Source organism: Allocellulophaga tsushimaensis (genome assembly GCF_055383085.1).
This window is the reverse complement of sequence record NZ_AP039451.1, coordinates 1-461,373: the sequence shown is the minus strand read 5'-3', so window position 1 is coordinate 461,373 and position 461,373 is coordinate 1. Positions and strand designations below refer to the sequence as shown.

Here is a 461,373-nt window from a genome sequence, read left to right as displayed (position 1 = left end):
ACATCATATTTCATAGAAAGTATGCGGTATACAGCTTCATCTACTCTATGTTTAATTTCAATTTCTTGTGGATCTGATAAAAGATTATCTAATACATCACAAAAATCAAAATCAAATGGAGTCATACTTATATCTATTCCTGCTAGAATAGCTTTTTTTACTGATTCTGTTAAGTTATTTGTTATTCCATGCCTTTGATGCAGACGATTAATATCTTCCCAATCAGAAATTATAATACCATTAAATCCTAATTCATTACGCAATATATCGTTAAGTAAGTATTTACTTGCATGAACAGGAATACCATTTAATACTCCAGAATTGACCATAATAGATGAAACACCTGCTTCTATGGCTTCTTGGAATGGAGGAAGATAATACTCTCTTAATTCGTCTTCTGGTATATATGATGGTGTACGATCTCTTCCACTTCTGGGATTAGAATAACCAATAAAATGCTTGGCACAAGCTGCAACTTGCTTTTTAGAGGATAAATTAGATCCCTCATAACCTGTAATAGCTGCAACCCCAAATTGCTTACATAATTCTACATCTTCTCCATATGTTTCAGAAAACCTTGACCAAACAGGATTTCTACCCAAATCTACGGCTGGATGAAAATTCCACCTTATACCAGATGCTCTTATTTCCCTTGCACTAGCCTGAGCAATTTTTTTTACTAATTCCGTATCTCTTGTAGCAGCAAGACCAATATTATGAGGGAAAAGAGTTGAATCAGTTGTGTAGTTTGCTCCATGAATAGCATCAATAGCAAATAATATAGGAATTTCTTGACAGGACTTTAGAGCTAATTTTTGAACTCTAGCAATAGTTTCTCTCCAATCTTTCTCAGTTCTAGCACAAAGACCTGGATTAAGAATAGAACCCACTTTATATTTATTGATCGCTTTATTTAACAAGTCTTCATTAATGTTGCTAAATGGTAAATTAAACGGGTCATTTAAAATAACAGATAAATCAATCTGAGTCATTTGGCCGATTTTCTCTCTCTGTGACATGGAGGCCATTTTTTTTTCTAAGAATTCTTTCTTTGTCATTTTAAAGACCATAATTTATGGTTAATATACATCTTACAATATACGAAGTTATTAAATGTTTTTGTAATTAACTTATTGCTAGATAGCTAAACTAACTCCTACTTTTATATGTAGTAATTGATATCGCTAACAATTAAAACTCATTACCTTATATATTTGCCTGAAAAACTTATCCTAATGATAATACATAGGGTAGAAAACTCTTTCTATAAAACTATGTTTCTTAACTGTTTTACCAAATAATTGAAACTGTACTTTTTAAGCTCTATCATACGATTATTGGATAATAGATTCGGAAATTCGTTCTGTAAATATTTGCATACATAACCCATACAGAATTTTTTAAATGTTCAATAGCTCATAGATGAAAAAGTGGTCATAATTTTTGAAATTGACGTCCATGGCTTCCTCATGCGTTTTTTACCATTAGAAATCAAGCTGTTTTACCAAAAGAGAGCAAAATTTTTAAAAAAAAGTATCAGTGTGACAGAAAATCTTAGTGATTTTCATGGTAGATATCATAAACAGAATATTTTACAATAAATTAAAATTCAGTACTTTGTTTTACTAAATATTTTGCTTTTTCTTTATAAAAAATAAACTTTTCACGTCGAACTTACGTTATTTATTACATAACTTTTTTAAAACAAAACCTTTTCTTAATTACCATATCATAATCATTTAAAAATATATTTTTGACATCAATAAAGAGATGTAAGTAAACTACAGGTTTTACATTAATCTCTGACCAATATTCTTTTAATTCAATAAATTAATAGAAGAAGCTTTTAAGGAATATAATAGATTTAATTCATAAGCATCTTGTATTCCAAATTGAGCATTGAAAGCACGTACAAAATATTCTAATACTGGCCATATTTTTTCTTTGCTTGTTGGGTCTTTTACTTCAAAACCTTCTGGTATAATATATTTTCCTTCTTTTTCCAGTAGTTCAAATTTACTATTAACCAACTGAACAGTTTTAACCCATTCGTTCATCCAATCATCTTCAAATTCTTCTTCTTCAATTAATGAATTCATAATATACTCTACAAAATTTGATAACTGATCAGACTGCGCATTGAAAGTCTGTTTTAAGCCCTCAACTAAATTTTTAATTTGATCTTCAGAAGTTCCATCTTGAATTTTGCTTAACGTATTAGTAAAACAATAGTCAAAAAAAGCATTTACTCCCTTATAAGTTTTTAAAAAGGGTTGAATGAATAATAGTTGAACTTGAATAGCTAACCCCATAGTATTTGCAGGAGACCAATCTTCACCATAAGATTCCATCATAGCCAAAACAGTAGAAGATAATTCCGGTATTAAATCTTGTGTTGTTCTAAAAGCATCTAATCCCCCCACTTCCATTATGTCCGGATAATATTTTTTATTGAGTACAATTTGATTGTTAGAATAAGGAAGAAACCAGTCATTAATTGGAAACTCGAGTTCTTTTATTTCTGCAGGGTACTCTTTAAAAAAAGCATTAACTTTTTTATTTACAATTTCATTTAAGTGTTCTTGAAATGATCTTGAAGAAATTTTAAATAATAAAAACAAGTTTTTGCCTCTTTCCCAACTTCGATTAAAAGATTGGTGTAAAATTTCTTCTTGATCTGATAATTCCTCAAAAAGATTTACAATACATTTTATTAAGAGCTTATCGAGATCATCGTAATACAAATTAAATGATACCAAAACTTCATTATTAGTTATATTCAAGTTTTCCATAATATATTAATTTATTTGTTTTTAAGTGTTCTAATGTATAAGAAAGGGTTGCATTCTGCTTAAAAAATGAATAGTAAGTAATTAAAAAGTTAGCATCATAATTTAGCTCTATTTTATCAGATAGTTTTAATGTTAGTTGATTATTATGTGGTATAATTATATAATGAGAGCCTAGATTGGAGAATTTATTTTTATTGCCATAAACCAATTGGATATTTTCTGTTTTTGTTATAGTATATTCATCTATATTTTTTACTTCGTATGGTCTATTTTTAAGCATTTCAATGTTTTTGTCATGACTAGATATGGTTACCACGTCATTACTTAATTCAATTTGAGTGTAAAATATCTTCTTGTTAAACCATTGAAACACTGCTAATACTCCTAAGTTTAAACTAATAATAAATACTGTTGCAAAGAGCCACGAAATGCTTTTAAGTAACAATGTTTTGTCCACTGACTTGTTTTTATATGTAAAAATTCTAAAGACTATTTTTTCCATATAAGGTTAAGATTAATATGTTTCATTATATATCTTATTTATAAGAAATAGATTCTATGATTTGTAAAATAAAACTATCATAATAATCCAAAACCATTTTTTTAGTACTAATGTCGTTTTTTACAAATTAACTCTCACTTTTTTTTATTATAAAAACTAAAAATATAAAAAGTACTATCAAAAAATATGCATTTATTTATTTTCTTATACTAAAAATAAAGAATTCATTTTTATGGTATAATATTTTTAAGCTACAAAATTAATTCAATAATTTTAATAAAAAAGTAAGGGTTTTTAAAAAGAAGTACGTCTATACTTATAAATTTGTGCGTATATATATAAATTGTGTAAGACTGATTGCGAAATATTTCTTCTATTTAATATTTCAAAACAAAAAATAATGAGCTGTTTTTTTTATAAGGTTTAATTTTTCAAAATAGAATTGTTTATGAAACTAAAATTAATTTCCTTCTGTACTGTGGCTATGAATAGAATTCACCATATAAAAGAGACCTTGCCAAGGAACATTGAGGATAATATAGATTATCCAAATGTTGAGTTTGTGTTACTTGATTATAATTCTACAGACGGTCTTGAAGATTGGGTTAAAAATAATTTAACAGAATATATCGATAAAGGTATTTTAAATTATTATAAAACTACAGAGCCTGATTTTTTTGATAGAAGCCTTTCAAGAAATATTGCTTTTAAACTTGCTAGTGGTGAAATATTGTGCAACATAGACGCTGATAATTTCACTGGAAAAGGTTTTGCTTTTTATGTTAATGAAGCGTTTAATAAAGATTCTAACATTTTTCTTACTGCTGATACTAAAAGAATTTATTATTTTCTTAGGAATGCATTTGGAAGATATTGTTTGCAGTCAAAAGATTTTTTTAGAGCTGGTGGCTTAAATGAAGAAATGAAAAGTTATGGTTCCGAAACAACAGACTTTTATGAACGATTAATAAATCTAGGTATCAAAGAAAGTATTATTATGGATACCAAATTTTTAGATGCAATTAGTCATGATGATAATGAACGCGTATCAAATGAATATTTTATTAAATCCTTGGAGTCACTATATATTCATTACATTTCATGCGATGAATCAGAATTATTAATACAATTCAGCGACAATAGATTTGAAAAGTGTATTATTTCTACTGATTCAGAAGAACCATTTTTACCTGCTTCTTTAAAAAAATCGTCTTTTGTAAAAGGCTTTTGGGAAACTAATCAGAATCAATTGTTATTGAGACATAACGGTAGGCAGCAAGCTCTGACTAAAAATAAAAAAGTACTAAAAGACTCGAATAATCATATATATTATAAAATTAATGATAATAATTTTTTGATTGAAATCGCAAAAAATTACTCTTTTATCATAAACCAAAGTATCAAGTCAGTTAGTATTTCTAAAGGTATAGGAAAAGTAAACCCAAATGGATTTGGTGTTGGAAATGTAATGCATAACTTTTCTGAAAGCATCGTGTTAACCCCCTAATGAGATAATTAATATTATGTTTAAAAAATTTCCTTCATACCTACAACTTGATGAAATGGATTGCGGTGCTACTTCACTTAAAATAATCTCTAAGTTTTATAATAAAGATATACCAATAGAACATTTAAGAGCATTATGCCATACCAATAGAGAAGGAGTATCAGTACTCGCTATCAATGATGCGGCAGAGGCGATAGGTATGCATACTTTAGTTTCAAAAATTTCCTATAAAATATTAGCAGAAGAAGCACCACTTCCATGTATAATCTATTGGAGAGAAAGGCATTTTTTAGTAGTTTATAAAATAAGAAAAGGAAAAGTCTATATATCAGATCCTGCTTTTGGTTTAACAAGTTATACCGAAGATGAATTTAAAAAGGCTTGGTTTAACACAGAAAATTTTAACGAAGAACAACAAAGTTTTGCGGTTTTTCTTGAGCCTACCCCAGAGTTTTACGAACAAAAAAGTCAATCAGATAGTACGAGACGTAGAATAAGTTTACAATATTATTTTGGTTTCCTTAAACCTTATAAAAAAGAATTTACTCAATTATTTTTAAGCTTATTATTGGGCACTTTATTGCAGGTTTCATTCCCTTTTATTACGCAATCTTTAGTTGATGTGGGTGTGTCTAATAATGATCTTGGCTTTATTTATATTATTCTCTTTGCTCAATTAGTCCTTTTCTTAAGTGTTAAAGCAGGAGATCTTATAAGAGGATGGCTTTCATTATTTGTAATAACAAAAGTAAATGTGGCACTACTTTCTAAATTTTTATCCAAATTAATGAAATTACCGATTTCTTTTTTTGACAAAAAAACTCCAGGAGACATAATGACAAGAATTCATGATCATAGTAGAATTCAATTGTTTCTTACTACCACTATAATACATTTTATATTTACATTATCGAGTATATTAATGTTTGGTTGCATCATGGCTTTCTACAATTTAAACATTTTTTTAATTTATCTTTTAGGAACCATTCTATACTTTGCGTGGATACTTTTATTTATGAAGCGGAGGAAAGAGCTAGATCATAAAAATTTTGATCAACAAATAGAGGTTCAAAACAATACACTTCAAATAGTTTATGGTATTAAAGAAATTAAGCTTCAAAACTGTGAAACCGAAAAAAGATGGGAATGGGAAAAAATACAAGGAAAGTTATTTAATTTAAGTATTAAAGGTTTGGTTTTGAGACAAGTGGAAGATATAGGATCAAGTATTGTTAATGAAACAAAAAACATTTTTCTTACTTTTTATGCTGCTACTTTAGTTATTCATGGCGAAATTACACTTGGAACAATGATATCCATACAGTATATTCTAGGACAATTAAACTGGATGAATCCTGGTATTATTACTTTTTTACACCAAACTCAAGAAGCAAAATTGAGTATCAATCGTTTAGCAGAGATATATAATCATAAAATAGAAGAAGAAACATTAGAGCATACAACCGTTTTTCATAATAAGGAACAAAAAGATATCGTTTTTGACAATGTTTTTTTTCAATATGGCGGAAAACATTCAGCTTATGTATTGAAAGATATAAATTTAGTAATTCCCAAAAATAAAATTACTGCTATTGTTGGATCAAGTGGTAGTGGTAAAACAACGCTACTTAATTTGATATTAAAATCGTATCAACCAGTAAAAGGTCAAATCACTTACGGTGATCATAATATCCAAGGAATCAGTTTTAAAGAATGGAGAGGAAAGTTTGGTTGTGTTACCCAAGATAGTTACATCTTTTCTGATACTATTGCCAAAAATATTACCATAGGAGAAGATAAAATTGATGTTAAAAGATTAAAAAAAGCTACAATAAATGCTAATATAAGAGAATTTATTGAGGAGCTTCCTATAGAATATAATACAAAAATTGGAGAACAAGGAATAGGATTAAGTCAGGGACAAAAGCAACGATTACTATTAGCTAGGGCTATGTATAAGGAGCGTGAAATTTTAATTTTAGATGAAGCTACAAATGCCTTAGATTCAAAAAACGAAAAAGTGATTATTAATAATATTAATGAATTTGCTAAAAATAGAACAGTTGTAGTAGTTGCTCATAGGTTAAGTACTGTAAGAGATGCTGATCAAATTATAGTCTTAGAAAAAGGTGAAATCCTAGAAATTGGGAGTCATCAAGAACTTATTGATAAAAAAGGTGCATATCATAGTTTAATTATTAATCAACTAGAAATTGCTTCATAATTTATGGAAATTGAAGAAAACATACGAAATCAAGAAATTAAAGAAATTCTAAAAAAAACTCCACCAATAATTATTAGAATTGGTACTCTTTTATTTGCGATTACTACTTTAATTATTGTGGGACTTTCTATTTTAGTTGAATATCCTGATACAGTTTCAGGAGAAATTGTATTAACTACTTCAAATCCTCCTGCAAAACTTATTTCTAGAAAATCTGGTAGGATTTATTTTATGAAATCTGAGGGTGATTCCGTTTTTAAAAATGACTTGATTGCATATGTTTCTAACACTGCTGAAATATCAGATATTAATCGATTAAATCAAGTAATATCAAATTTTGAAACGATTCAAAAGAGTTCTATTATTTTATCTTTAGATACTTTAAGTTTACCCGACCTAAGTATAGGAGAATTACAACCTTATTATAGTGATTTTAAAAATAGTTGCGAAGATTTTAAAGTTTTTATTTCGTTAGAGCAAAATATTCAGATGATTAAATCGCTACATTTAGCAAAAAAGATTTTAGAAAAGAAAAGAAATAGTCTTCTATCTAAAGGAAATCATATCAATCAGAAATTAAATAATTATTTAAAAAGGTTAGGAAATGATTCCTTGTTATATAAAAAAGGTGTAATTAGTGAAGTAGACTTAGAGAAGTCATTTGATCGTTATATCAACATATTAAACGAACAAAATCTAACGTATGAAACTAGACTAGAAAATGAAAGTAAGTTATCTGATATTCAATTAAAAATTACTGACATCTCTATTCTAGATAAAGATAAAAAATCTAGAATAATTCATCAAGTTGGTCGTACTTATAAAGAACTGTTAACAAGAACAGAACTTTGGAAAAAATCATACTTAATAATAGCGCCAATTGATGGTGTAGTTTCACTATTTGATTTTTGGAATAATAATCAATTAGTAAAACCTAATGATGAAATAGCAGCTATTGTAACCGAATCAGATGATAAAATTTTTGGGAAGGCAAGAGTATTAGGTAATCGATTTGGTAAAATAGAGGAAGGACAAAAGGTTAAGATTACTTTAAGCAGCTATCCAGCTTCTCAATATGGAATTCTTCATGGTTACATTTCATCTATTTCAAGAATTAATAGGGCTAATTATTTTATGTTAGATGTTCAACTAAACAATGGGCTAATCACTAATTACAAGAAGAAACTCCATTTTCATCAAGAGATGTATGGAGAAGTAGAAATTATCACCGAAGATTTAAATATTCTGCAGAGGGTATTCTACGGAGTAAGATCGTTTTTGAAAAAAAAGAATAAAATTACTTAAGTTCCCCGATATAAATACTAATATTAATTTTTAACACAAATACTTATATGATGAATCAAGAAAAATTGAAAGAAAAAAGTGAAAAAGCTACAAAGAAAAAAAAGGTTTCTTTATCTGAATTTAAGCTTAAAAGCTTTGTTACAGACGTAAAAGTGAAACAGATGCAGTTCATAAAAACTGCAGGAGGATAAACAATTTAAAATTATTCCCCTTTTTTTATTAAATATAACCTATTTATTTTCTTCTGAATGATGAAAAAAAATCCTAAAATATCTTGTGTCTGCGTGACTAAAAGTAGAATTCACCTATTAAAGCGCGCCATAAAATGTTTTAATAATCAAAGCTATTCTAATAAGGAGTTACTTATAGCGTCTATTAATGATAAGGAAACTAATGATTTTGCGCATTCTAATTCTAAATACAAAAGAATAAAATTAGTAGAACAGAAAATCACTAATTCTCACAAGTATATTATTACCTGTAGTTCTAGAGAAGTTTCTCAGTTCTATAATTTGGAAAGTGGAGACGAGGTATATCTTAAAAATGAAAAAGGGGAATATTATGATTCTATCACGGGGTCATTTGTATTATCAGAAACTGAAACATTCATAGTAAATATTGATTTGGATAATTATTATTTACAAACCCGAACGGGTAATTATTTATCTATTTCAAAAGATGGTATTTTTACCAACTCTAGTAATAAAAGTTGTGTTTATCTTTTTCAATCTTTTGATAATCAAATTGTATTATCTGCTACGCCTGTATTAAATGGTGCATATGAGCAATTAGAACAAGAGAATTGGAAAGTAGAGATAATTTCTAATACAGAATCTAATATTACGTTTGTTGATATACAACCACTTAATGAAATTTCTCTTGGAAGTCAAAGGAATTTAACCATAAAGGCTACAACTGGAGACTATATATGTGTATGGGATGATGATGATTGGTATTCACCTAAGAGATTAAAATTTCAAATGGAAGCAATTCAATTTACCAAGAGATTTGCTTGTACATTATCTAATCAAGTGTTGTTTGATGCTAATAGTGATAGGGCTTATTTAACTTTTTCTAGATCTGAAGGTTGTGAAAATACTCTTCTTTGTAAAAAGGAAAAAATGGGTCTATATGATAATTTACCGCGAAAAGAAGATACACCAGTACTCAGAAGATTATGGAAATCTCGTAATTTAACAGTTATTGAAGCACCATACTTATATATTTATAATATTCATAAGTTTAATACTTGCCCTTCCGATCATTTTTTATTTATGATAAGTATTGCTGTTAGATTGGATAATTCAGAACAGGTAATTCATTTACTAAATAATACGTAAACTCAGAATAATTTTATCTTGGAATCTATTCTATTTTTTGAAATAAATTTAGGAAAAGCTTTAAACAACTTTTAGCTAATTATTTTTTTCCAATTCTTAGGTTGTTAATTACTTTAATGATGATTGTTTTGTGGTTTATTTGTATAGGTATAATATACTATGTTCACGTACCACCTAATATTGCCTAATTTTGTTTGTATTTTGAATTTTAGGATAAAGTTTGTTATAAATCCTAATGTAGTTGATGTAATACTTTGAAAAAAATAAAGTTAACCTAAACCTACTGTTTTTAAATAGCACTTAAGTTTGAGTAAGTGAAATTCAAATTTATTAATGAATAATAACAAAGGTACAAGTCTTAGTTCAAACGAATTTCTTCTTCTAACAGTAAATCAGTTATTTTTTTGAGTGTATAAAAAAGGAAAACATTATATATAAATTCATATTGTATTGTTGTCGCTTTATCTAAAATTAATACAACATGTTCTAAAAGATACCAAATTTTATTGGTTCTATCTGAAAAACTATCCTTTATTATAGTCTTTTCATGTGATGAAAACTCTCCATTTTCTTCAATTAATGAAAAATTTGAATTTAATTTTCTGGTTAGAAATAACCACTCATTTAACCATTCTTCTTCAAAAATATCTTCTTCACCTTCTTGAATACTTTTGATTATATATTTACAAAAATCGAATAATTCACCTTTTTGAGAAATGAAATTGTCCTCCATTAATTGGTCAAATTGCTTCTTCCAGTTGGTAAAATCTATTATTTCTTTATTATCGTTGAAGTATTGCTTAGTTCTTTGATAATTAGATTCATAAAAAAAACCAATTTCTTCTAGACTTAATTGCATTGAACACATTAAAGATAAATGTAAAGGAATTGCTTTAATAACAAGTTTTTCTGCCTCCCATTCTTCAAGATTCTCTTGCCGAGAAATTTTTATAATATTTGTAATTTTTGACATTAAGTCCCCAAACTCATCAGCTATACGCTTACCCCCTAAATATGAAAAAGGTAATATTACATGATCTTCATATTCCACAAAAATATTAAAAGTGTTTTTAGAAAATTCCGGAATAGTAGGATCAGTATTAACAGTACTATTAAAAGGTTTGTATAAATTAAAATAAATTTTTATTTTTTTTTCTATTAATGGTTTAATTAAGTTTTCTAAGTCAATCAAAGAAGTTTTAAAAAACAATTGAAGATAATCTCTATGCTTATCGAATTTACCTGCAATATAAAATCTACTTGCCCATTTTTTAGTAAGAATTTCTTCAGATAATCTATCAACAACTTCATTCATTATTCGTTTAGGATCATCAAATAAAATATTAATACAAACCCACCTTTCACTTTCTAATGGATTCAAAGTTTTATTCTCGTTAAAGTCCAGATAATCTCCTTGAATATTCATGTTTATCGCTATTTTTGTTAGTATTAAATTTAAGTAAATTTTACTACAATGAAAACCTTCCCAGCAATTTCTTTTTGTACTGTTTGTATGAATAGACTAGAACATTTAAAAAAAACATTGATTGTTAATATTATATCTAATTTAGATTATAAGAGTTTGGAATTTGTTGTGCTTGATTATAGTTCATCTGATGGACTGCAAGAATGGATAAATCTTGAGATGAAAGAATATTTAGATTCAGGAATTCTAAATTATTACAGAGTAGATGGATTTAAGTATTTCAATAGAAGTCATTCCAGGAATATTATGTTTAAACTAGCCAAAAATGATATTATTTGTAATATAGATGCAGATAATTATATGGGCAAAGGATTTGCTAACTATATTGGTAAAATATTTCTGAATGAGCCAAATTCTCTTATTATCCCAGATGAAAGATTCTCTCATTTTAATAGGGATGTGATAGGGAGGTTTTGCGTACAAAAAAAAGATTTTTTAAAGGTTAGAGGTTACGATGAAACTATGAACGGTTATGGTTTTGAGGATAATGAACTATACTTTAGATTAAAAAAATTAGATAGAGAAATTCATTTTTTATCAAATCCAACTTTTATGGAAGGAATTAAACATGGAGATGAAGAGCGTACAAAAAATGAAGCCTTTACTCATTTGATTGATTCTTTATATATAAATTATATATCTACTGAGAAATCAGAAGTTTTATTATTATTTAATGATGGAGGCTTTTTTAATGGTAATATAGTTCCTAACACGCACCCTACACCAGCGCCTGTTTTTATAGAAGAATTATTATGGAATAAAGGTAGTTGGACAGAAAAAGATGATAGTGTAATTTTGAATTTTTCAAATAATATAGAGAAGGTGTTTTTTAAAAAAGAAAATAGCCTTACAAATAATGAGCATAAATACCATCTTATTTCTGATGCTTTTTTCCTTGAGGCTTTAAATTTAAGTCTGCCAATTATTACTAATCAAGGTATTTTTTTTCATAAAAAAAATATTCAAAGTATTACAAATGCCAGTGGCTTTGGAAAAGCTGCCTATTATCACAAGAATAAAATTTATGAATTAGCATAACTTAAATAATATAAGTGATTAACTAAAAAAAGCTGCCTTAATGCCATTAGTAATTCTTTTGCAAAGGCTACAAACAAAAAAATCCTTACTAAAAAAAGTAAGGATTTTTAATGTGGTGCCTCCAGGAATCGAACCAGGGACACATGGATTTTCAGTCCATTGCTCTACCAACTGAGCTAAGGCACCATTGCTGTTAAGCGGGTGCAAATATAATTTCAATTTTAGGATAAACAAATAAAAAAGTAAAAAACTATTGTCTTTTTTTTAATTTTCGGAAATTAGCAGCATGAACCTAGTCATAGATAGTGGTAATACTTTTGTGAAATTTGCGATTTTCCAAAAAGAAGAGGAAGTGTTTTTTGATCGTATCAAACTTTTAGATTTTTTAGCATCTATAAAAAAGATTTTTGAGAATTTTCCAAATATTACTCATGCAATTGTTTCTTCTGTAGGGGCTTTAAATAAAGATGATATAGAAGCATTAAAACTTCTTTGTACAGTACATTTGCTAAACCATAACTCAAAAATACCGTTTAAGAATCTCTATAAAACACCAAAAACACTAGGAGTAGATCGGATTGCACTAACTACTGCTGCTTTTTATCAAAATAAAAACCGAAACAGTCTGGTTATAGATGCAGGAACTTGTATCACTTTTGATTTTATTAAAGCGGATGGAACCTATTTAGGAGGTGCTATTTCTCCAGGAATTACCATGAGGTATAAGGCTATGCATCAACAGACTTCTAAATTACCATTACTAGAAAAAAACAATACTTTTAATTTGATAGGGAATACTACAGCATCTAGTATGCACAGTGGTGTTGTTAATGGCGTTTGTTTAGAAATTGATGGAGTAATTGAACGATATAAATCGCTTTACAAAGATTTAACAGTTATTTTAACAGGAGGAGATGCTCTATTTTTGTCTAAACGAACAAAAAATACCATATTTGCCAATCCAAAATTTCTCTTAGAGGGTTTAAACCACTTGTTAGAATACAATAAAAACTAAATGGTCAAAAAAATTGGTATTGTTTTAATATGTTTCTTGTGTTGGAACATAAATGCCCAAAATGGAACAGCTTCTCCTTATTCCTTTTTTGGCTTAGGTGATGTAAGAGCCTTAGGTTCTGTAGAAAATCTATCAATGGGTGGGGTTAGTATATATGGGGATAGTATCCATATCAATTTAAGAAATCCAGCTGCATACAGTAGACTAAAACTAACAACATATACTGCAGGAATTTCCCAAGAAAGGTTTAATTTACGTAGTGCTTCTTCAAGTGAGCAAACTTCAGTTACTAATTTAGATTATATTGCAATAGGCGTTCCATTAGGAAATAAATTTGGAATGGGCTTTGGTTTAATGCCGTATTCATCCGTAGGTTATAATTTAGAGTCATCTTCTACTAATGGGGATACTGTAATCGATAATGTTTTTAGTGGAGATGGCGGTTTAAATAGGGTATATTTCTCTTTAGGTTATGAGCTGCTAAAAAATGTATCTATAGGGGCTACAATTAACTACAACTTTGGAACAATAAATACAAGAGCAATACAAAATACAGCTGGCTTACAATTTGGAAGTTTAGACAGAAGAGAAGCTAGAATAAATGGTTATGACTTTAATTATTCATTAAATTATACCCCTAAAATTACAAAGAAACACACCTTGTATACTTCTTTGGCTTTTGATACTCAGTTAAATTTAGTATCAAAAAACAGCCAATCCGTAGGTTCCTTCTCTTCCGTTAATGGGGTAGAAATAGAAGTAATACCTATTGATTTGGCGCTACAAGGCTTGAATGCAACAGAAATTAGAGTGCCAACCACCACCACAATAGGTTTGGGTTTTGGTAAAGAAAAAAAATGGTTTGTAGGTTCAGAGTATAGTTTTCAGGCTTTGAATGATTTTAGAAATGATTTTTTCCAAGTTGCTAATTTAAGATATCAAAACGCATCTTCATTTGCGCTTGGAGGTTTTTTTATTCCTGAATACAACTCATTTACAAGTTACTTAAAAAGAGTGGTTTATAGAGCCGGGGTACGTTATGAAAATACTGGAATGATTGTTAATGACCAACAAATAAATGATTTTGGCATAACTTTTGGAACAGGATTACCATTAGGCGGAAGTTTTTCTAACCTTAATCTAGGTTTTGAAGTAGGAAGGAGAGGAACAATTGATGCCGGATTAATTGAAGAAAATTATTTTAAAATAAATGTTGGACTATCTTTAAATGATAAGTGGTTCCAAAAAAGAAGAATTAATTAACCATTAAATATTTTTATTATGAAATTGAAACTTTACTTCGCCGCTTTTGCACTTATCGGATTTTTTGGAGTAAGTAATGCGCAAGATAATGCAGAATGTGCTACTAATTTATCCATATATTACGAAGCTGCTAAAGTTAAAAATTATGATTTAGCCTATGAGCCTTGGACAAAAGTATATGACAGCTGCCCTGGTTTAAATGTGGCTAACTTTGTGTATGGCGAAAGAATATTAAAGCATAAAATTAAAAAGGCCGCTGGTGCAGAAAAAGAAACTTTAATAAGAACTTTATTTGTCTTATTTGAAAATAGCAATAAATATTTTCCTAAGAAATACCCATTAGCTAAAACCATCATAAGCAAAGCATTGTTTATGTATGACAATAAAATGGGCACTAAAGAAGAAATTTATATGCTTTTAGATAAAGCTTTTACTGAAGATAGGGCTAATTTTAGTAACTCTAAAGCATTGTATTTATACTTCTCTAATTTAGTAGATTTACACAAAGCAGGAAAAAAAGATTTGCAAGCTGTATTTGATAAATATGATGATGTAAATGAACAAATAGAAGTTCAAAATAAAAAATTAACAGATAAGATCGTAGTGTTGTTACCAAAAGACTCTTTAGGTACCATAACAAGCAAAGAGGCTAAACGATTAAAAGCTTACACTAAAAATTCTGAAAACTACGGTAATATTGGGGCAAGTATAGATGCAAAATTAGGAGATTTAGCAAACTGCGAAAACTTAATACCTTTATATCAGAAGAGTTTTGAAAGTAAAAAAAATGACGTTGTTTGGGTAAAAAGAGCAGTAGGTAGAATGTATAGTAAAGAATGTACAGATGACCCAATGTTTACCAAATTGGTTGAAGCGCAATTAGCGTTAGATCCTTCAGCAGATTTATATGTTTATTTAGGTTTACTTAAAATTAAAAAGAACGATAGTAAAGGTGCTATAGCAGATTTTAATAAGGCAAGTGAATTAGAAACAGATGCTGAAAAAAGATCTAAAATATTTTATAGAGTTGCGCAGATTTATAGAAAGCGAAGCAAATCAACAGCAAGAAACTATGCTAATAAAGCTATAAAAGCAAATCCATCTAATGGCAAAGCATATTTGTTAATAGCAGGTTTATATGCTAGTAGTGCAAACCAGTGTGGTGAAACTGCTTTTGATAAAAGAGCAATGTACTGGTATGCTGCTGACATTGCCAGAAAAGCAGCAAGAGTAGATCCATCATTAAAGAAAAGAGCAGGGCAAAATATTGCAAGTTATATGGCTAAAGCGCCAACTAAAGAAATGATCTTTAGTGCTGCAATGGCGGGGAAAAGAGTTACCTTTAAGTGTTGGGTAGGAGGAAGCGTAAAAGTTCCTAGTTTAAAATGAAACAATTATTTGTAAATAATTTTAAAGGCATTGCTGTAACATTAGTTATGGCAATGTTTTTTTTTGCTTGTGCAGATAATTACAAAAGAGTAGGCGAAGAGGCTAAGAAAACAATCTTTCCTCAAGGTGTTGCAGAAAACTTTGTGCTAACCTATACAGAATCTAAAAAAATATTATCAACCCAAGAATTAGGAGCCTCTGATAAGGTAGCAGTACTGAATGGAAAAATATGTGAAGATTATGATAACCTTTCTTTTCCACATAAGATATTTCCAAAAGGCTTAGAATTAACTTTTTATGATAGTGAGGGTAAAAAAACTCTTATTATTGCAGATTATGGCACTATATATTCTGGAACAGGGATTATTAATTTAGAAGGAAACGTACGTATTACCACTGAAGATGGTAAAACTTTAGAAACCGAACAATTGTATTGGGATGAGATAAATGAATGGATTTTTACCCAAGAAAAATTTAAATTTTCTAATCCAGAAGAAGGGACTTTAATTTATGGCGAAGGCATGGATTTTAATCAAGATTTTACTATATTAAAAGCCCACAAAACAGGAGATGGTTATAAAATTGTTAAAGACAACGAAGTAGATGGTTAAAATATTAAGATACACAGAATATTTATATGTGTTTGTAGCACTATTTTCAATATACAGAATTTATACAGATTGGAATATAGACCGGACTATGGCATATCTTTTTATATTTTTCGCTGTAATTTCAACTGGCATGTTTTTATTTAGGAGGAGTTACAGAAAAAAGTTTGAAGCACGTCAACAAAATAATCAAGAATAGCTTTGGAGGCATATGCTATTGTAGTTATTGTATGTTCCTTACTATTATCTGCTTTTTTTTCAGGTATGGAAATCGCATTTATTTCTGCCAATAAAATTCATATAGAAATCGAAAAAAAACAAGAAGGATTCTTAGCTAATATTCTAGCCAAACTCACAGAAAAACCCTCTAAATTTATTGCCACGATGCTTATTGGAAACAATATAGCGTTGGTAGTTTATGGCATTTATATGGGCGATTTATTAATGCATTGGTTTACGCTATGGATAGCATCAACTACAAATAATTTTTTTAGCCTCCTTATTACAGATTTTAGTCTGTTTACCCAAACCGTAATTTCAACATTGGTGATTTTACTTACAGCAGAGTTTTTACCTAAAGTACTTTTTCAAATATATTCTAATACCCTTTTAAAAATCTTGGCCCTACCGGCTTATATTTTTTACTTGCTTTTTTCAATAATATCAGAATTTATAATACGGATATCCGATGCTATTTTAAAAAGGTTTTTTAAAACAGACGGAGATCATGTACAGCTGGCTTTTAGTAAAATAGAATTAGGTGACTATATTACGGAGCAGATGGAAACAGTAGAAAAAGAAGACGAGGTAGATTCTGAAATACAAATTTTTCAGAATGCATTAGAGTTTACTGCGGTAAAAGCTAGAGAGGTAATGGTGCCAAGAACAGAAATTGAAGCAGTAGAATTGCATGAAACTCCAAAAAATCTAACAAAAATATTTACAGAGACTGGGTATTCAAAAATCTTGATTTATAAAGATACCATTGATAATATTATAGGCTATGTACATTCGTACGAATTATTTAAAAAGCCAAAAACTATAAAAAGCATGTTGATGCCTGTAGAATTTGTGCCAGAAACAATGCTTATAAGTGATATTTTAAGTTTGCTTACCAAAAGGAGAAAAAGCATAGCAGTAGTTTTAGATGAGTACGGAGGTACTTCTGGTATTATGACAGTAGAAGATATTGTAGAAGAGCTTTTTGGAGAAATAGAAGATGAGCATGATACTACAGATTTGTATGAAGAACAAACAGGAGCCTCCAGTTTTAAATTTTCAGCTAGATTAGAAGTAGATTATGTGAACGAAAATTATAAATTAGAACTTCCTAAAAGTGAAGAATATGAAACCTTAGGAGGGTTAATTGTAAACGAAACTGGGGAAATTCCTGAGCAAAATATAGAAATACAAATAGAAAATTTCCGTTTTACTATTTTAGAAGTTTCTAATACCAAAATAGATTTAGTTTCTCTTGAAGTTATTGAGAAAGAATAAAGGTTTAAAAACATTAAAAATAATACCTTATGTTCTGCTTAGGACTTAAGGAATTGTTAAAGCCTAAAAACAAACCCTTTTTTTTAAATTTTGCGTTTAGTATTTCAAAGAAAAATGGTATTTTCGTCGGCTGACACAAAATAGTTAATACAATGGCAATTTTAGATAAGATTAGAAAGCAAACTACCATTTTAATATTAATAATTGGTTTAGCATTATTTGCATTTGTAATCTCAGGAATATTTAGCGCAAATAGCTTTTCAGGATCAAAAGTAGGTAATGCCGTAGCTGAAATAAATGGTGTAGAAATTCCAATAGATCAGTTTAGGGAAAAAGTAGAATTAGCTAAAAGAAGTTATGGCCCTAATGCTACTTCAATGCAAGTAGTTAACAATGTATGGAATGTAGAATTAAGAAATACAATTTTAGAAGAGCAATTTAATGAGCTGGGAATTAATGTAGAAGCAGATCAAATTATCGATTTTTTAAAATCTAATCCAGGCTATTCGCAATCTCCACAATTTCAAGGAGAAAATGGTCAATTTGACGAGAATAAATTTAGGTCTTATGTACAAGAATTAAAAGATAGTCCTAATAAAGAAGTTTTTCAACAATGGATTGAGCAAGAAAAGTCTATTATGCTTTCGGCAAAAGAGCAGATTTACTATAATTTAATTAAGTCTGGTGTTGGCGCTACAGTAAAAGAAGGCGAGTTAGACTATAAATTTGCTAATGATAAAGTAGACATTAAATACGTAAGAGTTCCATATACATCTATTCAAGATTCATCTATTACAGTTTCTAAAAGTGAAATAGAAAATTACATTAAAAAACATAAAGAAGATTTTAAGCAAGAAGAAAGTAGAGACATTCAGTTTGTATTTTTTGAAGAAACCCCTTCTTTAGAAGATGAAAATCTGGCAGAAAAAGGAATAACAGAATCTATTGAAGCTTTTAAAACTACTGAAGACATGTTAACGTTTTTAGAAGCTTCAAGTATTTCTGATACAAGATATGATACAATTTACAAAGCTAAATCTGCATTATCAGCTAAGTTTAGAGACACTTTGGTTACACTAGCAGTGGGAGAAATTTATGGACCATATAGAGATGGAGAAACATTTAAAGTGTCTAGAATGATGGATGTTAAAAAAGGCGGTAACGTAAAAACAAGCCATATTTTAATCACATACAAAGGTTCACAAACGGCTAAGCCAGAAATTACAAGAACCAAGGAAGAGGCAGAAAAACTAGCAAATGAAATTTTGGTAAAAGCCAAAAAGGAAGATGCCGATTTTGCACAGTTAGCAAGAGATAATTCAGAAGGTCCATCTGGGCCAAGAGGTGGTGATTTAGGTTTCAACCAAAGAGGAAGAATGGTTAGTGCTTTTGATGATTTTTCTTTCGAAAATGAAACAGGTACTTTAGGTGTTGTTGAAACAGATTTTGGATTTCATGTTATTTCAATAGATGACAAGCAAGATTTATATCAAATTGCTGATATGACCAGAGAAGTAATTGCATCAGAAAAAACTACAGATAAACTATTTCAAGATGCAACTGTTTTTGAACAAGCTGTTTTTGCTGATAAGAGTAAGTTTTTAGAAATAGCGAAAGAAAAAAATTACGAAGTAAAGCCTGTAAACAAAATAAAAGCTATGGACGAAAATTTACCTGGCTTAGATACCCAACGTAATATTGTACAATGGGCATTTAATGAAGAAACAGAAATAGCTGCTATAAAACGTTTTGATACGGCTACAGGTTATGCTATTGTGCAATTAACAAAAAAGTATAAAGAAGGTGTAATGTCTTCAGAAGATGCATCTGCTAGGGTATTGCCTATCATAAGAAAAGAGAAAAAAGCAGCTCAGATTATACAAAATAACCAAGGCAAATCTTTTGACGCTTTTGCAAAAGATAATAACGTGTCAATGTCTACAGCTACGGCATTAACTATAAAATCACCAACTATTCCTGGAGCAGGAAAAGAAGGTTTAGTTGTTGGTACTGCACATGCCTTAGAAAATGGTGCTACCTCTGGTTTATTAGAAGGTGAGACAGGTGTTTTTATGATAACAGTTACTAATAAAACAGCTGCAACGAAGTTAGACAACTATAGTACCTACGCAAATACTATTAAAACTACTAACGAAACAAGAGTAAATTCTACTGTTTATAATGCTTTAAAAGAAGCTGCTGAAATAGAAGACAATAGAAAAGTGTTTTTCTAAATAAGATAAAGATATTGAGTATAAAAAAGACTTCTATTTTGGAAGTCTTTTTTTATACATTCTTTTGTAAAGAAAAGCTCTTACAATACCATTTCTGTATAGGGTAGAATAGTATGATAGCCTTTTTCTTTGAAGTACGCTATTGTATTTTTATCCCCCACAGCCATAATAAAATCACCACCCCAAGCACCAAGACTCTTAATAGCACCATTGTAATCAGAAAAAAAAATGCTTTTCACGGTGGGGAGTTGTATTATTTTAGAAACAAGTTGCTCATGTTGTTTAATAAGCTCTTTAAAGCTATTTACGCTAGTGCAAGTACTCATTTCTGTAGTGAGTTTTGAGATCTCATCTATAAACAATTGTTTGTTAAATTTCCCTTTTCTATAATGTGCAATACCCTCTCTACTATTTTGCTTTTTATTTAAATGGATAAAATAAATGTCATCTTTAAAACTCGGATTAAAAGGAATAGGTATAGTAGTTGGTTTATTTTTTATTAACTGATATGTAATAGGAGTATCATTTGCTGCACAAGCAATATCATAGCCACTTCCAGAAAAACTGTTCCATAGTAATTGATACGGATCTACTTTTGCCCATTGTGCTATATTGTTTATTAAGGTAGAAGATGAACCTAAGCCCCAATTTCTGGGAAAATCTAATCGGGTTTCAATAGCATAACCCTTAAATTCAGTTAAAAAAATAGGGTTCAATTTTTTAGTTTCTTGTAGAATTTTAGATAGCGTATTAGAAATTGTTAGCGTGTTGCCATCAGTTTCAATAGGCTCAAGTGTCCTAGTATTAAAATCTGCTTGAAACCAGACCTTGCCTTTTTCGTCTATACTTTTCCATTTTAATAACCGTTTGTCAATTGTAGAAAAAAGTAAGGACTGTCCAAGTTTTGTTGGGACCGCTAAACTCAATGCGCCATCTAAAACAGCATATTCTCCCGTTAATAATAGTTTGCCATTACTGTAGAATTTTTGACTCATGAAACTCGTAATTTTTCAAAAGCTTCAACTACTGCACTATGTGTTACTGTATTTACTTTAAAATGGTTGATCAAAGTCTTTTTTTCAATAGGAGTTGCACCCAATTGATTTAATATATTCATCAAATGCATTTTCATATGCCCTTGTTGAATGCCAGTAGTGACTAAAGATCGTATAGCCGCAAAATTTTGGGCCAAACCTGCAACAGCTACAATTTGCATTAATTCTTTTGCAGATGGTTTTTGTAATATTTGCAGGGCTACTTTAACCATAGGGTGTAAATTAGTTAATCCACCGATGGTTCCTAAAGCCAAAGGAATTTCGATCCAGAATTTAAAAATACCATCAGATATTGTTGCATGCGTAAGACTGGTATAGCTTCCATCTTTAGCAGCATAAGCATGTACACCAGCTTCAATAGCTCTAAAATCATTTCCTGTAGCAAGTATAACAGCATCTACACCATTCATAATGCCTTTATTATGTGTTACAGCCCTGTAAGGTTCAGCTTTAGCTATAGCAACGGCTTGGATCATTTTTTGTGCAAATTCATCAGAGGAAATATCTAAATTATCCTTTAAATCAGCTACAGGGCAGCTTACTTCTGCTTTTACCAAACAATTAGGAACATAATTGCTAAGAATACTCATAATAATTGATACCTGTTCATCATCAGAAGAAAGTAAATCAGAATTTTGAGCTTCTCTTTCTAAAGTTTGTGCAAACTGCTCTAAACAAGAATTTATAAAATTTGCACCCATAGCGTCTAAGGTTTCAAAAGTGCAATGCAATTGGTAATAATCTGCTAATTGAGTAGTTTTATTTCGTAAAGTAATGTTTGTAATTCCCCCACCTCTCTTTTCCATATTTTTGGTAAGAGGAGCAGCATCAGATTTAAGAATAGGTAAAATACTTTTAAAAAAAACTTCTAATTTCTCTGGCGTTCCTTTATAGATAAAATGTACTTGACCTACTTTTTCTGTGCCTAGAATTGTAGTTTTAAATCCGCCTCGCTTTAACCAAAATTTAGCCGATTTACTTGCGGCAGCAACTACAGAACTTTCTTCAATAGCCATAGGAATGGCATATAAGGTATCGTTTATTAAAAAATTAGGTGCCACACCTAGTGGTAAGTAGTAATTAGAAATGGTATTTTCTATAAATTCATCATGTAATTGTTGCAGTTGCGAATCAGTGTTCCAATATTGTTTTAAAGTCTGGGTAGTTTCTTCTGAATTATCAGTATAATTTTCTGTAATCCATTTTATTTTTTGTTCTTTGGTAAGTTTTGAAAATCCTTCAATAAGCTTAATCATTGGTAATGCTTTTCTGGTGATAAAGATAAGGAATGTTGAAATAAGAAGATTTCAATCAATATTCTAAAATTAAAGTTAAATATGAACAGAAAATGATAACAATAAGTCGTGTTTTTGTGTAAATAATTAGCTTTTCTTTAACTTACCCAAAAAATTATTAGTAATCTTGATGATTATCAAAAAAGTAAAAGCATATATGAAAAAATTACTCTTATTATTTTTTATTACAGTAGGGATTTGTTTTAATACCTATGGACAAAAAAATAAAGTATCGTTAGAAGAAATATGGTCTGGCGCATTTAGAACAGAAGGCTTAGATGTTCTTAGATCTATGAAAAATGGAAAAGAATATACCGTTTTAAATTTTGATAGCGCAGCACAAGCAACTACCATAGATTTGTATAATTATGAAACGCAAGAAAAGGTAAAAACTATTGTGAGTTCTAAAGATTTAAAGGACATACCTTATTTTATAACATATGAGTTTAGTGCCGATGAATCTAAAATTTTATTAGCAACAGAAATAGAATCTATTTTTAGAAGGTCTAGCTTAGGTACTTTTTATATCTACGATATCGCTACAAAAAGTGTAGTTAAAATAGCGGATCATAAAATTCAAGAACCAACATTATCTCCAGATAATACTAAAGTAGCATATGTTTCTGAAAATAATTTGTACATTTTTGACATTAAAAGTAAAACAACAAAACAGATTACTTCTGATGGTATAAAAAATAAAATTATCAATGGTGTAACGGATTGGGTTTATGAAGAAGAATTTGCTTTTGTGAAAGCTTTTGATTGGAATGCTGATGGAACTAAAATTGCATTTCTGCGCTTTGATGAAACAAATGTACCAGAATTTTCTATGGATGTCTATGGTAGCGATTTATACCAAACCCAAAATGTATTTAAATACCCAAAAGCAGGGGAAGAGAATGCTATTGTTACCCTACATATGGTAGATGTAAAGTCTAGCGAAATAAGTAAGGTAAATTTAAACGAAGCCTATTATATTCCCCGTATCAAATGGATGAATAATGCTAACTATTTAAGTGTACAAACCTTAAATAGACATCAAGATCATTTAAAATTACAAGCCGTAAATGCAAAAAATAATTCGGTTTCTATTTTGTTAGAAGAAAAAGATGCAGCTTATGTAGATATTACGGATAACCTTACTTTTTTAGCAGATGATAGTTTTATTTGGACGAGTGAAAAAGACGGATACAATCATATCTATTTATATAATGAAGATGGCAAGTTAATGAACCAGCTTACTAAAGGGAATTGGGAAGTAACTAGATATTATGGGTATGACCAAAGAAATGATAAAGTATACTATCAATCTACAGAAAATGGTTCTATTAATAGAGATGTTTATAGTATAAGAACTAATGGTAAAGGAAAGAAAAGATTAACCGAAAATGATGGGCAACATTCCGCTGATTTCAGTGCAAACTATAGTTATTTTATAGATTCTTATTCTAGCGCTACAACACCTAATAAATACACTTTATACAAAACATCTGGTAAAAAAGTTAAAGATTTAGTTTCTAATGACGGACTTTTAAAAGAATTAGAAGGCTACGAAATAAGTCCTAAAGAATTTTCAACCATACAGATTAATGGAAATGAGTTGAATATGTGGATGATAAAACCACAAAACTTTGATCCTGCTAAAAAATATCCATTGTTTATGTTCCAATATAGTGGCCCAGGCTCGCAGCAAGTTGCAAATAGATGGATGACCGCTAATGATTACTGGTATCAAATGTTAGCATCAGAAGGCTATGTAATTGCTTGTGTAGATGGTAGAGGAACTGGTTTAAAAGGGAGAGATTTTAAAAAAATAACCCAAAAAGAATTAGGAAAATACGAAGTAGAAGATCAGATAACGGTTGCTAAAAAATTAAGCGAATTAGCTTATATAGACGAAAATAGAACAGGTATTTGGGGATGGAGTTATGGTGGTTTTATGTCTACCAACTGTTTGTTAAAAGGTAATGATGTTTTTGAAATGGCAATTGCTGTTGCACCAGTAACCTCATGGCGTTTTTATGATACTATTTATACAGAGCGATACATGCAAACTCCACAAGAAAACCCAAGTGGCTACGATGATAATTCTCCTTTTAATTATCCAGAATTATTAAAGGGAAAATACCTATTAGTACATGGTACAGGAGATGATAATGTACATGTGCAGAATACAATGCGTATGGCAGAAGCATTAGTACAAGCAAATAAATCTTTTGATTGGGCTTTATATCCTGATAAAAACCATGGCATCTATGGAGGTAATACCAGATTACATTTATATACCAAAATGACCAACTTTATTAAAGAAAATTTATAACATATGTCTAAAACTATCGAAAAAGCAGTACATCAAAAAGAATTATTTGGACACCCAGTAGGGTTGTATATTTTGTTTTTTACCGAAATGTGGGAACGTTTTAGTTATTATGGAATGCGGGCATTATTGGTGCTTTACATGACAGCCAAAACCTTAGAAAACGATCCGCAAAGTGGTTTTGGTTGGTTAGAGAATGAGGCACTTGCGCTTTACGGCTGGTATACAATGTTAGTTTATTTAATGAGTATTCCTGGAGGGTTTATTGCTGATAGAATAATAGGACAAAAGAAAGCTGTAACTATAGGGGCTATTTTACTTACTGCAGGTCATGGCGTTTTGGCTTTAGAACCAGTATGGGCTTATTATACAGGTCTTGGTTTAGTAATTTTAGGCGTAGGGATGCTCAAACCAAATATATCCACAATGGTTGGCGGATTGTATAAGCAAAATGATATTAGAAGAGATAAAGGGTTTAGTATTTTTTATGTAGGTATAAATCTGGGTTCCTTTATAGCTTCTCTTTCAGTTGGTTTAGTAGCTAAAGTATATGGATGGCACTATGGGTTTGGGCTCGCTGGTATAGGAATGTTATTAGGATTGTTGGTTTATTTATATGGTCAGCGTTATCTAGTACATGTAGGAAATAAACCTACTATAGAAGAAAAAGCTGATGATATTAGTTTAGGAACACTTATTTCGCAGTTGTTTAAATCGCCTTTACATTTAGGAATAGTGATTTTGATTATGGCTTATGGTGTATATGCGGGTTTAACCTACAATGGTAATGATAGTTGGGGTTTTATGGCGCTGTATGTCTTTATTGCATTTGTAACTGGCATGATGATGATGATTTATAAAAATCTAAATGGTCAAATAGAGAAAGATAGGTATATAGTTTTGTTAATATCATTATTAATGGTAATCGTTTTTTGGGGTTGTTTTGAGCAAATGGGAGGTTTAATGAACTTGTATGCTGAACAAAAAACAAATAGGGATCTATTTGGCTGGGAAGTACCATCGGCTTGGTTCCAATCTGCAAACCCTGGTTTTATTATTTTATTTGCTGTTATCGTTGCTAATATTTGGGCAAAAAGAAAGTTAAAAGGAAAGAATGCAGATTCTTTATTTAAAATGGCTACAGGAGTTATTATTATGGGTATTGGTTTTGTTTATATGGTATTTGCATCTATGGAATACGATAGTAATGGGAGTTCAGCCATGTACTGGCTAGTTTTGGCATACTTATTTCATACTATCGGAGAACTTTGTTTATCTCCGGTTTCTTTGTCATTCTTTACCAAATTGGCTCCAGCTCGTTATATGGCCTTGATGATGGGCGTATATTGGGCAGCAACTGGTTTAGGGAATAAAGTTGCAGGTGTTATTGGAGAAAGTGCATCTAAAGCTGGAGAATTGAATATATTTGGAGGACTCTTTATTTTTGCAGTTTTATTCGGGATATTAATAATTTTAATAATTAAACCATTAAGAAGACTTACTCACGGTGCAGAAGATAAAGAAACACTAATAACAGATTAAGCAGAAAGTTTCTAATCATCAAAATTTATAAGCTCCCTTTTCACCAGTATAGTGAAAAGGGAGTTTTCTTTTAAGGCAAGTTGCTTTCCAACGGGCAACAACACTCTTGTAATTACTTCCGTCTGCTATAATTGTTTTAGGGCGAATTGAATCTAGAAGTCTTTCTAAATGTATTTGAGGAGATTGCGTTAATATCATATAATCTACCGTTATATTTTTAGGAGGGTATATGCTTAAACTATCCATAATATAAATGGTTTTATTATGATAGAGGTAACTGTTCGATAAAGGCAATTGTTGCTCTTTTTTTATCAGTGTAGCATTTTTATAGTTATGTATTAAATGTTGTAATAATTCTGGTTGAGCGCTATATACATCAATGGAATAGCCTTTTTGATGTAATAAACCACTGTTTTTAGATTGGTGCAGTAATACTAAATGATCCTTTTTAGTTGTCTTATAGCTTTTATAAACTATCCAAGATTGAAAGCTAATAGTAAGTATAAAACAAAAAACAAGATGTTTAAAAGATTTTTTAGTGAATGCTAAAATAAAAGCAAAAAGCAAGGTGTAAGCAAGAACTAGTTGTGTTGCATCAAAAGAAATATTTCTAAAAATAAAAACCTCTTGTTGCGAAATAAAACCAATAATACCATTCATTAGTTTAATCATCCAATTGTAAAAATATACGATAACGTTTGGTAAGGCTTCTAATAGTGTCAGTACAATAACCAAAACCCCAATGCCTAAAATGATACCCAAACAAGGCACTAATACTAAATTAGAAACAAAGAATAAACCAGGGAATTGATGAAAATAGAATAAGCTTACAGGCAATACCCCTAATTGAGCAGCGATACTTACACAAAGTAATTGCCATCCTTTTTTGAGCATAAAATTTTTAGGAAACCATAATTTTTCTAGTAATGGATAGAGCCAAATAATAGCAAATACAGCAGCATAACTCATCTGAAAGCCTACTTGAAAGAGTAGCATAGGCTTTACCAGTAACATAAAAAACATAGAGAGTGCCAAAATGTTATACTGATTTGTTGGTCTATTTAAATACTGCGCATAGGCAATAAAAGAAAACATGGTAACTGCTCTGACTATTGATGCGGATAAACCCGCTATAAACGCAAAACACCATAATGCTACCAATATAATAGCTAGCTTTATTTTTTTACCCTTAGGCAGTAACTCCAGAGGCTTTAATAAAAATTGTAGTAAAAGTAATAGCACACCAATATGTAGGCCAGAAAGTGCTAATATGTGAACCGCTCCTGCATTTTTATAGCTATCGTAGGTCTCAGAAGAAATATCATTTCGTTGCCCTAAAACGAGTGCCTCAATAATTGCTAATTCGGTAGTGCCAAAATTTTTAGTTTTCAGCTTTTCAATAATACCCTTTCGTAAGTTTGCAGCTATTCCAATTAAAGTTTTAGAAGTGTTTTTAGTTTTCAGAAAATTATCTGTTTTTAAAGTTATTTGATGATAAACCCCTAAGTTTTCTAAGTATGCAGCGTAATTAAATTGGTATTCGTTTAAAGGAGTCGCTACAGGTTTAGGTTGGGTAAATACAATAAGCTCATCATCTACTTTAAGATTAGTTAAGCTGCTATCACGAAGTATAGTAAGAGCTATTTTTCCGGTAATATTAGTATTTTCTAAACGCTGAATGCTTGCAATATATCGTTCAGAAAAAGAATTGTGTTTTAATACTTCATGAATCTTTAAAGTCCATTTTGCATGTTCAGAATAGGTGTAATTTGTATAATGATTTGAATGATTTTTTGGTTGTGCTAAGGAGATGGTTAAAATACCTATTTGAAGCATTAAGAGATATGTGGCAATTCCAAAATAACTCGTGTAGGTACCACTTTTAGTTTTAAATAAAACCCCTAGAATAAAAATAGTAATTAATGTAGAGGTGATGATGAATGCTAATGGGAGTGTTAAAAATGAACCAATTAGAATACCAATAATCAATAAGAAAGCGAATTTTATGGGCACAAATTTTAAGAGCTGCATATTATAAAACCCGAGTGGCTTTTACAAAAGCAGCATTCCAATAGCCTTCTCTTAAGGATGATACAATTACGCCTCTAGACGCAGTGGCATGTATAAACTTTACTTCATTATGATCATTAGAAACAACAAGACCAACGTGGTTAATACGTTTTCCTTTTTTACTGGTTTTAAAAAAAACTAAATCCCCCTTAGTAGCCTGTCTTATTTTAATGCGTTTTCCTTTTTCCGCCATTACATAAGAGACTCTAGGTAAAGGAATATTATGTTTTCCAAAAGAAACATAAAGTAAGCCAGAACAATCCATTCCTTTTTTTGTGGTACCGCCAAATTTATATCGAGTGCCAGAAAATGTAAGTGCGGTATTGATAATCTGGTCTGCTTTTTCTAATATTTCAGTAGTTTCAGTAACTGGTGTTGCGATGGTATCATTAGCCAATTCGTTATCTGCCCTAGTAATAGCTTCTTTAGCCGCAATAGTAATTTTGCGCTCTTGGTCTTCGCTATAGGTTGTTTTTTTCTTTACACCGCAGCTTGTAATTAAGCATATAAGAAAGAGGTAAAGAAGCTTATGATTCATGTAAGAAAGGTTTTGTATATGCTGAATCAAATTTAAATAAATAATTGATATGAAGTTTCTTGTTTAGAAGTTTATTCTATAGTTGTAAAAAGAGAGGTTACTGATAGCGTAAAAATTGCTGTTAGGAACAACATGACTAGTCCGTTATTTTTTTAACAAGCTAATAATCAATTTTGCAGTTTTTTCACTAGCACCTTTACCGCCTAGTTTTTGCTCTAAAATAGCATATTCTTCTAATAACTTAGCCCGATGTTCCGAAGCTACTATTTTTTGTAGTTCAGAAGTCAGGTTTTTAGTGGTTAAACCGTTTTGAATTAATTCTTTTACCACTTCCTTATCCATAATTAAATTTACTAAAGAAATATATTTTAAAGTAATAATACGCTTTGCTATTTGGTAGGATAACCAACTACCTTTATAGCAAACTACCTGCGGCACTTTAAATAATGCGGTTTCTAAAGTAGCAGTACCACTAGTTACTAGAGCTGTATGCGCAATTTGTAGTAATGCATATGTTTGGTTATGTATAATTTTTACCTGCTCTTTTTTTAAAAAAGGAGCATAAAATTCCATATCTAAACTGGGTGCACCAGCAATTACAAATTGATAGTCTGGAAAAGAATCTACCACAGAGAGCATTACCTGTAGCATTTTAGAAACTTCTTGCTTTCTACTGCCAGGTAATAAAGCAATAATAGGTTTGTCTGGGTTTAATAGCTGTTCTTTTTTAAAAGTTTTACTATCAATTTTTTCGGTATTTGCAATTGCATCTAATAGCGGATGGCCCACAAAATGTACCGGAAAGTGATGTTTTTGTTCGTAAAATTCTTTTTCAAAGGGTAAAGTAATAAACAATTCATCAATGTTTTTTTTTATTTTTAAAACTCTACTTTCCCTTGAAGCCCATACTTGAGGCGCAATATAATAATTGGTTCTAAAGTTATTGGCTTTGGCCCATTTTGCAATTCTAAGATTAAACCCAGAATAGTCAATAAAAATTACAACATCTGGAGAAAAAGAAGCAATATCCTCTTTACAGAAACGTATGTTTTTAAAGATGGTTCCTATATTTTTGAGCACTTCCAAGAAACCCATAAAAGCGAGTTCTTTATAATGTTTAGCGAGTGTTCCGCCAGCATTTTGCATTAAATCGCCACCCCAACAGCGAATGTTAGCATCAGTATCATTAACTTTTAAAGCTTTTATAAGGTTAGCACCATGTAAATCTCCCGATGCCTCTCCAGCTATGATGTAATATTTCATTCTTTTAATGGCTAATGTTCACAAATACTGAAATTTACTTGATAATCGAGATTTAAAAAGCTCCAAGGTTTAACTTAGAGATAGTTTTCTTTTTCAATTCGCTTTCTAAAAAACTTTGTAATACATAATCAACAAAGCAGTTATTACCGTAGCTAATAAAACACCTCTAGCTCTTAAATCTCTTTTAAGCTTTAAAAATCCAAAAAAAGCAATTAAATTAAGAATTGCTCCTAAGGCTAATAAGCTGCCTACATGATCCTGCGAAACAGCTGCTTCATAGGTTTCTTGAATACCATATTCAGAAAATATAAGAATGTAAAGCAATGTGCCTATAGTATTGGCAATAATGCCTACAAAAAAACCAATGATAACTTCTTTTTTATTCATTCTGATAAATTCCAATTATTAATATGTTGAATCGCATGATGTGCTGTAAGATCAAACTGAGTAGGAACTATTGAGACATAGCCTTGTGATAAGGCCCACTCATCGGTGTCAGTTCCTTTGTCTAAAAGTTCAAACTCGCCAGAGAGCCAGTAATACTCTTTTCCCATTGGGCTTACACGTTTATCAAATTCTTCTTTCCAATTTGCTCTCGCTTGTCGGCATATTTTAATTCCTTTTATATCTTTTTTAACCAATTTAGGAATGTTTACATTTAAAACAACATCTTTTGGAATTCCGTTTTCAATAGCTTCTTTTACAATTTTTTGAATAGCTTCTTTAGCAGGGCTAAAATCTGCCTCCCAACTATAATCGCATAACGAAAAACCAATAGCAGGTATTCCTTCAATTCCCGCTTCAATAGCAGCACTCATCGTTCCAGAATAGATAACATTAATACTAGAATTAGAACCATGATTAATACCACTAATAACCAAATCAGGTTTTCGGTCTAAGAGCTCTCTAATGGCCAATTTTACACAATCTGCAGGGGTGCCACTACAGCTATATTCTTCAAGAGTACCACTTTCCGAATCAATAAGGATTTTTTTAGAAAACAGGGTCTTGTCAATAGTAATAGCATGCCCCATTCCAGACTGTGGACTATCTGGTGCCACGACTATAATATCATAAAAATCCTTCATAAAACTAACTAATGAACGTAGGCCTGGGGCAGTAATTCCATCATCGTTAGTAACTAAAATTAAAGGTTTTTGCATTTTATATACTTTAAGGAGTAAAAATACGTTTTTCATAAGAATTAACTTTGTAAACTGTTTAACAAAAATTTTAGTTTCTTGAATTTTTGTGGCACGGTTTTTTCATTATCTTAGAGGATTCATAATACATTAAGGATTACATAAGAATAAAAGTTTCCTTTCTGGATTTTAGTAATGACAAAAAATTAATACATGAAAAATAAATTAGCCTACGTACTTTTAGCCATGTTGGTTGCAGTAGCATCCTGCAGTTTTACAAATAAGTCTTTTAATAATGATGATAAGGATAAATTATTACTAGATCTTATTTCTTATGCATTAGAAAAAGCACATTACAACCCTAAAGATATTAACGACGATTTTTCAGCTAATGTATTTGAGCATTTTATAGATGGTTTAGACCCTACAAAACGTTACTTTTTAGAAAGTGATATTAAAGAATTTGAAAAGTATAAATTTCAAATTGACGATCAAATAAAGAATACTGAAATTACATTTTTTAATTTTGTGCACGAAAGGCTTATAAAGCGAATAGCTGATGCTAAATTAATCTACAAAGAAGTTTTAAAGGAATCGTTTAATTATACGGTATCTGAAAATATTAATATTGAATATGACGAAAAAGCATTTGTTAAGGCTAAAAAAGATTTAAAAGAACGATGGAGAAAACAGCTTAAGTATATTTCTTTAGGGAATTATGATGAGATTTTAACGAGCAATGAGAAGAAGAAAAAAGATGATGCTAAGTTTACTGTTCCTAAAAAATCTGAAGTAGAAAAGGAAGCACGTGTGGATACTGAAAAAACCTTAGATGAGTATTTTGATGCTATTGGAGACTTGCAACGTAAAGATTGGTTTGTACAATATTTAAATACTATTGTAGAAGAGTTTGATCCGCATACCTTTTATTTTGCCCCAGAGGAAAAAGAAAAGTTTGATACTAGAATGTCTGGGAAATTTGAAGGTATCGGTGCACGCCTACAAAAGCGTAAAGATGGAATTAAAATTACACAAATTATATCTGGCGGACCCGTTTGGAGAGATAAACAAATAGAAGTTGGAGATGAAATTGTAGAAGTTGGTCAAGATGGTGAAGAGCCAGTTAGTATTGTTGGAATGCGTTTAGAAGATGCCATAAAATTGATAAAAGGGCCTAAGGGTACTATTGTTAATTTAACAATGAAAAAAATTGATGGTTCTGTTGAAATTATCTCTATTACAAGAGATGTAGTAGAGTTAGAAGAGTCTTTTGCTAAAACAGCTAATATTATTAAAAAAGATACTCAATTTGGTCTAATTAATTTGCCACAGTTTTATGTTGATTTTAATGATTACGGAGAGCGTAATGCAGCTAGTGATGTAGCAAAAGAAATAGAGCGTTTAAAAAAAGAAGGTGCAGAAGGTCTTATTTTAGATTTACGTGATAATGGTGGAGGATCTTTAAAGACAGTTGTGGATATGGCTGGTTTATTTATAGAAAATGGCCCAATAGTTCAAGTGCGTTCTAGTAATAATGAAAGAGAAGTACACGTAGATAATGATGATAGAGTGCAATGGGATGGTCCATTAGTAATTTTAGTAAATGAATTATCTGCATCTGCATCAGAAATACTAGCAGCAGCAATGCAAGATTATAAAAGGGCTGTTGTAATAGGTAGTAAACAAACCTTTGGAAAAGGTACAGTACAAAATGTAATCCCATTAAATAGAATTGTTCGTAGTAATGATCAGGGAGATTTAGGGGCTATAAAGTTAACAACTCAAAAATTTTATAGAATTAATGGAGGTTCTACGCAATTAGAAGGTGTTAAAAGTGATGTGGTTGTTCCAGATAAATATAGTTATATAGATATAGGAGAGCGAGATCAGCAAAATCCTTTAGCTTGGGATAAAATTGCTCCAGCAGAATATAATGTTTGGGAAGGTTATATTGATTATGAAAATACAATAGCAAATAGTGCTAAGCGTATGCAAGCTAATGAGCAATTAATGCTAATAGACGAAAATGCGAAGTGGCTCAAAGAAAAACAAGATCAGAACATTGTTTCTTTAAAGTATAGCGATTATAAAGTTGAAAAGGAAAAGAATGACGAGAAGTCTAAATACTTTAAAAAATTAAATTCTTATGATTCTAAACTAACGTTTACCTCATTACAATACGAAAAAGAACTCTTTAAAAAAGATCCTATTTTAGAAGAAAAACGTGCCCGTTGGCACGAGGAGTTACGAAAAGATGTATATGTAGAAGAAGCAGTAAATGTTCTTGAAGATCTAAAAAAAGTTGCTAACTCAAATATTAAAGTAGCACAACATATTAAAGGATAAGCTTTATACAAAAAGATAAAAAACAAAAAATCCACTATTTTAGTGGATTTTTTGTTTTTAAGAACTACAAGAAAGCATTGAACTCCCTATTTTGTTTCGTGCCCAATCTGGCCGTTTGGCAAACCATTCTTCATATTCCTTTTGTTCTGCATATGGTTTTTTTAACAGCGTGTAGAAGGTTTCTATTAAGCTATAATCGTTATTTTCTGCTTTTTCAATAACTAGCTGCGCCATATAGTTCCGCAGCACATATTTTGGGTTAACAGCATCCATTTTTTCCTTTCGCTGTTCATCAGATAATACTTCTTGTTGTAGTCTTTTCTCATACAAATTAAACCATTCTTTCCATTTGTCTAATGTAGTGCCAACTATTTCTTCTGGGGTATAAAAAGCATCTTTGATCTGATCAAGAAAAGAAGCTGTAACTTCTTTTTTAATAAGCCCTAAATTCCTAAAAAAGATAGTCATATCTGTCTCCGTAATTTGTAAAAATTCTTCTAAAGAATTTAATAAAGACGCATCATCTTTGTTTATAGTAAAAAGTCCAATTTTGGCTTTCATCATCTCTAGATATTGCACGGCATAATTTTCTTTATAAGACTCTAAAATAGCTTCTAAAGGAGCTGCATCTTCAATTACTGGGTATAGTGCATTTGCTAATTGATATAGATTCCAGAGCCCAATATTAGGCTGATTTCCGTAGCGATATCTTTTATGTTGCCTGTCTGTAGTATTCGGTGTCCATCCATCGTCATAAGCCTCTAACCAGCCATAGGGGCCATAATCTATGGTTAACCCAAGGATAGACATATTATCGGTATTCATTACCCCATGCACAAAGCCTACCCGTTGCCAATGAATAATCATATTTAAGGTACTTTGTACTACTTTGGCAAAGAATTCTAAATAAGCTTCTTTTCCTTTCGACTTAACTTCCGGAAAAAAATGCTTAATTGTATAGTCTAAAAGTATTTTTAACGTTTTTGTGTCTTGTCTAACGCTTAGAATTTCATAGTTTCCGAAGCGTAGAAAAGAGGGTGCTACACGGCAGACAATGGCACCTTTTTCATAAGCAGGATTTCCATTATACAACACATCACGTAAAACTTTGTCTCCTGTTAAAGCTAAAGATAACGCTCTAGTGGTAGGGACGCCTAAATGATGCATTGCTTCACTACACAAATATTCTCTAATTGAAGAGCGTAATACGGCTAAACCATCTGCCGTTCTGGAATAAGGTGTTTCTCCTGCACCTTTTAATTGTAAAGCCCAACGCTTTCCATTAGTTACCGTTTCTCCTAAATTTATGGCTCTTCCATCACCTAATTGCCCAGCCCAATTACCAAATTGATGTCCGCCATAGCACATCGCATAAGGTTTTGCATTTTTTAATATTTCATTACCAGTAATACAATTTAAAAAAGCATCAGAATTGATATCCTTATCTGTTAAGTTTAATGCTTGTTGCATTTCTTTAGCGCTATGAATGAGTTTTGGAGACTTTGTTTTTTTAGGTTGTACAAATGAGAAACATGCTTTTTCTACTTGCCTTCTATGGTTCTCCAAAATTGGATCAGAAGGTAGTTCTTTAGAAAATGTATCGTTTAAAGTGATATTCATTTTATACTATTTAAGCAATTTGAGTAGACATGATAATGTTGTAATACAGGTCTTTAATACAAATGTAATAGGGAATTTTACCATATGCTAATGATTTAGTGTTAATAAAAAACGAAGATTGATGCAGTTTTTTTAATGTATTTTTGAGCTTGGAGCGACATAAATCCTAATGAATAAAAAAACGATTTACACCATATTAACGCTAATTTGTATTATTGGTTTTTGGGCTTTTGAAAACTTCTATACGCCAGATACCTATTCTGAACCACAAGAAAATGGAACGGTACATCTTTCTATTCCAAAGTATATTATGCCAAGTTCTACAACAAAATCAATAGTACATCATCATAATTATTCCCTTTCGTATCACGAAAAATACGAACAAGCAGAATGGGTAGCCTATACTTTAGATAAAAGTCATTTAACATATGATGATAGAAAAAGGCCTCATTTTATTGAAGATCCAAAAGTGAAAACAAAATCTGCAGATTGGCGTAATTATAGAAGGTCTGGTTATGATAGAGGGCATTTATGCCCAGCGGGTGATCGTAGGTTTTCTGAGTATGCATATAACGAAACTTTTTATACCAGTAATATTACACCGCAAAACAATGCATTTAACGCAGGTGTTTGGAATAGGCTAGAGCAACAAGTACGGTATTGGGCAAAAGTATATGGAACGGTGTATGTAATTACAGGAGGCGTTTTAGAAAGTGGTTTAAAAGAAATTGGAGATGAAGATGTAAGTGTGCCAAACTACTTTTATAAAATTGTGGTGAGAGGGCAAGAAAAAAACTTAAAAGCAATAGGGTTTCTTTTTGAACACGAAGAAAGTACTAAAGAACTCAGAAGGTTTACGGTACCTATAGATGAAATAGAAAAACGGACAGGAATCGATTTTTTTAAAGAACTTAACGAAACTGCCGAAACCAAGCTCGAAGAAAAAATACAAGCTACGAACTGGAAATTTTAAAACCCTTCTTTCAATCGGTTGGTATCCATTTTTATAAAAATAAAGAGTAAGGCGGTAAAACCTAATAAGCCAGAGCCACCATAACTAAAAAAGGGTAGGGGTATACCTACTGTGGGTAAAATACCAATAACCATCCCTACATTTATAAAATAATGTATTAAAAGTATAGAAACTACGCCGTAGCCATACATTCTACTAAATGGGTTTTTTTGCCGTTCCGATAAATATACAAGGCGTAATAGCAGCATAGAAAAAAGAATAATAACTGTGGTAGTGCCAATAAAACCCCATTCTTCTCCTACGGTACTAAAAATATAGTCGGTATGTTGTTCTGGTACAAAATCTCCTTTGGTTCGTGTGCCTTCTAGAAAACCTTTTCCAAAAAAACCTCCGGATTCAATAGCTTTTTCGGATTGGTAGGTATTGTATCCAATACTTTTACGAATCTCTTCTAGTTTTTTAGGATCTTTCTCTAAGCGTAACCATAAGCTAAAACGATCTCTATGGCGTTGTTCAAAAACATTATCAAAAACAAAATTTACAGATAATGAAAATAGTATTGTACTAATAAAAAATAGTACAATGGGAAGTATAGGAACTTTAAATGATTTTTTCTTTAAGAGAAAAAACAGTACTAGGAAGATGCCTAAAATAATAGCAATCCAGATGGTACCAAACATTAAAGTAAATATAAATGTTAAAATGGATAGTAAGCCAATCCATAAATAGAATAAGGGTACTCCTTCTCTAAAGAGTACAAAAGCTAAAGAAAAAAAGACTAATGCACTTCCTGGGTCAGGTTGTGGAATTATTAATATGGCCGGAATTAATAGAATTAAAAAAGCATATAGCTGGTCTTTTCTTCTTTTAATATCGGTTTGTATGTCACTTAAGTATTTTGCTATAGCTAGTGCCGTAGCAACTTTAGCCAGCTCCGATGGTTGTAAATTAAAGAAACCTAAATTATACCAAGAAGTAGCTCCGGCTATGGTAGTTCCAAATACATAGAGCCCTAATAGCATTAGGAGTATAATAACATAAATAACACTGGAAAAGCGTTCAAAAAAATGACTTTCTAGGGTTAAAATAATAAGAATTAGAACAAAGTCAATTCCTATAAATACTAATTGTTTTATATATATAGTAGAAAGCGTAACCGTTGTTTGGTCTTCTGAAAAAGTACTAGAGTAGATGTTTACCCACCCAATACCAACGAGTGCTATAAATATAAGTATGCTAATCCAATCTAAACGTCTTAAGAGACTTTTACCAAGCATATTCGTTTATTCTAAACGGTTCTCCACTATAGGGTTTTGCATATTCATGCTCTAATGTTCTTTCTAGCATTCTTTTTTCTAGATCTTTTCTGGTAATTTCTCCTTTTATATATTTTTCTATTAAAAGTGATGCAATATGTCCGGCATAACGAGCGCCATAGTAACCGTTTTCTATATAAACAGCTATTGCTATTTTAGGGTTGTCTACAGGGGCAAAAGCTATAAAAACTGAATGATCAGTAAGTTGGGTGCGTTCCCCATCTATTCTGGTAAAGTTTTCTACAGTACCTGTTTTTCCAGCAATATCTATCCCAGGAATTCTAACACCTCTGGCAGTACCCCTATTACTTCGGTATACATCTGCCATAGCGTTTACTACAGGTTCAAAATGTTCCTTGTCTATGGTAGTTTGTTGCGGTTGGGTATATTTAGGATCGTCTATAGGAACTCCATTGACTTTCTTTAAAATATGTGGAATTTTATAATAACCTCTATTGGCAATGGTTGCCGTCATATTTGCTAATTGGATTGGAGTTGCAGCAACTTCTCCTTGTCCAATGGCATTAGAAATTATAAAAGAAGAAGACCATCTATTGTCTCCATAAGCATTGTCATAATATGCTTTTCCAGGAATTCTACCACGTGCACCGGTAGGAAGGTCAGATCCAAGGAAATTACCTAAACCAAAACTTTTAATATGTTTTTCCCAGACATCCATACCTTCATCTGTGGTTGGGAATTTTTCATAAATTTTTCGAAATGTATTTGCAAAATACGCGTTACAAGAGGTTAGTATCCCTTTGTTTAAATCTCTTACACCACCACCACAATGACATCCTTTTTTTTGACTTCCCACATAATACCCATGATGACAAGTTATTCTGGTTTGAGGAACAATTGCATTTTCTTGTAAAGCTACCAAGGCATTCATAATTTTAAAAGGCGAACCAGGAGAGGGTTGTGCTAACAATGCTCTATTCCAAGTGGGTTTTGCTATAGAATCGTTATACAATTTGGTGTAGTTTCTAGAACGTTCTCTCCCAACTAACAAGGCAGGATCATAGGTTGGACCAGAAATTAAAGTTAAAATTTCTCCAGTAGAAGGTTCTAAAGCAACAATACCGCCTCTTTTACCAACCATTAAACGTTCGCCATATTCTTGTAATCTTTTGTCAAGTGTTATGGTTATTTCGCTTCCTTGGATGGGTAATGTATCTAAGGCACCATTTTTATAAGGCCCTATTTCTCTATTAAATCGATCTTTTTGGATGTATTTTACTCCTTTTCTTCCTCTTAAAAGATCCTCATATTGCTTCTCTACACCAGTTCTACCTTTAAGTTCTCCTTGCTTGTAATAGGGGTCTTTTTTAATATCACTAACATTTACCTCACTAATATAACCTAAAGCACTAGCACTACTTTTTGTGGCATACTCCCGTAACGATCTTTTTTGGATATAAAAACCTTCGTATTTACGCATTTTCTCTTGTAGCTTAGCATAATCTTTTTTAGAAAGTTGCGATACCAAAACAGAAGGAAGTCTTGTAGAATAATGTTTAGCTCTAGATAATTGTTTATCAAAGCGCTCCTTGTCTATGCCAATAAGTCCACAAAACTCTAAAGTATCTAAGGCTTTTACATCTCTGGGGATCACCATCACATCATAAGCAGGTTGATTCCCCACTAAAAGCTTCCCATTTCTATCATAAATATAGCCGCGTTCTGGATAATCATAGATGGGTTTTATGGCTGAGTCTTCTAATACTTGAGCAGGAGAATACTGGAATACTTGTAAATAAGAAAGTCTTCCTAAAAAGGAAATCCCTATGATAATTATAATGGATGATAAAAGCAATTTTTTCATCGTTGATGAATTTGGTTACAATACTTAACAAAATACGTAAAATAGTACTTAAATAGTTTTTGCTTGTATAACTTTATTACTCTTTTGTGCTAAAAAGGGCACTTAAAAGAATAGACAATATTAATGAGATACTACCAACAATTAGTACCCTTTTTAAAATTAATATAAAGTTAGAAAAGCTAAATATCTCTAAGCTAAAAAAAACAATATGATGTATTACAATTAATAACGCTAAAAAAGTTAATTTTTGTATAGTTGTAGTATTGGATAATTTAAAACTTTGAAATTCAAAATTTACTCCAAAGCAAAAACGCATAATAGTAGGTCTTAAATACGCTATTGTAATGGAGGCTGCAGTGTGATAGGCTAGGGTATCCGAAAATAAATCGATGCTAAACCCTAATAAAAAACAGATTCCCATAAAAATTGCACGATTTTGCTTAATGGGATACCAGTAAATAAATAAGATATAAATAATTGGGTCGATGTAGCCTAAAAAACCAATATTATTGCAAACGAGTACTTGTAAAAGTACAAGACCTATAAATCTGATGCTATTAATAAAATAGAAATTACTGCCCATTTGTATTTTCAGATTCTAAAAGTTCTATCTCTTCTTGATAAATATTTTTAATGAGGTATACATTTTTTACACTGGTCATATCATTAAATAACAATACATCAATGGTATAAAAACTTTTCGAAGAATTTAAATCAAAGTTTTTTATGGTGCCAATAGCAATATTTTCTGGAAATATACTAGATTCTCCACCAGTTAAAATGGTATCTCCTACTTTTAAAGTTGCTTGTTTGGGAATATCTTCTAATTGTACTGTAGTATAATCTTCTGTATTCCACGTTAAAGATCCAAAGCTAGTAGTATTTTTTATTTTAGCATTTATTCTAGAGGTTCTGTTTAAAATGCTTTGCACCTTTGCAAAATTAGCACTTGTGTTTGTTACAATCCCTAAAATTCCTTTAGGAGTTACTACTCCCATATCTTCAGTAATTTGATGCTCAGTTCCTCTATTGATGGTAATATAATTGTCTAAACGCGTATAGCTATTTTTTATGATTCTACCAGAAATGGTATAATAATCTAGTTTTGTAGAATCGGTTTTTATAGTGTCAATTTTAATTTGATGTTTATCTTTTGTATTAAATAGTAAACTACGCAAACGTTTATTTTCTTCTAGCAACTCTTGGTTTTCTTCACTTAAATTAAAATAGGAAGAAATATTACTAGAAGTTTGATAAACGCCACCCGTTAACCAATTGGCAGAGTTAAAAAACTTTGATTGATGATAAGAATGTGATTGAATAGTAAAAGCAAGGCAAACGAACAATAAAAACAAATAAAATAGTAAGTTTTTGTTGTGGATTATAAATTTAATAATCTGTTGCATTCACTTTTATGTTTTTCTTCTGATGCTTGCGAGCCTCTTATTTAATTAAAATACTCTTGTAGCGATCAAGATTTTTTAATGCAATTCCTGTACCTCGTACTACTGCTCTTAAAGGATCTTCTGCAATGTAGACAGGGAGATCTGTTTTTTGTGATAATCGCCTATCTAAACCTCTTAACATAGAACCTCCACCTGCTAAATAGATACCCGTATTATAGATGTCAGCCGCTAATTCTGGAGGTGTTTGTGATAAGGTTTCCATTACAGCATCCTCTACTCTTAATATAGACTTGTCTAAGGCTTTTGCAATTTCTCTATAAGATATCTGTACTTGCTTTGGTTTTCCTGTTAGTAAATCTCTACCTTGTACAGACATTTCATCTGGTGGTGTTTGCAAATCTTCTGTTGCAGAACCGATACTTATTTTTATATTTTCAGCAGTACTCTCTCCAACATATAGATTGTGTTGCGTACGCATGTAATAAATAATATCATTTGTAAATACATCACCTGCAATTTTTACAGATTTATCACAAACAATACCTCCTAAAGCAATAACGGCAATTTCTGTTGTACCACCCCCTATATCAACAATCATATTACCTTTAGGTTGCATAATATCCAAACCAATACCAATTGCAGCAGCCATAGGTTCATGAATAAGATATACTTCTTTACCATTAACCCGTTCTGCAGATTCTTTTACGGCGCGCATCTCTACTTCGGTAATTCCAGAAGGGATGCAAATAACCATTCGTAAGGCTGGTGGAAACCATTTTTTCTTTAATGCAGGTATGTTTTTTATAAACATATTGATCATCTTTTCAGATGCATCAAAGTCTGCAATTACACCATCTTTTAAGGGCCTAATTGTTTTAATATTTTCATGGGTTTTTCCTTGCATCATATTGGCTTCTTTACCAACTGCAATTATTTTTCCACTAATTCTATCTCTAGCAACAATAGACGGACTGTCTACTACAACCTTATCATTATGGATGATAAGCGTGTTTGCTGTTCCTAAATCTATTGCTATTTCTTCTGTTAAGAAATCAAAAAATCCCATTGATATGTATTTGGTTCCAGATTAAAAGTAAGTTTTATAGACGAAAGAACAAAATTAATGTTTAAAATGACGTGTGCCAGTCATTACCATAGAAACATTATTTTCATTACAATAATCTATACTGAGCTGATCTTTTATAGATCCGCCTGGTTGGATAACGCTAGTTATACCACTTTTATGCGCAATTTCTACACAATCTGGAAATGGGAAAAAAGCATCACTTGCCATAACGGCTCCATTTAAATCAAAATTAAAAGATTTTGCTTTATGAATCGCTTGGTTCAATGCATCAACGCGTGAGGTTTGCCCAGTTCCACTTGCACATAATTGTTTTCCTTTTGCTAAAACAATAGTATTCGATTTTGTGTGCTTACATAATTTAGAAGCAAATATTAAATCTTCTACTTCTGCTGTAGTAGGTGCTATTTTTGTTGCTGTTTTTAAATCGGAAGCGGCATCTGTTTTATGATCTTTTTCTTGGAGTAGCATTCCGTTTAAACAGGTTCTTACAATCATTTCTGGCATAGCTACTTCATTTTGGATGAGAATAATTCTATTCTTTTTCCCTTTTAAGACCTCTAAAGCGTCTGAGGTATAACTTGGTGCTATCACCACTTCACAAAACAGGCTATGTATTTCATTTGCTGTAGCTAAATCTATTTCTTTATTAGCAATTAAAACACCACCAAATGCAGAAACAGGATCACCAGCTAAAGCATCTACGTATGCTTGATGTATGGTGTCTCTTTGTGCTAAACCACAGGCATTATTATGCTTTAAAATAGCAAATGTTGGTGCATCATTCTTAAATTCATTTATTAAATTTACAGCGGCATCTACATCTAGTAAATTATTATACGATAGTTCTTTTCCGTGGAGTTTATTAAACATCGCATCAAAATCTCCAAAGAAGAATCCTTTTTGATGCGGGTTTTCACCATAGCGTAACACCTTTCCATTAGTTTCACTTACTTTTAATGCGGCAATTTCATGATTTTTATTAAAGTAATTAAAAATAGCAGTATCGTAATGCGATGAGATGTTGAAAGATTTAGCTGCAAAATGCTTGCGCTCTTCTAAAGTAGTACTTCCATTACCTTTAGTTATGATATCTAAAACCTCATCATAATCTTCCATAGATGACACGCATAAGACATCTTTATAGTTCTTTGCAGCAGCTCTAATTAAAGAAATACCGCCTATATCTATTTTTTCTATAATATCTTGTTCTGATGCTCCACTGGCTACTGTTTTTTCAAAAGGATAAAGATCAACAATAACAATATCCAATTGTGGAATATCAAATTCTGCTAATTGAGCTTGGTCCTTTTCATTGTCTTGACGATTTAGAATACCACCAAAAACTTTTGGATGTAATGTTTTTACACGGCCTCCTAAAATAGAGGGGTAACTGGTAACATCTTCAACAGGAACAACAGCGATCCCTAAATCTTTAATAAATTTTTCGGTTCCACCAGTAGAATATAGGGTTACGCCTAATTCATCTAATTTTTTAACAATTGGTGCAAGACCGTCTTTGTGAAATACAGAAATTAATGCTGAAGTTGCTTTTTTTGAAGTGCTCATTTAGGTTCCTTAAATTAAAAATGCAAAATTACTTTTTTTAAATTGATAAAAGTACTTGGTTATCAACAAAACATGGAAAGTTTTAAAGAATTTCGGCTACTTTTTTATTTACAAATTCTAAAAAGCGTTCATCTTCTGCTGTAAATGGATCTGGAGTATCAGAATCAATATCTATTTGTCCTATATTTTCTCCATTTACAAATAATGGAATTACAATTTCTGCCTTTACGCTAATGCTACATGCTATGTAATTGTCTTGTGCTTGTACATCAGGAACTACAAAATTCTGATTAGAAACGGCAACCTGCCCACAGATTCCTTTCCCAAAGGGTATAATAGTATGATCTGTAGGAGTACCCGCATAAGGACCTAATTTAAGTTCGTTTTTGTCGCCATTTTTAAAATAAAATCCTACCCAGTCATAATACGAAACACTTTCTTTAAGGAGATCGCATATTTGTTGTAGACGGTCATCAGTGGTGTTATTACTATTAATAATAGTAAGTACTTTTTGTTGTAAGCTATTGAACATAAAAAGGTGTTTTACAGATAAAGTTCAAAATTCTGCTTTTATAAGAAAAGGAGCAAGATTTATGGCTATAATTTTTATTAATGAAACTTAATTTTGAGAAATCTGTAAGACATGCTCAAGTTTATAAATTTGCATTCGTCTCAATTTTCTGTGGGATTTTTTGGAAAATACCTTTTATTAATTCAATTAGGTCCAGATTTGAAATATGTTCTAAAATTAGTCTTGCGCATTTACGAAAATCAAAATCAGTTATTTGTTTAGAAAATCACTCCAGCTACAAAGGTTATTCCAATTAGGGCACCTATAAAAACACTGATAAGAGTCTTTTTTATTCCGCTCATTTTTTTTGATACTATCATTGCAACTAAAAATTGACATAATAGAATTGGTAATGCGTAAATTAGGAAAATGACCCAATGGAAAATACTACTCATCCATTTAAAATCATAATATCCTTCGTCGATAAAAAACAAGAAAGTAGTTATTAAAATAGAACTTACAATTAATATGATCAATTCACTTTTACTAGGATTTTTTATAGAAATTAATTGAGTCATAATTTAAGTTGTTTTTAATTTATTGTTTTCCTCAGTTTTTATAAAAATATGATTTTTTTTGAAATAATAGCACTTCTAATAATTGGATATAAGGGTTTTATGTTTAGAAAGTACTTATTGAGATTGGATATTCCTGTTCTTTATTTAAATGTAATTATTTCTATATAGTTAACTATCTGGAGCACATTTTTAGTATATTTATTAGTAAAATATAAATTTTATGAAAAAAATAATTCCTTTTTTATTAATTATGTTATTTATATCCCTCTGTATTTCATCTTGTACTGCAGATAGTATAACTAATGATAATGCCGACTTATCAAACGAGCAAAGTTATCCTGGAGATGATGGAGGTGCTCCTCCGGATAATTAATTTAAATACAAAAGCGATTTGAATGATTAATCCAAACCGCTATTAGGTTAATAAATTTGTTAAAGGCTGCCTTTATTTCTTGCTCCTTTGATAATAGGTTACAATACTTGCTTTAGCTAATGTGTTATTCCATAAATAGTATCCAACTACAGCAGGGTTTGTATTTTCTTTTAATCCAAGCTTGTCTGTTTTTAGTGCATAAACCGTTATGATATATTGATGTAAGCCGTGATCTTCAGGAGGGCAAGGGCCACCATAACCTTCAGTGCCATAGTCTGTGATGCTCTGAATAGCTCCTTTAGGTATTAAATTTAGTGTTGTGTTTCCAGCACCAGAAACTAATTCATGTGTATTTGCAGGGATGTCAAATACAATCCAATGCCACCATCCGCTGCCCGTAGGAGCATCTGGGTCGTACATTGTTATTGCAAAACTTTTAGTCTCTTCTGGAGCATTTTTCCAAGATAATTGTGGTGATAGATTTTTACCTGTACAACCAAAACCATTAAACTCCTCTTTAATTGTAGCTTCTCCGCCTAAATCACTACTAGATAAAGTAAATGTCTTTTGCCCAAAAACTGAGCTTGAAAAAGCTATAAGTACTGCTAAAATTTGAATTGATTTTATCATAATATTTGTTTTAATGATTAATTTATGATGCAAATCTACACAGCATTGTAGCTTTTGTATTAATCTGAAAAGTTCAAAAAGTATTGATAAAAGTTCAACTTAATTGGTATTGTTTTGGGGTAACGCCAAATTTTGTTTTAAAAGCTTGAATAAAATTAGATAAGTTTTCATACCCAATTTCTTCAAAAATATCTGAAGGTCTTTTTGATTCGTTTTTTAATAGAAAAGCGGAATGTTCTAGCCTTTTATCTTGAAACCATTTGCTAGGTGAACTATGAAAATTTTTCTCAAACTCTCTTTTGAAAGTTGAGACACTCATATTGGATAAAAACGAAAGCTCTTTTATTGTGAGTTTATTTAATCTGTTACTTTCAATTGTTTGGATGAACTTCTGATTTTGATTATCACTATTGTTAATCAAGGAATAAACAAAGTCTAACCCATTTAAGTCTATAAGATAAAGTATTATTTCCTCAAGTTTTGTTTTCAGAATGTTTTCTTGAATTGACTTAGAAAGTTTAGATATATCTAAAAGGCTTTCAACAAATCTTTTTATAAATGAGTCATATTTAAATGAATAGGTTGAGTATAATTTTTTAGAATTAGAAGTTTCTAATTTAAATTTTTGTATAATTTTTAGAACTTCTTCATTAGAAAAGAAAAATAGTATACTACGGTAATATTCTGAATCATTAGAAAGCTTTTCTGTCATTAAACAATGGCCAGACTTCATTAATAGAAATTGAGAATTATCTATTGCATATGCAGAATTATCGAAAAATACTTCTTTAGTTCCTTCTTGAAGAAAGCTGAACGTATTTTTATTTAATAAAATTTGTTGTTTCGATATTTCAGTGATGCTTTCATAATCATAAACCACAACAGATTTAGAAGAACTCAAATTTAATTCGTCCGGTAATGTAATTGTTTTCATTGGGTTCTCTAATTATTTCTATGGGTGAGTATAAGAAGCATAGGGCAAATTATACGCCATACGTTTCGGTTAAGTGCTAAGCCAAATATAAATATTTTGCTTTTATTTTTTTTTCAAATACTAAATTTTAGAATTGGTGACTTTGGAAATAAATATTGATTTTTTCGATTAGCCCCTAACCTTTATGTTTTCTTATACATTGTTGATAATAGTTTTCTTTTAATCCTTGATTTTAATTTAATAGCCTTATAGACTTATATATTTTTTGAGAAAACTATATTTTTATATCCTTTTCCATTAACTATAAAATTTAATTCTCCAACATTTATAAATTCATTTCTTTCATAGAATCTAATGGCTCTATTATTTTTTATATAAACCGTGAGCCAAATAGTATCTAATTGTAATTTTTTAGCATGCTCTTCAACAAAGGTTAGCAATCGTTGTCCAATTTTTAACGGTATAAAATCATTTAGTATGAAAATTCGTTCTAACTGACAACTGTTTTGTGATGTAATGCTTTCATTTGTAGCATTTACTACCAATTTCGCATAACCGACAGGTAAATCATCTGTGTAAATAATATAAAATATTTGCTTAGGATCACTAATATTCTGTTTCGTTTTAGAAACTGAAAAATTCTCGTTTAAGTATTTTAATACATCGTTTTTATCCTTAATATAATGCCCGTGTGATTCAGCCCATGTTAGCCGACCTAGAAGTGCTAAAACTTCAGTATCAGTTTTTGTAGCTATTTTTATCTTAATCATTATTCTTCTTATTTGTTCTTAATCTTCTTATGTGATAACCATGAAGCAATACAGCAATTGTACAGCCTACGATTATTGGTGTAGCACTAATTAATGCTCCATATAAAATGTAACCTGTATTAGCGATTAGTGATATTAAACGTAATTTATATTCGCCTTTGGCAGACATAGAATATAGATTTATAACTAGAGCTATATAGCCAATACTATCAATTAAAAATGGACTCATGTTTTATATTTTTCTGTTTGATTAATTTATTATTGGAACTATACTGCTTAAATTACATAATACAAATATAAAATGTATTATATTATTTTTCGTTTGTAATCGAATTAATAATTGTATATTTGAATTCGATAATATCAAATAAATTACAATTTAGTTACGATTACAAATGGATGTATTAGATAAAAAGATACTTGAAATGCTGAAAATTAATGCTAGAGAAAGTTTCGCTAAGATTGGAAAAGAAGTAGGCTTGTCAGCTCCAGCCATTGGTAAGCGTGTTAGGCAAATGGAAGAAGAAGGAATAATTGAAGGCTATGCTCTAAAAGTAAATCATGAAAAATTAGGCATTGAAACTAAAGCATATATAACATTAGTAATACATCGAGGGCCTACAGGATCAAATGATGCTCAAAAACAAATACTAGCAATGGAAGAAGTGCAAAGTTGTGATAGGATTACTGGTGATGATTGTTTATGTGTTTTAGGTTATTTTAGGAATAATAAACATCTTATTTCTTTTCTTGAAAAAATCTCAAAGTATGGCGCTTCAAAAACAAGTATTATTTTAGAAGCGTAATTTCTCTTGCTTTGAAGGTTCTCTACACTTTAAAATTCTATTTTATGATCTGTAAGAGATAATATTCTGCTAACACTCTGCATGTTTTGAAATGTTCATCTTACCAAGTTGGAAGACTACTGTGGTTTTTTAGCCACTTAAGTTTGAAAAATTTATTTTATAATACTTTATCAGTTTTTAGCTTTTCGAAAATAATTTTAGCTGACTTTTCTGCAAATAAAGCAGGTCCAAATGAACTACTTGAGTTAAATGTAGCTTTCCAGACCTCTTTTTTTGTCACAACATCAATTCCAGTTAGTTGGTAAGTAGCTGATTGAAGTCCACCATTATAGTAAGACAAATTTGTTGGTTTAAAAATAAGAACAATATCTTTTTGGTCAGTTCGGATAGCATCGCTAATTTCTGAATTTATATCATCATTTTGATTAAGGGCCAGCGTTTCACTTTTTTGTTGGAAAAGTAAAAAATTTACTTTCTTATTTTCATTGTTAAATTCACTTTCTAGCTTTTCTTTTAATTTTTCAGAAAAATTCCTTGTACTATATTTTTCATAAGGAATAACAATTAGAGGGTTCTTATAGGGTTCTTTTATTGCGGAACTATCTACTACAGATTTAATTGATACTCCACAACTTGTCAATAAAATAGTTGCTAAAAATAAGGTGATAAGTTTTTTCATTTTGTTTGGTCTTAATTTATTTTAGAAAGTAAACTTGCTAGATTTTTGATTTCTAGAATTTAATTTAATTCAGATTGTTAACTAGTAATTCCAGTTTTTTAATTATGACAATGTAATTTGCTTAAAACTAAGGTTTAGCAGCTATTTATCATAGGGTCTTATATCACTCTAAGTATTATATTTAGTATAAACTATTCTAATACTATTTATAGTTGAATGATTGGTATTATTCTTTTTTTGAATCCGAAAAAAGTTGATTCAAATCCATCTGTCATATTCTTGATATAATAGTTTGGATTTGTTCCATTCTGGTCAGTTCCGTTATGAGAAAATGTAGATGACCAATAATCTTCATCAGTAAATTCATTAAGTATTTGCCTTCTGTTTGCGTAAACAAGTCTTAATTCTTCAATAGTAGGAAGATGCCAGTCAATGAAATTTCCTATTATTAGATTATTACAAAAATCAGTAGCTTCAACATGAGAATATTTTTCTCTGAGGTAATTTAAGATATACAAATTTGTCCCTGGAATTTGAGTAATAATATTTTCTCTTTGCAAATCTCCTGCAGAGACTCCTAAGTTTATTAGCGTTAATGATGAAACATTAGCTTCTAAAATTCGTATTAAAGGCACTTGTGCATTTATGAGATTTTGAATAGTGACACCTGCTTGTAGTAGTTCTTCTACTCTAACATTTGCTGTTAATAATTGCGGAATGGAAATTCCAGTATTTAATAATTGTAGTATGCTTATACCAGCTGAAAGTAGTTCTTCAATGGTAGCATCATCTGCATCGATAATATTTTGAATGCTTAAACCTGCTTCTAGTAGTTTTTCTATAGTAACGTTTGCTGCTAACAATTGTTGAATAGAAATTCCAGTATCAAGCAGTTGTTTAATAGTTACATCTGCTGAAAGTAGTTGTTCTACAGTAATATCTACATTTAAAAGATCTTGTATCGTTACGCCCGCTTGTAGTAATTGTTTAACGGTAACGTTTAGAGCTAATAATTCTTGAATTGTATATTCGTCTACAAGTAGTTCAATTTCAATACCTTCATTTAATAATTCAGCTAAAGTGAAATTTTCGCTAATTTGAACATTTATTTCTTTAAAAATTTGCTCTGAACTGTTAGATACGGTCCATCTAATTTTATGATTTTCAAAAAGACTGCCACTGAATGTTGTTATAGGATCAGTAGAATCTAAAAAATCACCATTTGTGTTACTTTCTAAAGACCAAACACCAGTGAGTCCATTATTTAGTTCAGTAGTTCTTAAAAGTACACTATTCGTATTGATGTCATAATTTAAAATATTTATAGTAACAGTTTCAGGAAGAGGTGTTGTAGCGTTATCCTTATTACAACTAAAAATTAAAAAGGCTATAAGTATTAGAATTAATGGTTTTTTTATCATTTTTTTTAATTATCGGTAATGGTTCGGTTTAGTATTTATTCTGGATATACTTATTATTCAAAAATAAAAATAGTAAATTTTCTATTAATTCTTTGCAAAAACTTTTGTTTTTATTCTAAAACCAAATCTAAACTAATTTAAAATATGCCATTTTGCTTATAATGATCTAAAGCCTTTACAAAAGATAATAAGTGCAAAAAATAATTGTATTAAAGTTGTGATATATTTGGAGCGTTAAAGATCAATTCGCTTATTGCCAGATTTGTAAAACAACAACTATTTAGCTTCTTCCTGTTTTTGCAGCCAAGCAATAAGAGTTTTTACTTTTCTTTAACCATAAGAATCCAAACAAATTTTATATAAATTATAATATAAGATATACTTAGACCAAATTCTTTTTATTGGTATTGTATCTACAAAAGATATTTTTTGAACACAGATTTTTAAATGATTACTAAAAATAATTTAACCTAGATAATTTTAATACTGTTAAGTAACTCCTATGTTTTTTGTAGAAGAAGCTAGCATAGTTTTTTAATTAAAAAATCATCGAAGATTTCAAATTCGTATCCGAGTTCACGAATTGAATTTTCAATACCCGTTTTATTTGGTAAATCAGCTTTTTTCAAAAAAGAACTTGGGTCATTGATATTTGAGTTTGTTTAAATATTGCCTAATGCTATATGTAGTGTTACCAATAGTTTTTGATTAGAAGTTTAAAAGGTCCTCTGTTTCTGTCAATTCGCTCCATCTAGCTGATAGAAATTTCGCATAAGATATTGCTCCCATACCATAAGTGCCCAAACTATGGCCATCATTTACTTCAATTAAGTAGTGCTTTCCATTTGCATCAACTCCAAAATCTAAACAATAAGATTTAGGCTGACTTGTATATGCTTTAATTGCTTGTTTTACGATTTCTAGATCTAATTTACTATCCCAATTTCCTTTATAATATCTAATATCTAGTATTTCTCCATAACGGACAAAACACCTCCATTCTGTTGCAATATTGATGACTTCTGAGCACCAAATTTTTACTTCATTTTCATAATTTAACCCAATTAAATCTTTAAATTGATTAATTACTTTTCCTTGAAATAATTTTGTTTCAATAGGTTTAATGAAAATTCCTGTTCTTTCTTCAGCAATTATTTTATTCAAGGTTGAGGTCCAAACTTTTCTGTTTAGAAATTCTCGTAATTCCATTGGGTATTCAATTTCGTCTTTTTTATCAATTCCCAGTATTTTCAAGCGCGTTCTTACATTTCCAACTCCACCAACAAAAATAGCGTCTCTTATATTTTCAAGAACGTCTTTTGCGTCAACATATTTAAAAATCTGAAAACCCAAAGATTTAAATCCAACAGAAGCTATAAATGCATTTACATTATAGTAATCTCCATTTTTATCAGTTTGTATGTAGACTTTCATTAAATTATTCCTAATGTGTTTGTATTTTGTGTAAGATTAGTTGCATAGTTCAAAGCAATAAAGTTTGCTAATGTTATTTAGGAACAATTGGTTAAAGGGTTTCCACATAGCCATTTACTTTCAATCCATCCCACAACTCCATTACATTCAACTTTTACCCATTCACCACAAAAATCCTTTAATCTAAGTCCTACTGCTTCTTTTTTAATTACTTTGATTACTTTTCCTTTTTTTGGTTTGTCTAAGAGGTTTAGTTGTTCATTAGCGTAATTCCTAGTATCAACAGCTATAACTGAACCGTGAATCCAACCTTCGCCATTTGGTATTTCAATATCGCTATTGATACCTTCTATAGGGCTTTCAATTTTAAACCATCCATTTTTTGATGCTGTTACTATAATCAAATAATCATGATTTATATCATCCACAATTAATTTTGTAATAATACCTCCATTTGGAGTTTTGCGAATATTAGTACCAGATGTATCAGAATCATTTAAATAGACCTTTAGCCTAGTTTGGTAACATTCTTTGAGTTTATTTTGTTCAAATACATCTTTACTTGTAAACTTGATATCTGTATTTGATGCTATCTGCTTTGATTCATCTTTGCTAATTGCATTTGAATTTTGTCCACAAGAATTAAAGAATAATATAATAACAGTATAAATAATTAGATTTTTCATTATTGCTTTTTAAATATTTATTAGCGTCTCGTATAACAAGCTTTGCTTGCCAAAGGCAGGCATGATTTGTTATACATTGTTAACAAATGTTATTTTTTCAGTTTTCCGTTATCATAATATAATTCATCTATTAATTGACCATTTAAATTATAGAATTTCCATTTACCATTCATTTTATTAAGTACAAAAGAGCCTTCATATTCAATATTACCATTACTCCAATATTTTTTCCAAGTTCCATTTTTAATTGCATACGAACCTAATTCCCATAGATAAAGGATATTTGATTTAATTTCTTTCTTATTGGGTTCATCTTTTTTCTTTACAGAGTTATTACTATAAGAAGAATTATCAATAACATCAGTTCCAATGATGGTTTCTTCAATAGCATTATCATTCTGATTGATTTTAATATCTTCTCCAGCATAGTTTTCAATTCCCATTAAGGTCCCATTTTCATAAAATATTTTCCATTCTCCAATCATTTTACCATCTCTAAATATACCTTTTTGTCTTATTTGTCCATTTTCATAATTCGCTATCCATTCGCCTTCTCTATATTCATTGATTTTACCAAAGTGTTTTAATTTTTTATTATCGTAAAATTCTTCCCAAATTGTATAGTCTTTATAAAATGATTCTTTTCTTTTTAAGATTCCATTTTCATCATATTTTTCAGTAAATATATTTTTTCCATCTTCAGAAAATTCTGATTTCAAATATAGTTTACCTTTATCATATCTTTGGTAAATTCCAATTTGTCTACCATTTTTATAAATCCCATCTTCAACTAATTTACCATCAAAATCAAATCGTTGATAACTGTTATTCCTTAAACCATTACTATAATTTTCTATAACTGATATTTTTTTGTTAGAATAGTAAGATTTCCACTCTCCTGTTTTTTTATCATTTTCGAAGAGTCCCTCGGATTTTAGCTCTCCTGAAGTAAGGTCAAAGTATTGCCATTTCCCTTCTTTTTTCCCTTTTATGAAATTACCTTCTGCTTGCTTTTTATCACTTAAATTTTCTGCATAATATTCTGTCCAAAGTCCTGTTTTCTCACCATTTTTATTTAACACACCTTTTGCTGATAGATATTTTTTACCAAAGCGACTATAATATTCTTTGTGTTCCTTTTGTGAAAAGCCTAATAGAGATACTAAGCATAGAAAAAATAGTATTATAATTTTTTTCATATTGTAATTTATAATATTTGCTAACGATTAATGTAAACGTCTCTGCTTGCAGAAATTCAGCGGCTTTCGGTAGGGCACAAGGCGTTATATTTTTAGTATTTTTAAATGATCAGTTAAAATAATAAAATTTGTAACGCCGACTTTACAAATACAAAACTGCCTTTGCTCAAAGCACTAAATAAGCATTGAGTTTACATCGTGTTAGCATTAGTTATTTTATTTGGTTCAATTTTCCGTTTGGTGTAATATTATATATTGAAATAATGCTATCTGTTTTTATCTCATAATCAATGTCAATATATTTTTCTTTTATAAAACCACTATTATCTAGCATTGTATCATTTACAAAACTTCTGAAATCAGTCACTTCAATTTTCGTTTTTGATTTCAGTTTGTAAGACTTCCATTCAAATTCTCCAGCTGATTGGTCCTGGTCACAACCATTGTATATATGTAACTCATCTATGCTTTTTTTATCGATATAAGTTTTCAAGTAATAGTCAGAGCATAAATCATCATTAATTATAAATATAACAGAGGTTAAACTATCATTTATTTGATAAAAACTATCAATAAAACTATTTTGATTTTGGATTAGTTCTTTTTTTAAATCAGAATGAAGAGATGAAATCCAGTCAGGTAAATCAATTTTTAGCTTTTTAATTTTGGATTTGAATTTAGTACTATCAACAGACTTAATCTCTTTAATTTTAGGTGTGTTATTTTCTACCTTATCTTTTTTTAGTTGAATGGTATTATAGTTGTTTATTTTTTTCTTACAGCTCAAAAGCGAAAAAAATAAGAGTGTAAATAATAATCTGATCATTTGCTTAATTAATGCTAACGGACTTGTATATGAAAAGTAGCGTGTAAAAAGGCACTAATTTTTCATCCCAATAATTATTGGGATAACACAGAGTCGAATTTATATATTTTTTTAATTTTTCTCTTTTTAAAAGCTAAAATAGATTATTTCGTTGTCGCGTAATATTCTATTTGGCGGACTTTTCTAAATATGTAAACCCTATTGGTTAAGCACTTATCAGTTATGTTTTATACATCGTGTTAGCAACTGGCTTTTTTCAGTTCCATTTTTTTATGTAGCACATTAGCTTTTTCAGTTTTCAAAAAACCAAGGTCATCCGTTATTATTGATATTTTTCGGAATTGATTAATGTTTTTTAATCTGTCAATTTCTTCCAAACTCAAAGTCCATTTAGTAATATTTTTAGATATGTTTTCTGTGATTCCGTTTTCTAAAATCATTTCTTTCGTTATTGAATCTGCAAAATGGCTTTTGTTTAGATAGTTAATAGGGTAAAGAGACTTTATAAAACCTTCAAGTATTCCAACCGAGTGGAAAGTCCAAGTTAGGTCAGTTTTGTTAACCTCTATTTTCGTTGAAAACAATCCTTTCTTTATTTTTCTTTCACTACTAGAATCAAAATTTGGCGGTAACTGGGTTATATATCCATATTCGAAATCATAACTCTTGATTAGTTTTTCGGCTATCTCTTCTATATTTTCATTCTCTACATATTCATTTAAAATTTGTATGCAAATATCAATCTTTGAGTTTTTTGGTTTTTCAGTATAATTTAGCATTGGGTTGCTAATCATAAAATATGTATTGGTGTTATTAGAATCAAATCCAACAAAGCTATAAACAATTTCTTTTTGGTTTTTCAGAGCCTTTTTAAATCCGCTTAATGTTTTTCTAGAGTTTCTATAATTTATATCAAAATCACTAGCTTTTAAATCTGTTTTTTGATTTATGGAATCAATGGTTGAGAGAATACAGTTTTCCATATCAAACTGTTCAGCATTTTTATCATCAGTTATTTTGAATAACTTAATTATCCAATTCTTAGTTCTATTTTTTCTAAATAGGTTCACTCAGCTTGTTGCTAACGGTTAAGATATAAAGCGAGTAGGGCGTTCCTCTCTGGTAGGCTTTACCTTTTATAATTTCATGTTTAATAAAAGTATGCTAATTTTTCGAAAAAACACAGAGCCGAATTTTTATATTTTGTTTTTAATTTTTCTCTTTTTAAAAGCCAAATTGCCAAAGATTTGGCGACATTATAGGTAAACATAAGCGTTTCTCTTAAGCACTAAACCCCGTATTAATTATAGCTATTGTTGTAAGCAGTTGTTTTCAGAAACTAAATGAACGTCTCTGTCTTTTTATTCTTAAATCCAGTATGACTCCAATTCCGATTAATACCAACGCAGCTGAAATAACACCAATTTTGATACTATCACCTACTTTAGCGCCTTGAACAACAAAACCAAAAGTAAAAGAAAGCCCAAAATTAATCGTCCAAAATGTATAAAAATTGTTAGGTACGAAACGTAATTTCTTTTTTAAATACTTTTTGAATTTAGTGAGTTTCTGTTTAAACATTTCATTGCTAAATGATGGTATTTTTTCGAGCTCTAAATATTTAATATAACTTTCAATACCTTCAGTTTGTTCAGGACTCAAATCTTTTTCTTTTAATTTATTTAAAATTTGAATGAAATTTTTAAAGGTCTTGATTTCAGATTTTTTATTGGTTTTTGAAAGTTGCTTTTTCAGAAAGATAGTAGTTGCTTTTAAATCACTTGTTTCTGAAACAGAATTTGAACCAATTAATTCTGTTAATTCTACATCTAAAGCATTTGCTATTCTTTTAATCGTTTCGCCTGTTGGTGTAGATTCATTATTTTCTATTCTTTGAATAGTTCGAAGTCCAACCCTTGATTCCTCAGCCAAATATTCTTGAGACATTCCATGAGTTGTTCTTAATTTCTTTAAGTTTTTTGCTAAATCTTTTGTTTCCATTTTGAATGTTATTTATTGTTTTAGCAAATGTATACCAGAAGCATATTTACTTGTTACGTCAAGTTGCCGTCATCTTTACGTCAATAATTTACGTCAAGTTACCGTCATCTTTATATCAACGGGTTGCAACGGTTGCGGTAAGAAACGTTACGCATTTCAAAGTTTTTCGTTATCGGGTTACCATCGCCGCTTATTAATTGTTTTAAGTTTAAATATACCACTTGTCGCACTATATTTTTTAACGCGTGTTGTGGTGTCGTGTCATTAAATGTGTTTTCTAAATTCGTTTTATCAAGCTCGAACCACTCAACTCCGCTTCAATAGTTTTTCCCCTAATCAATTCAGTTAATTCATTGTGCCAGGACTGATCTCGCCACATACCTACAAACTGAGGTCCACAGAAATTACTTGTTGAAATAGCTGCCCAGCGTCCAGTTTTAACCGCTTCACGGGTACCTAAATCACATAGCTCTTTTACCCAGTCCCACTCTAAAAGAGGTCCGTCTTTATAATCAATAATACCCCAACACTCGGTAGTGACAAGAGGTTTATTGACCTTTTTAGACCATTCGGCAGCCCAATGAATCTGGCTTAAAAGCTGATCTTTCCAGTAATTTTCTTTTTCGCGATATAACTTCTCTCCTTTTAAAGCAAGATTTTTGTAGCCTTCATCAGAAAACCTTTCGTAGTTATAGTCTATCTCTTTATAAAATTCTCCATTATTCCCATTTACCATCCAAATATGTACTTCAAGGAAGTCGAGCATGCTAGTATCTCCCTTAGTTAAGGAGGCTTCATTAACTTCACCTGTAAATGAAAAAGTATACGGAATATCAGGGTATTTTTCTTTTAGCACTGCAATGGATTCACTCATCCAACGACTGGACTCTTTGGTATGCCAACCTTCCAAATCGGTTTTAAAAGGAGTCCATACTTCTAATGGCCACTCGTTACTAAGGTCGAGATATATGATTTGATCCATCAAATCATGTGCATCAATCAAATCGAGTACTGATAGCCATACTTCACCAAGTTTTTGAGGCGAAGTAATTACATTATATGATTTTTCTTCATTTGATCGCCACCATGTTGAGAGTCCTATTTTAATATCGTATTCTCTACATTTTTTAACGAAGTTAATAAAATAGGGTTGCAGGGTAATTTTAGTGATAGCCGGACTTCCCCAGTCTTGTGTATTCCAATGAGGGGTAATCACAAACTCTTCATTCGGATTTTTGTATATAAGATGTGGAAAAGCATCTATACGAATGGCATTATAACCGCGTGCTTTTAACTCGGAAAGTGCCACATCCCAATCCTCATAACCTGCACCTGGCCAACGGCGTTCCAGCCAACTAAATTCCCACATTGTTATGGCCAAAGGTTTTTTATTATTTGTATTTTTTTTAAAAGACATAGCATTTATTTCTGTTCCTAAGGACAATCCCAATCCTGTAAGAGTAATGTTTTTTGTAAAATCTCTTCTGTTCATATTTTAAACTATTTATAGATGTATTTTATTGACTGTCTATTTTACATGCACCACAAAGATTAATGTAAACGGCTGTGGGTGGAGAAGGGTATAAGTCTTCGGTTGAACACAAGGTGTTACATTTTTAGTATTTTAAATTTCGGTATTAAAATAATAAAATTTGTGACGCCCACCTCGTAAATATAAAATCTTCTTAGCTCAAAGCACAAAAAAACATTGCGATTACATCTTGTAAGCAGTTGTTTTTATTTTACCAAAATCTCCACCAAGGTTTATTGTCATTATTTGAAATAGGTTTAGTGTCTATTTTTTCTTTAATAGATATTTTTTTATCAGTTTGAGATTCAAAATTATATCTAAAACATTCTTCTTCTAAATCAATATCCCAAAAAGCTTTGCCTAAAGTTTTTTCTATCAAATGGTGAATTAGCTCCGAGGCGTCATTCTCAGTTTTTTCAAAGTCAAGTTTTTCTCCAATTTCTTCGTGTCTAACTTCATCTTCGGTTTCTGCAAAGCTTCTAATGATTTTACAGTCATCTGTATAATTTACGGCAAAAGTCATTGTCATTTCTGATAATGCAAATGAAAAAGCTTTTTGATTTTTTATATTAAATTCAAAAGCGGCTCTTTCCATTGAAATAAAAATTAAGGTTCCTTTTTCTGAAAAATAAATATCACAATAGTTATCTTCTTTCCAATTTTCAGAACCACTCTCAAAATCAACTTTTTTGTCAAAGACTAATTTTTCTCCTAAAATGTCTTCAATTTTTTCAATTTCATTTTCATAATTTTTATCAATCACTAATCCAGAAATATTATATCCCATTTTTTTGTGTTTTAATAACTGCTAACGTTCCTTGAATGTTGCGTTTGCTTCCCAATGGGAGCATATGCAATATACAAACTGTTGTGCTTAGTTTTTTTATTCCAATGAGTTTTAGTCATCCCGTTATTATAATTCTTATTTCTTTTGAATAAGTTATTATACTTAGCTCTTGTTCTTTAAATTTAAAACTAATTCTTGACTTAAATCACCGAGATTTAGATCATTACCTTTTTGTTCAGGAGAATAACCTTTATTTAATCCTAAAATAATAGTTTTTCTTACTAAGCTAGGTTCAATAATAAAAGGATTGTCATACATACAAGCCTTTTCTCCGTTTATATTATGTCTGAAATTAGCAAAAAGTTTTTGAGCATTGTGTTTTTCAGATATAATTAATAACATAACTCCATAAAAATCTCCTTTGACCATCCATCTGTAAGGATGCTCATTAACAATTATTTTACGAGATTTATTTTTTGGGAATGCCATAGTTTGTAGAATTAAGCACAACGTTCCGTGTATGGTGTCGTAGCATCCCGAAGGGTGCTATTCACTATACACATCTTAAGTTTGATTTTCTTTAAATTGATATGATAAATCAGAGAGAACAAAAGAGAGATTTAAGATTATAGAATCTATGAGCCTTGAATAATAATGTTTTAAATTTAATGAAGAAAAAGGTTGTTTTTTACTTCAGTTCTTTGTTGTGGCCAGTTTTTATTCTTTATCAAACGAATAGATGTTTCCATATCCATCTTTACACTCCAAAAAGAATTCATTAGGAATACCATCTTCAAAAGATAGTCGAGTGATTTTTTCTTTGTCACAATCATCACTTTTAGAATGTAAAAAAACTATGTTGTTATTTTCCAGTTTCTCGGGTAAATCATATGTCATTCCCACATAATAATTACCCAAATAGTTGTTCTCAATGTCAAACACTAAAATTCTGCTGGTTGCCCTTTTTGATAAACCCCAAAACCACGTTGAAGTCATAATCTTAAATTTGCCTTTTGAAGATTTAATTGTCCCAAGATATCTGAGATGGGTTTCATCAGTTCCTTCAGTAGTATTCCATTTACCAAAAACATAAAGACTATCAGTGACATTATTACTCAACACTATTTGTCGAATCGAATCATCATTTACTTGTCCGAATAAATTCAAACTCATAAAAGTCAGAGTTAGTAATATGTATTGTTTAGTTTTCATTTCAATTGGCTACAACGGTTTAGCTATGAATAGTACGGGAGCAAATTAGCGTTTACTTTCCGTTTGAGACTTAGCCAAAACTTTTTATTTTGTTTTATCTTTTTATTGTAAAGCCAAATCAAAAAGATTTGGCGGACTTCGTTTAAAGCTCTAAACTTTGAATTAAGGACCAAAACCTGTATTAATTATAGTCATTGTTGTGTAACGTTTTAGTTTTGTATATCAATTATTTTAGAACTAACCCATTTTAACTTTCCATTATTTGAATAAAAAATAAATTTTCCATCTACAGAAAGTGAGGGTGCAAAATCCTGTCGCGTAATGTTTATTTTATTTCCTAAATTTTGAGGTTCTGTCCAATTATCTTCTTGATTCGTATAAGTGTAATAAAGACTGCTGTTACCATTTTCATTAATTGAAAAAATCATAAAACTTTCATCAGGTGAGATGTAAGGGTCAAATTCATATTTTTCTGTGTTTAAAGGTCCTCCAACATTCTTTGGTTCCGAAAATTTATTATTCGCTAATACTTTTGTAGTATAAATATCGAAAGAACCTTCACCACCAGTTCTATTAGAAGAGAAAAAAGCATTGCCTTTATCAGAAATAGAGAAAAAGTATTCGTCAAATTCATTCGAGTTAATAGGTTCTGGGAGTGGTTTGGGATTTGTCCAAATACCATTTTCATTATTAGCATACCAAATATTCCATTCTATATTTTCATCGTTTGGGTTCGTTGGTCTTTCTGAAATGAAATAAATGATATTACCATCCTTGGTTAAAAAAGGGTCTGCGTCACTATAGTTCGGGTCAGAGAACGATGCGATTTTCGGGCTACTCCATTTATCATTTTGTTTTTTTGAGAAGTAGATATTTTCTTTTGAATCAATAGTAGTGAAATAAATTTCATCACACTTTTTAATTTCGACATTAAATTTAAAACCACCTTTTAAATTTAATATTTGAGGGCTAAAAGCTTTCGGAATAGTGTCGGGTTTTGATAAACTATAATAATTACACTCATTATTTTGCCCAATTGATTTGTTGCAAACTATAACGAGTATGAAAGTGAAAATTATTTTTTTCGTAAAGGATAGTGTCATAATATGTCTAAATTTTCAACTAGTAATTCATTTTTTTAATGTTGCCTAACCATTGGGCTATGAACAGTACGGGAGCAAACTAGCGTTTGCTTTCCGCCACGCACATAGCGAAATCTTTTTGTTTTCTTTTTTTCTTTGTCCCGCTAAAAAGCAAAATCCCAAAGATTTTGCGGACTTCATAAAAATACACAAAACTTAGCGCAAAGCCTAAAGCCCGTATTGTTTATAGGTTTTGTTACCACCAGTTATTTATATGCGAAACAGGATGATATTCTCATAAATAGTCATCGTTTGTTTCTCCTGATTAAAATCATTCAAGTCGACTTTAAAGGCCGCTTTTTCTGGGATGATTTTTTTATCAAATTTGTAGTATGTATAACCATCTTGATTAATAACTTCTATTCCAGGTACGGGTTCATAATTTATGCTATCTATTCCGTAACCTAGTCTAATCATCCAATTACTATTTGGATTGTCCTTCCACACAAAATAGTAAAAGTCCGTGTCCTGTTTTAAACTTGGCTTTTCGGTAAAGCCCACTAGATAATAAAGTGGGTCAATATACTGTGAGTTGTTGAACTCTTCTAAAGACAATGGCTTTTCCAGCATCTGCCATTTGCTTTCGCTTGGGAAATGTGTGATAATTAACTTTTCAGGGCTGATGTCAAAATAGTAATCAGGTACATTAGTTTCAAATTGCTGCGCCCATGTCGAATCAACTATAAGCCAATTGTCGTTTATTTTTATAGCATTCCACGCATGGCTAAAACCTACATCTAAATCAGGTTCTACGGTTTGGTTTGTAATATGCCTTATGTGTCCATCAATTATTTCGTTCTCAATTCCCAATTCGTCCATAAACCATTTGTATAATACAGAAAAACCTGAACAAACAGCACTCCTTTTTTCAAAGACAAGAAAAGGACTTTCGTTGAGTTCAACATCCTCGTCTGTCCAACCCTCATTTCTATGCCTTTCCAACATGTCAAAATCATATTGGATATTTTCACTAATCCAGTAATAGAAGAATCGAGCCCGTTCTTTTTCCGTACTTATATTATTTCTGGCATAGTCGGTCAATTCCACCATCAATAAATTTTTGTCCATCAGTTCCTCTACCATTAGTTTGGCAGACTTGACCTGAGCCAAACAAAGGTTGATGCCTAGAAAAAATATTATTGCTGGAAAAAAGTTTTTCATAATTGGTGCTAACGGCTTCGGCTATGATTAATACGGGAATAAATAAGCGAATAATTTCCGATTAAACACTTAGCCAAAACTTTTTATTTTGTTTTAATTTTTCATTTTTAAAGCCAAATCAAAAAGATTTGGCGGACTTTATAAAAATACACTAGATTTTGGATTAAGCACCAAAACCCGTATTAATTATAGGCATTGTTGTTAGTAGTTTTTTTTATATGATAGTATATTCCGTTTAACTTTTCATAAGATTCGCTATCTATTTTTCTAGAGGGTATTAAATAATTTGTTATCCTCTTAATTGATGGTAGGTTTTCATCAAAAATTCCATTTGGATTCTTAAACCGCCCATCCATAGAAGCTTTTAATGTTGTAAATCGAATTTGAGAAATAGTATCTGATTTCTTTTCTAAGCATACACTACCTAAGTCCACTATTATATTGTCTTTGTATTCCTTCGTTAATTCAACTCTAACCCCTTTGAAAATTATTTTCTCCCCTGTTATATCTATTTCGTCAAAAAATAATTCTCTGCTTGTTCCGCCGTTATGACCATCATAATCTAGAATTTTTAAAATTAAGTCGTAGGCTTTTTTCATAACGAATCGTCGGGATTGTGTCAGTAGGATGCTGTCCAAGTTGCTTTCTATAAACTTCAATCGTGTCTTTTACAATGTAGCGAAGGATTTCACCTTTAATTTTTATACCTAATCCTTCGTGAAATTCTTGGTTCGTTTTTTGAATTTGAGTCCCGTAGATATCTGAACTAAAAGCCATCATTCCTGTCCGCCAATATGAGTAAATATTATATTTTCCATCGAGTGATTTTTGTTTCAAAAGATAGCTGTATTCTATGTCTTTTTGCATTTTAGGATTGCAAGAGCATAGCAAAATAAATATTAAAATTACAAGCTTTCGATTCATTTCTTAAATTACTGGCAACGGTCTTGTGTATGGAACGCAGCGTGTAAAAAGGTACTACTTTTCGTCCCGATAGCTATCGGGATAACACAGAATCGAATTTTTATATTTTGTTTTTAACTTATCAATCTTAAAAGCCAAATTTAAATATTTGGCGGTCTTCGAAAATAAGCAATCACCTCTCCATTAAGCACTTACTAGCTATGTTTTATACACCGTGTTAGCAAATGGCATTATTGTATAGTTTATTTATTAATTTGTATTCAGAAGAAAGTTCGTTATCAATTTTGGTTTTTCCTTCCAAGTTTTTTAATCTATTCATTAATCCGTCAATCAGTTGAACATTTTTTGAAACTCCATTTTCAATAAAATCAAAGTTTTCAAGCATAGACTCTGCATTTAAATCGTTTGATAGAGTAAATATATGTCCATATAGTGCACTTATATCATAGTTAGACTCTTTATTGCCATTTATTTGAATTAATGAATCCGCAAGAACTTGTCGTTGTTCTTGAGTCCAATCTGCAACTATATCAGAGATTTTTTCCCACTCTTCAAATTCCAACTTTTGCAAGGGATATAATAATTCCATATGCTCTATTCTGCCTAGTTCAAGGTATTCTTGACTTAGAGCCACATCTTTGATTCGGTTATATAGTTTTTTAATTTTATCCAATTTTTATTTTCTTGCTGTTTGCTAACGGCTTCGGCTATGAAGCGTTGCTGTCTCATAGGGTAGCTATGATTTTTTAGCCTTTGTTATGCTCTTTTATAATTTTTCTCGCCTCATCAATATTCTTTACATACTTATCAAATTCAATCTTTCCTTGTTCATTAACAAAGTACATATTTTGACTTGTAAAAAGGCTCAAACAACCTAATCCATTTCGTTCTTGTAGCTCAATTTTATAAACGTAATCGTTTATGTAAAATATTTGATAATCCCCTGGATTTTCAGCTCCTGTCCATATATAAGGAATATTTATTGAGTCACTTAAATAGAATGATTTGTGAAAAGGCAAATATGAGAAGTCATTTCCAGATTTATATTTTTTTGCCCATTCTTCCTGTTCATTCAAGTAATCGTTGATTTCACCAATTATGGAGTCATAAATATTGCCGTTTGAATCATAGGCATAGCTTACGCTTAGTTTGTTTTTGACCGTTGAATACTTACTTTTTGACGGGTCTCCGTAATTACAGCTCATCTGTACCTTTGTCTTTGCAGTTACAAAAATGGTATTCATTTCTATTGCGACTCCGTTTATAGTATCAAGGGTCAACTCGGTGTTTTTGATTTTACAATCAACTATTCTCAAGTTAACGTTTATACTATCCGTTTGTGCAAAAACAGAATTTGAGAAGATTAACAAAGTCAATAATTGTAATATTTTCATTTTTTAGTCAATTGAGCATAACGGTTGGGCTATAGTTTCGTTGCGGAATTGTCCACTAGGACATTCCGAGATAACCAGGCCATCATTGCAAGATAAGAATTTCCGTTTAGGAAATTCCGTCGCAATGAATTATAGCTGTTGTTGAAAACAGTTCTATTTTTTATTTATCTCCTTTTCCAACTGGAACAATAACAAAAGCCCATTCGGCTTTGTCAGGAACACCATATTCATCTAAAAATTTTCCTCCTAGACCACTAACTTGTGATTTTTTGTCTTCAATTTCTAGTCCATAAGTTTCTCCAAACATAAATTTCACTCCGTTATCTAATTTCAGAGTGTCAGTATCTTTTAAATTAAAAACTTTGAATTCATTCGGATTGATTTTTAGATTTTCGATAATTCCAATTTTGTTAGAAGTTTCATTGAAAATAAATACTCTATATGTTTTTCCAGTTTTATTGTATTTGGCAGGAATTATAGAAATTTCATCTCCTTTTTCGATGAAAACGTTTCCATTTGAGTCAGTCCATTTTTTATTTTTTTTAGATTCAGTTTGTTGTTCCGATTCCTTAGACTTTTCATTCACATTTTCTAGTGTTTTCTTTTCAGCTTCTTTTTGTCCGCAGGCAAATAATGTCAAAAGGATTATAAAAACTTTTATGTATTTAGTCATTTCTTATTTTCCTTTATTACTCTTTTACAATAATCAAATGTTCTTATAACTGCATTTCCAATTTCTTCAAAATCCGTTACATCCTTTATGAAAATATCAGGTGCTCTTTCATAATCCCAATAAGGCGTTGAAACGTATGTTTTGTTTTCCATTTCTATTACCACAACGACATATTCCCAATCTTCTTCACGAACTTTTTTGTAATTATTTGAGGTTTTCCATTTTATTCCATCATATTCTTTTTCATAAAGTCCTGAATGAACAACTTGTCCAATTTCTGTAGAATTTGAGGATTTTAAAATTCCAGAATATTTTAAGTCACTTCTTCTGAAAACATCAATTTGTTCAGTCGATTTAGAAACATAAATATCTGTAGCTTTAATCTCCACGGTTGTTTTTTAAATTGTTGCCTAACGTTTAGTATATGGCAAGTAGGGCAGGAGAAGGCAATGAACCTTCAAGTGTGCACTGAGCCAAATCGTTGTTTTTGTTTTTAATTTATTCATTCTTAAAAGCCAAATCAATGATTTGGCGGTATTTGTAAATAGCACGGAACCTTCATAAACTACCAAACGCCCTATTTGCTATATACAGTGTTACCATACGTTTTTATTTTTTCAATTTCATCCACATTAGACCTAGGACAATTGAAATCAAATTCCAACCAAGAAGATAAACCCAAATCTTGGACATATAATCTGTCTGACATGGCGGACAAGGGTAACCTGGTAAGCAGGGTTCACATAGGATACTAAGTTTGTCCAAAAAGTACTTACCAATTAATATTAGGTTGCCAGCAATCCAAATCAATAATATTTTAGTTCTTCTCTTCATTTGTTAATTGCACCATTCGGTTCCCCAATCAGTATGCCCACGTCCCTCCCAACATTTTCTATTTGTTTTGATTTCATGTACTGTCCATTTTTTACCAGTCAGTTCAGCTGTCATCACAATTTTTGTTGCTCTTTGAGAGTCATCTTCTTGTCTATCATGAATTAGAGTAATTTCTATTAATCCGTTACCTAATTCTTTATTTTCTATTTCAAGCTTTGGTGTACCTTCATTAGGAGGATAGTTGTAATAGATTTCAATTAATTGTTCCGCTGTTGCAATGTCAGTTCTTGTTTCAAGCTTTTCATTGAATTCTGTTGGGTCTTTAATGTCAAAGTTCTCTGAACAAGATGTCAGAAAGATAATCGATATTAAAAATCCAAAAAATTGTTTCATGTTCTTCAATGTATGGTAACGTAGGGTTATACGTACTTAGATCAAAATGTATGCATAACCAACTATTTTATAGAAGTTATACTTACTTTTTAGTAGAAATTTCAATAACTCAAAAATAGGTAGTTATTATGACTTTTGTGATTTTTGTTATAGAAATGTTATAAAATATACGATGCTAAGCACTTATTACAAAATAGCGTGGGCGATCTAAGTGAAAGTTTCAAATTTACAAACTCCAAACGATAAGCATAAAAAAACCGTTTCTACATCAAATAGTAGAAACGGTTTTATATTATTTTAAAGTAAGGTCTACATCATTCCTGGCATTCCACCACCCATTGGTGGGCCTGCAGGAGCAGCATCTTCTTTAATATCTATTAAAGCACATTCTGTAGTTAAGATCATACCTGCAACAGAAGCAGCGTTTTCTAAAGCTACTCTAGTTACTTTTTTAGGATCTATAATACCAGCTTTTAGCATATTAGTATAGGTTTCAGATTTAGCATCATAGCCATAATCACCTTTACCTTCTAATACTTTTGCAACAACAACAGAACCTTCTCCACCTGCATTTTCAACAATGGTGCGCAAAGGAGCTTCAATAGCTCTTGCTACAATTTGTAATCCAGTTTCTTCATCAGCATTTTCAGCTTTTATTTTAGAAAGTACTGTTTTTGCTCTTACTAATGCAACACCACCACCAGCTACAATACCTTCTTCTACTGCTGCTCTAGTTGCATGTAATGCATCGTCTACACGGTCTTTTTTCTCTTTCATTTCTACTTCAGAAGCGGCACCTACATAAAGTACAGCTACACCACCAGAAAGTTTTGCTAAACGTTCTTGAAGTTTTTCTTTATCGTAATCTGAAGTGGTAGATTCTATTTGCGCTTTTATCTGATTTACTCTTGCTTTAATATCTTTTGCTTTCCCAGTACCATTTACAATTGTAGTATTGTCTTTGTCTATGGCAATTTTTTCGCAAGTTCCTAATAAATCTAATGAAGCGTTTTCTAAAGAGAAACCTCTTTCTTCAGAAATTACAGTACCACCAGTTAAAATAGCAATATCTTCTAACATTGCTTTTCTTCTGTCACCAAAACCTGGTGCTTTTACTGCTGCAATTTTTAAAGAACCTCTTAGTTTATTTACTACTAAAGTTGCAAGTGCCTCACCATCTACATCTTCTGCAATAATTAAAAGTGGTTTTCCAGACTGCGCTACTGGTTCTAATACGGGCAGTAAATCCTTCATTGCAGATATTTTTTTATCAAACAATAAAATGTATGGATTTTCTAAATCAGCAATCATTTTTTCTGAATCGGTTACAAAGTATGGAGAAAGATACCCTCTATCAAACTGCATTCCTTCTACAACATCTACATAAGTATCTGTTCCTTTAGCCTCTTCTACCGTAATAACCCCTTCTTTGCCAACTTTTCCAAAAGCTTTAGCAATTAAGTCTCCAATGTTCTCATCATTATTAGCAGATATAGAAGCTACTTGTTTTATCTTTTCAGAAGAATCGCCTACTTTTTTAGTTTGTTTTCCTAGGTTTTCTACAATAGCATCTACAGCTTTGTCAATTCCTCTTTTAAGATCCATTGGGTTGGCGCCAGCAGCAACGTTTTTTAAGCCTTCTTTTACAATTGCTTGTGCAAGTACTGTTGCAGTTGTTGTTCCATCACCAGCTAAATCGTTGGTTTTAGAAGCAACTTCTTTTACCATTTGAGCTCCCATGTTTTCAAGAGGCTCTACCAGTTCAATTTCTTTAGCAACGGTAACACCATCTTTAGTTACTGCAGGAGCACCAAAAGATTTGCTGATAATTACATTTCTTCCTTTAGGACCTAAAGTTACTTTTACTGCATTCGCTAATGCATCAACACCTCTTTTAAGGCCATCGCGTGCATCAATATCAAATTTTATGTCTTTTGCCATGATCGTATTCTCTTTAATTTCTTTTCTGCTAAAGCAGAAAATTGTTTACTATTTTTAGCCGTTGGCTGTGTTTTTATTTAATGTTTAAAAAGCTAATAGTAAAAACTAATAGCCGAAAATAAGTTTAGATGATCGCTAAGATGTCACTTTCTCGCATCATTAGGTAATCTGCACCTTCTAATTTAAGTTCAGTTCCTGCATATTTTCCATAAAGAACAGTGTCTCCAACTTTTACAGTTACTTTTTCATCTTTAGTTCCAGGTCCTACAGCTACGACCTTACCTTTTTGTGGTTTTTCTTTAGCAGTATCAGGAATATAAATTCCAGAAGCAGTCTTAGTTTCAGCTGCCATCGGTTCAATAAGAACTCTATCTGCCAATGGTTTAATGTTAACTTTAGCCATATTTTTAGATTTTTATTTAAATGTTATTTTTTGTGAGTTGTGCAGAAAGTATGCCATTGGAATAAAACTGCCATTTTGTAAAAGCAAAAATGCCAGCTTGTCATTAAGCTGGCATTTGTGTGATTTTTATTTTTTAAGTCTTTAATTAATTGAGTCAGTAGCTCCGTCTGTATCTGTTGGTAAAGCATCTGGCAACGCATCCGGTACTGTATTCTGTATATCATCACCTTGTAAAAGTTTAGAATTTGTAGAACTGCCTGGTAAAGAGATGCTTGATAACAATATCAATACAATAAGTAGGGTCGCTAATATCCATGTACTTTTATCTAGAAAGTCACCTGTTTTTTTAACACCACCAGCAATTTGCTGACCTCCACCACCAAAAGAAGAAGATAGTCCACCTCCTTTAGGATTCTGAACCATTATAACTAACATCAATAATATACATACTACGATGATTAGAATTATGAATATTGTAAACGTACTGCTCATTTATTTTCCTTTTGTATTTTCTGTACTGATTTTATTTGGGATGCAAAGAAACTACTTTTTTCTGGATATTTCAAACTTAAAATCTTATAAGATTGTATTGCTTTCTTATATTTTTTTTGTTCTAGATAAACTTTTGCTAATGTTTCTGTCATTAACTCATTTTTATCAATTTTATTAGATTCATTAATGGTAAATGTAGGTGCATTTTTATCTTTAGGGATAATCTTTGGATTATTCTCTATAAATTGGTCTATAAGCTCAAATTTTTTCTTTTTAATGGGGTCTTCTTTTGTAGGAGTAGGAGTAGTTTTTTGCGTTTTTTCGGTATTATTTTCTTGTTCTAAAGGTTTTTTTGATGCCAATTGCATCCATTCTACAAAAGAATACTTTTCTTTTTTAGTGAAATGTAGTGGTGCTCCTAATTCAAGTTTTTTTTTCTCTTTTTCTGTTTCTGCTATTTCTTCATCTATTTTAGGATCTTTAGAAGCAAAAAGTGAAGGGTCTAATATTTGCTCAGCATCTTTAACAGTCTGTGGTAAAGGTTTGTCTTTTACATCATCACCTAATAAAGGCGCTGCGGCAGTATCTGGTGTTACGGTTTCAAAATTAATTTCGGTATCATTTATTAAAACTGTTTTTCCTGTAATATGATCTGCTATGGTATTTTGCAAGAAATCTTTAGAAGTGATAAAATCAAAGAGAATATCTCTATCCGCAGTGTAAGCCGCGGTAATTTTTAGCGCATTGTTGTATTTAAAGCTATTTAAGTTTTTTAGCCCTTTTAAATGAATTGCTCTTGCTGCTTGGAAATACGGGAACTCAGATAAAATATCGTCTAACTGTTTGGTTTGCACAGGGGATACTACTTTATCTGGATGCTGTAATAAATATGTAAAATCTGATACGTTCAATTTAACTACTTTATTTAATTACCAATCTGCTAATGAAGCGTTAAAAATATCTTGTGTTAATCTTTCAAAAATCTCTTCTAAGGCAGCTGCTCTTATACTATTAAAGCTCGATGTTGCATCGAAATCAAAAAAGAAAGAGAATCGTTTTTCAAAGTCAACATCTTCTTTGGTATTGTTAAAAAAACGCACATTAACAGTCATTGTTAATCTGTTTTGTGCAGCTGTTTGATCTGCTGTTGCTGTAGTAGGGGAAATTCTAAATTCAGTAATTTCTCCTTCATACAGTAAATCTGGATTTATTTTTTTTTGCGAAAGGCTAGTCTGATTTAAAATTAAATCTTGTAACGCTCTTGTAAAATCTCTATCTAAGCCCGGTTCAAAAGTAGAGCCTGGGGTTTGTGTGGCATAGTTTTGAAAGGCTAGTACTTCAAATGTTTTTGCCGTTCCTAAATTAGCTCCAGTAAAAGAATACCCGCCAAATTTGCAGCTTGTTGCATTAAAAACGATAAATATAAATAATAGAATATGTGATGCTTTTTTCAAGAATTTGCTTTTATATGAATCAATCAAATGTCGTTTATCAATTTCAAATATCAAAACTACTTAACTTTTGTTTAGCCTTTACACTAGTTATAAATCGTACTGTTTTATTTTTCTATATAGGGTTCTTTCTGAGATTCCTAATTCTGCAGCTGCCGCTTTTCGTTTGCCTCTGTTGCGTTCTAAAGACTTTTTTATAAGCTCTATCTCTTTATCTTGTAAAGATAAGGTTTCTTCTATTTCAATTTCTTCAGCAAAATGGTATTTATCTTCAATAACAGGCTTAGGAGTTATGTTTTCTATTTGTGGTTCTGATAATTGCAATACTTCAGAGGTATGTGGCCGTTCTTCTTCAAAAGTAGTTTCATCTTTTTTATTACCATATATTTTTTGAATTAAAGTTTCATTTTCTTCTTGAACTTTTTCGGAATCATTATTTTTTAGCAGTTCTAAAGTTAGTTTTTTAAGATCGTTTAGATCTCCTTTCATATCAAACAAAACCTTATATAAAATTTCTCTTTCGGTACTAAAATCGCCTTCATTTTTATCCTGTCCAATTACTGCGGGTAGGTTAGAGTTTCCTGCATTTGGCAAATAGCTATTTAAGGTAGTAAGACTTACGCTTCTTTTTTCTTCTAAAACAGATACTTGTTCGGCAATATTTCTTAATTGACGGATATTTCCTGGCCATCTGTATTTTAGTAATAGCTGTATGGCAGTTTCTTCTAAACGAATGGTAGGCATCTTATATTTTTGCCCAAAATCTGAAGCAAACTTTCTAAATAGTAAGTGAATGTCTTCTTTCCGATCTCGTAAAGGGGGAATATTAATTTCTACGGTACTTAATCTATAATATAAATCTTCTCTAAATTTTTCTTTTTTAATGGCTTCAAACATTTTTACATTGGTAGCCGCTACAATTCTAACATCTGTTTTTTGTACTTTAGAAGACCCCACTTTTAAAAACTCACCATTTTCTAAAACACGTAATAAACGCACTTGTGTGGTTAAAGGGAGTTCTCCTACTTCATCTAAAAAAATGGTGCCGCCATCGGCTACTTCAAAATAACCACTACGAGTAGTTGTGGCACCAGTAAAAGCTCCTTTTTCGTGCCCAAAAAGCTCACTATCTATGGTTCCTTCTGGTATAGCACCACAGTTTACAGCAATATATTTTGCATGTTTTCTATGCGAAAGTGAATGGATTATTTTTGGAATAGCTTCTTTCCCTACACCACTTTCTCCTGTAACTAAAACGGAGATGTCTGTAGGCGCCACTTGTATTGCTTTTTCGATTGCTCGGTTTAGCTTTACATCGTTACCAATAATTTCAAAACGTTGTTTTGTAGCTTGTATAGATTCCATAATCCCCTTAGTCCCCAAAGGGGAAATTTAATCCTGTACAAAAAAATAGTACTGGATGTTTAATATTAATTTTTAAACTCTTGTCACTCATCTTTGCTTAGAATGTATTATTATTTACTAGGGGGATTCCTATAAGTGTAGCAGAAGTACAATCAGTAATTTTTACTTTTACAAAATCACCTACTTTATAATTTTCTTTAGGAAAGATCACCACTGCATTTTGCGCATTTCTGCCCATCCAATCATTTTCAGATTTTTTAGAAGTCCCTTCAATTAAAACTTCTTCAATTTTTCCAATATGTTGTTTGGTTCTGTAATGTCCGCTTTCGCGTTGTACAGCAATAATTTCTGCTAATCTTCTTTTTTTAGTAGCTTCAGGAACATCGTCTTTAAACTTTCTAGCAGCCATTGTTCCAGGTCTTTCAGAATACGAATACATATATCCAAAATCATATTGTACTCTTTTTAATGCAGTAATGGTATCTTGGTGATCTTCTTCTGTTTCTGTTGGGAAACCAGCAATCATATCTTGGGAAATGGCACAGTTAGGAAGTATTTTTCTAATGTTGTCTATCAATTCAAAATATTCTTCAATAGTATGCAAGCGGTTCATTTTTTTTAAAATACGATTACTACCACTTTGCACAGGTAAATGAATATGGTTGCAAATATTATCATATTTAGCTACAGTTTTGATAACTTCTAGCGTCATATCTTGTGGATTAGAAGTAGAAAAACGAATTCGCATTTTTGGTTGTGCTTTGGCTACCATTTCTAATAAAGTAGAAAAATGTATTGCAGTAGCTTTTTGTATTTCGGAGGCATTTACAAAATCTTTCTTAAGCCCACCGCCATACCACAAATAACTATCTACATTTTGGCCTAGTAAAGTAATTTCTTTATACCCTTTTGCTGCTAAATCTTCAATTTCTTGTAAAATAGATTGTGGTTCTCTACTGCGTTCTCTTCCTCTGGTAAAAGGTACAACACAAAAAGTACACATATTATCACAACCTCTGGTTATAGATACTAATGCACTTACGCCATTAGTATTTAAACGCACAGGCGCTATGTCTCCATAGGTTTCTTCTTTAGATAAAATAACGTTTACAGCATCTCTGCCTTGGTCTATTTCTTTAATTAAATTTGGGAGATCTTTATATGCATCTGGACCAACCACCATGTCTACAATTTTTTCCTCATCTAAGAACTTATCTTTTAAACGTTCTGCCATACAACCTAAAACACCAACTTTCATATGCGGTCTATCTCTTTTTACGGCATTATATTTTTCCAAACGTTTGCGAACCGTAAGTTCTGCTTTTTCACGGATAGAACAGGTATTTACTAATACTAAATCTGCTTCTTCTAAAATTTGAGTGGTATTAAAACCTTCTTTAGACAAAATGGAAGCCACAATTTCACTATCAGAAAAATTCATAGCACAACCATAACTCTCAATATAAAGTTTACGATTATTGCCAATTTTTTTGTCAATACTTAGTGTGTGTCCTTGTTTGCTTTCGTCAATCTGTTTTTCCATGCCTAATTTTAGTCACTAATAAAGGTCAATTAGCGTGCAAAGGTACTATTTTTAATTTTTTTATGCCATATTGGCAGTTAAAATACAATCAGGTATAGAAAGTTTTAGTATCGCTAATTCCATGATATATTTACAGCATAATTATAGTTTTAATGTCTGATACAAGAAATACTACCAAAGAAAAAAAACGATGGCCCACAAAGGATGTAATGACCCAGATTTATGAGCAAAATTTCTGGGGTGGTCCAGCATTTGATTTTTATTCAGGAATTGGATCACACGATCTAAAAATAATAAGACCCTACATAAAAATAGTTTCAGAATTTTTAGCTTCTTTTGATTCAAAATTAACGGTGTGCGATTTAGGTTGTGGAGATTTTAATGTGGGGCTGACATTGGTAGAACATACAAAGCAATATAATGCTGTTGATATTGTTCCAGATCTGATTAAGCGAAACAAAAAACTTTTTAAGAACCCTAATTTAGAATTCTTTTGTCTGGATATTTCTAAAGATGCCTTGCCCAATGCAGATTGTGTATTAGTACGCCAAGTACTGCAACATTTATCTAATAATGAAATTCATTTGGTATTGAATAATTTAAAAGCTTATAAATACCTTATTATAACAGAACATTTGCCAGAAGGCGATTTTGTTCCTAATTTAGATATGGTAACGGGTCAGGGGATCCGATTAAAAAAGAATAGTGGTGTTATTTTAGATAAACCACCCTTTGATTTAAACCCTGTTAAAAAAGAAGAGCTATTGCGAATTCAACTTGATAAAGGCTGCTTGTTAACCACTTTTTATCAATTTTTTTAAGGTGTTTATAATTATGAATTAAAAATCTCGTTATAGTTAAAAAGCCAATTCATTCCTAATTTAAATAATGAATATATCTCAAATAGAACAAAAAATAAGGGAAAGTGAACCCTTAGATTTTGGTAGTATTTTTAATAGATCCACAGAACTTTTTAAAGAAGTTTGGTTGCAAGGATTTTTAACTTTATTATTATCATTTACATTTCTATTCCTTTGGTATCTCATTTCAATCGTTCCTTTTTTTGGTTTTGGTGTTTTTGTAGATCCACAAACATTAGAACAATCTAATACTATTTCGTTTGCAATGTTTTCATTACTATTATTAATTTACCCTCTACTTTTTTTTGGTGCAGGGATTATTTTTCTGCTGCTAGAAGCAGGTTTTCTACGGATTTGTAGATTAAAGGATTTAAAAAAAATAGGGAGTGATGACTATTTCTATTATTTTAAAAAACAATATTTAAAGAAAGCATTAATGCTTATTTTAATTATATTTTGCCTTAATATTGTTGGTTTTTTAGCCTGTGGACTAGGGATGTTTTATCTTATTGTGCCTATATCTCTATTTACATCATTTTTAGCGTTTGAAGAAGAATTAACTGCTATGGAGATCGCTAGGGCTAGTTTCCAACTCGGAAATAAAAACTGGATTACTATTTTGGGATTATTATTTGTTGTGGGGATTGTAGCACAGCTTGGGTTTATTTTATGTTTTGTTGGAGCCTTTTTTACTCTAATGTTACAAAAAATACCTGCCTACTACATTTATAAAGACAGCATAGGTTTTTTAGATAATGGTGAAATTGAACTAAAAAGATTACATAATTTATAAAAAAGAATGTAGAGAAAGGAAATAGATTTTGAACAAAAAAGCGAATCATATTTAAAAAATTAGACTCCAAATAACCATATAAGGATCTTTTAAAACAGGACTTTAACGGCTATTTGGGAAAGGGAATCGGTTTAAATAAAAAAATTGATATACTTTTGTGTCTCCAAAATTAACTTAATGACAAAGAACTTAGTAATTGTAGAGTCTCCAGCAAAAGCAAAGACAATCGAGAAATTTTTAGGTAAAGATTTTAAAGTAGAGTCTAGTTTTGGTCATATAGCAGATTTACCTTCTAAAGAACTAGGAGTTGATGTTGAGAATGATTTTAAAGCAAAATATATTGTAGATAAGGATAAACAAGCTCTAGTTAAAAAATTAAGAGATTTAGCAAAAAAGGCAGATACCATATGGCTAGCAAGTGATGAAGACCGGGAAGGAGAAGCTATTTCTTGGCATTTGGAAGAAGAATTAAAATTAGATAAAGCTAAAACAAAGCGTATTGTTTTTAATTCTATCACGAAATCTGCAATACAGAAAGCCATAGAAAACCCTAGAGAAATCAACTATAATTTAGTAAATGCGCAGCAAGCAAGAAGAGTTTTAGATAGGCTTGTAGGGTATGAATTGTCTCCAGTGCTTTGGAAAAAAATTAAACCAGGGCTTTCTGCTGGTAGAGTACAATCTGTAGCCGTACGTTTAATAGTAGAAAGAGAAAGAGATATTGAAGCTTTTACTGCAAAAGCATCTTATAAAATAACAGCACAATTTAAAACAGCACAAGGAAATGTATTTAGTGCAAAATTGAATAAAACTTTTTCTAAAAAAGAAGATGCTGAAGCATTTTTAAAAAGTAATATGAATGCAGATTTTGCAGTCGCTAATTTAGACAAGAAGCCAGCAAAAAAATCACCAGCTGCACCCTTTACAACCTCTACATTACAACAAGAAGCCTCTCGGAAATTATATTTTTCGGTGAGCAGAACAATGCAGGTAGCACAACGTTTATATGAAGCAGGTTTAATAACCTATATGAGAACGGATAGTGTTAATCTTTCAAAAGAAGCTTTAGAGGCGGCAAAAGAAGCAATAACAGAAAATTACGGAAAAGAATATAGCAATACCAGAAATTATGTTGGTAAGTCTAAAGGAGCGCAAGAAGCGCATGAGGCAGTAAGGCCAACAGACATGAAAAGACAGACTGTTTCTTTAGAAAGAGATCAGTCTAAATTATACGAACTTATTTGGAAACGTACTTTGGCTTCCCAAATGAGTGATGCACAATTAGAACGTACCAATGTAAAAATTAGTTGTTCTGGACATCAAGAAGAATTCTCAGCAAATGGTGAGGTTATTAAATTTGATGGTTTTCTTAAAGTTTATATGGAAGGTATAGACGAAGAAGATGCTGCAGAAGAGCAAGAAGGGATGTTGCCAGCTATGAAAGTTGGTGAAGCTTTAAGCAATAATTATATCACTGCCACAGAACGTTTTTCTAGACCACCTTACCGTTTTACAGAAGCATCTTTAGTAAAAAAATTAGAAGAATTAGGTATTGGTAGACCCTCTACTTATGCACCAACAATTTCTACCGTACAGAATAGAGGTTATGTAGCAAAAGGAACCGTAGAAGGTGTAGCGCGTAATTATGTACAATTGGTATTAGAAAATAATGCGTTAAAAGAAAATAAACTTACAGAAACCGTTAATTCTGAAAAAGGAAAATTAGTACCTACAGATATTGGTGCAATTGTTACCGACTTTTTGGTAGATCATTTCTCTGGTATACTAGATTATAACTTTACGGCTAAAGTAGAAGAAGATTTTGATGATATTGCTGATGGTAAAGAAGATTGGCAAAAAGTAATGAAAAGCTTCTATAAAGACTTTCATCCACAAGTATTAGATGTAGAAGCTAATGCAGATAGAGCTAGTGGAGAGCGTATTTTAGGCGAAGATCCTAAGACTGGAAAACCAGTATTAGTGCGTTTGGGTAGATTTGGTCCTATGGCGCAAATTGGAGATGCAGAAGATGAAGAAAAACGTTTTGCTAGCTTATTACCAGACCAGTCTTTAAATACAATTACTTTTGATGAGGCAATGGAACTTTTTACCTTACCTAGAAAATTAGGTGTGTATGAAGGAGAAGAAGTTGCTGCAAATGTGGGTAGGTTTGGACCTTATGTAAAATTTGGAGATAAATTTATATCCTTAGAAAAAGGAGAAAGTGCTTTTGAAGTAGATATGGATAGAGCCATAGAACTTATTGTGGCAAAACAAAAAGCAGATGCGCCTATAGCCATGTATGAAAACTTAGAAGTTACAAAAGGTACTGGACGTTTTGGACCCTTTATAAAATGGAATGGCATGTTTATCAATGTCAATAAAAAGTATGATTTTGATAATCTTTCTAATGATGATATTGTTGAGCTTATAGAAGTTAAAAAGCAGAAAGAAATAGATAAGGTAGTTCATAACTGGGAAGAAGAAGGCATACGTGTAGAAAAAGCAAGATGGGGAAGGCATAATGTTATAAAAGGAAAAATTAAAGTAGAACTTGCTAAAACGGTAGATGCTACAAAAATTACTTTAGCAGAGGCTACAAAAATGATTGAAGCTAAAACACCCAAGAAAAAAACTAGAGCTAAGGCAAAGCCTAAAGCTAAAAAGTAGTGTTAAAACTATTTGTATAGAATTATTGGAAAAAACCGGAACTATTGTTTCGGTTTTTTTATGAAAAGTCTTTATCCATAGCGGAGCCAAAGGAAACCTTTATCACTGAGTACAACCAAAGGCCTGATCTAAGCGTAGCTGAAGTCCTGTTTTGAACGGAGTGGAAGAGGAAACCAAAACTATTCTAAAGAAGTTTAAAAGTTTAGTTAAATTTGTTTCCATATCAAAATGAACCTCTTTACTTAAGCATTCATACATAATGGCATTCGATTTTTTAGCTCCAATAGATGAAAAACTATTAGAAGATTGTAAATTACTATCTCCACAAGCTTTAGGAAATGTAATTCATAAGCATACCTTAGCTAAAGGCATGCCAGCATTTACCAATGTATCTTTTGCAATTGTAGGTGTAACGGAGTCTAGAAATGCTTTTGAAAAAAAGTCTGAGAAATTAGATGTTTCAGAAACGCGTCGTCAATTGTATAAATTAATGATGGGTAACTGGAATACTACTATTATAGATATAGGCGATATTCATGAAGGAGAAACTGTAGAAGATACTTATTTTGTTGTTAAAGAAGTCGTTGCGGGTCTTTTAGAAGAAGATATCATTACAATTATTATAGGAGCAACTCAAGATATCACCTATCCGGCGTACAGAGCTTATGATAATATAAGAGAGATGTTAAATTTAGTTTCTGTAGATAGTAGGTTTGATTTTGGAGATGAAGACGGCTTAATTTCCTCTCATTCCTACATGAGCAGAATTATAACAGATAAACCTAATAATCTATTTAATTTTTCTAATATAGGGTATCAGAGCTATTTTTGTGCGCAAGAAGAAATAGATTTAATGGATCGTCTTTTTTTTGATGCATATCGTTTAGGAGAAATTACAGCAGATATTACATTAACAGAACCAATATTACGAGATGCACATATGGTGAGTATAGATCTTAGAGCTGTACGCGCAAGTGATATTGCTATGTCAGAAAATTTTTCCCCTAATGGTTTTACAGGAAAAGAAATATGTGCAATTGCAAGGTATGCAGGTATTAGTGATAAAGTAAGTGTATTTGGAATTTATGAAGCAGAAAATACCGTGCAAACATTTCAATTAATTTCTCAGATGATTTGGTACTTTATAGAAGGTCATAATTATAGAACAAAAGAATCCCCGTTTCTTAAGAGTGAGGACTTTGTAAAGTTTATAGTCCCTAATGAAACAGAAGATTTAATCTTTCATAAAAGCAATATAACAAATCGTTGGTGGGTAGAAGTGCCAACAATTTTTTCTTCACATAATAAATTAAATTCCTCAACGTTATTACCTTGCACAGAACACGATTATTTAGATGCATGTAATCAAGATATTCCTGAACGGTGGTTTAAAGCTTATAAGAAAGGCTTTAATTAATTATTTTTTTTAAAGTAAATGACATATTAACACAATAAATTACATAAATCATAGTTTTAGAGTGTAATGAAAGTGTTTAAAAAATTAATGTCTTAATCGAAATTTAACCTAAAGTATGAAAAAGCTATTGTTATCATCTATAGCATTTGTTTTTTTGCTCACCAGTTGTGGGTCTAAATCCAAAGGAGAATTAGTAGGAGCGCAAGGAAAAAAATGGTTTCCTGAGAAGCCCTATGGAATGGAGCTTATACCGAGAGGGTCATTCATAATGGGTAAAGCTGAAGAAGATCAAGCTAAAGTTCTCAATGCGCCAACAAAAACTGTTACTGTAACTTCATTTTATATGGACGATACAGAAATCACAAATGCCGAATATCGTCAATTTGTAGAATGGGTTAGAGATTCTGTAGTACGAACAGAACTCGCTATACTAGCAGATGAGTTAGGATTAAGTCCTGAAGACGAGGGTGTAGGAGAATTTGCTTTTAAAGATGCAGATACAACAGATATGACGCCATATCAAAAATATATGTTAGATAATTCTGATGACCCGTTTAATTACGAAACTAGAGCTCTAAATAAAGAGATAGATCTTATTTGGGACACTTCAGAATATCCAGACGAATATTATGTTGAGGTAATGGATAAGTTATATATTCCTGAAGAAGAATCGTATAATGGGCAGCGTACTATTGATGTAACGCAGTTAAAATATAAGTATTCTTGGATGGATATAGAAGCAGCTGCGCGCTCAAAAAATGGGAAAAGAGCTGATTTTATCAAGCAAGAAGAGTTAGAAATATATCCAGATACAACGGTTTGGATTAAAGATTTTAAGTATAGTTATAATGAGCCTATGCACAATGACTATTTTTGGCATGATGCCTACAGTGATTATCCTGTAGTAGGGGTAACCTGGAAGCAAGCCAAAGCCTTCTGTAACTGGAGAACCAAGTTTAAGAACGATGATCAGAAAGAAAGAGGCAGACAATTTGTAAATAAATTTAGATTACCAACCGAAGCAGAATGGGAATATGCTGCCAGAGGAGGTATAGAAGGTGGTAGTTACCCTTGGGGTGGACCATATGTAATTAGTGATACAGGTTGTTTTATGGCGAATTTTAAACCACAACGTGGAGATTATGCAGCCGATACAGCATTATATACTGTTGAAGCAAAATCATACGAGCCAAATGAGTTTAACTTATATAATATGGCTGGTAATGTAGCAGAATGGACAGATTCTAGTTACGATCCTAATGCATATGAGTATGTATCTACAATGAACCCTAATGTAGGTTCTGGATTAAATGCGCGTAAAGTGATCAGAGGGGGGTCATGGAAAGATGTTGCTTACTTCTTACAAGTAAGTACAAGAGATTACGAATATAGAGACTCTGCAAGAAGTTATATAGGATTTAGAACTGTACAAGATTATATGGGCGTTCAAGATTCTGAAAAACTCGGAAAGAGACAAGGAAAATAAATATTTATAAACTAAATATATTTTTATTAATTAAACCAAATCAAATTTTTTATTAACGTTAACCTGAAATTTAAATTAAAGTTATGGCACAGTCAAAAGCAACAAAGAAATTATTTAACATGGCCTATGGGCTTGGAGCATCAATCGTAATTATTGGAGCATTATTTAAAATTCTTCACTGGGAATTAGGACCCTTAAATGGTGGAGTATTATTAGCAATTGGTCTGATTACTGAAGCAGCAATTTTCGCCATTAGTGCGTTTGAGCCTTTAGATGATGAGTTAGATTGGTCTTTAGTGTATCCAGAATTAGCAGGTGGAGAAGCATCAGGAGCTAAAGCTAGTAGAGCAGAAGATACTGAAACTGAAGCATCTTTATCTAAAAAGTTAGATAACTTATTAAAAGAAGCTGGAGTTGATGCAAGTCTTATGGAAAGCCTTGGTTCTAGTATTAAGAATTTTGAAGATGCAGCTAAGGGAATCGCACCTACAGCAGATGCAATGCAATCTACACAGAAATATTCTGAAGAAATGATCCAAGCAGCAGCTCAAATGGAATCTTTAAATAGCTTGTATAAAGTACAATTAGAAAGTGCAAGTAAGCAAGCTTCAGTAAACGAAGAAGTAGTTCAAAATGCAAGTGCGCTTAAAGATCAAATGGCATCTTTATCTACAAACTTGTCTTCATTGAATGGCGTATACGGAGGAATGTTATCTGCAATGTCTAAGAACTAATTAGCGTAAATAACCAAATCAAATTTATTAATTAAAACCTAATTAGAAAAATGGCAGGAGGAAAGCAATCACCACGTCAGAAAATGGTAAACCTAATGTATCTGGTTTTCATCTGTATGTTGGCATTAAATATGAGTAAAGAAGTTCTAGCAGCGTTCGGTCTTATGAACGAAAAAATGGAAGCTTCTAATAGTAAAGCAATCGCTGATAATTCAGCATTTTTAGAAAGCTTAGAAATAAAAGCGAGTGAAAATGCAGAAAGGTATGGCGAAGACTATAAAAAGGCACAACAAGTGCAACAGTTGTCTCAAGAGTATTTTGATTACTTAGAAAAGCTGAAGAAAGCAATGACTAAGGATGTTGAAGATCCAACAGATTATACCGTAATGGATAAGTCTGATTATTTAGATCAAACATTTTTTCAAGGCGAGAATTTAGCTCCAGGCGGTAAGGAATTCATGAAAAGAATTACAGACTACCGTACTCAAGTATCTGCTTTAGTACCAGCAAGACTAAAAGAATCCGTAAATAACAGATTCAGTACTGGAGACGAAAATGGTAAAGTACCCAAAAGAGATAAAACAAAGCAAGATTGGATTAACTATCACTATGAAGGGTTTCCTTTAATTGCATCTCTTACTAAAATTACTGCTTTGCAAGCTGACATTCAGGCTACTGAAGAAGATGCTTTAAAACAGATGTTGCAAGGTAATTTATCAACTCAAGTATCTTTAAAGAACTTTAAAACTTCTTTATTTGGATCTAAATCTGCATACTATAGTGGAGAAAAGTACGATGGTAAAATTATCATTAGTAAAACAGATAATTCTTCTACACCAGTAAGAGCAGAGTTAACGCTTGATGGTAGAAAATTAACACAAGATAAAGACTATGCTATAGAAGCAGGTGGTGTTAAAATGCTTATAAGTGCTGGTGCTGCTGGCGACCATGAAGTTAAAGGTACCCTATTCTTTATGCAAGATGGTAAAGAAGTACCTGTAGAAGTAAACAATTCTTTTGCAACAATCTCTAAGCCTAATGCAGCTCTAATAGCAGCAGATAAGATGAATGTAGTTTATAGAGGTGTTGCTAACCCAATGTCTATCTCTATACCTGGTATCCCTGATAATAAAGTTAGTGCATCTGCACCTGGACTTTCTAAAAGAGGTGGTAGTAAGTATGTGATGAAGCCAGGTAAAGGAAGAAAAGTTTCTATTACAGCCTCTGGTATCTTACCAGATGGACAAAGAGTTTCTTCTAAGTCAGAATTTAGAATTAAAGATATCCCAAGACCAACAGGTACTATTAGAGGAGAAGTTAATGCTAAAATGCCAAGAAATAACTTAGCAATAGCATCTGTAGGTGCAATGTTAGATGATTTTGACTTTGATTTAAATATAGCAGTAAGCGAATTTAAATTTAAAGTTCCTGGGCAACCAACAGTTACCGTAAGAGGTAATAAGTTAGATGCAAGAGCTAAAGGCGCTTTAAAAAGAGCTAAGCGTGGCGATGCAGTTCAGATCATAGATATTAAAGCATATATTACAAATAACAAGTCATACAAACTTAAGAGAGTATCTCCTGTTGTAGTAGAGCTTACAAACTAGAATAACAGACTTATAATCTTATGGAACAAACCTGCAAATGGTGCGTTCCATAAGATTTATAACAATAATTAAATAGTAAGAAAATGAATTGGAAAAACGTTTTACTAATCGGTGCAGTAACATTGTTGCCAATGGCTACAATGGCACAAGCTAATATCTTAAATGCCAAGTTGCCAGAAGAGATTGGTCTTAAAACCGAAGAGCAAATAAAACTAGATGCAGATGGTCCATTAGAGTATGGTTATGTTGATGACAGAGATATTCTGTGGTCTAAAACCATATGGGAAGTAATCGATTTAGATGAAAGAGTTAATTTTCCACTCTACTATCCTATAGATACTGTAGATATTGGTACTGATAGAAGATCTTTATATGATGTAATTATCAAAAATGTAAAAAACGGTAATATTGAAGATATATATGCAGATTCGTATTTTACAGAAAAAAGAAAATTTAGCGATTTAAAAGCTACTTTGCAAAAAGTAGATACCACAGATCTAGGATATGAACAACTAAATGCAGGTGAACAAGTTTCTCCAGAATATATTAATAAAAGAGAGCTTACCGCTGCAGATTTAGAAGAATATTTTATAAAAGGAATCTGGTATTTTGACAAGCGTCAAGGAGAATTAAAATATCGTCTTTTAGGCTTAGCACCTATAGCACCAGATGTTAACTTTATTGATGATGAATCTATAGATCCAGATGAAAATAAAGTAGCCTTATTTTGGATATGGTATCCAGGTGCAAGGCAAGTTTTGCATGAAGCTAAAGTATTTAATCAGCGAAATTCTGCACAACCTATCTCTTTTGATATGTTGTTAAATGCACGAAGGTTTAATGCAACAATTTATAAAGAAGACAATGTACACGGAGATCGTAAGATCAAAGATTACATTTCAAATAATGCATTGTTCCAACTATTAGAATCTAATCGTATCAAAGAAACTATCCGAGATAGAGAACAAGATATGTGGAGTTACTAATAGAAACTTATCATATTCCAATTCAAAAAATATAAAAATCCTGCTGTAAAGCAGGATTTTTTTTGTTTAGATTTTAACTTCAACCCATACAATCAGTATTCTTTTATTAAAACTTTTATTCTTTTATAAATTCCCTTTTCTACCTTTGTTATATGATAGATTATATGGTGGTAGGTCTAGGCCTTGCAGGAATATCTTTTTGTGAAACCTTAGAGCGTAATGGAAAAACATTTCAAGTAATTTCAGATCACTCACAAACCTCATCTACGGTTGCGGGAGGCTTATACAATCCAGTAATTTTAAAACGATTTACATTAGCTTGGTTGGCCAAAGAACAATTAGAAATTGCCATTCCGTTTTATAAAAAAATAGAACAAAAACTGCATATTACTTTAGATTATAAAGTTCCTGTATTGCGCAAATTTGCTTCAATAGAAGAACAAAATCTTTGGTTTGAAGCAGCTGATAAACCACATTTAAGTCCTTTTTTGGCAACTACACTGGTGCCAAATACAAATATGGCAATAGATGCTCCATTTGGTTACGGGAGAGTTTTGCATACAGGTCGTATTGATACTAAAAAACTGCTAGCATCTTATGCTGAATATTTAAAGCAAAAAGAACTCCTTGTTCAAGATACTTTTTCTTTTGAGGCATTGCAGGTAAACGAAAATTATATTAGCTATAAAAATATAAAAGCAAAACAGTTAGTTTTTGCTACAGGATACGGGTTAAAACAAAATCCATATTTTAAGTATTTACCGCTAAATGGTACTAAAGGTGAACTGTTAACCATAAAATCATCAGAATTAAAAGAAGAAAATGTCATAAAATCTTCTGCTTTTAGTATTCCAATAGAAAATGATTTATATAGAATTGGTGCTACTTACAAATGGAAAGATAAAACGAATATGCCTACCGAAGCATCAAAATTAGAGCTTATAGAAAAGCTAGAAAGTTTTGTGAAGTGCAAATACGAATTGGTAGCACATGTGGCAGGAATACGCCCTACAGTATCAGACAGACGCCCTCTGGTAGGGAAACATCCTGTACATCATAATTTATATGTCTTAAACGGATTTGGATCACGAGGTGTTATGATTGCCCCTTTTGCAGCAGAACAATTGTATCAATATATAGAAAACAAAGAACCTTTACATCCAGAAATGGATATCGCAAGGCATACTAAAAAGCATTTTAAATAATATTTTTCACATTATTTACAGCATCTTTATCATATTTGATAAAAAAATTAATCCAAATATTTCTAGAGACACGCATTATAATGGGCATAAATACAATTAAAGTACCAATTATAGTTAGAAAAGCTGTTTTTAATGAAGTTTTAAAAAAAAGATAGGTGATTATAAAAGCTGCCACGGCAAAAGCAACCCCAACCCCATAACTTACAAACATTGCACCGAAAAAGAAAGAAGGTTCTATTTTGTATTTAGTATTACAATGCGAGCAACGCTCATGCATATTAAAAATAGTGAGCAGGTGATAAGGGTTTTTATCTAAATACATCTTTTCTTGATGACATTTTGGACAAGTTCCTGTTAAAATACTGTATAGTTTGCTTCCTTTTTTTAACATTTGCAAAAGTTTTTACAAAAATACCTTTTTATAGAATTTATAGCCCTAATATTGGTCATAAAATATGCTGAATATACATAATCTTTCTGTTGCCTTTGGAGGTGAATATTTATTTGAAGAAATATCATTTCGGTTAAATTCTGGAGACAGAGTTGGCTTAATTGGTAAAAACGGTGCAGGAAAATCTACCTTATTAAAATTACTCTCAAAAGAAATGGAGCCAGACTCTGGTACTATTGCATCTGATAAAGAAGTACGGATTGGTTTTTTAAAGCAAGATTTAGATTTTGAACAAGGGAGAACCGTTCTTGAAGAAGCATACCAAGCTTTTGAAGAAATAAAAGCATTAGAGTTACAGCAAGATGCTATAAATACACAACTGGCAGAGCGTACCGATTATGAAAGTGCCGGTTATAGCAAACTTATAGAAGACCTTAGCGATATTACGCATAGGTACGAAATACTTGGCGGCTATAATTACCAAGGAGAGACCGAAAAAATATTACAAGGTTTAGGTTTTAAAAGGGAAGATTTTAATAAAGGTACAGATACTTTTTCTGGCGGATGGCGCATGCGTATAGAATTGGCTAAACTACTATTACAAAGTAATGATGTATTGCTATTAGATGAGCCAACCAATCACTTGGATATTGAATCTATTATATGGCTAGAACAGTTTTTAAGAAATAGTTCTAGTGCTATTGCAATAGTATCTCATGATAAAATGTTTTTAGACAATGTTACTAATAGAACAATAGAAATTTCTTTAGGTAGAATTTATGATTACAATAAGCCCTACTCACAGTTTTTAGTATTGAGAAAAGAAATACAAGAACAACAATTAAGTGCACAGAAAAATCAAGAAAAGCAAATTCAGCAAACCGAAAAGTTAATAGAAAAGTTTAGAGCAAAGGCATCTAAGGCATCTATGGCGCAATCACTCATTAAAAAGTTAGATAAATTAGATCGTATAGAAGTAGATGAAGATGATAATAGTGTGATGAATCTTCGTTTTCCCGTTTCTGTTACACCAGGCAAGGTAGTGGTAGAAATAGAAAATCTTTCTAAAAACTATGGTGAAAACGAAGTGCTTAAAAATGTAGAACTTTTAATAGAACGTAATATAAAAACTGCATTTGTTGGTCAGAATGGGCAAGGAAAATCTACATTGGCTAAAATAATGGTTGGAGAAATAGCATATGATGGGCATTTAAAGCTAGGGCATAATGTACAGATAGGATATTTTGCACAAAACCAAGCAGAGTATTTAGATGGCAATAAAACCATATTAGATACGATGATAGATGAGGCTAATGAAACGAATAGAAGTAAGGTAAGAGATATTTTAGGCTCTTTTCTTTTTAGAGGAGATGAGGTAGATAAATATGTGAAAGTACTTTCTGGTGGCGAAAGGAACAGGTTAGCCTTAGCTAAAATGTTATTACAACCTTTTAATGTTTTGGTGATGGATGAGCCTACTAACCATTTAGACATTAAATCTAAAAATGTATTAAAAAAGGCTTTACAAAATTTTGAAGGAACGCTAGTTTTAGTATCTCATGACAGAGATTTTTTACAAGGGCTAACTAATAATGTATATGAGTTTAAAGATGGAGCCATTAAAGAATATTTAGGAGATATTGATTTTTACTTAGAACAAAGGAAAGCGCAAGATTTTAGAGAGATCGAAAAGAAACAAGAACAAACTTCACAAAAAAAGAAAAAGGTTACTACAGATGTTAGTTATGAAGATCAGAAAAAGATAAAATCTTTAAACAATAAACTTAGTACTACAGAAAGTAAAATAGCAAGCCTTGAAAAAGAAATAGCAGCAATAGATCATGAACTACTCATGAACTATGATGCCACAATAGCACAAGCTAATTTTTTTGACAGCTATGAAAAAAAGAAAAAAGACTTACAAAATCTCATGGAAAATTGGGAACAGATTACCATTAAATTAGAAAAATTAACATAATTATAGTATAAGTTTTTTCTTACACCACATTTTTCTTGACTTTCACAACATAATACAATAAACACAGAGCAATTCAACGACTTTTTTTTATTAAGCTATTAAAACCTACTTACTTTGTAAGTATATTCTTATATATTAATTTAATTAGTTTGTATGAAAACAAGTTTTTATATCCTTTTTTGCGTTTTATGCAGTATAAATATTGCGTTTGCTATTCCTAGCGAAGAAAAAAAAGCATTGGTAGATTTATACCACGCAACAGAAGGGCATAATTGGACTACTCCTTGGAATTTAAAAAAATCTCCTTCTAAATGGGAAGGTGTACAGATAGAAGATAATCATGTGGTCTCTATTGTACTATTTAATAATAATTTAAAAGGGGTACTGCCAAATTCTATAGCATCTTTAACACATTTAAAAGTTTTAAACTTGGCATTTAATAGCTTAAGTGGATTTATTCCAGATACTCTATGCGATTTAAGTGAATTAGAAGTTTTAAGATTGGGAAAAAATAATGTAGAAGGAACAATTCCTGAGCACATAGGGAGTCTAAAAAAACTAATAGTTTTAGACTTATTTCATAACAGAATTAGCGGTGTATTACCACAAAGTTTAGGGCAGTTAAAAGAATTGAAGGTGATCTCTTTATCTGATAATAAATTAACAGGAACATTACCTGTTGTAATTGGTAATTTAATCAACTTAGAACGTTTTGAAGTTGCTAATAATAATATGATTGGAGAATTACCTCATGTAATTTCTAATATGGTAAAGCTTAAAACCTTAGTGATTTCCGAAAATAATTTTACAGGAGCCTTTCCAAATGATATATTAAGCCTACAAAGCATAAGCGTTATTCAAATGAAAGAAAATAATTTTGATAATATGTATCTAAATGTTAAAGACATTACAAAATCAAAGTTGGCTTTATTTGATTTTGATGAGGAATTAATATTACATAAAAAAGAAGAATTAGACAATTTTAGCAAAAGAGGAAATTCAAAAATTGTAGATACTAAACTTGAAGATTATGATGGTAATTAAACAGTATAATTTAGTGAAATGTGTTTTGGTATTCATGATTTTTTTTCAAACTATATGTAAAGCAGAAGTTTCTATACAAGAAAAAAATGCATTGCTAGATTTGTATAAAGAGACGAATGGAAAAGCATGGAAAAATACATGGGATCTTACTAAACCCGTAAGCGATTGGTATGGTATTACTGTTGTTAATAATACGGTAGTTAAAATTAATTTATTCAATAATAATTTGGCCGGAGTATTACCAAAAAGTATAGGAGGAATTAAAAACTTGCAAGAATTAAACTTAGCATTTAATGCATTAACAGGAGTATTACCAAAAGAGTTGAGTTGTTTAATCCATTTAGAAGTTTTAAAGCTAGAAATGAATAAAATAAAAGGTGAGCTGCCAGATGATATAGGGAAAATGAAAAAGTTACATGAAATAAGTGTATTTAATAATTTTTTATCCGGGGCTATTCCAGAAAGTATTGGGGCATTAAAAGAGTTGAAAATTCTAAACTTATCAAGTAATAATTTTAAGGGAGTAATTCCTGTAGCTATTGGTAAACTTGTAGCGTTAGAAGTTTTAGGTTTGTTTGATAATCGTTTACAAGGTGCTATGCCAAAAGAAATAGGAAGCTTAACAAAGCTAAAAGAATTGGTTTTAGCTAATAATCAACTAGAAGGCGTTATACCAAAAGAATTTGGGCAATTAGCAAACTTAAAAGTAATTCAAATACAGAATAATAAATTTGATGCTTTTGAAGATTTAAGCTTAATCAATACAAATAATTTTTTGGTATTTGATTTTGATAAAGACAAAATTAAAAACAATCAGAATTATAAGGATTTAAATTTTTCTAAAACAAGAATGGCAGATACTAAATTTGAAGATGATAATGAGTAGTAAATACTGGTGCTGATATAAATGGATACTTTTAATAATTGGTTTAAAATGAGTGATTAATACATATGTTTTATGTTTTGAATTGCTCATTTTTTTATTTTCACACATCTTATTTTTCTAATTACACAACAAAAAATGATACATTCAAAACATTTAAATCTGATGATATGCGAAAGGTGTAAATAATTTAGTTAGTTTGTTAAGTAAAAGATTTAAAATTAATGATTACATAGCTTATTTTTAATAAGTTATAAATCAAATAACAAATTTATATTATGATTAAGGGCAAAATTCATTTTTTAATATTTGTACTAGTAAGTAGTACATTGTTTGCTATACCAAAAGCAGAAAAAAACGCATTAATAGATTTATTTAATGCAACACAAGGAGAAAACTGGACAAATTCATGGAATTTAGATCAAGAAGTAGCGCAATGGAGAGGTGTAACTATAGAGGACGATCATGTAGTGTCGTTAGTATTATTTAATAATAATTTACAAGGTGCATTACCTACTTCAATAGGAGAATTAAAATATTTAAGAGTTATTAATTTAGCTTTTAATAAAATAAGTGGAACGCTTCCAAAAGCGATATATAATTTAAAAAATCTTAGAAAATTAAGATTGGGTAAGAATCTCATTGAGGGTGCCATAGCAGAAAATATTGGAAATTTAAGAAATCTGGTATTATTAGATTTATTCAGAAATAAATTATCAGGCAAGCTCCCAGAAAATTTAGGACTTTTAGAGAACCTTAGAGTAATTTCTTTATCAGATAATGAAATAGAAGGACAAATTCCACAATCAATAGGAAGTCTTAGCTATTTAGAGCGTTTTGAAATAGCCAATAATAATCTTGAAGGCGAAATGCCAAAAAGCTTATCAAACTTAAAATATTTAAAGATGTTAGTTTTGGCAGAAAATAATTTAACGGGTAAGTTTCCAGAAGATATATTAATGCTACCTAGGTTAGAAATGGTGCAAATACAGCGCAATAATTTTAATAGAAAAGCTATAGACAGAATTGTTGCAACAAACTCTCATTTGGCTCTATTTGATTTAGGAAAAAAATATTCAGAAAAGGATATTAAAGATTTGCAAAAACTTTATCTCACTGAAGAAGATAAAATAGCCGATATTAAATTTGAAGACAAACAATAAGTTTGTCTTCAAATATCTTTTAAAGATCAAATAATCTTGGTAACCACAAGCTTAGTTCTGGAATGTAAGTGATTAGTAATAATACTAAAATCATGACTAAGAATAAAGGCAATAGTGGTTTTAATACTTTTTGTATAGGTAAATCTGCAACACTACAACCTACAAAAAGTACGGAGCCTACGGGTGGCGTACACAGTCCAATACAAAGGTTAAGGATCATGATAATTCCAAAGTGAATAGGATCAATACCTATTTTAGTAGCTACAGGTAGAAAAATAGGCGTGAAAATTAAAATGGCTGGCGTCATATCCATAAAAATACCCACAAACAGCAAGATTAAATTAATGATAATTAAGATAATAATAGGATTATCACTAATACTTAATAAGGTATTACTAATTTCTTGAGGAATATTCTCGTAAGACATCACCCAAGACATCGCAATAGATGTAGCGATAAGTAAAAGTACAATAGAAGACGTTTTTATGGTTTCTAAGAAAATAGGGCTTAGGTCTGCCCATGTAATTTCTTTGTATAAAAATGCAAGTACCAGTGTATATACAACGGCGATGGCCGAAGCTTCTGTTGCCGTAAAAATTCCGGCAACAATACCGCCAATAACTACAACTAATAAAAGTAAACTAGGTATGGCAGCACCAAATCGTTTTAAGAACTCTTTAAAACCTACTAATTTTTCAGTAGGATATTTTTTTATCATTGCATAGACAGCAGCAACGATCATCAATGCTAAACCAATTAGAATACCAGGTACATAACCAGCAATAAATAATGCAGCAATAGATACACCACCACTGGCTAATGAATACACGATAAGGACATTGCTAGGCGGGATCATTAAACCAGTAGTAGCACTCGTAATATTTACTGCGGCACTAAAAGATTCATCATAACCATCTTTTTTCATCATTGGATGCATAAAGCCTCCAATAGCTGAAGCAGCAGCTACTGCAGAGCCAGAGATAGCGCCAAAAAGCATACACGAAATAATATTTACAAAAGCCAATCCGCCAGGTAAAGGGCCAACAATAGCTTTTGCAAGGTTAATAAGCCTAACGGCTATACCGCCTCTATTCATAATTTGCCCAGCTAGTATAAAGAAAGGAATTGCAGAAAGGGTAAAACTATCTAATGAGGTAGCCATGCGTTGTGCTAACGTAGTTACCGATGGTAGAAAAGGCATGCTGGTAATTAGAGTAAAAAATGCAGCTAAACCAATAGCAAAAGCAATGGGCACTCGTAGCGATAAGAACACTAAAAAACTAATTACTAATATGAATACTTCAATATAATTCATAACGCTGTAGTTTTAGAAGTGTCTTTTTTAAAATAGAGAGCCATACTATAGTAACAGATTAAAAGTCCAGAAATAGGAATAATAAGATAAATAATGCCTAAAGGAATTTGAAGTGCTGCAGAAGTTTGGTTAAATTGAAATGATAAAAAGCATAGACGCAGCCCTCCTATAATCATCACTGCAAAAGCAAATAAAAAAGTGCTGCCATGCACGATACCATCAAAGAATGCTCTTTTTTTCTGTACCGTAGTAGCAGAAATTAAATCAATAGCTAAATGTAACTTTTTTCCAGTTACATAAGCAGCACCTAATAAGCCTAACCAAATCAGTGCAAAGCTAGAAAGTTCATCAGTAATAGTACTTGGCGATTGCATTACATATCTGGTAAATACTTGCCAAACTACACTGGCTAACATTATAAATAAAAGAAAAATTAAAACCTTCTCTAATACGGTATCAATAGCTTTTTTCATTTAATATTCTTTTTTAATACGAGTAATTAATTGTTTAAGATTGGGTTGGTTATTAAAACCTTCTATAGTCTCTAATGTTTTTTGTTCAAAGAGGGTTTTGTCTGGCCTAATAATTTGTACCCCAGCTTTAATTACAGCATCCAAAGATTCTTTTTCTGAGTTTGCCCAAATTTTACGCTGTGCTATTTTAGATGCTGTACAGGCCTCTTTTAACCATTCTTTTTCTTGATTAGTTAATTTCTCCCAAGTATCTAAACCAATTAATAAAACATCAGGGATTGAGGTGTGTTCATCTAAACTATAATATTTACATATTTCATAATGTTTAGAGGTATAAAAGCTGGGTGGGTTGTTCTCTGCTCCATCTACAACGCCCTGTTGTAGTGCAGTATAAAGCTCTCCATAGGAAATAGGTGTAGGTGAACCTCCCAGTTGATTTACCATACCTATTGCCATATTGCTTTTCATGACTCTAATTTTTTTACCTTCTAGATCATTAGGAATTTGTACTGGTTTTTCTTTTGTATAAAAACTACGACTTCCTGCATCGTAAAAAGTGAGCCCTCTGAGTCTAAATTTTTCTCCACGTGTCAATAGATCTTCTCCTAGTTTACCATCTAATACAGAAAAGGCATGCGTTCTATCTCTAAATAAATAGGGTATTCCAAAAATTTGATATTCTGGGATAAAATTTTCTAATACTGCTGCAGATACTTTTGTAATATCTAGGCTTCCAATTTGCAATAATTCCAAACACTCTCGTTCACCTCCTAATTGACCACTTGGGTATATTTGAAGTTTTAATTTACCCTTAGATTTTTCGGCAAGCTGCTCCCCTAAAATTTCCATCGCTTGGTGTACAGGGTGTTTGGTATCTAAAATATGAGCTAAGCGAAGTGTGCGAACATTTTTGGTGCTTTGGCAGGCGCTAAATGCTAATAGTATTATAATACTAAATAGAAGTGCTTTTAAATTGGTCATTTTTAATAATTAAAAGATGATATAGGCATTTTAAAATAATGTTTATTTCACAAATTAAACCTTCTTTCCTTTAGGTTAAAATTACTAATCTTCATTAGCAGGTTTCCCAATAGTGGCTAAAATTCCTCCATCAACATAAAGAATATGTCCATTTACAAAATCACTAGCTTTTGATGCTAAAAAAATTGCAGCACCTGCTAATTCACTAGGATCACCCCATTTAGCAGCAGGAGTTCTACCTACTATAAAATCGTTAAACGGGTGACCGTCTACGCGAATAGGGGCTGTTTGAGATGTTGCAAAATAACCAGGGCCTATTCCATTAACTTGAATATTGTGTTTGGCCCATTCGGTAGCCATATTTTTAGTTAACATTTTTAGTCCGCCTTTTGCTGCTGCATAAGCCCCAACGGTATTACGCCCTAATTCAGTCATCATAGAACAGATATTAATAATTTTCCCCGCTTTACGTTGCATCATTCCTTTTACCACATGTTTAGATACAATAAACGGACTCACCAAATCTACATTAATCACCTGTTTAAAGTCGTCTACATCCATATCCGCTAATGGTGTTCGCTTAATAATTCCAGCATTATTAATTAAGATATCAATATAACCAACTTCTTTTTCTATTTTTTGAATGGCCTCAGAAACTTCAGCTTCGTTAGTAACATCAAATTTATATCCCATGGCTTTAATACCTTCTGCCTGGTATTCTTTTACAGCCTTATCTATCTTTTCTTGTGATGAGTTTCCATTTACAATAATGGTTGCTCCACTTTTTCCAAGCCCCATTGCCATTGCCATGCCAAGACCATGTGTGCTTCCTGTAACCAAGGCAACTTTTCCTCCTATGTTAAATAATTCTTGTGACATTATTTTTATTTTAAATCGGTGATTTGCGCTTTATCCATATCATCATAGTCTAAGTTTTCTCCAGACATCCCCCAACAAAAAGTATAATTTGTGGTTCCAGAGCCCGAGTGAATAGACCAAGGTGGAGAAATTACGGCTTGTTCGTTTTGTATCCAAATATGCCGTGTTTCATTAATAGGTCCCATAAAATGCGATACAGCATTTCCTTCTGGAACTTCAAAGTAGAAATAAATTTCCATTCTACGATCATGAACATGTGCTGGCATGGTATTCCAAACACTACCAGGCTTTAGTTCTGTAATGCCCATTTGTAACTGGCACGTTTCAATTACTCCAGAAAGAAGCATTTGATATACAATTCGTGCATTTGCAGTTTCAGTAGCGCCTAAATGTAATTTATTAGCCTGTTCTTTTGTAACCTGTTTGGTAGGATAGGCATGATGAGCAGGAGCAGAATTTAAATAAAATTTTGCTGGGTTTGAAGCATCTACACTTTCAAAAAGAACCTCTTTACAGTCTTTTCTAATATATAAACCATCTTTAGTATTTAAGGTATAGCTTGTGCCGTCTACAGTAATTTTCCCTGCACCTCCAATATTTATTGCTCCAAGCTCTCTTCGGTCTAAAAAGTTGTCAGACTTTAAAGGATCGATCGCTTCTAGCTTTAATGCTTTTGAAGTGGGAACTGCCGAACCCGCCATATAACGATCGTAATGGGTGTATACCCATACAATTTTATCGGCTTGCATTAAATTATCGATTAAGAATTCATCTCTTAATTCTTCCGTATCGTATTTTTTTACGGCTTTTGGACTCGATGCGTATCGTGTTTCGTATGTAGTGTTCATTGATATGAGAATTAGTTATTTTTATTATTTTAAGGAAATGGTTATCTTCTTAGACCCTTTTGGAGCATAAGTCACCGTTTTTTTGTTTTTATTGAGGCTTATATTTTTTTCTATAGAAAGTTCTTTTTTGGTAAATGGTATTCCAGATTTTTTCCAGAGCATTGCAGTAATATAGATGTCATCATCAGAGCCTTTAGTATAATGATCTGTTACATTAATTACGGTGCTTTTATGGGTTTCTGGATGAAGCCCTTCTGTTGTAATAACTCTTGCAGCATCCCATCCTTTAATTGGAATTAATGCTAGCTGATACTCTCCATTATCTATAATGTGAACATCTTTGCCTTTAATTTTTTGTGTAGATGTATGGATATAGCCATTAATATGTGATAAGCTATAGTGCCCAAGATCTAAGCTGAGGTCTGTATTACTTTTAATTTTATCTACTCTTAAAATGCCATTTGCTAAGGGAATATCAGTAAGTTTTATCGCTACATCATCAAGCACCTCTGATTTTAAAGTACGATAGTAAGCACCATCTTTATACTGTTCAAAAGTATATAATCTCCCAGGTTCATAGGGGATGGAGTCTATTCCTGTTTTAAACATATAATTCATAGAAACTTCTCCATTTTTACCATCTGCTTGCCATGGAAAAGCGCTATTGTACGATAGTTTGTTATAGTTTTCACTACCACGGAAAGGCTCTTTTACACCAATTACAGGAACATTGCACCATGCTCTTATTTCTGAGGCTCCAATGTCTGGGTAATCAGTAATCATAATCTTAGAATCATTAAAAAACTGATTGCGCGCTTCACCTTTGTTCAATTCATTATCCCAAGCGCCATTATTTTCTTCGGCTAACCAAAATTCGTTGTCTTCAGGTAATAATAAACTTAAAAATGCTTTTCCCATCCAATAGACACTCCCTCTACAACTGTAATATTGTGTGGCAGGATCAAACTGGCCATAAAAGCCTAAGGTAGGGATACCCTCTTTCATAAATTCTGGATGCTGCAAAAACTGAGAAAGTACACCAGAAGAAATTCGTCTTAACCAACCCCAGTTGACATCCTTTGTTTCTTCAGGGTAAAACCCAAGTAATGGATAAGGACTAATAGAGGCTATTCGGTAACTGATACTTCTTCCCCACATAATCATTTCTCCATTTTCACTAAACATGTAGGGGTAAGAATTTTTGATATCTAAGAAATTATCTTTGAATTTCTCAGCTATTTCTGGGTAGTATTTTTTGCCAAATACCTGTGACCAATAAGGGCCATACATTTGAAAAGCCCACATGCTATAGTAATCATAAGCAGGGTTGTCATTATACCAACCATCTCCACGATAGTGCTCAGCACTTTTATTTAAATACTTTACGAGTAAGGCTTCATTAACTTGATAGCCTTGATCTTTAAAGAAACTCAACACAAAAATGTTAAAAAATTTCCAGTTAGACGGTACCGTGGGTCCGTCTGCATAACTAATCATTTTCTTAGCTAAGGTATCTTTTTGCTCTTGTGTTAACGGATCCCAAACTACTTCTGGAATGGAAAAGAAAGACATTGCTAATGCCCCAAATTCTACTAAAGTCTGTCCAGGCCATTTTTCTGGACTTTCTTTGTCTTTTATAAAAGATGGGTGATTCTCATCCAATAAATTCAGGATATTATGTCTGTAATATTCCGCTATTTGTATGCCATTAATTTCTAGATCAGGGTCCTCTTTTAAAAGAGGAGCAGCAACAAAAAGCGTTCTACATAAACCTTCCAATTTTTCTACGGGTTCTTGCCATTCTCCTCTAGGATATGCTACTTCTCCTAATTTTGGAAATTTTAATGGATCATCAATATCATTTACATAACTAAAAGCGCCTTCTAACATATACTCAGCCATGTCTAACCAATGCTTTCTGGTGATTCCTGTTTTTGGGCTTTTTTTATAATCGGGGTTTTCTATTTGAAAAATAGGTTGCCCGCCATACAATTTATAGACTTCCGAGCCTGCTGCTAAAAAAGCTCCTGTTCCATATACTTCGCTCTGATCTTCGAAGGCTTTGTCTGGCCCAGCACCTATTGGTTGCACATAGCCTAACATTCCATCTTCCGTTATATGAGATAGCAATGCATTCCAAGCACGTTTAATATGTGGTTCATATGTTTTTTGATCTAAAAGCCCATTATTGATTCCCCAAGCTAAACCAAAGGTAAAAAATGAAGTTCCACTCGTTTCTGGAGTAGGGTAAATATCTTGATTTAGTAAACTCATTGCCCAATGCCCCTGAGGGGTCTGAATTTTAATGAGCTTCTTTGCCATTTTTAAATAAATAGCTTTAAAATATTCATATTCTTTAGAACCTTTTTTATACTCGTCCATTAAAAGAGTAAGCCCTCCAAATACCCAACCATTGCCTCTGGACCAGAAAATCTTTTTTCCGTTGTCTCGCTTGTCTATGAAGCTATTATCTCTAAAAAAAAGATGCTCTTCTTCGTCAAAAAGATGCTCACGAGTGGCTTCGTATTCTTTCATCATAAATTCAGTATACTTTTTCTCACCTGTTATTTTGGTTAGTTTTGCCCATACTGGTGGTGCCATAAATAAGGCATCACACCAAGTCCATCGTTCTAAATGGGCATACTTATCTAAAGTAATAGGTTGTTGACTGGGGTTTTCCATAATCCAGTCAAAATGCTTTTGTGTAGGTTTTATATAATTAGAATCTTCATATTTTCTAAAGAGTTCCATATACATTTGACCCACTACATGATCATCTGCCATGTATTTTCTGTGGTGTAATTTCCATTTTTGCTCTTCGCCAATTTTTTTTAGCCACTTATAGTAACGATCATCTTTTGCTAGTTTTGCATACTTCGTCATACCTACATAAAGGGCGCCATTCGTCCAATCTGCAATATGGTGTGGTTTGTCTCTACCACTGTATAAGTCTCTAAAATGTGCTATTTGCCAATCTGCAACGCGTTTCATCTGCTTTTGAACCGCAACAGGACTAATATCTTGAGCTATATTACTAGTTGATATAAATGCGATAATAAAAAGCAGTTTTAAATTTAATTTCATTTGATGTGTTGTTATATAATCTGTTTTTAATGTCAGTTTTAGCATTTCAATTTAGTAAAAAGAATACTATTGCCTATATTTAACCTTTGTTTAACGGTACTTGTAACGGTTAAAAGTGTTAAAAATGGAATTGATTTCTGAGGAAGAAAAGATTAATCAGCTTAAAAAAATATTAGAAAGTACTTCCTTCTTAAAAGCATCTACAAGTGCTAGATTACTTGCTTTTTTGGTTCATGCTACTCTACAAAAAAAGCTAATCAAAGAAACTACTATTGGTATTGAATTATTTGGAGATAGTTTTTTAGAAGAGACGAGCAACTCTAGAATACGAGTGAATATTTATAACCTTCGTAAAAAATTGGATGCCTATTACAACAAAGAAGGAAAACAGGATAAGCTTAAAATTTATATTAAAAAAGGACAATACTATGTAAGTTTTATTCCGAATACCAAACGAATAATTACTAAAGATTACAAAAAAATCTTCACTTTCTCTAAAGCTTTAAATTATACATTAGGTATCCTAATAGTTGCTCTAATGATATTTTTCTTATATAAACCAAAAGTACCTTTATGGAATTTATTTTTTAAAAACAATAAAGAAACTACCGTTTATGTGGGTGATTTTTTTGGACTAATGGGTAAAACAGTTACTGGTAAAATAGGGTGGAATAGAGACTATAGCATAAACTCTTTAGAAGATTTTTATACGTTTAGAAAAAATAATGATAGTATTACGCAACTAATAGAGCCTGCAAATTACGCATATATGACGGGTATGGGTGCTGTTGCCACACATCACATTACTAAATTATTTGCAAATCAAAAGGAAGATTTTGCCATTCGTTTTGCTACAAAATCAAATTATAGCGATCTAAAAGAACAAAATAGTATTTATGTAGGGCCAACGAAAAACAATAATAAGTTTATCCAATACTTTAATGAAAGTAACCCTAATTTTAAAATCATAAATAGAACTCTAAAATATAGTAATCCTAAAAAGAAAGTAGATACTATTCTTAATCTGGAATTACAGGGTTTAGCATCGGAATATGTCATAGTTTCTAGACTTAAAGGAGGTAATGATACAGAACAGTTTTTATTTTTTTCTGATCATGATATTGGTGTAATTGCTGCGGTTGAACTTTTTAGCGATTTAGATCGTTTGCATAATTTTAAACAAACATACCTTGGGAATTCAGAATATTTTACGGCGGTTTTTAATGTTACTGGTAAAGAAAGAACCAATTTAGATATTGAACTCTTAATGTTAGACTTAAATTTTTATCCTTAAATATTTAAGATATGTTTAACGTAAGACAGCTAAGTATTGGATAATTTTGCAGCCTAATTTCCAAGCAAATGAGAAATGCCATTTTAGCTTTTTTAGGAGTAGTAGTACTTGCACTTGCTCTTTTTGGTGCTAAGCTTATTGTAGATAGTAAAAAGACTCGAAAACCAAAGCCAAACAAAATTGTAAAAACTGTTTTTGCAGATCAAGTAAAAAACGGAACAGTAGCGATAACGGTACCCGCTAACGGAAATGTAAGGGCTAAAAGGCGTGTTGAACTTTATGCTGAAGTACAAGGCGTTTTTAGAAAGGGGGCAAAGCTTTTTAAAGAAGGTGAGCAATATAAAAAAGGACAATCTATCATTAGAATAGATGCATCAGAATATGCCGCCAATGTACAATCTCAAAAAAGTAACTTGTATAATTTGCTTACTTCGGTAATGGCAGATTTGCGTTTAGATTATCCAGAAATTTATCCAAAATGGCAATCGTACTTAAGTAATTTCGATTTAAAAGCGGTAACACCACCACTTCCAGAAATGACTTCTGAAAAAGAGAAATATTTTATATCAGGTCGTGGTATTTTAACGAGCTATTACAGTGTTAAAAATTTAGAACAACGTTTAAGTAAATATCGAATCTCTGCGCCTTTTAATGGTGTGTTAACCCAAGCCTTGGTTACAGAAGGAACCTTGATTAGAGCAGGGCAAAAACTAGGAGAGTTTATAAATACTGATGTGTATGAACTAGAGGTTTCTGTGAGTAAAGCTTACAGTGATTTGTTGGCATTGGGTAAGCAGGTAAGGCTAACAAATTTAGAAGAGACGGAAGCCTACAGTGGAAAAGTTTCGAGAATTAATGGAAGTGTAGATCAGGCATCACAGACCATAAGTGCTTTTATAGAAGTAAAAGATAAAAACCTTAAAGAAGGGATGTATTTAGAAGCACATCTTAATGCAAAAGAAGAAACGGATGCTATAGAAGTTGATAGAACATTACTCTTAGAAAACGATCAAATATTTGTAGTTAGAGATTCTATATTAGATCGTATAGATGTAAAACCAGTATATTTTTCGGATAAGAAAGTAGTTCTTAAAAATATCCCAGATGGTACCACAATTATTACTAAGCCTGTTGTTGGTGCTTATACAGGGATGTTGGTGAAAATATATGAAGACAAACAAGAAAAAGAAAGCGAGTAATGAGAAAAATTATTGCTTACTTTATTAAATACCATGTTGCTGTAAATGTTATTCTTCTGGCATTTTTAGGTTTTGGATTGTTGGGTGCTTATTCTTTAAAATCTTCCTTTTTTCCGCTTATAGATTCTAAAAACATAACAGTAAATATTGTTTACCCTGGAGCATCACCTCAAGAAATAGAAGAAGGTATCGTCCTTAAAATAGAAGACAATTTAAAGGGTTTAGAAGGTGTAGAAAGAGTTACATCAACCTCAAGAGAAAATAGCGGGTCTATAGATGTAGAAATAGAGAAAGGTAGAGATATTGATTTTATGTTATTGCAGGTAAAAAATGCAGTAGATAGAGTGCCTTCTTTTCCTACGGGTATGGAACCTTTAGTAGTGTCTAAAAGAGAAAATGTAAGGCAAACGATTAGCTTTGCGATAAGTGGAGAAGAAATTCCTTTAGGGACGTTAAAGCAAATTGGTAGACAAGTAGAGAATGATATTAGAGCTATTGACGGAATCTCTCAGATAAATATTTCAGGGTATCCAGATGAAGAAATAGAAATTACCGTAAATGAAAATAGTCTTTTAGCATATAGTATGACTTTTGCTGAGGTCTCAAGCGCAGTTGCTAATGCCAATATTTTAGTTACTGGTGGAAATATTAAAACAAGTGCAGAGGAATATTTAATAAGAGCAAATAACCGTTCGTACTATGGAGACGAATTGTCTAATTTAATTATTAGAGCTGATGCCTCAGGGCAAACCATTCGTTTAAAAGATGTAGCACAAATTAGGGATCGTTTTGCAGAAACACCAAATGCTTCTTACTACAATAGTGATTTGGCTGTAAACGTGACCATAACAAGTACCAATACTGAAGATTTAATTTCTGCTGCAGAAAAAATAAAAGTATATGTAGAAGATTTTAATCAAAAATATACTAATGTGCAATTAAGTGTGGTAAGCGATTTGTCTATCACCTTAACACAACGTACTGCTTTACTTTTTAAAAATGCATGGCAAGGCATGCTTTTGGTATTAATATTCCTATCCTTATTTTTAAATACACGCTTGGCTTTTTGGGTTGCCTTTGGTTTACCTGTTGCATTTTTAGGGATGTTTATTTTTGCAGGTCAGTTTGATGTGACTATAAATGTACTTTCACTTTTTGGAATGATTATCGTGATTGGTATTCTGGTAGATGATGGTATTGTCATTGCAGAAAATATTTATCAACATTATGAAAAAGGAAAAACACCTGTGCAAGCAGCAATTGATGGAACTTTAGAAGTTCTGCCACCCATTATTTCTGCTATTATTACAACACTTTTAGCTTTTTCTATATTTCTATTCTTAGATGGTAGAATTGGAGAGTTTTTTGGTGAAGTTTCTGTTATTGTAATCCTGACTTTAGTGGTTTCACTTGTTGAAGCACTCATTATTTTACCTGCGCATTTAGCACATTCTAAAGCATTGCAAGCAGTAGATAATACACCAAAAACAGGTTTTGCTGCCGCTTTTGCAAAATTACGTGTTATTAATGAGTTTGGTGAAAAGTTAATGAACTGGATGCGAGATGAGTTATATTCCCCAGTTCTTATCTTCACTCTAAAATATAAATTTTTCACTGTAATTCTTTTTATAAGTGCACTGGTTTTAACCTTTGGTTCTGTCGGTGGCGGAATTATTAGAACTGCTTTTTTTCCTAGAGTCGCTAGTGATAGAGTAGCTATTAATTTAGCAATGCCTAATGGTACTAACGAGCGAGTTACCGATTCTATTATCAGCCTTATAGAAGAAAAAGCAGAAATTGTAAATAAAGAGTTTACAGAAGAATATTTAGCAGGAACAGATAAGGTTTTATTTGATAATGCTATAAAAAGAATAGGTCCAGGTTCATCTGCAGCATCTTTAACCATTAATTTACTGCCTGGTGAAAATAGGCCAGATGTACTAACATCAGATTTGGTAACTTCTAAAATACAAGAATTAGTAGGCCCGGTAGTAGGTACAGAAAGTTTAGTATTTGGTTCTGGAGGTAACTTTGGGGGTAGTCCTGTAGCCGTATCACTTCTTGGTAATAATATTAAAGAATTAAAGGCAGCTAAAAAAGAACTCAAAGCTGCTTTAGTAGCGAACCCTTTATTAAAAGATGTTACTGATAATGACCCAGCTGGGATTAAAGAAATTCGTCTGAAACTCAAAGAGAATGCTTATTTGTTAGGTTTAGATTTAAGGACTATAATGGGGCAAGTGCGCTCTGGTTTTTTTGGTACACAGGCACAACGTTTTCAGAGAGGGCAGGATGAGATTCGTGTTTGGGTACGTTATGACAGAGAAAATAGGTCTTCTATTACAGACCTAGACGAAATGAAAATTCTGACCCCTAACGGGAGTAGAGTATCTTTAAAAGAAATCGCAAGTTACACCATAGAAAGAGGAGACGTCGCCATCAATCACTTAGAAGGACAACGAGAAATTCAACTCACAGCAGATTTAAAAGATGCAAAGAAAACTAGTGCAACTGATGTAATGGCTGATATTCAGAACAATATCATGCCAGGTATTCAATCTAAATATGCCTCAGTAACGGCATCATATGAAGGGCAGAATAGAGAAGCTGGTAAATTATTAGGTTCCTTAAAATTAGTAGGTTTATCAGTTTTAGCGCTAATTTATATGACAATCGCCTTTACCTTCCGGAGCTTTAGTCAGCCTTTAATGCTTTTATTGTTAATTCCTTTTAGTCTTACGGCTGTAGCTTGGGGACATTGGTTTCATAATTTTCCAATTAATATTCTATCAATGTTAGGAATTATTGCTTTAATTGGTATTATGGTGAATGATGGATTGGTACTTATTGGTAAGTTTAATACCAACCTTAGAGAAGGTCTAAAATTTGATGATGCCATTTTTGAAGCAGGTAAATCTCGTTTTAGAGCCATATTTTTAACCTCAATAACAACTATAGCAGGTTTAGCACCACTACTTTTTGAATCCAGTAGACAAGCACAATTTTTAAAACCTATGGCAATATCAATTGCATACGGAATAGGCTATGCAACGCTATTAACCTTACTGATGTTACCCCTTTTCTTATCATTTAGTAATTGGTGTAAAACAACCTTTGAAAGATTAAGTAAAGGCAGTAAAGTAGAAAAAGAAAAGACTGAAAGAGCAATTAAAGAATTGTTTGAAGAAGCTAAACATTCTGAATTATAAGCAAATGAGCAGATACAAAGAACATTCAGATTATGATTTGCAACGGTTATTAACTAAATGCGAATTGCTTACGTATAGGTCTCAGGTAGAATTAAGAAATGAAATTGCGGAAAGAGGTTTGGTATATGATGTTTCTTGTATTGATACAGAAATAGCAAAAACCATATCAGATATTGATGAATTAAAACATTTAAAAGATTTAGGTTTTGAAGTTATTTCAACAGAGAATGCTATAATACTGACAAGAGCTACAAGAGCAGTAGTAGCAGATGTGGTATCGCTAGTTTTGGGTACATTATTTGTTTTATTAGGCCTGGCAGCATTATTAGTTTTTATAGCTTCTTTTCGTGATGAAATTGGTCTGGTTTTAAGTACAGCAAATTATATCTTCTGCTTTATCCTCATTGGATTGGGAATAGCAGGTGTTAAGATGTTAAGTGGTTTTCAAAGGCTATTTAAATACCAAGACTTTAAATTAGAAATTACTCAAAATAGGGTAGTACTTCATAAAAGAGAAAATTCTAAAGTACAACAATACAAAAAAGAGCTTTCTGCATTAAAATTAATTACATTTAAAGAAGAGATAGCCTTGCAATTAGATGGTATTACTGTTATAAAAACAGAACAAAGTAATATACTGCAAAAAAAGACTTTAATCGCTTTTTTAGATAAAGTAAATACATTGTATGCTAATAAAGAAGAAAACTTGTGATAATGAAAAAAATATACACATTTAGCATTCTATGGTGCATTTTTTTTAATGGAATACTAGCACAAGAAAAAACCTTAGCTAAAGAAGAAGCCATACAATTGGCTTTAGAGAATAATTTTGGAATTAAGGTGGCAAAAAATAGTGTTGCTATAGCAGAAAATAATAAAAGTCTATTAAATTCTGGTTACCTGCCTACCTTAACTGGTAGGGCAAATGCAAATTACCAAAGAGATGATAGTACTTTTGAATTCCCAGGTCAGTTTGCTCGTAATCCAGAAACTAATGAACTACTGATTGATCCAAATACGGGCAATCCTGTTCCAAGGCCAGATGCAAATTTATATAAAGCAGAAGCACAACGATACGGAGCTTCGTTAAATGCAAATTATACCTTATTTGATGGTCTTGGGCGGTACTATAATTATAAAAGATTAAAAGAGCAGTATCAGTTAAATGAACTACAAGCAAGAGAGACTATAGAAAATACAATGATACAACTCTTTAGTATCTATTTTGAAATAGCACGCTTAACCGAAAATGAAAATGTACTTCAGAAAGTGTTGGCAATTTCTAAGCAACGAAACCAAAGAGCAGCATATGCCTTTGAGTATGGGCAGAATACAAAACTAGATATCTTAAATGCTCAAGTTGATGTTACGAATGATAGTATTAATTTATTAAATGTAAAACAGCAGCTAGTGAATACAAAAAGAGATTTAAATGTAGTGTTAAATCAAGATTTAAATACCAAATTTAAAGTAGATACTTTGGTGCATTTTATTCCAGAATTGCAATTAGAAGAATACGTGTCTCAGGCAAAATTAAATAATGTAGCGGTTTTACAAACAGAAAAAAACTTAACCATTAATGCCTATGATATCAAAGTAAATACAGCTGGATATTTACCCACTATAGGTTTAACTGGTTCTTATGGTTGGAATTTAAACCAGACTGCACCTAGTGCTTTTTTCCCTGGAATAAATTCAAACAATGATCGGAATTTTGCGCTTGGAGCAACCTTAACTTGGAATTTATTTGACGGTGGAAGTACTACTGTTAGGATTAAGAACGCAAAAATAGCGTATCAGAATCAAGAATTGCAAAAAGAGCAAATAGCCTTAGAGGTAGATAGGGATATTTTAAATGCATTGACTATTTATAAAAACAGACTTACTATTTTTAAAATTCAAGAACAGAATGTAATCACCAATCAAAATAATTTTGAACGTTCACAAGAACAATTTAAATTAGGAAGAATTAGTTCTATAGAATTTAGGCAAGCACAAGTTAATCTCTTAAATGCTGAGACAAACAAGAACTTGGCAAAATATGACGCAAAACTATCAGAGTTGCAATTATTACAATTAACAGGACAACTGTTAAATGTTGATTTTTAGAAATTTAATAGAAGGAAAGGTTTTTTTAAAATCATGTACGAACACTTTTTTCAATGTCCTTATTGTTGGGAAGAAATTTCAATGTTATTAGATACTTCGGTCACTAGACAAAGTTATATAGAAGATTGTGAGGTATGTTGTAACCCTATTGAAATAACCCCAGAATTTCATGATCATGAAATGGTAGCTTTTGAAGCTCACGATATTGAGCAGTAATAGACTATCTTGGAGCAAGCCAGCGTAGTATTTGTAAGAAAATAACTTAAAAATATCTAAACGCATCTAAATATTTAAATCTTGATTATCGAGTAAAAAAGAATGATGGAAACGTATCAAACAATTATTGAAATTAGTTCTGCAATTCTAATTCTTATCGCTTTTGAGTTACTGAATAGAAAAAGTTTAAAAGGCTATAGTATTATGGCAGTTGGCCAAGCTTTAGCCGCTGTTATTTGTGTAATAGCTAGCCTTTGGTTTTTGGCTGTAGTACATTCTATAAACTCTTTATTAATGCTAAGAGGCTATTTTAAATGGAAAAAATAATGTTATTTTTAGTTATGTGCTAAATTGTAACTTTCCTCTTTTTTTTTACGTTCCCTTTTTATATGACGTATAAAACTACAAACCTCTATAGTTGTAATTTTATTTTTATCAAGATATTCAAAAGTTTTTTCAACCAAAATTTTACCAATACCATTTCCTCTCATATGGTAGGGTACTTCTGAATAGGTTAAGTACATTTTATCTTTAATTTCTATATAATGTACATATGCAAAAAAATTGTCTATAGGTAATTCAAACCATTTTTCTTGTTTATTATGTGTTAATGCCCCAATCTTCATAATATACGTATTTCGAATTGCGCTAAATATACATAATTGTTAAACAAAAAGTATAAAAGCTTAAACATTTTAAGAATATATTAAGTTTTTTGAAAGGAAAAAGAGCATTATAGGCGATTTATAAAGCCTTTTTTCAAGAAAATTATAAAAACAATATGAGGGAATCACAAGGTTTGTTTCCACAAATCTCTAACATATTTTAAGTCTTTTTTCATGGCAGTAAAAATTTCTTTTTGCGGTATTTTTATATTTTTATTTCCATGCTCTGCACCACCTAAATCATACTCATAATGCATAGAAACAGGAACATTAATCCTATATTTTTTTAAGATTTTAAAATAGCGTTTAAAATCTACCATGCCTTCACCCATTGGGGTGTTTAAAATTTCCCATCTCCCATTTTTAAGCTCCCATTTAAAATCTTTAAGGACTATAGTATTTATTTTAGGCGCTATAAGTTCTAATCCTCTAGGCCAAGATCTGGCGCCTTCAACAGTTGCATGCCTAACATCATACTGGCAACCCATAAAATCTTTATCAACACCTTTAAGCATATCCCAAATTTCCCATATAGAGGCACCAACGCGCATCCCTTCATGATTTTGATATGCTCCTTTAATGTTTAACTTTTTGTTTAATTGTGCTAAAGCTTTTAGTTCTGTATTAATTTCGATTAATCCATCAGGAATAGTTTTTTGTTTGGGATAGCCATAATAACCCAAACGATAACATGTTATTCCTTCTTTTGCAGCTGTTTCTAGAATATCCTTAGTATAGAGGGCTGAGGCAAATTTAATAGCGGTAGTCATTAATTTTGGAGCAAAACCTGCCTTTTTAATACATGCTATAGCTTTTGGCAAATCTTCGGTTACCTTTTCTGGAATTACATGTCCGTTAGGGCGTACTGATAAGTCTATACCGTTAAAACCAATTTCTGCGGCTGCGTCTGCCATATCCTTATAAGTAAGAAATTGAAGGTGTTTGGAGAAAACATGAATGTCTAAGTCGTTTTCTTTTTCTAAAAAAAGACTAGACTTTTGAGAAAAAAGAGGAACGCCTACCAATGCTGCGGAACCCGCTAGAGTAGATTTTGCTACAAATGATCTTCTGGATATTTTTTTATTCATAACTTTTATTGTTTAATGTAGGCAAATAAATCGCTTATTTCTTGATCAGTCATATGCTGTGTTAAACGTTCTGGCATAATAGAAGTTTTTTGTGCTTCCATCGTTTTAATCTCCGTAACAGATAGCACTATTTCTTCAGCACCTATGGGTTTAATACGCACATTTGCATCACTTTTATCAGTAATAATCCCAGAAATTAGTTGTCCGTCTTTTTTTTCTACTCTATACATTACATAGCCTTCTCTAATATCAGCATTAGGATCTACAATATTTAATACCCAGTAATTCATATTAGTTCTATCGTAACCCGTAAGTTCTGGACCTATATTTCCACCAGTATCAAATAACTTATGGCAGGTACCACAATAGTTAGTGTATACTTTTTTGCCATTAGTAGCATTTCCTGTTGTAGTGGATAGTGCATTTTTTATTTTTTGTATTTGTTGGTTTTTATCTTCTGATGTAGCTACTGAAATATCTGGCCATAGCTCATCTACAATGGCATTGATCTTTTGATCTTCTAATAATTTAAATTGACGAATAATGGCATCTGGGATTTCTTCTTTTTTAATTTCTTTAGTGATTTGCACATATTTTAATAATTCTTTTGCCCAATCTGCTCTACTTGAAAATAATGAGAATGCAGCATTTCTTATACTTAAATCTGCTCTTAGATTATAGGGGTATGCCTTTGCCAAATGTTCACCTATACTGGCATCATTATAATGTTGCAGGGTTTGTATCGCTGCTAATCTAATACTCGCCGCATCGTTATTATTTCCAGCAATTTTTAATAATACAGGGATAACTTTTGGCTGCTCTATTTTTCCAAAGGTTTTAATGTAGGATAGCCTTTCTAAACTGCTTGCCTTACTATTTTTAATAATAGCAATGGCTTTATCTATAGCCTCAGGTTTATTTTTAAGTAGTGCAAAATTTAGTTTCCCTGCGCCAAATTTAGATTGGTATTGTGCAATATAGTTTGTGAGTTTTTCGGGTACATTGCTTAATTCTTTACCACGCAAGCCATCTTGAGCACCCGTCATGAGTATTTTTGCTTCCTCATCGGATGGGGCTAATGCAAATAAATCCGCTCCAACAGTATAATTTTGAGTGCCGCCTTCTAATAAATAACGCTGCATTAAACGCCCTAAAATAACATTCTTTACAATAGGTCTTTTCCATAAATTTGTATCTTTAAATAGGGACAAGAGTAATTTACTGTTAGGCACAGCTTTAGCCTCAATAGCCCACCATATTAGCATCTGGTTGTCTTGATCATTTCCTAAAGCATCATTATTTAAAAGTTGTTCTATAATGGGTATGGCAACAATACCAGGAAGGCGTTTAGCTGATGAGGCTAGTTGTCCTATCACTTCTGGATAATCTTCGGATTTTGCCAAAGCAATCATTTTTTCTGAAACTTTTGGAGATGCTTTTCGGGTATCACCAATTAATCGGATGCTCCACAATCTAACATATGGGTCAGAATGGTTCATAGCTTCTATGGCTGTAGCATCAGTAAATCCGCCAGATAAGTGTATGGACCATAAGGCTTCTAGCGCTTCTTGGTTATTTCCTGTTCTTAAAAGCTGTAGCAATTCTGGTAGTGCAGTCTTATCTTTTCTATCTCCAAAAATTCGCAAGGCTTGTTGGCGATACCATTTGTTCTTGTGAGAAAGTAATTTCACCAATTCTGTAGTAGAATAGGTGCTTAAATCAAAAGAAGCATAATCGTATCCTTTAGATTGTTTGTTCTTTAAACGATAAATACGCCCAGTAGTTTTGCTCCAAGTATCTCTAGGGTCTACATGAGATAATCTACTATCATTCCAATCTGCAATATAAACACCTCCATCTGGGCCAGCTTTAATATCTACAGGTCTAAACCATTTATCATCAGTTTCAAGAAGTTTATCCTCATCTATACATTTAAACCTGGAACCTATCGTTTCGGTTCTAGAGATCTGAATAAAATTCTGTAGCGGGTTTAATGCTAATATTTTAGCATTGTATTGATCTGGTAAATTACCGCCTTCGTATTTAATCCAAGCATGTGTAAACCTAATCCGTTTGCCTTCTAAAGCAATACCAGGTAAATATCCAAAAGCATATGGATTAGTAAGTGCACCATGTTTTCCCCAGTTTTTACGGTAGTAACCACCTTGTTTATAGTAAAAACCTCTAGTAGTACCATTATCACCAGAATAAAACCTGCCTTTGGCATCTATTTCCACATCAAAAGTATTTCCACCACCTTCTCCATATATTTCAAATATTTTACTATCTGGGTGGTAACGCCAAAGTGCCTGTCCTTTAAAGTGTACATTTTTAGAAACAGCCGATGAAACGGTTGCTGTGGCTGTACTTCCTTGTGCACCATATAACCATCCATCTGGTCCCCACCGTAAATTATTGGCAACGGCATGTGTGTCTTCTAATCCAAAACCACTTAAATGAACTTCAGGAGAACCTTCAGGAATTCCATCGCCATTGGCATCAGGGTATGCCACTAAATAAGGCGGAGTTAAAACCCATATTTTTCCTCTTCCTAAAGCAACACTAGTTGCAATGTTTAAACCCGTAATAGCATCCGTGGCATTATCGTAAAATCCATCCTTGTTGGTATCTTCAAAAATGGTGATTTTATCAGCACCTTTTATACCTTCTCCTGGTGGTTTAGGTACCTTATCAAAAACAGCGCGTACATACCTATCAATGTCTACAATTTTTACGCCTTCTGGATAGGGGTATTGATTGTATTGTACTACCCACATGCGTCCCCGATGGTCAAAACTAATATCTACAGGTTGATGAATTTGCGGTTCGGAGAGCATTAAATCCATTTGCAAATCTTCGCTAAATCGGAAATTTTTTAAAGTCTCTTTGGGAGGAGTAGTTGAAGAACTATCAGACATAATGCCGATGCTTTCAAAAGATTCCATATATTTTTTTACTTTTTCATTTCCTGAAATTTCATCAAGGGGTACATTTCTGCCTACTTTTTCTTCATTTTGGCAAGCAGTATGGATAAAAAATAAAAGGAGAGCTGTGCTATAGAAGGTGTATTTTTTAAAAATGCTGTTGTGGCGTATATTTTTCATTAAGGTAAATGGAATAACAGCATGAAAATTCTAGAAGAAAATTTCAAGCTTATTATGTTTTATAAGTCTCTCAGATAAATATATAAAAGATTTTCTGCAAATATGACTTAGTTCTTTAATCGTTATAGGGATAAAACCATTTGATTTCTATTTTTAAAACTTTAACAATGTATTGTTATATAAAATGTTTAATGTTTTAAAATAATTGTTAAACATTTTGTATTTTTACCATATAATTTATAACCTAAGAGCATATGTTTGGACTATTTAAGAAAAAATCAGAAAAAGAAAAACTACAAGATAAATATGCTAAGCTTATGAAAGAGGCACATGGTTTATCTACTACGAACCGTAAAATGAGTGATCAAAAAACTTTTGAGGCTGATGAGGTGATGAAACAGTTAGAAAAATTAGATTAAACCGATTCCTTTTTTAAAATGAATAAAGACAAAAAGCCCGATAATGTTGTTTATAATGCAGATACCAATGCCTATGATGCGGCTTTAAAACCATATGCTACAGATGTTGGAGCTCCTGTTATTACTACTGTAGATACCTTAGCTTGGAAAAATAGAAGTATTAATAAGGTAAATCATAAAGTACAAGCTAAATATAAAGAGATAAAGGCGCAGTACGATCAGATGATGGAAGAGTTTGAATATAATAACCTGATTTTTAATGCTAAATTTTCTTTTGAACCAGTTATAGGCGATGTTTACCATTTGTATAAAAAAGAAGATGACACCTATTTTTTATCGGTTATTGCCCCTCATGAATGTAAATTTAATGCCCAGGGCAGTTTCTATTTAAATGCCGAGCAAATCTGGGAAAAAGTTAAAAACGAATAGTTAGATGCCAGATAAAGAATTTACAGAAAGAGAATTAGACCGTATTATAGAGATGGCATGGGAAGATCGTACGCCATTTGAAGCTATAAAATTTCAATTTGGATTGCCAGAGAAAGAAGTGATAAAAGTAATGCGGGCAAACCTCAAAGAAAATAGCTTTAAAAGGTGGCGAAAAAGAGTAAATAGTGGGGTGAGTCAGAAACATCTAAAAAAGCGTAATCCAGAAATAAATCGTTTTAAATGCTCTAGACAAAGGGCTATCACTGGAAATAAAATTAGTAAAAGATAAATTGTAAATGCATTACACCAAGGAGCATATCAAAAAACTAAACAGAATTGAACGTTTAAAATTGATCAATGCCGCTACTGGAATAAAACCAGCAAACCTCATCGGAAGTATTTCGGAAAATGGACAAGTAAATTTAGCTATTTTTAGCTCTGTAGTGCACTTAGGTAGTGATCCTGCTTTATTGGGATTTATACAACGACCTAGAACAAAAGATGTTGGGCATACCTATCGTAATATTATGGCAACAGGTGAGTATACCATAAATCATATTCATCCAGAATTTATAAAAAATGCGCATTACACGTCTTCTAAGTTCCCAGAAAACACATCAGAATTTGAGGCTTGTAAATTAGCTGAGGAGTATATCCCTAGTTTTAAAGCACCATTTGTAAAGGATAGTAATTTTAAAATGGGAATGCGTTTTGTAGAAGCGCTACCAATTAAGCATAATGGTACTACTTTAATAATTGGTGAAATTATGCATTTAATCTGTCCAGATCATATTTCTAATGCTGATATGGATATTAATTTAGAAGCTTTAAATGGCGTTGGTATTTCTGGTTTAAACAGTTATTATAATCTTTCTAAAATAGAAGAATTCCCTTATGCTAGAATCGCAGAATTGCCAAATTTTGAATGAATGATGGTTAAGTATTAATATTTTTTAAACCAGTTAAAATGTTCGTTCATAATACCTGCTTTATTTTCATTAATGTGAGTAATAAAAGCCTTTGCAATCTGAGATAGGTTTTTGGAACTTAACCAAATTAAATTCCAGTTGGTTATAATGGGAAGCCCTTTTACAGGAATTACTTGTAAGTCTCCACTTTTTAATTCATTTTTTATTCCAATAAGTGGCATAATAGAATAACCAAGACCAGCTACAATAGCTTGCTTTAAGGCTTCATTAGATTTTAGTTCTATTTTTTTATAAGATGTTATTTTATTGGAAGCAATAAAACGTTCCATTTCATTTCTTGTTGCAGAGCCTTGTTCTCTATAAATAAGGGGTAGCTGTTCAAATATTTTGTTGGTAATTGGTTTGCCAGTATTTTTATATTGTTTTCCACCCACAAGGTATAGTTTATTCTCCATCAATTGAATACGGTCTATTTTTAAACTTTTTGGTATAGTAGATACCATAGCAAAATCTACTTCATTGTTTTCTAAAGATTTAATAACTTCTGCCTTGTTGGTTACATCCATAATTAAATCTATGCCTTTATTGGTATTTATAAATTCACTTAAGAAAAAAGGCATAGCGTATTTTGCAGTAGAAACAATCGCTATTTTTAACTTGCCAGCTAATTGCCCTTGGAAAGACATTGTTTTGTAGTTTATAGCATGCACTTCGTTTAAAATATTTCCTGCAGCAAGTGCTATTTCTTTACCAAATTCTGTAATGTAAATTTTTCTGCTTACTACCTCAAAAAGTGGAATAGAAAATTGATCTTGAAATTTTTTAAGTTGAATAGAAACCGCTGGTTGCGTCAGAAATAACTCTTCTGATGCTTTAGTGACACTTTTTAACTCTGCTATTTTATGAAAAATTTCGAGCTGATGCAACGTGTAGTTCATAATATATGTTTATGTATTTTATAATAAAAATAAATAAAAATAAATGCAAAAAAGAACAGAGCTTTGTAAAAAATAAAAAATTAATAATCACTGTAGTTTATTTTTTATGGATTTACACCTTCTTTTTGATAATCTTACTAACCCAGCTCTTTTATTTTTCTTTTTAGGTATTATAGCAGTACAACTAAAAAGTGATTTAAGTATACCACCTAACTCCTCTAAATTTATATCGCTGTACCTTCTATTATCTATAGGGTTTAAGGGAGGTCAAGAGCTGTCGCATAGTAATTTAGATATGGAGATCTTATGGTCTCTTTTATTTGGAATATTTTTAGCAATAGTGATACCTATATATGCGTATTTTATACTAAGAAGAAAATTTAATGTAGAGAATGCGGGTGCAATAGCAGCAGCTTATGGATCTGTAAGTGCGGTAACCTTTGTAACTACAATTTCTTTTCTAGAGATGGAGCAAATTCCTTTTAACGGTCATATGGTTGCCGTAATGGCTTTAATGGAGGCACCTTCTATTATGGTTGGTTTATTATTAATTACTGTATTTAAAAAGAATAAAAAAGAAGATAAAGTGCCTGTTAAAACAGTGTTGCATCATGCTTTAACTAATGGTAGCGTCCTGTTAATTATTGGAAGTCTTTTAGTAGGTTTTCTGGCTAGTGAAGTGCAAGCCGAAGGTATTAAACCTTTTACAACAGATATTTTTAAAGGTTTTTTAGCTGTTTTTTTGTTAGATATGGGCATTACTAGTGGCAAAAAACTTTCTGATTTTTTAAAGAAAGGATTGTTTGCATTTTTATTTGCAATTCTAGTTCCCATAATTAATGGATGTATTGTAGCAATGGTTAGTGGAGTTTTTAGTAATGTAATGGGTAATAGATTGTTATTTGCAATACTCGCAGCAAGTGCATCATATATTGCTGTACCTGCAGCAATGAAATTAGCTGCTCCAAAAGCAAACCCTAGTTTATACATACCCATGGCATTAGCGATTACATTTCCATTTAATATTACATTAGGGATGCCATTGTATCTGTATATGATTCAATTATCATAAATTATTTTTATAACTATTATAAGATATATAAATAAAAATATATAAATAAAAAGTCAGAGCTTTGTAAAAAATTATTTTAATATTATGGAAACAGTAGTTAAAGCAAAAGAAGCAAACAAAGTAGCACAAAAAATTAATCTTATAGATGGTCATTTTACCGCTTCTGAAGCCTCAGATATTATAAATTCTGTTTTAGAAGTTAAAATTAACTTTCACAAATTACAGCGTTTATCGAGAACAGAAGGTAGTATTTTAGATAAATGTGAATATGATAACGGACGTATAGATGAGTTACTTTCTGAGCAGTTAATTGCTAAAGATTTTTTTGCACAAGCAAGAGTTAAAGGCAAAAAATTACGAATGAAAAGTATGATACAGATTACAATCGAAGACTAATTTTTTATGTTTTTGTAGTTATAAAATGTTATTCTTAGCATTAATTTCATAGCGACTTTTCAGGTAAAAGTCGCTTTTTTATGTCCTATTTTTTTAAGCCGTAATTGTAGATACAACCCTATCTAAATTTCATTCCGTAAGTTATCTGTATTGTATCGTCAATTAAACCATAATCATTACATCTTTTTGTTAAAATAATACTTAAACTTTCATAAAATATAGTTAAACTATTATAATTAATAGTAATACTATTATATATTTGTTTTTGATATGAAAAATTTACAAATACAAATAACCATAAGTCCAGAGCTTTACAACAGAAATCCGGAGGCTACAGATTTAGGTAGAAAGATTGTAAGTAAGAGTATAGAGATGATTGATGAGTTAGGTTTTGAGGCTTTTACTTTTAAAAAATTAGGAATTAGAATTGGCTCTAATGAGAGTTCTATTTATAGATATTTTGACAGTAAACATGCACTTTTAGTGTACCTGGTGAGTTGGTATTGGAGCTGGGTAGAATACAAATTAGTATTTGCAACGCATAATGTTTCTTCTCCTAAAGCTAAACTTTTAAACGCTATACAAATTATCACAGAAAAAACTTTAAAAGACAATACCTTTTCTTTTATAGATGAGGTTTTGTTGCATAGAATTATTATAGCAGAGTCATCTAAAGCGTATCACACCAAAGATATAGACAAAGAAAATGAACGTGGCTATTATAAAACATATAAACGTGTAGTGCAACGCATCAGTGATATTGTTTTAGAGGTAAATGCAAAATTTAAATTTCCTCATATGCTCGTTTCAACTGTGATAGAAGGGACACATCATCAACGCTTTTTCTCAAAGCACCTGCCATCCCTAACGGATGTAGAAGAAGGGAAGAATAATATTGAAGAGTTTTATAAAGAATTAGTGCTAAATACCATTAAATGAAAGAAGTAATGTCTCCGTGGAAGCGTTTTTTAGGTCTTCTAGAATTAGATAGAAAAGATATTCGTCAAATTTTTTATTATGCAATTTTTGCTGGTCTGGTAGCTTTAACTTTGCCTTTGGGTATCCAAGCAATAATAAACCTTATTCAAGGTGCTCAAGTGTCTACCTCTTGGATCGTATTAGTAGTATTAGTGACACTTGGGGTGGCTTTTCAAGGAATTCTACAACTAATGCAAATACGAATTTTAGAGAATATGCAGCAAAAGATTTTTACAAGGGCTTCTTTTGAATTTGCGTATCGATTTCCTAAGATAAAGATGGCAGAATTACGTAATTATTACCCTCCAGAATTAGCAAACCGTTTTTTTGATGTTTTGACCATTCAGAAAGGACTTTCTAAAATTTTAATAGATTTTCCTGCGGCAGTGTTGCAAATTGTTTTTGGTTTAATGTTACTCTCATTTTATCATCCGTTTTTTATTATTTATGGTTTTCTGCTGTTATTACTCATTTATGTGGTTTTTAAGTTTACTGCAAATAAAGGTTTAGAAACGAGCTTAAAAGAGTCTAAAAGCAAATACAAAGTAGCACATTGGATACAAGAAGTAGCACGCTCGTTAATTAGCTTTAAATTATCTGGAAAATCAAATTTAGCCATGTCACGCAATGATTATTTAACCACTAATTATTTAGAAGCTAGAGAAAGCCATTTTAAGGTATTGGTATTACAATTTATACAGTTAATAGGTTTTAAAATACTGGTAACAGCCGGTTTGTTAGTAATAGGAGGGCTTTTGGTATTGAATCAACAAATGAATATAGGGCAGTTTGTTGCCTCGGAAATTATTATTTTATTGGTTATAGGTTCTGTAGAGAAACTTATTAGAGGTTTAGAGTCTTTTTATGATGTATTAACTTCTTTAGAAAAAATAGGTCAAGTTGTAGATAAAGAAATAGAAATGCAGTCTGGTGAAGATCCTTTTGCTGAAGAACTAGATTTACATGTTGAATTTAATAGTTTAAAATATGTTACTCCAGAAGGCTTAAAGGTGTTGGATAATATAGATTTTAATATTGAAAAAACAGATCGTATTTTCTTTGATGGGGCATCTGGTTCGGGGAAAACTACCTTATTAAAAGTAATTTCGGGATTATTACCGCCTACAAGTGGTGCTTTTTACATCAATGATGTCTCTGTTAAAGGATTATTTCCTAACAAATACCGTGCACAAATTGGTCAAGTTCTTCCAGAACAATCTCCTTTTGAAGGAACAATTCTAGATAATATCACTTTTGGACGAAAAGATATCACACAAGAATGCTTGCATAGTACCCTTAGGGATGTTGGTTTACTTTCGTTTATAAAAGTACAACCTAATGGAATTAACACAATGTTGTATCCAGAGGGGCAACAGATACCGTTTACCATTTCTAAACGTATTGTTTTAGCTAGGGCTATTATTCACAAGCCTAAATTATTATTATTAAAAGACCCCTTAGAACATTTTGAAAGTAAGGAAGCAGAAAAAATCATCAGTTACTTAACAGCTCCAGAAAGGCCATGGGCATTAGTTGTATCAAGCAGGAATAGCAAATGGAAAAAATATTGCAATCAGGCGATTAAAATTTCAGATGGAGTAATCACCTCAAAAATTAAAAACAATGCTTAATATTTCATATAATCAGTTAAATAAAAAAGTCTCTTTAGAAGGTTATAAGGCATTTAATAAAGCATTTACTTCTAAGCATAATAAATATTTTAATCGGTTTTTAGGTATTGCTGCAATCGTATTTTTTATAATACTTTTTTTGCCATGGACACAAAATGTGAGTGGAAATGGGTATGTAACTACCTTAACACCAGATCAGAGACCTCAAACCATACAATCACCAATTCCAGGGCGAATTGAAAAATGGTATGTTAGAGAAGGAGATTTTGTGAATAAAGGTGATACTATTTTATTTATTTCTGAAATTAAAAACGAATATCAGGATCCAAAATTAGTAGAGCGTATCAATCAACAAAAGAATGCCAAAAGCAAATCTGTAGTTTCGTATCAAGGAAAAATAAAAGCGTTAGAAGGTCAGGTAAGTGCTTTAAATAGTGAGCGTCAATTAAAATTATCTCAAGCAAAAAATAAATTACGTCAAAGCTTACTTAAAGTAAAGAGTGATAGTATTGATTTTGAAGCTTCAAAAACAAATTTTAAAATTGCAGAACGTCAGTATGATCGGATATTAACATTACAAAAAGAAGGTTTAAAATCGCTGACAGAAGTAGAAGTAAAAAGATTAAAATTACAAGAAACCCAAGCTAAATTAATCTCAAAAGAGAATAAGTTATTGGCAAGCAAAAATCAGGTGCTAAATGCTAATATTGAGATCAGCCGTATTTCTGCTGAATATGCTGATAAAATTGCAAAATCTCGTAGTGATCGTTTTACGGCAGAGTCAAACCAATTTGATGCAGAAGCACAAGTAACAAAATTGGAAAATCAATCAGCTAATTATTCTATTCGTAATGCTTTGTATTACATTACTGCTCCGCAAAATGGGTACATCAATAAAGCTATAAAAGGAGGATTGGGAGAAACATTTAAAGAAGGGGAAAAATTGGTAGGTATTATGCCTTCTAATTATGATTTGGCGGTAGAAACGTATGTAGACCCTTTAGATTTACCGTTAATGCATTTAGGGGAAAAAGTACGAATTCAGTTTGATGGATGGCCAGCAATTTTCTTTAGCGGTTGGCCTAATGCATCCTTTGGAACGTATGGAGGAAAAGTTGTTGCTATAGAAACCTTTATTAGTGACAATGGTAAATTTAGAATTCTCGTTGCACCAGATAATGAAGTTGCAGAATGGCCAGAAAATGTTCGTGTAGGTTCTGGAGCATATACAATTGCATTATTAGAAGATGTTCCGATTTGGTACGAGTTATGGCGACAACTTAATGGTTTTCCACCAAATTATTACAGACCTGAAGGTAAAGAAATAGCGAGTAAGGAAACAAAAAAAGAAAAGGAATAAATGATCAAATCTTGTAAATATATCATAGGATCTATTTTTTTGTTTTTGGTAGCTGTTTTACAAGGGCAAACTATAAATACTCCAATTCAGCGCGAGAATATTTTAACTTTTGAAGAGTTTTTGGGCTATGTAAAAAAACATCATCCGTTAATGAAACAAGCTGCGCTTACGTTAAGTTTAGGTGAAGCTAATCTATTAAAAGCCCGTGGCGGATTTGATCCTAAAATTGAAGTAGACTATGATCGCAAAAAGTTTAAGGATATAGAATATTACGATCAATTAAATGCAACATTTAAAATACCAACATGGTATGGAATAGAATTTAAAGCAAATTTTGAACAAAATTCTGGTGAGTTTTTAAATCCGAATTTAGATGTGCCTGAAGATGGTTTGTATAGTGCAGGTGTTTCATTTTCTTTAGCGCAAGGTTTTTTAACCAATAAACGAATGGCGGCTTTAAGAAAAGCAAAATTTTTTAGAGAGCAAACCAAAGCTGATAGAGATTTATTAGTGAATAATATTCTCTTTGATGCTACTAAAGCGTATCTCGATTGGTTAAAAGAAACTAATGAGCAGGCAATTTACAGTACTTTTTTAGAAAACGCTACCACAAGGCTAAAAGCCGTTGAGCGAAGTGTTGCTGTTGGCGATAAAGCAGAAATTGAAATAACTGAAGCGCGGATAACAGCACAAAATAGAGCGTTAAGTTTAGAAGCAGCGTCATTAAAAAGGAGAAAGGCAGCTTTAGTGGTTAGTAATTACCTTTGGTTAAATGATGTTCCTTTAGAATTAAATGAAAATGTGATTCCTGAAAGCCCAGAACAAAATATTTTAGAATCAATTTTGCTTTTAGAAGGAATTACAGATACCACTGCTTTAGCCATAAATAATCCAAAATTACTAAGTTTAGATGCTAAAATAAAAGGTTTAAAAGTAGAACGAAATTTAAAGCGCAATAAACTGTTGCCTAAAATAGATTTGCAGTATAACTTTCTGTCTCCTGAAACAGATTTGAGTACATTTAATACAGCAAATTATAAAGCTTTTGCTAATTTTAGTTATCCTATTTTTACCAGAAAAGAACGTGGAGATCTTAGGTTAGCCAAAATAAAAATACAAGATGTTAAGTTTGAACGTATTTCTACATCATTAAGCATAAAAAATAAGATAACTGCTGTTACTATTGAGATGAACTCTTTGCAGAAGCAAAATCAGCTTGTGAAAGATATTGTAATAGATTACAGAACATTGGTTGCTGCAGAGGAGCGGAAATTCTTTTTGGGGGAAAGTTCTTTATTTTTAATTAATTCTAGAGAGCAAAAACTTATTGATGCGCAACTTAAAGAAAACGCTTTATTGGTAAAGCAATTAAAAGCAACAGCGCGTTTATACAATGCTTTAGGAATTACGGATCCTAATAGTATTAATTAAAACAAATCTAAAGGGGTTTAGGGGCATCCTATCTATCCCTATTCTGCAAACGTATAATTCTTAACTATTTTTGATTAGGTTATAAGTTTCTATTATAATACTACCTGATTTTCTGTAGGATACAAACTTTTTTAATAGTGCTAAAAATTTAAAGTAGTTGTTTTACTCAGGGTTAACTATATAAATTCATAAAACCGCAAAAAAAAAAGCCTTATTTACATGAAATAAGGCTTTTTAATATTTTGAGATTTTTTTATTCTACTAAAGAAACTCTTTCAAATCCAATTACTTTTAAATCAGAATTTACAGATGCTACATATTCCGCAACACTTTGTTTTTCATTTTTAATGAAATTTTGGTCAAGTAAACATTGTTCTTGATCTAATGTAGTGTTATCAGAAATAAAGCGTTCTAATTTCCCAGGAAGAATTTTATCCCATATTTTTTCAGGCTTTCCTTCAGCTTTTAATTCAGCTTTAGCATCTTCTTCGGCTTTAGCAATAACAGCATCAGTTAATTGAGCTCTAGAAATGTATTGAGGTACATTTTTAAGTGTTTTTCCTAATCTACCTAATTCTATGTTGTCTTTTTCAATAACTGCAATTCTAGCTTCTGTTTCAGCAGCTACAAAACTTTCATCAAAATCTTTATACGATAAAGTTTTAGCTCCCATAGATGCTACTTGCATCGCTAAATCTTTTGTTACAACAGCAGCATTGTCTATAGCATCTGATAAACCAACAATTGATGCTATTTTATTACCAACATGGATATAAGAACCAATATAAGGAGCGCTTAATTTTTTAAATCCTCCAATTTCTATTTTCTCTCCAATAACACCAGTTTGTTCTATTAGCTTTTCTTCAACAGTCATACCATTAAAATCTGCAGCTAAAAATGCTTCTTTAGAGTCGTAGTTTAAAGCTAATTCTGCTAATTCGTTTGCTAAAGCAACAAAACTATCATTTTTTGCAACAAAATCTGTTTCGCAGTTTAATGATATAATTGCACCAGAGGTATTATCTGTATTAACTTTTGCAATAGCTGCTCCTTCAGAAGAATCTCTATCAGCTCTTTTTGCAGCAACTTTTTGTCCTTTTTTACGAAGTATTTCAATAGCAGCATTAAAATCGCCTTCAGCTTCAACTAAAGCTTTTTTGCAATCCATCATTCCAGCACCGGTTGCTTTTCTTAATTTATTTACTTCTGCGGCTGTTATCTTTGCCATTTTGATATGTGTTTTTAAAATTAACCCAAAATAAAGCCTTGTTTAGCGTTACTTTAGGTAATGTTAATTAAATATTTTATTTTTTTGAGATTATTCTATACCACCTTTGGTATTGTCTTGCCAAACTTTTAACTCATCCCATTTACCATCAGCAGCCATTTTAGCTTGCTTAGGCCAAGATGCTGGGTTTTTAGATGCATATCTAGAACCAGCTTCAGTTAAGATTGCTTTTAAATCTTCTTCAGATTTTGCAGCTAAATCAGCAAAAGTTGCAATACCAGCGTTTTGGAAGATTTCAGAAATTTTTGGACCAATCCCTTCAACTTTTGTTAAATCGTCAGTTTCAGTTTTTTTGGCTTTTGGCGCTTTTTCTTTTTTCTCTTTTTTAGCTTCCTCTTTTACAGGAGTTTCTTCTTTTTTAACCGCTTCTTTTACAGGAGCAGCAGCTTCAACTTCTTTTTCCTCAGTTTTTGGAGCTTCTTTTTTAGTTTCAGCACCTTCTTTAGTTGCTTGTTTTTCTGATTTTCGATCAGCTAAACCTTCAGCAACAGCATCAGTCACATGAGTTAAAATTGCTTCAATAGACTTTGAGGCATCATCATTAGATGGTATAATATAATCCAATAATCTTGGGTCAGAATTTGTATCTGCCATCGCAAAAATTGGAATTTTTAATTTTATAGCTTCTTTTACTGCAATGTGCTCACGCATGGTATCAACAATGAATAATGCACCAGGTAAACGTGTCATTTCAGAGATAGACCCTAAGTTCTTTTCTAATTTAGCACGTAAACGATCTACTTGTAAACGCTCTTTTTTAGATAGCGTTAAAAAAGTTCCATCTTTTTTCATTCTATCAATAGCAGCCATTTTTTTAACAGCTTTTCGGATCGTTACAAAGTTTGTTAACATTCCGCCAGGCCATCTTTCTGTAATGTAAGGCATGTTTACTTTTGCTACTTTCTCTGCAACAATGTCTTTTGCTTGTTTTTTGGTAGCTACGAAAAGTATTTTTCTACCAGATGCTGCTATTTTTTTTAGTGCTTCATTAGCTTCTTCTAATTTTGCAGCCGTTTTGTAAAGGTTAATTACATGGATACCATTGCGTTCCATGTAAATGTATGGAGCCATATTCGGGTTCCATTTTCTTGTTAAGTGTCCAAAGTGTACACCTGCTTCTAATAAGTCTTTTACTTCAATCTTGTTTGCCATTTTTTATACTTAGTTTACTTTCTGTTGAATTAGCAATAGTGAAGTGGCACGAAATTGATTTTGTGGCCTTTACTATTTAGATGCTAAACTAGTTTCTTGATGCTTTTTTTATATCAAGATAACAACAACTTGTTTTAAAATTTAATCTCAAAAACCATTTCTGAGATTTTCAATGAACTTATAAAAGGTGCTATTTTCTAGCACCTTTTGGTATGATAATAATTGTAAATTACCATGATATATAACCATAGTAATGTATATGCTTTTAACGTTTAGAGAACTGGAATTTCTTACGAGCTTTCTTCTGACCGAACTTTTTACGCTCTACCATTCTTGGATCTCTAGTTAATAAACCTTCAGGTTTAAGAACTAATCTATTCTCCTCATCTATTTCGCACATTGCTCTTGATAAAGCAAGGCGAATAGCTTCTGCTTGTCCAGTAATTCCACCACCAAAAACATTTACTTTTACATCGTAATTGTCTTCTGTGTTTGTTAATGAAAAAGCTTGTTTTACTTTATATTGTAATGTTGCAGTAGGGAAGTACTCTGCTAAATCTCTTTTGTTAACTGTAATGTTTCCTTTGCCTTCAGATAAGTAAACACGTGCAACAGCAGTTTTTCTTCTTCCAATTTTATGAATTACCTCCATTATTTAAGGTCGTTTAAGTTAATTACTGTTGGTTTTTGTGCTTCTTGGCTATGTTCTGCTCCTTCATACACTTTAAGATTTCGGAAAATTGCAGCACCTAATCTATTTTTTGGAAGCATTCCTTTAATAGCGCGCTCAACAACACTTACTCCATTTTTATCCATTGCTTCTCTAGCAGTCTGGAAACGCTGTCCGCCAGGATAACCCGTATGACGTACGTAAGTTTTGCTTTCCCATTTATTACCAGTTAAGTTAATTTTTTCAGCGTTGATAACAACAACGTTATCTCCACAATCAACATGCGGTGTAAAATTTGGCTTATATTTTCCTCTTAGTAATTTTGCAACTTTAGAAGCAAAACGTCCTAATGTTTCTCCTTCGGCATCAACTAACACCCATTGCTTATCAACAGTTGCCTTGTTTGCAGAAATCGTCTTGTAGCTTAATGTGTCCACAGTACTTTTTTATTTATTAAACACTAAAATCCCGATTAACGGGGTGCAAATGTACAATTATTAACTTGAAATACAAGTGCTTGTTTCTGAATTATTTTAATATTTTTTTAAATCAGATTCTTATAGGTTAATATTGAATGATTTTTTATGACCTTATAAGATGTTAAAAGTTATTGTAGCGCCTATTTTTTCTTTATATTGTGCAGCTCGTTTTAAATTAAAAAAGAATCATGCGCAAATTAATAGTATTAATTATAATTAGTTTTATTGGCTTTTCTTGTTCAACAGATAATGATTCACAAGATAATACTCCACAAGTAGAACCTATTGTTGGAGTTTGGGAATTTACAAGATTGGAAACAGGAGATTTAGAGGGCGAAATTATCCTAGTAAGAGAGATAATATCTAGATTAATAGCGGATGGTTGTGACTTGGCAATATTAGAATTTAGTCAAGATGGAACTGGCGAAACTAGAATTAGAAATGTTTCAGATGCAGCAAGCACATTTAACCCTTTAACTTTAATGGTAGATTGTCCTATGGATATTGAAACTTTAACAACTACTTGGAGTTTGGAAGGAAATCAATTAACAATCACTCCAGATCAAGGTGAGACGCAGACGATAACGATCACTATTGATGGTGATACGTTGACTGTCCCTGGAGAATTTCTTGACGAAGTTAATTTAGTAGGTACTAGTCTTGTTTTTTCAAGACAATAATATTTTTACAATTTATAAAAAAACACCTCTCAAGCAGTAATGCTTAAGAGGTGTTTTTAGTTTATACATTTTGTATCAGTAAAAAAGCTGTCTAATTCATTTAATGAGAATAGACTTTAAGTAAACATCAAAGCATTTAATCTTTATGCTTATTAGTGCGCTACCAACCAATTTTCACCTAATCCTAACTCAACATCTAAAGGTACAGCCATAGTGTATGCATTCTCCATTTCAGATTTTATAAGCACTTTGAGTTCTTCTAACTCAGGCTTATAGATATCAAAAACTAATTCATCATGTACTTGTAAAAGCATTTTGGATTTATAATTACCTAGCGCTAATTTTTTATGAATGTTAATCATGGCTAGTTTAATAATATCAGCGGCACTACCTTGTATGGGGGCGTTTACAGCATTGCGTTCTGCTGCACCACGCACTATGGCATTACTACCGTTAATATCTTTTAAATAGCGCCTTCTTCCTAAAACGGTTTGTACATAACCATTATCGCGAGCAAAATCTACTAGCTCGCTCATATAATTTCTTAGCTTGGGATAGGTCTTATAATAAGTGTCTATAAGTTCTTTGGCTTCTCCTCTAGATAAATCTGTTTGATTGCTAAGACCAAAGGCAGAAACACCATATATAATTCCAAAATTCACCGTTTTAGCATTGCTGCGTTGTTCTCTAGTAACTTCGTCTAAAGGAACATTAAAAACTTTAGCCGCAGTAGAAGTATGAATGTCTTCTCCTTTTTTAAAGGCTTCTATCATAGTGGTCTCTTCGCTCAATGCTGCAATAATACGCAACTCTATTTGTGAGTAATCTGCTGCTAACAATGTATAGTCATTATTTTTTGGAATAAACGCCTTGCGGACTTGCCTTCCTCGTTCTGTTCGTATAGGAATGTTTTGTAGGTTTGGATTGTTGCTACTTAGTCTACCAGTAGCAGCAACCGTTTGCATATAATCCGTATGTACCCGGTTAGTACTTTCTTCAATTTGCTCAGGTAAAGCATCTACATAAGTGCTTTTGAGCTTGGCTAAACCACGATAATCCAATACATTTTTAATAATTTCATGGTCTTTTGCTAAATAGGAAAGCACATCTTCCGCAGTAGAAAATTGCCCGGTTTTTGTTTTTTTAGGCTTATCCACAAGCTTTAATTTGCTAAATAGAATTTCACCTAATTGCTTTGGAGAACCAATATTAAATTCTTCACCAGCTGCTTCGTAAATTTTACCTTCTAAAGTGGTAATATCATTGTTTAAATCTTCTGATAAAGAGTTTAGAAAGCCTTTATCAAGGTTTATGCCTTCTAACTCCATATCTGCTAGGACATGTAATAAAGGTATTTCTATGGTGTGAAATAAATCTTCTGTTTTGGCAGCAGCTAATTCTGGTTTAAAGTGTTGCGCTAACTGAAAAGTAATATCTGCATCTTCAACCGCATATTCTGTTTGCTTTTCCAAAGGAACTTCTCGCATAGAGAGTTGGTTTTTTCCTTTTTTTCCAATTAATTCTGTAATAGAAATTGGAGTGTAATTTAAATAGGTTTCTGCGAGTACATCCATATTATGACGCATATCAGGATTTATAAGATAATGCGCTAGCATGGTATCAAAACATTTTCCTTTTACCTTAATACGGTACTTATCCAATACTTTAATATCATATTTTAAATTTTGTCCAATTTTTTCAATAGTTTCAGACTCAAAAAACGGTCTTAGTTCTTCTATAATTTCTTGCGCTTCAGCTTTGTCTTCAGGAAATGGAATATAAAAACCTTTTCCCGCTTCCCAAGAAAATGAAATACCTACTAATTGTGCGGTAAGCGGATTCAGTCCTGTTGTTTCAGTATCAAAACAGACTGCTGTTTGTTTTAGTAAATTTTGCATAAAGAGTTTCATGCTCATCCCTTTAGCAACACTCTGGTATACATGGGGCGTATCTTTAATCGTTTTTCTGCTAGAATATTCTTGGCCAGAATCGGGTGTAGCATTAGGGTCCCCACCAAACAAATCAAACTGACCGCTACCAGCAGTTTTATTGATTGCTTTAGGGGCAGTTTTATCAGATGTTGTCTCCGTGTCAGAACTCGCTTCTGTAAAAAACATTTTTAAAAATTGATCTTTTAACCTACGAAATTCTAGTTCTTCAAAAAGTGCTTGTACTTTTTCACTGTCTGGAGTAGACATAATATAATCTTCCGCCTTAAAATTTACATCGCAATTAGTTTCTATGGTAGCTAATTTTTTAGAAAGGATTCCTAATTCTGCATTTGATTCTACTTTTTCTTTCATTTTACCTTTTAGCTTATCGGTATTCGCTAAAAGGCCTTCCATAGAGTCGTATTGTTCAATAAATTTCTTGGCTGTTTTGTCTCCAACGCCAGGTAATCCAGGAATATTATCACTTGCGTCACCCATCATACCTAAATAATCAATCACCTGTTCTGGTCGTTGTACTCCAAATCTTTTTTGGATTTCAGGAATACCCCATATTTCTATACCATTACCCATACGTGCAGGGCGATACATAAAGATATTTTCGGAAACTAACTGTCCAAAATCTTTATCTGGTGTAACCATAAAAACTTTATAGTCTTCTTTTTCAGCTTGTTTTGCCAATGTACCAATAATATCATCTGCTTCCCAGCCTTCTAAAACAACTACAGGAATATGCATTGCGTTTAATATATTTTGAATATAGGGAACGGCAATTCTAATAGCATCTGGAGTTTCGTCTCTATTTGCTTTGTATTCAGGGTACATTTCGGTGCGGGATACACTCCCACCTTTATCAAAACAAACCGCTAAATAATCTGGTTTTTCTCTTCTAATCACATCAAAAAGAGAATTCATAAAGCCCATGATAGCAGAGGTGTCCATACCTTGGGAATTAATACGTGGATTTTTTATAAGTGCATAATAACCTCTAAATATTAATGCAAATGCGTCTAGTAAAAAAAGTCGTTTTTTTTCTGCCATTTTATTTTTTATTGAAGAATCTCAAAACTACAAAAGATTATATAGTATCGCTATAGTTTTTTGAAGCTTTTGTATAAGAATCTTATGGAATATCTATAGCATCATTTTCTGTCTATTAGTGAAACGTAAAATCAATCTAAATTTCTTTATCTTCTTCCTTTCATAAAAGAGTGTTTGTACTTTTAAGGTTTTAAATAAAAGCAATATGCTAGTAGAAGTTTGTGCAAATTCTTTAGAATCAGCTAAAAATGCTGAAATAGCTGGGGCAGATAGAATAGAATTATGTGTAGAATTAGGTGTTGGAGGAATTACGCCATCATATGGTTTGTTAAAAAGTATAAAAGAGCAGATTCATATTCCTGTTCATGTGCTTATTAGGCCAAGAAGTGGAGATTTTACCTATTCTAATGAAGAATTTAATTGTATGCTAGATGATATAGCACTTTGTGTAAAAATGGGTTTTAATGGAATAGTTTCTGGTGTTTTGCATAAGAACTTTACCTTAGATATAGAAAGAACAAAAAAACTGATAAAGGCTACTAAAGATTTAAAATTTACGTTTCACAGGGCTTTTGATTGGATTAAAAACCCTTTTGAGGCTCAAGTTGAACTAGAAAATTTAAAGGTAGCTTATATTTTAACTTCTGGACAGCAAAAATCTGCAGTAATGGGGCTGTCGTTGCTAGAAGAATTAAAAACAAAATCATTAAAAACTACTATTCTTCCAGCATCAGGGATTACTCCAGATAATTGTAAGTTGTTCAAAGAAAAGAATTTTGATGTAATTCATTTATCAGGAACTTCAATGTTAAAAACACTAGATAAAACCCCGGTAATTTCTATGAATGCGCCTGCCTTCTTAAAAGACGATGAACTTGCTATATCTAATAGCGCAATTATAGCAGAAGTGCTAAAAGCAGTTAAATAAAACCAAATAGCTAATACATCCTAATATTTAGAAATATATTTGCAAAAAAAATAGCATATGTTGCGTTGGATTATTTTTGGAATTATTTATATAACCTTTACATTTTATGCCTCTCAAGCCATAAAGTCTGGAGTTAAGAATATATGGGTATACTATGCTTTTATTCTTTTAGCTATAGCTGTTTTTGGAAATCTAATATATCAGTTTTACACAGGTTCTACGGGGCGTGTTATTACAAAGCCGAGGAGTTATGCAATTGGTTTTTTTTTAGCAACATTTGCTTTTATGCTCATGGCAGTTGTTTTTGTTTTTGCCGAAGATATTTTTAGAATACTTTTTGGATTTTATCAAAAACTTTTTGGTGCGTCAAAAACATTTGTTTTTCCAGAGCGGAGACGTTTTTTAGGGCTTATTGCTATGGGGATAGCAGCAATACCGTTTGGCGCCTTACTTTATGGAATGTATAAAGGTAAATACAATTTTAAAGTGCTTAAATATGTTTTAGAGTACGACGATTTGCCAGATGCTTTTGATGGGTATCAAATTACTCAAATTTCTGATGTACATAGTGGTAGTTTTGATAATAGAGGAAAGATTGAATATGCTATTGATTTGATAAACAAACAGCAGAGTGATGTGCTATTGTTTACTGGAGATATGGTAAATAATAAAGTAGAAGAAATGAAACCTTGGGCAGATTTGTTTGCTACTTTAGAAGCTAAAGATGGCAAATTTTCAGTTTTAGGAAATCATGATTATGGTGATTATATACGATGGCATGAAGATGACAAACAGAATGCGATTTTAAAAGCTAAGAATCTCGATGAGTTAAAAGAATTACAAAAAGAAATGGGTTTTGACTTATTGCTTAATGAAAGTAGGTATTTGCAAAAAGGAGAAGATAAAATTGCTTTGGTTGGCGTAGAAAATTGGGGAAGAGGAGGTTTTAAAAAAGCTGGGGACTTAAATAAAGCTGTAGAAGCAATTGCTAAGGACGATTTTAAAATACTAATGAGTCATGATCCAAGCCATTGGGAAGATGTTGTAGTTAAAGATCCGTATCATTATCATTTAACCTTAAGTGGTCACACTCATGGAATGCAATTTGGGATAGAAATTCCAGGTTGGTTTAAATGGAGCCCAGTGAGTTGGCGTTATAAATATTGGGCAGGTATATATGAACAGGTAGGGCAGTTTATTAATGTAAATAGAGGTTTTGGGTTTTTAGCATATCCTGGAAGGGTAGGGATATGGCCAGAAATAACTGTAATTACTTTAAAAAAGAAACAAATTACATAAGATACTTGCTCTTGTAATGTTACAAAAATGTTATGAACGTATATTTTTTAACATTTTTTCTTACATTTGATCTATAATGACTTTATAAACTATGTCTAAATTTGGTGAACTTATAGATTTAAAAATCCCTGTTTTATTGGATTTTTATGCTGATTGGAATGAGCAATCTACAGCCATGCATGCTGTTTTAAGAGATGTTGCTGCTGCTTTAGGTGATAAAGGAAAAGTAATTAAAATTGATATTGATAAGAATAAAGAGCTTTCGCAAGCTTTGCGTGTAAAAGGACTACCAACTTTAATGATCTATAAAAGTGGAGAAATGGTCTGGCGTCAGAGTGGGGAGCAAGACGCAAATACGCTGATAGGTATTTTAAACGAGTATCTATAAAAGTTTATAAAAAAACCGAGATAGCATCTCGGTTTTTTTATGATTCTTAAGTGAAATCGACTTTTTAATTTTGTAAAGTTTCTGATTCTGATGAATCTATTTTTATAGAATCATTCATATCTGGGTCTTCAGCTGGTGCTATAACATCCTCTAAAGGATCTTTGCTGTTATCAACAAATCTGCTGAACTTATCAATAAATTCATTAAAAATTAAAGTTTCTTTTTCAGCTTCTTCTTTATCTCCGTTACGTATTAAGATATCTACGGCTCTATTATAGGCTTCCATATCTGTAATAATCTCATTTAAATTACGCTGTTGTTCATCAAGAGGAGTGCTAGCATAGTAATCAAGTCTTTCTTGATATATAATTTTTAATTTGCCAAATAGATTTCTTGCCTTGCTGGTTTCACCAACTTTATAATATCCATCTATAAATGGTTCTACAAAAGCATAATACTCAAAAGATTCTATGGGCATATTCTCTACAGCAATATCAATCATCTCTTTTGCTTTGGCTATTTTATTTTCGCTAATCATTTGCTCTACTAGTCTTGCAATATTGCCTCTGTAGGTTAAACCTTGAATTCTAGTTTGCGTGTCATGATAAATATCCTCACCAGCATTACCCCAGCCCCATTTTTTCACAATATCATACATCAGATCAGTATCTATTCTGCCCATATCAAACATGCTTTCGTATTTTGTTTTTATAGGAACTAATTTATAGGCTAAACCATCTAGTTGTAGGTAATCTTTCATCCATAAATATTCACCATTGTCAAAGCTACCGCCAGAAAAATAAATAGGACGCTTCCAGTCATTATTCGCTAAAATATCTAGCATTAATATTCTGTTTTTTGGTAAAGCACTTTTAGGTAAATCAATATCGATATAATCTACAATTAGTGCAGAGTCTTTTGCTTTTACCAATCCACTTTCTAAGACATTTTTTTTATTTACAGGAACACGTATTTTATTGGTAGGGTAAATAACCGTATTTAGAGTATTTTCCGGATAACTATTTTCTTCAGATACAATACTTCTCAATTTGGTTTGAGGCTTATCACTTGCTACCCAATCCATAAATTGTTTAATATCCCAACGACTCTCGGAAATATTCCTATTATATCTTTCATCAATATTTTGGTAGTATATTACATCTCTAGACCCAGTTCTGTATAAATTATGTGTGAGTTGAGAAGGGATAGGGCTGCTCTCGTATGCCTGTTTTTTCATTTGGTCTACATACCAGTCTGTAGCAAAAAGACTCGTACATACTACTCTAACATCAGTTCTATACCCTTCAATTTCTTGCACATACCATAGCGGAAAAGTATCATTATCTCCTATGGTAAATAAAATAGCATCTGTATTTTCTTGTGTGGAGTCTAAGTAAGCTTTAGCAGTAGAATTAGCTGTAAATCGGTTAGATCTGTCATGATCATCCCAATTTTCATAGGCCATGACCATAGGGACTGCTAAAAGGCAAGCTACAGTAATTGCTGGAGCTAATATTTTAGGTGATAGTAATTTTTTAAAGGCATCAAATAAACCGTAAACCCCTATTCCTATCCATAAGGCAAAAACATAGAAAGAGCCTACTAAAGAATAATCACGCTCTCTAGGTTGAAAAATACCAGGATTGGTATAAAATTGAATAGCGAGTCCGGTAAACAAAAAGAAAACTAAAAGTGCCCAGAATTGTTTTGGGTTTTTGCCAATCTGAAATAAAATACCAATAATTCCTAGTAGTAATGGCAAAAAGTAATAGGTGTTTCTTCCTTTGTTATTTAAAATCTCAGAGGGTAAATTGTCCTGAGACCCAAGGCGGTAACTATCTATAAAATTAATACCACTAAGCCAGTTTCCATTATCATCATATCTGCCTTGTTTGTCATTTTGTTTTCCGGTAAAATTCCACATAAAATAACGCCAATACATATATCCAAACTGAAACTGGGTCATGTATTTAATGTTATCTATGAGCGAGGGTGGTTTTACATTTATATAATCATTAGTGGCACTATTTAAGAATTTAATATAATCCTTTTCGTTTATCTCTCCATTTTTATAATTACTATTATTTTTTATTGCAATTTCTTTAACTTGATCAATTTGATCATTAAGAATTTTTAAATATTCTTGATATTGTTTTAAAGAAATTTGATCATTTTCATATAAGGTTTTATATTCTTCACCTAAGTTGTCTATAATTTCACTTCTAGGTTTCATTGAAATTTCTGGTGCTCCAAAATATTTCATGTAGTTCTCAGTATTCTGATCACTCCACATTCTGGGTAAAAAACCTACGTGTTTTTTGTTGGGTTTAACACCTGCATCTTTGTATTTATTCACAATAATATATTTCCCTAACTTTTCATCTTTTTCGTATTTAGGTTTGTCATCTTTTGCTTCTCCTTGTGCTGCAAACATATCGGTATAATATGCACCATAAACAGGACTGTCTACACCAGGGTATTGTTCTCTATTATAATAAGCTAAAAGTGATCTGGCATCAGATGGGTCGTTTTCATTAATAACTACATTAGCATTAGCGCGTATAGGAAGCATTAACCATGACGAAAAACCAAAGAATAAGAACATTAAGCAGAGAACTAAGGTGTTTACAACTTTGTATCCATTTTTTTGAGTGTAACGTAGGCCAAAATAAAAAGCAGAAATAAAAAGTAACCCCATAATTACAGAGCCAGAATTAAAGGGTAGCCCCATGGTATTGATAAAGAAAACCTCGCTCCATCCAAAAGCAACTAAAACATAGGTTAAGGAGAATTTATAAACCAACATTAAAATAGCTACTACTATTATATTAGCAAGTAAAAAGTTTTTAATAGTAGTAGTTTTATAGGTTTTAAAATAATACAATAAACCAATAGTTGGGATGGCTAAAAAGCCCATAAATTGCACTCCAAAAGTAAGTCCTATAACAAATGAGATGAGTACTATCCATTTATTACCCCTAGGCTGGTGTAGATTATCTACCCATTTTAATCCTAAAAATAAAAGAAGTGCCATAATTAAACTGGCAGAAGCATATACTTCTGTTTCTACCGCATTAAACCAAAAACTATCAGAATAGGTATAGGCTAAAGAACCAACTAAACCACTTCCTAAAACTGCAATAGCTTGGCTGTTAGAAATAATCTTGTCCGTGTTGATTAGTTTTTTGGTAAGGTTTGTTATGGTCCAAAACATAAACAAGATAGTAAATGCACTAGAAACGCTGGATACATAGTTTACCATAAGTGCTATTTGGCTATCTTCTAAAGCAAACATAGAAAAGAAAGCTCCTATCATTTGTAATAATGGTGCTCCTGGAGGGTGGCCCACTTGGAGTTTTGCTGAAGTAGCAATGTATTCTCCGGCATCCCAAAAACTACCAGTAGGTTCAACGGTTATACCATAGGTTACAAGTGCAATAAAAAAAACAGTCCAACCTAATATTTTGTCCCATTTTTCAAAATCCTTAGAAAACATTTATGTTATGATTTACAGTTGTGGCGAATTTAGCAATTAAAATAGATATGGCAGATGTGCAGCGCTTCAATTTTTGTTAAAGAAATGCGAAAAGATGAAAGAAAGCGGCCGCAATGCTCAAAATAGTACTAATGAAAATCATAAACTTGTTACTTTTAGTGAAGTCTTTGTACTAAAATCAACTATTCTTCAACAAGTTAAGAAAGTGCTAGTAGCCATTGTTTCAGTAGAATTATGACCTTTTTTTCTTGCTTAAGAAAATCTTATAAAAATGTTTGTGAAAACAAAAGTTTGTTTTAAATTTGCCACCTCAAATACAGAGCCACTTTTGTGCTTTATATTTTGGCCCATGGTGTAATTGGCAACACTCCGGTTTTTGGTACCGTCATTCAAGGTTCGAGTCCTTGTGGGCCAACATAAGTTTAGAAAATCCTAATACAAATCTGTATTAGGATTTTTAATTAAAAATCCTTTTTTAACTAAGTGTTGTCTACTGCATTGCTTTATTTCTACTTCTGTCATATAAAACAATACTACCAGCAATAGCAACATTTAAACTATGGGTGGAGCTAAATTGCACTAAAAAGTGAGCACGTTCAATAGCTTCTTTGGTAAGTCCATTATCTTCTGCACCTAATAAGTATACACAACGTTTTGGGTGCTTAAAAGTTTCTAAGTTCTCAGCAGTTTTTGTTTTTTCAACACCAACAATTCGGACACCTTTTGGGAGGTGATCAAAAAAATCATTAAAATCTGTATAGTGGTAATAAGGGATAGATTTTACAGCGTTATGCGTGTCACTCGCTTGGTTTGCATAACGTTTTCCAATAGTGAAAATAAAACTAGCGCCTAAATTTTGAGCTGTACGCCATAATGCACCTAAATTTTCTGGCGTTTTTCCATTTTGTATCCCTATACCAAAAAAAGAAGTAGTAAAATTATCTGGTTGCATTTTCTAATACAATATAATTAGGTGTTGGTTTCTTCATCAGGATTACCTTCAATGGCTTTAAATGAGTTGTCTTCTTCTATTTCATTGCTATCTTCTATTTCGGAAGATGTGTGCTTATCCTCTTTTTTGTTTAAAATATCTTCTGCTTCATTACGTTCTAATCGTACTTCATCAATTTCATCTAATGAAGTACTCATTTTTCTTTTGTCTTTAATCATGGCCCATGTCATAATAAGACTTGTGCCGATAATTACAAAAAGTAAAATTCCAGATTCAAAATTTTCAACTTGTGCACTTTCGGGTATCGCATAAAATAACAAAACGGTAATTAAGCCTCTTGGCGCAATAAAGAGCTGTGGTAAAATATCTTTCCCTACAAAAACACGTAAGATTAAAAAACGGATAGCGTAAATAGAAATAATAATTAGAATGCTAACCAGTGCAACACTAAGACTTAATAGGGAAGAAATAACAATGGTAATCCCAAAAATCACAAAAAAGAAAGTACGCACTACAAAGGCAGTTTCTAGTGTAATAATATGTAATTCGTGGTATATCTGATGTATTTTATCATGCTCTAAAAAAACTTTCATTTTCCCAGGGAAAAATAATTTTACGTTCGCGATGACTAAACCAAAAATTAGAATAATGATTAGGGAAGATAAATGTAATTTTTTGCCTATAGCATAGAGTAATAATAGTACTGCAATCAATAAAAATAATTTCGCCTGACTTTTTATCTGTTGAAAGATTAAAACAATTGCATAACTGGCTACAAGCGCAATTGCAATAGTTAATATAATGTTCCCGCCAAAAGCTACTACACCAGCATCCGTTTCTGGGTCTAATTTTGCGGTTAAAAAATAGAACATCATAATTCCCATAATATCAGAAAAGGTGCTTTCATAGATATGGAATTCTTTTTTGTTTTCATTTAAACCACTTACACTGGGGATAATAATGGCGCTAGATAATATAGATAGGGGTGTAGCGTAAATTAAAGCAACTTGCATGCTCATGCCGGCTATAAATTGTTGTAAAATAAATGCTGCTGCATAAGCAGAACCAACTAAACCAATAAGCGCAATGGCCATAGATTTTAAAATTGGCACTAATTTCTCGCGCTTTAATTCTAATTCTAACGCCGCTTCTAATACAATCATAATAAGACCTACAATTCCTAAAAGTTCAAGCGGTGCTTTTAATGTGTTAGCCAAATCTAGGGTATCACCTACAATAAAGCCCAATACGTACTGTAAAATAATCCCTAAAAGGATCAACATTAAAACAGCAGGAATATTGGTTTTCTTTGAAATTCCATTAAAGAAAAAAGAAAGGATAATAACAAAAGAAGAAGCTATAATTAGGTTGTAAGAAGACAAAATCTCCATGCTGTAATGGTTTATAAAGTTCGTATTTAAGTATTGAAGTATCAAATATAGTATTTGATGTGAGGTAATAGATAAAAATTTAAAAAAAGTTGTATATTTGCATCGCTGTAAGGATGAATAGTATAATGAGGGGACAATTTGTCCCCTCTTTTATTACTTAATAATTATGTTTAAGGAAAAAGTTTTAGCACTTTTAGAGACTGCATTGCAAGAAAATGAAGCTATTTTTTTAATAGATTTTACCCTGTCACCAGGTAATAAAATTAATATTATTTTAGATGGGGACAATGGGGTAACTTTAAAAGATTGTATGGCGGTAAGTCGTGCAATAGAACATAATTTAGATCGGGAAGAAGAGGATTTTTCTTTAGAAGTAGCCTCTGCTGGAGCAACAACACCTATGGTAATGCCACGGCAGTATAAAAAGAATATAGGAAGAGTATTGGAAGTGAAAACCCAAGAAAATAAATTTGAAGGTAAACTTACACTTGTTGAAGAACAAGGGATTACTTTAGAATGGAAAGCTAGGGAGCCTAAACCAATTGGTAAGGGTAAAGTTACGGTTCAGAAAAAACAAGAAATTGAGTTTTCTGATATACAAGAAGCAAAAGTTGTATTAAAATTTTAATTGATAAGTCAATATGGAAAACATTGCGTTGATTGAATCTTTTTCGGAATTTAAAGACGATAAGTTCATAGACAGAGTAACGCTAATGGCGATTTTAGAGGATGTTTTTAGAAACGCTTTAAAGAAAAAGTTTGGTTCTGATGATAATTTTGATATTATTATCAATCCAGATAAAGGAGATTTAGAAATCTGGAGAAACCGAATTGTAGTAGAAGATGGGGAGATAGAAGAGCCTAATGAAGAAATTTCTTTGACCGAAGCTCGTAAAATTGAACCAGATTTTGAAGTAGGAGAAGATGTTTCCGAAGAGGTTAAATTAATTGATTTAGGAAGAAGAGCAATTTTGGCATTACGTCAGAATTTAATTTCTAAAATCCATGAGCACGATAATACAACCATCTATAAGCAATTTAAGGATTTAGAAGGTGAAATTTATACGGCAGAAGTGCATCATATAAGACATAAAGCTATCATTCTTTTAGATGATGAGGGTAATGAAATTGTGATGCCTAAAGAAAGGCAAATTCCTTCTGATTTCTTTAGAAAAGGAGATAATGTTAGAGGAGTAATAGAAAGTGTAGAGTTGAAAGGAAACAAACCTTCAATTATAATGTCTAGAACAGCTCCTGCATTCTTAGAACAGTTATTTTTTCAGGAAATACCAGAAGTTTTCGATGGTTTAATAACCATTAAAAAAGCAGTTCGTATTCCTGGGGAAAAAGCAAAAGTAGCTGTAGATTCTTATGATGATAGAATTGATCCTGTTGGTGCATGTGTAGGGATGAAAGGATCTCGTATACATGGCATTGTAAGAGAATTAGGGAATGAGAATATCGATGTAATTAATTGGACTAATAATCCGCAATTATTGGTTACAAGAGCTTTAAGCCCGGCAAGAGTATCATCTGTAAAATTAGATGAAGAGAAAAAAACAGCACAAGTATACTTAAGGCCAGAAGAAGTTTCTAAGGCAATAGGTAGAGGAGGACACAATATTAGATTGGCAGGTCAATTAACTGGTTATGAAATAGATGTGTTCCGTGAAGGAGTAGAGGAAGATGTAGAATTAACAGAATTCTCTGATGAAATAGAAGCTTGGGTTATAGAAGAATTTAAGAAAATAGGTATGGATACCGCTCGTAGTGTTTTAGAGTTAGATACTGATGATTTGGTAAAACGTACTGATTTAGAAGAAGAAACAATTTTAGAAGTTGTTCGCATACTAAAAGAAGAATTAGAAGATTAAGCTATATATTAGCAATAAATTTCAAGTATAGTAACAGGTATTTATGGCAGATAATGCAACAATAAGGCTTAATAAAGTGCTACGTGAATTAAATATTTCACTAGACAGGGCTGTAGATTTTTTGGGTTCCAAAGGACATGATGTAGAGGCTAGGCCTACTACAAAAATATCCAATGAGGTATACCAAGTGCTGCTGGATGAGTTCCAGACCGATATGAGCAAGAAGGTTGCGTCTAAAGAAGTTGGTGAGGAAAAGCGAAAAGAAAAAGAAGCGATTAGGCAGCAACTGGAACAAGAGCAAGAAGATAGAAGAATTGCTAGAGAGAAAAAATCTGCAGAACAAGTAGTTCGTGGTAAAGCTGAATTATCTGGACCTAAAACTATAGGAAAAATAGATTTAAACCCTAAGAAACCTGAAGCTCCTGTTAAAAAAGAGGTAGAGAAACCTGTAGAAAAAGTTCCAGAGCCAAAAGAGGTAAAGCCAGAGCCAGTTATAAAAGCTGCCGCTGATAAGCCAAAATTTAAAGTAGTTGACAAAATAAATTTAGAAACACCTAAAGCCAAGGCGAAAGAAGCTGAAAAAGCACCTGTTGTTTCTAAAGAAGAAAATAAAGTAGAAGCTCCTGAGGTTGTTGCTGAAAATGATGAGGAAACTCCAAAAGAACCAGAAGCAATAACAACGCAATACAAAAAACTATCTGGGCCAAAAATTACGGGAGATAAAATAGATCTTACCAAATTTGAAAAGCCTAAGAAAAAGAAAGAAGCTCCAAAAACTTCAAACAATACTGCGGATAAGAAAAAACGTAGAAAAAGAATTGTAAGTGGTAATAACACTGCTGGAGGTGGCGCTAAACCAGGCGCTAGACCAAGACCTGGTGGAGGAAATGGACCTGGGCAAAGAAGAGGACCTGGGCAACGATTTAAGCAAGCTCCAAAAGTTGAGCCGTCAGAAGAAGATGTACAAAAACAGGTTAGAGAAACGCTTGAAAAACTTCAAGGGAAATCTAAAAAAGGAAAAGGAGCAAAGTATAGAAGAGATAAAAGAGATCAGCACCGTCAGCAAACAGAAAAAGATCTTGAACAACAAGAATTAGAGAGTAAAATTTTAAAAGTAACAGAATTCGTTACGGCTAATGAAGTGGCAACGATGATGGGTGTTTCTACAACACAAATTATTTCTGCGTGTATGTCTCTAGGGATCATGGTAACCATGAACCAGCGTTTAGATGCAGAAACACTATCTATAGTTGCTGAGGAATTTGGTTATGAGGTTGAGTTTGTTTCTGCAGAAATAGAAGAGGCAATAGAGGAAGAAGAAGATGCTGCGGAAGATTTAAAAGGGAGAGCGCCAATTGTTACCGTAATGGGACACGTAGATCATGGTAAAACATCACTTTTAGATTATATCAGAAAAGAAAATGTAATAGCAGGAGAAAGCGGAGGAATCACACAACATATAGGTGCTTATGGTGTTAGCTTAGAAAATGGACAGAAGATCGCATTTTTAGATACACCGGGTCACGAAGCCTTTACGGCCATGCGTGCACGTGGTGCTCAAGTAACAGATATTGCTGTTATTGTAGTGGCTGCTGATGATGATATTATGCCACAAACAAAAGAAGCAATAAGTCATGCCCAAGCGGCTGGGGTACCTATTGTATTTGCAATTAATAAAATAGATAGGCCTACGGCAAACCCTGATAAAATAAAAGAAGGGCTGGCGCAAATGAATTTGTTAGTAGAAGACTGGGGTGGTAAAATACAATCGCATGATATTTCTGCAAAAACAGGTCAGGGGATCAAAGAACTTTTAGAAAAAGTATTGTTAGAAGCAGAACTTTTAGAGCTGAAAGCAAACCCAGATAAATTGGCAAACGGAGCTGTGGTAGAAGCCTTCTTAGATAAAGGAAGAGGATATGTTTCTACAGTGTTAGTACAGGCAGGAACGCTTAAAATTGGAGATTATGTGCTTGCAGGAACTTGTAGTGGTAAGGTAAAAGCCATGCAAGACGAGCGTGGTAACAATATAAAAGAAGCAGGGCCTTCTACACCAATATCAATACTAGGTTTAGATGGTGCGCCACAGGCGGGAGATAAATTTAATGTCCTTGAAGATGAGCGAGAAGCAAAACAGATCGCAACCAAAAGAGGGCAGTTGTTACGTGAGCAATCTGTAAGAACACAACGTCATATTACCTTAGATGAAATTGGAAGACGTATAGCGCTGGGCGACTTTAAAGAATTAAATATTATCCTGAAAGGTGATGTGGATGGATCGGTAGAAGCATTAACAGATTCGTTCCAGAAATTATCTACAGCAGAAATACAAGTAAATATCATACATAAGGCGGTAGGGCCTATCACAGAAAGTGATGTGCTTTTAGCTTCGGCATCCGATGCTATTATTATTGGCTTTAATGTAAGGCCAATGGGTAATGCCAGAACAATAGCTGATAATGAAGAAATAGATATTAGAATGTATTCTATTATTTATGATGCTATTAACGATCTAAAAGATGCTATGGAAGGAATGCTTTCTCCAGAAATGAAGGAAGAAATTACGGGTACAGCAGAAATTAGAGAAACCTTTAAAATATCTAAAGTAGGTACTATTGCAGGTTGTATGGTAACTACAGGTAAAATATTAAGAAGCTCTGGAATCCGTTTAATTAGAGATGGAGTAGTTGTCTTTACAGGGGAGCTTTCTTCTTTAAAACGATTTAAAGATGATGTAAAAGAAGTTTCAAAAGGATACGATTGTGGACTTCAAATTAAGAACTACAATGATATTAAAGAATTAGATATTGTAGAAGGCTTCCAAGAAGTGGCAGTTAAGAAAAAGTTGAAATAAATAAGAAAGAAATATCAAGTATAAAAAAAGCGATCTCTGTAGATCGCTTTTTTTATTTACCCTTTATTTTTATTGGGTGGAATGATAAAAGCTCCAGGAAATTTTTTTCTAATTTTCATATACCGGCGTTCCGCTTCAAGTTTTGTTTTAAATTTTCCTACCCTAACTCTATAATCTGTCTCCACAAAATCTATTTTAGAATACCAACCTGGAAAATTAATTTCCACACTCTGTTTTAATCTGTTGGCAGCTGCTAAAGACCCTTTTCCGATCTGAATTTTATATACACCAGAATCTTGATCCTGATTTTTATAGATTTCTAACAAATCTATAATTTTTTCATCTTGTTTAATAGTAATCTGCCCATCTTGCGCAGCGCAAAAGGCTGTGAATAGGGCTAAAAATGTTGTAATCGCTGCGGTTTTCATAAGTTTCATTTTTATTGAAAAAACAATAGAACAAAAGTAATTTTTTAATGATCAAACAAAAATTAAATTGCTTATTTAGAATTGTTATAAATTATAAATTATAAATACCTTAACATTTCTAAAATAAAGTCTATGTCGTATTTTTGCGTTCGATTTCAAAGCATGTTTTTTCTCCATAATAAACGATAAGAAATTATCATGCCAAGAACAAGATAGAAATATTTTTAAATATGAAAAAGGTTCTATACCGCAATCAAATTTCTAAAGTTTTAGGTATCAGTCTGGTAGTTTCTCTACTCTTTTCAACTTCTCTGTTTTCGCAAGAAGGCGATGCCGCCAAAGGAAAATCCCTTTTTAATCAAAATTGTGCTGCGTGTCATCATTTAGATCGTAAAATGACGGGTCCTGCATTACGTAATGTAGAAGCTCGTTTAGCGGAAGAAGGTTTAGATAGAGAATGGATTTATGCTTGGATAAAAAATAGTGCTGGGGTTATTAAATCTGGTGATGCATATGCAAGCAAGATTTATAATGAGTACAATCAAGCTGCAATGACAGCTTTCCCGACATTATCTAATGCAGATATTGATAATATTTTAGCATATACTGCTGCGCCAACACCGGATAAGTCACCAGGTGTTGATATTGCTACTGTTCCAGGTGTCAAAGGAGGTTCTAATGATTCAGGTATCTCTAACGAAATTATATTAGGTGCTTTAGTTCTAGTATTTGGCCTGTTAGTAGTAATGTTATTTTTAGTAAACAATACGCTAAAAAGCATTGCAGAAGCTAATGGTGTAACTGTTGTTAAAGAAGCATCAGAAAAAAGAACGCCAATTTGGAAAGCTTTTATACAAAACCAGTTTTTAGTACTGGTTTCAGTGATTTTATTACTATTAAGTGGTGCTTATTTTGCCTATGGTGCAATGATGCAAGTTGGTGTAGATCAAGGCTATGCTCCTATACAACCTATTCATTATTCACATAGAATTCACGCGGGTGATAATAAGATAGAATGTAAATATTGCCACTCTTCGGCAAGGGTTTCTAAGCATTCCGGAATACCATCTTTAAATATTTGTATGAACTGTCATAAGTCTATTTATCAAGTAGCTGATGAGACCCTAGCAGAGGGAGCAGCATATGGAGTAGATTACAATAAGGAAATTAAAAAATTATATGCAGCTGTAGGTTGGGACGAAGAGAATCAGAAATATACAGGAGAAACAAAACCTGTAGAATGGATTAGAATTCACAACCTTCCAGATTTTGCATATTTTAACCACTCACAACACGTTACTGTTGCTGGTGTAGAATGCCAGACTTGTCATGGTCCTGTAGAGGAAATGGAGATTATGGAGCAACATTCGCCATTAACCATGGGTTGGTGTATTAACTGTCACCGCGAGACTAACGTTAAGGTTCAAGGTAACGAATATTACGAAAAAATCCACGCTGAGCTTTCTAAGAAGTATGGAGTTGAGAATCTAACTGCTGCGCAGATGGGTGGTTTAGAATGTGGTAAATGTCACTATTAATAATAAGAGAAGATAATTCAGAGATATAAGTATGGCATCAAACAAAAAATATTGGAAAAGCGAGGCGGAGTTAAATCCCAACGATTCCATTGTTGAGGCGCTAAGACAAAATGAGTTTGTTCAAGATATTCCTGTGGATGAATTTTTAGGAGACAAAGAAAATTTGGCTTCTAGTTCTACCAATAGAAGAGATTTCTTGAAATATGTAGGTTTTAGTACAGCTGCTGCAACTATGGCGGCATGTGAAGGTCCGGTAACAAAATCGATACCTTATGTTGTTCAGCCAGAAAGTATTATTCCTGGTGTGGCAAACTATTATGCTACTACTATTGCAGATGGTTATGATTTTGCAAGTATTTTAATAAAAACCAGAGAAGGTAGGCCTATAAGTATTGCTACTAATAAAGATGCAAAAGTAGGTGGTTCTGCTAATGCTAGAGTTAATGCTTCTGTTTTAGGATTGTATGATAGTAAGCGTCTTCAAGGACCAGTACATAGACCTAATGGACCAAACGGAGAATCTGAAGCGATCTCTTGGAGTGATTTAGATAGCGCTGTTAAAGGAGCTTTAAACTCTGGAAAGCAAATAGCATTGTTAACGCAAACCTATGCAAGTCCGTCTACAACAAAATTAATAGCAGAATTTAAAGCTAAATATGCAAACGTAAATCACGTTACCTATGACGCTATTTCAGAAGATGCTGCCTTAAGCGCTTTTGAAGCAGCATATGGTGAAAGAGCTTTAGCAGATTATGATTTTGAAAAAGCAGAATTAATTGTTTCTTTCGGAGCAGATTTCTTAGGAGATTGGCAAGGTGGTGGTTATGATGCTGGTTACGCAAAAGGACGTGTTCCTAAGAAGGGTAAAATGTCCAAACACATTCAGTTTGAGTCTAATATGTCTTTAGCAGGGGCAAATGCCGATAAGCGTATTGCTTTAAAACCAAGTGAGCAAAAAGTAGCCTTAGCTAAGTTATATGCAAAATTAAATGGTTCTTCAGTTTCTGGAGAATTAAACGATACAATTTCTGCGGCAGTAACAGCTGTAGCAAATGAAATTAGAAAAGCAGGATCTAAAGCTGTTGTAGTTACGGGTCTTGATGATAAAAATGCACAAGCGGTAGTTTTAGCGATCAATAAAATGCTAGGAAGTAAAGCATTTGATCCTAAAGCACCAAAATATATTAGACAAGGAAATACGGCAAAAGTTGATGCATTAATTTCAGATATGAAATCTGGAAAAGTGGGCGCACTTATTATGGATGGTGTTAACCCTGCATATACCTTGCCAAACGCAGCGTATTTTAAAGAAGCAATATTACAAGTAGGGGTATCTGTTTCTTTTTCTTTAAGTGCTCATGAAACCGCTAAAATTTCTAAATATAATGCCGCTGCAAACCATTTCTTAGAGTCTTGGGGCGATGTAGAGATTAAAAAAGGGCATTATGGCTTAATGCAGCCAACCATAAAAGAATTATTTGATACACGTCAATTTCAGTCTTCCTTATTATCATGGATGGGGAGTGAACAAACGTATTATGAGTATATAAAAGACCATTGGAGTACTTCTGTTTTAGGAGGAGAGCAATGGAATAAGGCATTACATGATGGGGTGTTTCAAGCTGCTAGTTCAACAGTAGAATCTGATATAGACACCTTAATAGAAGACGCTATTGCCGTAGCACCTGCTGTTGATATTTCTAGTGCTGTAAGTGCTTTATCTAGAGCAACAAGTGCAGGGATGGAGCTTACCTTATATTCTAAAGTAGGGATGGGAGACGGTCAAATGGCAAACAACCCATGGTTACAAGAGTTTCCAGATCCTATTACTAGAGTATCTTGGGATAATTATGTTACCGTATCCAAATCAGATGCAGAAGCATTAGATTTAGTAAACGAAAATGTTGCTAATGGTGGTTTAGATGGTAGTTATGCTACACTAACTGTTGGTGATATGACGTTAGAGGCTGTTCCTGTAATTATTCAACCAGGCCAAGCAAAAGGTACAGTTGGTCTTTCCTTTGGTTATGGTAGAAAAGAAGGGATGCAAGCAGAAATGCAAACTGGTAAGAATGCCTATGAGTTGTATAAAAACTTCTCAAACACACAGGAGGTTGTTATCAAAAAACAAGAGGGTAACCATGAGTTTGCTTGTGTGCAATTGCATAAAACCCTGATGGGTAGAGGCGATATCATTAAAGAAACTACGCTCGAAATCTTTAACACTAAAGAAGCAAAAGAGTGGAATGTACAGCCAGTTGTTTCTTTAGATCATCAAGAAGTTCCTGCAACATCAGTAAGTTTGTGGGACGATTTTGACCGTTCTATCGGACATCACTTTAACTTGTCTATAGATTTAAATGCTTGTACAGGATGTGGGGCTTGTGTTATTGCATGTCACGCAGAAAATAATGTTCCGGTAGTAGGGAAACAAGAAGTACGTAAATCTAGAGATATGCACTGGTTGCGTATTGACAGATATTATTCTTCAGAAGAAACTTTTGAAGAAGATAATCATAAGAAAGAGAATTTTGATGGTTTAAGTGGAGATAGTGGTTCTTTAGGAGGCTTTATAGAATTAGAGGATCCAGCAACTAATCCACAAGTAGCTTTTCAACCTGTAATGTGTCAGCATTGTAACCATGCGCCATGTGAGACGGTTTGCCCAGTGGCAGCAACATCACACGGGCGTCAGGGTCAAAACCATATGGCGTATAACAGATGTGTAGGTACAAGGTATTGTGCAAACAACTGTCCTTACAAAGTACGTAGATTTAACTGGTTCTTGTATAACAATAACGATGAGTTTAACTACCATATGAATAACGATTTAGGGAAAATGGTAATTAATCCAGACGTAACCGTACGCTCTAGAGGGGTTATGGAGAAATGTTCTATGTGTATCCAAAAAACACAGAAAACAATCCTAGATGCTAAAAGAGATGGTCGTGTTATTGAAGATGGTGAATTCCAAACAGCTTGTTCTGCAGCATGCGGTAATGGAGCAATGGTATTTGGAGATATTAATGATAAAAAGAGTGAAGTTGCAGAGTTGAAAAAGAGTGAGCGTATGTATCACTTATTAGAGCATGTAGGAACAAAACCAAATGTATTCTATCATGTAAAAGTGAGAAATACTGATGAAGCATAAGCAATTTATATAATAAAAGAACAACGTAATAGAATATAACATATGGCGTCGCATTACGAAGCACCTATACGAAAACCCTTAGTACTTGGAGACAAGAGCTATCACGATGTAACTGTAGATATCGCTGCTCCTGTAGAAGGAAAAGCGAACAAGCAATGGTGGATAGTGTTTTCTATCGCATTAATCGCATTTCTTTGGGGTATCGGATGTATTATTTATACCATATCTACGGGTATTGGTACTTGGGGATTAAATAAAACTGTAGGTTGGGCATGGGATATTACCAACTTTGTATGGTGGGTAGGTATTGGACATGCAGGAACATTAATTTCTGCGGTATTATTGCTTTTCCGTCAGAAATGGAGAATGGCAATTAACCGTTCTGCAGAAGCAATGACAATCTTCTCTGTAGTACAAGCAGGTTTATTCCCAATTATCCACATGGGAAGACCATGGTTAGCATATTGGGTATTGCCTATTCCAAATCAATTTGGATCGTTATGGGTAAACTTTAACTCACCACTACTTTGGGATGTATTTGCTATATCTACATATTTATCGGTTTCCTTAGTTTTCTGGTGGACAGGTCTTTTGCCAGATTTTGCAATGATCCGTGATAGAGCTGTGAGGCCTTTTCAAAAGAAAATATATAGCTTAATTAGTTTTGGATGGAGTGGGCGAGCTAAAGATTGGCAACGTTTTGAAGAAGTATCATTGGTATTAGCAGGTTTAGCAACACCATTAGTACTTTCTGTACATACCATTGTATCTTTTGATTTCGCCACCTCAGTAATTCCAGGATGGCATACCACTATATTTCCTCCATACTTTGTGGCAGGAGCCATTTTCTCAGGGTTTGCAATGGTAAATACCTTGCTTATTATCATGAGAAAAGTATGTCACTTAGAAGCTTACATTACTTTACAGCATATAGAGTTAATGAATATCGTTATTATGTTAACAGGTTCTATAGTAGGTTGTGCATATATAACAGAGTTGTTTATGGCTTGGTATTCTGGAGTAGAATACGAACAATATGCATTCCTAAACAGAGCAACTGGGCCTTACTGGTGGGCATACTGGGCAATGATGACTTGTAATGTGTTTTCTCCACAATTTATGTGGTCTAAAAAACTACGTACTAGTATTATGTTCTCTTTCGGAATTTCAATAGTAGTAAACATAGGAATGTGGTTTGAGCGTTTTGTAATTATTGTAACATCATTACACCGCGATTACTTACCATCTTCTTGGACCATGTTCTCACCTACATTTGTAGACATTGGCATATTTATAGGCACCATAGGCTTCTTCTTTGTTTTATTCTTATTGTACTCTAGAACATTCCCTGTAATAGCACAAGCAGAAGTAAAATCTATTATGAAATCTTCTGGAGAAAAATATAAGAGATTAAGAGATGCAGGCAAACCATTGTATACTATAAATGCAACAGCACCACAGGTTTCTAAAACGGTAGCGGAAGAAAAACCTGTCGATACAGTAACTGATGATAGTAAAGTATCATCACTTTTAGATACACTTGGTGTTTATGATGCAGCTAATGATACTCCAGATGATTTAAAAAAGGTAAAAGGTATTGGTCCTCAAATGGAAAAAACCTTAAACCAAATAGGAATATTTAAGTTTGCTCAAGTAAGCAAAATGACAAACAAAGAATACGATTTGTTAGATGCTATCACAGGTTCTTTCCCAGGAAGAGCACAACGTGATGATTGGGCAGGTCAGGCAAAAAAGTTAAATGAGTAAACAGTAAGCAGTCAGTAAGCTATATTTAAATTTGAACTCTAGCAAACTGAAACGAATTACTGTTAATTAAAAATAAATGAGATAAGTTTAAAATTTTAGTTTTTTGAACTTGAATTTAAAACTTGAATTTGAAATTGTAAATATGGCATCTAAAGTTATACATGCACTTTACACAGATGATGACGTGCTTATGCATGCAGTCAAAAAAGTAAAAGCAGCAAAACATCATATAGAAGAAGTATATTGCCCTTTTCCAGTTCACGGACTAGATAAAGCAATGGGACTTGAACCAACTAGAATTGCAATTACTGCATTTATGTATGGTTGTGTAGGGCTATGTGTTGCAATTACGATGATGAATTTCATTATGATTGAAGACTGGCCGCAAGATATAGGCGGTAAACCAAGTTTTAGTTATTTAGAGAATATGCCAGCATTTGTTCCTATTATGTTTGAGTTAACCGTATTTTTTGCAGCGCATTTAATGGTGATTACTTTTTATATGAGAAGTAGGTTATGGCCTTTTAAAGAAGCTGAAAACCCAGATGTGCGTACTACAGATGACCATTTTTTAATGGAAATAGAAATTCATAATAACGAGCAAGAACTGATGGATTTATTAGCAGATACTGGTGCAGTAGAGATTAATATTTCAGAAAAGTAGTTAAAAGGAGATATGAAGAGTTTTATAAAAATAATAGGAGTTGTTTTAAGTCTAGTGGCTTTCGTTTCTTGTTCTAACAAAAACAGCAGAAACTACCAGTACATGCCAAACATGTATAAGTCTGTAGGCTATGAAACCTATCAAGAAATAGACAATAATTTATCTTTTAAATCAGAAGGGTTAATCCCACCAGCAAATGCAATTGCACGTGGTAAAATGCCATATGAGTTTGCCAATGGTTTAGAGGGTAAAGAACTTGCAAGGTTACAAGCAAGCCCATTGGATTCTTTACAGTCTGAAGATAATATGAAAGTGGGTAAAGAACTTTATGGGATCTACTGTGGTATTTGTCACGGAAACAAAGGAAACGGTATGGGAACTTTAGTAAAGCGTGAAAAAATTCTAGGGGTTCCAAGTTATGATGCAAGAGATATTACTGTAGGAAGTACCTACCATACGATTTATTATGGTTTAAATTCTATGGGTTCTTATGCAAACCAATTGAATACAGAAGAGCGTTGGCAAGTTGCTGAATACGTAATGAAATTAAAACAAGACTTAACAAAATAATACATAGATTTTAGATATGTACACTGTTTCAAATAGATTAAAAATAGCTTCAATTGCACTTATGATTATCGGTGCATTAGGTATTGGTGCCGGATTTCTTAGTGCTCCTAGTACTGTAGAAGAATCTAAGGCAATGCTTGCAAGTCATGGTGATGGTCACGGAGATGGGCATGCTGAAGAAAATTCGCATGCAGAAAAAGCTATGGCGCATGGAGAAGATCATAGTGCTGAACATGATGAGCATGTACTTCATCAGTTACAAAACAAACCTTGGGCAGCTTTGTATGTTGCAGCCTTCTTTTTCTTTATGATTGCATTAGGCGTATTGGCTTTTTATGCTATACAAAGAGCTGCACAAGCAGGTTGGTCTCCATTATTGTTTAGAGTAATGGAAGGAATTACTTCTTATTTAGTTCCTGGAGGAATTATTGTATTTGTTATTTTAGTTTGTTCTGTAGCACATATGAATCATCTTTTTGTTTGGATGGATGCAGAGGTGGTAGCAAAAGACCATTTATTACAAGGGAAAGCAGGTTATTTAAACGGAGTATCGTTCTTAATAAGAGCTGCTGTTTTCTTAGCAGGATGGATTTTGTATAGAGAATACTCCCGTAAACTATCTCTAGCACAAGATGAAGCAGATGATAATGCTAACTTTAAAAAGAATTTTAGAGTTTCTGCAGCATTTTTAGTATTCTACTTAGTATCAGAGTCTATTATGTCTTGGGATTGGATTATGAGTGTAGATCCACACTGGTTTAGTACTTTATTTGGATGGTATGTATTTGCAAGTATGTTTGTTTCTGGGATTACGGTTATCGCTTTAATTACCATTTATTTAAAATCAAAAGGTTTGCTTAAAGAAGTAAATGATAGTCATATTCACGATTTAGCAAAATTTATGTTCGGGATTAGTATTTTCTGGACCTACCTTTGGTTCTCTCAGTTTATGTTAATCTGGTATTCTAATATTCCTGAAGAAGTAACCTATTATGTTACGCGTATTCAAGATTTTAAATTGCCATTCTTTGGAATGATCGCAATGAACTTTGTATTCCCATTATTATTGTTAATGAATAGTGACTTTAAAAGAGTTAACTGGTTTGTAGTAATGGCTGGGATCGTAATATTAGGAGGGCATTACTTAGATATATTTAATATGATTATGCCGTCTACTGTTGGTACACAATGGTATATAGGGCTTTCTGAAATAAGTTCTATATTGTTTTTTGCAGGATTATTCATTTTCTGGGTATTCCGTGCCTTGTCAAAAGCACCATTGCAACCAAAAAGAAATCCTTTTATTGAGGAGAGTAAGCATTTTCATTACTAGTTTTAAAAAATAACATTAAATTATATAATGACTGGATTTTTAATTATAGCTGTTGTAGTATTAGTAGGAATTGCCATTTGGCAAATGACTAAGATATTTGAATTATCGCAACTAAAAGCGAATAGTCCTGGAGTTGCAACAGATGGAGATAACAAAATAAATGGTTATCTCATGTTCGCCTTCTTAATTTTTATATATGGTATTACCATCTTTAGCTTTTGGAAATATACGAAGTTTTTATTACCAGAAGCAGCCTCAGCACATGGTGCAGAATACGATAGTTTAATGCTATGGTCTTTTGTTATTATATTTATAGTACAAACCATTACACAAGCTTTATTGCACTATTTCGCCTATAAATATAGAGGTGAAAAAGGAAAAAAAGCCTTGTTTTTTGCAGATAATGATAGGTTAGAGTTTATCTGGACCATTATTCCTGTAATTGTATTAGCAGGTTTAATTCTTTGGGGGCTATATACATGGACTAATATTATGGATGTTAATGATGAAGATGATCCGCTAATTGTAGAGCTCTATGCACAACAATTTAATTGGACCGCCAGGTATGGTGGTGGAGATAATGTTCTTGGCGATGCTAATGTTAGAATGATTGATATTGACAGAGCTAATGTATTAGGATTAGACGAAGCAGATCCTAATGCCGCTGATGATGTTATTGTAAAAGAATTACACCTACCTGTAGGAAGAAAAGTAAATTTTAAAATGCGTTCTCAGGATGTATTACACTCGGCTTACATGCCACACTTTAGAGCACAAATGAATTGTGTTCCAGGAATGATCACCGAGTTTTCGTACACTCCAATTTATACAACAGAGCAAATGCGTCAGAACCCTGATGTAGTTGATAAAGTGATACGTACAAATAAAATAAGAGCCGAAAGAGCTGCTAATGGAGAAGATAATTCAGATCCATGGGAGTTTGATTATATTTTGCTTTGTAATAAGATTTGTGGAAAATCGCATTACAATATGCAAATGAAAATTATTGTAGAAACCCAAGAAGAATATGAGAAGTGGATGGCAAGCCAACAAACTTTTGGGAAAACAATGATGGCATCAGCTCAGTAATAAAGAAGGCTATAACAAGAAAAATAATATAAACAGAATATATAGAGATTATGTCAGCAACAGCACATGCAAATATTGATGATCACGCACACGACGATCACGGACATCATCACCATAAAGAAACTTTTGTAACTAAATATATTTTTAGTCAAGATCATAAGATGATTGCAAAGCAGTATTTAATTACTGGTCTAATTATGGGTTTTATAGGTATTGCAATGTCTATTTTGTTCAGGATGCAAATTGCATGGCCTGGAGAATCTTTCCCACTTTTTGAAGCTGTTTTAGGAAAATGGGCTCCAGAAGGGGTAATGGATGCAGATATCTATTTAGCATTAGTAACCATACACGGTACTATTATGGTATTCTTTGTCTTAACGGCAGGTTTAAGTGGTACATTCAGTAATTTACTTATTCCATTACAGATAGGGGCAAGAGATATGGCTTCAGGTTTCTTAAACATGTTGTCTTACTGGATGTTCTTTATCTCATCTGTTGTGATGATGTTGTCATTATTTGTTGAGGCTGGTCCAGCCGCAGCAGGTTGGACAATTTATCCGCCTTTAAGTGCATTGCCAATGGCACAACCAGGATCTGGAATGGGGATGACACTATGGTTGGTATCAATGGCAATATTTATTGCATCTTCCTTATTAGGATCATTAAATTATATTGTAACCGTACTAAATCTAAGAACAAAAGGGATGTCTATGACAAGGCTACCTTTAACCATATGGGCATTTTTTGTAACAGCAGTTATTGGTGTTATTTCTTTCCCAGTATTATTATCTGCTGCATTATTATTAATAATGGATAGAAGTTTTGGAACTTCTTTTTTCTTATCAGATATCTTTATTCAAGGCGAAGTCTTGCATTATCAAGGAGGATCGCCAGTATTATACGAACACCTGTTCTGGTTTTTAGGACACCCTGAAGTATATATTGTATTACTACCTGCATTAGGAATTACCTCAGAGGTGATGTCTACGAATGCTCGTAAGCCCATATTTGGATATAGAGCAATGGTTGCTTCTATTATTGCAATTGCATTCTTATCTACAATAGTTTGGGGTCACCATATGTTTATTTCGGGTATGAACCCATTTTTAGGATCTGTATTTACATTTACAACACTTTTAATAGCAATCCCATCTGCGGTAAAAGCATTTAATTATATTACCACACTCTGGAAAGGAAACCTGCAGCTTAATCCAGGAATGTTATTCTCTATAGGTTTGGTCTCTACTTTTATAACAGGAGGTTTAACTGGTATTATTTTAGGAGATAGTACTTTAGATATTAATGTGCATGATACGTATTTTGTAGTGGCGCACTTTCACTTAGTAATGGGTATCTCCGCATTATATGGTCTTTTTGCAGGAGTCTATCATTGGTTTCCTAAAATGTTCTATGGTAGAATGATGAATAAGAATTTAGGCTATGTACACTTTTGGATCACTGCCGTTTGTGCATACGGTGTTTTCTTTCCGATGCACTTTGTAGGTATGGCTGGAGTACCAAGAAGGTATTATCAAAATACAGCATTTCCTATGTTTGATGAATTAACAAATGTTCAAGTGCTTATTACCATGTTTGCTATTATAGCAGCATTAGCACAACTCATATTTGTCTATAACTTTATAAGCAGCATATTCTACGGTAAAAAAGGAGCTCAGAACCCTTGGAATTCTAATACTTTAGAATGGACAGCTCCACAAGAGCATATTCATGGAAACTGGCCAGGAGCCATACCAGAGGTGCACCGGTGGGCGTATGATTATAGTAAAGTAAATGAAGATGGTGAATATGTAATTCCAGGCCAAGATTTTGTGCCGCAACATATTCCATTACAAGACGGTGAGGAAGAAATGCATCATTAAATAATTAAGATAAGGTTTATTGTAAAAAAGCCCTCTGTTCATTTTATGTGCAGAGGGTTTTTGTTTAGATGACCTTTTTTTGGAAGCAATTCCCCTGCTGGCGCTAGTATGTCAGCGTAATGGCTTACTGCTAATTTGTAATTAGTGGCGTACCGAGTAAGAAAAAATAGAACCACAGCATTAAAGTTGTGGTTTTTTATGCATATGCTTTTTTAGTTTTAGTATCCCTAATAAAGGCATCAATAATTTTGGTGACGGTAGTTTTACCCTCTTTAGAGAGTCTTTGAATCTCTTTCATACGGTTGAGGATATCCATGTCAAATCCGTTGCGCGAGGTCTGAGACTTCGTATCGTACAGAGTAAGAAATACAGAGCCGCCTTTATTAGGGTGGTTTTTTATTTCATGTAATAGACGAGCGTTGTCATTCAGATTGGTATGATAGTCATTTTATGCGTAAATGTTAAAAAGAATATGAAATTATGTTGCTCCCTTGTTGGATAAAAGTCTCTTTTTATAATATATTTAGAAAAAATTAATAGGGTGCTATACAGAGATACGCTTTAATAAATGAATACTTGAAAATGAATAAAAAAATAGTACTGTTGTTTGTGTTAATAAGTGCTTTTACCTTTGGGCAACGCAAACCCAAAATAAAAGGAAGTAAAACGGTTATTGAAGTCCGTAAAGACTTAGAGCCCTTTAATGCTATAGAAGTTATAGACGATTTAGATATTGTTTTACGTAAATCTTCTGATATTGGCTACGGGCTTACTCTTGATGATAATCTAGTTGAAGTGCTTAAGTTTAGAGTTGTAGAGGGTAAGCTTACCATTAGTTCTTTTTACAATATTACCTCAAAAAAGAAACTAGAGATAATAGTGTATTACGATGAGTTAAGTGAAGTAACACTTAGGAAAGGTAGTGTAGAAATGAAAGATAGGATAGATACCGGTATTTTAGAAGTGAATGCTTTTGGTTCTTCAAAAATTCAATTAAACGCCAATGCCTCTGTAATGGATTTGAATATGTTTGAAAATAGTTCTGGTAATTTTAATGTAGACATAGATTCCCTTCATGTAGTTTTAAAAGACAGAGCTAATATTGAGATCTACCAGGTGAGTAGTGCCAGTAGTTTTGAAACCTATAAAAATACTACTGTAAAAGCAGAAGGAACCACTTCACTTTTAGATCTTAACCTTTTTGAAAATTCAAATTTTAAAGCAACTAAATTAGAAGCATCAGAAGTAAACTTACATATAGAATCTTCTTCTAGTGCTCGTATTAATGCCTATACGTCGTGTAATTTAAGTGCAAGGGGTAATGCACAAATATTTTTCTATGGTGCTGCTAAAATTCATATTATAGATTTTTTAGATACTTGTGAGCTACATAGGCGATAATGCTACTTTGCTATCAGCGCAGTAACCAAATGCTCTGGAATTCCAAAACCATCTACTAAAACAGCAATGTGTGGTCTTAATTCGGTACACAAACGTTCTACACGTTGCCGGATCGCCTTAGATTTTGTGCCGCCAATATAACCTTGTTCTAAAAACCACTCGGCATCCCGTCGTATTTCATGAAGCGCATAAAGGGTTCCTAGTTTTTCAAATAATAAACGGTTTTTTTCACTGGAAATCGTAGCAGAAAAATCCGAAAAAGTAGCATAAGCCAATTCATGACTATAGGCTTTCCCTAAAGCAATTAAATGGGTCTGTACTTTTAAAAACGCTTGGTAGGACGGCATTCCTTGTTTAATATAGCCTCTGATGCGCATGGCTAAGGAGTAGGTAAGTCGTCTAGTTCTATAATTAAAAGCATGCTTATGAAATTTAGGATTGTATAAATGTTCCTTATCCACTTTATTAGTGTAGATAGGGTTTACACTAGCAAATTTATCACTCAATTGCGTACTTAACAGTTTTAAAACAGATAAAAAGCCAGCACTATTAAACTCTGCCTTAAAATCCGATAAAACCCCTTTTGCAGCCAATAAGAGAAGTACGGTATTATCCCCTTCAAAAGTGGTAAAAATATCTACATCGCCTTTTAAATCTGCAATTCTATTTTCTATTAAATAGCCTTTGCCACCGCATGCTTCTCTACATTCTTGTATGGTATCATTGGCATACCAAGTAATAATAGATTTTAAACCCGCTACTTGCGTTTCTACTTTGCGTTTGTCTGGTTTGCTTTCATCGCTATAGACATCCATCATTTTTTGTAGCGTAATATCAAAAACATAAGCTTGCGCAATAGCTGGGGTAAGGCGTAATTGATGTGATGGGTAATCCATCAATAAATCTTCTTGTACTTTTACACTGTCATTAAACTGTCTTCGTTTTAGAGCATGTTTCACTGCGATGTGTATTGCCATTTTTGCGCCTCCTAAACCTGCTCTGGCAACACAAATACGCCCGCCTACTAAAGTGCCTAACATGGTAAAAAAGCGCTTATTTGGGTTTTTTATATCAGAGTAGTAGGTACCATCATCGGTAATATCGCCGTATTTGTTTAAAAGGTTTTCTTTGGGTACCCCCACTTGGTTGAACCAAATTTTACCATTATCCACACCGTTTAAACCCAATTTATACCCATTGTCTTCAATATGTACTCCAGGCAATAAATCATGGTTTTCATCGCGTATGGGAACAAGTATAGCATGTACCCCTTCGTTTTTACCATCTACAATAAGCTGCGCAAATACAGAAGCCATTTTAGAATCTAAAGCATTGCCTATATATTCTTTATTATCATTTTCGCCAGGGGTATGTATAACTATAGTATTGGTGTCTTTATCATAAGTAGCTGTAGTTTTAATACCTCTTACATTAGACCCATGACCCGTTTCTGTCATAGCAAAACAGCCTAATAATTTGGTTTCGCCCGTAGCGGTTAAATAAGCATCATGATGTTTTTGAGTACCTAATTTTTGGATACTGCCTCCAAAAAGTCCAAACTGAACACCAAATTTAATGGTAAGGCTCCCATCAGCATACATCATATTTTCAAAAATAGTAGCATAACCAGGCATATTACCGGTTCCACCATATGCTTTAGGGTATGCCATAGCTCCGTACCCTTTTTTAGCAAGGAATTGCACTTGGCTTAATACTTTTTTTCTGAAATCTTCTTTAGTACGTTGAATATCCCAATTAAAAATAGGGTCTTTTAATGTAGCTCTAAAATCATCTATAATCGGAGCGTGTTTTCCTTTTAAAATAAGATCTAATTCTTTAGCATCATAATAATTGGAGGTATTTGCATGGTCTATTTCAATAGCAAATAAATGCTTGTAATGGTTGGGTTGAATGCCTAAATTAAGTTCTATATGCTTTAACTGATCGTTTAAAGCCACCTTAGTTGTATAGTATGCTGTAATACGCTGACTAAAAGAACTTAAAGGATAAATATCATTTTCTATCAGTTTTATGTTGGAATTTGTAATGGTTTGTTTCCATTTTTTTAACTCTTCATTATTTGGAGGATTATTGGTGTCTAACCAAGATAATAAGGTTTCTGATTCTTTTTCAGATAATGTTTTGTCTTGCTGTAGCGCTTTTTTAGTCACATTTATTTCTGAAGCAGAAACTAAATCATCTGACCAAATCATATAAAAAAATGGAATGTATTGTAAGATTCCAGAAGTATAGCTGTTATTTTTCATAGGATGAATTTACAATATTTGTAGCGAATAATAATGTCAAATTACAACTTTAAAAGTATAAGCTTTTGCGCTATCTTTGTTTGGTATGAATGAGCACTTAGATCCTACTTCAGAAAATTTTTCCCCAGAAGAACTTGATATTGATAGAGCCTTAAGGCCTATTAGTTTTCAAGATTTTACAGGGCAAGAACAAATATTAGAAAACCTAAAAGTATTTGTAGAAGCGGCTAATTTAAGGGGAGAAGCATTAGACCATGCCCTTTTTCATGGTCCTCCCGGTTTAGGAAAAACAACATTAGCGCATATTCTTGCCAATGAGCTTGGGGTAGGTATTAAAATTACTTCGGGTCCGGTATTAGATAAACCTGGAGACTTAGCAGGTTTGCTAACCAATTTAGAAGAAAGAGATGTACTATTTATTGATGAGATCCATCGGCTAAGCCCTATTGTAGAAGAATATTTGTATTCTGCCATGGAAGATTATAAGATAGATATAATGATAGAAACAGGCCCTAATGCTAGAACGGTTCAGATCAATCTAAATCCGTTTACACTTATTGGTGCTACAACCAGATCTGGCTTATTAACCTCACCCATGCGTGCTCGTTTTGGAATACAAAGTCGATTACAATATTATTCTACAGAATTACTCTCTACTATTGTGGAACGTAGTGCGGAAATATTAAAAATGCCAATTACACAAGAGGCAGCCATAGAAATAGCTGGAAGGAGCAGAGGTACACCAAGGATTTGTAATGCACTGTTAAGAAGAGTTCGCGATTTTGCGCAAATAAAAGGGAATGGGAAAATAGATATTGAAATTTCTAAGTTTGCCTTAAAAGCCCTCAATGTAGATGCACATGGTTTGGATGAAATGGATAATAAAATTTTAATTACGCTAATTGATAAATTTAAAGGCGGCCCTGTTGGAATAACTACTTTGGCAACAGCGGTTTCTGAAAGTGCCGAAACCATTGAAGAGGTTTACGAACCTTTTTTAATACAGCAAGGTTTTATTATGCGCACACCAAGAGGTAGAGAAGTAACAGAATTGGCATACAAACACTTAGGTAGAATAAAAGGAAACGTACAAGGGGGACTATTTTAATACTTGTTTTACGTTTAAAATTGTTAATAGTTAATACAAATAATGCAAAACCTACCAGCAGTAAAAAGATATAAAGTACTGGCTAATGCTAGAAAAATTTTAAGAAATCCACTTCCTTTTCACAGAACACATTTTGAAAAACTTGGTGATACTTTTAAAATAGATATTACTGGAGGTAGCAATACAGTTGTTTTTACCCGCAACCCTAAACTGATTAAACACGTGTTGCAAAAACAACACAGGAGTTATGAAAAGTCTGAATTACAAACGGTAGATTTAGCAAAATATATTGGGCATGGAATTTTAACGTCTAACGGAGAGCATTGGCGTAAGCATAGGCGGATGGTACAACCCGCTTTTCATAAGCAAAAGCTTCATAATTTAATGTTTGCAGTGCGTAATGCAATTATAGCCGAAATAGAACATATAAAACCTAATAAAACGCAAAGTGTTTATGAACTTATGAGCGATTTGGCTTTTCAAGTAGTAGCAAAATCACTATTTACAAATGCTAATATTAGGAAGCCTATGGCACGTTTGCAAGAAATTACTCATGTAAATCAACAAATGCTGATCAATGAAATGCGCCAACCTTATTTAAAATGGTGGTATCAGTTAAGTGGAAAAAATAAAAAACATTTGAAGTTAGCTGAAGAAGGGCAAGATTTACTTCATAAAATTATAGAAGAAAGACGAAGTTCTGGAGAAGAGAAAGATGATTTGCTAGATATGCTTTTGCAGGCACGGTATGAAGATGGTACGGCAATGTCTAAAAAACAATTGATAGACGAAGTATTAATTCTGTTTACAGCGGGACATGAAACTACAGCAAATGCATTAAGTTTTGTATTCTTTTTATTAGCGAAACATCCAGAAATACAAGAAAAAGCTCACCAAGAAATTTTAAAAGTAAATTTAGAGGAAGACGATTTACTAACGGCTTTAATGCAATTAAAATACGTGCAGCACTGTATTGAAGAAGGAATGCGTTTATACCCACCCGCTTATATTATTGATAGGGTAGCGGTAGAAGAAAACAACTTTGAAGATTTAATAGTAGAAAAAAATGCAATGCTTTTAATGAGTGTTTACGAGTTACACCGCTATGAAGGTTTTTGGGAGGCTCCTAATACATTTAAACCAGAGCGTTTTGGCGCTATGGATAAAAAAGACTATCAAGATTATTACTATCCGTTTGGAGCAGGACCTAGAATGTGTGTGGGAAATAATTTTGCGATGTTCGAAATGATTCTTACGGTTGCCGAAGTATTAAAAAAGTACCAGCTAAGCACCACTATGGATGCAGTAGAAATAAACCCGTTAATTTCATTGAAACCGAAAAAGGTTGATTTAAAATTTAATTTGAGGAATCATTAATGGGGAATAATAGATGCTGTTTTATGGTTCAGCGCTTATAGAGGCTGTTTTTAGTAATAGAAAAGAGTTATATTTAATGTAAATATTGAAGCACATGAATAAATTTACCTGTACATTTTTTACTTTTTTTAGTAGCCTAATCATATTTGCCAATTTAGGAAAAATTGAAATTTCTGGACAAGTACTTAATCATTCATTTAATGCTGTTAAAATTTCTCATCTAGACGATCAAGAATTAGTTTCATTGGAATTAGATGCAGATGGAGCGTTTAATAAATCTGTAAAAGTAGAAAGTGGGTACTATTTTCTTGAATATGGTCGTAATACAGCTTATATATTTCTTAATCCAAAGGATAAGCTTCACATTATTTTTGATGCCAAACATTTTGAAAATACACTCCTTTTTAAAGGAAAAGGTGCTATTAGAAATAATTATCTAGCAAAAAAAGAGCAAATGCATTCTAAATTAACGAAGGATTTAGAGGCATTTTATAAGGTTGATGAGGTTACTTACCTTAGTAATATAGAAGAATTAAAAAAGAGTTATCTAAATTTATTGTCGGGTTATGCAGTAGAAGAATTTTTTATGAAGGCAGAAATGAAATCTTTAGAATATGAACGCCTTCTTAGTATTCAGAATTATAAATCTAGTTATAAATTTTATTTGGGTGAAGAGATTAACCCTTCAAAAGATTTTTACAAACCAGTTAAAGCTATAAAATTAGATAATGAAAAAGAATATAAAGAACAGCCCTATTTTCGTTATTTAGTAAATTCAATTTGGAGTAAGCGTATTGATGCTGCTCTTACTGTAGATGAAATGCTTGCTGTTTTTCGTGATGTGCGCTCAGAAGCCTTAGCTATTAATCTTGTAAATGGCATGTATTCTAAAATATCTTCTAAAAAAGAACGCGCAAAAGATTATTTAGACCTCATTAAAAGAATTACCACCTATGAACCTTTTATTGAAGCTGCTGAAAAGCGATACCAAGAAGTAATTACTGCTAAAGGATTAAATATTGGAGATGTTTCTCCTAGTTTTAAGTATGAGGATAAAGATGGTAAAAAAATAGCTTTAGAAGATTTAAAAGGTAAATATGTTTATATAGATGTATGGGCTACATGGTGCGCTCCTTGTATAAAACAAGTACCGTATCTAAAGAAGTTAGAGGAACGATATCATTCTAAGAATATTGTTTTTGTAAGTATTTCTGTAGATAAGGAGGAAGTAAAAAATACTTGGAAACAAATGATAATAGATAAAGAACTTGGCGGAACCCAATTGTTTGCTGATAAGTCGTTTGACAGTGAATTTATGAATGCCTATGCGGTAAACTCTATTCCTCGTTTTATATTAATAGATCCTGAAGGTAAAATTGTAAATCCAGAAGCTCCGCGCCCTTCTTTTGATAAGACAATAACTTTGTTAGACGAATTATTAAATTAATTCTTTATCGAGAAGTATTGAGTTAGAACTTTTTAAAGTCTTATGTACCAGTTATTTTTTATAGAATTTTAAATTTTTTACTCTGCCAGAATCAAGTTCAAAGCTTGAAATAAGACCATCCACTCTTTGAAACCGAACTAGTCCGAATTCCATTGTAAATTGGTCAATTTCACTTATGGTACAATCCATTAATGATTTTTTTTCTTTAATTCCGGCTTTTAATATTCCATTTTCAATCTCAAAATCATAAGTTATATCTAATTCTTTGCTATAATAGCTGCCTAAATAATCGTTTAAGTCGATGCCAGAAAAATCAACTTCTTTTTTTCTTTCAGCTTTTGTTTCCCTTCCATTTTGTAATACTGTAAGTGTTTGGGTAAAACCATCTTTTAAATTAGAAAATGAAAAACTTATGTTTTCATTTCTTGGTATTTGGAAAGTATTTCCACTTACTTTTAAAATATTATAAGTTGATTTGTTCCATGTTTGAAGGACATTTAGGGAGTCATTCTTAATAGATAATCTGGCAACAACACCAGGTTGTATTTCGTAATCACCTACTAATTGATTTAGTTGAAATTCAACTTCTTTTGTATCAATCTTTATTTTTTTGCCTTTTTCAACAACCTTTTCAATTAATTTATCTTTTAGTAATATATCTGCAACTTGATTTGCCATTCTTGATGGATTGGCGTCACCTCTGTTGGCAAATATAGCTATAGATAATTTTTGTTCTGGAAAGCGTAATAACTCTGCTCTAAAACCAACAAAAGCTCCTCCGTGTCTAATAGTTTTTAATCCTTTATATTTACTTATCATTAAACCAGAAGCATAGTCAATAACTTCTCCATTGTTTAATATCCCTTGTTTTGTCATCACATTCCAAAATTCTTTACTTAGAACATTTGACTTATAATAAGCATCATCCCATTTTTTTATATCTTTTATTGTAGTAAAGATTCCACCATCACCAATCATATCTAATGTAGTCATACTAATTTTATAGGTTTCATTATTATCAGGAAGGTATCCAGACGCTCTATTTTTTACTATTTGATTATGGTCATTATGAAAATGAGTAGTATGCATTTCAAGTGGCTCAAATATTTCTTTCTTTGCAAATTCAGCCATATTCATTCCAGCTACCTTTTTTACAATTTGACCAAGAAGCCAATATCCAGAATTGCTGTATAAATATTCTTCACCAGGCGCAAAGTTTAAATCAGTTTGATTTACGAGCCACCTCATAATATCGTCATCTGTATAATAGTCATCATCACTCAATCCCTTTAAATAACTAATTTGCAGGTAATCTCTAATGCCGCTAGTATGATTTAGTAAATGCTTAATTGTAATCTTTTTTGCATATTCAGGGAAATCAGGGAATAGGTTTTTTAAATTTTCATCAAGATTTAGTTTGCCTTTTTCTGCCAGAAGCACAATACATGCGGCCGTAAACTGTTTGGAAGTGGAACCAATTCTAAATACAGAGGTAGCAGAATTTGGAATATCATATTCCATATTTGCCATTCCGTATCCTTTAGCATAAATTAGCTTTCCTTCTTTTATTATTCCTAACGCACATCCTGGAACATCTGCTTTATTCCATTCTGTAAAAATGCTATCTATCTCTTGACTTTCTTTAATTTGCCCAAACGAACAAACTGTAAAAGAAATAAGGATTAAAAGATGATTGATTTTGAAGTTTTTCATGATTGATTTTTTGATTATGTATGCTATTACATCTCCAAAGATAACCCTAAGATGAATCCATATTGCATCCAATATATGATTATTTTATGACTTCGTTTAACAATTCAAGGCCTTTTAATAAAGCTTGGTCTTTACGAATTGTAGTTTGTTTTACATAATGCTGGGGAACATATTCTTCTCTAGGAGTTCCATTAATATGAAATAATTTTTCTGCAATAATTTTATAGCCATAGCTCTGATTTTTAAACCTAAAATCATAATCAGAACCGGCAAGTCTTTTCATTTCTGTTCCTACAATCATTGCTCTTTTCATTCCATCAAAACCTATGGCTAAACCTTCTCCCATACTTCCAGTCCATCTACTCACTAATACTACTAAAGGTTTTTTGTATTGTTTTTCTCTAGGACTAACAAGCTCTATCCAACTGCGTACTATTTTTGACTGATTGTCCCAAGATTCCGTATACTCATGCTTTTGGTAAGGCAGCTCTTTTGCAACAAATCTACCCATAATGCCTTTCGCTACATAGCTATTTCCACCATTGTTGGTATTTCTTAAATCTAAGATTATGGCTTTAGTATTCATTAAGCTATCTAAAGTTTTATCAAAAGCTTCAATCAGAAAATTATTTCCTAAGGAATTATTTAATCTAATAACACCAATATTATTTATGGTGTTTACTGTAATAAGATCTGATGGTTTTTTTAATTGCAGTTGATCTACATCCCATTCCACAATTTGCCTATTTTTTAGTTTTAAGGTTAAAACTCTAGGTTCACTATATTTTCCAGCAATAATTTTATTAGCAATCCAATTTTTTATTTTAGGATTGTTTTTATTTTGACATACTGTTGGGAATTGAAGAATTTTTTCGGCAAAATCAGTCGTATTAAATTTTAAAACTTCAGCACCTATAAGATCTAACTTTAGGTCTTTAAGTTGCGTTTGCCATATGTTTTTTATTATTGTTTTTCCATTTTTAGTTTCCGCGTAAATGGGCGCTGATAGTCGGTAAGATTCATTACTGTTTGTATTTAATGAGATATGATTGTCGTACAGTTCATCTAATAGATATTCAAATAATAAAAGCGTTTCTCCTTTTGTCTGAAGTGTTTCTATTTTTTGGGTATATTTTTCTTTAATACAAGCTAAATCGATGTCTTTATCTGCTAAATAAACATAGCCTTTTTCAATATTTGCAATAAGAGCACTTAAATCTTCTTGAATTTTTAACTTGTTTATTTGATTGTTTTGCGCATGTAAACCTAAAAAGAAGAAGATGCTATTTATGGTGAGTACTAATTTTTTCATTTTTTTCATTTTAAATAAAAAATGGTACACCAAAAACACTTTTTCGTGTACCATTTAACAATTTTACAAAATAGTTTTTATATAAAATGCTCCATAAACCTTATTTTAAAATAGCATTCTCATCAGAGAATTTCTTGTAACTAAAATAAATAGCTGCTAAAGCAAAGGCTATTAAAGAGATTAACATTCCAGAATACATGCCCATATGTATGGTGCCTGCCATGATTTCTTTTACGCCCAAGCCAATATTAAGAACAGGTATAAATGCAGTACTCCAAGTAAAATCTATCCCTGGCATTAAAGCCAATACTAATGGGATAATAATCAGCATAATAATAGGAGATGCTTTACTTTGTGCTTCTTTAAAAGTGGTAGCACCCGCTACTAAAGAAATAATTAAACCTGATAAGAATAAAGAAAACGGAATTAATAGCAAGAGAATTAAAATGATAGAGACTGGGTTCAGCATTTCATTGATGGCTAGTTTAAAAGTTTCTGGGATGCCGTCAATTACTTTTAAACCAATAATAAGCCCTATTAAATTTAAAAGCGCTGGTATAAAACCAAGTAAAGAAGCAACAGTAGCTTTGCCTAATAATACTTTAAATTTAGAAATAGGTAGCGAAAGCGTAGTTTCAATAGTTTTGCGTTCTTTTTCACCAGTTACTAAATCAATACCAGCCAATAAACACCCGCCCCACATGGTTAAAATAAATAGGTAAGGAATAAAACCACCTACTTGTTTTCCAATCACTTCTTTCTGTTCTCCAACTTCTACATACTTCTCCGTAAAAGGAGTTAGTTTTTCTACAGGGAAATTTAAAGTTGCAATGCGTTGCTCTTTCAGCTGAGCATTATATGCACTAACCATTTTAGAAACTCTTTTGTTTACATTTTCTTTAGAGCTATTTCTAAAAATTTGTACTTCGCCAGTAGCCATAGCATTCATTTGATTGTTCCAATCTTTTGGAAAAACAATAGCCGTTTGTATGGTTTTATCTGCAATTAGCGTTTTAAAATCTTCAACTTCTTCATAAGTAGTAACCTTATTTAAAGTGTCATTAGCAATTAGCTTAGAAAAACTTTCAGGAGCATTAACCAAACCTATTTTAACGGTTTTTTGTTGGTTATTTTTCTGTATCATTTTGGTTACTTTCGTCATTCCAAAGATGAGAATGGGTACTAGTAAAGTTGGTAAAACAATAGAGTTGATAATCGTTTTTTTATCTCTTAACAGCTCCGTAAGCTCTTTTTTTATAATTATAAATACTTCTTTCATCTTAAGCTTGTTTTACACGGTTAATAAATTCTTGGGTTAGGTTGTCAGCTTTCATTTCAGCTTTAAAATTCTCAAAAGTGTCATTATAAATAATAGACCCCTTGCTTATGATGGCGAGGTCATCGCAAAGCAAATCTACTTCACTCATAATATGAGAAGAGAAAATTACGGTTTTGTTATTTTCTTTAGATTCTCTAATTAAATCTATAATACTATCAGCAGTAATAACATCTAAACCAGAAGTGGGCTCATCAAAAATAAGTACTTCTGGATCATGAATTAAAGTACGTGCAATAGATACTTTTTGTTTCATACCTGTACTCATTTGCCCCATGCGTTTTTTTCTAAAATCATTAATACCTAATTTTTCAAACAGGTATTCTTTTCTTTCCTTTAATTTTTCTCCAGGAATCTTATAAATTTTTCCAAAAAAATCTAAAGTCTCGTCTGGGTTTAACCGTTCATATAAACCTGTGGAGCCGGTTAAAAAACCAATGCGTTTTTTAACCGCATCATTGCCCTCAGAAATATCAATATTATCTACAACAGCTGTTCCAGAGCTTGGGTTAATAATTCCGGCAATCATACGTAAAGTAGTTGTTTTTCCTGCGCCGTTTGGTCCAAGTAACGAAAAAATTCTACCAGGTTTACAGTCAAACGAAATATTATTAACGGCATTTACAGTAGTGGTTTCTTTTTTAAACCCTTTTTTGGTTGTTGTGGTAAAGGATTTTGTTAGGTTTTCTATGTGAATCATGCTTTATGTTGCTATTTAGTTTGCGTTATTAGTATCTAAAGATAGAAATTGTTACAGATTTTTTTAAAAACTTTATACTTACTGCTTTGTAGACATTACTTTTACGATAGATGAATATAAGGGAACAACATACTAAACTAATAAAAGAAGAAGCAAAACGTTTGGGTTTTTTGTCTTGTGGGATAGCTAAAGCAACTTTTTTAGAAGAAGAAGCACCTCGATTAGAGAAATGGTTGAAAAATAATATGCATGGTGAAATGCAGTATATGGAGAACCATTTTGACAAACGATTAGATCCTAGGTTGCTGGTTGATGATGCCAAGTCCGTAATCTCATTGTTGTTAAATTATTATCCTGAGAAGGAACAAACAGAGGATACATTTAAAATTTCTAAGTATGCCTATGGGCAAGATTATCATCATATCATCAAATCAAAATTACGGGAGTTACAAAGATTTATTTCAGAACAAATAGGGGAGGTTAGTGGTAGAGCTTTTGTAGATTCTGCGCCAGTTTTAGACAAAGCTTGGGCTGCAAAAAGTGGTTTAGGATGGATTGGGAAACACAGTAATTTAATCACCCAAAAAACTGGTTCTTTTTACTTTATAGCAGAGCTTATTGTAGATTTAGATTTAAGTTATGATGCTCCTGTTACGGATCATTGTGGTACATGCACTGCCTGTATTGACGCCTGCCCTACAGAAGCGATAGCAGCACCTTATGTGGTAGATGGGAGTAAGTGTATCTCGTATTTTACCATAGAATTAAAAAATGAAATTCCACAGGAGTTTCAGGGTAAATTTAACGACTGGGCCTTTGGTTGTGATATCTGCCAGGATGTATGCCCTTGGAATAAATTTTCTAAACCACATAAAGAACCTCTTTTTAGTCCGCATCCCGAATTGTTATCCTTAACCAAAAAAGATTGGCAAGAAATTACAGAAGATGTTTTTAAAAAAGTGTTTCAAAAATCTGCAGTAAAAAGGACTAAATTTTCGGGTTTGCGTAGAAATATAAATTTTTTAAAAGAATAGTTTATGGTGCATTAAGGATCTTTATTAGTCCCGTAAATCACTCAAATTGATGGAATACTGTTCTAAATACACAACTGGTAAAGAATAGTTTTTTTTGAATTTATATTTTTAAATTATAAATCCTTTCATAATACTACTGTTGTTACTTATAATATTTTAAATTTGTTTTTCAATCTGAGAATATTATGAGTAAAAGTTCCAAGTCAAGTGCTGCATTACTATACCATTCAAGCCCAACACCAGGAAAAATAAAAATAGTACCCACTAAGCCTTATGCTACGCAAAGAGATCTAGCATTGGCGTATTCCCCCGGCGTTGCTGAGCCTTGTTTGGCAATTGCTGCTAATAAAGATGATGTGTATAAGTATACTGCTAAGGGAAATATTGTAGCGGTTATTTCTAACGGAACTGCAGTTTTAGGGTTGGGAAATATAGGGCCAGAAGCTTCTAAACCAGTAATGGAAGGTAAAAGTTTACTTTTTAAAATTTTTGCAGATATAGATGGTATTGATGTTGAATTAGATACTACAGATGTAGATAAGTTTATTGAAACGGTAAAAACAATAGCGCCTACTTTTGGAGGGATTAATTTAGAAGACATAAAAGCCCCTGAGGCTTTTGAAATAGAGCGAAGGTTAAAAGCAGAATTAGATATTCCTGTAATGCACGATGACCAGCATGGGACAGCTATTATTTCTGCAGCAGCACTTTTAAATGCATTGGAAATTACAAATAAAAAAATAGAAGATGTAAAGATAGTTGTTAGCGGAGCGGGTGCTGCGGCAGTATCATGTACAAGGTTATACAAAGCTTTTGGTGCAAAAGCAGAACATATTGTAATGTTAGACAGTAAGGGAGTCATCCGAAAGGATAGAGAAAACCTTAGTGTAGAAAAATTAGAATTTGCTTCAGTTAGAAAAATAAATACTTTAGAACAAGCAATGAAAGATGCCGATGTGTTTGTTGGGCTTTCTATTGCAGATATTGTTACGCCAGAGATGTTATTGTCTATGGCAAAGAATCCTATCGTTTTTGCAATGGCAAATCCTGATCCAGAAATTAAGTATGATTTAGCGATAAAAACTAGAAAGGATATTATTATGGCTACTGGCCGTTCTGACCATCCTAACCAAGTAAATAATGTGCTTGGTTTTCCATTTATTTTTAGAGGGGCTTTAGATGTTAGAGCTACTGCAATTAATGAAGAAATGAAAAAGGCTGCGGTAATTGCTTTAGCCAATTTAACAAAAGCCCCAGTGCCAGAACAAGTTAATATTGCTTACGGAGAAACAAGGTTAACTTTTGGTAAAGATTATATTATTCCAAAACCTTTTGATCCAAGGCTTATTGCAGAAATTCCGCCTGCAGTAGCAAAAGCAGCCATGGAAAGTGGAGTAGCAAAAATGCCTATTAAAGATTGGGATAAGTATAAGGAAGAATTAATGGAGCGCCTAGGTAGTGATAATAAGGTTGTACGCTTATTACACAATAGAGCAAAAATGAATATTAAAAAAATTGTTTTTGCAGAAGCGGATCATTTAGATGTTTTAAAAGCTGCCCAGATTGCGCATGAAGAAGGTATAGCGATTCCGATTTTATTAGGAAATAAAGAGATTATTGCAGAATTAAAAAAAGAAATAGACTTTAATGCTGAGGTTGCTATTCTGGATCCAAAAGATGAAAAAACAGCTGTAAAAAGATTAGAATACGCTACCAAATATTGGGCAACTAGAAAAAGAAGTGGAGTAACACTTTTTAATGCAAAATCTAAAATGCGAGAGCGTAATTATTTTGGTGCTATGATGGTGCTAGAAGGAGATGCAGATGGTATGGTATCTGGTTACTCCAGAGCATACCCTACCGTTGTAAAACCAATTTTTGAAGTAATTGGTAGAGCTACAAATATTAAAAGAGTTGCTACAGTTAACTTGATGGTAACAGAAAGAGGACCAATGTTTTTAGCGGATACCTCTATCAATATAGAACCTACAGCTGAGCAAATTGCTGAAATTACAAAGATGACGGCTAATGTTGCAACAACTTTTGGTTTTGACCCAGTTATTGCTTTATTATCTTATGCCAATTATGGCTCCTCTACCCATCCTAGTTCTACTAAAGTTAGAAAAGCAGTTAGTCTTTTGCATGAAGAAGCTCCAGAATTGGTAGTAGATGGAGAAGTGCAAATGGATTTTGCTTTAAATAATGAATTACATCAAAGTAATTTCCCATTTTCTAAATTATCAGGAAAAAAAGTGAATACCTTAATTTTCCCAAATTTAGAGTCAGCTAATATTACCTACAAGCTTTTGAAAGAGTTAAACAAAGCAGATAGTATAGGCCCAATTATGATAGGTCTTCGTAAATCTGTCCATATTTTGCAGTTAGGCGCTAGTGTAGACGAAATGGTTAATATGGCAGCAGTTGCCGCTATAGATGCTCAAGAAAGAGAAAGACGTAAAAAAGCAAAATAAGTAGGTGTAATGTGTAAGTTGGTAAAAAATTAAGCGTTTATCTTAGTTAAAACATAAAAAACACAAACATTTTTATATTAATATCGAAAGTTACTTACTATATTTAAAAGTTTAATATAAAGTAGTTTATAGCTATTTATCTATATTATTCATAAAAAATACTTTAAGAACCAAGGCTACGAACCATAAACCATGATCCACCATTTAAAAGGAAAATTAGTAGAAAAGAATCCAACAAACATTGTTGTTGAATGTAATGGAGTTGGTTATTTTGTAAATATTTCACTGCATACGTATTCTAATATTGGGGATGGAGAAAATATCCAATTGTATACCCATCTTCAAATAAAAGAAGATTCACATACATTATTTGGTTTTTATGAAAAATCTGAGCGAGAAATTTTTAGACTTTTGCTCTCTGTTTCAGGTATCGGATCTAGTACGGCAAGAACCATGTTGTCTTCCATGACTCCGTTGCAAGTTAGAGATGCAATTGCTTCAGGTAATGTGCCTGCTATTCAGTCTATAAAAGGAATTGGAGCAAAAACGGCGCAGCGTGTTATTCTTGATTTGAAGGATAAAATTCTTAAAATTTACGATATTGATGAACTTTCTACAGTTTCGAACAATACAAACAAAGATGAAGCGTTATCAGCTTTAGAGGTTCTTGGTTTTGTACGTAAGCAGTCAGAAAAAATTGTGGACAAAGTGTTAACTCAAGATTCCTCTTTAAGTGTAGAAGAGATCATTAAGCTATCACTGAAAAATTTATAATAAGTTTGGGAAAAGGGGCAAAACTAGGTTTTAAATCTATTGGATTTAGATTACTATTTATTATTTTATTGTTTTTGGGTTTTTCGCAATATAGTATTGCTCAAGATACTAACACACAAGAACAAGATTCTACAAAAACAACTGCATTTTTAGGCCGTATAGAACTTAAGAACCCCTCAAGTATTGTTTCTAAATACAGATATGATCCTAAATTAGATCGGTATATCTACACAGTTTCTGTTGGAGATTTTGATATTGATTATCCAATTATACTTACACCTGCACAGTACCAAGAACTGGTAAGGAAAGAAGAGATGAAATCTTATTTTAAAACTAAGATAGATGCTTTTGCAGGTAAAAAAGCGGGCAGTGATGAGGCACGTAAAAATTTACTCCCTAACTTTTATGTAGATAATAGTTTTTTCGAATCAATTTTTGGTGGTAATTCTATTGAAGTAATTCCACAAGGTTCGGTTGCCATGGATTTGGGATTGATATGGCAGAAAAATGATAACCCCTCTTTATCTCCAAGAAATAGAACCAATTTATCTTTTGATTTTGACCAACGTATTAGTTTAAGTTTACTAGGTAAAATAGGGGAGCGTTTGCAGGTAAATGCGAATTATGATACCGAAGCTACTTTTGATTTTCAACAAATTGTAAAATTAGAATACAACCCAACAGAAGACGATATTCTTCAGAAAATAGAAATTGGTAATGTAAGCATGCCTTTAAATAGCTCCTTAATACAAGGTGCACAAAGTCTTTTTGGTGTAAAAGCAGAATTGCAATTTGGCAAAACTAAAGTCACCACAGTATTTTCTGATCAACAATCACAAAGTTCTAGTGTAGTAGCGCAGGGTGGTGGTACTATAAATGATTTTTCTATAACAGCTTTGGATTACGAAGAGGATAAACATTTCTTTTTATCACAATTTTTTAGAGACACCTATGATAGGGCTTTAGAGAATTACCCATTTAAAAGAACATCTGTACAAATTACAAGACTAGAAGTTTGGGTAACCAATAGAGGGCAGCTAACCGATAATGTAAGAAATGTAGTTGCAATACAAGATTTAGGAGAGGCTCGCAAAGAAAAAACAAGAATAGGGATCGCAAATGGAGAACCCGCTGGGTTTTTTAATATAAATGCTGTAGGAGATTTGCCTAGGAATAACGCCAATGATTATGATCCAGCTCTTATTGGTAATGGAGGTGTTTTAACGGAATCTATTAGAGATATTGCTACGGTAGAAGCCGGATTTAATATTCCAGGCTATCCGGCAAATCAAGGCTTTGATTATGCTATTTTAGAAAATGCTCGTAAACTAGATGAATTAAGAGATTACGAATTTGATCAGCAATTAGGTTATATTTCTTTAAATCAGCGTTTAAGTAACGATGAGGTTTTGGCAGTTGCTTATCAATATACAGTTGATGGAGAAGTATTTCAGGTAGGAGAATTTGCAAATGGTGGAATAAACGCTACCACTACAACTCCAGGAGTGCAACCAGAAAACCCTATCATCAACAATAATACTTTAGTCTTAAAATTATTAAAAAGTAATATTACCAATGTGTCAGATCCTATTTGGGATTTGATGATGAAAAATATATATACAACTGGTGCTTTTAGATTAAGTCAAGAAGATTTTAGATTAAACATTTTGTATACAGACCCTACCCCAAGAAATTACATCACAAGAGTAGATGATATTGGCTGGCCAGAAGGTTTAGAACAACGTATTTTATTAGATGTGTTTAATTTAGATCGATTAAATATTTATAATGATGTACAACCCGGTGGAGATGGGTTTTTTGATTTTGTTCCTGGGATTACAGTACAGACTAATGGAGGTAGAATTATATTCAATAAAGTAGAACCTTTTGGCGAGTTTTTATTTGAAACCCTAGGAGGTGGTGTTTATGATGTAGATAATGATCAAGGTTATAATGCCAACCAAACAAAATATGTATACAGAAACTTATATGCATTAACCAAAGCAGCATCCTTAGAAAATGCAGAAAAGAATAAGTTTATCTTAAAAGGGCGTTACAAGTCCGAAGGTAATAATGGTATTCCCATAGGTGCATTTAATGTACCTAGAGGCTCTGTTAGGGTAACAGCAGGGGGAAGACAATTACAAGAAGGGATAGATTATACTGTAAATTATCAAGCAGGAACCGTACAAATCTTAGATCCAAGTTTACAAGCATCCAATACCCCTATCAATATATCTGTAGAAAACAATGCGGTATTTAGTCAGCAATCCAGACGTTTTACAGGTGTTAATGTGGAACATCAAATTAATGAGAACTTTATTTTAGGCGGTACCTTTTTAAATTTAAATGAACGCCCACAAACTCAAAAAGCAAATTTTGGGCAAGAACCAGTGAATAATACTATTTTTGGTTTTAACGGCAATTTCTCAACCGAAATGCCTTTTTTTACTCGTTTGGTCAATAAATTACCCAATATTGATACTGATGTAGCTTCTAATTTATCCATTCGTGCAGAAATAGCGACTTTATTAACGGGTTCTCCTAAAAATGATGATTTTAATGGTGAAACAACCTCCTATATAGATGATTTTGAAGGAGCACAATCTTTAATAGATATTCGTTCTTCATTGGGTTGGGCTTTAGCAAGTACACCATTAGAATTTGTACCTGGAGAGCAATTATTCGGTACTTCACCAACAGACCCAGATAATTTGCTTAATGGTTATGGAAGAGCAAAAATGGCATGGTATAGTATAGATCCTATTTTTTATGATAGAACGCGTAGACCAGATGATATTACAGATAGCGATGTATCTATAAATGCTACAAGAGCCGTTTTTATAGATGAGGTTTTTCCAGAAGTAGATCAGGCGCTAGGACAATCTAGAAGGCAAGGTACTTTAGATTTATCCTACTATCCAAATGCAAAAGGACCCTATAATAATAATCCTAATTTTGATACTACGGCGCCAGATGCAAAATGGGGCGGTATTATGAGGCAATTAAGCAGTACTAACTTTGAGCAGTCTAATGTAGAATTTGTTCAGTTTTGGGTATTAGATCCTTATGTAGATGGTACAACGACCAGCTCAGGAGAATTAGTAATTAATTTAGGAAATATATCGGAAGATATTCTAAAAGATGGTCGTAAGCAATACGAAAATGGTTTACCAGGTGTAGGAAGTACAGACTTAGTAGCCCCAACGTCTTGGGGAGAAACACCATCTACACAATCTTTAGTGTATGCTTTTGATGTAGATGAAACCAATAGAGCTTTGCAAGATGTGGGTTATGATGGTTTAAATGATGCAGATGAGGCAGCAATTTATACAAACCCTGGAGATGATCCAGCCTTAGATAATTATACGTACTTTTTAAATAGAGATGGTGGTATTTTAGAACGTTATTTAGATTTTAATAATCCAGAAGGCAATTCACCTGTAGAAGTCACCAATACCAATAGAGGATCTACAACATTACCCGATGTGGAAGATGTAGATAGGGATTTAACGATGAATACCATAAATAGTTATTTTGAATACCGTTTACAAATTAGACCTGGTACTGATATTGGTGATCAGTATGTTACTGATATTAGAGAGAATACACTTTCTGGTAATTCTATTCCTGATGGGAGTGAGGTAACAGGTAGATGGATTCAATATAAAATTCCATTAAACGATTTTACAAATGCGGTTGGTGGAATAGCTGATTTTAGATCCATCAGTTTTATGAGGATGTATCTCACAGGTTTTACAAGTGATGTAAATTTACGTTTTGCTACCTTGGATTTAGTGCGTGGAGATTGGCGTACCTATACAAGAACATTACAACCAGAAGTAGATGAGAACCCTAATGATGATAATACTGTAGTTGACGTAAATACAGTTAATATTCAGGAAAATGAAACAAGGTTACCAATTCCTTACGTTTTACCTCCAGGTGTTAATAGGGAGCAATTAAACAATAACAATACTATTATTGATCAGAACGAGCAGTCTTTATCATTTAGAATTGATAATTTGGAATCGCAAGACTCCAGAGGTGTATTTAAAAATGTGAATTTAGACGTAAGACAGTATGAGCGTATTAGAATGTTTATGCATGCCGAAGAAATTATAGAAACAGATTACCTTGATGGTGAAACTCCTTTAATAGGTTTCCTGAGAATTGGGACAGATTTTACAGATAATTTTTACCAAATAGAATTGCCTTTACAATTTACACCTCATAGTTCTAGAGAAAGTGAAGAAATTTGGCCAGATGCAAATGAATTGAATGTTAACTTATCAGATTTAAACAAGATAAAATCTGAACGTTTAAGTACTTTGTCTACAGACCCATTAAGTAATATTCGTTTTTTTGATATTATTAACGACGAAATTGTACAGGTGACTGAATTTGCGCCCAGAGCCCCCGGAGTATTACGTGTGGGTATTAGAGGAAACCCATCTTTAGGCGCTTTAACAAGTATGATGGTAGGAGTTAAAAATCAAGACGATCAGCCAGTTAGAGGAGAGGTTTGGTTTAATGAGTTACGATTAGCTGGTTTAGATAGCAATGGAGGATGGGCAGCAGTTGCTGCTATAGATGGTAATTTTGCTGACTTTGCTAATTTCTCTGCAACAGGTAGTACAAGTACATCTGGCTTTGGAGGTATAGACCAAATACCCAATGAAAGAGCAAGGGAAGATGCTGTTTCTTATGATTTAGTAACCAATGTAAATGTGGGGCAGTTATTACCGAAAAAGTGGGGCGTACAACTACCTTTTAATTATGGGATATCCGAACAACTAATTACACCAGAATTTGATCCTGTTTTTGATGATCTAAAGTTAGAAGATCGTATAGCGGCAGCTCCAGAAACTTCAGCAGATCCTGGTGTAGCTACAAAAGATCAAGTGCTAGAACAAGCACAGGATTATACAAAACGCAGAAGCTTTAATTTAATAGGGGTTAGAAAAGATAGAGCCGAAGATGCAGAGGCAAATTTTTATGATATTGAAAACTTTACGTTTAATTATTCATACAATCAAACAGAACATAGAGATTTTGAAATAGCAAACCTAACCGAGCAAGATGTTGCCACTGGTTTTGTATATGCCCATAGTTTTAAACCAGCAACAATAGCACCTTTTGCAAAAAAAGATTCCTTATTTACAGGAGCATACTGGAAATGGTTAAAAGAATTAAACGTAAATTTATTGCCAACAAGTGTTGCCTTAAATTCTAATATTAATAGAACTTTTAATCGGCAACGATTTAGAGGCGTACAAGAAAGTGAAGATTTTATCTCATTACCAGAATTGCAACAACGTAATTATTTGTTTAACTGGCAATACACTGTTAACTATAGTTTAAGTAAATCTTTAAAACTAAATTTAACTGGCTCTAATAATAATATTGTTCGAAACTACTTCAATCTAGATGAGCCAGAAGGTTCTAGAAATAGAATAAATCAAGAATTAAGAATTTGGGATGGTTTTTTTGATGTAGGGGAACCCAATAGACATGCGCAAAACATGCAACTCAACTATGAGTTGCCTTTCTCTAAAGTACCTGCCTTGGATTTTATTAGTAGCCAATATAGTTATACAAGTAACTTTAACTGGCAACGTGGAGGAGATGCATTAAATGATGTGGCAGGTGAAGATATTAATACCGTTCAAAATGCAAATACGCATACCTTATCTGCAAATCTTAATATGCAGAAATTTTACAACCTAATTGGGTTAAAGAAAGTAAAAAGAACTGGTATTAAAGAAGCTCCAGCAAAAAGGAATGCCAAATCTGGAGAAGGAGTAGTTAAAAAAGAGAGAAAAACAAGCCCATTTTTTAATACGCTTGTAGATATTGTAACGATGGTGAAACGTGTTAATTTTACCTATAATGAAACCAGTGGTAGCGTTATACCAGGATATACCCAATCTATAGGTTTTTTAGGAACGAGTAGACCAAGTTTAGGCTATGTTTTTGGAAGTCAAGACTCTGATGTTCGTTTTGAGGCAGCGCGTAACGGCTGGTTAACTACTTTTTCTGACTTTAACCAACAATACATTCAGAACACCAATAAAAGAATTAATTTTACTGCTACAGCGCAACCTATTAAAGATTTAACTATTGATATTGCTGCAGATAGACAGTTTACAAATGGTTATGAAGAGAATTTTAGAATAAACGAGGTAACTCCAGGGGACTTTAGATATGAAAATTTATTAGGAAATAACTTTGGGAATTTTAGTATTTCAACAGTCATGATTGGTACCGTTTTCAGTAAAAGTGATGAATTTAATTCAGAACTGTTTGATATATTTAAAGAAAATAGGTTAACCGTAGCCAATAGATTAGTTTCTGATAGAGGACAGGCAACTGGCCCATTAGATGAAGATGGCTTTCCACAGCGTTACAGCAAAACAAGCCAAGAAGTATTATTGCCAGCTTTCTTTGCGGCCTACACAGGCCAAAATGTAGATAGGGTTAATTTAGATGCGTTTAGAGATATTCCAATTCCTAATTGGAACTTTAAATACACTGGTTTAATGAAGAATAAATGGTTTAAAAAGAAATTTAAAAGATTCTCCTTAAGTCATGGATATAGATCTGCATTTAGTATCAATTCTTTTCAGACCAATTTAGAGAGAGTGCAGTTAATTAATAATAATGAAGATCCAATTAATTCGGAGAACCAAGATTTTTTACCAGAAAATATTATAAGTAATGTGGTGCTTACAGATGAGTTTAACCCCTTAGTACGAGTAGATTTTGAGATGAAGAATTCTATGAGCGTAGTTGCTGAGGTACGGACTAATAGAATGTTGTCTTTAAGCTTTGATAATAGTTTGCTAACAGAAATTAATGGTAGTGACTATACTATTGGACTTGGGTATCGTTTTAAAGATGTAAAATTAGTGACTAATTTTGGTGGGCAAAAAACACGTTTAAAAGGCGATTTAAACCTTAAGTTAGATGCAACACTAAGAGACAACATTACCTTTATACGAAATTTAGATATTGATGATAATCAAATCACTGCAGGGCAAAATTTACTTTCTATTAAGTTTACTGCTGATTATGCTTTGAGCAAAAATCTAAATGCATTATTTTTCTATGATCATTCTTTTTCTCAGTTTGCCGTTTCTACCGCTTTTCCGCAAACTACTATTAATGGAGGTTTTACACTTAGATATAATTTTGGGAACTAAATAAGGTATTTTAAAAGTATCTCTGTTAAATACGGTATAAAAAATCATTATTGTTGAATTTTTTAAGATATTAATTTACATTTGTTACTTAAACAAATAGAATATAGTATCATGAATTTACCATCAGAATTAAAATATACAAAAGATCATGAATGGGTTAAAATAGATGGCGATATTGCCACTGTTGGAATCACTGATTTTGCACAAGGAGAACTCGGAGATATTGTTTATGTAGAAGTGGAAACAGTTGATGAAACCTTAGATAAAGATGAAGTTTTTGGTTCTGTTGAAGCTGTAAAAACAGTTTCAGATTTATTTTTACCTGTCACAGGAGAAATTATTGAATTTAATGAAGCTTTAGAAGATGATCCAGAGAGTGTAAATACGGATCCCTATGGAGAAGGTTGGATTATTAAAGTTAAAATAAGTGATGCCTCGGAAATAGATACATTATTAAGTGATGCAGATTATAAAGCATTAATAGGTGCTTAAAGAAAAAAAAGCGACAATTTTATTTATAAGCTGGATGGTGTTCATTACATCACTCAGCTTATTTTCTTTTTCCGGAATAGAAACGCCTTCTTCATTACATATTCCTCATTTGGATAAGCTTGTGCATTTTACATTTTACTTTGGAGTGGTTGTATTAGGTGTTTTTGCCATTTGGGAGCACAAGAGGTTTGATGAAAGTACTTCTATTAAATTACTTGTCTTTGCTGTTATTTATGGTATACTTATTGAGGTAATACAATTTAGCTTTACAACAGATAGAAATGGAGATGTTCTAGATGTTTTTGCAAACAGTTTAGGAGCAATAGTTGCTTGGTGTATTGTAAACTATGTGTTAAAAAAAAGGAAAACAAAAAAAACAAAAAATAATAATTAGGATTTTTTGTAAATAAATAATTAAATTAGCTGACATTAAATTTTTGATACTATGGAATTAAAAAAGAATCCAAAAGCAGACGTAGGTAGAAATAGCGGTTTATTCTTTGTTGCCGGTTTAGCTTTAGTAATGCTTTTAACATGGCGTGCTTTGGAATATAAAAAGTATGATGATGTAAATAATTATGATACTTCTCAGAATGTAGATGATTTATTGGATGAAGAAGTGCCTATGACGGAGCAATTAAAAACGCCACCGCCACCGCCACCGCCACCAGCAGCACCTGAGGTAATTGAAGTTGTAGAAGATGATGCTGATGTTATTGAGGACGAAATTCAAGACACAGAATCTGATGAAGATACAGAGATCATTGAAGTAGAGGATGTAGAGGAAGCTGAAGTGGAAGTAGATTTAGATGTTCCTTTTGCAGTAATTGAAGATGTTCCTATTTTTCCTGGTTGTGAGAAAAAGCCAAAAAGCAAAAGAAGAGATTGTTTTCAAGAAAAAATGTTAAAACACATTAGAAAAAACTTTAGATATCCAGAAATTTCTCAAGAAATGGGTGTTCAAGGTAGAGTAAATGTAATGTTTGTGATCCAAAAAGATGGTAGTATTGGTAATGTTAGAATGCGTGGTCCAGACAAAAATTTAGAGAAAGAAGCTGCAAGAATTATTGGGAAACTTCCTAAAATGACACCTGGTAAGCAAAGAGGTAGAGCAGTACGAGTTCCTTTTAGTATTCCAATTACGTTTAAGTTACAAAACTAGATAGTTTTTAAATTTAGTTTTACAATATATTTTAAATTAAAATCCCGAGCCTAGGCTCGGGATTTTTTTTTGGTACGTTTCTTGTGTTTTAACAAAATAGTAACAACATAAAAAATGTACTATTATGAGTAAAAACAGTAAAAATACTGAAAGCGCCCACGGGAATGGGAACTTCACTGAAACATTCAAAAAAGTAAACTCCAAAGGGAGCAAACATGATGCGAATTTACGAAAAAACGGTTTCTTGCATTTTCAAATAGGCTTAATACTGGCTATGGTATTGGTTTATTTTGGATTAGAAATGGCTTTTGATAAATTTCAACAGCAAGCAAATGTGGAACACGAAGATATCGTAGAACTTGTTGAGCCTCCAACACCTACATTTAAAATTGAAAAAGTAGTAGTGAAACAGAAAGTTCAAAAAAAGCCTAAGACAATAGACAAGATTAAAGTTGTTCCAGACATAATAGAACTTCCTACAGAGATCGAGAAAAACATTGAGCCAACAGTTGATCCTAACGCTGGTAAATTAGACCCTAACGCTATTGTAGTTCCAGATGATGATTTTGTTGAAGATATTAAAGTTCCTTTTGCAGTTTTAGAAGAAGTGCCTGTATTTCCAGGATGTGAGAAAGTAGCAAAAAGCAAACGCAAAGCCTGTTTTGAAGAAAGTATGCAAAAGCATATTAAAAAGAACTTTAGATATCCAGATTCTGCTATAGATATGCAACAACAAGGTAAGGTTTATACTACGTTTACAATTGGTAAAACAGGTCTAATAGAAGATGTAAGAATGCGTGGGCCTCATAAGATATTAGAAAAAGAAGCAGCTCGTATTATAGATAAACTTCCACAGATGACACCAGGTAAGCAACGGCAACAACCAGTAAGAGTTTCTTTTAGTATACCAATAACATTTAAACTAAGCCAATAGAAGTACTTTTAAGTGCAAAACCAAAAAAAATCCCTAAGCATAAGATGCTTAGGGATTTTTAATTCTTACGACAATCGTTTTATTTCTTTAAGCTGCTATATAACGTAGTTCTCATAAACTCTGGCTTAATAAAACCTGTTCCATATACAGCATCATACTTAGCGGTAAGCGAACTATCTGCTTTTACTTCTTCTAAAGTTTTTCCTGCTTTTATGGCTTTTAACATAATGTTTTTTAAATCTTCTAGCATTGCAACGCTTTCAGTTAATTCTTTTTTGTTAGATAACTTTCCATGACCCGGAATAATTTTGGTAGCATCATTTGCCAGTAATAAAGCCTTTTTTTGAGCATTAATATAGCCCTCTACACTACCTCCGCTTTTTAAGTCTATATAGGGGTAACGTTGTGTAAAATAGGTGTCACCCATATGAATTACATTGTTTTCAACAAAATATACTATAGCATCACCATCTGTATGGGCATTATGAACATGAAAACCCATAATAGTTTCATCACCATCATGAAAAGTAATATCATTAGAAAAAGTAAGTTCAGGGAGCATTTTTTTAGCAGTTGCAACATCTATTTTTTTAGCATCTATATTTTTTGCTGTATTTTCTGCAATTCTAGTTCTTACTTTATCATGAGCAACTATAGTAGTATGTCCAGTATTAAAATTTGCATTTCCACCGCTATGATCGCCATGCATGTGTGTGTTAAATAAAAATGCAATAGGCTTGTCTGTAATACTGGTGATGGTTGCTTTGAGTCTGTCACTTAAATTTGCAAACTGATCATCTATCATAAAAACATTTTTTTCACCTTTAAAGATACCAATGTTTCCACCTCGTCCAGTGATCATTGAGATGTCATCTGTTACCTTATCAATAGTAATAGTAACTTCTTTCTGCTGAGCAGAACCTATAAAAGAGAAAAATATATGAACCCCTATAAGTGCTAATGCTTTTTTAATTTTCATGATATGTGTCTATTTTTTTATTTGTTGGACACTTAGTCGTAAGTTTTTTTAAAAATTGATAAACATATGTAATTGGTTGCAAAAATACCTTTCTGGGCGTATCTTTGCAGCCTGTAAAAAATGCAAATGAAAACTGCTGTTAGTATGGCAAAAAGCACTTCTTGGTCTTTGGTTTTTGCTGATTTTAAGGAGATTACCAAAGCTAGACTTTCTGTAAGTGTTGTTTTTTCTTCTATTATAGGCTACTTGTTAGGTGCTCCAGAAATACAAGCATCAGCAATTGTATTGTTAGCATTTGGTGGCTATTGTATGGTAGGTGCTTCTAATGCATACAATCAAATTATAGAAAAAGACTTAGATGTATTAATGAATAGGACAAAAAATAGGCCTATTCCTGCTGGTAGAATGTCTGTTAAAGCAGCATTAACCATAGCAATAGTATTAACCATATTGGGGATTATAGCTTTATATTTTTTAAACCCAATAACTGCAATGTTTGGAGCAATTTCCATTTTTTTATACACTAGTGCTTATACGCCTCTTAAAACAAAAACGCCATTGGCTGTATTTGTTGGGGCAATACCAGGTGCAATTCCGTTTATGTTAGGTTGGGTAGCGGCAACTAATGATTTTGGGATAGAACCAGGCACCTTGTTTATGATTCAATTTTTTTGGCAATTCCCTCATTTTTGGGCATTAGGTTGGATGTTAGATGAAGATTATAAAAAAGGAGGTTTTAAAATGTTGCCAACAGGTAAAAAAGATACTGGCACAGCATTACAAATTATAATGTATACTATTTGGATGATAGTGATATCTATAGTTCCTGTATTTGGAATTACTGGAGCATTACAACTATCAATCACCGCAGCTATACTTGTTTTTTTAATGGGACTTGTAATGCTATTTTTTGCATTCCGCTTATATGAAAAAAGAGATAATGCAACAGCAAAAAAATTAATGTTAGCGAGTGTAAGTTATATTACGCTGATGCCAATAGTATATGTCATAGATAAATTTATAGTCACTTTTTTTTAAAGGACAACTATAGTCTTATTTGAGACAAAATATTGATATATAATAAGTAGTATTAAATGAATTTAACAGAAGGCACAAATCAAGAAAAAGTAAATAGGTCAAAAAAAATGATGCTATGGTTTGGCGTTGTTAGTCTATTAATGACTTTTGCTGGTTGGACAAGTGCATATATTGTAAGTAGTGCAAGAGAAGATTGGTTGCATAATTTTAATTTGCCACCAGCGTTTTATATAAGCACAGGGGTTTTAGTGGCGAGCAGTCTTAGCTATATTTTAGCGCAAAGAGCTATGAAATCTGATAAAAGTAAAATGTGTACACTATTTTTATTGGTAACTTTAGGATTAGGGATTGTATTTATCTTTTTTCAGTTTAAAGGTTTTTCAGAAATTACAGATCAAGGGTATTACTTTACAGGACCTTCTAGCAGTATTACTACCTCTTATATTTTTTTAATAGCCATGGTGCATATTCTGCATGTAATTGCTGGTATTATTTCATTACTAGTTGTGGTGGTAAATCAGTTTAGAGGCAAGTATACACCAACAAATATGTTAGGGATAGAATTAGGAGCAACTTTTTGGCATTTCTTAGATTTGCTTTGGGTGTATTTAATGTTATTTTTTGCATTCTATAAGCCTTAAAAAAGAAATAATATAGATTCTTAGGCGTTCTTTGGTAGAAAGAAGTGTAAAATCTTAATTTTTTCTAAATTTTTTGAAAAACAAGGATTTTGTTTGCATGAAAAAGATGTAAATTTGTAAAAATTTTTAATAAAGCGAAATTATATTTATGGATACTACGGTAAAAACGGGAGAGGACGAAAATGTATGGGGTGGCGGTAATCAGCCACTTGGAGCGAGTTATGGAAAAATGATGATGTGGTTTTTCATTGTTTCTGATGCTTTAACCTTTTCAGGTTTTCTAGTTTCATATGGTTTTTCAAGGTTTAAATTTATAGAAACGTGGCCTATTGCCGATCAAGTATTTACCCACGTTCCGTTTACTCATGAAAGTTATCCCATGATCTACGTAGCATTTATGACATTTGTTTTAATAATGTCTTCTGTAACTATGGTTTTGGCAGTAGATGCGGGTCATAAAATGCAAAAAAATAAAGTCATCTGGATGATGTTCTTTACCATTATTGGTGGGGCTATATTTGTTGGTTCTCAGGCTTGGGAGTGGAATACATTTATAAAAGGAGATCATGGCGCTTTAGAAACCAAGGGAGGAAGAATTTTACAGTTTGTAAAACAAAATGGTGATGCAGTAGAGCATGTGTCAATCGCAAGTTTCTCTAAAGAATTAGCAAGTGAACGAGTAAACCATGAACGTAAAAACGGTATTTGGTATTCAGATGAAACTGCTTTGCCAAGTTATAGCGTAAAAGAAGTTATTGCTGGGTTTAAAGCAAATTCGGATCTTTTAATCCGTACAGAACAAATTAATGATGAAGGAGAAAAAACTGTACTGTCTAGAACAGCATCTTTAAAGAAATTAAACGATGCAGTAGCTGTTGTAGAAGGTGCTAATTTGGTGCATAACGAATATGGAAGTAGGTTGTTTGCAGATTTCTTTTTCTTTATTACTGGTTTCCACGGTTTCCACGTATTCTCAGGAGTATTAATTAATATTATTATTTTCTTTAATGTTATTTTAGGAACCTACGAGAAAAGACGTAGTTATGAAATGGTAGAAAAAGTTGGTTTGTATTGGCACTTTGTAGATTTGGTATGGGTATTTGTATTTACCTTTTTCTACTTGGTGTAAATTAAAATTAAGAATTGTATGCGTTAAGCGCAGATATAAAAATAAAGATTACAAAAAATGGGACATAATTTAGTAATATTTAGAGGTCTAGTTAAATTTAAATCGAACACACAAAAAATTTGGGGTGTACTTATATTCTTAACAATTATAACTGCAATAGAAGTTGTTTTAGGAATTATTAAGCCAGAGTCTTTAATAAAATCCACTTTTTTAGGGATGAAAGGCTTAAACTGGGTGTTTATTATCCTAACTCTAGTAAAAGCATACTATATTGCTTGGGATTTTATGCACTTAAGGGATGAAAAAAGTGCTTTAAGAAGAGCTATTGTTTGGACTCCAATATTTCTAGTAAGCTATTTAGCTTTTATATTACTAATAGAAGCCGATTATATTTACGAAATATATAAAGATGGTTTTGTAAAATGGAACTTTTAGCATCATATAATGTTATAATAAATCATAAAAAAGACGGTTTTAAAGACCGTCTTTTTTATTTTTGTATACCTATGTTTTTATAATTATTTAGTACAATTATAGTATTTATCTTAAATTAATTTTAGGCACTGTTTACAACATACTAATTACTATGAAAAAGACCTTTGTTTTAGTTATACTTTTTATTCTTCCTTTAGTTGCCTATCTCTTTTTTGCTTCGGGCGTCAATAACTTTGGGAAATTACCAATACTTACCGAAAACGTAAATGACATTAATGCAATAGATGATGCTGTTACTTTAAAAGATAAGATCAGTGTTTTAGGTTTTTTAGGTAATGATATAGAATTAAAAAAAGGAAATGCATTTAATCTTAATCAAAAAATCTATAACAGGTTTTATGAGTTTAATGATTTTCAGTTTGTAATGTTAGTTCCAAAAGGAAATGAAAGTAAAATAAAAGCTTTAAAAAAAGATTTAGCAAACTTAAATGATATTAGCAAATGGAAATTTGTCTATGCAACAGCTGAAGAAATTAAAAATACATTTAATAGCTTAAAAACCAATTTAGCCTTAGATACAAATTTAGGAACACCTTATGTTTTTATTATAGATAAAGATGGCAACCTAAGAGGGCGAAAAAAGGAAGAAAAAGAACCTGTTTTATATGGTTTTAATACCACTTCTGTGGCAGAATTAAATAATAAGATGGAAGATGATGTTAAAATTATTTTAGCGGAATACAGAATGGCACTTAAGAAAAACAATGCAGATAGATAGCTTATGAAAAAGAATAATTATACCTATATCTGGGTTTCTTTCATAGTTTTAATCTTTGGGATTATAGCAATACCAAGAATTATAGAGAGAATAAATAAAGGAACAGTTGTAGAAAATGATAGGATGAATGTAAGAGACAATAGTGGTAGCTTATCTTATATTGAAACTATTGATAGTATTGGACAGAAAACAAAACGTAAAGTGCCATCTTTTACATTTATGAATCAAGATAGTTTATTAATATCTAATGAAGATTATAAGGGGAAAGTACATGTTGTTGAATTCTTTTTTACCACTTGTCCTACGATCTGCCCAATAATGACAAAAAACCTAGTTAAAATTCAAGAAGAATTTAAAACGCTTGAAAACTTTGGAATAGCATCCTTTACTATAAATTCTAGATACGATACACCTAGGGTTTTAAAAGAGTATACCGCAAAATATGGTATAACGGATCTAGATTGGAATTTATTAACCGGTGATAGCAAAGAGATATATAATTTGGCTAATGCCGGCTTTAATATCTATGTTGACGAAAAGGCTGATGCTCCAGGAGGTTTTGAACATTCTGGAATGTTTGCTTTAATAGATAAAAAAGGATACATCCGCTCTAGAGTAGATAAATTTGGAAACCCTATTATTTATTATAGAGGAACTATAACAGAAGAAGAAGGCCAGAATGATGAGGGTGAAACAGAACAAATTAGTTTGTTAAAAGCAGATATTAAAAAATTATTGGAAGAATAAATATGGATGAAAAAACTATAAAAGAGAAAAAGTTTAATAAACTAATCACTATAGTTTCTATTGTAGTACCCATAGTAGTAGCATTATTATTTGGTGTTAAAATACCAAATGTAAAACCCTTAAGTTTTTTACCTCCTATTTATGCAAGTATTAATGGTTTTACTGCAATTACTCTTATAGTTGCCTTAGTCGCAATTAAAAATGGAAAAAAAGCTTTACATCAAAAGTTAATGACCACTTGTATAGCATTATCTTTAGTGTTTTTATTCATGTACATTGCTTATCATATGACATCAGATTCTACTTCATTTGGTGGAGAAGGAATTATTAAGTATGTATACCTGTTTATTTTAATCACACATATTATACTTTCAATCATTATTATTCCTTTAGTATTAAGAACTTATGCAAAAGCATATTTAAAGCAATATGAGGCACATAAAAAATTAGCCAGAATTACATTTCCCATCTGGTTATATGTAGCCATTACAGGAGTGGTGGTTTATCTAATGATTTCTCCATATTATGTACATTAATTTTGAGTTGTAAAATGAAAAAAGTAGCATACATATTATTTTTCTTATTATTTCTTATTCCGCAATTATCAGAGGCGCAATGTGCTATGTGTAGAGCTGTTTTAGAGAGTGAAGAAGGTAATGCTACAGCTAAAGGTGTAAATAATGGTATTATTTATTTAATGGCTATTCCATATATCTTGGTTGCCGGACTTTTCTTTTTTGTTTTTAAAAAGATGAAAAAATAATCACACCTATTTTTTTAACGTTTTTTTAAGAATTTTACTGTAACAAATTAAGCTTTTATGTAGTCTATATAACAAGTAGGGTTTGGAGGCTTACTTATAAACTAACAAAAGCGAAACAAATGTTCGATATTGAAAGATGGCAAGAGATCTTTGACACTATCCGTAAGAACAAACTACGCACTTTTTTAACTGGACTCTCTGTTGCCTCTGGAATATTTATTCTCGTTATTTTATTGGGCCTTGGGCAAGGCATGCAAAATGGTATTGCTGAAGAATTTAAAGAAGACGCTGCTACTAGTATTTGGGTATGGCCAAGACGAACTACTAAAGAGTATAAAGGCTTAAACCCTGGAAGAAGAATACAACTAAGAAATGAAAATTTTGAAACGGTATCCATAGCTATGAGTGATGGCTATGAAAAAGCCTCTATGTTATACTTTCCTAGAAATGTTCAGGTAGTTTACAAAAATGATAACCTTCCCTACAATGTAGTAGGTACCAATGGTGACTTGCAAACAATAGAAAACGAATTTTTATCAGCTGGTCGGTATATCAATCATACAGATGTTCATGAGAATGCTAAAGTTGCGGTAATTAGTAATAAAATTAGAAGAGAAGTTTTTAAGGATGTAGAAACTCCGTTAGGAGAATACTTAACTATTTCGGGAGCGGGTTTTAGAATTATAGGTGTTTTTGGAGAGTATGGAAAAAATGAAGGTGAAGAAGAGCGCATTTTTATTCCGATAACTACAGCACAGCTTACTTTTAATGGAGGAGATAAGCTCAATAATATGAATTTTATGCTTCCAGAATTAGCTTCATATGATGCTACAATAGCAAAAAATGAAGCATTTACAGAAGAGTTATTAGCGTATTTAAAACAAAAACATAAAGTAGCTCCAGAAGACAAAGCTGCTATTCGTATTTGGAACCCAATCCAAGAAGCAAAACGCTATTATTCTTTAATAGGAGGAATAAAAGCTTTCTTTTGGGGGGTTGGGTTTTTTACGATTATTGCAGGTGTAGTAAGCGTAAGTAATATTATGTTAATTGTAGTAAAAGAACGGACAAGAGAAATAGGTATCCGTAAAGCCTTGGGTGCTAAACCTTGGTCTATTATAGGTATGATTATGCACGAAGCTATTTTTGTAACTGCAATTGCAGGATTTACAGGACTAATTTTTAGTATGGGATTGTTAGAACTTATTGGTCCTAGTGTAAAAGTAGATTACATTATGAATCCATCTGTAAACTTTAATGTAGCCTTTTCAACCGTAATATTATTAATTATTGCAGGAGCAATAGCAGGTTTTTTTCCTGCTTGGAAAGCCGTAAAAGTCCAAGTTATTGAGGCCTTACGTGATGAATAATCGATATAAATTAAAAGAAAAAAGAACACATAAATATATAAGCGTTAAAGCTTAACAAACCAAAAAGATGTTTAGTAAAGATCGTTGGAAAGAAATTTTAGAAGTACTCTCTAGTAATATGCTAAGAACGGTTGCTACCGCTTTTGGTGTAGGTTGGGGTATTTTTATTCTTATTATTTTGCTGGCAGCGGGTAAAGGTTTAGAAAATGGAGTAAAACAAGATTTTAATGGTGTAGCCACAAATACGATGTTTATGTGGACAAGGCCTACATCTATGCCTTATGAAGGACTTCCTGAAGGTAGAAGTTTTAATTTTAAATTAGAAGATGTAGCATTAATTAAAAGAAATGTACCGCAATTAAGAATTGTTTCTCCTAGAAATAGCTCAGGAAGGCAAAGTAATGTTGATAATGTTATTAGAGGATTAGAAAGTGGAAGTTATAGAGTTTTTGGAGATTATCCTGAAATTATTGAGCAAAGACCTATTTATGTTGTGCATGGAAGATTCCTAAACTACAATGACATAAGAGAAAACCGAAAGACTGTTGTTATAGGTGATGGTATACGCCAAGATCTATATAAAAAAGATGAAGAAGTTTTAGGAACTTACATAAAAATAAATGGTATTAGTTTTATGGTTGTAGGTACTTATAAAGAAAAAACAAACAATGGGGGAGGAGAAAATAGCGAAAGAGAAATTTTTATGCCTTTTACTACTTTTTCGCAAGCATTTAATAGATCAGATAATGTAGGTTGGATGGCCATTACTGCTAAAGATGGAAGTTCTATAAGTAGCCTTAGTGAAACCATTGTTCAACTGGTTAAGGAAAGTAGAAAAGTACATCCTGATGATAAACGTGCTATAGGCTTTTTTGATTTGTATCAACAGTTCAATAGAGTAGAAAGCTTGTTTGGAGCATTACAATTTGTAGCATATTTTGTTGGAATTCTAGTGTTATTATCTGGAATTATTGGAATAAGTAATATTATGCTAATTGTAATTAAAGAGCGAACAAAAGAAATAGGGATTCGTAGAGCCCTTGGTGAAAGCCCTTGGTCTATAAAACTCCAAATATTAATGGAGTCTATTTTTTTAACTATTATATCAGGAATGGTCGGTATTATTTTTGGAGCATTGCTTATTTATGGAATTAATACATTGTTAGATAGTGTAGGCCCTGTAGATATGTTTCTAAACCCAAGTGTAAGCGTAGGAGTAATTCTTGTAGCACTTACGATACTTGTTGTTTCTGGACTTTTAGCAGGTTTTATACCTGCTAATGGAGCTATAAAAGTGAGGCCTATAGAAGCATTAAGAACAGAATAATAGAATACATAAACATCAATCAACATTATAACATAAAATGAAAAAATCAGTAACCAGAATCCTCTTATTTCTTATTCTCCTTGTCTTTGGAGCTGCTATGTACTATTTATATCAAAAAAATGCTGAAGATCCAGTAGTTTATAAAACGGAACAAGCATCTAAACGAAATATTATCAAAAAAACGGTAGCAACAGGAAGTATTTTACCTTTGGAAGAAGTATTAATAAAACCTAATATTTCTGGAGTTATAGAAGAAATTTATGTTGAAGGAGGAGATGAGATAAAATCTGGCGATTTATTAGCTAAAATTAAGATTGTACCTAATTTAAATGCACTTAACGATGCTAAAAACACTATAGATGAAATGATGATAGGGCTATTCGATCAAAAGCGTAATTATGAGAGGCAAAAAGTGTTATTCGATAAAGGAGTGATTTCTAGAGTAGATTTAGAACGTGCACAAGTAACTTTAGATCAAGCAAAACAATCTTATAATGCAGCAAATAAAAGATATGATATTGTAAAAACAGGAACCACAAAAGGTTTTGGTAAAGCTGCAAACACACTTATTAGGGCTACGGTAAGTGGGATGGTTTTAGAAGTTCCAGTAGAAGTAGGGAATCAGGTAATTGAAAGCAATAATTTTAATGAAGGAACTACCATTGCAGCTATTGCAGATGTAAATAAAATGATTTTTGAAGGAAAGGTAGATGAATCTGAAGTAGGGAAAATAAAAGAAGATTTACCTCTAGAAATTACAGTAGGAGCTATAGAAGATTTAAAATTTGATGCAGTCTTAGATTATATCGCTCCTAAGGGTAAAGAGGAAAATGGCGCAATTCAGTTTGAAATAAAGGGAACTTTAAAAAAACAAGATTCGGTCTTTATTAGGGCAGGATTAAGTGCCAATGCTTCAATTATTTTAGCAAGAGTAGATAGTGTTTTAGCCATAAAAGAAGCATTAGTACAATTTGAAGATAAGACAAAGAAGCCCTTTGTAGAAATTGAAAAGGGAGATGCCAAATTTGAAAAGAAATATTTGGAATTGGGAATTAGCGATGGAATTTACGTAGAAGTTAAGTCAGGAGTAACATCTAGTGATAAGATAAAAGTCTGGAATAAAATAGAAGAAGAAAAGAAAAAAGAAGATAATTAATATATTAAGTTAAATAAACGCTCTTTTCAACAGAATTTTGGTTACATATCCTCAGTCCTTGTCTCAATCATTTATATTATAAATATATTTATTATCTACAGTTAAGAATACATAACTAAAATTTATAATATTATTTTGAAAAATAATATTATAAATTTTAGTTATGTAAAACAATAAAATTAATTATTTGAATTTATTACAAATACTACTTGTTGTCAATCGTGTCCGATCTCTACCTCCTTGGGGATTGTTACCTGCTGTAAGAGTGTCAATTTTTGTGTTTCCAGTAAATGTTGCAGTATATGGTTCTTTGTGGTATGGTTTCCCACCCCATATTTGATTTAAATTGGTGAGTTTTGTGATTTGTTTTTTGTCTAAATCTAGACTTTCAAATTTCTTGTGTTTCATAATTTCTTAAGTTTAATTTGTATGATTCTATCTTTTTATAAATATAGCTAAGAAACTATCAAATACTTAGTATTGTCGACCAAAATTCATGAATTTCGATAACTTGCTACGCTATGTTTTGATTTATACTTTCTTTCTTTTTTAATTGTTTAATAAAATAAGAAGGATAGAGTTTTGTGTTTTTAAGAAATGCTTTAGTAAACGATTCAGAATTATTAAAGCCTACCTCATTAGCAATAGCTTTTATGGTATATTCACGTAACTTAGGTTGTTCCTTTAGCGCTTCTATAGTATAAGAAATACGTAAATCTGAGATATAAGTGCTAAAGTTTTTGTTTTTGTATATATTTATAATTTTTGAAAGATAGTTGCTGTTTGTTTCTAATTTTTTAGCCATAGCATTAAGCGTCATAGCGGAATCTAGATACTCATATTTTTTTTCAAAAACGACAATTTTTTCTAAAATCTCGTCAATAAGATGTTCTGGGATGCTATTTGTTACTTCTTTATCTTTTTTAACAACTGTTAAAACTGGAACTTTATTTTTCAATAACTCTTCAAAACGTTTTTTATCTTTTAATCTTTTGGCATAGTAGTATATAGCAATAATAAGAAATATGAGACTTAAAAAAATAAGAAAATAAACTGTTCTTGTTTTTTTAGTACCACCTTCTTTTAATTTTTTAATTAGCTTGTCTTTCTCCTTTGTTAGTTTAGGAATATCATATTCTGATAATAAAGTTTTATTTAAGTAAGTATTTTCACTATACAAAATGCTATCAAAATTTATTAACTTTTCTAAATAATTTAGTTGATTTTCAGTGTCTTCTTTTTCTTTATAATAATTAAAAAGGATATTATAATTTTCTTTCAATTCTATCATAAATATCCCTTTATTCTGTATAATGGTATCCACCTTTTTAAATTGCTCCAATGCTTTACTCCACTCATTTAACTTCATATGACTTTTGCCTAAATAGAGATGAGTTATAGCTAAGTCAAAACTGTCTTGAGATTTTTTTATTAAAGGCAGATATTTTGTGATGGAATCTCTAGAATCTTTATATTTTCCTAATGTATAATTTATTTCGCCAGCTACAATTTTAGCTTCGTTAAAATGATATGGACTTTTATATTTTTTTGCTTCTTTAATAGCAAGATCAGTATAATAAGTAGCAGAATCTGTTTGCTTTAGATGCCAATACGTAATTGCCAATGCGTTTGTACATGTTAAATAACTATATGGAGAACTAGTGTCTAAATTATTAACCTCATATTGGTACGTTTTTTGAAATGAAACTAAAGCATCTTTATAGTCTCCAATCCTCATTTTTACTAAACCTATAGAATAATCAATTTCTGAAAATAATAAATATTGGTTTAAACTATCTGCAATTTTTTTTGCTTTAATATAGCTGTTTAAAGTACTTTTATATTTTCCTGCTTGATAATGTAAACCGCCTTCTTGTAGGTGAATTGTTGCATAATAATATTCTGGAGCATAAATAAAAGCACTATCAATATATGCCAAAGATGTTTTGTACGAGTTTACATAAGACAAGAAATAGAAAGCATCTGTTATTTTAAGACTATCTTTATTCTTTATTCCTTTTTTTAAGTAGACGTTGGCATAGATATTTGCCTTAATACTATCATTATCATTATAGTGTTTACCATAACTTTCAGCTAAATAATCATAGCTTTTTAATTGTAAAGAATCAATATTTACAATATTTTCTTGTGCAGAAATAGTATTAAGTATTAAAATTTTTAGGGTTAAGAATATACTAAGGTGTTTTTTCATCTTAATTAGGAGCTGTTTTTTTCTTTTTCAGGAAAGAATTTGTGTATCGTTCTAAAAAATCATAAATTAATAATTCATAAAAACGCTGTTTAGAACTAAAGGCTTTATTTACAAACATGTGGATATGACTACTTATAAAATCGTTAAAATCAATATCCAAAGTATTTTCTTTAACGTGCTTTAATATTGCTTTAATTTCTTTTTTAATTTCATAATTTCTATTTGTTATAGCCGTAAAATATTCTTTAAATTCGGTATCATCTTCTTTTAGAAACTTTTCTAATTCAGTTCTTATTTTACGGTATTTTTTATCAATACTAATTTTAGAGTTTTTTTCAATTCTAAATTCATTTTTATAGGCGTCAGCATTTTTCTTGCAGAAATTTAATTTTTCTTCTATAGCTAGGTTAAATTCATTAAGGAAACGATCAACGCATTTTAAAATATACATAAAATAGTGTTCTTCGTGCTGAATTGCTGATAAAGCATATAGAATTAAATTACTATCATGGTGAAACAGTTTTTCAGATAATAGCATAGTGTTGGTGCCATATCTTTCAATTTCTCTGCAATAAGTTCCTGTTTGTAAATCCCAAATAGAACCTTCATCTAGTTTAAATTTTATATTTTCTTTTACCAACGAAATTATGATTCCAATTTTACGAATATCAACGATATGAAAGCGTAAGCGAATGTGAGGTTCTGGGTCGTTATATCGAATAAAAAACCAACTATCAATGTAAGATTGCTCTTTTAGTTTATTAATTAAAGGGCCTATCAGTTCTATTAAAACATCATCAGCAGATCTAATCCCACAATAAAGTTTATAGTAAAGCCATTCATCACCTAAAAAAAATTTCCGTTGTAGTATCAATTAGATTTTTTATTTAAATGGTTCTTGTAAAACGCTATTAAAAACTGATTGCAAAAATTACTTTTCTTGTTTTTTACAACTGTATCAGAAGCAAATAAAAACTCTTCTAATACAAATCTAGATCTATTTTTTATAGTTTCTAAAAACATTCTAGTAGCGGTTATGTTTTCTAGATTAACAGCAAGTGTGTTGTCCGCATCTACAAGTTGAACCCACTTAGGTATTTTATTTTTCTTTCGCCATATTAGTATTTTTTCCATTAGTATATCATCATCATTTATTACTTTTAATATTGCTAAAAGAGATTCTTTTTTAATATTCCATCTGGCTTTAGCTAGGATAATGCTTTTATACTTTATTCTGGGTAAATAGTTATACTGATTAAAAAAAGAATTCCAAGCAAAACTAAAGTGAGAAGTATTTTGCGTTTGCAAATCGCATAGAAAATGATAAATTGGTAAAGGATTTGCTCTATAATTATGGGCATTTGTTAATCTTGGAACAACTTCTTTTTTTAATTTTCTTGAATATAATTTAATAGTGTTTTTTTCTATAGTTATATCAAGATCATTTAATGAGATTTGTTGTTCTTTGTTTAAACTAGATTTCCCTAAACATGGTATTTCATGTGTTCTAAGATGTGGCCTTCTTAAAATATTACCTGTTCTAGATTCTGGAAGGTGAATAATTTCGGCAAGTATTTTATTTGGATTTGTGTTAGCTTCTTCTTTAGTGATATCTGTTGCTAACTTTAGTAATTCTTCCTGTCCATAACTAAATCTAGCCAATAAACTTGCAGCACTAGGTCCAGCTGCAAAATCCATAAAAATAGCTTCTTCGTTTTCCTCTTTAACTATTTCAACAAGTGTAGCCATTGTTGTGGGTATATTTTCCCAATCAATTGATTCGCTAATAATATCAGATTCTGAAAATTCAATTAAATTTTCATGATGTGCAATACAATGATTTAATTTCTGTAGTAGAAGTTGCTGAAAAGAAGACATCGTATAGGTTTTTTCTTTAGACATAGAGTTGTAACCTAGTTCTATATCGTCTAAAAAAGAACCAGCTTCTATTGAGCTTACGTTACTAGCATAACCAATACCAGATTCTATATCTAAAGCCTTTAATAGTGGTGCTTTTTCATATTCATATCTTCTGATAAAAGCAGTTTTAAAGTTTTCTAAATTTGTGTTTTTTACTTGGGTCGTTATGCTATTCAGAAATACGATACCGTCCTTAATTTTTTTTATAACATCATCACTTAAATTATTTTTTTCAAGATTTATAAAAGTATCAGTTTGGAAAAGAAATTTTGCATCAAAAGGTATATTAAGATCCTCAATTAAACTTTTGGGTTTATTATAAGCCTTAATATCATTCCCCAATAAATCATCAATTTTTAACAATTCAGATTTTAATTCTTCAATAAGAGTAACTTCTTTATTAGTCTTTTTTAGTTTTTTTAGGCAATTTAGAATATCCTCCAAAAAATCATTTCCAGAAACTGTAGGTTCTAGTTCATTTATTAGAATCTGATTAGCGACTAGCTCTGTTATAAAATTATTGGCTGGATCTTTTTCAATATCCATTTTTAATAATAATTGAAGTAGTTGCTGAAGAGTTACACCTTTTTGAGCAAAATTTAGTATTTTTTGAAGGTATTTAGAATTTGAAATAGACTCTAAACTATGGACTCTTTGTTTTTTTACATAATTATATTCAACATATCTTAATCGATCACCAGTTTCAAATAAAGTAGAATTAGGATAAAATTTAAGTTGCTTTTTTACATATGGTAGGTTTGCTAAATAATCTGAAAGCAGTACTAAAAAATGCATATCATATCTAGTCACTCTTTTATATTTAGAATAATTATAAGGAGTAATTTCTGTTTCTTTTTTTAAACGGCCATAGGAGCACCCAGAAAAAAGGCCAAAAGGCGTACATCTAGTAGACATTCTTGTTAAATACTTTAAAAAAGAATATTTTATTCTAAGCTGTTTGCTTTTTTCTTTTATTTCATTTTTAGCCCATTTTTCTAATCTATAATAGAGTTCTGGTGAAGCTAAGAATACTGCTTCTCTGATCAAAGGAATATTTAATGCCTCAATTAAATCTTCGTCTTTAATTTTTTCTTTTTTAGTTAGTTTTTTTAGAAAATTAACTGGTAATATAGGAGAGCGAAGACAATATGTTGTAAAGGCACTATAGGGGAGGTTATGTTTATGCTTATGGCTCATAGAATTAGGTAGTAAAAATAAATATATGATTTTCTAATTATAGAGGTGCCATCATTTAACATAAAATTTTTGAATAAACTTTGCCGATATTCATGAATGTAGAGTCGATATTTATGAATCGAGATTTTAAGTATTTGATTTTTAAACTTTTAAAGGGCAGTTTTGTAAGAGTTAAAAAATATTTAAAAATGAGAAAAGATATTATTCAGGTTAATGACAGTGCAATGATTTTTCAAATTGAAGTATTATTATTTATAATTACAATATTTGTTTTACTTTTATTAATTACATATCCCAGAATTAAGATTAATGAATTAGGAAATTAAATAGTATTCAAAAAGCTAATTATAACACAAACTTCATTTATTTTTATAAATGAAGTTTGTAAAAACTCTCCATAATTTGGAGAGTTTTTTTATATTTCTTTTTTTAACATTTTTTTTAGAATAAATCTTGTAACAATTTTGACCTTTACATGTCTTATAGATGGATTCACTATCCAAAACATCAAACAAAAAACAACCATGATTGAAATCAAAAACCTTCACAAATCATATAAAATGGGAAGTAATTCCCTCCATGTGTTAAAAGGGATCAATTTTTCTGTAGAAGAAGGAGAGTTGGTTGCTATAATGGGATCTTCAGGTTCTGGAAAATCTACCCTATTAAATATATTAGGAATGTTAGATGAATTAGATGAAGGCTCTTATGATTTGGATAATGTACCTATTAAAAACCTTAATGAAACTAAAGCAGCACAGTATCGCAATAAGTTTTTGGGTTTTATTTTTCAATCGTTTAATTTAATTAACTACAAAAGTGCAGTAGAAAATGTTGCATTACCTCTTTACTACCAGAAAGTTGGTAGAAAAGAACGTCAAGAAAAAGCATTAAAATACTTAGATCAGGTTGGTCTTAAACAATGGGCTACACATTTACCCAGTGAACTTTCTGGAGGGCAAAAACAACGTGTAGCAATTGCAAGAGCTATGGCAGCAGAGCCTAAAGTGCTTTTAGCAGATGAACCAACAGGAGCTTTGGATAGTACAACTTCTTATGAGGTGATGGACTTAATTCAAAAAATTAATGATGCTGGGAATACTATACTTGTTGTAACCCACGAACCAGATATTGCAGATATGTGTAAGCGTATTGTACATTTAAAAGATGGTGTTATTGTAGAAGATAAAAAAGTAGATCAAGTAAGAGCATCACAATATGTTTAATAAAGATATCTGGAAAGAAATTTTTGAAACCATTCAAAAAAACAAACTAAGAACTTTCTTGACAGGCTTTACAGTAGCCTTAGGAATATTCATTTTTGTTTCTTTATTTGGTATGGGTAATGGCCTTAAAAATACATTTCAAAAATTTTTTGGTGATGATGCAACCAATGTATTTTTTGTTTTTCCAACTAGAACAACACTTGCATATAAAGGATATAAGGCAAATCGACAGATTGAATTTGATAACGACGATTTAAAAACTATTGAAAAAGATTTCGCATTATTTATAGATTATATTACACCACGCATTTCTCGTGGCGCTGTAGTAAAATATAAGCAAGAATCTGATAACTACAATATTAGAGGAGTTGGTCCAGCGCATCAATTTGCAGAAAAAACAATTATAATGAAAGGGAGATATTTAAATGAATTAGATATCAAAAACCGAACAAAATATGTTGTTATAGGTAGACTTGTTGAACAAGATTTATTTAAAGCTGAAGATGCTATTGGGAAATTTATAGACATTTCCGGGAGTAATTTTAAAGTTATAGGAGTTTTTCAAGATGATGGTGGTGATAATGAAGAGCGTAATTTGTACCTCCCTTATACAACCAGACAATTAATAGAAGGTGATACTGATCAAATAGATCAAATTATTTTAGGTTTCAAAACAGAGATAGGATACGCTGGAGCTATGGCTTTTCAGAAAAGTTTAGCAAAATATATTCGCAGTAAAAAAATAATTAGCCCAAAAGATCCAAATGGTATTTTTATTAGAAATGTAGCAGATCAATTAAAACAAAATCAAACTTTTGCAAGCGCATTACAGATTATAGTATCTTGGATTGCTTTTGCGGTAATCATCTCTGGTATTATAGGGATTAGTAACATTATGTTGTATGTAGTAAAAGAGCGTACAAAGGAAATTGGAATTCGTAAAGCCTTAGGGGCAACCCCAAGAAATATTAAGGGAACAATACTTTTAGAATCAATTTTTATTACTACTATATTTGGTTTTGTAGGGATGATTATAGGTGTTGTAGTTTTAAATTCTATAGGAACTACTATGGAAGAAGATTATTTTATTACAAATCCATATATAGATACTGGAGTAGCTATTTTTGCTACTATTTTGTTAATTATTTGTGGCTCAATAGCTGGGTATATACCTGCTAGAAGGGCGGCAAGAATAAGACCAATTGTAGCACTTAGAGACGAATAATTATGAGACAATTCTTTAGTAAGGATACATGGCAAGAGATTTTTCAATCGATAGCAAAAAATAAGATGCGAACTTTTTTAACAATGTTCGGAGTTTTTATTGGAATCCTTATTTATATAGGGCTTTCAGGTGCATCTAAAGGTTTAGATAATGGTTTTGAACGTCAATTTGAAACGATAGCTAGGAATAGTATGTTTGCTTGGGCGCAAAGCACGAGTATGCCTTATGAAGGTTTTAAAACAGGAAGAAGATTGCAATTGAAATTGCCAGATGTAGAAGTGCTATATAATAGAGTTCCAGAAATAGAAAATATTGCACCAAGAAATGTGAAAGGAATTTTTGGTTCTAGTCCAGGTCTTGTTGTGAGAGGCTTAAAATCAGGGAATTATGCAGTATATGGAGATTATCCAGCTTTTGCTAAAATTGCAACAAAAAAAATATATGATGGCGGTAGATTTATAAACGATGAAGATATAGAACAAACTCGGAAAATTTGTGTTATTGGAGAGCGTACTCAAAAAGAATTATTTAAAGAAGATGAAAATCCTATAGGTGCTTATATTAGAGTAGACAATATTTATTTTCAGGTGGTAGGAGTTCATAAATTTACTCCAGGAGGAGGTTTTGAAAGTGATTCGGATGTTTACATACCATTTACAACATTTCAAAAGTTATATAATACTGGGCAAAATGTTGCTTGGCTTACTATAGCAGCGTATGATGATGCAGATGTAATACAAGTAGAAAAAGATGTTAAGGCGACACTAAAAAGAATACACCGTGTTAATCCTGAAGATGAACGTGCTTTTGGATCTTTTAATTTAGGAGAAATTTTCGGGAAAATTATGGGGTTTTCAAACGGGTTGACCTTTCTTTCTCTAATCGTTGGTGTGGCAACAATTTTAGCTGGGGTAATAGGTATTGGTAATATTTTATTAATTTCTGTAAAAGAACGTACTAAAGAGCTAGGAGTGCGCAGAGCATTAGGTGCCACACCATCAGAAGTACGAAACCAAATCATAATAGAATCATTATTCTTAACCCTAATCTCTGGAATAGTAGGTATTGTTGTTGGAGCTTTAGTTTTAAAAGGTTTAGATATGGCATTTGGTCAAGGAACAGATTTTCCATACACCAACCCAACTGTACCTATTCCATACGTTATAGGTTCACTGGCAATTATGATTATTTTAGGAACTTTAATAGGCCTAATTCCTGCACAACGTGCGGTGAGTATAAAACCTATAGACGCATTAAGAGAAGAATAAACAAGCAAAACCAATTCATAAAAAGAAAACACAAACAAAATGAAAAAAGTATTAAAATATATTGGAATAACTATTTTAGTTATTGGAGTATTGTGGGCAGCATTATTCTTTATAAAAACAAATAGTAAATCCTCTATTGTTTATGACACTAAAAATCCATTTATTTCTAGTATCGAAAAGAAAACAGTAGCAACAGGAAAAGTTGTTCCAGAAGATGAAGTTGCAATAAAACCTCAAATTTCTGGAATTATAGAAGAAATTTACTTAGAAGAAGGTACAGAAGTAAAAGCTGGGGCATTACTTGCAAAAATAAAGGTGGTTCCAAATGAGCAATCTTTAAACCAGGCCAATGGTCGTGTTAAAAATGCTAATTTAAATCTTACGAATACAAAAATAGAGTATGATCGTAATAAAGCTTTATTTGATAAAGGAGTCATCTCTAGTCAAGATTTTAATACACTACAATTACAATATAATCAGGCAAAACAGGAATTAGCCAATGCACAAGCAGATTATCAAATTATAAGAAAAGGTTCTGCGGGTGGTTCTTCTACTGCTAATACAAATATTAGAGCTACAGTTTCTGGAACAATTTTAGAAATTCCGGTAAAAGAAGGAGATCAGGTCATCCAAAGTAATAACTTTAATGATGGAACAACAATTGCTACCATTGCAGATTTAGGTAAAATGATCTTTGAAGGAAAAGTAGATGAAGGCGAAGTAGGGAAATTAGTGGTGGGTATGCCATTACAAATTAGCTTAGGTGCTATAGATGATAAAAAATTTGATGCTAAACTACGATTTATAGCACCAAAAGGAGTTGAAGAAGCTGGTGCTGTCCAATTTAAAATAGAAGGTGAAGTAGAAGTAAAAGAAGATATATTATTAAGAGCAGGGTATAGCGCAAATGCATCTTTAGTTTTAGAGAAAAAAAATGATGTATTGGTGATTCCAGAAGCTTTATTACAATTTGATAAAAAAACGGATAAACCATTTGTGCAAATAGCTACAGGGGACCAAAAATTTAAGAAAAAAGATGTTAAGATTGGTATTTCTGATGGTGTTAATGTTGAGATTTTATCTGGTTTGTCAGAATCTGACAAGGTAAAAGTATGGAATAAAACAGAGCCAATTAAAAAAGGTGATGAAGATAAAAAAGATGATTCAGAAAAGGAGTCAGAAGAATAAGTGTATTAATTCTGCAGTACTCAATCAAAAGAAACTATATAAAATCAATCAAATGAAATTTAAAATAACAATAGTATTTCTATTTTTTGCTCTAGCAATATGCTCAGCTCAAAATAAAAAATGGACCTTAGAAGAATGTGTGGTTTATGCCGTTGAAAATAACCTTTCTGTAAGTCAATTTGAATTGGATTTAGAAAATATTAAATTAGATAAATCAGATGCCATTGGAGGTTTTCTTCCATCTTTAAATGCTAATTCAGGAGTTTCTGAAAGATCAGGTTTAGTTATTGATCCTAATAGTAATAGTAATGTTTCAGGAACTATTTTTTCTGTGTCGCCTGGAGTTTCTTCAGGAGTTACTTTGTTTGACGGACTTAGGAATATACATAGATTTAATAGAGCAAAATTAAATGCTATAGCTAATCAATATCGTTTGGACGACCTAAAAGATGATATCCGTTTAAATGTAGCAAATGCCTATTTGCAGGTGCTTTCTAATAAAGAAGCTTTAAAAGTGTCAAAAGCTCAGTATGCAGTAACCGAGCAAGATTTAAAACGCATCAAAGAACTAGTAGATGCTGGAGCGGTACCTCGTGGCGATTTATTAGAGATAGAAGCTACAGCAGCTAACCAAGAACAGCAGATTGTAAATGGAGAAAGTCTAGTCTTAATCTCTAGAATAAATTTGGCGCAATTATTACAAATTACAGATTACGAAAATTTCGATATATCTGATGAGACCTTTGAAATTCCACCATCAACTATCTTAAATAACTCTCCTAAAACTATTTTTGATAAAGCGTTGAGTTTTAGAAATGATATAAAGTTGTCTGAATCTAATATTGCTATTGCAGAAAAAGATGTGCAGATTTCTAAAGGAGCACTATACCCAACAATAAATGCCTTTTTTAATTATAATACTTTTTACAGTAATCAGTTTAGACCTATACCAGATTTAGCTAATCCAGGTGATTTTTTACTTGTAAGAGATGAATTTATAGATCAATTATATATTAATGATGGTATTTCATACGGGTTTCAAGTAAATATTCCGATTTTTAATGGTTTTAGTGTTAAAAATAATATCAAACGTTCAAAAATAAATTTAGAAAAATCCAAATTACAATTAGAGCAAGATAAACTTGTTTTAGAAACCAATATCAATCAGGCTTATGTTGATGTAAAAACATTCGGTAAGGCTTATGAAGCGGCTGTGAAAACATTAGAGGCAAGACGTTTAGCCTATGAATATTCTAAAGAACGTTTTGATGTAGGACTTATGAATTCTTTTGATTTTAGTCAGGCACAAGCTAGAGTAGATAATGCAGAAGCTACGGTTGTACGTACAAAGTATGATTATATTTTTAGAATAAAAATATTAGAATTTTATTTTGGAATCCCATTAGGGATAGAGTAATCATATCTCAAACATTAGATTAAAAAAGGCCTGAAACTTTTCAAACTGGTTTCAGGTCTTTTTTGTTGCATGGCTTCGTAGTATATTTGTAGCCATTATGGCTATTATATTAAATTTAGAAACTGCTACTACTAATTGTTCTGTAAGTATAGCAAAAAACGGGACATTACTAGCTTTAAAAGAGTACGATAGTGCAAGTTATTCTCATGCAGAACAATTACATGTTTTTATTCAAGAAGTTTTAAAAATAACTGAGCTAACAAGTTCAGATTTAGATGCTATAGCGGTGAGTAAGGGGCCTGGTTCTTATACAGGATTACGAATAGGAGTATCTGCAGCAAAAGGCTTATGTTTTTCGTTAGATATTCCTTTAATTTCCATACCCACTCTAGAGAGTATGGCACATCAAGCAGAAATAAAAAATATAGATTTTGTAATCCCGCTTTTAGATGCAAGACGTATGGAAGTGTATTCGTGCGTTTTTAATTCGGATTTAAAAGAGGTTAGGGCAACTGAGGCCGAGCTGATTGATGCTAATTCATTTGAGACCTATTTAAAGAAAGGAAATGTTTTATTACTAGGCAATGGTTCTGAGAAATGTAAAGATGTTATTGTTAATACTAACATAAGTTTTAATACTGCTATAGTTCCATCTGCTAAAGAAATGATTGGTTTATCATATCAAAAATTTAAAACAAAGGATTTTGAAGACCTTGCTTATTTTGAACCTTATTATCTAAAAGATTTTATGGTGATGAAGAAAAAGACTAAATAGGTGATAAGTTTATATGCTTGGCTGGTTTATAAAAAAAACTTAAGAGTTGATATAGGATATAAGTTTATGGAGTTTAAAAGTTTGTAAAAAAGTTAAGCTATTTTAGGATTCTATCTTTATAAAAACTATTTTACTCACTACTCACTACTCACTACTCACTACTCACTACTCACTACTCACTACTCACTACTCACTACTCACTACTCACTACTCACTACTCACTACTCACTACTCACTACTCACTACTCACTACTCACTGTATGAACAATTCTTTGAGGGAATGGTATTTCTATACCAGCGTCATCAAACTTATATTTTAATTCTTCTAAAATATTGAAATGGGCATCCCAAAACACTTCATTTTTAGCCCAAAAACGCAGGCTTAGATTTACAGCACTATCTGCTAAAGCATCAACGACTACTACAGGAGCAGGGTTTTTTAAAATATTGTTATCATTAGCACAAATTTCTAATAAAATTTCTTTTGCCACTTTTATGTTGGAGTTATATCCAATACCTATCGTTATGTTGTCCCTCCTGGTATCCATGGCATTGTAATTAATAATGTTGTTATTAGACAATTGCCCATTAGGTACTATAGCGATTTGGTTTCCAAAAGTACTTAGTTTTGTAGTGAAAATAGTAATCTCTTTTACAGTACCATCAATACCTTGAGCAGAAATAAAATCCCCTACTTTAAAGGGTTTAAAGAAAAGAATTAAAACACCTCCAGCAAAATTTGCCAAAGAACCTTGTAGTGCTAAGCCTATAGCAAGCCCAGCAGCACCAATTATAGCAACTAAAGATGAAGATTGAACACCGAGTTGGGTAATCACTAAAACAAATAGAATTATTTTTAGTGCAAGCTTAATAAAGCTTTGTAAAAAACTTTCTAAAGATTCGTCGTAATCTTTTGTTTCAAAAAACTTACGAACCATATTGTTTAAAAAACGCATTACCCATAATCCTACGAAAAATATTAGGGCTGCTAAAATGATATTTGGAATTACATTCCATATCCAATTTATGGCATTTTCTAAATGCTGTTTGTAATCTTTTAATTCTTCAAGAGTATTCATAGTTGGTTTTTGAAAATAGTAATACTGATTTCGGCTCACAAAGAAAATCAAACTATGGCTGATATCCTACTTAATTATTTTAACTATTACTTTTTAAAGCAATGCCCATACAACTACAAAATGATACTATGCTTCGTTTTTTAACTATAAAATCTCACAAGATTCCCCCCGAAGTAGTTGGCTATTGTACTTATTCTATTATTGCTTTCCGTTCAATACTTAAAAATTACCGTTAATCATAAAAGCATTTTAAAAATTTAATTGTCAACGTATTTTTACTTCATCAAACAACAACAATTATAAACATTTATATTATGAAAGTCAGTATTAATAAAAAATCGATCAAACAAAAAGAAGTCATTAAAGCAATAATTTTTTCTACAGTAATTTTAGCCTACACATTATTTGCTATTGGTAATGCTCTAGGGAAATTTTTATTTTATGTAACGCATTAATTTAATTAGAATCTAATAAAAACATCGGAATACCATTCAGCATTTAAATTATACCGTTCCCCATAATTAAAGTGTAAAGGAGTACTAACCGTTTTATTTTTAAACATATAAATCAATCAAAAAACAACAAAAATGATCATAGTAGCAAAAATAATTATAACAGTAGCAATAGTTATCGTTTCAACTAATTTATAATAGATAGGTTTTTAAGTAGGTGTTGATTATATAGCATTATTTAAAAACCTATTTGTATCATTAGATTCAAGTATATTTGATTTCTAGAAAAATTTATGGATGCTTAAATTTTTATCAAAACACTCTTTTTGGGTATTACAATTTTTAGGTTGGGGTTCTTTTGCAGTAACAACGCTTAGCGCTAGTAATACGACAAAAAATAGTATTGGAATACTAATTTTATTTTTGCCAATAATGTTATCGGGAATCATAACAACTTCTATTTTAAGATTCTTTTTTAAGCGTTTTATTTCTTTAGAAAAAGTTTCATTTAAAAAAATAGCAATCGTACTGTTCTTATTAATTATTGGAACTGTATTGTGGGTTTATATTTCCTATTGGTTTGGCTATGGAACAGGATATATTATTAGGCGTACACTATCAGATAGTTCAGAATATATTAGAAAACCAAGCGAACCTAAAACTTTTGTAAAATATTTTGGATCAGCAATTATAATTGTTGGGTGGAGTATATTATATTTTGGAATTAAAACCCTTCAACAATACAATACTAAAAGAATAGCGCGATTAAAACTTAGAGATAAAGTTAAGCAAGCGCAGTTAAATACTTTAAAAGGACACATAAATCCTCAATTTATGTTTACAGCATTAAATAATATAAAGGGCTTAATGTTAGAAGATATTTCTAAATCTCGTTTAATGTTGACCGAACTATCGGAAATGTTACGCTATTCGTTAACAAAAAATAATATCAATACTGTTATATTAGAAAGTGAGGTAGAAATTATAGCAAAATACATTGCTTTAATATGTATTAATGATGCTGAAAAACTTATCATTAATTACGAAATTGATCCGCAAACTTTAAAATTAGAAATTCCACCTATGTTACTATTAAATCTTATTGAAATGGTTACAAAACATGGTGTTTTAAAACATAGAGATAAAGGAGAAATTACTTTAAAAACAGCACTAAATAAAAATCAGTTACAAATTAATATTCATTATAATACCGAAGTTATTATCACAAAAGAACGCACGGTTCTTGAAAAAGCAATACAACAACGCTTAAAAATATTATTTAATAATATGGCATCATATCATTGTAATACAGCCAATAATGAGACCACTTTAATAGTGCAATTACCAACGATTCATACAAATGTTATTGATTAATGGGCTTATCTAATACAAATAAAACCATTCTCTTTTGGTCTCTGCAATTACTTGGTTTTGGTATGATGGATGCTTTAATCTTTATATTTCCATTTGGTTTTAGTAAGGAATATTTAATTTACTCTTTTATAACCGCAACTCTTTGTGGTATATTGATAACCTCTGTCTATCGGTATTACCTTAATAAAAACATTAACATAGAGGAAGGTTTTAGTAAAAATAATAGTATAAAACTAGTAATAGCTTTTTTTGCTTGTACTAGTGTTTATTATTTTTCAGTAATGCTAACAGAATTCTTATACGAATTATTTTGGATGCGCACTGAAACTGAAATAAAGTGGATAACGGAAAATGTATCTATAGTTTCTAGTGTATTTAATATGCTGTTTACCATATTTGGATGGACAGTTCTGTATTATGGAATTAAATTTATTCTGCGCCGTAATCAGAATACTATTGAGAGTATTCAATTAAATACTATTTTACGCGATGCACAACTAAACACCCTTAAAGGTCAGGTAAATCCTCATTTTATGTTTAATAGTTTAAATAATATAAGAGGATTAATGCTAGAAGATGTAGATAAATCTCGTGAAATGCTAACTAAATTATCCGAGATGCTACAGTACGCTCTAGTTAAAAATGACGTAGATGCAATTCTATTAGAGGAAGAGTTAGAAATGGTAGAGAACTATATAGCTCTTGCCAAAATACAAATGGAAGATCGCTTGGTATTCACAAAAGAAATTGCAGAAGAAACCAAAACACTACAAATTCCTCCTATGATTATTCAGTTATTGGTAGAAAATGCTGCCAAACACGGTATTGCCAATTTAAAAAATGGAGGTACAATTTTTCTAAAAACTGTTATTGATACTGAACAGAAGTTATGCATTAAAGTGATTAATACAGGAAAACTTAGATTGTCTGAAGGATCAACAAAATTAGGACTAAACAATATTCAACAACGCTTGCGATTATTGTATGGTAATAAAGCTATTTTTTCTTTAAAAGAAATTGGTGATGAGGTGGTTGCCAATATTAAAATTCCATTAATATGAGTACCATAAAAACAGTTATAGTAGAAGATTCTCGTTTGGCACGTTTAGAATTAAAAGAATTATTAAAACTACATGAAGAATTAGTTTTGGTAGGAGAGGCAGAAAACGTAGACGATGGTTTTGAACTCATTAAAAACGAAAAACCAGATTTATTACTTCTAGACATTAATATGCCAGAAAAAGATGGTTTTGAGCTTTTAGAAATGTTAGATGATGTTCCTATTACAGTGTTTACAACTGCTTTTGATGAATATGCGATAAAATCTTTTGAGTACAATGCACTGGATTATTTGCTAAAACCAATTAATGAAAAACGTTTTGCATCAGCAATAGCTAAAGTAAAATCGCAATTAGAAGGTACGCTTACCCAAGATTCTGATACTAAAGAACGTTTAACAGAAAGCAGTCAGATTTTTATAAAAGATGGCGAAAAATGTTGGTTGGTAAAAATAGGAGACATTTCTCATTTCGAAATTGTTGGAAACTATACCCGTGTCTTTTTTAAAGATCAAAAACCAATGTTATATAAGTCTTTAAATCAAGTTGAAGAAAAACTCCCTGAACAAAATTTCTTTAGAGCCAACCGGCAACAAATTATTAATACCAATTACATCTTAAATGTGGTACCATGGTTTAATGGAAAATTAAAGTTAACCATGCAAAACAAAGAAGAAATAGAAGTTTCTAGAAGACAGTCGTACCTGTTTAAAGATAAGATGAGTTTGTAATATTTTTAGGAATAATAACACCGTTTTCTTAAGAAAGATTGAAAGAAACAATTTTTAGCAATTCTGGTGTATATCCTTTTTCTAGAAAATAGATGTATTAAGTGTAACTTCATTTTTTGTTATCATAAGTTGTTTTTATTTTACAGTAAAGTTTAGTTCTTCGGATGTTATATTAAGTTTGTATGAATTATTAATTATAGTATGTTTCCCACCTTTATTTAGAGCAGAATTTTTAAAAATATCAGACTCATTTTTAAAGATACTATAGCTGAAACCACTAGGGGAAATAGAATAATTCCCCTTAACTTTTGCAGTTAGACTTATTTTGAATGATAATGTTTTAATATACTTTTTGCCATTAATTTCTTCCATTACAGCATAAGTTTTAAACGGATCCCAATCAAAGCTTACCATATTAAAATTAGTTTCTAGATAGGATTCTAAATTTTTATTGCCGGTTATTTTATATAAATCACTTTGTAAATTAATTTTTAATTCGCCTTCATTTTCTTTTATATGTTGTACTGAATTTAATGAGCTATTTGTATTAACTTTCTTTTGTACGCTATAAAACCTGCTATATTCATACAAACTAACTGTTATGGTGTCTTTTACGTTATAATTTTCTTTATCTGCATTTAATTTAAGAATGATATCATCTGATGAAATTTTAGTTATTTCTGCTACTACTTTAATAGTGTTTTTAGGAGAAGTAAATGTTTTGCCATTTATGACAGCTTTTATTTCTGGTAATTTTAAGGTGCCAATTTCTGTAGCTTCTATGTAAGTATAATATTCAGTGTAATCTTCGCCATTTATATTTCTTATACTAATTGAAGGATTGTTATTTAGCTGTAATCCCTGTGCTTCTGAAATAATGATAGCTTGTTCATCAACTATTCCTTGAAATACTATTTTTAAAGAATTTGTTTTGCCTAATTCTATAACGGGTTGTATAATAACACTAATTCTTTCACTTTCTTGACTTTTGCAATCTTGTAAAAAAATAAAACAGATGAAAATTAATAAGATGCTTTTTTTCATTCTTAAAGTACTCTCTTTTTTAATAATGATAAATTATTTTTTCAATTAATAATGCTTGATCTGGATAAAACACAAAGAAACCATTATTCTACAGAAACTCTTATCCCTTTACTATGACTACTAAATTCTGGAGCATACATACTTTGTATCGTTGTTATCCCGTTACTGAAATCACCAGCATTATTCACTCTTAAGTCATATTCAAAAACATAAACACCTTTGGGTAAATAATCAAAGAAAAAGTTTGTGCTTGCATCTTTAGTACTCTCATAATATCCTAAACCATCTTGCCATTTATAGCGAGATATAACATTGATGGGTTCAAAACCAGCCGCACGCATGTCTTTCATATGCACAAATTCCATAGCCCTATCGGCACGTAATTCTATTCTAACCCTTACCAAATCGCCAACTTTTAAGTTGGTTTTTGAGGTAATTTCTGAGATTTCTTCACCTGTATTGGTATTCTTTTTTAAGAATAGTTTTTTCTTCAATTTTAAAGGTGTTTCGGCTGAAGTAATTTTATCTAAATCTTCAAAATATTGCCAGTATAAAGCACCCCAAGCTATTCCTTTTCCTTTCTTGCTGATCTGTATTTCTGCTTGTTTTGGTTCTATTTCTTTTCCATTCCAAGCCGTTTTATAATAGCCTGTTCCAGCTTCAACCTTTACATTCTCTAATTTTTTTGGATCAATTTTTTTGCCGCCAACCAATACATCCACAGCATCAGTTACCGATAACCAATCACTACCCTGTAATAGTAATGCATAAACCGCTTCCGTAGTTGCTTTTGTAGTTTTCCACTGATTGGTTTGCTTATTTTTTAATAACCAGATCTTAAGATTATCTATGGTAGCAATATCATTAGGATGTATTTCCGAAAAAACTTCAATTAATAAGGCCTGTGTTTCTATTGGTGCTTGGTACCAATACCAAGAACGGGTGTTTTCTTTCCAATACATCCCCAATTCTTCAGAGGTAATACTATTTTCTTCTAACGATTTTAAAATTTTATTCGCTATAGTAGCTTCCTCCATTCTATGCATCATAAGGGCTAACATTCCTTTTGCATATAAATTTTTATTTACCCAATATTTTTTAGTTTGCTCTTTGTAGTAGGCTATAATTTCATCAACTTTTTTTGTTGTTTTAATATCTTTAAAAAAGCTACGCATATATAAATAGTGGATCTGTGTACGGCTTAAATGATCTTTATGAAGATCAGAAGTATTACGTTTCATATACTCATATTCATCAACAAATTCTGCATCTAAATAGCGTATCGCTTTTTTAATAATTTGTGTTTCTATATCACTTGGAATAACAGAAAGTTGTTTTAAATGCCCAAGTCCAGAAATAATATGCTGGGTAATATACCTGTTTTCAATGCCTCCAACAAACCAGCTCCATGCTCCAGAAGTCATTTGGTTTTTCTTTAATTTATTTAAAGCGATGCTTCGCTCATTTTTCATTTTATCCAAATTGAATAAAAGTGCAATTCGTTTTTTCTGTTCTGTTTCAGATTGCGCATCACGGAGCCAAGGCGTTTCTTGTATTAAGAGCGATTTTAATTCTTGGTTTTTTTCCAAATTACTTAATAAAGCATCTGAGTTTGCCCATTGCTGGAACACTTCCTGAATTCTAGGATTAGAATTTGCAATATGACTTGCCAAAGTATTGGCATAATATCTAGAAAATGTTTGCTCATTACATTCATAGGGGTATTCCATTAAATAGGGGAGTGCTTGCACGGCATACCAAGCAGGGTTAGAAGTCACTTCTAGCGTTAACTTGTGATTTTTTAGAGAGGTAGACGTATTGTTTTTTAGTTTGTCTAAAGTAAATGTTTTGGTTTGGTTGCTTTTTATCCACATCGGTAAAGTTTCAGTAACCAACATTCTATTACTTAAAACAGGTAGGATATTTTGCTCTCCATCACTATAATCTCCTGCTTTGGCAACTACTTTATATTGTATAGCTTGGATGCTTTCAGGGATTTTTAAGTGCCATGAAATTTGTGTATTACTTAAAGAGTCTACAGCAAAATCTTTTTCTGCAGCTTTTACTAAGATTTTATCAGAAATGATCTTTCCTGAAATGCCATCTAAGAGTTCTAATTTTGCTTGCCCTGATAGCTTTTTATTGGTTAGGTTGGAAATTTTTGTACTAATATAAATTTCATCACCTTCTCTTAAAAAACGTGGCGCATTAGGGATTACCATCAGTTCTTTTTGCGTAACAGTTTGCAAGGTTTTTACACTACTTTCTAAGTTTTTGGTATGTGCTAGTAACTGTAACTTCCATTGGGTTAATGCCTCAGGAGTAGTAAAACTAAAAGAAACAGTACCCTCTTTATCTGTTTGCAATTGTGGAAAGAAAAATGCCGTTTCCTGTAAATTTTTACGAATTTTAACATCATCAAAATTGGTTTCTTCTGTTTTAGTTTCTTGGGGTTGTTGCTCTGTTTTTTTAACTTCTTGACGTTGATCTGATCTTTGCGCGTTAAAATTTAAAAGCCCACTATCAACCTTAGGAGCACCTGCAACTCCTAATTCTGTAATTTCACTTTGTAATTCAACTTCTTCAAATCCATAATCAAGAGAATCATATTCAACTGCTTTAGATCTTCTTAAAGATCTTCTAATAGGACTACCTTGTAAGTCTCTATATTGTGTTCCGCCATATCCAAAATAAAAACGAAACCAATTAAAACTATCATAATTTTGTGCTGTATAACTATAAAAATTAGATTCTTGATGACTTCTAAAGTTTTCATTTCCAAAACTACTATTGGCATTGCTATTCGTATAAGCATAATACGTACCCTTGTATAAGGGATTAAAAGACCAATAATGCCCTTTAAAAGTATCTAAAGAGGCATCGTACATACTGGCTAATAGTTCTGCAGCTACTTTATCTCCTTTAGGTCCTTTTATTTTAAATTGCCACGTTTCATCTGTGCCTGGTTGTAGCTTATCTCTAAAAGTTAGAGTTTCAATTTCTAAGTCAGTTTTTGGATAAGGTACTGCAATTGCAATATTACTGGATGCAAAAGCATTAAATGCAGCATAAGAATACCGTATGGCAAAGCCACCCAAATCTGCTTGATTTACAGGAATGGTAAACGAGGTGCTATTTTCATTTAAGCGAATTATTTTTGTATTCACTATTTTACGATCTTTTTCTACAAAAACAGTAACGCTTATGTTTTTTGCAGCACTGGCAAACGTTACTTTAACAGCATCTCCAACTGCATAACTGGATTTATCGGTTTTGATTTTAAATAATTGCTTGTCTGCTAAAATTTTATCTTTTGTACTGAATAAGGTGGTCTGCGTTATGTCTTTAACTGCTTGGCCAAATTTGTCTTTTGTTTCTAATTCGATCCGATACTTACCTGAAGCTAATTTTTTTAATTGATCTAATGAGAGTTCGGTGGCGGTAGCAGTATTAAAATCTGCCTGCCAAACTAAATTTCCTTTCTTCCAGTTTTTTACTTCTTGTTCATTTTTAAACGGATCATGTGGGAATAACTTTTTAAATTCTTCTTTTGTAAAGCCGTCATAATCTGGCGCTCCCCAAGGTCTAGCTCTTAAAACATTATCTGGAGCAATAAGCTTATACATTTTTATAACTCCTTTTGCAGGTACAGCTTGTCCGTTTAAATTGGTAGTACTTATATGAAGTTTAGCCTCTTTTTTATCTTTATCTATAATAGTTGGGAGTATCATATTTGCAGTCATACTATGATAACCAACCGTTACTGTTTTAACTGTACTATGCGTTTCCCCATTAATATCGGTAACATCGGCAGTAATAGTATACTGAAACGTTGGTAAGTCTTTTGGAGCTACCCTATTATCTGGTATGGCTTTAAATGGAATTTCATAGTTGCCAGTCCCATCCGTAGTGGTTTCTCCATGCGCAATTTCTTGAGAAGTGCTATTAAAATAAGGTCTGGACCAATAATACCACCTTGGGAAATAAACAGAACGTTTTACGTTGTATCTTACCTTAGCATCAGTGATGGCACTCCCAGCGAAAGCCATTGCTTTTCCATGTATTAAAACACTATCATTTACTTTATAACTTTCGGTTACTGGATTAAATGAAGTTTCAAATTTTGGACGTTTGTATTCTTCTACAGAAAAGTTGGTGGTACTATTAACAGTGATTTTATTACCAGTAACGTGCAATGTAAAATTACCTGTTAAACCATTATTAGGAACAATAAATTCTCCCGAAAAAGAACCGTATTCATTTGTTTTATAAGTTATTTTTTGTACTTCTTGGTAGTTAGCATCTCTTAGGCTTACATCAACGCTAGCATTGCTAAGAATAGTACTTTTTTCTTCTGTTGTAGTGATTGCAATACCTTTAAAATATAGTGGTTGCCCAGGTCTGTAAATGCTTCTGTCTGTAAATAAAAAGCACGAACTGTTTGTTTTGGAACTACTTGAGCTATATTTCTGGTTGATATACAAATTTTTAAAATTTGCGGTATCATTTTTATACGTAATTGTAATTGCTACATTATTCCAATAGTTCTTATTTGGCAATGGTATATGTGCTATTCCGTTTTTATCTGTTGTAACTATTTTATGCGACTTTGTTTTGTTATTATATCCTACAGTATAGCTTAATTTTAAAGTTGCTCCAGCATAAGGTTTTCCATTTAAACGATTTACAATTTGATACTGTTGGTGTGTAGAAGTCCTATTTTCTACTAATGCCATATTGGTTACTTGTATAGGACTAAAAGAAAAAATACTTCCAGTAGCCTTTTTTGGTTTTGCCAATATAATATACTGTCCATTTTCTAAAGCAGGTAATACAATTTCTGTACTATGATATTGATAATCTTTTTTGTCCTTTAAAGAAACTTCCCATGTTTTAGCAACACTTAGCTTTTCTATTATACTTAATTGTTGGTCTTGTCTGTATAAGCTTTTTAATTTGCTTAATTGGCTTTGCTTAATATGATATGCTTTTAAAATTAATGCATCATGATTTTTATAACTTACTAACAGTCTTCCTGGTTTGTTTATAGGAACATTACTTTCTGTAGTGAGTCCTAATTGTTTCTCTAAAATTTGAGATTTAAGGCTTTTACTTTTTTCAGAAGCATAGGATTTAGGAAAGTCTTTTATAATAATATCACAGATTTCTAAGGCTTCTTTATTTTTCCATTGGTTCTCTTCATTTGTTTTTGCTTGGTAAGTATCTGCCTGATTCTTGTATAATTGTGCTATTTCAAACAGGTATAAGCTTGTATTAGTGTCTTTTTTGATGTTTTCTGCACTATTTTTTAAAATTTCTAAATAATAAGCATCCTTATTTTCAAAAACAGCATTAGTATGTATGTATTGTAAGCGTTCTATATCAATAGCTACATAGGCATCTAAGTTTTTATCATTTGAATGAAACTGTACTAATTGCTGATAAAGTTTTAAAGCTTTTGCCTGTAATGAAGTCTGATCTGTTGTCTCTATTTTCTGAGTTTTAAACTCGTAGCCTTCACATAGGATAATAGGGTCATTAAGTTCAAATTTATCAGCAGGTCTTGTAATATTATTTTCACTAGTTTTATAAAAAGAAAGTGCTGTATGAGCTAATACATCATATAAAGTAGGTCTGTAAATCTCTGAATTTTTCTGTTGCTGAAGAATAAGATCAAAGTTTTCAATTTTTACTTTTTTGGTAGTACTACTGTTTTGTAACGATGCTTCAAAATGAGTAGAAATTTCTTGAAAAAGAGTAGTTAAATCCCAAGTTCTAAAATCCGCTGCATCTACTTTTGCAGCTGTTTTTGTTCTATTGTAAAATGTATACCTATTTTGCTGAAAATACTGCCAGTATAAATTTGCTAAATAACTTTCTAAAATATTTTTTACTGGCGTTTTTGCCTTTTTTATTTCATTTTTAAAATCTTGTATAATTTTTAATTGCGCATCTTCTTCTAATATTAATGCGTATTTAGATTGGTAGAGCAGTGCTTTGATAAGCTGAGGTGCATTTTGCTCTTTTTGAGCTTTCTCATAAATGTTTTGTACCTCTTTTAAAGCAGATTTTGTTAGCTGTTGATTTTCTGAGGTTTCTACTTTTTTCCACAGCACTACATAAGCATCATCGTTTTGTGAATAACCCATAGAGGAAAATAAGAATATACCGAATACTAAAGTCAAGTTTTTCATCATATAAATTTACAAAACAAAAATGAAGCCAATTTAAAAATTATACAACCCTGAATTAGGGGGTATTACTTTTAACTTAGGGAACTAAACTTTTAACATAAGGGTTTTACTTTTTTTTCGACTACTATTTTACGTTACAAACAAGTTATGAGAACTCTATTTAGTATTTGGTTATTCGTTTTTCCTACCATCATAATTGGTCAGCAAAGTGTTGATTTAGTTCATGCGCATATACAATCTAAAGCGTATAAAAAAGCCGAGCAATTGCTTATAAATGATGCTAATATTACTTCTAACCCTATTTTAAGGGATCAATTAGGAGAGGTTTATGCAAGGCAAGGAAAATGGGATAAAGCCATTGCTATTTATAAAGAGCTTAAAGAAAAATATCCCAATAATGCAGAGTATTGGTTTAGGTATGGAGGCGTTACTGCTAAAAAAGCTGTAAATAGCAGTAAGTTTACTGCATTAACACTTATAGGAACGATAAAAACAGCTTTTATAAAAGCAGCAAATTTAGATGCTAGCCATGTAGATTCGCGTTGGGCTTTAGTAGATTTATATCTCTCTTTACCAGGAGTTTTAGGAGGTAGTGTTTCTAAAGCAGAAAAATATGCCTTAGAATTAAAAAATATTTCTTCAGTAGATGGCTATTTAGCATTAGGTTATGTGTACGAGTATGATGATGAACCAGAACAAGCAAAAACAAATTATATTATGGGTTTAGACTTTTTAGAAAGTTTAGATCATATTAACCGTAATCAGTTAAATTATCAAATAGGGAAAGTTTGTGGAGATTATGGGGTAAAAGTTGATAGCGGAATTGCATATATGCAAGAATTTTTAGAACGTTATTCTGTAAAAGATGGTGTAGAAATAGAATGGGCGTATTATAGATTAGCACGCTTATACCGTCAGAAAAAAGATAAAGAAACCGCAACAGATTGGATTCAAAAAGCATTAACTTTAAACAAAGAATTTGAACCTGCCATAGCTGAAAAAAAGTTAATTTTAGCACTTCCTTAAAAAAACCATGCTAAAAAGAATGATAAAGTATTGCATATTACATCTCCTTATAGTACTTCCTTTTTTGGGTATAGGGCAACAAAATGGCGTACAAATTATCAATGATCATATTAGCTCAAAATCATATCAGCAAGCAGAAAAATTACTTTTAGAACACCCAACAATTCATACAAATGATTCTTTACAAGATACATTAGGAGAAGTATATGCGTTACAAGGTAAATGGGAGCAGGCAATTACTGTATATGAAAAATTAAAAGAAAAACATCCAAATAATGGCTTGTATTGGTTTAAATATGGAGGAGCAGTAGCTAAGAAAGCGCAAAACGGAAATAAGTTAGGCGCATTAGGTTTGGTTGGTAAAATGAAATCTTCTTTATTAAAAGCAGCAGAATTAGATAAAACACATATAGAGACACGTTGGGCATTGGTAGATTTATATATTACACTTCCTGGTATTGTTGGTGGCAGTGTGTCTAAAGCAGAAAAATTTGCGAAACAATTAAAAGATATCTCTCCAGTAGATGGTTATTTTGCTTTAGGTTATGTGTATGAGTATGATGATGAACCAGAGAAGGCAAAAGAGAACTATTTAAAAGCCTTTAATTCTCTTGCCAATACAAAGCATATTTCTCGTAACCAATTGCGATACCAGATTGGTAAAGTGGCAGGGGATTATAATATTCAGGTAGATTTAGGAGTGCGTTATATGAAGAAATATATAGAGAACTATTCTTTAAAAGACGGAGTACCTTTAGATTGGGCCTATTATCGATTAGCACGTTTATACCGTAATAAAAAAGACAAACAGACTGCAAAATTCTATATCGATAAAGCATTGGCCATAAGAAATACCTTTAAACAGGCACTTACCGAAAAAGAAGCAATTGCTAAAATGAATTAAGTCATAAAAAGCTTAAAAGCATAGCAATAGAAGCCTACCTAAAATTCCTATATTTGTTTGATAATTATATTTTATGTACGTACATTTTATTGCAATTGGTGGTAGTGCTATGCACAATTTAGCATTAGCATTAGCTCATAAAGGAGATACTGTTACAGGTAGTGATGATGTTGTTTTTGAACCCTCTAAAAGTAGACTGGCCGCTAAAGGCTTACTTCCTGAAACGTTTGGTTGGTATCCAAAAAAAATAACAAGTCAACTTGATGCAGTAATTTTGGGAATGCATGCCAAAGAAGATAATCCTGAATTGCTAAAGGCACAAGAATTAGGACTTAAAATTTATTCTTATCCAGAATTTTTATACGAACAAGCTAAACATAAAACGCGAGTAGTTATTGGTGGTAGCCATGGAAAAACAACCATTACTTCTATGATCTTACATGTGCTTAATTACCATGATAAGGCAGTAGATTATATGGTAGGAGCACAATTAGAAGGTTTTGATAGAATGGTGCATATTACAAAAGAGAACGATTTTATGATTTTAGAAGGTGATGAGTATTTATCATCTCCTATAGATAGAAGACCAAAATTTCATTTATACAAGCCTAATATTGCCTTATTAAGTGGTATTGCTTGGGATCATATCAATGTATTTCCCACTTTTGAAAACTATGTAGAACAATTTCAAATTTTTGTAGATGGTATTGTAAAAGGAGGAAGTATTACTTACAATGAAGAAGATATCGCCGTAAAACAAGTTGTTGAAGCTACTGATAATGCCATCCGGAAATTGCCTTACCGTACTCCAGATTATAGCGTAGAAGGTGGGCAAACACTATTAGAAACACCAGAAGGTGCCATGCCAATTGAAGTATTTGGTAAGCATAATTTAAATAATTTGGCTGGAGCAAAATGGATTTGCCAAAATATGGGAGTAGATGAAGCAGATTTTTATGAGGCTATAGCAACGTTTAAAGGCGCATCTAAACGTTTAGAAAAAATAGCTGAAAGTAATACCTGTGTTACTTATAAGGACTTTGCGCATTCGCCAAGCAAAGTTGCTGCTACAACTACAGCAGTAAAAGAGCAATACCCAGATCGTAAACTAATAGCTTGTTTAGAACTGCATACTTATAGTAGTTTTAACCCAACCTTTTTAAAAGAATATAGAAATGCTTTAGATGCAGCAGATATAGCTGTTGTTTTTTATTTGCCAGAATCAGTAAAAATTAAAAAGTTAGCTGCTGTTTCCTCGGCACAAATCGCTGAAGCTTTTGATCGTGATGATCTAAATATTATGACCGAAGCATCACGCTTTAAATCATATCTTTTTAATCAGAATTTTGAGGAGTCCACATTGCTGCTGATGAGTTCAGGTAATTATGGTGGATTGGATTTAGAAGAATTAAAATCTAAAATAGAATCCTAATATATTGTTGCTCTACTGAATATTTGTCAGATAAATAGCTTTGGAATATTATTTGACAACCAGTAGATATGACTCAAGAGAAAAAAAACAGACTTCTCAAGTATTTATGTCGATTTTTAAGGCAAAAAATATCTATGGTAATCATAGCTTTTATGTTGGGCATATCTAATATAGTACTAGATGAAGACAGAATGGTAAAAGATACTAAAGTTAAAATCGAGAAGGTTGAAGTTAGACCAGAAGATAAATCTTTAGACACCAAACTGAGTTAAATGATGATCTAAATGCTTGTATTGCATTTTACCCCATTGCTCTGAAGTTAATTTTCCAAACATTGGATGTGGATTCCATATTTCTTTTGTTTTTAGAGCATAAAAATCAGTTACTAATTGTAGTAGTTTTGCTTTTTCGGTCTCTAAATCTTTAGTTTCTTTTGCTTTAAGTTTTGATGATGTTGGCATGTTTTTCTTAAATGGTTTGTCATTATACATCATTTTTTTAAAGAAAGTTTTAATAAAAAAGTTACCATTACCTTTATTCTTATTTTTTACTCCAATTTCTACAGGAAACTGGCAATGCCAAGCCATTTGTCCAACAGTCATTTTACCCCATTTAGGTACTGCGTTCTCTTCTAGTTGAGTGATTCGATTTATAATTTCATTATAGGTGCTTTCTTCAAAAAGAGATTTCATATGGTATCATTAAAAATTAGATTTTGAATTTACAATAATTTTTTAGTTTGGTGTTATAATAGCATAAAAACGGTAAACCATTTACAGACAGTTTAGGTGTAAAATATTAAGTTTATTAGTTAAAACCATATATAAAACGCTAAAATTTAATATATTTCTTACATTTTTTGTAGTTTAAATGTTATTTTTTATATTTGAAAATTCGTTTAAAGTTAAAACCACCTGTTTAAACACTTTATTAAAATGGAAGCAGAAACTTTAGAATCTATTTTAATTCAAGAACTTAAAAAAATAATTGACCATAGTTACAACTCAACTTTGGGTTTACCCTCGTTTGTTGATTTTCACGAAGAGTTGATAAAATTTTGTTATGATGCAGTAGATATAAAAATAGATTACAAAGCAAGCAGAGTTTATTTAAATGTAATAGTTGATACCATGGAATATGCTGGACATAAGCTAAATATTAACCTAGACATTTTTCCTGTAAATATTTATGTAGAAGATTTTAACGAATTTTTGAAAGCTTGTATCATTACATCTGGTAAAAACTATATTGCACCATATGCTTCTATGGTATCTAAATACAAAATTAAAAAGCAACATGCTTCGTGAAAAATATAATTTCATCTATTTAATTGCTCTATGGTAATAAACTAGTTTATGATATCTACTTTAATTTGTAACGGTTGTAAATCATTTAATATATTGCTTTAAAATACTATTCTTAACTTCTAATTGAGAAATGTCTGAATATGATAAATTTTTTAATAGCATATTCCACTGAGGGAATGATCTAATTTTAAGATCTCCCTTTTCTAGGACTTTTATATCCTTATGACGTTTATCTTCAAGAAGTTTTTCAAAAAGGATAATAATATTTTTTTTCTGACCCTCAATGTACTGTGTAAAGGTTCCATTTTTATAAACCAATAAACCCGTAATGTTTCTTTTAAGGTTTCTCTTCTGACTTTGCAAAGCTAAGTCCTGCAATTCAATCATAGAAAACATGTTAGTTTCAGTACTACTATAAATAACATAAAACAAATTATTCATAAATAAAACGTAAAGGGTTATGTTTAAAAAGTTAAACAAAAAATAAAAAATTGATTATAAATATAAGGATTTTACTACAATAAAACTTCAATATAAATTAATATTTAATGTATTTATAATATTTTGTTTAACTTTGTATAGAATATAAGATTTTTGATACATCTTCTAAAACAACAAATTATTATGGAACAGTTTAGAAAAAAAACTATCACACAATTAAGAAATCTTATCGCAAAGAGTGCTAAAAAAGATAGCGAAACTTCTTTTAAAAGTTTTCATAAAGATTTAATTAAGCGTTATTATAATGCTGTAGATGTATGTTGGGATTATCAAGAAAAGAAAGTATCCATGAATGTTATTGTTAATGATGACAGTTATGATCCATTAAGTTTAAATATGAATATGGATATCATGCCCTTGGTAGTAACGTATGAAGATTTAGATTTGTACTTAGATACGTGCATTCTTAAAGACAATAAAAGTTTGTTGCATTATTTAAGATTGTTATTTCAATATGGAGATCAATCTAAAAGAAAAAACAGCCCTTTAGATGCAGATTCTTTATATGTAAATACATTGTTGTACTAATTTAATATACCGCTTTACTAATAGTTGAATTTTATTTGTATGGTGATTTTAAGTCATGCTATCCATATTTCTTCTTTATACTTTCCCACTATAGCTAAAGAGTTGTAGTTCTAACGATGCCCTTTTCTCTTATTAAGTTCTTTACCATAATTTCTTATCAATAGATTTTTTTATTGAAGTAATTTTGATTCTATTATTTGTTGCATATTTTGGAACAGATATATGCAATACCTTTTGTAGTTTACTATCTTTAGCAAATGCAAGAAAAACAAGCATCATTTTCTATTAAAAATTGGTCTGATGATGATAAACCAAGAGAGAAATTACTTCATAAAGGAAAATCTAGTTTAACAGATGCAGAATTGATCGCCATTCTAATAGGTTCTGGGAGTAAGAATGAGAGTGCAGTGGCGTTATCAAAAAAAATATTAGCTTCTGTAGATCATAATTTAAATAGTTTAGGAAAGTTATCAGTAAAAAAGCTTACTGCATTTAAAGGTGTTGGAGAAGCAAAAGCAGTTAGCGTTATTGCAGCATTAGAACTTGGTAGAAGGCGTAGAGGAGAAGAAGTAGAAAAAGTAATTAAAATAAAAGGAAGTAAAAGTGCTTTTAATTTACTACAACCCATAATGGAAGAATTATTGCATGAAGAGTTTTGGATTGTATATTTAAATAATTCTAACAAAGTATTACAAACACAACAACAAAGTAAAGGAGGTATAACGGGTACAGTTGTAGATGTACGTCTAATAATGAAGCACGCTTTAGATTTAGGTGCAGTAGGTTTGGTATTAGCACATAACCATCCTTCAGGTACCTTGCAACCTAGTAAAGCAGATCTGTTGATAACACAAAAAATAAAAACAGCTGCTGAAGCCCTAGATATTAAAGTTTTAGATCATATTATTATTACCCAAACAGCATATTATAGTTTTGCTGATCATGAGGTATTATAAATACAAGTAAGAGTTTTATATTAGAATTAATTTAAGAAAAATGCTCCTGATATACACCCATAAAATAACCCCACGTTTTAATTATGTAATGAAACAGGTATTTGTGCGCATTTTAGGAATAGAAACTGACTTTACTACTAAAATTGAAGATTTTATTAAACATTCAGGTCCAAAAATTACATATACTAAACAAGCATTACAAAATGAATTTTTTATTAGAAGTAATGATTTACTTTTTGAGCAAGGAATAAACGAATTGCAAATTAAGATTGATAGTTGGGAGGGAGTTCCTTGTTTTTTTAAAACTGGAGAACGTAGTGATATTCCTTTTGATATTTTCTCTGCAAGTTTTTATTTATTGAGTAGATACGAAGAGTATTTGCCACATATTAAAGATGAGCATGGAAGGTTTTCGCCAACAGAAAGCTTAGCCTACAAGCATAAGTTTTTAGAGTTACCAGTAGTAGATATTTGGGCTAAAAAATTATTTATTTTACTTAAAGAGCGTTTTCCAGAGATCAAGAGAATTCCTAAAGCATACCAATATACATCTATCATAGATGTTACATCATCTCATTGTTATGCCCATAGGGGTGTTGTGCGGAGTCTTGCTGGATTAACTTTAGATCTTTTCTCACTGAGGTTTCGTAGAGTTCTTAAGCGAATAGTAGTTTGGTTTAACCCACACAAAGACCCTTATGACAATTTCACTTGGTTGATAGAAAATCATAAAAAACAAAAGATTAATAGTATGTTTTTCTTTCAGTTTGCAGAATATTCAAATTTTGATAAAAATGTATCTCCTAGTAATAATAAATTTAGATACCTTATTAAATCTGTTTCAGATTATAGTATTGTTTCCTTAGCAGCATCTTACAGTTCTCAAGATAATGTTATGCTTTTAAAAAAAGAAAAAAAACGCTTGTCTAATGTAATTAATAGACCCATTAATTATTCTCGTTTGCGATACAATAGAGTAGATGTCCCTTTTACTTATAGAAATTTGGTAGAAGCAGAATTTACAGATGATTATACAATGGGGTATACACATAAAATTGGTTTTAGGGCAGGTACTTGTACTTCTTTTTACTTTTATGATATTAATTTGGAAGTACAACAACCTATTAGAATTCATCCTTTTGCAATACATGATTATGCACTTATTCGCTTAAAAAATGAGAAAACCGCTCATGATAAAATAAATGAAATGTATGGGAAGATTAAAAATGTAAACGGAAATTTCATCACCGTTTTCTCAAATGAGTTATTAGGAGAAAAACAAAATTTTTCTTGGAAAAAATTATATGAATACGTTATAAATACGCATCATGTCTAAACATAATATTACAGATGTTTTTTTTGATTTAGATCACACACTTTGGGATTTTGAAAAAAATTCTGCACTCACTTTCAAAAAAATACTAGTAGCCCAAAATATAACTATTAGCTTAAATGAATTTTTAGAAGTATATATTCCCAATAACCTTAAGTTTTGGAAAATGTACCGAGAAGAACAGATTACAAAATCAGAGCTAAGGTATCAGCGTTTAAAAACTACTTTTGATGCACTAGATTATGGAATAAATGATGCTGTTATACATGTGCTAGCAGACGAATATATAAAACATTTATCTGCATTTAACCATTTATTCCCCAATACAATAGAAATTTTAGAATACTTAAAACCTAAATATAAATTACATATTATTACCAATGGCTTTGAGGAAATTCAAAATAAAAAACTTCGTAATGCCAAAATCCATAATTATTTTAATGAGATTATAAATTCTGAAATGGCAGGTGTTAAAAAACCTAATCCATATATTTTTGAGCTAGCCTTGAAAAATGCTAAAACAACTCCAGAAAAATCTATAATGATAGGTGATAGCTTAGAAGCAGATATATTAGGAGCCCAAGCGGCTGGCTTTAAAGCAATACATTTTAATGCACATAATGAAGCAAAGCATCAATTTTGTGAAATGATTACAGATCTCAATGAAATAAAAAACTTTTTATAACGTTAGTTAAATAGCCACTACACACTATAAATTTTCAGCATACTATATGTTGATAAAGTTTTTTTTAAGATGAAAAAAATTAGCAGATACCTTTTTAGTGTTTTTGCCTTGATCTTTCTTTTTAGTTCTTGTGTAGAAGAATTAAATTTCGAAAATGACGGAAAAATAAAAGATGAGTTTGCTCCTGTAATAGCGGGTACAATACTTAATATTGAACCTAATGCAACGCTAATTAATCCTTCTATTCCGGTTGGTTCTATTTTAACACAAAACTTTGATTTTGATGGTTTTAATTCAGAATTTTTTCAAGAAAGAGTACTTTCTGGATCAATTATTTTTGAAATAGAAAATACAACAAGCTTAGAGCTAAGCGTTTTAATTGTTTTCCTTGATGCATCACAGGTAGAGATTGATAGAGTGAACTTACTGCCCGGTTCAGTGCCAATTTTTATGCAAGAAATTAATTACGGTCCATTGCCAGGGGGCAAAAGTATTGATATAATTAAAAACTTGGCCACCATACAAGTTACGATAACAAATAATGGGGTTTCTCAAAGTATTTCAGGTGATCCAAGGTTTATTTTAAGTTCTAGAGGTGAGTTTAAGATGAAATTATTTAAATGATAAAATACTCCCGTTTATGTATCGTGATTGTATTCTTCTTTTGTATTTCTATAAATGCACAGAACAAACAATTATTATATGATTTTATCGAGATTCCACAAGCTTTATTACTTAATCCAGGTATGGAAACTTCGTATAAATGGAATGTAGGTATCCCATTAATTTCAGGTTTTTCAGCACAATTTGCTACTAGCGGTGTTACTGTAAGTGATCTATATGCAAATGATGGAATAGACTTTGTTACAAAGTTTAGAGAAAAAGTTATAGGTGGATTAAGTTTTAGGGATGAACTAAATACTAGTTTTCAGTTAGAATTATTCAATATAGGTTTTAGAGCTAAAAATAATCCAAATACATTCTATTCTCTTGGTGTTTATACTGAGGCAGATATTATAGGTTATTATTTTAAAGATATTGTGGATTTAGCTTTTGAAGGAAATGGGGGCGACAATATCGGTAGAACTTTTGATTTGAGTCATTTAAAAACGAGAGGCGAAATGCTTAATGTTTTTCATTTTGGAATAAATAAAAAAATGAATAATAAACTCACTTTGGGAGCAAGGGCAAAAATATATTCTAGTTTTTTTAATTTTAATTCTACCAAAAATGATGGTTTTTTTAGAACAGAAGATTTAGGGAATAATATTTTACGGAGTACTATAGATGCAGATTTAGAAATTAGAGCATCTGGATTAAATGAAATTAAAAATATTTTAGACAATGATGCTATAGCAGATAAAGGAGTAGAAATATCAAGTGTACTTGCAAATAGGGCATTATTAGGAGGGAATTTAGGTTTAGGGATAGATGTTGGTTTTACCTATCAAAAAAATGAAAATTTTGTAATTACAGGAAGTATACTAGATTTGGGTTTTGTCAATCACACTAAAGATATATTAGCATATTCGCTAAGAGGACGGGTTTCAGCTGAGGGGGTTAGAATTGAAGTGCCTGGTGATGGCAGCGAAGCTCAAGATTTTTATGAAAACCTTATAGATGATATAGAAGAGTTGGTTCCTTTTGAAGAAAATAATGATCCCTATATTAGCTTTAGGCCCACAAAACTATATGGTTCTGCACGTTATAATTTTGGTAAAGAAATCTTACCGAAACAAGACTGTGAGTGTACTCGAAACTTTTTATTATCCAATAGGGGTAAGGTGTTTAAAAATAGTGTAGGTGGTCAGTTATATGTAATTAATAGACCAAGAGGTCCACAGGCAGCACTTACTGCATTTTATCAGCATAGAATACATAATGCTATGAGCTTAAAAACAACATACACTATAGATAAGTTTTCTTTTACTAATATAGGTTTAGGTTTAAATGTACAGGCAGGCCCTGTTAACTTTTACTTATTAGCGGATAATCTTTTGGCATATAGAAATATAGCAGATACTCATTACAGTTCTGTTCAATTTGGATTAAATATTATATCTTGGGGCAAGAAATAATATTATAGCTATTATCATGAAAAAAGTTTTATTTATAATTTGTTTGTGTATTAGTTTTTCAAGTTTTGCGCAAGAAAAATTAAATGAGTACAAGCACATTATAGTTCCTAAGCAGTTAAGTCCTTTTAAAAAAGAAAATCAGTACTTTACCAGTACTTTGATGAAGCATAATTTTGTCAAAAAAGGCTTTTTGGTTTATTATGAAGGCTCCGTTCCTGAGGAATTGTTTTCAGAAAGATGCGAGGCTTTAACTGCAGATTTAATAGAAGATAATAAATTATTTAGTACTAGAATTGCTATTGTTTTTAAAGATTGTAATTCATTAGAAGTATACCGTTCAGAAATTGGGTCCAGTAAGGTAAAAGAATATAAAAAAGCATATAAACAAGCTATAGAAAATGCTTTTAAATCTGTTCCCAATCATAATTATATTGTAAAAACTACTAAGCCAATAACAGTTAGTTTTAAAGATGATGTAAAAACACTTGATGCGGATAAAGAAAAGAAAGAAACTATAACTGTTAGTTTTAAGGATGATGTGAAAATATTAGATGCTGATAAAGAAAAACAGAAAGAAGCATCAAAGATAGTAGAACAAATAGCTACACCAGAAGAACAATCGTATAAAGATCCTACACCAGTGAAAATGGAAGGTGTTACAATGGCTAAGAATCAGGTTTCGAGTTTTGGTGTTCTTTATGCTCAAGGTATTACTAATGGGTTTCAATTAGTAGATAATTCTCCCAAAATTCAACTTAAAATATATAAGAGCTCTATAGCTAATGTCTATACTGCAAAGGCTTCTGATGGAAAAACAGGCTTGGTATATCAAAGAAACGCAAAATGGTTTTTTGAATATTACGAAGCAAATCAATTAAAAATTGAAGCTTTAGAAATTAAATTTTAAAGCTCATATTTATCTTTCCATCTATTTTTTAAGAAATCTTTAATGGCATTTTCTCTTTGATTTTTATTGGGAGTATAAAAAGATGTACCAGAAATTTCACTTGGTAAAAATTCTTCTTCTATAAAATTATTTGCATAATTATGCGCATACTTATATTCGGCACCATAGCCTAAATCTTTCATGAGTTTTGTTGGGGCATTGCGTAATGCTAAAGGAACTGATAAATCACCCGTTTCTTTCACTTTTTGTATGGCATTATTAATTGCCATGTAACTTCCATTACTTTTAGGAGATGTGGCTAAATAAATTGCACATTGGCTAAGAATAATCCGAGCTTCTGGATAGCCAATTGTGGTAACAGCTTGGAAAGTAGTATTGGCCATTACTAAAGCTGTTGGGTTTGCCAGTCCAATATCTTCAGAAGCAGAGATTAGCATTCGCCTAGCGATGAATTTTACATCTTCACCACCTTCAATCATCCTAGCGAGCCAATATACGGCGCCATTAGGATCACTACCGCGGATAGACTTAATAAAAGCAGAAATAATATCGTAATGTTGCTCTCCAGTTTTATCATACCGAACTGTGTTTTTTTGAACCTTTTGCAATACCAAATCATCGGTAATAATAATATCCTCAGTGTTTTCTGAAGTAATAATTAACTCGAATATATTGAGTAATTTTCTACCATCTCCGCCTGATAATCGCAATAAAGCTTCGGTTTCTTGGAGCGTTATTTTTTTTGATTTTAAAAAATGATCTTCCTTCATAGCCCTTTTAAGCAGCATTTCTAGATCTTCTTTTCCAAAAGCATTTAAGATATATACTTGACACCTGGATAATAAAGCAGGGATTACTTCAAAACTTGGGTTTTCTGTAGTAGCACCAATTAAAGTAACCCAACCTTTCTCAACCGCACCTAGAAGCGAATCCTGTTGTGATTTACTGAAACGGTGAATTTCATCAATAAAAAGAATGGGGTTTTTAGAAGTGAATAATCCGCCGCTTTGTTTGGCTTTATCAATCACTTCTCTTACATCTTTTACACCACTACTAATAGCGCTTAAAGTATAAAATGGTCTGCCACTCTCATTGGCAATAATATTCCCTAGTGTAGTTTTTCCTGTCCCAGGAGGCCCCCATAATATTAAAGAAGGAATAATTCCTTTTTTTATTTGGTGTGTCAATGTACCCTTATCACCAACTAAATGATGTTGACTTATATAATCTTCCAGTGTTTTAGGGCGCACTCTTTCTGCAAGTGGTTCGTTCATGCTATAAAAATAGGAATTATGCTAATTATTGTACAATCTGTATAGTGACAATTTATCAGGTTGTATATTTATGGTGGTATTTTTGAAATAAAGTATTTAAATCTCAAGTATGTCAGAAAACAATTATTTTAAGTTTTCAAATAATGTAATTATAGTTCCACTATTTTTTGTATTGACGATCTGGACCGTTTTTCTAATAGAAATCCGTTTAGGGGTTAATTTTAATAAATTCGGTATTTTTCCTAGGACATTTTCTGGGCTAAGGGGGGTGCTTTTTAGTCCTTTTCTTCATGGATCATTAGAGCATCTCTATCACAATACGATACCACTTACAGTTTTATCGGCGGCATTGGTTTATTTTTATAGAGAAATTGCTTTTAAGATTTTAATTTGGGGAATATTTTTGTCTGGTATCATTACATGGTGTATTGGTAGAGATTCCTATCATATTGGGGCTAGTGGATTAATTTATGTATTGGTGAGTTTTGTGTTTTTTAAAGGAATCTTTACAAAATATTATAGGTTAGTAGCTTTGTCTTTAATTGTTGTGTTTGTGTACGGAAGTATGTTATGGTATGTATTTCCAATAAAAGAAGGCGTTTCTTGGGAAGGGCATTTAGGAGGCTTTTTAACTGGGCTAGCATTGGCGTTTCTTATAAAAGTACCCATTCCTAAACCTAAAAAATATGCTTGGGAACAAGAAGATTACAATGAAGAGGAAGATGAGTTTTTAAAACATTTTGATGCGGATGGGAACTTTATAGAAAGCAAACCAGAACCAAGTCCAGATGATGCGGCTACAGTTACATACCGGTATACTTATAAACCCTCTAAAGATAATTTAGGCAAAGAATAAATGGGTTTCATATGGGGAAGAAAATTTTAAGAACGTTGTCTTACCGCTTCATATAAGAAGACACCACAAGCCACAGAAACATTTAAAGAGCCAATTTCTCCAAGTAATGGTAATTTTGCTTTGCTATCGGCAGCTTTTAAAATAGAGGGAGAAATACCAGTATCTTCAGCTCCCATAATAATAGCGCAAGGCTCTTTAAAAGAAACGTCGTAAAGTTGGGTATTTGTTTTTTCAGTCGCAGCAATAATTTTAATATCTTCTGCTTGCAAGTAATAAACAGCATCTTTTAAATGATCAACTTTAGCAATAGGCACTTTAAAAGCAGCTCCAGCAGAAGTTTTAATGGTATCTGCTGTTACAGGAGCAGCTCCTTTCTTTTGAATAATAATTCCGTCAACACCAGTACATTCAGCAGTTCTAATAATAGCACCAAAATTACGTACATCAGATAACTGATCTAATAATAAAAATAAAGGTGCTTCTTTTTTATTTTTTACTTTATCTACAAGACTTTCAATAGTATAAAAAGAGATTGGAGAGATATTTGCAATAACACCTTGGTGATTACCTCTGGTAAGTCTGTTCAATTTTTCTATAGGTACATAAGAAGAATGTATACCATTTTTTCTTATAAGCGTTTCAAATTCTTTAAATAAATCACCTTTAAGTCCTTTTTGAATAAAAACTTTATCAATGGGTTTGTTGGCATTTATAGCTTCTATAACAGCTCTAATACCATAAATTTGAGTGATTTCTTTCATAGGGTAAAGGTAAATAAAACCTATCTTTTTTATGAGGCTTTTATCATAAACTAATAAAATACAAAATTACTAGTCTGAGACAAATAACAATGCATATAATATGTTATAAAGAGTTACATTAATGATTTGCTTTAGGTAGGTTTTTTCCATTAAAACGATAAGTTTGCAGACTATCTTTATTTGTGGCTACTACTAAAAGCGTATCTTTTTGAGTGCGTATTTTCACTATTTTTTTATTGGCCTTTTTATTGATGGCATAGGAGTTGGGGAGTTGGGCAAGTTGAAAATCTAAATTTTTATTTGGAAATAAAGCAAAACCACTTTTTGAATTTACCTGTCCAATCTCTGTTGAGAGCTCCAATATATTGCCATTAGTAAATAAGATAGTATCTTTTTTGGTTTCTAAAATAAAGGAAGAATTTATAGAGGATAACTGCATCTTATATTCAAAAGGAATAAATTTTGTGAAAACCCCATCATTATTTTGAAGATATCCGTTAGCCAATGTATTTAGTTGCTTTTTTTTAGCTTTATTTAATTGCTCTGCACTAAAAATATCTTCGATGCCTGCGGAAGAAAAGCTTTTGTAATTATTAAATTTTTTATTGATAAGGGGTAATTGAGATGCTAAAAGGTTTTTAGATTGTATAGGGATATCTTTTTGCTTATTGTTATAACAAAGAATTGGATCTACACTTCCATTTTTATCGAAATCTGCAATATATAAGCTTAAACCATTGTCTGCATATTTTTGTAGTTTAGAGTTTAAACCCCAGTTTCCTAAAATTAAGTCTAAATCTCCATCTTTATCAATATCAAATAAATTTATGTGTTGCCAGAGTCCCTTGGCAGTTGAAGTTTGTAAACTTTCGGATATATGTAATTGCCCTACTCTGTTTTCAAATACTTTAATTTTTTCCCACTCAGCAGCGATAATTAAGTCTTCCCATCCATCTTTGTTGATGTCATACCATAGGGCATCGGTAATAAATTCTATTTGATCGAAGGTTTTTTCGAGAACAAAATTTTTACCATTGTCATTTTTTAATAAAACTGAATGCGCTCCAGTACCATAGTTTTTACCAGATTTTGCGCCGATAAATACATCAGGATATCCATCTTTATTAAAATCGCAGACGGTAACCTTACTTCCGTTAAAATCTGTATTTTTTAAAACTTCTAATGATTTTCTACGAAAAATACCTCCGTCATTTATGTAAAGCCGATCAGAATATCCTTTTTTTGTTTCCTTGCTTATTCCAGATACCACATAAAGGTCCTCGTTACCATCTTTGTTAAAATCAAAAAAAATAGCATCTACATCTTCATAAACAGAATCTTTAGCAATATCTGGTTGCTCACTTTGTAAAAACGTATTTCCATTCCATGTATAGATTTTAGAAGGGTGTCCTGCTCCATTTCCAGTATACACATATTTAGTCTCATTTTTATCTAGTACTGCAATTGCAGGGCCTTGGGTAGATATGCTATAACTACTTAATCTGTTATTTTTCCAATCGATATAATCATCTTCTTCATGTTTAAAGGTGATTAAGTTTTTTTTAGTTTTATGAATAAGGTGATGTGCTTTTTTAGTAGCTTGATGATTGTTAAAAACTCCTTCACCATAAACAAGTTTAGCAATCGTGTTTATATTTTTTACGAGAAAAGATTCTACTTTATTATTAGGCCATTTTATATGTAAAGAATCGATTACTTCTGTTTTACCCAAGCCAAAATGTAATACGGGATCCGTAGAAGATAGAAAACCTCTAGATAGAAAGTGCTGTTTGGTTTGTTTGTGGCCATTGCCATAGAGAGTTACTTTAGAACTTATCCCTAAAGTATTGTTGCCTTGATAATGGAGTGCTATTTTTATGTAATTTTGATTCTTGTTGGTATTATTTCTTAAGATTGATGCTTCTTCATTTAAATTATTGGTTACCATATCTAGATCACCATCATTATCTAAATCTGCATAAGCAGCACCATTTGATATATTTTGCAATTCTGGATTCCAATTTTCAGTTTCATCTTCAAATTTTTGATTACTATTTTTGTAAAACTTGTTTTTGGCACTTCCATTTGGCATCACATTTAGAGATTTAATAAGCCATTCATTAGGGTTAGTATTAGATTTTTTTAATTTAAATTGATTAGAAATATAATTTACAAAATCTAGATTGTTAGGTCTTTTGGGAATGCCATTAGATATAAACAAATCTACTAAACCATCATTGTCAAAATCAGCAAATAATGGAGACCAACTCCAATCTGTAGCAGAAATACCACTAAATTGCCCAGTTTCGTAGAACATACCCTGATCGTTTATTTGCAACATATTTCTGGAATACTGGTATTGATACCCTAATTTTTTTAATTGCTCTTGAACATCATAACTAACATCACCATCCGATTCTTTTATAATTTTTTCATCTTCAGGTAGCATATCTAATGTAATAATGTCTAACTGGCCATTATTATTGATATCTGCAGCATCAGACCCCATAGAAAACCTACTTGAGTACGCAAAGTTTTGATGAAGGTTTTCTATAAAAGTCCCATTTTTTTGATTGATATAATAATAATCATTTTCATGAAAATCGTTGCATACATAAATATCAGTCCAACCATCATTATTAAAATCTCCAAGACTAGCACTTAATCCATAATTATTTGCACCACCATAGATACCTGAAGTTTTACTAACATCAATAAATTTTCCATTATCATTTCGTAATAATAGGTCGCCAACATTTTTTTTTCTTTTTTCTCTTGCCTTTGAAGGACCATGTGATTCAGTAGTGTGTATGGCATGTCTTACAATAAATACATCAAGATCATCATCTTTATCATAGTCAAAAAAGTAAGATTGAGTAGCGTAACCTGTTATATCAAGATTATATAATGAAGCACTTTCGGTAAACGTACCATCGCCATTATTTATAAAAAGTTCGTTTTTACCCTTAAAACCAATTATTCCGTTTACAGAACAAACATAGATATCTAAGTAATTATCTCCATTAACATCTACCATGGTTACACCAGAACTCCAGTCGGAATTTCCAGCAACACCAGATTTTTCTGTGATGTCCTCAAAAATGAAATCGCCTTTATTTAAATATAATTTATTGGAACCACGGTTGGAGGAAAAATAAATATCCGTTAGGCCATCATTATTAATATCACCAACAGCCACTCCGCCTCCATTGTATAAATAGATGTAATTGACAATATTAAAAATTCCGTTTTCTGTAACAGAATTTACAAAGTTTATACCAGAATGTTCTGCTGGTATTATTGAGAACATTTTTTCTTTGGGAGAAGTAGGTTTTGAGCAACATATGATAAGAAAAGATAGAGAAACAAAAAAAATATTTTTCATATGAAAACATCAAAAATTTATAAATGAAATGTAACTAGAAAATTGTTATTATGCAAAAAAAAACTTTAAATAAGGATGATTCTGTGAAGGAATATCTACTAAAAAATAAAACCCATCGAAATATATTTCGATGGGTTTTGAATAATTTTATTTATATAAAAGTTTGGTAACTTTATATAATTATCTAGCTATTATTATTTAAATAATAATACTAGTTTTGAGCACCAGGGGCTTCATTAAAATCGGTCTCGTTAACAGGTACTGGCCAGTAATCAAGATAACCATAAGTTATTGTTGAATTTCTGTAAACTACTGCGCCATCAGCGTTTACTACCCAAGCACCATTTCTTGTTCCATTAGATACACCATAACGTCTTGCATCATAAAAATTAACACCTCTCATGATTAATGCCAAACGTCTTTCTTTGCGTATTTCCTCAAGAGCATCTGCTGCTGTTAGACCAGTGCCTACAGTTGCTGGTAAACCAGAACTTTGTAGGGTGCGAACTGCGTCTAAATCTGCTAAAGCTTCTTCTACTCTTGCCGTTCTTGCATATGCTTCGGCTCTAAGTAAAAGATTTTCTTCATGTGTACCAGCATACCACATGGTTACCTGTCCAGGATCTCCACTGGCAATTGCAGAACCTGCAAGCCATAAGTGAGTTGCACCATATTGAATGCCTCTTCCTCTTGGGTTTGGAAAAACATCAGGTTCAAAATAAGACGTAAGTCGTTCATCGTTAGGATTAATATCTTGTATCAATCGTGGACTTGGAAAATACCAAAGACCTGTAACTCTACCAGGCAGCCAGGCATTGTTAATCAAAGTTTCTTCTGATTGCGCACCAAATGCATTTGCATTATCCATTACACCATTACTAGTCCATGTTACTACATTATTCCAATCTGTATCTGTCATGCTAGTTACAGGGGTATTGTAGACTAAGTTTCTGGCCTGTAAAGTGGCAACATTTGCTAACATTCCAACATGACCAACTTTGTTTCCAAAAACAGTTATTTGAAAACTGTCTAGTAATGCATCGAAGCCCTCAATATCAGAAACAGTATTTAAGAGGGTATTAAGTTCTCCTAAAACAGTATTAGATTGGGCTATCATTTGATCTTGAGAAACGAAATTATCATTTGTTCCTTCTAATGGATTAGAATCTACAATTAATCCTTCTTCGTACATAGACCCTATTCTATGATAGGCAAAAGCCTTCCACCAGAGTGCCCAAGCCGTGTAAGCTTGTGTCTGTACTTCAGATAATTCAATTTCTGCAACACTACTTATAATCAAATTGGTTTGACCATTTAATTTATACATGTCATTCCATTCATGCTGTGTTGCGTTTGAATCACCTTGAGCCCTGTCGTTTCTAATTTCAATTTCCCCAGGTTGTGCTCCGCCTTCAGGAGGTAAAATAGTAGCTCCGTTTGTTATAACGGTATCAGTATCAGTAGGATCTGTTAATTCCCCACCATCTAATACAATTTGAGAAGTTTGGTTAACCCATCTTCCTCCAAAGTTACCCCAAGGCATGGTAAATGTATCTCCCATAGTTTCGTGGTAACCGTAAATAAACCAAAAATAATTACTGAATCCAGTTTCTACAGTAGCACTGTATACCCCTTGAGCAACCTGAGGTAAATCAGATTCCGTTAATCTAGAAACTAAAATTTCATTATTGTTTACAGGGTCAATGTCACCTTCTAAAAGGTTGTCTTCACAACCTAATTGTAGCGTCAATACTAAGGAAAATAGTATGGGCTTGTATGTTAAAAATATTTTTTTCATTATAAGCAATTTAAAGGGTTATGTTTAATCCAAAGTTAATACTTTTTGTGTTAGGTAGGGTAAATTCATCAAAACCACGTTGGAAAGTATTGTTAAAAGTTCTAGCAGCTTCTGGATCTAGTCCTTGATAATCCGTTATAGTAATTAAATTTCTGCCAGATATAGTCAAGTCTAGAGTCTTTAAAAAGTTAAGCTTTGCAACATTATTGATTCTAAAAGTTACGCTAACATTTCTCAATCTCCAAAAGGAAGCATCTTCTATAAACTCATCTACAGGATCGTTGGTGTTGTAGAGAGAGTTGTAGTAGTTACCAAATGCACCAGTTTGAACGGCTCCTGTTGGATCTTCTATAGAAACTGGGATTGCAGTATTCGCATGTACTTGGAGGCCAGATTGGTATAACCATTGTCTTGCTCTGTTATACACATCTAATCCTTGGAAACGATCCCATTGAAAAGAGAAATTAACAAAGTCATTAATTTTAAAATCATTAACAAGGGTCAATACATAGTCTGGTTGTGTACTTCCTACAGTTCTTCTGTCTGGAGTAAGTACTACCTGTCCTGAATTTTTATTAACAACATATCCAGTACTAGCAATAGTAAAATTATCTCTATCTGCTGGATCAATAATTGGATTACCTCCTAAGTCTGTTTCGTCCAAATTTCGTAATACTGTTTGTACTGATAAGGCACCCACTTCCTGACCTTCATCAAGAATAAAGTTATTTCCAATGGATAAGGCCTGACCACTTGCAATTCGATCTAATATAGCTTTACTTGAAGAAAATCTAACACCAAAATTCCAACCAAACTTATCGGTATTTGCAACAGCTAAGTCTAGATTTAATTCAATACCATTACTACTGATATCATATCCATTTCCTTGAATACCTATTGCTCCAGGAGACGGAGCTTGATCTACTTGGAAGATTGCTCCAGAAGTGTTACGTGTAAAATAATTAACTGATCCTCCTAAGTTTGTAAGCCAGTCTGTATCGGATAATCTTAAATTATAGTCTAATCCTATTTCGAATTCTTTAGAAATCTCAGGTTCTAGATTTGGATTCTGTAAAATGTTTCCAAGGGATAGTGGTTGGTCAGTTCCTGCTGTAGTAGAAGCTAATGTTAAAATATTTTGCCCAAATAATGGTTGGATACCAGCTTCCCCATAAGCAGCTCTAAATTTAAAAAGTGATAGTTTTTCAATATCAAGGACATCCCCCACATTAAAGTAAACATCAGCTCTAGGAAAAGTAAAAGCTTCATCTGATCCAAAACGGTTAGAAAAATCATTTCTAAAACCTGCGGAAAAACCAAATAAAGACCCAAAATCAAATTTTTGATTAATTAGAAAACCATAGGTTCTGAAAGGAGAAGCAAAAAAATTATCAAAAGTTTTATTTTGTGCTCTGTTAATATTGAAATCTTCTAGAGTGCCAAAAGGCAAGCCTGTACCAAAAACAAAAGTATTCTCTAAATTTCTATCTCTCCAATCATAAGTAAAGGTAGTATTAGAAGTTACATCAATATCTACGTTTAAGTCTTCCTTGAAATCTAAATTTAGGTTTGCAGAAGCAAGTAAATTTTGAAAAGTTTCATTTGTAGTGTTTAAATTAATTCTTCCTTCTACATTGTCCGTAAATTCATCTCCGGCTTGTTGGTGATTACTCTGGTTTTGTTGAAAGAATCTTCTATTTTGAGAATAACTATCAAAGCCATATTTTAAATTCAGATTCAATACTTTCCAGGGTTGATATGTTACGTTAAGATTTGCAATAAAACGATTTACGTCATCCAATCTTTGTGTGATATCTCTAAAGAATAAAGGGTTTGAAGCATTGGCATCTCCCAAATCTGGTACTACAACTCTATCTCCGTCAGCATTCAATACATTAAAATCAATGTATTGGTTGGATTGATAAACACTGCTTAAAATATTGGCGTCAGCCGCTTGATCAGTATTGGCTCCAGTATTGTTTTGAGTATTAATTACATCAAACCTTGTACCTATTTTAAGTTTATCACTCAAGTCAAAATTTAAATTAATTCGAGAATCTAATTTAACATATGTTCCTGGAATAAGTATACTTTCTTGCGAAGTTCTATTTCCAGTGACTGAATATCTAATTTTTTCAGATCCTCCATTAACACTTACGCCATAGTTAGAACTAAGTGCATCTCTGAAAATGGTTTCCAAGGGATCAAAAACCTGCTCTGCAAAAGGTCTATCATTAATACCTATAGCTCCTAAATCAGTACCATTAATGTCTCGCGCTTCGGGAACTGGTGCTAAATATTGAAATTCATCATTTAGTTCAGTTACAAGAGTGTTAGTTGATGTAACAATAAAACCGTCATTATTAACTGTATACCTATGTCTATCTGAATGGATAGCATCTGTATTTGCTGCAACACTAGTAATACCCACGCTTGAACGAAGGTTTACTGTTGTTTTTCCTGCTTTCCCTTTTTTGGTTATTATGTTAATTACTCCGTTAGCACCTTGGGCTCCATAAATAGTACCAGCAGCAGCACCAGAGATTGTTTCCACTCTTTCGATATTAGAAAAATCAATATCCGTAAGTCGCGAACTTTGGTTTGAATTTCCTCCAATAACACTTGAAGTAGTTAATACTTGAATACCATCAATTAGAATAAGTGGGTTAGAACCATTTAAACTATTTATAGATCTAAGAATAATATTTTGTTGTTGTCCAGGTTGTCCAGTTGTAGACTGTATCAAAGTACCAGCAACCTTACCTTGTAATGCTTGGTCGATGGAGCTAATCCCAGTTTCCGCTAAATCTTCAGCTTTCACAGCATTAACAGCAACCCCAATTTTTCTTTTTGAAGTTCCTGAGGCTACCCCAGTGACTACAACTTCATCTAAAGCTTCAGCATCTTCTAGCATTTGAACATTAATTATACTTTCTGTACCAATAACTCTTTCGGCATCTTTTTGTCCAAGATAGGTGAAAAGTAATGTTTGTCCCTGACTTCCGAGGATTGAATATTTACCATCGAAATCAGTTTGAGCACCAGTATTAGATCCTTTAACAATGATGTTAACACCCGGTAAAGGAAGGTTGTTTTGATCCGTGACCGTCCCGGTAATCGTTTTTTCTTGTGCAAAAGATAAATGCACAATAAAAGCAAAAAAAAGTGTTAAAATTTGATTTAATTTTTTTTTCATTTTATGTTTTATTTGAATTAGTTGGGCCTAAAGTCTTAATTTTATGTTAATAAAACAAGTGTTATTTTATAAAATTTTAGAAAAATGTTAAAAATTATCAATTTATTAAAAATGTAAGTTAAAATTTGATAAGTAGGTAATTAGGAGGTTTTATCTCAAAATCTGCATGTAATATAATGACTGAGAGGTTATTTTTAGTGAGTTATACTGATTTTTATCAAGAAGTTTGTAATGAAGATTTTTCAGAAATGATACAATTTTGTGTTTAAAAATAAGTGAGTATTATTTATTTTTTTTAAAAAAAATAGGAGAAATAAAAAAATATTGAAAATTAGAGGATTGAGGTTTGAATTATAATGAATTATCACTACATTTGCCGACCCTTAAAAACAGGGTAATTATAGATAAGATATAAAAATAGTATGCCAACAATTTCACAATTAGTACGAAAAGGAAGGGTCTCAATTACTAAGAAGAGTAAATCGGCTGCTTTGGATTCGTGTCCTCAAAGAAGAGGGGTTTGTACGCGTGTTTACACTACTACACCAAAAAAACCTAACTCAGCAATGCGTAAAGTTGCAAGGGTAAGGTTAACAAATGGTAAAGAAGTAAACGCGTATATCCCAGGTGAGGGTCACAATTTACAAGAGCACTCGATAGTATTAGTAAGAGGCGGAAGAGTTAAAGATTTACCAGGTGTTAGGTATCATATCGTTAGAGGTGCTTTAGATACAGCAGGTGTTGCTGGAAGAACTCAACGTAGATCTAAGTATGGTGCAAAAAAACCTAAGAAGTAATCACACTTATTATTAGAAGCAATGAGAAAAAAGCAGGCAAAAAAAAGACCACTTTTACCAGATCCAAGATTTAATGATCAATTGGTTACACGTTTTGTAAACATGATGATGTGGGATGGTAAAAAGTCTATCGCGTACAAAGTATTCTATGATGCTATTGATATTGTAGAAGAAAAGAAAACAGATGAGGAAAAAACAGCTTTAGAAGTGTGGAAAGATGCACTATCTAATGTAATGCCTCATGTTGAAGTAAGAAGTAGAAGAGTTGGAGGGGCTACTTTCCAAATTCCAATGCAGATACGACCAGATCGTAAAATATCTACCGCAATGAAGTGGTTAATCAGTTTCGCAAGAAAAAGAAACGAAAAGGCAATGTCACAAAAATTAGCTGCTGAAATTTTAGCTGCGGCTAAAGAAGAAGGTGCTGCTGTTAAGAAAAGAACAGATACACACAAGATGGCTGAAGCAAATAAAGCATTCTCTCACTTTAGATTCTAAGCAGAAATGGCAAGAGATTTAAAATTCACAAGAAATATTGGTATTGCAGCACACATTGATGCTGGTAAAACCACAACTACAGAGCGTATATTATTTTATACAGGAGTTAGTCATAAAATAGGTGAGGTGCACGATGGTGCAGCTACAATGGACTGGATGGAACAAGAGCAAGAACGTGGTATTACAATTACGTCAGCAGCTACCACATGTGAGTGGCAGTTTCCAACAGAAAATGGTAAGCCAACAGCTGATGCCAAAGGATATCATTTTAATATTATTGATACTCCTGGTCACGTTGATTTTACAGTTGAAGTAAACAGATCATTAAGAGTTCTTGATGGTTTAGTTTTCCTATTTAGTGCTGTTGATGGTGTTGAGCCTCAATCTGAAACAAACTGGAGATTAGCAGATAATTATAAGGTGCCAAGAATTGGTTTTGTAAACAAAATGGATCGTCAAGGATCTAACTTTTTAAACGTGTGTAAGCAGGTTAAAACAATGTTAGGATCAAATTCAGTTCCAATTGTATTGCCTATTGGTGATGAGGCTGATTTTAAAGGAATCGTTGATTTAGCCAAAAACAGAGCAATTGTATGGCATGAAGAAGGATTTGGTTCTACATTTGATGTAGTAGATATTCCTGAAGATATGAAAGCTGAAGTAAAGGAGTATCGAGCTGCTTTAATTGAGGCTGTTGCCGAATACGATGAGAATTTAATGGAGAAATTCTTTGAAGATGAAGATTCTATTACAGAAGAAGAAGTGCATGCTGCACTTAGAGCTGCTGTTATGGATAGAGCAATCATTCCTATGATATGTGGTTCATCATTCAAAAATAAAGGGGTGCAGTTTTTATTAGATGCTGTATGTCGTTATTTACCTTCTCCTATTGATAAAGATGATATTGTAGGAACACATCCTGATACAGGTGAAGAGATTACTCGTAAGCCAAGTGTTAGTGATCCGTTTGCAGCTTTAGCATTTAAAATTGCTACAGATCCATTTGTAGGTCGTTTGGCATTTTTTAGAACATATTCAGGTCGTTTAGATGCTGGTTCTTATATATTGAATAACCGTTCTGGTAAAAAAGAACGTATTTCAAGAATTTATCAGATGCACTCTAATAAGCAAAATGCTATTGATTATATTGAGGCAGGAGATATAGGTGCGGCTGTAGGTTTTAAAGACATAAAAACAGGAGATACGATGTCTGCTGAGAAACATCCTATTGTTTTAGAAAGTATGGACTTTCCTGATCCAGTAATTGGTATTGCAGTTGAGCCTAAAACAAAAGCGGATGTTGATAAATTAGGTATGTCTTTAGCTAAATTGGCAGAAGAAGATCCTACATTCCAAGTAAAAACAGATGAAGCATCAGGACAGACTATTATATCTGGTATGGGTGAGCTTCACTTAGATATTATTGTAGATCGTTTAAGACGTGAGTTTAAAGTTGATGTAAATCAAGGGCAACCTCAGGTTGAGTATAAAGAAGCGGTAACTAAAACTGCAGCACACAGAGAAACCTATAAAAAGCAATCTGGTGGTCGTGGTAAATTTGGTGATATTGTCTTTGAAATGGGGCCTGCTGATGAAGATTTCGAAGGATCTGGATTACAGTTTGTTGATGAAATTAAAGGTGGTCGTATTCCAAAAGAATTTATCCCTTCTGTAGAAAAAGGATTTACATCTGCAATGAAGGCTGGTCCTTTAGCGGGTTATGAAATGGATACGATGAAAGTGGTATTAAAAGATGGTTCTTTCCACCCTGTGGATTCTGATGCATTATCTTTTGAATTAGCTGCAAGAATGGGTTATAAAGCTGCTGGTAAAGCTGCTGGTGCTGTAATAATGGAGCCAATTATGAAAATTGAGGTGTTAACACCTGAAGAAAACATGGGTGATATTGTTGGAGATTTAAACCGTAGAAGAGGAACTATTAATAATATGAGTGATAGAGCAGGTGCGAAAGCTATTAAAGGTGATGTGCCTTTATCAGAGATGTTTGGTTATGTTACGGCATTAAGAACAATGTCTTCTGGTAGAGCAACATCTACAATGGAATTTTCACATTACGCTGAAACACCTTCTAATATATCAGAAGAAGTTATTAAAGCAGCAAAAGGAGCAACAGAATAATCCCTTAATTTTAAGAATATGAGTCAAAAAATTAGAATAAAACTAAAATCATACGATTATAATTTAGTGGATAAATCTGCTGAAAAAATCGTAAAAACTGTAAAAACAACAGGTGCTGTTGTTACTGGTCCAATACCATTACCAACACACAAGAAAATATTTACAGTATTACGTTCTCCGCACGTAAATAAGAAGTCTAGAGAGCAATTTCAATTAAGTTCTTATAAGAGATTATTGGATATTTACAGCTCTTCTTCAAAAACTATTGATGCTTTAATGAAATTAGAGCTCCCAAGTGGTGTAGAAGTGGAAATAAAAGTGTAATTTTGCACGCGATTTATACTCAACGTATATTTTGCAAGTAAAATTAAGGTTGTCTGCTATTAGGTAACATTACATGTCCTGAGCGTTTCGCGATGGAAAAACGGAAAAAATAAAATCAGGGTCGATTTATTTTTGACCCTATTTTTTTGAAAAATAAATAAGTAAATAATTAATTAAATTAAATATGTCTGGGTTAATAGGAAAAAAAGTAGGCATGACCAGCATTTTCGATGAAAACGGGAAGAACCTTCCTTGTACGGTTATCGAAGTTGGTCCATGTGTAGTTACCCAAGTCAGAACCTTAGAGGTAGACGGGTATAGTGCCCTTCAACTTGGTTTCGATGACAAGGCAGAAAAACGTGCAAATAAGGCCCAAGCGGGTCACTTTAAAAAAGCAGGTGTTTCTCCTAAGAAAAAAGTCGTTGAGTTCCGAGATTTTGAAGGAGATTACAAATTAGGTGACACCATAGGAGCAGATCTTTTTGTAGAAGGAGAGTTTGTTGATGCAGTTGGTACATCAAAAGGTAAAGGTTTTCAAGGTGTCGTAAAAAGACATGGCTTCGGTGGAGTTGGTCAGGCAACACATGGTCAGCATAACAGACTTAGAGCGCCTGGTTCTATTGGTGCTGCTTCGTATCCTGCAAGAGTTTTTAAAGGAATGAAGATGGCAGGTAGAATGGGTGGCGATAGAGTGACTGTTCAAAACCTTAAAGTTTTAAAAGTGGTTCCAGAAAAGAATCTTATTGTATTAAAAGGTTGTGTTCCAGGTCATAAGAACGCTTACGTAACTATTCAGAAGTAATGAAAGTAGCAGTTTTAGATATCAACGGAAAAGAAACAGGTAGAAAAGCAGAGCTTTCTGATGCTGTTTTCGCAGTAGAGCCTAATAATCATGCTGTTTATTTAGATGTGAAACAATACTTAGCTCATCAGAGACAAGGTACACACAAATCTAAAGAAAGAGCTGAAATAGCAGGTAGTACTAGAAAAATAAAGAAACAAAAAGGAACAGGTACTGCTCGTGCGGGTAGTATTAAGTCTCCAGTTTTTAGAGGTGGTGGTCGTATTTTTGGACCTAGACCTAAGGATTATAAATTAAAATTGAATAAAAATTTAAAGCGTTTAGCAAGAAAATCAGCAATGAGTATTAAGGCTAAAGAAAATTCAATTTTAGTTGTTGAAGATTTTAATTTTGAAGCTCCAAAAACAAAAGATTTTACGGCTATTTTAAAGTCTCTAGGATTGGAGAATAAAAAATCTCTATTTGTGTTGGGTGATTCAAATAAAAATGTATATTTGTCGTCACGTAATTTGAAACGTTCTGAGGTCGTAACTAATTCAGAATTAAGCACTTATAAAATATTAAATGCAACTAATATTGTGCTTTTGGAAGGTTCGCTTGAAGGAATTGAATCTAACTTAAATAAATAGTTTAGAGATGAGTGTGTTGATAAAGCCAATTATTACAGAAAAAATGACAGCAGATAGTGAGTTATACAATCGCTATGGTTTCATTGTAAATCCAAAGGCTAATAAATTACAGATAAAAGAAGCAGTGGAAGCTGCCTACGGGGTTTCGGTAAATAAAGTAAGAACCATGAATTATGGTCCTTCTAGAAAAACTCGTTATACAAAAACCGGAGTGCAACACGGTAAATCTAATGCTTTTAAAAAAGCTATAGTTGATGTTGCTGAAGGAGATATCATTGATTATTACAGTAATCTATAAAGACAAAAAATGTCAGTTAGAAAATTAAAGCCAATCACTCCAGGGCAGCGTTTTAGAGTAGTAAATGGGTTTGACGCCATTACTACTGATAAGCCGGAAAAAAGCTTGCTTGCTCCGTTAAAAAAGTCTGGAGGTAGAAACAGTCAAGGAAAAATGACTACAAGCCACAGAGGTGGTGGTCATAAAAGAAGGTATCGTATTATAGATTTTAAGCGTGACAACCATGGTGTTGTTGGAGAAGTAGAATCTATACAGTATGATCCCAACAGAACAGCATTTATAGCTTTGGTTAAATATGCTGAGAAGGATAAAAGATATATTGTAGCTCAAAATGGTTTGCAAGTTGGTCAGAAGATTTCTTCGGGTGCAGATGCAAATCCTGAAATAGGAAATGCGCTTCCTTTGAGTGCTATTCCATTAGGAACAATTATTTCTTGTATTGAGTTAAGACCTGGTCAAGGAGCTGTTATGGCAAGAAGTGCAGGTACATTTGCTCAACTAATGGCAAGAGATGGTAAGTTTGCTACAGTAAAAATGCCTTCAGGAGAAACAAGATTAATTTTAGCTAATTGTTTAGCAACTATTGGTGCGGTTTCTAACTCAGATCATCAATTATTAGTATCTGGTAAAGCAGGTAGAAGTAGATGGTTAGGTAGAAGACCAAGAACAAGACCAGTAGTGATGAATCCAGTTGATCACCCAATGGGTGGTGGTGAAGGTAAATCTTCAGGTGGACATCCAAGATCTAAGAACGGTATTCCTGCAAAAGGATTTAGAACACGTTCTAAGACTAAGGCAACAAATAGATATATATTAGAACGTAGAAAGAAATAAACACTAGAAAGAAATGGCACGTTCACTAAAAAAAGGACCTTACGTTCACTATAGTTTAGAAAAGAAAGTTCAACAGAATATAGATTCTGGTAAAAAGACAGTTGTTAAAACATGGTCAAGAGCTTCAATGATAACACCAGATTTTGTTGGTCAAACTATAGCAGTTCATAACGGAAGACAGTTTGTACCAGTTTATGTTACAGAAAACATGGTTGGTCATAAATTAGGAGAATTTTCACCAACAAGATCTTTTAGAGGTCATGCAGGTGCAAAAAACAAAGGTAAAAAGTAAGCTATGGGAGTTCGTAAAAAACAGATGGCCGAAAGAATAAAGGCTGAGAAAAAACAAATAGCTTTTGCTAAGTTGAATAATTGTCCTACATCGCCTAGAAAAATGCGTTTAGTTGCGGATTTGGTTAGAGGGGTACAAGTAGAAAAGGCATTAGCAATTTTAAAGTTTAATTCAAAAGAAGCTTCTCGTAAATTAGAAAAATTGTTGTTATCGGCAATTGCTAATTGGCAGGCTAAAAATGAAGAAGCTGATATTGAAGAGGCAGATCTTTTTATAAAAGAAATTAGAGTTGATAGTGCAGCTATGCTTAAGAGATTAAGACCTGCACCACAAGGAAGAGCACATAGAATAAGAAAACGTTCCAATCATGTTACACTAGTATTGGATTCTAATAACAACGTACAAAGTTAGAATATGGGACAGAAAACAAATCCAATTGGAATTCGTTTAGGCATTATCAGAGGATGGGAATCTAACTGGTATGGTGGAAATGATTACGGCGATAAGTTAGCTGAAGATGATAAAATCAGAAAATATGTTCATGCTCGTTTAGCGAAAGCTAGTGTTTCAAGAGTTATTATAGAGCGTACTTTAAAGCTTATCACAATTACAATTACAACTGCAAGACCAGGTATTATTATTGGTAAAGGTGGTCAAGAAGTTGATAAATTAAAAGAAGAGCTTAAAAAGATAACTGGTAAAGAAGTTCAGATAAATATTTTTGAAATTAAAAGACCAGAACTAGATGCTAATTTAGTTGCAGCAAGTGTTGCGCGTCAGATAGAAAATAGAATTTCTTTCAGGAGAGCTATTAAGATGGCAATTGCTGCGGCAATGCGTATGAATGCTGAAGGAATTAAAATTCAGATTTCAGGACGTTTGAATGGTGCTGAAATGGCACGTTCAGAATCTTATAAAGATGGTAGAATTCCATTATCTACTTTTAGAGCGGATATTGATTATGCATTACATGAAGCACATACTACATACGGAAGATTAGGCATCAAAGTATGGATTATGAAAGGTGAAGTGTATGGTAAAAGAGATCTTTCGCCTTTAGTAGGGATGGAGAAAAGCCAAGGTAAAGGCGGCGGTAAGCAAGATGGAAATAGAAAGCCTCGTCGTAGAAAGTAATTTTTTAAAGAGATAGAAAAATGTTACAACCAAAAAGAACCAAGTTCCGTAAGGCACAGAAAGGTAGAATGAAAGGTCTTTCAGGAAGAGGTCATCAGCTTTCTAACGGTATGTTTGGGATAAAATCTTTAGATGCTTGTTTTATTACATCGCGTCAAATAGAAGCGGCTCGTATTGCGGCAACTAGATATATGAAAAGAGAAGGGCAAATGTGGATTAAAATTTTCCCAGACAAGCCTATCACAAAAAAGCCTTTAGAAGTACGTATGGGTAAAGGTAAGGGTGCACCAGAATATTTTGTTGCAGTCGTTAAGCCAGGAAGAATTATGTTTGAAATTGGTGGAGTGCCTCAAGACATTGCAAAAGAAGCTTTACGCCTTGCAGCTCAGAAATTACCAGTAAAAACGAAGTTTATTGTTGCTAGAGACTATTCGGCTTAATTTTTAATTGTAAGGTATTATGAAACAATCAGAAGTAAAGGAATTATCAGTTGAAGAGTTAGCATCAAAATTAGCTGAAGCTAAAAAACAGCATTCGGATTTGAAAATAGCTCATAGCGTAACTCCATTGGAAAACCCGTTACAAATTAGAACGGCAAGAAGAACAGTGGCGAGATTAGCAACAGAATTAACTAAAAGGGACAACCAATAATTGGTTCTGCTTTATGGAAAAAAGAAACTTAAGAAAAGAGAGAGTAGGAGTTGTTACAAGTAGCAAAATGGAGAAATCAATAGTGGTTTCAGAAGTTAAGCGTGTTAAACACCCTATGTACGGAAAGTTCGTATTAAGAACTAAAAAATATGTTGCACACGACGAGAAAAACGATTGCAATATTGGTGATACAGTTAAGATAATGGAAACACGTCCATTAAGTAAAACCAAGTGTTGGAGATTAGTTGAAATCATCGAAAGAGCTAAATAATTATGTTACAACAAGAATCAAGATTAAAAGTAGCTGACAATACTGGAGCAAAAGAAGTTTTGACGATCAGAGTATTAGGTGGTACAAAAAGAAGATACGCATCGGTAGGTGATAAAATTGTAGTGACTGTTAAAGAAGCTACTCCAAATGGTACTATTAAAAAAGGTGCTGTTTCTACTGCTGTAGTGGTTAGAACAAAAAAAGAAGTAAGAAGACAAGATGGTTCTTACATTCGTTTTGATGATAATGCATGTGTTCTTTTAAATCCAACAGGAGAAATGAGAGGAACTCGTGTTTTTGGACCAGTTTCAAGAGAACTTCGTGATAAGCAATTCATGAAAATTGTATCATTAGCTCCCGAGGTGCTATAATAGTTGTTATACAGATGAAAAAGCTAAAAGTAAAAGTAGGAGATACCGTAAGAATAGTTGCTGGAGACCATAAAGGTACTGAAGGTAAAATTATGCGTGTTGATTTTGGTAAAAACAAGGCAATAGTAGAAGGAGCTAATTTAGTTTCTAAACACGAAAAACCAAGTGCTAAAAATCCACAAGGCGGTATTGTTAAGAAAGAAGCACTTATTCATATATCAAATCTATCATTAATTGATGCAAAATCTGGTGATGCTACAAGAGTAGGTTATGAGGTTAGAGATGGTAAAAAAGTAAGATTTTCAAAAAAATCTAATGAAGTAATATAGTTATGGCTTACGTTACAAGATTAAAGAAAGAATATAATGAGCGTATTATAAGTGCGCTTAAAGAAGAATTTGGTTACAAGAATGTAATGCAAGTTCCTAAATTAGAAAAAATTGTAGTAAGTAGAGGTGTTGGTGCTGCTGTTGCTGACAAAAAGTTAATTGATCATGCAATGGATGAATTAACAACTATTACAGGTCAAAAATCTGTAGCTACAATCTCTAAAAAGGATGTTGCTTCTTTTAAATTAAGAAAAGGAATGCCTATTGGTTGTAAAGTTACCTTAAGAGGAGAGAGAATGTATGAATTTCTTGATCGTCTTGTAACAAGTGCTTTACCAAGGGTAAGAGATTTTCAAGGAATAAAAGCTACTGGTTTTGATGGTAGAGGTAATTATAATCTTGGTGTAACTGAGCAAATTATCTTCCCTGAAATAAACATTGATAAAATCAATAGAATAAACGGTATGGATATTACTTTTGTAACTACCGCACCAACAGATAAAGAAGCTAAATCATTATTAGCAGAATTAGGTTTACCTTTTAAAAAGAAATAAGATGGCTAAAGAATCAATGAAAGCCCGTGAAGTGAAAAGGGCAAAGACTGTAGCAAAATATGCAGAAAAAAGGAAAGCTTTAAAAGAAGCTGGAGATTATGAAGCGCTACAAAAATTACCTAAAAATGCTTCTCCTGTTAGAATGCATAATAGATGTAAATTAACAGGTAGACCAAAAGGATATATGAGAACTTTTGGTATCTCAAGGGTTACATTTAGAGAAATGGCTAATCAAGGTTTAATACCAGGAGTTAAAAAAGCAAGCTGGTAATAGAATAGATTTAATATAAACAGATTTCAGGTTTAATTGTAAAGATTAAAAACCGTCATCGTAAATTATTTAATATGGTAACAGATCCAATTTCGGATTATTTAACAAGAATTAGAAATGCAAATAATGCAGGGCACAGAGTTGTTGAAATTCCTGCTTCTAATTTAAAGAAAGAAGTAACAAAAATATTATTCGATCAAGGGTATATTTTAAGTTACAAATTTGAAGATAACAAAGTTCAAGGTACAGTTAAAATAGCTTTAAAATATGATAAACTTACTAAAGAACCAGTTATAAAAAAATTAATACGTATCAGTAAACCAGGTTTGCGTAAGTATGCTGGTTCTGTAGATTTACCTCGTGTGCTTAACGGTTTAGGTATCGCTATTGTTTCTACTTCTCATGGAGTAATGACAAGTAAGCAAGCCAAAGCAGAGAATGTTGGTGGTGAAGTGTTATGTTACGTTTATTAATACTATAAAGATTTAGAAGATGTCTAGAATAGGTAATAATCCAGTAGCGATTCCAGAAGGAGTAACTGTTGAAGTAAAAGAAAACGTAATTACCGTAAAAGGTAAATTAGGTGAGTTAACACAAGAGTTTAGTGCTGTTGAGGTTAAAGTTGAAGGTAACGAAGTATTTGTTACAAGACCATCAGATTCAAAAGAACACAAAGCTAAGCACGGTCTTTATAGATCTTTAGTTAGAAACATGGTAGATGGTGTTTCTAAAGGATGGACAAAAGAGTTAGAATTGGTAGGTGTAGGATATAGAGCAAGTAATCAAGGGCAAAAATTAGATTTAGCTGTTGGTTTCTCTCATAACATAGTTTTAAATTTAGCTCCAGAAGTTAAAGTTGAAACCATATCTGAAAAAGGAAAGAATCCTATTGTCAAATTAACATCTTTTGACAAACAATTAGTAGGGCAAATTGCAGCTAAGATTAGATCTTTCCGTAAGCCAGAGCCTTACAAAGGAAAAGGAATTAAGTTTGTTGGTGAACAATTAAGAAGAAAAGCTGGTAAATCAGCTTAATAATTAGGACTATGGGATTATCAAAGACTGAAAGAAGACAAAGAATCAAAAGAAGAATACGTAAAGTATCTTTTGGAACTGCAGCAAGACCAAGACTTGCGGTTTTTAGAAGTAATAAAGAAATATACGCACAAGTTATTGACGATAACAACGGAGTTACTTTAGTAGCAGCATCTTCAAGAGATAAAGATTTAGCTGGTTCTAAAGGGACTAAAGTAGAGATTGCTAGTTTAGTTGGAAAAGCTGTTGCAGAGAAAGCTCAAAAAGCAGGTATCGAAACAGTAGCTTTTGATAGAGGTGGTAACTTATATCACGGAAGAATAAAATCATTAGCAGAAGGCGCTAGAGAAGCAGGACTTAAATTCTAATAATATTATGTATCAGAAATACAGAAACGTAGAAGTTGTTAAACCAGGTGGTCTTGAATTAAAAGATCGTTTGGTAGGTGTGCAAAGAGTTACTAAAGTAACAAAAGGTGGTAGAGCATTTGGTTTCTCTGCTATAGTTGTAGTAGGTGATGAGAATGGTGTTGTTGGACAAGGATTAGGTAAATCAAAAGAAGTAGCAACAGCTATCGCTAAAGCAATAGAAGATGCTAAAAAGAATTTGATTAGAATACCTTTAAATAAAGGGACTATACCTCATGAGCAAAAAGGTAAATTTGGTGGTGCAAGAGTTTATATACAACCAGCATCTCAAGGTACAGGTGTAATTGCAGGTGGTGCAGTTAGAGCAGTATTAGAAGCCGTAGGAGTTCATGATGTACTTTCAAAATCTCAGGGTTCTTCAAATCCTCATAATGTTGTAAAAGCTACTTTTGATGCTTTATTACAAATTAGAGATGCAAGAACAGTTGCTAATCAAAGAGGGATTTCTCTTGAAAAAGTATTTAAAGGGTAAATTAAAGTATTATGGCAAAGGTTAAAGTAAAGCAAGTTAAAAGTGGTATTAAAAAGCCTCAAAATCAGAAGAGAACTTTAGAAGCACTTGGCTTGAAAAGAATAGGTCAGATAGTAGAGCATGATGCTACTCCTAGTATTATGGGTATGATAGATAAAGTTCAACACTTAGTTACGACTGAGAAAGCTTAAAATATATAAAAATGAATTTAAATAGTTTAAAACCAGCTGAAGGTTCTGTTAAACGTGCAGGTAAGATTGTAGGTCGTGGACAAGGATCAGGAAAAGGTGGTACAGCTACAAGAGGACATAAAGGTGCCAAGTCTAGATCTGGATATTCTAAAAAGATTGGTTTTGAAGGTGGGCAAATGCCATTACAAAGACGTGTTCCTAAATTTGGTTTTACCAATATCAATAGAAAAGATTACACTGGTATTAATTTAGATAAATTACAATTACTAGTTGATAATGGTCTTGTAAAAGATACTGTTACTCTTGATGTTTTAGTTGAGAACAGATTAGCTGGTAAAAATGATTTAGTAAAAATATTAGGAGGCGGAGCGTTGAAAGCTTCACTTAAAATATCGGTACATAAATTTACGGCTACAGCTAAAGCTGCTATAGAAGCTGCAGGAGGTGAAGCAATAAGTTTATAAGAGAATACGCTATGAAGAAATTTTTTGATACAATATCCAATATTTGGAAGATAGAAGAACTAAGAAATAGAATTATTGTTACTCTTGGTTTACTTTTAGTATATCGCTTTGGAGCTAATATTGCACTTCCAGGTATTGATACTGGCCAGTTAGCTAATTTAACGAGTGGTACGCAAGATGGAATCTTTGGAATTTTGAATGCATTTACAGGAGGAGCTTTTGCTAAAGCTTCTGTTTTTGCGTTGGGTATTATGCCTTATATTTCTGCATCTATCGTTGTTCAATTAATGGGTATTGCTATTCCTTATTTACAAAAACTACAAAAAGAAGGAGAAAGTGGTAGAAAAACCATCAATCAAATTACAAGATGGTTAACTATTGCAATATGTATATTACAAGCTCCTACTTACCTATTAGGTTTAAGTGCTTTTGGTGTTCCAGATAGTGCTTTTGTATTAGGAAAAGGTTTAGATTTTATGATACCTTCTGTTATTATACTAGTAACTGGTACCGTATTTGCGATGTGGTTAGGAGAAAAAATTACAGATAAAGGTATTGGTAATGGTATCTCTTTATTGATCATGATAGGTATTATAGCAACACTTCCTCAATCTTTTGCGCAAGAAGTAGTTTCTAGATGGGACGGGATTGGTGGTCCAATGCTTGTTTTAGTTGAAGTGATTATATGGTTTGTAGTGATTTTATTATGTGTATTACTGGTAATGGCAACAAGACAAATACCGGTACAGTATGCTAGAAGATCTGCAAATGGTGGTTATGAAAAAGATGCTATGGGAACAAGACAGTATATTCCTTTAAAATTAAATGCGTCTGGTGTTATGCCAATTATCTTTGCACAAGCAATTATGTTTGTTCCGGGCTTAATTGGAGGAGTAGATTTTATGAAAGAGACTGCCGTTGGTCAATGGCTTCAAGTACATTTTGGAGGAGGAGATAGTCTTTTTGGATTGTATTATAACTTATTATTTGCTTTCTTAATTATTGTATTTACATATTTCTATACTGCTATTACAGTGCCAACAAATAAGATGGCTGATGATTTAAAAAGAAGTGGCGGATTTATTCCTGGTATTAGACCAGGAGCAGAGACTAGTGATTTCTTAGATAAAATTATGTCACTGATTACATTACCAGGTTCATTCTTTTTAGCAATATTAGCAGTTTTACCTGCTATAGTTGTAAACTTAGTAGGTATTCAGGCTGGATGGGCTATGTTTTATGGAGGTACATCATTACTTATTATGGTAGGTGTAGCAATTGATACGGTACAGCAAGTAAATTCATATTTATTAAACCGTCATTATGATGGATTGATGAAAACAGGTAAAAATAGAAAAGTAGCATAGATTATGGCTAAACAAGCAGCAATAGAGCAAGATGGTAGCATAATCGAAGCATTATCAAATGCAATGTTTCGAGTAGAGCTTGAAAATGGACATGTGGTTACAGCACACATTTCAGGTAAGATGCGTATGCATTATATAAAATTATTACCAGGTGATAAGGTTAAATTAGAAATGAGCCCTTATGATTTGAGTAAAGCAAGAATTACATATAGATATTAAGAGGATGAAAGTAAGAGCATCATTAAAGAAAAGAAGTGCCGACTGCAAAATTGTTCGCAGAAAAGGCAGATTGTACGTAATAAACAAAAAGAATCCTAGATTTAAACAAAGACAAGGGTAATTATGGCAAGAATTGCAGGTGTAGATATACCAAAACAGAAAAGAGGAGTTATTGCACTTACTTACATATTTGGTGTAGGAAGTAGCAGAGCTAAAGAGATACTAGAAAAAGCTCAGGTTAGTGAAGATACAAAAGTGTCTGACTGGAACGATGATGAAATAAGTCGTATCCGTGAGGCAGTTTCAGCTTACACTATAGAAGGAGAACTTCGTTCTGAAACGCAACTGAACATCAAACGTTTAATGGATATTGGTTGTTACAGAGGTATTCGCCATAGATCTGGTTTACCGTTAAGAGGTCAGAGAACTAAGAATAATTCTAGAACAAGAAAAGGAAAGAGAAAAACAGTTGCTAATAAGAAAAAAGCAACTAAATAATAATTAGACAGTAGTCAATTAGTATTTGGACGTTAGAAGAATCTGCTTGAAATGTAAAAGTCTAGGATTCCAATAACTAAGAACTAACAACTAGAAACTAAAAAAATATGGCAAAGTCAAATACAAAAGTAACAAAGAAACGTAAAGTTATCGTAGAATCTGTTGGTGAAGCTCACGTAACAGCCTCTTTTAATAATATTATTATTTCTTTGACCAACAAAAAAGGTGACGTTATTTCATGGTCATCTGCAGGTAAAATGGGATTTAGGGGTTCTAAAAAGAACACTCCTTATGCCGCTCAAGTAGCAGCAGAAGATTGTGCTAAAGTAGCACATGAAGCTGGACTTAGAAAAGTAAAAGTCTATGTGAAAGGACCTGGTAATGGTAGAGAATCTGCAATAAGATCTTTACACAATGCAGGAATAGAAGTAACAGAAATTATAGATGTTACTCCAATGCCACATAATGGTTGTAGACCACCAAAAAGAAGAAGAGTATAATTAATTTAAAACTCCGTTAGTACGGATATATTTCACAGAAAGTATAGTTACGATTATCGAAGGATAAGCCTTAATTCATAATCATACTTTCAAACATAAAGAAAATGGCAAGATATACAGGACCAAAAACAAAAATCGCTAGAAAATTTGGAGAAGCGATTTTCGGAGATGACAAGTCTTTCGAAAAAAGAAATTTCCCTCCAGGACAACACGGTAACGCTAGACGTAGAGGAAAAAAATCTGAATATGCTGTCCAGTTAATGGAAAAGCAAAAAGCTAAATATACTTACGGTATATTAGAAAAGCAATTTAGAAATATATTTTCAAAAGCGAACAGAAGTAAAGGTGTTACAGGTGAAGTTTTACTTCAATTATGTGAGAGTCGCTTAGACAATGTAGTATACAGAATGGGTATCTCTACTTCAAGAAGCGGAGCTAGACAATTAGTTTCTCACAGACATATCACTGTAAACGGAAATTTAGTTAATATTCCATCTTATTCACTTAAACCAGGTGATGTTGTTGGAGTAAGAGAAAAATCTAAATCCTTACAAACTATACAAGATTCACTTGCTGCTAATAGTAGCGTATATGAGTGGATTACATGGAATACTGAAAAGAAAGAAGGAACATTTGTTTCTGTACCTGTTAGACTTCAGATTCCAGAAAATATCAAAGAACAATTAATCGTCGAGTTATACTCTAAATAAACTACACTGATCCAATTATGGCATTATTTAATTTTCAGAAGCCCGATAAAGTTATAATGATTGATTCAACCGATTTCGAAGGGAAATTTGAATTTCGCCCTTTAGAGCCCGGTTATGGATTGACTGTTGGGAACGCATTAAGAAGAGTATTGCTTTCGTCTTTGGAAGGTTTTGCTATAACATCTATTAGAATAGATAAAGTTGAACATGAATTTTCTGTAATATCAGGAATCGTAGAAGACGTTACAGAAATTATCTTAAACTTAAAACAAGTACGTTTTAAAAGACAGATAGAAGATGTAGACTCTGAGACTGTTTCGATATCTGTTAACGGAAAAAACCAATTAACAGCTGGAGATTTCCAAAAGTTTATTTCCGGTTTTCAGGTTTTAAACCCAGATTTAGTGATTTGTAACATGGATGCTAAAGTAAATTTCAACATGGAGTTGGTAATTGAAAAAGGTAGAGGTTACGTTCCTGCAGAAGAAAATAAAAAGTCTGGTGCACCTATAGGTACTATAGCAATCGATTCTATTTTTACACCAATAAAAAATGTAAAATATAGTATAGAAAACTTCCGTGTAGAGCAGAAAACAGATTATGAAAAATTAGTTTTCGAAATTGTTTCTGATGGATCTATCGCTCCTAAAGATGCTTTAACAGAAGGTGCTAAAGTTTTAATACATCACTTTATGTTATTCTCTGATGAGCGTATTACTTTAGAAGCAGATGAAATTGCACAAACAGAAACTTATGATGAAGAGTCACTTCACATGAGACAGTTATTAAAAACCAAGTTGGTTGATATGGACCTTTCTGTAAGAGCATTAAATTGTTTAAAAGCTGCAGAAGTAGATACATTAGGAGACTTAGTTTCCTTTAATAAGAATGATTTAATGAAGTTTAGAAACTTTGGTAAAAAATCTTTGACAGAATTAGAAGAACTTGTAATCAATAAAGGTTTAAGTTTTGGAATGGATTTGTCAAAATATAAATTAGATAAAGATTAATTTATATTCCTCTAACATCAGTTAAGGAATTATATAGTAAGAGCAATGAGACACGGTAAAAAGGTTAATCATTTAGGAAGAAAGACAGCCCATAGAAAAGCAATGTTAGCTAATATGGCTTGTTCTTTAATAGAACATAAAAGAATAAATACTACTGTTGCTAAAGCTAAAGCTTTAAAGCAATTCATTGAGCCTTTGATTACAAAATCAAAAGCAGAAAATAATCAAACAGTAGAGAAAGGAACACATAACAGACGTATTGTTTTTAAAAGCCTTAGAGATAAGTATGCAGTTACAGAGTTATTTAGTGGAGTAGCAGAAAAAATTGCTGATAGACCAGGAGGATATACTAGAATTATTAAATTGGGTAATCGTTTGGGTGATAATGCTGATATGGCAATGATAGAATTAGTAGATTTCAATGAAATATACAATGTTTCTAAAAAACCTGCTAAGAAAACTACTAGAAGAGGTAGAACTAAAAAAGCTGAAGCCGCACCAGTTGCAGAAGCTGAAACAGAAACTAAAGAAGAAGGCACAGAAGAATAAGATGTTTTCAAAATTTTAAATCATACAGGAGAAAAGGATAAGTTGTAAAGCTTATCCTTTTTTTTATATTTTTTTGTCAAATTATAAATAGTGAACACTTTATGAAATATCAAACAAGAAAAAAAGCATTGATCTTATTAGCAGACGGTACTATCTTTTATGGTAAGGCAGTTGGCGAAAAAGATGGAGAGGCAGTAGGCGAAGTGTGTTTTAATACTGGGATGACAGGGTATCAAGAAATTTTTACAGATCCATCTTACTTTGGTCAATTAATGGTAACCACAAATGCTCATATTGGTAATTATGGTACAAATGCAGAAGAAATTGAATCCGATTCTGTTAAAATAGCAGGGTTAATTTGTAAAAATTTCAGTTACGATTATTCTAGAGTAGATGCAGATTTGAGTCTAGAAGATTTTTTAGCTAAGAATAATTTATTTGCTATCTCTGATGTAGATACTAGAGCTTTGGTAAGCTATATACGAGATAATGGAGCAATGAATGCTATTATTTCTACTGATGTGAATAATATAGAAGGCCTCAAGAAAAAATTAGCCACTATACCGAGTATGGAAGGTTTAGAATTATCATCTAAAGTTTCTACTACAGCACCTTATTTTTATGGTGATGAAAATGCTACCTATAAAATCTCTGCTTTAGATATAGGAGTCAAAAAAAATATTTTGAGAAATTTAGCGAAAAGGGATGCCTATATAAAAGTGTATCCTTATAATGCTACTTACGAAGAAATGGAAGCGTTTCAACCAGATGCCTATTTTATTTCTAATGGGCCTGGTGATCCAGAACCTCTAAAAGACGCCATAACTACAGCAAAAACAATTATAGCAAATGATAAAAAATTATTTGGAATTTGTTTAGGGCATCAAGTCATTGCTTTAGCAAATGGTATCTCTACCTATAAAATGCATAATGGGCATAGGGGAATTAATCATCCAGTCAAAAATTTAGAGACAGGAAAGGGAGAAATTACTTCTCAAAATCATGGTTTTGCGATCAATAGAGAGGAAGCGGAAAAACATCCAGATATTGTAATAACGCATGAGCATTTAAATGATCATACGGTTGCAGGAATCAAAATGAAGAGTAAAAATGTTTTTTCAGTTCAGTATCACCCAGAAGCAAGTCCAGGACCACATGATGCTGAATATCTTTTTGATCAATTTTTTGATATGATTAAAAACTAGTTTCAACTAAAACGTTTTAGATTAAATTAAGGTTATTTATCACAGTAATTACAGCATAAATGCACTGATAGACTATGGCTATTATGTATCTTTGCAGCGAAATAACCAAAGATAAATTCAAATAAAAATAATATGAGTATCATTATTAGCATTCATGCAAGACAAATTTTAGATTCAAGAGGAAACCCAACTGTAGAGGTAGATGTAATGACAGAAAATGGAGTTATGGGTAGAGCTGCTGTTCCTTCTGGCGCATCAACTGGGGAACATGAAGCTGTTGAACTTCGTGATGGAGGTGCTGCATTTATGGGAAAAGGCGTTACAAAAGCCGTTGCTAATGTAAATAGTGCTATTGCAGAAGAAATCATAGGGATGTCAGTTTTTGAACAAAATTTGATAGATCAAACGATGATAGCATTAGATGGTACTCCTAACAAATCTAAATTAGGTGCTAATGCAATTTTAGGTGTTTCTTTAGCGGTTGCTAAAGCTGCTGCAGAAGAATTAGGTATGCCTTTATATAGATATATTGGAGGGGTTAGTGCTAATACCTTGCCTGTGCCTATGATGAATATTATTAATGGAGGTTCTCACTCAGATGCCCCGATTGCTTTTCAAGAATTTATGGTGATGCCTGTAAAAGCAAAAACTTTTTCTCATGCCATGCAAATGGGAACTGAGATTTTCCATAACCTTAAAAAAGTATTGCACGATAGAGGTTTAAGTACTGCTGTTGGAGATGAAGGAGGTTTTGCACCAAATTTAGCAGGTGGTACAGAAGATGCTTTAGACACTATAGCAAAGGCAGTAGACAAAGCAGGTTATAAATTAGGTGATGATGTAATGATTGCGCTAGATTGTGCTTCTGCAGAATTTTATGTTGATGGTAAATATGATTATACCAAATTTGAAGGTGATAAAGGTGTAGTACGTTCATCTGAAGAACAGGCACAATATTTAGCAGATTTAAGCGCTAAGTACCCTATTATTTCTATTGAAGATGGTATGGATGAGAACGATTGGGATGGTTGGAAATCGTTAACTGAAAAAATTGGTGATAAAGTACAATTGGTTGGTGATGATTTATATGTAACTAATGTAGAGCGTTTGTCTAAAGGAATTGCAAACGGAATTGCAAATTCTATCTTAATAAAAGTAAACCAGATAGGGACATTAACAGAAACCATTTCGGCTGTTAATATGGCTCATAATGCTGGTTATACGTCAGTAATGTCACATCGTTCTGGAGAAACAGAAGATAATACCATTGCAGATTTAGCTGTAGCTTTAAATACAGGGCAGATCAAAACAGGTTCTGCATCAAGGTCTGATAGAATGGCGAAATATAACCAACTACTTCGCATTGAAGAAGAACTAGGAAGTACTGCTTATTTTCCACAAGAGAAGGCATTTAAAATTAAGTAAAATATAGATTTAATTTACGGAAGGCCTCTCTATGTATTATAGTGAGGCTTTTTTGTTATTTTAAAGTTGTTTTAAAGACTTAGATTAAATAGCTATCTTGTAGCGAGGTGATGTAACCATATATAGTTTCTGTTGTAAAAAATTAATATTGTAATTAAAATGAATAGTTTTCTTTTTGTAGCTGCCGAGAATGATGCTTTGGCAAATTGTAAGGCAGGTGGAATGGGTGATGTGGTAAGAGATGTGCCAAGGCAAATCTCAGAAAGAGGAGATGCAGCACATATAGTAGTACCATCTTATTCTAGATTACATCAAAATGGAACATATATTACAGACTTAAATTTTATTTTAAGAGGTATAGATTATACGGCCGAACTATACAAAGTAACTCCCAAAAAAGAATTCCCTCGGATCTACCATTATGTTATACATCATCCAGAAATAGAAGCAGGAGATATAGCTCATATATATCATAATAATCCGTATGAACCATTTTATACAGATGCAATAAAGTATTTTATATTTTGTACTGCAGTAGCAGAAGCAATAGATCAGAATGCTTTTGGAACATTAGATATTGTGCATATGCACGACTGGCATTCTAGTTTACTTTTATTTTTAAAAACCTATCACCCAAGCTATACAAGTTTAAAAAAAATGCGATTTGTATATAGTATTCATAATTTAGCGATTCAGGGTATTAGACCATTTTCAGATAATTATTCTTCTTTACAAAATTGGTTTCCAGAAATCTCAATAGATTATGATACCTTAAGAGACTACAGATATCCAGATTGTATTAACCTTATGGCGGTTGGTATTCGCTTAGCAGATGCAGTACATACTGTTTCACCATCTTATAAAGAAGATGTTTTATTAGCAAGTAATCCGCCAGAATTTATTGGTGGAGAAGGTTTAGAAGTAGATTTGCAAAAAGCAGAAAATGAGGGTCGATTAATTGGTATTTTAAATGGTGCTAATTATAAAGGAATCCGAACCGCATCGAAAAATAAACTTTATAAAAATGTAATTAAAGCCGTCTTTAAATGGACACAAGAAGAGTCTAAAGATTATAAATCACATTTTTTAGCGCATACTGGAGAGAAAGTATTCGAATTTTTGGAACAACCACCAAAATTTGTATGCTCAAGTGTAGCTAGATTAACAGAACAGAAATTTTATTTTTTTAAACGTTCCCCAGAAGCTTTAGTTGCTATTTTAGAAAAGTTAGAAAAAGTAAATGGTGTATTTGTTCTTTTAGGTACTGGTGCTCCGGAATACGAAGAAATGTTAAGGGAAGTAAGCTATCAATATAAAAATTTCATCTTTATTAATGGGCAATCGGAAGATGTAATTGATTCTATATACCTAGAAACAGATCTTTATTTTATGCCCAGCCTTTTTGAGCCATGTGGAATAAGCCAAATGTTGGCAATGCGTAATGGTCACCCCTGTTTAGTTCATCATACTGGAGGTTTAAAAGATACAGTATCACATTTAGAAACAGGCTTTAGTTTTGATGGAAAAACTTATGATGAAAAGATTATAAATATGGTCAACTCTTTTGATACTATTTTAAATATGTATGCTAATGATAAGCCTGCTTGGAAGAACATAAAAAGTAACGCCAAAAAAGTTCGTTTTACGTGGAAAAAATCGGTTGATGCTTACTATAAACAATTGTATTCCATTACTACTTCATCATAACTGTTTTGCTCAGAAATTTTATAAACAAAGCTATTAATAGTTATATTTTCTTATCTATTACATAGGTTTGGTATGGTAATAGCAAAATTAGTCTTAAACTTATTGTAAATTCTAGTATTAATAATCGTCTAAATTGTTAATGATTTCACTTTTTCTTAAATTCGCAAACATTCAAAAAAGTTAAAATTAAATATGTCAGATAAAGCAACATTAGAGTATAATGGTAAAACATATGAGTTCCCAGTTACAAAGGGTTCTGAAGATGAGTTAGCAATAGATATAAAAGCATTAAGAGGAGGATCAGGGATGATTACAATAGATCCAGGGTATAAAAACACAGGATCTTGCGAAAGTGCTATTACTTTTTTAGATGGTGAAAAAGGTATTTTAAGATATAGAGGTTATGCTATTGAAGAATTAGCAGAAAAAGCAGATTTTTTAGAAGTCGCTTATCTTTTAATTTTTGGTGAACTTCCAAATAGCAATCAATTAGAACAGTTTCATAAAGACATCAAAGAGGAGTCTCATGTAGATGAAGAAATGAAGAAAATCTTAGATGGTTTTCCAAAATCTGCCCATCCAATGGGAGTGCTTTCTTCATTAACAAGTGCCTTAATTGCATTTAATCCTACATCTGTAGATGTAGAATCTGAAGAAGATATGTATGGTGCAATTGTTCGTATTTTAGCGAAATTTCCAGTTCTTGTTGCGTGGACCATGCGTAAAAAGAAAGGCTTGCCTTTAGATTATGGTGATGATAGCTTAGGCTATGTAGAGAACATCCATCAAATGATGTTTAAAAAGCCTTCACAACCCTACGAAAAAAATCAAATTGTAATTGATGCTTTAGATAAGTTATTAATTCTTCATGCAGATCATGAGCAGAATTGTTCTACTTCTACTGTTCGTATTGTAGGTTCTTCACATGCAGGTTTATTTGCTTCGTTATCAGCAGGGATTTCTGCTTTATGGGGACCATTACATGGTGGGGCAAACCAAGCTGTCTTAGAAATGCTAGAAGCTATTGTTGCTGATGGTGGCGATACTAAAAAATACATGGCTAAAGCAAAAGATAAACAAGATCCGTTTAGATTAATGGGCTTTGGGCATAGAGTTTATAAGAATTTTGATCCTAGAGCTAAAATTATTAAAGTTGCTGCTGAAGAAGTATTGGCTGATTTAGGTAAAGAAGATCCTATTTTAGAAGTAGCTAAAGGATTAGCAAAAGAAGCTTTAGAAGATCAATACTTTATTGATAGAAAATTATATCCTAATGTAGATTTTTACTCAGGTATTATTTACAGAGCTTTAGGAATTCCAACGGAAATGTTTACTGTAATGTTTGCATTAGGTAGATTACCTGGTTGGATTGCACAATGGAGAGAAATGCGCCTTAGAAATGAACCTATTGGTAGACCAAGACAAGTTTATATTGGAGAAACGCTAAGACCTTTCGTTGAAGTGAATAAGAGGTAGATTGCTACCTTATAAAAAAACAAAAAGCTCTTTTATTTTAGATAGAAGAGCTTTTTTTATATTTGAAAATGAAATTTTATTTTAAATAAAAAATTTGTTCAATGTTACAAATCAATGTAAATGATGAAGTTTCTACCTTAAAAGCTGTAGTGCTTGGTATAGCAGATAGTTGCGGGCCTACTCCAAAAGCAGAAGAGGCTTATGATCCTAAATCTTTAGAGCATATTCTAGCGGGTACATATCCTAAAGAAGTAGATATGATACCAGAGATGAATGCTTTTGCAAATGTTTTAGAAAAATATAATGTAAAAGTTTTTAGACCAGCTGTGTTACAAGATTGTAATCAGATTTTTTCTAGAGATATTTCATTTGTTTTAGGAAATAAATTTATTAAAGCGAATATTCTTCCCGATAGAGAAAAAGAATTTTTAGCGATACAAGATGTCTTAGATCAAATAAATCCATCCGATATCATATATCCTCCAGAAGAGGTACATGTAGAAGGCGGAGATGTGATGCCTTGGAACGATTATATTTTTATGGGAACCTATACTGCTGAAGACTACCCAGAGCAAATTACAGCCCGTACCAATGCAGCGGCAGTATCGTTTATCAGAACCCTTTTTCCTGAAAAAAAAGTAAAAGCATTTGAATTGAGAAAATCTAAAAATGCCAGAGAAAATGCATTGCATTTAGATTGTTGTTTTCAACCATTAGGAAAAGGAAAAGCTATACTGCATAAAAATGGATTTTTAATTGAAGAGGAATACCAATGGTTAGTTGATTTTTTTGGAACAGAAAATATATTTGAAATTTCTGGAGATGAGATGTATCAAATGTTTAGTAATGTTTTTTCGATTTCTCCTGAAGTAGTGGTTTCAGAAAAAAACTTTACAAGGTTAAATACTTGGTTAAGAGATCAGGGCTTTGTTGTGGAAGAAATTCCATATGCAGAGATTTCTAAACAAGAAGGTTTATTAAGATGTAGTACATTACCCTTAGTACGGGCATAGGTTTAATTATATTTTTTTAGCATGCAGATTACAAATAGTATTTTAATGGTTAGGCCTGTTGGTTTTAGAATGAATGAGCAAACAGCCGTAAACAATTATTTTCAAGAAGAAATAGACTTGCAAAATAATGCTATCAACAAAAAAGCACAAGAAGAGTTTGATGCTTTTGTCAGCGTTTTAAAAAGTAAAGGAGTCCAGATTATTGTGGTAGAAGATACTTTAGAACCAAGTACGCCAGATTCTATTTTTCCTAATAATTGGGTTTCTTTTCATGCAGATGGTACAGTTGGTTTGTATCCTATGTTTGCAGAAAACAGAAGGGTAGAACGTAGAGAAGATATTTTAGAAACTATAGAAAAAGAAGGTTTTGGTATCGAAAATATAATGGACTATACTTCCGCTGAAGCAGAAAATCTTTTTTTAGAAGGTACAGGAAGTATTATTTTAGATAGAGAATATAAAAAAGCATACTGTGCATTGTCTGAGCGAGCAGATGAAGAATTATTTATAGAATTCTGTGAGGATTTTGATTATTTTCCAGTAATTTTTAAAGCAAACCAAACTGTTGATGAAAAACGCTTGCCTATTTATCACACCAATGTAATGATGTGCATTGCAGATAAATTTGCTGTTATCTGTTTAGATACCATTGATGATAAAAAAGAGCGCAAGAATGTTATTACACATTTAAAGAATGACAACAAAGAAATCATTAGAATATCAGAAACGCAAATGCATCAGTTTGCTGGGAATATGTTGCAAGTACTAGGAGCTAATAATACGCCTTATTTAGTCATGAGTTCTGCTGCATATAACAGTTTAAATAAAGGTCAGATTGATAGTATTACCAAATATTGTGAAATTATGCATAGCCCTATAGAAACTATAGAAACCTGTGGTGGTGGTAGTGCACGTTGTATGATGGCCGAAGTATTTTTGCCTAAAGTATAATGGCGTTCTAGTGTTATTCCTAAATTGTATCTGGCCAAATATTGGGTAACTCTCCGCTAAACCCCATTTTAGGTAGCGTGTTGATGCTTTCCATTTCGTCTGAAGATAATTTAAAATCAAACAAGGCTATATTTTCTTGAATTCTTTTGAAAGAAGAAGACTTTGGAATGGCAATCACATCATGTTGCATAATCCACCTCAAGCATATTTGCGCAATAGACTTTTGGTGTTTCTTTGCTATGGCTTTTAATACTTCATTATTAAATACTTTTCCTCTTGCTAAAGGAGACCACGATTGCACTGTTATATTTTGTTTTTTACAATACTGTACTAATTCTTCTTGCCAATAACCTGGATGAAATTCTATTTGGTTAATTGCAGGAATCACTTTTGCCGTCTTAAATAAAGCTTCTAAATGTTCTTGAAAAAAATTACTCACACCAATAGATTTTATCTTGCCTTCTGCTTGTAACTCTTCCATAGCGCGCCAGGTATCCGCATTGGTTTGTTGCCAATTACTATAGTTTTTAGTATTAGCAGGCCAATGTATTAAGTATAAATCGATATAATCTATTTCTAGTCTTTGTAATGAAGCGTTAAATTCTTTTTTGGTGGATTCATATCCCAAACACTCACGCCAAAGTTTGGTAGTGATAAAAAGTTTCTCTCTGGCAATTTTACTAGCTTTAATCCCTTTGCCGACTGCAGCTTCGTTTTTATAAATTGTTGCAGTATCTATTAAAGAATAACCATTGGTAATAGCAAATTGTACAGGTTCTACTTCTTGTTGCGCTATGGTTTTATAGGTGCCAAACCCTAGGATAGGTATTTCATGTCCATCATTTAAGCGTATTTTTTTCATTCCGTTTTAGTCAATTCCTTAAATTTTGATGTTTTGTTGATCCTTTGTTTGCTTAGTTATTTTTAGGATCTGTTTTTTAAAGAGATGCTTAAAAGTGAAAATCGATTTAAACATTCCTAAAAAATCTTTTTCATTTATTTAATGACTTGAGCCTGTATTTATATTAATTTCTCTTGGATACTCGTTACCTTTTTAAAAGGTGTTTAATTTTTATTACCACTACTCTTTATTGCTTTTACAATTAATGTTTCTCCAAAAAGGATTTCTTTTGAAAATACTGTTTTAAAAATACTTTTATTTATTTTTTTGGTCCCTTCTCTTTTACCAGTTCTTGCATAAACCCAATAAGTAGAAAAATATACTAAAGGAAGAAATATTGCGTAAACCAAACTAATTAGTTTAATCCTATTGGTTTTTACTTCATTTACTTGAAACCCATTGGTGTGAAGCATATAGCGTAATTCAGAGAAAGAAATCATACCAATATGGTGTAATGGGTTTGGATTGTTTTCATCCAATGGTGAATTGCATTTATGATGATGTCCAGTCCAAAACCATTTCCAACGCGACCTTAGACTAGATATATTTGGGGTTGAAATAATAATTTCTCCTTGATCTGTTAAAACCCGATTTGCTTCTTTAACAAAATCAACCTGCCTGTTAATATGTTCTATACCATCTATACAAATTAAAAAATCGCATGAACTATCCGAAATAGGCAAAGTTTTTGTCATATCGCCTTGTATGAAGTTATCATGCTCTATTTCCAAAATATTTTCAATATCAACTGAAATTATATTTTTATATCCTTCATCTTTAAGTCTTTGAATAAAAGCACCACTTCCAGAAGGAATATCAATAACAGTTTTCGCTACATTACCCCCCATTATTTTAAACACCGTTTCATGAGTGTTTGTAGTTGTGTTAATACTAATTCCTTTATAGTTTCTTCCCATTTTTTAATATTTAAAATGTATTATGATCTGGTATGGTTACAGTTAAAAGCTTATGCCAAAAGCTATCGGAATAACATGGTCAATTTATTAATTATTTTATGATTTAAAGATAAGTTAATCTTATTTTGTAGTATTAGTTTTTATCCCATAATGAATAAGAGACCTTCAAATATTTTGGTTTCTCTATTTCTTCATTCCATTTTTGTGAAATATAGGGACTCATTTGAAGTCTCGAATCAACTTTGTTAAAGGTGGCATTTGTAATCCACATGGGCTGAGAAGACCAATCAGAATTGATATAACTAAATGCTTTGATGACATCTGAGTTATCATGTATTGTCTTGAAAAAAGGAATGAACCATGCTTTCCAGATTGTTTTTTCTAGCGTTCTTTTTTTTAAATCAGTATCAAAGTATAAATTGTCTATTTGCCTTACAGGAGTAGCTTCTGCAATAAAAACTGGTTTGTTGTGTTTCCGAGCAAAAATAATCATTTCTTGATCTGGTTGCCCAAAATAGGAGTATGCACACCAATCTACAATATCATCTCCAGGGTACCATTCTTCTAAAGTTTTTTGATTAGATCCTGTTCCTTTAGATTGCCAAACAAAAGCTACATTAACTACTTGCTTTGTTTTCATAATGGTATATATTCTTTTCCAAGCCTTTAAATAATTTTTTTTCTGATAATGATTCCAATCCCAACCATCAAACTCATAGCCAATTCTTAAAAATATAGGTCGGTTAGAAGCTTTTATCCAATCGGCTAATTCTTTAATTAAGTGATCTAGTTTTCCCTTAGCAACTTTTTTTTCATGGTTTACAAATGATAAGCCTATGGCCAAAGCACTATTTTGATACGTAGTATCTTGTAAATAAATGTTAGCCCATGAATCCCCAGCACCCCAATTAGCTTTTGTTTTAATTCCGTCTAACCCTTTATTATAATAGCCATACGATTCATTATTAGGTGATAAGTTGGTGTATAGGCTAATACCTGCGGGTGTTCTAAAATGATCCGTATATCCATTATTATAATCATCTAAACCACCTGTTGCTTCTAAATCTTGCCCAATAAAAACTAAGCATTTACCATCTTCTGGTTCAAATTTTTGTGCAAAAATGATAAAAGCCGAAGAAAGAAATAGTATAATAAAAATGAAACTTTTAATTCTCATGCGTTCATCATAAATTTATATTTTGCTAATGATAATGACTGTAATTTATGAATTTTATCTTTCTTTTTTGGTCATTATTTAATTCTCCTTCTAGTACTGTTAAATAGAAAAGTAACTATTCATTAATTATAGAGGACAGGATTAGAACTTTTCATGAAGACCATTTTTGTTATAGCATATTTTTTTATATGATTAGGAGGGCATTATTCTTGTCTATTCCTTTCACTTTTGTTACTTTCCAACTATTTTTATTTTCAATATTTACATACCATGTAAGTATTTCAGAATCTTTTATTTGATAAAACATTAGGCTTCCTTGTTCATTCTCAACTGAGTTTGAAGAAATCCATATGCATAAACCGTTTTCTGTTCTTCCCGAAATTAACCTTTTTCTGTTATCTGTGCTATGCTGCCATATATGAGTTAATTCTTCAAACTTTGGATTTTCTTTTCCTTTCAATCTGTAGAATGCTTCATCAAGAACTCGATTCGGATTGAATGGAGGTATAGTAATTTCTTTATTCCAAAAAGGCTTCAGGACAAATGGAATCATAGTTCCAGTTCCAGTATCGTATTTTCGAATTTCTTTTCCAGAATAATTAAGCCATTTATGGTCAAACCAATTTTTAATTCTAACAATTGAAATTTCGTAGGGATTTAATGACAAAATCAAATTCTTAATAATAACCTTTACAATTTATTTAAACCCATTATCGTCGGTAATGTCAAACTTAATTTTTAGCATTTCTTGTAATGTAACTGTAAGATACAGGTATACGTATGTATACTATGATATCTTTTTTAGCATTACTACTAATCTACTGGATTTTTTACTGTTTTGAAAGTATTTTTATAATTACCAAATCTTTTGGATTTAACAGACTTTATTTAAAGCGCTAAGCTTTGTCTTTTAGCATGCTTTAATGATCTTAAATAATTATGCATTCTTATTTATTATCTTTTTGTTCTTCTGCTAAACGCTTTATATAGTTTACCACACGTTGTGCAACCATACTATCTCCATCATTTGTATCATTAACAGCAATGCTACAATTATATGAAGGGAAATGCAGAAACAATGTACCCCAGAATCCTGAATGTGTATAGGCAACTATACCAGACTTACTTCCTTGTATACTACCAAAACCTAATCGTTGCTCGGGCAGTTTCTTTCCGTTTGCATTGTATTCTTTTTGTAAAAGCATTACTGGTAAGCTTTCTTCTTGTTCAAAGATTTTTCCATTAAAAAGGGCTTGAAGAAAAACACCAAGATCCCTAGTGGTGGATGCAAGCCCCCCGCCACCGTATAAATCTATAGAGTTGTCCCAATCAGAAGCATCTAGCTTACCTATATATCTTCTTACAGAAGGTTTTAATCCTTCAGGTCGAGGTTCTAATGATTCTAACCAAGTGGCTGACATTCCTAATTCGTTAAATTTTAACAAATTCCGTAGACCTTTGGCGAGGTTAGAGTTTGTACGTTTTTCTATTATTTCCCCCAGAAGGATATACCCTGTATCACTATAATGATGTTCCTGACCTGGAGCAGCATGTGGTTTTCCATAATCCATTGCAAACTGAATTTGTTCTGTACGTGTCCAGCGTTTTGAGGAATTTTTAGCTGCAGTTTCTATATATTCGGGTCCGCCTTCTGCATAGTCATAGAGTCCACTGGAATGAGTTAAGCAATGACGGATTGTTATTGCATTTGGATGGTATCCGCCTTTCTTTAAAATCTCAATATGTTCTAACGAAATGTATTTTGAAATAGGATCTTCTAAGGAAAGTTGACCATTTTCTCGTAGCCTCAGTATAGCAGCAGCCACAAAAACTTTTGTAAGACTTGCTATACGAAACGGTTGCTCTGCATCTAACAGGTTGTCTTTTTCTAGGCTATCATATCCTGAAGCCCCCGTAAAATTAATATGAAGCTCAGGAGAAATCACCGTAAGAGAAAGTCCTACTGAATTTCCCTCATCTTCCCCAATTTCTTCATCTAAAAAGCGTTGAAAGTTTATAGTAGGATCACTGGCATAATTATCGGTTTTTTGAGAGACTTTACAACTTGTAATAAGTAAGCATAAAGCAATTAATAGAACTCTAAATTTCATTGATTTTATTTTTGGTAAAGATGCCATTTTAAGAGAAATGGTCATTGTAAAAATTCGTCACAAATATGACGGGCGAATTTCTATAAAGGCAGGAGTCTTTAATAATTGTTCAGGGGTATGATACGTATATTTCTTGATTTCTTTGATAAAATGTGACTGATCATAATAACCATATTTAGCTACATAATACTGCCAGTCATTGTTACGAGTAACATACAATTCTCGCAAGACTAGTTTGTAACGTTTCAAAGACTGAAAGCGCTTTGGTGTAAGACCTGTATCTCTTTTAAAATAACGTTCTATGGTGCTGTATGAGTATCCAGTTACTTCCATAATTGTTTTAATGTCAAAAGTTTTACTCACCTCTTGGGCCATTTCTACCACAAAGCCTTCAGCTTGTTTGTTATATAAATTTAGAAACCATTGATCTAGTGCCACAGCGATTTCAGTAGAAGGTAAACCTTTTAAATGTGCAATAAACCGAAAAGTATTTGCTCCAAAAACATCACTTACACTTGCCACAGAATGCCGCATAATAGTTTGTGCGTCTGAATGTACAAATGGGATCAAGGAAGATAACCCATGAGATTTAAACTTTATAATGATACAACGCTTAAGTTCAGATAAATCAAGATACACCCTATCGTGTATAAAACTAAATAGTCTACTCTGATCAGATCGGTATGATTGCCCCATATATGTCATTGTATAATATCCATCTAATACAATAATCATATCTGGGGTAATTCCAGGATAAGCATACATAAACGGGCTCGTCATGGATAAGATATTCAAATCATTAAGAATCCAATAATGATCTATATGTTTCTTTATCTCTAAAATAGAGGGTTCTAAAATCATAAGATAAATTTAGGGATAAAAATTCTAATAAAGAGAAAACTCTTAAGGCATATGCTTTCGAAAAAACGTTTCTATCATGTTAGTTTACTATAATTTTTTTGTTTCTCATATTTTGAGATTTTATTTCTGTTTTTACAATTTTAAGTTTTGTAAATTAATTTAACAGGTTTCATATTTTTAGTTCATAATACCTATTGAAATTTATTCTAGTAAGATTTAATGAATAGTTAAATTATACTATAAAATGTGCCTAAAAGCCTTCTATTATAAACAAATAGATACTTTTGTAGTAGTATATATATTATGCCATTGATTTTTGTTATCATACTTTAAATAGATGTCTAAAAAAGTAAAAACATCAAAAAAGAAATCACTAAAAAGAAAGATTTTCAAAGGAGTTGGGATTCTTTTTATTGCAGGTGTTCTAGGACTATGTACTTTGTTTTCTAGTATTTACTTAGGCTATTGGGGAAAAATACCCACTAAAAAAGAACTTACAGAAATACAACAAAGTAAGGCCACAGAAGTTTGGAGTGCTGATGGAAAATTATTAGGTAAATATTATACTACAGACCGTCAACCTATACCTTTTACGTTATTTCCTAAGCATTTAATTGAGGCTTTAGTTGCTACGGAGGATGCCCGTTTTTATGAACATACGGGTGTTGACAAACTGAGTATGTTTCGGGTATTATTTAAGTCTATTTTACTACAAGATAAATCATCAGGAGGCGGTAGTACCTTATCGCAACAATTGGCTAAGAATATGTTTCCACGCCGTAAAATAGGAAGATTTGGAATTGTAGTACATAAAATTCGCGAAATGATTATTGCGAATCGTTTAGAAGAAACCTATACCAAAGACGAGCTACTAACACATTATTTAAATACGGTGCCTTTTAGTGATAATACTTTTGGAGTAGAAAGTGCATCATTAAAATTCTTTAATAAATCTACACATCAATTAAAATTAGAAGAGGCAGCTGTATTGGTTGGGATGCTGAAGACTAACTATTACTATAACCCACGTTTATTTCCTGAGGCAAGTAAAGAAAGGAGAAATACGGTACTGAACCAAATGTATAAGTATGATTACATTTCTAAGGAACTATTAGAGAAAACACAAAAACATCCACTAAAAATCAATTACCAAAGCTTTAGCCACAATACTGGTTTAGCTCCCTATTTTAGAGAAGCTGTGAAGCAAGAAGCAGAGCAATGGTTAAAACAGTATAATAAAGAACATAATACACAATTAGACCTTTACAATAGCGGACTTAAAATTTACACCACTTTAGATGCAGGTATGCAGAAAAAAGCGGAGCAAGCTATGGAAAAACATTTAGCTGCTTTACAAAAAGAATTTGAACGTAGTTATGGGAAATCTGCTCCTTGGTTAAAAGAAATATCGCCTGCTAAAATTAAAAACTTAGCCATTTATAAAGCATTAAAAAAAGAAGGACTTGCTGAAAAAGATATTATTAGAAAACTAAAAGAAAAACATGAAGTAGAAGTATTTACTTGGAAAGGAAAAGAAGTGATAAAAGCAAATACTTTAGATAGTTTGGCCTACTATACTAAGTTTTTAAATACTGGCTTTGTGTCCGTAGAACCACATACAGGAGCCATTAAAACTTGGATAGGGGGTGCTAATTTTGAACATTTTAAATACGATCATGTTCAGCAGAGCAAACGCCAAGTAGGGTCTACTTTTAAGCCTATTGTATATGCAACAGCCTTAGAAAATGGGTATTCTGCGTGTCATTATGTTTCTAATAAAGCAGTTACTTATAAAGATTTAGATAATTGGACACCCACCAATTCCTCCGGTGAGGACACAGATCAACGTAATTTTAGTTTATGGGCTGGTTTGGCAAATTCTCTCAATGTAGTTAGTGTAAAGTTAATCCGAGAAGTGGGAGTTGATGCAACCATAACGCAAGCTCAAAAAATGGGGATAGTAACAGATTTGCCTAAAGTAGCTTCTTTAGCTTTAGGGACTGCTGAAATAAGCGTTTTAGAACTTGCAAAAGCTTATACTAGTATTGCTAATAACGGAAAATATACAAAGCCTTATGCGATCACTAGAATTGAAGATGGCTTGGGGAATCTAATAAAGCAATTTACACCAGTAATTGCAGAAACTCCAGCTTTTTCTAAGGATACAAATCAACAACTGATACAGATGATGCAAAAGGTTACGGATGTTGGTACGGCGCAACGTTTGCGTTCTACGTATGGATTAAAAAACCAAATTGCTTCCAAAACAGGAACAACACAAAATAATAAAGATGGTTGGTATGTTGGGGTAACTCCAAAATTAGTAACGGTATGTTGGGTAGGTGCAGATAACCATCAATTGGGTTTTAAAAGTACCAAAATAGGACAAGGAGCAAATTCTGCACTACCCATTTTTGCAAACTGGTATAAAGCTTTAAATAAAGACAGTGACTATAATCGGTACACCAAAGCAAAGTTTCCTGATTTAGGGGTGCCTATTGATTGCCCAGAGTTTAAAAAGCCTACGTTTTTAGAAAAATTATTTAGTAAAAAAGATAAAATTAATAAACGCCGTTTTGATCGTAAGAAAAATAAAAAAGCTAAAGGCGGATTTTTGAGAGGTTTATTTGGAAAGAAAAAGAAAGAATAAGAATAGTATTTATTAAAATTTATGCCTTAGCTATATTTCTGATCATTCCTCCAAAAATAAAATAGTGGAGAGGCACAATGCTATACCAATACAACCTGCCTTTTAAACCTCTTGGTCTAAAGGTGGCAGTTTGGTGAAGTATATTATTTTTGTCTATTTTGAATTCTAGCCAAGCCTCACCTGGTAATCGCATTTCTGCAAAAAGAAGTAAACGTTTATTCTCTTTGTCTGCCAACAAAACACGCCAAAAATCTAAAGCATCACCAGCATAAATTTTATCGGCATGGGTTCTTCCTCTTCGTAAACCAACACCCCCCATAAATTTATCAACTAAACCACGTAGTTTCCAAAGCCAATCGGCATAATACCAACCAGTTTCTCCGCCAATTTTCCAAATATTATTTAGAACTCGTTCAGCATCTTTTAGATGCATTTGTTTTTTATCGGTTAATACCCCGTATTTAGGTACTTGAATATATTTTTCTAAATCTTTTTTAAACCGCCCGCTCACCATACTGTCTTTCCAACTACTGATGACTAGGTTTTGCTCAATTTTTTTAAAAGCCATGTCAATAGCTTCTTTATACGAATGTGGTTGTATGCCAAGTAACTCCTGTAATCGGGTATCTTTTGCAACCACTTCCATTTTCATACTGTCTACTAAATTTATAGCTAATTTATAAGACGTTGAGGTGACAAAATACAACCAGTAAGATGATAGTTTGGGAGTCATCACTGGTAAAGCAAGGATCCAATTTTTAAAACCTCTCGCTTCTGCATATTGGTGTAACATTTCTTTATAAGTCACTACGTCTTGTCCAGCAATATCAAAAGAATCATTATAGGTTTTTTCATTTCCTAAAACACCCTTTAAAAAAGCCATGATATCTCTAATAGCAATAGGTTGTGTTTTAGTTAAAACCCATTTGGGCGTTATCATAAAGGGTAATTTTTCGCATAAATCTCTAATAATTTCAAAAGAAGAACTTCCAGAACCTACAATAATTCCCGCTCTAAGTACTGTTAGGTTAAAATTACCTTGATATAAAATCTCTTCTACATTTTTTCTAGACCACAGGTGTTTAGATAAGTTTTTATCGTTTACAATTCCGCTTAAATAGATAACTTGTTTTACTTTGGTTTGAGCCATGTAAAGATTAAAGTTATCCGCAGTAATCGCCTCTTTTTTATCAAAATTTTTAGTGGAAGAACTCATCGAATGGATAAGAAAATAAGCGATATCTATATCATGCGGAATTTTTGCTGGTATCACAGCATCTAAAAAATCTACTTCTATAATTTCTATTTTGGCACGAATTTCGTTGTCTACAGATAAACGTTCTGCATCTCTTACAGTACAGACAACAGTATGGTTTTGTGCTAATAATTCTGGTAACAATCGCATACCAATGTAACCATTTGCACCTGTAAGTAGTATTTTCATTTTAGCAGCATTGTACCTATTTTTCTTTTCTCTTCAAAAGCTCTGAGTAACCAATAATAAGCAAGCCTGTGCCTACAGATAGTAAGCCATATGTTTTAAAATTCTGAAAAGATTCACTTTCATTTTGAGAACCAAGATAGGTTAGTACTAGTCCTAATGATGCAAAAAGGATAGATATGATGAGTAGTTTTCTTGATTTTTTCATTAGTTACTGGTTTTATAAATCTTCAATAGCTGTTGGGGTTTGGTCTGCTTTATAATTCATTATTTTCTTAAAAAATTTCTGAATTGCTTTAGTGTCTGACCTTACTTTTATAAAATAATGGTCTTTGTATATAGAATAGATGGCAACATCTCCTTTGTAAATAGTAAGCTTGTAGTAAGGAATTACTAAAGCATAGGTTTCTAATAAAGAGCGAAACCGAACAATGATGCCTTTTGGGCGTATTTCTATATTGCAAGAATCAGTATTGTTGTCTAAAAGAAGCAAATTTCTAATGGCCATGCTTGTTTCCGTAATCATAAGTTTTGGTGAGCCTATTCCTTTCATTGCCCAACGTTCTTTCAACGTAAAAGGGTTGCCAACAGCCTCATTTACCTTACGAGTAATTTCTTTATTATTATAAGATACGTTTACAAGCATTTTTATAATCTCTTCTGTAGTTTTTTATAAAGTTAATAAAAACGCTATGGAAATCCTTATAACTTATCAATAAAAGCACAAAAAATGATTAATTTCGCAGCTTGATACGCCAAGAAATTATGAATATTCAGACTGTTTTAGAAGCCAAAGTAAAAGAAGCGGTTTCTGCCTTATTTAAAACTGATTTGCCCGCTGTAGAATTTCAACCTACACGGAAAGATTTTGAGGGAGACCTTACAGTTGTTGTATTTCCGATGCTCCGTTTTGTAAAAGGAAATCCTGTGCAAATAGGAACACAAATTGGAAAATTTTTAACCGAACAAGTAGATGCGGTTTCTAGTTTTAATGTGGTAAAAGGCTTTTTGAATCTTGTTATTAGTGATTCTTTTTATGTGCAGTTTTTTAATACAATTGCAACTAATAATACAAGCTATGGTTTTATTAATCCGTCTGCTACGGACGCAGTAATGGTAGAATACTCTTCGCCAAATACCAACAAGCCTTTACATTTAGGGCATATTAGAAATAACTTGTTAGGATATGCTGTTGCCGAAATTTTAAAAGCTTCTGGTAAGAAAGTCTATAAAACGCAAATTATAAATGATAGAGGCATCCATATTTGTAAAAGTATGTTGGCTTGGCAACGTTTTGGAAATGGAGAAACGCCTGAAAGTACAGGCTTAAAAGGCGATAAATTAGTTGGTAATTACTATGTTGCTTTTGATAAAGCGTACAAAACTGAAATAGCTGAACTAGTAGAAAAAGGCATAGATAAAGCCGTTGCAGAAAAAGAAGCTCCCCTTTTGGTTGAAGCACAACAAATGCTTCAAAAATGGGAGGCTGGCGATAAAGAAATTGTTTCGCTTTGGAAAAAAATGAATGGCTGGGTTTATGCTGGTTTTGAAGTAACTTATAAAAACCTCGGAGTAGATTTTGACAAACTTTATTATGAAAGTGATACCTATTTGTTAGGTAAAGATGTGGTGTCTGCTGGTTTAGAAAAAGGCGTTTTCTATAAAAAAGAAGATGGGAGTGTTTGGATAGATTTAACGGATGAAGGTTTAGATGAAAAAATAGTTTTACGTTCCGATGGTACTGCGGTGTATATGACGCAAGATATTGGTACGGCAATACAACGTGTAAAAGACCATGAAGATGTTGCGGGGATGGTATATACTGTTGGTAATGAGCAAGATTATCATTTTAAAGTATTGTTTTTAATCTTAAAGAAGTTAGGTTTCTCATGGTCAGAAAACTTATTTCATTTAAGTTATGGGATGGTAGATTTACCTAGCGGAAAAATGAAAAGTAGAGAAGGCACTGTTGTAGATGCCGATGATTTAATGGATGATATGACCCAAACGGCTGCAACAATTTCTCAGGAATTAGGGAAATTAGAAGAATATTCTCCTGAAGAAAAACAAAGTCTCTATAAAATGATCGGTCTAGGTGCTTTAAAATATTTTCTTTTGAAAGTAGATCCTAAAAAACGCATTCTTTTTGATCCTAAAGAGTCTGTAGATTTTCAAGGGAATACAGGACCATTTATTCAGTATACCTATGCAAGAATACAATCTATATTGCGAAAAGCAAAAGAAACAGATGTAGATTGGTCAAAAGCTGTAATAGCTTCTTTAGTATTACATGACAAAGAGAAAGAACTCATAAAACAATTACAGCTATATCCAGAAACCATACAATTAGCGGCTACAAATTACAGTCCTGCTATTATAGCAAATTACACCTATGATTTGGTGAAAGAATTTAATTCTTTTTACCAGAATGTTTCTATTTTAGGGGAGCAGGATATGGCTAAAAAAGCCTTTAGAGTAGCCTTGTCTAAAAAAGTAGCTGAGGTGATTGCTTCTTCGTTTCAATTATTGGGGATTGCTGTTCCAGAGCGTATGTAAATAAGCTAAAGACGTCTATGAACAAAGTAATCTTCCTTTTTTTAATTGTACATTTCACTGCATTAAGTCAAATTAAAAAAATGAAACCTCTAAGCGAACTGATAAATAAAGAAGAACCAGGCTGGGAATTAGTTTCTGAATGGATTGACGAAGCAACTAATAAAGTTGAGATTCTACCCAAGAACGAAAAGCAAGCAGATTCTGCACTTTATTATACACAAGTTACAACTAGATCACCAATGGGTTCTATAATATATGAAACAGGCGGAATTTTAGTTGATCATGGTTGGATTAGAATCTTAGGTTCTGGAAATAAAAAGTTAGAAAGGACACTGCCGAACTGGAACAAGGAAAAAACATTTAATGAATATGGTGAACAACCATCTATTTTACTAATTGCAGATGATGTAATTGGTGGTTTTTTCGCAATAAATGGAGGAGCTTTGGGTGAGGATTTAGGGAAAGTGTATTATTTTGCGCCAGATTCGCTGAATTGGGAACCAATGGAGCTTGGTTATTCGGATTTTATATGGTGGACTTTTACAGGAAATTTATCGGATTTTTACGCTAACGTTCGATGGAAGAATTGGAAAAATGATGTTAAGGAAATAAACGGAAACCAAGGATACTCATTTTATCCATTTTTGTGGACTAAACACAAAAATGTTAATGATTTAAATAGAGAAGTTGTGCCAATTTCTGAATTATGGAATCTTCAGAAAGATATTGTTAAAAAAATGAAAAAAGGAGAATAAACTACCCAACAGTAATAAAATAAAGTTAATAAAGACTTTTGAAGAAAGAAGTATGGATTTGACTTTTAAAATATAATTGACAAATCTAATCCCTAGAAACACAATTTTAAAGGCTAAAAAAGTTATCTTAGAACATCTAAATGTAAGAATGCGCTACCTTCCTTTATTATTGTTTTTTCCAGTAGTATTATACTTTGTATATATATTAAAATATTGGTTTAAATACTTTTTTGAAGGTTTTTTTTATAGACAAAAACCCATAACTAAAGCGCAAAAAGTACTGTTGGAAAATAACTTTCCCGTATATCAAAAACTATCTACCCGCCAAAAACAAAAGTTTCATTACAGGTTGTTGAAATTTAGAAATGATAAAGAATTTATTTTTAATGGAATTATTCCTAGACAAGAAGATATTGCTTTTTTATTAAGTGCTACAGCTGGCATCTTAACTTTAGGGATGAGAGATTTTAAAATTTCTTCAATCAATAGAATTATTATTTATCCGAGTCAGTATTTTTCTAGATTAAATAGGCAAGACCATATAGGCGAATACAACCCAGGAATGAAAACATTAGTGATTTCCGCAGAACATTTAAAAGAAGGGTTTAAAATTCCAAACGATAATAAAAACTTAGGGGTTCATGAATTTGCGCATGCCCTTAGTTTTAATGCCAAACTCGTAAATTCTAAGGATACGAGGGTTTTTACTTCTGGAGTTGAAAAAATTAAACTTCTTTTTCATGATGTAAATTTTGTGCAGCAATTAGAAACAAGTACTTATTTTAGGGCATATGCTAAAACCAATATGCAAGAGTTTTTTGCAGTAGCCGCTGAGAATTTTGTGGAAACACCAATAGCTTTTCAAAAAGAATTCCCAGCCTTATATAAGATCATAGGAGAGATGCTAAACTTTGATTTTCATAAGCCAACAAAATTCCTCCTTAAAAAAACAGCCTAAACGAAAAGTTTGGGGTAATACCCAAAGAGCTACTTTGTATTTCTTCTATTTCATTAGCCTCATTTAGCCTATAATAAATATTTAAAATATTTTTTTTGTTAAAAAGATTTAAAACAGACGCTCCTAAAGATGCTTTAACGGTATTGCCTATATCAAAATTATATATTGCAGAAGTATCTGCTCTAATATAATCAGTAATTCTACTACTATTGGGTGAGGCATAATTTATGGCAGCAGGAAAACTGGTGGTGGTGATAGGATTATTTGAATCTGGCGGAGTAAATGGCCTACCCGTTCTATAATTTAATCCTAAACTTAATTTTAATTTTTGATGTGTATACGTTGTCGCTAGTGTCATATTGTGAGTGACATCTAAATTATTAGGAAAACGACTAGGGTTAATCTCATCAAAAAAATATTCATTATTATTATACGTATAACTTAACCAAGTGCTTAATTTTTTGGTTTTTGCATTAATCAAAAACTCTAGACCACTAACGGTATAGTCTCCAATTTCATTATTAAATTGGTTTTGGTTTTGAAAACCTTGAGTAGCAACACTAACACCATTTACTAATTTATAAAACCCTTCTAAACCTATATATAGTTTGCTTTTATCATAGTTGATACCCAGCGATGCGTGTTTGCTTTTTGTTATAGGTAGTTGATTTCCATCCGATAGTAACCATCGTCTTTTTTCAACGCCTAAAAAATTCTGCTCTAAATCTATAACTTGATTAGTTGTTTGGTTTTTAAACTCACCTAATACTTCAATTTTTAAGTCTTTAGCAAAGGCATAATTAAGGTTTAAACGTGGTTCTAGAATATACTCCTGAAACGTATTTAAATTTTCAATATAGTTTAATCTTCCACCAGCCCGCATGTAAAGTTTATTGTTTGGAGAAGTATAACTAGCCTCACTATACATAGCATGTGTTCTGATAACGCCTTTAGAATTTTGATCAAATGGAGGGCGGCTCACATTAGTGAAATTTATAATGCCAACTTCATTAAATTGATACCCATTATTCCAGTGAATGCGATCTGAAAATTGATATTTGGTATGCACTTTTAATGCAGTTTCTAATACTTGGTTATTTTGGTTTAATTGTAATGTAGGATCAGGGAAAACATTACGAGAATCTAAATTATATTTGGTGTAATAAGCATTTACAAAAGAAGAGAAATTAGAGGTCCATTTGCTTTCTAAACTTCCACCAATAGACAAATTGGTCTGATCTAAAAAACTTAAGGTAGACTGGTTTGTATTTTCATCGGTATTTGCATATTCTAAGTTATTATTGATATTTAAAAAACTAAATCTAAGTTGCTGTTGCGCATTAATATCATATAAAATTTTGGTGCTAAAGTCAGAAAAATTAAAATCTTCATTTTGAGTGGTATTAGCTTGCCCCGTACTTATTTCTGTGTCTTGTAAAAATGCCCTGTCAAAGAAACTGGTATATGTAGGTGTTTGTAAAATATCAGAAAAAGACCTTCTCATTGAAAATTGAAAACCAATTTTATCAGAAATAGGAAACTGTCCATAAGCATCACCGCTAATTAAGTTAAAGCCGCCACCACCTGTAAACGTTTCTGGAACTTTATTTTTTGTTTCAATGCTAATAACACCACTAACGCCATCTCCGTAAATAGCGCTTGTGCCATTTTTAATAGTAGTGGTTTTTGCTACTAAATAGGGGTTAAATACAGAAATTAAACCAAAAAAATGTCCAGATTGATATATTTTAATACCATCCCATAGTATCAAATTTTGATCATTAGTACCCCCACGGATATTGATATCAGAAACCGTCTCGTCAATACTTTTTATACCTGGTAATGCTTGTACGGTGTGTAGTACATCTGGTTCTATAAGCCCCGGGAGAATCCCAAATGCATTGGTATTTAATACAATACTTGCATCTTTTTGTTTTTCTAGTCCGCTAGTCAAAAACTTGTAAACAACAACTTCATCTAATTGTTGTAGGTTCTTAGAAAGTAATATGGTTTTGCAAGGCGTTTTAGCTTTAAATTCTTCTGCCTTAATGATTGCTGTTTTGTATCCCGGATATTTTATTTGTAAAACTGTTTTTCTAGAAATATCATTGAGAGAAAAAGCACCAGAAACATCTGTAGTTGTAGTTATATCAGATTCAATAACAGTTATTTGAGCTCCAAATACAGTATTCTCTTCAAAATTATCTAAAACCAGACCGCAAATATTGATGGTGCTCATTGTAATGGTGTAATAGCGTTCATTTAATTTTTCTATTACTAATGGTGTTTGTGCCTGAATATTTTTAAGGATGTTTTCTAGATTATTATTTGGGATTGTATTGATATAAATATTTTTTACATCATTATCTGAATACGAAAATTTAATTTCATATTCTTTTTCTAGTTGGGTTAAATAATTAGTAAGTAATATAGGTGTGTTATTTTCCTGTCCTTGCACTAGTGATGCAACAAAGAACAGAAATAAAGTAATGAAGAGTGTAATGTGATTATGGTGCGTTTTTAGCATATAAGAGCACTTTATTCCCCTCTAATTTATACATTATTTTATTAGGTACACAGATGCTTTTAAGCGCTAGGTCTTTATCCTTATGGCTAAATGTACCTGTAAATAGTTTATGTACATCAATATCTTTAGTTTCTACAACGATATTAAATTGTCTTTCAAATTCATTTAAAACATAGTTTAAAGGAATACTTTTAAAAGTACTTTCTTTATTTATCCATGATGGTAAGGTTGTACCTAAAACATCTACAGGAATTACTTTTCCTTGCATTACAAGAAAAGATGTGCCAGCCGGTAATTTTGTGGTTTTGTCTTTATAGGTAACACTTACTAAACCTTCATAACAAGTAACTTCAAAATAATCGGTTCTATTTTTTACATTAAATTGAGTGCCATGTACCGTAACCATACCAGCTATTGTAGATACGGTAAATTTCTTTCCTTTAGCTACTTTAAAAAAAGCTTCACCTTTTAAATTTACATTGCGTTGATCATCCCATTTTTTCTTTGAGTAGGATACGGTAGAGGCAGCATTTAAAATAACCTCAGAAGCATCAGGAAGTAGTAGTTTGTCATTTTGGGCATATGAAGTTGTAACCGTTTCTTCTAAAGAATCTATATAAAAATATGATCCTGTTATGAGGATAAGGATAACAGCAGCTATTCGTATCAATTTCTGTAGAGGATTTAGTTTTATGATCTTACTGGTTTCTTTAGCTTTTTTAGCTTGTAATTCCGTTAAAGCTTTTTCAGTATTAAAATCTGGAGCTTGCAATGTGTCAGCAGTGTCTACAATTCTCTTATAAGAATGGTAGGCGTCACTTTGCTCAAAAAGAACACGTTCTTCTTCAGAAAGCTCATTATTAAGCCATTTGGCCAAGTAATTTTCTTGCATGTCTTTATGCTCCATATTAGTATAACAATTTAAAAAGTAAAAACCCTACCTCAAATTCATATTCCGTCAATTTTTTCTCTTAATGCTTTAAGTGCTAAGTGCATTCTTTTTTCAATAGCTTTTACACTTACGCCTTCCATTTCTGCTATTTCTGCATATTTTTTACCATCAATTCTATTCAATAAAAAAGTAGTTCTTTGGTTTTCTGGCAAAGCTGCTAAAGCATTATCTAATTTATGTTGATATTCCTTTTCTTCCATTAAAAATTCTGGAGACTCATTAGTTGTAGCTAATGATTTATCAGCATATTTTAACCTAACCTTTTCTGCTTTAAGAACATTAAGGTATAAATTATTTGCAATGGTATATACATAAGACTTCGCTTTTTCTGGTGACACCTTAATGCAATTTTCCCATAATTTTAAAAAAGCTTCTTGTACAACATCGTATGCTTTTTCTTGATTGCCGTATTTATAATAGATGTAATTAAAAATCGTTTTAGAATTGTTGGTAAAAAGTGCTGTGTATACTTCTTCCTCACATACATTATCTTTAATGGTATTTTTCAAGTCTAAAATATTTTTGTCAAATATATTTTAAAAAAAATAAAAAAAGAGGTAGGGTATTTTATAGGGAAGTTGTTTTAGTAGTATAAATAATAAAAAAACCAGATCATTATGAAGAATATGTTCAGAAAAATCGCTTATGTAACAATGCTAATGTCAGCATTACTATTTACATCTTGCCAAGAAGAGTTTGAAGAAGTAGCAACTGATGAAACAGAAACTATTGTTGCGAATTCTCAAATAGCAGAGTTAATTAAAAATACGGTGTCTAACGACGGTTCCTTTGATAATATTATAGACGGAGCAAGTTGTTTTGATATCCAATTTCCTTACGAAGTTGAGGTAAATGGCATACAAATTACTATTGATTCTGTTGAGGATTTAGAGGTGGTAGAAGAAATTTTTGATGAAATTTTTGATGATATAGATACTTTAGACATTATCTTTCCTATTACGATAAGCTTAGCAGATTTTACAGAAATTAGCATAGGAAGTATACAAGAATTAGAGGAATTAGCAAGAGAATGTGTAGAAGGTGGCGATGATGATGATATAGAATGTGTTGATTTTGTGTACCCAATTACTTTATTCTCTTTTGATATTAATAACGAGCAAACAGGAAGTGTTACAGTTAATAATGATAAAGAATTAAGTCGTTTTTTAGAGAGCTTAGAAGATGATGATATTGTGAGTATAGATTTTCCTGTATCTCTAGAATTTTTTAATGGAGAACAAATAACGGTAAATACAAATGCCGAATTAGCAGATGCTATAGAAAGAGCTAAGGATACTTGTGATGAAGATGATGATGATGATTTTGAAGATGATGATTTTGAAGATGATGAGATAGAAGCGTTTTTAATAGAATGTCCTTGGCAAATTAGAGCAATAGAATTAAACAATGAAAATTTAGGAGATGTATTTGGAGGCAACCATTTAGATTTTAAAAATGAAGGACAAGTAAGTTTAATTGAATCTAATGGTAGTGTAATAGATGGAACTTGGTCTAAAATCACCAATGATGAAGGAGTATTTGTTACTTTAGAATTCCAAGAATTAATGGATGTAAACCTAGAATGGAAAGTATTTAGAAGTGGAGAAGAACGTATTGTATTTAAATCTGGAGAGGATAATACAATTTTAGTAAAACAAGACTGTGACTTCAACACAGATGAAATACCAGAAAGATTAAGAAGCATACTTAAAGAATGTAGCTGGGAAATTGCACAAGTTGTTGTAAACGGAGATCCTATAGATAGATTATTAGGATACGATTTTACATTTAAAGCAGACAATGTGGTTACTTTAAGTGAAGGAGCTGTTGTTTCTGAAGGTACTTGGGAAATCATAAAGAATCAAGAAGAAATCTATGTAATGGCTATTACAATGGGACAAGAACAAGATCTTAATTTTGAATGGCCTTTAGAAGATTTAACAGAAGAAAGACTTGCTTTTGGGATACCAGATGCAGCATATAGACTTGTATTAGAAAGAAATTGTGCTACGGATATGGAAGTATGTACTGAAGGGTTTATAGCAGATGTTATTAGTACTTGCCAATGGAAAATTACAGATGAGAATGGAGAATTTTTCGAGGACATACAAATAGATTTTTCTAATAGGAACATCCACGCCTTTGATGCTAATAATGTTGCTGTAGATGAAGGTAACTGGGGAATAGTAGATAATATCATTTCTTTTAATGATTTAAGCTTAGCGCTTTCTAATTATGTTGGAGATTGGGAAGTTATTGAGTGTGGTGACGAACGTTTTAAATTAAAAAGAGGAGAAGAATATATCGTCCTTACTAGAATATGTGAATAAGAAAATGAGTAGTAGAGATTAAATTTTATTTCAGGACTTAATCGTTTAAAAGGACAACTTATATCAGTTGTCCTTTTTTGCTTTATATTTTATAATTCACTTTAAATAATAACAGGTATGACTTCTCACTTCGCTTGGTAATTCTTAAATTTGCAATTCTTTGAATAATACGGTACTACTATGTTTGATAATTTAAGTGATAAGCTAGATAAAGCATTACATGTTCTAAAGGGACATGGGCAAATTACAGAAATAAATGTTGCAGAAACTTTAAAAGAGGTTAGGAGAGCTTTACTTGATGCCGATGTAAACTTTAAAATTGCAAAAGAATTTACCAATAAAGTAAAAGAAAAAGCTTTAGGTCAGAACGTATTAACAACACTACAGCCTGGGCAATTAATGGTAAAGCTTGTAAAAGACGAGTTAACAAGCTTAATGGGTGGTGATGTAGAAGGAATTAATTTATCTGGAACACCATCAGTAATTTTAATGTCAGGACTACAAGGTTCTGGTAAAACAACTTTTTCTGGTAAACTTGCTAATTATTTAAAAACAAAGAAAACAAAGAAGCCTTTATTAGTTGCTTGTGATATATACCGTCCTGCAGCAATAGATCAATTGCATGTGGTTGGAGAACAAATAAATGTTGATGTATTTTCAGATAGAGAAAATACAGATCCAGTGGCAATTTCTAAAGCAGGTATTGCATATGCAAAAGCTAATGGGCATAATGTAGTGATTATTGATACCGCTGGTCGTTTGGCAGTTGACGAAGAAATGATGAACGAAATTTCTAATGTTCATAAAGCAATACAACCACAAGAAACGTTGTTTGTAGTAGATGCTATGACAGGGCAGGATGCGGTAAACACTGCTAAAGCCTTTAATGATATCTTAAATTTTGATGGTGTAATTCTTACCAAATTAGATGGTGATACCCGAGGTGGAGCTGCTATTTCTATTAAGTCTGTAGTAAACAAGCCTATTAAATTTATTGGTACAGGAGAGAAAATGGATGCTATAGATGTATTCTATCCTTCTCGTATGGCAGAACGTATCCTAGGCATGGGAGATGTGGTTTCTTTAGTGGAAAGAGCGCAAGAACAGTTTGATGAAGAAGAAGCTCGTAAAATTCAAAAGAAAATTGCGAAGAATCAATTTGGATTTGATGACTTTTTAAGCCAAATACAGCAAATTAAAAAAATGGGTAGCATTAAAGACCTTATGGGGATGATACCTGGTGCAGGTAAAGCATTAAAAGGTTTAGATATAGATGATGATGCTTTTAAACATGTAGAAGCTATTATACATTCTATGACGCCAGATGAAAGAGCTACACCAGCTAAATTAAATGCAAGTAGAAAAAAACGTATCGCTAAAGGTAGTGGTAGAAATGTTCAAGAAATTAATCAGCTATTAAAGCAATTTGATCAGATGAGCAAGATGATGAAAATGATGCAAGGTGGTGGTGGTAAAAAGATGATGCAAATGATGCAAAACATGAGATAATAAGAGCTTAAAGTAACCTGTTGCATTTAGGATTTTTGATAGTCCTAAAACGTCAGTTCGAGTGCTTTTGAGATACGAAAAAGTGTATCGAGAACTGTTTTGGAACCAAGATTCTGATTCTCGATACAATTTTTCTTCATTTCATTCCTAAAAATTACTCGAATTGACAGAATTTTGTTCTAAATACACAACGGGTTAAAGTACTATATTAATACTGTGTTCCAATAAAAAAGTTATTTAGAGCGCATTTGAAAATATTTAAATAAACAACTAACAGTCAACCAAATAATGGAGATTTTAGACGGTAAAAAAGTATCTAATCAAATTAAAGAAGAAATAGCAGTTGAAGTCGCTAAAATGCGAGAGAACGGTGAAAAAGTACCGCATTTAGCAGCTGTAATTGTGGGTAGTGATGGTGCAAGTTTAACTTATGTAGGGAGTAAAGTACGCTCTTGCCAACGCATTGGTTTTGAATCTACTTTAGTGCAAATGCCTAGTACAACCTCTGAAGTAGAATTACTTAAAAAAATTGATGAGCTAAATAAGAATGATGACATCGATGGCTTTATTGTACAGTTACCATTACCACCACAAATAGATACGCAAAAAGTACTTTTAGCAGTTGATCCAGATAAAGATGTGGATGGTTTTCATCCTATGAATTTTGGAAAAATGGCGCTAGATATGAGTACTTTTATCCCAGCAACACCATTTGGTATTTTAGAATTATTAGAACGCTATAATGTTGATACCAAAGGAAAACATACCGTAGTTATCGGGAGAAGTCATATTGTTGGTAGACCTATGAGTATTTTAATGGGGCGTAAAGGTTGGCCGGGAAATTCTACAGTAACCTTAACACACAGTCATACAAAAAACATTACGCAAATTATATCGCAAGCAGATATTGTAATTTCTGCCTTAGGGGTTCCTAAATTCTTAAAAGCAGAAATGGTTAAAGATGATGCTGTAATTATAGATGTAGGGATAACGCGTGTGCCAGACGAAACAAAAGAAAAGGGCTATTATATTACAGGAGATGTAGATTTTGAAAATGTGAGTAAAAAAGCATCTTACATTACTCCAGTTCCCGGAGGCGTAGGACCCATGACTATTGCTATGTTATTAAAAAATACATTATTGGCAAGAGAGCGTCATAGAAATAGAGGATAGTCTCAATGCAAAATAATAAAACGTCCTGTTTAATTCATTAAACAGGGCGTTTTTAGTTGATAATAATAGCGAATTATCTGTTTTTTTTAACTACAAGTATATAATCATTGGTAATTCTGGCCTTAGATCATGTGTTTTTCCTTGAATCTTGTGATCAAAAAATATTTCCATCAAATGTTCATTGCCTTTTTTTACAGTCAGATTTTTAATTCCGTTGATTGTTTTCATCGTATTTGTATTTAAATCAACATGAATAGATGAAATAATAATGTTTGTTACTTTCTCAGCTCCATTTGGATGTTTATAAAACTCTCTCCAAATTGCATATTCATCAGGAATGTTTTGTAAGTCAGACATCGTCTTAAATTGATCAGATTCAATTTTTGGATAAACAACAAAAATGGAGGGTTCAGCTAAATTAATATTAGAATTTTTTGCAGCATAAATATTAGCATTTTTATCCATCCAATCTTGATGATAAGGAATGGTTTGGAATGAAATTTTTGTAGTATCGTAATCTTTTACTTTTAAAGCAATGCTAAACGGAGAAGCATTATTTTTTGTAAAATTTGCTCTTTTAGTAAAATCCAAACTTGGATTTAGAGTATTATTTTTTTTAAATTCAGTTTGGTCATTAACAAATATAAGCTCGAGATATCCATTTAAGAAATTAAAGTATCTTCCTGCTGTTCCTTGTCCTTTATGCACTTGTGAGAGTGAATCTGGGATTGAAGTGAATCCGATTTCCGTAAGTTTTTCTTTCGTTTTTTGTGGATTTTTAACCCATACATTAAAATGATCTATTTGTAAATCAGACGAAATGTGTTCTGTCTTATTAATTTTATCCTCTTTACAAGAAGATATATTAAAAATCAAAACTAAGATTATAAAGTAATGTTGAATATTGATTTTGGATAATGAATATCTAGTTATTGTTTTCATCTTCAGTTGGTGGTTGTAAAACTTGGATGCTATCATCTCCTTCATCATTAGTACAACTATAAATTGCTATTTGGCTTAATAGAATTGCTACAATACATATTATTTTTTTCATAATTAATAGGCTTTTGGGGTTATCATATTAAAACGAAAAAAATATCAAAATCTTATAGTTAACTACATAGAGATATCATCTTTATCTTATTTAGCAAACAGTTGTCCCATATCTTTAAATGCTTTAAACTCTAATGCATTTCCTGCAGGGTCTAAAAAAAACATAGTTGCTTGTTCTCCAACTTCACCTTTAAAACGGATATAAGGTTCAATAATAAAGTTTACTTTTTTAGCAATTAGCTCTTTAGAAAAAGATTGAAATGTATTCCAAGGCAGTACCACTCCATAATGTGGAATAGGGACATCATGCCCATCAACAGGATTGTGATGTAATTTTTCGGTTGCTGATTTTGGCTTATAGTGTATAACCAGTTGATGTCCAAAAAGATTAAAGTCTACCCAATGGTCACTACTTCTGCCTTCTTCGCAATCTAATACTTCGCGATAAAAAGTTCTGCATTCCGCTAAATTATGTACGGGTATAGCAATATGAAAAGGAGAAATGTTTTGCATAATAAATTTTTATTCGGATTGTAAAAAAATAATGATGTTATCGTTTATTTCATCTTGATGTAAAGAATGGCCTAAACCTTCTGTTTTAGTTAAGGTACTCTTATCCCAGTTTTTATGAATGCTTTCTGCAGCTTTAAACGGTGCAATTAGATCAAAAGCATCATGTACAATAAACCCTTTTTTGGTATTGCTTTTAACAAATTTTGCAATAGAAAAGTCAGCTATTTTAAAATGAAATCTATTTTGGAAATATTCATCTAAACCTCTTAAAATAGTATTATTAAATTTCAATATTTTTTGATACCCATCCATAATTTCAGATAGTTCTGAGGGCGCTCCAAGAGAAACAATTTTACTAACAGAAGTATTAGGAAATTTATATTCGTGATACAATGCTGTCATCCCCCCAATGGAATGCCCTATTAGACAGTCTGGAGTATATTTTTCAATGATCTGATGAGTACATTCAGTATATAAAGGAACATTTAAGATTTTTCCGCTAGAATGGCCATGTGCAGGAGCATCAAAAGCGATGATATTAAAGTCTTTTTCTTGGAGTTTATGGATTAAGTTACGCCATCTAAATACATTACTTTCCCATCCATGTAAAAGTAATATTGTTTTTCTTGTGCCTTTCCATTTGTAGCATTGCAGATGATGTTCTTCTATTGTGAGTGTTTCAAACTTAGCTGCATTTAAAAAATCAATTTGATGCGCTAAAGGACGACCTTTTCTTGGGGTGCAAAATAAATAGAATGCTTTTTTTGTAACCTTCTCTATAGAAAAAAGGGATAATACATTAAAATAAAAACCATAAAGTAAAGGAAGTAGTTTTTTCATTAGATTTGGTTACTTTTAGTAACTTGCTATTTATTAGAAACTAAAATTACATATTTATTTTTCAATAAAAAAGTAGTAACCTAATTCGTATTAAGTATGAAAATAGAAACTATTACTGATAATCAGAAAGTTAAAACAGCAAAAAAAATAAAAAAAATGTTTGGACATATAAGTCCTAAAACAGAAAATTATTGTCCTATTAGGGATGTTATGGCATTAGCATCTGATAAGTGGAGCATTATTATTATTTTATATCTTGGATATTACCCAACTTTGCGGTTTAATAAACTAAAACATCATGTATATGGTATCTCTAGTAAAGTTTTAAGTGAACGTTTAAAAGTATTAGAAGCCGATGGGTACCTACTTAGAACGATGTATCCTGAAGTTCCTATCCGTGTAGAATATCAACTTACTGATTTTGGGCATTCTTATTTAAATAAATTAATAGAACTTACAGAATGGATTACTAATCATAGTGACACAATTATGGATAACAGGGAGAAAACAAGAAAACTGCGTAAATAATAGATCAAAAACCTCAGTTTAAAAAATTAAGATTCTCTATTTACTTTATCTATATGAAAAGCAGGTAAGCAAATTGCAATATAATGACAAGGCTTATCAAAAGGATTTGAGTATTGAACTCTAGTATTTTTTTCTATTTTAATAGATTCTCCTTCCTTTAAAATAATAGTTTCTCCATCAATAATAAATTGTTTTTTACCCTTAATGATATAAGTATATTCGTCAAATTCTGGAGTTTGAAAAGGCTCACTCCAACCTGGAGGAGCTAGCATACTTGCAATACTTATATTTTTATCTCCATTACTAGCATATCCAAAATGTTCCTCAATACGTTTGCCGTCATCAGTAGGGACAATAAATGGAGATTTTTGAATGGTATATTTTTTCATTTGAAAATGAGATAAGTTTATAGTGCTATTATTTAAAAATAGAAGTCAAGATTTTTATGAATTCCACGATAGCATCATATATTTAATTTTGGCAGTTTCTGGTATTTGAACAGCCTCTATATTTATGTTAGCCTTGTAGCGTAAATTTTCCGGTAATTCTTTCTTGTCGATTGTAAAATACAGGTCGCTTCCTTTAAGTAAAATCACAAGATTATTTAAGGAATTAATAATTTTTTTAATCTCATAGTTTTCCTGTATATCTTTAAAAGTACTGTTTAAGTGCACTCCTTTTTCTGTAGTATATCTAGCATCGTGTATACGGATATTTTCAACTGTAGGAACACTATCCTTGCTAGGCGTAAGGCTTAATAAATGTGCTCCTCCCTTTTCATAAATTTCTATCTTTAAATATGAAAATTCTGGATCTATAATCTGATTTTTTTTAACGATAGAATCTTTGGATACTTCAGAGATAGTTTTAGTGCTAAATTTCGATTTTTTTATTCCATTAGTGGGTACAATAGAATCCATACTAAATATCGTTTCCAGATCAGATATTGCGGCAGTTTTATTTAAATTTCCCACAGCATCTTTTTTAATTTTAAATTTAATATTTTCACTTTCGCAGCTAAATAAACATAATAGTATAGCAATTAATGTGATTTGAAATAGGTGTTTCATAAGTTAAAACTGAAATATATAAATTAACGCATTACTTTTTTTAATACTCCCAATACACCACGAATAAAAGTAGCGCTTGTTAATACCTTTATAATAGGGTTTTGCCTCGTACTAGTTCTTTTTCTTGAGCTAGAACGTGTTGGTTTTTCTTTTTCTTTACTAGCTTCTTTTTCTGCCTTTTCTATTTTTTCATTTAAAATTTCATAGGCACTCTCACGATCAATAGTTTCATTGTATTTTTTTACTAATTTAGAGTCAGTAATAACTTTTTTTAGTTCACTGTCTGTAAGTACATCCATCCGACTCATTGGTGCTCTAAGCATAGTTGCTGCCAATGGCGTTGGCCGGCCTTTTTCATCTAAAGCAGAGATGAGCGCTTCTCCTATACCTAAAGAGGTTAAAACTTCTTTGGTATCATAAAATTCTGATTCTGGATAATTTTCAGCAGTTAATTTAATTGCTTTTCTATCTCTAGCCGTAAAAGCACGTAAAGCGTGTTGTACTTTTAAACCTAATTGTGCCAGAACTTCGTTGGGCACATCTGTTGGGTTTTGGGTTACAAAATACAAGCCAATGCCTTTAGAACGTATTAATTTAACAATACTTTCTATTTGATCTAAAAGTGCTTTAGAAGCTTCTTTAAAAATCAAGTGTGCTTCATCTATAAATAATACAAGTTCAGGTCTGTCACTATCTCCTTGTTCTGGAAAAGTACTATATATTTCAGCCAAAAGACTTAACATAAAAGTAGAAAACAGTTTAGGTCTATCTTGAATATCTGTTAATCTAAGAATATTAATATATCCATTTCCATTTTCATCTATTCGTGTTAAATCATCTACTTCAAAAGATTTTTCTCCAAAAAACAAATCAGCACCTTGCTGTTCTAATTCAATTATTTTTCTAAGAATGGTTCCTGTAGAACTTGTAGATATTCTTCCGTAGGCTTCGGTAAATTCCTTTTTGCCTTCGCCTGTAGCATATTGCAATACTTTTTTAAAGTCTTTTAAATCTAAGAGTGGTAATTTATGATCATCACAATATTTAAAAACAACGGCAGTAATCCCAGATTGCGTTTCTGTTAAATCTAATATCCTAGAAAGTAGCGTAGGGCCAAATTCAGAGACTGTAGCGCGTAATTTTACCCCATCTTGTTCTGATAATGATAATATTTCAACAGGGAAATTTTTAGCTTCAAATGGGATTCCAATTTTAGTGTGGCGTTCGTCTATTTTTGGATGTCCGGGGCTTGGCTGTGCTAAACCACTTAAATCACCTTTAAGGTCCATTAATAAAACAGGGATTCCTTTATCGGATAAATTTTCTGCAATAACTTGTAATGTTTTTGTTTTTCCAGTTCCCGTTGCACCAGCAATTAGGCCATGACGGTTTAGAGTTTTTAAAGGTATTTTTACAAAAGCATCCGTTATGGTTTCGTCATCTAAAATGGCAGACCCCATGGTGATGTAATCTCCTTTTGTGGTATACCCTTTTTCTATATGTGCAAAGAATGTTTCTTTAGTACTCATTTTTAGCTATAGTTTTCGTAAAAATAGGGTAATTTTATGCAAATAGAAAAATGAAATTAGATTTCAATTTTTCTTTAAATCGATATATTATGATGAAAAACTATTTTATTTTTTTATTGCTGTCGTTTTGTGGTGTATTTAGTAGCGCTCAAGATAAAGCGCCTGTTATATTTCATAAATCTCATGAAATTAAAAAACAAAATGCACCTTTTAGTGATGCTGTAGAAGTAGGAAACCTATTCTTTTTATCTGGGCAAATAGGAATGAATCATACCACAAGAACATTAGTTAAAGGTGGTATTGTTGCAGAAACGGAACAGGCTATACATAATATAAAGGCGGTGTTAGAGCTGCATCATATGGATTTAAGTAATGTAGTAAAATGTACCGTTATTTTAAGTTCAATTGATGATTTTACTGTTTTTAATGAAATCTACACACAATATTTTACAAATAAACCAGCAAGAACAACTTTTGCTGCCAGCGGTTTAGCTAGGAATGCTAAAATTGAAATTGATGTGATAGCTGCTAAAAATTAAAAATAATAAACTATCCATGGATATGTCTGTGAGTTGACAATTTAAACGTAGGTATTTCTGATTACTTTATACCATCTATATGTGATAGTATGTATCATATAAAAGCAACTTTTAAGTTTGTATAATTTTTGTTGTAGATAGATCTTATAAGCAGTCATATAAATTGTTGTTGTATCTTTGCCTGATGAGTAAAAGTGAAGTGTTAGCACTAGTTGATAAAGGAGAAATGTTACCCTTAATGGAGGAGTTTTATACCATACAAGGGGAAGGTTTTTATAAAGGTACTGCTGCATATTTTATACGAGTTGGAGGTTGTGATGTAGGGTGTCATTGGTGTGATGTAAAAGAAAGTTGGAATGCTGAAACCCATCCGCCAACGGCCATTGACAAAATTATAGAAAATGCAGCAACGTACTCTGATACTATTGTAGTAACAGGTGGAGAACCATTAACCTGGGATATGACTCCTTTGACTAAAGGCTTAAAAGCTAAAAACTTAAATACACATATTGAAACCTCTGGGGCGTATCCTTTGTCTGGTATTTGGGATTGGATCTGTTTATCACCCAAAAAAAATAAATTGCCTGAAAAAGATGCAGAAATATATGATAAGGCACATGAATTAAAAATGATAATTTTTAATAAGCATGATTTTATTTTTGCAGAAGAACAAGCAAAATTAACCAATGAAAAATGTGTGCTTTACTTGCAACCTGAATGGAGTGTGAAAGAAAAAATGGTGCCACTTATTGTGGATTATGTAATGCAAAACCCCAAGTGGAAAGTAAGTTTACAAACGCATAAATACCTAAATATCCCTTGAAAAAAGAGTTTATAAGTTTATGCACTACGCGCTAGTTTATGAAAAATTTTAGGAGTTTATTAGTTTAGGGGTTCATAAAAGAATAAATTTCAACTCTCGCCCTGAGCATAGGTGAAGGGAACAACTACCTTCCTCCGTTAGACCTAAGATCTAACATACACTCTGCATCTAAACCTGGTACTTGACTATTTTTAGATATTAACATTTTAGACATAGCAGCTCCAAATTCTAATTCTGCAAGCATTAAGCATCCAGGGACATTACAATGCTGATTACCAACTTCAACACCCGAAATGTCTGTAGTAACTCCTTCATGATCATTAATAGCAGGGGTTCCTAGATTTACGAGACCAAATAAATGTCCAAATTCATGATTTAAGGTTGCTGTTTCTATGGTTCCATTGGATAAAGTGCCTCTTGTTCTAGCAGATAAATCGCGTATAGTAGATTCATAAATTACCATAGATGTATTTCTGTAAACTGCACCAAGCGTAACTAAATTTTCGTCTGGATTATCACCTTCAGATGGGGCATCTGTAAAATAAATATAAATTGCTAGGGTAGAACCATCGTTATATGCAGTTCTGTTTTCCAGTTCTAAATCTGCAATTTCCTGTAATTCAAGCGTTTCTTCGTTAGGAGAATCTAATTCTATAAATTCAACATCAATATTTTCTTTAAAAGTATGTAATCTTAGAAACTCTAGTAGATCATCAATGGCACTTTGCTCTGGTCTAAAACCACTAACATGGCCAATTTGTATCCGGAGCCTATCAAAATTAGCATTAGATAAAATATCGTTAGCAGATGCACCAGTACCTAGTAAGTTTTGACTTCTATCTACGTTTTGAGGAATAGGATCTGGAGTATTATCTGGTGTAGAATCTGAACCGCTTTTAGAGCAACTTAATATGATCCTAAATGCTAAAAGTATAAAAAGAATTTTATGTGTTTTCATAGACAAATTATATTATTGTAAATCAACCTAAATACTTAACGAAACATATAGCAATACTATTGTGATAATAACTTAAGTTCTACTAAATAGTCGTAATGTTTCCCTTCGCTTACAAGTTTACAATCTAAATTATTGGTTAATGCTGCTCTTTGTAAAGTATTATAATCGATATACAACCAATCAAATTTTATGCTTTTTTTTCCTTTATATTCCATTTGAAAGGAAACTTCGCCATAATAAGTTGTGTGGTCTGGAATCCAATAGGAATCATCAGTATCATTTTCAAACATATAAATAATATCGCTAGAATCTAAAATAATTTTTCCATTAGGATTTAAGAGCGACTTTAAATGTGTAAAGAAAGCATCCAAACGATCTAATTGGCCAACAATACCAATGCCGTTCATTAATAATAATAAGGTGTCAAATTTTTGATCTTTCAAGTCATAAATATCAGCGCAAATAGTATTTATTAGCCCTCTTTTTTTACATGCTTTTATGGCCCCTTCAGAATAGTCTAAAGCAGTAACCCGATGCCCTTTTTCTTGTAAATACAGACTATGACTACCAGCACCACAGCCAATATCTAAAACAGAACCAGTACATAATTGTAATGCTTTTTGCTCTAATTCTGGCATTATAGCGTAATTACGAAATAGATAAGATACTGGTATAACATCTTCTTCATCTAAAGATGAAAATGTTTTGATGTCTTCCGTATGTTGACCAGACTGATAATCTAATATTGCTTCGCCTATAATATCTACAGTCATTTAATTTGTATTTTAATTGTAAAAGTGAGACATTTAGAGGAATCTAAAAAACAAAAGGGAGAAACCAATACGAAAATTAATAAAATGAATGATTTTTTACATCAACTCCCTAAGTTAGCCAAAGATAAGCATGCTGAAAACAAGAAATTTTTTGCTAAACTTAAAAAGAAACCACCAAAGAAATTAGACTATGTAATGCAGGAATTGCATACCGAAGAGTTTAAACGTACAGACTGCTTAACCTGTGCTAATTGTTGTAAAACAACAGGTCCTCTTTTTACTAATGCAGATATAGAACGTATTGCAAAGTATTTTAAATTAAAACCACAACAATTTATTGCCAAGTATTTAAAAATAGATGAAGAAAACGATTATGTTTTACAGCAAGTGCCTTGTACTTTTTTAGGAGCAGATAATTACTGCGCTATCTATGAGGTGCGACCAAAAGCCTGTAGGGAGTTTCCGCATACAGATCGCAAAAAATTTCAACAGATCAGCAACCTTACTTTAAAAAACGTTGCAATTTGCCCAGCTGCATTTCATATTGTTGAAGAGATGAAAAAAAAGCTGAAATAGCAATTGTATATCGGCAGTGGTATTACAAACCAAAAAGTTTTTCTTATATTGATATCCTATGGAAACAATTATCACCTATTTTGAAACCATACCCCCTTTACATAGATCTATTATTTTAGTTGGAGGGATCACCTTTTTTTGGTTGTTAGAAGGTGCAGCGCCTTTATTCACATTTAAGTACAAAAAATGGCGTCATGCATGGCCAAATTTATTTTTTACGGTTACTACAATCATTATAAATTTTCTTTTAGCCTTTGTATTATTAAAAACAAGTGATTGGGTTACAGCAAATAACTTTGGAATTATTAATTGGATAGTACTACCCTTATGGGCTTATGTGCTTTTAGGTATTTTTCTATTAGATTTTATTGGCGCTTATTTGGCGCATTATGCAGAACATAAAATTAAACCTTTTTGGATGGTACATCTAGTACATCATACAGATCACAATGTGGATACAACCACAGCAAACAGGCATCATCCTATTGAAAGTGTTATAAGATTTGCGTTTACACTTTTAGGTGTTTTTATTGTTGGCGCACCAATAGCTATTATTATGCTTTACCAATCTATCTCTGTAGTATGTTCACAATTTAACCATGCCAATATAAAACTTCCTAGAAAGCTAGATGTAGCACTTAGTTGGCTTATTGTTACACCAGATATGCATAAAGTGCATCATCATTATGTATTGCCTTATACAGATTCTAATTATGGTAATATTTTTTCTGTTTGGGATCGCATTTTTGGAACATTTATGACTTTAGATAGAGATGCTATCACTTATGGAGTAGATACTTTTTTTGATGAAAAAGCGAATGCTAAAATAGAAGTGCTTTTAAAACAACCCTTTCATAAATATCGCAAACCAACTAAACAATAATCTAATTATACAGATATAATATGTTATAGGTTCTTAAAAGAGTTTATAAGTTTATGCGCTTCGCACTAATTTATAAGTTTATAAAAAAGTTTAAGAGTTTAGAGGTTTAATAGTTTGTAATACGTATTGAGTAAGTTGTTCAAAGTATTAAGTAGAAAAATTAGTTTTAACAACTAACAATTACATCAATACTCCAAGCTTCTGCTTTTGATTTAAACATAGGTTTTGTTTTAGCCCAAACCCCTTTAAATAATTCGCTATTTCGGTAATTTTCCAAATCTTCTTCATTTTCCCATTTGCTATACGTGAAGAATATGGTTGAATCATTTATGTCTTTACATAAATCTAAATGAGAACAACCCGGAAAGTTTCTTATTTGATGTTTTACCTTATCAAAATTAGCTAAGAAAATAGGAATCTTATTTTCTTTAAATTCCATTTTTACAATTCGTGTGAACATATTTATGTGAGTTTAAAAAGTTTAAGAGTTTAGGCGCTACGCGCTAGTTTATAAGTTTATAACAAAAGTTTAAGAGTTTAGGTGTTTAATAGTTTAGCAAAAGTATCTTTAGCCAATAGCCAATAGCCAATAGCCAATAGCCAATAGCCAATAGCCAATAGCCAATAGCCAATAGCCAATAATTAATACATAAGATATTTAGCACGTATTAGCTTAAATTTTTCAATTGCTGGTTGCCACGAGCTGTGAATTTCTTCGGCTGGTACTCCTGTAATTATTTGCTGCTGTAATGTTTTTGTTCCAGCGTGTTTTGTAAAGCCATTAGTATTAAAAAACACTTTTTTATTGGAGCTATTTTCATAGGCATCTATCACAAACTTAATATCAAGTGCGCTCATTTTTTCTAGATTCAGTTTCGTTAAATCTCTGCCGTAACAGATTTTACCATTATGTTTTGGGTATTTAGAGCCAAAATTTGGTTTTGGAGTATAGCTGAAATTATATTGAGTACTGTCTAATTCTGGTGCACCATAACGTTGAAATTGAAATTCAGTACCTCTGCCCGCATTGATAGTAGTCCCTTCAAAAAGCCCTAAACTAGGGTATAATTGAATAGCTAAATCATTAGGTAAGTTTGGGGAAGGTCTTATCGGTAAACTATAAGGCGTTTCACGTGTATAATTGTCCAGTGGAATTACAGTTAAATTGGCTTTTTTAGAACCACCTAGCCATTCTTCATTATTGATCATTTTTGCATATTCTCCAATAGTCATTCCATAAACAAGGGGTATTTCTGTCATCCCTAAAAAACTTGTATGCACTTTTTCCATAGTAGGGCCGTCTACATAATGGATATTAGGGTTTGGTCTATCCAAAACAATAAGAGGAATATCATTTGCGGAACAGGCCTCCATGACCAGCTGCAATGTAGCAATATAAGTGTAAAAACGAACGCCTACATCTTGAATGTCAAAAAGAACTACATCAATATCTTTTAATTGCGCATCGGTAGGTTTTCTATTTTTACCATGTAAAGAAAAAATAGGTAAACCTGTTTTAGTATCTATATCATCTTTTACAGCTTCGCCAGCATCAGCTTTTCCTCTAAAACCATGTTCTGGTGCAAAAACTTTTTTAATATTTACTTGTAATGCTACAAGAGAATCTACCAGATGCGTATGTCCTTTTTGATTAAATATTACAGTAGTTTGATTTGCCACTAAGGCAACCTTTTTATCTTTTAGAAGCGGCAAATAACTCTCCGTTTTTGCGGAAGCAACACGAAGTAATTTTTTTTCTATTTCTTGTTTGCTATTTTGAGCTGTAGCATTTACCTCTATTTCTGCCTTCTTTTGGTTTCCACACGCAGAAAGTAATAAAACCAATAATAAAAATGTATTTTTGAAATAGGATATAAATAGCATAAATTGAATTTAGAATATTTTATTGCAAAACGCCTAACGCTGGCTAAAGCAGATAAAAATAGTGTATCGGCACCAATAATAAAAATTGCAATTGTTGCAATAGCCATTAGTATTATAATGATGCTAATTGCTATTGCAACAGGTTTTGGTTTAAAGAAAAAAATTAGAGAAAAGGTTGCTGCTTTTAATGGCCATATACAAATTACAAATTATGATAATAATACCTCGGAAGTATCTGTTGTTCCCGTTGATATAAAACAAGATTTTTACCCAGAGTTTAAAAATATAGCAGGCATTCAGCATGTACAGGCGGTAGCCACTAAAGGTGGTATTATTAGAACAAATGAAACTGTAGAAGGTATCATAGCCAAAGGAGTTGGTAAAGATTATAATTGGACATTTTTTGAGGAATATTTAGAAGAAGGGCGTTTGCCTGATTATAGTGGAAAACGTAATGATGAAGTATTAATATCTAGTCTTTTAGCAAATAAGTTAAAATTAAGTTTAGGAGACACTTTTTTTTCAGTTTTTTTGAAAGAAAATAACCCTTCTAAAATACCAAATCAGCAAAAATCTAAAATTGTTGGTATTTATGATAGTGGTTTTGAAGAATATGATGCCGTATATGTTTTTATGGATCTAAGGCATATTCAACGGATGAATAAATGGAAACCCAATCAGATTGGTAATTTTGAAGTTTTTTTAGAAGATTTTGATGATTTAGATGAAAAAGGCAAAGAAATTTATGGCAGTACCTTGTCTACCTTAAATTCAAGAACCATAAAGGATAAATACAGGTATATTTTTCAATGGATAGATCTTTTTGATTTTAATATCATATTAATTATTGGAATAATGATCATTGTTGGTGGTATTAATATGATTACGGCTTTATTGGTTTTAATTTTAGAACGCACTCAAATGATTGGTGTTTTAAAGGCATTAGGAACTACAAACTATAGCATACGCAAGCTGTTTTTATATAATGCTATATATCTAATCGGGATAGGTTTATTATTAGGAAATGGTATTGGTTTAGGGCTTATATGGGCGCAAGATGCCTACAAGATATTTAAGTTTCCTAATCCTAAAGAATATTATGTAGAGTATATTCCAGTAAGTATAGATGTATTTACAATTTTATTTTTAAACATAGGTGTTATGGTACTTTGTGTACTTATGTTATTAATACCATCGTATATCATTACTAGAATTACGCCTGTAAAAGCTATAAAATTTGATTAAAATGGAAGCGAGATTTATCTTTTTGTATATCTATTTATGAAGCTTGTATTTTTAACCTATGGAGAATAGTATTTTAACATTAGAATTCGAAAATAAAACAGTAGTATTAGAAAGAGGTGAATTAATTAGCTACCAAGTAGCTGGTTATGAGTATATACATCAAAAAGGAAGTCCAGGTTGGCGAAGTTCTGATACAGAAATGTTTCCAATAATTGGGCCTACTGCAGCAGCTAATTTTAAAGTAAAAACTCCTAAAGGTTCCGCAATTCAAGACCAACACGGCTTGTTAAGGGAGATGAATTATGAGCTGGTTTCCAATACAGAAACAAATGCCATTTTTCAAAAAACGTACAAGGCGAATACAAGAGTAAAGAATTCTAAATACCCTACTAAATCTTCAGAAGAATATTTAAGTTGGCCCTATGATTTTAAGTTTCAAAAAAAAATAAATCTTCATAAAAATGGACTAGAAATTTCTTTTGTGATCAGTGGAGAAAAAGGAATGCCTTTTATGCTAGGCTACCATCCTGCCTTTAAGTTATATGCAAAAACCCCTTTATTACTAGCAAAAGATAAAGAAATTAACTTAGCTGAAATTTTAGCAGTAGGCAGTAGAGCGTATCAAATTAAAGACTGTTCTGAAATAATTTTAAAAGATACTAAATCAATTCAACTGAAAACAGAAGGTTTTGGACATTTTATGGCTTGGACAGAAGTACCTAATATGGTTTGTGTTGAGCCTATTTCTTTTTACCCTTATGAAGTTTCAGAAGAAAATATTGATCATGGCTTCCAGATTATGGGTAATTCTGATGAAGTTTTTAAAATACATTTTATAACCTAATAACGTTTAAAAATGAACTCGGCACTAGAACAAAATTATGGGTATCTTTTTGAGAAAGAACTATTGCATGAAATTAATGCAATATCGGTTTCTAAAAAAGTAAAACAAGGCGATATTCTTATAGACTTAGAAGATAGAATTACCATGGTGCCTTTGTTATTAGATGGAGCGATAAAGATTTTACGAGAAGATAAAAAAGGAGATGAACTAATTCTTTATTTTTTAGAAAAAGGAGATACTTGTGCTATGACGTTCTCCTGTTGTTTAGGTGCTACTAAAAGTAAAATACGCGCTGTAGCTGAATCAGATTCTGAAATTTTAATGATTCCAGTACAACAAATGGAAATTTGGATGGCGCAGTATAAAAGTTGGAGGGCATTTATTTTAGATAGTTATCATACAAGAATGACGGAACTTTTAGAAACAGTTGATACATTAGCTTTTATGAGAATGGATGAACGGCTTTTAAAGCACCTCCAAGATAAAGCAAAAGTGACGCATACAGATGAAATTTATGCTACTCACCAAGAAATTGCTACAGATTTGCATACTTCTAGAGTAGTTGTCTCTCGTTTACTTAAAAAGTTAGCGAATGAAGGGAAAATTAAGATGAACCGAAATCAGGTGAAGGTTTTAGTGTTATAAACTGTTTTTTTGGTTGATAATTAAATTGATGTATCATTTTTTAAATGTATTCACAGTATGTGTTTAACATTTGGAGTGTTTTAATATTATAATAAAAGGAAAAGGGATTTACACAAAGCCCTTTTCCATTTTATTATTATGCACAAAAAGGAGCAGTGCCATCAGGGCAAGTTGAATTACATGCAACTTGGATAACTCCAAATGTTGTGAAACAAGCACCAGTGGTTCCTCCACCACCGCCTCCGCCTCCTAGACAAGGGTGATTTGGTGGTACATGGCATGGGCATCCAGGAGGAGCTATATCACATCCAAATCCTCCATTAATTAATTTTTGTTCATTTTTGTTTAGGGTTTTCCCTAAGTTTTTCAAATTTTTCATAATTACATGATTTAAAATTATATTTAAATCCTTGATCATTTAAAGACACTCAAGGTTTGTGTCTATTCTTCGCGAAAGAATATTTTAATTTTGTGTTATATTTTTAAGTTGATAGAAGAAACGTTCTATCAAGCGGAGATCTTCGGTAATAATTTCTGCACTTCCATTCATTTCATATTTAAAAGCAATTTCTTTTTGATAAGAAGTGATGAGTTTTTTTGGTAACGAAACCGTTAAGAGGTATTGCCCTTCTTTATCAGGGAATAAAGCTATATTTTCTATCTGCCCTTTTAGGATACCATATTCAGTATCAGGATAATTTTGCAGTTTAATATTTACAAGCTGTTCTTTTTTTAGTTTTCCAGAGTTTTGTGCAGGAGATTTTAAATAGGCTACAAAAGCAGAATTTTCTTTGGGGACTATAGTAAACATTAAATCGTTTTGATTTACATTTTGATTTTTTGTCCAAGTGTTGAGGTAAGCTACTCTCCCGTTAATATTAGACTGTAATAGATATTGTAATTCCCAATTTTTGATAGCTCTTTTTAATTGACTAAAGGATTGAATTACATTTTTAAGTAAACTAATATCCTCTCTGGTTTTATTTATCAAAGTTGTTTTAGAGGTATTGTTCGCATTGGTAAAGGCCTCTTTAAGGTTAGAGATGGAGATATCCATATTAGTAAAGTTTCGTTCTGCTTGCGAGTAAGCGATTTCCGCTTGTTCAAATTCTTGTTTCGCAATAACGCCTTTTTCAAGTAATAATTTACTGCGTTTTAATTCGCTTTTTTGGGCTTTTAATTCAGCCTGATTAAGTTTTTTCTGCGCTTGTAAGGTTCTCAGTCGCGATTGTATTTCTTGTTTGGTAATTCTATTGGCATTTGCTTGGTTAGAGAAGGGTTGGTATTGTTTATTTAATTGATATTGGATATAATTGTTTTCAAAGAGTGCAAATTCAGTTTCAATATCCCCTAAGAATAAAATAGGGAGTTCCTCAAAAGGAAAAGAGAATGCCTCATTATTTATCGCAATAGTATCAACAATAGTTTTTAAGAGAAACACATCTTTATAATTAGCGGTATTCTCTAGAATAGCCAAAGGTGTGTTAGCGTTAACCATTTGATTATCCTCAACGAGAAGTGCTGCTATTTTACCATTTCTTTTCGCATACTCCTTTTGTGGTGGTATTTTAGTAGTAATAATAGCAGTTGCATTAATAATGTCAGGATATTTTACAAACCAAGAAATAAAAAGTAACATTAAGATTAGGGCTAGTATAAGGATATTTCCCCAACGGATCATCCAACTAGGAGTTGCTTCTAAAATTTCTTGTACTTCTTCCGATCGAAGTTCGATGTGATTTGTATTTTCTGGCATACTCTAAATTTATAGTATAGTGCCCGAGTTACTCGGGCACTATTAAGGTTCTTAATAGGTTAACATGGTGCTATATGTGGCCATTGACATGGTCCTACCCAAATTTCTATGCCATTACACACATAAAATCCATTACTACATCCTCCAGAAGAAGGCCTAAAAGGATTACCTCCATTAATCTCTTTCTGTTCAGATATGTTTAGGATTTTCCCTAAGTTTTTCAAATTTTTCATGATTAAATGATTTAAAATTATATTTAAATCCTTGATCATTTAAAGACACTCAAGGTTTGTGTCTACAACTTCGCGAGATTGTATTGTTAAGCCCCCAGTTCTAATTGATTCTTCACCAGGTTGTAATAATTTCCTTTTAGTTTAATTAAAGATTCATGATTTCCAATTTCTACAATTTTCCCTTGATCTAAGACCACAATTTGATGCGCGTTTTTTACAGTACTCAAACGGTGTGCAATGACCACTGCTGTTTTATCTTTAAAAAAGTGCTTTAAATTTTTCATAATTACCGATTCATTATTAGCATCTAATGCAGAAGTAGCCTCATCAAAGAATAAAAATTTAGGATTTTTGTAAACCGCCCTGGCAATGAGTAAGCGTTGTTTTTGCCCGGTACTAAGCCCAGAACCTTCACTACCTATTTTAGTATTTATGCCAAGTGGCAGGTTATCAATATAATCAGCAATATTAGCCACATCAATAGCATGGTCTAATTTTTCTTTATCAATATAATCTTGCCCAATAGCAATATTATGGGCTATGGTATTATTAAAGATATAGCCTTCCTGCATCACCACCCCACAATGCGCTCTCCATACCTTTTGAGAGATATTATTAAGATTAAAATTATTAATAGTAATATCTCCTTGTTCCACTTGGTAAAACCGTAATAAGAGTTTCATAAGAGTAGTTTTACCACTACCACTAACCCCAACAATAGCCGTAGTTTTGTTTGGAGGAATTGTTAAGGTTAAGTCTTTAAGGACAGGTTCTAAACCTCCCAGATAACGAAAAGAAATTTTATTAAGTTGAATGGTAGCATCATCAGGAAGGGTTTTTATTTTTTCATCCGTAGGGGATTCTTCATCCTCTTTGTTATGAATTTCCCCTAAACGATCTAAAGATATTTTAGCATCCTGAACATCTCTCATAAAACTAATGAGCTGACTAATAGGGGAATTGAGTTGGCCAACAATACTAGTAATGGCCAGCATAGCCCCAATAGTAATATCCCCATCAACAACAAGCTTAGCCGATAAAATAGTGATAAACATATTTTTAAGTTCATTGATAAAATTAGAACCCACCGATTGTGTTTGTTCTAAGATCAAATTTTTAGTAGAGATTTTAAAGAGCCGCGCTTGTACAAACTCCCAATTCCACCGCATACGTTTTTCTGCATTATGAAGTTTAATTTCCTGCATACCATTAATAAGTTCAATAACTTTAGACTGCTCGTTACTCACCTCATGAAAACGTTTGTAATCGAGTTCTTTACGCCGTTTAAAGAAAAACAACACCCAACCGATATACAAAGCACTGCCCAAGAAAAAAACGCTAAAAATTTGTAAATTATAATAGCCTAATACAAAGCTGAACACAATTAAATTAAAAAAAGAGAACAGCATACTAAGTGAGGAAGTAGTTAATAGCTGCTCAATACGCCTGTGATCATTAATACGTTGCAATAAATCTCCCGTCATCCGAACATCAAAGAAAGAAATAGGGAGTTTCATAAGTTTGATAAAGAAATCCGAGATAAGGGATATATTGATACGGGTACTAAGATGCAATAGAATCCAAGACCTAATAATTTCTAAAGCAGTTCTCCCGATATAGAGAAAGAGTTGTGCTGCAAGAATAAGATAGATAAAATTAAGATCCTGATTGTTAATCCCCACATCAACCACGCTTTGCGTTAAAAAGGGAAGGATAAGCTGTAATAAACTCCCAGCTAATAAACCAATGGCGAGTTGCAGCACAAAGCGCTTATACTTATAAAGATATTTTAAGATAAAGCCAAAGCCAAAGTTTTGTTTGTCATTGTCAAACTCTTCATTGTAAAACAGGGGAGTAGGTTCTAAAAGCAGAGCAATACCTTCTTCGGTAAATTCATCAGCATTGTTACCAATCCAAAATTTAATAAACTCGGCTTTAGAATAAGTAAGAAGCCCATGAGCAGGGTCGGAGACATAGACTTTATCTTTTTTTATTTTGTAGACCACAATATAGTGGTTCTTATTCCAATGTACAATGCAAGGAAAGGGTACTTCTTTAAACTTGGCAAAGGATATTTTAACGCCAATGGAGCGAAAGCCTATGGTTTCTACAGCATCACTAAGTCCTAAAAGGCTAGAACCTTCACGAGTGGTTTCAGAGAGTGTACGTAACTGTTGAGCATTAATAATTTTACCGTAATGTTTGGCAATGATCTTAATACAAGTAGGACCACAATCTTTAGCTTCTGCCTGTTTGTAAAAGGGGAACTTTTTCAAAAATTGAGTTTATATTTAATTTAAACATATATTAAAGACAATATAGAGCTTCATTAAGAAGCCCTATATCTTGATTATTTGTGCATTCTTCTAGAAAAAAGTATTTCCGCCATTGCCACCACCATTTCCGCCGCCGCTATTACCACCACCTGAATTGTTGTTTGCAGCTTCGAGCCTTTTACAGTTATTTTCACAATTTATCAATCCTGAACTACCAAAAGGATTATTATCATAGCATTCAGCAAAACAATGAATTACGCAGAAACCTCCATTAATCTGTACTTGTTCTTTTTTACTTAAAATCTTTCCTAAATTTTTCATACTAAAAATGTTTAATGAATTTTATTAGCTGTGAACAGTTAAAGACACTCACAGTTTGTGCCTATTCTTCGCGAGAGAATATTTTTAAGTTTCTTAATTTTTTTTGATAATTTTTTAGCGTTAATTGTATTACAATGTTCTAAATACAAAATGCTCGTAATTCTTCGCTTTTGTTTATTACTTAAAAGGTAAAAAATGGCATAAAAGAATCCTCAACGCTGTGTAGCGTTGAAGGATTCAATAAATTAAAAACTCTTAGTTAAGTTCATTAAATACAGTGACAGCCTCCTGTACTATTTGGATTTCCATATCCTCCACAAGCACACTGTCCAGGACCTGTTCCGCAACAAATAGCATCTCCAAGGCCATGACAATTTGTTGTTCTTATTCGCATACCTCCTGAAATTTCCTTTTGTTCATCTTTGTTTAGGGCTTTTCCTAAGTTTTTCAAATTTTTCATACTAAATGATTTAAAAAAATATATTAAATCCTTGATCATTTAAAGACACTCAAGGTTTGTGTCTATTCTTCGCGAGAGAATATTGTTTAACAAAGCCCTAATTATGGCTTTACTTTATATGGTTTTTTCTAGTATAGAAGGATTTACAATTGGATGAATTGATTCCTCATATAAATCTTCAATAAAATAGAGAAGTTCAGAACGTTCATATTCTTTAGGAAACGAATGTCCGTTGATTAAAATTTCTGGAGTAAAATTGATGCTATTAGTTAGGCACCATTCATTTTCTAATTTCAAAATGTGTAAATAAGGATCCCTATTATGAGTCTCTTTCCATTTACTTATCCAATCATCTACACTCATATTACTGTAAATGTTATGCATGGCTTCTAAACATTTGCTTGCTCCTTCTTTATGATAAAGTTCTAATAGTCGACTTGTAATTTTAACCAATGGTTTGTTGGCTTCATTTACACTAAAACGAATGATAATTTTAACCATATCAGGATATTTTTTTAACACCTTTTCTATTAAAGTATGCACTGGTTTACAGTGTCCGCAAAAAGGACTTGTAATTAAAGTGATTTCTAAAGGAGCAGTTTTATTACCAAAGATGATTTCTGAAGTATTTTGGATGGTAGTATTTGTATATTCTGATTTATTTAATAGTGTTTTGAATAAACTAAAATTTCTTTTAAATTTAAAATAGCTAATCTTAGTTTCTTTTAAGGTTCTTAATTGCCTTATGTTTGGGGCTACTTTATTCCAAATTATAAAAACTAACATAAATGATAGTACTATTAATAAGAGACTGTATAAGTTTGTAGTGTTTAAAGAAATGGTATAATTAGTAGAAATAATACTAGTAATAGCTTGTATCCACAATACAGCTACTATACTTAAACATAATAAGCACCAGGTTTTAATAATGGCAAATTGATAATATATGGAATATAAAGTAATAGGTAATGAGAGTAGACTGATGGTATAAAGCAAGTTAAAATTACCTTGAGATATGCTAAGTAAAAATGTAGCTAATGTAATACCAGAAAAGTAAATAATACTTAAATCACTTAGTTTATAATTACCTATTTGCGCACCTTTTGAGTTCAGAACGGTACCGCAATTGTTATTCTTTGTAGTTTCAGAACAAAATGCATCTCCTAAAAATGACTGTTCTCCTTGTTCTTGTTTTAAAATTGTAATACTTACGTATACTCCAGTAAGCCCAAATAAAAAATATAAAAAAATAGCCCAATTTGAAGTATATAAACCAACGCCAAGCAATAATGCCATAGTAGTAATTATAGTAAAAATAGAATTTAAAGTTTCATTGCTATTTTTTGTATCGTTTCTATAAGCTACATCAGGTTTTTCAATAGCTACCATAATACCAGTAAACATATCTAAAAAAGTATCAACCTTTACTTTTTTTTGTTTTTTCTTATTAGTAAGTAGTCTACATACATTTTTCTCTTTTTTTACGATAACAAAATCATTCCCATTATCAGTATTAATTTGGGCTAAAAATACATCTGGTAACTGAACAAATGTTTCTTTATTTATAGGAACGTCCAAGGCTAAATTTTCGATATTAAAATGCTCTAAAACTCCTGTTATCGCATGCAAACTTGGATATGAAGGATGACTTTGTATTTGGAACTCAATTTCTTCTTTATCAAACGAAATTTTGTGTAAAGAAAGTAATAATTGTAATTGGTCTGCTAATGAACTTTCCATAGTTACTTTATTAATTTGTTGTAAAATCACTCAAAAAAAGGTTGGAATAAAACATATAAGAATTTATATATTTTATAAGTTATATATTACATTAATTATAAGTAATATATTATTTTAGTAGTATTATCTGGTATAAGATATTTCTTAAATAAATATATAGAAAATACTCGTGCATTAAAAATGTTAAAACTTCTTAATTATTAGCTTTTAATTTTATTTTTCAGTGAAAACGGGGTGTTTGAATAATATTTGATAAATAAAGTTTAACATTACTTAAGAAGTTTTAACATTTTTTTATATAAAATGATGTTTGTTATACAAGATTTATATCATAAAAAATTGAAAAATACACTTGTTAGAATTTCCTGAATACATGATAAATAATAATAGTTTTTTAGTAGTAAAACTCAATTTTTAGATGTCTACATGATATAGCCAAAAGTATAAGTAATAATTCATCCTGCTTTTTAATTGAGCTCTTGGTTTAATATGATTTATTTTAACTTTTAAAATTCTTTTTTTTATAAAAACAGCTTAATTCTATCGTGTAACTAGAGTTACCTATATTCTATTTTTTAGATGTACATTAGCTAAATGCAAAGAATTATTCCATTATTTACATGGCTTTCTAAGTATAAAAAAACCGACTTTTCTAAAGATTTAGTTGCGGGATTAACGGTAGGGATAATTCTTATTCCACAGGGCATGGCCTATGCCATGATTGCTGGTTTACCACCTGTATATGGTCTATACGCAGCTTTAGTTCCTGTTTTTCTATATATGGTTTTTGGAACTTCAAGACAAATTGCAGTAGGGCCAGTTGCTATGGATTCTCTTTTGGTAGCTGCCGGTTTAGGAGCATTGAGTATTTCTGGGATTGAAAATTATATTGCGCTTGCTATTTTTTTAGCATTTTTTGTAGGAGTCATTCAATTTTTTTTGGGGGTATTGAAAATGGGTTTTCTGGTTAACTTTTTATCCAAACCAGTTATTAGTGGTTTTACTTCAGCCGCAGCTTTAATTATTATATTTAGTCAATTAAAACATTTACTAGGTGTATCTATTCCTAAGAGTAATATGTTTCATGAAATGGTACTGAACGCATTTGGTAAAATACTTGAAACAAACTTGTATGATTTATGCATTGGCCTAATAGGGATTCTAATCATTATTTTATTTAAAAAATGGAAGAAAAATTTCCCTTCTATCTTATTTGTTGTAATCCTGGGAATTTTATCTGTTTACAGTTTAAAGTTAGAAGCTTTAGGTGTTAAGATTGTTGGAGAAATCCCAACAGGTTTACCAGCTTTTAAAATTCCAGAGATTCAATTGGATAGTGCTATAGAAATTTGGCCTATTGCACTCACATTAGCCTTAGTAGGGTATTTAGAAACCATTTCTATAGGTAAAGCTTTAGAAGAAAAAGCTGAAGAGGAAACCATAGTAGCGAATCAAGAATTAGTGGCATTAGGAATTTCTAATATGCTAGGTTCTTTTTTTCAATCCTATTCATCTACAGCAAGTTTTTCGCGTTCGGCAATCAATGGAGTTGCTGGGGCAAAAACAAATTTAGCTGCATTATTTAGCGTTATTATGGTTATCGTAACCTTATTATTCTTAACGCCAGTTTTTTACTATTTACCTAATGCAGCATTGGCTAGTATTATAATGGTTTCAGTTTTGGGATTAATAGACATCAATTATGCAAAAAGGCTATTTAAAAATCGTAAGGACGAGTTTGCTATATTATTAATCACTTTTTTTATTACTCTATTTGTAGGGATTCCTCAAGGTATTTTAGTTGGCGTTTTAGCATCACTTTTATTAATGGTTTACAGAACATCTAAGCCACATTTTGCTGTTTTAGGGAAAATAAAAAATTCTGATTATTACAAAAATGTAAATCGGTTTGGTGATGAGATAGAAACAAGAGAAGATTTATTAATTATTCGTTTTGATGCACAATTGTATTTTGGGAATGCTGGATATTTTAAAAAACAATTATTTAAGGAAGTAGATACAAAAGGAAAGCAATTAAAAGCAGTTATTTTAAATGCTGAGGCCATCAATTATATAGACGCAACAGCTGCACAAATGCTTAAAAAAGTGATTTGTGAAATCCACCAAAAAAACATACAATTTTTTGTTGCTGGGGCAATAGGCCCTACTCGAGATATTATTTTTAGAAGTGGTATTATAGATGAATTACATAAAGAGTACTTATTTGTACGTACAAAAGAAGCCGTTTCTTATTATGATGATCCTATTGCGATGTCTATTTTACAGGAAAAAATAGCTTGTCAGAATGAAAATAAACCATAACAATATGATTAATGTAGAATTCTTGAAGATATAATTTTAGTACAAAAAATAAAGAAATATGAAAATAGAGCAAATATATACAGGGTGTTTGGCACAAGGTGCTTATTATATAGAAAGCAAAGGAGAAGTAGCCATTATAGATCCATTAAGAGAAGTACATCCATATCTTAAAAGAGCAATGGCAGCCAATGCAAAAATTAAATATATTTTTGAGACACATTTTCATGCAGACTTTGTAAGTGGTCATGTAACTTTATCTAAAGAGACAGGAGCTCCAATTATTTATGGGCCTAATGCAAACCCAACTTTTGATGCTATTATAGCAAAAGATCAACAAGAGTTTGGTTTGGGAGATGTTACTATAGTAGCCTTACATACTCCTGGCCATACCATGGAAAGTACTACGTATCTTTTAAGAGATGAAAAAGGAAAAGACCATGCTATTTTTTCTGGAGACACTTTGTTTTTAGGAGATGTAGGAAGGCCAGATTTAGCCCAAAAAGCAGCAGATATGACGCAAGAAGATCTAGCAAGTTTACTTTTTGATAGTTTGCGAAATAAAATTATGCCTTTAGCAGATGAGCTAATTGTGTATCCTGCTCATGGAGCTGGTTCTGCATGTGGTAAAAATATGATGAAAGAAACCGTGGATACACTGGGGAATCAGAAAAAAATGAATTATGCCCTAAGGGCAAATATGACAAAAGAAGAATTTGTTAAAGAAGTTACTGATGGTTTGTTACCTCCTCCCAAATATTTTCCTTTAAATGTAAAAATGAATAAAGAAGGTTATGAAGATATTACAACTGTTTTAGAAAGAGGCAATACAACATTATCTCCAGATGAGTTTGAAAAGGCTGCCAACAGTACAAGTGCTATTGTTTTAGATGTAAGGCATCAGAATGATTTTATTGCAGGGCATGTTCCTCGTTCTATATTTATTGGACTCAATGGTGATTTTGCACCATGGGTAGGCGCATTAATAGCCGATACAAAACAAGAATTGTTATTGGTTGCTCCAAAAGGGATGGAAGAAGAAGCTATTACACGTTTGTCTAGAGTTGGTTTTGATGGCACTATAGGGTATTTAAAAGGAGGCTTTGAAGCTTGGAAAACAGCACAAAAAGAAACGGACACCATCACTTCTATTTCAGCTGAAGAGTTAAATAAAGAATTAGAAACAAAAGATATTCCTGTTTTTGATGTGCGCAAAGAAACAGAATATCAATCAACACATTTAACAAATGCTAATAATACGCCATTAAGTGCTATAAATGAGTATTTAAATACTTTTCCAGATTCAACTACTTTTTATGTGCATTGTGCTGGAGGTTATCGTTCTATAATAGCAGCATCGATATTAAAAAGTAGGGGAATACATAATTTTAAAGATATCGTTGGTGGTTTTGGAGCGATAAAAAAAACAGCTGCTAAAGTTACCACGTTTGTATGTCCAAGTACATTGTGAGTGTAACAATAGTTACTTTACACAATGACGAATAGTAGTATTTTTATCAAATGACACGTATTAAATGGATGAAGTTATTGCTTGTATGCATGGTATGCGTATCAATAGTTACTTTAATAGTAGTATTAATTGAATATAAAATACAATAGTTATGAAAAAAAACATGGGAACTACAGACAAAATTATACGTTATATTGTTGCGGCAATAGTGGCGGTTTTAGTTTATTTTAAAGTTGTTGAAGGTACATTATCATATGTTTTAATGGCTTTAGCTGGCATTTTTGTAATAACAAGTCTTGTCAATTTTTGCCCAATTTATAGTCTTTTCGGATTGAATACCTGTAAAGTTAAAACAGATTCATAAGTCAAGAGTTTAGTAATTACAAAAACCTTTAAAATAGATTCTTATTTTAGAGGTTTTTCCTTTTTAAACTCCTTTTTTCTTGAGTGATGTTGCTATAAGTACTGCAATAATCGCTGCAATCATAAGACCTGTAAAACTTAATTTTAGCGTTCCTAAATCAGACAAATACCCTAAAAGAGCCGGACTGATTAAAAAACCAAGATATCCAAAACCAGCAACAAAAGAGATGCCTTCTGCAGCAGAAACACCTTTAGCCTTGCCTGCTAATCTAAAAACTTCTGGTATAATAACAGAAAACCCTAAGCCTACCAGTCCAAAACCAATAATGCTAGGAATTGATGATGCAGTTAAAATACAGCTATAACCAAAAATACTAATCATACAACTACCAAGAATAACCGTACGTGAACCATAATTGGTACTTACTGAATCTCCAAAAAAGCGTCCAAGGGTCATCATAATAGAAAAGAGAATAAATCCTAATCCAGATATTTTGTTAGAATGTATCCCAACAACATCTTGTAAATACAACTTGCTCCAATGCTCAATAGCTCCTTCACTTCCCATTACTATGAAAGCAATGAGTGTTAATACTAAGAGGGGTTTTAAAAAGTTAAGATTTAAAGAAAGTTTAGTGCGAGGTATTTTTTCACCAGGTATTTTAAAGTAGTATTTAGCAAGTATAAGGTTACTAAGAATAATGAGTATCGCTACTGTTAGCATATGATAAATAGGAATGCTAAAAAAAGCTAAAAGTAGTGTGCCAATTCCCGCACCTAGAACACCTCCTAAACTAAAAAAACCATGAGAGGCAGACATAAAATGGATGTTGTCTTTTTCTTCAATTTCTGAAACTAAAGCATTCATGGCTATATCTGTTAAGCTAATTCCTATACCTGTAAAAAATAAAGCAATACAGAGTCCAGTATATGTTTCTACTAGAAGTGGAAAACAAAAAAGGATGGCAAAAGTAACGATGCTATATATAGTTGTTTTTCCTAAACCCAATTTAGAAATAATTTTTGAAGCTAAAGGAATCATCAGTAATGTTCCGAGCGCTAAAAAAAATAGTGCAAGGCCTAATTGACTATTATCTAATTTTATTTTTTCTTTAATATCGGGTATGTATAATACCCAAGTGCCAACAGCGATATTTAATGAAGCAAAAACCCATGCAGGGGCAAAATACTTTAGATTACAAAATATAAGTTTTAATGCTTTCATTATTCTTTTATAATACCCCTCAGGTTTTTAAAACCTAGCAGGTATTAAACCCTGTAGGTATTAGGGATGTGAAATTAACTCACTTTTTTAATTTTGATTATGATAGATTTACTTATTGGGGTATTACTTTTATCTGCAAAATGGTTATATGGTACCAGTACATTTGTTTCTGGAAAATACGCAGCTACATTTCCTTGTGGAATATTATATGGAATCACTAAAAACTTTTCAGCAATCCGTTCCGTATTATCATAATTACTAATTAAATCAACAATATCCATTTTTTGTAAACCTTGTTGCTTTATATCATTTTCGTTCATAAAAATAACTCTACGTTCATTATAAACCCCTCTATATCTATCATTTAATCCATAAATTGTAGTGTTAAACTGATCATGAGATCGCATAGTCATTAATAAAAACTCATTCGCTTTTATATCATGACTGGGAAGTTCGCACCGGCTAAACTGCGCTTTTCCATTAGGTAATTTGCTAAAATCTAAATCTCTCACGTTATTAGGAAGGTAAAATCCAGAACCTTTAGATTTGGTATTTAAGTCTTTAAAACCATTAAAAACTTGTGTTATTTTTTCACGAATCAATTCATAATCTTCACTTAATTTTTTCCAGGCTACAGGATGCTCTCCTTTAAAATAAGCATCAGCAATACCTCCTATAATATCTGGTTCACTTTTTATATGGTCAGATGCAGGGCTTAATAAACCCTTAGATTGATGCACTTTTCCCATACTATTCTCTACCGTAAAAAAACGAGTTTTACCGTCTTTATGATCCATTTCTGATCTTCCTAGAGTGGGCAAAATTAATGCTGTTTTTCCAGTAATTAAGTGAGATCTGTTTAGTTTAGTGCTCACTTGTACCGTTAAAGAGCAGTTTTGTAAAGCTTCAGCGGTATATGCCGTATCAGAAGTAGCAGAAACAAAATTGCCACCCAATGCCATAAAAACTTTTGCTTTGCCATTATGCATTGCTTCAATAGCATGTACCGTATCTAAACCTTCTTCCGTTGGGGGTTTAAAATTAAATGTTTTTTCTAGGGCATTATTAAGCTCTTTAGAAACATGATGTACAATCCCTACAGTTCTATCGCCTTGTACGTTACTATGCCCTCTAACTGGGCAAGTACCTGCGCCAGGTTTTCCTAAACTACCTTTTAGGAGTAAGAGGTTTACACATTCTTTAATATTAGAAACACTATTCTTATGTTGTGTAAGCCCCATCGCCCAGCAAATAATAATTTTATTTTTTTTAGCTAATAAAGCAACCGTTTCATCAATTTGCTTTTCGGATACTCCACAACTCTGTATTAATTCTTTGGAGGAATAATTTTCAAGATCTTTTAAGAGACTTGCATACCCATCTGTGTACGTATTTATAAAATCATGATCAAATATATTTCCATGTTCTTTATCTAAAGCAGCAAGTTTTTTGATGATCACTTTTAGCAAAGCAACATCTTGATTTATTTTTACTTGAAGATGAATATCAGTTATAGCTTCTCCATTAGCGATAACTCCTTTTACCTCCTGCGGATTTTTAAAACGAATCAGTCCCGCTTCTTCCAAAGGGTTTATACTAATTACTTTTCCGCCGTTTTCCTTACATTTTTGCAATGCAGATAACATTCTGGGGTGATTGGTGCCAGGGTTCTGTCCAATGACCATCACTACATCTGCCTTATCAAAATCTTCTAGTTTTACAGAACCTTTTCCTATTCCTAAAGTTTCATTCAATGCAACTCCGCTAGATTCATGGCACATATTAGAACAGTCAGGCATATTATTGGTTCCAAAAGCTCTGATAAATAAGCCATACAAGAAGGCTGCTTCATTACTAGATCGTCCAGAGGTGTAAAAAACAGCTTCATTGGGCGAATTTAGTTGATGGAGTTCTTCTGAAATTAATTCATAAGCGGCTTCCCAAGAAATAGGTTCGTAAAAAATACGATCTGGGCGTAAGACCATAGGAGAGGTTAACCTTCCACTTTTTCCAATTTCATAATCTGTCCATGTGGATAGTTCCTCAACAGAATGGGTTGCAAAAAAACGCTCATCTACTCTTTTATTAGTAGCTTCTTCAGCAATTGCTTTTGCACCATTTTCGCAGTATTCGCCAAGTTTTGATGGTTTTTCAGGGTCTGGCCATGCACAACCAGGGCAATCAAAACCTTCTTTTTGGTTGAGCTGTGATAACGTTCGCAAAGATTTGGCAATTCCCATCTCTTTAAAAGTATGTTGTAAAGCTACTTTAACAGCTTTTACACCAGCAGCATATTTAGCAGGCTCGGTTACTTGTATTCCTGTAAAATCTATAGCACCAGTAATAGAGACTTTTCTTTTTTTAGGTTGGCTCATTTAACATGTATATGGTTGATGATGCAAATTAAAGAAAATGAATGTAAGTTCTAGTTTCTTTAGAAACAATAGTGTAGCACAAATGTGCTAAAAGATAAATGTTTTTTTGAATTTAAAGGAATAGAATGTTTTAAATAATAGTATTTTAAGAAAATTAATATAAAAAAGTAAGAATATTTTCTTTTTTTATAATGTTATTTAAGTATTTTTCCATTTAAAAGCACAAAATACCTATTAATAGGTATTCATTTGCTTGATTAATTATTAGAAGTTTGCTGTATAAACAATAATATAATATTATCGATAACTTTTGAATAGAACTTTAATAAATAAAATATGAAATCACTAATAAAAGTTTTAGCAATTATATTTTTAATTGCTCCAAAATATTTAAATGCTCAAATAGCACAAAAAGTAGTTGATACTACTTATGGAGAATCACCTGAAAAAGGATTTAAGAAGTTTAAACCAAATAAAAAAGACTCAATAAATAACTTTTTTACTGCAAAAGATAAAAAAATCAATTTGTTGATTCCAATTCCTATTAATACTTTAAAAGTAAAAAATGTATATAATATTTCAAGTAAGAAAAAGAACGCAATTTTAGTTGTTTTAGATGGTAACAAGGGTAGAGAAACAGAAGATGATATCATTGGTTTGTTACAATGTAAAATCCCTTTTAATAGGATTAAGGGTAAGCCATTAGATAAAAAAAAACTTAGAAATCATAAAAAGTTGGTCATTTATATTATTCATGATGATAAAATTAATTTTTGCTTACTAAAATCTTTTAAAAATTGTGTAAAATTTAATTCTCAATACAAATATACGTTGTGTGATCTTACAGGTTATTGTGTAAACAAAAATGGAATACATAGTGAACCTAGGGAACAAGATGGGGATGTTATAGGTCTTATTGGTGGTTAATAAGAGAATAATAGTCTTTTTAATCCTGTCACTATGTGTTTATACTATGTTTTCACAAAAGGAGGATAAACTTTTGATAGAGTTGCAATCTCTTAATAAAGAAGGTCGTTATGATGAAGTTATTTCAAAGTATCAACAGTTTGGAAGTATAAAACTCAAGACTAATTCTGCGGATTATTTTGCTCAACTTGGTACCGCATTTGAAGAGTTAAATAAAGAAGACTCTGCTTTTTATTATTATAAACAAGCAAAAGATGAATATCTTATTAAAGATAGATTAAGAGAAGTAGCTCAAATAAATTTTGAGATTAGTAGTCTTTTAGAAAGTCAAAATAATTTAGATTATAACGATCAATATTTTGATGAGTTTTGGGAATATGCTACTAGTCTTCAAGATACTTTTTTACTTGCTAAAGGATATAATTATAAGGGAAGAAGAGCATTTTTAGATAAGGATCCTAATGTGCCTTTGAGCTATTTTAAAACTGCTTACTCTTTGTTTGAAAACGCAGATGAATCAGAAATGGCAATTACTAATTTGATGAATATTGGTGTAGTATATTCTAACAGAATTCAGGATAATGACAAAGCACGAGTAAATTTTTTCAAAGCCTTGAAACTTTTAAAAAAAGATAATGATGAACTAAAAAATTCGAATCTGTATCATGATCTCTTGAACAACATTGGTAATAGTTACCGTAGGTCAAAAGAATATAAAAAAGCCCTTGAATATTATAATCAAGCAGAAACCTTAATGGTTAAGAAATATAGTGCTAAAACAAAAAAGATTCTTTTTGGGAATATGGATCTTACTCATTATTACTTAGGAGATTTTAAAACTGCTTATAGTTACTTATACAAATATGATTCTATAAAGGATGTAATTAACCTCAGTAATCAGAATACTACAATATCAGATATTCAAGAAAAATATAATAACGAAAAGTTAAGGGCAGATAATTTAGAAATAGAAGGCAAACGTATTAAAAACAGGAACTACCTTTTGATCGCAATAGGATTAATTTTTATAGGTATATGTACAGCTTTTCTTCTCCAAAAAAATACTACAAAAAAACGTAAAATTGCCGAACAACAGCAATTACTAGAACAGCAAAAAGTGGCAACCCTGTTAAAAGAGCAAGAGTTAATAGGCATTGATGCCATGATAACAGGTCAGGAAAAGGAGCGTGTTAAAGTTGCTAATGAATTGCATGATGATTTGGGAAGTTTAATGGCAACAGTAAAATTGCACTTTGATAATATAAAGGGTGACCCAGAAGATGTAGCATTGAAAAATGCGCAAAAACTATTAGAAGAAGCCTATCAGAAGATTAGAGGTATAGCGCACTCTAAAAATTCTGGGGTAATGGCAAATCAGGGTTTATTACCCGCTATTCGGAAAATGACGAGTACTATAAACGAAGCTAATGTTTTACAAGTAACAGTAGAAGATTTTGGATTAGGGGAGCGTATGGAAAACTCCTTGGAGCTTAGTATTTTTAGAATTATCCAAGAATTGATGGCAAATGTTATCAAACATTCAGAAGCGAATACAGCTACTATTCAGTTTACGCAACACGATGACAGGCTTAATATCATAGTAGAAGATAATGGTAAGGGTTTTAATATGTCTGCTGTAAAAAGAACAAATAATGGGATGGGTTTAGGCACTATAGAAAAACGAATTGAACATTTAGAAGGCACTTTTACAGTAGATAGTATAGTAGGTAAAGGAACTTCTATTCTAATCGATATTCCTGTATGATTACCGTAGCAATAGCAGAAGATCACCAAGCTTTAATAGATGGTATCCAATCGTATTTAGAGTACGAAGAGGATATTAAAATTGTTGGACATGCCAACGATGGAGAAGCACTACTAGAGATGATTCAAAAAAGGGCTCCTAATCTTGTACTTTGCGATATTCGTATGCCAAAAATAGATGGTATTGCTGCTGCAAAAATCATTCAAAAAGAATACCCTGAAACAAAAATTATTGCATTTACAATGTTTGATCAAGAAGATGCAATTCGGCAAATGTTAGAAGCTGGAGCGATGGGCTATATCCTTAAAAATTCTTCATTACAAATTGTCTTGGAAGCTATTAGAACTGTTGCTATAGGAAAAACGTATTTTGATAAAAAAATTCATTTGCCTTCTGCAGAAAAAAACAAATCTAAAAGTGTACTTTCTTCTAGAGAAAGAGAAATACTAGGTTTAATTAGCAGAGGAAAGACTTCTCATGAAATTGCAGACCAACTTTTTATAGGTAAAAGTACCGTAGACACCCATCGCAAAAATATGATTCGGAAATTAGGTTTAAGTGGCGCAGGTGAGCTATTACGCTATGCTGTAGAAAAGAAATATAATTTTTAAGTTGTTTTAGATCTTCTTTAAAAGTTAAAAATCCCCATCAAAGGGGATTTTTTTGTGCTTTGTAGTAAAGTAGTTTTGATGAAAATTAAAACTAAAAATATGATAACCAGTTTATTAGGATATGCTTTTCTAGGCACTTCCATTCAAGAAATTATGCATTTTGTAGATCTAAAACAAGAATTAGGTGCAAATGTAAAAATTATAAAAGCGCCAGATTATTGGGTAATCACTATCATCAGTGTTGTATTATTTTCTTTAGCTACTAGCGCTATAGGAGCTAACTTTTTTTCAGAATCATCGTATCAAGAGTCTTTGACTATTGCTACAGGTTTTTCTTTTCCATCCGTCATAAAAACCTTAGCTAAAGTTGTTTTAAAGCTTATGAATGCTACGCAATTGTTAGCAAAGGGTATGCCTCAAAAATCATTTAGAATTAAAAATTACCTAAAATTATTTTAAAATGGGAAAAGGATATTCTTTACACATAGGACTAAATTATGTAGATCCTACCCATTATAATGGATGGGATGGAAAACTAAATGCATGCGAATTTGACGCTAATGATATGCAAGTTATTGCTAAGTCAGTTGGTTTTAAAACATCACAGCTGTTAAGGGAAGCTGCAACACTTAAAAATGTTACTGACTTTATTACAATAAAAGCTAAAGAGTTAAAAAAAGGAGATCTTCTTTTAATTACTTATTCTGGTCATGGAGGGCAAGTACCTGATAAAAACGCTGATGAGGAAGATGGTATGGATGAAACATGGTGTCTTTTTGATGGACAATTAATTGATGATCATTTAAAAAATCTGTGGGCTTTATTTGAAAAAGAAGTGAGAGTTCTAGTTTTTTCTGATAGTTGCCATAGTGGAAGTATACTTAGGTCTATAAACCCAACGATTCTTACTAATGAAGAAGGCTATGCAACAAAAAACCTTCCTGATACTATCATAACTTCTACTTATTTAAACAACAAAGATTTTTATGACAAAATTTTAGAAGATCATAAAACGCTGAATGAAATTAAGGCAAGTGTTAAACTTATTTCTGGTTGCCAAGATAATCAGTATTCCTATGACGGTGCTTTTAACGGACAGTTTACCGCTAGAGTTAAAAAGGTCTGGAATGGAGGTAAATTTAAAGGTAATTATAACAAATTTCATAAAAGAATAACGCATTTATTACCTCCCGAACAAACTCCTAATCTATTAAATATTGGAGCAATTAATAGTCAATTTAATAACCAAATACCTTTTGAAATATGAAAACTAATATACTTTTTGTTTTAATAATGCTAAGCTTTTTTCTTGGCTTTACTCAAGAAACAATAATAGATATAAAACCCTTTGAGGAAAATAGTAGTAAACTACCACCAAAATTACAATATGGGCAAACCATAAAATTTAAAATTCATAATGTAAATACGCTTCAGCTAAATGCAGATCTAACTGTTGAAAAATTAAACTTTGAATATGATATCCCTTCTGAGTTTAATAAAAAGTTAGAAGAAGATACAGATCCAGCAAAAGAAGGAGAGCAAAATGAAGAAAATAAAGCAAAAGGTGAAACTCCTGAAAATTATCAAGGATATCAACAAAATGAAAAAGATAGCTTGCAAATTTCTGATACGTTGAAATTTATGAATAAGTATAATAGTGTTATTAAACATTTGCAAATGATTCAAAAAGCAGAAAAATTAGAAGAACGACTAAAAGCACTTTTTAAGGAACCTAATTTAATTAAGGATACAGTGGCCTTCTTAGAAAATATAAGATCATATTATGAAATTACTTATAATGATCTTTTAGTTACAGATGCTAAAGAACAAGTGCTGTCTAACATAAGTAACATGAATTCTGATTTTAATGAATTAGGTGTATTATATGATGTATTAAATGTGTCTGTATTAGATGAAGAAATACAAATTAAAGCAAAGTATTTATCTAAAAATAAAAAGACTTTTAAAGTTATCGAATCTAATCAAAAAACTATTATTAAAAACCCTTTTAAAAAACAATATGATGCACTAAAAAAGAGTGTAGATACCCTAAATGTTACAAAAAATAAAGAAGAATTAATTGCGAAAAGTCATAAAGGAATTGATTTTTATAATTTAATTAAAAATATGGATTTTATTGCCTATACTAATTCAGAACAAATATTAGATGATCAAGTTAAACTAAGCCCTTTTCTAAAAAATATAAAAGGCGATACTATAAAAACATTTGGTACTTATACTTTTAAGACTAAAGGAAAATGGAAAGTAAATTTTAGCTCTGGTTATTTAGTAAGTTTTAAAGGGGATGATAATTATTCATTACTTAAAAATGCCGAAGGTAATTCTACAGGAGTAATAAAATCAAATACAGACGATTTATCGCATACACTTGGAGCATTAGTACATGTTTATAAAACAAAAAATTGTGACATACAACCAGCGTTTTCATCTGGAATAAGTTTAAATGATGACGCAGCGATTGGTTTTTATTTGGGAGGTTCTCTTTTGTTTACAGAAAAAAATAGAGTGATTTTTACTACAGGAATCTCGTATACTAAAGTCAATATTTTAAATAGAGCAAATCTGGATACAGCTAATATGTTTATTACTACTACTGATACAGAAATTAATTATGATAATGTATTTAGACCTTCATTTTTTATTGGTTTAACATATAATTTTTCTAAATAAAATATTGTAATAAAATTGACTCATACCATAAAAACAAGCTTCTATTCCAAACTACATATCAAACAAGTTTAAATTTCTTACTTTAGATGCCTATGTGTAGAATTACATATTTAGATCATATTATTTAAGTTAAAAATGCATCAAAAAGTAGTAGTTGTAACTGGGGCAGGTGGCGTATTGTGCAGTACTTTAGCAAATGCACTAGCCAAAGAAGGGCATAAAATTGCGGTTTTAGACCTAAGATTTGAAGCCGCGCAGCAAGTAGCAGATGAGATCAATAGCTTGGGAAAAACAGCCATTGCAATTGAAGCTAATGTATTAGAAAAAGAATCTTTAGAAAAAGCTAAAGTTGAGGTAAATACGCAATTGGGCACTTGTGATATTTTAATAAATGGAGCAGGAGGTAATCACCCAATGGGAACAACGTCGAAGTCACATTTAAAAGAAGAAGATTTATTAAATACTAATACTAGTTTTAAAACTTTTTTTGATTTAGATCCTGATGGGATAAAATTTGTTTTTGATCTTAATTTTACAGGAACCCTATTGCCAACGCAGGTTTTTGCAAAAGATATGATTGGAAAAGAAGGTTGTAGTATTCTAAATATATCTTCTATGAACGCCTATACTCCTTTAACAAAAATCCCTGCCTATAGTGCAGCAAAAGCAGCTGTGTCTAACTTTACACAGTGGTTAGCAGTACATTTCTCTAAAGTAGGGATTCGAGTAAATGCTTTAGCACCAGGTTTTTTCTTAACCGATCAGAATAGAGCTTTATTAACGGAGAGTGATGGAAGTTTAACAGAAAGAGGGCAACAAATTATAGATCAGACCCCAATGGGGCGATATGGTGAACCAGAAGATTTAATTGGAACTACAGTATGGTTGTGTGGCGAGGGTGCAAAATTTGTAACTGGTATAGTTGTGCCAATAGATGGCGGTTTTGCAGCTTATAGTGGAGTTTAAATAAGTATTATGAATTTAAATTTAGAACAAACTTGGAGATGGTATGGCCCAGAAGATCCTGTATCACTTTTAGATATTAAACAAGCTGGGGCTACAGGAATAGTATCTGCACTGCATCATATCCCCAATGGTGACGTATGGCCAATTGCAGCCATAAAAGAACGAAAAGAAATCATTGAAAATGCTGGCTTAACATGGTCTGTAGTAGAAAGTGTTCCTATCCATGAAACTATAAAAACGCAGACTGGAAATTTTAAAACCTATATAGCTAACTATAAGCAAACCATAACCAATTTAGGAGCTTGCGGCATAGATACCATATGCTATAATTTTATGCCAGTGCTAGATTGGACCAGAACCAGTTTAGATTATAAAGTTGCAGATGGTTCTAAAGCATTACGGTTTGATATCATTGCATTTATTGTTTTTGATGTTTTTTTATTACAAAGACCAAATGCTAAAGCGGACTATACTCCAGCTCAGATGGCAAGTGCTGAAGCGTTAGTTTTAAAAATGACAGAAGACGAAAAAACAGTCTTAATTAAAAATATTATTGCAGGTTTACCGGGAGCAGAAGAAGGCTATACCTTAGAGGAGTTTAATGCTATTCTTAGTACTTATGATGCTATAGATGGAGAAAAATTAAAAAAACACCTTTTTTATTTTTTAAAGCAAATTATTCCTGTAGCAGAAAAAGCAGGCATATTGATGTGTATTCATCCAGATGATCCACCATTTCCAATTTTAGGCTTACCTAGAGTGGTCAGCACAGAGCAAGATATTATAGAGCTGTATAATACTGTAGATAGTCCTAATAACGGATTAACATTTTGTACAGGTTCCTTTGGTGTTCGATCAGATAATGATTTACCTGGAATGGTAAAGCGTTTAGGACATAGAATTCACTTTATTCATCTAAGAAGTACTCAAAGAGATGAAGTAGGGAATTTTTATGAAGCCAATCATCTAGAGGGTGATGTAGATATGTATGCAGTAATGAAAGCATTACTAGAAGAACAACAAAGCAGAAAAGCTAAAGGAAGAAAAGATCTAAGAATGCCTATGCGCCCAGATCACGGACATCAAATGTTAGATGATCTCCATAAAAAAACTAATCCAGGCTATTCCGCTATTGGTAGGTTAAGAGGTCTAGCAGAGCTAAGGGGCTTAGCATATGGAATTTCTAAAAGTTTAAATGAATGAGTAAAATAAATTCAGAAACGTTATTCATAACCGATAATTTTTTATTAAACTCAAAAGAAGCAGAGGTTCTATACCATAAGTATGCCGCAGCTATGCCAATAATTGATTATCATAATCATTTATCACCACAGCAAATAGCAGAAGACAAGCCAATTGCTAATATTACTGATGCTTGGTTAAGTGGAGACCATTATAAATGGCGTGTAATGCGAGCTAATGGTGTTGATGAAAAATATATTACAGGCGAAGCTACAAAAGAAGAGAAATTTCTTAATTGGGCAACAACAGTTCCTTATACCCTTAGAAATCCTTTGTTTCACTGGACACATTTAGAATTGAAACGCTACTTTAATATAGATACCTTATTACAAGCTAGCTCAGCAGACACAATTTATAAAAAAGCTAATAGTATTTTAGCTACTACAACACCTTCTAAGATATTAGAACAAATGAAAGTAGAAGTGCTTTGTACTACTGATGATCCTATAGATAATTTAATGCATCATAAAACGATTGCCAAAAAGAATATTCACACAAAAGTTTTACCCACATTTAGGCCAGATGCTTTACTCCTAATTGAGCGTACTAACTATAATGCTTATCTTAAAAAGTTAGCAGCTTGCGTGTCTTTTCCCATAGAGTGTTTAGAGGATCTATTAAACGCCATACAAAGTAGAATAAATTATTTTGATGCACATGGTTGTTCTTTATCGGATTATGGCATGGAACAAATTTTTGCATATGATTTTACAGATGAAGCTGCTGATGTTATTTTAAAAAAGAAATTAAATGGCGAGACAATTACCACTACAGAAGCAAATTTATATGCTTCATGTATACTATACCATTTATGCAAAATGTATCATGCTAAAGAATGGGTGCAACAATTTCATTTAGGAGCGCTACGCAATAATAACAATCGTTTAAAAGAGCAATTAGGTTTTGATGCAGGTTGTGATTCTATAGGCGATTTTAACCAAGCCAAAGCGATGTCTAAATTATTTAATCGTTTGGATGCCGAAGGCTGTTTAAGTAAAACGATTACCTACAATTTAAATCCATCTCAAAACGAAGTATTTGCTACTATGATGGGGAATTATAGTGAAAAGGGCATTCCAGGTAAAATGCAATTTGGATCTGGATGGTGGTTTTTAGATCAGAAAGATGGTATAGAAAAGCAAATAAATACGCTTTCAAATATGGGATTGCTTAGTCGTTTTATTGGGATGTTAACAGATAGCCGTAGTTTGTTGTCTTTTCCCAGGCATGATTATTTTAGAAGAATTTTATGTGATATAATGGCAGAAGATATGAGAAAAGGTCTCGTACCTAATGATATTTCATTTATAGGTAAAATGATACAAGATATTTGTTATTATAATGCTATGAATTATTTTAATTTTAAATAAAACGCAATCTCTTTAATACTGTACATCATATAATTAAGATGCATCAATATATGGGAGCTCAAATAGTTTGTTTTTTTTAAGGTACACAACACTATTTTTAAAATCTAAAATAGTATTGTATCTTTTTAATAGTTCATTTCCTAATATATGAGTTTTAAAACCAGCTGGATTTTCTCTATTTAAGACTTGAGTAGGAAATTTAGTAATGGTCTGTCCACTAATAGTTAAGGAAGGTATTTCTATTACTTTGGTTACAAATATATCACCTGCACCATTTCTTAATTGATTTGTTTTAATAACATTTAAATTTTTAGGGAATGATTGCTCATATAAAATAACACTATCTAATAAAAGTGCTCTTTGATAGCCTGTATCAAATAAAAAACGACTATTGTAACTTTTTTTGTTGATGGTAATTTTACCATTAAGACAAAATAATGTTTTTACTTTTTCCAGTTTAGATTTTGTATAATCCGTAACATCTGGCAATTCATCATGGACAATAAGTATGTTTTTATTGTAATCTATTGTTATTACTTTGTTCCTAAATAAATCCCAACCAAATCGCCCATCTGTTCCTTGACCAGAGTTTTGTACAGGATATATTTCTAAGTCATCCCATTTTAACTCTCCAATTTCTAATGTTGCAAGAGTTTTTAGCTTAACATAATTATACGTTACGGTATCTTCTTTTGTATTATTTTTTAATAAGTTAGTCTTTTCTTTTATGGCTTTATGGGTCAATAAAAGTCCAGTAGTGCCAGAATCAAATTTTAGATTTAATGTGTCAACTCCATTAAGTACAGTCTTAATCTTTATATTGTTGTATTCAGTTAACTCAAATGGAATTACGATACCTTTCTTATCTGCTTCTGTTACCTTATGTTTTTCCGCGTTTTTACAACTAATCAAGTTAAGCAGAAAGTATAGAAGCCCTATAATTACCAATATTTTTCTTAGCTGCATATTTTATATTGTGTTTAATTCTTCCCTTCTTTTATAAATTCCAACTCCATAAGAAATTAACAATGGAATTGATAAAAATAGTGATATACCTGTCAGTAGCATTAAGATCATATAAGAACTTTTATGTGATGTTGGGTTTCTAATTCCTCTTGATTGAGTCGATCCCCATTTTATTTTCTCTAAATCCATACTTAAATTTTGTTTTACAAAATCAAAGTCAAATACTATTTTATTGAGAATCTTAGAAATCTTTTCTTTTTCATTTTCAATCGAGTCTGATTTTCTTAAACCTATTATTTGAATCCAAACAACCATTCTGTTTTTTCAACTTGTTATTAACGATTACATGTAGGAATAGTTATAGCTTTACATGTTATGATTTCCCTTAGAAAATCAGACAAAGTACACCTGAAATAACCTTTGGTTAAACCAAAATTAAGCAATTAATTATACAGGCTTAACTTGGTAATTTCTCTATTCCTAATTTAACTTTTTGAGTTATCTCTTCACAATAATAGCAACCACTCTTTAGTCAATCAGGATTGTACCTCTATTTGTTTTAATTGCGTACACAACCTAGGTATAAAGCGAGTTATGTATTCCCATCTATTGTGCTTTATTTTTTTTCTTGTTTTATAAAAGTATTGATATTAGAGTTAAGCAATTTTTTTTGAGGTATAATTCTATTATAATTGCCATGGTGTAGACCTAAGTAACCGATATTATTAGCCCTTTTGAAGATTAAGAATTTTGCTAAAATGGCACTTTATATAAGTTGATTATAAATACAATTCATTTAACAAAGCGGTATTTTAATTTTATAAGTGGAGCCGGGGAGAATCGAACTCCCGTCCAAACAAGCAACTAAAATGCTTTCTACATGCTTAGTTTTCATTTGATTTTAGTGGCACCACCGACTGAAAACGGCCTATGATACCCTTAGCTTTTAAATTTTAGTGATTATAACAAAGCACTATAACCCTTGTGTTGACTTTTATGGTGTCTCAATAGGAATCGCCGTCAACAAGGGCTATTCAGAGACATCTCGCCTCCCTGCCTAGCAGGGACGTGGTATAATCCTACTATAATTCAGATTATGCAGCAAGAGCGTAATTATTCTCGTCGAATAAAAAGTTTGAAAAATGAGATTTACGAGCTGTATCTCAGCGCTCGGCATGCTTACACTCCAATTGGTCTCGCTGTCAAAACCAGTCGGCCCCTTTACTGAGTTGGGTAAGCTGTGCTTACCGCAAACGAATTGAACCCTGAGCGTAGCCGAAGGGCAAACTCAAAAAGTACTATTCTCTCACTAATTTTTTTCAAAGAACTCTATTTATATTATACTCTATAAAGGTAATCTAAGTTGTTTTTTAAATCAATTTCTCAAGGATTTACCTAAAGTTGTTTATTTAAGCAAAGTCATAATTTTTAATGATTTTTTACTAAAATAAGCTGACAAATATACTTCAAAAAGCATTCCAAAAAAAGTTTTGAAGAGGACTAAGTTAATGTTAAATTTGAAACAATAAATTTAAGTAATGTTTTATAATTAGTATATGAGATTCGGAATTATACGAGAACGTAAAAACCCTCCAGACAGAAGAGTTGTATTATCGCCAACAGCTTGTAAACAAGTAGTTAACAATTTTACAGATGCAGCAATTATTGTAGAACCTTCTCCAATACGCGTTTTTAAAGATGCTGAATACAAAGCAGTAGGTTTTGAAGTGGCATCAAAAATGGAGGACTGTGATGTGCTTTTAGGGGTAAAAGAAGTTCCAATTTCTGCATTAATTCCTAATAAAAAATACTTTTTCTTTTCACATACCATAAAAAAACAACCATATAATAGAGATTTATTGCAGGCAGTTTTAGACAATAACATTGAGTTGTATGATCATGAAGTTATTACAAATACCAAGGAACAACGTTTAGTCGCTTTTGGGAGATATGCAGGTATTGTTGGTGCATATAATGGTTTTAGAGCATATGGATTAAAATATAACGCATTTGAATTGCCTAAAGCAGAAACATTAGCAGATCAGCAAGCATTAATTAAAGCACTTCAAAACATAAAACTCCCCAACATAAAAATATTACTTACAGGTAAAGGTAGGGTAGGGAATGGGTCTAAAGAAATGTTAGACGCTATGCCACTTAGAAAAGTTACCGTAAAAGAATATTTAACAGAAACGTTTAAAGAACCGGTGTACTGTCAGATAGATGCTTCTGAATACAATAAGCGTAAAGATGGGGTGCGTGGTAATAAGGCTGATTTTTTTGCACATCCAGAAGAGTATAAGTCTAACTTTTTTCGTTTTGCCAAAGTCACAGATTTTTATATTGCAGGGCATTTTTACGGACAAGGAGCACCTTATTTATATACCCGTGAGGATGCTAAACATCCAGAGTTTAAGATAAAAGTAGTAGCAGATGTGAGCTGTGATATTGATGGTCCAGTTGCGGCAACCATAAAACCTTCTACTATTGCAGAACCTGTATATGGTTATGATCCAGAAACGGAAACTGAAACAGATTTTAAAAACCCTGATGCTATTGCAGTAATGGCAGTAGATAATTTACCTTGTGAGTTGCCACGTGATGCTAGCGTTGGTTTTGGACAAGCTTTTGTGGAAAATGTGATCCCCGCTTTTTTTAATGATGATAAAGATGGGGTGTTAGAACGTGCCAGAATGACGCAAAATGGCAAGCTAACCAAAAGATATGCCTATTTACAAGATTATGTGGATGGTAAAGTTTAGTACGTTTTTAATTTAAAAATTGAATTTTTTTCTATTAAAATGATCACCAAAAAGCCACATGTATAAGCAATTAAATCTTGTATATTAAAAGTATTTCCAAAAAGGAGATTAGCCCACTTACTGTGCTCTAAACCAAGTTCTTTTATGAATCTAGTGAGTTGTAAAAATCCTATTAGGTAGGCAATACCTAAAGTAGTTATAGCAGTGGTTAAATAATTTGTTTTTAAAAAGCTTTTTAAAAAGCAATAGAGTAGTAGTACAACTAAAAAATCTCCAACGGTATGCCTAATAAAGCCAGTTTTTAAAAAGGAGGCAATTAAAACTTCTATTGCAAAAAGAAAGCAAAAAGCTGCAAAATATTTTGTGTTAAAAATAACTTTCATTGCTATTATATTTTTTGCTGATACATGGGTATGGTAGATTTTAAAAATGAAAATAAAATCCATAATAAACCGCCAAATGCAAAGGTTACCATAACTTTAGGGTCGTTAATACTTTCTGTAATTTGATATAGTAAGTTTTTAGGATGGGTTAGGATGTCCCATGAATTAAACCGAAGAAATCGGCCTAAGTAAATTCCATATCCGCTTAAAAAGCAAACCTTAAAAAGGGTGTATTTTGCCACTCTTTTGCTATACTTAAAAGCAATCATATGATACATATCTAGCATGGAGAGTAGTCCAAAAATGAGTCCTGTTATTGCAAAAACAAAAACCAAGAATAAATCATACCAAACCATATTGGAGGCATCATTATGTAAATGGATTAAATCTGTAATAATATAAGGGCTATTAGGTAAAATAAGCAACCAAATACCAAAACTTAAAAAGCTCAAAATTGGAGAAGATTGTAACCTAGGAAACCATGCCATAATTTGAGTAATTAAATAGGGTAACCCTGCTAAAAATAAATTCCAAATAAGGAACATATAAAAGGTGCTTCCTGTAATTTTTACACGCAATATGACTAGTAGAACAGCAAAACTAGTAACGAAAAATAGGTTTATATATGTTTTATTTAATTTTAAAAAAGGAGTATTCATACTTTAAATTTTATAAATTTTGAAGGTATAGATATGCAATAGGAATGTTTATTATTAATAAGAGTATACACATACAATTTTCTTTATAATTTTTATAATGCATACAACTATTTGTTAACAATAGAACTAATACAATACTATTTGCTAAAAAAGCTGCTAATACATAGTATAAACCAATTACAACTAATAAATCTGTTTTGATAAGTTTGTGTAAAACAAATAAAATAGTGCCAATTGCAAAACTTGCTATTGCCATAAAGATGCTAATTTTATTTATTGTGTGTTGAATGGATAGTCTCAGTTTCATAAGTTTAAAAGGCTTATATAAAAAAAAGCAATAGGATAGTTTAATGCTATAAGTAAAAAAGTCACTACAAATTCTTGTACATCTTTAAAGTTAAAGAGCAATTGAATACTGATAATTAAGAGTAGTATAGCTCCAATAATAAAGGCTAGAACAAAAAAAGTTATTGCCATAGTTATTAAAAAATTACTTTCATAAGCTATGAGTAGCAAAAGAAATAATAAGGTTCCAATTCCAAAACAAGAACCAGCAAACCATGCAGCTAATTTGTTTATTCTATATTTAAAAAAGTTTCCATGGCTACTTGTTTTTAGTTAGGTGATAAAAATTATATTCTTGCCATTTTTTTTCTTCTTGTTTTTTTATAAAAAGATTGTAAGTTTCGTTGATACTTTTTTTCTGATCTTCAGTGATAAAAGAAGTATCTTTTTGTGCATATTTTTTTAATTGCGCTAAATTAGTATCGCCCAACTTCATGAGATATATAATATCTGGATCTTTTATATAGTTTAAATTGTAAGCAGTAATAGCATTATCCCATGGCACAGCAGCAGCAATTAGTAAGAAAGTGAATAAAGTGGTTAAATTGGCCCTTAGCATATAATTAAAACTTTTAATTTTAGCTACTTTTATATAAGCAGTTGCCAGCCCAGTTAACGTTAATAGGAGGTATACAAAAACACCAATTCGTTTATAGGTGAAACCAAGTGAGGCTACATACATCCAATTTTTGTAAAAAGTGAAAATTACGAGTGCAGTATTTAATGTAATCCAAGTATAACTTAGTGTTTTTAATTGCCTGTTTTTCGTATAAAAATTTAAATCACCACGAAAAAAATAAAGAATAATAGCAATAGCAACTACAATAGAAAACATAAGCGCATAGATTCCTTTATGTACAGCATCTGAGTATTCTGCATTACTTAGTACCTCTGTGTTATAGATATAAAAAGCATCTGTAGTTAAAAAGAGCGCTAATAAGATATTTAAACCTGCAAATACCATGCTCCCTAAGGCATGTTCTGCTTTTAATTTATGAATGTAGTCTGTGCTGAAAGGAGTACTAGATTTTTTTAATTCATTGCTACTATTCGTATCAAAAGCAATTAGTTCTTTAGGATAATAAGGCTTAAAAATATTTAGAAATACGATATAACCTATTACAGTAAAGAATAGCCAGGGAAGGCTTAAAAAGTCTAAATTTATACTACTAACAATGTTGTTAAAAACGGGGTTTGCATTTTTGTAAAGTAATATAAATAGTGTTGTAAGCAATATAGTTAATACTACTCCTTTGATATAATTTTTTAGTTCTGTAGATATTTCTTTTCGTTGCGCTTTAGGTTGATTTTGATTTTCTACAAAATGGATTATTGCACCTACTAAAAGATTAATCATACCTGTGAAACTAGCGATATAAATTGAGGTTTTTATAGCGATTACTTTGCCCATAAAAACAAATAGCGCTATAAAATGCACAAAAACAGTAAAACCATTTGGATTAAGAAAAGCAATTAAAGCAGTAAAAAGATAACTGATTGCATAAGGCCATGGAAAACTATTTTTTTTATTGAAACTGGCTAACATAAGTACAATTAGTGTAGCAATTAAAAATAAATTTAAGCCTAATGATTTGCTATAAAACAAGAAACTAAATAGAAAGGCTGATAAAACGGATTTGATATGAATACTCATAATTAATTTTTTTATGGAATTAAAAATGTTGTTTTTATTTTTTTTAGCGGTTGCCCTAGCATTTTTTGAAAGTCTAATTGATGAAAACTTAAAGCAGTTTCCCCTTTTTTATATGCCGTAATAAATAGCTTTAAATGATCCAAGTAAAGCAGACTACCCAACATAATTACAACATACAAGTACAGACTTCTTTTACCATTGCCTAATAAATAATATTGCATGCTAATTTCTTCAGGAACACTAACGCCTGTATGAGTAAGAACATGGTAAACATCATGGCTCTCTAGCTTTGGTTGTATTTCAAAACTATGTTTTAATAAAAAACATGCTAAGTGAAAACCTAAACTATTTTTAGGGTGCCTTAACAAATCGTTAATAGAGGTATTCCATTCTTTATTTTTCTTAAAGAATTTTTGATAAGGAACTTTACTCCATTCATATAAAAGTTCTAATATTAAATCTCTCATTTTAAATTTATAAAGTACTTTGAATTTCAAAGTAAATGAATAAAAAAATATAGTTATGTTTTTCTAATTAATTTTTCTAATGCATCTATATGCTTTTGAAATGCTTGCTTACCTAGTTTTGATGCTGAATATCTTGTATTGGGTTTTCTACCTATAAATTGTTTTTCTACTATTATATATGCTTCTTTTTCTAAGGCTTTGGCATGGCTGGCTAAATTGCCATCAGTAACACCAAGCAATTCTTTTAACATTTTAAAATCGGCAAAATCGTTTACCATAAGAATACTCATAATACCCAATCGTATCCGGTGGTCAAAAGCTTTGTTTATATTGTTTATAAGTCCCAAATCTTATTTCCTATCATATTTATAATACATCAAAGCTCCGTAAAATATATGTAATACACCAAAACCTAAAGCCCAAAAATATAAGCCATAGCCTATAAATTGTGTGGCTATTAAACCAAGTATAATATTTGCGATTCCTAAGTATAAAACATCTCCAAAAGTATATTTACTGGCATTAACACAGGCTAAACCATAAAATAATAGCGTTCCTGGTGCTACTAATCCATAAAATCCATTTTGCAATAAAACCAAGCAAAATATTCCTCCAGCTATTAGTGGGATTAAAAAATTAAACAGCAAACGTTTACTAGATACATCCCATATTTTTTCATTACTTTTTTTAGATTTTTTGTACGTTAAAATAAGCCCTGTTAGTAATGCTAGTGTAAGCGTCCCTAGAGCAATAAATAATAAAGAATAGATTAATTCTAATGAGTTGCCATCAATTTGGTATTTATAGTTTGAACTGTCTCTATGAATTAGATATTTATTTAATTGCGTTTTAGCTAAAAAAGCTCCTACTAAAGCGTACACCCCTGCTAAAACACCTGATAGACCGCTTAAAGAGATAAACCGAGATGAACGGCTCATCATATTTTTAATTTCAGAGATATCGTCGAGATACTTTTTTGATTCCATATTATAAAGTACTTTGAAATACAAAGTTAATATAAATATTTTGATTTGCAATATAAGAACTGTAAAAAATAATAAAATGGCATTTACAAGGTATCCAAACCAGTATACGAATTAGAGCCTTAGTGATTGTATTTAAATAAAATAAAAACGATTATATTTATATAGAAACGGTGATAAAACAATCTCTACAAGATGAATCCTGCAGAACAATATATCATAAACCAGCCAGAACCCTACCAAGGTATTTTACTTTATTTGCAAACAGTGATAGAAAAAACAGTACCAGAAGTTGTTTTAAAATACAAGTATAAAATTCCATTTTATTATGTAGCAGATAAGCCTTTTTGTTATCTAAACCATACTAAAAACTATGTAGACCTTGGTTTTTGGAATGCAGCTCATTTATCTATTTACCCAGAGCATTTAGTTGCAGATGGGAGAAAAGTAATCAGATCTTTACGTTATAGGGTTTTGGATGAAGTAAATGAAACAGTATTGCTGGCAGTTTTACAAGATGCTTATCGTGTAAAAAGTAAAAGTTTTTGGAAATAAAAATTACTCAATAATCGAGATTTAAAATGATCTGAAGCTTACTTAAAAATTGTGCAACATTTTCTTTTTAATACTTCATAGGCTTTGCCTAATATTTTTATTTCTTTTCTAATACAACTAAAGAATTTTTTTGAATTCGTATTACCTCATTAAAAATCTTTTTTAAAGCTTTATAATTGTCCACAACTAAATAAGTGCTATTAATTATTAACTCAAAAGATACGGAAACTTGAGAGGCATTTCCATTTGCTGAAAATCGCAATATGACTAGCTTGTCACCTAAATTAATTGCTGTATTTTCTGGCAGCTCCTTTATTTTATATGTATCCGGTAGATTAATGTTTAAGTTATATTTGTAATTTCTACTAAAACCAAAATCTACGGGGTAATTACGTTCTTCTAAAATGAATGGGTTTTTATCAAAAAAAGTAACTAAAAATGGATTAAAGTAAATAACATCTCCATTAAAAACATCATCTAATTCAAACTCAAAACGTTCATTTACTTGTTTTTTAGAAGATCTTTTTTTATTTAATTTATAAGTATTAATAGTAAGTGTCCCTTCAAAAGCATCTTCTAATTGTTCTAAATAGCCTTCCTCAGATATACCACTTAGTTCTTTTCTTTTGGCAACAGCTGCATAACCACTGGTTGTCCTGTCTATTACACCTTTAGCTTTTTTGCTTTCTGCATTAAATTGTACAAAAGCTCTAATATCATATTTATTTTTTGTTTCAGGCTCAATATCATACCAATAACTTTCCTTTTTAAAATCCATTACCCTACCATAATAATTAAGGCATCTAAAAGGTAACATTCCAAAGGGATTATACTTGTCTGTAGCATCTAATAAATAGTCCTTACCTGCTATTTCTACCTTGGCGATGATATAGTTAAAGTCCGATATTACAGGGCGTAATTTACTAGGTAAACCATTTTGCCTTGTAGATAATAGCATTAGGTTTGTTTTAATTCCTGCAGCATTCAATAGGTTTATTAAAGAGATATTTATTTCCCCAATATTTCCTTTTTTGGCTTCAAAAGCATCTTTTACACGTATATCTCTGTAAATACCATATTTTCCATTCCAATTATAATGATTTTGTACAAATTCATAAATATTTTTAGCAACAGTTAGTTGATCTTCACCTAAGAGTAGCTCTGACGGTACGTTTTTTTCGAAAAAGTTTTTCTTTGTTAATTGCCTCCCAATATCTTTATCGGTCTTAAACTCTTTATCTACATCTTTCCAAGATTTTGTATATCGACTTACGGTACCATCAAAACCGTAAAGTTCTGAAAGTTCAAATTTTAATCTAGAAATATAATTCTCAGGAGCTAACATATAGCCTTCTTCGGCTTTAAAAGCTGGAATATCCTTCATAATATATTTTAGAATTTCACAATCTGCATCTTTGGCATATCCGGGAACGTAAAAGCAATCTTTTTTTATTTGAGCATCGTTTTTATCTAATTTAAGGTTCCCAATTAAAGATCTATTATATCGATAGTTTCCAGGGATTTGAGCATTATATTCACTATATAATTTGGGTATATGCGATTGAAATTCCCAACCATTTAAATTATAGATATAGGGAGAAATTATTTTATATTGATATTCTATGATGGAACCAATTTTTATATTAGGAAAGGTAAATTTCTTTTCGGACCATTTTTCATTTACATCGGTCGTAAAAACTGCGTCTTTAGCAAGCCCCATTTTAAGATCTTTATTATGAGTTATGGCTCTAATATCAGTTATCGTTTCGCCATTTCCATTATTAGCATAATAGGGGATAGCAATATTAGCTTCACTAAATCCTTTTTCATTTAAAATTTTAATTTTGGTATGGTATTTTTTAATCAGTTTTATACTGTTTCCAATAACCTCAAAATAATTTTCTCCTCTTTCATAGAGTACAATGGCATTAGCGGTACTATCCTTATCATAAGATTTAAATGTTTTTTCGGCATTAGCCAAGCTTCCAAATGGGTGACCACCCTTTCTTTCTTGGGCATTTGATAACAAAATAAAAAATAATGTAATTCCGAGGTTTAATAGCTTTTTGGTCACGTGAAATGGTGGTAAGGTTTTTTTTAACAATAAATATAACTTTTCTTTTTTATAGTGTGTTTTGAATACTAAAAATATTTTAATGCCGTTACATTCAAAACCCAATTAATAAATTAAAAATGAAGAAATTTTTTATAGTTTGCTTAATTGCAGTAAGTCTTACAAGTTGTTCTAAAAATGAGGAAAGTAGTGGGACTACGATAAGTGATCAAACTTTAACAGGAACCTTACAAGGAGCCTCTTTTACATTTGTAGGGGGTAAAGCTTTTGCAACCACAACTTTTGATAATGAACCAGCGATTAGTCTAAATTTAACCAATGTAGCCGCTAATTGTGATGATTTTGTTTCAGATTTTGATTTAATTATCAGTGCTGTTGTTCCTAATAATGTTGGTGTTTTTACAGATATTAATATTGTTGATCGAATTGGAAATGATGTGCCGTTTAATAATGTTGGGGAAACAGTAGAAATTACAGCAATAAGTGAAACTGAAATTTCTGGAAAATTAATACTGGAAAGGGCTACAAGTGCTATTGCAGAAGGCAGCAGTTTTGAAGGTAGTTTTACAATACCATTTTGCCAGTAAATTAGGTGTTGACTGATTGAAATTGTGTTGACTGAGTGGAGTCGAAGTTAACTGAAAATGTTACCATCGTTAACTGAGCGTAGCCGAAGTTAACGATGGTAATTAGAATAATTTTACCGGAATAGAAGAGTTATAAAGCGTTTACAGTTTTACGAATCGCTACCAGATTAGTTAATAATTTTTCTAAATGAGCTATGTCTAACATATTGGCACCATCACTTTTAGCAATAGAAGGATCAAAATGTGTTTCCATAAAAATGCCATCAACGCCAGTTGCAATTCCTGCACGAGCAATGGTTTCAATCATATCTGGTCTGCCACCAGTTACACCACTAGACTGATTGGGTTGTTGTAATGAGTGCGTAACATCTAAAACAACTGGAGCATAGGTTTTCATAGTAGGGATACCTCTAAAATCTACTACCATATCTTGGTACCCAAACATAGTACCTCTATCGGTTATCATAACCTGTTGGTTGTTAGAATCGGTTACTTTGGTAACGGCATGTTTCATACTTTCTGGACTCATAAATTGTCCTTTTTTAAGATTTACTGTTTTACCAGTTTGTGCTGCAGCAACTACTAAATCAGTCTGGCGTACTAGAAAAGCAGGGATTTGTAATACATCTACATAAGCCGCTGCCATAGCAGCATCCTGTTCTGTATGAATATCTGTGACCGTAGGGACTTTGAATGTTTCAGATACTTTTCGTAATATTTTCAAGGCTTTTTCATCACCAATACCAGTAAAAGAATCTATTCTGCTGCGATTTGCTTTTTTAAAACTTCCTTTAAAAACATAAGGTATTTTTAATTTATCAGTTACAGTAACAATATGCTCAGCAATTCGTAAAGCCATGTCTTCACCTTCTATAGCACATGGACCAGATAATAAGAAAAAGTTATTACTATCTGCATGTTTTATTTGAGGTATTTTGCGTAAATCCATTTTATAAAATCTTTCTACAAAGATATCATTTCTCATGTAGTATATCGATTATTTGTAACTGTCAATACTATTCTAAAAAAAGTAATGTTATCAGATAAAGGCTATTGTTAGAAAAGTTGCTATGAAAGGGAAGATTATTTTATGGTGTTTACTATTATACGGTATGTTTTCTTATGCGCAATTTGGTAAGAATTGTGAGCTAACACAATATAAATTAAACTTTATAAGCCCTAGTTTTGAGTATGAGAAAGGGCTAGGTGTAAATACCACTATAGATATTAAGCTTGGAATTCAACCAGGTATAAACCCAACAACTTCAGAATCTCTGAAAGATTATAGTATACTACCTTCATTGGTTACCCAATATCGCTACTATTATAATTTTGAAAGTCGGGCCAGAAATAGAAAGCAGATTTACGGTAATTCTGCTAATTATATTGCGCCTACAGTTGCGGTATTTGCACCATCGCTTTTAGCATTAGATGCTGTAGAAGATCCATCTGTTTTTGGATATGCAGGAGTAGTAACAGGGTTGCAGCGGAGTTATAATTCAGGATTTAATTTTACTGTAGATATTGGAGCAGCTTATTATGTTGGTAATTTTACAGGTGGGATTTACCCAGTAGCTAACCTTAGTATTGGTTGGATTATAAGTGAAAAACGTTGGTGTGTAGGGAGGTGATTTTTTATTTTTTTAACTAAAATAGTTTTTCGGTATGATGTTTGGTATTTTAGTCAGAAATCATAAAATCAAACAAAATGAAAAACATCACACTAATTTGCCTCTTATTAATTACGTTTTTAGCAACTGCTCAATCTAATAAAAACGTAGAAAAAACTCAATCTAAGATTAATATTATAAATCCAGGTTATGATTATGAAATTGCTATAGGAGATAATCAGACATTAGATTTTAGTGCAGGCTTGGCTTTTGGATATTCTTATTCTGAAGCTTTTGGCTCGGAATATGCTTTTGTACCAGCATTAAAAACGCAATATAGGTATTTTTATAATTTTGATAGAAGAATAAGAAAAGAGAAACGTGTAAGTGGTAATTCTGCTAATTATATTGCCGCTTCAGGAAGGTTTTTTACCGCAGATGTTATTATTGGAAATGTAGATTCTGGCAATGGTTTTGGTGGGGTAATAGGTCCTGTTTATGGTATTCAGCGTACTTACAATAAAGGTTTTAATTTTGGATTAGAATTTGGAGTTGGTTATTACTTTTTTAATGACTCTGATTTTGGAGCTGTAAACACTGGAGTTGGTGCTACAATTAATTTTACAATAGGATGGGTTTTGGGTAAGAAAAAAAGAAAGTAAACTATCTAAAAATCAGACCTCTAAAAATAATATCAGGTTTGTGCTAAACTCAAAAAAATAGCAGTACCTTTGCCGAAAATTTGGAGGAGGGTTTCTCCATAATGTATTACTTATGTCAGCAACAAAAAATATTGCAATTATTGCCCATGTAGATCATGGTAAAACTACTCTGGTTGATAAAATTATGTATCACTGTCAGTTATTTAGAGAAAACCAGAATACGGGTGATTTAATACTTGATAATAACGATTTAGAACGCGAAAGAGGAATTACGATTACCTCTAAAAATGTTTCTGTAGTATATAAAGACACAAAAATTAATATTATAGATACCCCTGGTCACGCCGATTTTGGTGGAGAAGTAGAACGTGTTTTAAACATGGCAGATGGTGTTTTGTTGTTGGTTGATGCTTTTGAAGGCCCAATGCCACAAACCCGTTTTGTACTGCAAAAGGCAATAGATCTAGGTTTAAAACCTTGTGTGGTTATCAATAAAGTGGATAAAGAAAACTGTACGCCAGAAGAGGTACATGAAAAAGTTTTTGACTTAATGTTTGAGTTAGGTGCTGAAGAATGGCAATTAGATTTCCCAACCGTATATGGTTCTGCTAAGAATAATTGGATGAGTGATGATTGGCAAAAGGTAACGGAAAATGTTGAGCCTTTATTAGACATGGTCATTGAGCACATTCCAACCTTTAAACCAGAAGAAGGATCTACGCAAATGTTGATTACCTCTTTAGATTTCTCATCATTTACGGGTCGTATTGCTATTGGTAGATTACAAAGAGGTTCTTTAAAAGATGGGCAACAAATTTCTTTAGTAAAAAGAGATGGGAGTATTGTAAAATCTAAAATAAAAGAGCTTTTTACGTTCGAAGGATTAGGGAAACTTAAAGTACAAGAAGTTAATACAGGGGATATCTGTGCTATAGTTGGTATAGAAGGTTTTGAAATTGGCGACACAGTTGCTGATTTTGAAAACCCAGAAGGACTAAAAACAATAGCGATAGATGAGCCTACCATGAGTATGTTGTTTACCATTAATGATAGTCCATTTTTTGGACAAGATGGTAAATTTGTTACTTCTAGACATATTAATGAACGCTTGCAAAAAGAATTGGAGAAAAACTTGGCACTCCGTGTTAATGAAACCGATAGTGCTGATAAATTCCTAGTGTTTGGTCGTGGTGTATTGCACTTATCCGTTTTAATAGAAACCATGCGTAGAGAAGGTTATGAACTACAAATAGGGCAACCTCAGGTAATTATTAAAGAAATTGATGGTGTTAAATGTGAGCCTGTAGAAAGTTTAACGATAGATCTGCCTGAAGATGTTTCTGGTAGGGCAGTAGAAATGGTTTCTATTCGTAAAGGAGAAATGACGAGTATGGAAGCAAAAGGAGATCGTATGGTCTGCGAATTTTTAATCCCTTCAAGAGGTATTATAGGGCTTAGAAATCAGTTGCTAACAGCAACAGCTGGAGAAGCAATTATGGCACACCGTTTCTTAGAGTATCAGCCTATGAAAGGAGATATTCCACAACGTCAGAACGGTTCTTTAGTTTCTATGGAAAAAGGAAAAGCAATTCCATATTCTATTGATAAATTACAAGATAGAGGTAAGTTTTTTGTTGATCCAGGAGAAGATATTTACGAAGGTCAGGTCATTGGAGAAAACTCTAGAGGTGATGATATGACCATTAACATTACAAAGACTAAAAAATTGTCTAATGTACGTTCTTCTGGAGCAGATGATAAAGCTAAAATTGTTCCAGCAATTAAATTCTCTTTAGAAGAAGCTTTAGAATACATTCAAAAAGATGAGTATGTTGAGGTGACTCCTAAATTTTTACGTCTCAGAAAAATATTCCTAACAGATAATGAACGTAAGCGAAATAAAATAGCATAATATATCTTTTACATTACAAGAAACCCTAAACAAATTTGTTTAGGGTTTTGTTTTTTATAAAATTTTCTTATTTCCTTTAGTAGCAGTAAAAAATATTAAGCACCTCTTTTACCCAATTCAATAATTTCTAACTCTTTAATATCCTTACCATCAATTACAAATTGTAGCATCGTCCGTACTTGATGAAAACCATGAATACCACAAGCACCAGGATTCATATGTAAGAGATTCAATTTTTTGTCCCACATTACTTTTAGAATATGGGAATGCCCAGAAATAAAAAGCTTTGGAGGATTTTTTTTAATTTCTTCTCTAATCCTAACATTATATTTATTGGGGTAACCACCTATATGTGTTATCCAAACAGCAACATCTTCACACATAAACCTATTGTCTAGCGGAAATTCTATTTGGGCCATATGATCGTCTATATTACCATAAACAGCTTGTAAAGGTTTAATTTTTTCTAGTGTATCTGTAACACCAAGTTGCCCAATATCTCCTGCATGCCATATTTCATCTGCTTTTTTTGCATATTTTAAAATCGTATCATCAAGATAACCATGGGTATCAGATAAGAGTAAAATTCGGGTCATTTTTTTATGTATTAAGGGTATTGTTTAGTAAAAATGGTAGCGACATAAATTATTTTAGACTCTTTTTAGAATACGCAGTACTTTTGTATTACAAAAATAGCATATTGCTTTGAGATATTTTGTAGCATTTTCATACTTCGGAGAAAACTATCATGGTTGGCAAAAACAACCAAATGCAATTACAGTACAAGAAGTTTTAGAGAAAGCAATTTCAACACTTTTAGGAGAAACTATTGTTTTAATGGGAGCTGGTAGAACAGATGCTGGAGTACATGCAAAAGAAATGTATGCACATTTTAATTATAGAGAAATAAAGGATAGTAAAGATTTAACATATCGGCTAAATCAATACTTGCCTAAAGACATTGCTATTAAAAATATCCAAGGAGTCCATAGTGAAGCGCATGCACGTTTTGATGCTACAGAACGTACCTACGAATATTGGGTTGTACAAGATAAAAATCCGTTTTATACAAATACTGCCTATTATATAAAATATCCTTTAGATATTGAAAAAATGAATAAAGCTGCAGCATTATTAATGAAATATACAGATTTTGAATGTTTTTCTAAATCTAAAACAGAAGTGCACACTTTTTTATGTGATGTAAAACAGGCTATTTGGACAAAAAAAGATGATGTATTAGTGTTTACCATAACTGCCGATCGGTTTCTTAGAAATATGGTGCGCGCTATTGTTGGAACCTTATTAGATGTAGGCTTAGGAAAGTTAGAAATTATGGATGTTAAAGCAATCATAAAAAGTAAGGATAGGCAACAAGCTGGTATTTCTGTGCCAGCAAAAGGTTTATCTTTGACAAAGATTGTATACCCCAAAAATATACACAACAGTTAAATGGATAAGAAAGAAGGAAAAGCATTTGATATTAAGCTATTTAAGCGCTTAATAGATTATACAAAACCTTATAAAGTTACCTTTTATGGTGTAGCGCTTGCAGCAATCTTATTATCTGGTTTTGCCGTAATGACTGCTGTAATACTTGGTAAAGCTGTAGATATAGCAATTAGCCCAAAAGAGCCTAGTAAATTACTTTATTTAATATTGGCCATGCTTGGTGTATTACTTGGTCAAGTGATAAGTCAGTTACTCTTTAATTATTATGCCAATTGGTTGGGGGAGTCGGTTATAAAAGATGTTAGAATAAATCTTTTTAAACGCATGATGGGCTTTAAAATGCAATATTATAATAACTCATCTATCGGTGTTTTAGTAACCAGAGCCGTGGCAGATATGCAACGGATAGGAGAAGTATTTAGCCAAGGCTTTTTCGTAATTGTAGCAGATTTATTAAAAATGTCTGTAGCAGCCATTGGTATGTTATACATTAATTGGCGGGTTGCACTTATTGTATTTGCTTTAATGCCTATTATAGTTTATGCCACCAGACTTTTTCAAAAAGCAATGAAAGTTGCTTTTATAGAAGTAAGAGCGCAAGTTTCTAATTTAAATTCTTTTGTACAAGAGCGCATTACAGGAATGAAAATTGTACAGTTATTTAACAGAGAAGAAATAGAAAAAGAAAAGTTTAGAGAGATAAATGAGAAACATCAAAATGCTTGGTTAAAAACAGTATGGTATAACTCTATCTTTTTTCCTATTGCCGAAATAGTTTCAGCCATTGCTATTGGATTAATTGTCTGGTATGGAGGTCTATTAAATGTTGCTAATGTCACAGATAAAGAAGGTTTTGGATTTCTTTTTGCCTTTATTCTTCTTTCCGAAATGCTTTTTAGGCCCCTTAGGCAAATTGCAGATAAGTTTAATACCTTACAAATGGGAATGGTAGCTGCAAATAGAGTTTTTAAAATTTTAGATACCGAAAGTAAAATTGCAGATACTGGAACCATAGAAAAAGACGATGTAAAAGGTGAAATTTCATTTGATAAAGTGCACTTTGGTTACCTAAAAGATGAACCTGTTTTACATGGTATTTCTTTTGATGTTAAAGCAGGCGAAACTGTCGCAATTGTAGGAGCAACTGGAGCAGGGAAATCTACTATTATAAACCTTCTAAATAGATTTTATGAAATCAATTCTGGAACCATTGCTATAGATGATATTGCTATTAAAGACTATAAATTACAGTCGTTACGGGCTAAAATAGCAATTGTATTGCAAGACGTATTTTTATTTGCAGATACTATTGCCAATAATATCTCTTTAAAAGATACTACAATTACTGAAAAACAAATTGCTGATGCAGCTAAAGAAATAGGGGTGCACGAATTTATTAGTAGCCTTCCAGAAGGGTATCAGTATAATGTTAAGGAACGTGGTATTATGCTCTCTAGTGGGCAAAGGCAGCTAATAGCCTTTTTACGTGCTTATGTGAGCAACCCGAGTATTTTGGTGTTAGATGAAGCAACTTCATCTGTAGACACCTATTCAGAGCAACTCATACAAAAGGCTACCGATAAAATTACGGAAGGAAGAACCTCTATTATTATTGCCCACCGATTGGCAACCATTAAAAAAGCAGACAAAATTTTAGTAATGGACGCTGGTAAAATTGTAGAATCAGGAACGCATAAAGAACTCCTTAAACAAGAAGGTTATTACAGTACCTTGTATGAAGCGCAGTTTTTAGCTGAGGAAGAAACAGCTTAAAAATAGGAGTGCTTAACCTGCTTTTATTTTTAAATAGACCATATATATTACTATGCATATAATTATAGCTATAAAAAGTACGCCTAAGATTAATAAGAATAGCATTAACTTTAATAAAATTTGAGCAAAGTCTAGTTTAAATGCCTTTTTGTACATAAAAGAGAAATATCCAAAAAGTAAAAGTGCAGAGAAACTAGATTCCCAATAGATTAAGGCAGGACTCCAGATACTTAAAATATACATGATATTTATAAAAATAGAAGTATGGGAATATGCATAAATATTCATTACAAAATGCTCACTTAGGTTAAATTGCTTTTTATTAAAAAAAACGAGTTTAGAGATAAGTGTAATAAGCGGTAACGAAGCGATGTATAATAAATTTTGATATTCTTGTACAAATACTTGGTATTTTATTAGAAATTCTAAAACAACTTTTTGAGACTCATCTTTTTGAGCATCTAAAGCCATTTGTGCATTCTGATAATTCATAGCATCTGGGAAGAAATTTTTATTTAAGAAAAAGAATAAACCACCTAGAAAAACAGCAATGGTGAAATACGAAATTGGATTCATGTATCTCTTTCTAACACCATTAATGAAGCCTACGGTAACATCATATGGAGTTAGAGTTAATGCTTTAAATGTTTTAAAGAAGGTATTATCTAGATTAAAAAAATTTTGAGTAAACTCACCCCATAAACTTTTCAAAGTAAGTCTATTTTTAATCACTTTTGCACCACAATTATGACAAAAAAAAGCATTATTTGCTAAAGGAGTTTCGCAATTTTTACACTGCATAAAGGTTGGTTTTATTGGTTAAATAAGGTCTTCTTTAAGCATTTTATTCAATGCTTCTAAATTTTCATACTTTTGAAATTCTCCATTTTTAATATAGGTGATTGTTCCTGTTTCTTCACTAACTACTAAAGCTAAGGCGTCTGTTTTTTCTGTAATGCCAATAGCAGCTCTATGGCGTAAGCCAAAGCGTAATGGAATAGTACGTTCGTTAGAAACAGGGAGTATTACCCTAGTAGCTGTAATATAATTTCCTTCAATTAAGGCAGCACCATCGTGTAATGGGCTATTCTTATAAAAAATACTTTCTAGAATGGGTTGGTTTACTTCTACTTGCATCTTATCACCACTAGCTTTTAAAAAGTCTAAAGAATTATTTCGTTCTATCACTAATAAGACTCCAGTTCTTGTGTTACCCATTTTATCGCAAGCCGCTAAAATTGCATCAACATTAATTGCAGATGTGGTTACATCTTGCCCTAAAAATTTAAAATGACGAATAAAATTACGTTTATTAGCAAAATTTGTAGAACCTATTAAAAGCAGAAACTTCCTTATTTCTTGTTGAAACACAATAATTAATGCAATTAATCCTACCTGCATAAAACCACCAACCATACTACTAATCATTTTCATTTCTAGTAGTTCTGTAAGTTTCCAAAACCCCCAAACAATCACTATTCCAATAAAAATATTTATGGCAACTGTGCCACGAACCAATTTATAAATATAGTATAGGAGTACAGCAACAAGAATAATGTCGATAACGTCTGTAATCTTAAACTCTAGAAAATTTAAAAAATCCAATCTTTTGAGGGTTTTTGTAAAATTAACAAAAATAGGCAAACAAATGGCTACGCATCTGATGCAGTTAAATACTTATGCAATTTAATACACTCCATAGCTTCTTTTACATCATGTACACGTAAAATAGTGGCACCTTTTTGTAAAGCAACCATATGTAGTGCCGTTGTGCCATTTAAGGCTCCTTTTGCATCAGTTTCTAAAGCCTTATATATCATAGATTTTCTACTGATACCCACTAGAAGTATTTTTTCTAAATTTTTAAATAAGTCTAAATGTTGTAATAAGGTATAGTTTTGGCTTATGGTTTTAGCAAAACCAAAGCCAGGATCTACAATGATATCTTTTACTCCTAAAGCGTGCGCAGCTGTAACTTTTTCAGAAAAATAATAAAGCATCTCCTGTATTAAATCAGTGTAATTTGTTTGTTGTTGCATTGTTTTTGGATCTCCTTTCATATGCATCATAATATAAGGAACATTATATTTTGCAATAAGGGCTAGCATAGTATCATCTAAATTTCCAGCAGAAATATCATTAATCAATGCAGCTCCACTGTCTAAACATTCGTGTGCCACTTTACTTCTAAAAGTATCAATAGAAATTAAAATGTCAGGAAATTCTTTGATGAGAAGTTCAACAATTGGAAGTATTCTTTGCAGCTCTTCTTCAACAGAAACATAGTCTGCTCCAGGTCTAGAACTATAAGCGCCAAGATCTATAAAAGTAGCACCATCAGAAAGCATTGTTTCTACTTGCTTCAAAATATTTTTTTCATCTTTATAAATGCCACCATCAAAAAAAGAATCAGGGGTGAGGTTTAATATTCCCATTACTGCGGGCTGGCTAAGGTCTATGAGGTTTCCTTTACAATTAATCGTCATATACTAAAAATCAAGATTTGCGTATTGCTCATAAGTGGATCATAAGTTTAAACCCCTATTCTTGAACAATTAAAAATTTTGAACGAAATTTACACAAATTACAAAGAATACATGCAGCAAACGTCAGAACAATATAACGCAGTTATTAAAACATGCCGAACATTATACACCAAAAAGATGAAAGATTATGGCAGTGCATGGCGAATTTTACGACTTCCTTCTTTAACAGATCAGATTTTTATTAAAGCCCAACGCATTCGTAGTTTGCAAGAAAATGTAGTGCGTAAGGTAGATGAGGGAGAGCAATCAGAATTTATCGGGATTATTAATTATGCTATAATGGCATTGATACAAATAGAAAAAGGAATTGCTGACCAACCAGACTTATCTGTAGAAGAGGCAACGGATTTGTTTGATAAGCATACCGCAGAAACCAAGGCCTTGATGGAAAATAAAAATCATGATTATGGTGAGGCATGGAGAGATATGCGTGTAAGTTCTTTAACCGATTTAATTTTACAAAAACTATTACGTGTAAAGCAGATAGAAGATAATAAGGGCAAAACCTTAGTAAGTGAGGGTATAGATGCTAATTACCAAGACATGGTAAATTATGCTGTTTTTGCAATGATACACTTAGAAGAACAATCCAAATAAATAAAATATGAAGTTTTTAGTTGGTTTTAGTAGAATTTTTGTTGGCGTATTATTTATTATTAGTGGACTTATTAAATTGAACGACCCAGTAGGTTTTTCGTTTAAACTAGAGGAATATTTTAGCTCAGGCGTTTTAGATATGCCTTTTTTTGAACCACACGCTTTATCAATTGCTATTGTAGTCGTTATTTTTGAAGTTCTTGTTGGGATTCTATTATTAATTGGGTATCGTGTTAAATTCACGGTGTGGAGCTTACTGCTTATGATTGTAGGGTTTACCTTTTTAACATTTTATTCTGCTTATTTTAATAAAGTTACAGATTGTGGTTGTTTTGGTGATGCAGTAAAATTAACCCCATGGGAATCTTTTATTAAAGACATTATATTGTTAGTCTTTATAATTGTATTATTTATTGGTCAGAAATATATAAAGCCACTATTTGCGCCTAAAACAAATAGAATTGTAACGTTTATAGTTTTTATAGCTAGTGTTGCTTTTTGTTATTATGTACTAAGTCATTTACCGGCTAAAGATTTTAGGCCCTATAAAATTGGAGCTAATATAGAAGAAGGGATGAATGTTCCTGAAGATGCTCCGAAGGCAATTTATGATTATGCTTGGAAATTTAAGGTAAACGGAGAAGAAAAAATTATTGTTACGCAAGGCGATTATCCTAATGTAGATGGAGAATATGTTGATGTAGAAACTACAGAAGTACAGGAAGGCTATGAGCCACCCATTCACGATTTTACGATTGAGAAAAATGGAAAAGATATGGCTTCTTCATTATTACAAGAGCCTAAATTGGTAATGGTAATAGCATATGATTTATATAAGAGTAATTATGAAGCTTTTTCTGAAATAAAGACAATTACGGATAAAGCTTTAGCAAAAGGCTATAAAGTTATAGGAATGTCTGCTTCCAGTGATGTTGATGCTGAAAAAATTATAAAAGAATACCAATTAAAGTTTGAGTTTTATTTTACAGACCAAACTACATTAAAAACAATAGTACGTTCTAATCCAGGCGTTTTGGTTTTAGAAAAGGGAACCATACAACAAAAAGTGCACTATAACGATTTAGAAACGTTGAAGTTTAACTAATCCAAGTAAAATAGTTGAATAACAGTAATTAAGAAGGAATTGTAAAAGCTTTTTTTCAGCTTTGCTTTTTAAATAGCGTTTATTAAAACCTTAAGACATAAAAATTAATAAAAATGAGAAGTAAAATTGTAGCAGGAAACTGGAAAATGAATAAAAACCTTTCAGAGACGGAAGAATTATTAACAGCACTTTCTGCTAAATTGCCAGATACTAATGCTGAGGTAATGGTAGCGCCTACCTTTGTAAATCTAAGTGCAGCTGTTCGTCATTTAGAGGCATCAACCATAGAAGTAATAGCACAAAACATGCATTTTGCAGATAGTGGTGCTTATACTGGAGAAATTTCTGCCGATATGTTGTTAAATATAGGAGTAGATACTGCAATTATAGGCCATTCAGAAAGAAGAGCTTATTTTAATGAGACGGATGATATTTTAGCTAAAAAAGTAACCACTGCTTTAGCAAAAAACATCAGAGTAATGTTTTGCTTTGGAGAAGAATTAGAAGACCGTAAATCGGGTAACCATTTTAACATAGTAGAAAGTCAGTTAAAAAATGCATTATTTAATCTAGAAGCTTCAGTTTGGAAAAATATCATATTAGCTTATGAGCCAGTATGGGCTATTGGTACAGGAGAAACTGCTTCTCCAGAACAAGCACAAGAAATGCATGCTTTTATTAGAAAAACAATAACAGATGCATACGATGCCGGAATAGCAAATAAAGTATCTGTGTTATACGGAGGAAGTGTAAAACCAGCTAATGCAGTAGAAATTTTTTCAAAACCAGATGTAGACGGGGGTTTAATAGGAGGGGCGGCTTTAAAAGCAGATGATTTTATAGCGATTATAAAAGCAATTTAATGTGTTAAAGTCTAAAAAGTAATAGGAGTGTTTTGTAAAAAGCACTCCTTTTTTAATAAAAGAAACTTATGAATTATATTGAATATACTTTTATCATAAAACCTTTACAGCCCGCATCAGATATTCTAATTGCAGAATTAGGAGAGGTACTTTTTGAAAGTTTTGTAGAAACAGAGGGAGGTGTACTCGCTTATATAAAAGAAGAAGACTGGTTTGCTTCTATTTTAGAAAATCTTCAAGTTTTTGAGAATGATAATTTCAAGATAAGCCATACGTTTAAAACCATAGCACAACAAAATTGGAATGCAACTTGGGAAGAGAATTTTAATCCAATTCAAGTAGGTGAAAAATGTGTAGTACGTGCCCCTTTTCATGAAAAGCCTAAAGTAGATTTTGATATTGTAATAGAACCTAAAATGAGTTTTGGTACAGGACATCATGAGACTACGCATATGATGTTACAGCATATTTTAAATCATGATTTTAAAGGAAAATCTGTTTTAGATATGGGCAGTGGAACAGGAGTATTAGCAATCCTTGCGGCTATGAAAAATGCAAAGACTATAGATGCTATAGATATCGATAATTGGTGCTATTTAAATGCATTAGAGAATGTAGCGCGTAATAATTGTAGTCATATTACTGTTTTAGAAGGAGATGCAAGCTTATTAAACAATAAAAAATATAATATAATTATAGCTAACATCAATAGGAATATACTGCTTAATGATATTCCAGTTTATGCCAAATGTTTAAAAGAAAATGGTATTTTATTTTTGAGTGGGTTTTATGAAAAAGATATTCCATTAATCTCAGAAAAGTGTAAGTCTGTAGGTTTATCCTTCCAAGAAAATTTAAAAAAGAACGATTGGGTCGCTGTAAAGTATATGATATAGTGATATTTATAAAAAATATTTGATTCAAATTGAGGCTCATTTTACAGAATTTGTATATTAGTAAAAAAAATAGTCCCATGGGCACAAAAGAAAAATATTTAGAGGATTTACTTTTAGAAGAAGATGTTATAAAGCAAAACGAAATTGTTCTTTTTAATGATGATGTAAACACTTTTGATTATGTTATCGATACCCTAATTTCTGTTTGTGAACATACCCCTGTACAAGCCGAGCAATGTTCAATGATTGTACACCATAAAGGAAAATGTACTGTTAAAACTGGAGAGTATTCAGACTTAGAGCCGCGTTGCAGTAAACTTTTACAAGCAGGCCTTAGTGCAGAAATTGTATAAAGTTAAATTACTTTTCAGAATTTAATTGCTGGCTTTATAAACTAAGTTTACTGAATTTTCCTTTCCAAGAGTCAATTATTAGAATTATAAATCATTCAATTTTTTATTTAATTATTAGCTATAACGTTATAGTCGTTCCAGTTGCATCATTAAGGGCAAATTATGCTCAATATGAAGTACTGAAAGACTTTTTTTTCCTTTAAATTTGTTCTTTTACAAATTCAAATAATTATGAGACATTGCATTTTATTACTCTTTAGTTTTTTTATAATGAATATCAATTACGGACAAGTTTCTTCAGATAAAAAAGAAATTTCTAAAAAAGTAGATTCATTATTGAATCTTATGACTTTACAAGAGAAAATAGGTCAGATGAATCAGTATAACGGATTCTGGAATGTTACTGGTCCTGCTCCTAAAGAGGGTAATGGGGCAGATAAATACAAAGATTTAGCATCTGGCTTAGTAGGCTCAATGTTAAATGTTAGAGGAGTAGAGCAAGTACGAGCAGTACAAAAAGTTGTAGTAGAGCAATCTCGTTTAGGGATACCATTAATTATAGGCTTTGATGTTATCCATGGCTACAAAACAATGAGCCCTATTCCCATAGCAGAATCAGCAAGTTGGGATTTAGAAGCAATTCGTAATTCTGCCAAAGTTGGTGCTCGTGAGGCAGCTGCTAGTGGCATAAATTGGACATTTGCACCAATGGTAGATATTTCTAGAGATGCGCGCTGGGGCAGAGTTATGGAAGGTGGAGGAGAAGACCCTTATTTGGGTAGTAAAATAGCATATCAAAGAGTAAAAGGGTTTCAAGGAGAGGATCTCTCAAAAACGAATACTATTGCAGCTTGTGCTAAACATTTTGCTGCATACGGATTAGCAGAAGCAGGAAAAGACTATAACACTGTTGATGTAGGAGATGGAACACTCTATAATACTATCTTCCCTCCGTTTAAAGCAGCAGTAGCAGCAGGGGTAAAAACATTTATGAATTCATTTAATGAAATTAATGGCATCCCAGCTACTGGAAGTACTTTTTTACAAAGAGATATTTTAAAAGAGAAATGGAATTTTGATGGTTTTGTAGTTTCAGATTGGGGGTCTATTGGAGAATTAGTAAACCATGGTTATGCTAAAGATTTAAAACATTCAGCAGAATTAGCTGTAAAAGCTGGTTCAGATATGGATATGGAAGCCTATGCTTATGTAAAAAATTTGGAAAGCTTGGTGAAAGAAGGAAAGGTAGATGTAAAACACATAGACGATGCGGCTAGGAGAATTTTAACAGTAAAATATGAGTTAGGTCTTTTTGATGACCCTTATAAATATTGCGACTTTAAAAGAGAGAAAGCAGTTATTAATAGTAAGGAAAACCATGCTGCTGTTTTAGATATGGCTAAAAAATCTATAGTCTTATTAAAAAATGAAAAGCAATTATTACCCTTAAAAAAGCAAGGTTTAAATATTGCTGTAATTGGTGATTTGGCAGATGATAAAGATAGTCCATTAGGGAGTTGGCGTATTGCTGCAGATGATAATACTGCAATTTCTGTTTTAGAGGGTTTAGCAAAGTACAAAAAAAATAAAGTTACCTACCAAAAAGGGGTTCGTATTGCAGAACATAAACCAACTTTTACAGAAGAAATAGATGTTAATATTACGGATAGAAGCGGTATTAAAGAAGCTGTAGAAGCTGCAAAAGGAAAAGATGTGGTTCTTATGGTATTAGGAGAAATTGGGTATCAATCTGGTGAAGGACGTTCAAGAACAGATTTACAGTTGCCTGGCTTGCAACAAGAACTGTTAGAAGCTGTTTACGCTGTAAATAAAAATATTGTTTTAGTTTTAATGAATGGTAGGCCTTTGGCAATTACTTGGGCAGATGCACATATCCCTGCTATAGTTGAAGCATGGCAGTTAGGGAGTCAAAGCGGAAATGCAATAGCAGAAGTGCTTTACGGCGATTATAACCCAAGTGGAAAATTACCAATGACTTTTCCTAAAAATGTAGGACAAGCACCAATTTATTACAACTACAAGAATACAGGTAGACCAGTTGCTCCAGGAGAAAATATGGTTTTCTGGACGCATATAGATGATGTGGGTAGTGCTCCATTATATGAATTTGGATATGGTTTAAGTTATACTTCTTTTGAGTATAGTGATTTAAAACTTAGTGCAAAGTCTATTCAGAAAAATGGAACTTTAAAAGTTTCATTCAATTTAAAAAATACGGGTGCTTTTGAAGGAAAAGAAGTAGCACAACTTTATATTAGAGATTTGTTTGGTAGTAGAACAAGACCTGTAAAAGAATTAAAAGGTTTTGAAATGGTAACGCTAAAGCCAGGAGAATCTAAAAGAATAACCCTTACATTAGGTAAAGAAGAATTACAATTTTATACAGCAAATAATAAATGGGAAGTAGAAGAAGGAGATTTTAAAGTTTTTGTTGGCGGTAGTTCTAATACAACTTTAGAAGGTGCTTTTTCTGTAGAATAAAAATACAATTTTATAAAAGAGGTGTTTGGATTACAGGCACCTCTTTTGTTTTAAAAAACCATATCTTTATTGATGTTATATTATAACTATTGAGACTTTTTTTATTTATATCATCTTTTTTTTTATTCTGTGCTTTAACAGCACAACAGTTACCACCCATTCAAAATTTTTACCCAAAAGATTATCATGGAGAAAACCAAAACTGGTCTATTTCTCAATCCTCAGATAAATTAATTTACGTTGCTAATAGTAAAGGGCTTTTAGAATTTAATGGAGCCAGATGGAAACTCTATCCATCGCCAAATGAAACGACTATGCGATCTGTAAAAGTGGTTGATGATCGTATTTATACCGGTAATTTTATGGAATTTGGGTATTGGAAAAAAAATACCTTTGGTACTCTAAGTTATACCTCATTATCAAAAAAAGCAAAAGTAGATATCATCCAAGATGAAGAATTTTGGAATATAATAAATATAGAAGATTGGATTGTTTTTCAATCGTTAAAACGAATTTATATTTATAATATAAAAGATGATACCGTAAATAGTATTGATTCAAATAGTACGATTACTAAAATTTTTAAGATAGATAACGATATCTATTTTCAGCGAATAGGAGAAGGAATATTTAAAATTGAATCAGGAAAAGACTTTTTGGTTTTCGATCATCAAATTTTTAAAGACGAAGAAGTTATTCACATTTTTGGAACTAGGAAAAAATTACTTTTCCTTACCCGAGACCATGGTTTTTATAATTTTGAAAATAATATACTAACGCAATCCTCTCTTTTTCCGAATGACTTATTATCGCAATATAGCTTATATGATGGTATTCAGTTAAAAGATAATAGCTATGCTTTAGGTACTATTTCTAATGGTATTATCTATTTAAATGAAAAAGGAGAATTAGGGTATCAAATCAATCAGAATAAAGGTTTAGCAAATAATACAGTTTTGGCTCTGTTTGAAGATATGGATCATAACATATGGCTCGGCTTAGATAATGGTATTAGTTATATAAACACAAGAGCGCCTTATGAAGTTTTTAATGATAATAAAGGAATTTTGGGAAGTATTTATGCCTCAGTAATTTATGACGGTAATTTATATCTGGGTACCAATCAAGGATTGTTTTATAAACCATTAAATAACAGTAGTGATGCATTTACGTTTATAAAGGGAACACAAGGACAAGTCTGGTCTCTAAAAATTATTGATGAAGAATTATTTTGTGGCCATAATTCTGGCACCTATTTGGTTATTAAAAATACAGTGAAAAAAATAGCTGATATTGGTGGAACATGGGGAGTAGCTAAATTAAAGAATAAACCTAATTTAATTCTTCAAGGAAATTATGATGGACTTTATATTCTAGAAAAAAAGCAGAGTACATGGAAGCTTAAAAATAAAATAAAAGGTTTTAACCTCTCCTCTAGATATTTTGAATCTTTTGGGAGTGAAATTTTTGTGAACCATGAGTATAACGGACTTTTTAAATTAAATGTGGATAGTGATTATTCTAAAATCAGTGCAGTAGTTTTAGATACTACAATGAAAGGTGCAAATTCTGGAATTGTAAAATACAATGGCGATTTATTATATGCCTATAAAAAAGGAATATTTGTATATGATACGATACAAAAAAAGTTTGCTAGAGATGAACTTTTAAGTGAGGTATTTAACGAAGAAGAATATGAATCTGGAAAATTAATTGTTGATAAAGATAATGTACTTTGGTTATTTACAAATAATACCATAAGCTATGTTAGTACATCAGGTTTAACCAATAAGCCTAAAATAAAAACAATACCATTAACTAAAGAAGTAAGGCACGGTATTCTTGGATATGAAAATATTATTAAGCTTTTAGATGATAATACCTATTTAATTGGTACTACATCTGGATATATTATTTTTAATATCAACCAATTAAAAGCTAAAGATTTTGAAGTTGGTATCAACACTATAATCAATGGCGATACTCAAAAAAGAGATATTATAGACCTAAAGCTAGGCGATAGAAGTTTTGATAGCGATAAAAATAATATTGAATTTTTATTTCATGCACCAGAATACAATAAATATTTAAAAACCTATTATCAATACCAACTCACTGGTATATATGATTCTTGGAGTACTTGGTCAGAAAACGCTAATGTTTTATTTGAAAATCTTCCAGTAGGAGATTACGTGTTTAATGTAAGGGCAAAAATAGGAAATATTAAGTCTCTTAATACTGCTACGTATTCATTTACAATAGCTAAACCTTGGTATATTTCTACGCCCATGGTTTTAATGTATATTTTAATGGTGCTATTGTTATCTTTTTTTGTACATAATATTTACAAACAATATTATAAAAAACAACAGCAAAAAATAGTAGAAAAAAATAAAAGAACTTTAGAACTTTCAAATGTTCAAAATGAAAAAGAAATTATAAGACTTAAAAATGAACAGCTAGAAATTGAAAATCAGAGTAAAAGTAAAGAGTTGGCTTCTTCTACTATGAATTTGATTAAAAAAAATGAATTGTTAACTACTATAAAGAACGAACTTAATAAACTAGCTGTTAAAGAAGCTGTAAAACCTGTAGTTAAAATTATAGATAACAATTTAGTACAAAATGATGGATGGGAACTTTTTCAAGAAGCATTTAATAATGCAGATAGAGAGTTTTTGAAAAAAATTAAAACAAGTCATCCGTCCTTATCACCTAGTGATCTTAAATTATGTGCTTATTTAAGGCTAAATCTATCCTCTAAAGAAATAGCGCAACTGCTTGCAATTTCTCCAAGAAGTGTTGAAATTAAGCGATACAGATTACGTAAAAAACTAGATTTAGCGCATAAAGATAATTTAGTGAACTATATTTTAGGCTTTTAGCAACCTTAACATAGTTGTTCTTTACTACAACATTGTATTTTAGACCTCAACATTACCTATACATTGCCTTTTTATTATGTTAAATATTATCTTGTTTAATTATAATTTAAAAGTATTAAACACTCTTCAAAACCAAGTATAGCAATAAAAACTGCTGTCAATTTGATAAAAAAAACAACTTTTAAATATCATGTATGCTTTTTGTTGTGGTGTTTTTTGAGGATTTAACAATATTTAACAATAGATTTAGTTCACAAAAAAAACTTTATGAATATGTTTCAGAAAAAACTACTCAAAATTCTTTTTCTATTATACACAACAATTACTTTAAGTCAAGTTGATAAAGTTTCGGTTGTAAATAATGAAAATGGTTCAAAATTAATTGTAAACGGAGAAGATTTTATGATTAATGGTATGAATTGGGATTACATTCCAATTGGTACAAACACAGTAAATGCCAATTTCTGGAAAAAGTCAGATGATGTCATAAAAGCTGGCTTAGATATAGAAATGTCTTTGCTCAAAAATATGAATGTTAATGTAATACGTCAGTATACTGGAGTTCCAGCAAAATGGATTGCATACATATATGAGAACTATGGCATTTATACCATATTAAACCATTCCTTTGGTCGCTATGGTCTTACGTTAGATGGAGCTTGGGTGCCAGTTACCAAATATGCCGAAGAACGTACTCAAAAATTCCTTTTAAAAGAAATGGAAGATTTAGTTAGAGGATACCAAAATACACCTGGCCTTTTGATGTATTTATTAGGAAATGAAAACAACTATGGTCTTTTTTGGGCAGGAGCAGAAACAGAAGATTTCCCTGATGGACAAGAAAAAATAGATGCAGTAGGTGAGATTAGGGGAAGGCCTATGTATAGATTAATGAACGAAGCTGCAAAAATGATGAAGGGTATGGATAATTCGCATCCTGTGGCAATATGTAATGGAGATGTACTCTTTATTGATATTATAGCGGAAGAATGTCCGGATGTAGATATTTATGGTACCAATACTTATAGAGGAGCTTCTTTTGGTGATATGTTTAAAGTGGTAAAAGAAAAACTGAACAAGCCCATCATGTTTACCGAATTTGGTGCAGATGCATTTAACGCAATAGATAACAAAGAAGACCAATTTTCGCAAGCCTACTACATGGTAAATAATTGGAAAGAAATCTATGAAAATGCAGCAGGTTTAGGGAAACAAAATAACTCTATAGGAGGTTGTACATTTCAATTTAGTGATGGTTGGTGGAAATTTGGATTTGATGATAGAAAAAATGCAGACATACATGATAATAATGCATCTTGGTCTGGAGGAGGATATACAAGAGATTTGGGTGGTCCGGGACAAAATAACATGAATGAAGAATGGTTTGGTATTACAGCTAAAGGTCCAACAAATTCAAGAGGTATTTATGAGTTGTACCCACGTGCAGCATATTATGCATTAAAAGAAGCACATCAACTTAACCCCTATGAAAATGGAATGAATTTAGATTTTGTACAAAATCATTTTAAAAATATTCAGCTTACCGATGCGGTATTAAGAGCTCGTGGCGATAAAGCAGCTTTAGTAGCAGAGGGTGGTAGTAAAGTGCGCATCAGCAATTTGCAAGCAAAATTTACTACATTTAATACTGGAGGTAATTTATTAACAACTCCCAGTACGCCAGACCCTGAAGACTTAAACACATTTCCTAATCAGACAGGTTTTGATCATATGCAATCTTATTTTGTGGGGGTACAAGGAGAGCCTGCATCTAACATGAGAGCTGAGGTTAATTTTAATGTTTTGGGTAATGTTGCACTCAATCCAATTAATGAAGTCTTTTATGAAAATGTAGGACGGCCTATACAGGTAAATTCAGATCAAGGACCAGTTATTTTAAATGATATTAATAGAGTACGGGTATACAATGCTTCTTTTGAATGGAATGCTAAAGATTTTGATGTAAGAGGGTTCTTTAGAACAGGACATTACCACTGGGGTTACGAAGGCGACTTTTTTGGCTTATATCCAGAAGCAAATTATGGACCAAACTTAGATATATACAATGGAGAAGTTTCTGGAATAGAAATAGATGGTAAAAGAGGATTTAAAGGCTTTAAAGCAGCATTTGGACCACAATTATGGTGGGGAGCTAACCCAGCAGTATTATTAAAATATAGAAGAAAAATTGGTAAATACGATGTTGCAGGGATCTTTCATGAAGATATTGCTAGTTTTGGTAATATTGTTTCTTCATTAGCTGTACCGCAACCAAGAACCCGAAGAGCAACCATAAGTGTAGAAAGAGAAATTGGAAACTTTGATGTAACTGTAGGAGGTATTTGGGGAGGACAACCTTTAAATGGAAGAGAATTTCAGTTTACAGAGGGTGAGCCTGGTAACTACACTGTTTTTACAGATGAAGTAAATTCAAAAGATAATTGGGGTGGAAAAGCAAAAATAGAATACTCTAATGGTCGTTTCAATTGGTATGCACAAGGTGCTGCAATGGGCTTAGTTGCTAATGGAGGTGCAGATGCTACACGAACTTTTACTGGATGGAAATTAAAAGATAGTGGAAGTGGTAATCAAACAAATTTCCTTTCTGGACTTACATACAGTTTTGGTAATGTACAAATAGCGCCTAACTTTTTATGGCAGAAACCTATAGTAGGTCCTATGCCTAATGATGTTCAAGGCCCAGGTAGATTAAGAAATATTTTAAGTGATCCTTTTGTAGTTCGTGGAAACAGAGAAACTGTGGCAGGGGAATTACTTTTAACTTGGGACCCAACACCAGGTACTTGGATGTACGAATGGGATAATGATAGGGCAGAAGACGCAAAGTTAGCCGTAAGTGCAGGTTTTGTTTTTCGCCATCAACCAACGGCACAAGATGCGGCTATTGGTTTCCTAGCAAATCGTACACTATTTGCTTTTCCAAATTCAGCTCCTGCACAAGACCTATGGGAAACCCATACCCGTATTGTTTCTAAAGTAAATCCTGATTTAGGCTTAATTGCCAATATGTATTTTGGAAATGCACAGGCTAGAGGTAGTGATGATAGACTAATAGAACGTTTTGGAGGCGATATTAGAGTGATATACAAAAAAATTAAAATACAACATGAGTTTAAGGTAAACGATTGGGGACCCTTTGATTATCATAGAGATTTTAACTTAACCTTTCCTGCGCAGTTGATGTTAGATATATCAACAACAATAGGAAAGCCAGATTGGTTTATTCTGCCTAGCACACAAATTGGAATTAGAGGCACATGGAGATCTCTTAATGAGTTTTCTCCAAGATTTGCACCTAATGCAACAGCAGAATTCGCTACAGAACCAATCATTAGCCCAGTAGGCTTTGGTAATGGAAATGAATGGGAAATAAGAACATACATACACATCAATATTGGTAAATAAAAAATAGAAAGATGAAAAATTTTAAAAATACATATTTAAGAATTTCACTCCTTTTAAGTTTCATTTTTATTGTTACTGCCAGTTGTGAAAGAGAAGTATCAGACCAAGTTAAATTTGCTACATTTCCAGCAGATGGAGATGTCTTTATAGATGCATTTTCTGCAGGCTTAGACTTCTTTCCGTTTGTTGATGCTGGAGCAGATCCAATGGCATTTAGCGTAGTTACAGATGAAGTCTTTTCAGGAACTTCTGCAATGCGCTTTGATGTTCCTTCATTTGGAAATGGTTTTTTAGGTGCTACCTTTAATACCACTGCTGCTAGAAACCTTTCTGGTTTTGATGCCCTTACCTTTTATGCTAAAGCAACACAATCAGCAAATATAGATGCTATTGGTTTTGGTATTTCTGGAGAAACAAACAATCAGTTTCAAGTAACCATAAATGGCTTGCAAATAAGCACCAGATGGGAAAAATATATAATACCAATTCCAGATGCATCGAAACTTATTGCCGAAACTGGTCTTTTTTGGTTGGCTGAAGGTGCTTCTTTTGAAGGTGATGAAGGTGGTTATACCTTATTTTTTGACGAAATTAAATTTGAAAAATTAGGTACTATTGCCCAACCACAACCAGCAATTTTTGAAGGCCAAAATGCTGTAGAAAATACTTTTACAGGTTCTACTATTTCGGTAAGCGGGCTTACACAAACTTTTAATTTAGGAAGTGGAATCAATCAAACCGCTACGGTAGCCCCTTCTTATTTTGATTTTACATCTTCAGATACAGATATAGCTATAGTTAATGAAAGAGGGGAAATAGCTATAGTAGGAGAAGGAACAGCGCAAATATCAGCTATTCTAGGGGGTGTTGCCGCTAATGGAAGCTTAGAAATTATTTCTGGAGGTGGTTTACAAGCTGCCCCTACACCAATAGTACCACAAGCAAACGTAAGCTCAATTTTTAGTGATGCTTATGTAAATGCTACAGAAAGTAATTTTACGCCTGGTTTTGGTGGGTCTACTACAGAAACTTCAATGACCTCTGCTAATGGAGATGCTGTGTTATCATATGCAAATAACAACTTTACGGGTATTATTTTTAATGCTCCAATAGATGGTACGGAAAGAACCTTTTTACATGTAGATGTATTTGCACAAGAAGCAAATGTAGAAGTAGGAATTCAAATTAGAGATATTGGAGCAGATCAAATATTAGATACAGACCCAGCTAATGGCCTTCCAAGAGGCGATGATAGAGATTTTAGATTTACCTTAAATAACCTTACAGTAGGCGAATGGAATTCTTTTGACATTCCGCTTTCTGGAGATATCACAAACCAAAAAAATAATTTAGGAGCAATTATTCTTGTAGGTGGACCAAACTTCTTACTCGATAATATCTATTTTTTTAATTAATAAATGAGAATTTAAAAAAAGATAAAATGAAATTAGAAAATGTAATGTATAAAATAATAGGAATTTTTGTTCTGATCATTTGTTTTGCAAGTTGCGCTACAGAAGATGAACAAAGGATAGTAAACTTTACAGAATTGGTCATTGCAGATGAGTTTAATACAGATGGAGCGCCAAATAGTGATCTGTGGGGTTTTGATATAGGAACTGGAGAAAATGGATGGGGAAATAACGAACTCCAATACTATACAGATCGTACTGATAATGTTTCCATACAAAATGGAGTACTACTGATAACGGCACGACGAGAAAATTTTCAAGGCTCTGCTTTTACGTCTGCTAGAATGCTTACAAAAGATAAGTTTGAGCAAAGGTATGGCAGATTTGAAGCTAGAATTAGACTTCCTTTTGGTCAAGGAATGTGGCCGGCATTTTGGATGTTAGGAGCAGATATTGACGAAAACCCTTGGCCTGCAGCTGGTGAAATAGATATTATGGAATATCGTGGGCAAAACCCAACCGTTTTAATAGGGAGCATGCATGGACCAGGATACTCTGGTGGTAATGCAGTTTCAAAAGAATTTGTTTTAGAAAACGATCGTTTTGATACCAGCTTCCACGTTTTCGGTATAGAATGGGGACCAGAAAATGTCAACTTTTATGTAGATGACGTATTATACAATCAAATTACTCGCGAAGATGTAACTGGAGAATGGGTTTTTGATAAACCTTTCTTTATTCTAATGAATCTTGCCGTAGGTGGCAGTTTTGTTGGTTCCCCTAACGAAGAAACAGTTTTTCCACAATCTATGTTGGTAGATTATGTAAGAGTATTTAAAAATACAAATGTAAACTAATTGCAAACTAATATTAAATTATAAAGATTATGAAATATTTAATGAATATAGGCAAGTTCATTTTTCTATTTATTTTAAGCATTTCCTTTTTGGGATGTGAGGAAGATGAGGAAGATTTACCAGAGGTAATTGCTGGATTTACTTTCATTCAAAGTCAAACTACTGGAACCGTTGCTTTTACAAATATCTCTGAAGAAGCACAGCGCTATGAGTGGGATTTTGGGGATGGAACTACTTCAACAGAAATTAATCCAATTAAAACCTTCGCAGAAGGCACTTTTACAGTTTCTTTAATTGCTTCTAATATTAGTGGAGCATCCAATACATTCGAAGATGAGATTACTATTGATATCCCAGATACCATGCCTAACTTTGATGGTGGTTTGTTAACCAATGGTGGTTTTGAAGATGGTGGAGATCCTTGGATTGGTAATGCAGTAAATGTACAAACAGAGGGTGGTAATAGCTTTAATTTTGCTAATGTTGAAGTAGCAGGAAATCCATTTGATGTAAACTTGAGCCAAGTAGTAGAAATAACACAAGGCACTAATTATATCTTAACTTTTGATGCTTCATCTGACCAAGCTAGAACATTACTTGCTGGTATAGGATTAAATGAAGCCCCGTTTACTAACACAACTTCAGAAATAAATTTAACTACAGAAACACAAACGTTTACATTACAGTTAAATGCTGCCGATTTTGGAGGAGCTAATAGCCGTGTTTTATTTGATATGGGTGCTGCAGTTGGTGTAGTTGTTATAGATAATGTGTCTTTAGTAGAAGGTGGTGATGGTAGTGATTCTGTTGTTGACGGAGGAGGCGATTTTGATTCAGGATTGTTAATCAATGGTGACTTTGAAAATGGTGTAGACCCATGGATTGGTAATGCCGCTAATGTACAAACAGAAGCCGGAAATAGCTTTAACTTTGCTAATGTAGAAGCAGCAGGAGATCCATTTGCAGTAAACCTTAGCCAAGTAGTTGCAATAACCCAGGGAACCAATTATATTTTAACATTTGATGCTTCATCAGACCAAGCAAGAACTATATTAGCAGGGATAGGCTTAAATGAAGGTCCTTTCACGAATACAGCTCCGGTAGTTAATTTAACTACAGAAACGCAAACCTTTACCTTAAACTTAGCAGCAAACGATTTTGGAGGCGCTAACAGTCGTGTTTTATTTGATATGGGTGCTGCAGTAGGTACTGTAGTAATAGATAATGTTTCTTTAGTAGAAGGTGGTGATGGTAGTGATACAAATGGTGGTGGAAACCCTTTTGATTCAGGATTGTTAATCAATGGAGATTTTGAGAATGGTGTAGATCCATGGATTGGCAATGCAGCTAATGTACAAACAGAAGCTGGTAATAGCTTTAACTTTGCTAATGTAGAAGCAGCTGGAGATCCTTTTGCAGTAAACCTTAGCCAAGTAGTAGCAATAACCCAGGGAACCAATTATATCTTAACATTTGATGCTTCATCAGACCAAGCAAGAACTATATTAGCAGGGATAGGCTTAAATGAAGGTCCTTTCACGAATACAGCTCCGGTAGTTAATTTAACTACAGAAACGCAAACCTTTACCTTAAACTTAGCAGCAAACGATTTTGGAGGTGCTAACAGTCGTGTTTTATTTGATATGGGTGCTGCAGTTGGTACTGTAGTAATAGATAATGTTTCTTTAGTAGAAGGTGGTGATGGTAGTGATACAAATGGTGGTGGAAACCCTTTTGATTCAGGATTGTTAATCAATGGAGATTTTGAAAATGGTGTAGACCCATGGATTGGCAATGCAGCTAATGTACAAACAGAGGGTGGTAATAGCTTTAATTTTGCAGATGTAATGGCAGCAGGAGATCCATTTGCAGTAAACCTTAGCCAAGTAGTAGCAATTACCCAAGGAACTAATTATATCTTAACATTTGATGCATCATCTAACCAAGCAAGAACGATACTGGCAGGGATAGGCTTAAATGAAGGACCTTTTACAAACACTGCCCCGGTAGTTAATTTAACTACAGAAACGCAAACCTTTACCTTAAACTTAGCAGCAAACGATTTTGGAGGCGCTAACAGTCGTGTATTATTTGATATGGGAGCTGATTTAGGTACTGTAGTGATAGATAATGTTTCTTTAGTAGAAGGCGGTGATGGTAGTGATACAAATGGAGGTGGTCCTGGTGGAATTTTTGACTCAGGCTTATTAACCAATGGCGATTTTGAAAACGGTGCAGCACCATGGATACAAGGTGTTGATGATAATAACCCAGCCCCAGTAGTTACTGAAAATGGAAATACTTTTTATTCTATAAATGTTACCAATCCGGATCCGGGAGCTCCTTTTCTTGTTAATCTAAGTCAAAAACTTGCAATAACTCCTGATGCAACATATATGCTAACTTTTGATGCTTGGTCTGATACCAACAGGTCTATTATAGCAGGTATCGGATTAAGTGGAGGAAGTTTTGCAAATACAAATCAAGCCGTTGATATAACCCCTACAAGAGATACGTATTCTATTACTTTAACAGCAACAGGATTTGGTGATGCCACTTCTAGAGTTTTATTTGATTTGAATGGAGCAGCAGGGCTAGTAAATATTGATAATGTTTCTTTAGTACTAGATAGTTCTGGAGGCGGTGGTTCTACTGGTGGAGGTACAAGTTCCAACTTAGCTATTAATGGCGATTTTGAAACTGGTGATATAACTGGGTATGAGTTATTTCAAAATGGTGGTTCTGCTGCATTAGATAATACTTTAAGTAATGGTGGAACTTGGTCTGGTAGAATAGCAACTAATGGTCCTAGTAATCCAGCATTTAAACAAAATTTTCTAGGAGCTGGAGTAGTACAAGCTGGAGATGTAGTTCAAATCCAATTTGATCATGTAGGTACTGTTGTGCAACCTGGAGCAGTATTTAATGTATTACTTTTTGGAGAGAGTGCTGCAGCGGGTGCTTCTTTTACTCACGTATTTAATCCAGCACCTTCTTTAACATCAACTTGGACAACGTTTACAGGTACATTTACTATTCCTGGAGGAACAGATGTTAGTCAAGGTATCTCATTTCTTATAGAGAGTGTTTGTGGAGGTGATGCAGGTTGCAGTGTAATTGCTAATATTGATAATATTTCAGTAATCTTAAATCCTTAAAAAGGAGTAAAGTAATTAAAACCAATAAAAGGTTAGTAAAAAGCAATTTTTGCTAACCTAATTTTTAATCTTTTGCAAATTAAATATCCAACAATAATTCATGTCTGGACAGGATATCTACATCGGTAATTCAAAAATAAATACGCCTCTAAAAGAAGTCATAGGAAAGCAAGTGCAGTTCGAAAATGAATCGTATTACAAAATTTCGAATTATGATACAATGCGACCCTTTTTTATGAGTATCGTAAGCAGTTCCAATCATTGGATGTTTATTTCGAGTAATGGTGGACTTACCGCTGGACGAAAAAATGCAGAATCAGCATTATTCCCATATTATACTGATGATAAAATTACAGAGTCTGCAAAAATAACAGGGAATAAAACCATTTTACAGGTTCATAAAGGAGAACGTATTTCTCTTTGGGAACCATTTTCAGATTCTTTTTCAGGAGCATATCAAATTCAAAGAAATCTTTATAAGAGTGCTCATGGGAATAAGATTGTTTTTGAAGAAATAAATACCGATTTAGGGCTTACTTATAGATATCAATGGAGTTCTAGTAACAAATATGGTTTCATTAAAAAATCTACATTAATAAATACAAGTACCGCTAAAATTCCAATTAGCATTTTAGATGGCATTTTAAATATTATGCCTTATGGAGTGGCTTCTGCTTTGCAAAATGCAAGTAGTAATTTAGTAGATGCTTATAAAAAAAGTGAATTAGAAGAAGACATAGGATTAGGTATATATGCCCTTAGTGCCATTATAGTAGATAAGGCAGAACCAAGCGAGGCTTTAAAAGCTACTACGGTATGGTCCACAGGTCTTGAAAAAAAGATTCACCTTATTTCTACGGTACAATTAGACGCTTTCAGAAAAGGTGAAAAACTAGTACAAGAAACCGATGTAAGAGCAGAAAAAGGGGCATACTTAATCAACGATGAGTTTGTACTGAATGAAAATTCGGAAAAAGAATGGATGATTGTAGCTGAAGTAAATCAATCTAAAGTTGCTATTAGTACTATTCATCAGTTGCTTACATCAAAAAAAGATATAGCTCAAATTATTCAAAAAGACATAGAAGAAGGTTCAAAGACATTAGTAGCCTTAAATGCTGCCTCAGATGGCTTGCAGCTCACCGCAGATAAACTTAGGAATACAAGACATTTTTCAAATACACTTTTCAATATCATGAGAGGTGGAATTTTTGATCATAATTATGAAATTGAAAAAAGCGATTTTCTTAATTATCTTAAAAAAGGAAATAGTACAGTATATAAAACCCATAAAGAATTATTTAAGGAGATAGCTGAGGTATTTACATTAGCAACCTTAAAGCAAATCATAAAAACAGCAACGGATGCTAATTTTAAGCGCTTAGCTTTTGAATATATGCCTTTAAAATTTAGCCGTAGGCATGGAGATCCTAGCCGTCCGTGGAATAAATTTTCCATTAATACAGAAACCGATGATGGTACTAAAGTATTGGATTATGAGGGGAATTGGCGCGATATTTTTCAGAATTGGGAAGCTTTAGCACTTTCATACCCCATGTTTATGGATAGCATGATTCATAAGTTTTTAAATGCAACTACTTTTGATGGCTATAACCCATATCGCGTGACTAAAGATGGGTTTGATTGGGAGATTATAGAACCAGATGATCCTTGGTCTTATATAGGCTATTGGGGAGATCATCAAATTATTTATCTTTTAAAATTTTTAGAGTCTATAGAACAACATTACCCTAAGGCTTTAGAAACGTATTTTGATCAGGATATTTTTGTTTACGCCAATGTTCCTTATAAAATTAAAAGCTATTCAGATATTCTTAAAAACCCTAAAGATACTATTGTTTTTGATGAAGTATTACATGCTAAAATTAATCTAGAAAAGGAGCAAATAGGTGCAGATGGTGCTTTGCTAAAAGATGTAAATAATACTATTTACAAGGTAAATTTAATAGAAAAACTACTTGCAACAGTCCTAGCAAAAGTATCTAATTTTATTCCTGAAGGTGGTATTTGGATGAATACCCAAAGACCAGAATGGAACGATGCTAATAATGCATTGGTAGGGAATGGAGTTTCTATGGTCACCTTATATTATCTAAGGCGATTTTTACATTTTTTTGAAAAAATTATTGAAGCAGCTCCCAAAAATGAATACGAAATATCAACAGAACTCGTTCAGTTTTTCAATGAAGTGCGTGTAACTTTTGTAACGCATATTGCTATACTAAATAAAAGTATTACGAATAACGATAGGAAAAAAATCATGGATGGTTTGGGAAATGCAGGCAGTGACTATCGCGAAAAAATATATACAAATGGCTTTAAAGGAAATATAACATCACTTAGCCAAGAAGATCTTCTACAATTTATACAAATTACTTTAAAGCATATAGACCATAGCATTGATGCAAACCAAAGAGAAGATGCCTTGTACCATGCATATAATCTAATGACCCTTGAAAGTAATTCTGAAGTTTCTATTTCGTATTTATCTGAAATGTTAGAAGGACAGGTAGCGGTATTAAGTTCTGGATATATTTCTAGTAGTGCCTCTCTAAAAGTTTTAGATGCGCTAAAGCATAGTGCGCTATTTCGTAAAGATCAATACAGCTATATTTTATATCCAAATAAGCAATTAGCAAGATTTTCGGAAAAGAATAATATACCTAAAGTAAAGGCAGAGAAATCTAAATTAGTACAAGCACTTTTAAAAGACGAGAATTTTAGTATTGTAGAAAAAACAGGCGATGCAAGCTATCATTTTAATGGAAACTTTAATAATGTAGAGAGCCTAAAACTAGCCTTATCTCAATTGCCTAAAAAATATGATGCACTAGTAGCACAAGAAAAAGAAGTGCTCAGTAATATTTTTGAAGAGGTGTTTAATCATAAAGCCTTTACAGGAAGATCAGGCACCTTTTTTGGTTATGAAGGCTTGGGGTCTATTTATTGGCATATGGTTTCTAAATTACTACTGGCAGTACAAGAAACCTGTATAACAGCTATTGAGAATAAGGAAAGTAAAGAAGTTATAGGGAGATTAATGGAGCACTATTATGAGATAAATGAAGGTATAGGTGTTCATAAGTCTCCAGAATTATATGGTGCCGTTCCAACAGATCCATATTCGCATACTCCAGCAGGTAAAGGTGCGCAACAGCCAGGCATGACAGGGCAGGTGAAAGAAGATATTATCACCAGATTTAGAGAGCTTGGTGTTTTTGTTGCAGATGGTAAGCTACAGTTTAAAACTTGGTTGCTAAGAAAAGATGAATTTTTAAAGGAGGTAAAAACCTTTCATTACATCAGTGTAAATAATAAAAACAAAGAAATAGAATTGCCTAAAGATAGTATCGCTTTTACCTATTGTCAGTTACCGATACAGTATCAAATATCAGAAAACGAGGAGATTGAAGTGGTATTTGCTAATGGAAAAGCAAAAAAAATAAATGGTTTAGAAATTGATAAAGAAACCAGTTATCAAATTTTTGAGCGAACTGGAGTAATTGAACGTATTATAGTTGCTTTTAAAAAATAAAGGCAAAGACGTTAAATAGGCACTTCTATTCAAAATCCAACACGTGTTGGAGTATGAAACGCTCATGATATGAGCAAAACCATAAGCGTATGAGATGCATTAGAAGAAATTGCGAAAGAGTGTTGTTTTTACTGTTAATACTCAGTGTTTTTTCATGTAAAAACGAAGTAAAAAAAGAGAATCAAAAAATTACGGAGAAAGTAGTTATGAATCAAAGTGCAAAAGCTATTTTAGGCAATCCAGAATACCTGGCAATATCTTATGGAGGGTATCGAGAAGTTGATCATGATATAGAGCCCACTATTCCTCAGTTAAAAGATGATATGCGTATACTTTATGCCATGGGTATCCGTATTTTAAGAACCTACAAAGTGCATTTACCCCATGCGTCTAATGTTTTGATGGCTATTAAAGAGTTAAAGGAAGAAGATCCTAACTTTGAGATGTATGTGATGCTAGGGGCTTGGATTGATTGTAAAAATGCATGGACAGATCAAGAACCTAATCATCAACTAGAAAGTGATAGAAATGCTGTAGAAATTACAGAGGCGGTAAGACTAGCTAATGCTTACTCAGATATCGTTAAAGTTATTGCCGTAGGTAATGAAGCCATGGTAAAATGGGCAACCAGTTATTATGTAGAGCCATGGGTGATCTTAAAATGGGTAAATCACCTCCAAGAATTAAAAGATAAAGGAACTTTATCACAAGATTTATGGATTACGAGTTCTGATAATTTTGCTTCATGGGGTGGAGGAGATGCATCATACCATGTAGAAGATTTAAATAAGCTTATTGTAGCTGTAGATTTCCTTTCTATACATACCTATCCAATGCATGATACGCATTATAATCCAGATTTTTGGAAAGTACCAGAAACAGAAAAAGACCTGTCAGATATTGCAAAAATCGATGCAGCGATGCAAAGAGCTACATCATATGCTATGAGACAGTATAACAGTGTAAAAGCTTACATGCAAGGTTTAGGATTAAACAAACCAATACATATTGGAGAAACAGGTTGGGCTAGTGTTTCCACAGACCTATATGGTGCTGGCGGTTCCAAAGCTTGTGATGAATATAAAGAAGGCTTGTATTATAATATGATGCGCGATTGGACTAATAAAGAAGGAATTTCTTGTTTTTATTTTGAAGCTTTTGATGAGCAATGGAAAGATGCGGGAAACCCTGAGGGTTCAGAGAATCATTTTGGACTAATCAATTTAAAAGGCCAAGCCAAGTTTGCAATTTGGAACTTAGTAGATAAAGGAATTTTTAATGGGCTAACAAGAGATGGAAAAACCATCACAAAAACATACGGAGGAAATAAAGACAGTTTATTGGGGGAGGTACTTGTACCGCCAAGTAAATAAACGCTTACAATGATATAAAATAGAATTACTCACTAAAACGAAAAGATATGTCAAATGAAAACACAGTAGTAAATGGCAAAGTGCCATTCGGTCAAAAAGTTGCTTTTGGTGTAGGTATGCTTGCCAATCAAATGTTTCCTGCCGCTTTGGGTATTTTTATGGTAGTTTTAGTACAAGATTTAGGTTTTCCTGGATGGATGTGGGGCGTAATTTATTTTTTTCCAAGACTCTTCGATACCTTCACAGATCCTATTATGGGATATATTTCTGATAATACCAAATCTAAATGGGGACGACGACGACAGTATGTGATTCTAGGTGGTATTATTACAGGTACAGCTTTTATTATGATGTGGCAACTTTATAAAGGAGCTGGAGTCGATTACAACTTTGCCTACTTTATGTTTTGGTCATTTATATTTTACTTAGGGATTACTATTTTTAGTGTTCCTTATGTTGCTATGGGGTATGAGATGAGTAACGATTTTCATGAGCGTACCAGTATTATGGCAACAGCCCAGTGGATTGGTCAGTGGGCCTGGGTAATTGCTCCTTGGTTTTGGATAATTATGTATGATCCAAAGTGGTTTGAATCTGCAGAAGTTGCTACAAGATCACTTGCTATTTGGGTTGGGGTTATTTTTGCACTTTGTGCTATTATACCGGGTATATTTATTAAGAGTCAGTCAACATTAAATGAAGATTATTCCCCACTTAATCTTAAAAGTATAGGAAATAGCCTGAAGGAAATAGGATCAGGTTTTGTGAGTGCGTTTAAAATGAAACCATTTAGACAGTTATGTATTGCTACGTTTTTAGTATATAATGCCTTTATGACGATAGCTTCTTTTTCATTTTTTATTATTGTGTATAAGCTTTTTGATGGTGACGCTGGTGCAGCGGGGATGTGGCCTACTCTTTTTGGATGTTTAGGTGCCCTGGGAACTACTTTTTTTGTGATACCTATTGTGGCTAGATTGTCTAAAACTATGGGAAAAAAGAAAGCCTTCTTAGTATCGCAAGGAATATCAATTGTTGGATACCTTATGTTATGGTTTCTCTTTATACCAGGTAAGCCTTATATGTTCATAATTGCATTACCGTTTTTCTCTTTTGGTATAGGTAGTCTATTTTTATTGATGATGTCTATGACAGCTGATGTTATAGATCTAGATGAACTTAATACAGGGCTTAGAAGAGAAGGTACTTTTGGAGCTATTTATTGGTGGATGGTAAAATTTGGTTTTGCAATAGCAGGAGGTTTAAGTGGAGTTATTATGAGTACGGTAGGTTTTGATTCAGGAGAAACCATTCAACCAGAAGGTGCTGTTGATGGATTACGATTAGCTTTTTCAGGTATTCCTATAATAGGAACTGTTATTGCCATGATTGTAATGCGCAATTATAATGTTACTGAAGAGCGGGCAGGTGAAATTCGTGAGGCATTAGAGAATAGAAAAGCGTTAAATGATTCTGGCTATGCTAAAATGGCTGACTTATCGGTCACTAACTTAAGCGGATTGTCAGAAAAAGAACTAAAAGAAAAACTCCCATATCTTTTTACTACAGATTTTGATTTTAAATCACTTTCTAAAACCGAAATACAAGATAGGTTTAATACAACGCTAAAAACAGGAATGCATGGTATTTGTTTTAGTGCTTACAAACAAGGACAAGAACCAGGAGATGAAATAACAGAAGAACAGATTAGAAAACGTTTAGAAGTGCTAAAACCACATACTAAATGGGTTAGAGTATTTTCTTGTACTAATGGACATGAAAATATACCAAGGATAGCTAAAGAAATGGGCTTTAACACCATGGTTGGAGCATGGATTAACAATAAATTGGAGGAGAACAAAAAAGAGATTGAAAGTTTAATAACATTACTAAAAAACGGTCATGTTGATATAGCTGCTGTAGGTAATGAAGTTTTGTATAGAGATGAGTTAGGCGAAGAAGCTATAATAAATTATATACAGATTGTTAAAAAAGAAGCGGGGCATATTCCTGTGGGTTATGTAGATACCTATTATGAATTTGGAAACAGACCAAAATTAACAGATGCATGCGATATTTTACTTGTAAACTGTTATCCATTTTGGGAAGGGGCAGATATCCAGACAGCAGGCTTTCATCTTCAAGAGATGTATAGAAAAGCTAATGATGCTGCAAATGGAAAAAAAGTTATTATAACAGAAACAGGATGGCCAAGCAAAGGTGAGACAGTTCATTCTGCAGTGCCTTCTAACGAAAATGTAATGAAGTATTATATTAAAACACAGCTATGGGCTAAAAGTAAAAAAGTAGAATTGTTTTATTTTTCTTCATTTGACGAATCTTGGAAAATACATTCAGAAGGTTGGGCTGGAACTTCTTGGGGTTTATGGGATGCTGATGAAAAATTTAAATATAACTAGAACTTTACAATACTGGGAATATGTCATACAGAAAGGAACATCATTTTTCATTAGAAAAAACTAACTTCTCAGAACATGTTGGAGTAGATTTTAGTACCTATTCTGAAGAGGATTTATATGAATTATGGCGAGACACCATAAGGAGTGGGATGCATGGTCTTTGTTTTAGTATATACGAAGACGGTCAAAAACCAGGAGATATTATTACAGAAGAACAGGTGAATAGGCGTATACAAATTATAAAACCATATACCAAATGGGTGCGTTCTTTTTCTTGTATAGAAGGGAATGAACATATTCCTAGAATAGCCTATAAAAATGGACTTAAAACATTAGTAGGGGCCTGGCTAGGAGATGATTTAGATTTAAATGAAAAAGAAATAGATAGTTTAATTTCATTAGCTAAAGAAGGTTGTGTAGATATTGCTGCTGTGGGTAATGAGGTAATGTACCGTGGAGATTTAACAGAAGAACAATTATTAATGTACATCAACCGAGTTAAAGAAGCATTGCCAGGGATAACAGTTGGCTATGTAGATGCCTATTATGAATTTACACAAAGACCAAATATTGCAGAAGCTTGCGATGTTATTTTATCTAATTGTTACCCATATTGGGAAGGGTGCCCTATAGCATATTCTTTAAACCATATGCAACAAATGTATGGGCAAGCTAAAGATGCTGCTCAGGGTAAAAAAGTAATTATTACAGAAACTGGTTGGCCAAGTCAAGGCGGTAGTTTTGAAGGCGCAATTTCTTCTAAAGAAAATGCTATTAAGTATTTTATCAATACTCAGGTTTGGGCAGCAGTAGATAATATTGATGTTTTCTACTTTTCCTCTTTTGATGAATCTTGGAAAATAGGGGATGAAGGTGATGTTGGAGCCTACTGGGGGCTTTGGGATAAAAATGAAAAACTTAAATTTTAATATACCGCATTTAATGCGGCAACTTATTTTTAAGCAACCCATATACAAAAGTCCCTAATGTAGCCGCTACAATAACAATTAAAATGCTAAAGGCTCCTGTTCCTAAAAGAATATACATAGGGCCAGGGCAAGCTCCTGCAAGTGCCCAACCTAAGCCAAAAATAACACCTCCTAAAATATAGCGGGTAATACTTTTCTCTTTTGGAGCAAGATAAATTTCTTTTCCTTCAGTACTTTTTACATTCATTTTTTTAAATACTGCTAAAAAAATGATTCCCAGCAGTACCGCAGAACCAATAATTCCATACATATGAAAAGATTGAAATTTAAACATTTCATAAATGCGATACCATGATACTGCTTCGGACTTTACCAAAACAATACCAAAAATAATTCCGACAAGTAAAAATTTTAAATATTTCATAAGAAATTAAAAAATGAATGGGAGTATAAAATGTGTCATAAGTAAGCCACCAATAAAGAAACCAATAACAGCAATTAAAGAGGGTAATTGTAGGTTGCTAAGTCCGGTAATAGCGTGTCCTGATGTACAACCACCAGCATACCTAGTCCCAAAACCTACTAAAAAACCACCAACAATTAATATAGATAGTCCTTTAACAGTAAATACGTTTTCCCAGCTATAAATTTCATTTGGTAACAAGCTTTCTCCTGCATGTATAAAACCAAATGCTTCTAGGTCTTCTATGGTTTGTGGATTTAAATTTATTGGGCTGCCATCAGATAAAAAATGGGTAGCAATATAACCCCCAATAATAGCCCCTAAAACCACCATTAAATTCCAGCGTTGCGCTTTCCAATCAAACTTAAAAAAAGCTGCATATTTTCCAGCACCAGCAATACTACAGAATGTTCTAAGATTAGAAGACATGCCAAAAGTCTTTCCAAAAAATACTAGAGAAGCCATAATTATAGCGATTAAAGGTCCAGAAACATACCAAGGCCACGGTTGAAGTATAAAATCCATTTTGTTAAAATTTTAATGCTAAAGTATGGATTAGAGAATGGTTATATGTAATAATGGTTACATAAATACAAGTTGTTTTTTAAATTTCAGCATAACACTGAGCGCATAAATATTGATTATTTACCTATAGTGAAAGACTATTTGTGCTAGTTGCCCAAATGTTTTAATAGCATTTTGTATAGAAAATTTAGCTCCATCAACCCGCACCCAATGTTTTAAGGGTTGTTCACATATAAGCTGCTGTACTTTTTCTTTACCATAATATTTGCGCATTCGCATAAAAATTTCAACATCAAATAGCCAACGGGTAATAAACCTTTTTTTAAACATTGTTGTTGCAATTTCTCTATCCATTATTTTGGCACCACATTGAGTATCTTTAAATGGCATTCGTAAGATTTTTTGAATAATAAAATTAATAGCTTTACTCATAATACTTGGTGCAGATTCTTTTGCTATTTTAACTCCCATACGGTTTATTCTGGAGCCACTTACTATTTTAAATTCAGAATTGGCAATGATGCTAACTAAATCTTCAAAGTCCTTAAAACCGGTAGAAAGATTTACATCTAAATATCCTATATAATCTAACTGTTTGTCTTTAGATAAATAATTTATGCCTTGGCGTACGGCTTCAGCTTTACCCACATTTTTCTCGCAATTAAATATGCTTATTTTATCTTGGTTTCCTTTTTGTAATTTTTTTAAAACAGCTAATGTATTATCTGTACTGCCATCATTTACAAAGCATATATGATACCCTAAATTTGTATGGGTAAACTTTTCAAAAATTGTACTAGATAATCGGTTGGCTTCATTATAACAGGGGATTACAATGCCAACACAATATTTTTGAAGCATCTGTGTGTTATGTTTTTTGAGGTAAATTTGATTAAACTTATTTCCTAGAATTCTATTGATTCTAGCAGCCATTTCATCCAAACTTACAGGCTTTTTCATATAATCATTAATTCCTAAATTAAAGCCATTTATAATAGTAGTTTCATTTGTATTGCCAGAGATAACCACAATAGGCGTATGCATTTTTTTAACAATGCGGATATATTGGATAACTTCTAAACCAGACATATCTGGCATATTAATATCTATAATAACAAGATCAGGAAAAAAGGTTTCAAATAGTGCAATACCCATTTCCCCTCTATTAGTAGTTTTTACATCATAGCCCAGTTCTTTTAATTTTTTTTCTACAGATAAAAGGATCAACTGTTGATCATCAATGACTAAAATTTTCATATTAGCGGTTTTGTATAGATTTCCTAATACATTATTAGAGGTAAATATAGTTTGGGCTAAAGGTTACTTTTAAAAACTTTAGATCAGTTGTGTTTAGGTGTAGTTGAATGGCTTTTAGCAGTAGATGAATTATAATACTTTTTTTTGAGTATTATAATTATTTATATATGTGTTTATATCAAAAGCGAACACTATAAAGATGAGATATGGAAGAATTTTAAATAATAAAGGTGTTTTGCATCCTTTGATAAAGAATGCAAAACACACTAAACATAAATAGTTGTTATGGGGCAACTATTTTAGCATGGTATTATATACGATCATTAGATAAAATATAAGAAGTTCTAGTATTCTTCATAGAATCAACAATATTTTCATTTTCTTTACCAATAATCTGGATCACTTTATTACTTTTCATAAAATCTAAATACAATTGCTCTAAGGTATATGCTGCTGTATGATCTATTGCTTTAACATTTTCTAAATTTAAGATAATGGTATCTAGTTCATCTATAAAAAAGTCGAAATGATTTTTTAAACTTATTGCATTTTCAGCAGTAAGATTTCCAGTAATTTCAAATACATCTTTTGTTTTTTTTAATTGTAAAGCCATGTTTCTAAGATTTTGGGTTTTATAAATATGAATTTTATACGCATATTTATACTATTATTTAACAAATAAGTAATAATTATCATTTATAATTATAAGTTATTTCTTACAAAATAAAACGATTAGTACAAATATTATTGTTTTTTGAATAGCCTTTTCGATGAAATACCAAATCAAAATCTAAAGAAAAGTAAAGATAATTAATATGAAAAATGATTAAATATATTTGTAAATTATTATATATCAGAATGTTATGAGTGTGTGGTTTTGTAATTAAAGACTTTTTAAAATTATTTTTTAGATGAAGAGTTTATTTTAGGCTTTATAACACTATTTTTAAGCTAATTGGTATGATATGGATATGTTAAAAGCCATAAACCTCCTCCAAAGTTTATGACTTTTACACACCTAAAAGTAGACTAACACTATTTTTTTTATGTGTAGTGTATTAATTTTTTTAAATAAATCATTATTTGTAGATAACAAGTATAGGGGGAACTAGAGTAGCTTACTATCTTATATAACTAATTGTTGTTTATAAAATTTTGTTGCTATATCATACCCTCCAAACCTAGAATAGCGAACAGATTGTTTTTTTGAATTGCCTTATCATATAATTGCTGAATAGTAACTATAGCATGGGGATCTATTTTTGTTACTTTCTTTAAATTTAAAGTTACTTTTTTTGAAGAATTGATAAAACTACTCATATGCCTTGCTAAAATGGCCGAATTATTTTTATTTAATTCTCCATAAACTAAAAATATTCCACGTGCTTCTGTAATTTGTAATGCCATGATAATAAGGTTAATATGTTTATAATTATTGCTTTTCTAACACTACAAAGATGGTATAAGTAGTTGTTATTTTTTAATTTTTATAGATGGTTGGCATTTTGCTTTAGACGAGTGGTACGTTTTTAACTTTTAGTTAAAAATGAAAGAATAAACTTACTTTAATAAATAACGTTCATAATTTTAAAATAGTATTGTTAACTATTTATAGTAGTAATCTTTCTTTGTACAATTTAAATTATTAGAAATAATGATTCACTTTTTAGCTCTTAAAGAATATATAAATGATACTTAAAATGAAGATATAAGCATTACAATCATTCTAATCATTATCATCAAATTTTAATAAAAAAGTCTTAATAATATGCTAGTTATGTTACATATCAATCAAATTATACAATATTTCTTGCATAATTTGTAGTATTATTTATTTTGTATTAAAATATTTCTTACAATTGCGAAAAACTATATAATATGAGAGCTAAACTATTAATGATGAGCGTAGTATGTATGACGACTACTCTTATTTTTGGACAGGCATGTAATTGTGATGTTACTTTAACGGGGTTAAAAAGTACATCTTTGAACCTTATTTGGGCTTCCCAAGTAAATTATTCCCCAGGAGATACTATTTGTATTCCAGCTGGAAGTTATGCAGGATTTCGATTTTATGATTTTGAAGGGACTAGTAATTCACCAGTAACATTTATAAATTGTGGGGGCAAGGTAGAAATTACGGAACACCAGTACTCTGGTATTGCATTTAAGCGAAGTAAATTTATTAGACTTACTGGGAGTGGAGATTCAGGGTATACCTATGGCATACATGTTTTACAAACTACTAATGGTGGATCTGTAGGAGTGGGTGTTGAAGATTTAAGTACTGATATTGAAATAGATCATCTGGAAATTGAGCATGTAGGTTTTGCTGGAATAATGGCAAAAACAGACCCTAGATGTAGCGATCCCAATACTTGGAGGAGTAATGGTTATGTTCTAAAGAACTTAAATATACACCATAACTACATCCATGATACGGGAGCAGAAGGTATTTATGTTGGATTTACTGGAGGGTATAAAGTAAAATCTAATCGTCAATGTAATGGAGCATATATATACGGGCATTGGTTAGAAAATGTAACTATTAAACATAATATTTTAGATAATATAGGTTGGGACGGAATTCAATTAAATCTAGTAAGATCAAATGGGGTAATTAGTGATAATACCATTACAAACTATGGTTTAGACAATGTTTATGCGCAAGATTTTGCTATGAGTATTGGTGGTGGCGTGTATGAAATTTATAATAATTATTCTAAAAATGATACGATTCAATTAGGGCAAGGTTACCAACTCATAAGTGTAGAAGGCGGAACAAAAGTGTATAATAACGTACTGGTAAGACCAAGCCTGCACGGGATGTTTATTCATAATCGTCATGAGTTTGATAACCCTTTAGAAGGCTACTATATTCTTAATAATACTATTATAGAACCAGAAAAATCGGGGATTTTGTATAATACGGTGATTACCTTAACGGATGATCCATCTAAGATGTTTACTTCTCAGGAAAATGTTCCAAGCTATTTTGTAAATAATTTGATTGTAGACCCGGGCAATGATCATGCAGCTGGGAATACATGGAAAGGGGACCAAGAGAGTTATATAGATTTTAATAAAAGAATAACTCGTGATAGCGCGCTTTCTAGAATATATACTAATGTGATGACCCGCCAAATAGATACATTGGGATTACAGGATATTTGGAATGATGATTATAGCATTGCGAGTTCAACTTCAGCCTTGATTAATGTGGGGACAGATGCTTCTAATTGGGGTGTTAATTTCGATTTTAATAATGATTTTCGAATTTCTGATGGTAATTTTGATGTTGGAGCGTATGAATATCAAAGTGTTAGTGGAAGTTCTTTAAAAGCAGATATCTTTACTAACTTTAATGCCTTGGATTTATTGAATACTGAAGAGAAAACTTTGTTTTACCCAAACCCTGCCCAGACTTCTTTTCAACTTTTTAATACTAAGTTTAAAGGAGCTATTCAGCTTCAGGTTTTAAGCTTAGACGGGCGTTCGTTATATAACGGGCCCTATAAAGCAGGTACTCCTTTTGATATAGAACACTACCAGCCAGGTGTATACTTTTTAAAAGTACACCATGATAAAACTCAAGAAACACATCGGCTTATTGTACGGTAAAATAAAGCATACCTTTCCTGTAATGTACAGGAAAGGTATTTTTTTTATAAATTATTATGTTTTAATCTAGAGCAATTCCAATATAAAGCACATCAATATAGTTTCTATTGGTAAAAGATACTTGTTAGATAGCCTTATAAAATGCTCATGAGAGTTAAGAAAAGACTAGAAATAGTTATAATTGGTATTGCAATACATACTATGACTATAAGAATTTTTAAAATATGGGTTAAAAATAGTACAGCCTTCATTACAATTTAATTTTGAGTGAAACATGGTTTGCATCAAAAGTAAAGGGTAAGAAAGACTATGTTAGGTAGCTTTCGGTAAAGTGATTGTTTTCTGTAGCTCAATACACTTTTAAATTAGGCAAATGAATTGATTAAAATTACTTTATTTACCTATTTAAGAGGATAATCTGTATGTATTATAATAAATTTAATCGCCTCATTAATTCAGGTCGATTAGAGCGACTAATAGGAATTACATTTTTTTCTATTAAAACACTATTATCTTCAATATCAATGATCTTAGCAAAATTAATAATGTAAGAACGGTGTATTTGTAAGAAGGTTTTATCAGGAAGTTTTTCTTTTATTTTTTTTAGGGTATTATGTACCCTATAGTCTTTTGTATTCGTCTTTATATTTATATAATCACCTTTAGCTTCAATAATTAGAATATCATCAAGTTTTAATTTAATTAAACGCCTATCTATATTAATATATAAATCGTTTCCTTCTTCTTCTTTTTCAGAAGTCTCTAGATTTTCTGTTGAAGTTTTTGGTACTTGTATCTGTGTGTTTTTTACTTTTTGAATAGCTTTTTCAAAGCGCTCTAACGTAATTGGTTTTACTAAATAGTCTACAATGGCTTCATATTCATATGCCGCCAAAGCAAAATTTGTATCAGAAGTGATAAGTACTATTTTAGGTGGATTTTTTAGGGTTTGTATAAAATCAAAACCAGTAAAACTGGGCATATGAATATCTAAAAAAATAAAGTCAACGGTATGCTGATTTAGAAACTTAATCGCTTCTATTGCACTAGAGAATTCTTCAATAATATCTACTCCAGAAACTCTAGAGCATAATTGAGTAACAATAGCTCTTGCAGCAGCTTCATCATCTACAATAATACAATTCATAATTAGATGGTTTTTATATACGTTTCTATTTTTTTTAAGATCTGGCGAAATTCACTGTGGAATTCCAAATTTCCAGCAAGTAAGTTTTCTTCATGATTCACCGCAAAAACATATGATTTTTCTAAACTTAAAATATTAAACTTATGCTTTAATTTATGAACCATCTCAGCTGCATCCTTTAAATTATTATTAGAGATATCTACAAGGTAAGCCTGCATTTCTTCAGGAAATTCGGTGGTTAGAATAGTAATAAATTTTTTTTCAAAATCTTTATTATCCCCAGACAATTCTTTAATGTAATTTAAATTTGGTTCCTCTTCCATACTATTTTTTTATTGTAAAGTAGAAAGTTGTTCCTTTTCCAACAGCACTTTCTAACCAGATTTTACCTTTATATAATTCAATTATTTTTTTCACTATAGATAAGCCTATACCTGTAGAGCGTTCTTCGTTTCCAATAGATTGGAAAATTTTAAAAATTTTCTCATGGTATTCTTTAGGAATCCCTACACCATTATCTTTAATGCTAAATTGCCAATACTGGTTTTGTTCAGTTGCACTAATTTCTACAAGTCCTTTTTCCTGCTTTATATGTACCACAGCATTAGAAATTATATTCTGAAAAAGTTGGTGTATTTTGGTTTTATCAGCTTTAATAATGGGTAATGTATTGTTAATTTGAATGCTTACATGTGGAGGTATAAAAATAATATCTCTAATATCATTAATAACCGTATTTACATCTATAGCGGTATGTTCTAAATGATCACTGCTAATACTAGAATATTTAAGAATGCCATCTATCAGCGCATCCATGCCTTCAATTTTTTCTTGTATTTGCTGAAGATTAAAAACACCATTTTCATCTAATACCGTTTCATAATCTTCTATTAGCCAAGTTGCTAGAGCGCTTACACTCCGTAACGGTGACTTTAGATCATGAGATACAATATGAGCGTACTCTTGTAAACTTTTATTACTTGCTTCTAGTTCTAGAAGTAATTTTTCTTTCTGTAATTCTAATTGTTTCTGTTCGGTAATATCTTCAATAAGTGCCAATTGATATTCCAATTTGCCATTATCATCAATCACTGCACTTACATTTGTTTTTGCCAATAGTATGGTGCCGTCTTTTTTTACATATCTTTTTGTTAAAGTAAAATTGTCAAGTTCGCCAGAATTCATTTTTTTTATATTTTCCTCAGATATTTCTACATCTTCTGGAAATGAAATTTCTTGTACGCTTAAATTTTTAAGTTCTTCATCGGAATATCCTGTTAGATTTAAAAAACTTTTATTGGCCTTTATAATCTTATCTTTAATAGTTAAAACAATGCCTAAAGGTGAGTTTTCTACAATAATATTAAGTTGTCTTTTTTGCTCTGCTAACAATTGTTTTACTTCTGTTTCATCTGTAATATCTCTTATAATACCTTGTGCTGCAATTGGTTGTCCAGATTTGTTGTATACAAGGCTACTATTAATTTGCACATATTTTTCAGAAGCATCTTTTGTAACTATTTTAGCTTTATAATTTTTTAAAGTTCCAACTTCTAACAAAGATTTAACAGATTCAACTGTATATTCAATATAATCTTCGTGTACTAAATTAGAGAGGTTTATGGTTTCCTTAGTATGGTCATATCCCAAAAAAGCTACGGCTGAAGCATTCATTTTAATCACATTAAATTGTAAATCCATAATAATATAAGGATCAATAATGTTGATGAAAACGCCATCTAATTCTGAAGTTTTTTCGCTTAAAAGGTTTTCTAACCGATCATTTCTTTTTTTTAAATGATCCGCAGTATCAAAAAGTTCTTTAGATTTCTCTTCAAGAATTTTTTCTGCCTGTATGCGAGCTTTTTTTTGCCGTTCAAGCGCTTTTTTTAGAAGAATTACTTCTTTACTACTCATTCTGGATTACATCAAATTTTACTTCTGTACCATCTTCTTTTAATAATTCATACGAAATAGTAGCACTCCCATTAAAATGCTCAAAGCATTTTTCTATGAGGCCATGTGCTAACCTGTATAAGCCCCTAGAAGAAGAATAAACCATAGATATAGAAGTATCTGTTTTTTCTAAAATTTTAAAAGTTGGTAATTCTGCATCTGGGTATAATTTTTTTACATGTACATGTATATGATCTTCAATAGAGTATAAAAGTCCAAGAGGGGAATTATAACTTTTTATAACCTCTGGATGCGCACTCCCTAAACTTTTAAAGAGGTATAAGCCAAAAGTATAAATTAAGTCATTTATGGGTGTTTTAACTTCTTTACTAAGACTGGTAATTAAACATACCATCTCATTAAAATCATAAGTGCCTACAGCAGTATAAATTCCTTCAGAATTTAAATTAGAATTTTCAATGATAGCATCAACAGTTTCTAATCCAAACGAATCTTCTACCATTTCAAGAAATTCAGTAAAAACAATACCTTTCATTTATGTCATATTTAGACATTAAAAGTAAGAAAAGTAATACGTTTATTGCATTTTTTGTTGTGAAAGTGTAGTTTTTTGTTATCCTTTAACTAATTCATTCATGTTCCAGTAGGCTAATACATTTTTTAATTTAAGTTCATAATCTCCATATTTAAGTGGTTTTATGATATAGCCAGATACTCCAATTTTGTAGCATTTTAATAAATCGGCTCTGTTCTCGGAAGTAGTCAGAATAATTGTGGGTAAGTATTGTAATACGTCATCTTCTTTAAGAATTTCTAAAAACTCAATACCACTCATTCTTGGCATGTTTAAGTCTAGAAGAATAATATCTGGTAAGGCAGCATCAGATTTTAAAAACTTTAATGCTTCTTCACCGTTTTTTGCTTCAATTATAGTATGTTTTAATTGAAGTTTAGAAACGGTTCTTTGCAGTTTCATGGTCTCAATTTTATCATCTTCGATAAGTAAAATATTCATGATTACGGTTTTTTTGCAGGCTACAAGGTACTTATTTTACATTTTATGGAATGGCTAACTGTAGACGAATGGAACTTTACTGTCGTTGGGTGGTAGCTTGGTATAGGTGAAAATTAAAATGACAATGGTAATTTTTTAGTATTTAGTTTTTTAATAGTATTATCTTATGCTGTTCATAGATACAATAGTATTTAAATAATCTTTACGCGTTCTATAATTTCTTTTTTATAAGGTTTAAAAGGCTAATCTCTTTAATTTTTCATTTGTCACTGAGATTTTTAGTTTGCCTGTTTTAAAATGTTAATTTTGTAAAATCAATTAATACTATAATTTTTGTTTCCAGATTTTAATATTTATAGTACACCATTATTATTTCTTTCTTTACAAGGAGTACTATTTACATTTCTTTTGTTTTATAAGTATTATAAGAAAAAAAATACTTCAGATGTACTTCTAGGACTTATTTTACTTATTACGTGCTATCATCAAACGGCTTATACTATTGGTTTCATGGATTGGTATGATACCTTTAAGAACACTAAAATAAACTATTACTTAGTGCCATTATCATTAGCACTTGCACCATTAATTTATTTTTATTTTATATCTATAACTAATCCTAAGAAAGGGTTTCATAAAAAATCGCTATTACATTTTATACCAGTATTCTTACTGATTGCCATAAGAACTTTTATATTCATTTATGATGCAAATCAAAAAGGCTTTGCTGATACTCAAAACGGTTATCTAGTGATCCATTTTCAATGGGAATTTTTAGATCCTATAGTAGGATTATTAGCAATGCTACAAATGTTGATTTATTTAGTGCTTTCATTTCAATTGTTATACAAATACAAAGAAAAAATTAATCAATATTTCTCAAACACCTATAAAGTTGAACTAAAATGGCTCCGTAATTTTTTAATTATGTATTCAATTCTCTATGTCTATTACAATGTACAGCTAGTAGTAGATGAGACTATTGTTGAGCTGAGTTGGATTCAAGAATGGTGGTATTATTTATTATCAGGTCTTGTTATCATCTATGTTGGTATTAAAGGCTTCTTTACAGATTTATCTGAGTTAAAAGGAGTTGAAATAGGTTCTTTTTTAAAGGAAGAAAATAAAGCTGAATTTCAACATCTTAATAAAGCAGAAAACACAACCCAGTTATCTGAAAAGTTGCTTAGTATAAAGGTTTCTATTGAAGAATACTTTGAAAAACATAAACCTTTTTTAGAACCAGATTTAACGCTTGTAGGTCTTGCTAAAAAACTTTCTATCTCTAGAGAAGAACTTTCCGAAACAATTAATAAAGGATTCCATCTAAAGTTTAATGACTTTATAAATGGATATAGAATTGAAGCGTTTAAATCTAAAATAGCAGAAGGGCAACACAAACAATTATCCTTCATAGGAATTGCTTATGAATGTGGTTTTAATAGCAAACCAACTTTTAATAGGGCATTTAAAAAGGCAACAGGAAATTCGCCTTCTGACTACCTTAAAACACTATCCTAAGCTCCTCTTTTTAATGAAATGATACGTATCAATTCGTGGGTGATACTCCATTACCACAAGTTGAAACCCTAATAATGTGCGTTCTGCCGACTTTTGACTTGTCGAATTAAAACAGATACATTATGAAATTTTTATTAGAAAAACTTACAAGAACAAATAGACAATCAAATTTATTACATGACATCGCTATCCTACTCCCGCGACTATTTTGTGGATTGTTATTAACATTTAGTTTTGGAGCATCAAAATTTGGAGTGCCTTGGTCACCAGAATCATCAAATCTTGCCTTATTTCAAGTCTCAGATTGGTTTGTAGAAGATATCTCAAAATTTGGTGGGGTATTTGCAGCTTTTCCATTGTTATTTGCCTGGTTGGCAGCTGCTTCAGAGACTATAGGCGGCCTATGCTTAGTATTAGGATTCCAAACCAGGCTTTCATCTTTTTTTATCATGATTACGATGCTTGTTGCTATTTTCTTTCAGCAGTGGGATAATGGTTTATGGGCAATGTTACCTGCATTAGGATTTTTATGGGTAACGATCCACAGTTTGGTTATAGGTTCTGGGCGTTTAGGTATTGATTATATCACACATAAAAAATTAGAGAATAATAGGTTATTAGGCATACCAATGAATCAAATTAAAATTAAAAAGAATATAAAAACGCTTGCTCAAGTTCTTATTTTATTTGTGCTATTTTCTTGTAATGCACAAGAAAGAAATATAATTCTAAAGCTAGATACTAGTAATTTACAAGATGTAAATACGGTCTCAGTAAGAGGAAATATAAAGCCATTATCTCAAAATAAAGATTATATACTTACTGATGATAATGGTGATGGTATTTACGAAGCTACTATCAATTTCAACACTTCAAAACGCAATGTTAAATTTAAATTTATGGTTAATGGGCAAACTGAGTTGCAAGGTTCCGATGCCAGAGTGCTTTGGTTTAAAGATGAGCTAGTAATGGGTGCGTATATTTATAATGAGTTTAATTATTATAAGCAAGAACAATTAGAAAAATTAGTTTACAGCCCTAAACAGATTGAAGAAGACATTGCTATTTTAAAAGAGATAGTGCAATATGTACATCCAAATGTATATAAGTTTAGGGACTCTTTAACCTTGCAACAAGACTTTGAGGAACTTGAGTTAGCGATGAAAAAGAAACCTAGTTTAATCCATATATATGGTGCAATATCAAAATTTGCAGCAAAAATTAAATGCAGTCACACCTTTACGAATCCTTGGAATCAAGGTGGTTTTATGGAAAAATCAAATTTCTACCAGAAAGATAAAATCCCTTTTACCTTTCATAGAATAGGAAAACGCTTGTTTATTGATAAAAACGCATCTGATCATCCTGAATTAAAAAAAGGCTTAGAAATTATACGTATCAATGGCTTAGCAACCCATGATGTGTTCACTAGATTAGCAGAATATGTTAGTTCAGATGGGAGTAATTATGAAAAAAAGCTAGAGCGTTTGTCCGTTACAGGAGAGGAGAAATTTTCAATGTTCGATATATTTTACCCAATCGAGTTTGGAAGTAAACAAAAATTTAAACTACAATTAAAAGATATAAATACTGATGAAGAATTTGAAGTAGTAGTAAGAGCAACTTCCAAAACAAATAGGACTAAAATACTTATAGAGCGTTACGGAAACCTAGATACATCGTTAAGAGATGGATGGAATTTTGAAATGATTAATAATGAAGTAGCAAAACTTTCCATTAAATCGTTTGCAGTACACCGGAATGAGTTTGATTGGAAAGCCTATTTAGATGATGTATTTGCCCAATTAAACAAAAAAGCTATATCAAATTTTATAATAGATATTAGAGGCAATGAAGGAGGACAAAGTACTGTTGGGCAATATATTCTTGAACGTGTTATTCAAAAACCCTTTAAAGTAAATGCAATGCAGTCATCAGTTCGGTATCTGAAAATCCCATCAGGTTTTAAGAAATATATAAATACTTGGGATAAGTTTCCGTATAATTTTAATGGTAAAATTGCTTCAGAAAAAGAGGGTAGGTATTTTTTAAAACAGAAATATTCTTTAGCTGAAACTGTAATGAAGCCAAAAAAGAACAACTTTAAAGGAAAAGTGTATTTAATTACTGATGCCTCAAACAGCTCTGCAACTCATTTAATGGCGGCATATGCCAAGCAAATTGAAAATATTACACTGGTAGGTCAAGAAACTGGCGGGAATCAACTGGGCACAAATGGGGGTTATATATTCTTTTTACGCCTACCCAATTCCAAAGTTGAATTAGATATTCCTGTAATACACAATTATGTACCTACTGGAAAAGTAGCTGTGGATGGAGGAGTAATGCCTCATGTTATTGTTGAGAAAAGTCCAAAAGACTTCATAAATAATACTGACACTGAGTTAAACGCAGTTATGAAATTAATAAACAAGAAATAATAATAGAATTAAAAAGCGAGAGGATATTTTTCATGATACAAAAAGAGTGCAATGAGTGTAATGCAGAAATTTCAACCGCTAAGAATTAGTTTAGAAACCTATAATTACAATTTGGTCAGTAAAAACGACAATTGGGAGATAACAATTTTAACTTGTAGCAAAATAGGAACATCTTTACACCATCATTAAATTATGAATCAATTATAAAATATAAAATTATGAAAGCATCAATCAGAAAAACAGCAACAGAATCAAGAACAGGACAGTACTTTTCATCTTTTAGCAGTAGCAAAAGAGTACAATGGGCACAGTACAGGAATTTTAACAGATAATCAGTATCAAAAACAACAATTAGCAACTTATTAAATATACAATTATGAAAGCATCAATCAGAAAAACAGCAACAGAATCACGAACAGGACAGTACTTTTCATCTTTTAGCAGTAGTAAAAGAGTGCAATGGGCACAGTACAGGAATTTTAACAGATAATCAGTATCAAAAACAACAATTAGTAACTTATTAAAATATACAATTATGAAAGCATCAATCAGAAAAACAGCAACAGAATCAAGAACAGGGCAGTACTTTTCATCTTTTAGTAGTAGTAAAAGAGCACAATGGGCACAGTACAGAAACTTTAATCGTTAATCTCGATTTGAATATTAGATCAATCAAAAACAACAATCATGGCAACATTTATCAATCAGTCACAAATGGAATCTAAAAGGCCTGCTTTATTCCTTAACCTTAAAGATAGCAAGAGAATTCATTTGGCATTATCCAGACAATACCTTTAAGCACTATTCTTTTTTATAAAAGATTAGAAAAAGGGATAGATTTTCATAAAAGGCTGTTCCTTTTTTTCATGATAAGCTTGTCTCATCCTGAAATATCATTACACAATTCAATAACACAATGGGAGACAGCAATTATCGTAAACAAACCTAGAAAGATTATCCTATGAGTTTTAAACTTTCTGTAGTTCAAGAAGTAGAAAAAGGTGAATTAACTTATAAACAAGCACAGCACAAGTATGGTATTTAAGGAAAGAGTACTGTTTTGGAATGGCTCAGAAAATATGATAATTTTGACTGGCAATATCAAACACTTTGCTCAATGTCTAAATCTCCAGAACAAAAATTATTAGATTTAGAACAAAAGTTTCGTCAGTTAGAAAAGCAAAATAATCGATTAAAAGCTCTGGCAGCACAATCAGAAAAGAAAGCAATACTCTTTGACATGATGATTGATTTAGCAGAAAAAGACTATAATATTCCAATAAGAAAAAACTCCAAAACCAAGTAATTGATATGTTTGTTTTACAACAGAAGGAAAACATCTCTTCTACCTGTAAATTACTTGGGTTTAGTAGACAGGTTTATTATCGCGCTAATTATAGAGTAAAGGCAAATCAATCAATAGTAGAAAAGGTTATTGAATTGGTCAAAGAAGTAAGAATGCAACAACCAAGAATTGGTACAAGGAAACTATATCATATTCTTTCAGAAAAGTCAAATAGATTAGGTGTGGGGCGAGATAAGCTATTTGCTATTTTAAAAGCAAATAGACTTCTGATAAAACCATTAAAGAGTTATCATATTACAACAAATTCACATCATCGTTTCAGAAAACATTCTAATCTTATTGAGTGTTTAGAAATCAATCGCCCGGAACAGGGATGGATAGCTGATATTACATATGTAGGGCATCGTAAAAACCCTAAGTATTTATCTTTAATTACAGATGCTTATCCAAAGAAAATTGTAGGATATCATTTAGATAAGACTTTGGAAGTAGTAGCTACTGTAAAAGTTTTGGATATGGCTATTAAAAACAGAAAATACTCCAAAGAACAATTAATTCATCATTCAGATAGAGGTTTGTAATACTGCAGTAGTTTGTATCAAAAGGTTTTATCAAGACAAAATATTAAATGTAGCATGACTGAGTCCTATGACCCATATCAAAATGCAATAGCTGAACGTGTAAATGGTATTTTAAAGCAAGAATTTCTTATCAATACTGCTGATCTAAATCTTGATATAATGAAAAAGGTAATAGCTGAATCAATAACTATTTACAATTCTATAAGGCCACATTGGTCGTACAATTTAAAAACCCCTAATTAAACTCATCAACAAAAAATAATGAAAATAAAATCGTATATTAAACATCATCTAAAACCATGGTTTTAGATGATGTTTAATATCTTTAATCCATAAATAACTGCAACGCTTATTTAGGACTAGTCAAATATATAATTTTTGAAAAAACTTAATTTTGAAAGAAGGGTTTTATTAGTTATTAGAGTTGCTGTAGATATTTTTATTTTTAATAAAATCATACAAGGTTAACTTTCTAAGTTCATAATATAATTCCCAATATTCTCTTAAGCTTTGAAAGTAATTGAACAAAGCATCATCTTTCTCTTTTTGTGCAATATTTAAATCTGTTAAAGTTACTTTGCCTATAGAAAACCTTCGTTTTGCTGACTCATATCTTTTTACTGCAATTTCTGATGCCCTTTTAGAAATTTGAGAAGAAATTTCTAATTGATTCCATTCTAAATATTTTAAATTTAATTCTCTTTTTGCAGTTAATAATTCTTGCTCATTCTCACTTTTAATAAGTTCTAAATTACTTGTTGCGATTTTTTTATCAGCTTTTCTTTTACCCCAAGTAAATATTGGAGCAGAAACTGTTAAGGAAAAATTTTGTTGAGATAATAAGTTCGAATACACTTCATTTAAAAAGTTATTTTGTTGACTCAATCCAAAATTACCTCTTATACCAACCTTTATATCATCACTCTTTATTTTTGATATTTCTTGTTTTGCCTCAAGTACTTCACGCTCATGTTGTACAAGTAATTTTCTGCCTGATAAAGCCTTTTCGAATAATTGTATGGAGTCAATTTTTATAAAAATTAATTCTTCTGGAGTTACTAGATTAAAATTAACATCATTTTTTATTCTTAGTTGATCTAAGAAAGTCTGTTTTGCTAATTTCAATTCATTTTTAGATTTTATAAGTTCTTCTTTAGAATTCAGTAAACTTAATTCAGATTGTAACAAATCATTTTCATATAGCTTACCGATGTTAAACCTTCCCTTTGAAATATTATAAATTGTGTCTTGACTTACTTTATTGTTTAAAGCATTTTTTGATTTCACTTCAGCTAAAAGATAATCAAAAAATAAAGTTGTTGTTTTTAAAGAAATATCTTCTAGCTTCTCTTGAAATTCTCTTTTAGACTCTTCAAGAATCAAGGGTTCAATTTCTTTTTGCCATTTATAAGGATTATATAATAAGGACTCATGAGAATACTGAATTGATAATGGAGTTGAAGAATAATTAACAAAACCTGGAGAAGAAAAAACATCTATTCGATCTAATGAGGATGAAATAGTAAATTCCCCACCAGTAAATGGAACAATTTGATTTATTTCTAAAGAGAGAGATGAAAATGCTTGATTCTGACTGATAAAAGTATCTGTTCCGTTATCTGCAGTAATTCTATTAATCGATCTTTGATAATTAGGTAGTATTCCACTAATATTAACAGATGGAAAAAAATTGGATATATATGATTTATATCCCCAATAACCTACTTCAGCACCATTTTTAGCAGAGAGATAATCAATAGATTGTTTTTTGGCTAGCATAATAGCATCTTCAAGTGATAAATTAACTCTGGGTAAGTTCTCCTGAGTATAAATTATTGATGTAAAAAAATATATTATAATTAATCTATAGTTCATTATTTTAATTTTTTTGTCAACAACCAATAAATAATAGGAACATAATATATACTCACTATAGTCCCTATTACCATTGAAGTAATTACAACAACTGCCAAAGGTTTTTGTAGATCATATCCTATTCCGGAGGTGAAAAAAATTGGAGTCATTGCAAATATTGTTGTCAAGCTCGTCATAAGAATGGCATTTAATCTTTTTTTACCAGCATTGTGAATTGCTTCCATAATTGGCATTCCTGTTAAATATCTCGATTTGTTTATTGCATCTACTTTTAATATTGAATCATTAATTATGATCCCTAATATTATAATTAATCCAATCATTGACATAATATTTAAAGATATTCCCAAAAATTTCAAAAACATTATTGAAATACTTAATGTAAGTGGTATTTCTGAAAGAATAATTAGTGGTTGTAGAAGAGATTCAAATTGAGCTGCAAGTATAAAATACAAAAGTAATATTGAAACGAACAAAACAATTAATAACTCTTTTATAAAATTTTTATTTTCAAAATACTTCCCTTCAAACTCTATATCTTCGCCTATCTTATTTTTTATTAATGAAATTATTTTTTTTTCATTGTTAGTATCAATATTAACAGGTATATAATTCTTATTTGCATTAGCGTAAAAATTCTCTCTGCCTTCATAAACTCTTAAAGAAATCAAATTTTTAATAGGAATTCTAACAGACTCTTGGTTTAGAATATGAAGCTTATTCAAATTAGATATTTGATTCTCATCATTTTTTATGATAATTGGTAAATATTTATTAGTTGTTTTTAAAACACTTATCTTATTTTGCCCTAAAATAGATTTTAGTTTATTAATTAGCTGATTAATATTCACCTTATATAATGCTAATTTATCAGTGTTAATTTCCAATTTTAAATGTTTAATTTTTTGTTCTATGTCTATATAAGTGTTGGGGAAATCTTTGTTAATGGCATTGATTAAAGTTTGTATTTTATTCTCATAGTTAAGAGGCAATCTAGCAAGAAGATTTGTTTTATTTTCAGGAAATAATTGCTCAAATAAATTTTTTGAATTGGCAATTTTAAAAATCGAGTTTTTGTAATTGGATCTTAAAAATGAATCTATTTTTTTCTTTGCTTTTTGACTTTCCGAATAAGACCCATATTCAACATGTATAGTGGATTCTTCAGAATCCAAATACTCTTTAAATGGAAGTAAAAACTCTTGTTCTCCAATATAATTTGAATTAGACACTACTAATTCTTTGCTTACAGCAAGTGTTCGTCTTAAGTTCTCATTAATATTTATTGCTTCATTCCAATTAATAATTAAATCAAAATCATTATAATTTACTTTAGGTAACTTTTCTTTTCTTATACTAAGAGTAGTATATGTTCCTAGAACTATAAAAACAGCACTTATAATAAATATTATTTTTCTCTTCTTGAAAAAAAAATTAAAAGACCTTATGTATATATACTTAAATCCTTTAGATGTATCTTTATCAATTTTGATATTTAAATTAGCGTATAAAGTTGGGAGCAGAATTATTGAAGTAAAGTAAGAAATTGTAAGACTAATTACAATCGAAACTGCTTGATCAAAAAATAGAATACCCGAAATTCCGCTTAGGTATACTAAAGGGATAAAAACTGCACATGTTGTAAGTAGTGACGATAGCAAAGGTTTTATTATTTCATATACACCTTGAGAGCAAGATTCTATAAATGAATTTCCCCTAGCTCTGTATTGGGTAATATTATCTATAACAATTAACGAATTGTCGATCATCATACCAATACCAACAATCAAACCAGATAATGATATAACATTGATAGATACATCTAATAAATTCAAAAATAGAAAACTAATAATTAAAGAAACAGGAATAACAATACCAATGATGAGGGCTATTTTTTGTTTTTTTATAAATATAAATACTATAAGAATTGCTAGTAATGTCCCAGTAATAATAGTATAAACTAGATTGTTTATGGATAGCTTAATAAGATTTATTTGATCTTCACTGATTGAGAAATTAAGATTTGGATAATCTTTTTTTAATTGCTTCAAATAAGTAATAACTTCCTTTTTAGTTGAATAAATTTCTGTCTGAGTTTTATTAAAAACGGCTAAAGACAAAGCTTCTCTTTGATTACTATAAAAAAAACCTTTTCGATCTTTTACATTCTTAGAAACTTGAGCTAATTGTCTTATTTGATAGCTACCATCTTTAGTGTTTACATAAAGATTTTTAATACTTTCTATATCCCTGAGTGTTGGTTCAAATAAAACATCTAAAACATAATGTCCATCTTTAACCTTAAAGCCACCAAGTTGAGAATTATTCTCTACTATAACTTTTTCAATGTCTGTAATTGAAATTTTTAATCTTTCAAGTTTATCTAAGTTTGGAGAAATGACAATTTCGGGAAATACAGAGCCAGCCACATCTATATAAGAAATAGATTCATTTTGTTCAAGTCTTTTTTTGACAACACTATTAATAAAACTTGAAAAATCAATCTTAGACTCATTTTTTGGATAGAGTATATTAATAAAAAATAAAGGAATGTCTGAAGAGTTTGACTTTATCAATATTGGACGATTTATGTTTTGAGGAATTTCCCCCATAATTTTATCTAAATTATCATTCACCTCGACAAATGCATAATCTATATCTACCCCATAATCAAATTTTAAATCTATTACTCCCTTTCCGTTGGAAGTTTTACTTTTTATATCATTTAAATTAGATACTTGAAGTAACTGACTTCTAATAGGTTTTATTACTAAATTCTCTAATTCATATGATGAATATTTAGATTCTTTAACTAGAATTTTTAGTTGAGGAATATCAATTTCAGGCATTAATGTGATAGGCATTGACCCTAATGAGACTATACCTAATAAGACAAATGCCAAAAACGACATTATAACAGCAATTGGTCTTTTTATTAAAAATTCAATCAAACTTTTTGGTATTAAACTTTAGACAAATTGGTAAAAAAAACATAATTACTACAAAAGAAAATATAAGGCCTCCTATATTTCCACAAGCAAATGATGTCCAAAAAAAATCGTTTCCTTTAACTATAGCAAATGGAATTAAACCGATTATTGTTGAAATGATTGTAAGAGTTATGGGAATAATTTTCATATTAAAAGCTTTTATGTAATCAGATAAGTCTCGATTCATCCCTTTTTTTATGTTTTTATATTGATTTAAAATATAAATTGAAGAGTTAACAACAATACCACTTAACATAACAAAAGAGGCTAAACCACCTTGATCAAACGGAATGTCAAAAAGACTAAAAGTTAAAAATACTCCGATAAAAGAAAATGGTATAGTTAATATTATAGCAATTGGTATGAGTAAAGATTCGAACAAGATTGCACAAACAAAATAAATAATCACCAAAATTATCAAAGTTATTTTTAAAAATGAATAATCACTTCTTAAATCATAGTATTCATTATCAGGGTCTAAAGCTTTATAACCAAAAGGTAATTCATAATTTATCTCTTTTATAAGTTTTTTATAAACTGCTTTATTTAATGTATGGGTTCCTGCAAAACTATAGTCTAGAAACACTTCGTAATCACCATTCTTTTTAACTATCTTATTCATAACATTTCTCTTGTGAATATTTGAAAATTGACTTAGGGAAAAAGATGTGGAATCTATTTGTATCATACTTCTCTCCAAAATATATTTTGGTAAAAAACGGTTGTTTTCTGCTATTGTTACTTGTTTATTATTAAATATTGAAATTAAATTTTCGCTACCAGAATTCCACTTTATTAAATCAATTATTTGGTTATTATTCAATTCTTTTTTGTTTTGTAAGAAACCTTGTTTAATATTTAATTCATATTCATACTTATCTTTTAGAATCCAAGATTTTTCACCACTTATTTTAACATTACTAATTCTTGAATTTTCTAATAAAATGTTATTCTTAATTTTAGAAGCAAGCTTTAGTAGTTGGTCAAGATTATAACCTTTCAATTTTATTGTTGCGTCAGTCACCAAATTTCCACTATTACTAAAAGGGCGTCCTACACCAAATATTGAACAATTAATACCTCCTAACTGTATTGCAACCTCTTCTAGTTTATTTTTTAACACATATGGTATATCAGTATTTTTAAACTTTTCTTTAACAAAAATATTTATTAATCCATTATTTGAGTTACTTACCTCCGTTAAAAAAAACTCCACTTCTTCATAATCTAAAAGTGATTTTTCAAAACTTCTTATTGCTTTATTAAGTTGTTCAATTGTGCCTCCTTCTGAGTTATTTATTCTTATTTTAATTGATAACCTTTTTGGAGAACTTATAAACGAATTATTCTCGATACTTTTTAAAAACGTATATAGCGTTCCTCCAAAATATTTGAAATTTGGAGCTAAATAATCTCTATAAGTATTACTCTTTAAAATTGGGTTGATCACTTTTGATAATTTATTTCTTTCTGAAATATGTTTTGGAATTAAAAAAAGAGGGAAGCCAAAAAGTAAAATAAAAAAAATGAAAACGACTTTCTTTTTTGTTATCAGAAATACTAATATCTTTTTGTAAAAATTAGACCAAATCAATGCTTTCCTTTTTCTATTAATATTAACTGATTTCTTTTTTAATTTAATTTTTTCAAATAAAGAAGGTGCTAAGAAAAATGTAATAAGCAAAGAAGTAATTAAATTAATAATAATAATCCAAGAGAAATCATAAAGGTATAATTGATATTCTTTTCGTATGAAAAAAACCATAACCAAAGCTCCCACCGTTGTCATGGTTGCTGCTAGTATTGAAATAAATACTTTTTTATTATTATGATTAACCAAATGGTCTATCATAATAATGGTGTTGTCAGTAATAATTCCTATAGATATGGTTAAGCCTGCAAGTGAGTATAAGTGAATGTCTACAGAAAACAAATAATAAAATATTACAGCAAAAAGAATGTTTGTAATTAGTGTCATTAATACTAAAAAAACATATTTAATATCATTGTTAAACAAAAAAATAAAGACTAATAAAACAATTAATGAGAAAAGTATTCTGTATATAACCTTGTCTAGCTCATTTTTTAATTTTTTTGTAGAATCATAAAGAATATTAATATGTATATTATCTTTCGATAATTGTTTATTAATAAGATTAATTTCTTTCTCCAAAGTTTTTGATAGAGATAATTGATTCTCCTTCTTCTCAGAGGATAAAAAAAATGTTAACGCTTCATTGCCGTTATATCTTTTATAACCATGTAATTTATCTTGTTTCTCTACTATGGAGATAATATCTTTTAATTTAATTTTTTCATTTTTTTTATTGAGAATAACTATGTTTAAAAGATTAATAATATCATCATTTTTCTCTTTGAAACCAATCTCTATAACCGTATTTATCCCATTATATTTAATCAAACCCAAATGATGTCTATTTAAAAAAGAAATAATAGTTAACTTTATAGTTTCCAAGTCAAGATTATATTTTTCTATAAGTATGTTTTTACATACTATTAAATATTTATATTTAGGAACGCCATATAACTGTAAACTATTTATTCCTTTAATTCTTGCAATTTTAGGTTTAATAATATTTTCAGTGTAATTATAAAGTTCTTTTTTAGATTTATTTCCACTTATAACTAGAGACATAAGAGGTTCTTTATCCTCTTCTTTTTCAATTCCATGTTTTTTAATGAAAGGGTAGGTTACACCATTTGGAAATGACGAGTAAATTTGACGGAGAATAGAAGATATATAAAGCGATGATTTATCTAAATTTGTTCCTTTTAAAAATTTCAGTCGAATATTTCCTTCTCCTTTAGATGTAATAGAGCTTAATTCAACGAGATTTTCAATTTTAGATAAAGAATGTTCTATTTTTGAGGTGACTTCGCTTTCGATTATTCTAGGATTTTGGGCAACCCAAGAATAATTGATAGATATAATTGGGACATTTTGTTGGGGCTCAAGCCTAATGGATAATAATGAAATTAGGGAAAGACCTAAAAATCCAAAAACAGTAAAGATTATTATTTTTGAAAAAGAGGATAAAGACAAGTAATTTTGAATCCATTTATTCATTTTCTTTTATCACACTTGAATTGTGAGCCAAATTTATATTTCCAGAATAAATTATTTCATCACTTTTTTTTATACCTTTCTCGATAACGATATTTTCATAATTTTCAAAAGATGTTTCTACATAATTCCATATTGCTTTACCATCTTTGTATGTAAATACTACTTTTTTATTATCTCTCATTACAATACTTTCTCGAGGAATATATAGTTTATTGGGAATTACTTTTTTTAAGGTAATGTTAACGTTCATTCCATCAATAATAGTATTATTATTAGATTTATTTCTAATAACTCCTTTTACTTTTATCATGTTATTATCATCAACCATTGGATTAATCTCAGTAATAGTTCCTAAATATACTTCTTCATTTAATAAAGTAGATACTTCTATAGATTGATTTTTAGTTAGAAAAATATAATCATCCTCAATAACACAAAATTGAACTTCTAATAAAGAATTATCTATAATAGTACAAAAGGGCTCAGTGTTATCAGGATAACTAAATCTTCTTGTGTCTAAATTAGCGACAACTCCATCAATAGGTGCTTTTAAAATTGTTGAAGCGAATTCTATCTTGGCGTCATTTAAGTTAGAAACAGAAGTATTATAATTACTTCTATTTCTTGCCATATTTAGGGTAGTATTTGGAATATTAGAGGAGTCCTTTAGATTATGATTAAACCCTATTAAAATATCTTCAACATCGATTTTTGCTCTTTCTAATTGCTCTTTAGTCTTTATAATCTTGTTAATATAGGTCTTGTTTTCTTGTTTTGCTAGTACTTGTCCCTTTGATACAAAACTCCCATTTTTCACATATATATTAGAAATTTTCTCGTCTAGTTTGAATTTTAAATCAACCTTTTTTTGTGCAAAAATTTTACCTTTAGTTTTTAATTCCAAATAAAAGTTTCCATAATTAGGGCTTAAAACTTTTACTTTTTTTTTAGTTACACTTTTTGGTATACTAATATTTAATGTTTTATTCTCGTTTTTATTCTTATGACAAGAATAAATAACAAACGTTAAAAGAAAACTTAATAGATATTTATTTATTTTCATTTGTATTATAAGTAAATTAAAAAAGGTAGTCTCAATATACTTTATTGAAGCCACCTTTTATACAATGAGATTAAGCTTGCTATTCAAATGCCATTTGAATTGAACCTCCTCCTCCACCATTGCCACAAGAACCACCATTGGACTTTAAATACCTGTTTCTGTAATTATGGCCATTTAAACCACAAATAGATGTGCGCTCTTTACAACAACTTCCATCTGCAAAAGCCGAATTTAATTCAACGCTATTTCCATTAGAAGTAGATAAACTAAATGTTAAAGCTAATGTGAATACTCCGAGAGCTGATAAAAATATTTTTTTCATAATTCAAAAATTTTAAGGGTTATATAATATTTATTCTAATTTTTATTCAAATGCCATTTGAGTCAAACCTCCTCCATTGCCGCCACAAGAACCAATCTTTTTCACATGATTTCCAATTTGCCAACCATTATCACGATCCGAAGATTTAGGACACATCGACTGAGATTCATAACAACAAGTATGATTTGCAAAGGCAGAATTTAATTCAACACTATTTCCGTTAGGAGTAGATAAACTAAATGTTAAAGCTAATGAGAATACTCCAAGAGCTGATAAAAAGATTTTTTTCATAATTCAAAAATTTTAAGGGTTATATAATATTTATTCTAATTTTTATTCAAATGCCATTTGAGTTAAACTTCCTCCATGGCCACCACAAGAACCACTTGTTTTATAATACCTATCCCAATATTCTTTACTATTTAGAATACAGGTAGAACCACTTTCTCTACAACATGTTCCATCTGCAAAAGCAGAATTAAATTCAACACCATTTGTGTTAGATGTAGATAAGCTAAATGTTAAAGATAAAGCGAATACTCCAAGAGCTGATAAAAAGATTTTCTTCATAATTAAAAAGTTTTAAAGATTTATATTTAATTTATTATTCAAACACAAATTCGAAAGAGTTATTTCCCGTGCATTAAGACTCCTCTACAATAGTATTATTTATTATATATCAACCATTTGCAGATGAACAAATTAAACCTGTTTCGGGGAAACAAGTTTGAGTTGCATGAACTGAATTTATACTAAGACTACCACCATTATGAGTAGATAAACTAAATGTTAGAGTTAATGTAAATACAAGAAAAACTAGTAATTTTTTTTTCACAATTCAAAAATTTTAATGTCAGTACTTCTTTTTTATAATTTCTAATATTTCTTGCTCGAATAATTCATCTTTAATAGGAGAACCTATATAAATTACTTTATCCTTCTTTAATAAAAAAGTCTGATATGATTTTATGTTTGACAAATTGTTTAACTCATAAAAGTCATTTTCTTTATCAAAAAAAATATCATATTCTAATTTTGCTTGATCATAAACCTGATATTTAAATAATTCTTTTCTTGAACTGGTTGCAATAAAAAACATATCTACCTTTTTCAAAAATTCAGAGTTTGTATCTAAAAATTTTGTCCATTTTTCTAACTCACCAACACAATCTGAACAATCTGCATCGATATATGAAACCATTATATACTTTTTTGTGCTTTTTGCTAATTTTGTATTGAGTATTCTTTGAGTTTTTAAATTATAGAGTGAATCAGGAAATATAATTGTTTTATTAAACCATTCTTCTTGGATACTATCGTGTTTAGTTAACAATTTACTTACTAATTCCTTGTCTTTTTTAATTAAATCTGTTTTTTTTATTACAATATATCCAGTTATTATTATTAGTAATAATGTTAAAAAACCATAAACCTTATTCTTCATTTAAATGATATTTTTTTATCATGCCTTCACCTTTTCTATTATATTCTGATGTAAAAAGCGTTTCATTGTCTTTTGCTAAAATAGCTATAGCTAAATTTGGGATACGATAAGAAGTAAGATATCTACCTTCCCAATCATAAACATAAATCTTATTTGCATAATTGGCTAAACCTTCTCCCCTTGTGCGTCCAGAATAAAGGGTGAAAATTTTATCTTTCGTAACTGATATATCAATACAACCAAAACGAGTTGTATCGTCTTGAGCCATGGTTACACCTCCATCAGTATTTACGACTTCATATATAGGAACAAAATCTAAATGAGTTTTAAAATACAACGATTCATCAGTTTTTAAGTTATGTATTTCCAATAAATCAGAATAACGGTTAACAATTGCTATTTTTTCTTTATTGGGGTGTATTTTTGAAGTAGACTGATATGAAGCATTATGGACGCTTCTTGGAGTGTTTTTTCTCTCAGGATTTACCATTTTGAATTTTTCTTTAAAGATATTTCCTAACTTGTTTGTATAAACAAGTCTATTTTCTGATTCAGAAAAAGTAGTACTTATTAAAGTTGAGTCATTTAGCCATAAAGGATTAAAGTTTTGTCTAGCTTTATCTTTGAAAACAATCTCTTCACTGTAAGAATAATTAGTTTTTTTGTCAGTAATAATTGAGTCTAAATTATAAGAAACTAATTTGCTTAAAGTGATGTCATGTAACCATATTTGATTATCAAAAAAATCTATCGAAACAGCGCTCAATGTTTCTCCTGGTCCTTTTCCAATATCGGCTATTGATGATAAATATTTTTCATTCTTAATATCTACTATATGGATATTTTTATCAAAGTCTTCGTCTAAAATGAAGAGAATAGAATCTTTTAAAGACATTTTTCCAGGCATTACAATTCCATCTAGACTTATAGAATCTCCAGATATATTTATTTCAGGAGGTATCGATAAACCTAGTTTTGAGAATTTAAACTCTTTATTTTGTTTATTACACGAAATAATTACAAAAAGAGTTAAAAATAAAGAAATTACTTTCTCAAACATAACTTTAATTAATGAGTTTCTGTAAACTTAATAAAAAAATCATAATTTATATAATTTTCCTAAAATTTTTTTCTCACAAATAAATCCAAAAAATCTAGAATCATTCGAATGATGCCTATTGTCGCCTAAAAGATAATAATAATCGTAAATAAATACATGATTATCTATTTTTTTCTTTCCTAGGAAAATATTATCAGTATTTTTATCGATTTTGATTGTTAAACCAGATTCATATTCGATAATATTTTTGTAAAAAATAATGTTGTTTTTGTTTAGATTAATGCATTTACCTTTATTAGGAATCCAAATTTCACCATAATTATCTCTATTCCAATCAAATATTTTTTCTTTTGGGAAGATGCTCTGAACTTTTGTTTTTGATTTATATATGTTACGTTTCAAACTGTCTTTTAGATGAAAATTGGTATATTCTAAGTTTGATAGCAGATAGTTTTCCTTACCTTGGTTTATAGGAATATATTCAAAACTAAAATTTTTCTTTTCTTCTAACAATTTGTTATCTATATAAACCTTGCTGTCAATTATTTTAAAAGTTTCATTTGGAAGCCCTATAATTCTTTTTATATATGATTTACTATGTCTTTCTTTTTTAAATACAACAATATCATTTCTTTGAATATCAAGAAACCCTTTTAATCTCTTGTAATACCTAGCATCTTCCCTTGGTTTAAAAAGTATATTCAAAAATGGTATTTGTGAAAGATTTTTTGGTATTACAGGTCCATAAGTTAATTTTTCGACCAATATTACATCTCCTTCAGATAATTCTCTCTCCATTGAGGATGAAGGTATAAAATAGATTTCAAAGAAAAATACTCTACAAAATATACCAAAAAAAATTATGGAGAAGAATATGTAGCAATACTTTAAAATTTTATAGAATAAAGTAGTAACTTTATTTTTAATAAAACTTGGAATTAGTTTTGTTGAAAATGAATCAAAAAAAACTAGGAGAATGAGAGTAATACCCCATGAATTTGACCAAATAAAAAATAAAATCCCTAAAAAAGATAAAAAAAAGAATAAAATAACTTTAAATTTTGAATTATTCATTATTATTTTTTTCAATTATTTCTATTATATCGTTTTCTATTTTCTCTGAAAATCCAAAATATTCAGCAAGAATAACCCCTTTTTTATTTATTAACATATATCTAGGAAAGCTATTAATACCATATTTTTCTAAAATCTTTGAGTTGCCGATTAAATTTAAAAAAGTAATATTTTTTTGCTGAATTAATTTTAAAGCGTTATTCGTATCTTGACTTATGATACCAATAATTTGTATATTATTAGAATGTTTTCCTTGTAATTGTTCAATTTTTAGAAGTGATTTTATACACGGTCCACACCAAGTCTCCCAAAAATCTATTAAAGTAACTTTATTTACTCTAAAATCAATTACCTGATTGTCTGTCAAGTTCGGGAGTGAAAAATTTGATATTTTTTTCCCAATCAAACTCTCTTTTTTTTCATGCCTATCATTTGTTTCAGTAAAAATATTTATTTTACTTTTTAGTAAGCTATCTATTATGTTTTCCTGTCCTTTATTTATCTTAATGTCTGAAAAAAATAATTGGGTAGAAGATTTATTCCCCATAATATTGGATTCTTTTATGATTTCGATTGGGAAAAAATCAGTTTTTCGTAAACGAACAGTTTTAGTTATGTTATTTATTTTGTATGCAGTATCATTTTCATATTTGTAATTTAAGACAAAACTATCATCTTTAGTTATTAAACTTAAACTTGAATATATTGTGTCCAATTTGAAAACTTCTCTAGAAACCATCTGACCTCCAGGTTTGCCTAAAAATCCAATTGCGCCTTTCTCATTGTTGAATTCTTTTTTATTCTCAATAAATTCATAGCCTATTGAGTTTTTATAGATGTGTAATTTATCTACATCAAAACGCCTTGAATAAAAAGAAATACCAAAAATAGTATCCTTTAAATCTTTTTCTATATAGGCAAAACCTTTATTATTCCAAACTTCACCATCTTCTGGAAAAGTGTCTATTCTTTGCATATAATATTCAACATTTTTAATTTTTTCAGAATTTTCGTGAAATTTTTTTATTACATAATTTAAGTCTTCATTTTTCTTTTTAACACAACCAATGAGAATAATTGATATTACTAAAACTAATTGTTTCATAAATAATTATTTTTATTGTAAAGATATTTAATATTTACAATAAGATTTAATTTTATATTAATTTGTAATTTCAGTTCAAACTTTAGGCAAGTATGCAACTAATGCTTACAATAAAAAAACGTTGAGTCATTTTTAATTGGAAATCAATATAGTTGCAACCTGATTTGGGAATGTTTAATAATCTCTAGAGTGGATTTTGTTTTTGACTGATATAATTTTTTAGAAGTTGAAGTTCTTGTAATCGGGTCTGTAGTTTTTCCAAACATTGGGTTTTCTCACTGTCAATACCCAAAATAGAAAATCTATATTTGTTATTATTGAAAATAGTATCTCTTAATTTAGAACGATACGTGTAAATTTGAAGTTCTTTATCTTGCTGTATTTTTCGATCACCTCCTCATGGTTTGTTACAGCATCAAAAAGCATATTTACTCTTTCAAAAACCAACTCTTTATAGGTTTTCTTGTTTTTTATCTAAACGTAGTTTTAATTGGTATTCTTTTTCTTAAGGATTATTTTGTTGTGCCTTAGCAATGTTTCGTTTTTCAAATTGTATTTTATTTGTATGAACTATAGAGAAAGTATGGTTGGGATATTTCTGTTTATGACAGTTTTCAAAGTCAATTAGTAACTTTTGGATCTCTTTATGACTGGTGTATATACTCTTAGAGCTTCTTCGATGCACTATTAAATGTAAATGCTGTCCATTATAATGAGATTTTGCCAGTGTTATTACATTTCCTGTTTTCCGCATTTCAATAATAGGTATTCATAAAATCTCGAATTTCTGTATCTGACAATTTACGATCATTTTTGCGAATAGTAATAATCTCATGGTATAAGGCAACACTATTCTTCTTTTCTTTAAGGTGTTTGTGATTTGCTAAGAAATTTTATATGTATTTTGTTTACATCTATGTCCTATGCTTCGTATAAGAACTGGAGTACCAAAAGTATTATCAATCTCCTTTTTATTTATCTCTACAATATGTAAAACTAATTGTTTGGTAGAATAAATATTTTTCTGAGTTTTAAGCTTTATAACTATTTTTTATTTTTTAAGTAACTACTTTTTTCAATCAATAATTTTGGTGTAAATATTTATTTTCGTTTTGTTTGAAACTTTAGCTACTCAGTTAGGTTTGGAGCAGTTTACAATGAAATCTTTGTATTTTTACCATTTTTATACTCCTTCTATGTTTTTAAATATCAGATGTAACATAAATGTTTAAAGTTTTGTGTTTTGTTATGACGCCATTTCAGAAAGTAAATTGATTATCCGTCAAAATAAGTGTTTCCCCCCTTTTTTGTTATATTCTTTTTGATGTTCTAAAGCATATTCTAATTTGTATTGCTTTTTAAAAACATCAGTTTTAGCAGTACCCATTCTTCTATTAGTCACGATATAAAAATTTTGTTTTATAAGTTATTCTTTTTCATTAGATTTAGATGTAAATGAAATAAGTGAAACAAGTTTTATGGTTTTTATTTAAATCGTACAGGAGCTATTTTGCTACGTTTTCGTAACGTATATTGCTTGCAGTATGAAGTTAACTTATTGATTATCATATGATTGTTTTTAAACGTTAAAAAATCTTTCCATATTGGATTGTATAATTTTATTGAGTTCAAGTAAACTTCTATCGGAAAGCGTTACATATTATTTTAATTGAACAGAAGTTTTACTAAAAGACCTATTTAATTTTTTCCGTTTACTGTAATCCTAATACAAAGACTGATTAGATTTTCTTTAGTACGTAAAATATAGGCACAGAAAAGAATTGTAAATATAATATTCTCATAGTTGTTGTCTTTTAAATTAAACATTTAGTAAGACGAAAGTCAAATCAACTATATCGAGTATTAATTTCTTCACAATTCTAATCGACAACAATGTTGTCGATTTAGTTTTTCTGATGTCGATTTGTTGCCATTTAATATCAAATCAAATCATTTTAAATTATGGTCTAAAAACCAAGAAACCCTGCGAATTATATTATTTGCAGGGTTTTGACTCTTTTTGAGAGTTAAACTTGTGACCTCGACAGGATTGACTTTGTCTTTCCTGATAAAGCTCCGCTTTGAAAATCACAAAAAGAATCACTTCTCAATTTTCAAAAAAAGAAGCGAGCTTCATTTTTGAAACTCGCTTTGCAATTCACTTTTTTGTGATTTATCCGTGACCTTAGAAGGACAGAGTTCGAACTTTTTAAAGGAAGATATTGAAATTATTATCAATAAATCTCATGATATTAAAAGAGTTTAAGTCTTATTAATTTTTATAAAATTATTTATGACGACAGATTCTTTTAATATTATCTAATTATCTATTAAATGATGGGTGTCTTAAAGGTGCTATTTCATTTTTAAAGTTACTCGGGTCTACTTTAAGTTTAAAGAAACTTAATTCTAAATCAATATGAACGCTTTCAGAACTAGTAAAAAAAAGTTTTCTGTTATCATAATTAATGACTTCATTTATGTTTTTTGGAGACCTTTGATATTTTTCATAATCATTGCATAAATGAACGATATATTCTTCAGAAACATACTGATTAAAAAATAATTGTGATTGAGAATTGATAAGTTGTAAACCATTTAAATTATGCACATCTTCTATTGACTCTGTGGAACTACAATCTTCATTGTCTTCTCCAAAATCGTATACCTCTGGATCATATAAACATATCATCAATCTAGGGTGAATTGGGTAAAAAATTTGAAGTCCTTTAGTAACTAAGCCTGTTGCTCCAATATAATTATCAGCTTTTTCCAGTAGTTGATTGTAGTATATAACTGGTGAGTCTGATGTGATAAAGGGAAGTAATGATAAATTAACCAAGAATTTACAATTGAGAAAATTTAAAAGTTGTGTGTGTTTGATTGAGTTTAAAAGCCCTAATAATTCTGGATTTTCATGTGACAGTTTACTATCTTTAAAATCCTCCCATAAGTCAGGTTTAAACTCTTTTATTACTTTTTTTAGACTTTTATTAAGAGCTTTCATGATATCACTCCCAGACTTAGGAGTTCTAAAAGATTGATATAAAATAAATTGCTTTAATAATTTGAAACCATTAGTTTCTGGAGGTGGTGGGATAAGTATTTTTTCCTCTGTCCAATAATAAAACATCTTAGCTACTTCACTTTCCATAGAGGCTAATGCATTTTCTACTTCATCATCTTTACCATAAATATAATTTTTATATGCTTGATGTTTCAAGGTGGCTTTTTTAACAAAGACTTTATTTTTAAGATTATACAAGCTCAAGAATTTTCCACCACTATTAACTGAGAACCTCTTTAGATAAAAACGTGGAATATAATGATGCTTTTTCTTTTTACTCATAAAATAGAAGTATTTTAACTTATAAAATTATTTTTTAAAACCGTTTAAAACTTATTTTTTATAAATATTTAATATAAATGATTTCATTAGCTTATTCAGGTACTCCAACTATACAAGCTACAATCTTATGATCTATATTTTCGTGTACGGGCAATTCATTTAAAATAAAATCAAGTGTTTTTAAATCTATACTTATGCGCTTAATTTCTGTTTTTGTTTTTAAACTATTCAAATTGAATACAAGTCTATTAGTTTTATATCTATTTCTTTTTGCATCTAAAAAAGGTTGCAAAATATCTATCCATAATTTTGCATAAGCTTCAAAGTCAACGTCTCGTTTCTTTGGATGGAATAATTTCAATAACTCCCTTATTTTTAATTTGTAATTCAAGTCTATCGTCTTGTCTTTTAGCTTTTCTTTAAGTATATATTCTGACACTTTTAGCGCTCTTCTTTTTTTTGCTGATAATAACTCTATTTCTTTGTCTTGAAGTATCGATAAATATTTTCTTAGGTATTTATCATTCCACTTCACTTGATCGCTTTTTTTGGAAATATGCAACCTCAATTGTTCACAAATCTCAGGAAATTCTGTGTAGATTTCTTTTTCAGAATTTGGCTTTATAAAATACCATTTAGGATTCTTGTTGCCATCTCCACGAGTACAAAAGAAGCACCACTCTGTATTAGTTCTTACAAAGCTAGCTTTAGTTTTTATAGTTTGTACTATTCCTTCATAGACATTATATTCATCTTCTGTTATTAAAGCTTTTTTACCTTCTTTTAAATCCATAATTGGCTTAAAACTATCATGAATTCCTTCCCAAGAACTATCTTCAGAAATATAATCTTCAAATTCTTTAATAACATCTTCTATACTATCTACATTTCCGAAATGTCTGTGCTTTAGTTCATTAGGTGGTTGAAAATTTGAACCCCACATTTCAGAAATTATTTCATTTAATTTTAATAATCTTTTATCTCCATTAAGTGAAAATTCTTTCGAATCTATAGGCCAATAAATATCGATAGATTTATGAGGTGTATCCATTCTATCAACCCGTCCTAAACGTTGTTCTACAATACGAATAACACTTGGTAAATCTAAAAGGGTTACTGCTGAAGCCAACTGTAAATCTACTCCTTCGGACATTTTATCAGAACAAAGTGCAATTATAACATCTTTATTTTTAGAAGTTAAATGAAAGTATTCCAAAACTTGTTCACTGTCTTTTTTATTGGCTCCTGTCGCCGCTAATACTTTTATATTTGGATAGCTTCTCTTAATTAAATGTTTGAAATAGTTAAGGGTAATAACTGAACTATCAAAAGCTATAATCTTAGTATGGCCTTTTAATTGTTGTACTAATGTTTCTATTTTACCCAGTTCTCTACTATTGGATAATTGCTCAGTTAATTTTGCTATCTCCTTATAGATTTCATATTCTTCTTTACAAGATTGAATGTATTCCTTTTTATCTATTAGCCAACTTGGTTTCTCACAGTCTTTGAATATTCTGCTAATTGTAGGTGTTTTATCTGACTGTATTAATTTGTCTATTTCTTCTAATTTGATTTTGTTTTTTTGTTTTTTAGGGCAATCAAATTTCATTATGCTTAATACTTTATTGAGTCCTAAAATATGTTCAAGTAACGCAACTTTAGATGATCTCAATCTAGAACGTATCATATAAATAGATAATTTTTGAGATGCAGTAATTCTATTGTTTATATAATTTTGTTTACCTTCTTCGGGTAAATCAAACTTTGGCTTATTTATTTTTTTGAGATAGGTAACTCCTTTTATTTTCTTACATAATTCATTTATTTTAAGTACTATTTTAATATCTGTTTCTGTTTCCTTTGTCTCATAAGTTTTTGTATTTTGAAAAGGAAATTTACATTCATTATTTAATGCATTTTTATATTTTTCAGGCTCTCTGTCTATTTGTTTGTTAATGACAGATTTTGTGCGTCTCACAGTAAACTTGCTAACAAAACTTTTGAGCATTTCAATATTAGCTTCATTTTCTAAACCTGGCTTTTTTTTCAGTTCTGAATAAGCTTTGAAACTAACGTCATCTAGATTATCAATATCAAGTAATTCGACAATTTTAAGCAAATCATTTATTTTTTTATTAATAGGAGTCGCAGTAATTAGAATTTTAAAATCAGCACTATTTTTACGAATAGCCTCACTACGTTTTGTGGATAAGTTCAAGTAGTTATGGGCTTCATCTATGGCTAAAATATTTGCAAGTTTTAGTTCTTGTAAAGCTTCTTCTAGTTTTTGTTTTTTCGCATTACTTAATATTCCAGATGATGTTTGGTTATTGGTTACAGTTGAGAGATTCAAAAATTCTTTTTTCCATTTTTTGACTACTAAAGGAGGACAAATAATTAAGGAGTTATCTTTATGTCTTCGACCTGTTTCCCATAACCAGTTTTTTAAAGCTAGAATGATTGTTGAACATAGTTTTGTTTTTCCTGCTCCTGTAGGATCTGCAATTAACACATTGGAGTTTTCTTGTAAAATTGAAATGGCTTGAGCTAGTCCTCTCCATTGTGTAGGCCAAAGATTTGTTTTTTCGAGTTTAGACATTAATAAACTATATTCGTCTAACCAATCACCATTTAGAACTTCAGTTATAGCTCTTGCTAACGCATCTTTCCAATCAACTTGTTTTATTAACTTTTCTAATAGTTGAATTATTTGCGGATAATCTTGTGCTCTGTCAAAGTAATTTTCCGCTATTAGTTTTGTCTCATTATATTTTTTTAATTCATATTCTTTAGAAAATCTTGTATTAGCTTCTGTTTGAATGTTAAGTCCATTTTTACTAAAATTGGAAGAACCTAACATAGCCATTCTATTGCTAACATATATCTTAGAGTGTTGTCTTTCAAAAAAACGTATAATAATTTTATTATCTTCTATTTGTTTAATTAAATTCATAACACTACCACCAGAAAGAATTGAAAGTCCTTTTTTTAACCAGTATTCTTTAATTTCTTTCTCAAGTGGCCAAACATGATATCTTTTTCTTCCAATAGCATTAGGTTCAAATCCTAATACAATTTTAACTTTTTTCAACTTTTTGAAATCTCTATTCCCAAAAGTATCGATAAGATGAGAAAGAGAAGTGAAACCTGTGATTACAATTAGTTCTCTACTTGTATCTATATCCTCTTCAAGTATTTTTTGAACAGTTCTATTATACTCTTTCAAGTTAAGAGGGAAATCTTCTTGTTTGGGCCACAGCTCTACCTGATAATGAATATTTTGATCAAAAAGTGAATACTGTGTCATGAGTAATAAAATCTAGAGTTTCTGTACTTTCTAACTTCGTAAAATATAGTTATAACCAATTTGAAAAATTTATTTTTCAAATTGCCTTTCTTTAGCTATTTTATTTAATATTCTGGTCATATAACTATTTCATTAATGTGTTTCAAACTTATTGTAGTACTGAGTTTCTAATGTAATAGCTACAAAACACTCAAAAAGATAAAGTTCAACAGGACTTTCTATAGGTAAAATAGCTGCCGATGTCTTTTCTTTAAGTAATCTTTTAAAAGGTTCAGAATAGATTTTGAAGTTTAATGCCCCTCTACCTCCTATATGTTTTTTATGATGTTTTTCCTGATACCATTGCGCTCCCATTGTATAGCATAATGATGATGTAAAATGATTTCTTCCCTTTATATGTTGCTGAATTCTTTTTAATACACCTCTTGATAGACCTGTGTAAAATGGTTCTTCTTTGTGGTAGAACACATAAATGCCTTGAAAATCTTCTTGGTTTTCTAATACTCTAAAAGTCTTCTTTAATTTATTTCTTGATGAAGAAAACCCAATACCACCTCCAAAAAAGTCTTTGACTGTAAATCTATTATCAAGATCTGTTAGCTTAATTAAATTCTCTTCAAACTTTTCCGTTATTTCATAATAAGTTCTAATATCGGGAACGACAAAATTTTTACCCCAATCAGATTGTAATTTTATTTTTGGTTCGTTTATTCCCATTATTGAACAATGTTATTATCATCTCGCAAGTCTATCCTTTTTGAATTGATATTAAATTTTTTAAACTTATATCTTACATAAGTCGACATTGCTTGTTCATGTGTGGATAGAAATATTTGAGTATCACTGAAATCGTTTCTTAACACTTCTACAAAACCTGCCGTATTCATATCATCCATAGATTGTACAGGGTCATCTATAAGTAATAATTTATTGGATGAGTATTTTTTATTTAATGCAAGTGTAAAAGATATTATTAAAGCAGATAGTTGTCCATTACTCATAGAAAAAACCGCATCATAAGTTTTATCTGGATTGGTAACAAACTTTATTTTATCGTTTTTGTTTTTAATAAATAACCCTAGACCTCCATAAAAATCTTGTACAATTCTACCAGAATAAATATGAAATAGTAATTCTATGTCTTTTATTAACTGATTATTATACCATTTTAAAGTTTCTTTTAAAGACCCTATTATATTATTAACCTTAGTGTGGGATGCTTCACATTTAGCTTTTAGTGATTCTGTATTAGTAATGATCTCATTTTTGACTTTTAAACTTTCATTTTGATATATAGAATATCTATACCTTATGTAAGTTTTTTTGTTTAAGATTTCATCAATTTTAATTTGCTGTAAGTCGCTAATGCTTTCTTTGAAATATGTATTGAATATATCCTTAAAATAAGATTTTATTAAGGTTTCGTCATACTCTTTTAATTGATCTCTAAGATATATTACTAACTCCTCTATTTCTTCCTCCTCATTATCTCCTAGAAAATTTTCTTTCGAGATATATTCTGAATATTCAATATTTAATTGTTCTAATACATCCTTAAATTCTAAATCTTCTTTTTTTAAATCTTCCTCAAAAAAATCATCTTTAAAATATTCCTTATTGTATATAAAATCGTTAAACGAACGTTCAAAGAATTCTTGTAACTCTTTTACCTGGTTATCAATGAATGATTTTTTTAGATCATCTAAATCAGAATTTATATCATCATTTAAGGCTTTTAATTCTATTTTTTGTTTTTCTATTTCTTGTAGTAAGTTGTCTGATTTCTCCCAATTATTACCACATAAAGGACATATTCCTGTTTTTTCAATAGTACTATGAAAATCGATTAAATGATTTTTCAAAACGTCTCTTGCAGAGAGCACATTATTATATATTTTAGAGGTGCTATCAGAGTTTTTATATATAATTTTTAATTCTTCAAGCTTTTGTTCGTAATCCTCTATGACTTTTATTGAATTAAATTCTCTTTTAATCTTTTCATTAATATCATACTTGTCACTTATTAAATTTTCAAAAGTGAATTGATTCAATTCTATTCTTAATTTAGTAACAACTTCAACAATTTCTTTTTCTTCTAATAATCTCTCACTATTACTAACAAAATGGTCATAATAATATAGTCTGGTGATAGCCTCTTTATTACCTAAAACTGTATTCAACTTTGTGTTATATAGGCTATCGATAAATGGTGTTTTATTGGTTACTATATTTTCTAGCTTAATCAATAATCCTTGCTCAGAATCCAGAAGAAACTTATAGGGTATTTTATTAAAATCTAATTGTTCTGCATCCCAACTGTAATCTTCATTTTCAAAAAGTGCTTGATATGGCACTTCCTTTTCATCAATCACTTCTTCTTTTAATATTTTTATTTCTTCATTTACATCCTCTATTTTTTTGTTGAAGCCATCATTATGGTTTTTTAACACTTTACTTAGATCAATAAATTTTTGAATTTTATTTTCAAAGTCCCCAGTATTAAAAAGGTAGCTAATACTATTCTTTTTTTCTCTCTCATTTGCTTTCAATAAATAGAGACTATCTTCTTGTTCTATGTAATTTAAAAACTCAAAATCGCTCTTATAACTACCGCCTAAAAATTGAATTATATAATCATTTTCTTTTATGTTTTCTTCTATAACATCTTCTTCAAAATTATTGATGGTGTAGAGTTTAAAATCATTGAAATTTAAGATTGTACTTAAACTTTCTTTACCTTTTGTTTGTCTGACTATAAAGTAATCTGTGCCTTCATGTTCAAACTGAACTTTTAAAGTAATTGAAGAACCATCACCATTTATATTATATAAAGGATTCTCATTTCTGGTTTCTCTTTCATCTATTAGCATATTTTTTAAAGAGTCGTACCTTCTTATAGTTCCTGTAAAAACAAGCTCTATTGCATCAAAAATGGTTGTCTTCCCAAAACCATTAGAACCATCAAAAACAGTAAGAGAAACATCACTAAAATCAAATACTTTTTCTGTATATACTTTAAAATTTTTAAGATATAATTTTTTAATTTTTATGCTCATTCTTCATCAGTAATAAGAGAGTGCAACTCATCAAAGTTTAACTCCTTGAGATTAGATATTTGTTCTATTGTCAGTCTTTCGTCGATTAACTCAAAGTCACTCAATAATTCTTTTGAGGATAAGTTTTCCTTAGATTTTTCAAATAGGTTTTCCAATCCTTTTTCAGAAGTGATGCCTAGTTTTATAAAGGGTAACTTCTGAGAAATTGTATACAATAAGTTATGCCAAGTATATTCTGAATAGGTCTCTTTATATTCTTTAAATGTTGTATCATCAACAATTAAATTTTTAATTGCTTCAGGGGTTCCATTCTCTGAATTTGATAATAATTCTTCCAACTTCTCATTTGTATATCCTAAAACATATTTTTTAAATTGAAATGGATCTTCTTCTATACTTAGTACCTCTCTTTTCCAATCCACACTATCTTGCATCTCAGTTAGCAATAATAGTGAAGTGTTTTTATCAAAATCTTTAAGTTGAAGTACTTCTTTACATTCTTCAAACCACTTATCTTGAAATTCCAATACAGAGGAAAGTGTATCTATTTCTACTACTAACCAGTAATAGGAAATGTTTTCTATATTTTTTTGAAAAAAGGTATTTGAATGAATTTTAACACTCTCAAACCCTTCATTTAAAAATAGTTTATTAATTAACTCATTCATTTAATTTTTGCTTTGCTTTTTCAAGAGATACCAAACCTATATCACTCCACTTTGTGATATTATTTTTAACAGGGTTTTCATCTCCTATGTAATTTTGAATATTAAGATTTTCTTTAATGCTCTCTACATCAATATCAGATGTTATTAATTTATCGGACTCGTACGGTATTTCAATATCAGTATCATTTATGTTCTTATAAATATTTTTACATAAATCTTTAGTATTAGAAGAACCTTGATTTATGGCGGTAGCTGTATATTTTAGTTTGTTAGCATCCATCCAAGTTAAGTTTTTGCCTATTTTACCTATTGGCTCTATTAATTGAAATAAGATTTTTAAGAACGCTCCTTTGAATTCATCTTTTTGTATGTTTCCATCTTTAAAATCAATTATGTCATTAAACTGTATTTTTCTATTTGGTAAAAGAGAGGTAATGAATTTTAATATACCAGCTTTATCGAGTGCATTAATTTGCTGTAGATAATTGCTTAATTTTTCTTTTTGTGCGTCTGTCATTATATCTCCATCCTCCTCAATGTCTTCTTGAGTTTCTATGCAAAATTCATAGTGGTATTGATTTAACAACTTTTTGGTCAAAAAAATGTAATATTCATCACTTAGTAGAGTTTGTGGATCTATCCGGATCTGATCTTCAAAATCAGATAAAGGTATTATCAAATGATATGCTCCTTGCCTTATTGGTAAATCCTCTTTATGATTTTTACTGTGTATTGTTATAATTTGACTAGAGATTAAAGCTTCTAAATTATTTTTAAGTAATTCTAAGTTTTCAGGAGTATTATGGTGATCTAATCCATTGTTATTTAAAAATGTAGAAATTTGTTCCTTACATTTTATATCAATTTCATCTAGACCACAGTAACCATTATCACCATATTGATTGTAAATATCAATGCCAGGATGTGTCTCTTTAATTTCCTCAATTGTCTTTTCATTTTTTACTGCTAAATGAAAATAGGCACCATTACAAGGGAAGTCAACTAATCTTTTTTCTAATTTTTCAAAAGCTTCTTTATATGAAGAGTATAAATTACTTTTCATAGCTTTTACTTGATGCAATGTTACTGTTGTTATTTGTCCATCAACTAACTTTGTGATTGCAAAGTCCTCTAATGAATCTAATTGAACACTATATTCTGAAATATTAGAATCTATATTTAGTAAATGTAGTACATGATATAATGCTACTTTACCTTGATATATAAAACCACTCCAAGTTGCGGCTGCTGTGTGGATATCATTAGGGTCTATTAATCGGGTCATTGTTTTTTATAATCACTATATGTGTTCTAAAAATAATATTAGTTGCTTAACATTTTTTACGGAAAATCACATAATCAATATGTGCATTTTTAGGGGATAAGTAAAAATCGTTTTAATTTATTGAAAAACAAACATTTTAATTAAGAAATTACTTGCCAAATTTATAAATTATATTATCAAGTATCTATTTTAGAACTTATTATACTCTAGAAATAAATTCAATATTTAATTTTTAGACCCTTGTACTGAATGTTCTATTTGTGATATATTAATAAGTTTTCAATAGAAAAACTTAAGCACCCTAAGGGGTGCTTTTTGTGGTTAGGGGAAAAGAAGAAAAAGGTGTAAAAACAGTAGTTTTTACGGGCTTTTCGGTAGATATAGCGGTATCTTTAAGTAGTTGGGAATCCAATGATAACAAGCAAAATCGCCGTTAATCCTTTTATTCTTGTAAGCATATGAAAACCATAAAGCGCATCGCCACTTTTAAACATTTTATAGGAGATTTAAAAATCACATATGAAAGAACTACTTTACCCACGTTTAAGATTACAAACTCTCAATCTGCTTATGAGTTTATACGACCATACTATGCGGTAAATATGGATAATAAAGAGGAGGTACGTGTTATTTATTTGAATAATAATAACAATGTAGTGAATGTATCTTTACATGCTATTGGTGGGGATAGTTTTGTTTCTGTTCCTATTAGGGAAATTTTACAACATGCTTTGGTCTTAAAAGTAAGAGCGATTATTATGGTGCATAATCATCCTTCTGGGCAAATAAAACCCTCAGTTCAGGATATTGTTATTTCATGTGAACTAAAGAATGCTTGTACCCAAGTAGGACTAAAATATTTGGATAGTCTTATTGTAACTCGGGAACATTATTATTCTTTAAGTGATAATGGAGATATAGATTAAAACTATTTTCTTTTTAATTTATTTAATCTGGTCTGATAAGCTTGCGCATATTCTCTTTTTGTTTTTTCATCAAGATATGAAGCATCTATTAACGATAAAACCTGTTCTTGCTTAGCAGTAATATCTATAAATAGTTTATCGACTTGCTTTTTAGATAACCCAGTGAGTTCTGCCAAGGTGTAAAATTGTTCTGTTACTTTACCTTTTGTCCTATTCAGGGGTAATAGCCCATCAATTAAGGCAAAGTCTTTATCTTCAATATGTATTCTACTATTCAATAAATCATAAGCAGGGCTTAATTTAAAGTCACCCAAAGGCGTTTCTATCAAAGAAAAATTTTTGAAATGTGCATCTCCGTTAGACATCAAATAATTGAATACTATTAGCTTAAATAGTTTAATAGCTTCTACCTTGTAGGCGGGGACATACTTTTTCAACAATTCGAAAATCTCAAAATAATTCCCGAGATATTTAAAATCACTCCCATGTGTTTGTGGAGTTCGCTGCGCTAATGAAGCAAAATCTTCCTGAGCTAATTTGCTACCATTACCTGTAACGTCAAATCGTTTTGTTAGATAGGCAGGTGTTCCATCCTTAAAAAAAACTAAGGCATTATCGGCAGTTTCAATAGTAAAAACCTGGCTTGCAATTTGCATGGTTAAATGTTCATTAGCAGGCATTTGTGATCTCTTTTTTCCAACATTAGGAATTGGTTTTAAAATGTATTGCCCCTGTTCCGCTTCGGCGATTAAGCGTAATTTGTTTTTATCCAGTACAACAGAAAATTTTTCTTGTACACCAGAGATAGATATTCGTTTTTGGTTCTCTTTAAATAATTCTTCAGCAATACTATTATTAGCAGGAGATTTATAGGGTAACAGGGGGCTTACTTTTCTCCCTCCAAACATTTTTTTTAATGCCAAAGGGCTATAGTTGCTAAAACCCTCTTTTAGTGTGCCAGGACAATATTTTATTGTTACACTCATTATTAATCTATCTTTCTAATGGTTACTGCACCTATCGTATCTTGTTCCGCAGTATTTAGCAATAAGCCAAATACATCATCTTTATCAATACGCATTTCAAAACAAACCACCTCTTTATTAGTTCCCTCTGGAAGCATATTGTAAAAAAAAGGAAATAAGTAAGCTGAACGGTATTCTTGATTAGTCTTAGGTAAAGTGAGGCTTATTGCTGGTTTATTACTGGCTTCAAACCATTGATCCGTATATTTAAAAATAAAGCTTCCATCATCTAACTGGGAAAGTTTACCTGATACTTCTTTCTTATATAAAACCCTTGCCTCTCTCATGATTTATTATCTAGTGATTTAACTTGAAGCGTAAGTTCTAAGCCCAAGGCATCTGCTAACTTTTGTAATGTTTGTATAGTAGGGTTTCCCTTTCCACTTTCAAATTGCTTTAGGGTACGAAGCCCCACACCCGAAAGCTCTGACAACATTTCCTGTGTAACTTGAAGCATTGCTCTACGCTTCTTAATAGCTATAATTAAATCCTTAAAGTGCATTATACGGCTCTTTTTGCGCTAATATATAAAATATTATTTAAGAATAAAACAAATAGTGTATTTTAATGCACTTTTGTGTAGAAATGTTTTTAAATCCTGTAATAGTAACCCAATAGTGTAGTTTATAGCTCTTTTTGATAAGTTTAAATTACCTTCCCTGAAACTATATAAATGATTCTTATTCGAATAAATAACTATATAGTATATATCAATATATACATATTTACGTATCTAGTCTAACAAATGCCTCAGCAAAATCTTTTAATGCCAATATAAAAGTCTTTAGTATTAACTTCAGAGGTGATCAAAAATATAGAATTCTTATTTTTTAGATTATCCAGAATTTTTCTATTGAATATTTATCCATAACCTCGACAGGAGTGGCTTCTCACGTTCTGCAAAGCTCCGCTTTGAAAATAATTCAAATAAAAAAACGCTCAAGCAAGCTTGGCGTTTTTTCTTAATTGAACTATTTATCTGTGACCTCGACAGGATTGACTTTGTCTTTCCTGATAAAGCTCCGCTTTGAAAATCACAAAAAGAATCACTTCTCAATTTTCAAAAAAAGAAGCGAACTTCATTTTTGAAACTCGCTTCGCAATTCACTTTTTTGTGATTTATCCGTGACCTCGACAGGATTCAAACCTGTAACCTTCTGAGCCGTAATCAGATGCGCTATTCAGTTGCGCCACGAGGCCTTATATTTCCAGAATAAGGCATATTATACTCCTTATTTAGGGCTGCAAATATATTTCTTTTTAAATTTAACACAAAATAACTAAGGATAAATAAATGGAATTTAAATCATATATAAGAGACGTTAAAGATTTTCCATCAGAAGGGATTGTTTTTAAGGACATTACACCACTATTGCAAGATGCTACAGCATTTAAAAAAGCTGCAAATGCATTATTTTCTTTACTAGAAGGTCAAAAAATAGACAAGGTAGTCTGCTTAGAGAGTAGAGGTTTCTTTTTTGGATCTTTATTAGCAACGAAGTTAAATGCGGGTTTTATTCCAATCCGAAAGCCAGGAAAATTACCATCAGAAGTGATGCGTACTACCTATCAGTTAGAATATGGTACAGATACTTTAGAAATGCATACCGATAGTATTGCTAAAGGAGATAAGATTTTATTGCATGATGATGTTTTAGCAACTGGGGGTACAGCAAAAGCAGCTTGTGAACTTATAGAACAATTAGGAGGAGAAATTGTACAATGTAATTTTCTAGTAGCATTAGACTTTTTAAATGGAAGAGAAAAAATTAAGCAATACCCTATAAAATCTTTAATCCATTATTAACTAGTTTTAGGAACAGATGGCATTGGTAGTCACATAATACCGCCATCCAATAATAGCCAATTGAAATTTAGAAGCTTTTGCTAAATCTAATCGTTTTTTAGAAAAAGAAGGTAAAAGCACTTTATTTATTTTTGCTAAAAGTTTGAAAAATGATTTTTTCATGATTCGGTTGGTTTTAACAAATATAAAAGAAAAGATTAAAATAAGCTCATCAACAAGCCTGCCTTAAGGCAAGCTTTTGAATCTCTTCTGGTTTTGATGAGCGTTTAAGTTGTAAATAATTTTGAATATATAGGCCTATATGATTCTTCTTACGCTAAAGTCATGATCAGTGACAGCGTTAATAACAATAATAGTTTTGCAAGAATAATCATAGTTGTGTGTTTAAAGGTTAATACTTGTTTTTAGGTTTTGTAATTAGTGTTTTTATTAATTATTTTTCAGTGTTATTTTCCATCATCTTTTTTGCTAAATCTGCACCAATTAAAGATTCCAGAAGATTTCCATTAGTGTTTTTCCCATTATTTCCTTCAATAAATATTTCAGGAAGGTTCAATTCTTTTAGTTGTTTAGCTACACCAACAGATGTTTTGTAATTCCATTCTGCACGTTCTTGTGGTGTAAGACCAGCACTAACTAATTTTGCATTTTGGTATGCCTCAGCATCAGCAGAAACTTTTTTACTTAAAGCTTTAAACTTTTCTACTTCAAACTGTTTCTTTTCTTTAATTAAATTGAATTCAGCAACTTTTGCTTCAGTTTCAGCTGTAATAGTTTGTTGTATTTGCTCTTTTTCTAGTTTAGCCCTTTCTGTTGCTTTATCTGCTTCACCTCTGGCCTTTTCTTTTTGTGCTCTATAGAATTGGCGTTCTGCTTGTTGTTTTTCTAATTGCGTTTGCGCTACTTCTTCTTTTTGCAATTGTAGGCGGTTATCAAAAGTTTCTTCCCAATCAATTTCTGTTACTACAGCTTGTATTACAGTAAGACCATAAGCTTTTAAAGAGTTACCTTTTTCACGAACTGGTTCTCCATTTTTAATTTGTATGCGAAACCTTTTCTTTTTGGTGTCTTTATTAACTATTGTTCTAATAACGCTACTATCTCCAATAATTTCTCTAGTCTGGTTATCTGCATATTCTTCCAAAACATACATTCCATTTTCTAACTGATCTTTAAAATAACGGTCAAAATCAGAAGCTTGTCCCGAAATATAATCTTGAGCATCCATTAATTTACAGGTGTTCTTAATAGACTGGTCTATATTGGGTATAATACGAGAGCGAATCATATTCTGCTCTGTTTTATTTCTACCTGCAACAGAAAGAAATTGGGCATCATCATCGGTATTAATACTGATGACTACAGACGTTGCTATTCTGGCTTTAACGGCATCACTAAAAGCCCAATATTTAGCAGCATCAACATTAGCATATTCACTTTGGTCACCTAAAGCACCATCTTGCTCAGGAATAACATATTTTATAGGCATTTCAAATTGTAATGGAATCAATCGTCCCCACATTTTGGTATGAATCCCTTGATTAAAAACAGCCTTTTGCCCACCCCAAGGGTATTGTACGGCATATGCGGTTCCAGGCTCTGCATAAAAGAAGGCTCCAGAAATAATGCTCATAGCAAAACCAACTAATGCAATTTGAATACTACGTTTTGTAGTAATTGCTTTTAAAAAAGGAATATTTTTTTGAAACGGTTTTACAAATAAAGTTAACAATCCAATAATAATAATTAAAATTCCTAAGTATGTTATCATAATGTATAGTATTAAAGGTTAGTAATTTGTGTGTGATAATCGATTATTCAATCAATATATAGGATTGAGATTATATGTTCCAAATTTTACCATACGATTTATTACATTTGAATACGATTATGTAACTGAAAAAATGAATTGTATTTCAATATTTTTAAGTATATCTTAAATAAAGTTATATTATGTAATATTAAAATGTATATATTGTTTTAATTTGAAACAATTGTAGGGCTATTTTGGTTTGTTTTCTAAAATGCAAGGGAGTTTTCATTTAAAAATAGGGCTATTTTGTTCATTTCATTTTTTTGCCTAAAAATAATTTGCTAAAAAATAAGAATATAATTTATGTGTATATGGTATAAATAAGTATTCATTGTGAATACAAAAACGGAGTTGTTATTTCTACTATATTTGCTCAAAAAATTAAACAATGCAAGATTTATTATATATTGTTTTAGGCTTACTACTTTTAATTTTTGGCGGAAATTGGTTACTAAAGTCAGCAGTAGCTTTATCATTACGTTTAAATATTCCTAAAATAGTAATTGGGATGACAGTGGTTTCTTTTGCAACTTCTGCTCCAGAATTAATTGTGAGTATAAAAGCTGCCTTAGACGGTTTTCCAGATTTAGCTTTAGGAAATGTAGTAGGTTCTAATATTGCAAATATTGGTCTTGTATTGGGTATTACAGTCATATTAGGAACTATTAAGGTTAAGAAAAGTTTTTATACCACAGATTGGCCTGTAATGATGCTTGCTTCTGTATTGTTTTTTTGCTTCATTTATTGGGATCAGGAAATACAGCAGTATGAAGGTATTATAATGGTTGTAGCACTTTGTGCATTTTTAGTATACCTACTCCGTTTTCAAAAAACTGCTGTAGAAGACGAGCTACCAGAAGACGATGAGTTATTACCGAATTATAAAACAGCTTTATATTTAATACTCGGTGGTGTTGCCTTATGGGGAGGTTCAGAATTATTAATAAATGGTGCTGTTGGTATGGCAAACGCTTTTGGTGTTAGCGAGCGTATTATTGCAGTAACTGTTGTTTCTGTAGGGACTAGTATTCCAGAACTTGCCGCATCTATTATCGCTATTATTAAAAAAGAGAAAGCCATCTCGCTTGGTAATCTACTAGGTTCTAATATTTTTAATATTCTTGCTGTTTTAGGCATTACTTCTATTATTACACCAATAAAAGCAAAAGATTTAGGTTTGTTAGAGAATGATATCTTTTGGATGTTAGGCATCTCATTTTTAATACTTCCCTTAGTATTTTTCCCCAAAAAGATGCAATTAGGAAAATGGGAAGGACTATTGCTACTTGCTATTTACATCAGTTTTGTTTATTTGACGATAGCATAGTTTTATTTTTAAGTACTTAAAAATTTCTATAAAAAAAGTGCCAATGAACTAACATTGGCACTCCTAAGTATAAGAAATAATTTGTTGTTAAACTTTTGCAGTTTTAACTGTTTTTACTATTCTAGCAGCAATCTTATATGGATCTCCGTTAGAAGCTGGTCTTCTGTCTTCTAACCAACCTTTCCATCCTTTCTCAACTGTAATAATTGGAATACGAATAGAAGCTCCACGATCAGAAATTCCATAGCTAAAGTCATTAATAGAAGCCGTTTCATGCTCACCTGTTAAACGTTGGTCATTAAACTCTCCATAAACAGCAATATGCTCTTTAGTAACGGGTCTAAATGCTTCACATATTTTTTCATAAACTTCTTGGCTTCCACAAGTTCTTAATGTTGTGTTAGAGAAGTTTGCATGCATACCAGAACCATTCCAATCCATATCTTTTCCAAGTGGTTTTGGATGATACTCAATATAGTAACCATATTTTTCAGTTAATCTGTCTAATAAATATCTGGCAATCCAAATTTCATCTCCTGCTTTTTTAGCACCTTTAGCAAACAATTGAAATTCCCATTGTCCACTTGCAACTTCTTGATTAATACCTTCAAAATTTAAACCAGCATCGATACATAAGTTTGCATGTTCTTCAACTAAAGATCTTCCATGTGTGTTTTTTCCACCAACAGAACAGTAGTACATCCCTTGTGGTGCAGGATATCCACCAACAGGGAAACCTAAAGGTAGTTGTGTTTTAGTATCCATGATAAAATATTCTTGCTCAAAACCGAACCAGAAATCATTATCCTCATCTTCAATAGTAGCTCTTCCATTTGATTCATGTGGCGTTCCATCGGCATTCATTACTTCTGTCATTACCAAATAACCATTAATACGATCTGGATCTGGGTAAATTGCAACAGGAACTAATAAACAGTCAGAAGAACCGCCTTCTGCTTGTCTTGTTGAGGAACCGTCAAAAGACCAATTTCCTAATTCTTCTAATGTTCCTTTAAAATTTTCGTGTTCTTCAACTTTGGTTTTGCTTCGTAAGTTTTGAGTTGGTTTGTAACCATCCAACCAGATATACTCTAATTTAATTTTGGCCATAATATTTTTTGTTATTAAAAACTTTTTCCAAAAATAATTATTTTAGCTTATAGTTCTAATTTTTAAGGGTATAAATGTCTTTTTTTCGGATATAATTTTGCATACCCTTATTTTTTTATGGGTATTTTGAAAAATATTTATTTTTTTAGGATTAAATTAATAATTCGCTAATTTTGCTAACTGTTATATTAAGGTAGAAAATATGTCTAAAATAAGATTTGATGCAATCTCTAAAAGTCATGATAGAGCACGTATTAATATAGAAGAAAAAGGAAGGCGTTCGGAGCTGTTTGGAATAAATGTTTTTAATGAAGAACGCATGCTTCAATACTTAACAAAAGATGCTTTAGAAAGTGTTAAAGCTGCTATTTCTTCGGGTTCTAAAATAGATCGGAAAATTGCGGACCAAGTAGCAGAATCTATGAAAGCTTGGGCTATTTCTATGGGGGCTACTCACTATACGCATTGGTTTCAACCCTTAACTGGAGCAACAGCCGAAAAACATGATGCCTTTTTTGATTTGCTGCCCGAAAATGGCAAAGCCTTAGAGAAATTTGGTGGAGGACAATTAGTACAACAAGAACCAGATGCCTCTAGTTTTCCAAGTGGTGGTATAAGAAATACTTTTGAGGCTAGGGGGTATACCGCTTGGGATCCTACCTCACCTTCTTTTATTTATGGGACAACCTTATGCATCCCTACAATATTTGTTTCGTATACTGGCGAAGCACTAGACAATAAAGCGCCTCTTTTACGAGCATTGAGTGCCGTAGACGAAGCTGCGACTGCCGTTGCTAAATATTTTGATAAAAATGTTTCTAAAGTAAATGCAACTTTAGGTTGGGAGCAAGAATATTTTTTAATAGATAAAGCATTAGCGTATTCAAGGCCTGATATTGTACTAACAGGAAGGACTTTAATTGGTCAAGAAGCTCCAAAAGGACAACAATTAGGCGATCATTATTTTGGTGTAATTCCGGATCGGGTATTAAGCTTTATGAAAGACTTAGAAATAGAATGCACTAAGTTAGGAATTCCAGTAAAAGCAAGGCATAACGAAGTAGCACCAAACCAGTTTGAACTTGCACCAGTTTTTGAGGAGGCTAATTTGGCAGTAGATCATAATTTATTGCTCATGGATGTTATGGACAAGATTGCTAATAAACATCATTTTAAAGTACTTTTTCATGAAAAGCCTTTTGCAGGAATAAACGGTTCTGGGAAACACAACAATTGGTCGTTAATGACAGATACTGGTGTTAACCTGTTGAGTCCAGGTTCTACTCCAATGAAAAATCTACAGTTTTTAACCTTTTTTATCAATACTTTAAAAGCGGTAAATATATACGAAGAATTGTTTAGATCATCTATAGCATCTGCTAGCAACGATCATAGATTGGGTGCTAATGAAGCACCGCCAGCTATAATTTCTATTTTTATTGGTGAGCAATTGAGTAGGGTTTTGGATGAATTAGAAGGAGTATCACAAGGAAAATTATCACCAGAGGAAAAAACAGAATTAAAGTTAAATGTAGTAGGGAAAATTCCAGAAATTCTTTTAGATAATACGGATCGAAACCGAACTTCTCCATTTGCTTTTACAGGAAATAAGTTTGAAATGCGAGGCGTAGGCTCCAAAACCAATTGTGCTAAGCCAATGACGGTTTTAAATGCAATTGTAGCAAAGCAATTAAGAGACTTTAAAAAAGAGGTTGATGCATTAATAGATAAAAAAAGCCTTAAAAAAGATGAAGCTGTTTTTAATGTTTTACGTGAATACATAAAGACTTCTAAAAGAATTCGATTTGATGGAGATGGGTATAGCGATGATTGGGAAAAAGAAGCAAAAAGAAGAAAATTAAGCAATCATAAAACAACTCCTGAAGCATTACAGGTTTTAACTTCTAAAGATAGTTTAGCACTTTTTAAAGCTACAAAGGTGATGAGCGAAGTTGAGGTTGCAGCACGTAAAGAAGTAGAGTTAGAAACCTATATTTTTCAAATACAGATAGAAGGCAGAGTTTTTAATGAGTTGGTTTATAATTTTATTATACCAAGAGCTATAGAATATCAAAACCAACTTATAAAAAATGTGCAAGGTTTAAAGGATATTTATGGAGCTGCACATAAAAAAGTATCGGATGGACAGTTAACCATTATAGAACATATTGCGGAATATCTAGAGGCATTAAAAAAGAAAACGGATATGATGACAGACGCCCGTAAAAGTGCAAATGCGTTAAAAGATATTAATAAAAAAGCCTTTGCATATGCAGATAATGTTAAGCCGTATTTTGATGAGATTAGATCGTATTGTGATAAACTAGAGCGATTGATGGACAACAAATTATGGCCATTAACCAAATATAGAGAGCTTTTATTTCAGAAATAGTATTTATGTTTATGTAAAAGTTTATAAGTTTAGTAGTTTAGAGATTAAGGGTATTGTCCTTTAGGGATGTAAGTATCAAGTCTTATTTATAAGCTTAGACCTTATTATTTATATAATAGTAAATTTATAGAATGAAAGTAAGGTGGATACTTTTAATGATAGTAATTTTTATATCATGTAATAAAATACCTGAGAATAGAGAGAACCATAGAATAGAGTTTTTACATAGAGATGTTTATTTGCCATTAGGGTATAAAAAAGTTTCTTTAGAAAGTCAACTTAAAAAGTTAAGGAATAAAGGTAAGTTTAGTTTAGCAGAAAGGCTCTATTCTGGAAGGCTACAAAATATTCAGAAATCTAATTCAAAGCATGTGTTATTTTATGATGAGAAAAACACATATAATACAATATCATTTATGCTTGGAAAATTAATTCCTCTACAAAAGAAAATGGTAGATATGTATACAAATATGCTTGAAAAAGAAATATTTGCTCCTACGGAAAAAGATGGATATACATTTGAAAAACTTGAAAGTGAATTGTTGTATCAATATAAAGCAAGTTCAATAAAGGTTAAATATGAACAAAAGTTAGGAGATGAAATTAGCTATCTGACTCAATATGTTATCACTTATAAAGGGCAAACCTTTACAATAGTTGTAGCAAATGAACAGAATATAGATTTTGAAGATATATTAGATAATTTTGATTATTAATCTAAAATCTCTTTGTGCTTAATTCTATTATCTTTTTAGTTTTTTATACACCCATTTTTATAGATTCTACTATTTTTGTCCAAAATACAGATTATGAGTTCATCTAATAGTGAAAGATATAATTTACGTGGTGTTTCTGCTTCTAAAGAAGATGTGCATAGTGCTATAAAAAATATAGACAAGGGCCTATTTCCTAAAGCATTTTGTAAAATTGTGCCAGATTACCTTACCAATGATGATGATTATTGCTTAGTAATGCATGCGGATGGTGCTGGGACAAAATCTTCTTTAGCCTATATGTATTGGAAAGAGACTGGAGATATAACGGTATGGAAGGGTATTGCGCAGGATGCCTTAATTATGAATATAGATGATCTTATCTGTGTAGGGGCAACAGATAATATTTTACTTTCTTCTACCATTGGTCGTAATAAAAATAAAATTCCTGCAGAAGTTATTTCTGCAATTATCAATGGAACAGAAGAATTAATTTCGGATCTAAAAAAACATGGAATTACCATTCATTCTACTGGGGGAGAAACTGCTGATGTTGGTGATTTGGTAAGAACTATAATTGTAGACTCTACTGTAACAGCACGTATTAAAAAAGCTAATGTTATAGATAATGCAAATATAAAAGCTGGTGATGTTATTGTAGGATTAGAATCTTTTGGACAAGCAACCTATGAGCAGCAATACAATGGTGGAATGGGTAGTAATGGACTTACTTCTGCTCGCCATGATGTGTTTTCTAAATATTTAGCCAAAAAATACCCAGAGAGTTTTGATGCTGAAGTGCCAGAAGATTTGGTGTACTCTGGGAAAGTAAAATTAACAGATGCAGTTGAGGATTCTCCCATAGATGCTGGTAAATTGGTTTTATCACCTACTAGGACATATGCGCCAATTGTAAAAAAAATATTAGAAAAATATAATGCTGATACACTGCATGGAATGGTACATTGTAGTGGAGGAGCGCAAACAAAAATTCTTCATTTTATAGATAATTTACACATTATAAAAGATAATTTATTTGAAGTGCCTCCATTATTTAAACTGATACAGGAACAGTCTGGTACAGATTGGAAAGAAATGTATCAAGTATTTAATTGTGGCCATCGTTTAGAGTTTTATGTTGATGAAGCTATTGCAAATGATATTATTGCTATTGCTAGTAGTTTTAATGTAAAAGGAAAAATCATAGGAAGAGTAGAAGCACTTGCAACCAAAAGGTTAACAATCAACAGTGTGCATGGAAATTTTGTTTACAAATAATATACGAATCTCAATATTTTTTCGTTAGCTGTTAAAGAACATAATCATGCAAAGAAAAGAATTTTTAAAAAGTATTGGTGCGGCAGCTGCTTTTGCAGTAGCTTTTCCTTGCTTGCATGGCTGCTCAACCGATTCTGAAGTCATTGAGGTAGCTCCCGAAGATATGTTACCAATTCCTACAGGTATAGATTTTACTATAGATTTAAATGCTCCTGAAGCTGAAAATTTAAAAACGAACGGAGGTTTTATTCTTAAAAATTTTGTTGTTATAGTAAAAAACTTAGAAGGTAATTATGTGGCTGCAAGTCAAATATGTAGTCATCAACAAACAGAAGAAGTTCGTTTTATAACAGATGATGGTGGAATTTTTCGTTGTTCCACTCATGGTTCACGTTTTGACCAAACGGGAAAACCGCTAAATACTGTTACAAACAATCCCCTGAAAATTTTTAATACTGAAATACTAGCAAATAATATGCTACGTATTTTTGAATAAGATATACTTATGAAAAAAATATTTTTTTTAATAGTACTATTATCATTCTCATTTGTTTCTGCACAAGAATGGGAAGCAACCTATCAAGACGCAGTTGCAACAGCAAAGGCAGAAGAAAAACCAATAATTTTAGTTTTTACCGGTTCTGATTGGTGTCCACCATGCATACGATTAAAAAAAAGAGTTTTAAATTCAGAAGAGTTTAACGCTTATGCTAAAGATAATTATGTTTTGTACAATGCAGATTTTCCTAAGAAAAAAAAGAATGAACTATCTGAAGAAAAGCAATTAGAGAATAATACACTTGCAAAAAAATACAACCCAAAAGATCGTTTTCCTCATATTGTTATTTTAGATAGTAAGGAAAACATATTAGGAAAAACCAGTTATAAGAAAGAATCTGTTTCTACATATTTATCAATTTTAAATAACTTCTTAGATTGAAAATAGTAGTTTATTTTTTTTGTTTTTTACTTTATATAGGCAGCTATGGTCAAGGAAAAAAATATGTTACTGTAGAACGTTCTGCTAAATTAATGGGCTATGACTTTAAATTTACAATAGTAGCAGAAAACGAAGATATTGCCTATATTAATATCCAAGAAGCTATAGCCGAAATCACTAGAATAGAAAAAATAATTTCTTCATGGGATGCCACTTCAGAAACTTCGAAAGTTAATAAAAATGCTGGTATAGCTGCTGTGGAGGTAAGTAAAGAATTATTTGAGTTGGTAGAAAGAGCACTTAAAATTTCGGAACAAACAAAGGGCGCTTTTGATATTAGTTATGCTTCATTGGACAAAGTGTGGAGGTTTGATGGAAGCATGAAATACCCACCAACAGAGAAAGATATTGAAATGTCTGTTGCAAACATCAACTATAAAAATATTATTTTAAATAAGGAAAAGCGCACCATTTTTTTAAAAACAAAAGGGATGAAAATCGGCTTCGGTGCAATTGGAAAAGGATATGCAGCAGATAAGGCTAAAGAACTTATGCAAAGAAAAAATGTATATGCTGGGATCATAAATGGTTCAGGAGATTTAACTACATGGGGAAAGCAGGTAAGTGGAGAGAAATGGGCAATTGGTGTTACCAACCCTTTAGATAAAGGAAAGGTTTTTTCATGGATCCCTGTTATAGAATCATCCGTTGCAACTTCTGTAAATCATGAAAAGTATGTTGTGTTTAATGGAGAACGCTATTCGCATATTATAAACCCCAAAACGGGTTATCCAAGTACCGGTATTACAAGTGTTTCTGTTTTTGCGCAAAGAGCAGAATTATGTGATGCCTTGGCTACAAGTATTTTTATTATGGGAGTAGAAAAAGGTTTGTCTTTTATAAACAACCTAAAAGGAGTAGATGTTATCATTATTGATGCGAACAATAAAATACATCAAAGTAGTGGAATGTCATTAAAGAAATAATTTTAAACTTTAATTTTATTGATTATAAAATATATAAAGTCCTCCTTTGGCTTTTTCATGATATAAAGTACTAGCAATTTCGCCAAAAAAGTAATAATATTTTTTATTCTTTAAGTTATAACTATTCATTTTTCCTTGTAATGCTTTTTGAAAATCGGTATAAGGTATTTCTATTCCATTATTTAAAACAATAGGTGTTTCTTGTTTTAATGCTGGTACATGTCCAATGCCTCCCATTACAGAAATGTCTGGATATGCTTTTATGATTAAGTTTTTACTTATTTGTTGTCTTGTAATAATACTGTCATAGGGTCTGTATAATCCAAAATTTTCTTTCGAAGCTTTTATTTCATTAAAAGAACTCCTAATTACATTTTTATCCTTTATATATTCAGATGGAATATCAACAGAAAATTTACCATTTTTATCAGTGTACGTTGTAAAAATATATTCCATAGTTATAAATTCAATTTTAGCATTTTCTATGGGTAGATTATTTTTAGTTGAAGTAACCTGTCCTGTAAGTTTTGTGGTTTTGTATTTGTTATCCGCTTTTGTTGCTTGTTCACTAAGTGTGTAATAGTTATTATTTTTATGCTTAATAATTATTTCTTGGGGGTATTGTACTGTTTCTTTTGCATTGCCTATAGCAGTATTTCCTATGGCTGCAATAAATAGCATGCTTGCAGCTAACTTGCTATAAGGGAGCTTATATTGTTTTGGAACTTCAAACTCTAAAATAGGTGTTTCTTGCTGTGTTTTTGTGATTTTTCCACAAACCTCTCCTTTTGTAGATTTTAGCTTATCTAGTATTTCTTGATTAGACAATTTTGTGAAATCAATTACGGTCTTAGCACATAAATTGCAAAACTTACCACCATCATTATTACGCATTGCATCCCAATTCTCGTTACAAGCATTATGTATTTTTAACTTTTTCATTACGGTAAAATTTAATGTTGCTGTCAAAAATATACTGGTGCTAGCAGTTTTAATAGTTATAATGAGTAAACCATTGTTTTTAGTGAGGGAAACGAATTTATATTTGAGTTACTTTATTACAAAAGTTCAGAAAACGGTATATTGTTTATGTTTATATATCCTTCTCTTTCTAAATCTTGTTTCGTTTTAATCAATTTAGTAGCACCATTTTTAATAAAATATATAGTTTCACTCACCTCTAGAATATCTCGATAAGAATGATCAGTAATAATAATGACGCTTTCTTGTTTTATAATTTCAATAAGCTGTTTAAATTTTTTAATATATAAAGGCGCTATAAAAGAAAAGGGTTCGTCTAATAGAATGATTTTTTTGCGGGACATCAAAATTAAATAGGTTTCTATAACTCTTAATTCTCCAGATGAAACTGCATTAACTTTTACAGCTTCATATTTTTCAAATGATTCAAATACGTCTGTGAAATCTTTCCAATTTACTTCAAATAAAGAAAATACTTTTTTTAATTTTATGTTATCAGGTAGTAATTGATGCTGGGGTAAATATGCAACTAGATTGGTTTTGTATAGTTTCTTTTTTTGATACGTATGATTTACTCTAATAGTAGCATATTTAGCGTTTAAAGAACCAAATAAAATCTTCAATAAACTGGTTTTGCCACAGCCATTACGGCCTAAAATTCCGGTGACTTTTCCAGTTTCTGATTGAATATAAACTCCATTTAAAATTTTGGTAATACCATAACTCAATTCAACGTTATCTATTTCAACAATCAAAATAAACCATTTATATAATGCAATACTCCAATGGTAATAACATCTATTAAAAAACAAATTAAAAATAATTGATGTTGAGAAATATTAAAATTTTTATAAAATAATAACTTTTTACGCATGTTAGTTTCAAAATAGGACAAGTAGACTATGATTAATAGGATAAGCTTACTGATTATGGTTTGTATAAATGTTGTTCCAGATAATATAAGAACAGTAGTAATTAAAAGGCTTAGAAAGATGAATTTTTTGTAAAATTGAAAGCTTATTTGCAGGGTTTTTAGCTTAAAAAATGCTTTCATCTAATTATGGAATTTACTTAAATGTACAAATTTATTGTAAATTCGCAATAAATACTGAGGCACGAATATGATAGATAAGTTAAATATAGTAAAACAACGTTTTGATGAGGTTTCGGATCTTATTATACAACCCGATATTATTACCGATCAAAAGCGTTATGTACAATTAAATAAGGAATATAAAGACCTTAAATTATTAGTAGATAAAAGAGATGTCTATATAGAACTTACCAATAATATAGCTGAAGCAGAAGAAATTTTAGCAGACGGGAGTGATGCGGAAATGGTAGAGATGGCTAAAATGCAACTAGAAGAGGCTAAAAGTGGTTTACCCCCTTTAGAAGAAGAAATAAAATTGTTATTAATTCCTAAAGATCCTGAAGATTCTAAAAATGTTGTAGTAGAAGTAAGAGCTGGTACAGGAGGAGATGAAGCTAGTATTTTTGCAGGAGATTTATTTAGAATGTACACTAAGTATTGTGAATCTAAAGGTTGGAAAACTAATGTAATCGATTTAAGCGATGGTACAAGTGGTGGTTATAAAGAAATTCAGTTCGAGGTTACAGGTGAAGATGTTTATGGTACTTTAAAATTTGAAGCTGGAGTACACCGTGTACAACGTGTACCACAAACAGAAACACAAGGTAGGGTACATACAAGTGCGGCTACAGTGATGGTACTTCCAGAAGCTGAAGATTTTGATGTGCAAATAGAGCCAAAAGATGTGCGTATAGATTTTTTCTGTTCATCTGGTCCAGGAGGGCAATCTGTAAATACAACATACTCGGCTGTACGTTTAACACACGTTCCTACAGGTTTGGTCGCACAATGTCAAGATCAAAAATCCCAGCATAAAAACAAAGAAAAAGCCTTTAAAGTATTGCGTTCTAGGTTATACGATTTAGAGCTTGCTAAAAAGCAAGAAGAAGATGCTGCAAAAAGAAATTCTCAGGTGAGTAGTGGTGACCGCTCTGCTAAAATTAGAACATATAATTATCCTCAAGGTAGAGTTACAGATCATAGAATAGGATTAACACTTTACGATTTACCTAATATCATAAATGGCGACATTCAAAAAATTATAGATGAATTGATGTTAGTAGAAAATACAGAGAAATTAAAAGAAGCTTCAGAGATTTTTTAGGATTTTAGCAGCATGACTACAGAAAAATTAATTGAACAAATTCATAAAAAACAGTCTTTTCTTTGTATTGGTTTAGATGTTGATTTAAATAAAATACCTTCTCATTTATTAGAAGAAGAAGAAGACCCTATTTTTGCGTTTAATAAAGAAATTATAGATGCTACACATCAATACTGTGTTGCCTACAAGCCAAATACTGCTTTTTATGAAGCCTATGGAATAAAGGGTTGGCAGGCTTTGGAAAAAACAATACAATACCTTAATAAAAATTACCCAGATCTTTTTACCATTGCTGATGCGAAACGAGGAGATATCGGAAATACATCAACCATGTATGCAAAAGCTTTTTTAGAAGATTTAGGTTTTGATTCGGTTACTATTGCTCCATATATGGGAAAAGATTCTGTAGAGCCTTTTTTAGCATTTAAAAATAAACATACGATTCTTTTAGCTTTAACTTCTAATGAAGGTGCGTTTGATTATCAGACTAAAAAAATAGGGGAGAAGGAGCTATATAAGCAGGTGTTAGAAACTTCTAAAACATATGAGAATTCAGAGAATTTAATGTATGTTGTTGGGGCTACAAAAGCATCTTTCTTAGCACAAATAAGAACTATTATCCCTAATAGTTTTTTGTTGGTGCCAGGTGTAGGGGCACAAGGTGGTAGTCTTAGTGATGTGTGTAAATATGGTATGAGTAAAAATATAGGTTTACTTATAAATTCTTCAAGAGGAATTATATATGCTTCTAAAGGGAAAGATTTTGCTGAAAAAGCAGTAGAAAAGGCATTGGAATTACAAGAACAGATGGCTAAAGAGCTTAGCGTTCTTAAACCTTAATGTTCTTATAGTTCTTTAAGTGCTTTTTCGAATTGTAAGGCTTTAGAGGCAAAGAACTCTCCAAGTTTAGTATTCTTATATTTCATATTAGAAGATTTTTCAATGAAATTATGATAGAAATTTTCTAACATTGCCATAGAATGCTCTCCTTTGGTTATAGGTGTAATTGTTCCAACTCTGCAATTTTGTTTTTCCATGATTATTTTTTTCAATACAAATATACGTTTCAAATAGCCTATGGTGTAGCTATTAATCGTTAAGGCACGAATATACTAGTCGTGTTGTATGCTATAAGCTAACACTAAAGTTAAACGGTAAAAAAATCAGATATGTAACATCTTATTTTATATTTAAAGAGAAGGATACTCTTTTCTTGGCTATTAAAAAAATTAAGGTACATTTACAAAAAATAACTATTGCTTAGTTACACTACATATTTACATGAAAACTCTAAAGAATGGGTGACTTTTGTACATGGGGCAGGAGGTAGCTCCTCCATATGGTTTAAACAGATTAGAGAGTTTAAAAAACATTTTAATATATTGCTGTTAGATTTAAGAGGGCATGGCAATTCTAAAGCAAATTTTAAAGATGCTTTTAAAGATAAATATACTTTTGATGTAGTTACCAACGATATTTTAGAAGTTATTAATCATGAAAAAATAGAAAAGTCTCATTTTATTGGAATTTCTTTAGGAACAATTTTAATACGAAATTTAGCGGAAAAGCATCCAGAAAAAGTAGAAAGCATGATTTTGGGTGGCGCTATAATGAAATTAGATTTTAGATCTCAACTTTTAATGCGCTTAGGGGTTATTTTTAAATCGGTTATACCCTATATATGGCTGTATAAATTCTTTGCTTTTATTATAATGCCCAATAAAAATCATAAAGAGTCTAGATCTTTGTTTGTAAGAGAAGCAAAAAAATTATACCAAAAAGAATTTATAAAGTGGTTTAAGCTTACTTCCGAAATTAACCCTTTATTGCTTTTTTTTAGAACAGTAGATGTTAAAATACCAACGCTTTACGTAATGGGAGAACAAGATTATTTGTTTTTACCAACAATTCGAAAAATAGTCAACCAGCATGTAGTGTCTGAACTTTATGTAGTTGAAAATTGTGGACATGTAGTCAACGTAGAGCAACCGCAACTATTTAATAAAAAGGTAGTTGCGTATTTAAAGGGATTATAATTTTAAATATACATTGACTATTAATTTATTCTTTAAGTAAATAATCATAACAAGTAAAAGAATGATATATCGTCCAGCTAATTAAGCCAAGAAATTTACATCCATCTTCTATAAAGTATTGTAAACCCTCACTTGGTAAAAAAGAGTCTAACAGTATAGAGAGTCCAAAAAAGAAAATTCCAATAAGTAATATCAAATAACGCGTGTTTAAAATAATTTTGTAGTTCTTATAAAGGTAATACGCAAATAAGATAGCATATACAATATAGAAGAAATATTGTGTTTCAAGGTTATTTATTTTATAGAACAGATAATCGTGAAACATAAAAAAATCATCAACTAGCAATAGAAAAGTAAAGATGCCAGAACTGATAAAAAAAAATGCGTTTTTTTTTAACTTTAGTAAAATTAAGCCTGTAAAAAAACTCAATGCAGCAGATGTACACCAAAGTAAAGCACCTATATTAGATATTATTCCTGTAAATGGATGCGCATTGTAATAATTGGCAGGGTCTCCAGTAATTTTTTCAAAAGGGATGTTATAGGTTAATCCAACATATAAAACCAAGGATAAAAGCAAGAGAGAACAGAAATATATAGTTATAATTAAAGGATTAGATTTCATTTTTGTTTTTAATTAAGGAACAAAGTGTATTTTAGAGTATTCTTGAAAAATATTTAAAAGTAAGACTACTTTTAGTAATATAGCATATTTCTTTTATATGAAAAGAGATTTATTGTAAAACTTAATTGAAGCAAAAAGAAATAATTTATGCATATCAATGTTTTAATTCCTGATGCAGAACATGAGTTGCTAACCTTTCAGGTTAGAAATTGCCTGGCTGAAAGTGATAGGTTTGCTATTTTTTTAATGTCTAATGTTAAAAATTCACTTTCTAAATTTTCAAGACAAATAGATGGTTTTAGTTATTACCCTAAAACTGATACACCTAATACTTGGATAACACATATTAATTCTGAAGTTAAAACACATGCTATTGATATTATCTTACCAATATATCAAAAAGGAATAAGGACATTAATTAAGCATAAACAATTGGTAGAGGCACAAGATAAGTTGGTTGCCTTGCCTACTTTAGATTTTTTTAATATTTCATTAGACAAAATACGTTTTGCTTCCTATTTAAAAGAACAGTCTATACAGCACCCTACATGCTATACTTATGATGCTATAGCTAGTAAAAAAATACTGCCCAAGCCTATTATTGTAAAACCTTTAGATAGTGGAGGTGGAGAAGGAATAAAAGTTATAAAAACAATAGAAGCTTTTATGCTTTTTTTTAAAGAAAAAGAAAAGCAAAATCATTTTATTATACAAGAATTTATTACTGGATATGATATTGACTGCAGCGTATTGTGCTTAAATGGTGAAATTAAAGCTTACACCATACAAAAAGGAATACTATTTAGAGCCAATAAATTTGCTCCTGCCATAGGTTTACAGTTTTTATTTGAAGACAAGCTTTATGATACTGTAAAAAAAATGATTCAAAAAATGCAATGGTCAGGTATAGCACATATAGATTTGCGGTATGATGCAATAGAAAAAGAATTTAAAGTTATTGAGATTAATCCAAGATATTGGGAAACATTAGATGCTTCTTTAATTTCAGGAATTAATTTTCCTAAATTACAATGTCTACAACATATAGAGGAAGAATTTGAAACGCCTCAGTATTCTTATATAGAAGTACTCACATTACGAGGTTTGAGAAAAAAGTTAAGCCAAAAACCATTTTATATTTTTCAGTTTAAAAAAATACTAAAACATTCTACATTACAACTAGTCTTAAAAGACTTAGTTCCTTGGTTTTTTAAAATTATAGTTATGCTTAAAAATCGACTAACTTTTAAAAGATAGTAATTTTCTTTTAACACAAAATGAAGAATGCCTATATTTTAGTAGGGTGAAAAACTATTTTTTGCATATTTTTTTCTCCTTTTAAAAGAAAAGAATTTGGTTCATTGTTGTACTTAAAGAGTTCTATAGTATTAATATTTTCTGAAGTAGAATAAAGGTAATCGTAAATAACTTTTCTAATATTTGGAAAAGTGCTGTTTTCAATATTTATTTTTTCTAATTGATCAAAATTAGGTATACTGTCAATTTTAGCGATGGAATGTAAGAGTTCTGCTGTGTTTTTTGACTTTTTACGTAATGATGATTTTTTTATAGAAGAATATAATTTTGTGGCTTTTATCTCTTCTTTTATTTGAATTTTTAGAACGGTAAACTTGCCAATAGTTCTACCAATAAAAGAATTTGTATTGTAGGTGATATGGTGTTTAAAACAATAAATATAATTACTCCACCTTCTTTTATACTCCCAATCACCATAACCTAATTCTAGCATTCTATAATTGGATTTTTGACACCATTCTAACATTTTATAGATTTCTATATGCCCTAATCCAAATTTGGAATAGTCAATATCATATGAGGCTATGGATGAAAAAAAGATATCTTCTACATGAAAATTTAATGAGATGTCAATGGGTTTATCTTTATCATAAACTACAAATAAAGAGGCTTTTTTATGTTGGATTAGGGAATAACATTTAGCTGTTATTTCATTCCACTCTAATAAGTTTTTATTGGTATTTTTTCTTTGCGCAAATCGTTTTTTTAGCATTGTTTTTAATATACCCATAATGTGGAGATAATCTTCATAGATTATATCTCCATAAATCATTTTATATTTTATATCAAAACAAGATTCTAATCGCCTTATATATCTTTTAATGGATTTATGGTTGCTTTTAAATCTTTCTTTAATGTATTTGTCTACAGAAAAATTATGATCTAATAAAATAGCATATCCTTTATTCTTTTGGGGAATTAGTTTTTCTTTGAAATTGTTTTTGGAATGAATATGTAAATTAAAATAATCAGGAACTAAAAACGTGGAATATACTTTGTTGTATTTAGTATTTTGTTCTTCTGTGCTGTAAAATGTTTTGTTGCTTTTATTGCATACAACCTTAGCATAAATGTCTGGAACAACATTATTTTCAAAAAGGTTTACATAAAAATTATTATATAATTTGTACATAATACAGCGATTAATAAATATTACTACAATAGTGTTATACGTTGTTTATAACAATACAGTAATGTGGTGGTTCACAAAATACAATTGATGAAGAAATTTTATTGGTTTAGTTATGACTTCGAAGTAAATATTATTAAAAAAACATCATTTAAAAAATAATTGATGTTAAAATTAGATTATTGTGTGTGGATTGCCTAAAAATGTGTGCCAAGAGCTAAATAATTATTCTGATCTGCCAAATAAAGAATTAAATCTATTAGATTTATATCTGTGTATTTGGTCAATTTTGAAGATGATTATACTCGTTATTAATCAAGTTATCAAAAATTAATGAATACTCATCTCTAATGCTAATATCAAATAGTTTGTGATAAAGTACTAATAATTTAAAATAAAAAAACCGGTGCTCCCACCGGTTTTAGACTAACTAACTCAAAAAATTACTAACTCAAATAATACTTTACAAAAGTAAAGTGTTTTCAATATTATGTAGGTTATAAAAACCTTAAATTATCTTTATTTTAATGTGTTCTTTTTTAAAGAACGTATTTATTTTCAGCTTATTGTGATTATAGAAAAGTTTTTTTATTTAATCTTGTAAAGCAAATACCTTCTTTAAAAGAGTCGTAGTTCTAGCAGAAACATTACTTCTTATTTTCTTTTCTTCTAAAGAAATCATTTTGTAAACACCATTAAGGGCTTGTTGCGTAACATAGTCTGTTAGGTCTGGGTTTACAGAACTTGTAAACGGTAAATTATTGTATTTGGTAATTAGATTTTTCCATATCTGATCCGCTCCTACTTTTTGAAAAGAATTTTTTATAACTGGTTTAAATGCATCATGTAATTTTGTTTGAGTTGCTGCATTTAAATATGTAGTTGCTGCATTTTCACCATTCAAAAGAATTTTTTTTGCATCATTAAACGTAATGTTTTTAACAGCATCTACAAAAATTGGAGTGGCTTCTTTTACAGCATCTTCTGCAGCACGATTTAATACTTTTAAGCCTTCATCTGCAAGTTTATTTAAACCAACTTTACGTAGTGTGTTATCTACTTTTTGTAATTCTTCGGGTAAAAGAATTTTAACCAAATCATTTTTAAAGAATCCGTCTTTTTGAGTGAGTTTAGAAACCTGCTTGGTTATTCCTAAATTTAAAGCTTCTTTAAGACCTAGTCCAATTTGTTCATTTCCTATTCCTACATTTCCTTGTGGTAACTGGTTTACCACTTGTTGTAACTCTCCACAAGCAATTATTTGAAAACAAGCAATTACTAGAATTATTTTTTTATTCATGTTTTTTGTTTTTTGAATTACAAAAATACATAAGAATTAATGGGCTTTATAGTCTATTAAGAGAATACTACAGTTTTATTGTTGTACACCATTGTTTTTCTTTGAACATGCAACTTTACTGCTCTAGATAAAACAATCTTTTCTAAATCTCTTCCTTTCGCTATAAAATCTTTTATGGTATTGGTGTGCGATACTCTGGTTACATCTTGTTCTATAATTGGTCCGGCATCTAATTCTTCCGTAACATAATGTCCGGTAGCCCCAATAATTTTAACCCCTCTTTTAAAGGCAGCATGGTATGGTTTAGCACCTGCAAATGCTGGTAAAAACGAATGGTGGATGTTTATAATTTTATGTGGATACTCATTTATAATCTTACTAGTAATAATTTGCATGTATCTAGCTAAGACAATAAAATCTATTTGATGCTCTTTTAGTAATTCTAATTGTTGCTGTTCTGCATCTGCTTTAGTTTCTTTGGTAACCGGAATATAATAATATGGAATAGTAAACTGTTTTGCTACATATTCTAAATCAGTGTGATTACTTATAATAAATGGGATGTCAACTTCCAATTCACCTGAATGAAACCTGCTTAATAGATCGTATAAACAATGATTGTATTTAGAAACAAATAAACCCATTTTAGGTTTTTTATTTGTGAGGTGAATGCTCCATTTAATTTGATACACTTTAGCTAACTGCAAATCAAACTTTTCTTTAAAAATGGATTGTGTTATGTTATGATCGTTAAATTCACTTTCTAATCGCATAAATAATTCATTAGTATCCTGATCTACATGCTGATCTATATAAATGATATTTCCACCTTGCGAGTGTATAAACCCAGTAACAGCGCATATTATCCCGGATTGGTCTGGGCAATGAATAAGAATGGTTGCTTTCAAAATTGATGTTTTATTAAGTTCGTAAAATTATAGTATAAAGAAATAGACTGCTCTATAAGTGTTAATTTTTGCATTATTCTAATATTTATTAATTATTCTTTGAATTTTCTGTAAATTGCAGTACTATAAATGACTCTTTTTTGCTAATGGAACAAATTAAAGCTTATATACCTAAGAATAAAATACGTATTGTAACAGCTGCATCGCTATTTGATGGTCATGATTCTGCTATAAATATTATGCGAAGAATTATACAATCTACTGGAGTAGAAGTTATTCATTTAGGACATGATAGAAGTGTACAAGAAATTGTAAACTGTGCAATACAAGAAGATGTAAATGCTATAGCAATGACTTCCTATCAAGGGGGGCATAATGAATATTTTAAGTATATGTATGACCTATTGCAAGAAAAAGGAGCTGGTCATATTAAAATATTTGCTGGAGGAGGAGGTGTAATTCTACCGAAAGAAATAAAAGATCTTATGGATTATGGTATCACTAGAATCTATGCTCCTGATGATGGAAGAAAAATGGGTTTACAAGGCATGATCAATGATTTGGTTTCAAAAAGTGACTTTCCTGTTCCAAGTCTTCAATTATCAAAAAACGAAAATATAAATACTTCTTTAAAAGCAAAAAACAATAATACAATAGCAAGGTTAATATCATTAGCCGAAAATAGAGCTGAAGAATTTAAAGGTCATTTTTCTAAAGTAAAAACAGCTAAGGATACTGTTCCGGTTTTGGGAATAACAGGTACTGGTGGCTCAGGTAAATCTAGTTTGGTAGACGAATTAGTGAGGCGCTTTTTAATGGATTTTCCTAATAAACACATAGGGTTAATTTCTGTTGATCCATCAAAACGAAAAACAGGAGGAGCCTTATTAGGTGATAGAATACGAATGAATGCTATTAATAACGAACGTGTTTATATGCGTTCTTTAGCAACTAGACAGTCTAATTTAGCGCTTTCTAAATATGTAAATGAAGCAGTTGAAATATTAAAAGCAGCAGAATTTGATTTAATTATTTTAGAAACCTCTGGAATTGGCCAGTCAGATACAGAAATTATACAGCATTCTAATACTTCTTTATATGTAATGACGCCAGAATTTGGTGCTGCTACACAATTAGAAAAGATAGATATGTTAGATTTTGCAGATCTAGTAGCGATCAATAAATTTGACAAAAGAGGAGCGCTAGATGCGATACGCGATGTTAAAAAACAATACATGCGCAATCATAACCTCTGGGACACTCCGCAAGACGATTTGCCTATTTTTGGAACAATGGCAAGCCAGTTTAACGATTTTGGCACCAATAAATTATATGTAGCTATAATGGAAAAACTTGTAGCTACAGGATATACAAGTTTAACATCTAATTTTAAGTTTACTACAGAAGCATCGGAAAATAGATTTGTAATACCACCTGCACGCACACGTTATTTATCTGAAATTTCAGAAAATAATAGAGCTTATGATAAAAATAGTATTTCGCAAAGTGAAATTGCCCAGCGTTTATATGGAATTTATCAAACGATATTAGCTGTAACTGATGCTGCTAAACAAGGAACACTTTTAACAAAAAACGGATTAGATGAAGTAGCCTTAAATAATGAAGCAATAGCATTAGAAAAGAAAACATTTTTATCTTTTTTAATGCGTGAGTTTGATAAAGTGAAATTAAACTTAGATCCGCATCATTGGGAAATTATTTTAAATTGGGAAACTAAAGTCCAGCAGTATAAAGATCCTATATATAGTTTTAAAGTAAGAAATAAAGAAATTCAGATAGAAACACACACGGAGTCATTATCGCACACACAAATTCCAAAAGTAGCCTTACCAAAATACAAAGCTTGGGGAGATTTATTACTTTGGGTATTGCAAGAAAATGTTCCAGGAGAATTTCCGTATACTGCAGGTTTATACCCGTTTAAAAGAACAGGTGAAGACCCTACCAGAATGTTCGCTGGTGAGGGCGGTCCAGAGCGGACCAATAGACGTTTTCATTATGTAAGTTTAGGCTTGCCTGCTAAAAGGCTATCTACAGCCTTTGATTCGGTTACTTTGTATGGTAGTGACCCAGATTTAAGACCAGATATCTATGGAAAAATAGGAAATGCAGGAGTGTCTATTTGTTGTTTAGATGATGCTAAGAAATTGTATTCTGGTTTTGATTTAAGTCATCAGATGACTTCGGTAAGTATGACTATTAATGGACCTGCACCCATGTTATTAGGTTTTTTCTTAAATGCTGCTATAGATCAGAATTGTGAAAAGTATATTAAAGAAAATGGTTTAAAAGAAGAGGTTGAAGCAAAAATAAAATCTATCTATAAAAATAAAGAACGTCCAAAATATAATGGAGAACTTCCAGAAGGTAATGATGGTCTTGGTCTGTTACTATTAGGTGTTACCGGAGATCAGGTGTTACCTAAAGACGTTTATGAAGAAATTAAACAAAAAACGCTTACTGAAGTTAGAGGTACTGTACAGGCAGATATTTTAAAAGAAGACCAAGCTCAAAATACATGTATTTTTTCTACTGAATTTGCTTTGCGACTTATGGGAGATGTGCAAGAGTATTTTATTCAGCATCAAGTACGTAATTTTTATTCGGTATCTATTTCTGGTTACCATATTGCAGAAGCCGGTGCAAACCCTATAACACAGCTTGCTTTTACCTTATCTAATGGTTTTACGTATGTAGAATATTATTTAAGTAGAGGAATGGATATTAATAAATTTGGACCTAATTTATCTTTCTTTTTCTCTAATGGGATAGATCCAGAATATGCAGTTATAGGGAGAGTAGCTCGGAAAATATGGGCAAAAGCGTTAAAGCATAAGTATAATGCAAACCCCAGAGCTCAAATGCTAAAGTATCATATACAAACATCTGGTAGAAGTTTGCATGCGCAAGAAATAGATTTTAATGATATTAGGACCACATTGCAAGCTTTGTATGCTATTTATGATAATTGTAATTCATTGCATACTAATGCTTATGATGAAGCCATAACCACTCCTACAGAAGAATCTGTGCGTAGAGCTATGGCAATACAGTTAATCATTAATAAAGAATTAGGTTTAACTAAAAATGAAAATCCTTTGCAAGGTTCTTTTATTATTGAAGAATTAACAGATTTGGTAGAAGAAGCTGTTTTATTAGAGTTTGATAGAATAACTGAGCGCGGTGGTGTTTTAGGAGCAATGGAAACCATGTATCAAAGATCAAAAATACAAGAAGAAAGTTTGTATTATGAAACGTTAAAACATAACGGAGATTTCCCTATTATTGGTGTAAATACTTTTTTAAGTTCAAAAGGATCTCCAACAGTTTTGCCAGAAGAAGTTATTAGAGCTACGGAAGAAGAGAAAAAAGCACAAATAAATACGCTAGAAAACCTAAAACTTAGAAACGGAAATAAAAATGATCAAGTATTAGCTGATTTGCAAAAAGCAGCAGTTCAAAATCAAAATTTATTTGAAAAGTTAATGGAAGTGACTAAAGAATGTTCGTTAGGACAAATTACAGATGCACTTTTTAAAGTAGGAGGACAATACAGGAGAAATATGTAGGAGGTATTGCTTTTATAAAGCAATACTCCACTGTTTGTATGCTTTTCTGAAACTCTTAATTTCGTTGCGTAAAAGATTTATATATTCTTTTTCTTTGAGTCCGTCTTTTTCAAGGCCCAAGCAATAAGAAAGTATATTTTTAGTCATTATATTAATGTGTAACGCACTATTTCTTTTAGTAGTATTAGAATCAGAATGTTCTGCCAATGCAATTTTTTTAGAAATTAAGATAGCATCAGTTAAGATAGAGTCTGCAATAATGTCTCTGTGTTTGTTAGATTTATATAAATTGCGCAAATCTCTCCTATAGGTTATATAAGATACAATTTCTCTGCTTAAAAAACATAAATCTAATGCTTTGTTATATACAGGTAATGCTTTTAAATTTTTATAAGGCATTTTTGCAATTTTTTTAATAAAATTACAATAGATTTTTAATAAACTACCTTTTTATAAATAGCAATTTTTTATTTTTGCTTTGTAAACTAAATTAAAAAATAATAAATGCTTTTAAATCCAAAGATTGATAAATTGAATTGGGATATCTTGCAATGTTTGCAAGAAAATGCAAGAGAATCTTTTGTTGCAATTGGTAAAAAAGTTGGTCTTACTGCTCCAGCTGTAGCAGAGCGGATTAAAAAAATGGAAGATTTAGGGATCATCAATGGTTATAAGCCTATCATTGGTCATACTCAAACAGGACATCAGTTAAAAGCAATGATAACATTAGGTGCCTTTATGGGAAAATTAAAACCGTTTTTAGAAGCAGTAAAATCTTTTGATGAAGTGCTTAATTGTTATAGAATTACTGGGAATGAAAATATTATTATGGAGGTTGTGCTTAAAGATCAGTTTCATTTAGAGAAATTTATAGATAAGTTAATACAGTATGGAGAAACAAGAACACATATTATCCTTTCTAATGTGGTTTCTAATGCACCTATATTGAACAAGAGAGCATAGTTTTAAAAATTATAGTAGTAATTAGAATATAGTGTTTAGAAATTTTTATTTTTGAAAGGCTAAGATGCTATAAAGTTATAGTAACTAAGCACTTTACCTATTTTTTAAATGTAAGAATAACCTATGATGTATACAGTGGCAAATTTCATAAGCACTTTTCAAGAAGAACTAGAAGTAAATACTGTATTAAAAGAAGAACAATGGTATTCTAAATATTTAGACTTAACTTGGATTACAGAAAATATAGTGCCAGTACTGATAAAGATTATTATTGCTGGAGTTATTTTTTGGATAGGATTTAAGATTGTAAGGAAACTTATAAGTCTTTTAGATGTTGTATTAAAAAAGGCAGGATTTTCAGATACACTAAGACCGTTTTTATCTTCTATGAGTTCTGTTGTATTAAAAGGAGCTGTACTTTTTGGTATTGCTACATTTATAGGAGCAGATTTAACAGGTCTTGTCGCTATTTTAGCAGCTGCTGGTTTTGCTATTGGAATGGCATTACAAGGAAGTCTTGGTAATTTTGCTTCTGGCTTACTTATTTTAACTCTAAAACCATATAAAGTAGGCGATTGGATTCAATTAGATGATAAATTTGGTAGAGTAAATGAGATAGGTATTTTTAGTACAGATGTATTAACACCAGGAAATAAGATTCTCATTATTCCAAATTCTATGGTTACCGATTCTGTAGTAACAAATTTTTCTGAAAAAGAAATGATTCGTTTAGAATTATTAGTCTCAATGCCTTATGAAGAAAGCTTTCCTAAAGTGCACGATATTATTATGAATGCCTTATTAGAAATCCCTAAGGTTTTAAAAACACCGATTCCAGAAATAGGAATTCAGAATTTTGATTCTCATAGTGTGCAGTTACTTGTTAGACCATACGTAAAACCTGATGATTATTGGGAAGTTACTTTTGAATCTAATAAGGTGATTAAAAAAACATTTAGTGATCACAAAATTAAAGTGGCTTATTCTGAAGGGGTAGAGCTTGGAGCAATTGGGGAATAACTTAAACTGTAAATCAACAAATTAGAATTAAAATTTAATTTGTAATTTTCAATTATAATTAAAATTGGCTAGATTTTTGATGCCTTACATGCTATGAAAAAACTTTTATTTCTCCTATTATTTGTAGTTGGCAGTTTATGTTTAAATGCACAAGAGCTAAAGCTAAAGAAAGGTAAAATCATTGATAATTTAATAGTTAAAGATTCTGTTTCCGAAACATATACTATTTACTTACCTACCAGTTTTGATGTAGCTAAAAAATGGCCCATACTTTTTGTGTTTAATATGAAAGGAAAAGCAAAACAATCCCTTCGGTTTTTTACACAAGCAGCGGAAAAATATGGGTATGTATTAGCATCTTCTAATAGTGTTGCAGATTCTATTTCTATTGCTAAAAATGTATATGTAACAGATAGAATGATGAATAGTGTTTTTGAGATACTTCCTATTGATAAAAACAGAATTTATACAGCAGGTTTTTCTGATGGCGGAAAATTTGCATCGATCATGGCATTATTATCTAAAAGAGTAAAAGGAGTAATCTCTTTTGGAGCAGCAATGACCAATGTTGAAGATTTAGCAGTAAATAAAAGATTTCATTTTATAGGTATTATTTCTGATGAAGATCATGATTTAATAGAAATGCGTGCTTTAAAAAAGGAGTTGAATATTTTAAAATTCCCTAACCAATTGTATATCTATGAAGAAAAAAATAGCACAGGTGCTTTTGATTATTTAAATAAAGCTCTTGAATTTTTTACGCTCTCTGGAATGTCAAAAGGATTTATCCCAAAAGACACTGCTTTTATATCTACTAATTATGATAAAAATATAGTAGATATAAACACTTTAATGGATTCCAAAAAACTTGTGCAAGCACATAATTTAATCACAACTGTTATTGATGTCTATAGGGTATTTAAAGATGTTGTAAATTTAAAAGTAAAGCAAAAAGAGCTCAGAAAAGATAAAGCATTTAGAGCCCTTAGAAGAAATGATACTAATGTGTTTTTTAATGAATCATTGCTCAGAGAAGAATATGACTATGCTATTTATGAAGATTTAAATTCATACAATTTTAACAATCTTGGTTGGTGGAATTATCAAATGCAAAAATTAAGCGAGTATAGCGTAAGCGATAATGTAGCACAAAGTAAAATGGGCATACGCCTAAAAGGTTTTGTAAATTATCTGGTTGATAGCAATTTAAAGGAGTTAAAAGTAGAAAAACTTAAGGACAAAGAAGGAATTTTACTCTTATGGATGCTAAAGACAATTACAGCACCCAAAGATTACGCTTCCTATTTAGAAATTATATCATACAGCACAAAAAATGAAGATTTTGGTACCGCTTTATTTTATTTAGAAGAATTATTAAAGAATGGCTTTACAGATAAATCAATATTATATAATTTAGAGAATACTGCACTTTTAAGAATTACACCAGAGTTTAATGCTTTATTGGTTAAATATCTTAAAGTATCCCGTTATGATAGTGAAATTAGGGAATAACTACATGTGGTACTTTGTTCACATCCCAGTCAATAACTAAACCGGCTGCCAAAGATTTAGTAATTTCCTTGCCATATAAAAATTCGCATAAATATAGGGCTGCTTCAAAACTTTTTGCACCACCTGCAGAGGTGATGTATTTCTTATCATGAACAAATAATACATTTTCTGCTACTTTTAGATTCGGAAACATTTTTTTGTACGCACTAATATCACTAGGAAAAGTAGTAGAGGTAACAGAATCTAAAACACCAGCTTTAGCTAATACAAAAGCACCATCACAATGGCTTGTCATAAACAGAGCTCTTTCATCTACTTTTTTTATAAAACTAAGCATAACTACATCTTCTAAATCTGTATTTAGGTGATGTTCTGCACTGGGCACTACTAGAATATCAATGTCGGGTAAACCAGGTTGTGTATAGTTATAGTCTGGTAATATTCTAACACCTTCAAATGTGGTAATAGGTTCTAATGTATTAGCAACAGTAAATACATTCATTGCTTTAATATTTTTTCGATATTGGGTGTGCTGAAAAATATCAAACGGAGCAGTAAACTCTGTATTATAGGTTCCATCCATAATTAAAAAACCAACATTATATCTATTAGGCTCTAATTTTGGAGTACTATGTTTTCTTTTAGAAGTACAGCTAATAACTAAAAGTAGTATAGAAGTGTAGATAACTATTTTCATTAATTATGGTGTTGCAAATTTTTTATATCTTTTTTGGAGTAGTAAAAATACTAAAATACCAATCAAACAAATAATACTAATACCATACCAAGTAATGGTATAGCCATAAAAAGCAACAGATACCATACCTGAATTGTGGGCAAAGATATGCGCTAGAGAAAAAGCAATGCTATAAAGCGCCATATATTCTCCTTGTTTTCCTTTTTTTGAGCTTTCTACAGCAAATGCATTTGATATTGGAAATGCAATCATTTCTCCAAAAGTCATCAAGAGCATTCCAATAACTAAAATACCAACCCATGAAGATACATTGAATAATAAAAAGCTTAGGAGCACTAAAAATAAGCCAATAGCTATTAAGGTTAATGAATTATATTTTTTGCTTTCAATATATTTTATTAATGGCATTTCTAATGCAAAAATGAGAAACCCGTTCATTGTTAAAAGCAAGCCTATTTGTAGTTCCGTTAACTTATGTACTTCTTTATAAAACAGCGGAACAGTCGAAAAATATTGTACAAAAGCGAATGCAAATAGCGTTAACGCAAAAATAAATATCAAATAACGATAATCTTTGTAGACAGGTTTTGAAGATTTATTTACAATAGTTTCAAAAAGTGTAGCTCTTTTTGGGTTTAAAATAATGATGAGTAGTAAAGCTGCTATAATACAAGTAAAACCATCTATCCAAAACAAACCATTATACCCTATAGTAGCAATTATAAAGCCACCTATAGCAGGCCCGGCTGAAAATCCTAAATTGATAGCAAGTCTTATTAATGTTACAGACCGGGTTCTATTTTTGGGTTTGCTGTAAGCACTTAAAGCTACAAAAGCAGCTGGTCTAAACGCATCTGCTATCATCATTAAAATAAAAAGGCCCATACAAATACTCCAAAAGCCTGTTAAAAATTGTAGTAAAATAAATAAGCATCCACTTAAAAATAAACTAGTAGACATTACTTTGTAATAGCCCAAAGTATCTGTTAATTTACCGCCTAACCATGCTCCAACTAATGACCCTAAACCATAAAATGTCATTATAGTTCCCACATTTTCAAAGCTTAAACCAAGATTTTGAGTAAGGTATAGCGATAAAAAAGGAATCACCATTGTACCAGCCCTATTAATAAGTGTTATTAGCGCTAGCCACCATACTTCAATAGAAAGCCCTTTAAAAGAATCGATATAATTGTAATATATTTTTTTCACATTTAGATTTTTAAGTATATAACCTTGAGGCAATCCCACGAGGCATTAAAAGAAAAAATTCACATTGATTTCATGCAAACGTCGGAGCCTTTAAATCTCGATTATCAAGTAAAAAAAAACCTGACGCTTAGGTCAGGTTTTGTATCATTAAAATTCGTATCAAATTTAAAAATAACTGGGCCTGCTCCTTTTATAAGGAATGACTTTGGTTTTATTAGAAATTGATAAAAATTGCATGTTAATTTCTTATTTGATGTAAAACTAACAAAAATTATGATAAGTTGTATTTTTACTTGATAATCGAGATTTAAATATTTAGAGATTTTCCTCAAATTTAAATTAATTTTTGATAGAATTTCTCTTGGGTTTACCCTGTGAGAGTTTGATTTTTTAAATTTATGCAGATGAAATATTTTATAGTTGTTTTTATAGTATTAAGTTTTAATTGTGCCGATAAGAAGAAATATCACGATACTTCTGAAAATCAACAAGAAATAGAATCAGCTAAATTGACTAATATTCGTAAATTTCAAAAAGAATTAAATGCTAGTTATAAAAACCCAGAAACATCGCCTTTGCCAGATCGGTACCGTAAAAATTTTGAAGGTTTAGATTTTTTTGCGCCAGATACTAATTATGTGGTAAAAGCTAGATTTCTTAGAACGCCAAATTCCAAGCCTTTTTTAATGCCAACTACTACGGATAGAAGTTCTAAAGAAGTAGTTTATGGTATTGTTTCTTTTGTATTAAACGGAAAAAAACACCAATTGGAGGTGTATCAAAACCCTGAGCTCTCTAAAGAAGAAGGTTATGAATCGTATTTGTTTTTGCCTTTTACGGATATAACAAATGGTGAGGAAACCTATGGTGGAGGGCGTTATATAGATACAACTATACCAGATGGAGATACCATGCAAATTGATTTTAATACCGCTTACAATCCGTATTGCGCATACAATAAAAAATATTCTTGCCCTATAGTTCCTCAGGTAAATCATTTAAAAACTGCTGTTTTAGCAGGAGTAAAAACTTTTAAGAAGAAATAATTTTAATATAAAATTAAAAAGGATCAGCTATTTTAAATGCCTGATCCTTTTTTGTGAAATTAAATTTTTAAAGTTATGGAGTAGTGAAGGAGAAGATTTGAGATTCTACTTTATTTCCAAAAGTATCTTCTGTTACTACCTTCCAGTAGTAAGTTGTACTAGCTACTAAATTATTAGGAATATCTATACTAGTAATAGTAGCTATGGTTGAAGTTAATTCAGTACTAGGATTGGGATTAGTATCTAAAAATACAGTGTAGCTTTCTATGTCATCTTCGTTATTTACTACTTCACTCTCTAACCAATCTAGTTTTCCCATAAGATCAGTAAGTACTGCTTTGTCTTCTGGCGCTACTAACTGTGCAGGGAAAGGAGTAAAATTTCTTTCTCCTTGGGCAGAATTATAAAAAGTCCAGCGGTCACTCTCTGTACGTTCAGTTCCATTAATAGAAGTTACTGTCCATGCATAATTAGTGTCTTGCTGCAGTGTAATTTCGCCTTCATTAGTGCTAAAATTTTCACTAGTTGTGCTATTAGGAGAAGCATCTGTATTGGTTAAGGTGACTTCGTAAGAGGTTGTGTTTTCTGCCATTTCCCATCTAAAGATTACATTGCTATCTGTTGAATTTTCTAAAAATATACCTGTAGTGCATACTTCTCCATTTTCTGGAAAAATTAAAGAAGCTTTTCCAGGAATAATAACAGGGGTTTCCTCTTCTTCAGCGACACTGTTGCTTCTGCAAGAAATTAATATGATAGTCAATATGATAGGTATGATATATTTTAAAGTTTTCATAGTTATTTTTTTACGATTTTAATGTTCTCCATAAAATCCCCTTCTTTGACAGTTAAAAAGTAAATCCCAGCTGCTAAGGATGAAATGTCTATTGTAGTCATAAAATTTTCATTACGTTTTTTAACTTGTTTTACCGCTTTTCCTGCAAAATCATAAATCGTTATTAAAATCTCATTATTATGTTGTTCTTCTAGGTGATTTAAAACAATGGTAACATTGTCCTCAACAGGATTTGGGTAAGCCAATACTACATTTTCATTAATAAGGATGTTTTTATTAAAAACGCCTTGGCAATCTTTATCTGTTTTTACTGATAAATTATTATCACCTTCAGCAAGATTTAATATCACTTCATTTGCAGTAGTCGTAAAAGTGTTATCGTTAAATGTAATTTCATAATGAAGTCCTCCTTTGAGTTGAACCAAAACTTTATTAGAAGCTTCTAGTACTTTTGCACTAACGTTTAGTAATTCTGGTTCTTTTACCACTACAGAAAAACGCTGAATAAAGTCACTTAATTCATCTACTGTAATTTCTATGGTATATTCTCCTGCATCTAAATCTTCATAAGAAACTGTATTTGTAAACCTTTTCTCTTCATTAAAATTTGTTCCTGTTACTCTTGCTGTATAATTTAGACTATCATCAACAGCATCAATAGCAATACTACCATCGTTACTATCTGGACAACTCTCTCCTATAACTTCTATAATAAAATTATTTGTAGGGATCTCTTCTATTGGAGCGGTACTGCTAATTAATTCAAAATCAAAATAATTTACATTAAACAGGAAACCAAATCCACCCGTAAATTCGGCTATTATTGTTTGTTCTCCTACGTTTAAAGCAACTTCTGAAATGGTTTCAGTGATAAAATTCTGCCACCCTCCAGTATTACCAAAAGATACCGAACCTAATTCAGTTGCACCTAATTTTAAGGTTACAGTACCTCCTGCTGCTGCACTTGCTACACGGATAGCTATATCATAAATTCCGGGAGTAGTTACATCTACTTCATAAGTAGCACTAGAACCATCTACAATAAAACCAATATTCTGCCCGCCACCTTCATCCATAGTGGGCTCTGCTTGTACTCCTCTTTCCTGAGAAACAAAATCTTCTGCTTCTAATCGCCCTGGTATTGTTGGTAGAGGGTCTGGCATAGGAGCTTCGGGAGCATCTACAACTACAATTGCAGAATCACTGTATCTACCTGCTATTATCGCTGTTATTTTAGCGCTCCCCATAGATACACCTGTTACCACTCCGTTTTCATTTACCGTAGCAATAGTAGGGTTACTGGAAACCCATGTAATATCTGACTGACTAAAACCTCCTCTTAGAATTTCTGCTTGTAAGGTTTCTGTTCCTGTTGCGTTTATTTCTACTTCAAAAGGAGATACTCTTACAACTCTTGATTCAGTTCCCTTGGTATACGTTCCTCGGTTAAATCCATTTCCTAAAGAAACGGCCCATAAAGTTTTTTCATCATGAAGATCAAACTCTACGTTTCTTATAAAGGTATTTAGCCCATCAATATTATTTTTTCTCCAGGTTAATCCACGGTCTTCGCTTAAATATATTCCAGAGTTTAATTGTATTCTGCCTACTGTTGCTATTAGTATATTATTATCAAAAGGGGATACATTAATTTCAAATGTTGCTCCATTATCAAAAATTCTTGTCCAGGAAGTTCCAAAATCATCAGAATACCATATACCACCAGTTACCGTTTCATTAAATGAAGCTCTGTGTCCACTACTAACATACATTCTATTGGTATTATCAAAAACAATTTTATTGATTCCTATAATTTCAGGAGCAACATTAATTTCTGTCCAATTTAATCCTCTATTATTTGTAAAATATAACCCTCCTGATACTATTGGAGAACCAATATTACCTTGACTAAAAGAAAGTCTTTGTGCTGCAGCAAAATATGAAGCATTGGTATGATCTCTTGGGTCTATTTTAATATCACTAATTCTTACATTAGCAGGTAAACCATTATTTCTTGGTGTAAAAGTTTTACCCCCATCTTCGGAAAAGTAGAAGCCTCCTACCTTATCTCGATCTCTAATTTCTTTATCTGTAATTCCAAAAAACATAATATTTGGATTTTTAGGATCTATTCTCAAAGACTGCGTGCGCATTTGGTCTTCTGCAGGAGTTGCTTGTGCCCAATCTTCAAATGTATTACCTCCATCTATGGAACGTTCAATCCTTTCTTTACCGAATTGCCTGAATGATGTAGTAAACATCACATTTTTAAATAATGGGTGTACAGCAATAGAACTAATAGTTGTTTGCGATTCTTTAATCTGTCTTGCAGCTTGTCTTCCATCGGTGCCATCATCGGTTAATAGCCATAATCTATGTTCTCCCGATCCCATCAAAGGTCTATCTGGCCCTAAACGTTTATCTTGAAGCATGGTCTCGCCAGGTAAATTACTATTACCACGCCCCATTAAATTTCCTGCAGCCGTATAATCTTCATCAACTTGGCGGAAAGTTGCTCCATGATCTGTACTTAACAAGGTATTATGGCTTGCTAAGATCATAATATCGCCTCTACTATTTACAGCAAAATTTCTTTGAGACCGTATAGGATAGTTGTTTCCTAATTGTAATAAAAATGGCTCATGCCCAAATTCCATATTATCATTAACCGGGTTTCCACGAGATTCCCAGTATGCTCTATCGTTTTCCCAAGCTGGTGCAAATTCTCTTGCTAAGTTTGTCCAGTTTTGTCCTCCGTTAGAAGTTCCCCATAATCTTCCAGGAGTTATAGATCTATTGATTTGTGGGTCATGGAAACCTACATATAGTGCATCGGGTCTACTAGGATCTACATGAAGTCCACTAAAATATTGTAATACGTTAGTAGGTATAACAGGGTAAGTAGTCCTTGCTTGTGCTGTGCTTATTCCAAACCAATTCGCTATAAAACTGTAATACCTGTCTGGAACACCTCCTGTTAATTGATTTACATCTATATAAAGATCACCTGTAATATCTGTAAATGTAGCACCTTCATCTTCTGTTTTATATATTCCTCCAGTATTAGTAGTTGTATTTCCAGAAGGGGAGTACCTAACTTGATCTATAAAATAGATAATGAATTCTCCACTTGTAGCATTGTAGTAAAAATCCATATCCATAATGGTATTGTTAGGAAGATTTCCTTCGCCAATATTGGTCCATGTATCTCCACCATTGTCAGATCTGTATAATCCATCAATAGAAGCTGCAAATATTTGCTGATTATTGGTAGGATTTACAATAATTCTGCAAAATTGTGCTTTAGGATCAATTCCATTAGTTAGTGTAGTCCAGGAAGCTCCTCCATCTATTGTTTTGTAAATACGTCCTTGTATATCGTTTTCATTACCTCTGGGATTTGCAGCATTTGATTGGTTTTGTGAACTAAATGCAACTTGCCCTCTAACATGATATCCTGCACCTACATACCATATATTATCATTAGTAGCATCTATTGCTAAAGCCGAAACCTTATTTAGAAAGCCCGTCCTATCAGAACCATCAGTATCTGCATCGTACCAGGGAGCGTTTGGAACTATGGTCCAGTTTCTTCCCATATCACTTGTTTCCCAAAGTTGAGATCTTTCTATTGCTAATCCAAAGTTTTCATTATTGGTGGAGTAGTATAAATCTCCCAAGCGTTCAAATTCTCCTTCACCATCCTTATCTTTAATATTAAACCAACTGGTTCCATTATTTTCGGATTGCCATGTTACAAATAAATCTGGACTCGTTGCAACAACATCTGGTTTTGTAGGGTGATACCTCAATAAGTTTACAAAACCTGCGTTACCTGGTCCAAATTGTTTCCATTCTATATCATTTTCGGAAGCGACTCTTTCATTTCTTAACCTATTAAAGTAGGTTTGGTCTAACTGTGCATTTGTAGTAAAAATAAATGCTAAAAATATAAAACTAGTACAAATTTTTCTTAACGAAAAGCTCAGTAATTTTTCTTTTGGTTGCATAGTGAGGACAGGTTTATAACTGTAAATATCAACAAAAATCTAAGGATACTAAAAATATAGTATGATTTTATAGTGTAATGAAATTAAAGAGGGTCAGGTATTTTAAATACCTGACCCTCTTTTTATAAAATTAAATAAAATATTTTTCTTTGATTAGAAAGAGTATATTGCAGCAATTAAGAAAGATGATAAGCTCTTTGTTGCAGCTGCATCATTGTCAAAAAATTCTTCTTCAGATGAGCTATCTAAACGTAGCTCAGGTTTAATCGTTAAATTTTCTATAGTATAACTACCTGTTAACGTAGCAGCAAAAATATTTGGATCATCATTACCATCAATACCATCAAAAGTAGTAAAATATTCACCTCTTAAACCTATAGTGAAGCTATCAGAAGTTGCTATTTGAGGATATAAAGCAGCACCTGCGAAACCAGCACCGTCATTGTCAGCATAAGCAGCATTGATTCCTAAGAAAAAACCATCTGATACATCAAAACCACCAGTATAATCTACTTCAAAACCTAGACTTGTTTTGTTGTCATAATAGAAGTTTAAAAATTGACCAGAATAGCCTAACTGCGCACCTAAAGCATATTCGCCAGTTAAATTGTTATTTACATCAGTAGGGTTCATTATTGCTAACATTAAGCTAAAATCTTCAGATAAAGCAAAGTCAGCTTTTAAACCTACATGAGAAAATGGTCCGTTAGAAAACAAGTAAGAAGTACTATAGTTAAAGTTTCCTGTTGGAGAAATTACTTCATAGCCTAAATAGGTATTGAAACGCCCTAAGGTTAAAGTGGTTCCTTCAGAAACATTCCAATACGCATACAATTGGTTTATGAAAATATCAGTGTCACCACCGACTGCTTGAAAAGCTCTGGTTCCAAAGGCTAAATCAGCAACCGCCCCAGTTTTTTCTCCTTCATAACTTGCAATAATATTGGTAAAACCTAAAGCAAAACCTGTTTGATTAGCAAATGATGATGCAGGTGCTTGAGCTGCTAACGGGCTACCAACGTCACCAAATATTGCTCTGTCAGTAGAACTTAAATTAGTTCTGTAATATGCATCTACACTACCACTAATAGAAACTGCTTTTTTTTCTTCTTCCTCTTCTTGTGCCATTAAAGAAGTTCCTACAAATAATGCAGCTACAAGGAAAATATTTTTTACGTAACTTGTTTTTAAAATCGTTTTCATAAAATTCAGATTAAATAATTTACCCTTAATTCAGGGTGTTGTTTGATTTTTTTTGATTGTATTTTGAAAGGTGATTGTAAAAACGGAATGTTTGTGAAACACTCCGTTTTTATTTTTTAGTGTTGGTTCATTCTAAAATCAGGATAAGCATCCATTCCATGTTCATGGATATCTAATCCTTCTATCTCTTCTTCTTTAGAAACTCTTAATCCAGATGTTTTCTTAATTACAAATAAGATAATAAAAGCCGTAATACAACAGAAAACTCCAGTTGCTGCAATACCTGTTAATTGATATAAAATTTGATCTCCACCAGCTTTAGATCCAAAGAAACCTACTGCTAAAGTTCCCCAGATACCACATATAAGGTGAACTGCAATTGCACCTACTGGATCATCTAATTTAATTCTATCAATTAGTGCTACTGCACCAACTATGATAAGACCAGCAATGATACCTATAATAACAGCTTCATTAGGAGACATTAAATCTGCACCAGCCGTAATCCCTACTAAACCTCCTAAGATACCATTAAGAAACATGGTTAAGTCAAAGTTTTTGTATAGGATATAAGATAATATAAATGCTGCTACACCACCTGCTGCTGCTGCAAGAGAAGTGGTTACTAATACTAAAGAAGTGGTAGCAGGGTCTGCTGATAATACAGAACCTCCGTTAAATCCAAACCATCCTAACCAAAGGATAAGAACTCCAGCTGCTGCTAAAGGAATATTGTGCCCTGGAATTGCTTTTGGTTTACCATTTTCTCCAAATTTACCAATACGTGGACCTAATAAGTAAACAGCAATTAAAGCTGCCCATCCACCTACAGAGTGTACTAAAGTAGAACCTGCAAAATCATGGAACCCTCCATTTTCTCCTCCAAGGGTAGATAAAAATCCACCACCCCATTGCCAAGAACCTACTATAGGGTAAACAAGGCCTACATATATGATGGTGAAAATCATAAATCCACCAAGTTTAATACGTTCTGCTACTGCTCCAGATACTATAGTTGCTGCGGTAGCTGCGAACATTCCTTGAAATAAAAAGTCTGTCCACCAAGTGTATCCACCACTTGCATATTCAGCTGTCATTCCGTTTTCAGGGGCTGCAATTCCAAATCCTGCAAATCCTAAATAGCCATCGCCTATAAGATTAAAATCTCCAGGGTACATTAGGTTAAATCCACCTATATAATAAAGTAATAGACCAACACATATAATAAATACATTTTTAAATAATATGTTGATTGTGTTTTTTTGTCTTGTTAATCCAATCTCAAGAAATGAAAAGCCTAAATGCATAAAAAATACAAGGGCTGTACATATCATCATCCAGACATTGTTTGCTGTAAATAATCCTGCGTCCATAATTATAAATTAATTGTTTAGTTAGTTTAATTAGTTAATTCCTTCGTGTCCATTTTCTTTGGTGCGAATTCTATATGCTTCTAATACTTCAGAAACAAATATTTTACCATCACCAACATTTCCTGTTCCTGCTGCATCAAGAATGGTATTTACAGTACGTTCTAGGAATTCGTCAGATACTACTATAGTTAAATATCTTCTTTGGATATCAGAAGTGCTATAGGTAATACCACGGTACACATGACCTTGTTTTTCATTTCCTACACCAGTTACATCCCAGTAACTAAAGAAATTAACTTCAATTTGGTGCAAAGCTTTTTTTACTTCGTCAAATTTTGACTTTCGAATAATTGCCTCGATTTTTTTCATAATGATTATGTTAGTTATGGAGCAAATATATGTTAATGTTTTTAACATGTCATAATTTAGAAGGGGGTGTTTCTGTATTTTTATATTAATAATAATTTAACCCCTGTTTTTTTAGGGGTATGTATAAAATAAATGTAAAAAAATGAAGATTTAAATATTTTAAACAAAATATTAGCATCAAATTATACAATAATTTGTTTGTAGAATTCTTTTAAAAAGATAACTAAGCACGTGAGAAATTATAAATAAATTTCATCTATACCTTGAAAGTGGAGTTGTTTTACTATTTGTGTATCAATTCTTTATGATACGATTTTAGAACACCATAAGCCTGCAACAATTGCTAGTATGCCCACAGTAATACTGCTAATCGTATAAATTGAAAAATTGATAAGATCACCAGATTTTAATAAAGAGTGGTTTTCGAAAGCAAAAGTAGAAAAGGTTGTAAATCCACCACAAAAGCCTGTAGCCAATAATAATGTTTGATTTTGAGACAGGTAATTGGTTTTAAAAGAAAGTCCTAAAATAAAACCTATAAGTAAACAGCCTACCATGTTTACAAGAAATGTTCCTAAAAAGAAATTGGAAAAAGAATTGTTTAAATATTTACTAATAATAAATCGTAGTACACTACCAACACCTCCACCTAAAAATATAAGTAACACTTGTTTCATACTTTAAAAGTATAAAACTAAACTGCCTTTTTAAACTTATTTGTGATAGAAGTCTCTAATGGGTAAATTTTTGGAGTTTTAAATTTAGTGTAATCCATTGCAGAATTCTGCGCTCTTTTCTTATTTCTATTCACACTGAATAGTAATAAAAATACGTTAACACTAACTAAAACTAATAATACACCGAAGAAAGTTGCCATTTTATCGAGATTTACTATTGATAACGCAAAATTACGTTTTTTCTTACGTCGAAGTAAAGTTTGTTGTGAAATGGGTAATTTTTGTGGTGAATATAATTTTTTAAGTTAATTTTTGAGCATATACTTAATTAAGAAGAGTAGAATTATAAAAATGACGAAAAAAATAGCCACCCATTTAACGCCCTTATAATTTTTAGCATGCAATAATGCATCTTTTTTGTACATCAGAGAGATTGTAATGACAAATCCAATAAAAAAAACACTTGCAAATATCCACTGACCAGTACTAAACATATTTTTATATTTTTATGCAAAATTAATATAAAATAGATGAAAAATAAATTAGAAGCAGTTGCACTTTTTCATAATACATTTGGTATGGGAGTTCCTACCGAAATGAATGCAGATATAGGTGAGGCTAAAAATAAACTCCGTTTTAATTTAATGGATGAAGAGAATAAAGAATATTTAGAAGCTGCACAGAATAATGATATGGTTGAAGTTGCTGATGCGCTTGGTGATATGCTGTATATTTTATGTGGCACTATATTAGAGCATGGTATGCAAGATAAAATTGAAGAAGTCTTTAATGAAATACAACGGAGTAATATGAGTAAATTAGGGGCAGATGGAAAACCAATTTTTAGAGAAGATGGAAAAATTTTAAAAGGGCCAAACTATTTTAAACCTAATATCAAAGCAATTTTAGAGCAATAAAAAGTTTTGTAGTTTTAATTTGTAAGAACGACTGTTAAATCTCATTACAAGCTTTAATTTGTAATGAGTTTTTTTATAGCATTATTTCAATATGGAATTTATGGCAAAAAAAGCTATTTAACTATTTTGATAGTCTTTTTAAGCTTGAATAATAAAAATAGTGGGTCTTTTATGTAAATCAAGACTAACCTTACGCCAATCTAATACAGTTTTGGTGCAAATGTATTCGGTAGGTAATGTAATATCACAGGCTACACAAACTTCAGTAGATGGTGATAGAGTTTTAATTAATTCGGCAAACATTTTATCGTTTCTATAAGGTGTTTCAATAAAAATTTGAGATTGATGATTTTCTCTAGATGTTTTTTCTAATCGTTTAAGCGTGTTTTTTCTATCGCTGTTATCAATAGGGAGGTAGCCGTTAAAAGTAAAGTTTTGACCGTTTAATCCACTAGCCATTAGTGCTAAGAAAATAGATGATGGACCTACTAAGGGGACTACTTGTATGTGTTTTTGATGTGCAATTTTAACTACATCTGCACCTGGGTCTGCAATACCAGGACAACCAGCTTCTGAGATTACGCCTACATCTTTACCTTCTATACATGGTTGTAAAAAGGTGGGGATAACTTCTGGTTCTGTAAATTTATTTAAGGATTCTATTTGTAAGTTAGACTGAGATTTTCCCGAACTTATTTTTTTAATAAATTTCCGTGCTGTTTTTTCGTTCTCAACAATATAATAATCAATATTTTCAATAGCTCTTTTTATAGAAATTGGTAATACTTCTAATGGGGCATTGTCTCCTAATGTGGTTGGTAATAAATATAATTTTCCAAAAGTAGTGTTGTTATCTTCCATCAGCAATTATGTTATGGTTTGGGTAGTTTTTTTGCAATAACTTCACATGCGGAATCAATTAATTTGTATACATTTTCAAAACCATTATCATCATAATACGGATCAGGAACTTCATTATCCTTTAAATTGATCTCATCTAGTAATAAACTTACTTTTTCAATGTCTTTTTTACTTTTAGCTAGTCTTGCAACATTTGTATAATTACTTTTATCCATTACATAAATATGGTCGAATATATTAAAGTCTTCGACTTTAAATTGTCTGCATTGCTGCATGCTTATATCAATGTGGTGTTTTTTTGCTACTGCAATAGAACGATGATCTGGTTTTTTGCCAATATGATAATTTCCAGTGCCAGCCGAATCGACAAAAACAGAATTAGAATTAACTTTGTTTTTTAAAATACCTTCGGCTAATGGGGATCTACAAATATTACCCAGGCAGACCATTAAAACCTTAACTTCCATAAAAGTAAATTTAAGAAAATTTCTTGGTAAGGTCGTCTATGTATTTACGAAATTGTTTATCTGTTTCAGCTAAATTATCTACCGTTTTGCAGGCATGTAACACAGTTGCATGATCTCTTTTTCCTATTTGAGATCCAATACTAGCAAGTGATGCTTTTGTAAATTTCTTTGCAAAAAACATTGCTAATTGACGTGCTTGTACAATATGACGTTTTCTAGTTTTTGATTGCAATGTACTAACATCCATCTCAAAATAGTCCGAAACTACTTTTTGAATGTAATCTATAGATACCTCTCGTTTAGAATTTTTAACAAACTTTTCTACAACTTGTTGTGTTAACTCTATAGTAACTTCTTTTTTATTAAAAGAAGATTGTGCTATTAGAGAGATAATTGCACCTTCTAATTCGCGTATGTTAGTCTTAATATGCTTCGCAACATATTCTATTATGTCATTAGGCATTTCTACACCATCTCGGTATAACTTATTTTTTAAAATAGAAATCCGAGTTTCGTAGTCAGGGTTTTGCAATTCTGCTGATAGGCCCCATTTAAAACGAGATAATAAGCGTTGTTCAATATCCTGCATGTCTACAGGAGCTTTGTCAGAAGTTAAAATAACCTGTTTTCCATTTTGGTGTAAATGGTTAAATATGTGAAAAAATACATCTTGTGTTCCAGATTTACCTGAAAGAAATTGAACATCATCAATAATTAAAACGTCAATGAGCTGATAAAAATGTATAAAATCGTTTCTTGTATTCTTTTTTACAGATTCAATATACTGTTGTGTAAATTTTTCCGCGGAAATATACAATACAGTTCGTTCTGGATATTTATCTTTAATCTCCACACCAATGGCATGTGCTAAATGTGTTTTCCCTAGTCCAACACCTCCAAATACTAATAATGGATTAAAAGAAGTGCCTCCTGGTTTATTAGCAACAGCGATACCTGCAGAGCGTGCTAGTCTGTTTGAATCTCCTTCTAAAAAATTATCAAAATTATAATTAGGGTTTAGCTGAGATTCTATTTTAATATTCCTTATCCCAGGAATAACAAAAGGATTTTTAAGCTGTGGGTTTTTAGATTTTATGGCAACATCTAACTCTTGTGGAGCTACTGTACTTCTATTGGCACTTGGTATTTTTTCTGTAAAAGGCTCTTTATTACCATAAGTATTCTCCATTTTTATGATATAAACCAGCTTTGCACTTTCGCCAAGTTCTTTCGTTAAAGATACTTTTAACAGTTTTACATAGTGCTCTTCTAGCCATTCATAGAAAAATTTGCTTGGTACTTGTATGCTTAAAGCATTGTCGGCTAATTTAATTGGTTTAATGGGTTCAAACCATGTTTTGAATGCCTGCGGTTGGATGTTATCTTTGATAAATTCCAGACAATTGTTCCATACGGAATTAGCAGTTACACTCAT

411 protein-coding genes, 3 tRNA genes and 1 other RNA gene (1 of these 415 only partly in view) are annotated in these 461,373 nt (G+C 31.5%); 222 read left to right on the top strand and 193 right to left on the bottom strand.

Annotated features, from left to right (window positions below; genetic code table 11):
* The 3 genes from ACZ451_RS02075 to ACZ451_RS02065 form a co-directional block, all read right to left on the bottom strand.
* A protein-coding gene (locus ACZ451_RS02075; RefSeq protein WP_464215425.1) for a glycoside hydrolase family 3 protein crosses the window boundary here: on the bottom strand, positions 1-1,019 show its 5' end (the start). Its footprint begins 1,243 nt before the window's first position; 1,019 of the gene's 2,262 nt are visible here — the first part of the coding sequence; its start codon is at positions 1,017-1,019; its stop codon lies beyond the left edge, outside the window.
* A 798-nt stretch (positions 1,020-1,817) separates the two neighbouring features.
* A complete protein-coding gene (locus ACZ451_RS02070; protein ID WP_464215424.1) occupies positions 1,818-2,792 on the bottom strand; it encodes a lantibiotic dehydratase C-terminal domain-containing protein in 975 nt (324 codons plus the stop codon).
* The gene (locus ACZ451_RS02065; protein ID WP_464215423.1) at positions 2,770-3,294 is read right to left on the bottom strand and encodes a hypothetical protein; all 525 of its coding nucleotides are present in this window, start codon (positions 3,292-3,294) and stop codon (positions 2,770-2,772) included. The genes ACZ451_RS02070 and ACZ451_RS02065 overlap by 23 nt, the downstream gene beginning before the upstream one ends.
* 448 nt (positions 3,295-3,742) lie before the next feature.
* On the opposite strand from ACZ451_RS02065, the gene ACZ451_RS02060 reads away from it, so the two are divergent.
* From ACZ451_RS02060 to ACZ451_RS02040, 5 genes are read left to right on the top strand one after another with little or no spacing between them, the layout of a single operon-like run.
* Entirely contained in the window at positions 3,743-4,801 is a 1,059-nt protein-coding gene (locus ACZ451_RS02060; RefSeq protein WP_464215422.1) for a glycosyltransferase family A protein, read from the top strand.
* 16 nt (positions 4,802-4,817) lie between these two features.
* The gene (locus tag ACZ451_RS02055; protein WP_464215421.1) at positions 4,818-7,025 is read left to right on the top strand and encodes a peptidase domain-containing ABC transporter; all 2,208 of its coding nucleotides are present in this window, start codon (positions 4,818-4,820) and stop codon (positions 7,023-7,025) included.
* A gap of 3 nt (positions 7,026-7,028) precedes the next feature.
* The gene (locus tag ACZ451_RS02050) at positions 7,029-8,330 is read left to right on the top strand and encodes a hypothetical protein (protein WP_464215420.1); all 1,302 of its coding nucleotides are present in this window, start codon (positions 7,029-7,031) and stop codon (positions 8,328-8,330) included.
* A gap of 50 nt (positions 8,331-8,380) precedes the next feature.
* The gene (locus ACZ451_RS02045; RefSeq protein ID WP_464215419.1) at positions 8,381-8,521 is read left to right on the top strand and encodes a pinensin family lanthipeptide; all 141 of its coding nucleotides are present in this window, start codon (positions 8,381-8,383) and stop codon (positions 8,519-8,521) included.
* A 57-nt stretch (positions 8,522-8,578) separates the two neighbouring features.
* On the top strand, positions 8,579-9,670 hold the full coding sequence (locus ACZ451_RS02040) for a glycosyltransferase (RefSeq protein ID WP_464215418.1): 1,092 nt from the start codon (positions 8,579-8,581) through the stop codon (positions 9,668-9,670).
* 358 nt (positions 9,671-10,028) lie between these two features.
* On the opposite strand, the gene ACZ451_RS02035 is transcribed toward ACZ451_RS02040, so the two are convergent.
* The gene (locus tag ACZ451_RS02035) at positions 10,029-11,096 is read right to left on the bottom strand and encodes a hypothetical protein (protein ID WP_464215416.1); all 1,068 of its coding nucleotides are present in this window, start codon (positions 11,094-11,096) and stop codon (positions 10,029-10,031) included.
* Between the two features lie 48 nt (positions 11,097-11,144).
* Here ACZ451_RS02035 and ACZ451_RS02030 point away from each other — a divergent pair, with 48 nt between their 5' ends.
* Positions 11,145-12,194: a glycosyltransferase family 2 protein gene (locus tag ACZ451_RS02030; protein WP_464215415.1), complete on the top strand. Its 1,050-nt coding sequence runs from the start codon at positions 11,145-11,147 to the stop codon at positions 12,192-12,194.
* Positions 12,195-12,307: 113 nt separating this feature from the next.
* On the opposite strand, the gene ACZ451_RS02025 is transcribed toward ACZ451_RS02030, so the two are convergent.
* A tRNA-Phe gene (locus tag ACZ451_RS02025) sits at positions 12,308-12,380 on the bottom strand.
* A gap of 100 nt (positions 12,381-12,480) precedes the next feature.
* On the opposite strand from ACZ451_RS02025, the gene ACZ451_RS02020 reads away from it, so the two are divergent.
* The 6 genes from ACZ451_RS02020 to ACZ451_RS01995 all read left to right on the top strand — a co-directional run bounded on the left by ACZ451_RS02020 (position 12,481) and on the right by ACZ451_RS01995 (position 20,200).
* Entirely contained in the window at positions 12,481-13,209 is a 729-nt protein-coding gene (locus ACZ451_RS02020) for a type III pantothenate kinase (RefSeq protein ID WP_464215414.1), read from the top strand.
* Complete coding sequence (locus ACZ451_RS02015) at positions 13,210-14,472, top strand: hypothetical protein (protein WP_464215413.1); 1,263 nt, start codon at positions 13,210-13,212, stop codon at positions 14,470-14,472. It abuts the gene before it with no gap.
* 18 nt (positions 14,473-14,490) lie between these two features.
* Positions 14,491-15,861, top strand: a complete 1,371-nt coding sequence (locus tag ACZ451_RS02010) for a tetratricopeptide repeat protein (RefSeq protein WP_464215412.1) — start codon at positions 14,491-14,493, stop codon at positions 15,859-15,861.
* A complete protein-coding gene (lptC, locus tag ACZ451_RS02005; protein ID WP_464215411.1) occupies positions 15,858-16,472 on the top strand; it encodes an LPS export ABC transporter periplasmic protein LptC in 615 nt (204 codons plus the stop codon). The genes ACZ451_RS02010 and lptC overlap by 4 nt, the downstream gene beginning before the upstream one ends.
* A 198-nt stretch (positions 16,473-16,670) precedes the next feature.
* Entirely contained in the window at positions 16,671-17,966 is a 1,296-nt protein-coding gene (locus ACZ451_RS02000; RefSeq protein WP_464215410.1) for a hemolysin family protein, read from the top strand.
* Between the two features lie 152 nt (positions 17,967-18,118).
* The gene (locus ACZ451_RS01995; RefSeq protein ID WP_464215409.1) at positions 18,119-20,200 is read left to right on the top strand and encodes a peptidylprolyl isomerase; all 2,082 of its coding nucleotides are present in this window, start codon (positions 18,119-18,121) and stop codon (positions 20,198-20,200) included.
* Between the two features lie 80 nt (positions 20,201-20,280).
* Here ACZ451_RS01995 and ACZ451_RS01990 read toward each other — a convergent pair whose 3' ends face one another.
* Together ACZ451_RS01990 and ACZ451_RS01985 are read right to left on the bottom strand one after the other, a co-directional pair.
* A complete protein-coding gene (locus tag ACZ451_RS01990; protein ID WP_464215408.1) occupies positions 20,281-21,195 on the bottom strand; it encodes a GYDIA family GHMP kinase in 915 nt (304 codons plus the stop codon).
* Positions 21,192-22,511, bottom strand: a complete 1,320-nt coding sequence (locus ACZ451_RS01985; RefSeq protein WP_464215407.1) for a hydroxymethylglutaryl-CoA reductase, degradative — start codon at positions 22,509-22,511, stop codon at positions 21,192-21,194. Before ACZ451_RS01985 ends, ACZ451_RS01990 begins: the two co-directional genes overlap by 4 nt.
* A 196-nt stretch (positions 22,512-22,707) precedes the next feature.
* Between ACZ451_RS01985 and ACZ451_RS01980 the strand changes: the two genes are divergently transcribed.
* A complete protein-coding gene (locus tag ACZ451_RS01980) occupies positions 22,708-24,870 on the top strand; it encodes a S9 family peptidase (RefSeq protein ID WP_464215406.1) in 2,163 nt (720 codons plus the stop codon).
* 3 nt (positions 24,871-24,873) lie between these two features.
* Positions 24,874-26,409, top strand: a complete 1,536-nt coding sequence (locus tag ACZ451_RS01975; RefSeq protein WP_464215405.1) for a peptide MFS transporter — start codon at positions 24,874-24,876, stop codon at positions 26,407-26,409.
* 18 nt (positions 26,410-26,427) lie between these two features.
* Here ACZ451_RS01975 and ACZ451_RS01970 read toward each other — a convergent pair whose 3' ends face one another.
* The 5 genes from ACZ451_RS01970 to surE all read right to left on the bottom strand — a co-directional run bounded on the left by ACZ451_RS01970 (position 26,428) and on the right by surE (position 31,443).
* A complete protein-coding gene (locus tag ACZ451_RS01970) occupies positions 26,428-28,440 on the bottom strand; it encodes a ComEC/Rec2 family competence protein (protein ID WP_464215404.1) in 2,013 nt (670 codons plus the stop codon).
* Between the two features lies 1 nt (position 28,441).
* A complete protein-coding gene (locus tag ACZ451_RS01965) occupies positions 28,442-29,017 on the bottom strand; it encodes a C40 family peptidase (RefSeq protein ID WP_464215403.1) in 576 nt (191 codons plus the stop codon).
* A gap of 144 nt (positions 29,018-29,161) precedes the next feature.
* Positions 29,162-30,280, bottom strand: coding sequence for a lipid-A-disaccharide synthase (gene lpxB, locus ACZ451_RS01960; protein WP_464215402.1), 1,119 nt, complete (start codon positions 30,278-30,280; stop codon positions 29,162-29,164).
* A 105-nt stretch (positions 30,281-30,385) separates the two neighbouring features.
* Entirely contained in the window at positions 30,386-30,667 is a 282-nt protein-coding gene (locus ACZ451_RS01955; RefSeq protein ID WP_464215401.1) for a hypothetical protein, read from the bottom strand.
* Positions 30,664-31,443, bottom strand: a complete 780-nt coding sequence (gene surE / locus ACZ451_RS01950) for a 5'/3'-nucleotidase SurE (protein WP_464215400.1) — start codon at positions 31,441-31,443, stop codon at positions 30,664-30,666. Before surE ends, ACZ451_RS01955 begins: the two co-directional genes overlap by 4 nt.
* 192 nt (positions 31,444-31,635) lie before the next feature.
* On the opposite strand from surE, the gene ACZ451_RS01945 reads away from it, so the two are divergent.
* Positions 31,636-33,768, top strand: a complete 2,133-nt coding sequence (locus ACZ451_RS01945; RefSeq protein WP_464215399.1) for a carboxy terminal-processing peptidase — start codon at positions 31,636-31,638, stop codon at positions 33,766-33,768.
* A 57-nt stretch (positions 33,769-33,825) separates the two neighbouring features.
* Here ACZ451_RS01945 and ACZ451_RS01940 read toward each other — a convergent pair whose 3' ends face one another.
* Positions 33,826-35,388, bottom strand: coding sequence for a protein adenylyltransferase SelO (locus ACZ451_RS01940; protein WP_464215398.1), 1,563 nt, complete (start codon positions 35,386-35,388; stop codon positions 33,826-33,828).
* A gap of 169 nt (positions 35,389-35,557) precedes the next feature.
* On the opposite strand from ACZ451_RS01940, the gene ACZ451_RS01935 reads away from it, so the two are divergent.
* Positions 35,558-36,361 carry a DNA/RNA non-specific endonuclease gene (locus tag ACZ451_RS01935; RefSeq protein ID WP_464215397.1) on the top strand — a complete coding sequence of 268 codons (804 nt, stop codon included), beginning with the start codon at positions 35,558-35,560 and terminating at the stop codon, positions 36,359-36,361.
* Here the strand turns inward: ACZ451_RS01935 and rodA are convergent.
* The 7 genes from rodA to ACZ451_RS01900 form a co-directional block, all read right to left on the bottom strand.
* Positions 36,358-37,638 (bottom strand): rod shape-determining protein RodA, encoded by a 1,281-nt coding sequence (rodA, locus tag ACZ451_RS01930; RefSeq protein WP_464215396.1) that lies wholly within the window; start codon positions 37,636-37,638, stop codon positions 36,358-36,360. The genes ACZ451_RS01935 and rodA overlap by 4 nt on opposite strands.
* A complete protein-coding gene (locus ACZ451_RS01925; protein ID WP_464215395.1) occupies positions 37,628-39,502 on the bottom strand; it encodes a peptidoglycan D,D-transpeptidase FtsI family protein in 1,875 nt (624 codons plus the stop codon). Before ACZ451_RS01925 ends, rodA begins: the two co-directional genes overlap by 11 nt.
* Before the next feature lie 76 nt (positions 39,503-39,578).
* On the bottom strand, positions 39,579-39,923 hold the full coding sequence (locus ACZ451_RS01920) for a hypothetical protein (protein ID WP_464215394.1): 345 nt from the start codon (positions 39,921-39,923) through the stop codon (positions 39,579-39,581).
* 151 nt (positions 39,924-40,074) lie between these two features.
* Positions 40,075-40,908: a rod shape-determining protein MreC gene (mreC, locus tag ACZ451_RS01915; protein WP_464215393.1), complete on the bottom strand. Its 834-nt coding sequence runs from the start codon at positions 40,906-40,908 to the stop codon at positions 40,075-40,077.
* A gap of 37 nt (positions 40,909-40,945) precedes the next feature.
* Positions 40,946-41,974 carry a rod shape-determining protein gene (locus ACZ451_RS01910; protein ID WP_464215392.1) on the bottom strand — a complete coding sequence of 343 codons (1,029 nt, stop codon included), beginning with the start codon at positions 41,972-41,974 and terminating at the stop codon, positions 40,946-40,948.
* Positions 41,975-42,028: 54 nt separating this feature from the next.
* Positions 42,029-43,561, bottom strand: a complete 1,533-nt coding sequence (gene purH, locus ACZ451_RS01905) for a bifunctional phosphoribosylaminoimidazolecarboxamide formyltransferase/IMP cyclohydrolase (RefSeq protein WP_464215391.1) — start codon at positions 43,559-43,561, stop codon at positions 42,029-42,031.
* A gap of 82 nt (positions 43,562-43,643) precedes the next feature.
* Entirely contained in the window at positions 43,644-44,093 is a 450-nt protein-coding gene (locus tag ACZ451_RS01900; protein WP_464215390.1) for a GAF domain-containing protein, read from the bottom strand.
* 777 nt (positions 44,094-44,870) lie between these two features.
* Here ACZ451_RS01900 and ACZ451_RS01895 point away from each other — a divergent pair.
* Complete coding sequence (locus ACZ451_RS01895) at positions 44,871-45,023, top strand: hypothetical protein (protein ID WP_464215389.1); 153 nt, start codon at positions 44,871-44,873, stop codon at positions 45,021-45,023.
* A gap of 72 nt (positions 45,024-45,095) precedes the next feature.
* Here the strand turns inward: ACZ451_RS01895 and ACZ451_RS01890 are convergent, their stop codons facing one another.
* The 4 genes from ACZ451_RS01890 to ACZ451_RS01875 all read right to left on the bottom strand — a co-directional run bounded on the left by ACZ451_RS01890 (position 45,096) and on the right by ACZ451_RS01875 (position 47,526).
* On the bottom strand, positions 45,096-45,653 hold the full coding sequence (locus ACZ451_RS01890; RefSeq protein ID WP_464215388.1) for a YbhB/YbcL family Raf kinase inhibitor-like protein: 558 nt from the start codon (positions 45,651-45,653) through the stop codon (positions 45,096-45,098).
* A gap of 94 nt (positions 45,654-45,747) precedes the next feature.
* On the bottom strand, positions 45,748-46,587 hold the full coding sequence (locus ACZ451_RS01885; RefSeq protein ID WP_464215387.1) for a helix-turn-helix domain-containing protein: 840 nt from the start codon (positions 46,585-46,587) through the stop codon (positions 45,748-45,750).
* A gap of 254 nt (positions 46,588-46,841) precedes the next feature.
* A complete protein-coding gene (locus ACZ451_RS01880; protein ID WP_464215386.1) occupies positions 46,842-47,357 on the bottom strand; it encodes a GNAT family N-acetyltransferase in 516 nt (171 codons plus the stop codon).
* On the bottom strand, positions 47,350-47,526 hold the full coding sequence (locus ACZ451_RS01875; RefSeq protein ID WP_464215385.1) for a hypothetical protein: 177 nt from the start codon (positions 47,524-47,526) through the stop codon (positions 47,350-47,352). Before ACZ451_RS01875 ends, ACZ451_RS01880 begins: the two co-directional genes overlap by 8 nt.
* 226 nt (positions 47,527-47,752) lie before the next feature.
* Here ACZ451_RS01875 and ACZ451_RS01870 point away from each other — a divergent pair, with 226 nt between their 5' ends.
* Positions 47,753-48,163: an Lrp/AsnC family transcriptional regulator gene (locus ACZ451_RS01870; RefSeq protein WP_464215384.1), complete on the top strand. Its 411-nt coding sequence runs from the start codon at positions 47,753-47,755 to the stop codon at positions 48,161-48,163.
* A 157-nt stretch (positions 48,164-48,320) separates the two neighbouring features.
* Here the strand turns inward: ACZ451_RS01870 and ACZ451_RS01865 are convergent, their stop codons facing one another.
* The 28 genes from ACZ451_RS01865 to miaB all read right to left on the bottom strand — a co-directional run bounded on the left by ACZ451_RS01865 (position 48,321) and on the right by miaB (position 73,655).
* Positions 48,321-48,842, bottom strand: a complete 522-nt coding sequence (locus ACZ451_RS01865) for a hypothetical protein (RefSeq protein ID WP_464215383.1) — start codon at positions 48,840-48,842, stop codon at positions 48,321-48,323.
* Positions 48,843-49,048: 206 nt separating this feature from the next.
* On the bottom strand, positions 49,049-50,263 hold the full coding sequence (locus ACZ451_RS01860) for an Lcl C-terminal domain-containing protein (RefSeq protein WP_464215382.1): 1,215 nt from the start codon (positions 50,261-50,263) through the stop codon (positions 49,049-49,051).
* Positions 50,264-50,971: 708 nt separating this feature from the next.
* Positions 50,972-51,697 (bottom strand): ATP-grasp domain-containing protein, encoded by a 726-nt coding sequence (locus tag ACZ451_RS01855; protein ID WP_464215381.1) that lies wholly within the window; start codon positions 51,695-51,697, stop codon positions 50,972-50,974.
* A 77-nt stretch (positions 51,698-51,774) separates the two neighbouring features.
* Positions 51,775-52,383 (bottom strand): SH3 domain-containing protein, encoded by a 609-nt coding sequence (locus tag ACZ451_RS01850; RefSeq protein WP_464215380.1) that lies wholly within the window; start codon positions 52,381-52,383, stop codon positions 51,775-51,777.
* 89 nt (positions 52,384-52,472) lie between these two features.
* Positions 52,473-53,582 (bottom strand): toxin-antitoxin system YwqK family antitoxin, encoded by a 1,110-nt coding sequence (locus ACZ451_RS01845; RefSeq protein WP_464215379.1) that lies wholly within the window; start codon positions 53,580-53,582, stop codon positions 52,473-52,475.
* Between the two features lie 211 nt (positions 53,583-53,793).
* The gene (locus tag ACZ451_RS01840; RefSeq protein ID WP_464215378.1) at positions 53,794-54,408 is read right to left on the bottom strand and encodes a hypothetical protein; all 615 of its coding nucleotides are present in this window, start codon (positions 54,406-54,408) and stop codon (positions 53,794-53,796) included.
* Between the two features lie 239 nt (positions 54,409-54,647).
* Positions 54,648-55,478, bottom strand: coding sequence for a hypothetical protein (locus ACZ451_RS01835; RefSeq protein WP_464215377.1), 831 nt, complete (start codon positions 55,476-55,478; stop codon positions 54,648-54,650).
* 262 nt (positions 55,479-55,740) lie between these two features.
* Positions 55,741-56,409, bottom strand: coding sequence for a helix-turn-helix domain-containing protein (locus ACZ451_RS01830; protein WP_464215376.1), 669 nt, complete (start codon positions 56,407-56,409; stop codon positions 55,741-55,743).
* A gap of 277 nt (positions 56,410-56,686) precedes the next feature.
* On the bottom strand, positions 56,687-57,901 hold the full coding sequence (locus ACZ451_RS01825) for a cellulase-like family protein (RefSeq protein ID WP_464215375.1): 1,215 nt from the start codon (positions 57,899-57,901) through the stop codon (positions 56,687-56,689).
* Positions 57,902-58,151: 250 nt separating this feature from the next.
* Positions 58,152-58,727, bottom strand: coding sequence for a hypothetical protein (locus ACZ451_RS01820; protein ID WP_464215374.1), 576 nt, complete (start codon positions 58,725-58,727; stop codon positions 58,152-58,154).
* Positions 58,728-58,889: 162 nt separating this feature from the next.
* Entirely contained in the window at positions 58,890-59,216 is a 327-nt protein-coding gene (locus tag ACZ451_RS01815) for a hypothetical protein (protein WP_464215373.1), read from the bottom strand.
* 228 nt (positions 59,217-59,444) lie between these two features.
* On the bottom strand, positions 59,445-59,900 hold the full coding sequence (locus ACZ451_RS01810; RefSeq protein ID WP_464215372.1) for a hypothetical protein: 456 nt from the start codon (positions 59,898-59,900) through the stop codon (positions 59,445-59,447).
* 248 nt (positions 59,901-60,148) lie between these two features.
* Positions 60,149-61,042: a TolB family protein gene (locus ACZ451_RS01805; protein ID WP_464215371.1), complete on the bottom strand. Its 894-nt coding sequence runs from the start codon at positions 61,040-61,042 to the stop codon at positions 60,149-60,151.
* 249 nt (positions 61,043-61,291) lie between these two features.
* Positions 61,292-62,242: a transglutaminase domain-containing protein gene (locus tag ACZ451_RS01800; protein WP_464215370.1), complete on the bottom strand. Its 951-nt coding sequence runs from the start codon at positions 62,240-62,242 to the stop codon at positions 61,292-61,294.
* A 182-nt stretch (positions 62,243-62,424) separates the two neighbouring features.
* Complete coding sequence (locus tag ACZ451_RS01795; RefSeq protein ID WP_464215369.1) at positions 62,425-62,841, bottom strand: hypothetical protein; 417 nt, start codon at positions 62,839-62,841, stop codon at positions 62,425-62,427.
* On the bottom strand, positions 62,798-63,109 hold the full coding sequence (locus ACZ451_RS01790; RefSeq protein WP_464215368.1) for a hypothetical protein: 312 nt from the start codon (positions 63,107-63,109) through the stop codon (positions 62,798-62,800). Before ACZ451_RS01790 ends, ACZ451_RS01795 begins: the two co-directional genes overlap by 44 nt.
* Positions 63,110-63,383: 274 nt before the next feature.
* Positions 63,384-63,839 (bottom strand): hypothetical protein, encoded by a 456-nt coding sequence (locus tag ACZ451_RS01785; RefSeq protein ID WP_464215367.1) that lies wholly within the window; start codon positions 63,837-63,839, stop codon positions 63,384-63,386.
* Positions 63,840-63,912: 73 nt separating this feature from the next.
* On the bottom strand, positions 63,913-64,560 hold the full coding sequence (locus ACZ451_RS01780; protein ID WP_464215366.1) for a hypothetical protein: 648 nt from the start codon (positions 64,558-64,560) through the stop codon (positions 63,913-63,915).
* 160 nt (positions 64,561-64,720) lie between these two features.
* Complete coding sequence (locus tag ACZ451_RS01775) at positions 64,721-65,233, bottom strand: hypothetical protein (protein WP_464215365.1); 513 nt, start codon at positions 65,231-65,233, stop codon at positions 64,721-64,723.
* The gene (locus tag ACZ451_RS01770) at positions 65,230-65,622 is read right to left on the bottom strand and encodes a hypothetical protein (RefSeq protein WP_464215364.1); all 393 of its coding nucleotides are present in this window, start codon (positions 65,620-65,622) and stop codon (positions 65,230-65,232) included. Before ACZ451_RS01770 ends, ACZ451_RS01775 begins: the two co-directional genes overlap by 4 nt.
* Before the next feature lie 448 nt (positions 65,623-66,070).
* Positions 66,071-66,460: a hypothetical protein gene (locus tag ACZ451_RS01765; protein ID WP_464215363.1), complete on the bottom strand. Its 390-nt coding sequence runs from the start codon at positions 66,458-66,460 to the stop codon at positions 66,071-66,073.
* Between the two features lie 309 nt (positions 66,461-66,769).
* Positions 66,770-68,401, bottom strand: a complete 1,632-nt coding sequence (gene groL / locus ACZ451_RS01760; RefSeq protein ID WP_464215362.1) for a chaperonin GroEL — start codon at positions 68,399-68,401, stop codon at positions 66,770-66,772.
* 124 nt (positions 68,402-68,525) lie between these two features.
* Positions 68,526-68,804 carry a co-chaperone GroES gene (locus ACZ451_RS01755; protein ID WP_464215361.1) on the bottom strand — a complete coding sequence of 93 codons (279 nt, stop codon included), beginning with the start codon at positions 68,802-68,804 and terminating at the stop codon, positions 68,526-68,528.
* A gap of 141 nt (positions 68,805-68,945) precedes the next feature.
* Positions 68,946-69,296, bottom strand: coding sequence for a preprotein translocase subunit SecG (gene secG, locus ACZ451_RS01750; RefSeq protein WP_464215360.1), 351 nt, complete (start codon positions 69,294-69,296; stop codon positions 68,946-68,948).
* A complete protein-coding gene (locus ACZ451_RS01745; protein WP_464215359.1) occupies positions 69,293-70,207 on the bottom strand; it encodes a hypothetical protein in 915 nt (304 codons plus the stop codon). Before ACZ451_RS01745 ends, secG begins: the two co-directional genes overlap by 4 nt.
* Before the next feature lie 18 nt (positions 70,208-70,225).
* Positions 70,226-70,750: an LPS assembly lipoprotein LptE gene (gene lptE, locus ACZ451_RS01740; RefSeq protein WP_464215358.1), complete on the bottom strand. Its 525-nt coding sequence runs from the start codon at positions 70,748-70,750 to the stop codon at positions 70,226-70,228.
* 87 nt (positions 70,751-70,837) lie between these two features.
* Entirely contained in the window at positions 70,838-72,112 is a 1,275-nt protein-coding gene (locus ACZ451_RS01735) for a sigma 54-interacting transcriptional regulator (protein ID WP_464215357.1), read from the bottom strand.
* A gap of 97 nt (positions 72,113-72,209) precedes the next feature.
* Complete coding sequence (gene miaB / locus ACZ451_RS01730) at positions 72,210-73,655, bottom strand: tRNA (N6-isopentenyl adenosine(37)-C2)-methylthiotransferase MiaB (protein ID WP_464215356.1); 1,446 nt, start codon at positions 73,653-73,655, stop codon at positions 72,210-72,212.
* Positions 73,656-73,807: 152 nt separating this feature from the next.
* Here miaB and ACZ451_RS01725 point away from each other — a divergent pair, with 152 nt between their 5' ends.
* The 9 genes from ACZ451_RS01725 (at position 73,808) to ACZ451_RS01685 (ending at position 85,413) form a co-directional block, all read left to right on the top strand.
* On the top strand, positions 73,808-74,476 hold the full coding sequence (locus tag ACZ451_RS01725; protein ID WP_464215355.1) for a class I SAM-dependent methyltransferase: 669 nt from the start codon (positions 73,808-73,810) through the stop codon (positions 74,474-74,476).
* A 67-nt stretch (positions 74,477-74,543) separates the two neighbouring features.
* Positions 74,544-75,308 (top strand): hypothetical protein, encoded by a 765-nt coding sequence (locus ACZ451_RS01720; RefSeq protein WP_464215354.1) that lies wholly within the window; start codon positions 74,544-74,546, stop codon positions 75,306-75,308.
* 177 nt (positions 75,309-75,485) lie between these two features.
* On the top strand, positions 75,486-77,978 hold the full coding sequence (gene topA, locus ACZ451_RS01715) for a type I DNA topoisomerase (RefSeq protein ID WP_464215353.1): 2,493 nt from the start codon (positions 75,486-75,488) through the stop codon (positions 77,976-77,978).
* Between the two features lie 259 nt (positions 77,979-78,237).
* Positions 78,238-79,395, top strand: a complete 1,158-nt coding sequence (locus ACZ451_RS01710; RefSeq protein ID WP_464215352.1) for a formimidoylglutamase — start codon at positions 78,238-78,240, stop codon at positions 79,393-79,395.
* Between the two features lie 115 nt (positions 79,396-79,510).
* Positions 79,511-80,881 (top strand): T9SS ring complex lipoprotein PorK/GldK, encoded by a 1,371-nt coding sequence (gene porK / locus ACZ451_RS01705; protein WP_464215351.1) that lies wholly within the window; start codon positions 79,511-79,513, stop codon positions 80,879-80,881.
* A gap of 83 nt (positions 80,882-80,964) precedes the next feature.
* Positions 80,965-81,615 (top strand): type IX secretion system motor protein PorL/GldL, encoded by a 651-nt coding sequence (gene porL / locus ACZ451_RS01700; protein ID WP_464215350.1) that lies wholly within the window; start codon positions 80,965-80,967, stop codon positions 81,613-81,615.
* A gap of 50 nt (positions 81,616-81,665) precedes the next feature.
* Complete coding sequence (gene porM / locus ACZ451_RS01695) at positions 81,666-83,222, top strand: type IX secretion system motor protein PorM/GldM (protein ID WP_464215349.1); 1,557 nt, start codon at positions 81,666-81,668, stop codon at positions 83,220-83,222.
* A gap of 83 nt (positions 83,223-83,305) precedes the next feature.
* Positions 83,306-84,208, top strand: a complete 903-nt coding sequence (gene porN, locus ACZ451_RS01690; RefSeq protein ID WP_464215348.1) for a type IX secretion system ring subunit PorN/GldN — start codon at positions 83,306-83,308, stop codon at positions 84,206-84,208.
* Positions 84,209-84,360: 152 nt separating this feature from the next.
* Positions 84,361-85,413 carry an NAD(P)/FAD-dependent oxidoreductase gene (locus ACZ451_RS01685; protein ID WP_464215347.1) on the top strand — a complete coding sequence of 351 codons (1,053 nt, stop codon included), beginning with the start codon at positions 84,361-84,363 and terminating at the stop codon, positions 85,411-85,413.
* On the opposite strand, the gene ACZ451_RS01680 is transcribed toward ACZ451_RS01685, so the two are convergent.
* A complete protein-coding gene (locus tag ACZ451_RS01680; protein ID WP_464215346.1) occupies positions 85,406-85,804 on the bottom strand; it encodes a DUF983 domain-containing protein in 399 nt (132 codons plus the stop codon). The genes ACZ451_RS01685 and ACZ451_RS01680 overlap by 8 nt on opposite strands.
* A gap of 64 nt (positions 85,805-85,868) precedes the next feature.
* Here ACZ451_RS01680 and ACZ451_RS01675 point away from each other — a divergent pair, with 64 nt between their 5' ends.
* From ACZ451_RS01675 to ACZ451_RS01660, 4 genes are all read left to right on the top strand, one after another.
* Entirely contained in the window at positions 85,869-87,782 is a 1,914-nt protein-coding gene (locus ACZ451_RS01675; RefSeq protein ID WP_464215345.1) for an ABC-F family ATP-binding cassette domain-containing protein, read from the top strand.
* 153 nt (positions 87,783-87,935) lie between these two features.
* Positions 87,936-88,826 carry a leucine-rich repeat domain-containing protein gene (locus ACZ451_RS01670; RefSeq protein ID WP_464215343.1) on the top strand — a complete coding sequence of 297 codons (891 nt, stop codon included), beginning with the start codon at positions 87,936-87,938 and terminating at the stop codon, positions 88,824-88,826.
* Entirely contained in the window at positions 88,813-89,712 is a 900-nt protein-coding gene (locus ACZ451_RS01665) for a leucine-rich repeat domain-containing protein (RefSeq protein ID WP_464215342.1), read from the top strand. The genes ACZ451_RS01670 and ACZ451_RS01665 overlap by 14 nt, the downstream gene beginning before the upstream one ends.
* Positions 89,713-89,987: 275 nt before the next feature.
* Positions 89,988-90,872: a leucine-rich repeat domain-containing protein gene (locus ACZ451_RS01660; RefSeq protein WP_464215341.1), complete on the top strand. Its 885-nt coding sequence runs from the start codon at positions 89,988-89,990 to the stop codon at positions 90,870-90,872.
* Positions 90,873-90,891: 19 nt separating this feature from the next.
* Here ACZ451_RS01660 and ACZ451_RS01655 read toward each other — a convergent pair whose 3' ends face one another.
* The 6 genes from ACZ451_RS01655 to ACZ451_RS01630 form a co-directional block, all read right to left on the bottom strand.
* Positions 90,892-92,187 (bottom strand): TRAP transporter large permease, encoded by a 1,296-nt coding sequence (locus ACZ451_RS01655; protein WP_464215340.1) that lies wholly within the window; start codon positions 92,185-92,187, stop codon positions 90,892-90,894.
* Positions 92,184-92,660 (bottom strand): TRAP transporter small permease, encoded by a 477-nt coding sequence (locus ACZ451_RS01650; RefSeq protein WP_464215339.1) that lies wholly within the window; start codon positions 92,658-92,660, stop codon positions 92,184-92,186. The genes ACZ451_RS01655 and ACZ451_RS01650 overlap by 4 nt, the downstream gene beginning before the upstream one ends.
* Positions 92,661-93,641, bottom strand: coding sequence for a TRAP transporter substrate-binding protein (locus tag ACZ451_RS01645; RefSeq protein WP_464215338.1), 981 nt, complete (start codon positions 93,639-93,641; stop codon positions 92,661-92,663). It abuts the gene before it with no gap.
* 84 nt (positions 93,642-93,725) lie between these two features.
* Positions 93,726-94,520, bottom strand: coding sequence for a gluconate 5-dehydrogenase (locus tag ACZ451_RS01640; protein WP_464215337.1), 795 nt, complete (start codon positions 94,518-94,520; stop codon positions 93,726-93,728).
* Between the two features lie 5 nt (positions 94,521-94,525).
* Positions 94,526-95,368 carry a 5-dehydro-4-deoxy-D-glucuronate isomerase gene (gene kduI / locus ACZ451_RS01635; protein ID WP_464215335.1) on the bottom strand — a complete coding sequence of 281 codons (843 nt, stop codon included), beginning with the start codon at positions 95,366-95,368 and terminating at the stop codon, positions 94,526-94,528.
* Between the two features lie 24 nt (positions 95,369-95,392).
* On the bottom strand, positions 95,393-98,497 hold the full coding sequence (locus tag ACZ451_RS01630; RefSeq protein WP_464215334.1) for a glycoside hydrolase family 88 protein: 3,105 nt from the start codon (positions 98,495-98,497) through the stop codon (positions 95,393-95,395).
* Positions 98,498-98,576: 79 nt separating this feature from the next.
* On the opposite strand from ACZ451_RS01630, the gene ACZ451_RS01625 reads away from it, so the two are divergent.
* From ACZ451_RS01625 to ACZ451_RS01595, 7 genes are all read left to right on the top strand, one after another.
* Complete coding sequence (locus tag ACZ451_RS01625) at positions 98,577-99,746, top strand: hypothetical protein (RefSeq protein ID WP_464215333.1); 1,170 nt, start codon at positions 98,577-98,579, stop codon at positions 99,744-99,746.
* 68 nt (positions 99,747-99,814) lie between these two features.
* A complete protein-coding gene (locus ACZ451_RS01620) occupies positions 99,815-100,945 on the top strand; it encodes an efflux RND transporter periplasmic adaptor subunit (protein ID WP_464215332.1) in 1,131 nt (376 codons plus the stop codon).
* Positions 100,945-104,154 carry an efflux RND transporter permease subunit gene (locus ACZ451_RS01615; RefSeq protein WP_464215331.1) on the top strand — a complete coding sequence of 1,070 codons (3,210 nt, stop codon included), beginning with the start codon at positions 100,945-100,947 and terminating at the stop codon, positions 104,152-104,154. The genes ACZ451_RS01620 and ACZ451_RS01615 overlap by 1 nt, the downstream gene beginning before the upstream one ends.
* 4 nt (positions 104,155-104,158) lie before the next feature.
* Positions 104,159-104,866, top strand: coding sequence for a hypothetical protein (locus ACZ451_RS01610; RefSeq protein ID WP_464215330.1), 708 nt, complete (start codon positions 104,159-104,161; stop codon positions 104,864-104,866).
* A 2-nt stretch (positions 104,867-104,868) separates the two neighbouring features.
* Positions 104,869-106,263 carry a TolC family protein gene (locus ACZ451_RS01605; RefSeq protein WP_464215329.1) on the top strand — a complete coding sequence of 465 codons (1,395 nt, stop codon included), beginning with the start codon at positions 104,869-104,871 and terminating at the stop codon, positions 106,261-106,263.
* Between the two features lie 33 nt (positions 106,264-106,296).
* Entirely contained in the window at positions 106,297-106,479 is a 183-nt protein-coding gene (locus ACZ451_RS01600; RefSeq protein ID WP_464215328.1) for a CPXCG motif-containing cysteine-rich protein, read from the top strand.
* Positions 106,480-106,584: 105 nt separating this feature from the next.
* Complete coding sequence (locus ACZ451_RS01595; protein WP_464215327.1) at positions 106,585-106,806, top strand: hypothetical protein; 222 nt, start codon at positions 106,585-106,587, stop codon at positions 106,804-106,806.
* An 8-nt stretch (positions 106,807-106,814) separates the two neighbouring features.
* Here ACZ451_RS01595 and ACZ451_RS01590 read toward each other — a convergent pair whose 3' ends face one another.
* The 3 genes from ACZ451_RS01590 to ACZ451_RS01580 form a co-directional block, all read right to left on the bottom strand.
* A complete protein-coding gene (locus tag ACZ451_RS01590; protein WP_464215326.1) occupies positions 106,815-107,105 on the bottom strand; it encodes a GNAT family N-acetyltransferase in 291 nt (96 codons plus the stop codon).
* Positions 107,106-107,269: 164 nt separating this feature from the next.
* On the bottom strand, positions 107,270-108,232 hold the full coding sequence (locus ACZ451_RS01585) for a sugar phosphate isomerase/epimerase family protein (protein ID WP_464215325.1): 963 nt from the start codon (positions 108,230-108,232) through the stop codon (positions 107,270-107,272).
* Between the two features lie 5 nt (positions 108,233-108,237).
* Positions 108,238-111,336: a DUF7133 domain-containing protein gene (locus ACZ451_RS01580; RefSeq protein ID WP_464215324.1), complete on the bottom strand. Its 3,099-nt coding sequence runs from the start codon at positions 111,334-111,336 to the stop codon at positions 108,238-108,240.
* A 254-nt stretch (positions 111,337-111,590) separates the two neighbouring features.
* On the opposite strand from ACZ451_RS01580, the gene ACZ451_RS01575 reads away from it, so the two are divergent.
* From ACZ451_RS01575 to ACZ451_RS01560, 4 genes are read left to right on the top strand one after another with little or no spacing between them, the layout of a single operon-like run.
* Positions 111,591-111,755, top strand: a complete 165-nt coding sequence (locus tag ACZ451_RS01575; RefSeq protein WP_464215323.1) for a Lacal_2735 family protein — start codon at positions 111,591-111,593, stop codon at positions 111,753-111,755.
* Between the two features lie 18 nt (positions 111,756-111,773).
* A complete protein-coding gene (locus ACZ451_RS01570) occupies positions 111,774-112,184 on the top strand; it encodes a DUF2452 domain-containing protein (protein WP_464215322.1) in 411 nt (136 codons plus the stop codon).
* A gap of 4 nt (positions 112,185-112,188) precedes the next feature.
* On the top strand, positions 112,189-112,473 hold the full coding sequence (locus ACZ451_RS01565) for a TIGR03643 family protein (RefSeq protein ID WP_464215320.1): 285 nt from the start codon (positions 112,189-112,191) through the stop codon (positions 112,471-112,473).
* A gap of 7 nt (positions 112,474-112,480) precedes the next feature.
* Complete coding sequence (locus ACZ451_RS01560) at positions 112,481-113,113, top strand: flavin reductase family protein (protein WP_464215319.1); 633 nt, start codon at positions 112,481-112,483, stop codon at positions 113,111-113,113.
* Positions 113,114-113,127: 14 nt separating this feature from the next.
* Here ACZ451_RS01560 and ACZ451_RS01555 read toward each other — a convergent pair whose 3' ends face one another.
* Positions 113,128-114,051, bottom strand: coding sequence for a LysR family transcriptional regulator (locus ACZ451_RS01555; RefSeq protein WP_464215318.1), 924 nt, complete (start codon positions 114,049-114,051; stop codon positions 113,128-113,130).
* A 106-nt stretch (positions 114,052-114,157) separates the two neighbouring features.
* On the opposite strand from ACZ451_RS01555, the gene ACZ451_RS01550 reads away from it, so the two are divergent.
* The 6 genes from ACZ451_RS01550 to ACZ451_RS01525 all read left to right on the top strand — a co-directional run bounded on the left by ACZ451_RS01550 (position 114,158) and on the right by ACZ451_RS01525 (position 120,919).
* Positions 114,158-115,123 carry a sodium-dependent bicarbonate transport family permease gene (locus tag ACZ451_RS01550; RefSeq protein WP_464215317.1) on the top strand — a complete coding sequence of 322 codons (966 nt, stop codon included), beginning with the start codon at positions 114,158-114,160 and terminating at the stop codon, positions 115,121-115,123.
* A gap of 84 nt (positions 115,124-115,207) precedes the next feature.
* A complete protein-coding gene (locus ACZ451_RS01545; RefSeq protein WP_464215316.1) occupies positions 115,208-115,519 on the top strand; it encodes a hypothetical protein in 312 nt (103 codons plus the stop codon).
* Between the two features lie 270 nt (positions 115,520-115,789).
* The gene (locus tag ACZ451_RS01540; protein WP_464215315.1) at positions 115,790-116,458 is read left to right on the top strand and encodes a TetR/AcrR family transcriptional regulator; all 669 of its coding nucleotides are present in this window, start codon (positions 115,790-115,792) and stop codon (positions 116,456-116,458) included.
* Positions 116,455-118,128: a peptidase domain-containing ABC transporter gene (locus tag ACZ451_RS01535; RefSeq protein ID WP_464215314.1), complete on the top strand. Its 1,674-nt coding sequence runs from the start codon at positions 116,455-116,457 to the stop codon at positions 118,126-118,128. The genes ACZ451_RS01540 and ACZ451_RS01535 overlap by 4 nt, the downstream gene beginning before the upstream one ends.
* Complete coding sequence (locus tag ACZ451_RS01530; RefSeq protein ID WP_464215313.1) at positions 118,121-119,488, top strand: HlyD family secretion protein; 1,368 nt, start codon at positions 118,121-118,123, stop codon at positions 119,486-119,488. Before ACZ451_RS01535 ends, ACZ451_RS01530 begins: the two co-directional genes overlap by 8 nt.
* Positions 119,489-120,919 (top strand): TolC family protein, encoded by a 1,431-nt coding sequence (locus ACZ451_RS01525; protein WP_464215312.1) that lies wholly within the window; start codon positions 119,489-119,491, stop codon positions 120,917-120,919.
* Between the two features lie 253 nt (positions 120,920-121,172).
* Here the strand turns inward: ACZ451_RS01525 and tsf are convergent, their stop codons facing one another.
* From tsf to rplM, 4 genes are all read right to left on the bottom strand, one after another.
* The gene (gene tsf / locus ACZ451_RS01520) at positions 121,173-122,147 is read right to left on the bottom strand and encodes a translation elongation factor Ts (RefSeq protein ID WP_464215311.1); all 975 of its coding nucleotides are present in this window, start codon (positions 122,145-122,147) and stop codon (positions 121,173-121,175) included.
* 90 nt (positions 122,148-122,237) lie between these two features.
* Positions 122,238-123,359, bottom strand: coding sequence for a 30S ribosomal protein S2 (gene rpsB, locus ACZ451_RS01515; protein WP_464215310.1), 1,122 nt, complete (start codon positions 123,357-123,359; stop codon positions 122,238-122,240).
* A 265-nt stretch (positions 123,360-123,624) separates the two neighbouring features.
* Entirely contained in the window at positions 123,625-124,011 is a 387-nt protein-coding gene (gene rpsI / locus ACZ451_RS01510) for a 30S ribosomal protein S9 (RefSeq protein ID WP_464215309.1), read from the bottom strand.
* Positions 124,011-124,466, bottom strand: coding sequence for a 50S ribosomal protein L13 (rplM, locus tag ACZ451_RS01505; protein WP_464215308.1), 456 nt, complete (start codon positions 124,464-124,466; stop codon positions 124,011-124,013). Before rplM ends, rpsI begins: the two co-directional genes overlap by 1 nt.
* Before the next feature lie 230 nt (positions 124,467-124,696).
* Between rplM and ACZ451_RS01500 the strand changes: the two genes are divergently transcribed.
* On the top strand, positions 124,697-125,188 hold the full coding sequence (locus tag ACZ451_RS01500) for a lipocalin family protein (RefSeq protein ID WP_464215307.1): 492 nt from the start codon (positions 124,697-124,699) through the stop codon (positions 125,186-125,188).
* A gap of 152 nt (positions 125,189-125,340) precedes the next feature.
* Here ACZ451_RS01500 and polA read toward each other — a convergent pair whose 3' ends face one another.
* On the bottom strand, positions 125,341-128,178 hold the full coding sequence (gene polA / locus ACZ451_RS01495; RefSeq protein WP_464215306.1) for a DNA polymerase I: 2,838 nt from the start codon (positions 128,176-128,178) through the stop codon (positions 125,341-125,343).
* Between the two features lie 205 nt (positions 128,179-128,383).
* On the opposite strand from polA, the gene ACZ451_RS01490 reads away from it, so the two are divergent.
* From ACZ451_RS01490 to ACZ451_RS01480, 3 genes are all read left to right on the top strand, one after another.
* Positions 128,384-129,106, top strand: a complete 723-nt coding sequence (locus tag ACZ451_RS01490; protein ID WP_464215305.1) for a copper homeostasis protein CutC — start codon at positions 128,384-128,386, stop codon at positions 129,104-129,106.
* Positions 129,107-129,163: 57 nt separating this feature from the next.
* Complete coding sequence (locus ACZ451_RS01485) at positions 129,164-130,405, top strand: metallophosphoesterase (protein ID WP_464215304.1); 1,242 nt, start codon at positions 129,164-129,166, stop codon at positions 130,403-130,405.
* A 91-nt stretch (positions 130,406-130,496) separates the two neighbouring features.
* Entirely contained in the window at positions 130,497-130,793 is a 297-nt protein-coding gene (locus ACZ451_RS01480; RefSeq protein ID WP_464215303.1) for a thioredoxin family protein, read from the top strand.
* A 64-nt stretch (positions 130,794-130,857) separates the two neighbouring features.
* Here the strand turns inward: ACZ451_RS01480 and ACZ451_RS01475 are convergent, their stop codons facing one another.
* On the bottom strand, positions 130,858-134,289 hold the full coding sequence (locus ACZ451_RS01475; protein ID WP_464215302.1) for a glycosyltransferase family 117 protein: 3,432 nt from the start codon (positions 134,287-134,289) through the stop codon (positions 130,858-130,860).
* 343 nt (positions 134,290-134,632) lie between these two features.
* Between ACZ451_RS01475 and ACZ451_RS01470 the strand changes: the two genes are divergently transcribed.
* Positions 134,633-134,704: transfer RNA gene (locus ACZ451_RS01470), tRNA-Gln, on the top strand.
* Positions 134,705-134,779: 75 nt separating this feature from the next.
* Here ACZ451_RS01470 and ACZ451_RS01465 read toward each other — a convergent pair.
* On the bottom strand, positions 134,780-135,241 hold the full coding sequence (locus ACZ451_RS01465) for an RNA methyltransferase (protein WP_464215301.1): 462 nt from the start codon (positions 135,239-135,241) through the stop codon (positions 134,780-134,782).
* A 17-nt stretch (positions 135,242-135,258) separates the two neighbouring features.
* Positions 135,259-136,632: a cation:proton antiporter domain-containing protein gene (locus ACZ451_RS01460; RefSeq protein WP_464215300.1), complete on the bottom strand. Its 1,374-nt coding sequence runs from the start codon at positions 136,630-136,632 to the stop codon at positions 135,259-135,261.
* Between the two features lie 166 nt (positions 136,633-136,798).
* On the opposite strand from ACZ451_RS01460, the gene rimP reads away from it, so the two are divergent.
* Genes rimP through infB form a run of 3 tightly spaced genes read left to right on the top strand, consistent with a single transcriptional unit; the run spans position 136,799 to position 141,360 of the window.
* Positions 136,799-137,260 (top strand): ribosome assembly cofactor RimP, encoded by a 462-nt coding sequence (rimP, locus tag ACZ451_RS01455; protein ID WP_464215299.1) that lies wholly within the window; start codon positions 136,799-136,801, stop codon positions 137,258-137,260.
* 13 nt (positions 137,261-137,273) lie between these two features.
* A complete protein-coding gene (gene nusA, locus ACZ451_RS01450) occupies positions 137,274-138,506 on the top strand; it encodes a transcription termination factor NusA (RefSeq protein ID WP_464215298.1) in 1,233 nt (410 codons plus the stop codon).
* Positions 138,507-138,549: 43 nt separating this feature from the next.
* Positions 138,550-141,360: a translation initiation factor IF-2 gene (gene infB / locus ACZ451_RS01445; protein WP_464215297.1), complete on the top strand. Its 2,811-nt coding sequence runs from the start codon at positions 138,550-138,552 to the stop codon at positions 141,358-141,360.
* Positions 141,361-141,416: 56 nt separating this feature from the next.
* On the opposite strand, the gene ACZ451_RS01440 is transcribed toward infB, so the two are convergent.
* A complete protein-coding gene (locus ACZ451_RS01440) occupies positions 141,417-141,788 on the bottom strand; it encodes an SPOR domain-containing protein (protein WP_464215295.1) in 372 nt (123 codons plus the stop codon).
* A 230-nt stretch (positions 141,789-142,018) separates the two neighbouring features.
* Here ACZ451_RS01440 and ACZ451_RS01435 point away from each other — a divergent pair, with 230 nt between their 5' ends.
* From ACZ451_RS01435 to ACZ451_RS01395, 9 genes are all read left to right on the top strand, one after another.
* Positions 142,019-143,326 (top strand): c-type cytochrome, encoded by a 1,308-nt coding sequence (locus ACZ451_RS01435; RefSeq protein WP_464215294.1) that lies wholly within the window; start codon positions 142,019-142,021, stop codon positions 143,324-143,326.
* Between the two features lie 31 nt (positions 143,327-143,357).
* Positions 143,358-146,477 carry a TAT-variant-translocated molybdopterin oxidoreductase gene (locus ACZ451_RS01430; protein ID WP_464215293.1) on the top strand — a complete coding sequence of 1,040 codons (3,120 nt, stop codon included), beginning with the start codon at positions 143,358-143,360 and terminating at the stop codon, positions 146,475-146,477.
* A 42-nt stretch (positions 146,478-146,519) separates the two neighbouring features.
* Positions 146,520-148,244, top strand: coding sequence for an NrfD/PsrC family molybdoenzyme membrane anchor subunit (nrfD, locus tag ACZ451_RS01425; RefSeq protein WP_464215292.1), 1,725 nt, complete (start codon positions 146,520-146,522; stop codon positions 148,242-148,244).
* A 142-nt stretch (positions 148,245-148,386) separates the two neighbouring features.
* Positions 148,387-148,908: a DUF3341 domain-containing protein gene (locus ACZ451_RS01420; protein WP_464215291.1), complete on the top strand. Its 522-nt coding sequence runs from the start codon at positions 148,387-148,389 to the stop codon at positions 148,906-148,908.
* 12 nt (positions 148,909-148,920) lie between these two features.
* The gene (locus tag ACZ451_RS01415) at positions 148,921-149,478 is read left to right on the top strand and encodes a c-type cytochrome (RefSeq protein ID WP_464215290.1); all 558 of its coding nucleotides are present in this window, start codon (positions 148,921-148,923) and stop codon (positions 149,476-149,478) included.
* Positions 149,479-149,494: 16 nt separating this feature from the next.
* Positions 149,495-150,811: a quinol:cytochrome C oxidoreductase gene (locus ACZ451_RS01410; protein WP_464215289.1), complete on the top strand. Its 1,317-nt coding sequence runs from the start codon at positions 149,495-149,497 to the stop codon at positions 150,809-150,811.
* A 27-nt stretch (positions 150,812-150,838) separates the two neighbouring features.
* Positions 150,839-151,900: a cytochrome c oxidase subunit II gene (locus ACZ451_RS01405; RefSeq protein ID WP_464215288.1), complete on the top strand. Its 1,062-nt coding sequence runs from the start codon at positions 150,839-150,841 to the stop codon at positions 151,898-151,900.
* A 50-nt stretch (positions 151,901-151,950) separates the two neighbouring features.
* Entirely contained in the window at positions 151,951-153,780 is a 1,830-nt protein-coding gene (locus ACZ451_RS01400; RefSeq protein ID WP_464215287.1) for a cytochrome c oxidase subunit I, read from the top strand.
* Positions 153,781-154,362: 582 nt separating this feature from the next.
* Complete coding sequence (locus tag ACZ451_RS01395; protein ID WP_464215286.1) at positions 154,363-155,181, top strand: GIN domain-containing protein; 819 nt, start codon at positions 154,363-154,365, stop codon at positions 155,179-155,181.
* A 2-nt stretch (positions 155,182-155,183) separates the two neighbouring features.
* On the opposite strand, the gene ACZ451_RS01390 is transcribed toward ACZ451_RS01395, so the two are convergent.
* Positions 155,184-157,448 carry an acyl-CoA dehydrogenase family protein gene (locus tag ACZ451_RS01390; RefSeq protein WP_464215285.1) on the bottom strand — a complete coding sequence of 755 codons (2,265 nt, stop codon included), beginning with the start codon at positions 157,446-157,448 and terminating at the stop codon, positions 155,184-155,186.
* Between the two features lie 85 nt (positions 157,449-157,533).
* Between ACZ451_RS01390 and ruvB the strand changes: the two genes are divergently transcribed.
* The 3 genes from ruvB to ACZ451_RS01375 all read left to right on the top strand — a co-directional run bounded on the left by ruvB (position 157,534) and on the right by ACZ451_RS01375 (position 161,380).
* The gene (ruvB, locus tag ACZ451_RS01385) at positions 157,534-158,556 is read left to right on the top strand and encodes a Holliday junction branch migration DNA helicase RuvB (protein ID WP_464215284.1); all 1,023 of its coding nucleotides are present in this window, start codon (positions 157,534-157,536) and stop codon (positions 158,554-158,556) included.
* Between the two features lie 42 nt (positions 158,557-158,598).
* Positions 158,599-159,933 (top strand): cytochrome P450, encoded by a 1,335-nt coding sequence (locus tag ACZ451_RS01380; protein WP_464215283.1) that lies wholly within the window; start codon positions 158,599-158,601, stop codon positions 159,931-159,933.
* Positions 159,934-160,027: 94 nt separating this feature from the next.
* Positions 160,028-161,380, top strand: a complete 1,353-nt coding sequence (locus ACZ451_RS01375; protein ID WP_464215282.1) for a TlpA family protein disulfide reductase — start codon at positions 160,028-160,030, stop codon at positions 161,378-161,380.
* Positions 161,381-161,431: 51 nt separating this feature from the next.
* Here ACZ451_RS01375 and ACZ451_RS01370 read toward each other — a convergent pair whose 3' ends face one another.
* The 4 genes from ACZ451_RS01370 to ACZ451_RS01355 form a co-directional block, all read right to left on the bottom strand.
* The gene (locus ACZ451_RS01370) at positions 161,432-163,093 is read right to left on the bottom strand and encodes a serine hydrolase domain-containing protein (protein WP_464215281.1); all 1,662 of its coding nucleotides are present in this window, start codon (positions 163,091-163,093) and stop codon (positions 161,432-161,434) included.
* 79 nt (positions 163,094-163,172) lie between these two features.
* Entirely contained in the window at positions 163,173-164,405 is a 1,233-nt protein-coding gene (locus tag ACZ451_RS01365; protein ID WP_464215280.1) for a S41 family peptidase, read from the bottom strand.
* Positions 164,406-164,505: 100 nt separating this feature from the next.
* Positions 164,506-165,684, bottom strand: a complete 1,179-nt coding sequence (locus ACZ451_RS01360) for an ABC transporter permease (RefSeq protein ID WP_464215279.1) — start codon at positions 165,682-165,684, stop codon at positions 164,506-164,508.
* Position 165,685: 1 nt separating this feature from the next.
* The gene (locus ACZ451_RS01355; RefSeq protein ID WP_464215278.1) at positions 165,686-166,441 is read right to left on the bottom strand and encodes an ABC transporter ATP-binding protein; all 756 of its coding nucleotides are present in this window, start codon (positions 166,439-166,441) and stop codon (positions 165,686-165,688) included.
* A gap of 110 nt (positions 166,442-166,551) precedes the next feature.
* On the opposite strand from ACZ451_RS01355, the gene queG reads away from it, so the two are divergent.
* From queG to ACZ451_RS01315, 8 genes are all read left to right on the top strand, one after another.
* A complete protein-coding gene (queG, locus tag ACZ451_RS01350) occupies positions 166,552-167,475 on the top strand; it encodes a tRNA epoxyqueuosine(34) reductase QueG (protein ID WP_464215277.1) in 924 nt (307 codons plus the stop codon).
* Between the two features lie 185 nt (positions 167,476-167,660).
* Positions 167,661-169,946 carry an NADP-dependent malic enzyme gene (locus tag ACZ451_RS01345; RefSeq protein WP_464215276.1) on the top strand — a complete coding sequence of 762 codons (2,286 nt, stop codon included), beginning with the start codon at positions 167,661-167,663 and terminating at the stop codon, positions 169,944-169,946.
* Between the two features lie 192 nt (positions 169,947-170,138).
* The gene (ruvA, locus tag ACZ451_RS01340; protein WP_464215275.1) at positions 170,139-170,720 is read left to right on the top strand and encodes a Holliday junction branch migration protein RuvA; all 582 of its coding nucleotides are present in this window, start codon (positions 170,139-170,141) and stop codon (positions 170,718-170,720) included.
* A 5-nt stretch (positions 170,721-170,725) separates the two neighbouring features.
* Entirely contained in the window at positions 170,726-177,925 is a 7,200-nt protein-coding gene (gene sov / locus ACZ451_RS01335) for a T9SS outer membrane translocon Sov/SprA (RefSeq protein ID WP_464215274.1), read from the top strand.
* 111 nt (positions 177,926-178,036) lie between these two features.
* A complete protein-coding gene (gcvH, locus tag ACZ451_RS01330; protein ID WP_464215273.1) occupies positions 178,037-178,417 on the top strand; it encodes a glycine cleavage system protein GcvH in 381 nt (126 codons plus the stop codon).
* Positions 178,410-178,811 (top strand): VanZ family protein, encoded by a 402-nt coding sequence (locus ACZ451_RS01325; RefSeq protein WP_464215272.1) that lies wholly within the window; start codon positions 178,410-178,412, stop codon positions 178,809-178,811. Before gcvH ends, ACZ451_RS01325 begins: the two co-directional genes overlap by 8 nt.
* 51 nt (positions 178,812-178,862) lie before the next feature.
* Positions 178,863-179,579: an energy transducer TonB gene (locus ACZ451_RS01320; protein WP_464215270.1), complete on the top strand. Its 717-nt coding sequence runs from the start codon at positions 178,863-178,865 to the stop codon at positions 179,577-179,579.
* 124 nt (positions 179,580-179,703) lie between these two features.
* Positions 179,704-180,513, top strand: a complete 810-nt coding sequence (locus ACZ451_RS01315) for an energy transducer TonB (protein WP_464215269.1) — start codon at positions 179,704-179,706, stop codon at positions 180,511-180,513.
* 79 nt (positions 180,514-180,592) lie between these two features.
* Here ACZ451_RS01315 and ACZ451_RS01310 read toward each other — a convergent pair whose 3' ends face one another.
* Positions 180,593-181,492: an MBL fold metallo-hydrolase gene (locus ACZ451_RS01310; protein WP_464215268.1), complete on the bottom strand. Its 900-nt coding sequence runs from the start codon at positions 181,490-181,492 to the stop codon at positions 180,593-180,595.
* A gap of 126 nt (positions 181,493-181,618) precedes the next feature.
* Between ACZ451_RS01310 and cyoE the strand changes: the two genes are divergently transcribed.
* The 11 genes from cyoE (at position 181,619) to ACZ451_RS01255 (ending at position 190,876) form a co-directional block, all read left to right on the top strand.
* Complete coding sequence (cyoE, locus tag ACZ451_RS01305) at positions 181,619-182,530, top strand: heme o synthase (protein WP_464216882.1); 912 nt, start codon at positions 181,619-181,621, stop codon at positions 182,528-182,530.
* Positions 182,531-182,586: 56 nt separating this feature from the next.
* Positions 182,587-183,171: a cytochrome c oxidase subunit 3 gene (locus tag ACZ451_RS01300; RefSeq protein WP_464215267.1), complete on the top strand. Its 585-nt coding sequence runs from the start codon at positions 182,587-182,589 to the stop codon at positions 183,169-183,171.
* A 148-nt stretch (positions 183,172-183,319) separates the two neighbouring features.
* Positions 183,320-184,300 (top strand): cytochrome c oxidase subunit 3, encoded by a 981-nt coding sequence (locus ACZ451_RS01295; protein WP_464215266.1) that lies wholly within the window; start codon positions 183,320-183,322, stop codon positions 184,298-184,300.
* Between the two features lie 57 nt (positions 184,301-184,357).
* Positions 184,358-184,735: a cytochrome C oxidase subunit IV family protein gene (locus ACZ451_RS01290; RefSeq protein WP_464215265.1), complete on the top strand. Its 378-nt coding sequence runs from the start codon at positions 184,358-184,360 to the stop codon at positions 184,733-184,735.
* 151 nt (positions 184,736-184,886) lie between these two features.
* Positions 184,887-185,513 (top strand): hypothetical protein, encoded by a 627-nt coding sequence (locus tag ACZ451_RS01285; RefSeq protein WP_464215264.1) that lies wholly within the window; start codon positions 184,887-184,889, stop codon positions 185,511-185,513.
* 3 nt (positions 185,514-185,516) lie between these two features.
* Positions 185,517-186,260 carry an SCO family protein gene (locus tag ACZ451_RS01280; protein ID WP_464215263.1) on the top strand — a complete coding sequence of 248 codons (744 nt, stop codon included), beginning with the start codon at positions 185,517-185,519 and terminating at the stop codon, positions 186,258-186,260.
* 2 nt (positions 186,261-186,262) lie between these two features.
* A complete protein-coding gene (locus tag ACZ451_RS01275) occupies positions 186,263-186,796 on the top strand; it encodes a DUF420 domain-containing protein (protein WP_464215262.1) in 534 nt (177 codons plus the stop codon).
* Positions 186,797-186,810: 14 nt separating this feature from the next.
* Positions 186,811-187,023: a hypothetical protein gene (locus tag ACZ451_RS01270; RefSeq protein ID WP_464215261.1), complete on the top strand. Its 213-nt coding sequence runs from the start codon at positions 186,811-186,813 to the stop codon at positions 187,021-187,023.
* Between the two features lie 119 nt (positions 187,024-187,142).
* Positions 187,143-188,393: an ABC transporter permease gene (locus ACZ451_RS01265; protein WP_464215260.1), complete on the top strand. Its 1,251-nt coding sequence runs from the start codon at positions 187,143-187,145 to the stop codon at positions 188,391-188,393.
* A gap of 67 nt (positions 188,394-188,460) precedes the next feature.
* Entirely contained in the window at positions 188,461-189,720 is a 1,260-nt protein-coding gene (locus ACZ451_RS01260) for an ABC transporter permease (protein WP_464215259.1), read from the top strand.
* 37 nt (positions 189,721-189,757) lie between these two features.
* Complete coding sequence (locus ACZ451_RS01255; RefSeq protein ID WP_464215258.1) at positions 189,758-190,876, top strand: efflux RND transporter periplasmic adaptor subunit; 1,119 nt, start codon at positions 189,758-189,760, stop codon at positions 190,874-190,876.
* Positions 190,877-191,059: 183 nt separating this feature from the next.
* Here the strand turns inward: ACZ451_RS01255 and ACZ451_RS01250 are convergent, their stop codons facing one another.
* From ACZ451_RS01250 to ACZ451_RS01235, 4 genes are all read right to left on the bottom strand, one after another.
* Positions 191,060-191,284, bottom strand: coding sequence for a hypothetical protein (locus ACZ451_RS01250; protein ID WP_464215257.1), 225 nt, complete (start codon positions 191,282-191,284; stop codon positions 191,060-191,062).
* Positions 191,285-191,390: 106 nt separating this feature from the next.
* Positions 191,391-193,088 (bottom strand): helix-turn-helix domain-containing protein, encoded by a 1,698-nt coding sequence (locus ACZ451_RS01245; RefSeq protein ID WP_464215256.1) that lies wholly within the window; start codon positions 193,086-193,088, stop codon positions 191,391-191,393.
* 1 nt (position 193,089) lies between these two features.
* Entirely contained in the window at positions 193,090-193,962 is an 873-nt protein-coding gene (locus ACZ451_RS01240) for a thiopeptide-type bacteriocin biosynthesis protein (RefSeq protein WP_464215255.1), read from the bottom strand.
* On the bottom strand, positions 193,959-196,205 hold the full coding sequence (locus ACZ451_RS01235; RefSeq protein ID WP_464215254.1) for a lantibiotic dehydratase family protein: 2,247 nt from the start codon (positions 196,203-196,205) through the stop codon (positions 193,959-193,961). Before ACZ451_RS01235 ends, ACZ451_RS01240 begins: the two co-directional genes overlap by 4 nt.
* Before the next feature lie 524 nt (positions 196,206-196,729).
* On the opposite strand from ACZ451_RS01235, the gene ACZ451_RS01230 reads away from it, so the two are divergent.
* The 6 genes from ACZ451_RS01230 to tsaB all read left to right on the top strand — a co-directional run bounded on the left by ACZ451_RS01230 (position 196,730) and on the right by tsaB (position 203,304).
* Complete coding sequence (locus ACZ451_RS01230) at positions 196,730-197,431, top strand: ABC transporter ATP-binding protein (RefSeq protein ID WP_464215253.1); 702 nt, start codon at positions 196,730-196,732, stop codon at positions 197,429-197,431.
* On the top strand, positions 197,424-198,656 hold the full coding sequence (locus ACZ451_RS01225) for an ABC transporter permease (RefSeq protein ID WP_464215252.1): 1,233 nt from the start codon (positions 197,424-197,426) through the stop codon (positions 198,654-198,656). Before ACZ451_RS01230 ends, ACZ451_RS01225 begins: the two co-directional genes overlap by 8 nt.
* A 2-nt stretch (positions 198,657-198,658) precedes the next feature.
* Positions 198,659-199,924, top strand: coding sequence for an ABC transporter permease (locus ACZ451_RS01220; protein WP_464215251.1), 1,266 nt, complete (start codon positions 198,659-198,661; stop codon positions 199,922-199,924).
* A 39-nt stretch (positions 199,925-199,963) separates the two neighbouring features.
* A complete protein-coding gene (locus tag ACZ451_RS01215) occupies positions 199,964-201,112 on the top strand; it encodes an efflux RND transporter periplasmic adaptor subunit (RefSeq protein ID WP_464215250.1) in 1,149 nt (382 codons plus the stop codon).
* Positions 201,113-201,164: 52 nt separating this feature from the next.
* Positions 201,165-202,529: a TolC family protein gene (locus ACZ451_RS01210; protein WP_464215249.1), complete on the top strand. Its 1,365-nt coding sequence runs from the start codon at positions 201,165-201,167 to the stop codon at positions 202,527-202,529.
* Positions 202,530-202,626: 97 nt separating this feature from the next.
* Positions 202,627-203,304 (top strand): tRNA (adenosine(37)-N6)-threonylcarbamoyltransferase complex dimerization subunit type 1 TsaB, encoded by a 678-nt coding sequence (gene tsaB, locus ACZ451_RS01205; RefSeq protein WP_464215248.1) that lies wholly within the window; start codon positions 202,627-202,629, stop codon positions 203,302-203,304.
* A 242-nt stretch (positions 203,305-203,546) separates the two neighbouring features.
* On the opposite strand, the gene ACZ451_RS01200 is transcribed toward tsaB, so the two are convergent.
* Positions 203,547-204,383, bottom strand: a complete 837-nt coding sequence (locus ACZ451_RS01200; RefSeq protein WP_464215247.1) for a mechanosensitive ion channel family protein — start codon at positions 204,381-204,383, stop codon at positions 203,547-203,549.
* Positions 204,384-204,697: 314 nt separating this feature from the next.
* Between ACZ451_RS01200 and ACZ451_RS01195 the strand changes: the two genes are divergently transcribed.
* From ACZ451_RS01195 to ACZ451_RS01180, 4 genes are all read left to right on the top strand, one after another.
* Positions 204,698-204,838: a hypothetical protein gene (locus tag ACZ451_RS01195; RefSeq protein WP_464215246.1), complete on the top strand. Its 141-nt coding sequence runs from the start codon at positions 204,698-204,700 to the stop codon at positions 204,836-204,838.
* Between the two features lie 294 nt (positions 204,839-205,132).
* The gene (locus tag ACZ451_RS01190) at positions 205,133-206,209 is read left to right on the top strand and encodes a sensor histidine kinase (protein ID WP_464215245.1); all 1,077 of its coding nucleotides are present in this window, start codon (positions 205,133-205,135) and stop codon (positions 206,207-206,209) included.
* Positions 206,209-207,270, top strand: a complete 1,062-nt coding sequence (locus tag ACZ451_RS01185; protein WP_464215244.1) for a sensor histidine kinase — start codon at positions 206,209-206,211, stop codon at positions 207,268-207,270. The genes ACZ451_RS01190 and ACZ451_RS01185 overlap by 1 nt, the downstream gene beginning before the upstream one ends.
* A complete protein-coding gene (locus ACZ451_RS01180) occupies positions 207,267-207,998 on the top strand; it encodes a LytR/AlgR family response regulator transcription factor (protein ID WP_464215243.1) in 732 nt (243 codons plus the stop codon). Before ACZ451_RS01185 ends, ACZ451_RS01180 begins: the two co-directional genes overlap by 4 nt.
* Positions 207,999-208,133: 135 nt before the next feature.
* Here the strand turns inward: ACZ451_RS01180 and ACZ451_RS01175 are convergent, their stop codons facing one another.
* Positions 208,134-209,042, bottom strand: coding sequence for a BatD family protein (locus tag ACZ451_RS01175; protein WP_464215242.1), 909 nt, complete (start codon positions 209,040-209,042; stop codon positions 208,134-208,136).
* Positions 209,043-209,125: 83 nt separating this feature from the next.
* Positions 209,126-215,236 (bottom strand): alpha-2-macroglobulin family protein, encoded by a 6,111-nt coding sequence (locus ACZ451_RS01170; protein WP_464215241.1) that lies wholly within the window; start codon positions 215,234-215,236, stop codon positions 209,126-209,128.
* A gap of 147 nt (positions 215,237-215,383) precedes the next feature.
* Between ACZ451_RS01170 and ACZ451_RS01165 the strand changes: the two genes are divergently transcribed.
* The 3 genes from ACZ451_RS01165 (at position 215,384) to ACZ451_RS01155 (ending at position 218,598) form a co-directional block, all read left to right on the top strand.
* Entirely contained in the window at positions 215,384-216,262 is an 879-nt protein-coding gene (locus ACZ451_RS01165; protein WP_464215240.1) for a tetratricopeptide repeat protein, read from the top strand.
* 19 nt (positions 216,263-216,281) lie between these two features.
* A complete protein-coding gene (locus ACZ451_RS01160) occupies positions 216,282-217,166 on the top strand; it encodes a tetratricopeptide repeat protein (RefSeq protein ID WP_464215239.1) in 885 nt (294 codons plus the stop codon).
* Positions 217,167-217,239: 73 nt separating this feature from the next.
* On the top strand, positions 217,240-218,598 hold the full coding sequence (locus tag ACZ451_RS01155; RefSeq protein ID WP_464215238.1) for a UDP-N-acetylmuramate--L-alanine ligase: 1,359 nt from the start codon (positions 217,240-217,242) through the stop codon (positions 218,596-218,598).
* A gap of 251 nt (positions 218,599-218,849) precedes the next feature.
* Here the strand turns inward: ACZ451_RS01155 and ACZ451_RS01150 are convergent, their stop codons facing one another.
* Positions 218,850-219,290, bottom strand: coding sequence for a DUF1569 domain-containing protein (locus tag ACZ451_RS01150; RefSeq protein WP_464215237.1), 441 nt, complete (start codon positions 219,288-219,290; stop codon positions 218,850-218,852).
* A 243-nt stretch (positions 219,291-219,533) separates the two neighbouring features.
* Between ACZ451_RS01150 and ACZ451_RS01145 the strand changes: the two genes are divergently transcribed.
* The gene (locus ACZ451_RS01145) at positions 219,534-219,905 is read left to right on the top strand and encodes a hypothetical protein (protein ID WP_464215236.1); all 372 of its coding nucleotides are present in this window, start codon (positions 219,534-219,536) and stop codon (positions 219,903-219,905) included.
* A gap of 81 nt (positions 219,906-219,986) precedes the next feature.
* On the opposite strand, the gene ACZ451_RS01140 is transcribed toward ACZ451_RS01145, so the two are convergent.
* Complete coding sequence (locus ACZ451_RS01140; RefSeq protein WP_464215235.1) at positions 219,987-220,346, bottom strand: BLUF domain-containing protein; 360 nt, start codon at positions 220,344-220,346, stop codon at positions 219,987-219,989.
* 183 nt (positions 220,347-220,529) lie between these two features.
* Here ACZ451_RS01140 and ACZ451_RS01135 point away from each other — a divergent pair, with 183 nt between their 5' ends.
* The 7 genes from ACZ451_RS01135 to ACZ451_RS01105 all read left to right on the top strand — a co-directional run bounded on the left by ACZ451_RS01135 (position 220,530) and on the right by ACZ451_RS01105 (position 226,893).
* Positions 220,530-220,934 carry a hypothetical protein gene (locus ACZ451_RS01135; RefSeq protein ID WP_464215234.1) on the top strand — a complete coding sequence of 135 codons (405 nt, stop codon included), beginning with the start codon at positions 220,530-220,532 and terminating at the stop codon, positions 220,932-220,934.
* 257 nt (positions 220,935-221,191) lie between these two features.
* Positions 221,192-221,890: a RadC family protein gene (radC, locus tag ACZ451_RS01130; protein WP_464215233.1), complete on the top strand. Its 699-nt coding sequence runs from the start codon at positions 221,192-221,194 to the stop codon at positions 221,888-221,890.
* Between the two features lie 40 nt (positions 221,891-221,930).
* On the top strand, positions 221,931-223,226 hold the full coding sequence (locus tag ACZ451_RS01125; RefSeq protein ID WP_464215232.1) for a polysaccharide deacetylase family protein: 1,296 nt from the start codon (positions 221,931-221,933) through the stop codon (positions 223,224-223,226).
* On the top strand, positions 223,219-223,908 hold the full coding sequence (locus tag ACZ451_RS01120; RefSeq protein WP_464215231.1) for a YjjG family noncanonical pyrimidine nucleotidase: 690 nt from the start codon (positions 223,219-223,221) through the stop codon (positions 223,906-223,908). Before ACZ451_RS01125 ends, ACZ451_RS01120 begins: the two co-directional genes overlap by 8 nt.
* 69 nt (positions 223,909-223,977) lie before the next feature.
* Positions 223,978-224,532: a hypothetical protein gene (locus tag ACZ451_RS01115; RefSeq protein WP_464215230.1), complete on the top strand. Its 555-nt coding sequence runs from the start codon at positions 223,978-223,980 to the stop codon at positions 224,530-224,532.
* A complete protein-coding gene (locus tag ACZ451_RS01110) occupies positions 224,529-225,986 on the top strand; it encodes a DUF5723 family protein (protein ID WP_464215229.1) in 1,458 nt (485 codons plus the stop codon). The genes ACZ451_RS01115 and ACZ451_RS01110 overlap by 4 nt, the downstream gene beginning before the upstream one ends.
* Before the next feature lie 16 nt (positions 225,987-226,002).
* The gene (locus ACZ451_RS01105) at positions 226,003-226,893 is read left to right on the top strand and encodes a hypothetical protein (protein ID WP_464215228.1); all 891 of its coding nucleotides are present in this window, start codon (positions 226,003-226,005) and stop codon (positions 226,891-226,893) included.
* Here the strand turns inward: ACZ451_RS01105 and ACZ451_RS01100 are convergent.
* Complete coding sequence (locus tag ACZ451_RS01100) at positions 226,890-228,167, bottom strand: replication-associated recombination protein A (RefSeq protein ID WP_464215227.1); 1,278 nt, start codon at positions 228,165-228,167, stop codon at positions 226,890-226,892. The genes ACZ451_RS01105 and ACZ451_RS01100 overlap by 4 nt on opposite strands.
* Before the next feature lie 109 nt (positions 228,168-228,276).
* Here ACZ451_RS01100 and ACZ451_RS01095 point away from each other — a divergent pair, with 109 nt between their 5' ends.
* On the top strand, positions 228,277-229,023 hold the full coding sequence (locus tag ACZ451_RS01095) for a rhomboid family intramembrane serine protease (protein WP_464215226.1): 747 nt from the start codon (positions 228,277-228,279) through the stop codon (positions 229,021-229,023).
* A gap of 26 nt (positions 229,024-229,049) precedes the next feature.
* Here the strand turns inward: ACZ451_RS01095 and rlmB are convergent, their stop codons facing one another.
* The 4 genes from rlmB to ACZ451_RS01075 form a co-directional block, all read right to left on the bottom strand.
* Positions 229,050-229,784, bottom strand: a complete 735-nt coding sequence (gene rlmB / locus ACZ451_RS01090) for a 23S rRNA (guanosine(2251)-2'-O)-methyltransferase RlmB (RefSeq protein WP_464215225.1) — start codon at positions 229,782-229,784, stop codon at positions 229,050-229,052.
* Positions 229,785-229,902: 118 nt separating this feature from the next.
* Positions 229,903-233,094: an FG-GAP-like repeat-containing protein gene (locus ACZ451_RS01085; protein WP_464215224.1), complete on the bottom strand. Its 3,192-nt coding sequence runs from the start codon at positions 233,092-233,094 to the stop codon at positions 229,903-229,905.
* Positions 233,095-233,380: 286 nt separating this feature from the next.
* A complete protein-coding gene (locus ACZ451_RS01080) occupies positions 233,381-234,967 on the bottom strand; it encodes a RagB/SusD family nutrient uptake outer membrane protein (RefSeq protein WP_464215223.1) in 1,587 nt (528 codons plus the stop codon).
* A 10-nt stretch (positions 234,968-234,977) separates the two neighbouring features.
* Positions 234,978-238,163, bottom strand: coding sequence for a SusC/RagA family TonB-linked outer membrane protein (locus tag ACZ451_RS01075; RefSeq protein ID WP_464215222.1), 3,186 nt, complete (start codon positions 238,161-238,163; stop codon positions 234,978-234,980).
* 422 nt (positions 238,164-238,585) lie between these two features.
* Here ACZ451_RS01075 and rpsL point away from each other — a divergent pair, with 422 nt between their 5' ends.
* From rpsL to ctlX, 38 genes are all read left to right on the top strand, one after another.
* Positions 238,586-238,960 carry a 30S ribosomal protein S12 gene (rpsL, locus tag ACZ451_RS01070; protein WP_464215221.1) on the top strand — a complete coding sequence of 125 codons (375 nt, stop codon included), beginning with the start codon at positions 238,586-238,588 and terminating at the stop codon, positions 238,958-238,960.
* Positions 238,961-238,981: 21 nt separating this feature from the next.
* Entirely contained in the window at positions 238,982-239,458 is a 477-nt protein-coding gene (gene rpsG / locus ACZ451_RS01065; RefSeq protein ID WP_464215220.1) for a 30S ribosomal protein S7, read from the top strand.
* A 6-nt stretch (positions 239,459-239,464) separates the two neighbouring features.
* A complete protein-coding gene (gene fusA / locus ACZ451_RS01060) occupies positions 239,465-241,597 on the top strand; it encodes an elongation factor G (RefSeq protein ID WP_464215219.1) in 2,133 nt (710 codons plus the stop codon).
* Positions 241,598-241,615: 18 nt separating this feature from the next.
* Entirely contained in the window at positions 241,616-241,921 is a 306-nt protein-coding gene (gene rpsJ / locus ACZ451_RS01055) for a 30S ribosomal protein S10 (RefSeq protein WP_008613600.1), read from the top strand.
* A gap of 184 nt (positions 241,922-242,105) precedes the next feature.
* Positions 242,106-242,723 carry a 50S ribosomal protein L3 gene (rplC, locus tag ACZ451_RS01050; RefSeq protein ID WP_464215218.1) on the top strand — a complete coding sequence of 206 codons (618 nt, stop codon included), beginning with the start codon at positions 242,106-242,108 and terminating at the stop codon, positions 242,721-242,723.
* The gene (gene rplD, locus ACZ451_RS01045) at positions 242,723-243,352 is read left to right on the top strand and encodes a 50S ribosomal protein L4 (protein WP_464215217.1); all 630 of its coding nucleotides are present in this window, start codon (positions 242,723-242,725) and stop codon (positions 243,350-243,352) included. The genes rplC and rplD overlap by 1 nt, the downstream gene beginning before the upstream one ends.
* Positions 243,353-243,359: 7 nt before the next feature.
* Complete coding sequence (rplW, locus tag ACZ451_RS01040; protein ID WP_464215216.1) at positions 243,360-243,650, top strand: 50S ribosomal protein L23; 291 nt, start codon at positions 243,360-243,362, stop codon at positions 243,648-243,650.
* A 9-nt stretch (positions 243,651-243,659) separates the two neighbouring features.
* The gene (rplB, locus tag ACZ451_RS01035; protein WP_464215215.1) at positions 243,660-244,484 is read left to right on the top strand and encodes a 50S ribosomal protein L2; all 825 of its coding nucleotides are present in this window, start codon (positions 243,660-243,662) and stop codon (positions 244,482-244,484) included.
* A 13-nt stretch (positions 244,485-244,497) separates the two neighbouring features.
* Positions 244,498-244,776, top strand: a complete 279-nt coding sequence (gene rpsS / locus ACZ451_RS01030) for a 30S ribosomal protein S19 (RefSeq protein ID WP_464215214.1) — start codon at positions 244,498-244,500, stop codon at positions 244,774-244,776.
* Between the two features lie 3 nt (positions 244,777-244,779).
* Positions 244,780-245,187: a 50S ribosomal protein L22 gene (rplV, locus tag ACZ451_RS01025; protein WP_464215213.1), complete on the top strand. Its 408-nt coding sequence runs from the start codon at positions 244,780-244,782 to the stop codon at positions 245,185-245,187.
* A gap of 3 nt (positions 245,188-245,190) precedes the next feature.
* Positions 245,191-245,910, top strand: coding sequence for a 30S ribosomal protein S3 (gene rpsC / locus ACZ451_RS01020; protein WP_464215212.1), 720 nt, complete (start codon positions 245,191-245,193; stop codon positions 245,908-245,910).
* A 20-nt stretch (positions 245,911-245,930) separates the two neighbouring features.
* Positions 245,931-246,350, top strand: a complete 420-nt coding sequence (rplP, locus tag ACZ451_RS01015) for a 50S ribosomal protein L16 (protein ID WP_464215211.1) — start codon at positions 245,931-245,933, stop codon at positions 246,348-246,350.
* Between the two features lie 19 nt (positions 246,351-246,369).
* Positions 246,370-246,561: a 50S ribosomal protein L29 gene (rpmC, locus tag ACZ451_RS01010; protein ID WP_464215210.1), complete on the top strand. Its 192-nt coding sequence runs from the start codon at positions 246,370-246,372 to the stop codon at positions 246,559-246,561.
* A gap of 13 nt (positions 246,562-246,574) precedes the next feature.
* The gene (gene rpsQ / locus ACZ451_RS01005; protein ID WP_464215209.1) at positions 246,575-246,832 is read left to right on the top strand and encodes a 30S ribosomal protein S17; all 258 of its coding nucleotides are present in this window, start codon (positions 246,575-246,577) and stop codon (positions 246,830-246,832) included.
* Positions 246,833-246,834: 2 nt separating this feature from the next.
* Positions 246,835-247,203 (top strand): 50S ribosomal protein L14, encoded by a 369-nt coding sequence (gene rplN, locus ACZ451_RS01000; protein WP_464215208.1) that lies wholly within the window; start codon positions 246,835-246,837, stop codon positions 247,201-247,203.
* A 14-nt stretch (positions 247,204-247,217) separates the two neighbouring features.
* Positions 247,218-247,532, top strand: a complete 315-nt coding sequence (rplX, locus tag ACZ451_RS00995) for a 50S ribosomal protein L24 (protein WP_464215207.1) — start codon at positions 247,218-247,220, stop codon at positions 247,530-247,532.
* Between the two features lie 2 nt (positions 247,533-247,534).
* Positions 247,535-248,086 carry a 50S ribosomal protein L5 gene (gene rplE / locus ACZ451_RS00990; RefSeq protein ID WP_464215206.1) on the top strand — a complete coding sequence of 184 codons (552 nt, stop codon included), beginning with the start codon at positions 247,535-247,537 and terminating at the stop codon, positions 248,084-248,086.
* A gap of 1 nt (position 248,087) precedes the next feature.
* Complete coding sequence (gene rpsN / locus ACZ451_RS00985; RefSeq protein ID WP_183486606.1) at positions 248,088-248,357, top strand: 30S ribosomal protein S14; 270 nt, start codon at positions 248,088-248,090, stop codon at positions 248,355-248,357.
* 74 nt (positions 248,358-248,431) lie between these two features.
* Positions 248,432-248,830: a 30S ribosomal protein S8 gene (rpsH, locus tag ACZ451_RS00980; RefSeq protein ID WP_464215205.1), complete on the top strand. Its 399-nt coding sequence runs from the start codon at positions 248,432-248,434 to the stop codon at positions 248,828-248,830.
* A gap of 19 nt (positions 248,831-248,849) precedes the next feature.
* Positions 248,850-249,392: a 50S ribosomal protein L6 gene (gene rplF, locus ACZ451_RS00975; protein ID WP_464215204.1), complete on the top strand. Its 543-nt coding sequence runs from the start codon at positions 248,850-248,852 to the stop codon at positions 249,390-249,392.
* 11 nt (positions 249,393-249,403) lie between these two features.
* Positions 249,404-249,760, top strand: a complete 357-nt coding sequence (gene rplR / locus ACZ451_RS00970; protein ID WP_464215203.1) for a 50S ribosomal protein L18 — start codon at positions 249,404-249,406, stop codon at positions 249,758-249,760.
* Positions 249,761-249,767: 7 nt separating this feature from the next.
* Positions 249,768-250,292 carry a 30S ribosomal protein S5 gene (gene rpsE, locus ACZ451_RS00965; protein ID WP_464215202.1) on the top strand — a complete coding sequence of 175 codons (525 nt, stop codon included), beginning with the start codon at positions 249,768-249,770 and terminating at the stop codon, positions 250,290-250,292.
* Positions 250,293-250,303: 11 nt separating this feature from the next.
* Positions 250,304-250,483 carry a 50S ribosomal protein L30 gene (gene rpmD / locus ACZ451_RS00960; RefSeq protein WP_464215201.1) on the top strand — a complete coding sequence of 60 codons (180 nt, stop codon included), beginning with the start codon at positions 250,304-250,306 and terminating at the stop codon, positions 250,481-250,483.
* Positions 250,484-250,494: 11 nt separating this feature from the next.
* Positions 250,495-250,947: a 50S ribosomal protein L15 gene (rplO, locus tag ACZ451_RS00955; RefSeq protein WP_464215200.1), complete on the top strand. Its 453-nt coding sequence runs from the start codon at positions 250,495-250,497 to the stop codon at positions 250,945-250,947.
* 11 nt (positions 250,948-250,958) lie between these two features.
* Entirely contained in the window at positions 250,959-252,314 is a 1,356-nt protein-coding gene (gene secY, locus ACZ451_RS00950) for a preprotein translocase subunit SecY (RefSeq protein ID WP_464215199.1), read from the top strand.
* 3 nt (positions 252,315-252,317) lie between these two features.
* Positions 252,318-252,533 (top strand): translation initiation factor IF-1, encoded by a 216-nt coding sequence (gene infA, locus ACZ451_RS00945; protein WP_013751343.1) that lies wholly within the window; start codon positions 252,318-252,320, stop codon positions 252,531-252,533.
* Between the two features lie 4 nt (positions 252,534-252,537).
* A complete protein-coding gene (gene ykgO, locus ACZ451_RS00940) occupies positions 252,538-252,654 on the top strand; it encodes a type B 50S ribosomal protein L36 (RefSeq protein ID WP_010181906.1) in 117 nt (38 codons plus the stop codon).
* A 2-nt stretch (positions 252,655-252,656) separates the two neighbouring features.
* Positions 252,657-253,031 carry a 30S ribosomal protein S13 gene (gene rpsM, locus ACZ451_RS00935; protein WP_464215198.1) on the top strand — a complete coding sequence of 125 codons (375 nt, stop codon included), beginning with the start codon at positions 252,657-252,659 and terminating at the stop codon, positions 253,029-253,031.
* A 107-nt stretch (positions 253,032-253,138) separates the two neighbouring features.
* Entirely contained in the window at positions 253,139-253,531 is a 393-nt protein-coding gene (rpsK, locus tag ACZ451_RS00930) for a 30S ribosomal protein S11 (protein ID WP_215956673.1), read from the top strand.
* A gap of 104 nt (positions 253,532-253,635) precedes the next feature.
* Positions 253,636-254,241 (top strand): 30S ribosomal protein S4, encoded by a 606-nt coding sequence (gene rpsD / locus ACZ451_RS00925; RefSeq protein WP_464215197.1) that lies wholly within the window; start codon positions 253,636-253,638, stop codon positions 254,239-254,241.
* Positions 254,242-254,258: 17 nt separating this feature from the next.
* Entirely contained in the window at positions 254,259-255,251 is a 993-nt protein-coding gene (locus tag ACZ451_RS00920; protein ID WP_464215196.1) for a DNA-directed RNA polymerase subunit alpha, read from the top strand.
* Between the two features lie 45 nt (positions 255,252-255,296).
* On the top strand, positions 255,297-255,800 hold the full coding sequence (gene rplQ / locus ACZ451_RS00915; RefSeq protein WP_464215195.1) for a 50S ribosomal protein L17: 504 nt from the start codon (positions 255,297-255,299) through the stop codon (positions 255,798-255,800).
* A 101-nt stretch (positions 255,801-255,901) separates the two neighbouring features.
* Positions 255,902-257,005: a glutamine-hydrolyzing carbamoyl-phosphate synthase small subunit gene (carA, locus tag ACZ451_RS00910; protein ID WP_464215194.1), complete on the top strand. Its 1,104-nt coding sequence runs from the start codon at positions 255,902-255,904 to the stop codon at positions 257,003-257,005.
* A gap of 132 nt (positions 257,006-257,137) precedes the next feature.
* The gene (gene eno, locus ACZ451_RS00905; protein WP_464215193.1) at positions 257,138-258,430 is read left to right on the top strand and encodes a phosphopyruvate hydratase; all 1,293 of its coding nucleotides are present in this window, start codon (positions 257,138-257,140) and stop codon (positions 258,428-258,430) included.
* Between the two features lie 159 nt (positions 258,431-258,589).
* Positions 258,590-260,137, top strand: a complete 1,548-nt coding sequence (locus tag ACZ451_RS00900; protein ID WP_464215192.1) for a glycogen synthase — start codon at positions 258,590-258,592, stop codon at positions 260,135-260,137.
* 192 nt (positions 260,138-260,329) lie between these two features.
* Entirely contained in the window at positions 260,330-261,613 is a 1,284-nt protein-coding gene (locus ACZ451_RS00895; protein ID WP_464215191.1) for a citrate synthase, read from the top strand.
* A gap of 101 nt (positions 261,614-261,714) precedes the next feature.
* On the top strand, positions 261,715-262,626 hold the full coding sequence (locus ACZ451_RS00890) for a dimethylarginine dimethylaminohydrolase family protein (protein WP_464215190.1): 912 nt from the start codon (positions 261,715-261,717) through the stop codon (positions 262,624-262,626).
* 21 nt (positions 262,627-262,647) lie between these two features.
* Entirely contained in the window at positions 262,648-263,577 is a 930-nt protein-coding gene (gene ctlX / locus ACZ451_RS00885; protein ID WP_464215189.1) for a citrulline utilization hydrolase CtlX, read from the top strand.
* 19 nt (positions 263,578-263,596) lie between these two features.
* On the opposite strand, the gene ACZ451_RS00880 is transcribed toward ctlX, so the two are convergent.
* The 6 genes from ACZ451_RS00880 to ACZ451_RS00855 form a co-directional block, all read right to left on the bottom strand.
* Positions 263,597-264,439 (bottom strand): aldo/keto reductase, encoded by an 843-nt coding sequence (locus ACZ451_RS00880; protein ID WP_464215188.1) that lies wholly within the window; start codon positions 264,437-264,439, stop codon positions 263,597-263,599.
* Between the two features lie 203 nt (positions 264,440-264,642).
* A complete protein-coding gene (locus tag ACZ451_RS00875) occupies positions 264,643-265,395 on the bottom strand; it encodes a class I SAM-dependent methyltransferase (RefSeq protein WP_464215187.1) in 753 nt (250 codons plus the stop codon).
* A gap of 133 nt (positions 265,396-265,528) precedes the next feature.
* Positions 265,529-266,572: a glycoside hydrolase family 26 protein gene (locus ACZ451_RS00870; RefSeq protein WP_464215186.1), complete on the bottom strand. Its 1,044-nt coding sequence runs from the start codon at positions 266,570-266,572 to the stop codon at positions 265,529-265,531.
* Between the two features lie 184 nt (positions 266,573-266,756).
* The gene (locus tag ACZ451_RS00865; protein WP_464215185.1) at positions 266,757-267,239 is read right to left on the bottom strand and encodes a hypothetical protein; all 483 of its coding nucleotides are present in this window, start codon (positions 267,237-267,239) and stop codon (positions 266,757-266,759) included.
* A 280-nt stretch (positions 267,240-267,519) separates the two neighbouring features.
* A complete protein-coding gene (locus ACZ451_RS00860) occupies positions 267,520-268,683 on the bottom strand; it encodes a serine hydrolase domain-containing protein (RefSeq protein ID WP_464215184.1) in 1,164 nt (387 codons plus the stop codon).
* Between the two features lie 57 nt (positions 268,684-268,740).
* Positions 268,741-269,544, bottom strand: a complete 804-nt coding sequence (locus tag ACZ451_RS00855; RefSeq protein ID WP_464215183.1) for a helix-turn-helix domain-containing protein — start codon at positions 269,542-269,544, stop codon at positions 268,741-268,743.
* Between the two features lie 337 nt (positions 269,545-269,881).
* On the opposite strand from ACZ451_RS00855, the gene ACZ451_RS00850 reads away from it, so the two are divergent.
* Positions 269,882-272,194: a penicillin-binding protein 1A gene (locus ACZ451_RS00850; RefSeq protein WP_464215182.1), complete on the top strand. Its 2,313-nt coding sequence runs from the start codon at positions 269,882-269,884 to the stop codon at positions 272,192-272,194.
* Positions 272,195-272,213: 19 nt separating this feature from the next.
* Here ACZ451_RS00850 and ACZ451_RS00845 read toward each other — a convergent pair whose 3' ends face one another.
* The 3 genes from ACZ451_RS00845 to ACZ451_RS00835 are packed head-to-tail and all read right to left on the bottom strand — an operon-like array spanning position 272,214 to position 274,281.
* Positions 272,214-273,638, bottom strand: a complete 1,425-nt coding sequence (locus ACZ451_RS00845; RefSeq protein ID WP_464215181.1) for an SDR family oxidoreductase — start codon at positions 273,636-273,638, stop codon at positions 272,214-272,216.
* Positions 273,639-273,654: 16 nt separating this feature from the next.
* Positions 273,655-273,843, bottom strand: a complete 189-nt coding sequence (locus ACZ451_RS00840; RefSeq protein WP_464215180.1) for a hypothetical protein — start codon at positions 273,841-273,843, stop codon at positions 273,655-273,657.
* Between the two features lie 12 nt (positions 273,844-273,855).
* Complete coding sequence (locus ACZ451_RS00835) at positions 273,856-274,281, bottom strand: hypothetical protein (protein ID WP_464215179.1); 426 nt, start codon at positions 274,279-274,281, stop codon at positions 273,856-273,858.
* A 119-nt stretch (positions 274,282-274,400) separates the two neighbouring features.
* Here ACZ451_RS00835 and argS point away from each other — a divergent pair, with 119 nt between their 5' ends.
* The 3 genes from argS (at position 274,401) to ACZ451_RS00820 (ending at position 277,904) form a co-directional block, all read left to right on the top strand.
* Positions 274,401-276,191, top strand: coding sequence for an arginine--tRNA ligase (argS, locus tag ACZ451_RS00830; protein ID WP_464215178.1), 1,791 nt, complete (start codon positions 274,401-274,403; stop codon positions 276,189-276,191).
* 80 nt (positions 276,192-276,271) lie between these two features.
* A complete protein-coding gene (locus ACZ451_RS00825) occupies positions 276,272-276,946 on the top strand; it encodes a DUF2625 domain-containing protein (RefSeq protein ID WP_464215177.1) in 675 nt (224 codons plus the stop codon).
* Between the two features lie 76 nt (positions 276,947-277,022).
* Complete coding sequence (locus ACZ451_RS00820; RefSeq protein ID WP_464215176.1) at positions 277,023-277,904, top strand: zinc-dependent peptidase; 882 nt, start codon at positions 277,023-277,025, stop codon at positions 277,902-277,904.
* On the opposite strand, the gene ACZ451_RS00815 is transcribed toward ACZ451_RS00820, so the two are convergent.
* The 3 genes from ACZ451_RS00815 to ACZ451_RS00805 are packed head-to-tail and all read right to left on the bottom strand — an operon-like array spanning position 277,888 to position 281,892.
* Positions 277,888-280,431 (bottom strand): TonB-dependent receptor, encoded by a 2,544-nt coding sequence (locus ACZ451_RS00815; protein WP_464215175.1) that lies wholly within the window; start codon positions 280,429-280,431, stop codon positions 277,888-277,890. The two genes, ACZ451_RS00820 and ACZ451_RS00815, sit on opposite strands and share 17 nt — an antisense overlap.
* On the bottom strand, positions 280,412-281,338 hold the full coding sequence (locus ACZ451_RS00810) for a FecR family protein (protein ID WP_464215174.1): 927 nt from the start codon (positions 281,336-281,338) through the stop codon (positions 280,412-280,414). The genes ACZ451_RS00815 and ACZ451_RS00810 overlap by 20 nt, the downstream gene beginning before the upstream one ends.
* A 41-nt stretch (positions 281,339-281,379) precedes the next feature.
* Positions 281,380-281,892, bottom strand: coding sequence for an RNA polymerase sigma factor (locus ACZ451_RS00805; protein WP_464215173.1), 513 nt, complete (start codon positions 281,890-281,892; stop codon positions 281,380-281,382).
* 108 nt (positions 281,893-282,000) lie between these two features.
* Here ACZ451_RS00805 and ACZ451_RS00800 point away from each other — a divergent pair, with 108 nt between their 5' ends.
* The 3 genes from ACZ451_RS00800 to ACZ451_RS00790 all read left to right on the top strand — a co-directional run bounded on the left by ACZ451_RS00800 (position 282,001) and on the right by ACZ451_RS00790 (position 286,395).
* A complete protein-coding gene (locus ACZ451_RS00800; RefSeq protein WP_464215172.1) occupies positions 282,001-283,713 on the top strand; it encodes a hypothetical protein in 1,713 nt (570 codons plus the stop codon).
* A 180-nt stretch (positions 283,714-283,893) separates the two neighbouring features.
* Positions 283,894-285,222, top strand: a complete 1,329-nt coding sequence (ffh, locus tag ACZ451_RS00795; RefSeq protein ID WP_464215171.1) for a signal recognition particle protein — start codon at positions 283,894-283,896, stop codon at positions 285,220-285,222.
* A 288-nt stretch (positions 285,223-285,510) separates the two neighbouring features.
* Positions 285,511-286,395 carry a bifunctional 5,10-methylenetetrahydrofolate dehydrogenase/5,10-methenyltetrahydrofolate cyclohydrolase gene (locus ACZ451_RS00790; protein ID WP_464215170.1) on the top strand — a complete coding sequence of 295 codons (885 nt, stop codon included), beginning with the start codon at positions 285,511-285,513 and terminating at the stop codon, positions 286,393-286,395.
* 90 nt (positions 286,396-286,485) lie between these two features.
* Here ACZ451_RS00790 and ACZ451_RS00785 read toward each other — a convergent pair whose 3' ends face one another.
* The 4 genes from ACZ451_RS00785 to ACZ451_RS00770 all read right to left on the bottom strand — a co-directional run bounded on the left by ACZ451_RS00785 (position 286,486) and on the right by ACZ451_RS00770 (position 288,801).
* Complete coding sequence (locus tag ACZ451_RS00785; protein ID WP_464215169.1) at positions 286,486-287,337, bottom strand: VOC family protein; 852 nt, start codon at positions 287,335-287,337, stop codon at positions 286,486-286,488.
* The gene (locus ACZ451_RS00780; RefSeq protein WP_464215168.1) at positions 287,321-287,449 is read right to left on the bottom strand and encodes a hypothetical protein; all 129 of its coding nucleotides are present in this window, start codon (positions 287,447-287,449) and stop codon (positions 287,321-287,323) included. Before ACZ451_RS00780 ends, ACZ451_RS00785 begins: the two co-directional genes overlap by 17 nt.
* Positions 287,450-287,535: 86 nt before the next feature.
* A complete protein-coding gene (locus tag ACZ451_RS00775) occupies positions 287,536-287,961 on the bottom strand; it encodes a VOC family protein (protein WP_464215167.1) in 426 nt (141 codons plus the stop codon).
* A 9-nt stretch (positions 287,962-287,970) separates the two neighbouring features.
* Positions 287,971-288,801 (bottom strand): alpha/beta fold hydrolase, encoded by an 831-nt coding sequence (locus ACZ451_RS00770; protein ID WP_464215166.1) that lies wholly within the window; start codon positions 288,799-288,801, stop codon positions 287,971-287,973.
* Positions 288,802-288,897: 96 nt separating this feature from the next.
* Between ACZ451_RS00770 and ACZ451_RS00765 the strand changes: the two genes are divergently transcribed.
* Positions 288,898-289,329, top strand: coding sequence for a winged helix-turn-helix transcriptional regulator (locus ACZ451_RS00765; RefSeq protein ID WP_464215165.1), 432 nt, complete (start codon positions 288,898-288,900; stop codon positions 289,327-289,329).
* Positions 289,330-289,355: 26 nt separating this feature from the next.
* Here ACZ451_RS00765 and ACZ451_RS00760 read toward each other — a convergent pair whose 3' ends face one another.
* The 3 genes from ACZ451_RS00760 to ACZ451_RS00750 are packed head-to-tail and all read right to left on the bottom strand — an operon-like array spanning position 289,356 to position 291,928.
* Entirely contained in the window at positions 289,356-289,718 is a 363-nt protein-coding gene (locus ACZ451_RS00760) for a cupin domain-containing protein (RefSeq protein WP_464215164.1), read from the bottom strand.
* A gap of 54 nt (positions 289,719-289,772) precedes the next feature.
* The gene (locus ACZ451_RS00755) at positions 289,773-290,399 is read right to left on the bottom strand and encodes a hypothetical protein (RefSeq protein WP_464215163.1); all 627 of its coding nucleotides are present in this window, start codon (positions 290,397-290,399) and stop codon (positions 289,773-289,775) included.
* A gap of 23 nt (positions 290,400-290,422) precedes the next feature.
* Positions 290,423-291,928, bottom strand: a complete 1,506-nt coding sequence (locus tag ACZ451_RS00750) for a helicase HerA-like domain-containing protein (RefSeq protein WP_464215162.1) — start codon at positions 291,926-291,928, stop codon at positions 290,423-290,425.
* An 89-nt stretch (positions 291,929-292,017) separates the two neighbouring features.
* Between ACZ451_RS00750 and ACZ451_RS00745 the strand changes: the two genes are divergently transcribed.
* Both ACZ451_RS00745 and ACZ451_RS00740 read left to right on the top strand, forming a co-directional pair.
* On the top strand, positions 292,018-292,467 hold the full coding sequence (locus ACZ451_RS00745) for a Rid family detoxifying hydrolase (protein WP_464215161.1): 450 nt from the start codon (positions 292,018-292,020) through the stop codon (positions 292,465-292,467).
* Between the two features lie 184 nt (positions 292,468-292,651).
* A complete protein-coding gene (locus tag ACZ451_RS00740; RefSeq protein ID WP_464215160.1) occupies positions 292,652-293,290 on the top strand; it encodes a 7-carboxy-7-deazaguanine synthase QueE in 639 nt (212 codons plus the stop codon).
* Between the two features lie 124 nt (positions 293,291-293,414).
* Here the strand turns inward: ACZ451_RS00740 and ACZ451_RS00735 are convergent, their stop codons facing one another.
* Positions 293,415-294,248 (bottom strand): hypothetical protein, encoded by an 834-nt coding sequence (locus tag ACZ451_RS00735; protein ID WP_464215159.1) that lies wholly within the window; start codon positions 294,246-294,248, stop codon positions 293,415-293,417.
* Positions 294,249-294,304: 56 nt separating this feature from the next.
* Positions 294,305-295,021, bottom strand: a complete 717-nt coding sequence (locus ACZ451_RS00730) for a class I SAM-dependent methyltransferase (RefSeq protein WP_464215158.1) — start codon at positions 295,019-295,021, stop codon at positions 294,305-294,307.
* Between the two features lie 84 nt (positions 295,022-295,105).
* Here ACZ451_RS00730 and ACZ451_RS00725 point away from each other — a divergent pair, with 84 nt between their 5' ends.
* Complete coding sequence (locus tag ACZ451_RS00725) at positions 295,106-295,597, top strand: YkgJ family cysteine cluster protein (RefSeq protein ID WP_464216881.1); 492 nt, start codon at positions 295,106-295,108, stop codon at positions 295,595-295,597.
* A gap of 58 nt (positions 295,598-295,655) precedes the next feature.
* Positions 295,656-296,480 (top strand): sterol desaturase family protein, encoded by an 825-nt coding sequence (locus ACZ451_RS00720; RefSeq protein ID WP_464215157.1) that lies wholly within the window; start codon positions 295,656-295,658, stop codon positions 296,478-296,480.
* Between the two features lie 166 nt (positions 296,481-296,646).
* Here ACZ451_RS00720 and ACZ451_RS00715 read toward each other — a convergent pair whose 3' ends face one another.
* A complete protein-coding gene (locus ACZ451_RS00715; RefSeq protein ID WP_464215156.1) occupies positions 296,647-296,940 on the bottom strand; it encodes a putative quinol monooxygenase in 294 nt (97 codons plus the stop codon).
* A gap of 182 nt (positions 296,941-297,122) precedes the next feature.
* Entirely contained in the window at positions 297,123-298,364 is a 1,242-nt protein-coding gene (locus ACZ451_RS00710) for an exo-beta-N-acetylmuramidase NamZ family protein (protein WP_464215155.1), read from the bottom strand.
* A 3-nt stretch (positions 298,365-298,367) separates the two neighbouring features.
* On the opposite strand from ACZ451_RS00710, the gene ACZ451_RS00705 reads away from it, so the two are divergent.
* Genes ACZ451_RS00705 through ACZ451_RS00695 form a run of 3 tightly spaced genes read left to right on the top strand, consistent with a single transcriptional unit; the run spans position 298,368 to position 301,098 of the window.
* A complete protein-coding gene (locus ACZ451_RS00705; RefSeq protein ID WP_464215154.1) occupies positions 298,368-299,609 on the top strand; it encodes an ABC transporter permease in 1,242 nt (413 codons plus the stop codon).
* A 58-nt stretch (positions 299,610-299,667) separates the two neighbouring features.
* Positions 299,668-300,453: an aldose epimerase family protein gene (locus tag ACZ451_RS00700; protein ID WP_464215153.1), complete on the top strand. Its 786-nt coding sequence runs from the start codon at positions 299,668-299,670 to the stop codon at positions 300,451-300,453.
* Between the two features lie 12 nt (positions 300,454-300,465).
* Positions 300,466-301,098 (top strand): Crp/Fnr family transcriptional regulator, encoded by a 633-nt coding sequence (locus tag ACZ451_RS00695; RefSeq protein ID WP_464215152.1) that lies wholly within the window; start codon positions 300,466-300,468, stop codon positions 301,096-301,098.
* 136 nt (positions 301,099-301,234) lie between these two features.
* Here ACZ451_RS00695 and ACZ451_RS00690 read toward each other — a convergent pair whose 3' ends face one another.
* The 7 genes from ACZ451_RS00690 to ACZ451_RS00660 form a co-directional block, all read right to left on the bottom strand.
* Positions 301,235-301,477 carry a hypothetical protein gene (locus ACZ451_RS00690; protein ID WP_464215151.1) on the bottom strand — a complete coding sequence of 81 codons (243 nt, stop codon included), beginning with the start codon at positions 301,475-301,477 and terminating at the stop codon, positions 301,235-301,237.
* Positions 301,478-301,561: 84 nt separating this feature from the next.
* The gene (locus tag ACZ451_RS00685) at positions 301,562-302,854 is read right to left on the bottom strand and encodes an HlyD family secretion protein (protein WP_464215150.1); all 1,293 of its coding nucleotides are present in this window, start codon (positions 302,852-302,854) and stop codon (positions 301,562-301,564) included.
* Positions 302,855-302,913: 59 nt separating this feature from the next.
* The gene (locus ACZ451_RS00680; RefSeq protein ID WP_464215149.1) at positions 302,914-303,087 is read right to left on the bottom strand and encodes a hypothetical protein; all 174 of its coding nucleotides are present in this window, start codon (positions 303,085-303,087) and stop codon (positions 302,914-302,916) included.
* Positions 303,088-303,173: 86 nt separating this feature from the next.
* The gene (locus tag ACZ451_RS00675; RefSeq protein ID WP_464215148.1) at positions 303,174-305,363 is read right to left on the bottom strand and encodes a peptidase domain-containing ABC transporter; all 2,190 of its coding nucleotides are present in this window, start codon (positions 305,361-305,363) and stop codon (positions 303,174-303,176) included.
* 90 nt (positions 305,364-305,453) lie between these two features.
* Positions 305,454-305,684 (bottom strand): hypothetical protein, encoded by a 231-nt coding sequence (locus ACZ451_RS00670; protein WP_464215147.1) that lies wholly within the window; start codon positions 305,682-305,684, stop codon positions 305,454-305,456.
* A gap of 268 nt (positions 305,685-305,952) precedes the next feature.
* Positions 305,953-306,144 carry a hypothetical protein gene (locus tag ACZ451_RS00665; RefSeq protein WP_464215146.1) on the bottom strand — a complete coding sequence of 64 codons (192 nt, stop codon included), beginning with the start codon at positions 306,142-306,144 and terminating at the stop codon, positions 305,953-305,955.
* 114 nt (positions 306,145-306,258) lie between these two features.
* Entirely contained in the window at positions 306,259-307,884 is a 1,626-nt protein-coding gene (locus tag ACZ451_RS00660; RefSeq protein WP_464215145.1) for a vitamin K epoxide reductase family protein, read from the bottom strand.
* A gap of 594 nt (positions 307,885-308,478) precedes the next feature.
* Here ACZ451_RS00660 and ACZ451_RS00655 point away from each other — a divergent pair.
* The 3 genes from ACZ451_RS00655 to ACZ451_RS00645 all read left to right on the top strand — a co-directional run bounded on the left by ACZ451_RS00655 (position 308,479) and on the right by ACZ451_RS00645 (position 312,038).
* The gene (locus tag ACZ451_RS00655) at positions 308,479-310,206 is read left to right on the top strand and encodes a SulP family inorganic anion transporter (RefSeq protein ID WP_464215144.1); all 1,728 of its coding nucleotides are present in this window, start codon (positions 308,479-308,481) and stop codon (positions 310,204-310,206) included.
* A 58-nt stretch (positions 310,207-310,264) separates the two neighbouring features.
* Positions 310,265-311,674 (top strand): MBL fold metallo-hydrolase, encoded by a 1,410-nt coding sequence (locus tag ACZ451_RS00650; RefSeq protein WP_464215143.1) that lies wholly within the window; start codon positions 310,265-310,267, stop codon positions 311,672-311,674.
* 151 nt (positions 311,675-311,825) lie between these two features.
* The gene (locus ACZ451_RS00645) at positions 311,826-312,038 is read left to right on the top strand and encodes a YgaP family membrane protein (RefSeq protein WP_464215142.1); all 213 of its coding nucleotides are present in this window, start codon (positions 311,826-311,828) and stop codon (positions 312,036-312,038) included.
* 63 nt (positions 312,039-312,101) lie between these two features.
* Here ACZ451_RS00645 and ACZ451_RS00640 read toward each other — a convergent pair whose 3' ends face one another.
* Together ACZ451_RS00640 and ACZ451_RS00635 are read right to left on the bottom strand one after the other, a co-directional pair.
* Positions 312,102-313,262: an MFS transporter gene (locus ACZ451_RS00640; protein ID WP_464215141.1), complete on the bottom strand. Its 1,161-nt coding sequence runs from the start codon at positions 313,260-313,262 to the stop codon at positions 312,102-312,104.
* Positions 313,263-313,336: 74 nt separating this feature from the next.
* Positions 313,337-315,637, bottom strand: coding sequence for an FdhF/YdeP family oxidoreductase (locus tag ACZ451_RS00635; RefSeq protein WP_464215140.1), 2,301 nt, complete (start codon positions 315,635-315,637; stop codon positions 313,337-313,339).
* Positions 315,638-315,973: 336 nt separating this feature from the next.
* Here ACZ451_RS00635 and ACZ451_RS00630 point away from each other — a divergent pair, with 336 nt between their 5' ends.
* The 9 genes from ACZ451_RS00630 to uxaC all read left to right on the top strand — a co-directional run bounded on the left by ACZ451_RS00630 (position 315,974) and on the right by uxaC (position 325,209).
* Positions 315,974-316,564: a hypothetical protein gene (locus ACZ451_RS00630; RefSeq protein WP_464215139.1), complete on the top strand. Its 591-nt coding sequence runs from the start codon at positions 315,974-315,976 to the stop codon at positions 316,562-316,564.
* A gap of 46 nt (positions 316,565-316,610) precedes the next feature.
* A complete protein-coding gene (locus tag ACZ451_RS00625; protein WP_464215138.1) occupies positions 316,611-318,329 on the top strand; it encodes an ATP-binding protein in 1,719 nt (572 codons plus the stop codon).
* Positions 318,326-318,940, top strand: coding sequence for a response regulator (locus ACZ451_RS00620; protein WP_464215137.1), 615 nt, complete (start codon positions 318,326-318,328; stop codon positions 318,938-318,940). Before ACZ451_RS00625 ends, ACZ451_RS00620 begins: the two co-directional genes overlap by 4 nt.
* Before the next feature lie 99 nt (positions 318,941-319,039).
* Positions 319,040-319,399: a hypothetical protein gene (locus tag ACZ451_RS00615; protein WP_464215136.1), complete on the top strand. Its 360-nt coding sequence runs from the start codon at positions 319,040-319,042 to the stop codon at positions 319,397-319,399.
* 1 nt (position 319,400) lies between these two features.
* The gene (locus ACZ451_RS00610; protein ID WP_464215135.1) at positions 319,401-320,207 is read left to right on the top strand and encodes a caspase family protein; all 807 of its coding nucleotides are present in this window, start codon (positions 319,401-319,403) and stop codon (positions 320,205-320,207) included.
* Positions 320,204-321,631 carry a hypothetical protein gene (locus tag ACZ451_RS00605; protein ID WP_464215134.1) on the top strand — a complete coding sequence of 476 codons (1,428 nt, stop codon included), beginning with the start codon at positions 320,204-320,206 and terminating at the stop codon, positions 321,629-321,631. Before ACZ451_RS00610 ends, ACZ451_RS00605 begins: the two co-directional genes overlap by 4 nt.
* A 135-nt stretch (positions 321,632-321,766) precedes the next feature.
* A complete protein-coding gene (locus ACZ451_RS00600; RefSeq protein ID WP_464215133.1) occupies positions 321,767-322,597 on the top strand; it encodes an SDR family oxidoreductase in 831 nt (276 codons plus the stop codon).
* Between the two features lie 9 nt (positions 322,598-322,606).
* Positions 322,607-323,800 (top strand): mannonate dehydratase, encoded by a 1,194-nt coding sequence (gene uxuA, locus ACZ451_RS00595; protein WP_464215132.1) that lies wholly within the window; start codon positions 322,607-322,609, stop codon positions 323,798-323,800.
* Entirely contained in the window at positions 323,797-325,209 is a 1,413-nt protein-coding gene (uxaC, locus tag ACZ451_RS00590) for a glucuronate isomerase (protein WP_464215131.1), read from the top strand. The genes uxuA and uxaC overlap by 4 nt, the downstream gene beginning before the upstream one ends.
* 33 nt (positions 325,210-325,242) lie before the next feature.
* Here the strand turns inward: uxaC and ACZ451_RS00585 are convergent, their stop codons facing one another.
* The 3 genes from ACZ451_RS00585 to ssrA all read right to left on the bottom strand — a co-directional run bounded on the left by ACZ451_RS00585 (position 325,243) and on the right by ssrA (position 327,395).
* Positions 325,243-326,175, bottom strand: coding sequence for a hypothetical protein (locus ACZ451_RS00585; protein WP_464215130.1), 933 nt, complete (start codon positions 326,173-326,175; stop codon positions 325,243-325,245).
* A gap of 3 nt (positions 326,176-326,178) precedes the next feature.
* Positions 326,179-326,490, bottom strand: a complete 312-nt coding sequence (locus tag ACZ451_RS00580) for a hypothetical protein (RefSeq protein ID WP_464215129.1) — start codon at positions 326,488-326,490, stop codon at positions 326,179-326,181.
* 507 nt (positions 326,491-326,997) lie between these two features.
* Positions 326,998-327,395: a transfer-messenger RNA gene (ssrA, locus tag ACZ451_RS00575) on the bottom strand.
* 336 nt (positions 327,396-327,731) lie between these two features.
* Between ssrA and ACZ451_RS00570 the strand changes: the two genes are divergently transcribed.
* Positions 327,732-328,937 carry an NAD(P)-dependent oxidoreductase gene (locus ACZ451_RS00570; RefSeq protein WP_464215128.1) on the top strand — a complete coding sequence of 402 codons (1,206 nt, stop codon included), beginning with the start codon at positions 327,732-327,734 and terminating at the stop codon, positions 328,935-328,937.
* Here ACZ451_RS00570 and ACZ451_RS00565 read toward each other — a convergent pair.
* The 7 genes from ACZ451_RS00565 to ACZ451_RS00535 all read right to left on the bottom strand — a co-directional run bounded on the left by ACZ451_RS00565 (position 328,934) and on the right by ACZ451_RS00535 (position 333,431).
* On the bottom strand, positions 328,934-329,320 hold the full coding sequence (locus ACZ451_RS00565) for a ribosomal maturation YjgA family protein (protein ID WP_464215127.1): 387 nt from the start codon (positions 329,318-329,320) through the stop codon (positions 328,934-328,936). The two genes, ACZ451_RS00570 and ACZ451_RS00565, sit on opposite strands and share 4 nt — an antisense overlap.
* 5 nt (positions 329,321-329,325) lie before the next feature.
* Complete coding sequence (locus ACZ451_RS00560; RefSeq protein ID WP_464215126.1) at positions 329,326-329,979, bottom strand: DUF1361 domain-containing protein; 654 nt, start codon at positions 329,977-329,979, stop codon at positions 329,326-329,328.
* Between the two features lie 10 nt (positions 329,980-329,989).
* Positions 329,990-330,235: a hypothetical protein gene (locus ACZ451_RS00555; protein ID WP_464215125.1), complete on the bottom strand. Its 246-nt coding sequence runs from the start codon at positions 330,233-330,235 to the stop codon at positions 329,990-329,992.
* Between the two features lie 348 nt (positions 330,236-330,583).
* Positions 330,584-331,978, bottom strand: coding sequence for a DUF4153 domain-containing protein (locus tag ACZ451_RS00550; RefSeq protein WP_464215124.1), 1,395 nt, complete (start codon positions 331,976-331,978; stop codon positions 330,584-330,586).
* Positions 331,979-331,989: 11 nt separating this feature from the next.
* Positions 331,990-332,445, bottom strand: a complete 456-nt coding sequence (locus tag ACZ451_RS00545; RefSeq protein ID WP_464215123.1) for a hypothetical protein — start codon at positions 332,443-332,445, stop codon at positions 331,990-331,992.
* Positions 332,446-332,498: 53 nt separating this feature from the next.
* On the bottom strand, positions 332,499-332,792 hold the full coding sequence (locus tag ACZ451_RS00540) for a winged helix-turn-helix domain-containing protein (protein ID WP_464215122.1): 294 nt from the start codon (positions 332,790-332,792) through the stop codon (positions 332,499-332,501).
* Positions 332,793-332,795: 3 nt separating this feature from the next.
* Entirely contained in the window at positions 332,796-333,431 is a 636-nt protein-coding gene (locus tag ACZ451_RS00535) for a hypothetical protein (protein WP_464215121.1), read from the bottom strand.
* A gap of 192 nt (positions 333,432-333,623) precedes the next feature.
* Between ACZ451_RS00535 and ACZ451_RS00530 the strand changes: the two genes are divergently transcribed.
* A complete protein-coding gene (locus ACZ451_RS00530) occupies positions 333,624-333,983 on the top strand; it encodes a DUF1801 domain-containing protein (RefSeq protein WP_464215120.1) in 360 nt (119 codons plus the stop codon).
* A 97-nt stretch (positions 333,984-334,080) separates the two neighbouring features.
* Here ACZ451_RS00530 and ACZ451_RS00525 read toward each other — a convergent pair whose 3' ends face one another.
* Positions 334,081-336,057: a DUF3857 domain-containing protein gene (locus tag ACZ451_RS00525; RefSeq protein ID WP_464215119.1), complete on the bottom strand. Its 1,977-nt coding sequence runs from the start codon at positions 336,055-336,057 to the stop codon at positions 334,081-334,083.
* 119 nt (positions 336,058-336,176) lie between these two features.
* Here ACZ451_RS00525 and ACZ451_RS00520 point away from each other — a divergent pair, with 119 nt between their 5' ends.
* Positions 336,177-336,644, top strand: a complete 468-nt coding sequence (locus ACZ451_RS00520; RefSeq protein ID WP_464215118.1) for a hypothetical protein — start codon at positions 336,177-336,179, stop codon at positions 336,642-336,644.
* A 130-nt stretch (positions 336,645-336,774) separates the two neighbouring features.
* On the opposite strand, the gene kdsA is transcribed toward ACZ451_RS00520, so the two are convergent.
* Positions 336,775-337,593, bottom strand: coding sequence for a 3-deoxy-8-phosphooctulonate synthase (kdsA, locus tag ACZ451_RS00515; protein ID WP_464216945.1), 819 nt, complete (start codon positions 337,591-337,593; stop codon positions 336,775-336,777).
* Positions 337,594-337,714: 121 nt separating this feature from the next.
* Here kdsA and ACZ451_RS00510 point away from each other — a divergent pair, with 121 nt between their 5' ends.
* The 3 genes from ACZ451_RS00510 (at position 337,715) to typA (ending at position 340,828) form a co-directional block, all read left to right on the top strand.
* Positions 337,715-338,275, top strand: a complete 561-nt coding sequence (locus ACZ451_RS00510; RefSeq protein WP_464215117.1) for a hypothetical protein — start codon at positions 337,715-337,717, stop codon at positions 338,273-338,275.
* A 77-nt stretch (positions 338,276-338,352) separates the two neighbouring features.
* Positions 338,353-338,916, top strand: coding sequence for a hypothetical protein (locus tag ACZ451_RS00505; protein ID WP_464215116.1), 564 nt, complete (start codon positions 338,353-338,355; stop codon positions 338,914-338,916).
* Positions 338,917-339,028: 112 nt separating this feature from the next.
* Positions 339,029-340,828: a translational GTPase TypA gene (gene typA, locus ACZ451_RS00500; protein WP_464215115.1), complete on the top strand. Its 1,800-nt coding sequence runs from the start codon at positions 339,029-339,031 to the stop codon at positions 340,826-340,828.
* 95 nt (positions 340,829-340,923) lie between these two features.
* Here typA and ACZ451_RS00495 read toward each other — a convergent pair whose 3' ends face one another.
* A complete protein-coding gene (locus ACZ451_RS00495) occupies positions 340,924-341,424 on the bottom strand; it encodes a metallophosphoesterase family protein (protein WP_464215114.1) in 501 nt (166 codons plus the stop codon).
* 109 nt (positions 341,425-341,533) lie between these two features.
* On the opposite strand from ACZ451_RS00495, the gene truA reads away from it, so the two are divergent.
* Complete coding sequence (gene truA, locus ACZ451_RS00490) at positions 341,534-342,280, top strand: tRNA pseudouridine(38-40) synthase TruA (protein ID WP_464215113.1); 747 nt, start codon at positions 341,534-341,536, stop codon at positions 342,278-342,280.
* On the top strand, positions 342,281-344,053 hold the full coding sequence (locus ACZ451_RS00485; protein ID WP_464215112.1) for an ABC transporter ATP-binding protein: 1,773 nt from the start codon (positions 342,281-342,283) through the stop codon (positions 344,051-344,053).
* A 12-nt stretch (positions 344,054-344,065) separates the two neighbouring features.
* On the opposite strand, the gene ACZ451_RS00480 is transcribed toward ACZ451_RS00485, so the two are convergent.
* The 3 genes from ACZ451_RS00480 to folP are packed head-to-tail and all read right to left on the bottom strand — an operon-like array spanning position 344,066 to position 346,539.
* Positions 344,066-344,854: a DUF3667 domain-containing protein gene (locus ACZ451_RS00480; RefSeq protein WP_464215111.1), complete on the bottom strand. Its 789-nt coding sequence runs from the start codon at positions 344,852-344,854 to the stop codon at positions 344,066-344,068.
* An 18-nt stretch (positions 344,855-344,872) separates the two neighbouring features.
* Entirely contained in the window at positions 344,873-345,658 is a 786-nt protein-coding gene (locus ACZ451_RS00475) for a diadenylate cyclase (protein ID WP_464215110.1), read from the bottom strand.
* Positions 345,659-345,705: 47 nt separating this feature from the next.
* The gene (gene folP, locus ACZ451_RS00470; RefSeq protein ID WP_464215109.1) at positions 345,706-346,539 is read right to left on the bottom strand and encodes a dihydropteroate synthase; all 834 of its coding nucleotides are present in this window, start codon (positions 346,537-346,539) and stop codon (positions 345,706-345,708) included.
* Positions 346,540-346,650: 111 nt separating this feature from the next.
* On the opposite strand from folP, the gene ACZ451_RS00465 reads away from it, so the two are divergent.
* The 15 genes from ACZ451_RS00465 to ACZ451_RS00395 all read left to right on the top strand — a co-directional run bounded on the left by ACZ451_RS00465 (position 346,651) and on the right by ACZ451_RS00395 (position 372,931).
* Positions 346,651-347,196: a DUF1599 domain-containing protein gene (locus tag ACZ451_RS00465; protein WP_464216944.1), complete on the top strand. Its 546-nt coding sequence runs from the start codon at positions 346,651-346,653 to the stop codon at positions 347,194-347,196.
* A 7-nt stretch (positions 347,197-347,203) separates the two neighbouring features.
* Positions 347,204-348,301, top strand: coding sequence for a BT_3928 family protein (locus tag ACZ451_RS00460; protein ID WP_464215108.1), 1,098 nt, complete (start codon positions 347,204-347,206; stop codon positions 348,299-348,301).
* Between the two features lie 113 nt (positions 348,302-348,414).
* A complete protein-coding gene (gene tpiA, locus ACZ451_RS00455) occupies positions 348,415-349,164 on the top strand; it encodes a triose-phosphate isomerase (protein ID WP_464215107.1) in 750 nt (249 codons plus the stop codon).
* A gap of 68 nt (positions 349,165-349,232) precedes the next feature.
* Complete coding sequence (gene prmA, locus ACZ451_RS00450) at positions 349,233-350,060, top strand: 50S ribosomal protein L11 methyltransferase (RefSeq protein ID WP_464215106.1); 828 nt, start codon at positions 349,233-349,235, stop codon at positions 350,058-350,060.
* 77 nt (positions 350,061-350,137) lie between these two features.
* The gene (locus ACZ451_RS00445; RefSeq protein ID WP_464215105.1) at positions 350,138-350,413 is read left to right on the top strand and encodes an ATP-dependent Clp protease adaptor ClpS; all 276 of its coding nucleotides are present in this window, start codon (positions 350,138-350,140) and stop codon (positions 350,411-350,413) included.
* Between the two features lie 270 nt (positions 350,414-350,683).
* The gene (bglX, locus tag ACZ451_RS00440; RefSeq protein WP_464215104.1) at positions 350,684-352,915 is read left to right on the top strand and encodes a beta-glucosidase BglX; all 2,232 of its coding nucleotides are present in this window, start codon (positions 350,684-350,686) and stop codon (positions 352,913-352,915) included.
* An 89-nt stretch (positions 352,916-353,004) separates the two neighbouring features.
* Complete coding sequence (locus ACZ451_RS00435) at positions 353,005-355,800, top strand: helix-turn-helix and ligand-binding sensor domain-containing protein (RefSeq protein WP_464215103.1); 2,796 nt, start codon at positions 353,005-353,007, stop codon at positions 355,798-355,800.
* A 273-nt stretch (positions 355,801-356,073) separates the two neighbouring features.
* Positions 356,074-359,226, top strand: coding sequence for a glycoside hydrolase family 2 TIM barrel-domain containing protein (locus tag ACZ451_RS00430; RefSeq protein WP_464215102.1), 3,153 nt, complete (start codon positions 356,074-356,076; stop codon positions 359,224-359,226).
* A gap of 11 nt (positions 359,227-359,237) precedes the next feature.
* Positions 359,238-360,641: a glycosyl hydrolase family 16 gene (locus ACZ451_RS00425; protein WP_464215101.1), complete on the top strand. Its 1,404-nt coding sequence runs from the start codon at positions 359,238-359,240 to the stop codon at positions 360,639-360,641.
* 26 nt (positions 360,642-360,667) lie between these two features.
* The gene (locus ACZ451_RS00420; protein ID WP_464215100.1) at positions 360,668-361,495 is read left to right on the top strand and encodes a glycoside hydrolase family 16 protein; all 828 of its coding nucleotides are present in this window, start codon (positions 360,668-360,670) and stop codon (positions 361,493-361,495) included.
* 29 nt (positions 361,496-361,524) lie between these two features.
* Positions 361,525-364,653: a carbohydrate binding domain-containing protein gene (locus ACZ451_RS00415; RefSeq protein ID WP_464215099.1), complete on the top strand. Its 3,129-nt coding sequence runs from the start codon at positions 361,525-361,527 to the stop codon at positions 364,651-364,653.
* A 100-nt stretch (positions 364,654-364,753) separates the two neighbouring features.
* Positions 364,754-368,209, top strand: coding sequence for a hypothetical protein (locus ACZ451_RS00410; RefSeq protein WP_464215098.1), 3,456 nt, complete (start codon positions 364,754-364,756; stop codon positions 368,207-368,209).
* A gap of 89 nt (positions 368,210-368,298) precedes the next feature.
* Entirely contained in the window at positions 368,299-369,582 is a 1,284-nt protein-coding gene (locus ACZ451_RS00405; protein ID WP_464215097.1) for a glycosyl hydrolase family 17 protein, read from the top strand.
* Between the two features lie 47 nt (positions 369,583-369,629).
* Positions 369,630-372,002, top strand: a complete 2,373-nt coding sequence (locus ACZ451_RS00400; protein WP_464215096.1) for an MFS transporter — start codon at positions 369,630-369,632, stop codon at positions 372,000-372,002.
* A 20-nt stretch (positions 372,003-372,022) separates the two neighbouring features.
* Positions 372,023-372,931 (top strand): glycoside hydrolase family 17 protein, encoded by a 909-nt coding sequence (locus tag ACZ451_RS00395; protein ID WP_464215095.1) that lies wholly within the window; start codon positions 372,023-372,025, stop codon positions 372,929-372,931.
* Between the two features lie 10 nt (positions 372,932-372,941).
* Here the strand turns inward: ACZ451_RS00395 and ACZ451_RS00390 are convergent, their stop codons facing one another.
* The 5 genes from ACZ451_RS00390 to ACZ451_RS00370 all read right to left on the bottom strand — a co-directional run bounded on the left by ACZ451_RS00390 (position 372,942) and on the right by ACZ451_RS00370 (position 376,583).
* A complete protein-coding gene (locus ACZ451_RS00390; protein WP_464215094.1) occupies positions 372,942-373,355 on the bottom strand; it encodes a DUF6691 family protein in 414 nt (137 codons plus the stop codon).
* Between the two features lie 6 nt (positions 373,356-373,361).
* Positions 373,362-373,919 carry a YeeE/YedE family protein gene (locus ACZ451_RS00385; protein ID WP_464215093.1) on the bottom strand — a complete coding sequence of 186 codons (558 nt, stop codon included), beginning with the start codon at positions 373,917-373,919 and terminating at the stop codon, positions 373,362-373,364.
* A 120-nt stretch (positions 373,920-374,039) separates the two neighbouring features.
* A complete protein-coding gene (locus ACZ451_RS00380; protein WP_464215092.1) occupies positions 374,040-375,176 on the bottom strand; it encodes a response regulator in 1,137 nt (378 codons plus the stop codon).
* A gap of 310 nt (positions 375,177-375,486) precedes the next feature.
* Positions 375,487-375,789 (bottom strand): STAS domain-containing protein, encoded by a 303-nt coding sequence (locus ACZ451_RS00375; RefSeq protein ID WP_464215091.1) that lies wholly within the window; start codon positions 375,787-375,789, stop codon positions 375,487-375,489.
* 548 nt (positions 375,790-376,337) lie between these two features.
* On the bottom strand, positions 376,338-376,583 hold the full coding sequence (locus tag ACZ451_RS00370) for an STAS domain-containing protein (protein ID WP_464215090.1): 246 nt from the start codon (positions 376,581-376,583) through the stop codon (positions 376,338-376,340).
* Between the two features lie 492 nt (positions 376,584-377,075).
* On the opposite strand from ACZ451_RS00370, the gene ACZ451_RS00365 reads away from it, so the two are divergent.
* Positions 377,076-378,797 carry a T9SS type A sorting domain-containing protein gene (locus ACZ451_RS00365; RefSeq protein WP_464215089.1) on the top strand — a complete coding sequence of 574 codons (1,722 nt, stop codon included), beginning with the start codon at positions 377,076-377,078 and terminating at the stop codon, positions 378,795-378,797.
* 427 nt (positions 378,798-379,224) lie between these two features.
* Here ACZ451_RS00365 and ACZ451_RS00360 read toward each other — a convergent pair whose 3' ends face one another.
* The 5 genes from ACZ451_RS00360 to ACZ451_RS00340 all read right to left on the bottom strand — a co-directional run bounded on the left by ACZ451_RS00360 (position 379,225) and on the right by ACZ451_RS00340 (position 382,876).
* Positions 379,225-379,944 (bottom strand): LytR/AlgR family response regulator transcription factor, encoded by a 720-nt coding sequence (locus tag ACZ451_RS00360; RefSeq protein ID WP_464215088.1) that lies wholly within the window; start codon positions 379,942-379,944, stop codon positions 379,225-379,227.
* Between the two features lie 2 nt (positions 379,945-379,946).
* Positions 379,947-380,267: an Hpt domain-containing protein gene (locus ACZ451_RS00355; protein ID WP_464215087.1), complete on the bottom strand. Its 321-nt coding sequence runs from the start codon at positions 380,265-380,267 to the stop codon at positions 379,947-379,949.
* Between the two features lies 1 nt (position 380,268).
* Positions 380,269-381,861, bottom strand: a complete 1,593-nt coding sequence (locus ACZ451_RS00350; RefSeq protein ID WP_464215086.1) for a sensor histidine kinase — start codon at positions 381,859-381,861, stop codon at positions 380,269-380,271.
* On the bottom strand, positions 381,854-382,396 hold the full coding sequence (locus ACZ451_RS00345) for a heme NO-binding domain-containing protein (protein WP_464215085.1): 543 nt from the start codon (positions 382,394-382,396) through the stop codon (positions 381,854-381,856). Before ACZ451_RS00345 ends, ACZ451_RS00350 begins: the two co-directional genes overlap by 8 nt.
* 78 nt (positions 382,397-382,474) lie before the next feature.
* Complete coding sequence (locus tag ACZ451_RS00340; protein ID WP_464215084.1) at positions 382,475-382,876, bottom strand: response regulator; 402 nt, start codon at positions 382,874-382,876, stop codon at positions 382,475-382,477.
* Positions 382,877-383,209: 333 nt separating this feature from the next.
* Between ACZ451_RS00340 and ACZ451_RS00335 the strand changes: the two genes are divergently transcribed.
* The 5 genes from ACZ451_RS00335 to ACZ451_RS00315 all read left to right on the top strand — a co-directional run bounded on the left by ACZ451_RS00335 (position 383,210) and on the right by ACZ451_RS00315 (position 388,968).
* Complete coding sequence (locus ACZ451_RS00335; protein ID WP_464215083.1) at positions 383,210-384,397, top strand: helix-turn-helix domain-containing protein; 1,188 nt, start codon at positions 383,210-383,212, stop codon at positions 384,395-384,397.
* Positions 384,398-384,519: 122 nt separating this feature from the next.
* Positions 384,520-386,838: a S41 family peptidase gene (locus ACZ451_RS00330; RefSeq protein WP_464215082.1), complete on the top strand. Its 2,319-nt coding sequence runs from the start codon at positions 384,520-384,522 to the stop codon at positions 386,836-386,838.
* Between the two features lie 1,117 nt (positions 386,839-387,955).
* Positions 387,956-388,144: a hypothetical protein gene (locus ACZ451_RS00325; protein ID WP_464215081.1), complete on the top strand. Its 189-nt coding sequence runs from the start codon at positions 387,956-387,958 to the stop codon at positions 388,142-388,144.
* A 5-nt stretch (positions 388,145-388,149) separates the two neighbouring features.
* Complete coding sequence (locus tag ACZ451_RS00320) at positions 388,150-388,725, top strand: DDE-type integrase/transposase/recombinase (RefSeq protein ID WP_464215080.1); 576 nt, start codon at positions 388,150-388,152, stop codon at positions 388,723-388,725.
* Positions 388,726-388,737: 12 nt separating this feature from the next.
* Complete coding sequence (locus tag ACZ451_RS00315) at positions 388,738-388,968, top strand: integrase core domain-containing protein (RefSeq protein ID WP_464215079.1); 231 nt, start codon at positions 388,738-388,740, stop codon at positions 388,966-388,968.
* 168 nt (positions 388,969-389,136) lie between these two features.
* Here ACZ451_RS00315 and ACZ451_RS00310 read toward each other — a convergent pair whose 3' ends face one another.
* The 17 genes from ACZ451_RS00310 to ACZ451_RS00230 all read right to left on the bottom strand — a co-directional run bounded on the left by ACZ451_RS00310 (position 389,137) and on the right by ACZ451_RS00230 (position 414,414).
* Positions 389,137-390,600, bottom strand: a complete 1,464-nt coding sequence (locus ACZ451_RS00310) for a TolC family protein (protein WP_464215078.1) — start codon at positions 390,598-390,600, stop codon at positions 389,137-389,139.
* Positions 390,600-393,551 carry an efflux RND transporter permease subunit gene (locus tag ACZ451_RS00305; RefSeq protein ID WP_464215077.1) on the bottom strand — a complete coding sequence of 984 codons (2,952 nt, stop codon included), beginning with the start codon at positions 393,549-393,551 and terminating at the stop codon, positions 390,600-390,602. The genes ACZ451_RS00310 and ACZ451_RS00305 overlap by 1 nt, the downstream gene beginning before the upstream one ends.
* The gene (locus ACZ451_RS00300) at positions 393,544-396,678 is read right to left on the bottom strand and encodes an efflux RND transporter permease subunit (protein WP_464215076.1); all 3,135 of its coding nucleotides are present in this window, start codon (positions 396,676-396,678) and stop codon (positions 393,544-393,546) included. The genes ACZ451_RS00305 and ACZ451_RS00300 overlap by 8 nt, the downstream gene beginning before the upstream one ends.
* Positions 396,671-397,741 (bottom strand): efflux RND transporter periplasmic adaptor subunit, encoded by a 1,071-nt coding sequence (locus ACZ451_RS00295; protein WP_464215075.1) that lies wholly within the window; start codon positions 397,739-397,741, stop codon positions 396,671-396,673. The genes ACZ451_RS00300 and ACZ451_RS00295 overlap by 8 nt, the downstream gene beginning before the upstream one ends.
* Positions 397,742-397,820: 79 nt before the next feature.
* Positions 397,821-398,063, bottom strand: coding sequence for a hypothetical protein (locus tag ACZ451_RS00290; protein ID WP_464215074.1), 243 nt, complete (start codon positions 398,061-398,063; stop codon positions 397,821-397,823).
* Between the two features lie 42 nt (positions 398,064-398,105).
* Positions 398,106-398,354: a hypothetical protein gene (locus ACZ451_RS00285; RefSeq protein ID WP_464215073.1), complete on the bottom strand. Its 249-nt coding sequence runs from the start codon at positions 398,352-398,354 to the stop codon at positions 398,106-398,108.
* Positions 398,355-398,396: 42 nt separating this feature from the next.
* On the bottom strand, positions 398,397-398,633 hold the full coding sequence (locus tag ACZ451_RS00280; RefSeq protein ID WP_464215072.1) for a hypothetical protein: 237 nt from the start codon (positions 398,631-398,633) through the stop codon (positions 398,397-398,399).
* A gap of 283 nt (positions 398,634-398,916) precedes the next feature.
* Positions 398,917-399,507: a hypothetical protein gene (locus ACZ451_RS00275; RefSeq protein ID WP_464215071.1), complete on the bottom strand. Its 591-nt coding sequence runs from the start codon at positions 399,505-399,507 to the stop codon at positions 398,917-398,919.
* Positions 399,497-400,567: a BF3164 family lipoprotein gene (locus tag ACZ451_RS00270; protein WP_464215070.1), complete on the bottom strand. Its 1,071-nt coding sequence runs from the start codon at positions 400,565-400,567 to the stop codon at positions 399,497-399,499. The genes ACZ451_RS00275 and ACZ451_RS00270 overlap by 11 nt, the downstream gene beginning before the upstream one ends.
* Before the next feature lie 39 nt (positions 400,568-400,606).
* Positions 400,607-401,641 carry a signal peptidase I gene (gene lepB, locus ACZ451_RS00265; protein WP_464215069.1) on the bottom strand — a complete coding sequence of 345 codons (1,035 nt, stop codon included), beginning with the start codon at positions 401,639-401,641 and terminating at the stop codon, positions 400,607-400,609.
* The gene (locus ACZ451_RS00260) at positions 401,634-402,746 is read right to left on the bottom strand and encodes a TlpA family protein disulfide reductase (protein WP_464215068.1); all 1,113 of its coding nucleotides are present in this window, start codon (positions 402,744-402,746) and stop codon (positions 401,634-401,636) included. Before ACZ451_RS00260 ends, lepB begins: the two co-directional genes overlap by 8 nt.
* A gap of 2,323 nt (positions 402,747-405,069) precedes the next feature.
* A complete protein-coding gene (locus tag ACZ451_RS00255) occupies positions 405,070-406,095 on the bottom strand; it encodes a DUF4238 domain-containing protein (RefSeq protein WP_464215067.1) in 1,026 nt (341 codons plus the stop codon).
* 91 nt (positions 406,096-406,186) lie between these two features.
* A complete protein-coding gene (locus ACZ451_RS00250; RefSeq protein WP_464215066.1) occupies positions 406,187-409,405 on the bottom strand; it encodes an SNF2-related protein in 3,219 nt (1,072 codons plus the stop codon).
* A gap of 132 nt (positions 409,406-409,537) precedes the next feature.
* Positions 409,538-410,122, bottom strand: a complete 585-nt coding sequence (locus ACZ451_RS00245; protein ID WP_464215064.1) for a GIY-YIG nuclease family protein — start codon at positions 410,120-410,122, stop codon at positions 409,538-409,540.
* Entirely contained in the window at positions 410,122-412,461 is a 2,340-nt protein-coding gene (locus ACZ451_RS00240; protein WP_464215063.1) for an AAA family ATPase, read from the bottom strand. Before ACZ451_RS00240 ends, ACZ451_RS00245 begins: the two co-directional genes overlap by 1 nt.
* Positions 412,458-413,129, bottom strand: coding sequence for an ABC-three component system middle component 1 (locus ACZ451_RS00235; protein WP_464215062.1), 672 nt, complete (start codon positions 413,127-413,129; stop codon positions 412,458-412,460). Before ACZ451_RS00235 ends, ACZ451_RS00240 begins: the two co-directional genes overlap by 4 nt.
* A complete protein-coding gene (locus ACZ451_RS00230; RefSeq protein ID WP_464215061.1) occupies positions 413,122-414,414 on the bottom strand; it encodes an ABC-three component system protein in 1,293 nt (430 codons plus the stop codon). The genes ACZ451_RS00235 and ACZ451_RS00230 overlap by 8 nt, the downstream gene beginning before the upstream one ends.
* Positions 414,415-414,872: 458 nt before the next feature.
* Here ACZ451_RS00230 and ACZ451_RS00225 point away from each other — a divergent pair, with 458 nt between their 5' ends.
* Complete coding sequence (locus ACZ451_RS00225) at positions 414,873-415,340, top strand: JAB domain-containing protein (protein ID WP_464215060.1); 468 nt, start codon at positions 414,873-414,875, stop codon at positions 415,338-415,340.
* 2 nt (positions 415,341-415,342) lie between these two features.
* Here ACZ451_RS00225 and ACZ451_RS00220 read toward each other — a convergent pair whose 3' ends face one another.
* The 4 genes from ACZ451_RS00220 to ACZ451_RS00205 form a co-directional block, all read right to left on the bottom strand.
* Positions 415,343-416,326 (bottom strand): type II toxin-antitoxin system HipA family toxin, encoded by a 984-nt coding sequence (locus tag ACZ451_RS00220; RefSeq protein ID WP_464215059.1) that lies wholly within the window; start codon positions 416,324-416,326, stop codon positions 415,343-415,345.
* A 2-nt stretch (positions 416,327-416,328) separates the two neighbouring features.
* Positions 416,329-416,652 carry a HipA N-terminal domain-containing protein gene (locus ACZ451_RS00215; RefSeq protein ID WP_464215058.1) on the bottom strand — a complete coding sequence of 108 codons (324 nt, stop codon included), beginning with the start codon at positions 416,650-416,652 and terminating at the stop codon, positions 416,329-416,331.
* Positions 416,649-416,867, bottom strand: coding sequence for a helix-turn-helix domain-containing protein (locus ACZ451_RS00210; protein ID WP_464215057.1), 219 nt, complete (start codon positions 416,865-416,867; stop codon positions 416,649-416,651). The genes ACZ451_RS00215 and ACZ451_RS00210 overlap by 4 nt, the downstream gene beginning before the upstream one ends.
* A 624-nt stretch (positions 416,868-417,491) precedes the next feature.
* A tRNA-Arg gene (locus ACZ451_RS00205) sits at positions 417,492-417,565 on the bottom strand.
* Between the two features lie 94 nt (positions 417,566-417,659).
* Here ACZ451_RS00205 and ACZ451_RS00200 point away from each other — a divergent pair.
* Positions 417,660-418,172 (top strand): adenine phosphoribosyltransferase, encoded by a 513-nt coding sequence (locus ACZ451_RS00200; protein ID WP_464215056.1) that lies wholly within the window; start codon positions 417,660-417,662, stop codon positions 418,170-418,172.
* Positions 418,173-418,178: 6 nt separating this feature from the next.
* Here ACZ451_RS00200 and ACZ451_RS00195 read toward each other — a convergent pair whose 3' ends face one another.
* Positions 418,179-418,334 (bottom strand): SsrA-binding protein, encoded by a 156-nt coding sequence (locus ACZ451_RS00195; RefSeq protein ID WP_464215055.1) that lies wholly within the window; start codon positions 418,332-418,334, stop codon positions 418,179-418,181.
* A 271-nt stretch (positions 418,335-418,605) separates the two neighbouring features.
* The gene (locus ACZ451_RS00190; RefSeq protein WP_464215054.1) at positions 418,606-419,943 is read right to left on the bottom strand and encodes an SPFH domain-containing protein; all 1,338 of its coding nucleotides are present in this window, start codon (positions 419,941-419,943) and stop codon (positions 418,606-418,608) included.
* A 430-nt stretch (positions 419,944-420,373) separates the two neighbouring features.
* Here ACZ451_RS00190 and ACZ451_RS00185 point away from each other — a divergent pair, with 430 nt between their 5' ends.
* Positions 420,374-421,312: a calcium/sodium antiporter gene (locus ACZ451_RS00185; protein ID WP_464215053.1), complete on the top strand. Its 939-nt coding sequence runs from the start codon at positions 420,374-420,376 to the stop codon at positions 421,310-421,312.
* Between the two features lie 87 nt (positions 421,313-421,399).
* Here the strand turns inward: ACZ451_RS00185 and ACZ451_RS00180 are convergent, their stop codons facing one another.
* The gene (locus ACZ451_RS00180; RefSeq protein WP_464215052.1) at positions 421,400-422,422 is read right to left on the bottom strand and encodes a glutamine synthetase beta-grasp domain-containing protein; all 1,023 of its coding nucleotides are present in this window, start codon (positions 422,420-422,422) and stop codon (positions 421,400-421,402) included.
* A gap of 202 nt (positions 422,423-422,624) precedes the next feature.
* Here ACZ451_RS00180 and ACZ451_RS00175 point away from each other — a divergent pair, with 202 nt between their 5' ends.
* The 6 genes from ACZ451_RS00175 (at position 422,625) to ACZ451_RS00150 (ending at position 428,731) form a co-directional block, all read left to right on the top strand.
* Positions 422,625-424,814 carry a glutamine synthetase III family protein gene (locus tag ACZ451_RS00175; protein WP_464215051.1) on the top strand — a complete coding sequence of 730 codons (2,190 nt, stop codon included), beginning with the start codon at positions 422,625-422,627 and terminating at the stop codon, positions 424,812-424,814.
* Between the two features lie 131 nt (positions 424,815-424,945).
* Positions 424,946-425,530, top strand: coding sequence for a hypothetical protein (locus ACZ451_RS00170; protein WP_464215050.1), 585 nt, complete (start codon positions 424,946-424,948; stop codon positions 425,528-425,530).
* A gap of 93 nt (positions 425,531-425,623) precedes the next feature.
* A complete protein-coding gene (locus ACZ451_RS00165; protein WP_464215049.1) occupies positions 425,624-426,805 on the top strand; it encodes an AIR synthase related protein in 1,182 nt (393 codons plus the stop codon).
* 46 nt (positions 426,806-426,851) lie between these two features.
* Positions 426,852-427,301, top strand: a complete 450-nt coding sequence (locus ACZ451_RS00160) for a QcrA and Rieske domain-containing protein (protein ID WP_464215048.1) — start codon at positions 426,852-426,854, stop codon at positions 427,299-427,301.
* A 9-nt stretch (positions 427,302-427,310) separates the two neighbouring features.
* Positions 427,311-427,745 (top strand): thioredoxin family protein, encoded by a 435-nt coding sequence (locus ACZ451_RS00155; RefSeq protein ID WP_464215047.1) that lies wholly within the window; start codon positions 427,311-427,313, stop codon positions 427,743-427,745.
* Positions 427,742-428,731 (top strand): FAD:protein FMN transferase, encoded by a 990-nt coding sequence (locus ACZ451_RS00150; protein ID WP_464215046.1) that lies wholly within the window; start codon positions 427,742-427,744, stop codon positions 428,729-428,731. The genes ACZ451_RS00155 and ACZ451_RS00150 overlap by 4 nt, the downstream gene beginning before the upstream one ends.
* A gap of 15 nt (positions 428,732-428,746) precedes the next feature.
* On the opposite strand, the gene ACZ451_RS00145 is transcribed toward ACZ451_RS00150, so the two are convergent.
* Complete coding sequence (locus ACZ451_RS00145) at positions 428,747-429,673, bottom strand: hypothetical protein (RefSeq protein ID WP_464215045.1); 927 nt, start codon at positions 429,671-429,673, stop codon at positions 428,747-428,749.
* A 116-nt stretch (positions 429,674-429,789) separates the two neighbouring features.
* Positions 429,790-430,467 (bottom strand): ATP-binding cassette domain-containing protein, encoded by a 678-nt coding sequence (locus ACZ451_RS00140; RefSeq protein ID WP_464215044.1) that lies wholly within the window; start codon positions 430,465-430,467, stop codon positions 429,790-429,792.
* A gap of 366 nt (positions 430,468-430,833) precedes the next feature.
* Here ACZ451_RS00140 and prfA point away from each other — a divergent pair, with 366 nt between their 5' ends.
* Together prfA and pyrF are read left to right on the top strand one after the other, a co-directional pair.
* Positions 430,834-431,910, top strand: coding sequence for a peptide chain release factor 1 (prfA, locus tag ACZ451_RS00135; RefSeq protein ID WP_464215043.1), 1,077 nt, complete (start codon positions 430,834-430,836; stop codon positions 431,908-431,910).
* Positions 431,911-431,922: 12 nt separating this feature from the next.
* A complete protein-coding gene (gene pyrF, locus ACZ451_RS00130; protein WP_464215042.1) occupies positions 431,923-432,750 on the top strand; it encodes an orotidine-5'-phosphate decarboxylase in 828 nt (275 codons plus the stop codon).
* A gap of 5 nt (positions 432,751-432,755) precedes the next feature.
* On the opposite strand, the gene ACZ451_RS00125 is transcribed toward pyrF, so the two are convergent.
* Complete coding sequence (locus tag ACZ451_RS00125) at positions 432,756-432,962, bottom strand: hypothetical protein (protein ID WP_464215041.1); 207 nt, start codon at positions 432,960-432,962, stop codon at positions 432,756-432,758.
* 204 nt (positions 432,963-433,166) lie between these two features.
* On the opposite strand from ACZ451_RS00125, the gene ACZ451_RS00120 reads away from it, so the two are divergent.
* On the top strand, positions 433,167-433,946 hold the full coding sequence (locus ACZ451_RS00120) for an alpha/beta fold hydrolase (protein ID WP_464215040.1): 780 nt from the start codon (positions 433,167-433,169) through the stop codon (positions 433,944-433,946).
* A 25-nt stretch (positions 433,947-433,971) separates the two neighbouring features.
* Here ACZ451_RS00120 and ACZ451_RS00115 read toward each other — a convergent pair whose 3' ends face one another.
* On the bottom strand, positions 433,972-434,571 hold the full coding sequence (locus tag ACZ451_RS00115; RefSeq protein WP_464215039.1) for a hypothetical protein: 600 nt from the start codon (positions 434,569-434,571) through the stop codon (positions 433,972-433,974).
* Between the two features lie 147 nt (positions 434,572-434,718).
* Here ACZ451_RS00115 and ACZ451_RS00110 point away from each other — a divergent pair, with 147 nt between their 5' ends.
* The gene (locus ACZ451_RS00110) at positions 434,719-435,828 is read left to right on the top strand and encodes an ATP-grasp domain-containing protein (RefSeq protein ID WP_464215038.1); all 1,110 of its coding nucleotides are present in this window, start codon (positions 434,719-434,721) and stop codon (positions 435,826-435,828) included.
* A gap of 31 nt (positions 435,829-435,859) precedes the next feature.
* Here ACZ451_RS00110 and ACZ451_RS00105 read toward each other — a convergent pair whose 3' ends face one another.
* The 3 genes from ACZ451_RS00105 to purU form a co-directional block, all read right to left on the bottom strand.
* A complete protein-coding gene (locus ACZ451_RS00105; protein ID WP_464215037.1) occupies positions 435,860-437,020 on the bottom strand; it encodes a GNAT family N-acetyltransferase in 1,161 nt (386 codons plus the stop codon).
* Positions 437,021-437,609: 589 nt separating this feature from the next.
* Entirely contained in the window at positions 437,610-438,317 is a 708-nt protein-coding gene (locus ACZ451_RS00100) for a DUF4197 domain-containing protein (protein ID WP_464215036.1), read from the bottom strand.
* A 56-nt stretch (positions 438,318-438,373) separates the two neighbouring features.
* Complete coding sequence (purU, locus tag ACZ451_RS00095) at positions 438,374-439,225, bottom strand: formyltetrahydrofolate deformylase (protein WP_464215035.1); 852 nt, start codon at positions 439,223-439,225, stop codon at positions 438,374-438,376.
* A gap of 146 nt (positions 439,226-439,371) precedes the next feature.
* Here purU and ACZ451_RS00090 point away from each other — a divergent pair, with 146 nt between their 5' ends.
* The gene (locus tag ACZ451_RS00090; protein ID WP_464215034.1) at positions 439,372-442,815 is read left to right on the top strand and encodes a methylmalonyl-CoA mutase family protein; all 3,444 of its coding nucleotides are present in this window, start codon (positions 439,372-439,374) and stop codon (positions 442,813-442,815) included.
* 12 nt (positions 442,816-442,827) lie between these two features.
* Here ACZ451_RS00090 and ACZ451_RS00085 read toward each other — a convergent pair whose 3' ends face one another.
* Positions 442,828-443,214, bottom strand: a complete 387-nt coding sequence (locus ACZ451_RS00085; RefSeq protein ID WP_464215032.1) for a hypothetical protein — start codon at positions 443,212-443,214, stop codon at positions 442,828-442,830.
* A 105-nt stretch (positions 443,215-443,319) separates the two neighbouring features.
* On the opposite strand from ACZ451_RS00085, the gene ACZ451_RS00080 reads away from it, so the two are divergent.
* From ACZ451_RS00080 to ACZ451_RS00070, 3 genes are all read left to right on the top strand, one after another.
* Positions 443,320-443,778, top strand: a complete 459-nt coding sequence (locus ACZ451_RS00080) for an Lrp/AsnC family transcriptional regulator (protein ID WP_464215031.1) — start codon at positions 443,320-443,322, stop codon at positions 443,776-443,778.
* Between the two features lie 123 nt (positions 443,779-443,901).
* Positions 443,902-444,798 carry a mechanosensitive ion channel family protein gene (locus tag ACZ451_RS00075; RefSeq protein ID WP_464215030.1) on the top strand — a complete coding sequence of 299 codons (897 nt, stop codon included), beginning with the start codon at positions 443,902-443,904 and terminating at the stop codon, positions 444,796-444,798.
* Positions 444,799-444,891: 93 nt separating this feature from the next.
* The gene (locus ACZ451_RS00070) at positions 444,892-446,310 is read left to right on the top strand and encodes an alpha/beta hydrolase (RefSeq protein ID WP_464215029.1); all 1,419 of its coding nucleotides are present in this window, start codon (positions 444,892-444,894) and stop codon (positions 446,308-446,310) included.
* Here the strand turns inward: ACZ451_RS00070 and ACZ451_RS00065 are convergent.
* Together ACZ451_RS00065 and ACZ451_RS00060 are read right to left on the bottom strand one after the other, a co-directional pair.
* A complete protein-coding gene (locus ACZ451_RS00065; protein ID WP_464215028.1) occupies positions 446,300-447,007 on the bottom strand; it encodes a DJ-1/PfpI family protein in 708 nt (235 codons plus the stop codon). The two genes, ACZ451_RS00070 and ACZ451_RS00065, sit on opposite strands and share 11 nt — an antisense overlap.
* A gap of 3 nt (positions 447,008-447,010) precedes the next feature.
* Complete coding sequence (locus tag ACZ451_RS00060) at positions 447,011-448,219, bottom strand: MDR family MFS transporter (RefSeq protein WP_464215027.1); 1,209 nt, start codon at positions 448,217-448,219, stop codon at positions 447,011-447,013.
* A 404-nt stretch (positions 448,220-448,623) separates the two neighbouring features.
* On the opposite strand from ACZ451_RS00060, the gene ACZ451_RS00055 reads away from it, so the two are divergent.
* A complete protein-coding gene (locus ACZ451_RS00055; protein ID WP_464215026.1) occupies positions 448,624-449,265 on the top strand; it encodes a DUF1684 domain-containing protein in 642 nt (213 codons plus the stop codon).
* A gap of 73 nt (positions 449,266-449,338) precedes the next feature.
* On the opposite strand, the gene ACZ451_RS00050 is transcribed toward ACZ451_RS00055, so the two are convergent.
* The 6 genes from ACZ451_RS00050 to crcB all read right to left on the bottom strand — a co-directional run bounded on the left by ACZ451_RS00050 (position 449,339) and on the right by crcB (position 457,693).
* Positions 449,339-450,061, bottom strand: coding sequence for a hypothetical protein (locus ACZ451_RS00050; protein WP_464215025.1), 723 nt, complete (start codon positions 450,059-450,061; stop codon positions 449,339-449,341).
* A 2-nt stretch (positions 450,062-450,063) separates the two neighbouring features.
* The gene (locus ACZ451_RS00045) at positions 450,064-454,071 is read right to left on the bottom strand and encodes a carbohydrate-binding protein (RefSeq protein ID WP_464215024.1); all 4,008 of its coding nucleotides are present in this window, start codon (positions 454,069-454,071) and stop codon (positions 450,064-450,066) included.
* 153 nt (positions 454,072-454,224) lie between these two features.
* Positions 454,225-455,274: an outer membrane beta-barrel protein gene (locus ACZ451_RS00040; protein WP_464215023.1), complete on the bottom strand. Its 1,050-nt coding sequence runs from the start codon at positions 455,272-455,274 to the stop codon at positions 454,225-454,227.
* 116 nt (positions 455,275-455,390) lie between these two features.
* Positions 455,391-456,647 carry an ammonium transporter gene (locus tag ACZ451_RS00035; protein WP_464215022.1) on the bottom strand — a complete coding sequence of 419 codons (1,257 nt, stop codon included), beginning with the start codon at positions 456,645-456,647 and terminating at the stop codon, positions 455,391-455,393.
* Between the two features lie 30 nt (positions 456,648-456,677).
* Positions 456,678-457,016: a P-II family nitrogen regulator gene (locus ACZ451_RS00030; RefSeq protein WP_464215021.1), complete on the bottom strand. Its 339-nt coding sequence runs from the start codon at positions 457,014-457,016 to the stop codon at positions 456,678-456,680.
* Positions 457,017-457,318: 302 nt separating this feature from the next.
* A complete protein-coding gene (crcB, locus tag ACZ451_RS00025; RefSeq protein WP_464215020.1) occupies positions 457,319-457,693 on the bottom strand; it encodes a fluoride efflux transporter CrcB in 375 nt (124 codons plus the stop codon).
* Between the two features lie 530 nt (positions 457,694-458,223).
* On the opposite strand from crcB, the gene ACZ451_RS00020 reads away from it, so the two are divergent.
* Positions 458,224-458,610 (top strand): pyrophosphohydrolase domain-containing protein, encoded by a 387-nt coding sequence (locus tag ACZ451_RS00020; RefSeq protein WP_464215019.1) that lies wholly within the window; start codon positions 458,224-458,226, stop codon positions 458,608-458,610.
* A gap of 138 nt (positions 458,611-458,748) precedes the next feature.
* Here the strand turns inward: ACZ451_RS00020 and ACZ451_RS00015 are convergent, their stop codons facing one another.
* The 3 genes from ACZ451_RS00015 to dnaA are packed head-to-tail and all read right to left on the bottom strand — an operon-like array spanning position 458,749 to position 461,373.
* Positions 458,749-459,471 (bottom strand): SAM-dependent methyltransferase, encoded by a 723-nt coding sequence (locus ACZ451_RS00015; protein ID WP_464215018.1) that lies wholly within the window; start codon positions 459,469-459,471, stop codon positions 458,749-458,751.
* Positions 459,472-459,482: 11 nt separating this feature from the next.
* On the bottom strand, positions 459,483-459,938 hold the full coding sequence (locus ACZ451_RS00010; protein ID WP_464215017.1) for a low molecular weight protein-tyrosine-phosphatase: 456 nt from the start codon (positions 459,936-459,938) through the stop codon (positions 459,483-459,485).
* 10 nt (positions 459,939-459,948) lie between these two features.
* The gene (gene dnaA, locus ACZ451_RS00005; RefSeq protein ID WP_464215016.1) at positions 459,949-461,373 is read right to left on the bottom strand and encodes a chromosomal replication initiator protein DnaA; all 1,425 of its coding nucleotides are present in this window, start codon (positions 461,371-461,373) and stop codon (positions 459,949-459,951) included.

Excerpts from the sequence above, each read along its gene's own strand:
- ACZ451_RS00835 (WP_464215179.1), bottom strand. The coding sequence starts at position 274,281 with ATGCTTGTAAACGTATCTTATAATAATAAAGAAATTACTCGTAAGGTA.
- ACZ451_RS01560 (WP_464215319.1), top strand. The coding sequence starts at position 112,481 with ATGCATTACACCAAGGAGCATATCAAAAAACTAAACAGAATTGAACGT.
- ACZ451_RS00460 (WP_464215108.1), top strand. The coding sequence starts at position 347,204 with ATGAAGTTTTTAGTTGGTTTTAGTAGAATTTTTGTTGGCGTATTATTT.
- ACZ451_RS01275 (WP_464215262.1), top strand. The coding sequence starts at position 186,263 with ATGGATGAAAAAACTATAAAAGAGAAAAAGTTTAATAAACTAATCACT.
- fusA (WP_464215219.1), top strand. The coding sequence starts at position 239,465 with ATGGCAAGAGATTTAAAATTCACAAGAAATATTGGTATTGCAGCACAC.
- ACZ451_RS01245 (WP_464215256.1), bottom strand. The coding sequence starts at position 193,088 with ATGAAAAAACACCTTAGTATATTCTTAACCCTAAAAATTTTAATACTT.
- ACZ451_RS00570 (WP_464215128.1), top strand. The coding sequence starts at position 327,732 with ATGAGATTCGGAATTATACGAGAACGTAAAAACCCTCCAGACAGAAGA.
- ACZ451_RS00030 (WP_464215021.1), bottom strand. The coding sequence starts at position 457,016 with ATGAAAAAAATCGAGGCAATTATTCGAAAGTCAAAATTTGACGAAGTA.
- ACZ451_RS00410 (WP_464215098.1), top strand. The coding sequence starts at position 364,754 with ATGTCTGGACAGGATATCTACATCGGTAATTCAAAAATAAATACGCCT.
- ACZ451_RS00645 (WP_464215142.1), top strand. The coding sequence starts at position 311,826 with ATGAAAAAAAACATGGGAACTACAGACAAAATTATACGTTATATTGTT.
- dnaA (WP_464215016.1), bottom strand. The coding sequence starts at position 461,373 with ATGAGTGTAACTGCTAATTCCGTATGGAACAATTGTCTGGAATTTATC.
- ACZ451_RS01610 (WP_464215330.1), top strand. The coding sequence starts at position 104,159 with ATGAGCAGATACAAAGAACATTCAGATTATGATTTGCAACGGTTATTA.
- ACZ451_RS00855 (WP_464215183.1), bottom strand. The coding sequence starts at position 269,544 with ATGATTTTAGAACCCTCTATTTTAGAGATAAAGAAACATATAGATCAT.
- ACZ451_RS01605 (WP_464215329.1), top strand. The coding sequence starts at position 104,869 with ATGAAAAAAATATACACATTTAGCATTCTATGGTGCATTTTTTTTAAT.
- ACZ451_RS00685 (WP_464215150.1), bottom strand. The coding sequence starts at position 302,854 with ATGCCAGAAAATACAAATCACATCGAACTTCGATCGGAAGAAGTACAA.
- ACZ451_RS00810 (WP_464215174.1), bottom strand. The coding sequence starts at position 281,338 with ATGGAGCATAAAGACATGCAAGAAAATTACTTGGCCAAATGGCTTAAT.
- ACZ451_RS00720 (WP_464215157.1), top strand. The coding sequence starts at position 295,656 with ATGGAAACAATTATCACCTATTTTGAAACCATACCCCCTTTACATAGA.
- ACZ451_RS00785 (WP_464215169.1), bottom strand. The coding sequence starts at position 287,337 with ATGAAAACAATAACTAGATATTCATTATCCAAAATCAATATTCAACAT.
- ACZ451_RS01885 (WP_464215387.1), bottom strand. The coding sequence starts at position 46,587 with ATGAAAACAATTACATTACCGGACGAATTAAATTTGAGTTCTTCTAAA.
- ACZ451_RS00745 (WP_464215161.1), top strand. The coding sequence starts at position 292,018 with ATGATGAAAAACTATTTTATTTTTTTATTGCTGTCGTTTTGTGGTGTA.
- ACZ451_RS00710 (WP_464215155.1), bottom strand. The coding sequence starts at position 298,364 with ATGCTATTTATATCCTATTTCAAAAATACATTTTTATTATTGGTTTTA.
- ACZ451_RS01800 (WP_464215370.1), bottom strand. The coding sequence starts at position 62,242 with ATGAAAAACTTTTTTCCAGCAATAATATTTTTTCTAGGCATCAACCTT.
- ACZ451_RS01990 (WP_464215408.1), bottom strand. The coding sequence starts at position 21,195 with ATGAGTCAAAAATTCTACAGTAATGGCAAACTATTATTAACGGGAGAA.
- ACZ451_RS01575 (WP_464215323.1), top strand. The coding sequence starts at position 111,591 with ATGTTTGGACTATTTAAGAAAAAATCAGAAAAAGAAAAACTACAAGAT.
- ACZ451_RS02020 (WP_464215414.1), top strand. The coding sequence starts at position 12,481 with ATGAACCTAGTCATAGATAGTGGTAATACTTTTGTGAAATTTGCGATT.
- ACZ451_RS00890 (WP_464215190.1), top strand. The coding sequence starts at position 261,715 with ATGTTACAAATCAATGTAAATGATGAAGTTTCTACCTTAAAAGCTGTA.
- uxaC (WP_464215131.1), top strand. The coding sequence starts at position 323,797 with ATGAGTAAAATAAATTCAGAAACGTTATTCATAACCGATAATTTTTTA.
- ACZ451_RS01160 (WP_464215239.1), top strand. The coding sequence starts at position 216,282 with ATGATAAAGTATTGCATATTACATCTCCTTATAGTACTTCCTTTTTTG.
- ACZ451_RS00395 (WP_464215095.1), top strand. The coding sequence starts at position 372,023 with ATGTCATACAGAAAGGAACATCATTTTTCATTAGAAAAAACTAACTTC.
- ACZ451_RS01555 (WP_464215318.1), bottom strand. The coding sequence starts at position 114,051 with ATGAACTACACGTTGCATCAGCTCGAAATTTTTCATAAAATAGCAGAG.
- ACZ451_RS01765 (WP_464215363.1), bottom strand. The coding sequence starts at position 66,460 with ATGAAACAATTTTTTGGATTTTTAATATCGATTATCTTTCTGACATCT.
- rpmC (WP_464215210.1), top strand. The coding sequence starts at position 246,370 with ATGAAACAATCAGAAGTAAAGGAATTATCAGTTGAAGAGTTAGCATCA.
- ACZ451_RS00495 (WP_464215114.1), bottom strand. The coding sequence starts at position 341,424 with ATGACCCGAATTTTACTCTTATCTGATACCCATGGTTATCTTGATGAT.
- ACZ451_RS01300 (WP_464215267.1), top strand. The coding sequence starts at position 182,587 with ATGAATTTAACAGAAGGCACAAATCAAGAAAAAGTAAATAGGTCAAAA.
- ACZ451_RS00370 (WP_464215090.1), bottom strand. The coding sequence starts at position 376,583 with ATGGCATTACAAATTACAGAAGCACGTGGAATATTTTTAGTTTATGGA.
- rpsC (WP_464215212.1), top strand. The coding sequence starts at position 245,191 with ATGGGACAGAAAACAAATCCAATTGGAATTCGTTTAGGCATTATCAGA.
- ACZ451_RS00565 (WP_464215127.1), bottom strand. The coding sequence starts at position 329,320 with ATGAAAGTTATTTTTAACACAAAATATTTTGCAGCTTTTTGCTTTCTT.
- rpsE (WP_464215202.1), top strand. The coding sequence starts at position 249,768 with ATGTATCAGAAATACAGAAACGTAGAAGTTGTTAAACCAGGTGGTCTT.
- ACZ451_RS00330 (WP_464215082.1), top strand. The coding sequence starts at position 384,520 with ATGAAATTTTTATTAGAAAAACTTACAAGAACAAATAGACAATCAAAT.
- ACZ451_RS00875 (WP_464215187.1), bottom strand. The coding sequence starts at position 265,395 with ATGGGAAGAAACTATAAAGGAATTAGTATTAACACAACTACAAACACT.
- ACZ451_RS01795 (WP_464215369.1), bottom strand. The coding sequence starts at position 62,841 with ATGAAAAAAGCCTACGACTTAATTTTAAAAATTCTAGATTATGATGGT.
- ACZ451_RS00600 (WP_464215133.1), top strand. The coding sequence starts at position 321,767 with ATGCATCAAAAAGTAGTAGTTGTAACTGGGGCAGGTGGCGTATTGTGC.
- ACZ451_RS00555 (WP_464215125.1), bottom strand. The coding sequence starts at position 330,235 with ATGGCAATAGCAAGTTTTGCAATTGGCACTATTTTATTTGTTTTACAC.
- ACZ451_RS00765 (WP_464215165.1), top strand. The coding sequence starts at position 288,898 with ATGAAAATAGAAACTATTACTGATAATCAGAAAGTTAAAACAGCAAAA.
- ACZ451_RS01995 (WP_464215409.1), top strand. The coding sequence starts at position 18,119 with ATGGCAATTTTAGATAAGATTAGAAAGCAAACTACCATTTTAATATTA.
- ACZ451_RS01185 (WP_464215244.1), top strand. The coding sequence starts at position 206,209 with ATGGGCTTATCTAATACAAATAAAACCATTCTCTTTTGGTCTCTGCAA.
- radC (WP_464215233.1), top strand. The coding sequence starts at position 221,192 with ATGCAAGAAAAACAAGCATCATTTTCTATTAAAAATTGGTCTGATGAT.
- infA (WP_013751343.1), top strand. The coding sequence starts at position 252,318 with ATGGCTAAACAAGCAGCAATAGAGCAAGATGGTAGCATAATCGAAGCA.
- rplV (WP_464215213.1), top strand. The coding sequence starts at position 244,780 with ATGGGAGTTCGTAAAAAACAGATGGCCGAAAGAATAAAGGCTGAGAAA.
- ACZ451_RS01670 (WP_464215343.1), top strand. The coding sequence starts at position 87,936 with ATGAAAACAAGTTTTTATATCCTTTTTTGCGTTTTATGCAGTATAAAT.
- ACZ451_RS01845 (WP_464215379.1), bottom strand. The coding sequence starts at position 53,582 with ATGAAAAAAATTATAATACTATTTTTTCTATGCTTAGTATCTCTATTA.
- ACZ451_RS01080 (WP_464215223.1), bottom strand. The coding sequence starts at position 234,967 with ATGAAAAAAATATTTTTAACATACAAGCCCATACTATTTTCCTTAGTA.
- ACZ451_RS01235 (WP_464215254.1), bottom strand. The coding sequence starts at position 196,205 with ATGAGCCATAAGCATAAACATAACCTCCCCTATAGTGCCTTTACAACA.
- ACZ451_RS01755 (WP_464215361.1), bottom strand. The coding sequence starts at position 68,804 with ATGGCTAAAGTTAACATTAAACCATTGGCAGATAGAGTTCTTATTGAA.
- ACZ451_RS01540 (WP_464215315.1), top strand. The coding sequence starts at position 115,790 with ATGAAAAATTTACAAATACAAATAACCATAAGTCCAGAGCTTTACAAC.
- ACZ451_RS00650 (WP_464215143.1), top strand. The coding sequence starts at position 310,265 with ATGAAAATAGAGCAAATATATACAGGGTGTTTGGCACAAGGTGCTTAT.
- ACZ451_RS01545 (WP_464215316.1), top strand. The coding sequence starts at position 115,208 with ATGGAAACAGTAGTTAAAGCAAAAGAAGCAAACAAAGTAGCACAAAAA.
- ACZ451_RS00255 (WP_464215067.1), bottom strand. The coding sequence starts at position 406,095 with ATGAGTAAAAAGAAAAAGCATCATTATATTCCACGTTTTTATCTAAAG.
- ACZ451_RS00895 (WP_464215191.1), top strand. The coding sequence starts at position 260,330 with ATGTCAGATAAAGCAACATTAGAGTATAATGGTAAAACATATGAGTTC.
- ACZ451_RS00065 (WP_464215028.1), bottom strand. The coding sequence starts at position 447,007 with ATGAAAATAGTTATCTACACTTCTATACTACTTTTAGTTATTAGCTGT.
- ACZ451_RS00520 (WP_464215118.1), top strand. The coding sequence starts at position 336,177 with ATGAAGAAATTTTTTATAGTTTGCTTAATTGCAGTAAGTCTTACAAGT.
- groL (WP_464215362.1), bottom strand. The coding sequence starts at position 68,401 with ATGGCAAAAGACATAAAATTTGATATTGATGCACGCGATGGCCTTAAA.
- kduI (WP_464215335.1), bottom strand. The coding sequence starts at position 95,368 with ATGAACACTACATACGAAACACGATACGCATCGAGTCCAAAAGCCGTA.
- rimP (WP_464215299.1), top strand. The coding sequence starts at position 136,799 with ATGTTTAAGGAAAAAGTTTTAGCACTTTTAGAGACTGCATTGCAAGAA.
- ACZ451_RS01710 (WP_464215352.1), top strand. The coding sequence starts at position 78,238 with ATGGCATTCGATTTTTTAGCTCCAATAGATGAAAAACTATTAGAAGAT.
- queG (WP_464215277.1), top strand. The coding sequence starts at position 166,552 with ATGAATATAAGGGAACAACATACTAAACTAATAAAAGAAGAAGCAAAA.
- ACZ451_RS01655 (WP_464215340.1), bottom strand. The coding sequence starts at position 92,187 with ATGAATTATATTGAAGTATTCATATTAGTAATTAGTTTTTTAGTGTTC.
- ACZ451_RS00775 (WP_464215167.1), bottom strand. The coding sequence starts at position 287,961 with ATGCAAAACATTTCTCCTTTTCATATTGCTATACCCGTACATAATTTA.
- ACZ451_RS00480 (WP_464215111.1), bottom strand. The coding sequence starts at position 344,854 with ATGCAGTGTAAAAATTGCGAAACTCCTTTAGCAAATAATGCTTTTTTT.
- ACZ451_RS00735 (WP_464215159.1), bottom strand. The coding sequence starts at position 294,248 with ATGAAAACACATAAAATTCTTTTTATACTTTTAGCATTTAGGATCATA.
- ACZ451_RS01865 (WP_464215383.1), bottom strand. The coding sequence starts at position 48,842 with ATGAAAAAACTTATCACCTTATTTTTAGCAACTATTTTATTGACAAGT.
- ACZ451_RS01860 (WP_464215382.1), bottom strand. The coding sequence starts at position 50,263 with ATGATAAAAAAACCATTAATTCTAATACTTATAGCCTTTTTAATTTTT.
- ACZ451_RS00615 (WP_464215136.1), top strand. The coding sequence starts at position 319,040 with ATGATAACCAGTTTATTAGGATATGCTTTTCTAGGCACTTCCATTCAA.
- ACZ451_RS02050 (WP_464215420.1), top strand. The coding sequence starts at position 7,029 with ATGGAAATTGAAGAAAACATACGAAATCAAGAAATTAAAGAAATTCTA.
- ACZ451_RS00425 (WP_464215101.1), top strand. The coding sequence starts at position 359,238 with ATGAAAAATTTTAAAAATACATATTTAAGAATTTCACTCCTTTTAAGT.
- rplD (WP_464215217.1), top strand. The coding sequence starts at position 242,723 with ATGAAAGTAGCAGTTTTAGATATCAACGGAAAAGAAACAGGTAGAAAA.
- rplO (WP_464215200.1), top strand. The coding sequence starts at position 250,495 with ATGAATTTAAATAGTTTAAAACCAGCTGAAGGTTCTGTTAAACGTGCA.
- ACZ451_RS00355 (WP_464215087.1), bottom strand. The coding sequence starts at position 380,267 with ATGGAAGAGGAACCAAATTTAAATTACATTAAAGAATTGTCTGGGGAT.
- ACZ451_RS01075 (WP_464215222.1), bottom strand. The coding sequence starts at position 238,163 with ATGAAAAAAAAATTAAATCAAATTTTAACACTTTTTTTTGCTTTTATT.
- ACZ451_RS01405 (WP_464215288.1), top strand. The coding sequence starts at position 150,839 with ATGACTGGATTTTTAATTATAGCTGTTGTAGTATTAGTAGGAATTGCC.
- ACZ451_RS01625 (WP_464215333.1), top strand. The coding sequence starts at position 98,577 with ATGGAATTGATTTCTGAGGAAGAAAAGATTAATCAGCTTAAAAAAATA.
- ACZ451_RS01295 (WP_464215266.1), top strand. The coding sequence starts at position 183,320 with ATGGATACTACGGTAAAAACGGGAGAGGACGAAAATGTATGGGGTGGC.
- ACZ451_RS00350 (WP_464215086.1), bottom strand. The coding sequence starts at position 381,861 with ATGAGTAGTAAAGAAGTAATTCTTCTAAAAAAAGCGCTTGAACGGCAA.
- rpmD (WP_464215201.1), top strand. The coding sequence starts at position 250,304 with ATGGCAAAGGTTAAAGTAAAGCAAGTTAAAAGTGGTATTAAAAAGCCT.
- infB (WP_464215297.1), top strand. The coding sequence starts at position 138,550 with ATGGCAGATAATGCAACAATAAGGCTTAATAAAGTGCTACGTGAATTA.
- pyrF (WP_464215042.1), top strand. The coding sequence starts at position 431,923 with ATGACTACAGAAAAATTAATTGAACAAATTCATAAAAAACAGTCTTTT.
- rpsI (WP_464215309.1), bottom strand. The coding sequence starts at position 124,011 with ATGGAGGTAATTCATAAAATTGGAAGAAGAAAAACTGCTGTTGCACGT.
- rpsS (WP_464215214.1), top strand. The coding sequence starts at position 244,498 with ATGGCACGTTCACTAAAAAAAGGACCTTACGTTCACTATAGTTTAGAA.
- ACZ451_RS01525 (WP_464215312.1), top strand. The coding sequence starts at position 119,489 with ATGATCAAATCTTGTAAATATATCATAGGATCTATTTTTTTGTTTTTG.
- rplX (WP_464215207.1), top strand. The coding sequence starts at position 247,218 with ATGAAAAAGCTAAAAGTAAAAGTAGGAGATACCGTAAGAATAGTTGCT.
- ACZ451_RS01140 (WP_464215235.1), bottom strand. The coding sequence starts at position 220,346 with ATGAATAATTTGTTTTATGTTATTTATAGTAGTACTGAAACTAACATG.
- ACZ451_RS00655 (WP_464215144.1), top strand. The coding sequence starts at position 308,479 with ATGCAAAGAATTATTCCATTATTTACATGGCTTTCTAAGTATAAAAAA.
- ACZ451_RS00110 (WP_464215038.1), top strand. The coding sequence starts at position 434,719 with ATGCATATCAATGTTTTAATTCCTGATGCAGAACATGAGTTGCTAACC.
- ACZ451_RS01585 (WP_464215325.1), bottom strand. The coding sequence starts at position 108,232 with ATGAATAAAAAAATATCCAGAAGATCATTTGTAGCAAAATCTACTCTA.
- ykgO (WP_010181906.1), top strand. The coding sequence starts at position 252,538 with ATGAAAGTAAGAGCATCATTAAAGAAAAGAAGTGCCGACTGCAAAATT.
- prmA (WP_464215106.1), top strand. The coding sequence starts at position 349,233 with ATGAATTATATTGAATATACTTTTATCATAAAACCTTTACAGCCCGCA.
- ACZ451_RS00195 (WP_464215055.1), bottom strand. The coding sequence starts at position 418,334 with ATGAAAAAATCATTTTTCAAACTTTTAGCAAAAATAAATAAAGTGCTT.
- ACZ451_RS01125 (WP_464215232.1), top strand. The coding sequence starts at position 221,931 with ATGCTCCTGATATACACCCATAAAATAACCCCACGTTTTAATTATGTA.
- kdsA (WP_464216945.1), bottom strand. The coding sequence starts at position 337,593 with ATGGATTTACGCAAAATACCTCAAATAAAACATGCAGATAGTAATAAC.
- ACZ451_RS00245 (WP_464215064.1), bottom strand. The coding sequence starts at position 410,122 with ATGGGAATAAACGAACCAAAAATAAAATTACAATCTGATTGGGGTAAA.
- ACZ451_RS01535 (WP_464215314.1), top strand. The coding sequence starts at position 116,455 with ATGAAAGAAGTAATGTCTCCGTGGAAGCGTTTTTTAGGTCTTCTAGAA.
- rpsQ (WP_464215209.1), top strand. The coding sequence starts at position 246,575 with ATGGAAAAAAGAAACTTAAGAAAAGAGAGAGTAGGAGTTGTTACAAGT.
- ACZ451_RS00415 (WP_464215099.1), top strand. The coding sequence starts at position 361,525 with ATGAAATATTTAATGAATATAGGCAAGTTCATTTTTCTATTTATTTTA.
- ACZ451_RS00280 (WP_464215072.1), bottom strand. The coding sequence starts at position 398,633 with ATGAAGAAAATCTTTTTATCAGCTCTTGGAGTATTCGCTTTATCTTTA.
- ACZ451_RS01360 (WP_464215279.1), bottom strand. The coding sequence starts at position 165,684 with ATGAAAGAAGTATTTATAATTATAAAAAAAGAGCTTACGGAGCTGTTA.
- nusA (WP_464215298.1), top strand. The coding sequence starts at position 137,274 with ATGGAAAACATTGCGTTGATTGAATCTTTTTCGGAATTTAAAGACGAT.
- ACZ451_RS00625 (WP_464215138.1), top strand. The coding sequence starts at position 316,611 with ATGTTTTCACAAAAGGAGGATAAACTTTTGATAGAGTTGCAATCTCTT.
- bglX (WP_464215104.1), top strand. The coding sequence starts at position 350,684 with ATGAATATCAATTACGGACAAGTTTCTTCAGATAAAAAAGAAATTTCT.
- ACZ451_RS00020 (WP_464215019.1), top strand. The coding sequence starts at position 458,224 with ATGAAAAATAAATTAGAAGCAGTTGCACTTTTTCATAATACATTTGGT.
- ACZ451_RS00390 (WP_464215094.1), bottom strand. The coding sequence starts at position 373,355 with ATGAAATATTTAAAATTTTTACTTGTCGGAATTATTTTTGGTATTGTT.
- ACZ451_RS01095 (WP_464215226.1), top strand. The coding sequence starts at position 228,277 with ATGTCAGAAAACAATTATTTTAAGTTTTCAAATAATGTAATTATAGTT.
- ACZ451_RS00080 (WP_464215031.1), top strand. The coding sequence starts at position 443,320 with ATGCTTTTAAATCCAAAGATTGATAAATTGAATTGGGATATCTTGCAA.
- ACZ451_RS00230 (WP_464215061.1), bottom strand. The coding sequence starts at position 414,414 with ATGACCCGATTAATAGACCCTAATGATATCCACACAGCAGCCGCAACT.
- ACZ451_RS01475 (WP_464215302.1), bottom strand. The coding sequence starts at position 134,289 with ATGTTTTCTAAGGATTTTGAAAAATGGGACAAAATATTAGGTTGGACT.
- ACZ451_RS00730 (WP_464215158.1), bottom strand. The coding sequence starts at position 295,021 with ATGACTGTAGATATTATAGGCGAAGCAATATTAGATTATCAGTCTGGT.
- surE (WP_464215400.1), bottom strand. The coding sequence starts at position 31,443 with ATGCAAAAACCTTTAATTTTAGTTACTAACGATGATGGAATTACTGCC.
- ACZ451_RS00880 (WP_464215188.1), bottom strand. The coding sequence starts at position 264,439 with ATGAAAAAAATACGCTTAAATGATGGACATGAAATACCTATCCTAGGG.
- rpsD (WP_464215197.1), top strand. The coding sequence starts at position 253,636 with ATGGCAAGATATACAGGACCAAAAACAAAAATCGCTAGAAAATTTGGA.
- ACZ451_RS01965 (WP_464215403.1), bottom strand. The coding sequence starts at position 29,017 with ATGAATCATAAGCTTCTTTACCTCTTTCTTATATGCTTAATTACAAGC.
- rplC (WP_464215218.1), top strand. The coding sequence starts at position 242,106 with ATGTCTGGGTTAATAGGAAAAAAAGTAGGCATGACCAGCATTTTCGAT.
- ACZ451_RS02010 (WP_464215412.1), top strand. The coding sequence starts at position 14,491 with ATGAAATTGAAACTTTACTTCGCCGCTTTTGCACTTATCGGATTTTTT.
- ACZ451_RS01315 (WP_464215269.1), top strand. The coding sequence starts at position 179,704 with ATGAGTAAAAACAGTAAAAATACTGAAAGCGCCCACGGGAATGGGAAC.
- tsf (WP_464215311.1), bottom strand. The coding sequence starts at position 122,147 with ATGGCAAAGATAACAGCCGCAGAAGTAAATAAATTAAGAAAAGCAACC.
- ACZ451_RS01530 (WP_464215313.1), top strand. The coding sequence starts at position 118,121 with ATGCTTAATATTTCATATAATCAGTTAAATAAAAAAGTCTCTTTAGAA.
- ACZ451_RS01310 (WP_464215268.1), bottom strand. The coding sequence starts at position 181,492 with ATGAAAATTAAAAAAGCATTAGCACTTATAGGGGTTCATATATTTTTC.
- ACZ451_RS00070 (WP_464215029.1), top strand. The coding sequence starts at position 444,892 with ATGAAAAAACTTTTATTTCTCCTATTATTTGTAGTTGGCAGTTTATGT.
- ACZ451_RS00725 (WP_464216881.1), top strand. The coding sequence starts at position 295,106 with ATGAATGATTTTTTACATCAACTCCCTAAGTTAGCCAAAGATAAGCAT.
- ACZ451_RS00310 (WP_464215078.1), bottom strand. The coding sequence starts at position 390,600 with ATGAACTATAGATTAATTATAATATATTTTTTTACATCAATAATTTAT.
- ACZ451_RS01415 (WP_464215290.1), top strand. The coding sequence starts at position 148,921 with ATGAAGAGTTTTATAAAAATAATAGGAGTTGTTTTAAGTCTAGTGGCT.
- miaB (WP_464215356.1), bottom strand. The coding sequence starts at position 73,655 with ATGGAAAAACAGATTGACGAAAGCAAACAAGGACACACACTAAGTATT.
- rpsN (WP_183486606.1), top strand. The coding sequence starts at position 248,088 with ATGGCTAAAGAATCAATGAAAGCCCGTGAAGTGAAAAGGGCAAAGACT.
- ACZ451_RS01120 (WP_464215231.1), top strand. The coding sequence starts at position 223,219 with ATGTCTAAACATAATATTACAGATGTTTTTTTTGATTTAGATCACACA.
- ACZ451_RS01895 (WP_464215389.1), top strand. The coding sequence starts at position 44,871 with ATGAAAAAAATAATTCCTTTTTTATTAATTATGTTATTTATATCCCTC.
- ACZ451_RS00380 (WP_464215092.1), bottom strand. The coding sequence starts at position 375,176 with ATGAAAATTTTAGTCATTGATGATCAACAGTTGATCCTTTTATCTGTA.
- ACZ451_RS00850 (WP_464215182.1), top strand. The coding sequence starts at position 269,882 with ATGTCTAAAAAAGTAAAAACATCAAAAAAGAAATCACTAAAAAGAAAG.
- ACZ451_RS01135 (WP_464215234.1), top strand. The coding sequence starts at position 220,530 with ATGGAACAGTTTAGAAAAAAAACTATCACACAATTAAGAAATCTTATC.
- rplN (WP_464215208.1), top strand. The coding sequence starts at position 246,835 with ATGTTACAACAAGAATCAAGATTAAAAGTAGCTGACAATACTGGAGCA.
- rpsB (WP_464215310.1), bottom strand. The coding sequence starts at position 123,359 with ATGGCAAACAAGATTGAAGTAAAAGACTTATTAGAAGCAGGTGTACAC.
- ACZ451_RS01940 (WP_464215398.1), bottom strand. The coding sequence starts at position 35,388 with ATGAATATCACTTTAAACGATACATTTTCTAAAGAACTACCTTCTGAT.
- ACZ451_RS01600 (WP_464215328.1), top strand. The coding sequence starts at position 106,297 with ATGTACGAACACTTTTTTCAATGTCCTTATTGTTGGGAAGAAATTTCA.
- rodA (WP_464215396.1), bottom strand. The coding sequence starts at position 37,638 with ATGCTTGGTAAAAGTCTCTTAAGACGTTTAGATTGGATTAGCATACTT.
- ACZ451_RS01775 (WP_464215365.1), bottom strand. The coding sequence starts at position 65,233 with ATGACTAAATACATAAAAGTTTTTATAATCCTTTTGACATTATTTGCC.
- rplB (WP_464215215.1), top strand. The coding sequence starts at position 243,660 with ATGTCAGTTAGAAAATTAAAGCCAATCACTCCAGGGCAGCGTTTTAGA.
- rpsL (WP_464215221.1), top strand. The coding sequence starts at position 238,586 with ATGCCAACAATTTCACAATTAGTACGAAAAGGAAGGGTCTCAATTACT.
- typA (WP_464215115.1), top strand. The coding sequence starts at position 339,029 with ATGTCAGCAACAAAAAATATTGCAATTATTGCCCATGTAGATCATGGT.
- ACZ451_RS01565 (WP_464215320.1), top strand. The coding sequence starts at position 112,189 with ATGCCAGATAAAGAATTTACAGAAAGAGAATTAGACCGTATTATAGAG.
- ACZ451_RS00610 (WP_464215135.1), top strand. The coding sequence starts at position 319,401 with ATGGGAAAAGGATATTCTTTACACATAGGACTAAATTATGTAGATCCT.
- ACZ451_RS01210 (WP_464215249.1), top strand. The coding sequence starts at position 201,165 with ATGAAATTTAAAATAACAATAGTATTTCTATTTTTTGCTCTAGCAATA.
- ACZ451_RS01580 (WP_464215324.1), bottom strand. The coding sequence starts at position 111,336 with ATGAAAAATATACGCCACAACAGCATTTTTAAAAAATACACCTTCTAT.
- ACZ451_RS00465 (WP_464216944.1), top strand. The coding sequence starts at position 346,651 with ATGCAGCAAACGTCAGAACAATATAACGCAGTTATTAAAACATGCCGA.
- ACZ451_RS00780 (WP_464215168.1), bottom strand. The coding sequence starts at position 287,449 with ATGAAAAAAATAATATGTATTGTAGCAATTCTATTAAGCCAAATAGCA.
- ACZ451_RS01660 (WP_464215341.1), top strand. The coding sequence starts at position 89,988 with ATGATTAAGGGCAAAATTCATTTTTTAATATTTGTACTAGTAAGTAGT.
- ACZ451_RS00300 (WP_464215076.1), bottom strand. The coding sequence starts at position 396,678 with ATGAATAAATGGATTCAAAATTACTTGTCTTTATCCTCTTTTTCAAAA.
- ACZ451_RS00185 (WP_464215053.1), top strand. The coding sequence starts at position 420,374 with ATGCAAGATTTATTATATATTGTTTTAGGCTTACTACTTTTAATTTTT.
- lepB (WP_464215069.1), bottom strand. The coding sequence starts at position 401,641 with ATGAATAATTCAAAATTTAAAGTTATTTTATTCTTTTTTTTATCTTTT.
- porK (WP_464215351.1), top strand. The coding sequence starts at position 79,511 with ATGAAAAAGCTATTGTTATCATCTATAGCATTTGTTTTTTTGCTCACC.
- ACZ451_RS02070 (WP_464215424.1), bottom strand. The coding sequence starts at position 2,792 with ATGGAAAACTTGAATATAACTAATAATGAAGTTTTGGTATCATTTAAT.
- porN (WP_464215348.1), top strand. The coding sequence starts at position 83,306 with ATGAATTGGAAAAACGTTTTACTAATCGGTGCAGTAACATTGTTGCCA.
- ACZ451_RS01390 (WP_464215285.1), bottom strand. The coding sequence starts at position 157,448 with ATGAAAAATAACAGCTATACTTCTGGAATCTTACAATACATTCCATTT.
- ACZ451_RS00815 (WP_464215175.1), bottom strand. The coding sequence starts at position 280,431 with ATGCTAAAAACGCACCATAATCACATTACACTCTTCATTACTTTATTT.
- ACZ451_RS00510 (WP_464215117.1), top strand. The coding sequence starts at position 337,715 with ATGAAAGGGAAGATTATTTTATGGTGTTTACTATTATACGGTATGTTT.
- ACZ451_RS00715 (WP_464215156.1), bottom strand. The coding sequence starts at position 296,940 with ATGTTCACACGAATTGTAAAAATGGAATTTAAAGAAAATAAGATTCCT.
- ACZ451_RS01410 (WP_464215289.1), top strand. The coding sequence starts at position 149,495 with ATGTACACTGTTTCAAATAGATTAAAAATAGCTTCAATTGCACTTATG.
- ACZ451_RS01595 (WP_464215327.1), top strand. The coding sequence starts at position 106,585 with ATGGAAACGTATCAAACAATTATTGAAATTAGTTCTGCAATTCTAATT.
- rpsM (WP_464215198.1), top strand. The coding sequence starts at position 252,657 with ATGGCAAGAATTGCAGGTGTAGATATACCAAAACAGAAAAGAGGAGTT.
- ACZ451_RS00800 (WP_464215172.1), top strand. The coding sequence starts at position 282,001 with ATGAAGAATATGTTCAGAAAAATCGCTTATGTAACAATGCTAATGTCA.
- ACZ451_RS00665 (WP_464215146.1), bottom strand. The coding sequence starts at position 306,144 with ATGAAAAATTTGAAAAACTTAGGAAAAGCCCTAAACAAAGATGAACAA.
- ACZ451_RS01630 (WP_464215334.1), bottom strand. The coding sequence starts at position 98,497 with ATGCTAAAACTGACATTAAAAACAGATTATATAACAACACATCAAATG.
- ACZ451_RS00635 (WP_464215140.1), bottom strand. The coding sequence starts at position 315,637 with ATGAGCCAACCTAAAAAAAGAAAAGTCTCTATTACTGGTGCTATAGAT.
- ACZ451_RS01230 (WP_464215253.1), top strand. The coding sequence starts at position 196,730 with ATGATTGAAATCAAAAACCTTCACAAATCATATAAAATGGGAAGTAAT.
- ACZ451_RS01675 (WP_464215345.1), top strand. The coding sequence starts at position 85,869 with ATGCTGAATATACATAATCTTTCTGTTGCCTTTGGAGGTGAATATTTA.
- rpsJ (WP_008613600.1), top strand. The coding sequence starts at position 241,616 with ATGAGTCAAAAAATTAGAATAAAACTAAAATCATACGATTATAATTTA.
- ACZ451_RS01265 (WP_464215260.1), top strand. The coding sequence starts at position 187,143 with ATGTTCGATATTGAAAGATGGCAAGAGATCTTTGACACTATCCGTAAG.
- ACZ451_RS01465 (WP_464215301.1), bottom strand. The coding sequence starts at position 135,241 with ATGCAACCAGATAATTTTACTACTTCTTTTTTTGGTATAGGGATACAA.
- ACZ451_RS02040 (WP_464215418.1), top strand. The coding sequence starts at position 8,579 with ATGATGAAAAAAAATCCTAAAATATCTTGTGTCTGCGTGACTAAAAGT.
- ACZ451_RS00660 (WP_464215145.1), bottom strand. The coding sequence starts at position 307,884 with ATGGAAAGTTCATTAGCAGACCAATTACAATTATTACTTTCTTTACAC.
- ACZ451_RS01365 (WP_464215280.1), bottom strand. The coding sequence starts at position 164,405 with ATGAAAAAATTAGTACTCACCATAAATAGCATCTTCTTCTTTTTAGGT.
- ACZ451_RS01430 (WP_464215293.1), top strand. The coding sequence starts at position 143,358 with ATGGCATCAAACAAAAAATATTGGAAAAGCGAGGCGGAGTTAAATCCC.
- ACZ451_RS00920 (WP_464215196.1), top strand. The coding sequence starts at position 254,259 with ATGGCATTATTTAATTTTCAGAAGCCCGATAAAGTTATAATGATTGAT.
- ACZ451_RS01105 (WP_464215228.1), top strand. The coding sequence starts at position 226,003 with ATGAAAAAAGTTTTATTTATAATTTGTTTGTGTATTAGTTTTTCAAGT.
- ACZ451_RS00405 (WP_464215097.1), top strand. The coding sequence starts at position 368,299 with ATGAGATGCATTAGAAGAAATTGCGAAAGAGTGTTGTTTTTACTGTTA.
- folP (WP_464215109.1), bottom strand. The coding sequence starts at position 346,539 with ATGACGATTAATTGTAAAGGAAACCTCATAGACCTTAGCCAGCCCGCA.
- ACZ451_RS00700 (WP_464215153.1), top strand. The coding sequence starts at position 299,668 with ATGGAGAATAGTATTTTAACATTAGAATTCGAAAATAAAACAGTAGTA.
- ACZ451_RS01085 (WP_464215224.1), bottom strand. The coding sequence starts at position 233,094 with ATGTTCTCAATAATACCAGCAGAACATTCTGGTATAAACTTTGTAAAT.
- ACZ451_RS00320 (WP_464215080.1), top strand. The coding sequence starts at position 388,150 with ATGTTTGTTTTACAACAGAAGGAAAACATCTCTTCTACCTGTAAATTA.
- ACZ451_RS00550 (WP_464215124.1), bottom strand. The coding sequence starts at position 331,978 with ATGAGTATTCATATCAAATCCGTTTTATCAGCCTTTCTATTTAGTTTC.
- ACZ451_RS01115 (WP_464215230.1), top strand. The coding sequence starts at position 223,978 with ATGAAAAAAATTAGCAGATACCTTTTTAGTGTTTTTGCCTTGATCTTT.
- ACZ451_RS01215 (WP_464215250.1), top strand. The coding sequence starts at position 199,964 with ATGAAAAAAGTATTAAAATATATTGGAATAACTATTTTAGTTATTGGA.
- ACZ451_RS01225 (WP_464215252.1), top strand. The coding sequence starts at position 197,424 with ATGTTTAATAAAGATATCTGGAAAGAAATTTTTGAAACCATTCAAAAA.
- ACZ451_RS00225 (WP_464215060.1), top strand. The coding sequence starts at position 414,873 with ATGAAAACCATAAAGCGCATCGCCACTTTTAAACATTTTATAGGAGAT.
- topA (WP_464215353.1), top strand. The coding sequence starts at position 75,486 with ATGACAAAGAACTTAGTAATTGTAGAGTCTCCAGCAAAAGCAAAGACA.
- ACZ451_RS00345 (WP_464215085.1), bottom strand. The coding sequence starts at position 382,396 with ATGAAAGGTATTGTTTTTACTGAATTTCTTGAAATGGTAGAAGATTCG.
- ACZ451_RS00290 (WP_464215074.1), bottom strand. The coding sequence starts at position 398,063 with ATGAAAAAAATATTTTTATCAGCTCTCGGAGTATTCACATTAGCTTTA.
- ruvB (WP_464215284.1), top strand. The coding sequence starts at position 157,534 with ATGAATGAGCACTTAGATCCTACTTCAGAAAATTTTTCCCCAGAAGAA.
- ACZ451_RS01970 (WP_464215404.1), bottom strand. The coding sequence starts at position 28,440 with ATGCAGCTCTTAAAATTTGTGCCCATAAAATTCGCTTTCTTATTGATT.
- ACZ451_RS01790 (WP_464215368.1), bottom strand. The coding sequence starts at position 63,109 with ATGCAAAAAGACATAGAATACAGCTATCTTTTGAAACAAAAATCACTC.
- secG (WP_464215360.1), bottom strand. The coding sequence starts at position 69,296 with ATGAGCAGTACGTTTACAATATTCATAATTCTAATCATCGTAGTATGT.
- ACZ451_RS02015 (WP_464215413.1), top strand. The coding sequence starts at position 13,210 with ATGGTCAAAAAAATTGGTATTGTTTTAATATGTTTCTTGTGTTGGAAC.
- ACZ451_RS01170 (WP_464215241.1), bottom strand. The coding sequence starts at position 215,236 with ATGAAAAACTTGACTTTAGTATTCGGTATATTCTTATTTTCCTCTATG.
- ACZ451_RS00445 (WP_464215105.1), top strand. The coding sequence starts at position 350,138 with ATGGGCACAAAAGAAAAATATTTAGAGGATTTACTTTTAGAAGAAGAT.
- ACZ451_RS01880 (WP_464215386.1), bottom strand. The coding sequence starts at position 47,357 with ATGATTAAGATAAAAATAGCTACAAAAACTGATACTGAAGTTTTAGCA.
- ACZ451_RS01480 (WP_464215303.1), top strand. The coding sequence starts at position 130,497 with ATGTCTAAATTTGGTGAACTTATAGATTTAAAAATCCCTGTTTTATTG.
- ACZ451_RS00860 (WP_464215184.1), bottom strand. The coding sequence starts at position 268,683 with ATGAAATTTAGAGTTCTATTAATTGCTTTATGCTTACTTATTACAAGT.
- ACZ451_RS00750 (WP_464215162.1), bottom strand. The coding sequence starts at position 291,928 with ATGAGTACTAAAGAAACATTCTTTGCACATATAGAAAAAGGGTATACC.
- ACZ451_RS01200 (WP_464215247.1), bottom strand. The coding sequence starts at position 204,383 with ATGAATACTCTTGAAGAATTAAAAGATTACAAACAGCATTTAGAAAAT.
- ACZ451_RS00870 (WP_464215186.1), bottom strand. The coding sequence starts at position 266,572 with ATGAGAATTAAAAGTTTCATTTTTATTATACTATTTCTTTCTTCGGCT.
- ACZ451_RS01910 (WP_464215392.1), bottom strand. The coding sequence starts at position 41,974 with ATGGGATTTTTTGATTTCTTAACAGAAGAAATAGCAATAGATTTAGGA.
- ACZ451_RS01320 (WP_464215270.1), top strand. The coding sequence starts at position 178,863 with ATGGAATTAAAAAAGAATCCAAAAGCAGACGTAGGTAGAAATAGCGGT.
- ACZ451_RS00165 (WP_464215049.1), top strand. The coding sequence starts at position 425,624 with ATGAGTTCATCTAATAGTGAAAGATATAATTTACGTGGTGTTTCTGCT.
- ACZ451_RS00045 (WP_464215024.1), bottom strand. The coding sequence starts at position 454,071 with ATGCAACCAAAAGAAAAATTACTGAGCTTTTCGTTAAGAAAAATTTGT.
- ACZ451_RS00250 (WP_464215066.1), bottom strand. The coding sequence starts at position 409,405 with ATGACACAGTATTCACTTTTTGATCAAAATATTCATTATCAGGTAGAG.
- ACZ451_RS00210 (WP_464215057.1), bottom strand. The coding sequence starts at position 416,867 with ATGCACTTTAAGGATTTAATTATAGCTATTAAGAAGCGTAGAGCAATG.
- ACZ451_RS00545 (WP_464215123.1), bottom strand. The coding sequence starts at position 332,445 with ATGAGAGATTTAATATTAGAACTTTTATATGAATGGAGTAAAGTTCCT.
- ACZ451_RS01345 (WP_464215276.1), top strand. The coding sequence starts at position 167,661 with ATGAGTAAAAGTTCCAAGTCAAGTGCTGCATTACTATACCATTCAAGC.
- ACZ451_RS01485 (WP_464215304.1), top strand. The coding sequence starts at position 129,164 with ATGTTGCGTTGGATTATTTTTGGAATTATTTATATAACCTTTACATTT.
- ACZ451_RS01725 (WP_464215355.1), top strand. The coding sequence starts at position 73,808 with ATGTCTGATACAAGAAATACTACCAAAGAAAAAAAACGATGGCCCACA.
- ACZ451_RS00325 (WP_464215081.1), top strand. The coding sequence starts at position 387,956 with ATGTCTAAATCTCCAGAACAAAAATTATTAGATTTAGAACAAAAGTTT.
- ACZ451_RS00010 (WP_464215017.1), bottom strand. The coding sequence starts at position 459,938 with ATGGAAGTTAAGGTTTTAATGGTCTGCCTGGGTAATATTTGTAGATCC.
- ACZ451_RS01685 (WP_464215347.1), top strand. The coding sequence starts at position 84,361 with ATGATAGATTATATGGTGGTAGGTCTAGGCCTTGCAGGAATATCTTTT.
- ACZ451_RS01620 (WP_464215332.1), top strand. The coding sequence starts at position 99,815 with ATGAGAAATGCCATTTTAGCTTTTTTAGGAGTAGTAGTACTTGCACTT.
- ACZ451_RS02035 (WP_464215416.1), bottom strand. The coding sequence starts at position 11,096 with ATGAATATTCAAGGAGATTATCTGGACTTTAACGAGAATAAAACTTTG.
- ACZ451_RS00840 (WP_464215180.1), bottom strand. The coding sequence starts at position 273,843 with ATGAAAAAATCAAGAAAACTACTCATCATATCTATCCTTTTTGCATCA.
- ACZ451_RS01165 (WP_464215240.1), top strand. The coding sequence starts at position 215,384 with ATGAGAACTCTATTTAGTATTTGGTTATTCGTTTTTCCTACCATCATA.
- ACZ451_RS00375 (WP_464215091.1), bottom strand. The coding sequence starts at position 375,789 with ATGGCTTTACAATTAAAAAAAACAAAAGATGTATTTGAAATTACTGGA.
- ACZ451_RS01255 (WP_464215258.1), top strand. The coding sequence starts at position 189,758 with ATGAAAAAATCAGTAACCAGAATCCTCTTATTTCTTATTCTCCTTGTC.
- ACZ451_RS00430 (WP_464215102.1), top strand. The coding sequence starts at position 356,074 with ATGTTTCAGAAAAAACTACTCAAAATTCTTTTTCTATTATACACAACA.
- ACZ451_RS01720 (WP_464215354.1), top strand. The coding sequence starts at position 74,544 with ATGAATATATCTCAAATAGAACAAAAAATAAGGGAAAGTGAACCCTTA.
- ACZ451_RS01665 (WP_464215342.1), top strand. The coding sequence starts at position 88,813 with ATGATGGTAATTAAACAGTATAATTTAGTGAAATGTGTTTTGGTATTC.
- ACZ451_RS00075 (WP_464215030.1), top strand. The coding sequence starts at position 443,902 with ATGATGTATACAGTGGCAAATTTCATAAGCACTTTTCAAGAAGAACTA.
- rpsG (WP_464215220.1), top strand. The coding sequence starts at position 238,982 with ATGAGAAAAAAGCAGGCAAAAAAAAGACCACTTTTACCAGATCCAAGA.
- ffh (WP_464215171.1), top strand. The coding sequence starts at position 283,894 with ATGTTTGATAATTTAAGTGATAAGCTAGATAAAGCATTACATGTTCTA.
- ACZ451_RS00695 (WP_464215152.1), top strand. The coding sequence starts at position 300,466 with ATGAACTCGGCACTAGAACAAAATTATGGGTATCTTTTTGAGAAAGAA.
- ACZ451_RS00035 (WP_464215022.1), bottom strand. The coding sequence starts at position 456,647 with ATGGACGCAGGATTATTTACAGCAAACAATGTCTGGATGATGATATGT.
- rplE (WP_464215206.1), top strand. The coding sequence starts at position 247,535 with ATGGCTTACGTTACAAGATTAAAGAAAGAATATAATGAGCGTATTATA.
- argS (WP_464215178.1), top strand. The coding sequence starts at position 274,401 with ATGAATATTCAGACTGTTTTAGAAGCCAAAGTAAAAGAAGCGGTTTCT.
- rpsK (WP_215956673.1), top strand. The coding sequence starts at position 253,139 with ATGGCAAAGTCAAATACAAAAGTAACAAAGAAACGTAAAGTTATCGTA.
- ACZ451_RS01935 (WP_464215397.1), top strand. The coding sequence starts at position 35,558 with ATGAATAAAAAAACGATTTACACCATATTAACGCTAATTTGTATTATT.
- ACZ451_RS00620 (WP_464215137.1), top strand. The coding sequence starts at position 318,326 with ATGATTACCGTAGCAATAGCAGAAGATCACCAAGCTTTAATAGATGGT.
- ACZ451_RS00585 (WP_464215130.1), bottom strand. The coding sequence starts at position 326,175 with ATGCAGCTAAGAAAAATATTGGTAATTATAGGGCTTCTATACTTTCTG.
- ACZ451_RS01500 (WP_464215307.1), top strand. The coding sequence starts at position 124,697 with ATGCGCAAATTAATAGTATTAATTATAATTAGTTTTATTGGCTTTTCT.
- ACZ451_RS01900 (WP_464215390.1), bottom strand. The coding sequence starts at position 44,093 with ATGTTCAATAGCTTACAACAAAAAGTACTTACTATTATTAATAGTAAT.
- ACZ451_RS00760 (WP_464215164.1), bottom strand. The coding sequence starts at position 289,718 with ATGAAAAAATATACCATTCAAAAATCTCCATTTATTGTCCCTACTGAT.
- ACZ451_RS00900 (WP_464215192.1), top strand. The coding sequence starts at position 258,590 with ATGAATAGTTTTCTTTTTGTAGCTGCCGAGAATGATGCTTTGGCAAAT.
- ruvA (WP_464215275.1), top strand. The coding sequence starts at position 170,139 with ATGATCCACCATTTAAAAGGAAAATTAGTAGAAAAGAATCCAACAAAC.
- ACZ451_RS01375 (WP_464215282.1), top strand. The coding sequence starts at position 160,028 with ATGAATAAATTTACCTGTACATTTTTTACTTTTTTTAGTAGCCTAATC.
- ACZ451_RS01975 (WP_464215405.1), top strand. The coding sequence starts at position 24,874 with ATGTCTAAAACTATCGAAAAAGCAGTACATCAAAAAGAATTATTTGGA.
- ACZ451_RS01840 (WP_464215378.1), bottom strand. The coding sequence starts at position 54,408 with ATGATCAGATTATTATTTACACTCTTATTTTTTTCGCTTTTGAGCTGT.
- gcvH (WP_464215273.1), top strand. The coding sequence starts at position 178,037 with ATGAATTTACCATCAGAATTAAAATATACAAAAGATCATGAATGGGTT.
- rplR (WP_464215203.1), top strand. The coding sequence starts at position 249,404 with ATGGGATTATCAAAGACTGAAAGAAGACAAAGAATCAAAAGAAGAATA.
- ACZ451_RS01145 (WP_464215236.1), top strand. The coding sequence starts at position 219,534 with ATGGAAGCAGAAACTTTAGAATCTATTTTAATTCAAGAACTTAAAAAA.
- ACZ451_RS00085 (WP_464215032.1), bottom strand. The coding sequence starts at position 443,214 with ATGCCTTATAAAAATTTAAAAGCATTACCTGTATATAACAAAGCATTA.
- ACZ451_RS01380 (WP_464215283.1), top strand. The coding sequence starts at position 158,599 with ATGCAAAACCTACCAGCAGTAAAAAGATATAAAGTACTGGCTAATGCT.
- rlmB (WP_464215225.1), bottom strand. The coding sequence starts at position 229,784 with ATGAAAGAAATCACTCAAATTTATGGTATTAGAGCTGTTATAGAAGCT.
- ACZ451_RS01150 (WP_464215237.1), bottom strand. The coding sequence starts at position 219,290 with ATGAAATCTCTTTTTGAAGAAAGCACCTATAATGAAATTATAAATCGA.
- cyoE (WP_464216882.1), top strand. The coding sequence starts at position 181,619 with ATGAAAACTGCTGTTAGTATGGCAAAAAGCACTTCTTGGTCTTTGGTT.
- tpiA (WP_464215107.1), top strand. The coding sequence starts at position 348,415 with ATGAGAAGTAAAATTGTAGCAGGAAACTGGAAAATGAATAAAAACCTT.
- ACZ451_RS01920 (WP_464215394.1), bottom strand. The coding sequence starts at position 39,923 with ATGGGAATCTGTTTTTTATTAGGGTTTAGCATCGATTTATTTTCGGAT.
- ACZ451_RS01850 (WP_464215380.1), bottom strand. The coding sequence starts at position 52,383 with ATGAAAAATCTAATTATTTATACTGTTATTATATTATTCTTTAATTCT.
- rpsH (WP_464215205.1), top strand. The coding sequence starts at position 248,432 with ATGGTAACAGATCCAATTTCGGATTATTTAACAAGAATTAGAAATGCA.
- ACZ451_RS00240 (WP_464215063.1), bottom strand. The coding sequence starts at position 412,461 with ATGAGCATAAAAATTAAAAAATTATATCTTAAAAATTTTAAAGTATAT.
- ACZ451_RS02045 (WP_464215419.1), top strand. The coding sequence starts at position 8,381 with ATGAATCAAGAAAAATTGAAAGAAAAAAGTGAAAAAGCTACAAAGAAA.
- ACZ451_RS00090 (WP_464215034.1), top strand. The coding sequence starts at position 439,372 with ATGGAACAAATTAAAGCTTATATACCTAAGAATAAAATACGTATTGTA.
- ACZ451_RS00285 (WP_464215073.1), bottom strand. The coding sequence starts at position 398,354 with ATGAAAAAAATCTTTTTATCAGCTCTTGGAGTATTCTCATTAGCTTTA.
- nrfD (WP_464215292.1), top strand. The coding sequence starts at position 146,520 with ATGGCGTCGCATTACGAAGCACCTATACGAAAACCCTTAGTACTTGGA.
- ACZ451_RS00295 (WP_464215075.1), bottom strand. The coding sequence starts at position 397,741 with ATGAAAATAAATAAATATCTATTAAGTTTTCTTTTAACGTTTGTTATT.
- ACZ451_RS02030 (WP_464215415.1), top strand. The coding sequence starts at position 11,145 with ATGAAAACCTTCCCAGCAATTTCTTTTTGTACTGTTTGTATGAATAGA.
- ACZ451_RS01370 (WP_464215281.1), bottom strand. The coding sequence starts at position 163,093 with ATGAAAAACTTCAAAATCAATCATCTTTTAATCCTTATTTCTTTTACA.
- ACZ451_RS00155 (WP_464215047.1), top strand. The coding sequence starts at position 427,311 with ATGAAAAAAATATTTTTTTTAATAGTACTATTATCATTCTCATTTGTT.
- ACZ451_RS00580 (WP_464215129.1), bottom strand. The coding sequence starts at position 326,490 with ATGGTTGTTTGGATTCAAATAATAGGTTTAAGAAAATCAGACTCGATT.
- ACZ451_RS01490 (WP_464215305.1), top strand. The coding sequence starts at position 128,384 with ATGCTAGTAGAAGTTTGTGCAAATTCTTTAGAATCAGCTAAAAATGCT.
- ACZ451_RS01815 (WP_464215373.1), bottom strand. The coding sequence starts at position 59,216 with ATGGCATTCCCAAAAAATAAATCTCGTAAAATAATTGTTAATGAGCAT.
- ACZ451_RS01645 (WP_464215338.1), bottom strand. The coding sequence starts at position 93,641 with ATGACCAATTTAAAAGCACTTCTATTTAGTATTATAATACTATTAGCA.
- lpxB (WP_464215402.1), bottom strand. The coding sequence starts at position 30,280 with ATGAAATATTACATCATAGCTGGAGAGGCATCGGGAGATTTACATGGT.
- ACZ451_RS01195 (WP_464215246.1), top strand. The coding sequence starts at position 204,698 with ATGAAAGTCAGTATTAATAAAAAATCGATCAAACAAAAAGAAGTCATT.
- ACZ451_RS00790 (WP_464215170.1), top strand. The coding sequence starts at position 285,511 with ATGGAGATTTTAGACGGTAAAAAAGTATCTAATCAAATTAAAGAAGAA.
- ACZ451_RS01355 (WP_464215278.1), bottom strand. The coding sequence starts at position 166,441 with ATGATTCACATAGAAAACCTAACAAAATCCTTTACCACAACAACCAAA.
- ACZ451_RS00740 (WP_464215160.1), top strand. The coding sequence starts at position 292,652 with ATGAGTAAAAGTGAAGTGTTAGCACTAGTTGATAAAGGAGAAATGTTA.
- ACZ451_RS02060 (WP_464215422.1), top strand. The coding sequence starts at position 3,743 with ATGAAACTAAAATTAATTTCCTTCTGTACTGTGGCTATGAATAGAATT.
- ACZ451_RS00160 (WP_464215048.1), top strand. The coding sequence starts at position 426,852 with ATGCAAAGAAAAGAATTTTTAAAAAGTATTGGTGCGGCAGCTGCTTTT.
- ACZ451_RS00400 (WP_464215096.1), top strand. The coding sequence starts at position 369,630 with ATGTCAAATGAAAACACAGTAGTAAATGGCAAAGTGCCATTCGGTCAA.
- eno (WP_464215193.1), top strand. The coding sequence starts at position 257,138 with ATGAGTATCATTATTAGCATTCATGCAAGACAAATTTTAGATTCAAGA.
- ACZ451_RS01890 (WP_464215388.1), bottom strand. The coding sequence starts at position 45,653 with ATGATAAAATCAATTCAAATTTTAGCAGTACTTATAGCTTTTTCAAGC.
- ACZ451_RS00365 (WP_464215089.1), top strand. The coding sequence starts at position 377,076 with ATGAGCGTAGTATGTATGACGACTACTCTTATTTTTGGACAGGCATGT.
- ACZ451_RS00145 (WP_464215045.1), bottom strand. The coding sequence starts at position 429,673 with ATGAAAAAGTTAAAAATACATAATGCTTGTAACGAGAATTGGGATGCA.
- ACZ451_RS01680 (WP_464215346.1), bottom strand. The coding sequence starts at position 85,804 with ATGTTAAAAAAAGGAAGCAAACTATACAGTATTTTAACAGGAACTTGT.
- ACZ451_RS00270 (WP_464215070.1), bottom strand. The coding sequence starts at position 400,567 with ATGTTTGAGAAAGTAATTTCTTTATTTTTAACTCTTTTTGTAATTATT.
- ACZ451_RS01110 (WP_464215229.1), top strand. The coding sequence starts at position 224,529 with ATGATAAAATACTCCCGTTTATGTATCGTGATTGTATTCTTCTTTTGT.
- ACZ451_RS00055 (WP_464215026.1), top strand. The coding sequence starts at position 448,624 with ATGAAATATTTTATAGTTGTTTTTATAGTATTAAGTTTTAATTGTGCC.
- ACZ451_RS00220 (WP_464215059.1), bottom strand. The coding sequence starts at position 416,326 with ATGAGTGTAACAATAAAATATTGTCCTGGCACACTAAAAGAGGGTTTT.
- ACZ451_RS01280 (WP_464215263.1), top strand. The coding sequence starts at position 185,517 with ATGAAAAAGAATAATTATACCTATATCTGGGTTTCTTTCATAGTTTTA.
- ACZ451_RS01460 (WP_464215300.1), bottom strand. The coding sequence starts at position 136,632 with ATGGAGATTTTGTCTTCTTACAACCTAATTATAGCTTCTTCTTTTGTT.
- ACZ451_RS01155 (WP_464215238.1), top strand. The coding sequence starts at position 217,240 with ATGTACGTACATTTTATTGCAATTGGTGGTAGTGCTATGCACAATTTA.
- ACZ451_RS01260 (WP_464215259.1), top strand. The coding sequence starts at position 188,461 with ATGTTTAGTAAAGATCGTTGGAAAGAAATTTTAGAAGTACTCTCTAGT.
- ACZ451_RS00190 (WP_464215054.1), bottom strand. The coding sequence starts at position 419,943 with ATGATAACATACTTAGGAATTTTAATTATTATTATTGGATTGTTAACT.
- tsaB (WP_464215248.1), top strand. The coding sequence starts at position 202,627 with ATGGCTATTATATTAAATTTAGAAACTGCTACTACTAATTGTTCTGTA.
- ACZ451_RS00015 (WP_464215018.1), bottom strand. The coding sequence starts at position 459,471 with ATGGAAGATAACAACACTACTTTTGGAAAATTATATTTATTACCAACC.
- ACZ451_RS00115 (WP_464215039.1), bottom strand. The coding sequence starts at position 434,571 with ATGAAATCTAATCCTTTAATTATAACTATATATTTCTGTTCTCTCTTG.
- ACZ451_RS00170 (WP_464215050.1), top strand. The coding sequence starts at position 424,946 with ATGAAAGTAAGGTGGATACTTTTAATGATAGTAATTTTTATATCATGT.
- ACZ451_RS00670 (WP_464215147.1), bottom strand. The coding sequence starts at position 305,684 with ATGAAAAATTTAGGAAAGATTTTAAGTAAAAAAGAACAAGTACAGATT.
- ACZ451_RS01175 (WP_464215242.1), bottom strand. The coding sequence starts at position 209,042 with ATGAAAAAAAGCATCTTATTAATTTTCATCTGTTTTATTTTTTTACAA.
- ACZ451_RS00340 (WP_464215084.1), bottom strand. The coding sequence starts at position 382,876 with ATGAATATTTTACTTATCGAAGATGATAAAATTGAGACCATGAAACTG.
- ACZ451_RS00275 (WP_464215071.1), bottom strand. The coding sequence starts at position 399,507 with ATGAAGAATAAGGTTTATGGTTTTTTAACATTATTACTAATAATAATA.
- ACZ451_RS00690 (WP_464215151.1), bottom strand. The coding sequence starts at position 301,477 with ATGAAAAATTTGAAAAACTTAGGGAAAACCCTAAACAAAAATGAACAA.
- prfA (WP_464215043.1), top strand. The coding sequence starts at position 430,834 with ATGATAGATAAGTTAAATATAGTAAAACAACGTTTTGATGAGGTTTCG.
- rplW (WP_464215216.1), top strand. The coding sequence starts at position 243,360 with ATGAGTGTGTTGATAAAGCCAATTATTACAGAAAAAATGACAGCAGAT.
- ACZ451_RS00420 (WP_464215100.1), top strand. The coding sequence starts at position 360,668 with ATGAAATTAGAAAATGTAATGTATAAAATAATAGGAATTTTTGTTCTG.
- ACZ451_RS01650 (WP_464215339.1), bottom strand. The coding sequence starts at position 92,660 with ATGAAAAAAGCTATTGATACCGTATTAGAGAAGGTTTTAATTTTTCTT.
- carA (WP_464215194.1), top strand. The coding sequence starts at position 255,902 with ATGAAATATCAAACAAGAAAAAAAGCATTGATCTTATTAGCAGACGGT.
- ACZ451_RS01810 (WP_464215372.1), bottom strand. The coding sequence starts at position 59,900 with ATGAGTTTGAATTTATTCGGACAAGTAAATGATGATTCGATTCGACAA.
- ACZ451_RS00215 (WP_464215058.1), bottom strand. The coding sequence starts at position 416,652 with ATGAGAGAGGCAAGGGTTTTATATAAGAAAGAAGTATCAGGTAAACTT.
- ACZ451_RS00485 (WP_464215112.1), top strand. The coding sequence starts at position 342,281 with ATGGATAAGAAAGAAGGAAAAGCATTTGATATTAAGCTATTTAAGCGC.
- ctlX (WP_464215189.1), top strand. The coding sequence starts at position 262,648 with ATGCAGATTACAAATAGTATTTTAATGGTTAGGCCTGTTGGTTTTAGA.
- ACZ451_RS01250 (WP_464215257.1), bottom strand. The coding sequence starts at position 191,284 with ATGAAACACAAGAAATTTGAAAGTCTAGATTTAGACAAAAAACAAATC.
- ACZ451_RS01400 (WP_464215287.1), top strand. The coding sequence starts at position 151,951 with ATGTCAGCAACAGCACATGCAAATATTGATGATCACGCACACGACGAT.
- rplF (WP_464215204.1), top strand. The coding sequence starts at position 248,850 with ATGTCTAGAATAGGTAATAATCCAGTAGCGATTCCAGAAGGAGTAACT.
- uxuA (WP_464215132.1), top strand. The coding sequence starts at position 322,607 with ATGAATTTAAATTTAGAACAAACTTGGAGATGGTATGGCCCAGAAGAT.
- polA (WP_464215306.1), bottom strand. The coding sequence starts at position 128,178 with ATGGCAGAAAAAAAACGACTTTTTTTACTAGACGCATTTGCATTAATA.
- ACZ451_RS00175 (WP_464215051.1), top strand. The coding sequence starts at position 422,625 with ATGTCTAAAATAAGATTTGATGCAATCTCTAAAAGTCATGATAGAGCA.
- ACZ451_RS00825 (WP_464215177.1), top strand. The coding sequence starts at position 276,272 with ATGAAACCTCTAAGCGAACTGATAAATAAAGAAGAACCAGGCTGGGAA.
- crcB (WP_464215020.1), bottom strand. The coding sequence starts at position 457,693 with ATGAAACAAGTGTTACTTATATTTTTAGGTGGAGGTGTTGGTAGTGTA.
- ACZ451_RS01735 (WP_464215357.1), bottom strand. The coding sequence starts at position 72,112 with ATGGAATCTATACAAGCTACAAAACAACGTTTTGAAATTATTGGTAAC.
- ACZ451_RS01440 (WP_464215295.1), bottom strand. The coding sequence starts at position 141,788 with ATGAAAACCGCAGCGATTACAACATTTTTAGCCCTATTCACAGCCTTT.
- ACZ451_RS01875 (WP_464215385.1), bottom strand. The coding sequence starts at position 47,526 with ATGTCTGCCAAAGGCGAATATAAATTACGTTTAATATCACTAATCGCT.
- ACZ451_RS00100 (WP_464215036.1), bottom strand. The coding sequence starts at position 438,317 with ATGAATAAAAAAATAATTCTAGTAATTGCTTGTTTTCAAATAATTGCT.
- ACZ451_RS01805 (WP_464215371.1), bottom strand. The coding sequence starts at position 61,042 with ATGACACTATCCTTTACGAAAAAAATAATTTTCACTTTCATACTCGTT.
- ACZ451_RS00755 (WP_464215163.1), bottom strand. The coding sequence starts at position 290,399 with ATGAAACACCTATTTCAAATCACATTAATTGCTATACTATTATGTTTA.
- ACZ451_RS00560 (WP_464215126.1), bottom strand. The coding sequence starts at position 329,979 with ATGAATACTCCTTTTTTAAAATTAAATAAAACATATATAAACCTATTT.
- ACZ451_RS00260 (WP_464215068.1), bottom strand. The coding sequence starts at position 402,746 with ATGAAACAATTAGTTTTAGTAATATCAATTATTCTCATTGGTTGTGTT.
- ACZ451_RS01640 (WP_464215337.1), bottom strand. The coding sequence starts at position 94,520 with ATGTCACAAGAATTATTTAACATAGGAGGAAAAGTTGCCTTGGTTACA.
- ACZ451_RS00180 (WP_464215052.1), bottom strand. The coding sequence starts at position 422,422 with ATGGCCAAAATTAAATTAGAGTATATCTGGTTGGATGGTTACAAACCA.
- ACZ451_RS01825 (WP_464215375.1), bottom strand. The coding sequence starts at position 57,901 with ATGAACAGAAGAGATTTTACAAAAAACATTACTCTTACAGGATTGGGA.
- ACZ451_RS00050 (WP_464215025.1), bottom strand. The coding sequence starts at position 450,061 with ATGAAAACTTTAAAATATATCATACCTATCATATTGACTATCATATTA.
- rplP (WP_464215211.1), top strand. The coding sequence starts at position 245,931 with ATGTTACAACCAAAAAGAACCAAGTTCCGTAAGGCACAGAAAGGTAGA.
- ACZ451_RS01395 (WP_464215286.1), top strand. The coding sequence starts at position 154,363 with ATGAATAAAAAAATAGTACTGTTGTTTGTGTTAATAAGTGCTTTTACC.
- ACZ451_RS00845 (WP_464215181.1), bottom strand. The coding sequence starts at position 273,638 with ATGAAAATACTACTTACAGGTGCAAATGGTTACATTGGTATGCGATTG.
- ACZ451_RS00360 (WP_464215088.1), bottom strand. The coding sequence starts at position 379,944 with ATGAATTGTATTATTGTAGATGATGAAGCTGCTGCAAGAGCTATTGTT.
- ACZ451_RS01420 (WP_464215291.1), top strand. The coding sequence starts at position 148,387 with ATGGCATCTAAAGTTATACATGCACTTTACACAGATGATGACGTGCTT.
- ACZ451_RS00535 (WP_464215121.1), bottom strand. The coding sequence starts at position 333,431 with ATGGAATCAAAAAAGTATCTCGACGATATCTCTGAAATTAAAAATATG.
- ACZ451_RS01100 (WP_464215227.1), bottom strand. The coding sequence starts at position 228,167 with ATGAACGAACCACTTGCAGAAAGAGTGCGCCCTAAAACACTGGAAGAT.
- lptC (WP_464215411.1), top strand. The coding sequence starts at position 15,858 with ATGAAACAATTATTTGTAAATAATTTTAAAGGCATTGCTGTAACATTA.
- ACZ451_RS00235 (WP_464215062.1), bottom strand. The coding sequence starts at position 413,129 with ATGAATGAGTTAATTAATAAACTATTTTTAAATGAAGGGTTTGAGAGT.
- ACZ451_RS01855 (WP_464215381.1), bottom strand. The coding sequence starts at position 51,697 with ATGAAAGTCTACATACAAACTGATAAAAATGGAGATTACTATAATGTA.
- ACZ451_RS01925 (WP_464215395.1), bottom strand. The coding sequence starts at position 39,502 with ATGAAAAAATTGCTTTTATCATCCATTATAATTATCATAGGGATTTCC.
- ACZ451_RS01985 (WP_464215407.1), bottom strand. The coding sequence starts at position 22,511 with ATGATTAAGCTTATTGAAGGATTTTCAAAACTTACCAAAGAACAAAAA.
- ACZ451_RS01870 (WP_464215384.1), top strand. The coding sequence starts at position 47,753 with ATGGATGTATTAGATAAAAAGATACTTGAAATGCTGAAAATTAATGCT.
- mreC (WP_464215393.1), bottom strand. The coding sequence starts at position 40,908 with ATGCAACAGATTATTAAATTTATAATCCACAACAAAAACTTACTATTT.
- ACZ451_RS01980 (WP_464215406.1), top strand. The coding sequence starts at position 22,708 with ATGAAAAAATTACTCTTATTATTTTTTATTACAGTAGGGATTTGTTTT.
- ACZ451_RS02065 (WP_464215423.1), bottom strand. The coding sequence starts at position 3,294 with ATGGAAAAAATAGTCTTTAGAATTTTTACATATAAAAACAAGTCAGTG.
- porM (WP_464215349.1), top strand. The coding sequence starts at position 81,666 with ATGGCAGGAGGAAAGCAATCACCACGTCAGAAAATGGTAAACCTAATG.
- ACZ451_RS01830 (WP_464215376.1), bottom strand. The coding sequence starts at position 56,409 with ATGGAAACAAAAGATTTAGCAAAAAACTTAAAGAAATTAAGAACAACT.
- ACZ451_RS00770 (WP_464215166.1), bottom strand. The coding sequence starts at position 288,801 with ATGAAAAAACTACTTCCTTTACTTTATGGTTTTTATTTTAATGTATTA.
- ACZ451_RS00105 (WP_464215037.1), bottom strand. The coding sequence starts at position 437,020 with ATGTACAAATTATATAATAATTTTTATGTAAACCTTTTTGAAAATAAT.
- purH (WP_464215391.1), bottom strand. The coding sequence starts at position 43,561 with ATGAGCACTTCAAAAAAAGCAACTTCAGCATTAATTTCTGTATTTCAC.
- ACZ451_RS01590 (WP_464215326.1), bottom strand. The coding sequence starts at position 107,105 with ATGAAGATTGGGGCATTAACACATAATAAACAAGAAAAATGGTTTGAA.
- ACZ451_RS01955 (WP_464215401.1), bottom strand. The coding sequence starts at position 30,667 with ATGAATAAAAAAGAAGTTATCATTGGTTTTTTTGTAGGCATTATTGCC.
- ACZ451_RS00040 (WP_464215023.1), bottom strand. The coding sequence starts at position 455,274 with ATGAAAACGATTTTAAAAACAAGTTACGTAAAAAATATTTTCCTTGTA.
- ACZ451_RS00630 (WP_464215139.1), top strand. The coding sequence starts at position 315,974 with ATGAAATCACTAATAAAAGTTTTAGCAATTATATTTTTAATTGCTCCA.
- ACZ451_RS00530 (WP_464215120.1), top strand. The coding sequence starts at position 333,624 with ATGAATCCTGCAGAACAATATATCATAAACCAGCCAGAACCCTACCAA.
- ACZ451_RS01570 (WP_464215322.1), top strand. The coding sequence starts at position 111,774 with ATGAATAAAGACAAAAAGCCCGATAATGTTGTTTATAATGCAGATACC.
- ACZ451_RS00200 (WP_464215056.1), top strand. The coding sequence starts at position 417,660 with ATGGAATTTAAATCATATATAAGAGACGTTAAAGATTTTCCATCAGAA.
- ACZ451_RS02055 (WP_464215421.1), top strand. The coding sequence starts at position 4,818 with ATGTTTAAAAAATTTCCTTCATACCTACAACTTGATGAAATGGATTGC.
- ACZ451_RS01945 (WP_464215399.1), top strand. The coding sequence starts at position 31,636 with ATGAAAAATAAATTAGCCTACGTACTTTTAGCCATGTTGGTTGCAGTA.
- ACZ451_RS00680 (WP_464215149.1), bottom strand. The coding sequence starts at position 303,087 with ATGAAAAATTTGAAAAACTTAGGGAAAATCCTAAACATATCTGAACAG.
- ACZ451_RS01220 (WP_464215251.1), top strand. The coding sequence starts at position 198,659 with ATGAGACAATTCTTTAGTAAGGATACATGGCAAGAGATTTTTCAATCG.
- rplQ (WP_464215195.1), top strand. The coding sequence starts at position 255,297 with ATGAGACACGGTAAAAAGGTTAATCATTTAGGAAGAAAGACAGCCCAT.
- ACZ451_RS00385 (WP_464215093.1), bottom strand. The coding sequence starts at position 373,919 with ATGGATTTTATACTTCAACCGTGGCCTTGGTATGTTTCTGGACCTTTA.
- ACZ451_RS01435 (WP_464215294.1), top strand. The coding sequence starts at position 142,019 with ATGAAAAAGGTTCTATACCGCAATCAAATTTCTAAAGTTTTAGGTATC.
- ACZ451_RS01180 (WP_464215243.1), top strand. The coding sequence starts at position 207,267 with ATGAGTACCATAAAAACAGTTATAGTAGAAGATTCTCGTTTGGCACGT.
- ACZ451_RS00505 (WP_464215116.1), top strand. The coding sequence starts at position 338,353 with ATGAAAAACATCACACTAATTTGCCTCTTATTAATTACGTTTTTAGCA.
- ACZ451_RS01820 (WP_464215374.1), bottom strand. The coding sequence starts at position 58,727 with ATGGGATATAATATTTCTGGATTAGTGATTGATAAAAATTATGAAAAT.
- secY (WP_464215199.1), top strand. The coding sequence starts at position 250,959 with ATGAAGAAATTTTTTGATACAATATCCAATATTTGGAAGATAGAAGAA.
- ACZ451_RS01290 (WP_464215265.1), top strand. The coding sequence starts at position 184,358 with ATGGGACATAATTTAGTAATATTTAGAGGTCTAGTTAAATTTAAATCG.
- ACZ451_RS00640 (WP_464215141.1), bottom strand. The coding sequence starts at position 313,262 with ATGAAAGCATTAAAACTTATATTTTGTAATCTAAAGTATTTTGCCCCT.
- ACZ451_RS01550 (WP_464215317.1), top strand. The coding sequence starts at position 114,158 with ATGGATTTACACCTTCTTTTTGATAATCTTACTAACCCAGCTCTTTTA.
- porL (WP_464215350.1), top strand. The coding sequence starts at position 80,965 with ATGGCACAGTCAAAAGCAACAAAGAAATTATTTAACATGGCCTATGGG.
- ACZ451_RS01285 (WP_464215264.1), top strand. The coding sequence starts at position 184,887 with ATGAAAAAGACCTTTGTTTTAGTTATACTTTTTATTCTTCCTTTAGTT.
- ACZ451_RS01780 (WP_464215366.1), bottom strand. The coding sequence starts at position 64,560 with ATGAAAATATTACAATTATTGACTTTGTTAATCTTCTCAAATTCTGTT.
- ACZ451_RS01615 (WP_464215331.1), top strand. The coding sequence starts at position 100,945 with ATGAGAAAAATTATTGCTTACTTTATTAAATACCATGTTGCTGTAAAT.
- ACZ451_RS01270 (WP_464215261.1), top strand. The coding sequence starts at position 186,811 with ATGAAAAAAGTAGCATACATATTATTTTTCTTATTATTTCTTATTCCG.
- ACZ451_RS01190 (WP_464215245.1), top strand. The coding sequence starts at position 205,133 with ATGCTTAAATTTTTATCAAAACACTCTTTTTGGGTATTACAATTTTTA.
- ACZ451_RS00605 (WP_464215134.1), top strand. The coding sequence starts at position 320,204 with ATGAAAACTAATATACTTTTTGTTTTAATAATGCTAAGCTTTTTTCTT.